Annotated in this window: 320 protein-coding genes, 11 tRNA genes, 2 pseudogenes and 1 riboswitch (2 of these 334 running past the window's edge); of the genes and pseudogenes, 204 read left to right on the forward strand and 129 right to left on the reverse strand. The window is 43.4% G+C overall.

The annotated features are described in order from the left end of the window. The 5 genes from BQ7394_RS03240 to BQ7394_RS03260 all read left to right on the forward strand — a co-directional run. On the forward strand, positions 1–186 hold the 3' end of the coding sequence (locus BQ7394_RS03240) for a TonB-dependent receptor (RefSeq protein WP_075556058.1). The gene continues 3201 nt to the left of window position 1, outside the view; only the last 186 of its 3387 coding nucleotides appear in the window; its start codon lies off the left edge, out of view; it ends in the stop codon at positions 184–186. Positions 187–197: 11 nt separating this feature from the next. Continuing rightward, positions 198–2045 (forward strand): RagB/SusD family nutrient uptake outer membrane protein, encoded by a 1848-nt coding sequence (locus tag BQ7394_RS03245; RefSeq protein WP_075556059.1) that lies wholly within the window; start codon positions 198–200, stop codon positions 2043–2045. Between the two features lie 22 nt (positions 2046–2067). Continuing rightward, positions 2068–2763, forward strand: coding sequence for a DUF3823 domain-containing protein (locus BQ7394_RS03250; RefSeq protein ID WP_235848660.1), 696 nt, complete (start codon positions 2068–2070; stop codon positions 2761–2763). Between the two features lie 61 nt (positions 2764–2824). Further along, complete coding sequence (locus tag BQ7394_RS03255; RefSeq protein ID WP_075556060.1) at positions 2825–3964, forward strand: glycoside hydrolase family 130 protein; 1140 nt, start codon at positions 2825–2827, stop codon at positions 3962–3964. A gap of 10 nt (positions 3965–3974) precedes the next feature. Further along, entirely contained in the window at positions 3975–6677 is a 2703-nt protein-coding gene (locus BQ7394_RS03260; RefSeq protein WP_075556061.1) for a glycoside hydrolase family 2 protein, read from the forward strand. Positions 6678–7066: 389 nt separating this feature from the next. Here the strand turns inward: BQ7394_RS03260 and BQ7394_RS03265 are convergent, their stop codons facing one another. The 3 genes from BQ7394_RS03265 to BQ7394_RS03275 all read right to left on the reverse strand — a co-directional run bounded on the left by BQ7394_RS03265 (position 7067) and on the right by BQ7394_RS03275 (position 10064). Then, positions 7067–8191, reverse strand: coding sequence for a metallophosphoesterase (locus BQ7394_RS03265; RefSeq protein ID WP_075556062.1), 1125 nt, complete (start codon positions 8189–8191; stop codon positions 7067–7069). A 12-nt stretch (positions 8192–8203) separates the two neighbouring features. Further along, entirely contained in the window at positions 8204–9295 is a 1092-nt protein-coding gene (locus BQ7394_RS03270) for a metallophosphoesterase (protein ID WP_075556063.1), read from the reverse strand. Positions 9296–9431: 136 nt separating this feature from the next. Continuing rightward, a complete protein-coding gene (locus BQ7394_RS03275) occupies positions 9432–10064 on the reverse strand; it encodes a SagB/ThcOx family dehydrogenase (protein WP_075556064.1) in 633 nt (210 codons plus the stop codon). 199 nt (positions 10065–10263) lie between these two features. On the opposite strand from BQ7394_RS03275, the gene BQ7394_RS03280 reads away from it, so the two are divergent. The 6 genes from BQ7394_RS03280 to BQ7394_RS03305 all read left to right on the forward strand — a co-directional run bounded on the left by BQ7394_RS03280 (position 10264) and on the right by BQ7394_RS03305 (position 24169). Continuing rightward, positions 10264–12804 carry a TonB-dependent receptor gene (locus BQ7394_RS03280; RefSeq protein ID WP_075556065.1) on the forward strand — a complete coding sequence of 847 codons (2541 nt, stop codon included), beginning with the start codon at positions 10264–10266 and terminating at the stop codon, positions 12802–12804. Between the two features lie 148 nt (positions 12805–12952). Further along, positions 12953–14989, forward strand: coding sequence for a beta-glucuronidase LacZ4 (gene lacZ4, locus BQ7394_RS03285; RefSeq protein WP_075556066.1), 2037 nt, complete (start codon positions 12953–12955; stop codon positions 14987–14989). A 758-nt stretch (positions 14990–15747) separates the two neighbouring features. Next, positions 15748–19074 carry a SusC/RagA family TonB-linked outer membrane protein gene (locus BQ7394_RS03290; RefSeq protein ID WP_075556067.1) on the forward strand — a complete coding sequence of 1109 codons (3327 nt, stop codon included), beginning with the start codon at positions 15748–15750 and terminating at the stop codon, positions 19072–19074. A 13-nt stretch (positions 19075–19087) separates the two neighbouring features. Next, entirely contained in the window at positions 19088–20839 is a 1752-nt protein-coding gene (locus tag BQ7394_RS03295) for a RagB/SusD family nutrient uptake outer membrane protein (RefSeq protein ID WP_075556068.1), read from the forward strand. A gap of 182 nt (positions 20840–21021) precedes the next feature. Next, entirely contained in the window at positions 21022–22956 is a 1935-nt protein-coding gene (locus BQ7394_RS03300; protein ID WP_075556845.1) for a heparinase II/III domain-containing protein, read from the forward strand. Positions 22957–22963: 7 nt separating this feature from the next. Continuing rightward, positions 22964–24169 carry a glycoside hydrolase family 88 protein gene (locus BQ7394_RS03305; RefSeq protein WP_075556069.1) on the forward strand — a complete coding sequence of 402 codons (1206 nt, stop codon included), beginning with the start codon at positions 22964–22966 and terminating at the stop codon, positions 24167–24169. 73 nt (positions 24170–24242) lie between these two features. Here BQ7394_RS03305 and BQ7394_RS03310 read toward each other — a convergent pair whose 3' ends face one another. After that, positions 24243–28268, reverse strand: a complete 4026-nt coding sequence (locus BQ7394_RS03310; protein ID WP_075556846.1) for a hybrid sensor histidine kinase/response regulator transcription factor — start codon at positions 28266–28268, stop codon at positions 24243–24245. A gap of 115 nt (positions 28269–28383) precedes the next feature. On the opposite strand from BQ7394_RS03310, the gene BQ7394_RS03315 reads away from it, so the two are divergent. The 13 genes from BQ7394_RS03315 (at position 28384) to BQ7394_RS03375 (ending at position 44778) form a co-directional block, all read left to right on the forward strand. Beyond that, positions 28384–28824 (forward strand): DUF6078 family protein, encoded by a 441-nt coding sequence (locus BQ7394_RS03315; RefSeq protein WP_075556070.1) that lies wholly within the window; start codon positions 28384–28386, stop codon positions 28822–28824. Between the two features lie 675 nt (positions 28825–29499). Further along, positions 29500–32601: a DUF6383 domain-containing protein gene (locus BQ7394_RS03320; RefSeq protein ID WP_139317673.1), complete on the forward strand. Its 3102-nt coding sequence runs from the start codon at positions 29500–29502 to the stop codon at positions 32599–32601. Between the two features lie 268 nt (positions 32602–32869). Then, complete coding sequence (locus BQ7394_RS03325) at positions 32870–34294, forward strand: MFS transporter (protein ID WP_075556072.1); 1425 nt, start codon at positions 32870–32872, stop codon at positions 34292–34294. Positions 34295–34361: 67 nt separating this feature from the next. Continuing rightward, positions 34362–36365, forward strand: a complete 2004-nt coding sequence (locus BQ7394_RS03330; RefSeq protein ID WP_075556073.1) for a fructose-1,6-bisphosphatase — start codon at positions 34362–34364, stop codon at positions 36363–36365. Between the two features lie 512 nt (positions 36366–36877). Next, positions 36878–37912, forward strand: coding sequence for an iron ABC transporter permease (locus tag BQ7394_RS03335; protein WP_075556074.1), 1035 nt, complete (start codon positions 36878–36880; stop codon positions 37910–37912). After that, positions 37912–38931 (forward strand): ABC transporter ATP-binding protein, encoded by a 1020-nt coding sequence (locus BQ7394_RS03340; protein WP_075556075.1) that lies wholly within the window; start codon positions 37912–37914, stop codon positions 38929–38931. Before BQ7394_RS03335 ends, BQ7394_RS03340 begins: the two co-directional genes overlap by 1 nt. Before the next feature lie 54 nt (positions 38932–38985). Then, positions 38986–40338 carry an MATE family efflux transporter gene (locus BQ7394_RS03345; RefSeq protein WP_075556076.1) on the forward strand — a complete coding sequence of 451 codons (1353 nt, stop codon included), beginning with the start codon at positions 38986–38988 and terminating at the stop codon, positions 40336–40338. A gap of 71 nt (positions 40339–40409) precedes the next feature. Further along, positions 40410–40988, forward strand: coding sequence for a DUF4251 domain-containing protein (locus BQ7394_RS03350; protein WP_075556077.1), 579 nt, complete (start codon positions 40410–40412; stop codon positions 40986–40988). Between the two features lie 91 nt (positions 40989–41079). Next, a complete protein-coding gene (locus tag BQ7394_RS03355; RefSeq protein ID WP_075556078.1) occupies positions 41080–41463 on the forward strand; it encodes a co-chaperone GroES in 384 nt (127 codons plus the stop codon). Between the two features lie 95 nt (positions 41464–41558). After that, positions 41559–42356 (forward strand): sulfide/dihydroorotate dehydrogenase-like FAD/NAD-binding protein, encoded by a 798-nt coding sequence (locus BQ7394_RS03360; protein ID WP_075556079.1) that lies wholly within the window; start codon positions 41559–41561, stop codon positions 42354–42356. A 12-nt stretch (positions 42357–42368) separates the two neighbouring features. Next, complete coding sequence (gene gltA / locus BQ7394_RS03365; RefSeq protein ID WP_075556080.1) at positions 42369–43841, forward strand: NADPH-dependent glutamate synthase; 1473 nt, start codon at positions 42369–42371, stop codon at positions 43839–43841. Between the two features lie 329 nt (positions 43842–44170). After that, on the forward strand, positions 44171–44428 hold the full coding sequence (locus BQ7394_RS03370) for a type II toxin-antitoxin system HicA family toxin (RefSeq protein ID WP_075556847.1): 258 nt from the start codon (positions 44171–44173) through the stop codon (positions 44426–44428). An 11-nt stretch (positions 44429–44439) separates the two neighbouring features. Then, entirely contained in the window at positions 44440–44778 is a 339-nt protein-coding gene (locus BQ7394_RS03375) for a type II toxin-antitoxin system HicB family antitoxin (RefSeq protein WP_075556848.1), read from the forward strand. A gap of 142 nt (positions 44779–44920) precedes the next feature. On the opposite strand, the gene BQ7394_RS03380 is transcribed toward BQ7394_RS03375, so the two are convergent. The 9 genes from BQ7394_RS03380 to BQ7394_RS03425 form a co-directional block, all read right to left on the reverse strand. Next, a tRNA-Gly gene (locus BQ7394_RS03380) sits at positions 44921–44993 on the reverse strand. 36 nt (positions 44994–45029) lie between these two features. Next, positions 45030–45113: transfer RNA gene (locus tag BQ7394_RS03385), tRNA-Leu, on the reverse strand. A 21-nt stretch (positions 45114–45134) separates the two neighbouring features. Then, a tRNA-Gly gene (locus tag BQ7394_RS03390) sits at positions 45135–45207 on the reverse strand. 89 nt (positions 45208–45296) lie between these two features. Next, entirely contained in the window at positions 45297–45752 is a 456-nt protein-coding gene (locus BQ7394_RS03395) for a Rieske (2Fe-2S) protein (RefSeq protein ID WP_075556081.1), read from the reverse strand. Between the two features lie 4 nt (positions 45753–45756). Then, positions 45757–47094 carry an argininosuccinate lyase gene (gene argH / locus BQ7394_RS03400; RefSeq protein ID WP_075556082.1) on the reverse strand — a complete coding sequence of 446 codons (1338 nt, stop codon included), beginning with the start codon at positions 47092–47094 and terminating at the stop codon, positions 45757–45759. Positions 47095–47104: 10 nt separating this feature from the next. Next, complete coding sequence (locus BQ7394_RS03405) at positions 47105–47515, reverse strand: SRPBCC family protein (protein WP_075556083.1); 411 nt, start codon at positions 47513–47515, stop codon at positions 47105–47107. 16 nt (positions 47516–47531) lie between these two features. Continuing rightward, entirely contained in the window at positions 47532–48170 is a 639-nt protein-coding gene (gene pyrE / locus BQ7394_RS03410) for an orotate phosphoribosyltransferase (protein ID WP_046148268.1), read from the reverse strand. Positions 48171–48914: 744 nt separating this feature from the next. Then, entirely contained in the window at positions 48915–49385 is a 471-nt protein-coding gene (locus BQ7394_RS03420; protein WP_075556085.1) for a glucosaminidase domain-containing protein, read from the reverse strand. A gap of 8 nt (positions 49386–49393) precedes the next feature. Further along, positions 49394–49840, reverse strand: coding sequence for an HU family DNA-binding protein (locus BQ7394_RS03425; protein WP_075556086.1), 447 nt, complete (start codon positions 49838–49840; stop codon positions 49394–49396). 211 nt (positions 49841–50051) lie between these two features. Between BQ7394_RS03425 and BQ7394_RS03430 the strand changes: the two genes are divergently transcribed. From BQ7394_RS03430 to BQ7394_RS26540, 3 genes are all read left to right on the forward strand, one after another. Continuing rightward, the gene (locus tag BQ7394_RS03430) at positions 50052–50288 is read left to right on the forward strand and encodes a DUF4248 domain-containing protein (RefSeq protein WP_075556087.1); all 237 of its coding nucleotides are present in this window, start codon (positions 50052–50054) and stop codon (positions 50286–50288) included. Positions 50289–50313: 25 nt separating this feature from the next. Beyond that, positions 50314–51579, forward strand: a complete 1266-nt coding sequence (locus BQ7394_RS03435) for a BT4734/BF3469 family protein (protein WP_075556088.1) — start codon at positions 50314–50316, stop codon at positions 51577–51579. Between the two features lie 426 nt (positions 51580–52005). Then, on the forward strand, positions 52006–55098 hold the full coding sequence (locus BQ7394_RS26540) for a DUF6383 domain-containing protein (RefSeq protein ID WP_139317674.1): 3093 nt from the start codon (positions 52006–52008) through the stop codon (positions 55096–55098). Between the two features lie 219 nt (positions 55099–55317). On the opposite strand, the gene BQ7394_RS03445 is transcribed toward BQ7394_RS26540, so the two are convergent. From BQ7394_RS03445 to prmC, 8 genes are all read right to left on the reverse strand, one after another. Continuing rightward, positions 55318–55632, reverse strand: a complete 315-nt coding sequence (locus BQ7394_RS03445; protein ID WP_075556090.1) for a HigA family addiction module antitoxin — start codon at positions 55630–55632, stop codon at positions 55318–55320. 69 nt (positions 55633–55701) lie between these two features. Continuing rightward, entirely contained in the window at positions 55702–56400 is a 699-nt protein-coding gene (locus BQ7394_RS03450) for an RloB family protein (protein ID WP_075556091.1), read from the reverse strand. Next, on the reverse strand, positions 56384–57610 hold the full coding sequence (locus BQ7394_RS03455) for an AAA family ATPase (RefSeq protein ID WP_075556092.1): 1227 nt from the start codon (positions 57608–57610) through the stop codon (positions 56384–56386). Before BQ7394_RS03455 ends, BQ7394_RS03450 begins: the two co-directional genes overlap by 17 nt. A gap of 208 nt (positions 57611–57818) precedes the next feature. Then, positions 57819–58109: a helix-turn-helix domain-containing protein gene (locus BQ7394_RS03460; protein ID WP_075556093.1), complete on the reverse strand. Its 291-nt coding sequence runs from the start codon at positions 58107–58109 to the stop codon at positions 57819–57821. Beyond that, positions 58106–58459: a type II toxin-antitoxin system RelE/ParE family toxin gene (locus BQ7394_RS03465; RefSeq protein WP_075556094.1), complete on the reverse strand. Its 354-nt coding sequence runs from the start codon at positions 58457–58459 to the stop codon at positions 58106–58108. Before BQ7394_RS03465 ends, BQ7394_RS03460 begins: the two co-directional genes overlap by 4 nt. Before the next feature lie 77 nt (positions 58460–58536). Continuing rightward, positions 58537–59226 (reverse strand): ComF family protein, encoded by a 690-nt coding sequence (locus tag BQ7394_RS03470; protein WP_075556095.1) that lies wholly within the window; start codon positions 59224–59226, stop codon positions 58537–58539. Next, a complete protein-coding gene (locus BQ7394_RS03475) occupies positions 59207–59698 on the reverse strand; it encodes a regulatory protein RecX (RefSeq protein ID WP_075556096.1) in 492 nt (163 codons plus the stop codon). Before BQ7394_RS03475 ends, BQ7394_RS03470 begins: the two co-directional genes overlap by 20 nt. After that, positions 59686–60546: a peptide chain release factor N(5)-glutamine methyltransferase gene (gene prmC, locus BQ7394_RS03480; RefSeq protein WP_075556097.1), complete on the reverse strand. Its 861-nt coding sequence runs from the start codon at positions 60544–60546 to the stop codon at positions 59686–59688. The genes BQ7394_RS03475 and prmC overlap by 13 nt, the downstream gene beginning before the upstream one ends. Positions 60547–60600: 54 nt before the next feature. Between prmC and ribD the strand changes: the two genes are divergently transcribed. The 9 genes from ribD (at position 60601) to BQ7394_RS03525 (ending at position 70184) form a co-directional block, all read left to right on the forward strand. Further along, complete coding sequence (ribD, locus tag BQ7394_RS03485) at positions 60601–61662, forward strand: bifunctional diaminohydroxyphosphoribosylaminopyrimidine deaminase/5-amino-6-(5-phosphoribosylamino)uracil reductase RibD (RefSeq protein WP_075556098.1); 1062 nt, start codon at positions 60601–60603, stop codon at positions 61660–61662. Positions 61663–61726: 64 nt separating this feature from the next. Beyond that, a complete protein-coding gene (locus BQ7394_RS03490; protein ID WP_075556099.1) occupies positions 61727–63148 on the forward strand; it encodes a BamI family beta-barrel-assembly machinery protein in 1422 nt (473 codons plus the stop codon). A gap of 80 nt (positions 63149–63228) precedes the next feature. Next, entirely contained in the window at positions 63229–63948 is a 720-nt protein-coding gene (porG, locus tag BQ7394_RS03495; protein WP_075556100.1) for a type IX secretion system protein PorG, read from the forward strand. A gap of 7 nt (positions 63949–63955) precedes the next feature. Beyond that, positions 63956–64699, forward strand: a complete 744-nt coding sequence (locus BQ7394_RS03500) for an isoprenyl transferase (protein WP_075556101.1) — start codon at positions 63956–63958, stop codon at positions 64697–64699. Positions 64700–64713: 14 nt separating this feature from the next. Then, on the forward strand, positions 64714–67380 hold the full coding sequence (bamA, locus tag BQ7394_RS03505) for an outer membrane protein assembly factor BamA (protein WP_075556102.1): 2667 nt from the start codon (positions 64714–64716) through the stop codon (positions 67378–67380). Positions 67381–67504: 124 nt separating this feature from the next. Then, entirely contained in the window at positions 67505–68020 is a 516-nt protein-coding gene (locus tag BQ7394_RS03510) for an OmpH/Skp family outer membrane protein (protein WP_028729699.1), read from the forward strand. Between the two features lie 69 nt (positions 68021–68089). Beyond that, positions 68090–68593, forward strand: coding sequence for an OmpH/Skp family outer membrane protein (locus tag BQ7394_RS03515; protein ID WP_075556103.1), 504 nt, complete (start codon positions 68090–68092; stop codon positions 68591–68593). 79 nt (positions 68594–68672) lie between these two features. Next, on the forward strand, positions 68673–69506 hold the full coding sequence (gene murI / locus BQ7394_RS03520) for a glutamate racemase (RefSeq protein WP_075556849.1): 834 nt from the start codon (positions 68673–68675) through the stop codon (positions 69504–69506). Between the two features lie 9 nt (positions 69507–69515). Further along, the gene (locus BQ7394_RS03525) at positions 69516–70184 is read left to right on the forward strand and encodes a M15 family metallopeptidase (protein ID WP_075556104.1); all 669 of its coding nucleotides are present in this window, start codon (positions 69516–69518) and stop codon (positions 70182–70184) included. On the opposite strand, the gene BQ7394_RS03530 is transcribed toward BQ7394_RS03525, so the two are convergent. Together BQ7394_RS03530 and BQ7394_RS03535 are read right to left on the reverse strand one after the other, a co-directional pair. Continuing rightward, complete coding sequence (locus BQ7394_RS03530) at positions 70181–70549, reverse strand: YccF domain-containing protein (protein ID WP_075556105.1); 369 nt, start codon at positions 70547–70549, stop codon at positions 70181–70183. The two genes, BQ7394_RS03525 and BQ7394_RS03530, sit on opposite strands and share 4 nt — an antisense overlap. A gap of 133 nt (positions 70550–70682) precedes the next feature. Next, positions 70683–71993: a M23 family metallopeptidase gene (locus BQ7394_RS03535; protein ID WP_075556106.1), complete on the reverse strand. Its 1311-nt coding sequence runs from the start codon at positions 71991–71993 to the stop codon at positions 70683–70685. A 176-nt stretch (positions 71994–72169) separates the two neighbouring features. Here BQ7394_RS03535 and BQ7394_RS03540 point away from each other — a divergent pair, with 176 nt between their 5' ends. Together BQ7394_RS03540 and BQ7394_RS03545 are read left to right on the forward strand one after the other, a co-directional pair. Beyond that, a complete protein-coding gene (locus BQ7394_RS03540) occupies positions 72170–72598 on the forward strand; it encodes an META domain-containing protein (RefSeq protein WP_075556107.1) in 429 nt (142 codons plus the stop codon). Positions 72599–72604: 6 nt separating this feature from the next. Further along, positions 72605–73048: an META domain-containing protein gene (locus BQ7394_RS03545; RefSeq protein ID WP_075556108.1), complete on the forward strand. Its 444-nt coding sequence runs from the start codon at positions 72605–72607 to the stop codon at positions 73046–73048. 50 nt (positions 73049–73098) lie between these two features. On the opposite strand, the gene BQ7394_RS03550 is transcribed toward BQ7394_RS03545, so the two are convergent. Both BQ7394_RS03550 and BQ7394_RS03555 read right to left on the reverse strand, forming a co-directional pair. Further along, positions 73099–75231 carry a sensor histidine kinase gene (locus BQ7394_RS03550; RefSeq protein WP_139317675.1) on the reverse strand — a complete coding sequence of 711 codons (2133 nt, stop codon included), beginning with the start codon at positions 75229–75231 and terminating at the stop codon, positions 73099–73101. Between the two features lie 301 nt (positions 75232–75532). After that, a complete protein-coding gene (locus BQ7394_RS03555) occupies positions 75533–76732 on the reverse strand; it encodes an exo-beta-N-acetylmuramidase NamZ family protein (protein ID WP_075556110.1) in 1200 nt (399 codons plus the stop codon). 156 nt (positions 76733–76888) lie between these two features. Here BQ7394_RS03555 and BQ7394_RS03560 point away from each other — a divergent pair, with 156 nt between their 5' ends. The 3 genes from BQ7394_RS03560 to BQ7394_RS03570 all read left to right on the forward strand — a co-directional run bounded on the left by BQ7394_RS03560 (position 76889) and on the right by BQ7394_RS03570 (position 80508). Further along, the gene (locus tag BQ7394_RS03560) at positions 76889–77071 is read left to right on the forward strand and encodes a hypothetical protein (RefSeq protein WP_075556850.1); all 183 of its coding nucleotides are present in this window, start codon (positions 76889–76891) and stop codon (positions 77069–77071) included. Positions 77072–77119: 48 nt separating this feature from the next. After that, entirely contained in the window at positions 77120–77662 is a 543-nt protein-coding gene (locus tag BQ7394_RS03565) for an HDIG domain-containing metalloprotein (protein WP_075556111.1), read from the forward strand. A 110-nt stretch (positions 77663–77772) separates the two neighbouring features. After that, a complete protein-coding gene (locus BQ7394_RS03570) occupies positions 77773–80508 on the forward strand; it encodes a putative LPS assembly protein LptD (protein WP_075556112.1) in 2736 nt (911 codons plus the stop codon). 2 nt (positions 80509–80510) lie between these two features. Here BQ7394_RS03570 and BQ7394_RS03575 read toward each other — a convergent pair whose 3' ends face one another. Both BQ7394_RS03575 and asnA read right to left on the reverse strand, forming a co-directional pair. After that, positions 80511–81173: a uracil-DNA glycosylase gene (locus BQ7394_RS03575; protein WP_075556113.1), complete on the reverse strand. Its 663-nt coding sequence runs from the start codon at positions 81171–81173 to the stop codon at positions 80511–80513. A gap of 18 nt (positions 81174–81191) precedes the next feature. Next, complete coding sequence (gene asnA / locus BQ7394_RS03580) at positions 81192–82229, reverse strand: aspartate--ammonia ligase (protein WP_075556114.1); 1038 nt, start codon at positions 82227–82229, stop codon at positions 81192–81194. 227 nt (positions 82230–82456) lie between these two features. On the opposite strand from asnA, the gene BQ7394_RS03585 reads away from it, so the two are divergent. Both BQ7394_RS03585 and BQ7394_RS03595 read left to right on the forward strand, forming a co-directional pair. Next, positions 82457–82529: transfer RNA gene (locus BQ7394_RS03585), tRNA-Arg, on the forward strand. 1792 nt (positions 82530–84321) lie between these two features. Next, positions 84322–84762 carry a DoxX family protein gene (locus tag BQ7394_RS03595; protein WP_075556116.1) on the forward strand — a complete coding sequence of 147 codons (441 nt, stop codon included), beginning with the start codon at positions 84322–84324 and terminating at the stop codon, positions 84760–84762. Between the two features lie 52 nt (positions 84763–84814). Here the strand turns inward: BQ7394_RS03595 and BQ7394_RS03600 are convergent. From BQ7394_RS03600 to BQ7394_RS03610, 3 genes are all read right to left on the reverse strand, one after another. Then, a tRNA-Val gene (locus tag BQ7394_RS03600) sits at positions 84815–84892 on the reverse strand. 29 nt (positions 84893–84921) lie between these two features. After that, positions 84922–84996, reverse strand: a tRNA-Val gene (locus BQ7394_RS03605). 27 nt (positions 84997–85023) lie between these two features. Further along, positions 85024–85098: transfer RNA gene (locus BQ7394_RS03610), tRNA-Val, on the reverse strand. Between the two features lie 237 nt (positions 85099–85335). On the opposite strand from BQ7394_RS03610, the gene purB reads away from it, so the two are divergent. The 3 genes from purB to asnS all read left to right on the forward strand — a co-directional run bounded on the left by purB (position 85336) and on the right by asnS (position 89739). Then, complete coding sequence (gene purB, locus BQ7394_RS03615) at positions 85336–86679, forward strand: adenylosuccinate lyase (RefSeq protein ID WP_075556851.1); 1344 nt, start codon at positions 85336–85338, stop codon at positions 86677–86679. Positions 86680–86738: 59 nt separating this feature from the next. Then, complete coding sequence (locus BQ7394_RS03620; RefSeq protein ID WP_075556117.1) at positions 86739–88265, forward strand: pseudouridine synthase; 1527 nt, start codon at positions 86739–86741, stop codon at positions 88263–88265. Positions 88266–88332: 67 nt separating this feature from the next. Beyond that, positions 88333–89739: an asparagine--tRNA ligase gene (gene asnS, locus BQ7394_RS03625; RefSeq protein WP_075556118.1), complete on the forward strand. Its 1407-nt coding sequence runs from the start codon at positions 88333–88335 to the stop codon at positions 89737–89739. 76 nt (positions 89740–89815) lie between these two features. Here asnS and BQ7394_RS03630 read toward each other — a convergent pair whose 3' ends face one another. Continuing rightward, positions 89816–90286 carry an Lrp/AsnC family transcriptional regulator gene (locus BQ7394_RS03630; RefSeq protein ID WP_075556119.1) on the reverse strand — a complete coding sequence of 157 codons (471 nt, stop codon included), beginning with the start codon at positions 90284–90286 and terminating at the stop codon, positions 89816–89818. Between the two features lie 145 nt (positions 90287–90431). On the opposite strand from BQ7394_RS03630, the gene BQ7394_RS03635 reads away from it, so the two are divergent. Further along, the gene (locus BQ7394_RS03635; protein ID WP_075556120.1) at positions 90432–90980 is read left to right on the forward strand and encodes a GNAT family N-acetyltransferase; all 549 of its coding nucleotides are present in this window, start codon (positions 90432–90434) and stop codon (positions 90978–90980) included. 68 nt (positions 90981–91048) lie between these two features. Here the strand turns inward: BQ7394_RS03635 and BQ7394_RS03640 are convergent, their stop codons facing one another. The 8 genes from BQ7394_RS03640 to BQ7394_RS03675 form a co-directional block, all read right to left on the reverse strand. Further along, complete coding sequence (locus BQ7394_RS03640; protein WP_075556121.1) at positions 91049–91516, reverse strand: ExbD/TolR family protein; 468 nt, start codon at positions 91514–91516, stop codon at positions 91049–91051. Then, positions 91516–92109 carry a biopolymer transporter ExbD gene (locus BQ7394_RS03645; protein ID WP_075556122.1) on the reverse strand — a complete coding sequence of 198 codons (594 nt, stop codon included), beginning with the start codon at positions 92107–92109 and terminating at the stop codon, positions 91516–91518. Before BQ7394_RS03645 ends, BQ7394_RS03640 begins: the two co-directional genes overlap by 1 nt. A 38-nt stretch (positions 92110–92147) precedes the next feature. Next, positions 92148–92621, reverse strand: coding sequence for a hypothetical protein (locus BQ7394_RS03650; RefSeq protein ID WP_075556123.1), 474 nt, complete (start codon positions 92619–92621; stop codon positions 92148–92150). 9 nt (positions 92622–92630) lie between these two features. Further along, complete coding sequence (locus BQ7394_RS03655) at positions 92631–93377, reverse strand: MotA/TolQ/ExbB proton channel family protein (protein ID WP_075556124.1); 747 nt, start codon at positions 93375–93377, stop codon at positions 92631–92633. Positions 93378–93457: 80 nt separating this feature from the next. Further along, positions 93458–93545 (reverse strand) — tRNA-Ser (locus BQ7394_RS03660). A 150-nt stretch (positions 93546–93695) separates the two neighbouring features. Next, complete coding sequence (locus tag BQ7394_RS03665; protein WP_075556125.1) at positions 93696–94481, reverse strand: TatD family hydrolase; 786 nt, start codon at positions 94479–94481, stop codon at positions 93696–93698. A gap of 4 nt (positions 94482–94485) precedes the next feature. Beyond that, complete coding sequence (locus BQ7394_RS03670; protein WP_075556126.1) at positions 94486–95460, reverse strand: polyprenyl synthetase family protein; 975 nt, start codon at positions 95458–95460, stop codon at positions 94486–94488. 80 nt (positions 95461–95540) lie between these two features. Continuing rightward, a complete protein-coding gene (locus tag BQ7394_RS03675; RefSeq protein ID WP_075556852.1) occupies positions 95541–96230 on the reverse strand; it encodes an energy transducer TonB in 690 nt (229 codons plus the stop codon). A gap of 218 nt (positions 96231–96448) precedes the next feature. Here BQ7394_RS03675 and porQ point away from each other — a divergent pair, with 218 nt between their 5' ends. The 4 genes from porQ (at position 96449) to pfkA (ending at position 100121) form a co-directional block, all read left to right on the forward strand. Beyond that, the gene (gene porQ / locus BQ7394_RS03680) at positions 96449–97450 is read left to right on the forward strand and encodes a type IX secretion system protein PorQ (RefSeq protein WP_075556127.1); all 1002 of its coding nucleotides are present in this window, start codon (positions 96449–96451) and stop codon (positions 97448–97450) included. A 19-nt stretch (positions 97451–97469) separates the two neighbouring features. After that, a complete protein-coding gene (gene cmk, locus BQ7394_RS03685) occupies positions 97470–98159 on the forward strand; it encodes a (d)CMP kinase (RefSeq protein WP_075556128.1) in 690 nt (229 codons plus the stop codon). Between the two features lie 12 nt (positions 98160–98171). Further along, entirely contained in the window at positions 98172–99044 is an 873-nt protein-coding gene (locus BQ7394_RS03690; protein ID WP_075556129.1) for a 4-hydroxy-3-methylbut-2-enyl diphosphate reductase, read from the forward strand. A 96-nt stretch (positions 99045–99140) separates the two neighbouring features. Further along, positions 99141–100121: a 6-phosphofructokinase gene (pfkA, locus tag BQ7394_RS03695; RefSeq protein ID WP_075556130.1), complete on the forward strand. Its 981-nt coding sequence runs from the start codon at positions 99141–99143 to the stop codon at positions 100119–100121. Positions 100122–100194: 73 nt separating this feature from the next. Here the strand turns inward: pfkA and meaB are convergent, their stop codons facing one another. The 6 genes from meaB to BQ7394_RS03725 all read right to left on the reverse strand — a co-directional run bounded on the left by meaB (position 100195) and on the right by BQ7394_RS03725 (position 110750). Continuing rightward, a complete protein-coding gene (gene meaB / locus BQ7394_RS03700; RefSeq protein WP_075556131.1) occupies positions 100195–101289 on the reverse strand; it encodes a methylmalonyl Co-A mutase-associated GTPase MeaB in 1095 nt (364 codons plus the stop codon). Between the two features lie 17 nt (positions 101290–101306). After that, the gene (locus BQ7394_RS03705; RefSeq protein WP_075556132.1) at positions 101307–102419 is read right to left on the reverse strand and encodes a DUF1573 domain-containing protein; all 1113 of its coding nucleotides are present in this window, start codon (positions 102417–102419) and stop codon (positions 101307–101309) included. A 29-nt stretch (positions 102420–102448) separates the two neighbouring features. Continuing rightward, positions 102449–102826 (reverse strand): DUF1573 domain-containing protein, encoded by a 378-nt coding sequence (locus BQ7394_RS03710; protein WP_075556133.1) that lies wholly within the window; start codon positions 102824–102826, stop codon positions 102449–102451. Between the two features lie 155 nt (positions 102827–102981). Continuing rightward, positions 102982–108639 (reverse strand): alpha-2-macroglobulin family protein, encoded by a 5658-nt coding sequence (locus tag BQ7394_RS03715; protein WP_075556134.1) that lies wholly within the window; start codon positions 108637–108639, stop codon positions 102982–102984. A gap of 765 nt (positions 108640–109404) precedes the next feature. Next, on the reverse strand, positions 109405–109902 hold the full coding sequence (locus BQ7394_RS03720) for a dihydrofolate reductase (RefSeq protein ID WP_075556135.1): 498 nt from the start codon (positions 109900–109902) through the stop codon (positions 109405–109407). 53 nt (positions 109903–109955) lie between these two features. After that, positions 109956–110750, reverse strand: coding sequence for a thymidylate synthase (locus BQ7394_RS03725; protein WP_075556136.1), 795 nt, complete (start codon positions 110748–110750; stop codon positions 109956–109958). Between the two features lie 705 nt (positions 110751–111455). Between BQ7394_RS03725 and BQ7394_RS03730 the strand changes: the two genes are divergently transcribed. From BQ7394_RS03730 to BQ7394_RS26175, 6 genes are all read left to right on the forward strand, one after another. Then, positions 111456–116591 (forward strand): DUF6383 domain-containing protein, encoded by a 5136-nt coding sequence (locus BQ7394_RS03730; RefSeq protein WP_075556137.1) that lies wholly within the window; start codon positions 111456–111458, stop codon positions 116589–116591. Positions 116592–116898: 307 nt separating this feature from the next. Continuing rightward, positions 116899–123570: an MBG domain-containing protein gene (locus tag BQ7394_RS03735; RefSeq protein ID WP_075556138.1), complete on the forward strand. Its 6672-nt coding sequence runs from the start codon at positions 116899–116901 to the stop codon at positions 123568–123570. A 19-nt stretch (positions 123571–123589) separates the two neighbouring features. Continuing rightward, on the forward strand, positions 123590–127294 hold the full coding sequence (locus BQ7394_RS03740; protein WP_075556139.1) for an MBG domain-containing protein: 3705 nt from the start codon (positions 123590–123592) through the stop codon (positions 127292–127294). Between the two features lie 848 nt (positions 127295–128142). Then, the gene (locus tag BQ7394_RS03745) at positions 128143–131562 is read left to right on the forward strand and encodes a DUF6383 domain-containing protein (protein WP_139317676.1); all 3420 of its coding nucleotides are present in this window, start codon (positions 128143–128145) and stop codon (positions 131560–131562) included. A 316-nt stretch (positions 131563–131878) separates the two neighbouring features. After that, positions 131879–133003, forward strand: a complete 1125-nt coding sequence (locus BQ7394_RS03750) for an aldose epimerase family protein (protein WP_075556141.1) — start codon at positions 131879–131881, stop codon at positions 133001–133003. Positions 133004–133618: 615 nt separating this feature from the next. Beyond that, positions 133619–133792 carry a hypothetical protein gene (locus BQ7394_RS26175; protein ID WP_235848662.1) on the forward strand — a complete coding sequence of 58 codons (174 nt, stop codon included), beginning with the start codon at positions 133619–133621 and terminating at the stop codon, positions 133790–133792. Positions 133793–133801: 9 nt separating this feature from the next. Here BQ7394_RS26175 and porE read toward each other — a convergent pair whose 3' ends face one another. Continuing rightward, on the reverse strand, positions 133802–135793 hold the full coding sequence (porE, locus tag BQ7394_RS03760; protein WP_075556143.1) for a PorE family type IX secretion system protein: 1992 nt from the start codon (positions 135791–135793) through the stop codon (positions 133802–133804). A gap of 74 nt (positions 135794–135867) precedes the next feature. Continuing rightward, positions 135868–137085, reverse strand: a complete 1218-nt coding sequence (locus BQ7394_RS03765) for an S-adenosylmethionine:tRNA ribosyltransferase-isomerase (protein WP_075556144.1) — start codon at positions 137083–137085, stop codon at positions 135868–135870. A gap of 117 nt (positions 137086–137202) precedes the next feature. Between BQ7394_RS03765 and BQ7394_RS03770 the strand changes: the two genes are divergently transcribed. The 4 genes from BQ7394_RS03770 to BQ7394_RS03780 are packed head-to-tail and all read left to right on the forward strand — an operon-like array spanning position 137203 to position 141154. Continuing rightward, entirely contained in the window at positions 137203–138273 is a 1071-nt protein-coding gene (locus tag BQ7394_RS03770) for a DUF2027 domain-containing protein (protein ID WP_075556145.1), read from the forward strand. Positions 138274–138307: 34 nt separating this feature from the next. Further along, the gene (locus tag BQ7394_RS26055) at positions 138308–138445 is read left to right on the forward strand and encodes a hypothetical protein (protein WP_154674734.1); all 138 of its coding nucleotides are present in this window, start codon (positions 138308–138310) and stop codon (positions 138443–138445) included. A gap of 48 nt (positions 138446–138493) precedes the next feature. After that, on the forward strand, positions 138494–138970 hold the full coding sequence (locus BQ7394_RS03775; protein WP_075556146.1) for a CYTH domain-containing protein: 477 nt from the start codon (positions 138494–138496) through the stop codon (positions 138968–138970). 24 nt (positions 138971–138994) lie between these two features. Beyond that, the gene (locus tag BQ7394_RS03780) at positions 138995–141154 is read left to right on the forward strand and encodes a S46 family peptidase (RefSeq protein ID WP_075556147.1); all 2160 of its coding nucleotides are present in this window, start codon (positions 138995–138997) and stop codon (positions 141152–141154) included. A gap of 75 nt (positions 141155–141229) precedes the next feature. Here the strand turns inward: BQ7394_RS03780 and BQ7394_RS25940 are convergent, their stop codons facing one another. From BQ7394_RS25940 to BQ7394_RS03810, 5 genes are all read right to left on the reverse strand, one after another. Next, a complete protein-coding gene (locus BQ7394_RS25940) occupies positions 141230–141400 on the reverse strand; it encodes a hypothetical protein (RefSeq protein WP_165359785.1) in 171 nt (56 codons plus the stop codon). Next, entirely contained in the window at positions 141393–141968 is a 576-nt protein-coding gene (locus BQ7394_RS03790) for an ATPase (RefSeq protein ID WP_028729609.1), read from the reverse strand. Before BQ7394_RS03790 ends, BQ7394_RS25940 begins: the two co-directional genes overlap by 8 nt. 140 nt (positions 141969–142108) lie before the next feature. Then, entirely contained in the window at positions 142109–143236 is a 1128-nt protein-coding gene (hemW, locus tag BQ7394_RS03800) for a radical SAM family heme chaperone HemW (protein ID WP_075556149.1), read from the reverse strand. Between the two features lie 52 nt (positions 143237–143288). After that, positions 143289–143732 carry a lipocalin-like domain-containing protein gene (locus BQ7394_RS03805; protein ID WP_235848663.1) on the reverse strand — a complete coding sequence of 148 codons (444 nt, stop codon included), beginning with the start codon at positions 143730–143732 and terminating at the stop codon, positions 143289–143291. Positions 143733–143737: 5 nt separating this feature from the next. Continuing rightward, a complete protein-coding gene (locus BQ7394_RS03810) occupies positions 143738–145228 on the reverse strand; it encodes a capsule assembly Wzi family protein (RefSeq protein ID WP_075556150.1) in 1491 nt (496 codons plus the stop codon). Positions 145229–145599: 371 nt separating this feature from the next. Here BQ7394_RS03810 and BQ7394_RS03815 point away from each other — a divergent pair, with 371 nt between their 5' ends. From BQ7394_RS03815 to BQ7394_RS03835, 4 genes are all read left to right on the forward strand, one after another. Then, on the forward strand, positions 145600–147756 hold the full coding sequence (locus tag BQ7394_RS03815) for an elongation factor G (protein WP_075556151.1): 2157 nt from the start codon (positions 145600–145602) through the stop codon (positions 147754–147756). 235 nt (positions 147757–147991) lie between these two features. Next, positions 147992–148795 carry a UDP-2,3-diacylglucosamine diphosphatase gene (locus BQ7394_RS03820; RefSeq protein ID WP_075556152.1) on the forward strand — a complete coding sequence of 268 codons (804 nt, stop codon included), beginning with the start codon at positions 147992–147994 and terminating at the stop codon, positions 148793–148795. Next, positions 148792–149946, forward strand: coding sequence for a glycosyltransferase family protein (locus tag BQ7394_RS03825; RefSeq protein WP_075556153.1), 1155 nt, complete (start codon positions 148792–148794; stop codon positions 149944–149946). Before BQ7394_RS03820 ends, BQ7394_RS03825 begins: the two co-directional genes overlap by 4 nt. Positions 149947–150726: 780 nt before the next feature. Continuing rightward, positions 150727–154656, forward strand: a complete 3930-nt coding sequence (locus tag BQ7394_RS03835) for a DUF6383 domain-containing protein (RefSeq protein WP_139317677.1) — start codon at positions 150727–150729, stop codon at positions 154654–154656. Between the two features lie 320 nt (positions 154657–154976). Here BQ7394_RS03835 and BQ7394_RS03840 read toward each other — a convergent pair whose 3' ends face one another. Next, positions 154977–156257: an O-acetylhomoserine aminocarboxypropyltransferase/cysteine synthase family protein gene (locus tag BQ7394_RS03840; RefSeq protein WP_075556156.1), complete on the reverse strand. Its 1281-nt coding sequence runs from the start codon at positions 156255–156257 to the stop codon at positions 154977–154979. Positions 156258–156375: 118 nt separating this feature from the next. After that, a riboswitch (cobalamin riboswitch) is annotated at positions 156376–156578 on the forward strand. 132 nt (positions 156579–156710) lie between these two features. Here BQ7394_RS03840 and BQ7394_RS03845 point away from each other — a divergent pair. From BQ7394_RS03845 to BQ7394_RS03855, 3 genes are read left to right on the forward strand one after another with little or no spacing between them, the layout of a single operon-like run. Beyond that, positions 156711–159071 (forward strand): TonB-dependent receptor, encoded by a 2361-nt coding sequence (locus BQ7394_RS03845; protein WP_075556157.1) that lies wholly within the window; start codon positions 156711–156713, stop codon positions 159069–159071. A gap of 12 nt (positions 159072–159083) precedes the next feature. After that, positions 159084–160397 (forward strand): hypothetical protein, encoded by a 1314-nt coding sequence (locus tag BQ7394_RS03850; RefSeq protein ID WP_075556158.1) that lies wholly within the window; start codon positions 159084–159086, stop codon positions 160395–160397. A gap of 16 nt (positions 160398–160413) precedes the next feature. Further along, positions 160414–161874: a PepSY domain-containing protein gene (locus BQ7394_RS03855; protein WP_075556159.1), complete on the forward strand. Its 1461-nt coding sequence runs from the start codon at positions 160414–160416 to the stop codon at positions 161872–161874. An 8-nt stretch (positions 161875–161882) separates the two neighbouring features. Here the strand turns inward: BQ7394_RS03855 and BQ7394_RS03860 are convergent, their stop codons facing one another. The 9 genes from BQ7394_RS03860 to BQ7394_RS26425 form a co-directional block, all read right to left on the reverse strand. Continuing rightward, positions 161883–163214: an MATE family efflux transporter gene (locus BQ7394_RS03860; RefSeq protein ID WP_075556160.1), complete on the reverse strand. Its 1332-nt coding sequence runs from the start codon at positions 163212–163214 to the stop codon at positions 161883–161885. Between the two features lie 87 nt (positions 163215–163301). Beyond that, positions 163302–165101, reverse strand: a complete 1800-nt coding sequence (locus tag BQ7394_RS03865) for a TonB-dependent receptor (RefSeq protein ID WP_075556161.1) — start codon at positions 165099–165101, stop codon at positions 163302–163304. Positions 165102–165110: 9 nt separating this feature from the next. After that, the gene (locus BQ7394_RS03870; RefSeq protein ID WP_075556162.1) at positions 165111–168110 is read right to left on the reverse strand and encodes a tetratricopeptide repeat protein; all 3000 of its coding nucleotides are present in this window, start codon (positions 168108–168110) and stop codon (positions 165111–165113) included. Positions 168111–168333: 223 nt separating this feature from the next. After that, positions 168334–170055: a SusD/RagB family nutrient-binding outer membrane lipoprotein gene (locus tag BQ7394_RS03875; RefSeq protein ID WP_075556163.1), complete on the reverse strand. Its 1722-nt coding sequence runs from the start codon at positions 170053–170055 to the stop codon at positions 168334–168336. A 37-nt stretch (positions 170056–170092) separates the two neighbouring features. Next, positions 170093–173536: a SusC/RagA family TonB-linked outer membrane protein gene (locus BQ7394_RS03880; RefSeq protein ID WP_075556164.1), complete on the reverse strand. Its 3444-nt coding sequence runs from the start codon at positions 173534–173536 to the stop codon at positions 170093–170095. Positions 173537–174152: 616 nt separating this feature from the next. Continuing rightward, a complete protein-coding gene (locus BQ7394_RS03885; protein WP_075556165.1) occupies positions 174153–174677 on the reverse strand; it encodes an NUDIX domain-containing protein in 525 nt (174 codons plus the stop codon). A gap of 86 nt (positions 174678–174763) precedes the next feature. After that, entirely contained in the window at positions 174764–175729 is a 966-nt protein-coding gene (locus BQ7394_RS03890) for an ROK family protein (protein ID WP_075556166.1), read from the reverse strand. Positions 175730–175984: 255 nt separating this feature from the next. Then, entirely contained in the window at positions 175985–177685 is a 1701-nt protein-coding gene (gene ltrA / locus BQ7394_RS03895; RefSeq protein WP_075555540.1) for a group II intron reverse transcriptase/maturase, read from the reverse strand. 112 nt (positions 177686–177797) lie between these two features. Then, on the reverse strand, positions 177798–177932 hold the full coding sequence (locus tag BQ7394_RS26425) for a hypothetical protein (protein WP_262497509.1): 135 nt from the start codon (positions 177930–177932) through the stop codon (positions 177798–177800). Between the two features lie 516 nt (positions 177933–178448). Between BQ7394_RS26425 and BQ7394_RS03905 the strand changes: the two genes are divergently transcribed. Further along, entirely contained in the window at positions 178449–178934 is a 486-nt protein-coding gene (locus BQ7394_RS03905; protein WP_235848664.1) for a GyrI-like domain-containing protein, read from the forward strand. 33 nt (positions 178935–178967) lie between these two features. Here the strand turns inward: BQ7394_RS03905 and BQ7394_RS03910 are convergent, their stop codons facing one another. Together BQ7394_RS03910 and BQ7394_RS03915 are read right to left on the reverse strand one after the other, a co-directional pair. Next, positions 178968–179345, reverse strand: coding sequence for a VOC family protein (locus BQ7394_RS03910; RefSeq protein ID WP_075556168.1), 378 nt, complete (start codon positions 179343–179345; stop codon positions 178968–178970). A gap of 18 nt (positions 179346–179363) precedes the next feature. After that, entirely contained in the window at positions 179364–180086 is a 723-nt protein-coding gene (locus BQ7394_RS03915) for an MBL fold metallo-hydrolase (RefSeq protein WP_075556169.1), read from the reverse strand. A gap of 566 nt (positions 180087–180652) precedes the next feature. On the opposite strand from BQ7394_RS03915, the gene BQ7394_RS03920 reads away from it, so the two are divergent. From BQ7394_RS03920 to BQ7394_RS25645, 24 genes and pseudogenes are all read left to right on the forward strand, one after another. Next, complete coding sequence (locus tag BQ7394_RS03920; protein WP_075556854.1) at positions 180653–181342, forward strand: ABC transporter ATP-binding protein; 690 nt, start codon at positions 180653–180655, stop codon at positions 181340–181342. Continuing rightward, entirely contained in the window at positions 181329–182594 is a 1266-nt protein-coding gene (locus BQ7394_RS03925) for an ABC transporter permease (RefSeq protein WP_075556170.1), read from the forward strand. The genes BQ7394_RS03920 and BQ7394_RS03925 overlap by 14 nt, the downstream gene beginning before the upstream one ends. A gap of 12 nt (positions 182595–182606) precedes the next feature. Beyond that, positions 182607–183872, forward strand: a complete 1266-nt coding sequence (locus BQ7394_RS03930) for an ABC transporter permease (protein WP_075556171.1) — start codon at positions 182607–182609, stop codon at positions 183870–183872. A gap of 38 nt (positions 183873–183910) precedes the next feature. Beyond that, entirely contained in the window at positions 183911–185032 is a 1122-nt protein-coding gene (locus BQ7394_RS03935) for an efflux RND transporter periplasmic adaptor subunit (protein WP_075556172.1), read from the forward strand. 18 nt (positions 185033–185050) lie between these two features. Next, positions 185051–186403: a TolC family protein gene (locus tag BQ7394_RS03940; RefSeq protein ID WP_075556173.1), complete on the forward strand. Its 1353-nt coding sequence runs from the start codon at positions 185051–185053 to the stop codon at positions 186401–186403. A 287-nt stretch (positions 186404–186690) separates the two neighbouring features. Further along, the gene (locus BQ7394_RS03945; RefSeq protein ID WP_082211642.1) at positions 186691–188940 is read left to right on the forward strand and encodes a hypothetical protein; all 2250 of its coding nucleotides are present in this window, start codon (positions 186691–186693) and stop codon (positions 188938–188940) included. 11 nt (positions 188941–188951) lie between these two features. Continuing rightward, positions 188952–191231, forward strand: a complete 2280-nt coding sequence (locus BQ7394_RS03950) for a hypothetical protein (RefSeq protein WP_075556174.1) — start codon at positions 188952–188954, stop codon at positions 191229–191231. Positions 191232–191479: 248 nt separating this feature from the next. Continuing rightward, complete coding sequence (locus BQ7394_RS03955) at positions 191480–193216, forward strand: discoidin domain-containing protein (RefSeq protein ID WP_075556175.1); 1737 nt, start codon at positions 191480–191482, stop codon at positions 193214–193216. A 29-nt stretch (positions 193217–193245) separates the two neighbouring features. Then, positions 193246–195690, forward strand: a complete 2445-nt coding sequence (gene galA, locus BQ7394_RS03960; protein ID WP_075556176.1) for a beta-galactosidase GalA — start codon at positions 193246–193248, stop codon at positions 195688–195690. Between the two features lie 13 nt (positions 195691–195703). Next, positions 195704–197920 (forward strand): glycoside hydrolase family 3 C-terminal domain-containing protein, encoded by a 2217-nt coding sequence (locus tag BQ7394_RS03965; RefSeq protein ID WP_075556177.1) that lies wholly within the window; start codon positions 195704–195706, stop codon positions 197918–197920. Continuing rightward, complete coding sequence (locus tag BQ7394_RS03970) at positions 197907–199742, forward strand: right-handed parallel beta-helix repeat-containing protein (protein WP_075556178.1); 1836 nt, start codon at positions 197907–197909, stop codon at positions 199740–199742. Before BQ7394_RS03965 ends, BQ7394_RS03970 begins: the two co-directional genes overlap by 14 nt. A gap of 334 nt (positions 199743–200076) precedes the next feature. Beyond that, the gene (locus BQ7394_RS03975) at positions 200077–200625 is read left to right on the forward strand and encodes an RNA polymerase sigma-70 factor (RefSeq protein WP_075556179.1); all 549 of its coding nucleotides are present in this window, start codon (positions 200077–200079) and stop codon (positions 200623–200625) included. 302 nt (positions 200626–200927) lie between these two features. Beyond that, positions 200928–202872 (forward strand): annotated as a pseudogene (locus tag BQ7394_RS25345) (SusC/RagA family TonB-linked outer membrane protein); the annotation flags it as partial. Between the two features lie 186 nt (positions 202873–203058). Beyond that, positions 203059–203622, forward strand: coding sequence for an RNA polymerase sigma-70 factor (locus tag BQ7394_RS03995; RefSeq protein WP_075556183.1), 564 nt, complete (start codon positions 203059–203061; stop codon positions 203620–203622). Between the two features lie 132 nt (positions 203623–203754). Then, on the forward strand, positions 203755–204714 hold the full coding sequence (locus BQ7394_RS04000; RefSeq protein WP_075556856.1) for a FecR family protein: 960 nt from the start codon (positions 203755–203757) through the stop codon (positions 204712–204714). A gap of 232 nt (positions 204715–204946) precedes the next feature. Beyond that, complete coding sequence (locus BQ7394_RS04005) at positions 204947–208363, forward strand: TonB-dependent receptor (protein ID WP_075556184.1); 3417 nt, start codon at positions 204947–204949, stop codon at positions 208361–208363. Between the two features lie 12 nt (positions 208364–208375). Beyond that, positions 208376–210091, forward strand: a complete 1716-nt coding sequence (locus BQ7394_RS04010) for a RagB/SusD family nutrient uptake outer membrane protein (protein ID WP_075556185.1) — start codon at positions 208376–208378, stop codon at positions 210089–210091. Between the two features lie 122 nt (positions 210092–210213). Then, entirely contained in the window at positions 210214–212703 is a 2490-nt protein-coding gene (locus BQ7394_RS04015; RefSeq protein WP_075556186.1) for an outer membrane protein assembly factor BamB family protein, read from the forward strand. A gap of 104 nt (positions 212704–212807) precedes the next feature. Continuing rightward, complete coding sequence (locus tag BQ7394_RS04020; RefSeq protein WP_075556187.1) at positions 212808–215738, forward strand: malectin domain-containing carbohydrate-binding protein; 2931 nt, start codon at positions 212808–212810, stop codon at positions 215736–215738. A gap of 429 nt (positions 215739–216167) precedes the next feature. Further along, the gene (locus BQ7394_RS25770; protein WP_154674735.1) at positions 216168–216305 is read left to right on the forward strand and encodes a hypothetical protein; all 138 of its coding nucleotides are present in this window, start codon (positions 216168–216170) and stop codon (positions 216303–216305) included. A gap of 4 nt (positions 216306–216309) precedes the next feature. Further along, a complete protein-coding gene (locus BQ7394_RS26430; protein WP_262497521.1) occupies positions 216310–216435 on the forward strand; it encodes a hypothetical protein in 126 nt (41 codons plus the stop codon). Between the two features lie 7 nt (positions 216436–216442). Further along, positions 216443–216892: a glycoside hydrolase family 97 catalytic domain-containing protein gene (locus BQ7394_RS26180; protein WP_075556188.1), complete on the forward strand. Its 450-nt coding sequence runs from the start codon at positions 216443–216445 to the stop codon at positions 216890–216892. A 48-nt stretch (positions 216893–216940) separates the two neighbouring features. Then, positions 216941–217339 carry a glycoside hydrolase family 97 catalytic domain-containing protein gene (locus BQ7394_RS26185; protein WP_075556189.1) on the forward strand — a complete coding sequence of 133 codons (399 nt, stop codon included), beginning with the start codon at positions 216941–216943 and terminating at the stop codon, positions 217337–217339. After that, complete coding sequence (locus BQ7394_RS25645; RefSeq protein ID WP_139317678.1) at positions 217293–217538, forward strand: hypothetical protein; 246 nt, start codon at positions 217293–217295, stop codon at positions 217536–217538. Before BQ7394_RS26185 ends, BQ7394_RS25645 begins: the two co-directional genes overlap by 47 nt. Here BQ7394_RS25645 and BQ7394_RS04035 read toward each other — a convergent pair. After that, positions 217533–218423, reverse strand: coding sequence for an AraC family transcriptional regulator (locus BQ7394_RS04035; protein ID WP_075556190.1), 891 nt, complete (start codon positions 218421–218423; stop codon positions 217533–217535). The two genes, BQ7394_RS25645 and BQ7394_RS04035, sit on opposite strands and share 6 nt — an antisense overlap. Before the next feature lie 259 nt (positions 218424–218682). Between BQ7394_RS04035 and BQ7394_RS04040 the strand changes: the two genes are divergently transcribed. Beyond that, positions 218683–221577, forward strand: a complete 2895-nt coding sequence (locus BQ7394_RS04040; RefSeq protein WP_075556191.1) for a glycoside hydrolase family 38 N-terminal domain-containing protein — start codon at positions 218683–218685, stop codon at positions 221575–221577. Positions 221578–221998: 421 nt separating this feature from the next. Here BQ7394_RS04040 and BQ7394_RS04045 read toward each other — a convergent pair whose 3' ends face one another. The 3 genes from BQ7394_RS04045 to BQ7394_RS04055 are packed head-to-tail and all read right to left on the reverse strand — an operon-like array spanning position 221999 to position 225298. Continuing rightward, a complete protein-coding gene (locus BQ7394_RS04045) occupies positions 221999–223015 on the reverse strand; it encodes a uroporphyrinogen decarboxylase family protein (RefSeq protein ID WP_075556192.1) in 1017 nt (338 codons plus the stop codon). 11 nt (positions 223016–223026) lie between these two features. Beyond that, positions 223027–224379, reverse strand: a complete 1353-nt coding sequence (locus BQ7394_RS04050; RefSeq protein ID WP_317043286.1) for a sugar porter family MFS transporter — start codon at positions 224377–224379, stop codon at positions 223027–223029. 52 nt (positions 224380–224431) lie between these two features. Beyond that, positions 224432–225298, reverse strand: coding sequence for an AraC family transcriptional regulator (locus tag BQ7394_RS04055; protein ID WP_082211648.1), 867 nt, complete (start codon positions 225296–225298; stop codon positions 224432–224434). A gap of 211 nt (positions 225299–225509) precedes the next feature. On the opposite strand from BQ7394_RS04055, the gene BQ7394_RS04060 reads away from it, so the two are divergent. The 8 genes and pseudogenes from BQ7394_RS04060 to BQ7394_RS04095 all read left to right on the forward strand — a co-directional run bounded on the left by BQ7394_RS04060 (position 225510) and on the right by BQ7394_RS04095 (position 238427). After that, positions 225510–227852, forward strand: coding sequence for a hypothetical protein (locus tag BQ7394_RS04060; RefSeq protein ID WP_139317679.1), 2343 nt, complete (start codon positions 225510–225512; stop codon positions 227850–227852). 116 nt (positions 227853–227968) lie between these two features. After that, entirely contained in the window at positions 227969–231172 is a 3204-nt protein-coding gene (locus BQ7394_RS04065) for a SusC/RagA family TonB-linked outer membrane protein (RefSeq protein WP_075556196.1), read from the forward strand. Between the two features lie 13 nt (positions 231173–231185). Continuing rightward, positions 231186–232655: a RagB/SusD family nutrient uptake outer membrane protein gene (locus BQ7394_RS04070; protein ID WP_075556197.1), complete on the forward strand. Its 1470-nt coding sequence runs from the start codon at positions 231186–231188 to the stop codon at positions 232653–232655. Positions 232656–232914: 259 nt separating this feature from the next. Next, complete coding sequence (locus tag BQ7394_RS04075) at positions 232915–234804, forward strand: right-handed parallel beta-helix repeat-containing protein (RefSeq protein WP_075556198.1); 1890 nt, start codon at positions 232915–232917, stop codon at positions 234802–234804. Between the two features lie 19 nt (positions 234805–234823). Further along, on the forward strand, positions 234824–236077 hold the full coding sequence (locus BQ7394_RS04080) for a uroporphyrinogen decarboxylase family protein (protein WP_075556199.1): 1254 nt from the start codon (positions 234824–234826) through the stop codon (positions 236075–236077). Between the two features lie 31 nt (positions 236078–236108). After that, positions 236109–236735: pseudogene (locus BQ7394_RS04085) on the forward strand (corrinoid protein); the annotation flags it as partial. A gap of 4 nt (positions 236736–236739) precedes the next feature. Further along, positions 236740–237420: a vitamin B12 dependent-methionine synthase activation domain-containing protein gene (locus tag BQ7394_RS04090; protein ID WP_075556857.1), complete on the forward strand. Its 681-nt coding sequence runs from the start codon at positions 236740–236742 to the stop codon at positions 237418–237420. Then, positions 237420–238427 (forward strand): uroporphyrinogen decarboxylase family protein, encoded by a 1008-nt coding sequence (locus BQ7394_RS04095; protein ID WP_075556201.1) that lies wholly within the window; start codon positions 237420–237422, stop codon positions 238425–238427. The genes BQ7394_RS04090 and BQ7394_RS04095 overlap by 1 nt, the downstream gene beginning before the upstream one ends. A gap of 67 nt (positions 238428–238494) precedes the next feature. On the opposite strand, the gene BQ7394_RS04100 is transcribed toward BQ7394_RS04095, so the two are convergent. Both BQ7394_RS04100 and BQ7394_RS04105 read right to left on the reverse strand, forming a co-directional pair. Continuing rightward, entirely contained in the window at positions 238495–240684 is a 2190-nt protein-coding gene (locus BQ7394_RS04100; RefSeq protein WP_075556202.1) for a glutamine synthetase III family protein, read from the reverse strand. A 186-nt stretch (positions 240685–240870) separates the two neighbouring features. Beyond that, positions 240871–241050 carry a hypothetical protein gene (locus BQ7394_RS04105; protein ID WP_075556203.1) on the reverse strand — a complete coding sequence of 60 codons (180 nt, stop codon included), beginning with the start codon at positions 241048–241050 and terminating at the stop codon, positions 240871–240873. Positions 241051–241818: 768 nt separating this feature from the next. Here BQ7394_RS04105 and BQ7394_RS04110 point away from each other — a divergent pair. After that, a complete protein-coding gene (locus tag BQ7394_RS04110; RefSeq protein WP_075556204.1) occupies positions 241819–244863 on the forward strand; it encodes a DUF6383 domain-containing protein in 3045 nt (1014 codons plus the stop codon). A 350-nt stretch (positions 244864–245213) separates the two neighbouring features. Here the strand turns inward: BQ7394_RS04110 and BQ7394_RS04115 are convergent, their stop codons facing one another. Continuing rightward, positions 245214–247418, reverse strand: a complete 2205-nt coding sequence (locus BQ7394_RS04115) for a sodium-translocating pyrophosphatase (RefSeq protein ID WP_075556205.1) — start codon at positions 247416–247418, stop codon at positions 245214–245216. Positions 247419–247584: 166 nt separating this feature from the next. Here BQ7394_RS04115 and BQ7394_RS04120 point away from each other — a divergent pair, with 166 nt between their 5' ends. The 3 genes from BQ7394_RS04120 to BQ7394_RS04130 all read left to right on the forward strand — a co-directional run bounded on the left by BQ7394_RS04120 (position 247585) and on the right by BQ7394_RS04130 (position 251276). Then, positions 247585–248427, forward strand: coding sequence for a patatin-like phospholipase family protein (locus BQ7394_RS04120; protein WP_075556206.1), 843 nt, complete (start codon positions 247585–247587; stop codon positions 248425–248427). 58 nt (positions 248428–248485) lie between these two features. Continuing rightward, on the forward strand, positions 248486–250183 hold the full coding sequence (locus BQ7394_RS04125) for an alpha-amylase family glycosyl hydrolase (protein WP_075556207.1): 1698 nt from the start codon (positions 248486–248488) through the stop codon (positions 250181–250183). A 151-nt stretch (positions 250184–250334) separates the two neighbouring features. Beyond that, entirely contained in the window at positions 250335–251276 is a 942-nt protein-coding gene (locus BQ7394_RS04130) for a ribose-phosphate pyrophosphokinase (protein WP_075556208.1), read from the forward strand. 69 nt (positions 251277–251345) lie between these two features. Here BQ7394_RS04130 and BQ7394_RS04135 read toward each other — a convergent pair whose 3' ends face one another. The 8 genes from BQ7394_RS04135 to mnmA all read right to left on the reverse strand — a co-directional run bounded on the left by BQ7394_RS04135 (position 251346) and on the right by mnmA (position 257348). After that, the gene (locus BQ7394_RS04135; protein WP_075556209.1) at positions 251346–251630 is read right to left on the reverse strand and encodes a winged helix-turn-helix domain-containing protein; all 285 of its coding nucleotides are present in this window, start codon (positions 251628–251630) and stop codon (positions 251346–251348) included. Further along, positions 251615–252244 (reverse strand): hypothetical protein, encoded by a 630-nt coding sequence (locus BQ7394_RS04140; RefSeq protein ID WP_075556210.1) that lies wholly within the window; start codon positions 252242–252244, stop codon positions 251615–251617. The genes BQ7394_RS04135 and BQ7394_RS04140 overlap by 16 nt, the downstream gene beginning before the upstream one ends. A gap of 80 nt (positions 252245–252324) precedes the next feature. Further along, the gene (locus BQ7394_RS04145) at positions 252325–254697 is read right to left on the reverse strand and encodes an outer membrane beta-barrel family protein (RefSeq protein WP_075556211.1); all 2373 of its coding nucleotides are present in this window, start codon (positions 254695–254697) and stop codon (positions 252325–252327) included. Positions 254698–254701: 4 nt separating this feature from the next. After that, a complete protein-coding gene (locus tag BQ7394_RS04150) occupies positions 254702–255076 on the reverse strand; it encodes a DUF2141 domain-containing protein (protein WP_075556212.1) in 375 nt (124 codons plus the stop codon). Continuing rightward, positions 255073–255297 (reverse strand): 2TM domain-containing protein, encoded by a 225-nt coding sequence (locus BQ7394_RS04155; RefSeq protein WP_075556213.1) that lies wholly within the window; start codon positions 255295–255297, stop codon positions 255073–255075. Before BQ7394_RS04155 ends, BQ7394_RS04150 begins: the two co-directional genes overlap by 4 nt. Positions 255298–255729: 432 nt before the next feature. Continuing rightward, positions 255730–255933 (reverse strand): type II toxin-antitoxin system YafQ family toxin, encoded by a 204-nt coding sequence (locus tag BQ7394_RS04160; RefSeq protein WP_075556858.1) that lies wholly within the window; start codon positions 255931–255933, stop codon positions 255730–255732. Between the two features lie 75 nt (positions 255934–256008). Then, positions 256009–256218: a hypothetical protein gene (locus tag BQ7394_RS04165; protein ID WP_075556214.1), complete on the reverse strand. Its 210-nt coding sequence runs from the start codon at positions 256216–256218 to the stop codon at positions 256009–256011. Between the two features lie 53 nt (positions 256219–256271). Continuing rightward, entirely contained in the window at positions 256272–257348 is a 1077-nt protein-coding gene (gene mnmA / locus BQ7394_RS04170; protein WP_075556215.1) for a tRNA 2-thiouridine(34) synthase MnmA, read from the reverse strand. A 136-nt stretch (positions 257349–257484) separates the two neighbouring features. On the opposite strand from mnmA, the gene BQ7394_RS04175 reads away from it, so the two are divergent. The 5 genes from BQ7394_RS04175 to BQ7394_RS04195 all read left to right on the forward strand — a co-directional run bounded on the left by BQ7394_RS04175 (position 257485) and on the right by BQ7394_RS04195 (position 262863). Then, complete coding sequence (locus BQ7394_RS04175; RefSeq protein ID WP_075556216.1) at positions 257485–259542, forward strand: dipeptidyl-peptidase 3 family protein; 2058 nt, start codon at positions 257485–257487, stop codon at positions 259540–259542. A 3-nt stretch (positions 259543–259545) separates the two neighbouring features. Further along, positions 259546–260229 carry a DNA alkylation repair protein gene (locus BQ7394_RS04180; protein WP_075556217.1) on the forward strand — a complete coding sequence of 228 codons (684 nt, stop codon included), beginning with the start codon at positions 259546–259548 and terminating at the stop codon, positions 260227–260229. A 57-nt stretch (positions 260230–260286) separates the two neighbouring features. Beyond that, the gene (locus BQ7394_RS04185; RefSeq protein WP_075556218.1) at positions 260287–260751 is read left to right on the forward strand and encodes a Fur family transcriptional regulator; all 465 of its coding nucleotides are present in this window, start codon (positions 260287–260289) and stop codon (positions 260749–260751) included. Between the two features lie 29 nt (positions 260752–260780). Continuing rightward, on the forward strand, positions 260781–262052 hold the full coding sequence (locus BQ7394_RS04190; protein WP_075556219.1) for an adenylosuccinate synthase: 1272 nt from the start codon (positions 260781–260783) through the stop codon (positions 262050–262052). A 124-nt stretch (positions 262053–262176) separates the two neighbouring features. Next, positions 262177–262863 carry a zinc metallopeptidase gene (locus tag BQ7394_RS04195; RefSeq protein ID WP_075556220.1) on the forward strand — a complete coding sequence of 229 codons (687 nt, stop codon included), beginning with the start codon at positions 262177–262179 and terminating at the stop codon, positions 262861–262863. Between the two features lie 230 nt (positions 262864–263093). Here the strand turns inward: BQ7394_RS04195 and BQ7394_RS04200 are convergent, their stop codons facing one another. Both BQ7394_RS04200 and BQ7394_RS04210 read right to left on the reverse strand, forming a co-directional pair. Continuing rightward, positions 263094–263300, reverse strand: a complete 207-nt coding sequence (locus tag BQ7394_RS04200; RefSeq protein WP_082211650.1) for a DUF6722 family protein — start codon at positions 263298–263300, stop codon at positions 263094–263096. A 443-nt stretch (positions 263301–263743) separates the two neighbouring features. After that, positions 263744–264484 (reverse strand): hypothetical protein, encoded by a 741-nt coding sequence (locus tag BQ7394_RS04210; RefSeq protein WP_075556221.1) that lies wholly within the window; start codon positions 264482–264484, stop codon positions 263744–263746. 244 nt (positions 264485–264728) lie between these two features. Here BQ7394_RS04210 and hisS point away from each other — a divergent pair, with 244 nt between their 5' ends. The 14 genes from hisS (at position 264729) to BQ7394_RS04280 (ending at position 285778) form a co-directional block, all read left to right on the forward strand. Further along, complete coding sequence (gene hisS / locus BQ7394_RS04215) at positions 264729–266084, forward strand: histidine--tRNA ligase (RefSeq protein ID WP_075556222.1); 1356 nt, start codon at positions 264729–264731, stop codon at positions 266082–266084. 76 nt (positions 266085–266160) lie between these two features. Next, positions 266161–267591, forward strand: a complete 1431-nt coding sequence (locus tag BQ7394_RS04220) for a glycoside hydrolase family 30 protein (protein ID WP_075556861.1) — start codon at positions 266161–266163, stop codon at positions 267589–267591. A gap of 415 nt (positions 267592–268006) precedes the next feature. Further along, positions 268007–268276 (forward strand): co-chaperone GroES, encoded by a 270-nt coding sequence (locus BQ7394_RS04225; protein WP_075556223.1) that lies wholly within the window; start codon positions 268007–268009, stop codon positions 268274–268276. A gap of 33 nt (positions 268277–268309) precedes the next feature. Continuing rightward, complete coding sequence (gene groL / locus BQ7394_RS04230; RefSeq protein ID WP_075556224.1) at positions 268310–269947, forward strand: chaperonin GroEL; 1638 nt, start codon at positions 268310–268312, stop codon at positions 269945–269947. A 100-nt stretch (positions 269948–270047) separates the two neighbouring features. Beyond that, positions 270048–270956 carry an AraC family transcriptional regulator gene (locus tag BQ7394_RS04235; RefSeq protein WP_075556225.1) on the forward strand — a complete coding sequence of 303 codons (909 nt, stop codon included), beginning with the start codon at positions 270048–270050 and terminating at the stop codon, positions 270954–270956. A gap of 253 nt (positions 270957–271209) precedes the next feature. After that, positions 271210–274671 (forward strand): DUF6383 domain-containing protein, encoded by a 3462-nt coding sequence (locus BQ7394_RS04240; protein ID WP_075556226.1) that lies wholly within the window; start codon positions 271210–271212, stop codon positions 274669–274671. Between the two features lie 186 nt (positions 274672–274857). Beyond that, the gene (locus BQ7394_RS04245) at positions 274858–278004 is read left to right on the forward strand and encodes a GH92 family glycosyl hydrolase (RefSeq protein WP_075556862.1); all 3147 of its coding nucleotides are present in this window, start codon (positions 274858–274860) and stop codon (positions 278002–278004) included. 469 nt (positions 278005–278473) lie between these two features. Then, positions 278474–281323, forward strand: a complete 2850-nt coding sequence (locus BQ7394_RS04250; RefSeq protein WP_075556227.1) for a SusC/RagA family TonB-linked outer membrane protein — start codon at positions 278474–278476, stop codon at positions 281321–281323. A gap of 17 nt (positions 281324–281340) precedes the next feature. Beyond that, positions 281341–282975: a RagB/SusD family nutrient uptake outer membrane protein gene (locus BQ7394_RS04255; protein WP_075556228.1), complete on the forward strand. Its 1635-nt coding sequence runs from the start codon at positions 281341–281343 to the stop codon at positions 282973–282975. A gap of 11 nt (positions 282976–282986) precedes the next feature. Beyond that, positions 282987–283913 (forward strand): LamG domain-containing protein, encoded by a 927-nt coding sequence (locus tag BQ7394_RS04260; protein ID WP_075556229.1) that lies wholly within the window; start codon positions 282987–282989, stop codon positions 283911–283913. 199 nt (positions 283914–284112) lie between these two features. Then, positions 284113–284194: transfer RNA gene (locus BQ7394_RS04265), tRNA-Leu, on the forward strand. An 80-nt stretch (positions 284195–284274) separates the two neighbouring features. Next, a complete protein-coding gene (locus tag BQ7394_RS04270; protein ID WP_075556230.1) occupies positions 284275–284826 on the forward strand; it encodes an RNA polymerase sigma factor in 552 nt (183 codons plus the stop codon). 46 nt (positions 284827–284872) lie between these two features. After that, positions 284873–285259, forward strand: coding sequence for a hypothetical protein (locus BQ7394_RS04275; protein ID WP_075556231.1), 387 nt, complete (start codon positions 284873–284875; stop codon positions 285257–285259). 48 nt (positions 285260–285307) lie between these two features. Continuing rightward, the gene (locus tag BQ7394_RS04280) at positions 285308–285778 is read left to right on the forward strand and encodes a hypothetical protein (RefSeq protein ID WP_075556232.1); all 471 of its coding nucleotides are present in this window, start codon (positions 285308–285310) and stop codon (positions 285776–285778) included. A 96-nt stretch (positions 285779–285874) separates the two neighbouring features. Here the strand turns inward: BQ7394_RS04280 and mazG are convergent, their stop codons facing one another. The 4 genes from mazG to BQ7394_RS04300 all read right to left on the reverse strand — a co-directional run bounded on the left by mazG (position 285875) and on the right by BQ7394_RS04300 (position 292036). Further along, complete coding sequence (gene mazG, locus BQ7394_RS04285) at positions 285875–286660, reverse strand: nucleoside triphosphate pyrophosphohydrolase (RefSeq protein ID WP_075556233.1); 786 nt, start codon at positions 286658–286660, stop codon at positions 285875–285877. Positions 286661–286773: 113 nt separating this feature from the next. Then, positions 286774–288849, reverse strand: coding sequence for a protein-disulfide reductase DsbD family protein (locus BQ7394_RS04290; RefSeq protein WP_075556234.1), 2076 nt, complete (start codon positions 288847–288849; stop codon positions 286774–286776). Between the two features lie 26 nt (positions 288850–288875). Continuing rightward, positions 288876–289787 carry an RluA family pseudouridine synthase gene (locus BQ7394_RS04295; protein ID WP_075556235.1) on the reverse strand — a complete coding sequence of 304 codons (912 nt, stop codon included), beginning with the start codon at positions 289785–289787 and terminating at the stop codon, positions 288876–288878. Positions 289788–290266: 479 nt separating this feature from the next. After that, positions 290267–292036, reverse strand: coding sequence for a vWA domain-containing protein (locus BQ7394_RS04300; RefSeq protein ID WP_082211652.1), 1770 nt, complete (start codon positions 292034–292036; stop codon positions 290267–290269). A 139-nt stretch (positions 292037–292175) separates the two neighbouring features. On the opposite strand from BQ7394_RS04300, the gene BQ7394_RS04305 reads away from it, so the two are divergent. Together BQ7394_RS04305 and BQ7394_RS04310 are read left to right on the forward strand one after the other, a co-directional pair. Further along, positions 292176–292754, forward strand: a complete 579-nt coding sequence (locus BQ7394_RS04305; protein ID WP_075556863.1) for an RNA polymerase sigma factor — start codon at positions 292176–292178, stop codon at positions 292752–292754. Then, the gene (locus tag BQ7394_RS04310) at positions 292751–293614 is read left to right on the forward strand and encodes an energy transducer TonB (protein ID WP_075556236.1); all 864 of its coding nucleotides are present in this window, start codon (positions 292751–292753) and stop codon (positions 293612–293614) included. Before BQ7394_RS04305 ends, BQ7394_RS04310 begins: the two co-directional genes overlap by 4 nt. A gap of 187 nt (positions 293615–293801) precedes the next feature. Here BQ7394_RS04310 and tnpC read toward each other — a convergent pair whose 3' ends face one another. Further along, positions 293802–295214 (reverse strand): IS66 family transposase, encoded by a 1413-nt coding sequence (tnpC, locus tag BQ7394_RS04315; RefSeq protein WP_075556237.1) that lies wholly within the window; start codon positions 295212–295214, stop codon positions 293802–293804. Positions 295215–295594: 380 nt separating this feature from the next. Here tnpC and BQ7394_RS04320 point away from each other — a divergent pair, with 380 nt between their 5' ends. From BQ7394_RS04320 to BQ7394_RS04395, 15 genes are all read left to right on the forward strand, one after another. Further along, positions 295595–296137, forward strand: coding sequence for an RNA polymerase sigma-70 factor (locus BQ7394_RS04320; protein WP_075556238.1), 543 nt, complete (start codon positions 295595–295597; stop codon positions 296135–296137). Between the two features lie 70 nt (positions 296138–296207). Further along, complete coding sequence (locus tag BQ7394_RS04325) at positions 296208–297173, forward strand: FecR family protein (RefSeq protein WP_075556239.1); 966 nt, start codon at positions 296208–296210, stop codon at positions 297171–297173. Positions 297174–297484: 311 nt separating this feature from the next. Continuing rightward, complete coding sequence (locus BQ7394_RS04330) at positions 297485–300775, forward strand: TonB-dependent receptor (RefSeq protein ID WP_235848666.1); 3291 nt, start codon at positions 297485–297487, stop codon at positions 300773–300775. A 12-nt stretch (positions 300776–300787) separates the two neighbouring features. Next, on the forward strand, positions 300788–302395 hold the full coding sequence (locus BQ7394_RS04335) for a RagB/SusD family nutrient uptake outer membrane protein (RefSeq protein ID WP_075556241.1): 1608 nt from the start codon (positions 300788–300790) through the stop codon (positions 302393–302395). 106 nt (positions 302396–302501) lie between these two features. Then, a complete protein-coding gene (locus BQ7394_RS04340; RefSeq protein WP_075556242.1) occupies positions 302502–305159 on the forward strand; it encodes a glycoside hydrolase family 2 TIM barrel-domain containing protein in 2658 nt (885 codons plus the stop codon). Between the two features lie 119 nt (positions 305160–305278). Continuing rightward, entirely contained in the window at positions 305279–307894 is a 2616-nt protein-coding gene (locus tag BQ7394_RS04345; protein ID WP_075556243.1) for a valine--tRNA ligase, read from the forward strand. Between the two features lie 395 nt (positions 307895–308289). Next, positions 308290–310257 carry a sensor histidine kinase gene (locus BQ7394_RS04350; protein WP_075556244.1) on the forward strand — a complete coding sequence of 656 codons (1968 nt, stop codon included), beginning with the start codon at positions 308290–308292 and terminating at the stop codon, positions 310255–310257. A 22-nt stretch (positions 310258–310279) separates the two neighbouring features. After that, positions 310280–311131, forward strand: coding sequence for a sugar phosphate isomerase/epimerase family protein (locus BQ7394_RS04355; protein WP_075556245.1), 852 nt, complete (start codon positions 310280–310282; stop codon positions 311129–311131). Positions 311132–311175: 44 nt separating this feature from the next. After that, the gene (locus tag BQ7394_RS04360; protein WP_075556246.1) at positions 311176–312207 is read left to right on the forward strand and encodes a DUF6340 family protein; all 1032 of its coding nucleotides are present in this window, start codon (positions 311176–311178) and stop codon (positions 312205–312207) included. Positions 312208–312272: 65 nt separating this feature from the next. Beyond that, a complete protein-coding gene (locus BQ7394_RS04365) occupies positions 312273–312734 on the forward strand; it encodes a hypothetical protein (RefSeq protein WP_075556247.1) in 462 nt (153 codons plus the stop codon). A 56-nt stretch (positions 312735–312790) separates the two neighbouring features. Further along, positions 312791–312863, forward strand: a tRNA-Thr gene (locus tag BQ7394_RS04370). Positions 312864–313125: 262 nt separating this feature from the next. Continuing rightward, positions 313126–314217 (forward strand): PD-(D/E)XK nuclease family protein, encoded by a 1092-nt coding sequence (locus BQ7394_RS04375; protein WP_075556248.1) that lies wholly within the window; start codon positions 313126–313128, stop codon positions 314215–314217. Between the two features lie 735 nt (positions 314218–314952). Further along, positions 314953–315855 carry a DUF4595 domain-containing protein gene (locus tag BQ7394_RS04385; protein WP_075556249.1) on the forward strand — a complete coding sequence of 301 codons (903 nt, stop codon included), beginning with the start codon at positions 314953–314955 and terminating at the stop codon, positions 315853–315855. A gap of 386 nt (positions 315856–316241) precedes the next feature. Beyond that, on the forward strand, positions 316242–319148 hold the full coding sequence (locus BQ7394_RS04390) for an ATP-binding cassette domain-containing protein (protein WP_075556250.1): 2907 nt from the start codon (positions 316242–316244) through the stop codon (positions 319146–319148). A 34-nt stretch (positions 319149–319182) separates the two neighbouring features. Then, complete coding sequence (locus BQ7394_RS04395) at positions 319183–320010, forward strand: hypothetical protein (protein ID WP_075556251.1); 828 nt, start codon at positions 319183–319185, stop codon at positions 320008–320010. 78 nt (positions 320011–320088) lie between these two features. Here the strand turns inward: BQ7394_RS04395 and BQ7394_RS04400 are convergent, their stop codons facing one another. From BQ7394_RS04400 to BQ7394_RS04425, 6 genes are all read right to left on the reverse strand, one after another. After that, complete coding sequence (locus BQ7394_RS04400) at positions 320089–321252, reverse strand: PP2C family protein-serine/threonine phosphatase (protein WP_075556252.1); 1164 nt, start codon at positions 321250–321252, stop codon at positions 320089–320091. Between the two features lie 14 nt (positions 321253–321266). Then, the gene (locus tag BQ7394_RS04405; protein WP_075556253.1) at positions 321267–322103 is read right to left on the reverse strand and encodes a sensor histidine kinase; all 837 of its coding nucleotides are present in this window, start codon (positions 322101–322103) and stop codon (positions 321267–321269) included. After that, a complete protein-coding gene (locus BQ7394_RS04410; protein ID WP_075556254.1) occupies positions 322096–323217 on the reverse strand; it encodes a sensor histidine kinase in 1122 nt (373 codons plus the stop codon). Before BQ7394_RS04410 ends, BQ7394_RS04405 begins: the two co-directional genes overlap by 8 nt. Before the next feature lies 1 nt (position 323218). After that, the gene (locus BQ7394_RS04415) at positions 323219–323626 is read right to left on the reverse strand and encodes an ATP-binding protein (protein ID WP_075556255.1); all 408 of its coding nucleotides are present in this window, start codon (positions 323624–323626) and stop codon (positions 323219–323221) included. Positions 323627–323647: 21 nt separating this feature from the next. Continuing rightward, the gene (locus BQ7394_RS04420) at positions 323648–323947 is read right to left on the reverse strand and encodes an STAS domain-containing protein (RefSeq protein ID WP_075556256.1); all 300 of its coding nucleotides are present in this window, start codon (positions 323945–323947) and stop codon (positions 323648–323650) included. A gap of 82 nt (positions 323948–324029) precedes the next feature. After that, positions 324030–326714, reverse strand: coding sequence for a calcium-translocating P-type ATPase, PMCA-type (locus BQ7394_RS04425; protein ID WP_075556257.1), 2685 nt, complete (start codon positions 326712–326714; stop codon positions 324030–324032). Positions 326715–327134: 420 nt separating this feature from the next. Between BQ7394_RS04425 and BQ7394_RS04430 the strand changes: the two genes are divergently transcribed. Beyond that, complete coding sequence (locus BQ7394_RS04430) at positions 327135–327632, forward strand: DUF4251 domain-containing protein (protein ID WP_075556258.1); 498 nt, start codon at positions 327135–327137, stop codon at positions 327630–327632. Here BQ7394_RS04430 and BQ7394_RS04435 read toward each other — a convergent pair. Continuing rightward, the gene (locus BQ7394_RS04435) at positions 327616–328548 is read right to left on the reverse strand and encodes a tRNA modification radical SAM protein MnmL/YtqA (RefSeq protein WP_075556259.1); all 933 of its coding nucleotides are present in this window, start codon (positions 328546–328548) and stop codon (positions 327616–327618) included. The two genes, BQ7394_RS04430 and BQ7394_RS04435, sit on opposite strands and share 17 nt — an antisense overlap. Before the next feature lie 168 nt (positions 328549–328716). Here BQ7394_RS04435 and BQ7394_RS04440 point away from each other — a divergent pair, with 168 nt between their 5' ends. The 3 genes from BQ7394_RS04440 to BQ7394_RS04450 all read left to right on the forward strand — a co-directional run bounded on the left by BQ7394_RS04440 (position 328717) and on the right by BQ7394_RS04450 (position 332919). After that, positions 328717–330891, forward strand: a complete 2175-nt coding sequence (locus tag BQ7394_RS04440; protein WP_075556260.1) for a S9 family peptidase — start codon at positions 328717–328719, stop codon at positions 330889–330891. Further along, positions 330891–331736, forward strand: a complete 846-nt coding sequence (gene lipA, locus BQ7394_RS04445; protein WP_075556261.1) for a lipoyl synthase — start codon at positions 330891–330893, stop codon at positions 331734–331736. The genes BQ7394_RS04440 and lipA overlap by 1 nt, the downstream gene beginning before the upstream one ends. 64 nt (positions 331737–331800) lie before the next feature. Further along, the gene (locus tag BQ7394_RS04450) at positions 331801–332919 is read left to right on the forward strand and encodes an NUDIX hydrolase (RefSeq protein ID WP_075556262.1); all 1119 of its coding nucleotides are present in this window, start codon (positions 331801–331803) and stop codon (positions 332917–332919) included. Positions 332920–332927: 8 nt separating this feature from the next. Here the strand turns inward: BQ7394_RS04450 and BQ7394_RS04455 are convergent, their stop codons facing one another. Beyond that, entirely contained in the window at positions 332928–333422 is a 495-nt protein-coding gene (locus BQ7394_RS04455; protein WP_075556263.1) for a metallophosphoesterase family protein, read from the reverse strand. A gap of 58 nt (positions 333423–333480) precedes the next feature. Between BQ7394_RS04455 and BQ7394_RS04460 the strand changes: the two genes are divergently transcribed. The 3 genes from BQ7394_RS04460 (at position 333481) to BQ7394_RS04470 (ending at position 337436) form a co-directional block, all read left to right on the forward strand. Next, entirely contained in the window at positions 333481–335550 is a 2070-nt protein-coding gene (locus BQ7394_RS04460; RefSeq protein WP_075556264.1) for an RNA degradosome polyphosphate kinase, read from the forward strand. Positions 335551–335560: 10 nt separating this feature from the next. Next, a complete protein-coding gene (locus tag BQ7394_RS04465) occupies positions 335561–336238 on the forward strand; it encodes a hypothetical protein (RefSeq protein WP_075556265.1) in 678 nt (225 codons plus the stop codon). 190 nt (positions 336239–336428) lie between these two features. Beyond that, positions 336429–337436 carry a DUF4837 family protein gene (locus BQ7394_RS04470; protein ID WP_075556266.1) on the forward strand — a complete coding sequence of 336 codons (1008 nt, stop codon included), beginning with the start codon at positions 336429–336431 and terminating at the stop codon, positions 337434–337436. A gap of 237 nt (positions 337437–337673) precedes the next feature. Here the strand turns inward: BQ7394_RS04470 and BQ7394_RS04475 are convergent, their stop codons facing one another. Further along, complete coding sequence (locus BQ7394_RS04475; protein ID WP_075556267.1) at positions 337674–339062, reverse strand: methyltransferase RsmF C-terminal domain-like protein; 1389 nt, start codon at positions 339060–339062, stop codon at positions 337674–337676. 52 nt (positions 339063–339114) lie between these two features. On the opposite strand from BQ7394_RS04475, the gene BQ7394_RS04480 reads away from it, so the two are divergent. Both BQ7394_RS04480 and BQ7394_RS04485 read left to right on the forward strand, forming a co-directional pair. Continuing rightward, a complete protein-coding gene (locus BQ7394_RS04480; protein WP_075556268.1) occupies positions 339115–339819 on the forward strand; it encodes an SAM-dependent methyltransferase in 705 nt (234 codons plus the stop codon). 6 nt (positions 339820–339825) lie between these two features. Then, the gene (locus tag BQ7394_RS04485) at positions 339826–340401 is read left to right on the forward strand and encodes an acyltransferase (RefSeq protein WP_075556269.1); all 576 of its coding nucleotides are present in this window, start codon (positions 339826–339828) and stop codon (positions 340399–340401) included. A gap of 161 nt (positions 340402–340562) precedes the next feature. Here the strand turns inward: BQ7394_RS04485 and BQ7394_RS04490 are convergent, their stop codons facing one another. The 3 genes from BQ7394_RS04490 to BQ7394_RS25495 form a co-directional block, all read right to left on the reverse strand. Next, the gene (locus tag BQ7394_RS04490) at positions 340563–340829 is read right to left on the reverse strand and encodes a DUF6722 family protein (RefSeq protein WP_235848667.1); all 267 of its coding nucleotides are present in this window, start codon (positions 340827–340829) and stop codon (positions 340563–340565) included. A gap of 81 nt (positions 340830–340910) precedes the next feature. Continuing rightward, positions 340911–341750 carry a carboxylating nicotinate-nucleotide diphosphorylase gene (gene nadC / locus BQ7394_RS04495; RefSeq protein WP_087880575.1) on the reverse strand — a complete coding sequence of 280 codons (840 nt, stop codon included), beginning with the start codon at positions 341748–341750 and terminating at the stop codon, positions 340911–340913. 3 nt (positions 341751–341753) lie between these two features. After that, positions 341754–342125 (reverse strand): DUF4783 domain-containing protein, encoded by a 372-nt coding sequence (locus tag BQ7394_RS25495; RefSeq protein WP_087880576.1) that lies wholly within the window; start codon positions 342123–342125, stop codon positions 341754–341756. A gap of 89 nt (positions 342126–342214) precedes the next feature. Between BQ7394_RS25495 and rlmH the strand changes: the two genes are divergently transcribed. After that, complete coding sequence (gene rlmH, locus BQ7394_RS04500; RefSeq protein WP_075556271.1) at positions 342215–342688, forward strand: 23S rRNA (pseudouridine(1915)-N(3))-methyltransferase RlmH; 474 nt, start codon at positions 342215–342217, stop codon at positions 342686–342688. Positions 342689–342760: 72 nt separating this feature from the next. Here rlmH and aroC read toward each other — a convergent pair whose 3' ends face one another. Continuing rightward, complete coding sequence (aroC, locus tag BQ7394_RS04505; protein WP_075556272.1) at positions 342761–343831, reverse strand: chorismate synthase; 1071 nt, start codon at positions 343829–343831, stop codon at positions 342761–342763. A 109-nt stretch (positions 343832–343940) separates the two neighbouring features. Continuing rightward, positions 343941–344519: an FKBP-type peptidyl-prolyl cis-trans isomerase gene (locus BQ7394_RS04510; RefSeq protein ID WP_075556273.1), complete on the reverse strand. Its 579-nt coding sequence runs from the start codon at positions 344517–344519 to the stop codon at positions 343941–343943. A 327-nt stretch (positions 344520–344846) separates the two neighbouring features. Between BQ7394_RS04510 and BQ7394_RS04515 the strand changes: the two genes are divergently transcribed. Beyond that, positions 344847–346583 carry an LTA synthase family protein gene (locus BQ7394_RS04515; protein WP_235848668.1) on the forward strand — a complete coding sequence of 579 codons (1737 nt, stop codon included), beginning with the start codon at positions 344847–344849 and terminating at the stop codon, positions 346581–346583. 15 nt (positions 346584–346598) lie between these two features. On the opposite strand, the gene BQ7394_RS04520 is transcribed toward BQ7394_RS04515, so the two are convergent. Beyond that, positions 346599–347774 (reverse strand): MalY/PatB family protein, encoded by a 1176-nt coding sequence (locus BQ7394_RS04520; RefSeq protein WP_075556275.1) that lies wholly within the window; start codon positions 347772–347774, stop codon positions 346599–346601. A gap of 126 nt (positions 347775–347900) precedes the next feature. Here BQ7394_RS04520 and BQ7394_RS04525 point away from each other — a divergent pair, with 126 nt between their 5' ends. The 19 genes from BQ7394_RS04525 (at position 347901) to leuB (ending at position 374960) form a co-directional block, all read left to right on the forward strand. Next, positions 347901–350039, forward strand: coding sequence for an ankyrin repeat domain-containing protein (locus tag BQ7394_RS04525; protein ID WP_087880589.1), 2139 nt, complete (start codon positions 347901–347903; stop codon positions 350037–350039). 37 nt (positions 350040–350076) lie between these two features. After that, positions 350077–350634, forward strand: a complete 558-nt coding sequence (locus BQ7394_RS04530) for an RNA polymerase sigma-70 factor (RefSeq protein WP_075556277.1) — start codon at positions 350077–350079, stop codon at positions 350632–350634. A 119-nt stretch (positions 350635–350753) separates the two neighbouring features. Next, the gene (locus tag BQ7394_RS04535) at positions 350754–351749 is read left to right on the forward strand and encodes a FecR family protein (protein ID WP_075556864.1); all 996 of its coding nucleotides are present in this window, start codon (positions 350754–350756) and stop codon (positions 351747–351749) included. Between the two features lie 158 nt (positions 351750–351907). Continuing rightward, entirely contained in the window at positions 351908–355189 is a 3282-nt protein-coding gene (locus BQ7394_RS04540) for a TonB-dependent receptor (RefSeq protein WP_087880590.1), read from the forward strand. A 12-nt stretch (positions 355190–355201) separates the two neighbouring features. Beyond that, complete coding sequence (locus BQ7394_RS04545; RefSeq protein ID WP_075556279.1) at positions 355202–356803, forward strand: RagB/SusD family nutrient uptake outer membrane protein; 1602 nt, start codon at positions 355202–355204, stop codon at positions 356801–356803. A gap of 18 nt (positions 356804–356821) precedes the next feature. Next, positions 356822–359212 carry a glycoside hydrolase family 88 protein gene (locus BQ7394_RS04550; RefSeq protein WP_075556280.1) on the forward strand — a complete coding sequence of 797 codons (2391 nt, stop codon included), beginning with the start codon at positions 356822–356824 and terminating at the stop codon, positions 359210–359212. 817 nt (positions 359213–360029) lie between these two features. Further along, complete coding sequence (ilvD, locus tag BQ7394_RS04560; protein ID WP_075556865.1) at positions 360030–361862, forward strand: dihydroxy-acid dehydratase; 1833 nt, start codon at positions 360030–360032, stop codon at positions 361860–361862. Between the two features lie 108 nt (positions 361863–361970). After that, positions 361971–363671, forward strand: coding sequence for a biosynthetic-type acetolactate synthase large subunit (gene ilvB / locus BQ7394_RS04565; protein ID WP_075556282.1), 1701 nt, complete (start codon positions 361971–361973; stop codon positions 363669–363671). Positions 363672–363683: 12 nt separating this feature from the next. Continuing rightward, positions 363684–364235, forward strand: a complete 552-nt coding sequence (gene ilvN / locus BQ7394_RS04570; protein ID WP_075556283.1) for an acetolactate synthase small subunit — start codon at positions 363684–363686, stop codon at positions 364233–364235. 39 nt (positions 364236–364274) lie between these two features. Then, positions 364275–365006, forward strand: a complete 732-nt coding sequence (locus BQ7394_RS04575; RefSeq protein ID WP_075556284.1) for an acyl-[acyl-carrier-protein] thioesterase — start codon at positions 364275–364277, stop codon at positions 365004–365006. Positions 365007–365084: 78 nt separating this feature from the next. Further along, positions 365085–366131, forward strand: coding sequence for a ketol-acid reductoisomerase (ilvC, locus tag BQ7394_RS04580; protein ID WP_075556285.1), 1047 nt, complete (start codon positions 365085–365087; stop codon positions 366129–366131). A gap of 159 nt (positions 366132–366290) precedes the next feature. Then, positions 366291–367454: a purple acid phosphatase family protein gene (locus BQ7394_RS04585; RefSeq protein WP_075556286.1), complete on the forward strand. Its 1164-nt coding sequence runs from the start codon at positions 366291–366293 to the stop codon at positions 367452–367454. A 428-nt stretch (positions 367455–367882) separates the two neighbouring features. Then, positions 367883–369379: a 2-isopropylmalate synthase gene (locus BQ7394_RS04590; RefSeq protein ID WP_075556287.1), complete on the forward strand. Its 1497-nt coding sequence runs from the start codon at positions 367883–367885 to the stop codon at positions 369377–369379. Between the two features lie 18 nt (positions 369380–369397). Beyond that, positions 369398–370795 (forward strand): 3-isopropylmalate dehydratase large subunit, encoded by a 1398-nt coding sequence (leuC, locus tag BQ7394_RS04595; RefSeq protein ID WP_075556288.1) that lies wholly within the window; start codon positions 369398–369400, stop codon positions 370793–370795. Positions 370796–370828: 33 nt separating this feature from the next. Further along, entirely contained in the window at positions 370829–371416 is a 588-nt protein-coding gene (gene leuD / locus BQ7394_RS04600; protein ID WP_075556289.1) for a 3-isopropylmalate dehydratase small subunit, read from the forward strand. A gap of 23 nt (positions 371417–371439) precedes the next feature. Then, on the forward strand, positions 371440–371838 hold the full coding sequence (locus BQ7394_RS04605; protein WP_075556290.1) for a GxxExxY protein: 399 nt from the start codon (positions 371440–371442) through the stop codon (positions 371836–371838). Positions 371839–371896: 58 nt separating this feature from the next. Further along, positions 371897–373408, forward strand: coding sequence for an alpha-isopropylmalate synthase regulatory domain-containing protein (locus tag BQ7394_RS04610; protein ID WP_075556291.1), 1512 nt, complete (start codon positions 371897–371899; stop codon positions 373406–373408). A gap of 18 nt (positions 373409–373426) precedes the next feature. Beyond that, positions 373427–373873, forward strand: a complete 447-nt coding sequence (locus tag BQ7394_RS04615; protein WP_075556292.1) for a methylglyoxal synthase — start codon at positions 373427–373429, stop codon at positions 373871–373873. A gap of 16 nt (positions 373874–373889) precedes the next feature. Next, positions 373890–374960: a 3-isopropylmalate dehydrogenase gene (gene leuB / locus BQ7394_RS04620; RefSeq protein ID WP_075556293.1), complete on the forward strand. Its 1071-nt coding sequence runs from the start codon at positions 373890–373892 to the stop codon at positions 374958–374960. Between the two features lie 102 nt (positions 374961–375062). Here leuB and BQ7394_RS04625 read toward each other — a convergent pair whose 3' ends face one another. The 6 genes from BQ7394_RS04625 to BQ7394_RS04645 form a co-directional block, all read right to left on the reverse strand. Next, complete coding sequence (locus BQ7394_RS04625; protein WP_075556294.1) at positions 375063–375341, reverse strand: Txe/YoeB family addiction module toxin; 279 nt, start codon at positions 375339–375341, stop codon at positions 375063–375065. Between the two features lies 1 nt (position 375342). Beyond that, positions 375343–375660, reverse strand: coding sequence for a hypothetical protein (locus tag BQ7394_RS04630; RefSeq protein WP_075556866.1), 318 nt, complete (start codon positions 375658–375660; stop codon positions 375343–375345). Positions 375661–375844: 184 nt separating this feature from the next. Then, a complete protein-coding gene (locus tag BQ7394_RS26435) occupies positions 375845–375979 on the reverse strand; it encodes a hypothetical protein (protein ID WP_255419276.1) in 135 nt (44 codons plus the stop codon). 268 nt (positions 375980–376247) lie between these two features. Then, positions 376248–377678, reverse strand: a complete 1431-nt coding sequence (locus BQ7394_RS04635) for an Ig-like domain-containing protein (RefSeq protein ID WP_075556295.1) — start codon at positions 377676–377678, stop codon at positions 376248–376250. Positions 377679–377702: 24 nt separating this feature from the next. Continuing rightward, entirely contained in the window at positions 377703–378614 is a 912-nt protein-coding gene (locus BQ7394_RS04640) for a RagB/SusD family nutrient uptake outer membrane protein (RefSeq protein WP_075556296.1), read from the reverse strand. A 376-nt stretch (positions 378615–378990) separates the two neighbouring features. After that, positions 378991–379812 carry a tetratricopeptide repeat protein gene (locus tag BQ7394_RS04645; RefSeq protein ID WP_075556297.1) on the reverse strand — a complete coding sequence of 274 codons (822 nt, stop codon included), beginning with the start codon at positions 379810–379812 and terminating at the stop codon, positions 378991–378993. Between the two features lie 161 nt (positions 379813–379973). Between BQ7394_RS04645 and BQ7394_RS04650 the strand changes: the two genes are divergently transcribed. Continuing rightward, complete coding sequence (locus tag BQ7394_RS04650; protein WP_075556298.1) at positions 379974–380816, forward strand: mechanosensitive ion channel family protein; 843 nt, start codon at positions 379974–379976, stop codon at positions 380814–380816. A gap of 227 nt (positions 380817–381043) precedes the next feature. Here the strand turns inward: BQ7394_RS04650 and BQ7394_RS04655 are convergent, their stop codons facing one another. Further along, the gene (locus BQ7394_RS04655) at positions 381044–383257 is read right to left on the reverse strand and encodes a RelA/SpoT family protein (protein ID WP_075556299.1); all 2214 of its coding nucleotides are present in this window, start codon (positions 383255–383257) and stop codon (positions 381044–381046) included. Between the two features lie 174 nt (positions 383258–383431). Here BQ7394_RS04655 and BQ7394_RS04660 point away from each other — a divergent pair, with 174 nt between their 5' ends. Next, a complete protein-coding gene (locus BQ7394_RS04660; protein WP_075556300.1) occupies positions 383432–384952 on the forward strand; it encodes a DUF4301 family protein in 1521 nt (506 codons plus the stop codon). Between the two features lie 72 nt (positions 384953–385024). On the opposite strand, the gene BQ7394_RS04665 is transcribed toward BQ7394_RS04660, so the two are convergent. Then, a complete protein-coding gene (locus BQ7394_RS04665) occupies positions 385025–386338 on the reverse strand; it encodes a Gfo/Idh/MocA family protein (RefSeq protein ID WP_075556301.1) in 1314 nt (437 codons plus the stop codon). Between the two features lie 192 nt (positions 386339–386530). Here BQ7394_RS04665 and BQ7394_RS04670 point away from each other — a divergent pair, with 192 nt between their 5' ends. After that, on the forward strand, positions 386531–387619 hold the full coding sequence (locus tag BQ7394_RS04670) for a PCMD domain-containing protein (protein WP_075556302.1): 1089 nt from the start codon (positions 386531–386533) through the stop codon (positions 387617–387619). Between the two features lie 13 nt (positions 387620–387632). Continuing rightward, on the forward strand, positions 387633–388418 hold the full coding sequence (locus BQ7394_RS04675) for a porin family protein (protein WP_075556303.1): 786 nt from the start codon (positions 387633–387635) through the stop codon (positions 388416–388418). Between the two features lie 459 nt (positions 388419–388877). On the opposite strand, the gene BQ7394_RS04680 is transcribed toward BQ7394_RS04675, so the two are convergent. After that, a complete protein-coding gene (locus BQ7394_RS04680; RefSeq protein ID WP_235848669.1) occupies positions 388878–392825 on the reverse strand; it encodes a hybrid sensor histidine kinase/response regulator transcription factor in 3948 nt (1315 codons plus the stop codon). A gap of 269 nt (positions 392826–393094) precedes the next feature. On the opposite strand from BQ7394_RS04680, the gene BQ7394_RS04685 reads away from it, so the two are divergent. The 3 genes from BQ7394_RS04685 to BQ7394_RS04695 are packed head-to-tail and all read left to right on the forward strand — an operon-like array spanning position 393095 to position 399735. Beyond that, complete coding sequence (locus BQ7394_RS04685) at positions 393095–396292, forward strand: SusC/RagA family TonB-linked outer membrane protein (protein WP_075556304.1); 3198 nt, start codon at positions 393095–393097, stop codon at positions 396290–396292. A gap of 12 nt (positions 396293–396304) precedes the next feature. Further along, positions 396305–398137 carry a RagB/SusD family nutrient uptake outer membrane protein gene (locus tag BQ7394_RS04690; protein WP_075556305.1) on the forward strand — a complete coding sequence of 611 codons (1833 nt, stop codon included), beginning with the start codon at positions 396305–396307 and terminating at the stop codon, positions 398135–398137. Between the two features lie 23 nt (positions 398138–398160). Continuing rightward, positions 398161–399735: a sulfatase family protein gene (locus BQ7394_RS04695; RefSeq protein ID WP_075556306.1), complete on the forward strand. Its 1575-nt coding sequence runs from the start codon at positions 398161–398163 to the stop codon at positions 399733–399735. A 135-nt stretch (positions 399736–399870) separates the two neighbouring features. Here the strand turns inward: BQ7394_RS04695 and BQ7394_RS04700 are convergent. Further along, a tRNA-Ala gene (locus BQ7394_RS04700) sits at positions 399871–399944 on the reverse strand. Between the two features lie 81 nt (positions 399945–400025). On the opposite strand from BQ7394_RS04700, the gene BQ7394_RS04705 reads away from it, so the two are divergent. Continuing rightward, positions 400026–400343 (forward strand): DUF4286 family protein, encoded by a 318-nt coding sequence (locus tag BQ7394_RS04705; RefSeq protein ID WP_075556307.1) that lies wholly within the window; start codon positions 400026–400028, stop codon positions 400341–400343. Then, positions 400336–400896, forward strand: coding sequence for a crossover junction endodeoxyribonuclease RuvC (gene ruvC, locus BQ7394_RS04710; protein WP_075556308.1), 561 nt, complete (start codon positions 400336–400338; stop codon positions 400894–400896). Before BQ7394_RS04705 ends, ruvC begins: the two co-directional genes overlap by 8 nt. 56 nt (positions 400897–400952) lie before the next feature. Here ruvC and BQ7394_RS04715 read toward each other — a convergent pair whose 3' ends face one another. Then, positions 400953–401435, reverse strand: a complete 483-nt coding sequence (locus tag BQ7394_RS04715) for a ferritin (RefSeq protein WP_075556309.1) — start codon at positions 401433–401435, stop codon at positions 400953–400955. Positions 401436–401498: 63 nt separating this feature from the next. Next, a complete protein-coding gene (gene gdhA, locus BQ7394_RS04720) occupies positions 401499–402833 on the reverse strand; it encodes an NADP-specific glutamate dehydrogenase (protein ID WP_075556310.1) in 1335 nt (444 codons plus the stop codon). A 265-nt stretch (positions 402834–403098) separates the two neighbouring features. On the opposite strand from gdhA, the gene BQ7394_RS04725 reads away from it, so the two are divergent. Beyond that, positions 403099–406056: a PEP/pyruvate-binding domain-containing protein gene (locus tag BQ7394_RS04725; RefSeq protein WP_075556311.1), complete on the forward strand. Its 2958-nt coding sequence runs from the start codon at positions 403099–403101 to the stop codon at positions 406054–406056. A gap of 75 nt (positions 406057–406131) precedes the next feature. On the opposite strand, the gene BQ7394_RS04730 is transcribed toward BQ7394_RS04725, so the two are convergent. The 7 genes from BQ7394_RS04730 to BQ7394_RS04760 all read right to left on the reverse strand — a co-directional run bounded on the left by BQ7394_RS04730 (position 406132) and on the right by BQ7394_RS04760 (position 417549). Further along, entirely contained in the window at positions 406132–407127 is a 996-nt protein-coding gene (locus BQ7394_RS04730) for a metallophosphoesterase family protein (protein WP_075556868.1), read from the reverse strand. Positions 407128–407134: 7 nt separating this feature from the next. Beyond that, the gene (locus tag BQ7394_RS04735; RefSeq protein WP_075556312.1) at positions 407135–408037 is read right to left on the reverse strand and encodes an alkaline phosphatase family protein; all 903 of its coding nucleotides are present in this window, start codon (positions 408035–408037) and stop codon (positions 407135–407137) included. An 82-nt stretch (positions 408038–408119) separates the two neighbouring features. Beyond that, complete coding sequence (locus BQ7394_RS04740; protein ID WP_075556313.1) at positions 408120–409190, reverse strand: metallophosphoesterase; 1071 nt, start codon at positions 409188–409190, stop codon at positions 408120–408122. Positions 409191–409209: 19 nt separating this feature from the next. After that, the gene (locus BQ7394_RS04745) at positions 409210–411258 is read right to left on the reverse strand and encodes a BNR-repeat neuraminidase N-terminal domain-containing protein (protein WP_075556314.1); all 2049 of its coding nucleotides are present in this window, start codon (positions 411256–411258) and stop codon (positions 409210–409212) included. Between the two features lie 91 nt (positions 411259–411349). Further along, positions 411350–412909: a SusD/RagB family nutrient-binding outer membrane lipoprotein gene (locus BQ7394_RS04750; RefSeq protein WP_075556315.1), complete on the reverse strand. Its 1560-nt coding sequence runs from the start codon at positions 412907–412909 to the stop codon at positions 411350–411352. An 11-nt stretch (positions 412910–412920) separates the two neighbouring features. After that, a complete protein-coding gene (locus tag BQ7394_RS04755) occupies positions 412921–416268 on the reverse strand; it encodes a SusC/RagA family TonB-linked outer membrane protein (RefSeq protein WP_075556316.1) in 3348 nt (1115 codons plus the stop codon). 258 nt (positions 416269–416526) lie between these two features. Beyond that, a complete protein-coding gene (locus tag BQ7394_RS04760) occupies positions 416527–417549 on the reverse strand; it encodes a FecR family protein (RefSeq protein WP_075556317.1) in 1023 nt (340 codons plus the stop codon). Between the two features lie 191 nt (positions 417550–417740). Here BQ7394_RS04760 and BQ7394_RS04765 point away from each other — a divergent pair, with 191 nt between their 5' ends. Further along, positions 417741–418325, forward strand: coding sequence for an RNA polymerase sigma-70 factor (locus BQ7394_RS04765; RefSeq protein WP_075556318.1), 585 nt, complete (start codon positions 417741–417743; stop codon positions 418323–418325). Between the two features lie 30 nt (positions 418326–418355). Here BQ7394_RS04765 and BQ7394_RS04770 read toward each other — a convergent pair whose 3' ends face one another. After that, the gene (locus tag BQ7394_RS04770; RefSeq protein ID WP_075556319.1) at positions 418356–419090 is read right to left on the reverse strand and encodes a nucleotidyltransferase family protein; all 735 of its coding nucleotides are present in this window, start codon (positions 419088–419090) and stop codon (positions 418356–418358) included. Further along, positions 419087–420517, reverse strand: a complete 1431-nt coding sequence (locus BQ7394_RS04775) for a RapZ C-terminal domain-containing protein (protein WP_075556320.1) — start codon at positions 420515–420517, stop codon at positions 419087–419089. Before BQ7394_RS04775 ends, BQ7394_RS04770 begins: the two co-directional genes overlap by 4 nt. A gap of 886 nt (positions 420518–421403) precedes the next feature. Between BQ7394_RS04775 and BQ7394_RS04785 the strand changes: the two genes are divergently transcribed. After that, entirely contained in the window at positions 421404–424016 is a 2613-nt protein-coding gene (locus tag BQ7394_RS04785; protein WP_075556322.1) for a DUF6383 domain-containing protein, read from the forward strand. Positions 424017–424103: 87 nt separating this feature from the next. Here the strand turns inward: BQ7394_RS04785 and BQ7394_RS04790 are convergent, their stop codons facing one another. After that, entirely contained in the window at positions 424104–424937 is an 834-nt protein-coding gene (locus BQ7394_RS04790; protein WP_075556323.1) for a hypothetical protein, read from the reverse strand. Between the two features lie 79 nt (positions 424938–425016). Here BQ7394_RS04790 and BQ7394_RS04795 point away from each other — a divergent pair, with 79 nt between their 5' ends. Continuing rightward, on the forward strand, positions 425017–426447 hold the full coding sequence (locus tag BQ7394_RS04795; RefSeq protein ID WP_075556324.1) for a CCA tRNA nucleotidyltransferase: 1431 nt from the start codon (positions 425017–425019) through the stop codon (positions 426445–426447). Between the two features lie 129 nt (positions 426448–426576). On the opposite strand, the gene BQ7394_RS04800 is transcribed toward BQ7394_RS04795, so the two are convergent. Next, positions 426577–426912, reverse strand: a complete 336-nt coding sequence (locus BQ7394_RS04800; RefSeq protein ID WP_075556325.1) for a helix-turn-helix domain-containing protein — start codon at positions 426910–426912, stop codon at positions 426577–426579. Positions 426913–427104: 192 nt separating this feature from the next. On the opposite strand from BQ7394_RS04800, the gene BQ7394_RS25775 reads away from it, so the two are divergent. The 19 genes from BQ7394_RS25775 (at position 427105) to BQ7394_RS04890 (ending at position 453629) form a co-directional block, all read left to right on the forward strand. Beyond that, entirely contained in the window at positions 427105–427245 is a 141-nt protein-coding gene (locus BQ7394_RS25775) for a hypothetical protein (RefSeq protein WP_154674736.1), read from the forward strand. A 224-nt stretch (positions 427246–427469) separates the two neighbouring features. Next, entirely contained in the window at positions 427470–430517 is a 3048-nt protein-coding gene (locus BQ7394_RS04805; protein WP_394333687.1) for a SusC/RagA family TonB-linked outer membrane protein, read from the forward strand. A 12-nt stretch (positions 430518–430529) separates the two neighbouring features. Then, a complete protein-coding gene (locus BQ7394_RS04810) occupies positions 430530–432464 on the forward strand; it encodes a RagB/SusD family nutrient uptake outer membrane protein (RefSeq protein ID WP_075556327.1) in 1935 nt (644 codons plus the stop codon). Between the two features lie 222 nt (positions 432465–432686). Next, positions 432687–433853 carry a Gfo/Idh/MocA family protein gene (locus BQ7394_RS04815; RefSeq protein ID WP_075556328.1) on the forward strand — a complete coding sequence of 389 codons (1167 nt, stop codon included), beginning with the start codon at positions 432687–432689 and terminating at the stop codon, positions 433851–433853. 31 nt (positions 433854–433884) lie between these two features. Beyond that, positions 433885–436983, forward strand: a complete 3099-nt coding sequence (locus tag BQ7394_RS04820) for a beta-galactosidase, LacZ type (protein WP_075556329.1) — start codon at positions 433885–433887, stop codon at positions 436981–436983. Positions 436984–437137: 154 nt separating this feature from the next. Beyond that, entirely contained in the window at positions 437138–438721 is a 1584-nt protein-coding gene (locus BQ7394_RS04825; RefSeq protein ID WP_075556330.1) for an SUMF1/EgtB/PvdO family nonheme iron enzyme, read from the forward strand. 45 nt (positions 438722–438766) lie between these two features. Next, a complete protein-coding gene (locus BQ7394_RS04830; RefSeq protein ID WP_075556331.1) occupies positions 438767–440152 on the forward strand; it encodes a Gfo/Idh/MocA family oxidoreductase in 1386 nt (461 codons plus the stop codon). A gap of 3 nt (positions 440153–440155) precedes the next feature. Further along, positions 440156–441097 carry a TIM barrel protein gene (locus BQ7394_RS04835; protein WP_075556332.1) on the forward strand — a complete coding sequence of 314 codons (942 nt, stop codon included), beginning with the start codon at positions 440156–440158 and terminating at the stop codon, positions 441095–441097. 24 nt (positions 441098–441121) lie between these two features. Continuing rightward, on the forward strand, positions 441122–441811 hold the full coding sequence (locus BQ7394_RS04840; RefSeq protein WP_210436524.1) for a helix-turn-helix transcriptional regulator: 690 nt from the start codon (positions 441122–441124) through the stop codon (positions 441809–441811). Between the two features lie 9 nt (positions 441812–441820). Continuing rightward, positions 441821–442405 (forward strand): helix-turn-helix transcriptional regulator, encoded by a 585-nt coding sequence (locus BQ7394_RS04845; protein WP_075556334.1) that lies wholly within the window; start codon positions 441821–441823, stop codon positions 442403–442405. A 99-nt stretch (positions 442406–442504) separates the two neighbouring features. Beyond that, the gene (locus tag BQ7394_RS04850) at positions 442505–444853 is read left to right on the forward strand and encodes a TonB-dependent receptor (protein WP_075556335.1); all 2349 of its coding nucleotides are present in this window, start codon (positions 442505–442507) and stop codon (positions 444851–444853) included. Positions 444854–444863: 10 nt separating this feature from the next. Continuing rightward, on the forward strand, positions 444864–446939 hold the full coding sequence (locus tag BQ7394_RS04855; RefSeq protein ID WP_075556336.1) for a TonB-dependent receptor: 2076 nt from the start codon (positions 444864–444866) through the stop codon (positions 446937–446939). 1 nt (position 446940) lies between these two features. Continuing rightward, positions 446941–447201 carry a hypothetical protein gene (locus BQ7394_RS04860; RefSeq protein WP_075556337.1) on the forward strand — a complete coding sequence of 87 codons (261 nt, stop codon included), beginning with the start codon at positions 446941–446943 and terminating at the stop codon, positions 447199–447201. 8 nt (positions 447202–447209) lie between these two features. Next, positions 447210–448415, forward strand: coding sequence for an MFS transporter (locus BQ7394_RS04865; RefSeq protein ID WP_075556338.1), 1206 nt, complete (start codon positions 447210–447212; stop codon positions 448413–448415). 349 nt (positions 448416–448764) lie between these two features. Continuing rightward, complete coding sequence (hemN, locus tag BQ7394_RS04870) at positions 448765–450132, forward strand: oxygen-independent coproporphyrinogen III oxidase (protein WP_075556339.1); 1368 nt, start codon at positions 448765–448767, stop codon at positions 450130–450132. A gap of 1 nt (position 450133) precedes the next feature. Then, positions 450134–451507 carry a protoporphyrinogen oxidase gene (gene hemG / locus BQ7394_RS04875; protein WP_075556340.1) on the forward strand — a complete coding sequence of 458 codons (1374 nt, stop codon included), beginning with the start codon at positions 450134–450136 and terminating at the stop codon, positions 451505–451507. Between the two features lie 43 nt (positions 451508–451550). Continuing rightward, a complete protein-coding gene (locus BQ7394_RS04880) occupies positions 451551–451940 on the forward strand; it encodes a putative signal transducing protein (protein ID WP_075556869.1) in 390 nt (129 codons plus the stop codon). A gap of 13 nt (positions 451941–451953) precedes the next feature. After that, positions 451954–452136 (forward strand): hypothetical protein, encoded by a 183-nt coding sequence (locus BQ7394_RS26545; protein WP_075556341.1) that lies wholly within the window; start codon positions 451954–451956, stop codon positions 452134–452136. A 161-nt stretch (positions 452137–452297) separates the two neighbouring features. Continuing rightward, positions 452298–453629, forward strand: a complete 1332-nt coding sequence (locus tag BQ7394_RS04890; RefSeq protein ID WP_075556342.1) for an NADP-specific glutamate dehydrogenase — start codon at positions 452298–452300, stop codon at positions 453627–453629. 116 nt (positions 453630–453745) lie between these two features. On the opposite strand, the gene BQ7394_RS04895 is transcribed toward BQ7394_RS04890, so the two are convergent. From BQ7394_RS04895 to BQ7394_RS04915, 5 genes are all read right to left on the reverse strand, one after another. Beyond that, complete coding sequence (locus BQ7394_RS04895; protein ID WP_394333688.1) at positions 453746–456031, reverse strand: beta-glucosidase; 2286 nt, start codon at positions 456029–456031, stop codon at positions 453746–453748. A gap of 57 nt (positions 456032–456088) precedes the next feature. Beyond that, a complete protein-coding gene (locus BQ7394_RS04900; RefSeq protein ID WP_139317680.1) occupies positions 456089–457129 on the reverse strand; it encodes an MBL fold metallo-hydrolase in 1041 nt (346 codons plus the stop codon). 26 nt (positions 457130–457155) lie between these two features. Continuing rightward, complete coding sequence (locus BQ7394_RS04905) at positions 457156–459366, reverse strand: glycoside hydrolase family 84 protein (RefSeq protein ID WP_161951775.1); 2211 nt, start codon at positions 459364–459366, stop codon at positions 457156–457158. Between the two features lie 75 nt (positions 459367–459441). After that, complete coding sequence (locus tag BQ7394_RS04910; protein ID WP_075556345.1) at positions 459442–461181, reverse strand: RagB/SusD family nutrient uptake outer membrane protein; 1740 nt, start codon at positions 461179–461181, stop codon at positions 459442–459444. Positions 461182–461193: 12 nt separating this feature from the next. Further along, positions 461194–461373: the 3' end of a TonB-dependent receptor gene (locus BQ7394_RS04915; RefSeq protein WP_161951776.1), read on the reverse strand. Its footprint extends 3033 nt past the window's final position; the window shows 180 of its 3213 coding nt (coding positions 3034–3213); its start codon lies off the right edge, out of view; its stop codon occupies positions 461194–461196.

Here is a 461373-nt window from a genome sequence, read left to right on the forward strand (position 1 = left end):
CCGAAAAGATGGATGCAAAAGGCTGGTATTGAGAATTTGCGTATATACGTGAATAGCTTTAACACTGCTACAATAACCAGTCGCACTGGTATAATGAAGTATATGGACCCGGAAAACAAAGATGGTATGTTCCGCTATTATCCCCAAATGAAAACATTTAATTTCGGTGTTAATCTAACATTCTAAAAGAAGAAACAATGAATACAACAATTATAAGAAATATTGGATGTGGATTACTTTTGTTGGGAGCGACAGCTTGTGCTGATTATCTTGAAAAAGAATCCTTCGACATCATCACTCCTGAACAAGTATGGCAAGATCCGAAATTGATCAATGGCGTAATGGTTAATTTGTATGATGGTTTGAATTTAGAAGATTTCAATTATTGGTTTCGTGATGCATGGCGTTTGCAAAATGCCTCTTCCATGTCGGATGAGGCCCAGGGTTCTTTCCAGAAAGATCCTGTTTTCGATAATGGAAATGCAACATATACGTATGAAGATATTATGTTCGAGCAGAAGTTTTCAGATCGTTATAAAAATATACGAAACTGTAATGACTTTATCAGCCAGTTGCAGGAAGCTGAATCATTGTCCGATACTGAGAAGAAATTGCTTTTAGCAGAATCCCGTTTTTTGCGTGCAATGCATTATTTTACCTTAGTGAAACGGTATGGAGGTGTGCCTCTTATCAGTGAACCGCAAGTCTATGATCCTGATAATCTGGAATCATTGATGGTTCCCCGCAATAAAGAAGTCGAGGTCTACGATTTTATTATAAAGGAGTGTCAGGAAGCTTCACTGGATCTTCCGGATACAAGAAACGCGGATGTCAAATACCGGGCCAATAAATATGTAGCATTAGCGTTATGCTCCCGTGCTGCATTATATGCCGGTTCGATTGCGCGTTATGGTGAGATACAGTTGGATGGTCTTGTCGGTGTCCCATCTTCCGATGCAAATCGTTTTTTTCAGGCCTCTTATGATGCATCTAAGGCTATTATAGAATCCGGTTTTTATGATTTATATAATAAAAAACCGGATAATAAAGCTCAGAACTATTGTGACATGTTCCTGAAAGGGAACGGAGATAACGGGGAATATATTTTCCAAAAGCAGTATAATGTAGCCGGAGGGAAAGGACATGACTGGGACAAACGTAATGCTCCATTCTCTTATCGTGCCGGTGGCTGGGGTTGTGGTATCGCTCCAACTCTGGAAATGGTAGAAGCTTATGAGTATGTGGATGGTTCCGAAGGTACATTGAAATTGGAAGAAAATGGCAAATCTCTTCGTTTTGATAACCCTTATGATGTTTTCTCCAATAAGGATCCACGCCTTTTTGCTTCGGTTTATTTACCGGGTTCTCCTTGTCAGGGTAGTTATATAGACTGGAGAAGAGGGGTTATCGCTTCGGATAATGAAAGATATCAGGCAACAAGTCAGCCGGACGGTGGAAATACCGTAGAAATTAACGGCATAACCTATAATACTTCAGGTAAAGACGGAGGGGCTGATGCCGGAGATGCATCTAAGACCGGTTTCTATCAGAAGAAGTTCTGGGACGAAACATTGACCGATATGAATATGGGTAAGTCAGAAACTCCATGGCCCGTTTTTCGTTTAGGAGAAATTTATTTAAATTTGGCGGAAGCAGCGATGGAGTTGAATAAATCTTCAGAAGCGTTGGAGGCAGTCAATGAAATTCGTGAGCGTGCCGGAATAGCCTTATTGTCAAATATCAATATGGAAAAGATACGTCACGAACGTAGAGTGGAACTCGCATTTGAAGGACATCGTTTCTGGGATATGAAACGTTGGAGGATCGCTCATTTGGATGTAGCACAAGGTGGTTTGAACGGATTCAGAGGGACAGCCTTGTATCCCTGGTATGATATTCGTGATGGCAAATATGTGTTTGAAAGAGGATATAACTCCCCGAAGCAATTACGTATTTTCCTTGAAAAGAATTATTATACGAAGATCAATCAGGACGATATGAATTCGAATCCGAGTCTCATTCAGAATCCGGGCTTTACAAATTAATCATCTAACTAAGAAATTCGATATGAAAAAGATAAGTTTATTATTGCTGACTGTTTGCTCATTATGCTTTACAAGCTGTTTGAGTGACCTGGATAATTACGACTCCCCTAACGGAGGTATCAAGGGACAAATACTGGATGCCGGAACGAATGAACCGATCCCTTTACCCGTACAGGGATCTACCGGAGTTATAATCAACATGTTCGAACAGAATACGGAGGCAACGCAATCGGTCGATTTTTACGCTAAAATGGATGGATCGTACGAGAATGCAAAGTTGTTCAATTGCGATTATAAAATTGTGGTAAATGGTCCGTTTGTTTCTCCCTGCGAAGAATTTGTAACAGTGAAAGGGCAAACAACCTTGGATCTGAAAGCGACTCCTTATGCGAGGATTGAAGCTGCTGCTCAGGTAAACGGAAAGCAGATAGCCATTACATACAAAGTTATTCCGACAAGTTCCGACTTTAATGTCTCCGAAGTATATGGTTATTGGAATTTTGCTCCGGGAGTGGATAATGGAAGTGCCAATCAGGCAGGAAAGCAAACTGTCAAGGAGTTGGAAGGAACTATCGTTTTTGACTTGGAAAACGATAAAAACTATCAGGACAATTTGTACAAAATACAGGGTAATGGCAACAAAATATATGTGCGCGTCGGTGCTAAGACCGAAGGTGCAATTAATTATAGTACCATCGTAGAAACAGTAGTACAATAAATAACCCCGGGCACAGATATCCAAAGAAACGGATACCTGTGCCCTCCTTATTCTTTAGAACATGAAAAAAAGTATCTTACTCATCAGTCTGGCTCTTTTACCGTTTACGGGATATAGCCAAAATGTTTTACCGGACTGGGCTTTAGGTGGATTTATCAGGCCGGAGAAGGCCAATCCGATCATTACCCCTAATCCTTCCAGCCAGTTCGACTGTCCTATGCAAGGCAAAAAGATAGGATGGGAGGAAAGCGATGTCTTTAATCCGGCAGCAACAGTTAGAGACGGCAAAATCTGTATTCTGTATCGTGCAGAAGATAATTCGGCGACAGGCATTGGAAAACGCACTTCACGTATCGGACTGGCAGAGTCGGAAGACGGTATTCATGTACAACGTCGAAGTACACCTGTCTTGTATCCGGATAAGGATAATATGAAGGAATATGAGTGGCCGGGAGGATGTGAAGATCCCCGGGTGGCCATGACGGAAGAGGGTGTATATGTAATGGCTTATACGTCATGGAACCGGAAAGTACCACGTCTCTGTATCGCAACTTCCCGCGATTTGATCAAATGGGAAAAACATGGTCCCGCTTTTGCAAAAGCTTATAACGGACGTTTCAAAGATATGGCATGTAAATCCGGTTCAATGGTGACGAAAATAGAAAACGGCAAACAGGTTCTGGCTAAAATAGATGGAAAGTATTTCATGTATTGGGGTGAACATATGGTGGGTGCTGCAACTTCGGATGATTTGGTAAACTGGACTCCGGTATTGGATGACAAAAATGAATTGGCTGTCGTTATCAAACCGCGCGACCAGTACTTTGATAGTGCATTGACAGAATGTGGCCCTCCTGCTGTAATGACCGATAAAGGTATCGTATTGCTTTACAACGGTAAGAACCAGACAAACGATAACAGACGCGACAAGCGTTTCACAGCAGGTGCTTACTGTGCCGGCCAGATCCTGACAGACGCAAAAGATCCGATGAGGGTTTTGCAGCGCCTCGATGTGCCTTTCTTCCGTCCGATGGCATCCTTTGAAAAGAGCGGACAGTATGTAGATGGAACGGTTTTTATCGAAGGGTTGGTCTTTTTCAAAAACAAATGGTATCTCTACTACGGATGTGCAGACTCACAGGTAGGTGTAGCAGTTTATGATCCGGGAAAGAAAACACCGGGGGATCAGATCCCAAACTAAAAAATGAATTATGAAAAACATTATTATAGGAATATTTTTACTTCTGTCTGTTTCTCTGACCCAGGCGCAGACTCCAAATTATTATCGGAATCCGGATAAAATATATCTGGATTCCAAGTCCGGACACAATGGCGATTTCTCCTGGCAAATGTATAAAGCCGATGAAATAAAAGATCCTGCGGAGAAAATTTCACGTCCCGGTTATCAGTCCGGAGAATGGATGCCGGCAATTGTTCCGGGTACGGTCTTGAACTCACTCGTTCATAACAAAGTTTATCCCGAGCCCTATTATGGCTTGAATAATAAACTGGATAAGGATATTATCCCGGATCTGGCAAAGGTGGGGCGTGAATTTTATACCTATTGGTTTCGTACCGAATTTAATATACCGGAGAGTTATAAAGATAAAATAGTCTGGCTCCAGGTGGATGGAATCAATTATCGCGCAGAGATCTGGGTGAATGGTCAGTTGTTGAGTTGTATGTCGGGTATGTTCAGACAAGACTATATCAACATAACGGACTATGCACAGGTCGGTAAGGCGAATGCTCTGGCTATTAAAGTGTATCCGGTGGATGTGCCGGGAACGATTAAGCCTAAACGCTGGGGAGCTGTCGGTGAATTCCATAATGGAGGTGATGGTAATATCGGATTGAATACGACCATGCTGATGAGTGTCGGCTGGGACTTTACGTTTAATGATGGTATCCGCGACCGTAATACCGGTATTTGGAAGAATATCAGTTTGTATGCCACAGACAAAGCCGTTCTACGAAATCCTTTCATCAAATCGGATTTGGCCAAGCCCGGTTACGATTTATCCAGGCAGACTGTTAGTGTGGAAGTCACAAACCCGACTCAGCAGAAGGTTAAATGTCTTGTTAAAGGTGAAATTGTCGGTGAGAACATCTCTTTCAGTAAAGAGATTGAAATGTTCAGAGGGGAAAGGAAAGAAGTCACTTTTACTGCAGATGAATTTCCCCAGTTGATAATTAAAAATCCACGTTTGTGGTGGCCTTTATTTAAAGGAAAACCTGAACTTTATGAATTGAAAATGACAGCTCTTGTAGACGGGAAGATATCTGATGAGGTTAAAACTCGTTTTGGTATCCGGGAAATCACATCCGACCAAAATACACCGGATCAATCACGTCAGTTCTATGTCAATGGAAAGAAAATTTTCATTCGTGGAACCAACTGGATACCGGAAGGTATGCTTCGTACGTCAGACGAACGCACGTATGCCGAGCTTCGTTATACCAAGCAATCGGGTATAAATCTGATCCGTATGTGGGGAGGTGGCATAGCCGAGTCCGATTACTTTTTTCAGTTGTGTGATGAAATGGGTTTTCTGGTCTGGCAGGAGTTCTGGATGACAGGAGATACGAAGCACCCTCACGACGCAGATCTCTATCTTAGCAATGTTGAGGCGACCGTCAAGCGTCTGCGCAACCATCCGTCGTTGGCTTATTATGTTTCTTCGAATGAAAGTACCGAGATGCCGGGAGCCAAAGATTTGATTATGAAATTGGATGGAACCAGAGGATATCAGATGCAATCGGAATGTGACGGAGTGCACGATGGTAGCCCTTATAAACAGGTCAATCCAATGCAACATTATGAAAATACAGCCTCAGAACGTGGTAGTCGTGTCGACGGCTTCAATCCGGAATACGGTGCTCCGACAATTCCTACTGTTGAAACTTTGCGGGAAGTGATGGATGAGAAGGATTTATGGCCGATCAACAAAGAAGTATGGGATTATCATGATGGTGGTGGTTTCCATCTGATGACGTCCATGTATACGGATCTGACAAATAACTATGGAACGTCTTCTTCCATTGAAGAGTTCGTAGCCAAAGGACAATTGGTAGGGGCAATGAATTCCAAATCGATATGGGAAGTGTGGAACTATAACAAGTTTGATTATGGCGATCGTTATGCTTCCGGCCTGTTATTCTGGTATCATAATTGTCCGGTACGCCAGGTGTGTGCCCGTATGTGGGATTATTCCCTGGAACCGACAGCTTCGCTTTATCATACGCAAAATGCTTTGGCGCCGTTGCATCCCCAGTTTGATTATCTGAAAAATACGGTTTCTGTATACAATGATTATTATCGTTCGTTTAAAGGGTATAAGGTAACGGCCGAGGTGTATGATATAAAAAGTAAGAAAGTCTGGGCGAAGAGCCAGGCGGTTGACTTACCGGAGGATGGTGTTGCCAATGACGTTTTTGTCATCGACTTTCCTGCAAATATTTCCCAGGTGCATTTCATAAAACTTTATTTGTATGACGATAAGGGTAAATTGGTGTCGGATAATTTTTACTGGCGTTCCAATGATAAATATGAAGGTTCAAAAACGTTGACGGGGCCGACTTCTTCCGGTTTTGAGAGTCTGGCCGATTTGAAGGAAGTGGCACTTGAGGTAAAGTCCGGTGTCTCTAAAAAGGAGGATTGGCAGGTCATGGAACTGAGTATTCAAAATCCATCTTCTTCAATCGCATTCTTCGTTCAGTTGCAATATATAGATCAAAACGGAAAACCGGTGAGACCTAGTTTCTACAGCGATAATTTCTTTTCTTTATTACCGGGAGAGTCTAAAAAAATAGTTGTAGAAACAGCTTTAAAGAATCTTCCGGAGAAGGGACAGTTTATTGTGAAGGGATGGAATGTGAAATCTCAAGATGTCAAGGTCGTTTTTGCACGCTAACAGGGCGTGTTATGCCTATGCCCTTCACCTGTCACAATCAATATATGTTATTGTAAAACAGTTGGTTCCTGTGAAGGCCGACGTTTCACAAGGGTTATGTAGCTTTAACAAAGAAGTCCTGTCTTTTGAATATAAAAGTCCTGACCTTTAAAGACAAAAGTCCTGACTTTACATTTCAAAAGTCAGGACTTTTCCAACGGGTAGTTATCGAAGAAAAAGCGGTGACTACCCGTTTGTCGTCGGGTACTTACCGGTTTCCGATGGGGTGGGTATTTGATGCTGTCACAAGGACGTGTCACAGGAAAAAGCATATATACAGCTAGTTGCATGGTGTGACAGGTGAGACGTGTCCGGCGCGGACTCGGTGGGCAACGCGTGTATCTGTTTATTTATTTGAACTTGATGTGTAAAACAACCAACTCTGATACCGTTCCGACGCGGTAAGGCGGACCGGCTACGCCGATACCCGATGATACATAAAATTGGGTCGGGCCTTTTTTATGATATCCGTAAGGACATTCGTAAATAAGTTTCATCAGTAGTGGATAAGGCCATAACTGTCCGTTGTGGGTATGGCCATGGAGCCCCAGATCTACACCATTCATTGTCATCTCGGCGAACGACCAGGGCTGATGATCCATTACGATAATCGGTTTGGTCGTATCGATATCGGCCATCAGGGTATGCAATGCATTACGTTTTTTATTGACATAATCGTCTCTGCCGATCAGATAGAAAGAAGAGTCGGGTTGCACTACCGAGTCGATCAGTAATGTTGCTCCCGTCTTTTTCAGCCAACGGTATTTGGCAAAACGGTTGGCGCGGTATTCATGGTTACCGTTAACCACATAAACACCTAGGGGGGCCTTTAGTTGTTGAAGGTCGTCTTCTATGCGTTCGTTTTCTGCAAACCGCGATTCGTAGTCCATGATATCTCCTACCAGGAGCACCATGTCCGGATGTTGTGCATTACTCATTGCCACATATCGTTGAACCATTTTTTTTCCTATCACTTCCCCGATATGCAGGTCACTCATCATCACGATGGTCAGGCTGTCGCGCTGGCTGGAACCTTTGGGTAGCGTAACATACACCTCTTTGACAATCGGATGGGCTACGGTCAGATAAGCTTTGATCATCAAACCGGTGACTCCGACGATAATGAGAAAGAATAAAGTCAGCTTTGTTTCTTTCCAGTGGTTGGTTATCCATTGGGGAAACCAGTGGAAGAAACGGTTTGACAACCGGATCACTTCCAGTGTCAGGAGCGAAAGTGTGATGTATATGGAGGCAATATACCAACTGTTACAGATATATTGTATGGTGGTCATTATGTTATCCGGCAGCTCGTTGCGGAAAATAAAACCAAAGAAATAGAGAGCCAGTTCAAGAATGAAGAACAACGCATAAGGAATACGCCAGCTTTTCTTTGCCGGTATTGCCTGGTATCCCCGCCAGAAGATATAGGGATTCAGCAACAATTGTGCTACAATTGATTGAATAAAGACTTTCATACCTTGTTTCTCTTACTTGAACGTGATATTGAATACCACCATTTCACTGTTTGTCCCGATACGGAAAGGGGGACCCCATAACGATAATCCTGAAGATACATAAACATGGCTGTTACCCCACTGTTTGTATCCGTAGCTTTGTTCGAACAAATGGTCTGTCACCAGACTCATCGGCCAGATCTGTCCGCGGTGCGTATGTCCGCTGAATTGCAGGTCGATACCAGTCTTTGCTGTTTCCTGCAGGTCATACGGTTGATGATCTAAAAGGATAACAGGTTTGGAGGGATCAATGTTTTGTGCCAGTGCCTGAAGGGATAACCGGGAAGGGTTATGGCGGTCGTCACGGCCGGCCAGTTGAAGCCCGTTGGGAAGAGTAACAACCGTATCACGTAACAACCGGATGGGAGTAGACTGGATAAAGTCGACGCTTTTCTTTATTCCACTGATATATTCGTGGTTACCGGGTACCATGTAAATGCCTTGCGGCGCCTTCAGTTGCGATAACTCTTCCTGCATATTTTCAGCATAAAGAGGGGTGACACTGTTATCGATCAAGTCCCCTCCGATAAGAATCAGATCCGGCTGCTGGGCATTAATCATATTCACATATTTCTTCAACTGTGTCTTGTTTGTTCCATATCCCAGATGAACATCACTGATAGCGACCACCTTCATTGCCTGTTGATTACTGTTGGCAGACTTGTTGATAACTATGTTGATAACTTCTGTATTAGGGTGTTGATAATGATAATACCCATAGCTTAACAAGCAGAGTGTCAGTAGGAAAGATATGTAAAATCCATATTTAAAACTCCCGTTGAAAAGTTTGAATAGATCAAACGCTATCAACGAGAGTACCATATACAATGTGAAAACAAGCCATCCCGTCCCGATCTCATGAATCGTATGAGCCAATACATCCGGATATTTAATATTCCTTGCCAGCATGCTGACAACAAATGAAAGCGCACAGCTCCAGAATAATACTGTCAGGAGCACCTTTACTCCGAAAGGCTGAGCAACAAGTGCCTGCGCTCCTCTGATAAATATATAGATATTTCCGGCAAAATAAGCGCAGAAGATGGCAATGAAAATTATAGGCATTTTGTCAAATTTTCGGCAAAGATAATGCAAACCGAGAGCAGAATAAAATGAACTTGTTCATTTTTTATGCCAAGGTGCAGCTTCTCTTCGCTTTTTCAGCAAAGATAGCGAACGCGTATTGATTCTGCAAATGGTCTTATTTTGGATATCCTACCGGATTATTCATCATTAACACCTGGCTGTCGGATAGCTTGAGTATCTTCTTCAGTGCGTTTTGATCCATCGATGCACGAGGTACAGTTGAAAGGCCTATGCCGGCACAACAGAGGTTAATGTTCTGCGACACAATGCCTGCGTCCATCGCTGCCATTAACTTAGTCTGGTCGGAAACATTTCCGAAGCGCGACAGGTCGGATACGAGAACAAGGCAAAGCGGAGCATCCTTCACGAAATCCTGTCCTCCTCCAACAGCGGCGCGATGGTCGCCTTTAGCTATGGGATTCAATGCGTGTGCTTTTGCATCATATAGATAAGCACCCTCTTTCATAATTACATAAACATCAATGTCCTGTTTATTCAGTGCCGAAGGAGCGGTACGTTTCCCGTCTGTACGGTTAATGCCGTTAGCAGCCCACAACAAGTCTGAAAGGTCTTGAATGTTTATATCCTTTGCTGCATATTCACGGTCGGAATGACGATCGGAAAATGCTTTCATAACAGCTGTTCCACGAGCTTTGTCGGGAGCATTGAGCTTGATAACTTTTAGTTCCTGTGCATTCATTGCGGTAATAAATAATAAAGCGGTTAAAATCAATGAAATCTGTCTCATATCTATATTTATTAATAGTAAGTCTTACAAATTTAAAAGAAATTCATCTAATCAAACAGCAAAATACATCTTTTACATTTCTTTAATCTCGCTAAGTACGAAAGGTTCGTAGATTCTTTTACATTTGCAACGGATTTACAGTAAATAATAACGATTTATATAAAAGATCAATCGATAACTTCTAAATTCTTTAAATTTGATGAAAGAAAAACTGCTCTACTTATTGTTGGTGTTGATGATGGCTACGCCTTTGTGTGCGCAGAACCAAAATGCCGCTGATTACACGATCAAGGGACAGGTCGTTGATTCCCTGTCTAATGAAACAGTTCCTTATGCCACATTGAGCATCGCTTTGGCAAACGCTCCGCAGAATGCGATCAAACTGTTGGCTTGTGATGATGACGGAAAGTTTACTACTACACTGAAGCAACCAGGCAAGTATGTTATGTCTATGCAGTCGTTAGGAAAAGTCCCTGCCGTGAAACGTTTTACCTTGTCCGAAGGCAAGAAGAGCCTGGATTTAGGCAAATTATTTATGAATGACGATACCCAGCAACTGAATGAGGTGACTGTTGTTGCCCAGAAGCCATTGGTGACGGTGGAAGTCGATAAAATAACTTATAGCCTGGATGACGATCCGGAAGCCAAGACCAATAATGCCTTGGAAATGTTCCGGAAAGTCCCGATGATTACTGTCGATGGTGAGGACAAGATCCAGTTGAAAGGTTCATCCAACTATAAAATATATATGAATGGTAAGCCTTCCAACCTGCTGAGTGGTGAGAATGCTTCCGACGTATTGAAAAGTATGCCGGCAAGCTCTATCAAAAATATTGAGGTGATAACCGATCCGGGTTCCAAATATGATGCAGAAGGTGTTGGTGGTATTATCAATATTATTACATCAAAAAATGCTATGCAGGGATATACAGGTACGGTGCGTGCCAATGCCAGTTCATTGGGTAGTTTTGGTGGCGGTGGATATGTATCTTTGAAAGTCGGTAACCTGGGTCTTACTGCAAACTATGGCTATAATAATCGTAATTCGCCATGGAATGATTCTCATAGCGAACGCGAGACATATAAAGATTGGCTGGCCGAAGATAAGCCCACTAAACTGATTGAAGATGGACGTGCCAAAAATAAGGGACCATTCCAATACGGTTATCTGGAAGCTAGTTATGAAATAGATACCCTGAATTTGATCAGCGTAGGTGCTAATTTGTTTAGAGGGAAAAACAAAAGCTTTTCGGAACTGGATGCCGTTTTGAATCCGTTGGGAGGTAATGTTAGTGAACCGGTGGTGCCGATTTATAGCTTCCATCGTAACAGTAATTCCGAAAGCACTTTCGGTTCGACAGACGTGAATGTCGATTATCAGCACTCAACCAGTAAAAAAGATGAGTTACTGACAGTTTCCTATCGTTTTAGTCAGTCGCCGAATGATAACGAAAGCCGTACGGAACTTTCGGATGTTGTTACCTATTATTTGGAAGAAGATTATCCGAAGTGGAATATCAACGATGCATCGACTATTGAACATACGGGTCAGGTGGATTATACTACTCCTCTTTTTGAAAAACAAACACTTGAAGCCGGTGTGAAATATATCAACCGTCAGAATAAGAGTAACACGCTGGAGCAGATCTATGACGATGCGACCGACATTTGGGTGGATCAGAAGAAAGACAATAGCAAGTTCCGTCATACACAACATATTTATTCTGCTTATCTGGGTTATTTGATACGTCTGAATAAATTTGGTATCAAAGCCGGATTACGTGGAGAAGGAACGAGTTTGAATGCCAAGTACGCATTGAAGCCGGCTCTCGATTTCAGTTCAGATTATTTTGATCTGGTTCCGAATGCCACCCTGACGTATCAGCTGGATATGTCGACCCAGATCCGTTTAGGATATAATATGCGTATCCAGCGACCGGGTATCTGGTATCTAAACCCATATATAAACGATTCTAATCCACAGAATATATCTCAGGGTAATCCTAATCTGGAATCGGAAAAGAGTAATAATGTCAACTTGAACTTTAGTAAGTTTACTCAGAAGTTCAGTATCAATGCCAGCTTAAGTTATACTTTTGTTAATAATCCGATTGAAAGTTATTCATTCGTGGCTGATTTCCCATCTGACGATCCCCGTTCACAATACAATGGTGCAAAATGGAATACGTATGATAATATCGGGAAAAAGCAGCAGGTGGGTATGTTCTTGTACGGTAACTGGTCGCCAAATACTTGGTTCCGTATCTATATGAATGGTGGTATCGATTATACAGATTTGAAAGCTCCTTCTTTGAATCTCGAAAAAGATGGTGTCAGCGGACGTATCTTTGCCGGAACGCAGTTTACGTTACCAAAAGACTTCCGTATTAATTTGCATGGAGGTTACTTCAGTCCGTGGATACAATTACAAAGTAAAATGTCTCCATTCTATTTTGCAGGTCTGAATGTCAGCAAGGATTTCCTGAAAAAGAAATTATCTGTTTCTGTGGGGGCAAATAACCCATTCTGGAAGACTATGAAGATGAAAACAACAACGAACAGTGCTGATTTCCATGATGTATCAACCAACTGGCGTAGTGCCCGTGAATTCCGTTTCAGCATCTCATACCGTTTCGGTACGATGAAAGGACAGATTAAGAAAGTGAAACGTGGTATCAGTAATGATGACTCGAAAGGTGGTGGTGAAAATAACCAGGGAGGTGGCGAACAGGCTATGTAATTATCAATGATAAATAGAGTAAGGTCCGGGTAGAAATATCCGGACTTTTTTGTTTTTGGACAAAAAAGTACCTTTTCTTAGACAAAAAGTGTCTTTCATCCTAAAAGTATCGTTTTATCTTTGCTCTCAGAATAAAGAAAGAAATAACATGAAACACATTCTTATTGGTTTACTATTGGTTCTTTGCAGTACATTAACCTTTGCTTCCCGCAAAGAGATACTTTTAAATAACGACTGGAACTTCCGTTTCTCGCATCAGGTGCAGCGCAACAGTGGCCAGCGGGTCGATCTCCCTCATACCTGGAATAGCGGTGATGCCCTTATCGGAACACAGGATTATTACCGGGGTATGGGAAATTACGATAAAAAGCTTTTTATTAAGCCCGAATGGGAGGGCAAACGTCTGTTTCTCCGTTTTGAAGGCGTCAATACGATTGCTACTGTTTTCGTTAATTCAGTTTGTTTGGGGGAACATCGTGGTGGTTATGGTGCTTTTGTGTTTGAGATAACCGATCATGTAAAATATGGGGCTGAAAACGAAATCCTCGTGAAAGTAAACAATGCCTTGCAACTGGATATTATGCCATTAGTAGGCGATTTCAATTTCTACGGAGGTATCTATCGTGATGTAAACCTGATTATCACCGATCCCGTAAATATATCGCTGACCGATTATGCTTCTCCGGGTGTTTATCTTATACAGAATAATGTCACGAAGGAACAGGCAGAAGTGCGGGCGAAAGTCCTGCTGTCGAACAGTTCGTCGGTCGACACACCGGTAAAAGTAAATGTAAAGATACTGGATGGCGATAAAATTGTGCAGCAACAGGATATGAACGTAACAGTAGGAGCCAACCAGATACATACGACCGGTTTCGACTTTACCATAAAGAATCCCCACCTGTGGAACGGTCGGAAAGATCCGTTCATGTATCGTACGGAAGTAACTTTGATGGCTGACGGAAAACAGATCGACAAGGTAGTACAGCTGCTTGGTCTGCGTTTCTATCATGTGGATGCGGAAAAAGGTTTCTTCCTAAATGGAGAACATTTGAAACTGCATGGCGTATGTCGTCATCAGGATCGTGCCGAAAGAGGGAATGCTCTGTATAAGGAACATCATGAAGAGGATGCTGCAATTATCGCTGAAATGGGAACCAACGCTATTCGGTTGGCACATTATCCGCAGGCTACTTATTTCTATAATCTGATGGATAAATATGGTATCGTAACCTGGGCGGAAATACCGTTTATCGGTCCGGGCGGTTATCTTGACAGAGGTTATAACGATCTGCCTGCTTTTCGTGCAAACGGTAAAGAACAGTTGAAGGAACTGATCCGTCAGCATTATAACCACCCTTCGATCTGTTTCTGGGGATTATTCAACGAACTGAAGACTATCGGTGACAACCCGATCGAATATATCAAGGAACTGAACGAGCTGGCTCACCAGGAAGATCCGACACGTCCGACTACCGCTGCTAGCTTCCTGTCTTACGATAGTGACATCAGTAAGATTACCGATGTGATTGCCTGGAACCAGTATTTCGGTTGGTATGGTGGCTCCCCTTCCGATATGGGAAAATGGTTGGATGCCAATCATAAAGCACATCCGGAATATAAGATAGCTATCAGTGAATATGGGGCAGGGGCCAGCATCTATCATCAGCAGGACTCAGTGAAGCCAGGTGAGGCTTCAGGTTGGTGGCATCCCGAGAATTTCCAGACGTTCTATCATCAGGGAAACTGGGAAGCTATTGCCGAACGCCCGTTCGTATGGGGTTCCTTTATCTGGAACTTGTTTGATTTCGGGGCAGCCCATCGTACGGAAGGCGATCGTCCGGGTATCAACGACAAAGGTCTGGTAACTTTCGACCGTAAAGTGAAAAAGGATGCTTTTTATTATTATAAAGCGAACTGGAACAAAGACGATAAATTCGTTTATATCGCTAATCGCCGCCACCGTGATCGGACAACCAGGGTAACTGATATTATGGTATTCTCCAATCTACCGGAAGTGGAATTGTTTGTGAACGGAAAAAGCGTAGGTAAGCAAACACCGGATAATTATGCCACTTTTGTGTGGAAAGGTGTAAGTCTGGCAGACGGTGAAAACACAGTCGAGGCACATGCTGTACAGAAGAAAAACAGTATGTCCGATCAGGTGGTCTGGACTTGTAAATAGGAGCTTGTTTTCTACTTATATGATATCCGGATCACAAAAATGGATGGATCGATAGATTTGTAGAGAACACTTTAATGATTGTAAATGCTTGAGGAGTAAGGTGTCAGTAGATTGATGCCTTACTCTTTTTTTATAGAATGTATATAGTTCTGAGTGAACTATGTTCTTTCGGCAGAGTCGAACATAACAGACGCAAAAATAGGCTCTTGTTGGGTTTGCGGACACACAATTTAGTCTGATTGATGTGCACCAATTGTCCACAAATAGAGTTTTAACATAACAAATAATCGTATCTTTCTTCTTAGTAATCTGTTGTATAAGCCGTTTTAAGGTTAATAATTCGCAGCTAATGCTTCTTTGTTGTTTTTTTCTACCGGCATTTGGCTACAGGGTAGAAAATATGACCTGTTTTTATCCCCAAATCACCTTTCCGACCTTTTGCTTTCAACCGCTTAAGATATACGAACCATTTGACTTTTCTAAGAAATACTTTCTTTTCTTCTCTTTTTTTTGAGTTGTATTATCCTGAACCATCAACGATTAAAACAATGCGGACATTATGAATATTTAGAGATAAAGGTCTCTTCGAAAATTAGAGAACCTTTCGATCGATATACAGAAACAAACCGGATTAAGTTCACTCAGAACTATTTCTCTTTTTGCATGTGGCGGACCAAACAAAGAGTATGTACTCCAATATTTGACCGGTATTGGTGTGCGCAAACACAATTTATTCATTAACTAAATCTGGTGTTATTATGACAAAGGATTTTAATCGTTTTTATTTATCAAAGATGTTTATGGGAGCCACTATGCTCCTAACATCGGTAGGAATGGCCTCGGCCGATCCTGCAAATCCGGGGATAGAAGTTCCGGTAACCGATGTCCTGATCGCTTTGCCACAACAAGCGAGAAAGACAGTAACCGGAACAGTTGAAGACGCCATGGGCCCGATTGCCGGTGCCAACATTGTAGAAAAGGGAACAACGAATGGGACCATTACCGACATGGACGGTAAGTTTACTTTAGATGTCTCTCCGAATGCCATTTTGGTAGTATCCTTTATCGGCTACATTGAGCAGCAGATCCCAGTGGGAAACCAAACCTCTTTTACTATTCAGATTAAGGAAGACTCACAAGCTTTGGATGAAGTAGTTGTGGTTGGTTACGGTACACAGAAGAAAGTCAACCTGACCGGTTCCGTGTCTTCCGTCGATTTTGCCGATCAGGCTTTATCGCGTCCTATTACAAATGTGTCGAATGCATTGGCCGGTTTGAGTGCAGGTGTGCAGGTGATGCAAAGTTCCGGACAGCCGGGTAGCGACGGTTCAAAGATCCGTATTCGTGGTGTCGGAACGCTTAACAATCAGGACCCATTAGTGTTGATCGATGGTGTGGAAGGTGCTATGGACCTTGTTAATCCGCAAGATATCGAGTCAATCTCTGTGTTGAAGGATGCTGCTTCTTCTTCTATTTATGGATCACGTGCTGCGAACGGAGTTGTTTTGATCACAACTAAAAAAGGAAAAGCAGGAAAGTTGTCTGTATCCTATTCAGGACGTATCTCTTATGCGCAGCCAACTAACCTGATTGATCAGGTGACCAACTATGCCGACTATATGGAATGGCTGAATGAGTCGTTTGAGAATATCGGACAGCCGAATCATTTTGCTCAGAGCACGATCGATCTGTGGCGTGAAAAATCAAAAGATCCGAACGGATTGAATGAACACGGGGTTCCCAATTATATCGCTTATCCGAATACCGACTGGCAGGATGCCTTGTTCGGACACGGTTTGATTAACGATCATAATGTATCTGTGAACGGAGGAACCGAGAAATTGCGTATCTTGATGTCTGCCGGTTATCTGGATAATCCGGGGTTGGTCGACCAAACCGGTATCAGGAAATATTCCTTGCGTGCCAATATAGAAGCGGATGTTACAAAATGGTTGACTGTGGGAACCCGTACATTTGCATCTCAGGAGGATAAAGATGCGGGAAACTTCGATAATGCCAACAACTTCCTGCGTCAGACAACTCCCGGTCTGTATCCGGAATGGAACGGACAGTATGGTTATCCGGAAGCGCCGGAAGAAAGTGCGACAGCTAACAGTATCCTGGCCTTCCTTAATGCACAGGATGGTAAAAAGCAGAAGACAAACTTCAATACTACTTTGTATTCGCGTATTTCTCCGATAAAAGGATTGTCATGGGATTTTAACCTGAACTACAAACGGTATTGGGAAGACAACCAAACCTGGACGAATCCGTATGAAAAGGTTAAGTTTAGTGATGGAACGATCATGTCACCGGCTACGGAACCCTCTGAAATGAGTACTTATTTCTATAACCGTGCGGATTACAGTTATACCCTGCAGAACATTTTGCGCTATAATATAACGCTTAACAAGGATCATGACCTGGGTGCATTGGTGGGTTATGAAGAGTACTATTACAAACGTGATACCCGTAGTGCGAACAAGAAAGGGCTGATCGACTCAAGCATTCATACACCCGGATCGGCGACAGAAATGGTAAGTGTGGGTGGTGGAGCGTTCGATCGTGCCAGCCGTTCATTCTTCGGTCGTATTAATTATGCATATAAATCCAGATACCTGTTCGAAGCAAACCTGCGTCATGATGGGAATGCCCGTTATCACCGCGATTACCGTTGGGGTACTTTCCCCTCTTTCTCTGCCGCTTGGCGTATTTCGGAAGAAAGCTTCATGCTGAATACCAAAAACTGGTTGGATAACCTGAAGCTCCGTGTATCTTACGGTTCCGTAGGTAACAACGGTGGTGACGATGTGGGAGAATATGAATATCAGTCTACTTACGGCGGTAGTAAATATCCGTTCGGTGGAAAATTGATATCCGGTCTGGCTTCTACTTCCATTGCCAATTCCATGTTGTCGTGGGAAACGTCTAAAATGACCAATGTCGGTATCGACCTGAATGCGTTGAACAACCGTCTGTCTTTTACGATGGATGCGTTTGTTAAGAATACGACAGGTATCTTGTTTACACCTTCTATCTATTTGACAGCAGGTAATAAGGGGGCTCCCCGTAAGAACATTGCGGAAATGAGTACCAAAGGTGTCGAACTGTCGCTAGGATGGAAAGACCAGATCGAAGAAGTCAGCTATTCCGTTAGCGGGAACTTTTCTTACACGCCTAATAAGATAAAGAAATATAAAGGAGAATTGGTGGCCGGTTATGATGAAAACGGCGAATGGAAGAGTAATATCGGGGATGTAGCTTCCAGTACTTCCGCTGTTAATCCGGTTATTGAAGATCGCATCATGAAGGAATACTATGTTCGTAATCCTTATAAAGGTTCCGGAAAAGGATATGCAGCCGACGGAGTGAACGGTGGTCCGACAGATGGTATGATCCGTACGGAAAGCGATATGGAGTGGATGAAAGCCATGATCGATGCCGGTCATACTTTCATGCCGAATAAAACGATTTCCAAAGATAAGATCTGGTATGGTGACTATATTTATGCCGATGCCAATGGCGACGGTATCTACGGCGGTTCGGACGATAAAGAGTTTCAGGGTGTATCTTCCGATCCGAAATACAACTTCGGTTTGCAGATGTCAGCAGCCTGGAGAGGGTTCGATATTTCGATGAACTGGGCAGGTGCTGCCGGCTTTAAGTTATATTGGGGTGCTTCTACCGGTTATAATTCGCCGACTACCCGTGTAGGTGTGGCTTTGGGTACTGATATTGCCAACGACCACTATTTCTATAACCCGGAAAACCCGTCAGACCCGCGCACAAACCTGTATGCTCAATATGGTCGTCTGGTGAACGGTGAAAGTGGTTATCAGAATGTTGAAACATCTTCTTTGTATCTGTTCAACGGTAATTACCTGAAATTAAAGAACCTTACTTTCGGTTATACCTTGCCGGCCCATATCTCCAAGAAGATTTTTACGGATAACCTTCGTGTATATGTTTCTATTGAAAACGTATTCAATATAACGAAGTATCCGGGTCAGGATCCTGAACTGGGAGCATATCCGGAATATACTTCATTGAGACAATTTGCATTTGGTGCTAACATTTCATTTTAAAGCGTAGAGAGTTATGAAATTAATAAAGAATATTTGTTTATTAGGCGCTTCTATCGCTCTGCTGACAGGGTGTAACAGCGACTTGATGGATTTGACCCCGTACGACTCGATTGCGTCCGGAAACATGTGGACGACAGAGAACCTGGCCGATATGGGAGTTACAGGCATTTATAATGTGCTTCGTTCCGAGAACGTAGCCGGCGACCTGCATAAATTCGACAGTTATGGTGTTTCGGCCGATTACCGTGATGGAAATTACTCCTTATTAAGAGGTAATGCGACAACCGGCGACGGACAGTTCTCCGGTTACTGGAAAATCAATTACGAAGGGATCAGCCGCTGTAATGATGCGATAACCAATTTACCGAAGGCTCCATTGTCGGAGTCGAAGCTTGCTCGTTTGACAGCAGAGTCCAAGTTCATGCGTGCCTTCTTCTATTATCGGTTGAATATGATGTATAAAGGTGTTCCTTTGTATCTGGAGCCGGCCGAACTGGATGAACTGGTGAAAGGACGTAATACGGAAGCCGAAGTATGGGCTCAGGTCATTACCGATTTGACGGATGCGATCAATACAGCAGATCTGCCGGATAAGTATGCTACCGGTGATGCCGCTTATGGGCGTGTAACTAAAGGTGCCGCTTATGCTCTGCGTGGAAAAGTATATATGTGGATGAGCGAATGGGCGAAAGCGGAAGCCGACCTGCGTAAAGTGGGTGATCTGGGATACGGATTATTCCAGGGGGAATATAAGCAACTGTTCAAGGAAGCCAATGAGCAATGTGAGGAGATGATTTTCTCCCTGCAATGTATCGGTGAAAGCGGATACGGTAATAACTTCTCTTTCCGCTATGGTACACGTAGTTCTTTCGGTTCCTGTTGGAATACCTATCTGGTAAGCACAGACTTTGTTGAGACATACGAATGTGCGGATGGAAAGCCGTTCAACTGGGATGATTTTATACCGGGGTATAATGCGATGGATCCGGCAAAAAGATCTGTTTATTTCCTGCGTGATGAGATGACGGATGCCGAAAAGGCAAAAATGACGGAGGACGGAGCCGATCTGTCTAAATACCTGGCAACAGGCAACGAAGCCCGTATCAAAACCGCTTATGAAAACCGTGACCCTCGTTTGATGGCAACTATCATTACTCCGTATGCACAGTATTTCGGAGCCAATGGTGCGACATCCTATACCTATACGCTTCGTTGGCCGTACAGAGGCTTTGATACAGCCGATCCGTTCGACCTGAAGACAGATACTAACAACCGTTATTACTATCTGTTCCGTAAGTTTGTGGCTGAAGGTGCTTCGGAAATTCCAAACCGTGAGTATTCCCCGATCGATATACCTATTATCCGTTATGCCGATGTCGCATTGTCGCTGGCTGAATGTCTGAATGAACAGGGTAAAACGAGTGAAGCGATCGAGTGGGTGAATAAGGTTCGTGCCCGTGCCGGTGTTGCCCTATTGAACAGTAATCAGTATACGCAGGTTTCCGGTCAGGATAATATGCGCAATCGCATCCGTAACGAACGTCGTTGGGAATTTGCCGGCGAAGGTGTTAATTTCTTTGATGAAATGCGTTGGAAGACCTGGCACGAAACCAAGTTTAAGAGTGGAGCTGGCTTGAAGCAGATCTGGGGTTCTATGCAGGCTTCCTATTCATGGGGTGGTGATTACCTCTACAACTGGGCTATTCCTAGATCTGAAATTCAGATGAACAATAATCTGACTCAGAATAGTGGTTGGATAGATTGATTTTATTCTTCTGATATATATTAATGGAGGTCTTGACAATGAATCTAACGGTTCAAAGTTAAGGCCTTCTTTATTCCTTAAACACCTTGTTCTGGACAATAGATGCCTATGAATTGGACAAAAAGCCCTATTCTTTTATGATTTATCTTTCTATTTTTGTCAAAGAGATTAATACAATACCTATGAAAACACGAAAATACCAGATTCTCTTTTGCCTGTTACTCCTGGCAACCACGCATATATATGCATATGTGGAACGAAACTTATTGCAGCAATCGGCCGATGTTTCTAAATTGAAATCCGTCTTACTGATGGATCAGCAATGGGTTCCCTATCCGGATTATACCGACCGTGCCGGTTGGGATCAGTTTCTGGGTGACTACAAGGACGAGTATATCAAACGGGGAGAGAAACAACTTGATTACGAATGGAAAGTCGTAAAAGCAACCGATTATATAGAATATGAACGTAGCGGCAACCGTCGGATCATGGAAGATCCTTTCGGTAGTAATAATACAGCCCTTGCCGATCTGTTGATGGCAGAACTGGCCGAAGGAAAAGGTCGTTTTATCGACCAGCTTATCAATGGCGTCTACCAATCCTGTGAAATGACTTCCTGGGTATTGTCCGCCCATCTGAGTGCACAACACTCTACCCGTTCCTTGCCGGATTATAAAGAACACGTGATCGATCTCACTGCCGGCGACATGGGATCGTTACTTTCATGGACTTACTATTTCTTCCACTCCGAGTTTGACAAGGTAAATCCGGTTATCTCCGAACGCCTGCGCCATGAGTTGCAGGAACGTATTCTCGACACCTATATGAAAGAAGACCGCTTCTGGTGGATGGCTTTCGACTATAAACCGGGAACTTTGGTTAACAACTGGAATCCGTGGTGTAACTCGAATGCCCTGCAATGTTTCCTGTTATTGGAAAATGATAAAGAAACGTTAGCAAAAGCCGTTTACCGTACAATGGTTTCTGTCGATAAATTCATCAACTATACCCATTCCGACGGGGCTTGTGAAGAAGGGCCTTCCTATTGGGGACATGCTGCCGGAAAGATGTATGACTATCTGCAATTATTATATGACGGAACAGGTGGTAAGATCAGTCTGTTCGACCAGCCGATGATCAGAAACATGGGCGAATACATTGCCCGTTCATACGTAGGGAACGGCTGGGTGGTGAACTTTGCCGATGCTTCCGCCAAAGGGGGAGGAGACGCACCGATCGTCTTCCGCTATGGAAAAGCAGTGGGCAGCGATGTGATGATGCAGTATGCTGCTTATCTCAGCAGCCTGGCGAAGCAGAAAGCCCCTTCTTCCGGACGGGATATATTCCGCACATTGCAAAGTATTCTTTATGCCAAAGACATGGAGCAGGTAAAACCTGTCTACGAATCGCCCGCTTATACCTGGTACCCGGAAACAGAGTTCTGTTATATGACAAACAAATCCGGTCTTTTCTTCGCTGCCAAGGGAGGCTATAATAATGAAAGTCATAACCACAACGATGCCGGAACTTTCTCGCTCTACCTGCATACGACTCCGGTCTTTATCGATGCCGGCGTAGGAACGTATACCCGCCAGACGTTCAGCAGCGAACGATATACGATCTGGACCATGCAAAGCAACTATCATAACTTACCGATGATAAACGGTGTACCCCAATCATTCGGAGCAAAATATAAAGCAACGGACGTCTCTTTCAATCCAAAAAGCAGTACGTTCTCAGCCAACATCGCTACTGCTTACCCCGAAGAAGCCGGAGTCAATAAGTGGCTTCGTTCCTATACGTTGGGCAAAGGAGAATTGAAGATCAAAGACACATTCACTTTGAATGAGTTGAAAGACTTCAACTGCGTTAACTTCCTGACCTGGGGGCAAGTGGATATTGCCACTCCCGGTGTAGTCGCTATCGAAGTGAATGGTGAAAAGGTAAACCTGCAATACGACAAAAACACTTTTACTCCTTCACTCGAGACTATTACGCTGGATGATCCGCGTTTATCCAATGTGTGGGGAAAAGAGATATACCGCCTTTCTTTGACGGCAAAGAAGAAAGCCCTCTCCGGAACGTATGTGTATACAATCAAACAAAACAATAAATAAAGAAAGAATGAAAAATTGGATCGCCCTGGCTTTCTCCGCATTTCTGATCTCTTGTGGGGGAGCTCCTAAAACAGTAGAAAAAAGCTTTGTCGACGAGAATGTCGATTTTGCCCGTGCCCAGATCGGTAATGAAATAGCAGTAATCGAAGCGAGTGGTGAATGCCTTAATCCGGTGACACTGAAAGCCGATAGTTCCGTCTATTATTGTGGCTATGGTGACTGGCGCAGCGGCTTTTTTCCCGGTTCCGTCTGGTATCTGTATGAATTGAGCGGAGATACGGCTCTGCTTCCGTTGGCTCAGAAATATACATTAGCCATAGAAGAAGCTAAAAACCTGACCTGGCATCATGATATCGGCTTTATTATCAATTGTAGTTTCGGTAACGGCCTGCGCCTGACAGCCGATCCGTCTTATAAAGACGTGATGGTACAGGCTGCCAAATCGTTGTCCACCCGTTTTCGTGAAGCTCCCCAGGTGATCCAGTCGTGGAACGTGGATCGCGGATGGCAGTCGGAACGTGGCTGGGAATGTCCGGTGATCATCGATAATATGATGAACCTGGAACTGATGTTCGAAGCGACCCGTTTATCCGGCGACTCTTCTTTCTATAAAATAGCTATTGCACATGCCGACCGTACTTTGCAGGAGCATTTCCGTCCGGATGGCAGTTGCTATCATGTAATCGATTACAGTCTTAAAGACGGTTCCGTACGTCATCGCCATACCGCACAGGGATATGCGCATGAATCTGCGTGGAGCCGTGGGCAGGCCTGGGCTATCTATGGTTATGTCGTTTGCTACCGGGAGACAGGTGATCGTAAATATCTGGATCAGGCATTGAAGACATTCAACTTCATGAAGAACCATAAAGCCATGCCGGCCGACCTTATTCCTTACTGGGATATGGACGCCCCGAATATACCGAACGAACCCCGCGACGTATCTTCCGCTTCCTGTATCGCCTCTGCATTATACGAGATCAGTACGATGGATGTGGAAAACGCAGCAGATTATAAAGCCTACGCCGACGGTATAATGACTTCGCTGGCCTCTCCGGCTTACCGTGCGGCTTTAGGCACAAACGGTAACTTCCTGTTGATGCATTCGGTAGGTAGTATTCCTCACAACTCAGAAATAGATGTCCCCCTGAACTATGCCGACTACTATTTCATGGAAGCATTGAAACGTAAACAGGATATAGAAGCTAAATAAACAGATTCGCATTTAATATGGATTGGACAGGCATTCGTCGTTAAAGCGATGCCTGTCCATTTTTTTTCGCTGCCTATCCGTTATCGGATGCCTGCCGCTTCTTATATTCCGCCGGTGTCGTATCGAATTGTGCCTTGAAGCAACGAGTGAAATAACGGGGAGAGCCAAAGCCTAACAGGTCGGAGATCTCTGCGATTTGCAGGTCCTGCCGGGTGATCAGCAAGGTTGCCGCCCGTTTCAGCTTGCAACTGAGAACAAAATCATTCGGAGTCATACCGGTGAGGGCCTTGAATTTAGCATACAGCGAGCTGCGACTCAGTCCCAGTTCTTTAGCCAGCGTATTCATATCGAACTCCATATTGTCCATGTTCTCTTCGATGATCTTGTTGACTGCATCCATAAACTTCTGGTCGATCGGATTGCTGGCGAGCGATTGCGTGTCGAAGTCCCTTTGTTCGTTGAATTTCTTTTGCAGGATAATGCGGTTGCGCACCAGGTTGTTGCAACGGGCAAGCAGTACACGGGCATTGAACGGTTTACTGATATAATCGTCCGCACCACGCTGCAGACCTTCGATACTTTGTTCCGCAGAACCGAGTGCCGTAAGCAGGATCACCGGTATATGGCAGATATCGAAATCATTTTTGATCTTCAGGCACATCTCCGTACCCGACATTTCCGGCATCATGATATCGCTCACGATAATATCCGGCCTTTCGCTACGAGCCTTCTCCAATCCCTCTTTGCCGTTGCGGGCCAATAGGACGTTGTAGACCGGCGAGAAGAGAGAGTTCAGTATCTGGAGTAATTCTTCATTATCGTCTACCAATAAAACAGTATAGGTTGCACCTGTTTCTATAAGAGATAATTCGGATGTTTCTTCGGGAAGTTCCTTTATGATGGTCTCCGGAAGTATTTCGTTCCGCATCCCTTCATTTTCGGGTTCGACAAACTTACATTCATCTTCTTTGAAATGAGCCCGTCCTTTGGGCAAATGAACGATGAATATACTTCCGTAGCCCGGCGTACTTTCCACCTGTATCTTACCGTGATGCAGTTCCACGATACTTTTGGTCAACGATAAGCCGATCCCCGTACTGGGTTGTGTCAGACCGGACGTGTTACTGCCGGCCTGATAAAAGCGGTCGAATATCTTGTCGATATCCTCTTTGCCGATACCGATACCGTTGTCGATAATTTTGATGATGATGGCCTGTTCGTTTTCCTCGACCACCATTTCGATCGCAGCCCCCGGTTTGGAATATTTGAACGCATTCGACAGTAAGTTGTAAAAGACCTTTTGCATCTGCTTCGGATCGAACCAGCACAAGATACTTTCCTCCTGGGTTGTGAAGTTATACGTCACTGAACGGCCGGAGGCATATTCATAAAAAGAGAGATAGATCTCTTTCAGGAACGGGATGATGTTCTGTTCGTATACTTTCAGCTTCACGTGCCCCTGTTCCAGTTTGCGGAAGTCAAGCAGTTCGCTGATCAATGTCCGCATGTTATGGGTGTTTCTGTATATTTTCAACAGTTTGTTGTAGGTGGAAGGCGCCAGCGAACTACTTTGCAACAACAGTTCGATCTGAGATATGATCAGTGTGAGCGGCGTCCGGAACTCGTGCGAGATGTTGGAGAAGAATTGCAGCTTCGCCTGGTTCAATTCTTCGATCCTGTCTTTCTCTTTCCGTTCGAACTCCAGCGATGTACGGAGCAGCAACTGCGACTGTTTGAAACGAAAGAAACCGTAGATCAGTCCGCCACCTACCAATACATACAAGAGGTAGAAGAGCGGAGTCGCGTAGAACGGCGAATGGATAACGACGCCCATCCGGATCGTTTGCGGTTCAACCTTGGGATCGTATTGCTTCTCGCGTACGATCAATGTATATTTTCCCGGACTGAGGTTGGTGTACTGGATGCTGTTGTCGTTGTTGCCGATCCATTTATCGTCGAAACCTTCCAGCATATATTCGTAGGCCGTTTCTTTCAGTGTGTTGATATAATTGTTCGAGTAGAACGTGACGATCAGGTTGTTCTGGTTATGGCTCAGATTTATTTCCGGAGTGTAGGATAGCGCCTCCGGCAAGATATGTGTCCGGTCGCCCGGCTGTACGATCTCGTTGTTGATATACAGGTCGGAGAAGTGTAACCGGTAATCTTTGGCTGGGCGGAACAAATCTTGTTCGAAGAACGTACTAAGCCCGTCTATGCCCCCGACAAAGATCTCGCCGTTCTTGCAGACCAGCAGTCCGCACCCTTTATTGATACCTGAAACCGGCAGGGCAGTGCCCAGCTCCACCACTTTGAATTGTTCCTGCCCGGGATCGAAGAAAGAGATCCCCTTATCACCCGAGAGAATCAGATAACCTTGTGTCGACTCTTTTATATCATAACAATAATCGCTTAGTATCAAACTGTTGTCGGTCGTATAACCTTTGAACGTATTGTTCTTTTCATCGAATTTATACAACCCCGATCCCTGTGTCCCGAAGAAAATACGTCCTTCCTTATCTTCGTAAATCGCGGATATCGATTGTTTACCGAGCCCGTCCTGCCCACAACGGAACACGCGCTGGTCTTGCTCGTTGTCCATTTTGATCCTGTAAAGCGTATATCCGGTCGTGATCCAGATATAATCCTGCGAGTCTATCAGGAAACAATGATTTCCGTAGCTCTTCCCGCTACTGAATATCGGGCTGATCTGCTCGGTGTCGAGATCCATCATCGCATTGCCCCATTGGGTCATGAATACCAGGTATTTGTCTTTCCAGATACGCATCTGGTTGATCCGGTCGCCCGCCTTTACTGCATACGAGGGGTCTTCGAAATAAGGATTGCGGAACCGTTTCCGGGAAAGGTCGAAGATGGATAATCCCCCGGTATGCGTCCCGATGTACAACTTATTGTGCTTCTCGCTGTAAGCAATATCTTTCAAGTTGTTATGAGCAATGGAATTCTTGTTGGGATCGGCCATGAAATAGGAGAAGGTCTTTGTTTTCCTGTCGAAGAGGTTGAGGCCGCCCCCTTCGGTGCAGATCCAGATATTATTGTCTTTATCTTCTGTCATGTGCCCGACGAAAGGAAAGCTGAGACAATCTTTCCTTGAGCTGTCGGCCGTATACACGGTAAACAAGTCCATTTCCGGGTTGAAATAGTGTACACCTCCGTAATAAGTCCCCAGCCAGATGCTTCCCTGATGGTCTTTATAAACAGGAAATACGGACGAATGAGTCAGGCTGCCGGGCAGGAGGTCGCGGGTATAGACCTGGAAACTGTCGTCATGCGGGTTATATTTGTTAAGCCCGGTGAATGTTCCGATCCACAGGTTTCCGAAGTTATCTTCCACGATACCTCTCACCTGGTTGTCGGAAATATTATCCGGTTTCTGTGCGTCATAGCGGTAACGTTTGAAATGTCCCGAAGGTTCTCTTTTGTAAAGTCCGTTCATACGTGCCGAGATCCATAGGTTTTCGTGCGAGTCCTCGAATACGGCGTAGATATCTTCATTCGGAATGATACAAGCGGGGAGCGTGTCGCCCTCCTGCATATATAATCCGCTGTTCGTCCCGATCCAGCACCGTTTCCGGCTGTCGATCGTGATGCAGGTGGCATGCTGATAGGTGTATTCCAGCTTGAAGCGGAATTGCAGCTCCTCTGTTTCGTTATCCCGGATAAAAATAGAGTCGCCAACGCCAATCCAAAGCTGTCCGTCTCCGAAAGCCACTGCATTGACCCTCGATTTTTTCAGGCAGGAGAACTTCTGTGAATGAAGATTATATTGCACTAACGAGTTGTCCGAATTGAAATAAATATTCCCCTGGTTGTCACCGGTTATAAAATCAATATGGTTTCCTACCGGAAAATCTTTCTCATCCTCATTCGCCAGTGTCGGCTTGTATGCGGTCACATGAACACCGTCGAAAACACTTAATCCTTCTTCCGTCCCGAACCACATCCGCCCCAGCTCATCCTGGTAAATAGACATGACCGATAATTGCGAGAGCCCCTCTTTCGTCCCGATATGTTTGAAGTAGATAGGGAAAGCGTAAGACAGTGTATTCAGAAAGATGATAAGGAAGATTAGTTTTCTCATGGCTATTGCACTATTTGAAGGCGAAGATACTGATAAATTCCGGAAATATTTAGTACAGAAGCTCATATAAATAGGTATCTTTGTCTTATAAGCAACCAATAAACTTATACGCATTATGAAACCAGATTTCAACTATAATGATTTTCCTGCTTCTTTTGCCAATTGCTTCCGCGAGCAATGTCCGCATGGTGATAAATGTTTACGCCGCCAGATGGCTCTTCATGTCCCGAAGGAGCGTGGGGGAATATATATTCTTAACCCGGGTTACCTCGATGCGCTCGGTGATAAAGAGTGCCCGTTCTTTGTACTGGATGAACCCCAAAAGTTTGCCAAAGGTATCACCTGGCTGTACGATGACCTACCCCTGCGAAAAGCGGAGGCAATCAAATCGCAGATCATAGCCCACCTGGGACGCAGCACTTATTACCGTTGTAAACAGAAGCGACGCCTGATCAGACCGAAAGAGCAGGCCTATATCAAAAAACTCTTTCTTGCCCACGATATTTCTACCGAACCCCGGTATGACGAGTATCAGGAGTATTATGATCTTGGATAAGTATTGATTTACAGGATGTTATGTGTTTGGCGACATTTCCTTGGGAGATGCCGCCATTCTCATATATTATGAAATTCTATTGTCATAATATATGGCATTGTAGTATCACAATATATGATACTGCATTGACATAATATATGCTAATAAAATGATGTGGAAGATGAAACAAAAGCGCCTTCGGAAAGTCTTTAGCAAGGGTAAATATAGCCCATTTTAGCTCTATTAACAATTGTTTCTGTAAAAACCTTGCTTTTTTTCGTCCAGGCAACTAATAATATAATGTACGCATGCGTACATTAATATATAAGGCACTATATTCCTACCTTCCGGGACAGGCGGTCAAAATGACTATGTATCTATTGATTTATAACGCTTAGAGTGAGAAAAGTGACTGACTATAAAAATCGTTCCTTTTTTCTAGTCATCAAAATTACTACATTCTTTTGAACTGGCAATAGCTTCCCCAAGATTTTTTCCTTTTCTATATTCTTTCTTATCAACGTAATAGCAAATTAAGTACGAAATTCTCTCTTTCCGGTATGAAATCAAAACGTACCGTAAAAAATGACTAGAAAAAAGGAACGTTTTAGCTAGTCATTACTACTAGCTGGCCTATCGGGAATAGGCTGTGAACAGGTTTTTATAACACTATTATTAATATTAAATTTATTGATTATGAACAAAAAGTTTTCTACGCTTGTAGCCAGCTTGTTATTTGCATCAGCTTTTTCAGCATTCGCAGGTACAGCAGCTCCAATGTTTACAGCTCCTACAGCTGTAGTTTCTACTCGTGCTACTGTGGCAGCTGTAGAAACAGACCTTGACGCTCAGGATGGTTGGGATGCAACTGCCGGTGTTGAAGGACAGTTGTTGTCTACATTTGCAAACGACTCTCGTTTGTATCTTATTCAGGATGCAGCGACAGCAGCTGCTGCCGATAAGTTTTTAACTTATGATGCCGCATTTAAGGGTGATGCATATAGTAATGCAACATCTTTTTATTGGTCTGTAGCCGTAGACGGTCAGATTAAAAATCAGGATGGAAATGTACTTAGTGTAGGTGGTTTCTCTAATTTCGAAGTTGTTCCTGTAAAGAACAATGGTGCTAAATCAATCAACGGAACTTTCTTTGCATTGGCTGTAAAAGCTACTGATGGAAAGGTTGCTTATGTAGAATCTGATGGTACAAATCTGTCTCTTTCAGCTAGTTCTGATGCAGATTATTCTGTTAACATAGCTTCTGCTGCTTTGTTTTCACCGGTAGAAACGGCATTTACTACTGCTGCTAAAGGTGAAGATTTGAATAAGGAACTGAAAGATGGCTTTAGCGTAGCTGTTACTTATGGAGATAAAGCTCTTACGGGTGCAGAGTTATTTGCCGGTAAAGTGACTGCGGTGAAGGCTGCTACTACTTTTCCCGCTGTTGGAGCAGATCAATCATACGCTTTGAAAAAAGGTGATAAGTACCTTGTTTTTGATGAAACAATGAATAGTACCAATGCTGTTAAGGGTGGTTTTAAGCTAGTGGATGCAACAGCTGCAGAAAAGCTTATTACTGACGGTAAGACAACTAATCTTACTTTTATAATCAAAGCTGCCGATAATGGAACTAAAGCAGTAGAAGTAACAGTTGCTGGTGGACAGCGTTTGTATGTTAACGTATCAAACGGAACTAATGTATTGACAGCTCTTGATCCTGCAAACTTAGGTTTAAATGCTGCTAACTGGGCTGGAACAGCTTTAGGTGCAACAAACACTGTTGACTTCAAGACTTTACTGACTGGTCAGTTTGTTAAGGTTAACTATGTGAAGACTGGTCAAGAAGATCAGAATAACGCATACAAAATTAACGGCGTGTTAGGTTTGAGATATGATGTTGCTGGCGCTGCTGTTGAAGATGATTTCGTAAAAGCTGTAGACTTTGTAGCTGAAGATCCTTCTACAATGTGGGCTCCGAGCATCGTTGGTGGTAACTTGGTTTTGACAAACCGTGAAAATACAGCTATTGCAGTTACTCTTTCTTCTTTGCGTGTTGTTGAAGGTGGTTATGAAGCTACTATCGTTGGTGGTTCAAGTAATGGTATTGAAGATGGTGACCTGATCACAATCACTCCTGTTGCTTCTGTTACTAATACTGATGGTTACGCAGTATATGCAGATCAAGTATTGAAAAACTCAACTTTCTACCTGGGTCAGTCTCGTCGCAATGCAGACGGTGACGTTCCTGCTTATTGGGCAGAAAATCATGGCACTCACCAGATTGGTGCTACTGTAAATCAGGAAGAAGCTACTCAGTGGAACGTAGAATTGATCAAGAAAGTTGCTGCAGATTACAATACACAGATCGACTCTGTATTAGTAGATAGTAAATTGTATACTTATAATGCAACAACAGGTCTTACAACTGAAGCAAAGAGTACATTGGCAGTTCTTCCGTATGTATTCCAGAACAGAGGAAATCGCGAATATGTAAAGATGAATGATGAAGTTAATCTTGAATATTACATTTGCGATAAGGATAATAAGATTACTCCTCGTGGAGCTCAGTTCTTTGCATTGAAGAAGAAACCGGGTAATACATATAACTATGTAACTCTGGCTCTTAATAATACATATACAGACGGTAATGTTGTTCCTGTAGCTGCTATTAACGGTACTAACAAAGTATACCTGAAAAACAGTGCAAACAAAGGTACATGGGAAAATGTAGCAACTTATTCAGACGATGCTAACTCTCTGATGGTTGTTGATCCTATCGAAGCTCCGGAATACCGTAAGGTAGTTGCTGCATGGGGTGACACAGTAAGAATTTACCGTGAAGAATATCCTACAGAAGTATTGTTCGAAAAAGCAGATGCTAAATCTGTTGTAGACGGCAAAACTTTGAGCTTCCTGAATGTAAATAACAGTGTAACTGGTGCTAATCCTGCTCTGTTCGTTGATACAGCTTATGTAAACCGTACAGTAAATGGTGTTGCTAACACTTGCTATCAGTATCTGTTGGCTGTAAACGTAGATAAAGAAAATTCAGTTTACTGTCCTTACAATCCTGAACATAATACAGATGCTTGGAGAGAAGAACATGGTGGCCCTTGCGCTGACGCAAAAGAAAATCCGGCTGTTGTAAAAGGTCGCTTCCTGATCAACCTGATCGACACAGCTTATGCTTACAAACAGGATCACCTGCACAACAACCCATATATCAATATGGTTGAAGCAGACGAAAACCTGGCTAAGTTGTCATTCGTAGAAGGTATTCATACTAACGATACATTATATATTACTCGCAAGGGTGGTGAAGTTGTTAAATTAGGTATGACTGATCCTGCATTCAATGTAGCTAAGTTCGCATTCCGTTATGTAGACAACAACGCTGGTTCATTCAAGATCCAGACTCAGTCTAAGAATTATAATGCAGCTGATTTAAAAGCATTCAATGAATCTGCTCATAACGAAGGTTACCTGCGTTGGGTAAACGGTACAGTTGTTGTAACAAACAGCTACACTAACGGTGAAGTATTCAACATGGAAGAAAACTTCAAAGGTAATCCTGTAGCAAACGAAGACGTAACAGTATCTTCAATCAATGTTGTAGCAACAGACGGTGCAGTTATCATCAAGGGTGCTGAAGGCAAGAAAGTTGTAATCAGCAACGTACTTGGCCAGACAGTTGCTAACGCAGTAATTTCTTCTAACGAAGCTAAGATCTCTGCACCTGCCGGTGTAGTAGTAGTAGCCGTAGAAGGCGAAGCCGCTGTAAAAGCAATCGTAAAATAAGGACTTATTTATAATCAAATAATTCTAAATTGTTTACCGCGTGTCGTAGGGGCGGTTCGCGAACCGCCCCTACCCCAATTACCCTGCGACAGGCGAATAAGCGGTAGATATTAATACTAAAGTAATGAAATAAAGTTCTTCTGTTCGATCTCTGTGAAGAGCAACAACAGACAAAACAAAGCCCCGACAGGATTTCCTGCTGGGGCTTTCGTTTTAGAAAAGTAATTTTATTATCTTTACGACACTTATATTCTGAAAAACAATTACTATGGGTGTCTTTGCTAACTTTCCACGCACATTCTGGGTGGCTAATCTGATCGAACTGCTTGAACGCTGGGCGTGGTACGGTTTCTTTATGCTGTTTGCCAACTATTTAACCGGGTCGTCGGATGCCGGGGGACTGGAATTCTCACAAAGCCAGAAGGGCCTTCTGATGGGAGTAGGAACCGGTATCTTATATTTTCTGCCTGTATTGACGGGAGCTATTGCCGACCGCTACGGCTATAAGAAAGTGCTCTATCTGGCATTCCTGATCTATACATCCGCATTTATCCTCCTTCCGATGTTCACGACCTTTACCGGGGTCTTTATCATGTACCTTTACCTCGCCGTAGGAGCGGCCCTTTTCAAACCGGTTATTTCGGCTACGATATCGAAGACTACGACGAATGAGACTGCCTCGATCGGCTTCGGGATCTTTTATATGATGGTGAATATCGGAGCCTTTTTCGGGCCGATGGTCACTCTGTTGTTCAAAGGCTCTTCACATCTTATCTTTTATGTCTCCGCCGGAGTCATCGCCTTGAATTTTATTCTGTTGTTTTTCTATAAGGAGCCGGGGCGTGAAGACGGGAAAAGAAGTACCGACTCCTTATTGAAGACGTTCGAAGTGATTTTCCGCAATATGGGAAGTATACTTAAGGATGTCAAATTCATCCTCTTCCTGTTGATTGTAGCCGGTTTCTGGACGATGTATAACCAGCTCTTCTTCACCCTTCCGGTTTTTATTTCTCAGTGGGTGGATACCAGTGTATTGTATAACTTCTTTCATGCCTACGTCCCGTTTATCAGTAAACATTACAGTGCAGGGCCGGGCGTGATGGATGCGGAGTTCGTGACGAATATCGATGCACTTTATATCATCACCTTCCAGGTATTGGTGTCGAGTATCGTGATGAAGATGCAACCGCTACGCTCGATGATGTCGGGCTTTCTGGTTTGTTCGATCGGTATGTCGTTGACTATCGTGTCGCAGAATGTCTTGTTTACGATGGTTGCTATCCTGATATTTTCGGTGGGAGAGATGGCCGGTTCGCCGAAGATCACGGAATATATCGGACGTATTGCCCCTGCGGATAAGAAAGCACTTTATATGGGATACTCTTTCATCCCCGTTTTTCTGGGGAACGTGCTGGCCGGTTTTATCTCCGGTGTCGTCTATCAGCAGATGTCGGATAAGGTGATGCTTGTTCAGAAATTTGCTGCGGAAAAAGGACTGCAAATACCCGACGGACTTTCCAACAATGCCTACTTCGAAGAGGTGGCCCGGCAGGTAGATCTGACGCCCCAGGCATTGACAAACCTTCTTTGGGAACTGTATGATCCATCCCGTCTGGGAATGGTCATACTGGCTATCGGGGTGGGAACTGCGTTCCTGTTGTTCGTATATGATCGGGTGACCTCCCGTAAATAATGCTTTTGAGAAGGGTTGTCTCCCCGTATTTGCTTATATTTGCACGGAAAAAGACAGTAAACATTTTATGACGAAAGATATAACACCCGAATATGTGTTTGGTGACCTGCGCTATCTGCAATTGCTGGCACGTAGTTTCCCTACTATCGCTGATGCGAGTACCGAAATCATCAACCTGGAGGCTATCCTGAATCTTCCGAAGGGAACGGAGCATTTCCTGTCCGATATCCACGGGGAATACCAGGCCTTTAACCATGTCTTGAAGAATGCTTCCGGCGCGATCAAGCGTAAAGTGAATGAGATATTCAGCAACACCTTGCGTGACTTTGAAAAGAAAGAGTTATGCACGTTGATCTACTATCCCGAACAGAAACTGGAGCTGGTTCGAACCAAGGAACCGGACTTGGACGACTGGTATCTGATCACACTGAATCAGCTGGTGCGCGTCTGCCGGAATGTATCGTCGAAATATACGCGCTCGAAAGTACGTAAGGCCTTACCGAAAGAGTTCTCCTATATTATCCAGGAGTTGTTGCACGAGTCGTCGGTCGAACCGAATAAGTCTGCTTATGTCGACCAGATCATCCGGACGATTATTTCCACCGGGCGTGCCAACGATTTCATTATCGCTATGTGTAACCTGATACAACGACTCACCATCGACCTGTTGCACGTTATCGGCGATATCTACGACCGTGGCCCGGGTGCTCATATCATCATGGATACGCTTTGCGACTATCACCATTTCGATATACAGTGGGGTAATCACGATGTGCTGTGGATGGGAGCGGCCTCCGGTAACCTGGGAAGCATTGCCAATGTGATCCGTATGTGCCTGCGTTTCGGTAACCTGGCGACACTCGAGGATGGCTATGGTATCAACCTGCTTCCTTTGGCCACCTTCGCGATGGATGTGTATGGCGATGATCCCTGCGACCTGTTCATGCCGAAGACCAATGCGTCCGACTCGACATTCGATGAAAAGACGATCCGCCTGATCTCGCAGATGCATAAAGCCATAACGGTGATACAGTTTAAGCTGGAAGGGGAGATCATCCGCCGCCGCCCTGAGTTTGAGATGGACGACCGCCTGTTATTGCATCTTATCGACCTGAAGCGTGGAACCATCACGCTGGATGGGAAAGAGTACGAGTTGAAAGACAAGAACTGGCCGACTATCAATCCGAAAGATCCCTATGCCTTGTCTATCGAGGAGGAAGACCTGATTCGCCGTATCCAACATTCGTTCGAATGCAGCGAGAAATTGAAGAAACATATGCGTTGCCTGTTCAGGCACGGTAGCATGTACCAGGTCTGCAATTCCAACCTGCTGTTTCATGCGTCTGTTCCGATGAATGCCGACGGGACATTGAAAAGTATCCGTATCGAAGGGCAGGAATATAAAGGGAAGAGCTTGCTCGATAAAGTAGATCAGTTGATCCGTACGGCTTATTTCGATTCGGAAGACTCACCGGAAAAGGATTTTGCCCTGGATTACATCTGGTATCTCTGGGGAGGAAAAGACTCTCCTTTGTTCGACAAAAGCAAGATGGCGACCTTCGAACGTTGTTTTATCGACGATAAGAGCGTGCAGAAGGAAGAGAAAGGAGCTTATTATACCCTTCGCGAAGAAGAAAAGATCTGTGATATGCTGTTGGATGAGTTCGGCGTGACAGGCGTACACCGCCATATCATCAACGGGCATGTGCCTGTCCGTTCCATTCAGGGGGAGAATCCGATCAAAGCCAATGGTAAATTGTTGGTGATCGATGGCGGGTTCTCGAAAGCCTATCATCCGGAAACGGGTATTGCGGGCTATACGCTGGTCTATCACTCCCGCGGTTTCCAGTTGGTACAGCACGAACCGTTCCTGTCGACCGACCAGGCGATCAAAGAGGGCCGCGACATCCGTTCCACCACGATCGTAGTAGAACTGAGCTCTCACCGTCAAATGGTAAAAGATACGGACAAAGGCGCCGACCTGCAACGGCAGATACATGACTTGGAGAAGCTGTTGTATGCTTATCGCAATGGGTTTATCAAAGAAAAGGATAAACTACTTTTCCCTTGATGGAAAAGTAGTCAAAAGATCAAGGCTGCACCGGCTTCGCTGCTACGGCGAAAGACTACGCTGTCGTCTGCGAACTCGCTACGCTCAAACAGCGCAGCCTCCGGACGCTCCGTCTTTCTCCTTCGCGGACGCTCACCCGCTGAGGCCTTTCCAAGGAAGCTTTGCTTCCTCTTAGTATTGCCAATACCGCCTGTTACTTTGGTGATCCCGTGTCAAGCACGGGAAGACAGGCTCGAGTCCCTGTGCTTGACACAGGGCAGCAAGATAACAGACAGTATCGGCCATCCCAAGAGAGCGCAAAGCGCTCTATGAAAGGCCTCAGCTGGCGAGCGTTAAGCGCAGCAGCCGTAGTGAGCGCCCGGAGCATCCGCTGTTTGAGCGTAGCGAGTTCGGAGGCGACAGCGAACGTAGGATGCGGAGTAGCGAGGCAGGTGCAGCCTTGAACTTTTGATTACTTTTCTTTCAAGAGAAAAGTAATAGAATAAAAATAATAACAGAATAGTAAATATAATATGCAAAAACGAATAACCTGGCCCCTCCTGTTATTGACCATCCTGATAATCCTGTTATTCCTGGGTGGCTTGGTGTACGGTGCCGTGTCCATCCCGTTGGAGAGCGTGATCGATATCCTTCTGGGGAAAGACGTTGGTCGTCCGGCCTGGCAGAATATCATACTGCAAAGCCGTTTCCCACAGGCTGTAACGGCGTTGTTGGCCGGAGCCTCGCTGGCAACCAGCGGACTGTTGTTGCAGACACTGTTCCGCAACCCGTTGGCCGGCCCCTCCATCCTCGGGATCAGCGACGGAGCCAACCTGGGTGTGGCAGCCATCATGCTCTATTTTGGCGGTACACTAAGCATGGTCACCGAACTTCCGATCAGCGGATACCTGGCTGTTATCCTGGCCGCTTTTGCCGGAGCCGCCTGCATATTAGGACTCATCATCTGGTTTTCGGCAAAGGTGAAAAGCAACGTCATGTTGCTTATCATCGGAATCATGATCGGTTACCTGGCCTCCTCCCTGATATCGGTACTCAACTATTACGCCTCCACCGACAAGGTACACGCCTTCGTGATGTGGGGATTAGGTAACTTCTCTGGCGTTTCCCTGATGCAGCTACCTTACTTCCTCCTTTTCACCTTTGCCGGCCTGCTTCTGGCTATCCTGTTGATAAAGCCGCTGAATGCCCTGCTGCTGGGAGAAATGTATGCCGCCAACCTGGGAATCAAGATCAAGCGAACCCGCATAGGGATCCTCTTCTGTACCGGCCTGTTGACCGCTACGACGACTGCTTTCTGCGGCCCGATCTCTTTCATCGGACTGGCTGTGCCGCATATCGCCCGTCTGATGCTCGGATCATCCAACCATAAGATGCTGGTACCCGTCACAATGCTTGCCGGTTCCTGCATCGCCCTGCTTTGTAATATATTGATGGTGATGCCCGGTACCAACAACATCCTCCCTCTGAATGCTGTGACCCCGATGCTCGGAGCCCCGGTTATCATCTATGTGATCGTGAACCGTAAGAATATCCAATATTTCGACTGATGAGCAGACAGACACCTGTAATAGAAACCAACCGTTTGAGTATCGGCTACCGGCTGAAAGGAGGCAAGCACAAGGTCATCCACGACGACCTTAACCTGCAACTCTTTCCCGGAGAAGTAACTTGTCTGTTGGGCCTGAACGGAGCCGGCAAGTCTACCTTGCTGCGTACTCTCTGCGGTTTCCAGCCCCCGTTGGGCGGCGATATTTCCCTGATGGGGCACCCCCTGTCGTCTTACTCGCAAAGCAACTTTTCCCTCACCGTAGGTGTTGTACTGACGGAAAAGACGAATGCGGGCGGCATCACCGTCTACGAACTGGTATCGCTGGGACGCCATCCGTACACCGGCTTCTTCGGACAACTGAAGAAGTCCGACCGGGAGATCATCGAGCAATCGCTCCTGGCAGCCGGCATTGCCCATAAAGCACAAAACTACGTATCCGAACTAAGCGACGGCGAACGGCAGAAAGCTATGATCGCCAAAGCTCTTGCACAGCAATGCCCCATCATTCTGTTGGATGAACCGACGGCCTTCCTCGACGTAACCAGCCGTATCGAAACGATGGTCTTGCTGCATCGACTGGCAATGGAACAAAATAAAGCGATCCTGCTCTCCACCCACGACCTCGATCTGGCCATCCAGATGGGCGACTGCCTCTGGCTCCAGGAGAAAGGCCGCCCGATGGCTTGCGGTACGCCCGAAGACCTGATCCTGAGCGGTGCCTTCGAATCTTTCTTCGGAAAGGAGGGTATCGTCTTCGATCCCTCTACCGGGAAACTGAATACCGAGGCCCCTGTCGACCCGATAGGGGTAGAGGGCGACTTCCTGGTATCCTATTGGGTGGGGAATGCCTTGATACGTAACGGTTATCGTCCCTCGTCCGTTCAGGCGGACAGGCCTCGTATCAACTGTCTCGACGCCCGTCACATATCCCTCGCCTTGCCCGGAGGGGAGGAGGTGCAACTCTCCGGAGTGGCGGCAGTGGTCGATGCGGTAAGGGAGTATGCCCGTAACCTGTAATAGGGTATATGAGAAGGAAACAAATAGTATAACAAGATTAAGTATAGATGAAATATGGCAAATGAAATAACCTGGCGATTAGAGCATGAGAAAGTAAGCCGCCTATTATTGCAGTATGCTATCCCGGCGGTAGTCGGAACGATGGTGAATGCGTTGTATAATATTGTCGACCGTGTGTTTATCGGTCAGGGAGTCGGTGCGCTGGCAATGGCCGGGTTGACGCTGACGTTTCCCATCCTGCTGTTCCTGCAAGCCTTCGGTATGCTGATAGGGGCAGGTTCTGCTACCCGTGTCTCCATCCACCTGGGAAGAAGGGCGAACGAGATGGCGGAAAAGGTGTTGGGGAATGCTTTTACGCTGACATTCATTATCACCGTCGTGACAGTCATCCCCTGTATGATCTGGATGGACGACCTGCTGATGGCCTTCGGGGGAAGCGAACAGACCATTCCTTATGCCCGCGATTATTTGAATATAGTAGTGCCCGGTACTATCCTGACCTCACTCAGCTTCGGTTTCAATGCGATCATGCGTGCCTCCGGTTATCCGAAGAAAGCCATGTTCACCATGTTGATCGGGGCGGTGGTGAATGTCATTCTCGATCCTATCTTTATCTTTTGGCTGGATATGGGGATACAAGGAGCTGCTATTGCAACGATAATCTCCATGCTGTTGAGTGCCATGTTCGTTATGAACCATTTCATTCAGAAAGACAGCATCGTGCGTTTCCATAAAGGAACTTTCCGTCTGGAAAGACATGTGGTATGGAACATCGTCACCATCGGTATCTCGCCCTTTGCCATGCAGCTGGCAGGTAGCCTGGTGGTCGTTATCCAGAACTATGCCTTGAAGGTACATGGGGGCGACCTGGCTTTGGGGGCCAACGGTATTATCACCAGTGTCGGAATGTTGCTGGTCATGCTCATTATCGGTATCGCGCAGGGCATGCAGCCCATTGTCGGCTTTAATTACGGGGCCGGACAACATAAACGTGTGCAGGAGGTTTTGCGCTTGGTCATCATCACCGCAACGATCATCATGGGGTTGGGCTGTCTTGCGAGCGTTCTGTTTCCCCGGTTGATAGCCCGGGCGTTTACCAGCGATCCTGAGTTGATAGAAGTTACGGCCAACGGTCTGCGGATCAGTTTATTGGTCTTTGTCGTTGTCGGTTCCCAGATCTCCATCAGCCAGTTTTTCCAGAGTATCGGTATAGCCTGGAAGGCGATGTTCCTGAGTTTAAGCCGGCAGTGCCTGTTCCTCATTCCTGCGCTTCTCATCTTTCCGGAGTTCTGGGGACTGGACGGCGTGTGGTATGCTTCTCCTTTTTCGGACTTCATTGCAGCCGTAACTGCCTGGGGTTTCTTATGGTACCATGTTAAAAACATAAAAAGTGAATCGTTAAATTGAACTTCCTGGCGATTTATTTGTCTATTATATGAAAAGTGGTTCGCTATGTATTAATTATAAAGAAAAGAAGTATGAAAAGAGTATTATTATTGCTAGCTGTCCTGCTGTTTGGGCTCGGTTCAGGAACTATGATGGCACAACAGGATAAAGCAGCGGAAAAGGCTGCAAAGAAGGCAGAAAAAGAAGCCCGGAAAGCAGCGGAAGAAGCCGAGAACATGGCTTTGTTTGAACAAGCCGTCCAGGCTCTTAACAGTAAAGACTTCGTGCTCGAAGCCGATCGTGTAGAGTTTAAACGCGGACGTTTTGTGTATGTAACTCCCAGCACTAACTTTGTATCGATGGATGGAAACCGGGCAACAATCCAGTTGGCATTCAACGGAGCTTATGCAGGCCCTAACGGTATAGGCGGTATCACTGTCGAAGGTAATGCTTCCAATGTCGAAATGAAGACCGATAAAAAAGGCAACGTCACTTTCAGTATGATGGTACAGGGCGTAGCCGTATCGGCAAACGTTACTTTCCGCATGGTAAAAGGTTCCAACAAATGTACGGCCACTGTAAGTCCTAACTTCAACAGCAACCGTATCTCATTTACCGGTTCCTTGTATCCGACAGAACAATCCAACGTGTTTAAGGGACGCTCCATTTAAACATAATTGATATACTCTGAACGAAAGGGAGACGTTGCTTTGCGACGTCTCTTTTTTTATATCTTTGCATCACAACTTAAAACTTACGATTATGCAATTATCAATAGACCAGAAAGACGTAGATAAATTCATCATGATAGGCGACAAGGTGCTTATCAAACCCAAGAACCCGCAGAGCCAGACCAAGTCAGGCCTTTACCTGCCCCCTACGGTGCAGCAGGAAAAGATACAAAGCGGATATATCATCAAGGTAGGCCCCGGCTTCCCGCTCCCGTCCCAGAGCGAAGAGCACGAAGTATGGGAAAAGAAGAAGGATGGAGAGGTTCATTACCTGCCTTTGCAGGCGCATGAAGGCGATCTGGCTGTGTTCCTGCAAAATGCCGCTTACGAGATCAACTTTAACGACGAGAAGTTCTTGATCGTGCCCCATTCTGCTATCCTGATGTTGCTGCGCGACGAAGGATTGTTCGAATAAAGCCTTTTTCTTTGGCAAAATACTTATCTATTCACATATTTGATGTATTTTTGCAAGCAAATCAACAAGACAAACTATCAACAGTAGCGATTAGAATGAATAAAATTGTAAGTAAAGAACATTTCTCTGCCAACGTGGTGAAGCTGGAAGTGGAGGCTCCTCTGATTGCCCGCTCACGTAAGGCCGGTCACTTTGTGATCGTGAAAGTGGGAGAGAAAGGTGAACGCATCCCTTTAACCATTGCAGGGGCAGACACTCAGAAAGGAACCATCACCCTGGTGATCCAGGCCGTAGGCGGTTCATCCAAGAAGATCTGCGATTTGAACGTAGGCGATTATATTACCGACCTGGTAGGTCCGCTGGGACAAGCTACCCACATCGAAAAAGTAGGTACGGTTGTTTGTGCCGGAGGGGGCGTAGGTGTAGCACCGCTGTTACCTATCGTTGAAGCATTCCATAAGGCCGGAAACCGTGTGATCGTGGTATTGGCAGCACGTACCAAAGACCTGGTGATCCTCGAAGACCAGATGAAGGCCAACTCCGACGAAGTGATCGTGATGACCGACGACGGTTCCTACGGTACCAAAGGATTGGTGACGAACGGTGTTGAAAGCGTGATCAACCGTGAGAAGGTAGACCTGTGTGTAACCATCGGCCCGGCTATCATGATGAAATTTGTTTCGGCACTTACAAAGAAATACGAGATACCTACCGTCGCTTCCCTGAATACGATCATGGTAGACGGAACGGGTATGTGCGGCGCCTGCCGTATCACGGTGGGTGGAAAGACCAAGTTCGTCTGTGTGGACGGACCGGAGTTCGATGCTCATCAGGTTGATTTCGACGAGATGCTTATGCGTCTGGGTGCTTATAAAGATATTGAAAAGAAATAACCACTTAAACAAATGACAACAGCAGAACTAATTGCAGCCCGCCGTTCCGAACCCTGGAGGGAAGAACTGCGCAAAAGCAAAAAAAATAAAGAACGCACGGATATTCCCCGTGTAGAAATGAATGAACTCGATCCGGAGTACCGTAGCCATACCCGCTTGGAAGAGGTGAACCTGGGTCTGACAAAGGAACAGGCCATGCAGGAGGCACAACGTTGCCTCGACTGTCCGAACCCGACCTGTATGGAAGGTTGTCCGGTAAGTATCAATATCCCGACATTCATCAAGAATATCGAGCGCGGCGAGTTCCTGGAAGCAGCTAAAGTGCTTAAGGAAACCAGTGCTCTGCCGGCTGTTTGTGGTCGTGTTTGTCCGCAGGAGAAACAGTGCGAAAGCAAATGTATTCATCTGAAGATGAAAAAGGCTCCGGTAGCTATCGGTTACCTCGAACGTTTCGCTGCCGACTACGAACGGGAGAGCGGCCAGATCTCAGTGCCTGAGATTGCAGAAAAGAACGGTGTCAAGATCGCCGTGATCGGCTCCGGTCCTGCCGGCCTTTCTTTTGCCGGCGATATGGCGAAGCGAGGATATGAAGTCACCGTGTTCGAAGCATTGCACGAGATCGGCGGTGTATTGAAATACGGTATCCCCGAATTTCGTCTGCCTAATAAGATCGTGGATGTGGAGATCGAAGGCCTTCGTAAGATGGGCGTGAAGTTCATATCCAACTGCATTGTCGGCAAGACGATCAGTTACGAGGATCTGCAAGAAGAAGGCTTCAAAGGTTTCTTTGCCGCCAGTGGTGCCGGCCTGCCCAACTTCATGAACATACCGGGTGAGAACCTGATCGGTGTCATGTCGTCCAACGAATACCTGACACGCGTCAACCTGATGGACGCAGCCAATCCTGAGAGCGATACCCCTGTGTTGCAAGGTAAGAAGGTAGCCGTGATCGGTGGAGGTAATACTGCGATGGACTCAGTCCGTACGGCCCGCCGTCTGGGAGCCGAACGTGCCATGATCGTTTACCGTCGTAGCGAAGAAGAAATGCCTGCCCGTATCGAGGAAGTGAAACATGCCAAGGAAGAGGGCGTGGAATTCCTGACCTTGCACAACCCGATCGAATATATCGGCGACGAACGAGGCCGTGTTAAACAGATGCGCCTGCAGAAGATGGAACTGGGTGAACCGGATGCTTCCGGCCGCCGTCGTCCCGTACCCATAGAAGGTGCCATCGATACGATCGATGTAGACGAAGTTATCGTCAGCGTCGGTGTTTCTCCCAACCCGCTTATCCCGCGTGCCTTCAGCGGCCTGGAAGTGAGCAAATGGGGCACGATTGTAGTCGATCAGGATACCATGCGTTCGGCGCTGCCGGATGTATATGCCGGAGGCGACATCGTGAGAGGTGGTGCTACTGTTATCCTGGCGATGGGTGATGGCCGTAAAGCTGCTGCCGCCATGGATGCCAGCCTGCAAGGAAAATGATCTGAAATTAAGATACAATGAGAAGCCCGGCCGGTGAGGTCGGGCTTTTTTATTCCTGCTAAAGTGTGAAACTCTTATAGTTCCCTAATTTTAAGCGCTTCCCTGCAAAAAAAGATTGTAATGATAAATTTATTATTATATTTGCGTTTACCGTAAATACGGTGTAAGACATAAAGAGAGGTAAAGAAAGTATTTATACAATAGTTATAAATATTGGTGTGTCTATGAAAGGGCTGCGACAGCAATGTTGCAGCCCTATTTGTGTTAAAACAAAGTGAATGTATTGTGTGCAACTATATAATAGTTACATTTGCAAAAAGATTAACCAAATGGGAACTAAAGAAAAACTAATAGTACGTTTTAAGGCCTTGCCTTCTGACTTTACTTTTGAGGAGTTGGAGACTCTCTTGAAGTATTTTGGGTATGAGAAATCAAATAAAGGCAAGACATCAGGATCAAGAGTTATATATAAAAATAAGGATAAACGTCCGATCATGGTACATAAGCCTCACCCGGGGAATATAATTAAGTCTTATGCCATGAAACAGATATTAAATGATTTAATAGAAGCTGGATTTATAAAATAAAGGAGGCAATGATGAATACATTAACTTACAAAGGCTATATTGGCTCTGTTAATTTTAGCGATAAAGATAACCTCTTCTTTGGAAAAATAGAGGGCATTAACGGACTTGTCAATTTTGAAGGTGAAAGCGTTAGTGAATTGAGAAGGGCTTTTCAGGAAGCAGTAGACGATTATTTGGCTTATTGTGAAGAGGAGGGGATTCAGCCTCATAAAAGCTATTCAGGCTCTTTGAACGTGCGTATTTCGCCTGAGATTCATAATAAGATCGCAATGTTGGCAAAACAGGCCGGTATTTCTATTAATGCCTTTATAAAAGAAGCGTTGGAAAAGCAGGTTGCTTCTTTGCTGTAAACAATAGGAGTATTAAGATAGTTAATAGAGGGCCTCGTTTTAGTACGGGGCTTTTTTATTTCAGGCAGACTATGATAAGCATGAATAGGATATAAATAAAAAGCCCCGATATTGTAAACAATACCGAGGCCTTTTGGAAGCGAGCGAAAGACGGGATTCGAACCCGCGACCCTAACCTTGGCAAGGTTATGCTCTACCAACTGAGCTACTTTCGCAAATCGAAAGGGATGAACCCGAAAAATACATCCTTGTACTCGAAGCGGGACTTGAACCCGCACAGCCGCAATGGCCAAAGGATTTTAAGTCCTTCGTGTCTACCATTCCACCATTCGAGCATCCCTTTCTCTTAAGAGATGAGCGAAAGACGGGATTCGAACCCGCGACCCTAACCTTGGCAAGGTTATGCTCTACCAACTGAGCTACTTTCGCGTTCTTTGCGTTTGCGTGTGCAAAGGTAGATAACTTTTTTATATCTGCAAATAATCGGAGAAAAAAGTTTACTCCAAAGGCCGATTTTTTTAATATTGGATCAATAGTTCACTCCCTCTCTGAGTGACATTAAACCTCGTAAGTGCAAATTCTGACGGCCCATCTGACGGAGTTCCAGAGCCATACGCTATTTCGTACTTTGTTCCGCATTCCGGACATTGTGCCCAACCGGTATTATCCGCTTTTACTTTGATATTCTTCTGGGCTTCGTGAGGACAACACAGATCATAAGCATAATATTGTGTACCTCCCGTAGTGGCGCTGAAACCGTTTACGACCAACACGCCCGAATAACCGAGCCGTGTACCGTAATTCTGGCCAGCCTCGCTTGTGATCTCTTTGAAGTTAAGGGAACCTACCAGATCCTTGTCCTTAAACTGCAAGTCCAGTTCAAGGTATACCTGTGCATAAGGGATGTTCGACACATTCACCTTATTGCACGACATCACCAGCAACACCACCAAACAAAAAAATATTCTTTTCATTTTATTATGCTAACAGTTTCTTTTCAGCTTCGTTTACCTTATTAAACGAGAAACCGTCGATAATATTTTGCATCAGAGCAGAAATACTGTCGTTGCACAGATTACCGATACTACCTTCGTGTGTATGGTTCACGGCCTTGTTCGGTGTGAAATTGCCCGCTTCGATCTCCAGACCCACCTGTTTGTAAGCGTCGCGGAAAGGAACTCCTTCCAGGACGAGGCGGTTTACCTCTTCCACGCTGAACAGCAGGGAATATTTATCGTCGTCGAGAATATGCTCGTTCACCTTCACTTCGCGCATCATATAGGTAACCATACGAAGGCAATCCTTCAGTTCGTCGAAAGCAGGCAGGAACACCTCCTTGATGATCTGCAGGTCGCGGAAATAGCCCGACGGCAGGTTATTGCATATCAGCGTGATCTGCTGCGGCAGGCCTTGTATCTTATTGCATTTCGCACGCGTCAACTCGAACACGTCCGGATTCTTCTTGTGCGGCATGATGCTCGAACCTGTCGTGAACTGGTCCGGCAACTTGACGAACCCGAAATTCTGGCTGTTGAACATACAAGCATCGAACGCCAGCTTCGAAATCGTTGCGGCAATACCCGCCATCGCAAAAGCCACCGTACGTTCCATTTTGCCACGTCCCATCTGGGCATATACCACGTTATAATCCATCGAGTCGAAACCCAACAGCTCGGTAGTCATTGTGCGGTTCAAGGGGAAAGATGAGCCGTATCCGGCAGCCGAACCCAGCGGATTGCGGTTGCACACCTTGTAAGCCGCCTGCATCATCTGCAAATCGTCAGCCAGGCTCTCGGCATACGCACCGAACCACAGACCGAACGATGAAGGCATTGCCACCTGCAAATGCGTATATCCCGGCATCAACACCTCGCTATAACGGTTGCTCTGGCTTATCAGTACCTCGAACAGGCCGTTCGTCAGTTCCACCAACTCCTGTATCTGTGCACGCGTGTACAGTTTCAGGTCGAGCAATACCTGGTCGTTGCGCGAACGTCCGCTGTGTATCTTCTTGCCAACGTCGCCCAGACGGCGTGTCAGCATCAGTTCCACCTGCGAATGAACGTCTTCCACGCCCTCTTCGATAACGAACTGGCCGCTGTCGGCAACGGCATAGATGTTTTTCAGTTCTGCCAGCAGAACCGTCAGTTCCTCTTTCGTGAGCAGCCCGATACTTTCCAGCATCGTGATATGGGCCATCGAGCCAAGAACGTCATACTTAACCAGGTAAAGATCCATTTCACGGTCCCGGCCTACGGTAAAGGTTTCGACTTCCTTGTCTACTTGTACATTTTTTTCCCAAAGTTTCTGAGCCATAATGCGGAGATTAATAGGGCAGGGAGGCAATCACAGTTGATATTTTGTCGAGTGCGTCCTGCAACGGTTTCGATACCATCGGTTTGATAAACGGGTTCAGATCGGCGCGGATCGTCATTTTCAACCGCGTGTCGTTCTCTTCCACCTGTTTCAGTTGGATCCAGAGGAAAAGGGGAACGGGCGAGTTGGTTGTAGTAAATTTGATTGTTTTGTTCGGTTCGCGTTCAACGATCTCGAAACGTATCTTACCTACGGGGTCGACAGCGAAACTACAAGAGTCGCTGTCGAACTCAAAGTCTTTAATTTTATCCTGTGGAATGCGGTCCTTAACCCGTTCCAGGTTGGAAAGGTCGGACAGCATTGCATAGACACGATCCTCGTTGTGAGGGATCGTTTTGATCTCACTTACAAATTCTGTCATCCTGTACTCGTCGTGATTATGCTTCAGGGTTCCAGTTTGCAGGGTCTTTACGCCATTCCTGCAGCGTAGCGATTTCCGATTCGTCGATATAGTCTGTACGTACAGCTTCTTCGATAACGGCATCGTAATTGCTCAGTGTAGTCAGCGTCACTTTAGCATCCTTGAATTGCTGTGCAGCTACAGGGAAGCCGTGTGTGAAGATGGCAACCATACCTACTACGTCGCAACCGAAGTTACGTACGGCCTGTACGGCTTTCAAGCTGCTACCGCCGGTCGATACCAGGTCTTCGATGATGACTACTTTCGATCCCGGTTTCAATTCACCTTCGATAAGGTTTTCCAGTCCGTGATCCTTCGGCGTTGCGCGGATGTAAACAAAAGGCAGTCCCAATAAATCGGCAACCAACGCACCCTGTGCGATAGCTCCTGTGGCAACTCCTGCGATGGCGTCTGCGTTTTCGTATTTTTCGCTGATCACACGTGCCAGTTCCAGTTTGATGAAACTACGAACAGCCGGATAAGAAAGCGTTTTTCTGTTATCACAGTAAATCGGAGATTTCCAGCCGGAAGCCCAAGTGAACGGATTGGCCGGTTGTAATTTAACGGCTTTAATTTTTAATAATTTCTCTGCAACTAATCTTTCCAGTGTTTTCATACAATCCTACATATATATTTATATCAAAGTGCAAAAGTAGCTAAACAGAATGATATAACCTTGTAGATACCGAAAAAAATGAAGTCCCGAAAAGATGTTATTGAAAACAAATGGCCTCCCCGGCTAAAGGAGGCCATTTGTTAAAGAAGTTTCAGCCGTATTCTAAGGGATAGGTGCAAATAGAGGGTTATCCCTTTCCGTGCCAGGCGGAGCAGCAGGGCCGGGATATGTTTCAATAGCGGCAATTGCTTCATCATCCGGTGTAGGTTTAAAGTGAAACAAAAAGTTCAGCAATGCAAGAATGAATTCGATGATTCGTTTGAATTTGGACATAGGGTTGATTGTTTGTAGGTTATTATTAATTATGGGCATCTCGGTTGTTGTCAGAAATGAGCTATCTTTCATTACAAGGCAACGCCTTGTGCCGCAGGCTCTCTTTTGCCGTCTGCTTCAGCTGACGGATATAAAAGCCAGGAGGCAAAGCCTCTTCCTTTGTGGGCTTAAGCCCCTTTAAAGCAGGGACTAGCATTATATGTCAAAGGGGTTAAAACCCACAGAGGAATACGGCAAAGCCGGAGCATTAATCTATCCGTCAGCTGAAGCAGACGGCAAAAGAGAGCCTGCGGCATGAGGCGGAGCCTCATAAAAAAGACTCATATCTTTCTATCTCCGAGCGCGAAGCCCAACTGTCACTTGTTAACTGTCAACTGTCATCTGTCAACTGAAAAAGGTTTCACCTTTTTTCTAACCTCCCACCAACGCCACGAGAGCCTGTACCGTCCTCTCTATCTGGACGAGGCTGCGGCGGTAGGATTCGCGGTCGTCGCCGTTCAGTTCGCTGATGTAGGGGCTATAGGCTATTTCGCGGGCATAAGCTTCCGGGTCGTTGCTGCACTGCCAGGCCATGCGGTAGCTACTCCGGATCAGGCGGGCGAAGTCGAGGAAAGAGTTTACGCGGGTGTCGTAGCGGCGGAAGTCGAGCGAATAGCTATCGGTTTTCACCTTCGTTTTCCCGCCGTGCCAGTACTCGTTGCTGCAACCGTAGGCTGTCAGGCCGAAGAAATTGTTACTCTCCGTTGCCAGCCGGCTCGTACCCCATCCGCTTTCGAAGGCTGCCTGTGCCAGTATCACGGAAGGGTTCATGTGGAAAGCTGCACCTGCAGACACGGCAGCCTGCAGGGAGTCTTTGATGAATTTGATTTGTTGTGCTGTCATCTGTCAACTCATTCAATGACTGGTCGGTCGTCTTCTCCACTGCCGCCTTGTGACGGTTCCGTTTCCTTGCCGATGCGTTCGAGGCTGATCTTTTCCAGCATGGCACGCAACCGGGCGCCGGGGGTAAAGATGATCTTCGGCTTGCGGATCATACTTGCCTGGAAATCCTTTTCGGTTAGCGAGCCGGAACTGCCCAGCGACAGGCGGAAACGTCCCAGCGTATCCAGTTCCACCACTTCGTTGCGCAACAACGCCTCTTCCGTTGCACGCAGCAGGCCGCGCACCACCAGTGCCACATCGCCGTCGCTCGCTGTCGAACGGTCGGCTATCACATCGCAGATCGAATTAAAATACATCGTTCCGCTCACCGGGGCGGAGGCATAATACCGTTTTGCACCTGCGGCCGCTCCTTTCGTAAGGTCTTTTTTTAAGACCAGTTTGTACTTTACTGACATAACTTTAAAAGATTAAGGGTTAGTGTAAATAGCTCTGTTTTAGAACTACATAACAAAGATAACACACGCTTTGCCTGCAAAAGGATGCTGCAGAAAGGTGTAGGATAATCACAGTGTATTCTTTTTTTTATAAATATTCCGTCGAAAGCTAACAACGTATTAATATAATGCGTATATTGTCGTATATTAATATACTAAAAAAGAGATTTGTATGGAAGGTAAAAAAAACGAACTATCTCCCTGGAGGAGAGCGTATGGGGTAACGGAATTCGCCCAGTTGTATTTTCCCGGCCAGACACCGGTGATTGCCTATAAACGTATGTGGGAATGGATACGCACTTCGCGCGGACTGAAGGCCAAACTGGAAGCCGCCGGGTGGGTGAAATTCCAGAAACTCTACACGCCGAAGCAAGTCGGCGTATTGATCGAACATTTGGGAGAACCCTGATAGTATTAATTTTAATTGACTTAGTATGAGAGATTCAGTGAATCAAACCGTCGAATGTACCCTGTTCAGAACAGCATTCGACACCACCTCTTACACGCCGGTCACCCTCGGAGGTTATTTCGACGACGTGGTAAGCGGTAAGTACAAGAGATCGGTAGAAAACGTTCGCACCCTGATAGCCTCCGGCAATCAGGAAGGAGCGAAGGTATGTAAAAAGAACCTGCCTCTGTTGGTAGCAGGCGGTCGGATGGTAGGCGGGCGCCGACGTGAACACCTGGTAGACTACTCCGGCTGCGTGGTGGGCGACCTCGACCATGTGTCCGGATCCCCCTCGGAACTGCTTGGCCGTGCCAAAGAACTTCCGTATGTGAAAGCCGGCCATATCAGCCCATCGGGTACGGGCCTAAAGCTCTTCGTCCTGGTAGACAGTGATCTCGAACACCACGCCCAGGCCTTCGACGTAGTGAGCCGCCTGCTCGAAGCCGACCTGCCGGGCGTGAAGGTAGACCCTTCGGGCAAAGACCCCAACCGCGGTTGTTTCGTAAGCTACGACCCGTCGGCCTTTTATAAGGAAGCATCCGAAGTGGTGAACATCCCCGTCGCCCCTGAAAAGGCGGCCGCTTTCTCACAGCCTGAGCCACGTTCGCTGGCCAACTACATCGACAAATTTGAAACCGGCAACCCCTTCTCCGACGGTGGCCGCCACAGCTATGTGGTGAAACTGGCCTCGGCTCTCAACAGTGCCGGCTTCGGCGAAAGCGAAGTAGTGGCCGAATGCCTCTACCGCTACGTTACCCCCGGCTTTAGTGAAAAAAAGATCCTGACCACCGTGTCCGACATTTACCGCCGTTACCGTTCCGCCCACGGTAGCAATCCTTACCGGCAGTCGACAGGGGAGGAGACGAAAAAAAGTATCAAAAGTCTCAAAAATCTCACCCCCATTCCCGAACCGGGACTTTCCGACGAAGGGTCTGCCTTAGGGCCTGATTTTGAACCTGGAGAGAGCGATTTTCCGCACTTCGAAAAGAGCCTTTTGACCGACCTTCCGAACCTCCTTGCGGACACATTGAAGCCGGCCGCCGACGATACGGAACACGACCTGATGTTGCTCGCTGCGCTGACCATGACCAGCACCGCACTGCCGGGCGTGACAGGCCTGCTCCGTAAAGAAGTATGTTATGCCCCGTTCTACACCCTTGCGATCGGCCCCTCGGGTAGCGGCAAAGGTTGTGTCAGCCAGGTGCACAAACTGGTNGTAGTATCTTATCTTTATGCTGTTGAAAATGGGTAGTTACCGGTCATTCAACGGGTAGTTACCGGAGCTTCGACGGATAGGCATCCGTTCGAAAACAGACCATAAGGATTGGATTTATTAACAAAAATTTAGAACAACCATTCAGGCTATGAATAGCAAGGCGAGAGATCGAAAAAAGACTGACTAAAAAAAAGGATCGTTTTTTCTCGTCACAAAGGTACTGCATCATTTTTAAATACCAATCATTTCTTCCAATTTTTTTTCATTCCTATCTTCTTTCTTATCAACAGAATAGCAAAGCGAGTACGAAATAACGACTTTTTGTTATCAAATCAAAAATCCTCGAAAACAGTGACGAGAAAAAACGATCGTTTTAGCTAGTCATTAGGACTATCGAGCCCGTCGAGAAGGGGCTGTGAATGAGTTTTTATAACACTATTATTAATATTAAATTTATTGATTATGAACAAAAAGTTTTCTACTTTATTAACGGCGAGCCTACTGATGGTGGGATCGTTGTTTAGTATGGCGAATGCACAAGGGCTGACTTTGCCTATCGGAGATCTGGCCAGCAGTGTTAAATCCGGTCACAAGTATTTTGTAATACAACAGGGTACTGCTTCTTTAAGTGTTAATGACCTCGCTTTGGGCTTTGCTAAAGATGCTAGTGTGGCTACTACGGTTGTAGATGCTTCTACTGCATTGGCAAACGATGGTAGTGGGAATATTGTAGTAACAACAGCTACTACTGGAGATGCTGGCCTCGGTAATCTGGAAGTCAATTCTTATATCTGGACAGTTACAGAGACAGAGGCAAGTGGAAAGTATTATTATACTTTTACAAATGCATCAACAGGTAAAGTGTTGACGATAAATGGTGAAGTAAATAGTGAAAAATTGGTAACAGATTTTGGAACTCCTGCTGCTCAGACTACTACAAGTTTTGTTTTTGGAACGGCGGGAACAGCTGCTGCTTACACTAGTGGTACTATTTTGACTTATGGAAATGCATCAGCCTCCTATGGTTTTGAATTAAGTGAAAAAACTACAAGTTTCACATCTGCAGGTAAGAATTTCTACCTTTACAATGTAGCCTCGACCTCAGTTGATGCATCCAAACTGAACGACGCAGCTAAAGGAGCTTTCACTTTGAAGTATGATAAATCAACCAACAATCCGTTTGCAGGTTCTCTGAGAGCATTTCAGGTAAGCACTTTAAGTCTAAGTGGCGTTGCTAACGGTACATACTTCGCAACAAGCTGGCCTGCTTCATTGAATGGTAAAGATGTAATCACTGATCTTGCAGATTTCAAGAAATGTACATTTATCGCAGCTAACCCTCAGTCAAACTACAAGATCAACGACCTGGATATCGATGGTGGTGAAGGTTTTGGTTTTATCAATGTAAAGGGTTCTATGTTGCTGACTACTCCTGCTGATGTAACAGCAATGAAAAAAGGTTTTATCTTGAGTAACAATGCAGCTTTTGCAGTAGAACAAGAATTCGGTAATACAACAGACTATCAATTGTCATTGACAGGCGCTAGTTTCATTTCAGAAGACGGAAAATCTGTTAAAACAATTGCCAGCGAATTGATCATCGCCGCCTTGAACGACCAGCAGGGTAAATATGTAACAACCGTACTGGAAAGCAATGCAAACTTTGATGATTACACTAAGACTTGTACTATCGATGCTGCTAACTTGCAAACCGTAGACAAACTGTTATCTACAGATAAAGCATCTGTATTCAATATCAAGTTCTTAAGCAAGAATGCCGGAAGTAAAGATGCAACAGACTCTGAATACAACAAGTATCTGGGTGTGAGCGGTAAAACGGCAGTGTTCTTCGCTCAGGGTTCTGATTTCGTAAACTTGGATGCTCCGGAAAACCAGTGGATCATCGTTGATGCCGACAAGGATAACAATATCTTTACTTTCCAGAACAGAGATTTAGTAGATCAGACATTCGACGTACAGTTAGTTAAGACCAGCAAAGATAATGTTTATGAAGTGATTGAAAAGAGCACTGCTGCTACATTCGACTATGCTTATGTTGATAAAAGCTCTAAAGAATATATAGTAAGTGCTTCTTCTGCTAATTTGGATGGTACAACCATCGAACTGACTGCTGTAACAGTAGATCCGACAGCCGGTTTCGTAACAGACCAGTTGAATGATGCGGGTTTGGTTAAATTCGTTGCTACTTCAAATCAGAAACTGATTGCTGACAAACTGTATTTGGGTGAAGGTTCTGCTGCTCCGCTGGAAATGCAGAAAGACGTTGCAGATGCTTATCTGTGGACTATCGTTAAGTCGGAAGTAGAACCTTATGTTGCTTACAACGACTATGCATATTACAATGCAGGCGATAAGAAAGTAGAATACAAACTGAAGGGTGACACGATCAAGGTTTCTCTCTTCAGCTTCAAACAATATGGCGTAGATAATACTTATTTGTCTGTAAATGCAGATAAGTTGGAAGTTGACAACGATGTAGAAGATGCAGCAGACGCTCAGCAGTTCCTGATCAAAGCTAACAAGAACGGTACTTATTCTTTGATCGAAGTGGAAGCTATTGCAACTGAATATCGCGATGTGGTAACAAATAATACTGAAAAAACTTTCTCTGTAAATAACGTTGATGCTTCTGTAGATAACAATGCAAACGGTGCTTCTGTTTTCTACGATTACGAACAAACTTACATTCTGACAATCGAACCGGAAGAACTGACTCCGAGCTTGAAGCACGAACCTAACTACGTAGCATTGAACGCTAGCAGCATGGGCTATGTAGCTATGGACTCTACACTCTATGAAGGTATCGTTGCTCCGGTTAGCACACTGAAATCTGCTTACAACGCAGAACAGCTGACTTTCAAGTTGGATACTGCTGACACTGATGCTATTGTACCTGCATTCTATATCTCTCACAAAGGTAACTTCATGTACAATGCAAAAGACTCTGCCGACTACTATAACAATGGTACTGCAAGCGCTGAAGGCAATAGAAATTACCTGTTGAAAGACGGTGAAAATGAATATGCAAAAGTTATCTTCCGTGCTGCTACGCTGGTTGCTTCCGATACATTGGCTACAACTGTAGAGGGAAAAGATGCTGCTGTAACAGTAAACAAGACGAACGAAACTCTGGGCGGTCTGAACAACTTCAAGTTCAATATCGTACAGCAGACTAAAGAATCTGAAGGCGAATACGTAATCAAGAGCGTAAACGACAGAAAGTATCTGTTCAACCTGAACGGCTTCTTAGGCTTCACAGCCGATGCTGCCAAGGCTTTGGTTGTAAACGTAGAACAGTCTGAAGCTCCTGTTGCAAACGAAGCAGTAACAACTTCTTCTATCAAAGTTATCGCTGGTAACGGTATTGTAACTGTTATTGGTGCACAGGGCAAGAAAGTTTCCGTTAGCAACGTTCTTGGTCAAACGATTGCCAGCACAGTTCTTTCTTCTGACAGCGCTACAATCTCTGCACCTGCCGGTGTTGTAGTAGTAGCCGTAGAAGGTGAAGCAGCTGTTAAAGCAATCGTAAAATAATAAGCAATTATTTATAATCAAATAATTCTAAATTGACTGCGCGGTGATATCGAACTAAGTAGCCCGCGATGGGTGAACAAGCAGTCGATATTAATACTAAAGTAATGAAATAAAGTTCTTCTGTTCGACCTCTGTGAAGAGTAACAACAGACAAAACAAAGCCCCGACAGGATTTCCTGCCGGGGCTTTCGTATAGAAAAAATGAGTTTAATGTTTGTACTATAATAGCGAAGCGCAAATTTCACGTATTTTTTGCCAACGCGTTTGATTTTTTTCATTAGCCCTGGCAATCTGCATGGTATAGCGGGCTTGCATTTTTACTAATAAATCGGCATTGATACCTAGTGCAGCTTCCATCAACAATGCAAATTCAGCAGTAACTGGGCGCTTTGCATTTAAAATATCATTTAATAGAGTTGTTGAAACGCCTATTTTGAGTGCAAAATCTTTTTGCTTAATCTTTCGGCATTCCAATTCTTCTTTTAAAAGTTCCCCCGGATGATAAGGAATAAAAGAATAACCTAAGTTGCCCATATTGTTTTATTTATATTTAGAAAGTTCAGTTTTTACGCTATCGCCACCGCTAATGTTATGGTGTGTTGATTATTTGCTCAAAGCTTTTCCCGGATTATTAAGTTCGTCCACCAGGCGGAAGACCATTGTGCAGGGATTATGTTTGACATATTCTGTTGTGTCGAATGTTCCGGCAAGTTTCTCCGCCCATTTTATCGCTTGCGCTTCGTTGCCGTATTTCAGTAGTAAATCATGCATATCTTTGGCATTTTTGCGATAGATGAATTTCCCTTTTTTACCGTCTTGCTCCAGTATTTTCTGGTTCATTTCCTTTTCGATGCACTTCTGGTATTCTGTGCGAGACATTGGTGTATTCCGATAGAGGAAGTGTAGCACATACCAAAGTTCAAACGCTTCGTTCGACCAGGCACATTTTATTCCGTTTCTTTCTGCCTTTTCGATGGCCTGATGAAACCGGGATGCAGGAAAGTCGTCTTTGTCGAATACAGCCCATACACTGTTCAGAGGTTTAGGGCTACTTTTTTTGAGCTCGATAGCTGCATTGACAACGCCCAACGGATCGCACCCTTCGCCTTGTGTTTCTATATCCAGTGTGTAGGGTGGAAGACTATTGTTGAACGAAGAAAAATAATGAGGTTCCGTTTTCTGTCCTTCACAAACAATGAGGAAGTAAACTCGCTGATTACGGGTGCCGACTGCCCGTTTATTCCGTGAGCCGTCTCGTTCGAAACGATTGTGGAAACTGTTGATGTCAATCCTCTTTGCCATATTTCATCAGATTTGAAAAATCACCAATGAATGGAATGGCGCCATAGCGTCCTTGTATATAATCTTTCTCGTAGTTCCGGTCATTACGCACTTTTGTACCGTCCGGATCGCGGAACTCGACCAGCGAATATAGGTCGGTTTGCTCTTTCTCATCTTTCTCGGTAAACCATATCTGATCGCGCCGGAAACAATCGCAACCCAACAGATTGGTGTCGTGGGTGGCAAAGATAAGTTGGGCTCCTTTGGAGTTTATTTCCGGAGAATGGAACATCTCTATGATTTTCTTTGTCAGGAGTGGGTGAAGTTTTGCATCTAATTCATCAACGATAAGGGGGATACCTAATTGTAGAGAATATAGGATGAATCCTGTCATGTCGAATATTTTATTGGTTCCGGCAGACTCATTTTCTGTTAATATAAAAGAATGTTGTCCTATTATTTTACCGGAATCATCATATACGTTATGGGTTGTTTTGGCTTTGTCGTATTTAGCCCGCTCTCCTGTCGCTAGATTGATGTCGGTAAAACCTAACTGCAGGTTCCGAAAAAAGTTTTTTGTAAGTGCAGGTCTATTCTTGAAAAATATATCGGTTGCGTCTTTAAAAAGATCGTGATTTACGCCGGATAGGCTGCATATACGATCTATCATTTCAATAAACTCTTTGGCTCTTTTTACATTGAATTGGTCACAGACGGAAACGAAAAGACCGTTATCCCTGGTTCGCTCTTCTAATCCCTTGGCTTCTGCAAAAGTATCGGAAACTCCAATGTTTCCGTTTTCACGAAGGAAGAGGACTTCTTCTTTTTTTGTGTTTACTGGTGCCTTAAATAACCATTCTGTGTGGATTTTGCTGTTATCTAACTCAAATCCATATCTGTAATACTCTGCCTCGTTAGATATAAGTATTTCGAAAAAAGAGGGAGAAGATGTATCTTTTGATAAAAGAAATGGAAGGACATTCAATTTGTCAGTAGAATTGAGCTTGGAAGAATGCAAGATTGTATCTCTTATGAACTTCAAAGCTTTAATAAGATTACTTTTGCCACTGGAGTTTGCTCCGTAAATGGCTGCGGATCTTAGCAGTTTATAGCTGCCGGTTTCAAAAACATTGTTTGGTAACTCTCGTATTTTAGAGGCTTCCATACTAAATGTTTTCTTATCTTTAAATGATAGATAATTTCCTACTGTGAACTCGATTAAATGAACCATAGCATTTCTTTGTTTTGAGAAATATTCTCGCAATTTGCCTCAAATATACCCATAAAAAGGATATGAACTTTAATTGTTTGCGATTTTTTCTCATTCTTTACGCTATCGCCACCGCCAGCACGCTCACCCGTACCCCCGGTACGGTCAGCAACGCTTCGGCGCAGGCTCCGAGGGTAGAGCCAAGTATCCTGGGGGGAGTCTTTGCTTATTACAATTGTACCTCGATTTTCAGCTTACCGCCGAGTCCGCGCTCTACGATATCAAATAAAGTTTTGAGTGTAATGTTTTCACCATCATTTTCAACTTTAGATATAAAAGAGCGTTTCTTGTCGATACGGTTGGCAAGTTCTGTTTGGGTCATTTCCTTTTTTTCTCTTGCACTTCGTATTTTGAATCCGATGCGTAATACTTCGAGCTCTCTTTCGATACGATCCCGTTCCGGAGTTCCGACTGTACCGTAATAATCATTTTTGATTTGGTCTAATGTTTTTGTATTCATCTGATTTCCTCCTTGTTCTTTTCTTTGTAATACTCGTTCATAAGCTTTACAGCACGTTCTTTTTCTTTCGCAGGAGTCTTTTGCGTCTTTTTTTGGAAACCGGTTAACAAGACGACCAGTTTATTCCCGTCGAAGAAGCAGAATATGCGAAAAATATTATTCCCTAGTTGTACACGGACTTCGAAAAGTCCATTGGTACCCTCTATATATTTCAGATAAGTTGTGGGAATTCTTTCTATCTGCTCAATAAGGTCTAATACTTTGATGATTTTATCGCGAACCCTTGGAGTTTGTGCCTTAAAAAAATCATCAAAGTAATGCTTATATGCTATAACTTCCCTTACTTTCATATTACAAAGGTAATTTATAAATTACATATAAGCAAGTTTGACAAGAGTTTTTGTTACTTCTTTTGAAGCTGCAATTGTTACCCCGCTATCGCCACCGCCAGCACGCTCACCCGTACCCCTGGTACGGTCAGCAACGCTTCGGCGCAGGCTCCGAGGGTAGAGCCGGTTGTGATGACATCGTCTATCAGTAAGATATGTTTGCCTTTCAGGGCTTCGGGGTCGGTGACGGTGAAGATTTCCTGAACATTCAGCCAACGGTCGTACACCAGCTTCTTAGTCTGGGTTTCGTTTTGGCGGATACGGCATAGGCTGGATGTGTCGACCGGGAGTTTCAGTACGCTGTTTATGCCCCGGGCGATCCATTCCGACTGGTTGTAACCGCGTTTCTTTTTCTTTTTGGAATGAAGCGGCACAGGGAGGATCAGGTCGGGAAGGTCGGAGAGGATAGATTGGCGATAGTCCAGTCCCGCCATGCGTCCCAGCCGGAAACCGATCTCCTTATTGTCGTTATATTTAAGTTCGTGGATAAGCTGTTGCACATGTCCTCCCCGCTCGTAATGCAGGAAAGCCGTAGCATGGTTGATGGGTACTTTGCCGGTGAACAGATGCGTCGCCGGATTTTCCCTCAGGTAGTCGAAACCGGTACGAGGCAGGTCGCACAGACATTTGAGGCAGAAATGTTCCTCACCTCCCATAAGCGGGTCGTTACATAACAGGCAAAGCCTGGGAAAGAACAGATCCAACAGGTTATTCAAAGTCTTCCTCATAATCGTTCCCTTTGAATAATTGTTTCAGGCAACGTATTGCTTCACGGCTTTCGAAACCACGGCCGGCGGCAAAGCGAAGGAGCTTGGTGTAGATATCCCTTTCGTCTTTCCCTTTGACAGACTTTTTCTTTGCTTTCAATAAAGCAAGGAGGATATCTTCATATTCTTTTTCGTCGATTCTTTCCAACGCCTCCGAACGGATGGAGGCAGGAATGTTTTTCTTATGCAGTTCGTATGCGATCTTGATGCGTCCCCATTTGTTGAAACGCAATTTGTCATTTACGAAGTAACCGGTAAAACGGGCTTCGTCGATAAACTTTTCCTGAAGCAGGCGGGCAATGATCCGTTCACCTTCTTCAGGGGTGAGGCCGGCCGCTTGTATCTTCTTCTGCACGTCCTGTATGCAACGTTCGGCAGTAGAGCAGTAGGCAGCTGCACGGCGCAGCATTTCGGCTTCCGTTATCTGTTCCATGTCTGTGCTTTTACAAAACGGTCTTTTCCGGACAGATCTTGTATAAGTTCGACATTCTTGAATTCCATCAGGCGGAGCATATTGACTGTTTGTTCTCCCAGCTGGGAGTTGATCTCGAAGTAAATGTACCCTTTTTTCTTCAACTTCTGTTCCGCAAACATCGTGATGCGGTGGTAATACAATAGTGGATTGTCGTCGGGAACGAACAAGGCCAGTGAAGGCTCGTACTCGAGTACATTGGCATCCATGGAAGCCTTCTCCTTCTCCATGACGTAAGGAGGGTTGCTGACGATGATGTCGAACTCTTCTTCAATAGAATCTGCCGTTTTCGACGGGGTCAGGATGTCTTTTTGGAAGAAGGTGACTATGGCCCTGTTGCGTACTGCATTTCGTTTGGCTGTTTTCAGGGCCTCTTCCGAAATGTCGAGCGCATATACCTGCGATTTCTTTAGCAATTTCTTCAAAGTAATGGCGATACAGCCGCTGCCGGTTCCTATGTCGAGTATATCCAGTTCTTTCTTTTGAGGATAATCACGGACAACCAGTTCGACCAACTCCTCGGTTTCAGGACGTGGAATCAATACGGAAGGGTTTACCTCGAATTCGAATCCGTAGAAATCTGTTTTGCCAAAAATGTATTGGATCGGTTCGTATTTGGTGAGCCGTTCTACGATATTATGAATCTCAGACTTTTCCTTCTCGGATAATTCTTTATCTTTGCAAAGTAAGAATTGATGTGGCTGAATATCGCACACACGTTCCATTATCAGGCGGGTGAATGCCTTGATTTCACTTAGTGGATAATAGTCTTTCAGCGTGTCTTGTATATAAGCGACGGTCTCAGTCATGATAATTTAATTTTAGTGCAAAAGTAGTGCAAAAACCATTTATAAGCAAAGAAAATGGTCGAGGTTGAAAATAAATATATGGCCCGTTGTATTTCACTGGCCCGGGGAGGGGCAGGAAATGTGGCGCCTAATCCGATGGTGGGAGCCGTGGTTGTGAACCAAGGTAAAATTATCGGGGAAGGGTATCACAGAAAGTGTGGCGAAGCGCATGCCGAGGTGAACGCGATTGCTTCGGTGAAGGATGAATCTTTGTTGAAAGAGTCTACGATATATGTCAGCCTGGAGCCTTGTTCCCATTACGGGAAGACGCCTCCCTGTGCGGAATTGATCATAAAGAAGCAGATTCCACGTGTTGTGATAGGGTGTCTGGATCCTTTCCCGGAGGTGTCGGGAAGAGGGGTAAGGATGCTACGGGAGGCCGGAATAGAGGTGGTTACCGGGGTGATGGAACAGGAAGCCCGGGAGTTGAACCGAGATTTTATGACTTTCCAGCAGTTGCGACGTCCTTATGTCTATCTGAAATGGGCGCAGAGTGCCGACGGTTTTATGGATCGGGTACGGACGGACAGTTCCACTCCGGCAGTCGTTCTTTCGTCGGCAGAGACACTTCGCAGGGTGCACTGCATGCGTGCCAATGTGGCGGCTATTATGGTGGGTACACAGACGGCCTTGTTGGATAATCCGTCGTTGACGGTACGGCATTGGGCGGGAAAGTCGCCAGTAAGGGTTGTGCTCGACAAGACATTGCGTATCCCTTCCGGTAATCATTTATTCGATGGCTCGGTCAGGACGTTGGTCTTTACGGCTGAAGATACGGTGAGTCGGGAAAATGTAGAGTATGTAAAGATCGATTTTTTGCAACCGGTCCTGCCACAAGTCTTGCATGAATTGTATATCCGCAAACTGAATTCCCTGATGGTCGAGGGGGGTGCCACGCTTCTTGGACATTTTTTGCAGGAAAATCTCTGGGATAAGATGTTTGTCGAAACAGCTCCGGTTTTTCTGGAAGCGGGTGTAAAAGCACCGGATATAAACCTGGCTCCTTCTTTGTCGTTAACGGAGGTGATTAAACGCCAGGATCATGTAATATCTGTTTTTTCACGGAAAAATCAGTGAGCGAAGTAGTTTAACGGAACTAAAATATTATAAATATTAGCCGATATTGGGTATAAAGCAAAAAATGTTTCTACTTTTGTGGCTTTATATGCAACAAACTTATTTTTGGATGAAAAATAGAATAGTACTATTTGTAGCGGGATGTATTGCATTGTTATTGTCTTCCTGTTTGGGATCGGATGATAATGAGTATGAGTTACCAAAGGATTGTCAGATTACTTCTTTTAAAGTAGATCATGATTCTATTCTCGGTGGTCAGTTAGATACAGTGAAGTTTGTGATCGACCAGGTGAACGGACGTATTTTTAATCCGGACTCCCTGCCTTTTGGAACTGTAATAGAAAAAGTCGTTTGTACGATAACGTATGCTTCCGGGATGGCTTCTCTTGAAGTAACCCAGGATGCTTTGCCTGATTCTACCTATTACTGGAATTTGACAGACTCTTTAGATTTCTCTAAACCTGTAAAGATGGTGACTACCGCTTATGACGGGGTTACCAAGAAAACGTATATCGCTCAGGTGAATGTGCATCAGATGGTGCCCGACTCTATGTCGTGGGATCTGTATGCAGATAATGTATTCGGTTTCCCCGTAAAGGAACAGAAAGTGGTTACCTGGGGATCGGAAAATGACGAGTACTATTATATGTACATGCAAGCAGCCGATGCTGGTAAAGGTTACTCTTTGAAGAGTTCTTCCGTGTCGGATGGAAAAAGCTGGACGGAACTTTCGTTGGAAGGTTTGCCTGCCGGGGAAGTTCGTTTGTCGCAGATGACCGAATATGAAGATGCTTTGTATGTGCCTACAACGAAAGGTGCACTTTATCAGTCGGTTGACGGACAGAAGTGGACGTTGGTTGATCAGGCTCCGTCAGTTAAAACGGTATTGGGTGCAGTAAAAAGCGGTGGTTTGAATCAACCGTCGGCTTTGGCTACTATTGTCGATAATAACGGTACGTTGAACTATGCCGTAATGGATAAGGATCAGGGATGGACGACAGGTGATGTTGTTCCGGCTGGTTTCCCGGTGAGCGGTTTCGGTTCTTTGTCAAGCTTGAATATGTTCCGCGAAAGCCTTACGGTTGTTGCCGGAAAGGATAAAGACGGTAAGCTGCTGAACGCAGCCTGGAGTACTATGACCGGTACCTCCTGGGTGTTGTTAACCGATATAGAGTCGGATTATTTCGATAAGAGAGAAGGTGTTATGCTTTCTGCTTACGATGATAAGTTCTGTATGGTCGGCGGTATCGACGAATCGAATAAGGCTCTGAAAGATATTTATTTCTCCATAGATGGTGGTGTGTCGTGGACATTGTCGGATACATTGGTTGTTATGCCGGAAAATTATAAGGCCAGAGGTTTTGCTTCTGTGTTGGTGGATAAAGAGAAATTTATGCTGATTTTCGGCGGTAAGGAGAACAATAGTGCAAATGATCTGGATCAGATCTGGAAGGGCCGTATAAACCGTTTAGGTTTTAAGGATTGATAAAGTTCGTGGAGGAAAGTATAATTTTAGGAAGAATTTGACGTTAGAAAAAGAAGTGTAGTAATATAATAGCATCGTTTATGACTTCAACTTTTTTTCAACGGATTCTTATACTGATACTGCTGGCCGGCTCATTTACCGGTCTCCACGCACAGGAATATAAATATGAAATAGGCGGGATGGCAGGAGGCGCCTTCTATATGGGGGATGCCAACAAGAATGCTTTCTTCAAAGGGATGAACCCCGCAGTAGGGGTTGTGTTCCGTTATAATCCCAATTTCAGATGGGCCTTTAAAAGCAATCTGATGTGGGGGCAGGTATCGGGTAATACGGAAGGACTGGAAAATGTTTTTCCGGACAATGCGCAAGCATCGTTCAGCCGTAGCCTGATAGAGCTGGGCGGCCAGATGGAGTTCAACTTCATGCCGTACAGTGATAAATTTGCTTATGCAGGAGCGAAGCGTTTTACTCCGTATGTTCTCCTGGGACTGGGTGTCACAGTGGGTACAGGGAATAAGATGTTTTTCGGGCCGAATATCCCGTTAGGGGTAGGAGTGAAATATAAGGTCAAGAACAGGATCAACCTGGGTTGCGAGTTCTCGTTCCGTAAGTTATTCGGAGATAATTTCGATGTGACGGACGATAGCAATGCAATGTTGGATAATCCTTATCAGACCGGTGGCAGTTTCTTGAAGAACAAAGATTGGTATTCATTTTTACTGCTATCTGTTACCTGGGACTTCGGTCCGCGTAACAGGCCATGTAATAGTATAAACAGCAACAGTACGTTTAGATACTGAAAACACTATGTCATTGATTGAGGAAATAGACAAAAATCGCTTGCCGCAACATGTGGCGATTATTATGGATGGAAACGGACGTTGGGCCAAAGCGCAGGGAAAAGACCGGAGCTATGGACACCAGGAAGGCGTTGTCTCCGTACGTAAAGTAGTTGAGGCGGCAACGGCTATTGGACTGAAGTACCTTACAGTGTACACCTTTTCAACAGAAAACTGGAATCGTCCGGAAGCAGAAGTAAAGGCTCTGATGAGCTTGCTGGTGTCGGCCATTCATCGTGAAACGCCGGATCTGATGAAAAACAATGTCCGTCTGATGGCTATCGGTAACTTGGACCGTCTGCCCGAAGATGCACATGCCACTTTGCTGGATTGTATAAAACAAACATCAGCTAATACAGGTACCACGCTCGTATTGGCTCTCAGTTATTCTTCCCGCTGGGAGATAACGGAAGCTGTCAAACAGCTCGCTGTTCAAGTGCTGGAAAAGAAAATAAACCCCAACGATATAACCGAGGCAGTTGTCTCGGACCACCTAACGACTAAAGGCATTCCCGATCCGGATCTATTGATCAGGACCGGTGGAGAAAAACGCATCAGTAACTTCCTGCTGTGGCAGGCGTCTTATGCGGAATTCTTCTTTACCGATGTGTATTGGCCGGCATTCAGAGAAGAAGAGTTGTATGAAGCTATATTGTATTACCAGCAACGCGAACGTCGTTTCGGTAAAACAAGTGAGCAATTAATCTTATAAACAATAGCTGTTATATGTACAAAAGAATAGTGCTGTTTTTTATTTTCCTAGGTTTTGCCTGCGGAGCATTTGCCCAGGAAAGTGACACTACCAAGGTTGAAGCACCGGCAGAAGTGCCGGTCATTAATTATTCGTTTCCCAAACGGTATAAGATTGCCGATATTAAGGTAACGGGTATTAAGAATTATGATGATTTCGTGTTAATCGGTTTTTCGGGACTATCGGTCGGCGACATGGTCACTATCCCCGGAGATGAGATTACAACAGCGGTGAAGCGTTTTTGGAAACACGGATTGTTTTCGGATGTAAAAATCCTGGCAACCAAGATTGAAGGTGACGAAGTCTGGCTGGAAATCCAGTTGAAGCAACGTCCCCGTATATCGGAAGTAAATTATCATGGAATCAAGAAAGGAGAAAGGGAAGACCTTGAAGCCAAGTTGGGCTTGAAGAAGGGGTTCCAGGTTACTCCGAACCTGATGGACCGTGCGAAGATCGTTATCCAGAAGTTCTTCGATGGAAAAGGGTTTAAGAATGTGGATGTGGATATCGTTCAGCGCGACGACCTGGCTCATGAGGGCGAGGTGATCGTAGATATCAATATCGACAAGAATGAAAAGACCAAGATCCATCGTATCTACTTTGAAGGGAATGAGGCCTTATCAGCACGAGACCTGAAAAAAGCGATGAAGAAAACCAACGAAAAGTTCAGTCTTCCGAACGACTGGAAGACCAGTATCCTGGAAGCATTCAGCACCAAGAAATTTACGACCGAAGAATATGAAAATGATAAGGCTAACATTATAGCCAAGTATAACGAACACGGTTATCGTGACGCAGTCTTGCTGTCAGACAGTGTTGTTAACTATAATGATAAGAAAGTCGACATCTTCCTGAAGCTGGAAGAAGGTGACAAATATTACCTGAAAGATATTCGCTTCGTAGGTAATACGCAGTATGCTTCAGATTATCTGGAGGCGATCTTGGGTATGAAACCTGGTGAAGTTTACAACCAGAAGAAATTGAACGAGCGTCTGTCGACTGACGAAGATGCCGTATCTAACGTATATTATAATAACGGTTACATCTTCTTTAGTGCCGACCCGGTGGAAGTAGATGTGGATAACGACTCTATCTCGTTGGAAGTACGTATCCAGGAAGGCCCGCAGGCTACTATCAACCGTGTTATTATCAATGGTAACGACCGTTTATATGAAGATATCGTACGTCGTGAGCTTCGTACCAAGCCGGGTATGTTGTTCAGTCGTGAAGATCTGATGCGTTCAGTTCGTGAAATTGCCCAGATGGGACACTTCGACCCGGAAAACATGGACCCGAAACCGCTACCCGATCCTGAGAACGGAACAGTGGATATCCAGTATAACCTGACATCGAAGGCCAACGACCAGATCGAGTTCTCGGCCGGTTGGGGACAAACGGGTGTGATCGGTAAATTGAGTTTGAAGTTTACCAACTTCTCCATGAAGAACTTCCTGAACCCGAAGACTTATAAAGGTATCATCCCGCAGGGTGAAGGTCAGACTCTGACATTGAGTGGCCAGACCAACGGACGTTACTACCAGGCATACAGTATTTCATTTATGGACCCGTGGTTCGGCGGCAGACGTCCGAATACACTTTCTGTAAGTGCTTATTTCTCTAAACAGACTGACATTAGTAGTAACTACTATAATAACAGCATGGCTAACTATGGCGGTTATTATCCGGGCTACAGTTATGGTGGTATGTATGGTGGCTACGGTGGTTATTATAACAACTACTATAATAATAACTACGAACTGGCATACGACCCGGATAAATCGATCATGATGTTCGGTCTCTCTGCCGGTTACGGTAAGCGTTTGACTTGGCCGGACGACTACTTCCAGTTCATGGCAACACTGAACTATCAGATGTATATCATGCACGACTGGGCATACTTCCTGGTTCAGAACGGAACTTGTCATAACGTAAACCTGGAGTTGATGTTACAACGTAACTCTATCGACAACCCGTTGTACACTCGTCGTGGTTCGCAGTTCTCTTTCTCGGTTAGTGCAACTCCTCCTTATTCATTGTGGGATGGAAAAGACTATGCTAACATGAGCGACAATGACGAAAGCAAGTTTAAGTTTATCGAATATCATAAATGGAAGTTCAAAGCGAAGTTGTTCTCTCCGCTGGCTCCTATGGCAGTGAAGCGTACACCAGTATTGATGACTCGCGTTGAATACGGATTCTTGGGTTCTTACAACAAACACAAACGTTCTCCGTTTGAAACCTTCTATATGGGGGGTGACGGTATGAGCGGATACTCCAGTACTTATGCAACTGAAACAATCGGTTTGAGAGGTTACGAAAACGGAAGTATCGCCGGTAACGGTGGCTATAACTCGTATGGTTATGCTTACTCCCGTCTGGCTATGGAATTACGTTATCCGTTCCTGTTGGAACCATCTTCTACTATCTACGGTCTTGTATTTGTTGAAGCTGGTAACGCTTGGAGAGATTTGAAGAGCTTTAATCCGTTTGACCTGAAACGTTCTGCCGGTGTCGGTGTTCGTATCTTCCTTCCGATGATCGGTTTGATGGGTATCGACTGGGCGTATGGTTTCGACAAAGTGGATGGATCTCGTAGTGCAGGTGGTAGCAATTTCCACTTCATCATTGGACAAGAGTTCTAATAGTAAGCGATGGATTAATTGAAAATTAACAATTCAGCATTAAGCGTTAACCATAATTCATTGGAACAAAGTAAACCCTCCGCTATATTTGTAGTCAGAGAGTGAAACTATAAAAAGAAAGTGTATGAAGAAGATTATTGTTTTGAGTTGTATGATGCTCCTTTGCTCTTTTGCCGGGATGGCGCAAAAGTTTGCATTGATAGATATGGAATATATCCTGAAGAATATTCCGGCTTATGAAATGACAAACGAACAATTAAGCCAGGTGTCAAAGAAATGGCAGAATGAGGTGGAAGCAATACAGCAGGAGGCGCAAAATATGTATAAGACCTATCAGAGTGATTTGGTATTCCTTTCTGCTGAAATGAAGACAAAGCGTGAAGAAGAAATCGTGAAGAAGGAACAGGAAGCGCAAGACCTGAAACGTACTTATTTCGGACCTGAAGGTGAATTGTTTAAAAAGCGTGAAAGCTTGATGAAACCGATACAGGATGAAATTTATAATGCAGTGAAGGAAATATCGGAAGACAAGGGATATCAACTTGTTGTTGACCGTGCTTCAGCTATGAGTATTATTTTTGCATCTCCAAAGATCGATATCAGTAATGAAGTGCTGTTAAAGTTAGGATATTCAAAATAAATGCTTACATTTGTGCGCTTTATGCACACAAAATATAATTGATTAATAACAAGTAATATTTTATAGAAAATGAAGAAACTGATTATTTTATTGTTGATGATCCTCCCGTTAGGAGTTTTTGCTCAGGACATGAAAGTGGCAATTGTTAATACAAACGAGCTTATTCCTTTAATGCCTGAAGTAACTGCTATGCAGGAAACTCTGAAGCAGATGAATGACAAGTACATGGGTGAAATGAAGACCATGCAGGATGAATACGAAAAGAAATATGCTGACTATATCGCACAGCAGGATTCATTAACTGAAAATATCAAGCTGAGAAGAATGCAGGAACTTTCAGATATCGAACAAAGAGTTCAGAACTTCACTCAGGTAGCTCGTCAGGATATGGATAAAAAACAGCAAGAGTTGTTTACACCGATCCAGGACAAAGTAAGAAATGCAATCAAAGCTGTTGGTGACGAAAAAGGTTATGCTTATATCCTCGATTCTAACCCAGTTATGGTGCTTTACACTGGTAGCTCAGCAATCGATGCTACTCCGTTTGTAAAAGCTAAATTAGGTTTGAAATAATATAATCTAAAGTACGATACAACAAAGGATGCCTTTCTATGAAGGGCATCCTTTGTTGTGTTATAAAAGAAGGAAGAATATGTTTTCACAACAACCGGGTCCGATCGGAGTTTTTGATTCCGGCTATGGCGGACTGACTGTATTTGACAAGATCCGTGAGGCAATGCCTGACTACGATTATATTTACCTGGGAGACAATGCCCGGGCTCCTTATGGGCCGCGTTCGTTCGAGGTGGTATACCGCTTTACGCGGCAGGCAGTGATGAAGTTGTTTGCTGAGGGCTGCCAACTGGTTATCCTGGCCTGTAATACGGCTTCAGCAAAGGCTTTGCGTACCATTCAGCAACGTGACCTGCCGGTGGTCGATCCCACACGCCGTGTACTGGGCGTAATACGTCCGACGGTAGAAATGATGGATCGGGTCAGTTCAACGAAGCATATCGGGATACTGGGAACCGCAGGTACCATCTCTTCCCAATCCTATTCACTTGAAATAGAGAAGATGTTTCCTCATATAAAAGTAACCGGCGAAGCCTGTCCGATGTGGGCTCCCTTGGTTGAAAATAACGAGTTTGATTCTCCCGGTGCCGATTACTTTGTAAAAAAGCATTTGGATCATATCCTTTCCCTCGACTCACAGATTGATACGCTGGTATTGGGGTGCACGCATTACCCCTTATTGATCGGGAAGCTCAAACAATATCTACCCTCTGGAATCACTGTCTTCGCACAAGGAGAATACGTAGCGGCAAGCCTGGTTGATTATTTGAAAAGGCATCCTGAAATGGATCGGAAGTTGACCCGTCATGGTGAATGTCGTTTTCTGACCACCGAATCGGCCGGGAAGTTTTCGGATGCTGCCTCTGTTTTTTTGAATAATCCGATAGAAGTAGAACAAATCTCTATCGACTAAGAAGGTAATATGAGACAAGTCCGGCATATCTTTTTATTTCTGTTGCTGCTTTCTTGTTTGCATGGCAAGGCAGAGGATCTGGATGTCTGGTTGCAAAATAAAGGGATGGTGGATGTATCCGTGTGGGATTCGACTATCTGTGTACAGCTCGTTTATGCTACCTCCGACAATTTTATTGGGGAAGCGGTTTATTCCGGTATTACCCGTGCCTGGTTGCATCCCGATGCTGCCCAAAAATTGGTTGCAGCTCAACATTTGCTTAAGAAAGAACACCCGGAACTTACGCTGGTGGTATATGATGCCGCCCGTCCGATGTCTGTGCAACGGAAAATGTGGAGTCTGGTTCGTGGTACTGATAAAGTAAATTATGTGAGTAATCCTTCCAACGGCGGAGGGTTGCATAATTACGGAATGGCAGTGGATGTCACGATCCTGGATAAAACAGGTCAGCCTTTGCCTATGGGAAGTCCTTTTGATTTCTTTGGGGAAGAGGCCCACACCAACAATGAAGACGTCCTGCTGGCCTCTGAAAAGATAACCCGTGAAGAGTTTGATAACCGGCGTTTACTCCGCCGGATAATGAAGAATGCCGGATTTCGTACGATTCCTTACGAATGGTGGCATTTTAATGCTTGCAGCCGGGCCGAAGCCCGGCAAAGTTATCCTGTATTGGATTAATTAATATTCTTACCGAATGGAGTTAGTGCAAGGGCTGCCATCTTGAAATGTTGTCTTCCCCAGGGGATACCGATTATCGTGATGCACAATAAAAGACCGAATCCCAAGTGAGTCAGGCAGATCCAGAAACCTCCCAGTATGATCCAAAGTATGTTCATAATGATGCAAAGGCAGCCTCCGGAATTACCGTCGTCCGTGACTGTGCTACCGAAGGGCCATAAGGCCAGTAAAGCCAGTTTTAAGGTCTGTAGCCCGAATGGTATACCGATGATAGTGACCATTAATAACAGGCTTGAGATCAGATACTCGATACTGGTAACCAGTCCTCCGAAAATTAACCAAATGATATTACCAAGAAATTTCATAAGCCACTGAATTTATCATGTTCACAAATGTAACATAATTCTGATTAAAAGCAATAGTTATCGGAGTTGAAACCGATAGGCATCGCCTTACCTTCGGATAGGCATCCGTTTGAAATCTTCCGGAATGTTTGTTTTATTCTGTCGCCTTTGTCACTTCGGTAGTATCTGCTACCTCTGTTACCGGAGGTGTATTTTTAGCCATATCATTCTTTCTCTTCAGACTGTCCAGTTCGGCAAACATCTGTTGTTTCGCAATCATAAAGCTATCGCGTAGCTCGGGTTTGACTGGCAGTGAAGGCGGAGCCTCCATATTCAGCGGATTGATCGGCTCACCGTTTTTGTGTACGCGGAAGTCCAGGTGAGGACCTGTCGACAGTCCGGTAGAACCTACATAAGCGATCACTTCTCCCTGTTGTACATGACTTCCGACCTGTATGCCCTTGGCGAACTTGCTTAGGTGCATGTAAGTGGTAGTATATACCGAGTTATGCTTTACTTTCAGGAAGTTCCCGCCACCGTTCTGATAACCTTTGGCAATAACCGTTCCGGCCCCGATGCTTTTTACCGGTGTCCCGACAGGAGCCGCATAATCGACTCCATGATGCGCACGGTAACGTTTCAATATCGGGTGGAAACGAGCATTGGTGAAGCGTGAAGTTATGCGGAATATATCTAACGGTGCTTTAAGGAAAGCCTTGCGTAAACTGTTTCCTTCCTGATCGAAATATTCGAATACGCTGTCCTGGGTAAAAGGAATAGCAACGAAGTCTTTCCCCTGGTGATTGAATACAGCTCCCCGGATACCGTTTATATTTAATGCGGTCGTGTCGTCGATATAAGCAATATCGTACAGTACACGGAACGAGTCGCCCTCTTTTACGTCGTAGAAATCTATCTGCCAGGCAAAGACATCGGCAATATTGATTGCCAGCAACGGGTTCACCCCGTTCGACTGGAGAACGTTCCATAGAGAGGAATTCAGCGTACCTTCCACGTAGTGCCTTTTTAAGGTGATCGGTTTATTGAATTCGTAGGCACGTATGGTATCGCCGGTAAGGTCGATCACAGCATAATCTGTCCGCGACTTGGCGAAAGCGATGTAACGGATCTGTGCCGTACTGTCCTGCATTGTGAATGTGTAGTAGTGCATACCCGCTTGTAGTTTGGTCGGGTCGAGCACTTCAACAGACGACCGGCTGATACTGTCTGCCATCAAAGCAGAAAAGCCCAAGCTGGAAAAAATAGAAGCCGGGTTGTCGCCGTTCTTCATCTTATAATCTTTCACGTCCAGTGTATCTATACATACGCCATATTGATAGACGCGTTGCTGGCTGTCGATCCATTCGCTGTCGACTTCTTCTTCGGTTTGTTCGGGCGTGTTTTTACAGGAGAGACCTAGTATGAATAATAAGATCAAAATAGGTGCAATGTTGAATCCCTTCATTATATCCTCTTTTATTGTTTATCCATCGAGCTGCAAACTTACGGAAAATATAAAGTGGTACATTCGCATGATTTGTATCCATTTGTTAATGTTGACTAAATAGCTTACTTTTGCGGAACAATTTAGGCGTATTTGACGTCTTATTTCTGTAAGTGATATAACAAATAGTATAGATTATGAAAAGAGTAATTTTTTATGTATTAATGCTTCCGATGGTATTGGGAATGATGATTTCTTGTTCTGAAGCCAAAACAGATGCTAAGAAACTGGAAGGTAAATGGAATGTAATTGAAGTAAAAGGCGAAAAGATCTTGAAAGAAGGATTACCTCCATATATGGAATTCGATATGGCACAGAATAAGTTGCACGGTAATGCCGGTTGCAATATGTTCAATACCACTGTTACATTGGATGCCAATGATGTTTCAGCGATCACGATCGCTCCGGGAGCAGCTACAATGATGGCTTGTCCGGATATGGCGACGGAAGATGCTATCATGCAGGCTATGGTTAATGTGAATGCAGTAAAAGCCGGTAGTTCGGAGAATGAAATGACGCTGGTTGATAAAGATGGTAACGTGTTATTAGTCCTGTCTAAAAACTAATCAGAGATGAAGAAGTATTTATTTCTCTGTCTGGCTGTGGTAGGTATTGCCGTATTTGCTTCCTGTAAATCTCAGAAAGCCGTTGTGGCCTCCTTTTCTGATCTCGACGGTGAATGGAGTGTCGTAGAACTGAACGGGAAGAAACTGGACCCCGCAGACAGCAAACAATTGATTGTGATCGATGTTGCCCGTAAACATCTGTCTGGTAACGCCGGCTGTAACCGTATGAACGGTAACATCGAGTATACGGATGCACAGAAAAACATCATCAAGTTTCCGCAGGTTGCTACCACCCGTATGGCTTGTCCTGACATGAAGGGTGAGCAGGAATTTCTGGAAGCATTGAATAAGGTGGTTCGTTTCCAAGCTGAAGGAGAAACAAAACCAGTGAATATAATAGCCCTCTATGGAACAGATAATGGGAAGTTGATGGTTATTCAAAAGAAATAAGGTAATGTTGTAAAGCGCTTGGGGCGGTTCTGTAATGGGGCCGCCTTTTTTTATATCTGTTTAGCGGGCATCTTTAGGGTGAAGCGACTGCCTTTGCCTTCCATGGAGCTGACCAGGACATCTCCTTTCAGCCGTTCGGCTATGGTCTTGCAGATGGAGAGTCCGAGACCGGTACCTTGCGCAAATTCATCCTGCTTGTAGAATCGCTCGAATACTTTATCGAGAGCACTTTTCGACATACCGATACCTGTATCTTCCACGTAGATATATACCAGCTTCTCATTCTGGTTATAATTGTATCCCAATTTGATGTATCCGTTCTTCGTGAATTTGACAGCATTGTTGATAAAGTTAGTGATCACCTGGGTAAGCCGGAAACGGTCTGCATATACCTCTACGAAAACTTCCGGAACGTCTTTTATAAACTGTATGTGGGCAGGGATCAGCAGATGATGTGTCTGGTAGATCTCTTCTATCAGGTCATTCAGTTTGAATGTCTCGAAAGTGAAACTCATACGACCCGACTCGATGCGTGATAGTTCCAGGATGTCGTTGATCAGTTTCAATAATAGATTACTGTTTTTGTTGATCGTGTCTTTGAATAATTCTTTTTCTTCTTCCCCCAGATCCGTATCTTCCTGTAAAAGGTTCGAAAAGCCGACAATGGCATTCAAGGGAGTTCGTATTTCATGGCTCATATTAGCAAGGAAAGCCGATTTCATCTTATTGGCCTCTTCCGCTTTCTCCTGCAGGATGATGAGTTTTTGTTCCTTCTCCTTGAAAGACTGTATGTTCAGGCAAAGACCTATCACTGTTTGATCGGGTTCAGATTTATCTTCTCCGTGATTATAACGTAATTCCCACCAGCTATATCCTTTCCCACTGAAGTTAAAACGACATTGGATAGTCGTTTCTTCCCATATCCCGGAGTTTATATCCCGGATATGACTACTCAGATGTTCCTGGTCGTCCGGATGTGTTAAGGATAATAATTCGTCAAGCGGCATTTTACGCGGTATAATCTGATTGGCGGTAAAGAAATCGTTTTCAAAAATGAAGACTCCGTTTTCCAGTCGCCAGGCATAGGTATTTCCTCCCTCCATGGCAAGCCGCAGGAAACGTCTTTCTTTTATCAGGTTTGTTTGTATTTGCCGTTTGCGTTTGTATTCGTTTCTATATAAGTAGAATAGTTGGGTAATGACATAAATAACGAGTACCAGGAAGAAGATACCTCCTATTATCATCGTTTTGTGATAACGTTCATAGAACGGCTGGTTATAAATGACACTGCCGGCCGGTAGTTCATTCATTTTTATATCGAAACGCTGCATCTCGTCCCAGTCGAAGGCATAGACTTTCGGACTCTCTGCCAGAGGAAAGTCTGAAGGTTTCTTCCCGTTGATAATTGCTGCAGCTCTTTCCGATACGATATCGGTTTGTATTTCCAGCGTGGTGAAATAACCGCCTGTAATTCCTTTACCATCATTAAAACCGTTGTTGATAACGGTAAAATTGGGGACATTAGCCAGACGTCCGATCGTTAAGACATCGAAGTCGAGTATGATTTGCAGGCAAGCGGTGTATGGCTTGCTCTGGAAGATTGCCAATAGTCCTTTTGCCGAGAGAAAAGCCGTTTCCGTGGTGTACAGGATCGACTTACCCGGTTCGCCGGGACAGATATCTTCAGGATATTCATTTTTCTTTTGATGGAATAAACCGATCCGTATGGTTCTGCCCGTACCTCTCACTTCCTCCTGAATAGTCCTGAAAGACTCCCTTCCCATAAATCGGGCATGTTTGAAGAAAAGTATATTGGAGGGACCGTATAGTTTTTCTATGAGTTCGATTGTGGTGATGTAATCCGGTTTATCCCAGAATCCGCAGAAGTTTGGGTGTTGATCCAATAAAGGGAAATTGGGAAAATTTACTCCCGAAAAGATCACAGGCTTTGTTTTTCCGAAAGGATGGTTACATGCCATCAATGTATAGGTGGCCTGGTCGTCATTTACTAAGATGATATCCGGGTTCCATTGTCGGATCGAGTCGAGGTATTCGTACATCTTCGCATTTTCTTCTGCTTCGTTATAGCGTTCGCTATCCAGGTAGAATGTACGGACATCGGTATTGATATTCTTTTTTTCCAGCTTTTCAGAGATCAAATTGCTGAATTTAGAGTAGGCCACAAGGTCTTCTGTATAGGAGTGTATTACCAATATCTTGTATAAAGGCTCATTTGTATGTGCTTTTAATACTCCTGTCTCTTTCACCGGAATGAATAAAAGAAGGAAAAACAGTATTTGTAAAAAACTTTTCAAGAAATATATCCCGTTAAATTGCTCTGCCCTTTTCTATTAGTTTGCTTATATAATGCACAGTGTTATACACGGGCAACCGTACCGACGTATAACACTGTGTATTTTATTTCCGTAATTGCACGCAAAGATAATTAAAAGGTGAACAAAATCAACGGTTCTTAGGAAATAGTTATTTTTTTACGGGATAATCCGGATAAAGCAGGTATTTCTTTCTCATCTGTTTATAACTGTCCAGTTCCGGTTTCCAGCTTTCCCGTATTTCCTCTTCCGATAATCCTCTCACGATTTGATATCTGAGTTCTTTTGTACCCGCTAGTAAATCGAACCAATGAGGGCGTGAGAAGAAGAAAGCCTGGTCTTTTCCGGCCTTATTATAGAAATCGAGGAAGAAGTGTAAGCTCAGGCCACCTTCAAAAGGATATTCTCGAAGATCTATACCGTAGCACTCTTTGTCTTTTTGCAAGGGATTGGTATCGAACCCGGGAAGCGACACCGGAGTAAAAGAGAAATCCCCGTACTTCCTGTCCGGAAAACCGATTACCTGGAATGGGTAATAAGTACCACGTCCGATGCTGATATTTGTAGCTTCGAAGAAACAAAGCGAGGGATAGAGGCGGATCGACTGGTCGTTAGGCAGGTTGGGAGAGGGCTTGACCGGTAACCAGTAAGGATCTCCATGCCGCCAGTTCTCCATCTTGACAATATGCAACTTGCAACTGTCGGGTGAACTTTTCAGCCATCCTTCGCTGTTTATCATCCAGGCCAGTTCGCCAATCGTCAGGCCGTGTAATATAGGAAGAGGATCTACACCGACAAATGACTCGAATCCTTTTTTACGGATCGGTCCGTCTACGAAATCATTCGGGTTGGGGCGGTCGAGCACGATAAACTCTACTCCGTTTTCGGCACAAGCTTCCATCACATAATGCATCGTGCTTATGTAAGTATAAAAGCGGACTCCTACATCCTGTATATCGAATACGATTACATCCAGTCCTTGCAACTGTTCGGCTGTCGGCTTTTTATTTTTTCCATAGATAGATATAATAGGGATACCGGTCTTCAGGTCGCGGCTGTCTTTAATATCGGCTCCGGCATCTGCGGTTCCTCTGAAACCATGTTCGGGAGCAAATACTTTTTTTACCTGGATACCTTGCTCCAGTAAGGCGTCCAACAGATGCTTCTGCTGTTTCTCGAGGATAGATGTTTGGTTAACAACCAGTCCGACTTGTTTATCCTGTAACAGGCGGGTTACCACATCTATTCGTTCGGCTCCGAGTACGAGGGGAGCCTGAGGGGTAATCGCTTGAATTCTAGGTAAAAATAGTATACCAAGAAGCCAAAGCGTAAGTCTGAAAACTGTTTTCATAATATGTTTCCTAATGTATCTTGGTTACAAAAGTAGCAAATGTTCGTTGCATAAAAGCTATAGAGCGGATTAAAAGTGTTTATATTTAACATGTTTCCCATGAACTATCCGCTTCTTCATCCTGTTGAAATATCGTAAACATAAATGAATAATTATATGGCAACGAAATTACCAAGAATCAAAGAAAAAGCGAAAACAGAAGCTTTAGTACTGGATCGTAAAGAAGGACGTTATCCGGTGCAGCAGGTAGCAACCCAAGGAAAAGTGACTAAAAAGGAGGTGAAAGAGGCCGTGCGTGAGATAAATCCTGATGAAGACAGTCTGGGCTGCCGCGGTTGATTTTAAAATATGTGTATCTTTGCGGTCTGAATATAAAGCATAGATAAAATGAATCCTCTTGATATTATTTCAAAGTATTATCCGGCAGAATCGGATGCCTGGCATATTTTAGTAACACACAGTCGTAGTGTAGCCGACAAAGCGTTAAGCATTGCCCGCTTGCACCCGGAAATGGATCTCGATCTTCCGTTTATAGAAGAAGCTGCTATGCTTCATGATATCGGCATATTTCAGTGTAACGCACCGGAGATCGATTGCCATGGTTCGGCAGAATATATTTGTCATGGTTATTTAGGTGCCGACCTGATGCGGCAAGAAGGCTTCCCGCGTCATGCTCTGGTATGCGAACGGCATACAGGAACCGGTATCACCCTGGAAATGATAGAAGAGAGACACCTTCCGTTGCCTCACCGGGTCATGGTGCCGGTTTCGTTGGAAGAGCAATTGATTTGCTTTGCCGACAAATTTTATAGTAAGACGAAGTTAGATAAAGAGAAGCCGGTCGAGAAAGTAAAACAAGGTCTTGTAAAGTATGGCGAGGAGACCGTTATACGTTTTGATAACTGGTGTAAACTCTTTTTAGGGGAATAAAAGCAGAAGGGCTCATTAATTTGTTATACATTTGCATGCTGTAACAATTCAGTTGATAGTTCTTTCGCTTTTATGTGTCAACTATCATCTGTCATCTGTCAACTTAATTAATGAAATACAGAGGCTTAATTATCCTATTATATTTCCTCGCCGGGGCTTTGATGATGTATTCGCAGGAGCTGGTTGCCCCGACGGATACTGTGTTGGCTGTTGTTGGGGATACCATAGTCCCTGTTGCGACCGACAGTACAGTCTTAGCTTCTGATACTGTTCCCAAGAAGCAGACCGGCCTGGATGCTCCTGTGGCTTACCAGGCTAAAGACTCTATCGTAATGACTGCAGGTAACTGGGCTTATCTGTACGGTGAAGGCGATGTTAAGTACCAGCAAATCGGACTACAGGCGGAAGTGATCGAGATGAATATGGACAGCAGTCTGGTATTCGCGAAGTTCGGCCTCGATTCGATCGGTGACGAGTTCGGTTATCCTTTATTCAAGGATGGCGATCAGGAGTATGAATCGAAGACGATGCGTTATAACTTTACGACCCGGAAGGGATATATCACCGATGTGATTACCCAGCAAGGGGAAGGGTATGTAACTGCCGGGCGTACAAAGAAGATGGACGACGATGTATTGAACATGGTAGGCGGTAAATATACGACCTGCGATGAACACGATCATCCTCACTTCTATATTCAGATGACCAAAGCCAAGGTCCGGCCTAAAAAGAATATCGTTACAGGCCCTGTTTATATGGTTATTGAAGATGTACCGCTATATCCGATCGGATTGCCTTTTTGTTTCTTCCCTTTCTCGAGTACCTATTCATCCGGTGTGATTATGCCGACGTATACCGACGACTCCAATCGTGGGTTCGGTTTACGTGACGGGGGATATTACTTTGCCTTAAGCGATTATATCGATCTGGCTGTTACCGGTGAGATATATACCAAAGGTTCATGGGGGCTTCAGGCGCAATCCTCTTATAGGAAACGATACCTGTTCTCCGGTAATTTCAATGCCGCTTACCAGGTAACGAAGTTTGGTGATAAAGGGCTTCCCGACTATAGTTTGAATAAAGACTTCCGGTTGAACTGGACACACTCGCAAGACCCGAAAGCAAATCCGTACCGTACTTTCTCTGCCAGTGTGAACTTCTCGACCAGTAGTTTCGACCGTAATAAAGCGAACGGTTTCTTAAATACGAATAACTCGGACGCTATCTCGAATACAAAAGGTTCGAGTATCAATATAACACAACGTTTTCCGAATAACCCGCTTTCTCTTTCCGCTACAATGAATGTCAACCAGTCATCCAGGGACTCGTCTATCGCTGTCACCTTGCCTAACCTGACAATCACATTGAGCCGTATCTTCCCGTTCAAACGTAAGAACCCTATCGGAAAAGAACGTTGGTATGAAAAGATTTCGATGAGTTATTCCGGCTATTTCAAGAATAGTATCACAACAAAGGAAAACTTATTATTCAAGTCAAATCTTATCAAGGACTGGAAGAACTCGATGGAACATAGTATTCCGGTCAGTGCCACGTTTACGGCATTTAAATATATCAACATTTCTCCTTCATTTAATTATAAGGAAAGCTGGTATACAAGTAAGATTACGAAACAGTTCGACCCGAAATTGAACAGCCTGGTAAACCGTGATACAACCTATGGATTTTACCGTATCTACAATTATAACGCATCTGTATCTGCTTCGACTACCTTATATGGTTTCTATAAACCGCTTCCTTTCCTGGGAGATAAGGTGCAGATGATCCGTCACCGCTTTGAGCCGTCTGTCAGCATTAGTGCAGCTCCCGACTTTGGGGGAAGTCTTTTCGGTTTCTACGATCATTACCAGTATATCGATGCTAACGGCGATCCGATCGATTATGTTTATTCTCCTTTCGCGCATAACGGTTCTATCCCTAATGGAAAGCAGGGGAGCTTGAACTTTACGTTGGATAACAATGTCGAAATGAAAATCAAATCCGATCGTGACACTACCGGCTTCCGTAAGATCAGCCTGATCGATAAGTTATCGTTGGGAATGAGTTATAATATGGCTGCCGACTCCTTCAAATGGAGTGACCTGTCTGTCGGTTTACGTCTTAAGTTCTCGAAAAGCTATACCTTAAATCTGAACGGAACTTTTGATACCTATACTTACAAAGCGGACAGCAAGGGTAACCCTGTCAGGGTAGATATTCCACGTTGGAAAGCAGGAAAAGGTATCGGCCGTTTGCGTAATACCGGAACCAGCTTCGCTTATACCTTTAATAACGATACCTTTAAGAAATGGTTCGGAGGTGGAACCGACAGCAACATACCTGAAGATAATATCGGCGATGGCGAACTCGAAGACCTGACTGCCGAGAATCCCGATGATGCCAATCCACCGGAAGAGAAGGAGGGTGGTCGTCTGCGTGGAAAGAAGAAAGATACCGGCGAGTATGATTCGGATGGTTATCTGATCACTAAGATCCCATGGAGTTTATCATTCAATTACAGTATGCAGTTGCGTTACGGAGACTTCGATCCCAACAAGTTGGAGTATAAATACAAACTGACGCATGCATTGAGTTTTAACGGAAATATCCAGCCGACCAAGAACTGGAGTTTTAACTTCAATGCCACTTACGACTTCGACAATAACAAGATTTCGTTCATGACTTGTAATGTCACCCGTAATCTGCACTGTTTCCAGATGTCAGCAAGTTTTGTACCGGTAGGGCCGTATAAATCGTACACCTTCTCTATCGCTGTAAGTTCTTCCTTGTTGAAAGACCTGAAGTATAACCAGAGCAGTAATGTGCGTGAAGGGCAAAGCTGGTATTAATGTTACCATTCAATAGGTGTCTGACCTGTCGCTATCAGGTAATCGTTCGCCTTGCTGAAATGCTTGTTCCCGAAGAAGCCGCGATAAGCCGAAAGGGGTGAAGGGTGTGCTGACTTCAATATCATATTACGTGAAGCATCGATGAATGCACCTTTCCGTTGTGCGTATGATCCCCAGAGGATATAAACGATATGGCTACGTTCTTCAGCCAGTTTGTGAATGACAGCGTCGGTAAATGCCTCCCATCCTCTGTTCTGGTGTGAACCGGCCTGATGTGCACGAACCGTCAGTGTTGCGTTCAGTAATAACACGCCTTGGTCAGCCCAGCGCAACAGATTACCGCTGTTGGGCATCGGTTTACCAAGGTCGCTTTCTATTTCTTTGAATATATTGATCAGAGAAGGAGGGAAAGGCGTTCCGTCCTGCACCGAAAAACAAAGCCCATGCGCTTGTCCCGGCTCGTGATAAGGGTCCTGTCCCAGTATGACCACTTTTACCTTTTCAAACGGGCAATGTTCAAAAGCATTAAAGATATAAGGTCCGGGAGGATATACGGCTCCCTGACGGTATTCCTGTTTTACAAAGTTGATCAGCTCATTAAAATAACTTTTCTCAAATTCAGGAGCTAACCGTTCTTTCCAGCTTTTTTCGATCTTTACATCCATATTTATATCAATTGTCAACTAAATTAAGTGCATTCCTGCTGCACGGGCTTCCTGACGCATCTCTTCCGGCCAGATACTTGCTTGTATCTCTCCGATATGGGCTTTGCGCAGATAGAACATACACAAACGACTTTGTCCGATACCACCACCGATGCTTTGGGGCAGTTCGCCGCTCAGTAGACGTTTGTGGAAGTATAGTTCTCTCTTTTCTTCGGCATTAGAGATCTTAAGTTGACGTTCCAAAGCTTCTTTATCCACACGGATACCCATAGACGATAATTCAAGCGAGCGGTTCAATACATCGTCCCAAACCAGCAAATCGCCATTCAGTCCGGTCTGGCCGTTTTCAGCCACAGTCGACCAGTCGTCGTAGTCCGGGGCACGTCCGTCATGCTTCTCTCCGTTGCTCAGTTTACATCCGATACCGATAATAAATACGGCTCCGTATTCCTTGCAAATAGCGTCTTCCCGTTCTTTCGGTGTAAAGGTAGGATATTTTTGCAATAAATCCTCGGAATGAATGAAATGAATCTGCTGCGGAAGTGCCGGTCGGATGTTCGGGAACATTTCGTAAACCAGATATTCGGTGCGAACCATAGCGGCATAAATACGCCGTACGATCTCTTTTAGATATTCGATATTGCGTTCACTGGGGCTCATAACCCGTTCCCAGTCCCACTGGTCTACATACAGTGAATGGAGATTACCCAGTTCTTCATCCGAACGGATAGCATTCATATCGGTATAGATTCCGTAGCCTTCTTCAATATTATAGTCGGCCAGGGTAAGACGTTTCCACTTGGCCAGTGAATGTACGATTTCGGCTTTTGAGTCGTTCAAGTCCTTGATCGGAAAGGTCACGGCACGTTCCGTCCCGTTTAGGTCATCGTTGATACCCATCCCTTTAAGAACGAATAAAGGTGCCGTAACACGGCGTAGCCGTAGTTCGGAAGATAAATTTTGCTGGAAAAAGTCTTTGATTTTCTTAATCCCCATTTCTGTCTGAGATAAGTTAAGCAAAGCTTTATATCCTGCAGGTTTAATTAAATAGCTCATATACTTGTTGTGCTTTGTGTTTGTAAAATATGCGTGGCAAAGATAATGATTAATGGTAAAATAGCAATGCGAAAGCCGTTTTTATTTGCAAAATGGCAGGATATATGGCAATGATGATTGCAAAATATCAAAACATGTGTTGTATAACAGAAAAAGAAAGATTGTAAAAACTCTTAGCCGCTACATTTGCTTTCCTGCGATATTATATTTACTTTTGCACCGTCTTTGGCCTGGTAGCTTAGTGAATAGAGCGTCAGATTCCGGTTCTGAAGGTCGAGGGTTTGAATCCCTCCCGGGTCACAGTTTACGATAGTAGACATTGGCGACACCTCTTATAGGGGTGTCGCTTTTTGTTTTTTAGAGTCTACTAATTTTCATCTTGCCCACCCAATCTCTGGAATATAGTTTTGAAGTAGCAAAGATCAGATATAATCTTTATGATACTGGCTGCATCGTTAGGCTCTCCATTTTCTCCATATATAGCGAGAAGATATATTACTTTATCAAAAGTTTCCAATTGATAATTCAATATGTCCGGATTCTCTTGACATGTTTTGATGCTCTTAATTAATAATGGTGTTAGTTTAATTCCTTCGACAATCATAATGGAGCTCCTTTCTGTTTGAGGATTGTTATTCCGCTTTGCGGACTTGATGCGGTTAATGAATTTGATTTCATTCGATGGTATTGTTTAGCTTATAGGCAGAAAAAAAAGAACGGCTGCCATTTCCCGTGTCGCTAAACAATACCATCGTCCACTCCGTAGAGCAAAAGAAAGTCAGGAAAGGCAACCGCCTTTTCATTATGTATCATTTTCGTGATTACACGAAAATAGTATATGTCGGACATAAAAGCCCGACATATTACATTGAGCAATTAACCGCCGCTCTACGTCATGGATACACCATGGTATTGTTCAGCACTACAAAAATACGGAATGTTTTTGGAATATCAATGTAGGGACTGCTTATCTTAGTTATCATTAAATAGAGCTATTATTGCAACAAAAGTTTTTCAAAATAAATCCTTCATTCCTTCATTTGATTAGTTATTTGATTGATTGCCTTGTGCTTGTGGCTGAATGAATTCTGAATAAATGAAGGAAGTATCTTACATTTCTGATTTTTTCATTCATTAATGATACCATCTGATGCCATAAAAAGAGTAAGTATTCACCTACTGGTTGTTAGTTAGCATATTCTATTTTAATGCATAACCGCTTACTTCTTAGTANACGTCATGGATACACCATGGTATTGTTTAGCACTACAAAAATACGGAATGTTTTTGGAATATCAATGTAGGGACTGCTTATCTTAGTTATCATTAAATAGAGCTATTATTGCAACAAAAGTTTTTCAAAATAAATCCTTCATTCCTTCATTTGATTAGTTATTTGATTGATTGCCTTGTGCTTGTGGCTGAATGAATTCTGAATAAATGAAGGAAGTATCTTACATTTCTGATTTTTTCATTCATTAATGATACCATCTGATGCCATAAAAAGAGTAAGTATTCACCTACTGGTTGTTAGTTAGCATATTCTATTTTAATGCATAACCGCTTACTTCTTAGTATCATTGTTCTTTCTTTTATCTTATTTGTTATTTATCGAACGCTTGTTTGCCATTTGTCAAACGCTTATTCGACAACTGTGCTACAAGCGTTAGACAGATGGAAAACAAGAACGATCTAATAACTTTCATATTAACAGGTAATTACGCAGGCCATTGTTGCTTACTGCTTAAGCATGTCTCTCTGCCTGAAGGAATAATCTAAAAATAAAGATATTTCCTTCATTTATTCAGAATTCATTCAGTTATAAACACAAGACGATCAGCTAAATAGTCGGCCAAATGAAGGAATGAAGGATTTATTTTAGAAAACTTTTGTTGAGGAGTTGGGGGAGGTTGCATTCAACTGATAAATACTGAAATATATTATTTCTGTTAAATCAATAAAAGTGAAGAAGAGCGATAAGCAGGCTTATGGATAGATATATCTTAGATTGCAAGGGATGGGTGCAATGAACATTTTTTTACTATCTTTGTTTTATATATAAGTTATTAATCTTATGTAAAAACTAAATAATATGTTGGCGATATACAGATTTTTATTTCCGTCTAAGCCGGACGGTACAGCTATTTCACTGTTGTTATTGGCATTGCGTATCCTTTTCGGAGGATTGTTGCTATCTCATGGTATCCAGAAATGGACTAACTATACCGAGATGTCTGCCGTTTTTCCCGATCCGCTGGGCGTAGGTAGCCAGGTTTCGTTAGGGCTTGCTATTTTTGGTGAGTTGGCTTGTTCAATAGGTTTTATTTTTGGTGCATTGTATCGATTGGCTATGATCCCGATGATCTTTACCATGTGTATGGCATTCTTCGTTATTCACGGCAATGATGCGTTTGCGGTGAAAGAGTTGGCTTTTATTTATTTGGTGGTGTTTATACTGATGTATATCGCCGGGCCCGGTAAGTTCTCGATAGATCGGTTTATCTCGATACCTTTGACGAAGAAAAGACGGTGAGAGTCTATAAATAAAAAAGTCCGTTAATCATTCGACTAACGGACTTTTCTTTTGGTGGGCGTTGACGGATTCGAACCGCCGACCCTCTGCTTGTAAGGCAGATGCTCTGAACCAGCTGAGCTAAACGCCCGATTGAAATCAATTTGGTATAAATCTGAGTGGGCGTTGACGGATTCGAACCGCCGACCCTCTGCTTGTAAGGCAGATGCTCTGAACCAGCTGAGCTAAACGCCCAAGTTGAAATCAATTGGATATGAAAGGTGGGCGTTGACGGATTCGAACCGCCGACCCTCTGCTTGTAAGGCAGATGCTCTGAACCAGCTGAGCTAAACGCCCTTTCATTACTTCAGTAAGTTTTGTACGCCTTATCTCTCTAAAGCGCTGCAAAGATACGGCTTTTTTTATTACCTCCAAATCTTTCGGCAAAAAAATAGAAAAAAAGTTCATTACTGCCCTTTAGTCTGAAGAAATATAGTAACTTTGCATTCTATATTATTAATGTACATGAAGTAATCGATATCGTTGGCATATCGCCCGAACACTCAGGGTTATAGGTGTATAAACTAAATGAATATGATATTTTCGACACTAACTGCCATATCTCCCGTTGATGGGCGATATAGAAATAAAGCCGAAAACCTGGCGGCTTACTTCTCAGAGTATGCACTTATCAAGTATAGAGTGCAGGTAGAGATAGAGTATTTTATTACTCTTGCTGAGTTCCTTCCACAGTTGAATAGCCTTGCTACTGTGGAAAATAAGGAAGCATTGCGTAAAATTTACCAGGAATTCTCTATAGAAGATGCAACACGTATCAAGGAGATCGAGAGCGTAACCAACCATGACGTAAAAGCTGTAGAATATTTTATCAAAGAAAAATTTGACCTGCTGGGTTTACAGGATTATAAAGAATTTATCCATTTCGGATTGACGTCGCAGGATATTAATAATACCTCTGTGCCTTTGTCTATCAAAGATGCGTTGAATGAAGTTTATTATCCGGGTATACAGGAAGTGATAGACATGCTGAAGAAGTATGCCGAAGATTGGAGCAACGTTTCCATGCTGGCCAAGACACACGGACAACCCGCTTCTCCTACTCGTTTGGGAAAAGAGATTATGGTGTTTGTTTATCGTCTGGAACAGCAGGTGACTTTGTTGAAATCTATTCCCGTATCTGCTAAGTTCGGCGGTGCAACCGGAAACTTTAATGCACACCATGTGGCGTATCCGTCATACGACTGGAGAGCTTTCGGTAATAAGTTTGTGAATGAAGTGCTGGGACTGAGCCGTGAGGAATGGACTACACAGATTTCGAACTATGATAATCTGGCAGCTATTTTCGACGGTCTGAAACGTGTGAACACGATACTGATCGACCTGAACCGTGACTTCTGGCAGTATATCTCTATGGAGTATTTCAAACAGAAGATCAAGGCTGGCGAAGTCGGTTCGTCTGCAATGCCTCATAAGGTGAACCCCATTGATTTTGAAAATGCGGAAGGTAACCTGGGTATGGCAAATGCAATACTGGAACACTTGGCTACCAAATTGCCTATTTCTCGTTTGCAGCGGGATTTAACAGACTCTACCGTATTGCGTAACGTAGGTGTGCCTTTGGCTCATATCGAGATCGCATTCAAAAGCTTAACAAAAGGGCTGGGTAAACTGTTATTAAATGAGAGCGCCTTGTATCGGGATTTAGATCATTGCTGGGCGGTAGTTGCGGAAGGTATCCAGACGATATTACGTCGCGAAGGATATCCGAAACCTTACGAAGCCTTGAAAGCCTTAACCCGTACAAATGAAGGAATCACTGAAAAATCAATCAGTGACTTTATTGAAACGCTGCAGGTTAGTGATGCAGTAAAAGCAGAATTAAAGGCGATTACGCCGCATAATTATACAGGTATTTAGTGTGAGAATCAACGTAGCCGTGAGGTTACCAATTAATTAATTATTATTAATTTACAACAATGAGCACAGAAGAAAGAGAAGAATCTCAACCGCGTCCTAGAAAGGTGATACCAAGTATCAGACGGGAAAACACAGATCAGGAAGGTGAAAGAAAACCTTACAATCAAGGTTACAACAGACCTGAGGGAAACAACTATGAACGGAGACCATATAACCGCCCTAGCCGGGATGACCGCGGTGGTTATAATTCTTATGGTGATAACCGCTCATCTTACGGAGACCGCCCGAGCCGTCCCCGTACGTATGACAATCGCGAAGGTGGTGGTTATAACAGCAGACCTTCTTACAACAACCGCGACAATAATCGGGGTGGTTACAGCAATAACCGTGAAGGAGGTTATAACTCAAATCGTGAAGGTGGTTACAATTCTAACCGTGAAGGCGGATACAACCGTCCTTCTTATGGCAACAATCGCCCCTCTTATGGTAACAATGATCGTTCTTATGGAAACAACGATCGTTCGTATGGTGGTGGCGGTGGTTTCAACCGTCCTTCTCGTCCTAACTATGACGAAAGACCGGGCAGAGCCTATTCCGCTTCTCCGGAAGGAGATGCAACCGGCGACGGAATGAAGAAAAGAAGACCCAGAGTAGGTGATACTCGTGTCAACTCTTACGACTCTCGCGATAATCGCGGTGGCGGCAGACCTTCATACGGTAACAATAATCGCGGTGGCGGATATGGTAACAATGGCGGTGGATACGGAAACAGACGTCCGCAACAACGCCGTACAAACGATTACAACCCGAATGCCAAGTACAACTTCCAGAAACAATTGAAGTATAAAGAAGTATTGGCTGACCCTAACGAACCGATCCGTCTGAACAAATTCTTGTCGAATGCAGGTGTTTGTTCACGTCGTGAAGCTGACGAATTTATTACAGCAGGTGCTGTGAAAGTAAATGATGTAGTGGTAACTGAACTGGGTACTAAAATTACCCGTCAGGATAAGGTTGAATTCAACGATAAACCGGTGCAGATCGAAAGCAAGGTATATATCGTACTGAACAAACCGAAAAACTGCGTAACTACATCCGACGATCCTCAGGAACGTCTTACCGTTATGGATCTGGTGAAGAATGCTTGCCAGGAACGTATCTATCCGGTAGGTCGTCTTGACCGTAACACAACCGGTGTATTGCTTCTTACTAATGATGGCGACCTGGCTTCAAAGCTGACTCACCCGTCATTCAAGAAAAAGAAGATCTATCACGTTTGGTTGGATAAGAACGTTTCTATCGAAGACATGGAAAAGATTGCTAACGGATTGGAACTGGAAGACGGCGAAATCCATGCAGATGCAATCAGCTATGCCAGCGAAGACGACAAGAGCCAGGTGGGTATCGAAATCCACTCGGGACGTAACCGTATCGTACGTCGTATTTTCGAATCACTGGGATACCATGTAACGAAGCTGGATCGTGTATACTTTGCCGGACTGACCAAAAAGATGCTCGGACGTGGAAAATGGCGTTACCTGAACGAACGTGAGGTGAACGCACTCCGAATGGGCGCTTTTGAATAATACGAAGATTAGCCGGTAGTCAATACCGGCTATCTTGTTTTGATTATCTAAGAATAAACATATAAACATGGAAACAATTACTAGAACAAAAATTGTAGATGTACTGAAGAGTGAAGCTTACGGTACAACCGTTAACGTGAAAGGATGGGTACGTACCCGTCGTGGTAGTAAACAGGTTAGCTTTATTGCGCTGAATGACGGTTCTACAATAAATAATGTTCAGATCGTTGTGGATGTGGAAAAACTGGGTGAAGAGTATCTGAAACCCATTACTACCGGTGCTTGTATCAGTGTGAACGGCGAACTGGTTAAATCTCAGGGACAGGGACAAAATGTAGAGATCCAGGCTACTGAAATTCAGATTTACGGTACGGCCGATCCTGCTACCTATCCGTTGCAGAAGAAAGGACACTCGTTGGAGTTCCTGCGTGAGATAGCTCATTTACGTCCGCGTACCAATACGTTTGGTGCCGTGTTCCGTATCCGTCATAATATGGCGATCGCTATCCACAAGTTCTTTCATGAAAGAGGTTTCTTCTATTTCCATACTCCGATCATTACTGCTTCAGATTGTGAAGGAGCCGGACAGATGTTCCAGGTAACGACAATGAATCTGTATGACCTGAAGAAAGATGAAAATGGTTCTATCATTTATGACGACGATTTCTTCGGCAAACAGGCAAGTCTGACAGTGTCAGGACAGTTGGAAGGTGAATTGGCTGCCATGTCTTTAGGTTCTATCTATACGTTCGGACCGACATTCCGTGCTGAAAACTCCAATACTCCACGCCACCTGGCCGAGTTCTGGATGATCGAACCGGAAGTTGCCTTCAACGAGATCGAAGAGAATATGCAGCTGGCTGAAGACTTTATCAAATATTGTATACAATGGGCTTTGGATAACTGTATGGACGATATCCAGTTCCTGAACAATATGTTTGATAAGGAACTGATAAAACGTCTGCAATTCGTCCTGAAACATAACTTTATCCGTCTGCCTTATACGGAAGGTGTCAAGATCCTGGAAGAAGCAGTGGCTAAAGGGCATAAGTTCGAATTCCCGATCTATTGGGGAGCCGACCTTGCTTCAGAACACGAACGTTATTTGGTGGAAGAGCACTTTAAATGTCCTGTTATTCTGACTGACTATCCGAAAGAAATCAAATCTTTCTATATGAAGCAGAATGAAGATGGAAAGACGGTACGTGCTATGGACGTATTGTTCCCCAAGATCGGAGAGATTATCGGTGGTTCACAACGTGAAGAGGATTATGAAAAACTGGCAAGACGTGCTTCAGAAATGGGTGTGCCTGAAAAGGATATCTGGTGGTATATGGATACCCGTCGTTTTGGTACAGCACCTCATTCCGGCTTTGGTCTGGGATTTGAACGTCTGTTGTTATTCGTTACGGGTATGACGAATATTCGCGACGTAATTCCTTTCCCGAGAACTCCGAATAATGCAGAGTTTTAATAAAATATCCCTGCTTTAGGGCGGGGAGTTTTCAATAATAAAAAAGGACTTTCATCGAAAAGTCCTTTTTTATTTATTATTCGTCATCCAGATCAATCGGAATTTGTCTCTTGAACGCTTCTTTGAAAGAGATCAGCGATTCTGTACGAGCTAATCCTAGCGGCTGAAGTTTATTGTGGATGATATTCAGTAAATGCTGATTGTTTTTTGCGTATATTTTGATGAACAGGTCATATTGTCCCGTGGTGTAATGGCATTCCACTACTTCCGGAATCTTCTTTAATGCCTCTGTAACTGTAGGGAATTGCCCCGGTGATTTCAGGAATAATCCCATATAAGCGCAAGTCTCATATCCGACTTTAGTATTATCGACGATAAACTCGGAACCTTTGATGACCCCCAGATTTGTAAGTTTCTGAATTCTCTGGTGTATGGCTGCTCCTGATACATTACATTCTCTGGCTACTTCCAGAAAAGGCATTCGGGCATTCCCTATGATCAGTTTTAATATTTTTTCATCCAATTCATCAAGTTGATGGTGTGCCATAATTTCTGTATATTTGTATTTCTGTTATTCTGTATGTTACATTTAAATACAAATATAGTCAAACTATAATGATTAGATGCTATAATTCGTCCAATTATTTTATTTCGTAAGTTTTCTTTTATTAATCAATCAATATTATAAGAGTATGAGTTTAAGTGCGGTAATCGAATGCAGGCCGGTAAAAGATTTTTCCGATCCTTTGTTGGATAAAGTAGAAAAGACATATAACGATTCCTTTCCGGAAGCCGAACGACGGGTATTTTCACTGGTGAAAGAACTGGTAAAGGGAGAGCCCCGTTTTACTGTATATACATTGTTCAGGAACGGAGTTTATGCGGGTTTTATTACTGCCTGGCAATTTGAGTCTTTTGCTTATGTGGAGCATTTTGCAATCGATGAGTCGGCGCGTAACGGTGGGATAGGCGCAGAGGCCATGAAACTGTTTATGGCCTTGTGTGACGTTCCTGTGATATTGGAGGTGGAAATACCTTCCGAAGAGATGAGTAAACGCAGAATAGGCTTCTATGAACGTTTGGGATATGTTCTGGATAATCATGTCTATTACCAGCCACCTTATCGTCAGGGAGAAGAGTTTCTGGAAATGCGCTTGATGTCTTATGGCAATATTGACCTGCAACAATCTTTTGAGGAGGTAAAAGGTTGTATTCACCGTCATGTATATGGTGTCAAATAGATTCGGTTTTTATCCCAATAAAAAAGGCAGAACTTTTAGTCCTGCCTTTTTCTTTATTCTAGAATTAATTAATCCACCTTTTGTCTTGCAGAATAACTAATCTTTAATGCGTATGCTTCACGAAGCGCCTGTTTTACGTCTGTAATAACACCCATCTTGGTTTCTTTATCTGCCTTGATGGATACAGTCATAAACGGCTGGTCTTCCTCTTTCATACTTGACTTTTCCTGAGCGATGTAATCTTGAATCTCATCAACGTCTGCGATCTGATCGTTCAGCTGCAGACGAGTTTCAGAACCCATTTTTGCTCTCAGTTCCTGAGTCGGCTTACCAACATAAATGAATGTTACCAACGATTTCTTTTCCAACTTCTGAAGCTCTGTAGCCTGAGGAGCCTGGAATACAACCTTTAAAGTAACTTCACGCATAGATGTTACCATCATGATGAAGAACAAGAAGGCAAATACCAAGTCAGGTAATGATGAGGTATTTAATTCGGGCATTTCTCTTCCGCCCGCTTTACTAAATTTTCCCATTACTTTTTGTCTCCATAATTTTTAGGTTCTGCTTCTGATATCTTTTGCGGATAAATCATCTGCACAGCCTTTTGTTGTTCATCTTCCAAATCAGCAAACGCTTTACCGAATTTCTTTCTGGAAACATCGTCTCTCAGTTCGTTATAAGCTTTTGCCAATTCATTCTGGACATCAATATAAGCTTGATATTCGGTACCACGGTCATTCATCAATGAAATAACGTGATTTTTTGTTACCATCATTTTACCGTAGAACGGTACATCGACTTCAGTCTTTTCAGGCTTATGTTCGTCATTGTAAGGGTTCTCAATGAACTCTTTAACCTTGTCTTTCAATTGCTTAATATCGATGAACTGGTTGTCGCAGAGAATTTGGTTATTACTGTTGATCAGTACAACCAGGATGTTTCTCTTTTTAATATCCATTTCATCGTTTTTCTTCTGGTCTTTGGGTACAGGCGGCGGTAAACGTCTTGCCAAACCTTTATCTGTATCCATTGAGGTAGTAATAAGGAAGAAGATAAGCAACATGAAAGCAATATCGGCTGAAGAAGTCGCATTCATTGCGGGCACTTTTCTTTTTTTTCTTCCCATATCGCTTGAATTGTTTTATATCGTATTTCTTATTACTATTATCTATTAAGCATTCTCTTTACAGAACCGGCTGCAACAGCGATGATGATCAGGACCATCAAAATAACTGTAGAATAAATCCACATGTCTGTAACTTTCAGCCACAAAGGAATATTGTATGCCTGAGAATCTGCATTCAGACCTTTCAAAGGAGTTGCGTCTCCCATAGAATAAGTAATGAACAACATGGCTGCGAAGCAAACAACAACGACCAATGATGCTAATGCTGATTTAGGGCTAGTTTTCAGTAATGATGTAAACTGCCAGATCGCAAAAATCACTGTACTAACAATCGTAATGAAGAACAATACACTTGTCCAGTTGAGCAATAAGCCAGTATATATAGGCTCTTTCATTTCAACAGAAGGGTCTACAACGCCTCCTGCGTAGAACATACCCAATACAACAATACTGATAATAGATGTGAGCAGTAATGTCCAGCTGGATATTTTTCTTATTTTAGTAACTGCCATAATTCTGAATTATTTTTTGAATTTAAGGTTGTATTTGATAACCATATCAAGCAATGTAATAGAAGCATCTTCCATCTGGTTCAGGATAGCTTCCAGTTTGCTCAATAAATAGTTATAGAATACCTGAAGGATCAAAGCAACAACAAGACCACCTACTGTTGTGATCAAAGCCACTTTCATACCACCAGCAACAACCGTCGGGCTGATATCACCAACTTGTTCGATTTTATCGAACGCCATAACCATACCAACTACAGTACCCAAGAATCCTAATGACGGAGCCATAGCGATAAACAATGTGATCCAAGACATGTTCTTTTCCAAAAGACCACCCTGTACACCACCGTAAGAAACGATTGATTTTTCAACAACGTCGATACCCTGGTCAATTCTCATCAAACCTTGATATGCGATAGAAGCGATAGGACCTCTTGTGTCGCGAGCAATAGCTTTTGCACCTTCTACATCACCTTTGTCAAGTGCATCTTCGATACCTTTTAATAATTTGCTAGCATTAGTTTCAGCTAAGTTTAGATAAATAATTCTTTCAAGACAGAAAGCCAAACCGAAAATCAAAGCGATAGCAACCAAACTCATGAAGTCTGCACCACCCTCGATGAACTTAACTTTTAAAGCCTGGTACATACCACCTTCAACAACTTGTTCAGCTCCGGCTGCAGCGTCCTGCGCGAATGCTACGGTAGAGATTCCAAGGGCACATAAACCCATGAATGTTTTTGCAAAATACTTTTTCATTGTGTGTTTAATTTTTAAGATTAATAATTCTCTTATTTGTTTTTATTTTTGTTGTTAATAATATCCTCATGGTACCTAAGCGGAGAGAGCGGGATTCGAACCCGCGATACACTTTAGGCGTATACACGCTTTCCAGGCGTGCCTCTTCAACCACTCGAGCATCTCTCCAATTTTCAGCCTTTGTCTCCTCTAAAACGAGCGCAAAATACGAAAAAAATCGCATATCCAAACGTTTCAGTGCACAAATCTAAAGTTTTTGCTTGACATATACACAATATCTGACGGAATAAATTTGGTCTTCCAGCTGAAAAAGTCAAACTACGCATGTTTATTAGTAATTTTAAATAAATCCAGTGCGTTTTTTCTTGTTATTTCTACCGTTTCATCCAATGTAAGGCTATATGTGTCCGCTACCTTTTCTGCCGTTTTCCATATATATACGGGTTCATTTCGTTTCCCCCGATATGGTACAGGCGCCAGGTATGGAGCGTCAGTTTCGAGTACTATACTGTTAATGTCGGTAGATAAAATTGTCTCCGACAGTTTTGAATTTTTAAAGGTAATTACCCCGTTAATACCCAATTTGAATTTTTTCAATTTCTTAATTTCTTCCAGGTCTGTATTGGTACCTGTAAAACTGTGGAAAACTCCCTTCAGTTTGTCGGCTCCTACTTTATGGATACTTTCAAGAACTTCCGGGTAAGCCTCTCTTGTATGGATCGCAATCGGGAGATCGAGATCGATGCTCCATTTCAGTTGTTCTTCGAATACGATTTTCTGTTCTTTCAGGTATGTCTTATCCCAGTATAAGTCTATTCCGATCTCTCCAATACCACAATAAGGGCGTTTGCCGAGATAAGATTCCGTTTTTTTTAGCGTGTCAATATAGTGTTCGTCCACACTTGTCGGGTGCAATCCCATCATCGGATAGGCAAAATCGGGAAAACGGTCGCATAGGTCATGCATCCGTTCTACCGTTGTGAGATCGACATTCGGGAGAAGCAACGTATCGATACCTGATTTCAGGGCGGCATCAACCAGTGCATCTTGTTCCAGGTCGAATTCTTCCAGGTACAGATGGTTATGTGTATCTATTAAATTCATGTGATTAAGACTGGCGATACATTAAATGGTTACTTACTTCTTTTAATATAGTCAGTTTTTCCGGTAATACATTTAATGCGGAGAGATGTTCCATTGCTTTGTCGTAATATCCCTGCATTTTAGCCGTCGTGATATCTTTTAGATTTAATGTATTGTATATGGCGGTGATTGCCTTGATTTTCTCAGCAGGGTTGAAAGACTCTTTTCCGATCCAGTCTTTTAGGATTTGCTTTTGTTCCATGTTGGCGAGTTCAAAAGCATGTATCAGTAGGAATGTTTTCTTGTTGCAGATAATGTCTCCACCGATATTTTTACCGAATGTTGCTGTATCTCCATATACATCCAGCAGATCATCCTGCAATTGGAATGCGAGTCCGATGTTTATTCCGAACTCATAAAGATTCGTGGCATCTTCTTTGGATGCACCTCCCATGATAGCACCAGCTTTTAAGCTACAGGCAAGTAGAACAGCGGTTTTTAACCGGATCATTTCTATATATTCCGCTTCTGTAACATCTGTCCGTGATTCAAACTCCATATCATATTGCTGACCTCCGCATATCTCGAGTGCAGTGGCTGTGAACAGGTCGAACACTTCTTTCAGATGTTCCGGTTCGGTTTTTCCGATCAATTGATAAGCGGCTATCAACATTGCATCTCCCGAAAGGATTGCTGTGTTGTCATTCCATACCTTATGAACTGTCGGTTTGTTTCTTCTTTTGTCAGCCTTATCCATCAGGTCGTCATGCAATAGGGTAAAGTTGTGGAAAACTTCTATTCCCAATGCCGGGTTGATTGCGTTGTCTACATTTTCGCGGTATAAATTACAAGCCATTAATGCCAAAGCCGGACGGATCCTTTTTCCTCCCAATGACAGTATGTATTCGATCGGGTCGTATAAACTTTTAGGGGGATATTCGAAACTGAGTTGAGATATTTCGTTTTCTATTTTTTGCAGGATCTCGTTGAAAGATAACATATCGATATTGAATTATAGATAAGACAAAATAAAAAAAGGCTGCAAGTTTACAGCAGCCTTTTTAATATGTTTAGAAATTATTATTGTAATCTGAAAGTTACAGGTACTGTATATTTTACACGTACAGGTTTACCTCTCTGCTTACCAGGAGACCATTTGGGCATGCTATTGATCACACGCAAGGCTTCTTTATCCAAAGATGGGTCTACACCACGGATAACTTCTGCGTCTACAATAGAACCGTCACGGTTTACAACGAACGAACAAGTTACACGACCTTGAATACCGTTTTCCTGTGCAATAACCGGATACTTGATTGATTTTGCAAGGTATTTCAGCAATTCACCCTGTCCACCCGGGAATTCCGGCATTGTTTCTACGACTGTGAAGATCTGTTGAGCAGATTCTTCTTCTTCTTCCACAACTGCAGGTGCCACATAAGCTTCAACCTGTGCTGAAGTCTGGTCATCCTCAGATGAGATAAGATCCACTTGATCCAGTTCCACGTCGTCATCCACAATGTTCAGTTGTTCTACTGCAGCAGGTGCTGGTGGTGGGGGTGGTGGAGGAGGCGTATCCTCCGGTCTTGTAATTTCAATTTCCTCTTCAGCGATGATATCAGCGACGCCTTCTGTTTGGACTACCTGAATATCACGGGTTCCCCATTCAAACCCAACGAATAGAACGGCTAAGCCAACAACCATACCCATCAGGATACCGAGTGTTTTGCCCCCTTCTAAGTCCGCTTTCGGTGATTTCTTAATTTCCATACTCTTATAATGTTTAAATATGTGTTTTCCAGTACGCAAAAATACAAATTATTTTATATATCAATAGTAAACTGGGAAAAATACTTCTATATTTTCGTTTTTTTTTGAACCGAAAGAAAAATAACGGTGTTTATATACCTTTTTCCTGTTTTTTCCGTTTCTGTTTATGAAATATGTTACAACCGTATTTATATCTTTGTACGCATTTGTTGAAAAATATGAGAAATATATTAGCTGTATTGTTCCTTTCGTTCTTTATACAATCTGTCGCGGCACAAACCGGAGAGCAGGTGTTTACTTTTTTGAACTACCCTTCATCGACCAGGGCGAATGCTCTTGGAGGTCATACCGTGTCCCTGATAGAAAGAGATCCCTCCCTTATTTTTCATAACCCGGCTTTGCTTGGGGGGGAAATGGACGGTATGATAAACCTGAACTATATGAATTATATAGCAGACGTAAATGTTGGAAGTGCCCTGTTTACAAAAGCGTTCCGTGAACGTGGAGCCTGGGGGGTAGGAGTCAATTATTTCCATAACGGGAAGTTTATTGGGATGGATGAACATAATCAGCCGACTGCCGATTTTACGGCAAACGATATTGCTGTCAATGGTTTTTTCTCGTATGATTTATCGGAACGTTGGCGCGGAGGTGTTTCTATGAAGTTCCTCTATTCCAATTATGATATTTATACCTCGTTGGGACTTGCGGTGGATGCCGGGTTGAGTTATTATAATTCGGAAAAAGAGTTCTCTTTCGGGTTTGTGTTCAAAAATATAGGTGCACAGTTGAAACCCTATAATGATGACCGTCAGAAAATGCCTTGGGATATTCAGATGGGTATTTCAAAAAAGATGAATCATGCCCCTTTCCGCCTATCCGTTACAGCTATGCATCTGAATCGTTGGAAATTCGACTATCTGGATGAGACAGATCCCGATTATAAAGGTGATAACTTCGCCCAGGCATTGTTTAAGCATTTTGTATTCGGAGTAGATTATATACCCAGTGAGAATTTCTGGATTGGTGTCGGTTTTAATCCGAAGACAAAGATGGATATGAAGCTCCAAGGGGGAGGAAATGGGTTATCCGGTTTCTCGGCCGGTGCCGGCGTGAAGATCAAAATGTTCGACGTAGGTGTTTCTTTCGCCAAATATCATCCTTCAGCCATGTCGATGATGGTCAGCGTTTCTACTACACTGGCCGATTTTAAACCTTGAAAATATAATTAAAGTAAGAATGAAAAAGATAGTGATCGCCATCGATGGTGTTTCTTCAACAGGAAAAAGTACTATGGCAAAAGATCTCGCCAAAGAGATCGGTTATACATATATAGATACCGGAGCTATGTACCGGGCTGTAACATTATATTGTATTCAGCATAATCTGTTCAAAGGAGACCGGATCGATGAGGAAAAGCTCGAGGCGGCAATGAACGATATCCATATATCCCTTCGTTTCAATCCGGAAACCGGACGGCCTGATACTTACCTGAACGGTGTTAAAGTTGAAAAAGAAATACGCGGAATGGAAGTGGCAAATTGGGTCAGTCCTGTGGCCACGTTGGGATTTGTCCGTCGTGCCCTGGTTGCCATGCAGCAGGAGATGGGTAAAGAAAAAGGGATCATAATGGACGGGAGAGATATCGGAACTGTGGTTTTCCCAGATGCAGAACTGAAAATATATGTAACCGCCAGTCCGGAGGTCCGAGCGCAACGTCGTCTGGACGAACTGAAAGCTAAAGGGGAGGTTGCGTCTTATGAGGAAGTTCTTGAAAATGTGAAAACCCGCGATCATATCGATTCGACCCGTAAGGAAAGTCCCCTGCGTAAAGCAGACGATGCGTTAGTATTGGATAACTCGCGTATGACCATTGCTGAACAAAAAGCATGGCTGCTTGTTCAATATGAAAAAGCTATCTCTAAATAGGTAACAGTTACAATGATTGAAGTAGAAATAGATAAAGGCTCTGGCTTCTGCTTTGGGGTGGTGACAGCTATTGAAAGTGCAGAACGTGAACTCAACAATACCGATATATTATATTGTTTAGGAGATATCGTGCATAATAGCCTGGAGGTCGAGCGATTGCAGGCACATGGCTTGCGGACGATTGATCATAGCGAGTTCTCTACTTTGAAAGGTAAAAAAGTCTTGCTTCGTGCTCATGGAGAACCCCCTTCAACCTATGAAATTGCCCGGCAGAACGATATAACGATCGTCGATGCCACTTGTCCGGTAGTTCTTCAATTACAACGTAAAATACATAAATGTTACCAGGAAACCCGTATCAACAATACGCAACTGGTCATATACGGAAAGAAAGGACACGCCGAAGTGAACGGACTTGTCGGACAGACGGAAGGAACCGCCATTGTCGTGGAAAAGATCGAAGACCTGGATCGTCTGGATTTTAACCGAGATATCTGCCTGTTCTCCCAGACCACCAAGTCGCTCGACGGTTTTCGTAAAGTAGTGAAAGAGATAGAACAGCGTAGAGCAGAAAATGTCCGCTTTGAATATCACGATACCATCTGTCGCCAGGTAGCCAATCGTCTTCCCAATATCAAAACTTTTGCATCCGGCCATGATTGGGTCTATTTTGTTGCCGGGAAGAAAAGTTCGAACGGAAAGATGTTGCTGGAGGAATGTCGTAAGGCAAATCCTAACACGATCTTCATTTCGGAAGTGAAGGAGATTACCGAACCGCTTCCGGCCGGAGTACGCCGGGTAGGCGTTTGTGGGGCCACATCCACTCCGAAATGGTTGATGGAAGAGGTGGCTGTCCGTATTCAGGAACTGAATGCCGGGCGTTGATAGAATGATTAAGATTTCATTAAGTTTCAGAGAAAATGAAAGAATGTTGGCAAATAATTATTATTTTTGCCGCGAATAATATAAAATAAAGACGCTATGTCTACTATTAAATGTATTGGCATTTTAACGTCCGGAGGTGATGCTCCCGGAATGAACGCTGCCATCCGTGCAGTGACGCGTTCCGCTATTTATAACGGGATTAGGGTTAAAGGTATTTTTCGAGGCTACAGAGGATTGATCACAGGTGAAATTGAAGAATTCAAGACTCAGAATGTAAGTAACATTATCCAGCGTGGTGGAACAATATTGAAAACAGCTCGTTGTATGGAGTTCAAAACTCCTGAAGGCCGTAAGCAGGCATACGATAAGTTGGTGGAAGAAGGTATCGATGCATTGATCGCAATCGGTGGGGACGGTACATTGACCGGTGCCCGCATATTTGCACAGGAATTCAATTATCCGATAGTCGGTGTTCCGGGTACGATCGATAACGACCTGTATGGTACGGATGTTACGATCGGATACGACACAGCCCTGAATACTATCATGGAATGTGTGGATAAGATTCGCGATACAGCTACCTCCCACGATCGTTTGTTCTTTATCGAAGTGATGGGACGAGATGCAGGTTTCCTTGCATTGAACGGTGCGATTGCTTCAGGTGCAGAAGCTGCGATCATCCCGGAAATATCTATGGAGAAGGACCAGTTGGCGGAAATGATCGAAAATGGTTTCCGTAAATCAAAAAACAGTAGTATCGTACTGGTTGCCGAAAGTGAAGTAACCGGCGGTGCGATGGGTGTGGCCGAACGTGTAAAGAATGAATATCCCCAGTTCGATGTTCGTGTCTCTATCTTGGGACACTTGCAGCGTGGTGGATCGCCTACGGCACAAGACCGTATCCTGGCAACCCGTATGGGAGTCGGAGCTGTCGATGCGTTACTGGACGATCAGCGTAACGTGATGATGGGTATACAGAATGACCAGATCGTATACGTGCCGTTCTCCAAGGCTATTAAGAATGATAAACCGATCAACCGTGATTTATTGAATACACTTCGTGTGTCTTCCATCTAAACATGAGTTGTCAGAAATAAATAAACCCCGCCGGATAGCAATCTGGCGGGGTTTATTCGTTTTAGGCTATACCTTATTTCTTCGATAAATTGTCCAGGAATAAATCCATCATCCGTTTAGCTGCGACAAACGAGCTGATCTCGTTGTTCAACACCTGTTGCTCTGTCGGTATCAGCATGCCTTCAACGGCGGGATTATGATAGAATGTTTCACGTAATGTATCGTTGATACTTTCATACATCCAGTACTTGGCCTGTTCATTCCGTTTGTAATTGAAGTAGCCGTTTTTCTTGGTAAACTCCATGTATTCGCCTACCATATCCCAGATTTCCTTGATTCCGATGTTGTAATAACCTGAGTAGGTCAATACTTTGGGGAACCATCCGGAATCTGCGGGCGGGAAAAGATGCAGGGCATTTCTGAACTGTGCAGCCGCCAGATTCGCTTTGTCGATATTATCGCCGTCTGCTTTATTGATAATGATACCGTCTGCCATCTCCATGATACCACGTTTGATACCTTGCAGTTCGTCCCCTGTTCCTGCCAGTTGGATAAGTAGGAAGAAGTCGACCATTGAATGTACGGCCGTTTCGCTTTGTCCGACACCTACTGTTTCTACGAATACGGTATCAAAACCGGCAGCTTCACACAAAACTATCGTTTCACGTGTTTTACGTGCCACACCACCCAGTGAACCTGCCGATGGCGAAGGGCGGATGAACGCGTCTTTTTCGCGTGACAAAGCTTCCATACGGGTCTTATCTCCCAGGATACTACCTTTGGAGCGTTCGCTACTCGGGTCGATGGCCAGTACGGCCAACTTACGTCCTTCTTTGATCAGATGCATGCCGAAAACATCGATGGAGGTACTCTTTCCTGCACCGGGTACTCCGGTAATACCGATACGAACCGATTTTCCGGCAAAAGGAAGACATTTTTCGATGATTTCCTGAGCTAATTGCTGATGCTCATATTTAGCACTTTCAACCAAGGTCACAGCCTGGCTGAGGATAGTTATATTTCCTTTCAGTATCCCTTCTACAAATTCGGAAGGGGTATATGCTTTACGTTGAGGTCTTTTGAGATACGGGTTTACAGTCGGTACGTCGGCTACTCCCTTGTTTACCTTTAATCCTCTGTAAAGATCGTCGTTTTCGGGATGTTCCATGTTTAATTGACAATTTATTATTTCTCAGCTGTTACTTTTATAAGGCGGACAGGGCCGTTCGGGTCATTGCATACCACATTGATAAGCGCTTCCAGTTTTGTCTTGATTTCTCGTGGACGAACCGAAATCTTATAGGTAGCAGTCGTTCCCGGTTTAATTTCTTTTTTGCCTCCGGAGATATCCACCAATTCATTATCGCAGCTGATGCTGTGGATAAGAAGCGGTGACTTTCCGGTATTGGTAATGTCGACAGTTCCGGTCACTTTACCTCCGATCAGAGGAATAAAACCACCTTTCTCCGGTAATTTCCCGAAGTCGAGTAAAGTACCCGATAGCTGTGCAACAGGAGCCTGTGCCTTTTCTGCAGCCGATAATTTTCCAAAGTTATCAATTATATTGGCTGCTACATGCACTTTTCCTGAAATTTCTTTTTGTCCTATGCTTTCAATCGTTAAAGGTATCTCAGTTGTAACCCGTCCTTTTCTTTTGGTAGCCTTGGCATCCATCAATAAAGTAATTTCGCCGACTTCATCCGGTGCCAGTTGGGCAGGACGAATTTCTACGGTCAGGAAGTTTGGTACTTTACCCTGATGGATCGTAAGAGTTGTTTTTCCTTCGTTCTTCACACTGATCTTTTCCCCTAATGTTTCATCCGGACGGATACTACTGTACAGAACCGTTTTGGTCTGCATCTTCAGATCGCCGATGGAATAAGGGTAAATAAATGTAGGCTGAAGCGGTTTCGGTGTTACGTTTCCTTTGATAGCCAGCGTATAGCTGCCTTTTTTACCATTGCTGAATATTGAGATCGTTTTGTAGAACGGGCCAGGACGTCCTTTGGGATTATAGGTCACTTTTACGTTTCCGGTCTTTCCCGGGGCGATGGGTTCTTTTGTCCATTCCGGTTGTGTGCAGCCACAAGAAGCTGTGATACGAGTGATGACCAGCGGACCGTCTCCCGTATTTTTAATAACAAAAGTATGACTGGCCAATCCATCCGCTTCGGCGATAGTACCGAAGTTGTAGGTCAGTTCGTCTGCACTTATCTGAGCTCCGTTCTGTGCCGCTATATTAGCTGTTATCAGGAATAGGCAGCATAGAATAAAGCCCAGTCTTTTCATATTCAGCATTCTTTGTTTTTAGTTTAGCTTGTTGTAAATTAAATTACCTCTCCCCGTATAGTCAGGATGTAACTTCCGGTTTTGCCGTTGCTGTAAACTGAAATCGTTTTGGAGAACGGTCCGGGACGTCCTTTCGGATCGTATGTTATTTTAATATCTCCGGTCTGACCGGGAGCGATCGGTTCTTTTGTCCATTCGGGGGTTGTACATCCGCAGGAAGCAATTACGCGAGTGATTACCAGCGGAGCTTCGCCTGTATTTTTAACTACAAATGTAGTAGATACTTTTCCATCGGCTTCTTTAATTTGTGCAAAGTCGTGAGAAGTTTGTTCTGCAGAAATAACTGCTTTTTTCTGAGCAGAAGCCATTCCTGTAGCAAGCAGGATTGCCATAAAAATAAAAATAATCTGTTTCATTTTACTTTTTATTTAGCTATTGTTTATTTTACAAAGATAGAGATTTAGAATTGAAAATCGGGAATTGAAGATCGAAATTTACAATCGGTGGATAGACTGTTTGTCTGTCTATCATGATATTCAATCTCTCATTTTCAATCCCCGACTTTCTATGTTTACTTAACCAGGATTGTCTCGCTTTCCGTATGCGAAACAAATTCGGGAGCGTACAGGCATTGAATTGTACTGATTCCACCTGCATATTCTCCTGTACGTGTTACGTAAACCGGATATTCGATAACGAAGGTTCCTACCGGCAGACGGTTAAAGAAGAAGTTCTCCGATACGTCTGTCGGTGACTGGTAATACATTACTCCGTCTCTGAATTTCGTTCCTGAAATCTGGTCGGCCGGTTCGAAACATCCTGCCCGTAAGTCTTTCAGGAATACATAATCCATTTCACGATCCGTGCGGATAGTCAGGCGTACTACTACTTTGTCGCCTATGCGAAGTTTACCGTCGGTTACCGGCTGTATCTGCAGGCCGGTGCCGCTATTGCTTTCGATGAACAATTTCTTTTCAACGTTGAGTACCCCCTTCTGTTTATCTACCTTATTTATATTTTCGAAGTACTGTTCGTAAACGGCTCCCCAGGCAGGTACATTTCCTTCCTTTCGGATGGAAACGGAATTGCTTCCGGAAGAAATTTCTTTTCCGTCCAGTACGACCTTCAGATAACCGGTTGCCGTTTCACCTTCGGCTGTGCTGTATGTTTTACCTCCCCAGTCGACGGTACAGGTATTGTTATCATTCAGCCAGTCACTTCCGGTCAATAATAGGGCGTAGATCGCATTCAGTGTAGCAGGAACCGACTCCCAGTTCTGAGTACGTTTCTGGTTCAATAACCATTGCTTCATGCGGTCGGTATCTTTAGAGTCCGGCGATAAAGTATTGAATACTTTCATCAACAGACAATGCGTATCGATCGGGGAGATAAAGAAACCGTTCTCTCTCCGGTTGTTCGCCCAATACATGCCCTGTTCGGTAGAGATGGTAGCTGTTTTACGCAACCAGGCAAGTATCTCGCTGGCCACTTCCTTTTTACCGTTCCGGTGCATTAATAGGGCAATTTCTCCTTTACCGTAAAGGTTCTGTTTATTCCATGTTTTTTCAGCCTGTGTCGTGTAGAAACGAATCGCTTCGCGGGCCTCACCCTGTTCAGGTATATCCCGGTAAGAGCTACGGACGAATAAGAATTCCAGTTGCAATGAGTTCGGTGAACTGGCCTGCCACTTCTTATCGACTTGTTGCAGGCGTTCGTAATCCGATTGCATCTGTTTGTCCAGATACCTGAGTGCCTTCATCTGCATCTCTTTTTCTTCTTGTCCGTATTGAACGGCACCCAGTTCTACCAATTGTGACATTCCTTTCAGGATATGCAGTGTGATCTCGCGGCTGGGATAGAAGCCTTTGAACCATCCCCATGCGCCGTCTTCATTCTGTTGCTTCAACAGTTGTTGCAAAGCCAGTTCGCGTTGCTGGGCAGCACGATTCAGGTCGAACAACAAGGATAACCGTTGTTTCTGCTCTGTTTCGTTGTCGGCAGCCAGTACCCACGGCGTTTCTTGAAGCAGGATATTTTTCAGTTCCTGGTTCTTTTCCAGGTTTGAATACAGGGTTGAAGCTGTTCCTCCCTGGGCCTTCCACTGGCTGATCACTTTCTGTATGCGCGGATTGGCAGTAGCGATATAGTTAGCCAGTGTGTTGCTGTAATACGAAGCGAACCATGAAATGATATTATCGTTGGCCGGCTGCGTTAACGTCGGCAGGGCCTGTACGGCATACCAGATCGGGTTGGCTGTCAGTTCCAGTGTCATACTGAACGGCTTACGGGTTCCGGAGGGTTGATTGCCGGATAACCGGATCTGCTTTTCGTTTTCTCCCATCAGGTAGAACGGCGTGCTTTCCGTAACAAGCAACTGGTTCGATAGGACTGGGATCAGGTGTTGTTCGCCATCGCTGCCTGAATCCGAGTCGGCTACGATACGTATTCCGATCAGGTTGGTTGTTTCCGGCACGCGGAATGTCCATGAAGCTGTCGTAATACTGTCGGCAGCCAGTGTGAATGTTTTCTGCGACTTGGTTAAACAGATAATTGGCTGATCGGTTGCCGGATCAAATAATTCGAGGCTTACTCGTCCAGAGATAGATTCCTTTGAATTGTTTATCACCTGTGTATTGACAGACACTTCGTCACCCTGGCGCATGAAGCGCGGGAGATTCGGCACGACCATCAACGGCTTACTGCTGATCACTTCTTTTGTCAACAGACCGTATTTCATATCGGATGTGTTAGCCACAGCGTGGAACTTCCAGGTCGTATTGCTTTCCGGTAAAGTGAATTGCAGCTCTATATCACCTTCTTTGTTCGTCAAGAGGGCAGGGTAGAAGAATGCTGTTTCATTAAAGTTCTCCCTTACCTGTAACATTGTTTCCTGCGGTGTATCCGCTGCGCCTTCATCCGCTTTCTGCGACTGTGATACAACTGCATTTTCTTCCAGTACACCTCCGGTAATCGTTGCGGCATCATCCGATGCATATTCAACAGACAGGGATTCTGCCATCATCGGGGCAGCCGACGATTTCATCATGATACCTCCGCCATAAGCTCTACGGTTTCTGAAATCCATAATGCCTTGCCAGTTCAAGCGGTCATACTGATAATCAGGTATATTAATACGATCAGGTCTTCCGGCATCATACATCATTTTCTGATCCATACCGGTTCCTGCATTAAAGAATGGAATGTTCAGGTAAACAGAACGTTCCGGATTGAAGTACCAGCTGAACGGTAAAATCTTATCCAGTGAGGCGTCGTACATGCTTGCCAGTACCTCTGCACTAACGGGAACGGAATCAGCATCCAGTATGCGGAATTTCCAGGTTTCCTGGCTACCCGGCAGCAGACGGTCGCGGAAGGTCGTCGGTTTAATAGTCAGACGGCGGTCCGGTTGCTGGCGTTTGATTTGCGACTGGGTGGTGTACAACTTTCCGTTCTTTACGAAGGTGAAGCTGGCAACAATACCTTTTCCATAGCTTTCCAGGAATGGGATACGGAAAAGATGGTTCTCATTGTTTAATACCAACCGTTTACGTGAAATACATTTGCCATCCTGATACAATTCATAAAGGATATAGGCATCCTTTTCGGACGAGCCGAATAATATTTTGGCTTCTTCGCCTGGCAGGCAATCGAGTTTTTCGTTTACAATCCAGAGCGGTTTGATTATCGGAGGCCTTTTATCGTGCAGGCTATATAGGATAAAATCTTTTTGTGCAGTTGCAGGCCGGCCTTTCGAATCTTTCACTTCCAGCTTGATACGGTAATGGCCGGACGGTAATTGCTTGAAAGCCTCGTTGTCGATCGCTTTACCCGAAGTGAAACGACCGGTTTTTATTAATTCCTCTTTATAGTTATCTTCTCCACGTTGGGATACTTTATCTGTTTTACTTAATTTATAGATTGTATAATTCCCCTCTATGGATAGTTTTTCACCATTCAGAGTTTGTGCCGATACGATTATATTGGCGGAGTCTTTATTTATTTCCAAAGGTATTATGCTAGAGTCCAAAACGATACTGCTCTCTCCCACCTGGAAAGTATAGGTTGCTTCCTGTGTTTCTCCGTTGCTGTCGGTCAGTGTTGCTGTTACCATATAGCTTTGGTAGGGGAAGAAGTTATATGGCTCGGTTGTCTTTTCCGGTGTGAAGCTGAACGAGAACTTTCCATCGCTGTTAATAGTCGTTTTTCCTTCCGCTACTTGCTCGTTGGAAGTGTGAATGTAATAGCTGCGCATCCAGAAAGGCTGCTTGTTAATACGGTAAGTCACTTCTCCGCTTTGCAGGGAAACGCCGGAGAAAGTCTGTGCTTTCCCTTCGATCGTCACCTGGTCGCCGAAAGAAATATCTCCTTTGACAGGCAATAGCTCGACAAAGAAAGTCGGGCGTTTGTATTCTTCCACACGTACGCTGGTGCTGGTATACTCGGTGGAAAGGGTGAACATTCCGCTAAGAGTCTGCTGAGGCAATGTAAATTCGCCGTTGAAAGAACCGAATTTGTCGGTCTTCAACTCTTTGGTTGCCACTTCTTTCCAATTGGCATCCCGTAAAGTGATCTTATAGGTTTCTCCTTCTACGGCGTATGGTGTTTCTGTATCGTTGACATAAGCTATACCTTTAAAGTAGAGGTTTTGTCCCGGACGATACAATCCCCGGTCGGTGAACAGAGCCAGTTGCGGACGGGCTTTTGTTTTATTTTGAATGATCTGTCCGCCCGGATAAACAAGTGTCAGCATTGAATAAATATCTTCGCGGTGCGTAGCCTGATAACCCATCAATTCGCTTTGGCGGGGAAGAACGGCTAATCCGTCACGGTCTGTTTTCACTGTTCCCTGCTTCTGCAGATTGTTGCGTTTCCCGGAATAGTAAACGACGGCAGCATCGCTTATCGGTTTTCCACTCAGGTAGTCTGTTACCAGAACTTCTGTGGAACCGTTGGTCATATTACGTGAAACACTGGCCAGACGACTCACGCTGAACAGGTTGTTGGTCTTTATCTGCGTACCGGGAACCGTAATGATACATTCGTACAATCCCATATCTCCCATCGGGATAACAAGGCTTGTGTCCGACTCTGTGTATGTGTTGGGCTGCGATAAAGAGAAAGTAACCTCTTTAACGAGTGCACCGAGTGCCTGGCTGGTGTCTTTTACATTATAATAGGTTGTCTGCAAAGGTGTTTTCAGACTTTTGTATATACTAACGGTGATCTTGGGGATATTCCTGTAATTTACTTTCAGGTTCAGTTCTTTTCCCGGATAGATTGTATTCTCTGTATTGACGCGTAACAGCGGATTTTGCATTTCCGCCAACCGGTTCTTTAATAGGCCGATCCGTTCGTAGTTCGGGAAACGGGCAATAGTTTCCTTACAAATATTGTATTCTATTGTATTAAGGGAATCCTGTTTTGCCGGGTTGTTATAGTCGCCGGCAGACGTCAGTGCATTTAACCGGGCGGCAACGATTTCTACTGAGTAATCCTTATCGGCATACACTTTCTGCAAGCTATCGAGGGCAGACTGATAGGGAACTCTATCCTTTTCCTGATAAAGGGAAGGATATTTGAACGAAAGGTAATCAAGGGTGGTAAGTACCACTGTCTTTTTATCCGGTTGCGTATTCAGATAAGCGATCAGTTCTTCGTATATCTCTGTCGAAGGAGCAATATCCAGGGCACGGAATGCCAGGAAATCATACAGGGTAGGGCGAAGGGCCGGAGTATCTTTCCCTGTTTCAAGGATTGCCTTGAATTCGGATACGGGTGTTTGCTTCAAGAGGCCGGCCGGTTGCAGCGAAACATTTAGTTCCTCTTTAATCTTTTGGATGAAGAGATTGGAAGTCCATTCGCGGATATCTTCCGGAACGTAACCGACCAGGTCGGTCCGTTGGTTGATCTTCCACCGGTTCTGTATGTAATAGCGGTTGTACATTTCAGCCACCATCGAATGGAGTACGGCTGTCGAGGCCGGCTCTTTGCATTCGGCTGCATAGTTTTCCACTTCTTTAATAAGCGCAGGAAAGTCGTCCTCGTTCACTTCGAGTTGCTCTTTCATCCGGCTGATCAAAGCTTTGATCAGTTGCGGTGTGTTCTTACCTTGAATGGCTTCGGTAATCATTTTGCTTTCATTTTTCGATTGTGCCGCTGTCGTATACATGATAGTTGCTGACAAACAGCAGAGTATCAATGCGGAAACAATAATAGCTTTTATCTTCATATCTGTAATGGGTTTACATGTTAAACAACGTTCTTTGCTATATAGATACAAAGAAAGGCTAAAAAGATGTAAACCTATTGTTAATAAGGTGTAATAGTTGAGGTCGGCAAATATATAAAAAAAGGTGTGCTGCAAATACTTTATGCAACACACCTTATTCTTTAGGCTATAAACGTCTTGGTGGTTACATCAATCGGACTACCGTTAACTGTCAACTGAAAAAGGTGAAACCTTTTTCTAAATTGGCATACAGTAGAAGAAACCCTTGCACCTTTTAAATGTTAACAAAGGAGGAGTTAAGTGTTAAGTTACGATTTTCTGTCTCTACCCTGTACACCCTGGCTGATTATCCTGTACACCCTGCCGAACCACCCTGTACACCCTGTTCGGATACCCTGTACAGGGTAGATTTAATGAGTCGGGACTTTTGTCTTAGTTTCTCCTGACTTAACGCTTGGTAGCTAACCTCTTAACGCTTAATGGCCGACCTCTTAACGGGCAGTCTTTTCTGCCAACAGCATGACAGATGACAAACGCCATTGCAAATAAAAAGGATGTTTGCAATGCTTTTACCTATTGTATATGTGCGTGTTATATCGATATATGACAAATGACAAATACTTTTCTGAAACTTTATGTAGAAAGTGAGATTGCCTTCATCTTTCAGCTATGAATGCAAAAAAGGAAATGGGTTCATATAGTATATCGCATAATATCAGGTAATTATGCTACTATATGAACCCATGAACCCAAAAAGGGTAAAAATTATTTCTTACGGTGATAAGTAAGGAACGTATACGGATAAGCATGTTTAGCGTCAGCCGGGAATTCTTGGCGTTCCACTTCTTCCCACATATCCCAGTTTACCACAGGGAAGAATGTGTCGGCATCCTTAAATTCTCCATGTACGCGTGTGATGTACATCTTATCTGCTATACGCAATGCCTGGCGATAAACCAATGCACCCCCCAGGATGAATATTTCATCTTCTTTCTCGCAGATATCTAATGCTGCACCCATTGATTCGCAAGCGAAACAATTTACAAATCCTGCTTCCGGCAAAGTAGTCAGGACTACATTTTTGCGGTTGGGAAGCGGCCCTTTCGGCAACGACTCAAATGTCTTACGTCCCATGATCACGGCGTGTCCTGTCGTCAAATCTTTAAAACGTCTCATATCGGCTGGCAGACGCCACAACAATTTATTGTTTTTACCGATAGCGTTGTTTTCTGCTATGGCAGCGATGATTGAAATTGTACTCATAAACTTATCGATTTATATAGTCTGTTTATATTCTATTACTGGTTGCCGAACCCTCAGACCGCCACTTCTCCTTTGATGTGCGGATGCGGGTCGTAACCGGTCAGATTGAAGTCTTCGTATTTAAAGTCGAAGATACTTTTTACATCCGGATTGATCTCCATCCGGGGAAGGGGACGCGGCTCACGGGTAAGCTGCAACTTTACCTGTTCGAGATGATTGCTGTATATATGTGCATCACCCAGCGTGTGAACGAAATCACCGGCAATAAGTCCTGTGGCTTGTGCCATCATTTGTAAAAGTAAAGCGTAGGAAGCGATGTTAAAAGGAACACCGAGGAATATATCGGCACTGCGCTGATACATTTGCAGACTCAGGCGTCCGTTCGCTACATAAAATTGAAAGAAAGCATGACATGGCGGAAGGTTCATGTTGTCGAGGTCGCCCACATTCCAGGCACTGACAATGATCCTCCGTGAGTCGGGATTGTGTTTGATTGTCTCGACGGCTTCGCTGATCTGGTCGATAGAACCGCCTTTGTAGTCTGGCCACGAGCGCCACTGGAATCCATAGATATGCCCCAGGTTGCCGTCGGTATCCGCCCATTCATTCCAGATACGTACACCATGATCCTGCAGGTACTTTGCATTCGTATCTCCCTGTAAGAACCAGAGCAGTTCGTATATGATAGACTTCAGATGTAGCTTCTTGGTCGTAAGGAGAGGAAATCCCTCTTCCAGATTGAATCGCATTTGGTGGCCAAAGATACTTTGTGTACCCGTTCCTGTGCGGTCTTCCTTCCTGACTCCTTCGGCTAATACGCGATCGAGCAATTCTAAATACTGTTTCATTTTTATCTTTCTAGTAGAATACAAAAGTACGAAAGGGATTTGTATTAAACAACAGGTAATTTGTAAAACGATCTGTTTCAGCCTGCTGGTGGTTTGAAATTGAAAGGGTGTGAAGGCTATGATTATATAAATCCTATAAATATTAAAATATGCGACCGGAAGGATAGGTAAATTTTGGATATGAATTTATTAATATTAAAGTACGTGTACGTTATTATATGGGCGTTTTAGCAACTGGCGATATACCGGTTTTTTCCTATTTAACAAATATTCCTGATTGCCTGTATGCTTTGATAATTATCTGAGGAACTGTGATTTGGACTGACTAAAAAAAACGTTCCTTTTTTTCGTTCAGCAAAAATACGCATTCCTTTTGAACCTGCAACTCTTTTCAGAACTTTTTTCACTTTCCTATCTGCTTTCTTATCAATACGATATAGAAATAAGGACCAAATAGCCACTTCTTGTTACAAAAGTAAAAGAATCTTAAACGAGTGACTAGAAAAAAGGAACGTTTTAGCTCGTCAAATCGGCAATCGACGAGTAAAAAGGATGCCGATATACAGGCATTTAACAGTTCCGTTAAAATGCTTTTTCTTGTTTCCTAAGGGGTTAGGCGGCTGAAATAAGCGTAGAGAGGCTAAATGAGAGAGAAATAATCAATTTGAGTATAGATCATAATTTTATTAATTAAATGTTTTACGTATGAGAAAAAGTACTTTGGTAAAAGGCGGGTCGGCCGCTCTTTTATGTGCTATGGCTTTTTATGGCTTGTCTCCGATGCTGAATGCAGCAGACCCGGACTATGCCAATATTAAGGCTAAGTGGTATGAAGCAGTGAACACTGAAAGCGTGTGGAATGATGAGACGGACCTTATTGAAGGCTCGATTCATTTGAAACCGATCGACAAGGTGAACGTTCACGATCATTGGGATGCTAATTCGACTTCTTACGGCAACTATGAGTCGATGATCGACTTCACAAAAATGAATGCAGGTTTGATGAACGGTGTTTTCGTAACCTTCTTCAATCTGGATGCAAGTGATGTTCCTAATTATCTGAAGCCTTTCACCGGAAAGTATCTGGAGATGGCTTATTCGGATATTAAGAATCACGAAGAAATGAATACGGCCGAATATCTGAAATTTACAGATGACAAAGGCAATACCGGATTAGGTATTTATCAGAATCAGACTGCCAGTTCACGTGTAGACTTCCTGTATAGCACAAAAGGTTTGACAGGTGTTGAAAGCGTTGAAATGGATATTCGTGCTTTTGGTAATACAGACCTGGTAAACCGTAAGATCGACTGGACGTATGACGTATATGTTTATGATCTGTCAGGAGAGCTTGTTGGTCAGATGGTTAGCGACCGTGCAATTTTTACAGCTAATAACCATGAAATAGCAACAGCCCATACGCATCATATTAAAGCGCATGTTTCTGATGCCGATAATACGAATCCTGGTTCATGGCAGCAGGGCTCTTTGGACAACAAGATGATTATTGTTATGTTCAGAGGTGCTAAATCGGTTGCTGATGATGCAGTTGAATCTACAGGTTCAAAGAACACAGAACCGTTGACAGTATTCACAAATGCAAGATTGGCGTTCAATCGTCCGAGCGTTGCTTTCGGTGCTGCAAATACAAAGATATTTGAAGCTGGTGCCGGACGTAATACTTCTTGCGCTACCGATACATTGACAACAACAGTAGATCTGTGGAATACATTGTATAAGGACAGCAAGTCAAACAATGTGTATACTGCAACCTTTAATGGTACAGGCGGTTTATCTCGTGACTTACTTTATACAGTAGATGAAACTCAGGCTCCGAAAGAAGAACTGGCATACTACGAGTTGAACGTTGAGTATCCGTTTATCGCTGAAAAGATGGAAATTTCAAAAGAAGCTAATCTGGCTGAAGTAGAAGGTTGGGTTTCTTTGGATGAGATGTTTGATGACGGTAAGATCGGTAGAGAAGGTACACCGGGCGTAAGTAAGAAAGTTACTTATCTGATCCCTCGTGAATTCTTCGTTCAGACAGATGCTACTGACGATCGCGATTGCAAATCAAGCGCTCGTTTCACTTATTTCTTCGCTCCGCAGGAAGTAAAAGCATTTGAAAAATCTAACTATATCTGGTCTACAATCACAGCTGAAGCTTCAGATACAGCTCGTTATGCACTTCAGGCTACTTCTGTTCCTGAATATGACGAATTGAACGATCTGTTCTTCGACGAATATCTGGATTTTAAGACTGCTAAAGTTAGCTTCAAGAATCTTCCTTATTTCAATTCATTCGACAACGGTCGTAATATGGATGAAATGCATTATGGTGAATTATTGCTGGTTAACCAGACAAAAGCTCCGAAGCATTCAACAGGGCGTTATGATGACGACGTGAATATCAAGGGTTGGAAGATCGTCTTTATTAATGATCAGAATAAGAAAGACTCTACTTATGTACCGGGACGTTATCTGCCGATGACAGTTCAGGGACATAGCTATACTGATTATGCTGCATGGTTGGAAGAACATGGTTGTCCTGAATGCTGCATTGAAGATGAACCGGAAGTGGTTGGTACTCATGCAACAGTAAAAGTAATCGATTGCTCAGGTAATATCTATCCGAACATCGTTAGCGTTAACGCTATCTTCAAATATCACCGTGGTGATGTAAACATCGGTGACGACGAGTCTAAATATGTAAATGAAACATATACTATCAATCCGGCTCTGACTTACGATGCTTCTATCGCAAGATATTTTGAAAATGGAGAAGTATTGGCTAATACGACTTATACTTACACCGGTCAGGATCTGATGGATAAGGTAGGTGGTGCAGTTTATTCAGGTCCGATCAAGATCTTCGGTAACAATACATTCGTATGGTTCCAGGATACTGACCAGTCTCTGTTAAGCCACGCTATGGGCGTTCTTAGCTCTGAATTCCTGAAATATTTCGAACGTATCGACCGCAAAGATTTCTTCTTCGCTCCTTACGACGAATGGGATAACTACAAATATGAGTCAAGACCTCACACTGTTAAGATCTTCGCAACAGGTTTGAAACCGGATGTTGCTGGTGGTACGGTTGCTTCTATCAAGGTATTCAAAGAACAGTTCTCTAAAGGCGAAAGCTTTGACGATGCAGTTTATCATACAAATGCGTTCATGTTCACAGGTGCAAGCCTTGATTTCGCAAAAGTATATGTAAAGAAAGGTACTAAAGAAGTGCCAATCGAAGAATATACCGGAGCTACATGGGGTAAATTTATCGGTATGTCTGTTGGCGATACTTTGATTTATAAGGTAGACCTGGATGACGATTATGCGGTACAGTACGTAGAAGAAAACGGTCTTGATATGACTGTTAAATATGTACCTTACAACGACGTGAACCTGCTTCCGATCGCTAAAGAATATTGGGATTATTGCTGCTTCGAAGGTACGCCTAACGTATTCAATCACGTAGCTCAGTTCGGTGTAACTATATCTAACAAGAAGGGTTGGAACGAATTCTATACATTCGGTACTACCGACAGAGGTTTGACAACTACAATGAACGCAGATAAGATCATCGGTTCATATACAAGCTTCTATTCATTCCTGACTCAGCAATTCGGTTCTTGCAACGACTGCGGTAGTGGCGGTTATCCGAATGCAAACTATAGTAGTAGCATAGGTGGCTCTGAAGGCAACTGGGTTCCTGCTCCGAACCTGATCTATAACGAAATCTTCCGTAAGGATTACAAGACTCGTTATGTAAATACTTGCTATCCGGTACGCGACGGTCAGTTCATCATCTCCGGTTTGAACATTACTGAGCCGGTTGATATGGATGTATTCTCTAACAAGAAAGGTGCTTTCGATTATGAAGTAACAGTTCTTGCCGACCTGAATGGCGAACCTTATGGTAAGGTTGATACAGTAGGTACGACAGTTCAGATCTCTCCGAACAAATACGGTGAAGTATTGGCTCTTGTTTCTGCTAAGTTCGATCCGAAAGATCGCGATGGCATTGCAATGACTATCGATACAATCACAAGTGGTTCTGAAAAGGGTATGTGGGCTCGCTACTATGCGAAAGATTCTATCCGTCTGGCTCCGCAACAGCATGCTTCTGACGTTGAAAGATGGAACCGCGTATACTTCTTCGATCTGGATGATTACAAACATAATCTGACATTCGAAGATGAAAAGTGGAAACACTTCGGTATCTGGGCTCCTTACGGTGTTAATATTACCGATACGCTGACAGCTACTATCAAGGGTGACGTGAAAGTTCCTGAAGTATGGTATAGCTCTGACGCAGCAGGTAAGAACAAGATCGAAGCATTCCAGTTCGGTGTTGTAAATGGTGGCGCTTCTAAAGACTCGGTATTCTATATCCAGGGTCGTGACCTGCCTCATTACGGTACTACTGTGAACGATACGGATCCTAAGGTAGAACAGGAAATCAATGTATTGAGCGCTTCTGACTTGTTCACATTCGGAACAAACAAAGCGAAAGAAGTGAAACTGTTCATCCGCGAAAAATCTATGGAACTGGCTGCTACGGCTGCTGATGCTCCTTACGAATTCAAGGGTAATGCAGGTGACCTAGTGAATAATGTTCTTCGTGGTGACGTAGCTGCTAAGATCGATGTTCGTGCAACTCCGAACGTAGAAGATCTGTGCGACGTAGAAAATGCACTGTCTCTGTCGGCTGTATGTGACGTTCAGAAGAATCTGCCGTTGGCATTCACTGCCGGTCTTGAAATGCCATATATCAAAGATATGGAACCGGGTGACGTAGGTGGTAGCGATGCTCGCATCAAATGGACTGCAACTCCGGGCGCTCAGTACTATCAGGTAGCTGTAGGTCGCTTCACTCCGAAGTACACTTCTGAAGATGTATTCATGTCTGAAGTACGTGCTGACGATGCAAGCAAAACTATCTGGGTTGAATTGTTCAACGCAACAGGCGATGTTATTCACCGTGATAACAAAGTTAACTACTGGTTGGAAGTAACTAAAGAATATACTGATGCTGCAGGTAAACCTCAGAAAGAGATAACTAAGGTAAGTGTAGACAACTTCGAACTGCAGGGTAATACTCAACCGATCGACAGAAACTGGGGTTACGCTCCGATTGCCCACCAGATGGACAACATGGAACTGACAACAGATATCACGAAACCGGTTAAATATACAATCCGCCTGATGGAAGGATTCCAGACCGACGAACACCAGATCGACATTTATCTGTTCGATACTCCTGCAACATGGATGGTTAGAAAGCCGGTACAGGGAATGCCTATCAACGGTGGTGCATTTAACACAGGTGACTGGAGAACTGAAGTAGGTTCATTACCTACCGCATATTACGAATGGCAGGATGATATCAACTTCGACGGTGAAGAATCGTACAAAGTTGCTCCGACATCCACATCGATAGCTGTTCATCACCTGATCCCGCAGACAGCTTACACAGCACGTGTTCGTGCATTCAATGAGTGTGTCGGTGGTGAAGAAATGATTCCGTCAGAAGACTTCTATGACTTCGCAACATCTAAGACTGCTACCGGTACTGGTGACATCTACTTCGATGATGCTGATGAACATAATCCGGTTTCTAACGAATTCATCGATACAAATGCTGTAAGAGTTCTTGGTGGCCAGGGTAAGGTAACGATCCTGAATGCTTCTAACAAGAAAGTAATTATCAGCAATGTATTAGGTCAGACTATTGCTAACTCACTGGTTGATTCTGATAATGTTACATTCGACACTCCTGCTGGAATCGTAGTTGTAACTATCGAAGGTGAAACAGCTGTTAAGGCAATCGTTAAGTAAGACAATGAATAACTATTGATATAAAGAAGTTTATAATCAATAATTTCTAATAACCGCGTGGCGGATGTAGAGACGTTGCTTGCAGCGTCTCTACCTAACACCAACTAACCTGCGAAGGCGAAAAGGCGGGTATTAATACTAAAGTAATGAAATATAAATTCTTCCGCCTTAGCTCTGTGAAGAATGAAAGCGGATACAAACCCTGGCGGAGTCTATTTGTCAGGGTTTGTATTATGTTTTATGCAGACTTGGTTATAAGCACTTACTGTCTATTGATTGAAGTATAAACAAATTAAAATAATTGCGTATGAACAAAGTATACTTAATCGATGTGAGTAGGCGACTACTTATATTCGTACTATTATTGGGAGGGTATATCACACAAGCAGTTGCAGCAGACATTTATGTCCCCGTGAAAGATGTTCTTTCGATTTACGAAGGAACCAGTGACGCAAATGCGGAACAGCTGAAAGCCCATATCCAAAATTTATTGCAGGAAGCTGTCGACCTTAGTGATCAGACAGCAACAATATCCGATGTTACTATCAGAGGAACAGGTGGCGATCAGACCGGCGATTTAGTGGCCGGCAGCTATAACTACACTTTCAAAGTAACTTCTACCAGTACCGTTACATTAAATTTTGAACGGGCGATCGGAACAGGGAATATTAACCCTGCCACAGTTTTCGGCACACTCGATCATGAGCCGGTAGTAGTAACCAACGCTATCGAGATCAAGGCCCGTCAGGCTGTCGGTAATCTGAATTTCCCGGCAAACTGGGGTAATTATGTGTATGGAACACCTATCAGTGACCTGAGTGCCAAAATACAGGTATCAAATATGTCCGGGGTATCATTAGCTGATGCTTCGGTTTTCCTGGTTAAAGACGGTGTGGAGACACTATATACGGGCAACAATAGTCTGGAAGCGGGAGAATATGACGTAGTGGTTACGTTCCCGCCGACTGAACAGTTTGCCTATTCTCCCTCTCTGAGTAACTGTACCCAACAAGCTATCGGTTCTTACATTTCAACAGCAAAGCTGAAAGTAAAAGAGAAACCGATCAATAATACCGTATTCCCTGTATTTGCAGAAGGAGTAGGCGGCCTAGGCAAGATGGCTGCAAACACGAATCTGAACAGGGCGAAGAATCGGATCAATAACAACATTAATCCTTCCGACTTTATCTCTGAGATAAAGGTCTATTCCGATGCCAATTTCAGTAATGAGGTAACAGCGGGCAAACTGGCCCCGGGAGCTGTATACAGCTATCGCGTCGTGCTTCTGCCGAATTATGGTAAAGGAAATAATGTGTCGGCCAGTGTTGGAGGTGCTACGATCAACTTCAATACAGCACAGCATAGTTATGATATCGTAAATGCGATTTCGGTTGAAAAGAATACGTTGGCAGTAAAACTGCCGGACTTTATTTCCAGCCCGATCCGTATTGGCGACTATAACGATAATGCAGCAGTGGCAACGATGCTGAAACAACTGATCCAGGATATCAATCCGGATATGGTCGACCAGAACCTTGTTCCGAAGGTGGATATCACCGACGGTACGGTTTCTCCTTCTATGACAGACAACAGCCTGTTGGGTTACAAGGTTACAATACAAGGCGATCTGACAAAGACCGATTTGAATTTTGTAACGAATGGTAATGTGGCGTCTGCCAACCTGACTGTCAACGGTAATGTTTGTTCGTTCAAGAACTCACTGTTGTTCGTAACTACATTGCCTACGACTCATTCTTTGGCTTATCCGGGCAACTATCAGATCAATTACGAAAAAGATATGGCTCCGAATGCGGTTATCCGCCGTATCAAGAGCGACTTATTGGTTCGTAATGCAGGTGTATTAGGAAATGAAACATTCGTTGTTCGCCTGATCAATAATGACCTGAGCAATAAGAATGCGATAGCTGAAACAGACAATTCGTTCGGCTATAAGATCACTATCACCAAGAGTGCTACTTTGCAGGAAATAGAAACACCGGCCAACCAACGGATTAACGTGGTTGATAAAGGTACGACTATTGAAATCACTTACTCAAAAAGTATCGCTATCGTTCCTCGTCCAGCTATCGATTTCACATTCGGTGAATATACCGTTCAATATGTGAAAGGCATGACGCGTACACAAGTAGCAGATAAAGTACGAGACTTCATCTATCTGGCAAATCCGTTTATTGCAGAGCATATAACTAATGTACAGATCACCAATAACCGGATCACGGAAAATATGGGTACGGCTACTTACCGGGTAACGTTAAGTTCTGAACTGGATGTTATCTTCTCGGAAGTAACAGTGAACGGACAGCCACATAGCTCGTCAACATTTGAAGGTATTGTAAACATCACTCCGCGTCCGATCGCTAAAGTGAAACTGTATAAGTATGAGTTCAAGAAAGAAGGTGCATCCAACGATATGATCGAAAAAGCGATCCTGGCTGACCTGCTTTTGAAGAATCCGGATATGAAGGGGGCTTATATCTCCAGCGTAACATTAGTTCCTGCTATCGGCAGAGATCTTTATTCGTATACTGTCGTATTCAATCCGAATGACAATATCCAGAAGATCGAAGTCTCTAATGAAGACGGAGGTCTTATCATTCCGATAGAATTATTTGGTTATACAACTGCAACTTATCTTCGCTCGGTGCGATTAATCGACAACGGTCAGTCGTTGGCGGAATACCCGTTGCCGATCAATGTGCAACTGCCTCTGTGGGAACGTCCGTTCGGACAGACTGCTGACGAGTATGCACAAGACTTGTTGAATGATTTCAGACTGACTCCGGGTGCAGACCGCGTTACAGTTCCTGACCTGAATAACTGGGGTGTGAAAACGTATCTGATCAACAACGAAACTTCTACTGGAGACGTACCGGTACGTATCGCCGGTGAAAGTTATCCGCAGGTATCCGACCTGTATGGTTACGAAGTGGTTGCTGGTGCTAATACCCAGTTCTCTGAATACTATACATTAAATTATACGGCACCGGGCAGCATCCACCTGACTAAGAACGGAAACGATGTGATCGCGAAGTTGGCTCTCCGTATAGTAAAAGCTAAATGTACGCTTACTTTACCGGAAGTGAATGTCACTTACAGAGACATCAATACGAAAATCGCTTTGCTTGACTCCATAAAGAAAGCAGTACTGGAAGATCCGGCTAACGAAGAATTCTTCGAACTGGTAGCTAAGACAGGTGTTAAACCTCTGAAGAGCTTTACAGTTACTATCAATAATATAGAAGAAGAAGGAACAACCGTTGCCAAGACTTATACTTATTCAGTAGCATTCGTTCAGAAGGTAACGGATAACATCGAAATAAGAGAAGACGGTCTGAAGACACTGGTTGTTGGCAAAGCTGCGGTTGTCTTTACATTCCCGACGGATATCACGTATCGTTATGGAAAACGTAAAGTGGCTATCGAAGCTGACATCCTCAGTCAGTTCCTGGCTGCTAACGAAGGCTTGTTAAGTACATATACTTGTTTCGAAAATCCGGCAGATCTGTTCAAGGTTATGTTTACTAATGCTAATTGTTCAGCAGAAGAAACAGAAACGTTGCCGAAGAACGGTGATTACGGTTACAGGGTAGATGTACTTGATGCGAACCTGTTGTCGAACTTCCTGCTTGACAACCAATTTGGCAGTAACTTCCATAATGTACAGAACTCTGTTCAGATCGGTCAGCGTAAACTGACTATCACATTGCCTACTTATCTGGCCGCTACAGCCGAAGAAGAAACAGCCGCGAAAGCTGCATTTACATTCGGTAAAGCGACAAAGGCAGAGATCGAACAGATGATCAACGATGATATCGTTGCATTGAATGGTGCGAAGATCAAGAGTGATTATACGTTGGCGGTTGAACTGGTGACCACCAATAAACAAATGGACAAACAGAATCCTGTAATTGGTGATTATAACTATAAAGTGGATCTGACCTCCGACGACTATACATTTGTATATACTATCGAAGGTGCAGAAGTCGAAGTCGGTGACTATACGATCGCTGTCAACGCTGTGAAGGTTGTTGCTCCGGGTATCGTTGTTACATTCAACGAAGAAAAGCTCGAAGGTGTATGGACAATCGTGGCAGGTAAGCCGGTGTATGAATTGACCAACCTGACGTTAGCCGATAAAGATTTCGGATTTGACTTTGTTACTATCAAGGAAGATCCTGAAAATCCAGGATCGGCGATGACGAAAGCGCGTTGGAATCAGTTGTTCAATCAAGATAAGTTGCATTGGGCATTATACAACGGCCAAGGTAAACTCCGGTTCCACGGTAATACATTAAACAGTGTCCTGGTCGACTCTGTAAAGAACAATATAACCAATGGTAATTATAAACTTCGTATCGTCGACGCTTCAACATTGAAAGCGGCTATCGGTAACTTCGAAATCCAGTTGGATACTGACCTGGCTAACCTGAAAGTGGCTCCGGCAACAGTAGAAGTGAAAGCAGCTGAAGAGGCTTATACAAAAGTGTACGGCACAGTCGTTACTAAAGATTCCGACTTGAATACGAAACTTGTATTTGCAACAGTACCGAAACTGAATGCTGCTGCACTACAGGCTGAAAAGAATGTGATCGACCTGTTTGAAACGGTAGATCCGCTCGATACAGACGTTTATGAAGCAACCGCTCCGGTAGGCGATTACCAGATACGTGCAGTCGATGCAATGGTGAAAGGTATGTTTACTCCGGTTGTCGGCGTTAAGTTCGCGGCAAGTGAAACAGAGGCTAAAGTAACTGTTACTCCGGCTCCGCTGACGGCAACCGACTTAACGGTTAAAGTATCCGTTACACGCGAATATGGCGAAGAGGCAACAGATGCTGATGTATATGCACAAGTTTCAGGCGACTTATCCGAAGCCTTCCAGGCAGAGATCAGTAAGTTGCTGAATGCAGATAAAGTAAACCGTACAAGCTGGCTCGACCTGTCGGGCGTTAATAAGAAGACAGACGTCGGCACATACGAGTTGCGCTTTACATCTTCGGCAGCTACCCAGATCGCAGCCCTGCTTCCGAACTTCAATATCTCCGCTGCTACGCTTATCAATGCAGGCCTGACGGTAACGCCGGCTCCGCTGACCGTACGTGCGAAGAGCTACAACCGTCCTTACGGTGGTGGTAATCCGGATCTTGAAATCGAATACATCGGTTTGAAGAATAATGAATATGAAAACCTGGCGGATGTATTCTCTGTGATGCCGAAGATCGCGACAGATGCGAGATCCGACTCACGTGGTACATACGATATCTACTTCACGGTAAAAGGGGAAGCACGTAATTATACGGTAACTCACGAAAACGGAACCTTGTCTATCGATAAGATCCGCCGTACAATCATCTGGCCGGAAGATCAGCGCAACCTGATAATCCCGGTAGGTGAAACAGTTGAGTTGTCAGCTTATCTGAAATCGGAAGCCGACGGTAAACCGTCTATCTACGATATCCGTTACGAACTGTCGGGCAACGATCGCGAACGCGTGATCCTGTCTGAAACAGCAAGAGGCGTTTATGCTGTAACCGGTAATGTACGTACGGAAGGTGACAACTATGTGACCATCACAGTATTTGCCGATGGCGATGATACCTACGAAGATGCAACTCCTGTAACTGGAACGATCAAAGTAATCGCTCCGGAAGGTGATGCAGCCAAAGTAAATGTAATCATATCTAATGTGACCAGCATTTACGACAGCAACCCGAGAGCAGTAAGCGTGAAGGTAACCGACGTGGAAACAGGTGAGGCTGTGAAAGACTTCAGCATCTATTACGAAGGTGACCAGTTAGGTTCTGTTCCGACCCTGTATCCGTCTACCCAGGATGCACCGACAGACGCCGGTGTATATACTGTAACGGTGAAGGCTACGCTCGGTTCCGTCACTTATTCTTACACCGCTAAGAACAAGATGGTGATCGCTCCGAAGCCGGTTGTGGTAACAGCCCGCAGCTTCAATATTCAGTACGGTAATGAACAACCCGCTTACGCGAATGCATACGATTATAACAAGAGTGACTTCCTGAACGGCGAAGACTTCCTGGTTGGCCAGGCTCCGGTTGTTCGTCTGATAGGATACAACGGTAAAGCCGGCTCATATAAGCTGACTCCGTATTCTGCTCAGGACTTCGGTCGTAACTATGTGATTACTTATGTGTCCGGACTATTGAATGTTAGTAAAGCAGCCGTGACTATCCAGGCTGATAACAAAGAAACAGTTTATGGTAAGGATCTGGAAGAACTGACCTACACAGCTACCGGCTTCGTGAATGGTGAAACGCTGAAAGACCTCGGTTTCGCTCCGCGTATCAGTTCGACTGTAACGCGTACATCGGATGCAGGTGTTTACCCGATCACTTTCTCTGATAATTATACATCTGATAACTACGAAGTTTCTTATGTAGACGGTAAATACAACCTGCTGGCTGCTTCACAGAAAATCAATTGGAGCCCGGAAACTACAATAGATGTAGAAGGCGGTGATGTGATTTTTACGGCTACTGCTTCAAGTAAACTTCCGGTTACATTCAATTCGTCTAACGATGCGGTTGCTTATGTAAACCAGATCGGTGACGCATGGATACTGACTCCGGTTACTTCCGGTACGGTAACGGTTACAGCTATGCAGCATGGTAATAAAAACTACAACGCTGCTGAACCTGTGGTGATAACATTCCTTGTAGAGGATGAATATCTGTCGGTAGGTAATGAAAACCTAGTCGTTGCAGACCAGATCGATGTATATCCGAGACTGTTTACCAACACTGTCACAGTGGCTGCTCCGTCTGAAATCAAGCAGGTTGAACTGCTGTCGATGAACGGAACATTACAGACTGTTATTCGCAAACCGGGATCTGTTATTGATCTGTCGACATTTGGATCAGGTATCTATCTGCTCAATGTAACATTGGAAGACGGAACCTTCAAATCTGTGAAGATCATTAAGAAGTAACCTGTAAAACTAATTTAGTATGAAGAAATATATTAAATCAATATTCACATCGAGGAAGCAGCTTATGCTGCTTCCCCTGATGCTTGTTTCAGGCGGTATCATGCAGGCGCAAACGGCTGTACCCGATACTGTGTACGTAAGCTTCAATACAAATACTGCGCTGACGATGACTTATGGTGACAACCTGAGTACGGCTGCCGCGGGTATCAGTGGAGCCAGTTTCAACTATTTCTATGTGAATGGGGATGGAAGTGTACATGGAAGTGTTGGCTCCGGAGTATCATTCAAGTCTCAGACGCAGGCGATCGATATCCTGAAGTTTTCGGCTACTCCGACAGTGAGCGGTGGCGAGACATTAGGTTTCGTAGCCAATAACCTGACTGAATATTTTCAGTATAATAACAATCCGAATGTAGTATTCTTTGTCAGTAACCGGGCCGGTGCTTTTACCAGCCAGCCTTTAACGGTGAGCCCAGCTACATTGAATATCGCAGCCCGCGACACCAGCCGTTTCTACGGTGATGAGAACCCGGCTACGCCCTGGTCTGCCAAAGACTTTGTGTTCAGCGGTTTTGTGAATGGCGAAACGGAAGCGATCTTTACCAATTCGCAGGTGAATGTGTTGCCTACGGTATCTTATTCAGGAGCAGATAAAAACTCGGTTCCCGGTTTCTATATAATCGGATTGAGCGGGGGACAAGCTGCCAACTATACACTGAATCTGCAGGTTTGGTCGGAAGCCTGGCCGGATGGCAGAGGTCTGCTGACTGTAAAGAAAGCTCCTCTAACCTTGGCTGTTCCCGATAGTACCCGTCTGTATGACGAAGCTAATATCCTGACTATTCCGGGTAGTGAGCTTCTAATTACCGATGGTACATTGAAGAACGATCAGACATTGGCGGGATTACTGACAGGCAACCTGGCTGTTACCCATACTGCTATATCGGCTGCGGTAAACAAACCGAAAAGCGATGTCGGCACATACAGCTACGAACTGACGGAAGCGGCGGTAGGAGATGTTGAATGGAGATTATCTAATTACGACATCCAGGCAATCGCTGCCGGTAAATACGAAGTGAAGAAAGATACGATCACAATCACCGTATTCGACGCCTATTCGGAAGTTTCCGTAGATGGAAAGCCAGTGAAAGTAATGCAGAAAATCTATGGTGAACCTAATCCTGACGGCTTCTTCTGGTTGAAGAAGAGAGCAGAGAAACCGGCTGCAGTAGCTCCTTCCTATGCTTTCTCGAAAGCAGTAGAGGCGCTGAATTACATCTCCGCAACAGCCGAAGGCGACAGAGGTTTCAAAGTGGCTCCGCTTGCCGGATACTTCGATTATGAAGGACGCAAGGCTACCGAAAAGACCGAAGTAAACCTGAAGCGTGAGAAGCCGAACCAGAAAGAAGACAGCCTGTATGTCGCCAAGGTAGACAATGCAGACAAAGTATCTTCTCTGAACTACGCTTTCAAAACAGTAGACGGAACCTTCCTGATAAATCAGCGTCCTCTGGCCATCTGGAAAGTGATCGTAGACCGCATATATGGTGAAGCCGATAAGGATACGACCTGGACTTTCGAACCGAACGATGCCGAAAAGAAACGCGGCCTCGCCAGCTTCGATGTTAAATATCAGACAACAACTACTCCTGACGACATTATCGACTTCATGCCGAAAGTAGTCGTTAAGCCGGTTGCTGCCGATAATACCCTGCACGCAGGTTCTTACAACGACACCCTGCATATCAAGGTTATTACCGAAGATAAAACAATCCAACCGCCGTACGTGGCAAAGGATCGTAACTATAAGCTGATTATGAACACACTGGTTCCGGGCACTATGACGAACGACAGTGTACGTCTTGAAGTTGCCAAAGCTCCATTGATTATCCGTCTGGATACCATCAAGAGAGCATTCGGCTCGGCTGATCCCGAATTCAACAAAGCGGAAATCCAGAAAGAGTTTATCTCTTACGAAGGCTTCAAATTGGATGAATCGGCCAACAGCCTCGACTCTACGGCTACCGTTGCTGTCGGCAACCGTATCAAGAACCTGGTTATCAACAACCGTCCGGAAGGTATTCTGCCGGTAGGAACATACGAACTGACAGGTATTACCGAACTCAACAAGGTAAATCCGAACTACGAAATCACCATCGTAGGCAAAGCCCGTTATCAGGTATATCCGGATAATAGCTATGTGATGGTTTGGACTCCGATACAGAACGAACTGATCGTGGGCGACCTTGTACGTCTGAATGCAGTCGTTAAACAGGGATCGACCGTAATAGCCGAAGGCTCCCAGATCGTTTACGAATCATCCAACCCGGCTTTGATCCAGGTGGAAAAGGTAGAAAGCATCTGGTATCTGCGTGCGAAAGCATTGACAGGCGACGAAGGCGTAACGATCACTGCCCGCTACAATGCAGAGTCCGGACAGGAAGAAGCCTTGAAGTCGGAAGTATTCAAAGTCTTGCGTTTGAAGAATGAAGCAGACTTCAACGTGATCCTGGGTAACATGGTATTCGATTATGACGGAACCGGTAAAGAAGCCGATGTGAAGCTGACCGACCTCAAGGGTATCCAGACATATACTCCGATCATTACTTACAACGGTGATCCTGAACTGCCGGTTGCAGCTGGTATCTACAACATCTCCATCTTCGTGAAACATAACGGTTCCGACCTGCTTGTCCGCAAAGAAAAGATGCAGATCAAACCGCGCGAAGTAATCGTGAAACCGAAAGATGCCCTGGTTGCATTCGGTGAAGCAATCCCTGAATCATTCGAATATACCTATTCCGGATTTATCGGCAGCGACGACTTCAAAGCCGCTTCTGCTCCTACGGTAAAAGTGGCAGGAACAATAACCGGTGCAGGAAATTACACCCTGTATGTCGAAGGTGGCGATCCGGGCGACAACTACACCCTGGTAGGCGGAACCGGAACCCTGACTGTTTCGAAAGCTACACTGACAATCAGTGCCGGTACGGTAGATATCGTTTACGGTGATGAAATACCTGAACTGAAACCGGTATACACCGGCTTCGTAGGCAACGACAACCCGGATGCCCTCAACTTCATCTACACAGTGAAGACCAAGGTTAACCCTGTCAACGCAGGCTCTTACGACCTTATCATCGACTGTCTGAGCTCTGAAGAAGACAACTATGCCGTGACGTTGGTTCCTGGTAAGTTGAATATCGCAAAAGCAGCCGCCGGCCTTGAATGGTCTGTCGAGTCTACATCGATCACCGTTGGCGACTCTGTTCTGTTGTATGCTTCCTGCGAATCTCCGGCAACAATCGCTTACACAGTTGAAAACATCGCTGTCGCAGGTACGAGAAACCATATCGAAGGTGTGCATGTGATCGGTAAGAATGAAGGTATAACCAAGTTGTACATCACAATTCCCGAATCGACCAACCACCTGGCAAGTCGTGACTCTGTCACCTTCAATGTGAAGCTGGGTACGGTAGGCAACGAATCGATCACCCTGCAAGGCGTAGGTTTGTATCCTACTTTGGTAGAAAATAATGCAACAGTAGTTTCCGAATCTCCTGTAGATGCCATCATCGTGATCGATGCAGCCGGTAGAGTACAGAAGGTTATCAACAAACCGGAACAGGTAATCGACCTGAGCCAGTTGCGTAGCGGTTACTATTTGGTTCGTATCGTTCTGGATAACGGCGAAGCGAAGACTGTCCGTATTATTAAGAAGTAATTCTGCTTTGTTCCCTTTCCCCCTTAAGGGAATGAACTGTATGGAGAAGCTGTTCCAGGCATTGTCTTGGAGCGGCTTCTTTTGTTTTTAAATCAGTGTATACAAGTCCTGTACAACATCTTCCAATCTTCGTTCGTTTAATCTTGTAACAACTAAGCCGTGTCATCACTATATCTAAGGTGTTTCTATACTACAATTAAGCCCCAAGCATACTATATTGAAAAAAGTAAGGTATGGACTACAAATGTGTAAGGCCTGCTTTGCAAAAGAGTAAGGCCTGCCTTACGTATTTGCAAAGCAAGCCTTACTTTTTAAAAACTCCTAAGAAAAGCCATTAATTATCACCTTCTCAAACCTTAAAGATAGTGATGAAAATGCTTAGTTGTAACCATCTTCTGAAAATAATATAGGAAGTCGCTGAAAAACATCAGGTATTGTACTGTGTAATATATTTAATGTACGTGCGTACGTTATTATATATACCTTGTTGTTTTCCTATAATTCAGAATGTAATTATTGGGTATTTATTCCTTGAAAAGCAATGATTATACCAGAAATATGTAGTGACTAGAAAAAACGGTCGTTTATTTCCGTCAACAAAAGTAAGCATAAGTTTTAAACCTACAATTCTTTTGATAATTTTTTTTCCTTCTCTATATGCTTTCTTATCAATTGGATAGAAAGATAAGTATGAAATTACCCCTTTTCATGACAAACTCAAATACCCCACCTAGTGATGGCGAGAATAAACGACCGTTTTTTCTAGTCATTACATATAATTCGCCCATAAAAGAAGGGCTGTAAAGGAGTTTTTAGTAACACTATTATTAATATTAAATTTATTGATTATGAACAAAAAGTTTTCTACGTTAATGGCAGCGAGTCTGGTTTTGGCTGGTTCGTTGTGGAGTGGAGATGCTTTGGCAAAAGAGTATACCAAAGCAGATTTTAAGACTCTTCTTGGTTCCTCTCAAGATGTGACTTTATCAGGCGATGATAAAGAAATCATTTTGACAGAGGATGTTGATTTGTCAAAATTGGGAGTTGATGCAGCTAAGAAGTATATTGTACTCAAAACAGATGGTACAACTTTTACTGCTAAGAAAGGTGTTACCTTTACTGGACATATTACAGTAGAAGCAGACGAGGTAACAATTAAAGGAATGACTATTGTTAATAACTCAGAGGGTTTTACTTCATCTGAAAAAACTGCTATTTATGTAAATGCAGGGACTGATGATCTGACAAAAATAACAATTAAGGATAATGTAATTAAGGAAGGTTTGGTTCCTGAAAATTACATGACTTATGGTATTTTCGTTAAAGCAACAAAAGCTCAGGCTGCAACATTTGACATCACAGGCAATACAATTACTGCGAAAACATTTGCTAAAGAGTCTGCTGGTTCTTCTTACTGTTCTGCTGCATTTGGAGTTATTGGTTTAGAGGCCGCCTCTCAGAATGTAACAGCTAAGATTGCTAAAAACAATACTTTTAAAGATTGTGCAATTGACTTTTTGGATCAAAGAACTGCCTCTGGTAATAGCAGTTATTACTATGCTGCACAGGTTACTTATAATGAAGAATTACCTCAAGCTGTAGTTGATGTTCTTGAAAGCTCTAAAGCTGATAGTAAATCATTGGTTATTAAAGGTGCAAGCGCATTGGATGTTGCCTCTGCTATCAATGCTTCAGTTGGTAAAACTAATTCAAAAGTTCCTACAAACTTCGCTGTTGTTGCTGATGGTGTGAATGTTGTGGCAGGTACATCAACAGCATTGAATAACTCACTGAAAACTGTTGTTTTGGATGTAACAAATGGTGGAAGCGCAAATGCTACTGCTGCAATCAACTATACAAAGAGTGATGCTGGCTTGACAAAAGAATATACAGTAGCTGATCTTAACAAAATCTTAGGTGATGGTTTCATCTTAACATTAACTGATGCTAAAGATAAAGCTATCGACAATGGTGATGTTGTAAGTGAAAAGCTGTTAACAGCTTCTGCCTCAGCTACTACTGCGAAAGAATTCTATTTGATGTCAGGTAAGAAATATTTGACTGTTGTTGCTGAACAATGGGGTAATATTACTGATGCTCCCTACAAAGTGAAATTTGTAGATAAGAAGGATGATGCTACTCAATTTAAGATTTCTAATGTAAACAATAAGCTTGCTATTACTTCAACTGTAGCTACTAAGAATGTTTACCTGACTGTCGTTTCAACAGACTTAGGTACGGTTTTGACTGCTGTTCAGTCTGATGTTGTTAAAACAGACTTGACTGCTGTTCTTAGCAAAACAAACATGGTTAACGGTAAAGTTGATGAAAAGAACAACCCGTTGTTAAACAAATATGTAACATTTACTTTTGCAACAGCAGACAAGAACATTGCTGCTAAAGACGGTAAAGTATTAGGTCTTGACAACAAGGCTGGAAACAAGATGGATTTAGTTGAAGCCGACAGATATCTGCAATCTAAACCGGAAGGTCAGTGGGCTGTAACTCTGGAAAATGATTCAGAATACAACTTCAAGTTCACAAACCGTGAAAAGAATGTTTCTTTCTCTGCTTCTGCTCTGTATCTGATCGATGCTAAGACAAACAAATATGCAGTTGTTTATAATGGCGGAACTAGTACTTTCTCTGGTGGTGTAAGAGATACTTTCGTTATCAATGGTGTTGATTTGAAACTGGTTTCTAAAGATTACTATGTAAACTACAAGAACGACGAAATCAAAGATACACAGTATAAGATGGCTATCGCTTCTACAGAAACAACAGACTTCTATGTAACTGAAAACCACGAAGGCAAACACCTCTTGGGTCTTACTAAAGAAACTGCTAATTCTGTAAACTGGAAAGTCGTTGCTACAAAAGATACAGTTCTTTTGATCAACAACTATGGTAAATATGACGAAGATGGCGACTATGTAGCTCAGCCTGATACAATGAAGATCCCGACTTATGCATTCCAGAATGTTGCTAACGATGAGTATATGACTTATGCTCCGGAAAAATTAGCTTTGGACGAAGATGCTATGTATTGCGATCCTAACTCTGTGAAGTTGACAAATGAAAATGATCTGTCTGCTTATGCATTCGTACTGAAGAAAAGAGCTGACGGCTTGTTCAATATCATCGGTATCAAGAAAGTGGGTACAGGTGACGATGCTCATTATGAATTGGATTTGACAAAGAAACTGTTCGGCGCAACTACTGAAAAGAATGGTCAGGTTCAGGTTGAAGAATCATGGGAACAGATCAACTCTAACGACTTGTTCAAATTGACACCTGTTGACGCTCCTGAATACCACTTCGTAGAAAATGGTTTCGGAGAAAAGGTTAGCATCTTCCGTGAAGAAAACGATGCTCAGGTATTGTATGAAAAACGTGATGTTAAGTCTGTTGTAGACAACGATACATTGAGCTTCCTGAACATTGATAACGTTTATCAGTTCGACAAGATCAATCCTTCTATGTTTGTTGATACAGCTTATATCAACAGAGGTGAAAACACTCGTTGGCAGTATCTGTTAGCTGTAAATGCTAAAGTTCACAATCCTGACACTTGTACAGTTCCGGGTCACCCGAGAACAGACCGTATGGTAGAAGGACGTTATTTGATCAACCTGATCGATACAGCTAACGTTTATGGTGCAACTCACCTGCATAACAATCCGTACATCAACAGAACAGAAGCTGGTGAATATTTGGCTAAACTTTCGTTCGTAGATGCAATGCATATTAACGATACTCTGATCATCAACCGTAAAGGTGGCGAAGCTGTAAAACTGTTAATGGATACTCCTGACTTCAATGTAGCTAAGTTTGCATTCCGTTATGTAAATCCTGCCAACGAATCAGATAAGACATTCAAGATCCAGACTCAGTACAAAGATTATAAGAATGGTGATTTGACAGCTAAAGACAATGCCTCTAACGAAGGTTACCTGAAATGGATCAACGGTACAGTAGTTGTTGTTAACGGTTATGCAAACGGTGATGTATTCGGTATCAACGAAAACGAAGACCGTGATGCAGTAGCTAACGAAGATGTTACAGTATCTTCAATTAGTGTTGTAGCAACAGACGGTGCAGTTATCATCAAGGGTGCTGAAGGTAAGAAAGTTGTAATCAGCAACGTACTTGGCCAGACAGTAGCTAACGCAGTAATCTCTTCTGACAACGCTACAATCTCTGCACCTGCCGGTGTAGTAGTAGTAGCCGTAGAAGGCGAAGCCGCTGTAAAAGCAATCGTAAAATAAGGACTTATTTATAATCAAATAATTCTAAATTGTTTACCGCGTGTCGTAGGGGCGGTTTGCGAACCGCCCTTACCCCAATTACCCTGCGACAGGCGAACAAGCGGTAGATATTAATACTAAAGTAATGAAATAAAGTTCTTCTGTTCGATCTCTGTGAAGAGCAAAGACAGACAAAAACAAACCTCCCCGGATCATTTCCGGGGAGGTTTCTGTTTTATTAGCGCAATTTTATCTTAACGGAGGCAAATATTATTCAGAGAAAAGTGTATATTTGCCCTCATCTGTAATGAAAACACTTTAAATTATTAATTTTCAAATGAAGAGACTATGTATGGCTGTCATGGCAATGTGTTTATTGCTGTCGTGCGCCGAAAAGAAAGAAGAGGCTACACTCTCCGGGTTATTGAAATCTGATTTCGTATCAGAAGTGGAAGGTAAACCAACTGCATTATACGTGCTGAAGAATAAGAATGGTGCAGAAGCATGCATTACCAACTATGGTGGCCGTTTGGTTTCTGTTATGGTTCCTGATAAGAAGGGAAATATGACCGATGTAGTATTGGGATATGACAACGTAGGTAAATACGTTGCTTCAGATGGTAATTATGGCGCGCTGATCGGACGTTATGGTAATCGTATCAACCAGGCTAAATTCACATTGGATGATACCGAGTATACACTTCCGGCTAATGACGGTAATCATTGTCTGCATGGTGGTCCTCTGGGATATCATACCCGTATGTGGGATGCTAAACAATTGAACGACCAGTCTCTGGAATTAACTTATTTGTCGAAGGATGGAGAAGCCGGTTTCCCCGGAAATCTGGATATAAAGGTAACTTATACTTTGACAGATGATAACGCTGTCGATATCAAATATGAAGCTACTACCGATAAGAAAACAGTGGTGAACCTTACTAACCACAGCTATTTCAACCTGTCGGGCGTTCCCGGATCTAATGTATTGGATCAGGAAATTATGATCAATGCAGACAATTTTACTCCGGTTGATGAAACGCTGATTCCGACAGGCATAAGCACTGTTGCTGAAACTCCGCTCGACCTGCGTACTCCGGTGGCTATCGGAAAACATATCGGCGAACAGTTCGATCAGTTGGTTTTCGGTCGTGGATATGACCACAACTGGGTATTGAATGCAAAGGGTGATAAGAACGTATTGGCTGCAAAAGCTTATTCTCCGACCAGCGGCATTGCTTTGGAGGTTTATACAAATGAACCGGGTATACAATTCTATACAGGTAACTTCATGGATGGAAAAGATACCGGTAAACACGGTGTATTATATCCCCACCGCGGCGCATTCTGTCTGGAAACCCAACATTATCCCGACTCTCCAAATCATCCGGACTTCCCAAGTGTTGTGTTGAACCCGGGAGAAAAGTACTTCAGCGAATGTATTTATAAGTTTACTGTAGAATAATTCAGTTATAGGATATTCGGATAGAGTAAGTCTGTCTGTTGATGCATAAAGGGTACCGTTTACGGTGCCCTTTTTTTGTAGTTAATAATTCTTTGCAATCAATATATTTTATTGCTTTTCGTTATCTTTGCTCCGACAACATGTTGGCCGGACATTGAGTTTCGGCTCTTCATCAGTTGGCAACGTTAAGCGTTTAAGATATTATCTTTGGAACTGAAAATCGCCAAGTTTCAAGTCGAACAAGGATAATAGGCAACTAAACGCTCACGCTTGTTATATATATTCATGTATATAATAGAGCGTGGGCTGTTGTCTTATTATTTGTTCGATGGGTGTTTGGCGATACCTCAGTTCCGAATAATAGATTAGCAGTTTCCACGCTTCTTTATAATATAAAATGCCAAACGAGGGAAACGGGGCGGCACAGAGTTAGAATATGAATCCTAAAGAAAAAGAACGGATTGCTGTGTTTTACTGGATATCGCCGAAAGTATAGGAGGCAGTGTTGCCATATCCGATTGTCCTCATTACAAGCAGCTGAAGGATAGAATCGTCCTGACGGAACAGGATTTTGAAATGGCCCGCAACGCATCTGTGTTGACAAGTTTAGCGGTTTTGAAGAATGTACATTATAACACAAAGATGATGCTGGCCTTAGCCGTTTGTGACCTGTATTCCGAATACATGGTTGTTCCGTTCGACTATCGTGTAGCCTTCGAAACATTGATGAACGCGATAGACTGGCCTATCTCATTCTCCGAAGTTCTGGCACGAAGCAGAACGGAATAACAATCGCTGTTAGAATAAATTATAGTTTGTTCGAAGTACCTTAAACTCTGTACGACGGTTTATCTGATCGGCCATTTCCTGTTGTTCAGGAGTGAGTGTCAGGATAAACTCTTCCGTCAAAACATCCCCTTCTTTCAAAAAGTCGAAACTTTTTGCCAGTTTCTTATTGATTGTCTTCGGCACGCTTTCACCATATCCTTTGGCTTCCAGGCGTTCTTTGTCGATACCTCCGGCGATCAGATAATCGACAACGGACTGGGCACGCCGCTGGGCAAGACGTTCGTTGTACTGGTCGGTTCCTTTACGGTCGGTATGTGCTCCTAATTCGATTGTCACATTCGGATTATCGTTCAGCATCTTGATCATTTCATCCAATGCTTTTTGCGATTCGGGGCGTAAAGTTGCCTTGTCGAAATCGTAGAAGATATTCTCGATCACTACCGGTTTGCTGATCGGAGAGAGGTAGAAGTCGACGATATAGGTCTCGTTCTTTTCTTCCGGGCCTGTCTTCAGTTCGAAATTCTGGTTGAGGTAACCGCGTGCACTGGCCATCATTACGTAGCGGATGTCGCGTTCCAGTTCTACCCGGTAGCTACCGTCTTTCTTTGCCGGAACTTTTACATTCAGGCCATCTTTACCGACAATGCGTATGGTGGCGTCTTCGATCGGGTATTCATCCACGTCCGAAACGAGTCCTTCGATAAATATCGTGATGGTTGGCAGTTCGAATGAATAGAGGTGGTCGTAACCGCGTGCGTCGTTGCGGTTGGAGCTAAAGAAACCTCGTTCCTTGTTCCCTTCGAAGGTAATACCGAAATCATCACCCATTGAGTTGATCGGGGCTTTCAGGTTTTCCACATGCCACTTGCCGGTACTGTCCTGGGTGGCTTTGAAAAGGTCGAGACCGCCCATACCCGGATGCCCGTTCGATGCGAAATAGAGCGTAACGGAGTCGCGGACATACGGGAACATTTCGTCACCGGGAGTATTGATTTCCGGTCCCAGGTTTTCCATCGGGCCGAAGTCGCTACCCACGAGTCTGGAACGGAAGATGTCTTTTCCCCCGAAGCCTCCGACGGCATCGGATACATAATAAAGATATTTCCCGTCGGGAGAAACAGACGGATGTCCCAGGGCGGTTACGGAGTCTTTCACGATGGATGCGCGTGTCCCTTTTCCCCATTTGGCACTGCTACGGGTGGATACGTATATTTCAGAGGTACGCGGTCCTTCCGGATCTTGTGCGCAATAGGTGTAATACATGGTGTTTCCGTCTTTTGAGAAAGAAGGTGTTCCTTCATCAAATTCGGTGTTCACTTCATCTTCCAGTTCGATAGGAGCCAGCCAGTTGCCTTGTTCGTCTTTCTTGACCAGGAAGAAGTCGTTGTTTCTTATTCCGGTGATGGCACTGACTGTTTCCTCTTTATCTTTCCCGGCTCCTTTGGGGGTACGGGAAGAGGTGAAATAAAGCTGATCGTAAGCTTCTCCGAATAGCATCGGGCAGAATTCACCGCGACGGGAGTTGAACTTCTCCATACGTTTAACGGTGTAACGGGTAGGGTTCTGTTTCCATTGCGGAGCCAATTCGCTTCCTTTGATACCGTTCAGGGCCAGTTCGCTTTCCGGGTTTAGTTTCAGAAACTCGTTATAGTAGCGGATTGCTTCGGCATACCTGCCGCTTCTCTGGTACATCTGTCCCAGGCGAAGGTTTACAATGCTGTCGGGGTAGTCGTAGCGCAGTGCATTCATGTAGGCACTTGTCGCTCTCGGCGTATTGTTGATAAGCCGGTTACATTCAGCCATTCGATAGGCAATATATCCGCGAAGATCCCGCTTCTGGGGAGAAGTCTTTGTATAAACTTTCCGGTAAATGGCTGCTGCTTCAAAGTATTCACCAATGCGTTGCTTCTCCTCCGCATCACTCAGCTTGGCCGATTTGCAGGAAAACAGTAGCAATACAGATAGAAACAGTAGTATATAGGGAGTAATCTTCTTATTCATCACCAGACATTCTTTATAATAAGTAATAACGAATGGAATGAAGGGATATTGCATTTACCTTGTATTCAATCATATTATAACAGCAACGAACTATCCCCGTAACTAAGGAAACGGAAATCGTTAGCGAGTGCATAATCGTAGATATTTTTCCAGTCGCCTTTGACAAAAGCGGAGATAAGCAGAAGCAAGGTGCTTTTAGGCTGGTGGAAGTTCGTGACGATGCCTTTTACGATCTTGAACTCATAGCCTGGGGCGATGATGATTTGCGTAGATGTGACCAAAGCATTCAAGGCATGCTTATCCAGATAATTGAGGATGTTTTGCAGCGCCTCGACCGGTGTCAGCCGGTTGTTGGCTTCGTCGTAGGGCATCCATTGTTTGACGGTCAGTTCGTCTGAAGTCGCATCCGGATTGGAGGATAACGCTATACCTATATAATACAAGCTTTCGAGCGTGCGGACGGAAGTTGTCCCGACGGCAATGATTTGGCCGATATGCTGCATCACCTGTTCGATGGTACTTCGGCGTACGGAAATGAACTCCGTATGCATCTCATGTCCTTCGATCGTCTCGCTTTTTACAGGCTTGAATGTTCCGGCACCCACATGCAACGTCAGCTCTTCGCGACCGAACCCTTTCGCATCCAGATCAGCCAGCACTTCCGGAGTGAAATGCAGTCCTGCCGTCGGGGCTGCGACCGAGCCTTTGATTTTGGAGTAGACCGTCTGGTAAGTCTTTAGATCGCTTTCCTCTGTCTTCCGGTGAAGATAAGGAGGGATAGGCAACTCTCCCGCAGCATCCAGCACTTCGGCAAAACTGAATCCGCCATCCCACGTAAAACGTATCTGGTGCGTTTCCCCGTAACTTTGTACTTTTTCAGCACGTAATGTTACCTTTTGTCCGTTGATCTCTATCTCCCGGCTGAGGCAAGGTTCTTTCCACTTCTTCGCATTCCCGATCAGGCAGATCCAGCAACAGGTTTCCGTCTCCTGGAAGATCCGTTCATAATCGTGCGGCTCGGAAGGATCGAGACAGAAGACTTCGATCTGCGCTCCCGTTGCACGTTGGAACAGTAGCCGGGCTTGTATTACGCGGGTATTGTTGAATACCATCAGTGAACCTTCCGGAAGATAATCCGTGATCTGCTTGAAGATACTTTCGCTAACCTCTCCGTTACGGTAGAGTAACAATTTAGACTCATCCCGTTTCGGCAGCGGGAACTTGGCGATTCGCTCGTCGGCCAACGAATAATTATAATCTTCGATACTTATCTGTTGAGTTTTTGTGACCATTGCATTCATTATTACGGGGTACGATCTTACCGAACCCGGCTGCAAAAGTACAAATTTGTATGATATTATGGTATAATGAAGTATCTTTGTCGACACGAATATAAAGATAAAATAAGTATGAATATAAAGGTTGGTGATAAGGTGCGTTTCCTCAATACGACAGGAGGCGGCATTGTACGTAGTTTTAAAGGGAAAGATCAGGTATTGGTAGAAGACGAAGACGGCTTTGAAGTTCCGGCCCTGATCCGCGAATGTGTTGTTGTCGGTGGCGATAACGAGATGCAGGTGCATAGCTCTAACCGTCCGCGTGTGCAGCTTCAGCCCCAGGTTCAGCAACCGATGCCGAAACCCCAGCCCAAAGAGGAAGAGGTGAAGGTGGAAGAAACGCCCGAAGGCGAACGCCTGAACATCCATCTGGCTTATTTGCCGGTCGAACCATCGAAAGTTATACAGGATAGCGGCTATGAAGCCTATTTCATAAACGATAGCAACTATTACCTGTTCTTCAATTATATGAATCGTCATAACAATAGTTGGATAAGCCGTTACAACGGTCTGGTTGAACCGAACACAAAGATATTTATGGAAGAGTTCGGCAAAGAAGACTTGAATGATCTCGAACGCGTATGTGTGCAGCTGATCGCTTTCAAGAAAGATAAACCTTACTCGCTGAAGAATTCCATCTCGGTTGAATTGCACCTCGATACGGTCAAGTTTTACAAGCAACATTGCTTTATGGAAAATGATTTCTTCGAAGAAGACGCTTTGGTTTATTCCATCGTGCGTAACGACGTTCCGGAAAAGGAATTGCTTGTCTCTGCTGCGGAGTTGAAAGAGGCCATGTATCAGAAAGCCGGTGAAGATCGTCATGCCCCGCAGCCGATCGTAAAGAAGAAGTCTGACGGTGCCGTCCTGGAAGTCGACCTGCATATAACTGAGCTGTTGGATAATACAAACGGACTGAGTAACGCGGACATGCTAACTTATCAGCTGGATAAGTTCCATGAAATCCTCGGTAAGTACGCAAACCATAAAGGACAGAAGATTGTCTTTATCCACGGTAAAGGTGACGGAGTACTTCGTAAGGCTATCGAAAAAGAGTTGAAAACGAGATACAAACAACACTATTATCAGGATGCATCTTTCCGTGAGTACGGATTCGGTGCAACTATGGTAACGATCAAGTAAAGATACCTCCTGATTAATAACAGATAAGTACCGTATGAATCCTATTTCCCCTTGCAGAAAATCTGTTGCCGACAGTGTCGACAGCTTTGCCGACGTCGTCGACAATATTGCTGACGCCCTCGACAATATTGCCGACAGCGTCGGCAACAACTTTCCTGCAAGGGAAAACTAGAATAGATGCCGTCCTGATACGGCAAACAACCGGATAAACGAGAATGATATGGCTACCGAAATAGAAAGAAAGTTTATTGTAAAAGGCGACTTCTCTGCCGATGTATTCGATGCGCAACGCATTGTACAGGGATATATCTGTTCTGAGCCCGGACGCACGGTGCGTGTTCGTATTCGTGGGGAGAAAGGTTTTCTGACTATCAAAGGCCCTTCGGATGAAAAAGGACTGAGCCGTTACGAGTTCGAACAGGAAGTGCCGCTTGCGGATGCCGAACAGTTATTGAAGTTATGCGAACCGGGAGCCATCGATAAAGTGCGTCACCTTGTCCGTGCAGGGAAGCATATCTGGGAAGTGGATGTCTTTCACGGAGCCAACGAAGGTCTGGTTATGGCCGAAATAGAACTGGCTTCCGAAGACGAAGTATTTGAGATACCGGAATGGATAGGGGAAGAGGTAAGCGGCGACAGGAGATATTACAACTCGATGCTTACCAAAGAACCTTATACCGGATGGGCGAAGAAATAGTACTAATTTAAACGATAAAACACTATGAAGAGAATCTTATTATCCCTTTTGGCTGCCGCTCTGTCATTGCCGGCCGTAGCCGACGAAGGAATGTGGTTGCTTCCTTTGCTTAAGCAACAGAAATTTCCGGAGATGCAGGCACTGGGCTTGAAGCTGCAGGATTACGACATTTATAGTCCCGACTCTGCCTCGCTGAAAGACGCCGTTGTCATCTTCGGCGGCGGTTGTACCGGTGAGATCGTATCGCCGGACGGTTTGTTATTGACCAACCATCACTGCGGATACGGCCAGATACAGCAACACAGTACGCTGGAGCACGATTACCTGACCGACGGCTTTTGGGCAACTACCCGTGACCAGGAACTTCCCAATCCGGGACTGACCGTGACCTTCATTGACAAAATAGAAGATGTCACCGATTACGTGAAAGCGGAACTCGAGAAAGATACCGATCCGAACAGTATGAATTTCCTTTCTCCCAAATACCTGAACGGACTGGCTAAAACCCGGGTAGGAGAGAAGTTCCTGCAGGATAACCCCGGAACGGAAGTGGAGATCAAAGCCTTCTACGGCGGTAACGTATATTATATGTTCACGAAGAAGATCTATTCGGATATCCGCCTGGTCGGAGCTCCCCCTTCATCTATCGGTAAGTTCGGTGCCGACACCGACAACTGGATGTGGCCGCGTCATACGGGCGACTTTTCCGTTTTCCGTGTCTATGCCGATGCCAACGGTAACCCGGCTGAATATTCCGAATCGAACGTTCCGCTGCGTCCTAAGCGTTGGTTCAAGATCTCTATAAAGGGAGTGGAAGAAGACGATTACGCCATGATGATGGGATTTCCCGGACGTACAAACAAGTATTATACCTCCTGGGAAGTTGCCGAACGTCGTGATATCGACAATGCAGTCCGTATCAATGTCCGCAACCTTCGTCAGGAAGTGATGCTGGACGAGATGCTGAAAGACCCGTCTGTACGTATCCAGTACGCCAGCAAATATGCCGGATCGACTAATGCTTACAAAAATGCTATCGGTAGCAATTGGGCGATAAAAAAACGTAACTTCGAACAGGTTAAGAAGGAAGAGCAGGATCGCCTGATTGCCTGGTCGCAGGATAATGACGAGTCTGATTATCCGGAAGCCTTATCTACGATCGAACAGATCGTTTCCGATCGCAAAGACCTTCGCTTCCGTAGCTGGATGCTGGATGAAGCAATCCTGCGCGGTATTGAATTCACAAAAGTGCCTTCGGATATTCAAGCTGTCAGCGAAGCCTTGAAGGGTAAAGACCGCAGCGAACAACAGAAGCAGGTACGTCTGCTGGAAATGGCCTACCACCGTTTTGCCGATAAGGATTACGCACCCGAAGTGGACAAGAAGATTGCCAAAGTGATGTTGAAGGAATATCGCCGCTTGGTTCCGGCTAAGTCGCAACCGGCTTACTTTACCCTGATCGACAAGAAGTTCAAAGGAGATGTAGACCGTTTTGTGGATTATCTGTTCGACAAATCTATCTATGGTAGTGAAGAAAACTTCGATAAGTTTAAAACGCGCCCTTCCGTTAAAGCACTGGAAGAAGACCCGATGATCCTGTTTGCTAAATCAGTGCAGGAAGAAAAGTCTAACCTGAATGCTGCTCTGGCGGATTTCGATGCCGGTTATGCCATCGCTCACCGGATGTATGTAAAAGGGCTATTGGCCATGTATCAGGATAAAGCCAATTTCCCCGATGCCAATTTCTCCCTGCGTCTGACTTACGGCCAGGTGAAAGGATACAGTCCGCGGGATGCCGATTATTACAGTTGTCAGACAACGCTTGACGGTGTGATGGAAAAAGAAGACTCAACCAACTGGGAGTTTGTTGTTCCTGCTCGTCTGAAAGAATTGTATGCCGCAAAAGACTTTGGCCGTTACGGTATGCCGGATGGAAAAATGCCTGTCGCTTTCAGTGCGACAACACATAGCACCGGAGGAAACTCGGGTAGCCCTGTTTTGAATGCAAACGGAGAACTGATCGGTATTAACTTCGACCGTAACTGGGAAGGTGTAGGAGGTGATATACAATACCTGCCGGATTACCAGCGCAGTATTATCGTAGATATCCGTTACGTCCTGTTCCTGATCGATAAATATGCTGGTGCCGGTTACCTGTTGGAGGAAATGGATCTGGTAGAATAATCGGATAATGGGAGTTGTTATCATAAAAAAAGCGAATGATCGAAAGATCACTCGCTCTTTTTATATCTGATATAATTAAAATATGCCTTTTTCCAGGTCAGCTGCCTTTACGCGGAAAATATATCCGTTGCGAGAGAAGACTAATTCTCCGTCTTCTTTCTTTTTCTGGTTAACTAAGCGTTGAAAAGCTATATTGGCACCTTTAACTATATTCTCTTCAAATTCTCTTACTTCTTGTTCACTCATGATGTTCAAGTTTAGTGTAAATATCCGAATTATATATCTCTTTTTTATCATTCCTGAATCCTTTGGCGATTACTTCCATCGGAGACATAGAATTGTCTGTTACCATCCAATAATCACTAATGGGGATATATAGTTCAAAAAGATTGTGAATACCCGCCTCGTATCTACGGCGGATAGTACTCTCCGGTATGTTATGACCACCGGCTGCCACTCTCATTTTTACCCGTTCCACTGCCAGATCCGGCGTATTCAGCCAGAAATATAACAATGTAACATAATATCCTTCCCTTTGTGCTTCCCTGATCAGATTTGCGACTGACCGGGTGGCGAGCGTAGTTTCCATTGCAAAAGTCTCACCGGCTGCGATGAGTTCTTTAATGCGCTTATACATAATTCGGCTTGCTTCTACAGCTACGGCGATGCTATCTGCGTTAAAAGGGGAAAGCCCCTTGGCTATCTCGTCGGAGTTCACAAACTCTTTACACTTCAACATCTCTGGAAGAATTGTAAATGAAGCTGTGGTCTTCCCTGCTCCGTTGCAACCTGATATTATATATAAATATGGCACTATTTGCTGCTTTTTGACAGGGCAAATATAGATAATAGTTTAATATGTTGTACTATTTATTTCTCAAAAATCGTGAAAATGTGCAGAATTTGTACGAATAACCCCCTGTTTCGTTGTTTCGGAGGCCTGTTTTGTTAATTTTAGACCCATAAAAGGTCGCTCATTATACTATCCGATATGAAAATTCCGTTGCGGGAGAGCGTCAGGGTTGCGTCTTTTTCGATAAGAAGTCCTTGTTTGAGGTAAGGGGTAGCTTGCTTTTGGCAATAGATTAATTTGTCATTTCCGAACTGTCCTTGAATTTCGGTTAAATTGACGCCCCACATCGTGCGAAGTCCCGTAATAATGAAATCATTATAACGGGTGTTTATATCCAGCTCTTCCACCTCTACCTCCGGAGATCCGCTTTCAATTCCCCGGATATAGGCCGGAAGGGAAGAAACATTCCATTGACGGTTTTCCCCATTGTAGGAATGAGCGGACGGACCTACTCCCAGGTATTTCTTCCCGGTCCAGTAGGAACTGTTATGACGGGAGATCATTCCGGGACGTGCGAAGTTGGATATTTCGTAATGAAGATAGCCGTTTGCCGTCAGCCGGTCGATCAGGGAGGTGAACAGAGTTACGCTGACCTCTTCTTCGACAGGAGATATCTTTCCGGCTTCCTTTAATTTATATAAGGCGGTTCCCTCTTCATATATTAAATGGTAAGCGGAGATATGGGGAATATCCAGTCGGATGGCCGTGTCGAGGTTCGACTCCCATTCTTTCAATGTCTGTCCGGGCAAGCCGTAGATCAGATCGATACTTATATTCGCGAGGTCATTTCCTTTGCATAATTCAACAGCCTGCAAGGCTTGTTCCCGGTCGTGCCGGCGGTTGAGGAAGCGCAGGTCTTCCGCCTTGAAACTTTGTACCCCCATGCTGATACGGTTGAAAGGAAATCTGCGAAGGCCGGTAACATACTCGGGTGTCATATCATCCGGATTAGCTTCGAGTGTGACCTCCTTGCAACCGGATGTGTCGAATAAGCGTTGTATGGCATCAAATATATGTTCGAAGTCAGTGGCTTGTAATTGGGAGGGAGTTCCACCTCCGAAGTAGATCGTTTCTAACGGTTCATTGCCGATGTAATCCTTTCTTATTTCCAGTTCGCGGATAAGGGCAGTCACGTACGGCTCCTTGTATTTCATTTCCGTGTTGGAAAAGAAATCGCAATACAAACATCGTTTGGCACAGAACGGAACGTGTATATAAAGACCTGCCATATCGCACTGATTTAGTTATTTCGATAACAAATGTAGGTAAAAAAGCTGCTTATCAAAAACTCCGGAATGTTAACGTTGCATAGTCCGACCGGAGAATTAAAGATTTACCGTCTGCTTTGATTACGTCGAATACTGTTTCCGTACTGTCCATGCCAAAAGGCAGGAGCTGCTCGTGAGTGGCCAATGTGTTTGTATTGTAGGGGACACTAAACTCTTTTACTGTAATCATTTCGGCTTCCTGGTCGTAGTTGAAACGGCCGACGAAAGTACCGTATTTGTTCTCACTTTTATCTCTGATTTCCACCAACTGTAATTGTATGGCATAATATATACGTTCGCACGGGTGAATGGTTCCGTCCGCCGTTTCGAAATGCATCAACTGCCATTGTCCGTCAGCATTGCCGTTTATCGGTGCCTTCTCGCAGCCGCTTGAAAAGATCATGCAGCAAAGAAGCATGATAAGTATATTCAGGTTCTTATTTATTCTTGCTTTCATATATTTTATTTCAGGAGGATCCCTTCTTTTTTGATTACTAACATGCCACCGGTATTATTTCCCAGATAAGTGCCGTGGTCGAGTCCCAGTGCAGCAGAGATAGACCAGCCCCGGAGTTTCCGTGGACTGTATGTGACTTCGTACAGTGAACTGAACTGTTTACGGACTTCGTCCAGAGGATCATCGTATGTCCCCCAATGTCTGGCGTAACTCATCAGTACGCGATAGCTTATTTCTTTCGAGGGATTTCCGTTGAAGCCGATATGTTGTGACAATATGCGGTTACTCTTAAACAATAAACTTCCGTCTTCATTATAAAGCGGTGCCGGTAGGAGAGGGTTCCCCATTCCCATGCCCCAATGTTGCCAGCTTTGGTAATAGTAATTATTGTAATAGTTGTCTTTCGCGCTGATCTGGTATTCGCTGAAGTGGCCGGCAAATCCGTCGTACAACATCGGACCTGTCTGGTCTTTGGTAGCCAGGCCTTCCCATACGAACGTACTGACCCACCGGTTATGAGGCAAGGTTACTTCCAGGCCGATATGTCCGTCTTTCCACCGTCCGTACTCAAAGAACATCTGGGAGTGGTCGTCGAAGAAATGTTCGTAATATCCTCTGAATTTCCAGTCATTCAGGTAATAGCTTAATGCAATGTTCCAACTGCCCACATGGTTACCCAGGATATTGACCTGATCTCCCCAGGGAGTATCGTCGCCCCCTTTTCCGGGAATGAGTACATTGAAGAACTCCTTCACTCCTGTGGGCATTGTGTATATCTGTTTACTTTGGCGATTAGCATTGTATTCGTATCCTTTTCCGCCGAACTGTGCCGCCATGATCATGCCGAAATCGAGTTCGAGAGGAAACTTCTCTTTTTTACCGATACGGAATAAGAGGGACTTGCTATGATACAATACATCTTCTACATATTGCTTGTTGACGGCGACATAATCACGTTGCCAGCGGTCGTCGGTAAAACGTCCGTAGGCTATGTGCCCTTTCACTTTCAACCAGGCGTTGGTAAAAGGCACATTGGTGAATTCCTCAATGCCGACTCTTACCTGGGGAACGGGGCGGGTATTATTCCCTTCTACCATTCCTCCGCTGCTTAATTGCGGATTTTTCCCAAAAGGATCGCGTTCCTTACTGCCGACACTCATACTCAGGCATTGCCAGGATATATTGGCATAAGCCTGTTGGATAATAAAAGCAGAAGTGTTATTTGCCGCTGTTGCCAGATCGAAGCCAGCTTGTATGTTCCAGTGATGCTTCAGCTTTTTATTAAAGGCTAGTCCGGCTTCCAGGTAGGCACTGTTCGGTTTAATGCTGGACAGACCGTTCCTGTTGGCGGTAAACCAGAGTGGGGCATAATTGCCTCCCCCCGCAGTGACACCTGTTTCTACATGATAGGTAAAAGACGGATCTGTTGTTTGTGCATATAAGAATGTAGTGTGACAACAGATAGCCAGTAACACTGTTCGTAATTTGTATATCATTAAATACTAGTTATAGATATTTACTTCAGAATATAGTTGTTCTTTCTAGTAAATTCATGTCCATTAAATAAGTAGAGTGCAAGCCTCCGCAATAAAAACAAGGCGACAAAGATAGGAAATATTCAGCAATGACTTTCCTGTAACCCGCTAAATTTAACTCTGGTCTTACAACCTGTTTGCCGTGTTAGTCAATCGGATATGTGGCATAGTGGATAAGGCCGGATCTATGCAATAAGCATAGCCTGCTGCATAACATAGTTCTCAAACACCGGGCGATAATTGCATTTTTCCTGTACATTCTCTAATTTGCGGCCTCGTGAGTATTTCACGTAGTTGATATTTATTGTTAAACTCAATTAATACCTGATATCATGAAAGTATACCAAACAAACGAAATTAAGAACATCTCTATTCTGGGAAGTTCGGGCTCTGGGAAAACCACTCTCGCTGAAGCAATGCTTTACGAGGGTGGAGTTATAAAACGTCGCGGTACTGTAGAAGCAGGAAATACGGTGAGCGATTATTTCCCGGTTGAGAAAGAGTATGGTTACTCAGTGTTCTCAACCGTTTTCAGTGTTGAATGGCAAGACAGGAAGTTGAACTTTATCGATTGTCCGGGTTCGGACGACTTTATCGGTGGAGCAGTATCTGCCTTGAACGTAACTGATACGGCACTGATGGTATTGAATGCCCAATATGGTGTGGAAGTGGGAACATTAAACCAGTTCCGGTATACAGAACAATTTCATAAACCCGTTATCTTCGTTGTTAACCAGTTGGATAACGACAAAGCGGACTTTGATGGAACTATCTCCCAGCTGAAAGATCAGTTCGGTAGCAAGATCGTACAGATCCAGTATCCGGTCAGTACAGGTTCTTCTTTCAATGCCGTTGTCGACGTATTGAAGATGAAGATGTACCGTTGGAAACCGGAAGGTGGCGTTCCAGATGTATTGGAAATTCCTGCAGAGGAAATGGACAAAGCTATGGAACTTCACAAAGCTCTTGTTGAGGCTGCTGCCGAGAACGACGATATGCTGATGGAAAAGTTCTTTGAAGAAGGAACTTTGAGCGAAGACGATATGCGTGCAGGTATTCGTGCCGGTTTGGTTATCCGCGGTATGTTCCCTGTATTCTGTGTATGTGCAGGACGCGATATGTGTGTGCGCCGTACGTTGGAATTCCTTGGAAATGTAGTTCCGTGTACAGATAAGATGCCTCGCCCGGTGACAACCGAAGGTGTGGAAGTTACTCCCGAATCGAGTGGCCCGACCAGCCTGTTCTTCTTTAAGACGACTGTAGAACCGCATATCGGCCAGGTTTCCTATTTTAAAGTGATATCAGGAAAAGTAAAAGAAGGAGATGATCTGCTGAATGCCGATCGTGGATCGAAAGAACGTATCGCTCAGTTATTCTCTGTTGCAGGTCAGACCCGTAATGCTGTGACTGAAATGGTTGCCGGCGATATCGGTGCGACCGTGAAACTGAAAGATGTACGTCGCGGTAATACATTGAACGGAAAGGGTTGCGACTATAAGTTCGACTTTATCAAATATCCGGATCCTAAATATCGTCGTGCCGTGAAACCGGTTAACGAATCCGATTCGGAAAAGATGATGGAGATCCTGAACCGTATGCGTGAGGAAGACCCGACGTGGGTGATCGAACAGTCCAAGGAGTTGAAACAAACGATTGTTTCCGGACAGGGAGAATTCCACCTGCGCACATTGAAGTGGAGAATAGAAAATAATGATAAGTTGCCGATCGAATATATCGAACCGAAGATTCCGTATCGTGAAACAATCACGAAGGCGGCCCGTGCGGACTATCGTCATAAGAAACAGTCCGGTGGTGCCGGTCAGTTCGGTGAAGTTCACCTGATTGTAGAACCTTATTACGAAGGTATGCCGGCTCCGGATATGTATCGTTTCGGCGGACAGGAATTTAAAATTAGCGTACGTGATACGCAAACTATTGATTTGGACTGGGGTGGTAAGCTGGTATTTATTAACAGTATCGTTGGTGGAGCCATCGATGCACGTTTCTTGCCAGCTATTCTGAAAGGTATTATGGCACGTATGGAACAGGGACCGTTGACCGGTTCGTACGCCCGTGATGTGCGCATCATTGTTTATGATGGCAAGATGCACCCGGTAGACAGTAATGAAATTTCTTTCATGCTAGCCGGTCGTAATGCCTTCAGTACTGCCTTTAAAGAAGCAGGACCTAAGATTCTTGAACCAGTTTATGACGTAGAAGTATCCGTTCCGGGTGATTATCTCGGTGATGTAATGAGTGACCTGCAAGGTCGTCGTGCCATCATTATGGGTATGAACAGTGAAAAAGGTTTTGAAAAGTTGTTGGCAAAAGTTCCTTTGAAGGAAATGTCAAGCTATTCAACATCTTTGAGCTCCATCACGGGTGGTCGTGCTTCATTCACGATGAAGTTTGCCTCTTACGAACTTGTTCCTTCCGATGTACAGGATAAGCTGTTGAAGGCTTACGAAGCTACCCAGGCGGAAGAATAACCAGAAAAGAATCTCTAACCATAAGGCAGCCCTTGTTTCAAGCGGCTGCCTTTTCTTTTTCTAAAGCTCCCTCTTCAACTGCTCCAACACCTCAAAAACACCCGGACAAGTTTGCGCATTCTTAATCGTCAGTGCGTGTATCAGTCCTTATCCTCGTCGATATGTAAATTTCATACGGTTGTTGCATCCCTGTAATAGTAAACAGGTTCTTTTGTACAGTGTAAATCTCTTACGTATGAAACTAAGAAAATATTATCCGACCGTTGTGCTTTCTGACATTCATTTGGGTTCCGAACACTCAAAGACAAAAGAAGTAACCAATTTTCTTAAATATATCGACTGCGACCGCCTCATACTGAACGGCGACATCATCGATGGCTGGCAACTCCAGAAGTCAGGTAAGCGATGGAAGCAGGCGCAGACCGACTTCTTCAAAGTCCTCATGAAGATGATGGAGAAGAAAGGAACAAAGATTATTTATGTACGTGGTAATCATGATGATTTCCTGGATAAACTGGTCCCGTTCCGGTTTTCCAATATCTCTATAGTCAAAGATTATCTGCTGAATAGTCACGGGAAGCGTTACCTGGTGACTCACGGTGATATCTTCGATACAGTGACCACCCACATGCGCTGGCTCGCTATGCTGGGCGACATAGGTTATACCTTCCTGTTATGGCTGAATAAAATCTATAACAGGAACCGGGAAAAACAAGGTAAGCCCTATTTCTCTCTTTCCCAACATGTGAAGCACCGGGTAAAAAGTGCTGTCTCTTACATCTCCGACTTCGAAAAGGAGCTGGTGAAACTGGCTTTATCCAGAAAACTGGACGGTATTATCTGCGGACATATCCATCAGGCGGCCAATGTCCGGTATGACAATGTGCATTATCTCAATTCCGGCGACTGGGTGGAGAGTATGACTGCCCTGGTTGAAAACGAGCAAGGCGAATGGAGCATTCTGACTTACAACAAGGCTGAATATGAGGCCGATGAGGACAAAATTTCGAAAACTGTATTATACGCCGAAGTGATATGAAGATACTGTTTGTCATACAAGGAGAGGGAAGGGGCCATCTGACCCAAGCCTTATCTCTTCGTCAGAAGTTGACCGACGAAGGTCATCAGGTTATTGGCGTACTTGTCGGGAAAAGTCCGGCCCGCCGTATCCCGTCGTTTTTTATAGAGAAGATCAATGTGCCGATCTATCACTTCGAAAGTCCGAACTTTCTGCCTACGGCTAAGAACAAGCAGGTGAACCTGTTGAGTAGTATCGGTTATAATTTGTTACGTTTACATAAATATGCTGGTAGCATTCGTTATATCGACCGGATGATCCGGGAGACGGAAGCCGATGTGGTGGTCAACTTTTACGAATTACTGACGGGGCTCACTTATCTGTTTACCCGTCCGAAAGCTGTTATGGTTTGTGTCGCTCACCAATATCTTTTCCTCCATCCCGACTTTTCTTTTCCAAAGTTGAATAGCGTTTCTTTATCCCTGTTGAAATTCTTTACCCGTGTGACGGCTATCGGTGCGACGAAGATGCTGGCTTTGTCTTTCAGGAAAATGCGTGAAGTACCCAATGATAAGATCGTTGTAGTTCCTCCACTGTTGCGTAAAGAGGTGATAAATAAAACTTCACGTAAGGGCAACTACCTGCATGGCTATCTATTGAACAGTGGTTTCGGAGAAGAAGTAAAAGCCTGGCATGCCCGGCATCCCGACGTTCCGATGCATATTTTCTGGGATAAGAAAGATGCTGGAGAAACAACCTGGATAGACGATACCCTTTCCTTCCATCAACTCAGCGACATCCGCTTCGTTAAATATATGGCAGGGGCGAAAGCTTATGCCACGACTGCCGGCTTCGAGTCTGTTTGTGAAGCGATGTATCTGAATAAACCTGTTTTGATGGTACCTACTCATATCGAACAGGCTTGTAATGCCTATGATGCCTCTTTATCGGGAGCCGGAGTTGTTGCCGACCGTTTCGATCTGGATGCTTTATTGCATCTGTCCGAAACTCACCAGCCGAACCCGTCTTTCCGTCATTGGGTGAAACAGGCAGATTGGTTGATTCTGCGTGAGTTCCGCGAAGATCTACTGATGGAGGAGATGCCTTCTTCCGTATGGCACCGTTTGTCGATGCACTGGGTGTATAGGCTGGCGAAGAACTTCTCGTTGTAATGTCGGATGGTTCCCGGCAGATAACCCCTTTACTCTGGACGTCTAACATTGTAACTCAGGAGTATTAAGCTCTTAACACCCTTATTTCAAATATGTAATGTATACTTTTCGAAAAAGTAATGCTAGCCTTTCATAAAAGTAAGGTATGCCTTACATATTTGTAAGCCTTGCCTTTCTTATTTTAAATAAGGGAGTCTGATGGTTAATTATGGTATGCCGGAAGTTTAACTCTCGGTAGCTGATCGCTTAATGGTAGGCTGCTACCGACGGGGATCGTGTCATGCAATATACACCAGAATTCATGTTATGTCAAGCATTTGCGATTAAAAATGCATGAATGAACCCGAAATGAAGGCAATATGAATGCAGATAAATAAAATCATTCATAGACTATTCGCTGGATATTCAAACTCTTATCTCCCGGATGAACCTATGAATGATAAATCGATGAAAACATTATTATATAAAGTACGCGTACATTTAATAGATGCATATTCTTTTGACGTTATTATCAACAGTCTTCTGTCCTTTTATATTATCGACAGTAACTTTCCTCTCTTTGTAACCCTAACTCCCCCTTTCGTACAGAGTATCGTATTCAATTGATAAGAAAGGATATGGTGATGTAAAAAAATCAATGAAAATAATTGCAGATAAAAAACTATTGCTTACTTTTGCTGAAGTATTTGACGATCGTACAAGCAAGCCGATAGAAGATAGATCGGCATTATTATAGAATAGGACTTAGAATTACTTAGTATTAATATTAAATTTTTGATTATGAACAAAAAGTTTTCTACTCTGGTAGCTGTCGTTCTGGCGGCTACAAGTTTCGGAGCTACTGCGCAGATTGCACCAACGGGTGACTTTGCGAAGTATGCGACTGCAAATAAACCTACCGAAGGTATGCGGACTATCGAAAAAGGATATTTCCAATTGGCTGTTGGTTCTTCCATTGATGAGCATATTCTGGCAATGCAGCCGACTAGTGCTGGAGGATATGAATTGGTCGTTGTTGATGGTTCTGTTACTGGTGCTAACGCTGTTGAAGTAAGAAGAACTCTTTGGAAGGCTGTTATCAGTGGTAATGCTGAAGCGGGTTATTCTTATCAGTTACAGAATGTTGGTACAGGAGAATTTTTGGGTGTTAATACATCTGATGCAATTGCAGTAAATAAAGAAGGAACTGCTGCATGGCCTGCTACTGGAGATTTGACAGGTAAGGTTGTTCCTGTGGGATCGGAGGTTTCTGTATGGAAATGGGTTTCAGCTCCGTCTGTTGTTAAGACTGCTGGTTTTGAAATTGGTGATGCTAAAGGTTTTACTTCTGCTTTTGGCGAAAAGAATGACTCTACCGTAGTCTTGGTTGCCAATGCAGCTTCTATTGCTAATGATGTGAAAATTGCTGCTGTAAAATATTCATTAAGGAATGTCCCGGCAAATGATCCTACTCAATTAGTTAAAGCTATTCCTGTTTCTCCTAAAGAAATTGTTTTGGGTGCAGACGATTTGAACTCTTTGTTGTGGAAACAAAACCCGGCTGCTGATGCAAGTAAAGCAGAATTCACATTCACTCCGAACGTAATCAACGACGAAACGAATGTATTTGGTAACTTGTTTACTAAAAATGCTTACAAGGCTGTTCCGGCTGTAGGTTTCCCGGCTGCTGTTGATGTTGCTACTAATCCTTTTAATGGATTAGGAACTTCTTATGATGCCTTGTATGATGCTGAAATTGCTTATTATCAGAAAGCACAGGAAAAAGCTTTTATCGAAAAAATCGCTTCAGTGGTTTATGGTGATGATAATAAAGTTGCCACAGCTAAACTTGCTGCAGTGAATGCTGCTATAACTGTTATTACTGGTGATAAGAGTGCTATTGATCTATTAACTACACCTGCATTAATCGCAAAAAAGATTGATGGTTTGACCTATTCTTCAACACCGGCAGACGCTGATCAGGTAAAAGCAGTAAAAGAGGCAGCTATAGCTTATGTATCTGGTGTTCACGGTAAAACAGCGGCTGAAGCATTGACTGAAGCTAAAGGTATTGCTGATGTTACAACTGGTACTGCAATAGCTAAAAAAGTAAATGATTTTATTGCTGCTAATATTACAGATGGAACTGCTAAGACTGCAGTAGACGCAGCTATCAAAACTTCTTATACAGATTTATTAGCAGATGGTGCTACATTAAAGACTGCTATTACGTCTGCTAAAAACACTCTGAACACACCTGTTACTGGTTATTATGCTAAAGGAGTAGCAGATAACAAATGGGTATCTCTGATGTTGGAAGAAGCTGAAAAAGCTGAAGATAACACTTACCTGTCTGTAGCTTGCAACTTTGTTACTGAAACAGCTAATGAAAGAGAACGTCCATTAGGATTTACAACCGGTAAATTTGCAGACTTCGGTTATACTGCTGATCCTAAGGCTCGTTTGGATTTGAACGGTCGTTATAACTTCCAGTTCACTTATTTCCCAAATGCAGACTCATTGGTAATCCGTACAGGAGGTTGGGCTAAAAAGAACAATGCTCAGACATCTTGGGGTGATATGAATACAACAGATAACCCTGAATTGGGTGTAGCTGCGGCTTCCCCAAGTGCAACAGCTCCTACTGCAAAAGGTACAGAAAATAATATAGTTAAATTGATCTATCTGGCTAATAACCATAGTGAAATTACTGTTGGTTCTTCTGATTATTATATCGGCGCTGCTCCTAACACAGTGAACACTCGCATCTCCATCAAGAAGATCGATGACGAATATGTGAAGACAACTTTGGCTTCTGGCGTATACTTCTTTAACTTGTTCTCAGGAAAGGATGCTAATAAAGCTATCAATGGTAAATACATGGTCGCAAACTTTGCTGGAACAGAATTAGATTGGGTTAACGAAGAAACTTCAAAAGTATTTGAAGGTGCAGTTCAGGACTTCGGTCACATGCCGCGTACTCAGTGGGTTGTTAGTCAGAACACAGGTGCGGCTGGTATCCAGACTGTAAATATCTATAACCGTGAATATCCTAGTTATAAAGCAGAAAATGTTCAACTTTATAAAGGTGGAGACGGTAAAGTATTTGCTTTAGGTTATAACAACTTACTTGCTTCTGCTAACGATACATTATCTTATGCTTTGGCTACAACAGCTAAACCTAACGCAGGAATCGCAACTAGCGAAACTTTAGGTTACAAAGCTTTGGATTACGATGCATTGATCGAAAACATCTTCTCTCTGAAGTATTTCAACGGTTTGAACGCTGGCAACTTTGTAGAAGTATCTAAAGATGCTGCTATGGCTATCAATCCTAATACAGAAACTGCTGATGCTGTGAAGTTCGTATTCGAACCGGTATTGGATAAAGATGGAAAAGCTCCGGCTAAGAACGAATTCGGTTTTGATGGAACTGTAGCAAATGTAAAGAATCTGTACAGAATTGCTTATAAGGTTAAATTGTATAACCCGGGTAAGGAAGATTTATATCTGAAAGCAAACGGTAAAGACGGTTATGAACTGATCTCTGAAACAGCAGATGTAAAGGGTACTTCATTCTTCTTCAAAGAAAATAATATGTTGGATGTAGAAGGTGATACAACTTGCTACTACGCATTGGTTCAGGAAGATTTATCTACGGTTTCTGGTGTTAAACACCCGTCTCTGATCCTTTCTGTTGAAGAAATTGACACAGAAAACAGTGTTGCTACATTTGCATTCGACGAAGGTTTGAAACCATTGTATCGTCGTATTGGCAAGACAGTTGCTGATAATTTGAAAGATATGGCTGTTGATACTGCTAAATTCTACATGTCTAACGAACCGACTCGTTTCTTGTATGAAAACTCTGTAAACCGTACAGCTGAAAACGGTACTGAAATTGCAAAAGATAGCCTGAACTTCTTAGGTGTTATCAACAAAGCAGACCGTCCTGAAAATAGCATGTTGCCTATCTTTATTGATACAGCTTATGTTCGTGGTGAAACATCAATGCCTCAGTATATGTTAGCTTTAGGTGTAGAATATACTCCTGCTGGTAAATATAACACTTGTCCGGATAAGATTGAAAATTGTCACCAACATCCGACAATTGATACAAAAGCTTTTAGAACAGGTCGTTATTTGGTAGCTTTGGATGACTCTGCAGCTGTTGCTCCAATCAAATATCAGGATAAATTCCGTTTGGCATTCGTTGATGCTAAACATATTGAAGATACTCTGGTTATTGTAAGCTCTAAATATACAGGTTCTGAGAAGTTTGCAGGTAAAGATTCTATCAAACTTGACAACGATAAAGTATTGAACGCTGCAACATTTGCATTCCGTATCGTTGATGGTAGCGAAAATGGTGACTTCTATATTGAAGCAGTTAAAAATGCAGATAAGAAACCTCAATATGTTCGTGTACACAATGGTGTTCCTGTATTGGTTAGTGAAATCAGCGAAGCTGCTGTATTCAATATTACTAAGACTAGCGAAGATCCTGTTGCTAACGAAACAATCGGTACAACTACTGTAAGTGTAATTGCTGGTAACGGTGATATCACAATCAAGGGTGCTGCTGGTAAGAAAGTTGCTATCAGCAACGTTCTTGGTCAGACAATCGCTAACACAGTTCTTTCTTCTGACGACGCTACAATCTCTGCTCCTGCTGGTGTAGTTGTAGTAGCTGTTGAAGGCGAAGCTGCTGTTAAAGCAATCGTTAAATAAGAAATAAATAATAATTAAAAGAATGCTTCTCTACTCTTCCCTTCGGGGAAGGGTGAGTAGCCTGTGAAGGTGAACAGATTGGAAGCGCAATTTTAGTAATAAAAATAAAATAAAGTTCATCCATGAGTACCACTGTGAAGTGAGGAAATGGACAAAAAAACAACCCCGTCGATATTTATTGTCGATGGGGTTTTGTTTTTAAAGAGCTCCAGGAAACTGAGTCTATTATGTTAAATAGAAAAACCGTATTATATAGAAGACGATTCCTGACGGAAAGCATCTTTCATATAATACGGTTGTCTTATATGAACTAATAATTCTTATTGATTCAAAGCCTGCTCAATATCCGCAATAATATCGTCCGCACTTTCGATACCGACAGAGAAACGGATCAGATCCGGAGCAATACCGGCTTCCTTCAACTGTTCGTCTGTCAGCTGGCGGTGTGTATGGCTTGCCGGGTGAAGCACACAAGTACGTGCGTCTGCTACGTGAGTAACGATAGCTGCCAGCTTCAAGCTATCCATGAACTTGATAGAAACCTCACGTCCACCTTTCAGGCCGAATGACAACACGCCACATGAACCGTTCGGCAGATATTTCTTTGTCAGGTCATAATACTTATTCCCTTCCAGATCCGGATAGTTCACCCAAGCAACCTTGTCGCAGTTCTGTAACCATTTAGCAACAGCCAATGCATTTTTACAATGCTGTGGCATACGTAAATGCAATGTTTCCAGACCCAAATTCAACAGGAATGCATTCTGTGGAGACTGGATAGAACCCAGGTCGCGCATCAGCTGGCTGGTTGCTTTCGTGATATAAGCCATCTTGCCGAATGTCTTTGTATAAGTCAGTCCGTGATAAGATTCGTCCGGCTGGCAAAGGCCCGGATATTTGTCGGCATGTGCTTCCCAGTCGAAGTTGCCGCTGTCGACGATACAACCACCGACAGCAGTCGCGTGTCCGTCCATATATTTAGTTGTAGAATGTGTTACGATATCAGCACCCCATTCGAACGGACGGCAGTTGATCGGTGTTGCGAATGTATTGTCGACGATCAAAGGCACACCGTGGCTATGAGCGATACGGGCAAACTTCTCAATATCCAACACCATTACTCCCGGATTGGAGATCGTTTCGCCGAACAATAACTTTGTATTCGGACGGAAAGCCTTACCGATCTCTTCTTCGCTGGCATCCTGATCGATGAAAGTGCATTCGATACCCAACTTCTTCAAGGTAACGGACAGCAAGTTGTATGTACCTCCATAAATACCAGTTGCACTTACAATATGATCGCCGGCTTCACAAATATTGAAACAGGCAAAGAAATTGGCCGCCTGTCCCGATGAAGTCAACATGGCGGCAACACCACCTTCCAACGCCGCTATTTTGGATGCTACGGCATCATTTGTCGGGTTTTGCAGGCGGGTATAAAAATAACCACTCTCTTCCAGGTCGAACAATTTAGCCATCTGTTCGCTGGTTTCATACTTGAATGTAGTACTCTGATAGATAGGAAGTACACGAGGCTCTCCCTTTTTAGGTTGCCAACCACCTTGTACACACAAAGTTGCCGGCTTGAATGAATTGCTCATATTTTTTATGTTTGCTATGTAATTATATTCTGCAGACAAAAGTAAAGAATAGTTTGTTCTGTTTACACAAATCTTCGATCAATTATAAAAAATACACTATTGTTTCAAAATAATCTGTACCTTTGTACCCAATTTTGGTGTCACGTTTCCAATTCCACGGAAAAGTGATGAAAAGGGAATCAGGTGAAAATCCTGAACAGACCCGCTGCTGTAAGCTCCGCCAAAGTCTTTGAGCACGACTCAATCCACTGTTCGCAATGAATGGGAAGGACGTTCAAAGATGGAGTAAGTCAGAAGACCTGCCAAGATAACAAGTTTAAAGCTTTCGGGAGATAAGGCTAAAAAACATATGAGAAAGAACATTCATCTACTTACCGGAGGTTCTGCCTGTTCATGTGTTCTATTGTTTCTTTCATCGAAAGCATGTAAAAAACAATTAATGAATTTGGTGAAATGAGAGGTTTCATGCATGTACTTCTGTTATTGATTTGTTTGTTCCCTGTAAGTCTGGCGGCACAGAATAAAGTGATTTTATCCGGCGAAGTAAAAGAAAAGGATGGGACACCACTCCCGTTGGCTACTGTCGCTATAGAAAATACGACTTCGGGAACGTATACCGACGATCGGGGACGTTATTCATTGTCGGTAACTCCCGGTAAACGTACCCTTATAATTAGGCTGTTAGGTTACAACACCATAAAAACCGTTGTCGATATCCGTAAAAATACGACAATGAATTTCACAATGGAAGAAAACTCCATAACCCTGAATTCGGTTGAAGTATACGGTAAAACGAAAACCCAACAGGTAAAAGAAAGTGCTTTTTCTGTCAATGCGTTGGATGTTAAACCACAGATCAACACACTTAAGAATCTGAATGAAATGGTGAACCGGACAACCGGCATTAAGATCCGGGAAGAAGGTGGAGTCGGTTCAGACTTTGACTTGTCTATCAACGGAATGTCGGGTAACTCCGTCCGTTATTTTATCGACGGAATGCCTTTGGACGCCAAAGGCAGCGGTGTTTCACTGGCTAACCTGCCTGTTAATATCATCGACCGGATCGAAATTTATAAAGGAGTGGTACCAGCCAGCCTGGGAGCAGATGCGTTGGGAGGAGCAATCAACATTATTACTAACCAGGTGAAGAAGAATTACCTGGATGTTTCGTACGGTATCGGTTCTTTCCATACACACAAGGCTGATTTGAATGCACAATTTGTAGATCCAAAGACAGATTTGATCATCAGGCCGACTATCGGAGTCAATTATTCGAAGAATGATTATAAGATGAAGGATGTTGAAGTGTGGGATGAAAGTGCACGTGATTTTGTATTGGTAGACCGTAAACGTTTTCATGATGATTATTTCTCTTTTCTGGGACAATTGGAAGTCGGGTTTGTCAATAAATCCTGGGCAGATGCATTCTTTATTTCAGGTTCTTATTCTAAAGTAAATAAAGATTTGCAGACCGGGTCTATCCAAAGTAAAGTATATGGTATGGCAGAAAGAAAGGTAGATGCCTGGAATATTTCAGCTCGTTACCTGAAGCAGGATTTTTTGATCAAAGATTTAAAATTAAATGCCTCTCTTTCGCATACCTGGGATCATTCACTGACAGTCGATACTGCATTTCGTAAATATGACTGGAATGGAGATTACATCAATAGTTCACGAAACGAAATTACCGGACGTGACCGTTCGTTACGTCATTATAAACGTCCGCTGACCATTATCCGTACCAACTTAGATTACCGCTTTAACAACAATCATTCTCTTAACCTGAATTATTTGTTAAGCCGTACAGGAAATGACCGTTATGACGAGATCGATACCGAATTTGAACCATCGAATGACGTGTTGGCAAAACACATTTTAGGTCTGTCATACAATCAGTCGTTTTTTAGTGGGAAGATGGATAACACATTCTTTGTAAAAGATTATATCAATCATTTGGATATCCAGCAACAAGATTTATACTGGATTACCGGTTCTAACAGTATGCCTTCTTCTTCTACAAAAAATAATATAGGTTACGGCCTTGGTACACGTTACTCTTTTTGGGAAGAATTATCATTGAAAGCTTCCTACGAGCATAGTGTGCGACTTCCCTTGGCCCGTGAATTACTCGGTAACGGTACAACGATCTATCCGAATGTTAAATTGAATCCGGAGAGCAGTAACAATGTCAATCTGGGTACTTATGGAACAGTTCGCCTGGCACCCGGTCATCTTTTATATTATGAAGCAAACGGATTTTATAGGAATGTGGAAGACTACATTCATGCTGTCATTTCTGAAGCAGAAGGTATGATGCAATATGAGAATGTATCGAGTGTTGATATCAAAGGAGTAGAGGGTGAAGTTCGTTATACCTGGAAAGATTGTCTGCAAGCAATAGTCAATTGTAGTTACCAGGATGCCCGTGATAAACAGGAATATAAAGCAGATGGAAAGCCGTCTATCTCTTATAATAATAAAGTACCGAATCGTCCGTGGCTTTTCAGTAATGCGGAACTGAATGTCACTTTACGCGATCTGTTCCAGAAAAACAGTAAGTTGCGTCTGGGATATCATTATCAGTATGTGCATTGGTTTTTCCTGACTTGGGAAGGATTTGGGGTATTAGAAAGTAAATCGAAAATCCCGACACAGCATCTGCATACAGCCACTCTTTCCTATTCGTGGAATAAGGACCGGTATAATATCTCACTAGAGTGTAATAATCTCTTTGATGATACATTATATGACAACTATATGCTCCAGAAGCCGGGACGTTCGTTCTTCTGTAAATTTAGGCTATTTATTAATTAAATGTATATATAGATGAAAAAGTTTCAATTATTCGCCTGCGCATTTGCCGCAGTTTTATTTAGTTTATCTTTTAATGCTTGTTCGGATGACGATCCGGAAATAGATCCTGAAAATCCTGAAAATCCAGAGAATCCGGAAAACCCGGAAGAACCGGAAACGCCGGCTTCTACTACTCACTTTGACCTTTGGGTAACAGTTGGTGCTACTGGTGGTATGGGGTCTACTGATGCTATCCTGGTAAAAAGCGTAGATTCTTTGACTGAACAACCTACTATCGACTTTAAGAATGATGGTGTGGATGTTACGGCTACTATAAAAGAAGAAACTATCTACAAAGGCAAATACTATTATCAGGTTCCTGTCTCTGCAGATCGTTTTGCTAAATATCAGATTGTTGGAAATAAGTTAGAAACGGTTGCCCAACAAATTTTTGTTAAGAATATATTTAAAGATCGTCGTTATACTCATGCTTGGATCGATGATAATACATTGGTTATCATGGCTGCTAATGGTGCGGCAGATAAAGTGATCTGGACTAAACTGAATGCTACGGATATGAGTATTCTGGGTGAAGGTGAACTGGCTTTGGAAGCTCCGGAAGGTGATAAGTTTAGTACTTCCGGTTTAGCTAAATATAGAAAATCAGATGATAAGATAATCTACTTCTACCAGCATAAGAAGGAAACTAAAAACTTCTATGCTGCTTTTATCAATGCAAAAGATATGACTGTAGAGAAAGAAGTGAAGGAAGATCGTGCAGAGATGATGGCTGGAACGGCTTATGGCGAATTGCTGCAGGATAAGATGTTCTTCGATGAAAACGAAAACCTGTATCTGGCATGTAATAATGTTATCGAGGGTGCACCGAGCACAACTCAGCAATATGGTCGCTTACTTCGTATCAAGAAAGGCGATTTGGATTTTGATAAATCTTATTTAGGACATGATTACAGTAAAGGTAAAATAATCACAGCCAGCTATCTGACAACAGGTAAAGCTCTTCTTTACATCATGGACCCGGATTATACCGGAGCAACAGGATGGGGTGCTGCCTACAACTGTTATTATGCAACTCTGGATCTTACAACAGATGAAAGAACTGAGTTCCAGTATGAAGGTAAACATTTGCCTTTCAGCAGCGGAAACTTCTCACAGCGTTCTCTGGTTGATGGCGACAAGGCTTATATCGGTGTAAATCCTGAAACAGCACAACCTTGCATATATATCTATGATATTAAGACCGGTGAGATGACGAAAGGTCTGACAATTGCAGAGGGTTACGGATTCGACCGTATTACATTAATGGATAATGCTGACGCAGAATAATAAATAGATAATTATAATGAAGAAGGGAGCTCATTTCTTATTTGGTTTACATCGGATTGCAGGAACTATTATAGCTTTGTTTTTCCTGATGTGGTTTGTCTCCGGGTTAGTGTTGGTCTATCATAGTTTTCCCCGGGTAGACAAAGCTGTTCAATATGAAAAAATGGAAATGCTCCCTTCTTCATTACCTGATATAGATAATTATCTGGAACAAATTCCGGATAAAGGTAAGATTCGGAAAATAAATGTTCGCCAGTTTCAGGGACAGACATTGTTCTCAGTAGCGACAAAGGATAGTACGTATACTTTTTGTACTGACACCTTACAATCCGTTAAACCGGTTACATTCGATTATATCATGCAGGTTGCCCAGGATTGGGTAAATGCTCCCATATTGAAAGTGGATACGCTTCATAAGCGCGAGCAATGGATCATGTATAGCCGTTATGTGCGGGAAATGCCTATTTATAAATTTTATTTTGATGATAAAGATAAGCACCAGCTTTATATAGCTGCCCGTTCCGGGGAAGTGCTTCAGTTTACCTCTTCTACCCAACGTTTCTGGGCCTGGGTAGGATATATCCCTCATACTTTTTATATCCCTTTCCTACGCCAGAATACCGATGCCTGGACGAATACGCTGACTGTTGCCGGAATCATAGGCATGCTGGCCGGGCTGACTGGCTTATACGTCGGTATTACAGTTCTTTACAGAAGATATAAGCAGAAAAGGACATTAGAGATCCCATATCGTAAACGCTGGTATCGCTGGCATCATATACTGGGATTGATCCTCGGAATATTCATAGTTACCTGGGGATTGAGTGGTGCTCTTTCTTTGCAAAGAATACCTCGTTGGATTATTAATATAGAGGGAGATTACAGTGTTAGCCCGGAAAAACTCCGCGGAAAAACTTTCCCTTTGAATAACTATAAACTGGATTACAGACAGCTGAAAGAGGCCTATCCCGATTTGAAACAGGTGGAATGGACTTACTATGGCGATCTTCCTGTCTATGATATTATTGCCGGAGATCAAAAACTGATGATCGATGCCTCTTTGCCGGAAGTCAAGAACTTATTCTTATCGGAAGAAACGATCGCTCGTGCCATCAGGAAGATGCATGGCGAAGATGTGGCTTTCCATATCTCTATGATCGATCGTTACGACGAATATTATCTTTCTATCGATAATACCCGCCCATTACCTGTCTATAAAGTAGACGTCGACAATTACGACCGTAGTGTTTATTATATCGATCCGACTACCGGAAATCATAAATACCTCAACACCAACCGGAGGGTAAAGAAATGGCTGTTCAGCGCTTTTCATTATCTGGATATCCGTTGGTTAGTAGAAAGACATACCTTGTGGACTATCGCCCTGTGGACGCTATGTCTGGGGGGAGCCTTTCTTTCCTTTACAGGAGTATGGCTGGGTGTAAAATATATCTACCGGAAGCTAAGGAGGCGATAAACACATTTCTACTTCAATATTTTCTTCTGCAACGCACTGAACCAGATAAAAGCAACAACCCCTTTCAGCATACTGGAGATACTGATCGCCCACCAAACGCCGACAATCCCTAATCCCATGGCTGATAAAGCGATCGCCATCGGTATACGCAGCGAGTTGAATGTTATGCTGATAATTGCAGGAGGGACCGTTCGCCCTGTACCGTAGAACAGGCCTTGCATCGTTATCTCAAGCATCATGAATAACATCGAATAACCGTCTATCCGCAAGAAAATACCTCCCGCCTCGTAAGCTTCTCTTTGAGGAACGATCAGGGAGAAAACTTCACTACCGTAGAAGACGAATAATAAAGTGCAAAGAATACCGAATACGGTTGTCATCTTTAACGTCGTATGGTAAGCCTCCAACACCCTGTTCTTTTCTGAAGCCGCATAGTTTTGGGCGACAAATGCGCTTAGAGCTGTACTGAATCCTTGTGAAGTATTCCAGGCTATAGCCTCTATTTGCCCTCCGGCAGTAAGCGTCATTAAGCCGATATGTCCGCCATAGGTAGACGCTGTGCGGGCCATGAATATGTTGATAATGGCAAATAATGTGTTTAGCATGGCGACAGGTAATCCTAACTGAAGAATCCTTTTTGAATAACTCTTTTTTAGCTTGACAAAGAAGGTGAAACCTCCCAGCAACCTGCTTCTCCATTTCAGTTGATATACGAATATGGCACAAACCGTTGCTTGCGACAGCCAGGTTGCCCAGGCTGTTCCGGCAGTTCCCATGTCGAATACAAAGATAAATACCGGATCGAGTATCATATTTATGATAAGTCCCGTTCCACTGATGTAGAACGGGATTTTACTTAATCCAGCTGCATTGTGAATACCTGTAAAAGCTGCAGACAGGAATATAAAAGGGAATGCTGTGGATACGATCCGTAGATATTCGACGGCGTTGGCCGCAATAGGTGCCTCCAGTTTATAAACTCCGATGATAGGGTTTGCAAAGACGAACAATAGTAATCCCCAACAGATAGAAATGATCAGGGCGATGGTGAGGTTATGGGATGAATAATTCCGTGCATCCTCTTCGTTACGTGCACCGATGCTTTGTCCGACGCTTACTTCCGAACCGACTTTGTTTAATAAGGAGATCGAGTTGGTCATCCAGGTCAGGATGCCGACGGCCCCGATGGCGGCAACAGCTTCACTTCCCAGACGCCCTACCCAGGCCATATCGGTAATGCTATAAGCCATCTGAATAAAAGAAGTTCCCATGATTGGTAATGCCAGATTGAATAATTGGCGTTTGATGGGACCTTGTGTCAGGTTCTTTGTTCCTTGCATGTTCGTCTAATTTGCTGCAAAAGTAGGAATAAAAAAGGAGAACCCGATAGCGGATCCTCCTTCTCTGTTATGTTTCTTTCTATTCGATTAGAAGTTTATATTAACTCCAATCATAGCACTGAACTTCTGTAACGGGTAACCGCTGTAAAGTTCGTATTTCTGGAATAATACATTGTTCAACTTCAGATACAGGCCGAAAGTATCGTTAAAGTTGTATGCTCCGGTCAGGTCCAGCTCGTTGATATTTTTCATTTTGTTATCATTGATCTGATCCATCGTTGTTTTACGTCCTGTGGCCAGATAGTAATCCAATGATGCTGACAAGTTTTTGATCGGTCTGACAGTTACACCGGCTGTGATCTCCATTTCAGGCATACCGTATGCTTCCGGCTCTTTCAGGTTCATAAAACCATTTTTCCGATCTTTAGAGTATTCAACGTTCCAGTTATTGTAAACTCCTTTTAAAGATATTTCAAATAATTGCTGGTAACTGTATTTCAGGTTGGCTCCGACAAATAATTGTTTGGAGTCCACAAGGTTTAACGGGTCACTGAAATTTCCGAAATGATCTTTTGTATTGTTTAGGCTTGGGATAAAGAAATAATCATCACTTGTAATTCTATATCCTCCGAAAATATCAAACCAGAAACCTGGAGCTACCCCGCTCTTAATCCCGAGTATTCCATCTAACCAGTTGCGTGAAGGTGTTATTCTGGATACAGGAGATGTATAACGGTTTACCTGAAACAAGTCATACATGCTGTTTGATTTTAATTTTCCATTAGCATTCAGGTACAATACGGTTTTGTCTGCCACTTCAACGTCTGCTGAGATATTGGGAGATGCCATGAATTCTTTATGTTCTCCGCTGAAGAACATTGCGTTTACTCCTAGTTTGACATGCCAGTTATCGCCTTCTACCTTATAATAAGGACTTAATGTGGCAGCAGCAAAATTATCGAAGTAATATGAGTACCCGGCTTTTTCTCCATCCGGTATCTTCATTTCATTGGGTAAGCTATAGTTGAAGTATTGGAAGTTTCCATCTAATCCCACTCTTTGGTTGCCTCCGAAACCTGCATTTAATCCAAAATTAAGATTGAATGTTCCTTCTGTCGGTCCATCTAAAGGTTTGCCAGTAGCATATTTATAGGAGAAATTGGTATAACCTAAATCCAACAGATAACCGACAGGCGCGTCTTCTTTTGATTCAACACCTACATTAGCTTTGACCGTTTGGGCTACCTGGTTGGTTTCCACATCGCTTACTAAGTCAGGAGCTACACTCGAGGCCGGATCTAAATCAACTGGAATCCCGTAATAATTAAATCCGGAATAACCATATTTAATTCCCATCTTCAATGCCAGCTTATCAAAGTTGTGCTTGAAGTTAAGACCTCCCATATTATCGTTCAGTTTAGCTTTTACCTTTTCATCTATCTGAAGATATTTCACCTTTCCATTCGTGGAGCGGTGTGAGAACCAGATATTCAGCTGATCCTTGTCTGTGCTGAGGATATGATATCCCAGGTCACCATTCAGATTTAGATAAGTTCCGGCACCGAAGTTAAAATAGCCACGGCGTTTGTTGTACTGGATATCCGTCATGATGCTACCCGAAGGGAGCAGGCTGATCTCTTTGGTCGGGTCGGCTGGCACTGTAAAGTTGGCGTAGTCGATCGGCATCTTTTTCACTACCGGCTCTTTGATGACCGGCAGGGTGTTGACTTTACTTGCGTCCTGTACCGAAGGATCATATTCGCGTTCGAGCGTCATTTCCCGGTCCAGATTCTGTTTCTTCGAAGTATCTTCCTGTGCATTGACTGTGGCTGCTGTTCCCAATAGAGCAACGACACACAGTGTTTTTACATTATATATAGTCTTCATTGTATTCAATTATTGCTTTAGTTTACCTAATCTATCCTCTATCATGCCGGCAATTTCGTCGTCACCCTTATAGTTATTCTTCAGGTTGTTCAAATAAGCACGAGCCTGCAGGTCGTCTCCCTGGCGGATATAAATATCAGCCCATAGGATAAAGCCACGTGCCAACCAGTACTGGTGAGGTGTACCGTTTTTGGCGAAATCTTCCAGAACCTTTTCGGCATTCTTATCGTCTTTAGTATCGTAGAAGTATTGAGCCAACAGATATTTGGCTTCGGCTCCGTGAACCGTACGGGTATCTTTGCTAAGAACTTTCAGGTCTTCCAGCGCTTTCGCCGGCTGCTTATGGTCGATATAAGCCTTAGCGCGGATATAGCGGGCTTCGGCTTCTACCTCAGGAGACAGTTTCGGATCTTTCAGCAATTCGTTGGCAGCGAGTTGTGCTTCTTCTTGTTGTCCGGTTTGTAAAGCGCAACGCATGATACCCAGGCGGGCTGCTTGTTTGTTTTCCGGATTCTCTGCGATTACCTGCAAGCGTTTGAAGGTTTCCAGTGCTGAAGCGAAATCCTGGGTGAGATATTGCATTTCTGCCGTACGTGCCACCGATTCTTCAAGGAATTTAGTATCGCCGTTATCGATAACCGATTTGAAGCGTTGCAGGGCTTCATCATATTCTTTCTTTGTAAAAGCAATGCTTCCTAGGTAATAATTGGCATTCGAACTGAATGCTCCTTCCGGGAATGTCTGCAGATAATTGATCAGGCTGCGACGTGCTTCTTCGTTATTACCCCGGTTGAATAGTTTCTCGGCAGCAATATAAGTCAGTGAATCCTGTTCTCCCACTTCCAGACGAACGTTGCCGCCTATAGAATTTACATAATTGGCATAAGCATTGATATCGTTCAGGTCGATGTAAACAGACTTTAAGTCTTGCAGAGCTACTCTTGCTTCTTCGCTTCCCGGATAGTTGCTGACCACCTTTTTATAGGCTTCGGCTGCTTTCTCCGGCTGGTTGTCGTTGAAGTAAAGCAGACCTAGCTGGATACCGGCTTTACGTGCCAGGCTACTTTGCGGGAATCGCTGAATTAATGATTCGAAAGCCTGGGCGGCCTGTGAACTGTTATCCAGTAATACATAAGAACGTCCTTTTTCGAAAAGGGCATCGTCTACATATTGTGATTCCGGATAGTCGCGGATCAGGCGGTCCATCATACTGATCTTTCCTTTATAATCTTTCTGCAATCCCAACAGGAATCCTTTCTGGTAAACTGAATAGTCTCCGGCAGAAGGTTGCAGTTGTGCAGCGCGAGAATAGTTCTCTTCGGCTTGTGCAAACTGGCGGTTCTGATACTGACAGTCGCCGATACGGTTGTAGGCATCTGCAAGAGCCGGAGCATTTTGGTTACTTTCCAGGTCGACATACTGACGGAAGCGATTTTGCGCTTCTCCGTATTCTTTCAGTTTAAAGTAACAGTATCCCAGATTATAATGAGCCAGTGCGTACATGTCTGTATTGCGCTGGCGGGTATTGTTCAGGTAAGTACGGTAATCTGAAATCGCTTTCTGGTATTCTCCGAGACGGTAGTAAGACTCTCCACGCCAGAAGTAAGCATCGTTGCGCGACTCCATATTATAAGAACCCAGATTGATAGCCTGGCCGAACAGGTCGACCGCTTCACCCAGTTTCATATTGGTAAATGCCTGTGTACCGAGCTGGAACAGGATATCCTGTTTAGCTTCCAATATCTTTGTACTCGGACGATTGATCTTATTGATGGAGTTGAGGGCAGCCTGATAGTTCTTTGTTGTCAGATAAACTTCCACCAGGTAATCGTTTACCTTATCGGCGTATTGGGAATTCGGGAAGTCATTCAGGAAGTCTTCGAAGATGGTAACCGACTCGCCGAATCCGGTAAAGGCTGTTTCGTGGATCAGGAGGGCGTAGTTAAACATGGCCGTTTCCTTGATTTGCTTGTCGAACGAAGAGGTTGCTGCTGCTTCGAATGCCATACGGGCGTTGTTCTTGTCGTTCAGTTTCAGATAGCTTTGTCCGAGATAGAGGTAAGCATTTTGTGAAAGCGCGTCGTCTTCACGAACCGTCTGCGACAGGGCATTGACAGCACTGTTATAGTTACCTTTATTATAATAGCACACTCCGAGGATATACAGGTCGCCTCTTAGCGGACTGTCGGTAGACGATACGTATTTGCTTAACATATTGATCGCCTTGTCCTGATTTCCCAGGTGATAATAGGAGTTACCTACGACACGGTAGATTTCGCTATTGTTTTTACTGTTAGGGTAGGAGGAGAGAAGTTCTTCTCCTTCGTGGATAACTTTTTCGTATTTATTCTGTATAAAATAGATTTGTGTGATGTAATATAACGACTGTTCGCGATAGTCCGGCATCTCTTTCAAACGACTGAATTCTACCAGTGCGTTATTATATTTACCGGTAGCGTAATCGATATAGGCTACATAATAAGTAGCTGCTTCACGATACTGTGTTCCGACTTGCTGGATACGTGCAAAATATCCGCGTGCCTTATCCATTTCTCCTGTTTGTAACAGAGAGTAGGCCAAGCGGAAGCTGTAAGTCTCCTGTTGTTCCAGACTAAGCATGTCGATATTCGATTCGTTGAACCAGAAAATAGCTTTCTGATATTCGCCACGTCCGAAATGAACCGAACCGATCAGGAAGTTTACCTCATCACTGTGGCGTGAAGCCGGATAGTCTTCCAGGTAATCTTTTAATAGTTGGTCGGCATTGGGGCGTCCCTGTTCGTAAGCCGCATATACGATCATATAATTGGCTTCCTGGATCAGGTCTGCATCTTTCGAATGTTGTTTATAAGCTTCCAGCTTATCGATACAACCCGGATAATTCTTTAAACTAAACAATTCTTTACCTTCTATGAACAAACGGTCCGGTGCCTCAAATTGGTACGACCGTTGCCCGCTAGCCACATGACTTCCTACCACCAGGCACAGTGGAATAAGTATTCTTTTCATCACTCCTTCGCTTTAATGTACAGATATTAAACAGTCTCTGTTAGTTCTAAGTTGCAAATATAAAGAATAACATACAAATGCTAAGTAAGTTATTAACAAAAAGAATTAATATTATGATATATAAAGAAAAACCGCCGCGAATCACTTCGGGGCGGTTTCAGGTTCCACTTTTACCATCAATTATGTTTTATTTAATTGTAGTGGAAATATCGTTATTTCTTGATTATCTAACCATCTTGTAATAATCCTTCTTTGCCCAGAACAGGTTGGTATAATAACCTGTTGACTCTTCGTAGTTCTTGGCGATGGCTGCCTGGCAGTTGTCGCTGTTGTAAGTCAACTCATCGCTCGGATAGGGCAGACGGTTCGGAGGAGTCGGGTAAGAAGATGCTTGATTGTCTGTTGCGAATTCAATTACAGGATAACCGGTACGACGTACCACGTTCCAAGCTTCCAACTTGTTCATGAAACCGAAGTTCAGCCATAACTGTGTGCAGACTGCTTCCTGTGTCGGCTTCCAGATACTTTCAGCGTATGCTGTGATTTCACTGTCTGTCGGTCTAACCAGTGGACGGAATCCTCTGTAGCTGTCATTTCCTGTCTTATAAAGAGAGCTTGTTTCTTTCATATCCCAATAATATTCGGTAGACAGTTTCACACCTTCCACGAAGAACGTTTTCGCCTTGTTGGCATCGGCTGTTACGCCGTACCCCATTAAATAAGCTTCTGCCTTGCTGAAGCTAACCTCTGCTGCGCTCAACCATAATCCGAAGATGTTTTCATTTCCTTGATATGATTCCCAACCGGCAGCGGCGATGGTGTCGATTTCACAGAAATAGTTAGCTTGTGTCATGCCCCTGTCTACATATTCCTTATGTTTTTGATCTGACAAATTAGAAATTTCAGCATCAGTCATCATGACATCGTAAGCGATATATTCACCATCGGGATTACAATCGTACATAACCTCCAGGCGCGGGTCGGTTTTAGCATCGGGGATACCGTTACTCGGTACGTTCATTGCATTCAAAACAGTCTGTGAACAAGCTGCCATACCTCCTGAGCGAAGTGCCTGTGACAAAGACTTACCGAAGTTGAAGTTATCCGACTGGGTGTCGGCTGTCACTCCCATATTCTCTGTATTGTTGTCAATAAGCGGATATTGGCTCGGATTATTCAGGATTTCAGCAATGGCTGCATGCGCTTCAGTGACACAATCGCCGGCAGTTGACAAATGAAGGGCAATACGCAGACGGAGTGAGTTCACATATTTCTGCCAAATTTTTGCATCACCGGCAGCTATTGTATAATCCTGACGAGCTAATGAACTAAGACCGATTGAATTTACATTACCTCCTGCGAAATAGTCGCCTACCTCTTTCAGATTGGTAAGAATCTGTTTATATAATACTGCGTCGTCGTCGTAAACGCATTTTTCTTTGGCTGCGTTGTAGTCACCGTCTCTCCAAAGTGTACCGGCTCCGTTGAAAGGAACATCGCCGAACAAAGACAACATTTCATGTAACTGTGATTCAACCAATGTACGACCCAAATAATAGAACACCAGGTTGGTAGGCTTTTCTGCCTCCGCAAGATTCTCGTAGTTATATTCCAGTAAACGTAGCTGGGTTACCATATCGTAAAAGTTCTTCCAACGGTCATCGTAACGGCCTGTACCGGATCCCATATAGCGACCACGTGAATTATTGGTACCGATAATTCCGGAGAAAATACCGGATGTGGTAGATTGTACCCAATGACGATAGTAAATCGGATTCATCCATGTATTACCTTTGAACATCAAGCCGGTGAATACCTGTGGAATACCAACTGTTGTTGTCTTGGAAGGATCGGCATACTTATCATCATACGCTGAATCGGCGCATGAAGAGGCAAGTGATACCAATGCGACTCCTCCTATTAACATTGAAAATATCTTTTTCATAAATTCTTCTTTTTAATCTGATTTAATAAATTATACATTAGAAGCTTGCGCGAACAGAGAAACCGAATGTACGTGCACTGGCCGTTGAACCGCCGAGTTGTGCCTGGTAGATCCAGTTTGTTCCGTCTGTTGCTTCAGAATCGAACAATTTCAAAGTACGATATACATAGAATGGGTTGCGTACGAAACCGGAAACCATCAGGTTGTTGCAGGCAAACTTTCTGGTCCATTCTGCCGGTAAAGTATAACCCAAGCTGATTTCGCGACATTTGATGTAGCTGTTTTTCTGGATAGCATCCTGGTAGCTCTGAGTAGCACTGGTTCCCCAGCCGTAGTGGTTTACGTTGGCTTCGAACTGAGTCACAACGATATCGTTCGGCGTACCGTCTTCTTTCACACCCGGAAGAATTAAGCCATTGTCCCAAACATAATGGCCGTTAACCATCGTTTCACCTCGCTTGTAGTTGCCTACTTCACTTGGATTGAGTACATGGATAGCTCCTTTGTCTTCCATTTTTTCTGTATCACTGTAGTAATATAAACCACCAGTCGAATAGTCACGAACACCGATTGCATCAGTAATATTACCAGCGGCCATCATATATTGCCAAGGCGCGTTCAATACATCACCGCCAAATCGGAAGTCGAATGCCATATCCAGAGTGAAGTTTTTGTAACTTAAGCTAGTTCCGAAACCTCCGGTTACTTTCGGCATGGCGTTGCCTACTTTGTGACGTTCTGATGTATCAGTAATATATAAACCGTCGCTACCTACGATGTAGTTACCGTTATTGTCGGTTTTCCAGGTATAGGTGTACCAGTCACCCATAGATTCGCCTACATGAGATTCAAGCGATGCTGCACCACCGTCTATACTGCTATCGTGAGTAAGAACGTCAAGACCATCAGCTAGCTTTTTGACCATATTCTTATTCCATGCTACGTTGGCACGCAGATCCCATTTCCAGTCCTTATTTTCAAAAGGGGTGCCGTATACGCTTAATTCAACACCCTTGTTGCTCAACTCGCCGACATTCATCAACATACTTGTCGCACCCATTGAAGCTGCACTGGTTGTAGAAAGAATCTGATCCTTGATGGTGTTACTGTAGAAGTTGAATTCCATGCCTAGGCGGTTTCCAAAGAACTTGTTTTCAAGGCCGATTTCAAATTCATATTTGGTTTCCGGTTTGATACTTTCGTTACCGATTGATGTCGGTACAAAGTTATGTATATAGGTGGATGATCTTAGTAAAGATTCCTGATTGAATGCCAGGTTTGCACGATAGAGTTCGGGAGCGTTACCTACAATACCGTAAGAGGCACGAACCTTTCCGTAGTTCCACCAAGTCGGCATTTGATCTTTTAACAACTCGGTATAGAGCACGCTGACGCTGGCAGAAGGATACCAGAATGAGTTGTTACCTTTCTTCAGGGTAGAGGTCTTTTCCTGGCGGATAGAACCTTCCAAAAATCCCCATCCGTTATAACCGTAGCTGGCTGTTAAGAAAGCACCTGTTTTAAGCAGATCTTGTCTGGTCATACTGGAATTCTTTGTGCCGACGGAAGCATTCAAGTGGAACCAATTTTCCTGTGTCAACCCTTGACTAGTGCTTACATCTGACAGGTAGTAAGATTCTCCGCGTGCCGTCCAACCCAGGTTGGCTGTTACGTTGTGGAGTTCGTTGAATGTTTTGTCAAACATCAACATGATATCACTATAAACAATTTGGTATTGGCTGTTTTTTAATCCGTAAGAGTCGCTGTACTGACCGTTGGTAGAAAAGATATGTGCATTTTCTGCATAATTTTTGTTTTCAATCTTGTCTACTGTTAGGTCGGCAGCCACACGCCCGTTCAATGTCAGGCCAGGGATGATTTCCCAGGTAGGATTGACAGCTCCGATAAAACGCTGGTGATCTTCTAATTGCTCCTTACCCATAATGTTCCAGAAATATTCATCGACGAGTGCACTGGATCCCATCGGCGTATAAAGGAATTGTTCGTTCGGTGTTAAAGTATCGCTTGTACCGCCGTTGTAGGAAGAGATGCTGTTCTTATAACCGAGGCTGGTAATTGTATGGTCGCGCATATAAGCGACATCAGTGAAGCCACCGAAGAAACCTCCAAAGTTGTTAGTTAAACGGCTGATACGGTACGGACGGTTCTTGATGAACTGGTTCTGATAGGTAGCCGTATAGTTTAACTTAATTGTCTTGCTCACATCGAACGTGCCGTTTAAATTGAAGTTGTGCTTATGGTTGTTAGAGTTGAGCTGCATGGCCTCCACATCGTTATAGGTGTAGGAGAAACGTACATTGTTGCGCTCATTACTGTTGGTCAGTGACAGGTTATATGTCTGATTGATACCTGTACGGAAGATATCATTCCACTGGTTGTGATCAATCGGAGTGTATGCACGTTCTGTTCCGTCAAAGTAGGTAACTGTTTTACTTGGATCATATTTGGCCCCCCATGAGTAATATGTTTCACGGTTAGGCGTAGTAATCGAGTTTCCGTTGCGGTCTACACGCAATTGGCGGAAACCTGTCAAAGCTTCCTGACTATCGTTTCCTAGTTGGGAGTTGTCGTAACCTGGACCGTATTCTTTTTGGATTTCAGGCATGTAAGCCACTTTGTCGAAGCTCACGTTGGCACTGAAGTCCACGCGTGTACCTGTACCGGCTTTAGCCTTCTTGGTTGTGATCATCACAACACCGTTGGCTGCTTCCGAACCGTACAGAGCAGAAGCGGCAGCACCTTTCAGGATAGAGATGTTCTCTATGTCTTCGGGGTTGATATCAACCATACCGTTGGAGTTGATACGTTGGTTTCCCCAATAACCGTCGTTGTTGGTGTTGCCGTTGTGGACGGGAACTCCATCCATGATGATCAAAGGTTGCGTGTTGCCTGTGATAGAAGAAAGGCCACGTACAGAGATAGATACGGCAGATGTACCACCACCTGGAGCTGCCTGGATGCGTACACCCGTTGCCTTACCGTAAAGTCCGGAAGCGATGTTTGAACCACCGGTTCTGGTCAATTCTTCAGAAGAAACGTTACTTACAGCGTAACCCAATTTTTTGGCATCTTTCTTGATACCCAAAGCTGTTACGACTACTTCGTCGAGCTTTTGGCTGTCTTCGGCTAATTTAATATTCAAGGAAGCTTGCCCGGTATAAGCAATTTCCTGAGTTGCATACCCGATAAAAGAAATTTGGATAATGTCTCCGTTCTTAACTCCTTCCAGGCTGAAGTTACCATCCATGTCGGTAATACTACCGTTTGTGGTTCCTTTGATCACAACTGATGCTCCGGCAACAGGGCCGAAATCATCTTCTACAACACCGTTTACTTTACCGTTTTGTTGGGTAATTGCGGTTTCTAGCTTCTCTGGCGCTAAGTCAGCATATACACTTGTAGGAAGTGTTATCGCTCCTGCGACAAGAATTAAGCTGACAGGTTTGAAGTGTTTCAACATAATTAATGAGTTTATAGATAATAATACTAGTGTTAGTGGAGTTACTTTAGATTTGACGTTTATTGATGTTGTTAATCTTAGTTCTAAAAGAACTAAGGTTGTTCAATAATTGTAACTTTATTATTATCAGAAATATACAAACTGTTAAGTATGATTAAAAAAAACTTTTTCGCAAAATATTGGGGGGGAGGATTGCGATTTGTTATACTTTGGGGTATTAATAAATATTGTATAAATGAATAAGATGGGTGTTGAGGTTGATATACAAGTTTATTATGTTGGAAAAATATACAATATGAATATAATCAAAGGGTGGAGTTTGTGGTTTGTTTTCGGGGTTCTTGTTTTTATGCAATTGTTGAAAGTGTTAAAAATAAAGCATAATATCACTTTTGTTGACGTAAAATAACAGTGGGTAATAAATAATTAATACATTTGTGCCAGATATTTAGTACGGAGTTCTTTTAGAACTAAGATGGAATTTATGATTATATAGCCTCTTTTTGAGAAAAATATTATAAGAAACATGAGGTGTAGATGTATATTATGTGGAAAATAAAAAGAGCGGAATGTCCCGCTCTCCTAATTGTCAATTGTAGTGATAAAGAGGTGAAAGTTAACTGTAACTTTTTTTATAAATTTCGATCGCTTTCTTTATCGACATCAATCCGAAATCATCAGCATTTAAATCCTCTTTTTTTGTAATTACGATTTCGGCGGCATCATCTTCCGCATGGACTCCGTCGAAGCTTTCCACATAGCATTCGAAAAACATGTCTACTGTGTGTACTTCAAAACCACTGTACATATATAAATTAGGAATTGAAAACAAATAACGGCATTCGGTAATATCCAGTTCTGTTTCTTCTTTTACTTCGCGATGAGCCGCTTCTTCCGCTGACTCGTACATATCGACAAACCCTCCCGGCAGATCGAGTGTACCTTTCGCCGGATCTTTGGCGCGTCGTACTAGTAGCATTTCACCTGTCGCGTTACGTATAAAGCAGGCGACAGCCGACGAAGGATTGAAATAATAAACAAAACCGCATGTTGTACACTGTTTGGCTTTTTCGTTGCGTTCTACGAATGTCTTGGCACCACATTTGGGGCAATAGACGAACTGATGTAAAGGATGACTCATAGGATAGGTTTATTATAAATGTATATAAATGAATAAGGGCGGCTTAAAGCCGCCCTTGATCCGGGGCAGAACCCCTGTAAATACGATTACTCTTTCACTTCCCAACCTAAAGCGCTGGCTCCTAATACGGCAGCATCGCTTTCTTTCAATTGAGAGAAAAGAAGTTTTGTTTTACCTTCGTACACTTTCAGCATGTTCTTTTCCATTGAGCGTTTGATCGGATTCATGATCAGATCACCAGCCTTGGTAAGACCACCGAATAGAATAATAGCTTCCGGACTTGAGAATGCAACAGCATCAGCAAAAGCTTCTCCCAGAATGTTTCCTGTAAAATCGAAGATTTCGAGAGCCAATTTATCATTCTTCATCGCAGCTTCATATACATCTTTTGAAGTGATTTCGTCCGGATCGAGTTCGCGCAACAAACTGTCGTCCTTACGGATTTCCAGATATTCGCGGGCTGTACGAGCCACACCTGTTGCCGAAGCATACGTTTCCAAACATCCCTGGCGACCGCAACCGCAAGGACGTCCATTGTTACGACGCATGATTACGTGACCAAGTTCACCGGCAAATCCATCGTGTCCGTAAACCAGGTTACCGCCGATAACGATACCGCTGCCAACACCTGTACCCAACGTGATTACGATAAAGTCTTTCAGACCGCGTGCTGCACCGTAAGTCATTTCTCCGATTGCGGCAGCGTTAGCATCATTTGTCAATGCAACAGGAATACCTCCGATTTGTTCGCTGATCAACTGTGCCAAAGGAATTTTGCCTTTCCACGGAAGGTTTGGGGCAAATTCGATACAGCCGTTGAAGAAGTTACCATTAGGAGCTCCTACGCCTACACCTTTGATTTTGTCCGGACCACCAGCCTGATCAATCACTAATGACAGACCCTGACCGAGTTCGGTAACATAATCATTGATATCACTATATTTCCCTGTTTTGATTGATCCACTGTACAAGATTGTTCCTCTTGCATCCACAACACCGAAAACAGAATTGGTACCGCCTATATCAATACCTACTACATAAGGCTTCTCCATGATTTTATATTTATGATTAATAATGAGTTTTCTGGAAAGCAAATATAAGAGGAATATGGTTAGCTGCAATGATTTTCTTCAAAAAAATGTAGAATGAAATTCGTTTTAGAATATTACGATAAATGTAAGTTTAGTTAATGTCGAGTAGGTCAGCCCCATTGCTGGGGCTTTCCCCTCTAAGAACCGTGCATGAGAGTTTCCCCTCACACGGCTCAAGCAACGCATTACCATTCTTACTGAAGGAATAGTTCTGCCTCATTTCCTACTAATTTTATTAGGGTTAAACTTCTTGTTCTTGCATGAACTGTGTATGAGAATCTTGAACGGTTTGCCGTTGACAGTCTCCTTGATAGTCGTCCATCTTCGTTCATCGTCAATAATCTCTCCACAGATTGGGCAACGCATTTCTTGGTGAATCCAAATCATACGCAGCAGGTCATCAATCTCACGTAGTTGGTTCTCCGTGTTCTTTGACTTGCGCCGTGCATAGTAAGGAGCATCGGCAGGGTCGTATGGATTAGTATTGGTTCTGACACGCACGTACTTCAATATGGGAGTGTCCGCCAGCCTTTTAAGACTTAAAGTCGTTTCCTTACCCGACTTCTTGTTCTTGGTTATAGTGGCGAAGCACCATTCACGTCCATGCAATTGTTTGAAATACCTGTCTTTAATCCAATGTTTGCCCTTTTTCGGATGCCTGCGTCTTGCCCATTGCCAAAGCGTCTTGTACACCTCGTAGTCCACACGTGAGAATGCTTTCGATGATGCCCCGTAACGGTAATAGTTTGCCCATCCGGGAATCATGTGGTTAAGCATCCTTATAAGTGAGGAAGCCTTTGCCGACTTGTTGCTCTTGATTTTCGTACGAACCTTGTCACAGAAATTCTTCATCGCGTCCTTTGACGGCTTAGTCAGAAGTTTTCCGTTTGACTTGTATTCCCTGATGTTGAAGCCGAGGAAATCAAAGCCCTCACTGATATGAGTAATCCTTGTCTTTTCTTCCGACAACATCAGTCCACGTTCTGCCATAAACTGCCGTATAAGGGGCAGGATAACATCCTCAATTGTTTCCTTATCCTTTGCAGTGACAATAAAGTCATCAGCATAGCGCACGAGATTGATTTTGGGCTTAATCCATTTACGTCCGTCTGCGGTAGGTTGCCAATAGGGTTTCACCGCCTTTTGGACAAGGGATTGTAGCCCGTCAAGAGTCATGTTGGCAAGGGTTGGGGAGATTATGCCTCCTTGTGGAGTTCCCTCCTCGGTCGGAAAAAGACTTCCATTGAATACATAACCACTTTTGAGCCATTTTCTCAGCACCCCCTTATCCATAGGGATATTGTTAAGAAGCCATTCATGGCTGATGTGGTCGAAGCATCCTTTGATGTCTCCCTCCAAAATCCATTTGGGGGCAACATCCCTTGAAAGGACATTGTGACACTGGGCTATTGCATCTTGGCAGCTGCGATATTTACGGAAGCCGTAGGAGTGTTGGTCGCCTGTCGTTTCCGCAATAGGGTCGAGAGCCATCAGATAGAGAGCCTGCATCGCACGGTCTTTCATCGTAGGGATTCCCAAGGGGCGTTTCTTCCCGTTCTTCTTCGGTATTTCCACACGGCGCAGGGGCATCGGTTGATAGCCACGGCGTTTGAGTGTGTCAATAGCTTTGACTTTTGCCGCATCGGACGACCACCTTACATGGTCAACTCCTGCGGTGTCTTTACCCTTATTAGTAGTAACCCGGACTACGGCAAGATAGCGACCGTAGAACGAGTGGGTCAACAGCCATTGCAAGGACTTGACCTTGCCGTGTCTGCCTTCCCTTTGAGCCTTTACAATACGTGCTTGCAGCTTCCGAACATACTCCTCTGCCTTGTGTCGGTCAATGCTTTTCCAACGTTCGGTATCAGAGAGGACCATATTTTCAGGCGCACACTTTTCTTTCGATTTGTTCATTTGCTTTCCTTTCTTTAGAAGTTCTATAAGTTTATTGTAAAGAGTTACCTTGTGGAAGTGGGCACACTTTCGTGTCGGATGATGTGGCTCCCTGCCATACATGGCAATGAGGTCAATCCGTATCCGCTCCATTACAGAGCGGCATTCGCTTTTTCCACGTTCCTATACCCGCACCCCATATAGGCTTGCCTTGCGGCTCGCTTACCTCCTCAAAGAGGGGGAGAGATACGGGCTTACCACGTTCCATGCAAGTGACGATAATGGGTTAGGTCTGTCCTATCCACCGGCAGTCATTATGTCCGTGCAACCCCACCTGGACAGGGAGTTGACCGACTGCGCACCTTTTGGTTCAAGCCTACAGCCTCGCTTTTGGAGCGAAGCCCTCAACATCATTTGGCTTGTTCTTCGTAACGATGTTTATCGGACATTCACATTGGTTGACCATACCATCAAGTCTCGCCCCTCGGCAGAACGATGTTATCTGCCTTAACCTCCACTCACGCTTCGGTCTATTCCTTTCGGAAAGGGTACTTTGTCAGAGCAGCTTCGCACAAAGAGATTACTCGCAATGCACGTACTCTCAGACTACTGCAAACGGAATTGCAGGTGTAATCAATGAATTAAATCATAGTCACACAATCACTTACACGGCTTTTACGTGTCACACTACAGGATCAAAATATGTCATTTTCAGCTTTTTCACATCTTCGGATAGTGTTACTTTCAATGATTGTTTTATCTTTGATAAATTCTTAACCCATTAATGAATAACACTATGCCACAGGTTTCAGACATACGGCTCATGCTCCGGGCGGAACAACCTGTTTTATCGGCCCGCATGAAAATCAGCTACAAAGAATTGGAAAGGCTGTTTGCCAAAAAGCGCGAAAATGTATTAGCTCTTCTCCGTCCTACCGGAGTATATATGACCGATGTTCCTTTTATTATTTACCACGATTATTTGAATCTGGATGTGGAAAACCTGGATTTGGAGATTTGTTTTCCCCTCTCTACCTGGATGGATGGTGATGAAAACCTGCAACCTCGTGTCATTCCCCAGACGAAAGTGGTCCATTGTATGTTCAAAGGCAATTATGAAGAGATGGATTATTTGTACGGAGAAATGACGGCCTGGATCATGCAGAAAGGATATGAACCGGAAGGTTCGGCCTACGAATTCTATTATATAAAGAAGGAACAACCTTATGATGAAAGGTTGACCAAAATTGTATTGCCTGTAAAGGGCTGATACAATTTTGGTATATGGACAGCTTGCCCGGTTTTATTTAGCCGGCAATACCTCGATCCAGTAATCGTCCGGATCGTTGATGAAATACAATCCCATATCGGTGTTCTCATAACATACGCAGTCCATTTCCTTGTGGAATTTGCGGACTTCATCATAATCACCCGCCACGCGGAAACAGAGATGGCTTTCGTTATCTCCCAGTTCGTATGGTTCGTTGCGATCTCTTAGCCAGGTCAGTTCCAGTAGGAAACCAGTCTGATCGTCTGTCAGGTAAACAAGGATGAAGGAGCCGTCGGCTGCTTCTTTCCGGTGGTGTTCTTTCAATCCCAGCGCCTTGTTATAGAAAGCGATACTTCTTTCAAGGTCGAGTACGTTGATGTTGAAATGATCAAATTTGCCTTTAATTTCCATGATTGTTTTCTTTATAAATTAAAAATCAGTGCCTTCTCCAGGAATGGACAACAATATATAACGGCATCCTTTTGACTCTGCATAAGGTCCGAAAGCCATTATTTCGGCCGGACGTTCCCAGAAATGCATCGGAACTAATACATCCGTTTTTATCTTATCGATAAACTGTTCAGCACCTCGCATAAAGTCCGTGCCGATACGTGGATCGACGGGAAACATGGCCAGATGCAGATGTTGTACCGTTTGAGCCAGTGTTGTCAGTTCATGTAGGTAATCGCCCTCTGCTTTTGCCACTTCCTGTGGGGTGGATTCGTCTTTCCAATGCCAATTGTTGAGGTCGCCTGCATGAAACAACTGTTTGCCTTCCGCTTCTATTAGGAAAGAAATACCGACGTCGGTCGAACCGAAAGCCTGTATCCGCAGATGTTCGTCTTCAAATACGTCTCCCTTTTTCAAATAAGTGGCGTCTTCGGCGTTTGCACGTTTCCGTTTCAGGATATCTTTGGAGAAAATATATTTGATATCCGGTTTTATCTCTTTCCATTTCAGAATATCCGGGTTGAAATGGTCCGAATGGAAATGGGAGGACAGTATATATAATGTACCTGCGCGATGAAGCAGTTCGTCATGTACGAATCCCGTATCCGGAGTTTTCCCCGAATCTTTAAAATAATCGATCAGGATGGCATATCCGTCTGCTTCGATGGCAAAGCCGCTGTGATAAATATAAGTAAGCCTCATACTGTTTTCTTTTGTTTTCATGTAAATAAAACATGATATCCTGTGATTAAGTTGCTTTCTGCGGTACAAATATACAAAAGGAAGGGGGGATTATAGAAATAGTCCGGTGATAATCGGAAAAAGTGTAGGGGGAAAGATCATTTACTATATCGGGAAAATAGAATTACTATGCAGGTAATCAACGGTTGATGGTTATCAACCGTATGGCTGACAATTATCAATCACAAAACGAGAATTAAATGGAAGAAACTAAGGCTTTGATTTATAAGCGAATGCTCTAAAACAAATATAGTATGATTTTGAATAAATTCGACTATTTATATAAAAAATATTTGAAAAGATGCAGTATGTCCGGTTTTAATGACTTTATTAATTAAGTTGTTTACCATTTCTTTTCTGAATGATTAGGAAAGTTAGTGTTAATATAGATTAAATATTAGTACCTTGCGATACAAGGTATCTTATATAGGCATATATTTGTTCCGTCAGAGAATAAAAAAGTTCCTTAAATATGTAACATTTTTGGCAATGTGTACGTCTAATAATAAAAAGTAATGACAGATATTATGATTCAGCTGAAAGGAATTAACAAAACGTATTTCAATGGTGCTCCGTTGCATGTCTTGAAAGGTATAGACCTGGAGATAGAAAAAGGAGAGATGGTTTCGATCATGGGAGCTTCCGGATCGGGAAAATCGACACTGTTGAACATACTGGGAATATTAGATACTTACGATACGGGTACCTATCATTTGAATGGACAATTGATTCAGAATCTGAGCGAAACGCGTGCAGCTGAACTTCGTAACCAGATGATCGGCTTTATTTTCCAGTCGTTCAATCTGATTTCCTTTAAAAATGCGATGGAGAATGTGGCTCTTCCTTTATATTATCAGGGAATGAACCGCAAGAAAAGAAATGCCATGGCTATGGAGTATCTGGATATGGTCGGTCTGAGAGACTGGGCGGAACATATGCCGAGTGAAATGTCCGGCGGACAGAAACAGCGTGTTGCGATTGCCCGTGCCCTGATTGCCAAACCACAGGTGATCCTGGCTGACGAGCCGACCGGTGCACTCGACAGTGTTACAACGGTCGAGGTAATGGAACTGCTTCGCAATGTGAATAAAGAAGGCATGACTATGGTGATCGTTACCCACGAACAATCCGTAGCCGATGCAACAGAAAAGATCATCCGTGTCAAGGATGGTTTGATAGAAAACATAGAAAGAGGAAAAGGATATGTTCGACTTTGATAATTTCCGCGAGATATGGAGTACGATCAAAAAGAACAAGCTCCGTACATTCCTCACCGGCTTTTCCGTAGCATGGGGGATCTTTATGCTGATCGTCCTGCTGGGAGCGGGCAACGGGATGAAGAACGGCATCATGAAAAACTTCGACCGTTGGGCGGGAAACCGTGTGGAGACATGGCCCCGCTTTGCCAGTAAACCTTATAAGGGAATGCAGACGAACCGACGGATCAAGTATAAAGACGACGATCTGGTGGCACTGAAGCAACAGAATCCGGAAGTAAACCTGGTATCGGGTATTCTCTATCAAAGCGATACACTTTCATATAAAGAGGAATATAATACTTATTCGTTGCAGGGAGTCCATCCGGACAAAGCTATAATCGACAAGATCACGATGACAGTAGGCAACGGACGTTTTATTAATGAAGTGGATGTCCTGCAAAAGAGAAAGGTGATCGTTATTAGTCCGCGAATGAAAGAAGTCCTTTTCAGGGGAGAAGACCCGTTAGGTAAATATATAAATGCCAGTGATATTGCTTATCAGGTAATCGGAATCTATACAGATGAGGATAATAATAACAATGCACCGGCCTATATTCCTTTTTCTACTGCACAGCAACTGTATCGTTCGGGCTATGGCCTGGATAATATAATCTTCTCCCTGGATGGTGTCAGCACCAAAGAAGAATATGAAGCCTTTGAGAAACGTTTCCGTCAGCAGATGGGCAAACGACACTATTTTGATCCGGAAGATTTGCGGGCGATCGGTATGTGGAGTACGATTGAAGATTTTGCCATGTTTAACGGTATGTTGAACGGTATTACCTTGTTTATCTGGATTATCGGTATCGGAACACTGGCTGCCGGCATCGTGGGAGTGAGTAATATCATGTTAATAACTGTAAGGGAAAGAACCCGTGAGTTCGGTATCCGTAAAGCGATCGGTGCTACTCCGTTCTCCATCCTGAAACTGATCATCGTGGAGTCTATCCTGATAACGGCAGTGTTCGGCTACATTGGAATGATAACCGGGGTAGGACTGACGGAAGCCATCAATGCTGTGATGGAGAGTAACAACATGGGACAAGCCTCTTCGAATGATGATATGAGTATATTCCTGAATCCGACGGTAAGTCTGAGTGTCGCCTTGTCTGCTACCCTTTTGATTATCGCAGCGGGTGTGTTGGCTGGTTATTTCCCGGCACGTAAGGCAGTGAAAATTACGGCTATCGAGGCCATGAGAAACGAATAAAAACAGAAAGATATGTTCGATATAGACCGTTGGGTGGAGATATGGGTGACAATCACCCGCAACAAGACCAGAAGTTTTCTGACCGGATTCGGTGTGTTCTGGGGAATTTTGATGCTCGTTATCCTGCTGGGTTCCGGTACAGGGTTTAAGAATGGAGTATTGATGGGAGTAGACGGCTTTGCAACAAACTCTGCTTTCTTCTTTTCCGAACGTACCGGTGAAGCGTATAAAGGATATAAGAAAGGACGTTATTGGCAGATGCGTAACCGCGACCTGGAAACGATCCGTCAGCGTGTGAAAGGTGTTCGCTACCTTTCGCCGATGGCCATGTCGTGGGGCGGACAGAATAATGTGGTGAGAGGACAGAAGGCTGGTACATATAATGTACGTGGCGTGCACTCAGAATATTTTCAGATTGAAACGCAGCATGTGCTGGAAGGCCGTTTGCTGAATGAGATAGATGTATTGGAAAGGCGTAAGGTCTGTGTGATTGGAAGTATTGTCCGTGAAGTATTATTTTCTCCAGGTGAAGATCCGATTGGCGAGTATATCCGCGTGAACGGTATTTATTATCAGGTGGTCGGTGTGGTAAAACCCAAACCGCGCGTACAGATTGGCGGACGTACGGAAGAGAGTATTATGACTCCTTTTACAACTTTGCAGCAGGTGGCCAACCAGGGTGATAAATTCTGGTTCTTGTGCGCTACGGCGGAGGATGGATATAATTGTCAGAAGATGGTGGATGATATCACGGCGGTATTGAAAATGCAGAACGAGATTTCACCGACCGACCCGCAGGCTGTTAGTAGTTTTACGATAGCCAAGCAGTTCGAGACATTCGATATGCTTTTTACCGGAATCAATATTCTTGTATGGCTGGTGGGTATGGGAACACTGTTGGCCGGTATCATCGGAGTTAGTAATATTATGATGGTGACTGTCCGGGAACGAACCCGCGAGATCGGTGTACGACGTGCTATCGGTGCCAAACCGTTCGATATCATTTCTCAGATCATGAGCGAGAGCTTGTTGCTTACGGCTTTGGCGGGATTAATGGGGCTGAGTTGCGGGGTATTCCTGCTCGATGTGGTGAACAGAATGCTGGCAAGCGGCGGGCAAGAGGCTAATAACGGCACTTTCTTCAGTAACCCGGAGATCCATATCGGAACAGCAGTTGTCGCTACATTCGTGTTACTTATCAGTGGCTTGATGGCTGGATTGATTCCCGCCTGGAGAGCCATGCAGATCAAAGCTATTGATGCAATCAGAGAAGAATAACATACTATCATTTGTCAATTAAAGTAAACTATATAATCATGAAGAATCGTATCGTAAAGAAAGTCCTGCGAATCATCTTTTTAGTATTGGTGGGAGCCGCCGTGATCGGCACTTTCTACTTCTTGTGGAAAAAATCACAACCTGTTATTACTGTTTATGAAGTAGTAACGCCCAAGCGCGACTCCGTGGAAACGAAAACCGTAGCGACCGGAAAGGTAGAACCTCGCGACGAAGTTTTGATCAAACCTCAGATGTCGGGGATTATTTCCGAATTGCTGAAAGAAGCCGGTCAGATGGTGAAAGAAGGCGAGATCATTGCAAGAATCAAGGTGATCCCGGAAATGGTTCAGTTAAACAGTGCCGAATCGCGTGTACGTGTGGCTAAGATCAACCTGGAACAGATCACAGCTACCTATAAACGGGATGAAGAACTGCACAAGCAGGGAGTTATCGCGAAAGAAGATTATGAAACATCTTTGTCTAACTATAAAAAAGCACAGGAAGAAGCTGAGAATGCACAGGATGCATTGGAGATTATCCGTGAAGGTATTTCCCGCAGGTCTGCAGCATCCAGTACGACGCAGGTTCGCTCTACCATCACCGGTATGATTTTGGATGTTCCTATCAAGGTGGGTAACTCCGTGATTCAGTCGAATACCTTCAACGACGGTACGACGATTGCTTCTGTAGCCGATATGAATAATATGATCTTCCGTGGAAAAGTGGATGAAACGGAAGTGGGTCGTATCCATGAAGGAATGCCGATCAAATTGACTGTCGGTGCACTGGATAGCCGTACGTTCGATGCCGTATTGGAATACGTAGCTCCGAAAGGTGTGGAAGAAAACGGTGCCGTGATGTTCGAAATTAAAGCTGCCGTACAGATGCCGGAAGATGCCTTTATCCGTGCCGGTTACAGCGCCAATGCCGAGATTGTTCTGAAACGGGCGACAGATGTAATTACTATTCCTGAAAGCTGCGTAGAGTTCAGCGGCGATTCTACTTTCGTGCAGATCGTGACGCAGGAGAAACCGGAACAACTGTTCGAGAAACGTCCTGTAACAGTCGGCCTGTCTGACGGTATCAAGATTGAAGTGAAGGATGGTTTGGCTGAAAATGATAAGATTCGTGGCGGTATTGTTGCTCCGAATAAGAAATAAAATTTAAACGAATAAGCTATGAAACAAGTAATATCATCTATAGCGTTGGCTTCTTTCCTTTTCTGTCTCCCGGCGGGAGCACAGGAGGCGCCAAAACAATGGTCGCTGGAGGAATGTATCCGTTACGCTATTGAAAATAATATCGACCTGAAGCAGAAAGAACTGGAACGGCAGAATCAGGAAGTGACCTTGCATACCAGCAAATATAGCTGGTTACCCAACCTGAATGCCAGTATCAATGAAAACTTCGGTTTTGGTCGGTCTGAATCGAAGGACGGTCTGATCGTAGACCGTAACTCGGCAAATACGTCTGCTAATATCCAGTTGAGTATGCCTATATTCGATGGTTTCAAGATCCCTAACGATATTGCAGCGCGCAAGCTGGACTTGAAAGCATCTATCGAGACACTGAATAAAGCGAAGGAAGATCTCTCTATAAATGTGGCTTCCTATTATCTGCAGGTTCTTTATAATAAGGAAATGTTAAAAATTGCCGAATTGCAGGTGGCACTTAGTTCGGAGCAGGTAACAAAGACGGAGGCGCTTTATAATGCGGGAAAAGTCCCGGAGTCACAATTGTATGATATGAAAGCGCAACTGGCAAAAGACGAAGTAACCCTGACTGAATCGAGAAATAACGTGAAACTGGCATTGCTTGATCTTACTCAAGCGCTCGAACTGGAACGTGATGGCGAAAATTTCGACGTGCTTGAACCCGAAACAGGTGATGCTGTTGAACAATATATGAGTAGCATTATCCCGCCAGATCAGGTGTACGACTATGCAGTCGGTGTTAAACCGCAGGTCAAGGAACAGGAATACCTGCTCGAAAGCCAGAAGAAAATGCTGAAGGTGGCTCAGGCTGGTTATTATCCCAAACTGAATTTCAGTGCAGGTTACAGCAACGGTTATTATCATAACTTCGGTGATGGAGATTATAATAATGCTCCGTTTAGTGACCAGTTGAAGAATAACGGACAGAAATCGATCGGTTTCAGTCTGAGCATTCCGATCTTCAATCGTTTCCAGGTGCGTAACAGTGTTCGTTCTGCCCGTATCGCTATCCACAATCGCGAGTTGCTGATGGAGAACACGAAAAAGACACTTTATAAGGAAATCCAGCAGGCTTATTACAATGCCACGGCTGCACAAGAAAAATATGTATCGTCCGACAAATCGGTCGATGCGAGTAAAATAGCATTCTCTTATGCGGAAGAACGTTATGGTGCGGGTAAGAGTACCGTTTTCGAATATAGTGAAGCGAAAACTAAGTATGCGCAGAGCCTTGCCGAGCAAACGCAATCGAAGTATAACTTTATCTTCCGTGCTAAGATACTGGACTTCTATAATGGAACACCAATCACCTTATAATATTATTACAGTTGGATTTTAGATCCTATTTTTTAACATAATTGATGGACACACCAAGAAGGAGGGAGGTTTTCGTGAGAAAGTTTCCCTTTTGTTTTTATTAGGTGATACTCCCGAAATAACAATAATAATCCACGGAATAGGCAATTATTTGCTATTTTATATCGAAAAATCTGCTTTTATTTTTGTACTTCCATATAATTGTGGAAAATAATCTGCTTGTAATGACTAATCTTAAGAATATATATAATCCGTTAAAAGTATAAAGTCTAAAATAGATAGTTGCCATGAAGAAAATAAGTATTATAATATTCCTTAGTTTATTTACTTTTGAAATAGGAGGAAATGTCGGGTTAACTGCACAAATCTCCTGGTTACCGGCAGTAAAGGATGTAACTAAAAATATCCGTTTGCTGGAATGTTCTTACAACGAGGCCGAGTTAAAGCAGTGTGAAGAGATCAATTCGTCTTCTGCCTGGGAGGTACGGACCGAACAGACAATGGCTAATGGTGGCAAACTATATACTTTTTCTTTTACAGCCAGACAGGATATGAAAGATACCGGCGTGGCAGTGGCATTCGATCGGTATGGTTGGACAAGCGATAACTATGTGATGATCCCTTCTTCCGTTTATAACGGTAACAGGCAACGTATTGTCAACCGTTCGTATGCTACGGGGCTCGATAAGACAGATTATAACCGGAAGGATCTGGCGCTGACTTCCAATCCGATTCCGCAACTTTCTCCTGAGTTTGGAGCTTCCTCCCGTTTGGAGGTCAATGTCAGTAATGCGGCGACTCCTGCCATGACGATGCTGGAACGGGGGAAGAAGTCCGGAACGATTTTACTGACCGACCAGGGTATCGAATGGAATAAGCAACTATTGGATCATGCCCTGATCGTTGAAGAAACACCGGATCGCAGTATCGCCTCTTTTGTTATCAGTGCTCCGGGGGTACGGGAACGCAAACCGGAATTTATCGGTTTCAGTAAAAGTCCTGACCGGGGAATACAGGTGAAGAAAGGAGATAAAATCGTTATACGGGTTACCGAGATCACTTTTCCCTGTGAAGATGTTCCGATATTACTGGCGCGCTTTATGAAAGATCGTAAACTGCATACTGCCGGAGAAGCTCCCCGTAATCTGATGCCGATGAGTGAGGTGCTGACGCGGATGGTACGGAATATCGACGACCGTTATCATGTCGGTGACCAGTGGGAATATTATTGTCCGGAGAATGCCGACTGGATCTCTTACGGTTGGATTGGTGGTCTGATGAATACCTATCCGATGCTGGCTTTAGGCGATGAGGAGCATTTGCGAAAAGTGAAAAATACGTTCGACTTCGGATTGCCGCGTGCGAAAGGGAAAAGCGGTTACTATTATGATGTTCTCGGATCGGACGGAAAAGTCTTATACCGTGATGCTGCCGCCAATAATCCGGGAATCGGACTGACCCGTAAAAACGGCGATGTGCTTTACTGGATGGTCAAACAATTTATGTTATTGAAGGAGCAGGGAAAAGTCTCTGTTATCGATGCCGGTTGGGAAACGAATGTGCGTCTGTTGGCAGATGCCTTTGTCAATACCTGGAAAAAAGAGGGAACATGGGGGAATTATCTGAATGTGGAAACAGGCGACGTAGCTGTATATAATACGACGAGCGGAGCAATGGCAGTAGCCGGATTGGCTCTGGCTTCTGAATATTATAAGAATCCCTCTTACCTGGAAGTTGCCTGCGAAGCTGCTGCGGATTATTACGATAATTTTGCTTTAGTCGGCTTTACCTCCGGTGGTTGCGGTGATATCCTTCAAAATGCAGACTCCGAAACGGCGGTTGCTCTGCTCACTTCTTTAATGACACTTTATGAAGTGACGGGGAAAGAACAATATCTGAAACAATCAGCTGATCTGGCGAATTTATGTGCCACATGGACAGTCTCTTTCCCTTACCGTCTGCCGGAAGATACTCCGCTGGCAAAACTGGGAGCCAATCTGACTGGTGCTGTTTGGGCAAGTACACAGAATAAGCACGGAGCTCCGGGTTTTTGTACGCAGTCCGGAGATGCCTTGTTCAAACTATACCGTTCTACCGGCGATGTTTCTTATGCTGAATTACTCCGTGACGTGATTCATGCCCATGCTGAAGGCATACAACCCAATGGAAAGATTACAGAACGTCTGACTTATTGTGATGCCGATAGCCGTGGCTCTCGCGGAGACGGTGGCAAGACCGGTTGGAACGAAACAAACGGAGCTATGATGGCATTGGAGATTCCGGGTATTTATGTTCGGACAGATCTCGGCTCCCTCTATGTCTTTGATCATGTAGAAGCGAAAATAATCAAACAGAACAAGAAACAATTAGTTCTGCAAATAACGAACCCGACCGCTTACGACGCAACTGTCACCCTCTTCGCAGAGAATGCAGAAGAAGCAGCCCGTCTGCTGGGCGACAATGCCTTCCTCGGATGGAATGATAAGGTGACGGTAAAGGCGGGTAAGTCTGTAACCTATAAACTAAAAACAAATTAATAACAACCCTTATGATAGAATATAAGAAAGTCCTTTCATTATGCGCCGCTTCTTTACTTCTTTTCAGTTGTACAACAGAGAAGACCTGGGATTTCAGTACCGACTATTTCAGTATCGGTGTGAATGACAAGGGGTATATTACCAGTATGAAAAATACGACTGTTTCGCCTGCCCGCGAGTTCAGCCCAGCAGATAAACCCTCCCCGTTGATGTCGTTATACGATTCTGAGAAAAGGGTGTTTTACACACCGCAAAGTGCCGTTTTCAATGACGCAACTCATTGCTTTACGTTGGAATATCCGAACGGTTCTGTGGCTGAAGTTGCATTGCAACCCAGTGGTAAATATTTTAAACTGACACTGAACAGCTTGGAGCCAAGAAACGGTATCGATGCAATCCAATGGGGAAGCTATTATACCAACATCACCAACCTGTTAGGTGAAATTATCGGTGTCGCCCGTGATACCAGCGATGTCGTGAATTACAGTATTGGCGTGTTCGCCCTCGACGACAATACATTAGGCGGTACACCCGATATCGAAGGCGATGCCGCCCCTTTCCAGTACATCATTCACACGCCTGATAAAGAACGCTACCCGTTACCGGACAGCCTGCATGAAGGACAGGTGTTTACTCTGGGAGGGAATGGCGTCAGCGATGTCGCTTTCTATGCCAATAAGGAACCTTATTACCGGATCATGTACGGAAATGCAGCTTTGGTGGATAGCCTGGGACGCATTTTCCTAAATTATCAGTCGAGAGACCGCAGCAAACCGCGTCAGGTCTTTTATTCCCTGATCCCGAACATGCCGGCAAACATTCCGAACCATATCGATGTGGAACCTATACCCGGTGTTGATTTTATTGGTTCTTCCGTCGCTTTATGGGGAAGTCCCGACAGTACGGCTCTGATGGATGTCATTCAGGATATTGTTCTCTCGGAAGGATTGACTTATCCAACGGTGAAAGGTAGATGGATCAAAGATCCGGCTGCCTTTAGTCCGGATGTAATGACCAGCGGTAACCGTTACGACAGCATTATTTCGTATACCGCCCGTTTGGGCTTCCCTGCCATCCATGCATACGACCAGGGATTTTTGCGTCCTGACCGTGCCAACGAAGGGTATCTGGACGGAAAAGCTCAGACAAAGAAGCCTTTCCGTTTTAATTCAGGAAATAAATCACATCGTGAGTTTGCCGATCTGGCTGCCGCCGAAGGCTTGATGTTGGGACGCGTCTGCATCACTAACTCACTGGCACCGGGTACTAAGGATGCCAGTCCTGTCCCTAGCGACAGCCTATGTTATCAACAGAAACGTACGCTGATGAAAAGTATCACAGCCCAGGATACGTTGATAGTGGTCGATGATCCGAAATACCTGGAAGAAATAGCCAGTTGGGAAGGTCATTGTAAAGACCTGAATATTCTGAAAATCGGAAAGGAACTGATCCATTACCTGGGAGTTTCCGAAACAGCTCCTTATACATTACAGAATGTAACCCGTGGCTATTGGGGTACGCAGGCCACTAGCCATGAAGCTAATGAGCCAGTCTATAAATTGCAGGTGACCATCAATTACGGTTACGACGGATTGATTCCCAACCTGGCCCTTCAGGATAAGATAGCCGAGTATTATGCCGAAGTTGCTGCCCATAGCGGCCTGACACTTTATGATTTCGATGGACAGGAATTCCTTTTCAATAACGGTCACGGTTATTATTCTGCTAAACGTTTCTTCCATAAAATGTTTGAAAGAGCGAAAGAGCTGGATGTTCCTTATATCCGTTTCTCCGGTGCCACTTTGTCGGAAGGCTCCTGGCATTACCAGAGTGTATGGAATGTGGGCGGCGGACGTAATCTGTATGACCTCGATACACGCGAATGGGGAAGTGCGACCAGCCAGGGAAAAGACCTGCGCGATGTCACTTATTCTAATTATTATCCGGTTTCATTCGGTGGAAACTTTGCCATCAAAGATACTTCTACGGTTGAACAGTACGAACATGTACAGGCTATCTCGGTCGGGTATGGTGCCACTTATTTTCTCACTCTCAATCAGAATGACGTAGAAAGTTGTCCGCAGAAAGACGAGATATTCAATACAATCCGTACATGGGAAGATGCCCGTAGGGCAAATGCCTTCCCCCGCCAGATAAAGAAACTACTCAGAGATCCGTCTTACGACTGGAGACTGGAAGCTAATGAAGATGGAAATAGTTGGATGTTATACCGCCTAACCAATGGAAATAAGGTCGAATCATTCAATTTGAAAAGAGCTGCAGGTTATTGAAAGTAGCACTCCTGTATTATGGGGAGTAGCATGCCTGTGTTGAATAGGTTAGCACACTTGTGCTACTTTTGCGATATAGGTATCCTGAAAGTATATGGGCTTATTGTATGAAGGATGATTACATATAGATATTGTTTGTAAGACAATAATTGTTGTCGTTTTTGTTGTATATCTAGTTGTCAGTCTGTATATTTGTTCCCGTAAATACATGAAAAACTCAATCTTTATATGTGATAAATACAAGAAGTATGAAAAAGTTATTGCTAACCTTGCTGGCTGTACCTCTTTTGGTAAGTTGTCAGGACTCTCACCTGATCGAAGCTAAAATAGCCCAGTCTCCGAAAACGTTTTGTAATCCGGTGAACCTCAATTACCGGTTCATGAAAATAGATGGAGGCGAGGGGATTCGGGAAGCTGCCGACCCGGTTGTGGTATCCTTTAAAGACAAGCATTATTTATTTGCATCCAAGTCATCGGGCTACTGGTATTCTGATGATTTTACTGACTGGAAACATGTTTTTATAACCGACAGTGTATTGCCTATCGAAGATTATGCACCGGGTCTTTTTATACATAATGACTACCTCTACTATGTGGGTTCCACGCATGGGAAAGGAATGTTGTACCGTTCATCCGCTCCGGAAAAAGGAGAGTGGGAACCAGTGAAGGAAATCTGGTCTTTCTGGGATCCTGCTTTCTATGTAGAAGGGGATAATTTGTATATGTACTATGGCTGTTCGCCTGTCGATCCGATCTATATGCAGGTACTGGATCTGAATACATTGGAAGCAAAAACAGAAGTGATCACCTGTTTTAACAGTGATAAGGAAAATCATGGTTGGGAACGGACAGGAGAATTGAACGAATTGCCCCGTCGTCCTTATATCGAAGGAGCCTGGATGACAGCTCATCAAAGCAAGTATTATTTACAATATGCCGGTCCCGGAACCGAATGGAAATCATATGCAGACGGTGTGTATGTTAGTACATCTCCTACCGGTCCGTTTACCTATATGGAAAACAGTCCGGTCTCTTATAAACCGACCGGGTTTATCGGTGGTGCCGGACATGGCTGTATGTTTACGGTCGGTAATGAGAACTATTGGAAAGCGGCAACCAACTCGATCTCCGTTCGCCATATGTTTGAACGGAGGGTTTCTTTTTTTCCTGCCGGCTTCGATAAGGATGGTTACTTGTATACGAATACCTATTTAGGCGACTATCCGATGTATCTGCCCGGAGGCAAAGAGCAGACCGCCGGAAGTTATCAGCCTGGCTGGATGTTGCTTTCCTATAAGAAACCGGTCACAGTCTCTTCTTCACTGGATGGTTATTCGGCAGAGAATACGGTGGATGAAGATTCCCGCACGGCATGGGTTGCCGCATCGAATAAAGCAGACGAATGGCTGCAGGTCGATTTACAGAAGCTCTCTTCCATTCAGGCCATACAGGTGAATTTCGACGAATACGGAGCGAATCAGCGAGGCTTTGTTCCGAATGTTTACCAAAGTTATCTGATCTCTGCTTCTGTTAATGGCAAAGACTGGTATCCGGTGGTAGATTACAGCACGAAGAAGACAGATACTCCTCATGACTATATCGAATTTGAGGCTCCGTTCAAGGCCCGGTATATCAAATTGCAAAATAAAGAATATACAGTATCGTCGAATCTTTCCGTCCGTGATCTGAGAATCTTCGGTAACGGTCTGGGCAGTAAGCCACGCGCAGTGAATGACTTTACAGTGGAACGGGATCTAACCGATCCGTGTAAGGTACGTTTGAGCTGGAATGAAGTGCCGCATATCCAAGGGTATATTGTCCGTTATGGTGTGGCGAAAGACAAACTGTATAACAATTTCCAGGTAATGGGAGACACTGCCCTGGAAATCGGAAGCTTGAATCGGGGTGTTACTTATTATTTTACCATAGATACTTATAATGAGAATGGCGTTACTCAAACGTCGCAGATAGAAGTTTGCCAATAATGACAAAATAGAAAACAATAGATAGAAGAATGAAAAGATTGATTTTTACAGTCATGCTACTACTCCCTTCCCTTTGGATGGGGGCGCAGTCGCAACGCGAGAAAGTATTATTAAACCAGGATTGGCTTTTTGCTAAGGGACATGCGGCTAATCCGGAAAAGGATTTTAATTACGGACAGGCATTGTCGTTCTCTAAGATAGCCTTTTTGCAGGAGTCTACTATGCTGGATGCAGACCAGGAATCACGTTTGGCTATTCCTCATACGCAGAAGTTTGATGACAGCGCATGGGAGAAGATTTCTGTGCCTCATGATTGGGGAATGGCTTTGGGATATAGCCAGGAGCAATTTAAGATGAAAGGATATCGTAAGCTGGGTGGACGTGCACCCGAAAACAGCGTGGGCTGGTATCGGAAACGGTTTACTCCTGAATTGCTAAAAGGGGACCGGTATACGCTGGAGTTTGAGGGTATCTTCCGTGATGCACAGGTATGGATGAACGGAGTCTATTTGGGACGCGGCGAGAGCGGTTATGTGCCTTTGGTATTCGATGTAACGGAATGCCTGAATTATGAAAAGGATGCTGAAAATGTGATATCCGTCCGTGTAGACGCTACTCATTCCGAATTATGGTCGTACGAAGGTGCCGGTATCTACCGGAATGTATGGCTTCATCGCACGGCTCCCGTGCATATCCCGCAATGGGGAACATTCGTTACCAGTGAAGTGGATTTGCAGAAGAAAGAAGCCCGTGTGAAGGCTCAGGTGGAAGTTACTAACCAGAGTGGAAATACATCGAGTGTCATTGTAAGGAATACTATAGTAGACAATCAGGGCAAAGAGATAGTCAGTGCAGACGCAAAGGTTTCCGTGAAATCATTGGAGACGGAAGAAGTCGAGACATTGATGAATGTACCGGATGCCTGTTTATGGTCATTGAATACTCCTACTCTTTATACATTACATACGGATATTGTTGCAGATGGGAAAGTCGTAGACAGTTACGATACCTCTTTCGGTATCCGTGATATTCGTTTCGATGCCAATGAAGGTTTCTTCCTTAATGGCGAACGTGTGCAGATTCAGGGGGTATGCTGCCACCAAGATCATGCCGGCGTAGGGATTGCCGTTCCTGACCAGCTGAATGCCTGGAGGGTGGCCCGTTTGAAAGAATATGGGGTAAATGCATATCGTGCTTCCCACAATCCCCCGACAACGGCAGTGCTGAATGCTTGTGATACATTAGGTATGTTGTTCATGGATGAACTGCGTGTATTGAGCTCCAGCAAAGAAGGTCTGAGCCAGCTGGAAACAATCATTCGTCGCGACAGGAATCATCCGTCTGTTATCATTTGGTGTTTGGGTAACGAAGAACCAGCCATACAGGGAACAGAGAAGGGACGTATGATTGTTGAGCGCATGAAAGTCGTACAGCGCAAACTGGATCCTACCCGTCCGTGCACGGCAGCCATGAACGGTAGTTGGGGTGAAGGTTTTACCTATGCCGTAGATGTACAGGGTTCTAATTATTATAAAATAGGTAATATCGATGCCGTACATGAAAAGTTCCCGAACCTGCCCTGTATCTTCACTGAAGAGGCGAGTACGGTGATGACGCGTGGTATTTATCAGACGGATGCAAAGAAAGGTTTCCATCAGGCTTACGATCGTGACTGTCCGGGATGGGGCGCACGTGCACAAGAATGGATGCGTTATGTCGATGCACGTAAGTTTGTCGCCGGTGCTTTCGTATGGACCGGTTTCGATTATGGAGGCGAGGCGCAGTTGCATTTCTGGCCGGGTGTAGTGTCTCATTTCGGTATTCTGGACTATTGTGGTTTCCCGAAAGATGCTTTCTGGTATTATAAAGCCTGGTGGACGGAAGAACCGGTGTTGCACGTGCTTCCTCATTGGAATGGTATCGGTACCGATTCGGTCGATGTACATCTGTATACTAATATGGATGAGGTGGAACTGTTCCTGAACGGTAAGAGTCTGGGTAAAAAGACGGTTGAAAAGTTTGATATTCCTGCTTGGCGTGTTAAATACACTCCGGGTAAGCTGTTGGCTAAAGGAAAGAAGAACGGAAAGAAATATACGGAGTTGGTAGAAACTACCGGAAAGCCGGCTTCCCTGCAACTGGTCAGTGAGAACGGTTCTTCTATTCAGGGTGATGGCAATGACGTGGCAATCGTAACCGTAAAAGTATTGGATGCCAAAGGACGTGTAGTGCCGATTGCTGACAACAGTATCCATTTCGATGTCCGTAACGGCAAGATACTGGGAGTGGGTAATGGTAATCCTTGTAGTCAGGAACCGGATGTCTTCCCCGCAGGCAGTGATGTACACCGGAATGCTTTTAATGGTTACGCCCAGGTGCTTGTCACCAGTGACCATTCCGGCCAACCTATTGAACTGACAGCCGTATCGGAAGGACTGAAAGAGAGTAAAATCATTGTCGAAGTAACAAAATAAAATAGATAATCACATGAAAAACAAACTGAAAAGTATCGTTTTACTGGCCGTTGTCTCTTTGAACGGCCTGGTAGCACAGACGTATGAGTATCCGTTCCGGAATCCGGATCTTCCATTGGATGAACGTGTACAGGATATTATATCCCGTCTCACTCTGGAAGAAAAAGTTCAGTTGATGAAACACGCAGCTCCGGCGGTTCCCCGTTTAGGTATACCGGCTTATAACTGGTGGAATGAAGCGCTTCACGGTGTAGCCCGTACAAAGGAAAAGGTGACTGTTTTCCCGCAGGCGATCGGTATGGCTGCCACCTTCGACACGGAAGCTTTGCAGCTGATGGGGGATATGACCTCTTCGGAAGGCCGTGCTCTTTTTAACGAAGATCTACGGGATGGAAAGACCGGTAGTATTTACCGTGGACTGACCTATTGGACACCGAATATCAATATCTTCCGAGATCCCCGCTGGGGACGTGGTCAGGAGTGTTACGGCGAAGACCCTTATCTGACAGGTAAGATGGGATCGGCTATTGTCCGTGGCCTGGAAGGTAATGATTCTCATTATCTGAAAGCAGTAGCCTGTGCCAAGCACTATGCCGTACATAGCGGACCGGAAGGCAACCGGCACTATTTTGATGCACGTACCTCTTTGTATGATTTATGGGATACGTATCTGCCGGCTTTCCGCGAGTTGGTAACGAAGGCGAAAGTGCATGGTGTAATGTGTGCTTACAATCGCCTGGAAGGACAGCCTTGCTGTGGTCACAATGAACTGTTGCAGGATATTCTTCGCAACCAGTGGAAATTTGACGGTTATGTTACTTCTGATTGCGGAGCAGTCAACGACTTTGCCCATCATCACAAAACGCATAGTAATGATGTAGAGGCAGTGGCTGATGCTGTCTTGGCAGGTACCGACTTGGAGTGTGGTAATTTGTATCAGAAACTTCAGGAGGGTGTCCAGCAGGGCATTATTTCAGAGAAAGATATCAATGTCTCTTTGGCTCGTCTCTTCAAAATACAGTTTAAGCTGGGTATGTATGATCCGACTGACCGTGTACCATATGCTACGATCGGACGTGAAGTGATCGAGTGCGATGCGCATAAGGCACATGCTTACAAGATGGCGCAGGAGTCGATGGTCTTATTGAAGAATAATAAGAATATACTTCCCCTGAATGCTTCCAAGATTAAACGAATTGCTTTAATCGGTCCGAATATGGATAACGGCAGCACGCTACTGGCCAACTATTTCGGTGTTCCGAGCGAAATCATCACTCCGTATAAGAGTTTGAAGAAACGTTTTGTTAATACGATTCAGATCGATACGCTGACAGGTGTCGGTATCGTTCAGAAACTGGAAGGTGCTCCCTCTTTTGCCCAGGTGGCTGCCCAGGCTAAGAAAGCTGACATTATCATCTTCGTTGGCGGTATCAGCGCCGACTATGAAGGAGAGGCCGGTGATGCCGGAGCTGCCGGTTACGGTGGTTTTGCCAGCGGTGACCGTACTACAATGAAGTTGCCGGCGGTACAGACAGAATTGATGAAAGAGTTGAAGAAGACAGGCCGTCCGTTGATTCTGGTCAATATGTCCGGTTCCGTCATGAGCTTCGATTGGGAGAGTCGCAATGCAGATGCTATCCTCCAGGCCTGGTATGGCGGACAAGCTGCCGGTGATGCTATCACCGATGTTCTTTTCGGCGACTATAATCCGGCAGGCCGTATGCCGTTGACTACCTATATGAATGATGAAGATCTTCCGGATTTCGAAGATTATTCGATGGCAAACCGTACGTATCGTTATTTCAAAGGCGATGTCCGTTATCCGTTCGGTTATGGCTTGAGCTATACTACATTTGCTTATCAGCCGTTGTCGAATGCTTCCGTTGTAAAAACCGGCGAAAGCATCCAGGTGACAACAACGGTGACCAATACCGGCAAACGGGATGGTGATGAAGTGGTCCAGTTATATGTCTCTCATCCCCAGAACGGAAATACCCGTGTCCCGTTACGTGCCTTGAAAGGCTTCAAACGTATTCATTTGAATAAAGGCGAAAGTCAGACAGTCACTTTTACGCTTTCTCCGGAAGAGTTGGCATTAGTAGATGACAAAGGTAATCTGGTGCAGAAAGAAGGTCCGGTAGAATTATATATCGGCGGAGGCCAGCCTTATAAATCGGAAGGCAGTTTCGGAGAGTTGAAGATTGAGGGAGAACCGTATGTCGTATACTAAATATTTTTTATTGGTGTGTTTTATTCTGTTTGCCGCTCATGCAGGGGCAAACAGAATAGACACTGTTTATGTTTCGGATTTTGGCGTACTGCCTAATACCTATGAGAATGCTGTAACAGGTCTGCAGGAAGCCATAAAAGCCTGTAAACAAACAGGTGCAAAGGTATTGAGTTTTCCGAAAGGACGCTATGATATCTGGCCGGAAGGAGCTATTCGTGCTGAATATTTCATCTCTAATACATCGACGGAAGAGGAATGTCCTTCAAAAGTAAAAACGATAGGATTGCTTTTTAAGGACATGGAAAATCTGATTATTGAGGGGAATGGTTCCATGTTGATGTATCATGGGAAAATGATTACAATGGTACTGGATCATTGCAAGAATATTCAGATACGGAATATCAGTACGAACTTTCAGCGTCCGACTGCATCTGAGATTCAATATACCCGGGCTACTGCCGGAGAGACTGTCGTTACTTTACATCCGGATTCATGGTATGAGATAGTGGACGGTTATATTAATCTGTTTGGTGAAGGATGGAAGTCGAATCGTATTCATTGCAATGAGTATGATGTGGAAAAGAAAACTTCTGTTTATACGAATGGCTGGAATGTCTTATCCAAATCAAAGGTTAAAGAACTATCCCATGGAGTTGTCAGTTTCTCAACTCCTTCTGATTTTCACCCTAAAGAAGGTAATATATTGACAGCCCGTGATGTGATTCGCGATCAGGTCGGAATGTTCATTCTGGAGAGCAGCGATATCGTTTTGCAGCATGTGAATATGCATTATATGCATGGTTTAGGTATCGTTAGTCAGTTTGTGAATAATATAACCATGGACCATGTGAATTGTGTTCCTCCGGAAGATAGTGGCAGAATCCTCGCGGCATCTGCCGATATGATGCATTTTTCCGGATGTAGCGGAAAGATAAATATTTCGGATTGCCGTTATGAGGGAGCGCATGACGATCCGATCAATATACATGGAACCAATTTGAGGATCATGGAAAAGCTGGATGCCAATACGTTGAAACTTCGTTTTATGCATGGGCAGAGTTACGGCTTCAATGCTTTTCATGAAGGAGACGAGGTTGCTTTTGTCAGGGCTAAACGTATGGAACGTTATCAGCGTTCCTGTGTGTCGGAAGTGAAAAGGATTTCGGACAGAGAGGTTCTGTTGCGTTTGGATAAACCGGTTCCGGCCGATATGGAATTGGGATTGGATTGTATAGAAAACATGACCTGTACACCGGAGGTCGAGATACGTAACTGTTACTTTACGCGTACTTGTACGCGGGGATTATTGATCACGACTCCTCGTAAAGCAATTATTGAAAATAATATTTTTGAAAAGACAGGAATGAGTGCCATCCTGATAGAGGGAGATGCGGAAGGCTGGTTTGAATCGGGGCCTGTCTGTGACGTTTTGATCCGGAAAAATACTTTTATAGATTGTGCTTATCAGGGAGGTCCTGGTAATGCCGTTATTGCACTGAACCCGTCGAATACACAGATTGATCCTGACCGGCCTGTTCATAACAACGTGCGTATAGAAGAAAATGAATTTCGGGTCTTTGATTATCCGGTTCTTTATGCCAAAAGTACGCAAGGACTGGTCTTTAAGAATAATACGATCATCCGGACACATGATTTACAGCCGAAGTCCTCTAACAAACAGGCTTTCTTCCTGAATGGTTGCAGTAAGGTAGTTATCGAAGGGACTAACTGGGAGGGAGACGTTTTATCTTCCGGTTTACACCTGGAAAATATGAAAAGGAAACATGTAAAGTTTTCTAAAGATATAACACTTGAGAAATGAGAAGAAAGAATAATTTGTTGATGACTGCTTGGGAAGGTGTTTCTTATTTCATGGAACAACAGTTATATGATGCAACTACAACAGTGCGGTTTTTATAAGAAAATAAGTCTGTATCCTATAAAACATATCGTTTATAGTTAGTAATTGATTGAGATTTTTTTAGGCTTGCAGGTGTATTGTTTATTTTAATATCTGTTTTAAAACGGTCCCTGCAAGCTTTATCTTTTATTCATTTCTTATAGGTATATTGTTTATTTGTTTATTTTTGCGAAACAGAGGGGGACGAGATAGTTTATAAAAGAATAACCTCATTTAATGAAGAAACTATACAATCATGATCATCAATGAAAGAACATTCAAAGATGCATATAATGACTATTTTGAAATTATATGTCGCTTCCTGAATTTCTATACCCGCGATTATCAGGTAATAGAGGAGGTGGTTCAGGATGTTTTTGTCTGTTTGTGGGAGGACTACGAAGGAAAAGAAATACAATACATCAAGACTTTTTTATATAACAGTGCCCGTAACCGGATGCTGAATTATTTACGTGATGAAGATAACCATACTGTTTTATTAGAGAAATGGGCGCGTATCGAATTAGAAAAGAACGAATCGGTCGATTGTGTAGACCGTGAGTTGTTTTATCAATTACTGCAGGCTGCCGTCGAGTCTTTACCTGAAAAATGTCGGGAGATATTTATCCTGAGCCGGGAAGAACGACTAAGTTACAAAGAAATAGCACAAGTAAAAGAGATTTCCATAAAGACTGTCGAGAATCAAATGGGGATTGCCTTAAATAAGGTACGTGAATATATTGCATCCCATTCGGACGAGGCGATGGTGATTGCATTATTATCCCTTTTATCAAAGAATTACTAACGGATATCTTCTCAGTTTCTTCTGTACTTCTATTCGTTTGATAATTATTAAAAGAACAAAACACAATTATCAAACGAAAGGAACACATATGTGCTTTATTCGTTTGATATATATCAAACGCAAGAGTCTTCGAATACAAAATCCTGTTTTATGGAGACAATATATTTTTATATTCTATAAAATATTTCATAGGGATTTAGGGGTATTACAAAATGTTTAAATTAAAAAGGAAGTTACTTCCGATTTTATTCACACTATTTTTATTTAACTCTGCTTATGCTCAAAGTGTGAAGATCGATCTATCGGTAAAGAAAAGTGATTTGACTGGTGCCGTCTCTTCTGTGAAAATGTCAGATGCTCCAGTGGCAACAATCTCAACGGTCAGCCATGCATTAGCTGGAAAAGCTGCCGGATTGCAAGCTACTACAATTAGTGTACAGCCTGGTGGTAATATTGAGTTTCGTATCCGCGGGGCGGCTTCTCCACAGGCAGGAAATGATCCGTTGATTATTGTAGATGGTTTCCCCGTTAGTGATCCGGGAAGTATGGAAGTTGGAAAATATGATGAAGGTAAAAAAGATAATATATTAGCTTCTATCAATCCTAATGATATAGAATCTATTGAAGTTCTGAAAGATGCTAGCTCCACGGCTATCTATGGAGCATGTGCAGGTAATGGGGTAATTATTGTAACGACTAAAAAGAGGCAAACAGGTAAGCCTAATGTAAAATATTCAGGGTCCGTATCAACCCAAAATATAGCTCGTAATTATGAGGTACTTGATGCACATGATTTTATGCTTCAAAGAAACCGTTATTATCAAGAAAATGGATGCGGGATAATAAAATTGGAGTTTATGGAGGGGCAGATGAGTCCACTGTTTCTCCTTTTGTTCCCAGATATACGGATGCGGAGATTGCAAATCCTGCAAATAATACGGATTGGATGGACGGAGTTACCCGTTCCGGATTTCAAACGCAACATAATATTTCTGTTTCCGGCGGATCTGAATATACTAAATATTTGATTTCCGGGAATTATTTTAAACAAGATGGTGTGGTAAAAAATAATGGTCTGGAACGATTTACCGGGCGTATTAATATGGAACAGAAGATCAGTAAATATGTAAGAGCCGGTGTTAATCTGACACTTTCGACTAATAATTACGACAACGTACCTTTAGGTGCCGGTTTTGCTGAAAATGCCAGTTTATTGGTATCTGCGTCTCAGTTCAATCTGTTACTTCCAGTAAAGAATGAGAATGGAGAGTATACTCTTAATCCAGAAGAATCATTTGTGCCGAATCCGATTTCTTTGTTGGAAATTACAGATAAGACGCGGAAGAAACGAATATTAGGTACGGCTTATTTAGAAATAGAACCGATCAAGGATTTGATATTGAAAGCTGATATCGGTGTCGATAATAATATGCAGAAAAGAAGGACTTATTTGCCTATTACTACTCTTTACGGAGCGAAAGAGGGAGGTACGGCGAATATTGGAGAGTTTGATAAATCAGATTATTTGTTGGATTTAACAGCTTCTTATAAAAAAATACTGGGGCGTCATTCCTTGAATGCATTGGTTGGATATTCTTTCCAGTCTTTTAATTATGAAAATTTGTCTGCAGGAAACAGTAAATTTCTTACAGATGGTTTCTTTTATAATAATCTGGGAGCAGGGGTTTATCCTAAACCAAGTGTTCTGCATCCAAAAATGAAATGGCATCTTTTTTCGGGCGTGTTAGTTATTCTTTTGCTGATAAATATTTACTAACAGCAACGTTACGTGCTGATGGTGCATCAAATTTCGCAGCTAATAAAAGATGGGGTTATTTTCCTTTTGTCGCGTTAGGTTGGAGGTTCATTGAAGAATCTTTTATGCAAAACCTGAAAGATGTTTTCTCTAATGTAAAATTGCGTGTCAGTTACGGACAAATAGGTAATTCAAATATAGGTAATAAAGCTATTAGTTTTTATAAGGTAGGTAATAATAATATTTTTGGAGATCAGGAATATAAAGGAGTTTATCTGGATCAGTTAGGTAATCCGGATCTGAGTTGGGAAACGACAAACGAACTAAACGTCGGATTGGATCTGGGTTTCTTTGATAACCGCATCAATTTGACGGGAGAATATTTTTATAAGATCGTATCTGACTTATTGGATAAACGTAACTTGTTGGCTCATCAAGAGGTTAGTATTATTGCTGCCAATATAGGTAAAACGCAGAGCTCAGATTTTGAAAAGGTATTTATTTGCTATTTCTTTAGGAAGTCGGAGAAATTATATTTGTGTTTCACTAAACCTGGTTAATTGATAAAAGTAATGAGGAAATATTGGCTTTTAACTTGATGTCTTAATGTTTTTAGTACATAAAGGGTGTAGCAGGAAATATTTTGTATATCTTTATCCCCTGTTAGCGATATTGTTATGAAGGAGAGTACCGAGATACAAACATTTAATCATCTGTTTATGAATTACAAAGGACGTTTTGTTCACTTTGCCAGAACGTATGTGGATGATGAAATGATGGCAGAAGATATAGCTGTCGAAAGTTTGATGTATTATTGGGAAAACCGTCAAAAACTCGACTCTCATTCAAATGTTCTGGCTTATATCTTGACAGTCATCAAACATAAGTGCCTGGATCATTTAAAGCAGTCACGTGTGCAGGAAGATTTCGTCGAATATATGAAAACGAATGAAGTCCGGAAATTGAACTTACGTATTGCTACTTTGGAAGCCTGTAATCCGGAGAGGATATTTTCAGAAGAACTTCAGGAGCTGGTAGATAAGACATTGCTTTCCCTTCCAGAGCAAACCCGCGATATTTTTATGAGAAGTCGTTATTATAACCAGAATCATAAAGAAATAGCCGAAGCACTGGGACTTTCGACAAAGGCTGTTGAATTCCATATAACCAAGGCGTTGAAAGTGCTTCGTGTAGCTTTGAAAGATTATTTACCAGCCTTATTTTTCTTAGGTATTTGTTAATTGATCGATCCTTTTCTTCTTTGAATAGAAACTTATATCCAACCGCCTTCCTGAAATGTTTTTTCAAAAAAAGTTACTTTTTCGTTAGGGATGTTCCTTAGCAAATCGCTTTATAAGCAGAAACACGAAAAAATGAAAAAAGAAACATTATATAGATATTTTGAAGGCATAACTTCCCCGGAAGAGGAGGAGGCTGTTTATCGTTGGCTGGATGCCTCTTCTGAAAACGAGAAGGAATTATTAAAGGAGCGTGAACTTTTTGATGCGATGATTCTTGCCGGAAGTACAGAACAAGATCTGTCCGGAAAGAAGATAGCATTGACAGTGCCTAAAGGTATGTGGATTCGTCCCTGGATACGCGAAGTGATGAAGGTTGCAGCAGTAGTCGCAATAACGGTCGCTTGTGGTTTATATTTTTATGTAGCCGAAAAAAAGGAACTATTGTCTGCCATGAATACTGTTACTGTTCCTGCAGGGCAACGTGTGAATCTGAAATTATCGGATGGGACCACTGTTTGGCTGAATGCTAGATCGGAGATGGTGTATCCGGCTGTCTTCTCCGGTTCGAAACGTGAAGTGAAGTTGGATGGGGAAGGCTATTTTGAGGTGAAACATGACAAGGAATCTCCTTTCGTGGTTCATACTCGGAAATGTGATATAGAAGTATTAGGGACGAAGTTTAATGTGGAGGCCTATTCGGATTCGGAAGAGTTTTCAACATCCTTGATGGAGGGCTCAGTGAAAGTGACGGATAATTCAGCAGTCTCAGCTTCAGTCCTTTTGAAACCGGATCAAGAGGTTCATATGAAAGATGGACGGTTATTGGTCTCATTCATTGAAGATTATGATCATTTCCGTTGGCGGGACGGATTGGTTTGTTTTGATAATGTCGCATTTCATGAGCTGATGAAACGTTTCGAAAAATGTTACGGTATATCTATTGTTGTGGAGAATAAGAATCTGGAAGAATATTCGTGCAGCGGTAAATTCCGTATCTCCGACGGATTGGATAATGCGTTACGTATTTTGCAACGAAATGCTAAATATACTTTTGAAAGAAATGAAGACAACTCTATTGTCTATATAAAATAAGTCTAATTAAAAATGAAAAGCCTATGAAACATGAATCGTAAAGTTAATCTTAAAGAAGATAGTTGATCTTAAAATGAAATGCCGACAAGTGTCCCCACACTCATCGGCATCCAATTAACACAATTAAAAATAACTGTATTAATCAATTAGCAACAACAAAGATATGAATAAAAAATTCTTATCGTGGGTTTTCTATGACAAACCCCAACGATGTAAACACTTTTTTAGAATAATGAAGATAACCACTTTATTCCTGTTCGTGTTAATCTTCTGTCTGCACGCAGAAAACACTAATTCGCAGAATGTCAGGGTTACTGTAAAGCAAAACAATACGCAACTATCCAGTATTTTAACTGACATTGAGAAGCAGACGGATTATTTGTTTGTTTATGACAAATATGTCAATGTGAATCGTAAAGTATCGGTAAATTTGAATAAACGTCCGTTAGGAGAGGTTTTGGAAGAACTGTTCGACGGAACGGATGTAAAGTTTGTGGTTGATGGGGCTTATATTGTTTTGTCGCCAAAAGAAGGTTGGGTAGAAGGTGTAAATTCAGTAGCCCAGCAAGGGAAAACTATAACAGGTGTAGTAAAAGATGTTAGTGGCGAACCTGTTATTGGCGCGAATGTTGTGGAAAAAGGAACAACAACCGGAACTATTACAGATGTTGATGGAAAGTTTACACTGAATGTAGCCTCTAATGATGCGACATTAATGATATCTTATATTGGATATATTCCGGCCGAGATAAAAGTAAAAGACAAATCTTCTGTATCTGCTACCCTGAAGGAAGATAGCGAGGTTTTGGATGAAGTGGTTGTTGTGGGATATGGAACGCAAAAGAAGATCAATCTGACCGGTGCTGTAGCGCAGGTCACACCTGAAGAAATTCAGAGCCGACCGATCACCAATGTGACGCAGGCTTTGCAAGGTATTACGCCGGGGTTGAATATTGCTCCATCATCTAAATATGGAGGTGAAGTAGGAAGTCCCATGGAAATGAATATTCGTGGTGTCGGTTCTTTGACGGAGGGTTCCGGTAGTCCGTATGTGTTGGTTGACGGTGTACCTATGGATTTGTCGTTGGTCAACCCGACCGATATTGAAAGCATTTCTATCTTGAAAGATGCTGCTTCTGCAGCCATCTATGGAGCAAGAGCTGCCTATGGCGTTATCCTGGTAACAACCAAGTCTGGATCAGAGGGTGAGAAGTTTACTATCTCCTATAATGCAAATTTTGGTTGGAAGACACCGACGATGTTGCAGAGAACTGTGAACTCATTAGATTTCGCAACAGCCATGAACCAGGCTTGTGCTAACTCAGGTATCTCTCCGCTTTATACGGATGAAATGGTAGAATTGATCAAAGAAAACATTGCAAGTGGTGGTACCATGCCAGGAGTAATTCCGGATAGGTCCAATCCACTTCAATGGGGACAGAATGGAGATACTTATGCCAATACCGACTGGATGGATGTCTATTATAAAAAATGGGCTTTTCAGAACAGTCATGATGTTTCAATAGCCGGAAGAACCGACAAATCATCTTATTACGCTGGTCTGGGTTATTTGAAACAAGACGGTCAGCTAAACTTCTTTGATGAGAATTATAAGCGATACAATGTGACTGTCAATAACAGTACGCAGGTAACTCCGTGGTTAAAGTTTAAATTGAATTCGAAATTCGCTTACAGTAAAAACAATCTGCCAGTTGGTTATAGCGGATACGATCGTACTGTAAACTATCACATGATGGCGCGTGCTTATCCTACTTTACCTGTCTATAACCCTAATGGTGACTTTATGGAATCGAATAGTGTTGCACAGATATTGAAGGAGGGTGGTTCTGAAAAACAATCAACCACTACTGTTTATATCACACCGAGTTTCGAGATCAAGGTGATTGAAGACTTGAAAATTAATGGTGATTTTACCTATAATTATCTGGGCTTTGACAAGGATACTCATTTTGCAAAAGTGAATGTCGGAAATGTGGATGGCAAAACGACTCATCTCCATCATGCCAACAATTTTAACAAGATCGAGGAAGAACAAAAAAGCGTGACTTATACAACCGGTAATCTTTATGCCAATTATGCGAAGTATTTCGATAAACACCATTTGGATGCATTAGTCGGTGGACAAATAGAATACAACAGTACGAAACGTTTGATCGGTTCGAAACGGGATTTGATTACAGACGATGTCCCGTCGATCGGTACAGCTACGGGGTTGACTGATTTGCAGGATGAAAAATCCGAGTGGTCTACATTAGGTACTTTTGTTCGCTTGAATTATTCGTTCGATGACCGTTATATGCTTTCTTTTAACGGACGTTATGATGGTTCTTCCCGTTTCCGTTCAGGTAAACAGTGGGGTTTCTTCCCTTCCTTCTCTGCGGCCTATAACTTACACCGTGAGAAATTCTGGGAACCGATAGCTCCGTATGTCAACACTTTTAAACTGAGAGCATCCTATGGTACGCTGGGTAACCAGGAGGTTCCTAACTATCTGTTCTACGAAACAATTCCGGTAAAGACCAATCTGGAGTATATTATAAATGGAGCGCGTCCCATCTATACCCAATCGCCTGCATTGGTTAGTTGGAATCTGACATGGGAAGAATCTCGTACACTGAACATCGGTGCCGATATGTCATTCCTGGACAACCGTCTTAGCGGTACATTCGAATGGTACTCACGCGAAACAGTCAATATGTTCGGTCCGAGCGAAGCACTCCCTGCCGTATTAGGTAAAGATGCTCCGAAAAAGAACAATGCTTCTTTGCGAACGAATGGCATTGAAGTGAGTTTAACCTGGAAACAACGGGTAAATAATGATTTCAGTTACTCTGTTACCGGAACTTTATCTGATAACCAGACTGAGGTTACAAAATATAATAATCCGACACAGATTATCTCTGATAAGACATACTTTAAAGGACAAAAGCTCGGTGATATCTGGGGATACGAAACCGATCGTTTCTTTACCAGTGAAGATGACGTTAAGAATTCACCGGATCAATCGGCTATCCATGCTAAATGGAATCCGGGAGATATTAAATATAAAGATCTGAATAATGATGGTAAAATTGATTGGGGAGATAACACCGCTTCTAATCCGGGTGATAAAAAGGTAATCGGTAACAATACTCCACGTTTCTTGTATGGACTGACATTTGCCGGTCAATATAAAGATTTTGACTTCAGTGTCTTCTTCCAGGGAGTTGGAAAGCGGGATGTTTTTATCGGCTCTATGACTTATTTTGGTTTCCAGGGTAATAAGTATTTTGATAATGTTCATGAACATAATATGAATTACTGGACGGAAGACAATACCAATGCTTTCTTTGCCCGTCCGTATGCAACCGGTGAAGTGAGCAAAAATCAGCAGACACAATCCCGTTTCATTCAGAACGGTGCTTATTTACGCTTAAAGAATCTGCAGCTTGGATATACGTTGCCGAAAACGTTGTTGCAAGGGGTAGGTATTGAAAAACTCCGCTTTTATTTCAGTGGTGAAAACTTGCTTACTTTCTCGAAATTAATCGATGGCATTGATCCGGAAGGTACAGTTGGTAGCTGGGGGGATGGAAAATCCTATCCGATGTCTTTGGTTTGTTCATTTGGTGTAAATCTAACTTTTTAATTCTATAGACGTATGAAAAAGAAATTATATATATGCGCTTCAATCCTTGCATCTTTTTTGATCAGTTGCGATTCATTCCTGGAGAGAGAACCGTTAGATAAGATCAGTAAAGAAGTTTATTTCAAGACCTCAAAAGACTTGGAGTTGTATGTGAATCAGTTTTACACGAAATTTCCGGGCTTTGGAGGTTTTGGTATCGGGTATTTTGGAGACGACCGTAATAGTGACAATATGGTACATGAAGACTATGATGTCCGTTTGGCCGGTTACAAAACGGTATCAGGAAACGCCAGTGATGCCGGCTGGAAATGGGAAGATATTCGCTCTGTAAACTATATGTTGGCAAATTTGGGAAATCTGGAAAGTTCATTCGATGAGAGTAAACCTTATATCGGTGAAGCCTATTTCTTCCGTTCTTATTTATACTATTCTCTTTTGCAGAATTTTGGAGATCTGCCCTGGGTAAATCAACCTTATGATACAGAATCTGAAGATTTATATAATCCACGTGTGTCTCGTAACATCATTGTCGACTCTATGTTGGTAGATTTGGATAAAGCTATCGAGTATATGCCAGAGAAAGCAAATGTTGTTGATGGACGTTTGTCAAAGGAAGCTGCCTTATTATTCAAGTCACGTGTAGCATTATTTGAAGGTTCTTGGGAAAAATATCACAATGGAACAGATTTTGGTGTAAAGAATGCTGATTATAACAAGTACTTCCATATTGCAGCAGACGCTGCTAAGCAACTTATGGATATGAATAAGTACGCATTATTTACCACAGGTGATCCAAATACAGCTTATTATCAGTTATTCAACAAAACGGACTTTAAAGACAATACTGAAGTAATTTTGGCAAGAACCTATTCGTTGGTATTGGGTTTGACACATAGGGCACAAAACTATCTTCTTTACAGAGGATCACGAACGGGGCTTAGTAAGGAATTAGTGGATGACTATCTTTGTCTGGATGGTAAACCAACTGCTTCTCATCCTGAATATTCTGATAAAAATCTGCTGAGTGTAGTGAAAGATCGTGATCCTCGTTTGGCTCAGACCATGTGGATCCCGGGTGATCTTCGTGTCGGCATAGGGGAAAGGCCTTTGTATTTTGAAAAACCTTTTATTGATTTGACGGGAGAAAATAACTGTTCAACCGGCTATCAGTTAAAGAAAGGTTCAGATCCTTATTGTGTAGATACAGAGAATGCAGAAACGGGTTCTATCGTGTTCCGGTATGCCGAAGCTCTGCTGAACTATGCTGAGGCTAGAGCTGAATTAGGTGAACTTACTCAGGATGATGTAGACAAAACTATTAATCAACTTCGGCAGCGTGTAGGTGTGGCGGATTTGAAATTGAATGCTATCACTAATGACCCGAACTGGAAGTTCCCGGCAATCTCACCGATACTTAACGAAATACGCAGAGAGAGACGTGTTGAATTTGCTTGCGAAGGCTATCGGCTTCCGGATTTGATGCGTTGGAGAGCACATGAAGTGTTTGGTAATAAACGTCTGAAAGGTTTTTATTTCAATCAGTCGGAATTTCCGGGAATGGAACCAGGTAAGGATATTCTGTTAGATAAAGATGGATATGTTGATCCCTATCAGGTTTCTTTGCCGGAGGGCTATAAGTTCAACCCTAACCGGGATTATCTGTTGCCACTGCCAACCACTGAACTTGTTTTAAATACGAATTTGAAACAGAATCCAGGCTGGAAATAGAAATTGTTTATTTTTTAGCCAAATGAAATAAAGGGTGTGTCAGTCAATTTTGATGCACCCTCTATTTTTAAACTATGAGATTATACCAAAGGACCTCAATTAATTATATAATAATAAATAGAATGAAACATATTTTAGTGAGTTTATTGACTGCCTGTAGCATGTCTGTAGCTGCGGCCCCATATACGGGACGAGTCTTTTTAGATAAAAACGGGAATCATACTTATGACAAAGGGGAAAAGGTCATTGCCGGTGTCTCTGTCTCCGACGGACTGAACGTGGTGCAGACGGACAAGGATGGGGTATTTCATCTGCCCGGCCATATCGACGAACGTTTTATTTTCATCACTATTCCGAGTGGTTACAGGGCGGAAACGTTTTACCAGCGGATTACAAACGAACAGACCGCCTATGATTTTGAATTACAGCCGGCAAATCCGAAAAGTGTGAAGCCTGATGGCAACCACCGTTTTATTCATATTTCAGACACACATATGTACGAATCGTACCGGACGGCTGCAGATGGTTATGCAGCCAGCTCGAAGTATCTGCGGAACTATGTCGAAAACGAAAATATCGCATTTGTTATCCATACAGGTGACATTGCACGGGAGGGTTTCGCCTCTTATAAGGAATTTTTGAATAATGAGAATATGCCTTCTTCGCAAGTCTTCTATTGTGTAGGTAATCATGACCTGGGTGAAGGTAAGTATGGAGAAGAATCTTTTGAGAATTATTTCGGACCAGCCTATTATTCTTTTGAAGTTGGTAACATTCACTATATTGTGACTCCGATGGCACACGGAGACGGCAAGCCAAGTTATACGAATGAAAGTATCGGCCGCTGGCTGAAGAATGACCTGAAATTTGTCGCTCAGGAGAAGCCGGTTATTGCGTTTAATCATAGCGTGATGAGTGCTGACGGCCATTTCCGCTTTGGGAGTGAAAAGGAGGGGTATATTGATCTGGCAGACTATAATTTGAAAGCTTGGATTTATGGGCATTGGCATCATGATCGCATGTACAGCTACGACGGTTCGGACGTGCAGATGATCTGTTCACCGGGATCTGTACGTGGCTCGTACGACCATTCACCTTCGTCGTTCCGCGTATTGACCTGCGGGGCACAGGGTGAACTTTCTTCCGAGATTCGTTATCCTTATATCGACAAGGCAGTCACAATCGCTTCTATCGATAATGGACGGTCGGCCGTTACACCGGAAGGTAAAGTGCCATTATCCGTCAATGCCTATTCGTCCGTTTCGCCGACACGAAAAGTGACGTATAGCTGTTTTAGCGGTGGAAAAGAGTACAAAGGAAATGTGTTGAAACAGCGGACTGATTTCAACTGGAGTACGGATATGGTATTGCCTCCCACGCTTGACGGGCAGATTGTGACTGTCAAAGTTGAAGCTCTGTTTACCAATGGCGAGGTGGCCGGGGAGAGCGCTTCATTTCGTTATCGAAGTGCTCCGGATATTCAGGTAAAGACCGGAGACGACTGGACAAATCTGTTGCAGACACCGGCTCATGTGCCGGACATTAAAGATACATTGCACCTGCCTTTGCAACTGGCGTGGGTACAAAATATCGGTGCCAATATATATTTTACCTCTCCTTTGGTTTACCAAGGTAACGTGTATGCTGCTTCGTTGGATGACAACGGACTGGGGAAGGCTTCAGTGCTTTGCATGGAGTCCGGAACAGGAAAGATACGTTGGCAGTATCCTTTGCATCATTCCGTACGTAGCAGTATTGCGGCAGAGGATGGTTGCATTTTTGCGCAGGATGTTAACGGATGGTTGTATGCTATCGATGCCGTAACAGGCAAATTGGCCTGGGAGAAAGATTTGAAAATGAATAAGCAGGTTCCACTGGATGATGGTTTGGTTGCAACTAATGGAGTTGTCTACGCCGGCACAGGGTATTCTTTGTGCGCTTTTCGGGCTAAGACTGGTGAACTGATATGGCAGAATAAAGATTGGGATACGGGGCATGGAACAGTTGCTACACTGACGGTTCACGATGGTATACTGGTCGGTCATGCTTTTTGGGAGGCAACCTATGCTAACGATGCCCGTACAGGGCGCAAATTGTGGAGCAAGGGATTCGGTTTCGGTAGCTCGATGGCCATGCATAGCGGTTTGCTCTATTGTCTTTCTGATCGTTCGCTGTCTGTACGCGAAGCGAAAACCGGCAGGATGATCGTGCAGAAAAAGTATGACTTCGAGTTAAAGAATCTTTCTACGCCACTTGTGACGGATTGTGAGATCATCTTTGGAACAGCAGAAAATGGGGTGGTGGCCGTAGATGCATCGACTCTGGAAGTGAAATGGCGTTTCCGAACGGGACGAGCCATGATCTATACAGTTCCGACACTGGGCGATCCGGCATCACCTGTTGAAACTAGTCCTGTTTTGTCCGGCAATATCGTGTATGTCGGAGCTTCGGATGGATATTTGTATGCTCTCGATCGGCAAACAGGTCAGTTGTTGTGGAAGCATGCAATGGGGGCACCCGTTTTGGGAACTGTCGCTGTTTCCGGAAATGCCTTATTCGCTGTTGACTTTTCCGGTAATATATACGGGTTCGTGTCTCAATCTTTATATTGATCACAGACAATACAAAGTATGAATTGAATAGAAAAACAGATAAAATGAAAAATGTAAGATTATTAATGAGGTTGTGTTTATTACTTTTTTTTGTTAGCTTTCAAATGCAGGCACAAGAAGTAAAGCAGATAGTATTACCTTACGAAGCGTCGCAGTTATTGAATTTCTCAGCGAAAGAAATTCAGAAGTATATTTATTTAAGGACTAAATTATTTGTGCCGATTCAATCGATAGAGGCTGAACATTCTATTTCTGAGGCAATTGTACTCAGAGATGACAACTGCTTGTCCATTGAAGAATATTCGATTGAAACGAAAGGGAATAGTCTGTATATTAACGGAGGATCGGATATCGCTGTATTGTATGGCGTTTATTCATACGCGGAGTTGCTGGGTGTCCGTTTCGCTTTACATGGAGACGTGATACCCGATGAACCGTTCCGTGGTTCGTTATTGCAATGCGAAAAAAAGAATGGTAAGCCGTTATTTGCATTGAGAGGGTTATTGCCTTTTCATGATTTTCCGGAAGGACCTGACTTATGGAATGAAGACATGTATAAATTGTGTATGGCACAGATGGTAAAGATGAAGATGAATTTTTTCTCCTTGCATACCTATCCGCATGTCGAACCGAATGTCTGGGTCGGCCTGTCTGAAGATACGGATGAAAAAGGGAATGTAACCTATTCTTATCCGACAACACTGGCTAACACAAGCCGTCCGGGAGCCTGGGGATATTCTGCTATGGATACACGCGACTATTGCTGTGGAGCTTCTACCCTCTTTAAAGATTCGGTGTATGCCAGTCCGTTGGTGGAAGGACTTCTGCCCTGGCCGAAAGGACAGGAACAAATGAATGAGGTGTTCAATCGTACCGGAGCTTTATGGGATGATGCTTTCTCTTTCGGAAAGCAGCTGGGGATTCGTTTTTGTGTAGGTTTGGAGACACCTCTGTCTATTCCCAAAGAAGTAACAGAACGATTGAAAGAAAAAAATATCGACCCCGGAAGCCGTGAAGCAAAACAATTGCTGTATAAAGGTATCTTTTCGCGCATACAGAAGAGGCATCCCCTGGATTATTTTTGGTTGTGGACACCGGAGGGATGGACTTGGGGTACTCCTTCTAAGGAATCTATACAGAGTACAGTGGAAGATGTCCGGATCGCTCGTTCCGTATTGTCAGAATTGGGTGATCCTTTCGGTTTCGGGTTAAGTGGTTGGGTATTGGGACCGCCCAACGATACGAAGTTGTTTGATAGACATCTGCCTGCCGGTGATTTCATGTCTTCGTTAAGCCGTTTGGTAGGACAGGAGCGTATCGATCTCGGATATAAAGAACTTCCGGATAGCCGTATGAAAATGCCCGTTCTTTGGCTGGAAGATGATCCTGCCTTGACCACACCGCAATTTTGGGCGGGACGTTTACGCAGTGATATTGCAGAAAGTTATGCAGCTGGTTGTAGTGGTATAGTCGGTAATTTCTGGAGAACCCGTTCTATCGCTCCCAATATTATAGCCATGGCTGAAGCCTGTTGGGAACAGGAGGACTGGAATCCGGATTTCGGAAAGCCGTATCAGTATGTACCTGAACCGACAAACGATATCCGGATAGGCGGTGTAGGGACAAACTACTACAGGCATATCAAAGGAACGGAAGACCAGTACCTGTACAATACTCAGCGTTACGACCTGGAGGGGTTTAAAGTGAAGGTTCCCAACGGAAACTATAAAGTGACTTTCCTGTTCAGTGAAACAAAGTTCGATCAGCTTGGACAGCGTGTCTTTCATTTGAAGGTACAGGACTCGGAGGTATTGCGGAATATCGATGTATTTAAAGCTGCCGGACGTGATAGTGCTTATACGATTACTTCCGGTATGGTTAAGGTGGATAATTATACATTGGATATTCAGTTTGAGCCGGTGGTCGGTCCTACGTTTCTATCCGGATTTGTGATCGAAGGAAAAACAGCTGATGTAAATCAAATCAAAGGAACGCCTTACAGACGGTGTATTGACGTGGGAGGCGGTTTATATAAAGATTTTGAAGCTGATTTGAGTGAACAGGTAGGAAATAAGCAGCAAAGATCCCGGGATATGTCTTCCACTTCCCTGTATCAGGATTATGCATGTCATGAATTCGGACCGGAGGTAGGTAACCGGGTGGCTGCCATTTTTGAATCGTTAGACGGTACAGTCGGAAATGAGGGACATTTGGGATTCCGTATGCCTCGTCCGGCTGCCTGGATCACCGGCCCGGGAGTCATTCAGCCTAATGAAATTCCCTGGGAAGAAGAAGCCGGCAAATATGCATTTGTCGATTCTTTATATGCCTTACGGGATCAGGTCAAAGGAAAAGGAAATAAAGCCCGTTTTGATTACTGGCTGAATACTTTCTCTTGTTTGCGGGCGATGGGAGAATTGGGATGCATGCGCGGACTGTTGGATAACCGGATGAAAGAATTGTCAGCCCAACCGTCAGAGAATGCGAAGTGCTCTTTTGTAGAAGATAAAATCCTCCCTCTGCGGATTGATCTGTCACGCAAATGGGAACAGATGATCGGCTATCTGATGCAGACTGTATACACTTCGGGAGAGCTGGGAACTCTAATCAATCTGGAATCGCAGACCCGTAAAACTTACGGATTTCTAACTAAATACGATCAGGAACTGGAAGTAGCCTATGGGAAGAAGTTGCCAGCTGAAATATATTTGTCTGAAACCTACTCACAGTCTCCCCGCCTGATTGTTCTTAATGAGCGTACAGTTATCGGAAAAGGAGAGGCGTACAAAATGGAAGTCACTGTATTGGGTACGAATCATATCGATGAGGTCCCGGTGTTAATGTATCGCGAGCTAGGGAAAGGGAAATTCAAGGCAAAGAAAATGACCCTTGAGAAACAACAGACCTTTAGTGTGCAGCTACCGGATAGTACAGAAAAAACAATTGAATATTATATTACGATAAATGTTGACGGAAAGAAATTATCTTATCCGGCTTCCGCTCCTGAAGTGAATTTGACTTGGGTGAAGTTATAATATTTCAACAATGATATCAGTGCATGGAAATGTTGTAATTTGTGGAACGTCTCGATTGAATAGGTGTTGGTTAAGGAATACAGATTTTATAATTGTAAAATAGGCATGAGAGGATATCCTTAGTTGGATATCCTCTTTTTATATGAATACTGAATGTTATTAGTGTATGTAGCTCTGTTAGGCAATAATAATCCACGGAATAGACAATTTTTTGCTATTTTATAAGAAATGAATACTATCTATATTTGTTATGCTTTAAATAACTATTATATTCTTATTTGTGTATGAATTTTAAAAATAGTATATATGAATTAGGATTTTGGAAATGACAACACATTTTCGCTATGATTCAGCAAGGCTGGAGGTGCAGCATGTCGTCTGGCTTTTTCCGGATGCTCCGTGGTTCGGGTACAATAGAAGGTGAAGGAGATGGACGGATTTAATCCGGAGGGATTGCCGGATAAAGAAACGACGCGGAATTACTTTGGACATACACTTTCCGTACCCAGCGGTCGGGCGGAATATCTGCCACTGGACTTCTCTGTGAAGAATCAACGGTGTTACTAGGGATATGTTGAAAGAAGAGGTGGTTGTCGGATATCCGGTTTTTCAGGATGAAGATATTAACTGGGCCAGTGGAGTTTGTACCGAATATGGTGATGACGAGGTCATGGTCGTGAAAGAAGTGTTCCTATGAAAAGCTCTTGGATGAAGACGCAGTTTTCCTTCTGTCCGGAATATGCCGATCCACGATATGGATGGTTTTATTACCCGATTATGTATCTGTCTGGAGAGTGATTTTATATGGAACGAAACCGGGTGTATTGACAGACTCCCATCTGATAGAACTATTGAATCCAGATCCGGACCCCACTTATGACTTTTCATGGGTGAAGCCCGGTATGGCTGTTTGGGATTGGAGAATTGACGGGGCTGAATGGGACGACTTTACCTATTCGATGTCTTATCCCTCCTGGATACGAATGGTCGATTTTGTAGCAGAACAAGGATTTAAATATCTGGTATTGGATGCAAATTGGTACGGGCCGGAATTTGAATCGGACTCCCATCCGGTGGAAGGTGATAAGGCAAAAGATGTACAAAACCTGATCGCTTACGGTAAAGAGATGGGGGGGGTATCTGGTTGTACCTGAATGATGTGGGCGGAAGAAAATCTCCCATAGAAGAGATGCTGAAACAATATGGTTGCCGGTCCGGTAGATATGAATAACGGCATGTTCGATCTTCGCCAGGGACCTACGACCCGTGTAGACGAAAATCAACCGGTACCCTCTACACTGGTTTCTGAAGCTGCACGTACATTGATTGTTTTCTCCGGTGTGACTATCCTTCCAGATACCCCAGAGTTTTACAAGAAATATCCGGCTCTGCTCGATTTCCTTTCTTCCCAGAAGATGCCTTGGAAAGAAAGTCGTACACTGGCTGGTGAGATCGGGGAATATATTGTTATGATGTGGCAGACAGAAGAAGTCTATCCTTGTTGTATCTACTTTCTTGCCGGAGGTATATGCAACAGATCAGATCAAACCTACAGTGAGGTATCATCGGGATGGTCAGGTTATTTCCCGTATTTATTTTGAACCAGGTAAACGAACCACGGTTACAGATGGTAACGGACGTATGGTACTGGAAGTTAGTAATCCGACTACTTTTCCTGCCGATGTGAAAATCTACTCGGAAGTATCGGCAGAGGCTCGTAAAACTCCTTTGATTTTGAGTAGTGATAGAATAGAAACGATCCGTCTGAATCCAGGTGAATTGAAAACTGTTCTGTTATAGTTTGAAATTCTGTTTCCTGAACTCCAACGGAGAAAATCCCATTACATTGGAGAATGTTCGGGAGAAATATTGAGACTCTTTAAAACCAAGCTTGTGAGCTATCTGATTGACTTTCATATCTGTCTGGATCAGAAGTTTGCAAGCTTTGTCTATTTTCAGGCGGGTAAAGTAGTCCATGGGAGAGTGCCCGATCTCTTTTACAAATTTACGGTAGAAATATGACTCCGAATAACCGCAAAACTTGGCAAAGTCTGACAATTTCAGGTTGGACTCAATATTATCGTTCATGAAATGTACCACACGGTTGATTACATTTTCTGAATATTCCTTTTGCCGGAAACGATTACGGTAGATGTTGATGAAAAGGAATGAACCCAGAAAATGAGCAAAACAGAGGTTCGCATAATGCATATGATCCATGTCGGTACTCTCATTTAAGGTATTGAACATCTCTTCAAACAAGTCGATCCGTTCCTCTATCCGTGACTGTGCAGAGGGAGAAACTGATGTCGGCTTATCGAAACGGGAAGAGAAAAGCGAAGCTTTATCTCCTCTGAAATGTAACCAGTAGATAGTCCAGGGATCTTCATCATCCGCCCCGTAAGCATGCGGAATGTTACGGGGTAATATGATAAATTGGTTTGCTTCCAACATTTTCCGTTTTCCATACAGATCGATCCATCCCCGCCCATCTTTACAATAGATGAACAGATATTCGTCGCATCCCTCGGGACGGTTTATATAATGGTGGGATGCACGCGCAAAAAATCCCATCGAATAGAGATACAAGTCACCAGTAAGTGGACTGTCTTCCATTAGTTTGATCATAGGGATCGGCAGATAGATGAAACGTTCGCCGGAAAAACCAAGTTCTACTTTTGCCATAATTCATATAATCGGATTGATACTGTAAAGTAAACAATAATAATCCACGAAATAGTCAATTATTTGCTATTTATTATTGAAATTGTAGTTTATAATTTTGCTTTAACTTACACTTTACCTTATACCTGGTCGCTGTGGTGGTGAAGTAAACAAAATATCGCAAGATTGTATAAGTAAACAATCGGAATGTCTATTGAATAGGAAATAAAAGTTTTTTTATTTTGTATGATGTGTAAATAGTTAATCTAAATGTAATAGAATGAGAAAGAGAATTGTGTTCAGCTTATTGATATTCATGTTTTCCTCCATGGTTCAGGCAGAGATAAAACCCGGTGCGATCGATTATATCGTACGCCCGCTTTACGGTTACAGGGCCGACGGTGCACCCGGACGTATTGTGACGGTCCGGTTGAAAGGAGAGGAACTGAAAGGTGATCTTTCGGTCGAAGTGATAACCAAGGGGAAAACAGAAAAGAACCATTTTGTATTGAATGCGAAAGACTCGACAGAAGTAGATGTTATGTTACCTGCCACAGTACCTACAGAGAAGAAGTCGGAAGTCACATTTGTCCTCCGTGGGGTGGATAAGACATACAAGCAAAAGGTCAGTATTACCCCTATGCGTCACTGGAATGTTTATCTGTACAACCATGCCCACGTGGATATAGGTTATACAAATACGCATAAGAACGTAGAGCAGCTTCATAAAAACAATATCATTGAAGGAATAAAACTGGCGGAAGAGACGAAGAATCATCCCGACGGTGCCCGTTTTGTCTGGAATCCGGAAGTAGGCTGGCCTATGGAGCGGTTGTGGCAATCCAATCCGGAGATGCGGGATGAACTGGTTGAGTCCATGAAGAAAGGGCAGATATGTTTGGATGCCAGCTATCTGAATCTGAATACCAGTACCTGTGCCGATGAGGAATTGTTCCATGTCTTCAAGTTTACCCGCGAGATGCAACGGTTGAGCGGAGTTCCTTCGGATGTTTTCCAGCAGTTCGATATACCGGGTATGTCGTGGGGATTGATTCCGGTTATGGCACAGGAGGGTGTTAAGTATATTATCTCATGGCCGAATACTGACCGCGCAGGAAATGCTCATAAGAATATGGATGGAAAACCCTTTTGGTGGGTAGGTCCCGACGGTAAATCGAAAGTATTGTTCCTTCAGCCGGGTGGTTATGCCAATAGTGGCAGTATGGGAAAAGGCGGAGAGACCGGACGTCCGTGGTTCGGACAACGTGACCCGGCAAAAGTGCCGAAAGTGATCCGTATGGGATATGCCAATGTCGATTTTACCGAGAAACTGACGGCGTTGGAAAAAGAGAATTATCCGTATGATTATACCGTTCTTTCCTGGTCGTTGTGGGATAACAACCCGTTGGATGCCGATGTCCCTTTTGCGGTGAAAGAGTGGAATGAAAAATATGCTTATCCGAAAATCATCATTAGCGGCGGTCATGAGATCATGTCGATGATAGAAGAGAAGTACGGTGACCAGTTGCCGGTCGTTTCCGGTGACTATACCGAATACTGGACGGACGGTCTGGGTACGGCTGCCGGCCTGACAGCCAAGAACCGGAATGCCAAGGAAAAACTGGTGCAGGCAGAAACAATCTGGTCCATGCTGGCAGACGGAGGAAAAGCTCCGCGCGAAGATTTCGATGAGGCCTGGCGTTATATCCTGTTAGGTTCGGAACATACCTGGTGTTTTGAGAACCCAACCGAACCCTATTTCCAGGATGCCATTTGGAAAGTGAAACAGTCTTACTTCCATGAAGCCGAAGACCGTTCGATCGATATGCTGGATGAATCGCTGGCTCCTGCCACGGATAAGTCGAATGGGGCACTGGGGCCTAAAGAAGGTCCGGCAAATGGAGGTATCGCCGTCTTTAATACGCATTCCTGGCGGCAGAGCGGTGTGATTAGGCTGACGGAAAAAGAAAGTCTGAAAGGGGATAAAGTAGTCGACCAGAATGGTAAAGAGCTTCTTTCCCAACGTCTTTCTACCGGTGAGTTGTTGGTTTATGTGCCGGAAGTACCTGCGCTGAGTTCCCGTCATTTCCGGGTAGTGGAAGGTAAATGTTCTTTGTCAGGCAGTTGCAAAATAGAAGGAACGACACTGGAGAACGATTGTCTGACGGTTCATGTGGACCGGACAACCGGTAATATTGTTTCTTTATTGAAGAAAGGTTCTGAATATAACTATATCGCCCAGGGGGCCAATACCTTCTCCTGGTTACCGGCGAATGTGGATGCTCCGCAAGCGGATACGGTATTGTCTGTTTCCGTTGTCGAAGAAGGTCCTTTGGCTGTAGAACTGTGTGTGACATCGAAAGCAACCGGTTGCCGGAGTGTCTCCCGTTCTGTCCGTTTGCAGGCAGGGCAGCCGTGGGTGGAAATATCCAATGTCGTAGATAAATTGCCTTTGGTGGAGAAAGACGGTATTCATTTTGGCTTTGCCTTTAATCTTCCGAATTCAAAGACCCGTGTAGATATTCCGTGGGGTGTGATGGAAGTGGAGAAAGACCAGTGGCCGCAAGGTAATCGTAACTGGCTGGCGATGCAACGATGGCTGGACGTTTCGAATGCGACACATGGCGTAACCTGGTGTTCGCTGGATGCTCCTTTGTTTGAATACGGCGATCGTTATGCCAATATCGCAATGGGCTGGGGAGGCCAGGGAAACTGGGTAACAAAACTTGATCCCAGTTCAACGGTCTATTCATGGGCGATGAATAATCACTGGCATACCAACTTCCCGTTGACACAGGATGGTCCTGTTCAGTTCCGTTACCGTTTGTATCCGCACGAAGCCTACGATGTGGTGGAAGCCAACCGTTTCGGTATGGAACAGTCGCAGCCGCTGGTTTATGTTACAGCTGATAAAGACCCGCAGGTACAGCCTTTGATTGCTATCGATAACCAGAAGGTTTACTCGACGATCATCAAGTCTCTGGAAACCGATCATACTTTAATTGTCCGCCTCCGCTCTCTTTCGGATAAAGAAGAAAACATCCGTCTCTCTTTCCCGAAAAAGACACCGAAAAACATCTCTGTTTGCGAACGCGAGGAGATTGCCGGAAAGAAAACTGACGGTAATCTGATGATGTCTCCATACGGACAGATGACGTTAAGACTGGAGTATTAGGGAGTAATATATTGAGATAGTAGTGCTGATAGGGTTGGCATAGTAGTGTGACTACCCTTGACACTACGATCTTGCTTTTGTAAGTTAGTTATCCTAAACTTATAGGATTACAGTTGTTTTTGAAAGAAATGGCGTCACCTCTTCTACTTTGAGACTCTATCTTTGAGTTTCAAAGTAGAAGAGGTGACACCACCAAAAAAAGTGGCGTCACCCTTGTAGTATAGGATAATCAACAGGTCTGTCCAGTAAAATCAAGGGTGACGCCGAAAAATAAAATTAAAACCTTGAAAACGGATGCCTCCCCATTATCTATTCTATGCCTACCTTTTCAGAAAAAGCCGCCGACCTTTTAAAGAAAAGCTGCTGACCTTTTTCAAAAAAAGCTTACGCTTTTGTTTGACTTGGTAGCCTATAAGGTTGGTTATTCCCGTGCTGTATGAATCATTGCGAACAGATTCTCAGAAGGTGTTGTTGAAGGAATGGCGCAACCGGCATTTAATATGAATCGGGGATTGTCTTTGAATATGTTCAGTAATTCTGAGGTTTTTTCTCTGACTAATTGAGGTGTACCGAATGCCAGTACTCCGGCTGGATCAATATTTCCGGCAAATACTGTTGTTCCACGCATTTTTTCTTCAGCCAGATGTATGTTCGTTTTATAATCCAGCTCTAGTACATCTGCCCCACAGGTAATCATTTGATCGATAATAATATCTGTATTACCACAAATATGTAACAGATAAGGAATTCCCAATTCATGGGCATATTCACAAACTTTCTTTTCGTATGGGAGTGCGAACCTTCCGTACATATCAGGAGATAACATAGAAGGACCAGCCGGACTATCACCGTTTGAAACCATATCGGCTCCGGCTTCTTTCATCATTCGAATAAATTGTGAAGTCGCTTTATAACAATAGTCCAGTAGTGCAAAAACAGATTCTTCCTCTTCCAGACATAAGTCTATCATCATATTCTCTACGCCACGAAGCATTGTCGCCAACGAGAATGGTGCCTGGTCACAATTCCCGCGTATATAAATTTCATCTTTGAAGTGAGCTTTTAATAAGGCTACAGCTTCACACCAGATATTTGCGTATCGGTAACTTTGTATGTCAACTGGTTTTAATTGGTCGACTTCAGCCAATGATGCTAAGATTCCTTCATGAGAGCGAGCCGGTTCTGTCTTCGGAAAGTCAACGTTTACACCACACGCGCCAGCAAGTGTAACCGTGTCGATATCTACCACAACACCATCATATTGATATTTTTCTACGGCACGGATAAAGCATTCGGCTATCACCCGTGGGTCGTTGCGGAACTGTTCCATCGTGTATCCGGCTTCGCTGACAGCCATCATAAAATTGTGCAGCATTATTGGGGTCTTATCCGGTTGCTTGCCGGAAAGAGCCGCTTGGATTCTTTCGTATCCTGTCATGTTAATTCTATTTATGAGTTTTCTTTTTCGATTTCTTCCAGTGATTTGTTTCTTGTTTCAAACAGATATTTCTTAAAGAAAAAATACCCACATAAAGTTGCGATTGAAAAAAAAGCAAAACTGTATCCGCCTCCGTTGGGTAATGTTCTTGCTACTATGGGAAATAAGAAGGATATGCTTCCGTTTATCATCCAATTAAAGAGGGATCCGATCGACATGCCTTGCGAACGAATACTGTTCGGGAATATTTCTCCAAGTAGTACCCATGTGACTGCACCCATTGACGATGCAAAAAAGGCAACAAAACCAACCAGTGAAAATAATAGGAGCCATGCTGGAAAATCGCTTCTAAAATATGAAAATGATAATAAAGCGAGAAATATAGACATTCCTATTGTTCCTGAAAGGAGTAATTTTTTTCGACCAACCCTATCGATTAATAATTTAGCCAATAGTGTAAATGTCAAGTTGGTTACTCCTATTATTACGGTTTGTCCGATGGCTGCATTTGTCGAGAATCCTGCAACTCTGAATATATCAGTTGCATAATACATCACTATTGCAATACCTGATAATTGTTGGAATACGCCTACTGCGATCCCTATCAATATGAAGCGTAGGTAGGGTTTTTTGAATAGAGATGGATGTTCGTTCGTTTGACATTGTTGGAGATGAAGTGATTCCTTTATATTCTCTATGATTTTTTCACTTATTGCCGGTGAATTATTTTTCCTTAATATATGTCTTGCCTCTTCAATTGCATTTTGTTGGATAAGCCAGCGTGGACTGCGAGTGACTTTTAAAAGGCATAGGAAAAAAAATATGGAAGGAATAGACATTGATAAAAACATATAGCGCCAGTTGTTTTCACCAGTGTCGATTAATAGATAATCAACAAAGAAAGCTGCCAATATCCCTACAACAACCCCTAATTGGAAATTAATAGATGAGCTACCTCTTTTTTGAGCAGAAGTAATTTCTGATATATAAATCGGAACAGTTACAGAAACGATACCTACTGCAATACCCCCAAGTATACGAGCACATGCAAAAAGCCAAAAAGAAGAAGTTAAACCTGTTACTATAGCAGAAATCAAGAAAAAGCAAGCTGCGATTTTCATGGTTTCTCTGCGTCCGAATTTATCAGCCGGCCAACTGGCAATTGCTGCTCCGAAAATACAACCGAGTAAGCCTGAGCTTACAGACCAGCCAACCATTGTAGCAGAAAGATTAAAGTAGGATGTGAAAAATGGCATGGCTCCGTTAATAACTGCCGTATCGTAACCAAACAACATTCCTCCTAATAATGCAACCCAAAAGTATAAATAGTGTGCGTTCATGGATTTATTTTTCTGTAAAAATATCCATAATTGATTTTTTTTTGATTAAAAGCTGTATTATAGCACTATTTTGAATTTATATTTTATCTGTAGCTTTTTTATGCGAAGTAGGAGAATAACCGTTATACTGCTTGAAAACTGTAGAAAAGTATGCTGGAGATGAAAAGCCCAAATCATAAGCAATATTTTTTATAGGAAGTTCCTGTTCTTCTATTAGTATTTGGGCTTTTTCAACTTTCTTTCGGATAATGTATTCAGCGGGAGGAATTCCAGTTTCTTCTTTGAATAGATGTTTAAACCTGGAAAGAGATAAGCTGCATTTGTCGGCTAAAAGTTCCAAATCTAGCATGTCAAACAGATTGTCATCTATATACTGTATAATTTCTGTTATACGTTCACTATAGAATCGGGTTTGCTTTTTTTCTCCGGAATGGATGATATGGAGCAGAAAAGAGACAAGTTGGTTATTTAATTCCATTTTGGTCAACGTGTCTCTATTTTGGAAGTAAATACGTATAATTCTCTGCAGTAAACGTTCACACTCGACATCTCCTTTAAAAAGTCGAGAGGGAAGTTGTAAGATTCGATTGAAGAGTTCTTGTGCCTCTGAAAAACTTAAGCCCAAATATTCTTTACTTTTTTCCGGTGATTTTAGAATCATCCAATACAAAATTCCTTTTTCTTCCGGAACGTTGCCGGTTCCATGTATTTCATTGGGGAATGTGATGAACACATCGCCACCATATAGTTTAAAAGTCTTTTCTCCAACGAAGTACTCCTGGCTTCCTTTTGCCAGAAAACAAATTTCAAGCATATCTGGATGATTATGTGGAAGAAGGTTTGTTTGCGCATTTACATAATTATATCGCCCAAACTCATCGAAGACATCTATATCATGTCTTTTCATATCCAATATTAAGCGACTGATATCTTTGTTTCTCATTTGTATTATGATTTTATAAGTTACGACTTGTTACAAAAATAAGAATAAAATTAAAGACAAAGAGAATGTGTGTATATGAAAACATTTGAAATAGTGCTATAATATTCTTTTAAACTTATAATTCGTAGTCAATTTTTACTTTTGCAAAGTATATAATACATTTTGAATATACTAATTTTTGAAAAAATATAATCACCTTAAAATTATTATCATGAATTCACTTACATGTAAGTCACTTTGTTTTAGAGGCTGCTTTATTCCTCTTTTCTTTTTACTTTTTTTCTCTTTCCCTTCAATTCTGTGGGCGCAAGATGTAAAATTCGAACTGAATGAGAAAGGGCAACTGTCCTTTCTTTGTTTTCCTTCATATGGTATGGATACAGTAGCTTTTAATCAAGGGCAATTTGCTGGTCCATCCCTGTTATTGGATGGAGAAATTCTACCATTAAACAAGACTGACAATGCCATGTTGTTTGTTGGAAGTCAGAAGGGGGTGAGTTATTCATTAAAATATTCTGTAGAGAATGGCTGTATGCGTGTTTCTGTATCTTGTAAGAATATAAGCAAAGCAGATATGGAAAATGTTCATTTGGCTATGCATATCGGTATTGATAACTGTATGAGAAGTTATCCGGAATGGAGATCCATTTATTTTCCTACATTGCTGAAATGTGAAAAAACTCATTTTTGGGGTTATTTTATGAATCCGAATGGAGGAATACTAACTATTGCTTCGCCCGACCCAATCGCATCTTACCATTTGCAATATAATAATTCACCTCATAATTTTGCCAGTGGTCACTTGATTTATACATCGACTCTTGATTTACTTCATCCAGGGCCTCTTCCTGAAGAAAATCCGGAAAATAGTGGTTGTTTGAAAAAAGGGGAAAGCCGTTCATGGTCTATCTATTTGACCGAGGTAAAAGACTTGTCGGATGTCTCATCCGTTGTGTCTCGATATACACAAGCACCTTTTATTCAATCACCTCTTTATACGATAAAAAACGGTGATTCATTTAAATTCACTTTTAATACAAAGGGAAAGCCAAAAGTTAAGATTGAATCTCCGAATACAAATAAGTACAGTATCGGAGTTCGAGGTTTAGGGAATGGGCAATATGAGGCTGAATATATTCCTAAAGATGGAGAAGGCGTTTATAAATTATATGTATCAGATGGAAGTAAAGTTTCACAAGGATGGTTTAGCGTTCGTTATTCTTGGTCTGATTATATAAAAGCGGCTCGTCAAGCTTCTCTGGATTATCGTCAAAAAGCATCTTCACATACAGAGAGTTGGTACGGTTTCTTATCGGCTTATCTGGCAAAAGCTTATTTTCCCGATTCAGAGACGGATGCAAAGGTGGAAGAAATGTTTAACGAAGTTTATCCGTTAATGTATGATAAGGAAACATTTTTACCTACCTCTTGGCATGACCGAATTCAGAATCATTCCATGATGGCATCTCTTTTTGTTTTACGTTATAAAGCAAGTAAGGATCCAAGAGATTTGTTTGCGGCATCTGCTTTAGCTGATTTTCTTTTATCCAAACAAACACCTGATGGGGCTTATAGAAATGGAAAAGTACACTATACTTCGGTGATATATATTGCTAAGTCTATCATGGAAGTAATGGAAATGGAAAAAGAATTGGTTGCAACATCGGAATATTGGGCTTCAACCTATCAACGGCATTATGCTTCTGTAAAAAAAGCGATGGATGAATTGGTTCTGAATTTGGATAACATTCAAACAGAAGGAGAGAATACTTTTGAGGATTGTATGATTGCCAGTAGTTATGGTCAATTGGCTATGTTTGCTCTTTTACAACCAGAGGGATCTGCAGATAGAGCTCGTTATCTGAAAGCTGCCGAGTATTTTGCAAAAGGACATCGTTGTCTTTCTCAATTGTTAATCCCGGATTCACGAGTGAATGGTGCTTCCATACGATTTTGGGAATCTCAATATGACGTATTGACTTATCCTAATTTTATCAATTCACCACATGGTTGGTCGGCTTGGCGGATTTATGGATTAAAATATTTATATCAATTGACAGGTGAAGAACGTTATTTGACAGATATGATGAATGCTTTAGGTAGTTGCGTTCAACTTCTAAATCCGAAGACTGGCGTTTTGAATTGGGCATTTGTTAGTGATCCGTACGTGGAGGTTAAATATTTTACGGAAGACAGTACGCAGAAGGGGAAAGGAATACATATCGATAAAGTGATAGGTAGACAATACATACCGATGATTAGCAATTGGTACAGAGCGCCTAAGGATACATGGGTGAGTGGTTACTGGAGTTATGATGGTGGGTGTTGTGATAATGATGTTCATGAGATATTTAAGTGTATGGGAGAGGTGGCACTCACCTCTGCTTATTTTCATCTAAGAGATGACGGGACTTTTATAACATGGAATTGTTCTGTTCAAAAAGAAGGAGATGTTTGGATGGTCAGTCCTAATGAAAATACTGTTGAAACTCTTTATACGAATGTTCGACAGACTATTAACTCGGATTTAGATGTAATACGGGTTTCAAAATAGTGCTATAATGTTAATTTGAACTAGTAAGTTATTAAGATGCTTTACTTTTGAAACGTTGATTTTAATTTATAACAAATGGTGTTAATCTATTTTTTTAATTCTTTAAATTAAATACTATGGGTATTCAAAGAAAACCAATCAAACAGCTTTGTACGAAAAATGTCGGTTTCTTGCTCATGTTAGGAGCATTGAGCTTAGGAAATGTAGGGGATACGTGGGCAGTCGATCCTTCTGCCATTGTATCCGTTTCTCAGCAATCTGAGAAAAAAATCTCCGGAAAAGTGGTGGATGCCAATAATGAACCAGTGATAGGGGCAAATGTAGTTGTAAAAGGTACTACCAACGGTATAATAACCGATGTGGATGGTAATTTTACATTGACCGTCCCAAGTAATGCTATACTTCAAATTTCGTATATCGGTTATGTCGTCCAAGAAGTAAAAGTTGCTAGTCAAACAAACTTTACGATTCAATTAGTGGAAGACTCCCAAGCTTTGGAAGAGGTTGTTGTCGTAGGTTATGGTACGATGAAGAAAAAGGATTTGACAGGGGCGGTTGCATCTGTCAAGTTGGATGATACTCCTGTGACTACAATTTCTACAGTGAGCCATGCTTTGGCAGGAAAAGCAGCCGGTCTGCAAATAAGGACAACCAGTGCGCAACCTGGAGGTGCTGCTACTTTTCGTATTCGTGGTGCTGCATCTTCCGATAAGGTAGGAAATGATCCGCTTATTATTGTGGATGGTTTCCCTGTATCTGATGTTGGGTCATTGAGTGCTGGAAAATATAGTGATGGTTCGAAAGATAATATATTGGCTTCAATTAACCCCAATGATATTGAATCAATAGAAGTTCTGAAAGATGCTAGTTCTACAGCTATTTATGGAGCAAGGGCAGGAAATGGCGTAATTATAGTAACTACTAAAAAAGGGAAAAAAGGTGAACCACAAGTTCGGTATTCAGGTAGTGCTTCGGTTCAGCAAATAACTAATAGCTATGAAATGTTGTCTGCTACTGATTTTATGACCCAATCTAATCGCTATTTAAAAGAGGATTGGATGAGAACAAATAAGGTTGGTATTTATGGTGGGAAAAGTGAGGCAGAAGTTTCGGCGTTTGTTCCTCGTTATTCGAATGAACAAATAGCAAACCCTCCTTATCAGACTGGTTGGTTTGACGAAATAACCCGTTTGGGATTTCAGACTCAGCATAATGTGTCTATAACAGGAGGTACAGATAAGACGAAGTATATGGTGTCAGGTAATTATTTTCAACAAAATGGTATATTGAAAAATAATCAGATGCAAAGATATACAGGTCGTGTCAATTTGGAGCAGAAACTTAGTAAATATGTGAATGTGGGCATCAATATGACGTTGTCACGCAATAAATATGACAATGTGGCTTTAGGCAATGGTCAAAGTGAAAATGCTAGTATAATGGTTGCTGCAGCTCAATTTAATCCGATTATGCCGATTAGGGATGAAGAAGGAAACTATACATATAATCCACAAGCAGCATTTCTCCCTAATCCCGTTTCTTTATTGGAAATTACAGATAAAACAAATAAAGAGCGAGTGCTTGCTACTGCTTTTGTTGAAATACGTCCAATAAAAGATTTGGTATTGAAAGGAAACTTTGGTATTGACAGGAATTATCAGAAGAGAACAGCATATTTGCCGACTACGACATTATATGGTCAAAAAGAAGGGGGAAAGGCCGATATAGCACAGGCTGATAAGAATGATTATCTCATGGAGTTGACGGCTAATTATAGTAAACAACTAGAAGAACATAATTTTAATGTATTAGGGGGATATTCTTTTCAGTCTTTTCATTATGAATCACTGGGGGCTAGCAACAATCAGTTTCTTACAGATGGCTTTTTATATAATAATTTAGGAGCTGGAGGAGCTCCGAAGCCGGGTGTATCATCTTCTGCAAGTAAGAGTGAAATGGCATCTTTTTTTGGTAGAGCCAATTATTCATTTAAAGATCGTTATATGTTAACGGCGACTCTACGTGCAGACGGTGCATCTAATTTTGCTAAAAATAATAGATGGGGATATTTTCCGTCTGTTGCTTTAGGATGGAGATTTACAGAAGAAAGTTTTATGCAATCTTTTACAGATGTATTATCTAATGGTAAATTAAGGTTGAGTTACGGTTCGACAGGAAATTCAAATATAGGAAATCGTGCTATTAGTTATTATCAAGTTGGTAATAATAATGAATTTGGAGATTCTGAACATAAAGGGGTTTACTTATCTCAAATGGGTAACCAAGATTTGAAATGGGAAACAACTTGGGAATGGAATGTTGGTTTGGATTTGGGATTTTTTAATAATCGTCTAAATCTAACAGCAGAATATTTCAGCAAGGTTGTCTCAGATTTGCTAAGTGAAAGATCTCTATTGTCTTATCATGAAGTAGGTAAAATTGCAGCAAATGTAGGTAAAACACAAAGTAAAGGGTTTGAATTGACTATAAATTCAAAAAATGTCCAAACACGTGATTTTAATTGGAATACAGATTTCACACTCTCTCTTTATAGAGATAAATGGAAAGAGAGAGATGAAACATGGAAACCTGCGGCTTATGATATTTATAATGCTCCATTAAGAGGAGGATATGGATATTTGTCTGATGGATTGGTTCTGGTTGATGAAAAGATTGAGCATATGCCAGGGGCACTTCCCGGGCAGGTGAAAATAAAAGATATAGATGGATTTCTTTATAACAGTGATGGTTCTATTCAAGTTGATGAAAATGGACGATCTCTTAAATCAGGAAAGCCTGATGGAAAATTAGATGATGCGGACAAAGTGTTTTATGGAAGCTATGACCCCGGTTTTGCTCTTGGGTTGAATAATACATTACAATGGAAAAATTTTGATTTGAATATCTATTTTTATGGCTCATTTAATGCTTTATATAGCGGCTCATATAAAGAGAATCTTTTATTAGGATCTCAGGGAGTTAAAAATATGGGTAATGGCTATAATATGCCAACATCTGTTAAAGATATTTGGTCACATGACAATCAGAATGGTATTCATCCTAGTTATTTCCAGGCTAATAGTACTTGGGGAATTGGTGACTATTATAATCAAAAAGTTTGGTATGTCAGATGTCGGAATATTACATTGGGATATAATATCCCTTCTAATAAAATATTATCTAATTTAAGAGTGTATCTTGATGTTAATAATCCGTTTGTGTTGACAAACTATAATGGAATAGATCCGGAAACTGATACGAATTTCTATGCATATCCTAATGTGACAAGTTATAGTTTAGGAGTTGATATAACATTTTAAATTTTAATGCGTAATGAAAAATATAATATATTATGCAATGTCACTTTTGACATTGTTTTCCTGTACAAACTTAGAGTCGGAAGTGTATGATGTTATAAATCCAGAAATATTTCCGCTTAATGAAAAAGATGCAGAGGCATTGGTTACATCTGCGGCATATTCTCCGTTTAGTCCTAATCGTATGTTTGTTGTTTCTGCTAATGGCATTCAATTAATAGGTGATATGACTACAGATATAGGAGAATGTCAATGGGCTGATGCTGTATGGCCAGATGTCCTTTATCAAAATTTCACATCTGATAGCTGGGGAGTAACGCAATTCTATGGCTATATTAGTGATATTAGTAAAATGACGTTGACTATAAATCGAATTTCAAAAGTATCTATGTCGGAAAGTTCTAAAAAACGTCTGATTGCAGAACTTCGTTGTGGTCGAGGTTGGTTGGCTTACCTTTTATATGATTGGTTTGGTCCTATTCCTATTGCAACTTTGGAAGAATTGGAAAATCCTTTACAAGAAAAAATTCTTGAACGCCCAACAAAAGAATGGATGGTACAATACATAGAGACTGAACTAACAGAAGCTATTAAAGATTTGCCTGCTAATTATGGCGCTTCAGACGGAAATTATGGTCGTTTTACGGCAGGTCTTGCTTATACTGTGTTAATGAAACTTTATATGCATGAAAGGAATTGGGAAAAAGCGGAAATGTGTGGACGGGAACTTATGAAATCTGAATATGGATATTCATTGGTTCCTGAATATAAAGATATTTTTACTTTGGAAAATGAGAAAAATACTGAAATAATATGGGCATGTCAATGTAGTAGAAGTGTAAATAAACAGAGCTGGTTAGCCCATGTTTTACCTTCTGTTTATCCTACAAAAAATCCAAATATTCAGAAGTGGCAAGGGTATCGGGTTCCATGGTCATTTTATAATACCTTTGAAGAAGGTGATAAAAGATTAGAGTCATTAGTTGGTGATTTTATAGGAACAGATGGTGTTCGTTACAACCAGGAAAATCCATCAACAGTTTTAGCTAAAGGTGCATTACCTGTTAAATATGGAGAAGATCCGTTGGCTACAGGAGCAGAAAGCCAAGTAGATTGGGTTGTATACCGTTATGCAGATGTGTTGACGGCATTATCAGAAGTATTAGTACGGAAGAATAATGCGATAACGCAAGAAGCTATTGATTTATTGAATACGATAAGAAATAGAGCAGGAATTAAGCCCTATGCAATGGCAAGTTTTACTGGTGTACAAGACTTCTTAGATAAAGTACTTTTGAATAGAGGACAAGAATTTTGGTTTGAAGGTTTACGGCGGACAGATCTTATACGACATGGTAAGTATATCGAGTATGCAAGAAAATATAAGGGCTCGGAAACAACAAAGGATGCCTTTGTTTTGATGCCTTTGCCACAATCAGCAATAAATGAGGGTAAAGGGATAGTTGTCCAAAACCCAGGTTATTAACAATGTTTGATTATTAGAAATAATAAAAAAAGGTTGTTCATGTAACAACCTTTTTTCTGAAAGAGAATAAATGATGATGTGAAAGTAATTTTAGATGATATGGGAAGGTTTCATTGTTTATGAAAATGATTTCTAAGATTTTATCCATAAGCAATAATAATCCACAAAATAGGCAGTTTTTTGCTATTTTATATCGGAAAAGGACCCTCTATATTTGCATTGTTCTTATAATTGATGTTACAATAACAATCGAAATACCATGAAGAGAAAGCAGTTACTTTTTACACTATTCCTGATATGCTGTGCAGCAGTGCAGGCGAAAGAATATCATGTCTCCGTCAAAGGGAATGATGCGAATGAAGGAACCGAAAAAGCTCCTTTCCGGACAGTAGGGAAAGCAGCAGAATATGCCTTTCCGGGAGATATAATTACCGTGCATGCCGGTATGTATCGCGAATGGATCAATCCTCCGCGAGGTGGCGAAAGCGACGAGAAGCGGATCGTCTATCGTGCGGTTCCGGGAGAAAAGGTCGAGATAAAAGGCTCAGAAAGAATCTCCAACTGGACGAAAGAGAAAGACGGTGTTTGGAAAGTAACGATACCGAATACGTTCTTCGGAGATTATAATCCCTATACGGACCTGATCTATGGCGATTGGTTTGACGGCATAGGACGCGAACACCATACCGGTGAAGTGTTCCTGAACAACAAATCGCTTTATGAAAAGGAAAGACTGGACAAGGTGTTGCGTCCGGTCCCGAATGAAAAGAGCAAAGACAAGGAAGGCTCCACCTACACCTGGTATTGCGAGAATGATGGCGTAAATACGATCATCTGGGCGAATTTCCATAAATACGACCCGAATAAGGAATTGGTGGAAATAAGTACCCGTAATACCTGCTTTTATCCGGAGAAACCGGGTATCGACTACCTGACTATCCAGGGCTTTCATTTCAGTCAGGCTGCTACTCAATGGGGTGCTCCTACGGCAGAGCAGATCGGCATGATAGCTACCCACTGGAATAAAGGCTGGATCATCGAGAACAATGTGATCAGCAACTCCAAATGTTCGGGCATAACATTGGGTAAAGAACGTCAGACCGGGCATAATGTCTGGCTGAATGATACGAGCCTGGACGGTTCCCTGCATTACATCGAAGTAACTTTCAATACGATCCGGAATGGTTGGAATAAAGAAAACATCGGTTCGCATATTGTTCGTAACAATGAGATATCCCATTGTGAACAAACCGGTATCTGCGGAAGTATGGGAGCTGCTTTCTGTCTGATCGAAAACAATCATATCCACGATATCTGGGTGAAACGCCAGTTTACCGGTGCCGAGATCGGAGGAATAAAGTTTCATGCTGCGGTAGATACCCGTATTATCCATAATCGTATTCATAACGCAGGCCGTTCCCTTTGGCTGGATTGGATGACACAGGGAACGCGGGTTTCCGAAAACCTGTTCTATGATAATGATTTGGAAGATATCTTCCTGGAAGTAAACCACGGCCCGTTCCTGGTCGACAATAATATCTTCGCTTCACGCCGGAGCATCCTGGAACAATCCCAGGGAGGTGCTTACGTGCACAACTTGATCGCCGGAGATATCTACCGCTACGTAGAACATGGACGGTACACACCTTACTTCTTACCTCATTCGACAGAGGTTGCCGGCCTGTCCATTATCCCCGGTGGGGACGACCGTTATATCAATAACCTCTTTGCTACGACGAATCCGGTGACAGAAGGAGAGAATAAGCGGAAATACGGTTTGGCAGACTATAACAAAACGGTTTATCCGATGATGGTTGAAGGTAATGTTTATTACAACAAAGCCTTACCTTTCGAAGGTGAAAAGAATAGCGTTGTGCTTCCTGACTTCAACCCGAATGTGAAGATCGAAGAAACGGCTGACGGCGTTTATCTGTCTTTATCCGTAAAAGGTTTGAGCGATTTGCAGACCAGCCGTGTCAATACGGAGAGACTGGGAAAAGCCAAACTCCCCAGACAAGCCTATGATCAACCTGACGGCAGCCCGATTGAAATAGCGACCGACTATCTAGGGAATGCACGTGGAAACCAGCCCAAACCGGGACCTCTGGAATCCATCAAAGACGGTGAGATCAGAATAAAAGTATGGTAATCTAAAATTATTATTGAACATGACATCTAAACAGCGTGTGCAAAGCGCACTAGCCCATCGTATGCCCGATTGCGTACCGGTCGACTTCGGAGCAACTTCAGTTACCGGTATCCATTGCAAGGTCGTGGAGGCTTTGAGGCAACATTATGGATTGGACCCGCATCCTGTCCGAGTCATCGAACCTTTTCAGATGCTGGGAGAGATCGAGAGTGACCTGCAGGAGATTATCGGTGTAGATTGTGTCCCTGTTTTCGGGCGGAAGGATATGTTCGATATCGATGAAACTCAACTTCACGAACAAATAACCCCCTGGGGACAGAAAGTGATGATCGCCTCCGGTATCGACCTGACGACTGATACAGAGGGAGACGTTCATATCTATGCAGGTGGTGACCGTTCTTATCCCCCCAGTGCCGTGATGCCTGCTGACTGTTATTTTATCAATGCAACCGAACGGCAGGAGTATGTCGACGATGATGCGATTCAGCCGGAAGATAACCTGGAAGAATTTGGTCCTATTTCAGAAGAAGATCTTCAGTATTATAAAGAGACAGTCGAAAAGGCTGCCGCCACGGGAAAAGCCGTTGTTGCCAGCTTCGGCGGTACGGCACTGGGCGATATCGCTTTCGTTCCGGGCATGGGACTGAAAGACCCGAAAGGAATCCGGAATGTGGCGGAATGGTATATGTCTACCTCCATGCGCCGTGACTATGTACAAACCGTCTTTGAAAAGCAGACCGATATCGCGATAGCAAATTATCAACGTCTTTGGGATGCAGTGGGTGAAAAAGTCGATGTCGTCTTTACCTGCGGAACTGATTTCGGTACACAGGATTCTCAATTCTGCTCCCTCGATACTTTCCGCGAGTTGTGGCTCCCTCATTATAAACGGATGAATGACTGGATCCACGAGCATACTACCTGGAAGGTATTCAAACATACTTGCGGGGCCGTCCTTCCTTTTCTCCCAGGATTGGTGGAGGCTGGTTTCGACATTCTCAACCCTGTACAGATCAATGCCAAGGATATGGATCCGCGCGTTTTGAAGAAAGAGTTTGGCGACCAGTTTACTTTCTGGGGCGGAGGCATCGACACGCAACGTATCCTGCCGAATGCAACACCCGAAGAGGTGCGGAGCCACGTCATGCAGGAATGTGAGATACTGGGGGCAGACGGCGGTTTCGTCTTTAATGCCGTCCATAATATACAGGCCAACGCACCGGTACGGAATGTAGTGGCAATGATAGAGACATTGCGTGAGTTACGAAGTTAAATACTAAAAGAAGAATAAAGTTATGGCAGATTTAGATAAATTGTATGAAGCTATTTTGACAGGAAAACTGAATGTAGCCAAGGAGGTAACCAACGAGGCTATTGCAGAGAATATCGACCCGCATTTGATCATTAATAACTATATGTCGCGGGCCATGGAAGACATCGGTAAACGTTTTGAGGAAGGAAAAGCCTTTGTCCCTGAACTATTAATGGCAGCTCGTGCCATGAAAGGTGCGCTCGACCTGCTGAAACCGCAAATGAAAGGTGCTGCTTCTCATAGTTTGGGAAAAGTGGTCATCGGAACGGTGAAAGGTGATTTGCATGATATCGGAAAGAACCTGGTAGCTTCCATGCTCGAAGGTTGCGGATTCGAGGTGATCAACCTGGGTACCGATATTTCTTCGGAAAAGTTCATCAATGCTTTGAAAGAAAACCAGGCGCAGATACTTTGCCTTTCAGCGCTGTTGACTACGACGATGAACTATATGCAGGAGGTTATCAAAGCCCTGGAAGAAAACGGTCTTCGTAGTCAGGTGAAAGTCATGGTAGGCGGTGCACCGGTCTCTGAATCCTTTGCCCGTCAGATCGGAGCAGACGGTTATAGCGACAATGCCAATGCCGCCGTAACGCTTGCTAAATCCTTATTATCCGCCTGATCGTATGCAGGAGTACGAGTTGGATTTCAGTCAGCTGTCCCTGACGCCACACGAGTTGTTCGTGGAAATGGGATACAGCAAGACGCAACAACCGGAAGAACCTGTGGAGACATTAGTTGTCTCCATGCTGGAAGATATATCCTCTTGGGTAAAGCCGCGTTGTACATTCGGTCTGTTTGGCGGACAGATAGAAGGTGAGGAGGTTGTAATAAACGGCGGTGAACGCTTGCAGGTAGGGGCTACCATCGCTACCTTAATGAAGAGCTCTCAACGTTTTGTTCTTTTTGCGGCCACGGCTGGTGCTGCTTTTCAAGCTTATCAAGATCGTTTGAAGGCGGAAGGCGATATTCTGAAATGTTTTATAGCCGATGTAATCGGAAGTTGCATTGCCGAAAAGGCCGGAGATTACATGGAGCGATTGCTCGAAAAAGAGCTGGGCGGCGAACGGCATACCAACCGTATGAGTCCGGGTTATTGCGGTTGGCATCTGTCCGGCCAGAAGACCCTCTTCCGGTTGATGGGCGAGCATCCTTGCGGCATCAGTTTGTCTGAGGTTTGCTTGATGACGCCGATTAAGTCTATCAGTGGCGTGATCGGTATCGGGCCTGATGTGGATGAGAAAAAGTATGGTTGTCAGTTTTGTGAGTTAGAAACTTGTTATAAACGAAAAAGATTGAAGAAATAATGGAAATACAGAAATGGTTACAGGAAACAATGACCCGGCAGGAACGAAGGGCTGTTCCTATCATGACGCATCCCGGTATCGAACTATGTGGTAAAACAGTGAAAGATGCAGTTACCAGCGGCGAAGTACATGCAGAGGCCATCTGCCGGTTGAACGAGCAATATCCGTCGGCAGCTCCGACGGTCATCATGGATTTGACGGTAGAGGCCGAAGCTTTCGGTGCGAAAGTGGTTTTTCCGGAAGATGAAGTACCCAGCGTAACGGAACCGTTGGTATCCGACAAAGAGTCCATAGATAGTTTACAGATCCCCTCGTTGGATGCCGGACGTGTGCCCGAATACCTGAAAGCAAACCGCCTGACGGCTGAGCGTGTAAAGGATAAGCCTGTCTTTGCCGGTTGTATCGGTCCGTTTTCGTTGGCAGGACGTTTGTTCGGTTTGTCCGAATTGATGATTGCTCTGTATGTGGAACCGGAGAATATAGCCGTCTTGCTCGAAAAGTGTACCCGTTTTCTGATCGACTATACCCGTGCGATCAAACAGACAGGCGTTCACGGGGTGATCATGGCGGAACCGGCGGCTGGTCTGATTTCAAACGAAGATTGTATCTTGTATTCGACGGACTATGTCCGTCAGATCGTGGATGCGGTGCAAGATGAAAACTTTATGGTGATCCTGCATAACTGCGGAAACGCCGGGCATTGTACGGAAGCTATGGTTCAGTCGGGAGCTATCGGACTTCATTTTGGCAATAAGATAGATATGGCAGATGCGTTGGCTAATTGTCCGGAAGACCGGTTGGTTATGGGTAACCTGGACCCGGTCGGACTTTTTAAACAGACATCTTCTGAACAAGTATATGCAGAGACGATGAATCTCTTAAAGAATACCAGCCAATGGAAGAATTTCGTTTTATCGACAGGTTGTGATGTTCCCCCTCATATTCCTTCTGAGAATATCGAGGCGTTTTATCAGGCACTTAATGATTTTAACAACCGATCAGTGTAAAAAAAGAATGTCCTGTGTAAGCTTTTTTACACAGGACATTGTATTTAGAATCGTACTTATCTGTTTCTTACCGGATAAACAACAGTTCCCTGTATTTCGGCAACGGCCACATCTGGTTATCCACCATCAGTTCCAGTTCGTCGATATGCTCGCGGATATCATCCAGGAACGGAACTACCGTATCATGATAAGCAATCGCCTTGCTGCGGAGGTCGGTGATGACGTTTGCTTTCTTACGGGCTTCGATCATTTCGTCCGTCATGCGTGTTACGGCATTCACATGTTTGGAAATCTTACGTACCAGGCGGCGCGGTTCGGCGGACAGGTCTTCGTATTCTTCCGGACTGAATGTTTCTTTCAGCTTGGTGATATTGCTGAGCAGCAAAGACTGGTAATGCAATACGACCGGAATAATATGGTTCATCGACAGGTCACCCAATACGCGGGCTTCGATCTGTACTTTCTTAATATAGATTTCCCATTTTACTTCGTTACGGGCTTCCAGCTCCTTTTCATTCAATACGCCTGTCTCCTTGAACATACGGATCACCTCCGGTTTCAGGTAAGCATCGTATTGCAGTGGAACGCTGTTTTCGCAATCCAGTCCGCGGCGGGCAGCTTCTTCCTTCCATTCGTCACAGTAACCATTACCGTCGAAACGGATCGGTTTGGATTCTTTGATATATGCTTTCAGTGTTTCGAAGATAGCCACTTCCTTACTCTTTCCGGCAGCCTGAAGTGCTTCCACATCTTTCTTGAACTGTTGAAGCTGATGAGCGACTGCCGAGTTGACAGCCAGCATAGCCGATCCACAGTTCACGGAAGAACCCGGTGCACGGAACTCGAAACGGTTTCCGGTGAAAGCGAACGGAGAGGTACGGTTGCGGTCGGTATTATCCAATAGCAATTCCGGTATCTGTCCGAAGCCCAGGCTCAGACGTTTCTTGTCGTCTACCTCGATCGCATCTTCGATCGAACTGTTCTCGAATTTATCCAGAACTTCGCTGATCTGCGTTCCCAGGAAAGAAGAGATGATAGCAGGAGGCGCTTCATTGGCTCCCAGACGGTGTGCGTTGGTAGCAGAAGCGATACTTGCTTTCAGTAAGGCATTATATTTATAAACGGCCATCAGCGTATTAACCACGAACGTGATAAAACGCAGGTTGTCTTCGCGGTCTTTACCCGGCGAGAACAGGTTGATGCCCGTATCGGTACCCATCGACCAGTTACAATGTTTACCCGAACCGTTCACACCCATAAAAGGTTTTTCGTGAAGCAGTACGCGGAAATTATGACGACGTGAAACACGTTTCATGACCGACATCAACAGCTGGTTATGGTCGTTCGCCAGATTACATTCTTCATAGATCGGAGCCAACTCGAACTGGTTCGGGGCAACCTCGTTATGACGGGTTTTCACCGGGATACCCAGCTTATAACATTCCACTTCCAGATCTTTCATAAATTCCTGTACGCGTGAAGGGATGGCACCGAAATAATGGTCGTCCAACTGCTGGTTCTTGGCACTTTCGTGTCCGAGCAGCGTACGTTCTGTCAGTGACAGGTCGGGACGGGCCGAATACAATTCTTCGTCTACCAGGAAATATTCCTGTTCCCAGCCCAGGTAGGTGATCACTTTATGAACATCTTCGTTGAAGTAGTTGCAGACCTCTTTGGCTGCTTTGTTCAGAGCTTCAACCGAGCGGATAAGCGGTGTCTTGTAGTCGAGTGCTTCACCGGTATAAGCGATAAAGACAGTCGGGATACACAAGGTGTCGTCTACAATAAATGCGGGAGAGGAGGGGTCCCAGGCAGAATATCCGCGGGCTTCGAACGTGTTGCGCAGTCCGCCGTTGGGGAAGCTGGATGCGTCCGGTTCCTGCTGGGCGAGCAGTTTGCCGCTGAATTCTTCGATCATACCGCCATTGCCGTCGTGTTCTACAAAAGCGTCGTGCTTTTCGGCTGTTCCGTCGGTAAGCGGTTGGAACCAGTGTGTGTAATGGGTTACTCCTTTTTCCAGTGCCCACATACGCATACCGGCAGCTACATGGTTGGCTATTTCCCGGTCGATAGGTGTTCCATTATCAATGGCGTGGGTCAGGGCTTTGTACGTTTCCTTGGAGAGATACTTTTGCATCGCCTTGCGGTTAAATACGTTCTCGCCATAGTACTCGGATACTTTCTGTTTGGGAGTGATGGCTTCTACGGCCTTACGGTTGGAAGCTTTCTCCACTGCATTAAAGCGTGAGATTGACATACGGATTATTTTTTTGTTTTACCGGCTGCAAAGATACGGGCAAATCTTTGTTTATGCTTTCATTGGGTAGTTAAAAAGAAACAAAGCCCATTCGACTTGGGATGAGCTTCGATTATCCTTTTTTAGAGTGCAGTATGTTAGGACTGAGCTAACAAGGGCACTATTATGGAGCAAAAGTAGGGTATTCTATTTTTTCTCGTTACAATCTCCTTCGGAGTCTTTTTTCCCCCATTTATGCCTTGCCCAGAAATATACAATAGACAAGCAAGCCACTAGAAAAAGCTGAATTATAAGTCTATCGTCCATTTTGTTTCTTTTATCAATAAAATATTTGCCAAGCTCCTTTAGCATGTCTTCGTTCTTCATACAAATTTAGATTATTATGTGTATATATCAAAGGTTATTCACTAAATTCTTTTGCATCTTAGCATAAATACATTGTTTTTCTTTCGAAAAGCGAAGAAATGATTTTTTACATGCTTCAATTCTATATCCAATAGTGAAGCAATAATACTGGGAAGGATTAATACACCTATTCATAGTATAAAAGTTTTGAGTTACCGAACATCAAGTAACAATGCAAATATAAAGATTAGTTTTCATATCCTAAATTATTCGACTTTTTATTTTCAAGAAATCAACGCAAATTATTCTTTTATTGGGTGTTCAGAATGGCTTTTTGAATGTAAAAAATGCGATTATTCCCGTTTCTCTTGATTTTATTCTTCCAGGTAACTAATTAAATTAATGTACACACGCGTACATTATATAAGGATATGTTTTATTTTGATGATTGTTTTTGGGAGCGTATAATGCTGTGTAGACTTTGAATATTATATATTGGAAGGCTGAAAATGAGTGACTAATTTTAACGTCCCTTTTTTCTCGTCAGCAAAATTACAACATTCTTTCTAACCGCCAATCTTTTTCCGAATAATTTTTCTTTTCCTATATCCTTTCTTATCAATTGGATAGCAAAGTTAGTACGAAATACTCGCTTTAGAAAACGAATTCCCAAAAAGTGACGAGAAAAAAGGGACGTTTAAACTAGTCATTTAACAATTGACAACATTAAGACGCTTCTTCAGAATAGGACTTTTAATAACACTATTATTAATATTAAATTTATTGATTATGAACAAAAAGTTTTCTACTTTATTAGCTGGCTTGGCGTTGGTTTCATCGGTTGCCTCTGCTGCGGTGAATTCTGACATTAAGTTACAAGTGGGACCTAATGACGGCTTGTACCAGATTGCAAAGGGCGATAGTGTTTTGGCTATCGATGCTGCTGGTAACTTCGTATTTAAGGAAAGTGCTACCGTAGCTGCAGCAGATTTGGCTTCTACATTGTGGTGTGTGAATATTGATGCCCAGAGTCAAGGACAAAATCCCAAATTCGATTTTACCAATAAAAAGGAAGGTCGTCTATTGGAAGTATTTATGGATGAAGCATTAAAAGATTTGGCTGAAGAAACTGCATCTTCACCTTTGGTTGTGAATGATGAAGCAGATGTTAATGGTTGGGCTTTCTCCTCTACTTATGCTGAGGGTATTGAAGAAGACAAACCTTTATATTCTTATTTTACTGCAGATTCTGTGATCGCATTGGAACAAGTTGGTGATGATCTCGTAGCTATGAAATATGGTGCGGACAAAGTTGGTGATATTGCAGCGAAGTATACTTTGAAGAAACCGTCTCGTATAACTCTGAATGCTGTAGCATTGAATACTATGTTAGGTTTAAATGCAAATGGAACATCATTCAAATTGACTTTTGAGCAGACGGCTAATCCTAATGTATTTGCAAATGAGTTGACTGCAGTGAAAGATACACTTGTGGATTATGTGATTGTTGCAAACAAGTCAACAGGCAAATATTTACGTGTAGATAGTGCCTATAATAATACAACTGGCGTTAAGTTTGTGATGTTGACAGATACAACTAAAGCAGCTACTTATCTTGCTGACGAAGCTGCAAGCCAAGGAAATAAGTATGCATTCAAATTCGAATATGCGCCGGCATCCGATAGCGTATTTATTACAGTTGCAGGAGCTCGTCTTGTAAAAGAAGATGGCAAAAGCTGGGCTGATTCTTATGAGTCTACAAACCGTGATAGCTTACATGTATATGTTCAGGATTTGGTAAGCTCAAAAGTGTTGACAGTTGGTACTGACTCTGTTTCTACTTATATTAAATTAGGATTTGGCACTTGTGGTGAAGCTCCTACTTCTACTAAGACTACTGTTCCCAGTGATTTGTATGTGATTAAGAGTACAGATGGTAAATATTTGGCAGCTCCGATCCATGGCGATTCTACTGTTCAGTGGGTTACATTGGAAAAGAATGTGAATGTTTGGACAATGCCATCATTCCAGTGGGTTGTTGAAAAACAAAGAAAAGATTCGAACACTTCAAAGATTACTATTACTAACCGTGAATTTGGTACGGCAATAAAGTACTTTACAAATGTTCAACTGGATACAGATGAAGCTTCTTATGCTGAACTGACAGATGACAAGAGTGTCTCTAAGACTGTAAATGTGGCTGGTTTCATTGCTGCAACTTCTGAAATTAAACAGGATAGCTTGCTGGGTTATAAATATTTGGATACACAGGATCTGATGGTTACTCGTTACAAGTTCCGTTATTTGCATGAACTTTCTGATGAATATTTTGCTGGTGTAAATACGGAGGAAAACGATTCTATTTTGTATGTCGGTGCTAAATCTGCATTTTCTCTGGCTCAGAAAGGTACAGATGAAGTATATGGTTATACATCATCTGCAGTTACTGACTTGAAACCACTGTATCGTAAAGTCTATACATTGAAGATCCGTAATGCTAAACTTATCTTTGGTGCTAAAGCTGACAGTGTAGTTTTGGATAAAGAAGGTCGTTTTGCTGTTTCTGAGAAAGTTGCTCCGGTAACATTCTTAATGAAAGCCAATAACGAGAAAGCGATCGACGATGTTGAGACATTGTTTTATGCATTCATTAAAACTGGTGCAGATACGACTAAAGTCGGTACAGATGACAACAATTTATGGATGAAGAATCAGATCATGACGGAATCTCGTACTTCAGCTTTCTCTGTAGAAGTAGACGACGCTCCTTTGTACAGAAGATTTAATACAACCAAAGAAGGTGAGATCGCTTCTGATGATCCTGATACAGTGAAGTTCTTCCGTGTAAACAATTCTGCAGACATGTTGTTTGAAGATGCTCACAGCGTATATTCTGAAGGTAAAGAAATTAATTTCTTGGGTATTAATAATAACATTCAGTATCCGGATGCGAAACGTGCTATCTATGTAGATACTGCTTATGTAAACCGTGGTACAGGTTATATCAAACCTCAATATATGCTGGCTGTAGGTGTACATGTTGTTCCGGGTGTTGATCCTGTTCCATGTCCGTTAGAACATAATCACGGATTCGATCAGAATGGAAATCCTCTTGATAAATGGACTTGTTCACATGCAACTCCGGGTACTGATGGTTACGTAAGAGGTCGCTATCTGATCAACGCCGTTGATTCTGCTAAGGTTGACGGAAACTATTTGGATGCTGTACGTGATGCTGATTATATTTGGAACAATCAGGTTCGTCTGGCATTTGTAGAAGCTATCCATAAAGAAGATACCTTGTATATTCTGAATGGTGAGGAATCGGCTTTAGCAGATCCTGTAGACTTCTCTACATTGAAAGCGACAAAAGTTCGTTTGGATAATAACCTTCATAAGAACGTAGTATTCTCTTTCCGTCTGTTGGAAGAAGGTTCTGATAACTTCTTGATCGAATCGGCAGAAACTGATAATAATATGATCGCTCCGATGCAGGGTGGTTGGGTGAAGATCCAGAACGGTGTTCCTGTAATTTCCTATGCAGCATTTGCTGATGCGGCTAATGAGGCAGAAATCTTTAACGTAGAAAAGACTGCTGAAAATCCGACAGCCAATGAGCCTGCTATCTCTGCAGAGACAGTTTCTGTAACAGCTGTTTCGGGTGCTGTTGTTGTGAAAAACGCAGCAGGCAAGAAAGTTGCTATCAGTAACCTTCTCGGTCAGACAATTGCTAACACAGTGATTTCTTCCAGTGAAGCAACTATTGCGGTTCCTGCAGGTGTTGTATTTGTTGCAGTAGAAGGCGAAGCAGCTGTAAAAGCAATCGTAAAATAAGTAATTATTAAAATCAAATAATTCTAAATTGTTTACCGCGCGGTTCATATTGCATGCAACGCACAAAGAACCAATTAGCCTGTGACAGGCGAACAAGCGGTAGATATTAATACTAAAGTAATGAAATAAAGTTCTTCTGTTCGATCTCTGTGAAGAGCAAAGACAGACAAAAACAAGCCCCGACGGTTCATTCCGCCGGGGCTTCGTTGTTAGCAAGATATGAGTCTTTTTTATGAGGAGGAGCCTGCGACACAAGGCATTGCCTTGTAAAGAGAGATAGCTCAATGTTGTCAGAAATGAGACATTTCTGAAGTTGACAGTTGACAACTCGAAAAAGGTTTCACCTTTTTCTAAAACAGACTCCATGCCACCGTCAGCCCTGCCATCACAATAGCCACCATGCTCATCAGTTTGATAAGTATATTGAGGCTCGGTCCGGAGGTATCTTTGAACGGGTCACCTACCGTGTCGCCTACAACGGTTGCCTTGTGGGCTTCGCTGCCTTTGCCGCCGTGGTTGCCTTCTTCTACATGCTTCTTGGCGTTGTCCCAGGCTCCACCGGCATTAGCCATGAAGATGGCCAGTACAAATCCTGTACTCAGACCGCCTATCAACAGGCCGATCACTCCGGTCACACCGAATATCAGTCCGGTTAATATCGGGGCGATGATAGCCAGCAGCGAGGGTACGACCATTTCATGCTGTGCCCCTTTGGTGGAAATCTCTACGCAACGGGCATAATCGGGTTCCGCTTTTCCGGTCAGGATACCCGGTATTTCACGGAACTGGCGGCGCACTTCTTCCACCATGTGTCCGGCAGCACGGCCAACGGCATTCATTGTCAATCCGCAGAACATGAAAGCCATCATCGATCCGAGGAACATGCCCGACAGCACTTTCGGATTCATCAATGTGACATCATAATAAACCATGAAGTCGGAAAAAGAGGCTTTTGAAATCTCCATCGTCCGTCCGTCGGCAAACGAAAGGACGGTTTCTCCCAGGCGAAGCAAACCGATTTTAATCTCTTCTATATACGAAGCCAGCAATGCCAGTCCTGTCAGGGCAGCCGAACCGATGGCGAAACCTTTACCTGTGGCTGCCGTGGTATTCCCCAGCGAGTCGAGGGCATCGGTGCGTTTACGTACTTCTTTTCCCAGGCCGGACATTTCGGCATTTCCCCCGGCATTGTCGGCTATCGGCCCGTAAGCATCCGTAGCCAATGTTATACCCAAGGTGGAAAGCATTCCGACAGCGGCGATACCGATACCGTAAAGTCCCATTCCGACATTATTAAAATCGAATCCGGAAGCAAAGAGGAATGAGCAGATAATACCGACTACGACTGCCAGTACCGGAATGGCGGTAGACATCATTCCCAGTCCGAGCCCCGAGATAATAACGGTGGCCGGCCCTGTCAGTCCTGCTTCGGATACCCGCCTGGTTGGCTTATACGATTGCGAAGTATAATATTCCGTAGCCTGTCCGATCACGATACCGACCAGCAAACCGATAATCACCGAGCAACTGATCCAGAACCAGTTGTCGAGCCCCAGCAGATACAGGATGCCGAAGGTGGAAATGGCGATAAGTACCGAACTCAGGTTGGTGCCGACAGCCAGTGCTTTCAGCAATTGCCGGATCGTGGCATTCTCGTTCGTGCGTACGGCAAATATTCCGATGATGGAAAGAACGATACCTACGGCGGCGATCAGCATCGGAGCGATAACTGCCTTGTATTGCATTTCTACATTACCGGAAGAAACGAAAGCGGCAGCACCCAGGGCAGCCGTGGCCAGGATAGAACCGCAGTACGACTCATAGAGGTCGGCACCCATACCGGCAACGTCGCCTACATTATCGCCCACGTTGTCGGCGATGGTAGCCGGGTTTCGCGGATCGTCTTCCGGAATGCCGGCTTCAACCTTACCTACCAGGTCGGCACCCACGTCGGCAGCTTTCGTATAGATACCACCTCCCACACGGGCAAATAGGGCCTGGGTGGAGGCTCCCATACCGAAGGTTAGCATGGTGGTAGTGATTATGGTCAGTTTATGTGTAGGATTCAATGCTTCGTCGGGGATAAGGGCATTCAATAGGAAATACCAGAAAGAGATATCGAGCAGTCCGAGTCCGACCACTACCAGTCCCATCACGGCCCCGCTACGGAAGGCAACCTGCAACCCCTTGTTTAAGGAACTACGGGCGGCGTTGGCGGTACGGGCGGAAGCATACGTGGCTGTTTTCATCCCCAGAAATCCGGCCAGCCCCGAGAAGAAACCGCCGGTCAGGAAGGCAATGGGAACCCATTCGTTCTGCACGCCGAAGCCATAGGCCATAATGGAAAATAAGATGACCAATACAAGGAAAACCGAAGCTACTACCTTGTATTGTTGTTTCAGGTACGACATCGCACCTTCACGCACGTACGAGGCGATTTTTGCCATCGTTTCCGTTCCTTCACTCTCTTTCATCATTTGCCGGAAGAAGAACCAGGCAAATACCAGCGCCAGGATCGACGCAACGGGAATAATCCAAAAAATACTTGTTATCATAGCAGTTCGATTTAAAAGTTTCTTTCGGAAGAAGGCTTTCAAAGCCTTGTTTCGGTCACCGTAAATGTAGCAAAAATAAAGACGTAGAGAAACTTTTTTGGAAATAATACTGTTTCATTCTAAAAAAAACAGCATATTTGTTACCGTTAAAAAGATGAGACATACAATGACGCAAGATTCAAACCATACAACGACCTATAAGTTGGGCCTGGCCCTGAGTGGAGGAGGCGCAAAGGGATTTGCACACATCGGTGTGTTTAAATTATTGGAAGAGTGTGGATTGATGCCTGATGTAATCGTGGGAACGAGTGTCGGTGCGTTGATGGGTGCTTTGTTTGCCGACGGTTATTCGGCTGACGAGATAAAAGAACTTTTTAGCGGCCGTGAATTCTCCGAGTTTGCACAACTCCAACTTCCTAAGTCGGGATTGTTTGACAGCAAACGTTTCCGGCATTTCTTACGACGCCATTTGAGAGCAAAAACGTTTGAAGAACTGAAGACCCCTCTGATTGTGATGGCTACCGATCTCGATAATGGTGAAAGCCATGAGTTTCGTAGCGGGCCGATTGTGGAAGCTGTTACTGCTTCGTGTAGTATACCTATTATTTTTAGCCCGGTGGTTATCAATGGGGTACATTATGTAGATGGCGGTCTGTTCCATAACTTCCCGGTTTCCATTATCCGCGATTCGTGCGAAAGGGTGATCGGGGTGAACGTGAGCCCGCTTGTTTCACAGAAATACAAACAGACGATCTTCCATATTGCCGAGCGTTCGTATCATTATATGTTCCGCGCCAATACGATAGAAGACCGTGAAATGTGCGACGTATTGATCGAGGCGGAAGAATTCGGCATGTATAAAACCTTCGATCTGGAGAATGTGGATCAGATTTCCAAAATCGGTTATTCTGCCGCTGTCCGGGCATTCGAACTGGTGATACAAGAAAATAAATATGAAACTCTGGTAAAAGCAATTACATCCCATAAGACGAATATCCTTATGCCGTAATTGAGTCCGGCCTGTGCCGGAGTTCCTTTTACCGATAACTTAAAAGTTGATAAAAGCGATGAAACAAAAGGACAAAATGATCATATATCAGGTCTTTCCCCGCTGGTTTGGAAATTCAACCTTTCCATTGGTGAAAAACGGTAGTATTGCGGAAAACGGAGTAGGTAAATTTTCTGCTTTTACTCCTACGGCGTTGGCAAAGATCAAGGAACTGGGTACTACGCATGTTTGGTATACCGGTGTGATCGAACATGCTACCCAAACGGATTATACTGCTTACCAGATACGTAAGGATCATTCGGCTGTTGTAAAAGGAAAGGCCGGCTCTCCTTATGCTATAAAAGATTACTACGATATCGATCCTGACCTGGCCGACCGGGTGCCCAATCGTATGAAAGAATTTGAGGCATTGGTGAAACGGACACACGATGCGGGGATGAAAGTAATCATCGACTTTGTTCCGAACCATGTGGCACGCGAATATCATTCGGATGCACGTCTTTCGTTTGTGGAAGACCTGGGACAGCATGACAATACAACGAAAGCTTTCGACATTAACAATAACTTCTATTATATTCCCGGACAGCCTTTGCAGCTGCATTTTGGCGCCAACCAGGAAGATTTTGAATACAGCGAGTTTCCGGCTAAAGTAACGGGTAACAACCATTTCGATGCAGCACCCGACCGGAACGATTGGTATGAAACCGTGAAGTTGAATTATGGGGTGGATTATGTGAATGGCGGCATCTGCCATTTCAACCCGATACCGAACACCTGGACGAAGATGCTCGATATCCTGCTGTTCTGGGCAGGAAAAGGCATCGACGGTTTCCGTTGCGATATGGCGGAAATGGTCCCGGTAGAGTTTTGGAACTGGGTGATCCCGAAGGTGAAAGAGAAACACGATGTATGCTTTATCGCTGAAGTGTATAACCCGAACGAATACCGCAATTATATTTTCAACGGCCATTTCGATTATCTGTATGATAAGGTAGGCCTGTACGACACCATACGTGCCGTGATGTGTAACCAGGCTCCGGCAACTAATATTTCCGGCTGCTGGCAAGCCCTGGAAGGTATACAGCCACACATGCTGAATTTCCTCGAAAACCATGACGAGCAGCGCGTGGCGTCTTACTTTTTTGCCGGTGATCCGCGCCCGGGTATTCCGGGTATGATCCTGTCGGCCACCATGAACACCAATCCGGTGATGATTTATAGCGGTCAGGAACTGGGTGAGCCGGGCATGGACGAAGAAGGGTTCAGCGGGCGTGACGGCCGTACCACGATATTCGATTATTGGAGTGTGGAAAGCTTGCGTAACTGGATCAACGATGGCGCTTTCGATGGCGGCAAACTGACTTCCGAGCAACGTCTTCTTCGTACGAAGTATGCAAAAATACTGAACATCGCTAAAACAGAACAGGTTATTACCCTGGGGGCGTTCTACGACCTGATGTATGCCAACTCGCGTAATCCGTATTTTAACGCGAACCGCCAGTATGTGTTTATGCGTAAATACCTGAACGAAGTGTTGCTGGTTGTTGTCAATTTCGATAAGAGCGAGCAGACCGTACGGGTGAAAATTCCATCGGAAGCGTTTCATTCGCTGGGATTTGACGATAATAGGGCTGCTGTCCTGACCGATTTACTGACAGGAGAGACGAGTATCAGCACACTGACGGCGGCTTGTCCGTTCCAGCTGACTCTTCCTGCCTATTCCGGTAAGCTACTGAAGTTTACGTATAAGAAATAATTGGTTTACATACGAAATACTGATAAGAGGGGCGGGGGTGACTCGCCCTTCTTGTTGAAAGTTTTCTGAAGATAAGGAGATTATTGCAAATAAGTTTTGTACTTTTGCACCACAATTCAAATCTATTTACTTAAGATAAATATTCGGAATAATGAGTGCACAAACTCCTTTCTTGGTGTTTTCGGGAACCAACTCCCGGTATCTTGCAGAGAAAATTTGCAATAGTCTTGGTTGTCCTCTGGGACAGATGAACATTCAACACTTTGCTGACGGTGAATTTTCAGTTTCTTACGAAGAGTCTATCCGCGGCCGCGATGTGTTCCTGGTTCAATCAACATTTCCTAATTCGGACAATCTGATGGAGCTTCTCCTGATGATTGATGCTGCTAAACGTGCTTCTGCACACTCTGTAATTGCTGTCGTTCCTTATTTTGGTTGGGCCCGTCAGGACAGAAAGGATAAACCCCGTGTGTCTATCGGTGCGAAACTGATCGCTGATATGTTGAGTACAGCCGGTATCGACCGTTTGATTACTATGGACTTGCATGCTGACCAGATCCAGGGATTCTTTAATGTTCCGGTGGATCATTTGTATGCTTCTTCCATCTTCCTTGATTATATTAAAAACGAACTGCCTCTCGATAACTTGTGTATCGCGACTCCGGATGTGGGTGGTACGAAACGTGCCAGCAGCTATTCCAAGTATCTGGGATTACCGATGGTTATCTGTCATAAGTCACGTTTACGTGCCAATGAGGTGGCAGAAATGCGTATCATTGGTGATGTAGAAGGTCTGGATGTCCTTTTGGTAGACGATATGGTGGATACAGCCGGTACAATCACGAAGGCTGCCAACCTGATGTTGGAGAACGGTGCGAAGTCGGTTCGCGCTATTGCCAGCCACGCTGTTATGTCTGATCCGGCTTCAACACGTGTTGACCAGTCGGCGCTGACTGAAATGATCTTTACAGACTCTATTCCTTACGCTAAGAAATGCGAAAAGGTGAAGGTATTGTCTGTCGCTGATATGTTTGCCGAAGCAATCCGTCGTGTTTGCAGTGGCGAGTCTATCAGTTCTTTGTATGCTATTTGATTTTATATAAAATAATAAACAGGCACGGATTACACATTTATTTGTGGTTCCGTGCCTGTTTTTTTATGCTTATTCCCCGATATATCCTTTCAGGGCATTGACATAGTTTTCGAATGCCTGCCTGCCGGGAGGTGCTATGCGGCAGGTGGTACGGGGTTTCTTTCCAACAAAACTTTTTTCAACTTCTATATAGCCGGCTTCGCTCAGTTTATCTATCTGCACACTCAGGTTGCCGGCCGTTGCCTGTGTCTTTTCTTTCAGGTAGACAAAATCTGCCTCCTCGACAGAAAGAAGTATAGACATCACGGCGAGCCGTAATTGAGAGTGGAGTAGCGGATCTAGTTCTTTAAACATTGCTTTTGAGCTTTATTGTTGACGATATGTCCGGGTATGATCATCATAAACACGAACGATAAACCGAAGTAAAGATACCATAAAGTGGTCGCTTTTTCGCCAATTATCAGCATGGTTAGCATATAGATTGCGATAATAAAAGCGATCAGAGGTGTATAAGTCATCCAGCGCTCCTGTATGATAATTCCGGTAATGGAAACGCCGATTCCGCAATAAATCAAAGAGAGCGGCAGCATCAGGATAAAGTCGATATACCGGGCGAAACTAAATTCGATGATACCGATCGTCAGAAAAGTAACGATGAACATCCAGCCCATTACCTGCCATACCTGAGAAATGACTTTGTCGGTGTAAGTTACAACTTTCGGAGGCCTTTGTCTTTGTCTGTAAGACATTATCGGCCATATAACGAACATCAGCATCCATCCCCAACTCCATATAAAGTTGTGTGTAAGACTAATCAGTACAAATAAAACGATCGATAGGACGGTTGTGAAATAGCCATATATTAGCATGATATTCCCTTGTCCAATCTCCATGTTCTTTTTACTGGAGTTTATCATTTGAGTGATGAGCGCTAGGCTCTCTTTCTCGTTTAGTGTTCTTTCTTCCATGATTTTATTTATTTTTTATTTTGTTCTTAATATGTTGTTCAAAGATAATGTCATTGTTTTTAACGGTCAATCATTCCGGTTTATTTTTCGTTTAACCGGTTTCTTTCCGAGTCGGAACTCCGTTCCACCGTCTTCTTTTTGATCTTCTTGCCGTTGTTGAAGTTCCAGGTCAGGGAAACTTTGAATGTACGTCCCAGGTTGCCGCTTTCGTAATGGCTCCGTGTCGTATATGCATCGATATGACTCACGAAATTATTGTAGCGGTTGAAGATGTTATTGACCGATGCCGTTAACAGGAAACGGTTACCGGCGAATTTTTTTCGTGCAGACAGGCTGAATATATGGCGGGAGGCGATTTCACTGTTCCCGGAATATAGGCGGCTTGTTCCGTTGTACTGAGCTTCCAGCGTGATGTCTTCCGGTAATTGGAAAGATGTGTTCACGTTGGCAAAGGCCAGATAATGATGTGCGAAAGCGGCTTCTTCCGTCATGCGGATATCTTGCTTTACACCTACGAAATTAGCCGTCAGATCGAGCCACGGGGTCGGTTGCAGCGGTATGTTGGCTGCGACGAACCAATGGTTTTCGATGTCGTGGTTTTCATAGGTGATGTAGGATATGTCCGGATCGGTTGCATCTTGTTTACAGAATTCGCGGATCAAGTCGTGGTGCAGGCTACCGCCGATAGTCAGTGTATAACGGTAATTGTAGACTATGGTGGCGCTGAAACGGTTGATATACGTTGGTTTCAGATACGGATTGCCGATGTTATAGCTGTAATCGGAAGTCTGAAGGCGGTTCGGATTGAGCGTATAGAATGCCGGGCGTTCGATATTGCGGGCATATTGTCCGACAAGCATCCATGTTTTCAGGTTGTTGAAAGCGTATGTGATATTCAGGTTCGGGAAAAGATCGAAATAATCCCGGTCGATGTGGTCGCTTTTATTGGAAGTCCGGGTATATTCTCCCCTTACTCCTGCGATGAACGACCAACGGTTGACATCGGCAGAAAAGGAAACGTATGCTCCGAAGATGTTCTCTTTATATTTGAGTGCGTATCCGTATCCCGGGTTTACGTTCCATTGTTGGTTTTCCGACAAGCCTTCGTAGCATGCGTTATCGTCCATGAATGTATAGGTGTACTTCAGGCCGGTGTTCAGTGATATTCCCTTTTTAAGATGCTTCCTGAGCGCGATGTCCGATGTGACGATCTGGTAGGTTGCATCCGAATTGCTCCTGTATGTACTGTCTTTATTCCATTCTTTCTGCATGGTGTAGTAGTTGTTCTTTCCGGTTGACTTTTTATTGGCGTAATCCGTGATCAGTTTAAGGACGGAACCTTTATTGTCGAGCTTATGCAGGTAGTTTACCGTGGCGGATAATGTATTATAGTCGTCTTTCTGATAATAATCTCCTGTACTGTTCAATAGAAAACCTTGTTTCGTTAATTCCGTTTCGCTGTAAGAACTACTTTTGGAAACTTGTCCGATATATTCTATTTCTGCACCTATACTGTTAAGTGTGTCGATTTCAAAAATGGAGCTGATACGTCCGGTTCCGTAGTTCGAACGGGTATCGAATTCGGAAAGACTCGAAAAACGGTCGCTGTCGTTCGTGTATTCTCTGGAGGAAGTCATTTCGCTATTGTTCTTAGGTGTGAAAGAACCTGATGCTGCTGCATTTACCGTCCATTTCCCCATACGGGCGTTTAATGTCGCGGAAGGCAGATAACGGTTTAGGGAAGATGATAAAACCGTCCCCATCATTATATTTCCCTGCACGCCGTTGTACTGTCGTTGCCGGAGTGTGATCGAAATGATCCCGCCACGGGAACTGGCTTCATATTCTGCCCCGGCAATGGGAATGACTTCTATCCGTTTGATCTCTTCTGATTTCATGGAACGTAAGTAGGAGAGAAGTTCTTCGCCGGTGAGTTTAATCTCTCGGTTGTCGACAAATACTTTTGTACCCTGCGCACCATTTATGGATATGTTTTCGTCCGTCAGCCATACGCCGGGAGCCTGTGAGAGTAACTCGGTTCCGTCTTTGCCGCTGGAAGGGGAAACGGATAATATGAAGCGATCGGCTTTTCGTTCAATGTTTTTAGCTTGTACCACGACCTCTTTCAATGCATAGGAGGATTGTTTCAGTGAAATGGTATCGGGGTGGGAGAGCGGTAACCGAATGGTTTTCCGCACCGGATCGTATCCGAGACATTGGGTGACGACGGTATAAGTTCCGTTTTCTACTTCCAGTTTGAAGTCACCTTTATCATTGGTCGTAACTCCGGCTTTCTGTATATCATCTTTCAGCAGAACAATGGTGGCATATTCAATCCTTTTTCCCGGTTCATCCGTTATATGTCCGGAGTAAACCGTCATTCCTGCCGGCTTTTGGGCTATGCCCGAAAAGCTGGCAGCGAAGATGAACAGGAGGAACGAGGTACTTTTCATGGTATTATTCGCTTGAAGGATAATATAATTTAAGCTTGACTGTCTCTTCTTCTTTTTGAGTTTTGCAATTTTTCATGACATATCCTTCGGCCGGTTTATGGTCGTCTGTGAAATCCATTTTATGATTGCCGTTCTCATCGTGGAAGACTGAGAGGTCGAACTGTTCCCATTCTACGTTTTCGAGTGTGACGGTGGCTTCTCCTTTTTCAGGTTTGGCCATACCGTATACAGGTTTGCTTTCTTTTCCTGACTGGGCCATGACGAGGATCATGCCGTTATCTCCCCGGATATTACTGATTTTTACTGTAATGGTCCGCGACCAGGCCATGCTACCGGTAAAAAACATTGCCATGATAATTAGTAATATTGTCCGTTTCATTTTTCTTCCTCCTCTTCTTTAATCATATAATGACTAGCGATCTCTAATCCCAGATTGATGCCCCAACCGGCTATTACCCACAAAACCCACCAGTAATATGGACTTGTGACATAATTAACTACTGCCAAAAAGCTGCATATAACGATATAGCGGAGGATATTCATCTTCAGCTGTGCTGGAAATGAATTGTTTTTCTTGTTTGAGTTTACTGTTGCTTCCATTGTCGTTGTCTCTTTAATTGTTGTCTGTAAATTGGTTTATATTATAAACCACATATAGATTAAAAAAGTGCAAGGAGTTGCGCATTTCTCACTTACACACCGCAAATATAAAATAGTTTATAATATAAACCAAATAAAACAGGAAAAAAATAGACTGATCTGGTATAAATTTATTTTTCTATCCTATCTGAAGTAGATTACATGGCGTACTAAATGAAATTACTATGGCGGGTAATCAGTGGTTGATAACCATCAACCGAACGGCTGATAATTATCAACCATGCGGTTGACGGTTATCGATCGTATGGCTGACAATTATCGGCCATTAAAAACTACTTGGAATAAATGAGATGAGTTTAGGTCAAACTTCTTGTTTGTAAGCGCTTTAGGTAATAAAAGAGTACATAAAATGTGAATGTACTCTTTTATTATTTAAAATAGATCGGCATGAGAACCGGTATCTGTGAATAAAAGTATTAATTCCGTATCGTTTTGGTCCCAGACCAACAACCAGTCCGATTGGATATGGTATTCCCACAGGCCTTCATATTTACCACTTAATTTGTGTGGGCGGTATTCTACAGGGAGGTTTCCGGTTGTTTCAAGAAGTTTGGATACTTTTTCGAATATGGAAATGTTGTATCCTCTTTTTTTTACAGAGCTTCAAATCTTTTTTGAATTTACCTGTATAGTTGAGTGTGTATTTCTTGTTCATCCGAAAATTTGTTTCATCATATCCTCTGTACTTTCAGCATGATAGATTCTTCCGGCTTTCACGTCTTCCAATGCTTCATCCAGTCCACATTTCTTTTCTTTGCGAACAGTGATGCTTCCTCCCATGCTTTTTATCAGTTTACGTATAGCAGATACGTATTTTTCGGGAATGGAGATTTCGAATGTTTTTAAAGTTGTTGGTTCCATAGTTGTTTATATTATAGTCTGATACAAAGATAAGTATAATTATTGACAAAGGTTTATTTTTCTTCGTCGATTATCATACCGCTACCCAGGCAGAGATGATGGTCTTTGTCGTAGACAACACCGTACTGGCCGGGGGCGATTCCCTGTATTTTGTTCTCGGACTCGATGCGATATAAATCTCCGATACGGCGGATACGTCCCAGGGTAAAGTCCGGTGTATGGCGGATTTTGAAGGTGATTTCCTTCTCGTCGGTAAACTCTCCCCACGGGTCTTCGGTGATGAAGTCGAAACCATGCAGGTTGATCGTTTTGCCGTATTGTGTTTCCGGGTCGTAGCCGTTGGAGACGTAGATGATATTACGTTTGATATCTTTCTTGATAACGAACCAGGGGCCGCCGCTCAATCCGAGACCTTTGCGCTGTCCGATCGTGTGAAACCAGTAGCCGTTGTGTTTGCCTAAGACTTTACCCGTTTCCAATTCGACGATCTTGCCGACACGTTTTCCCAGGTAACGTTCGATAAAGTCATTATAGTTGATCTTGCCGAGGAAACAGATACCCTGGCTGTCCTTACGCATGGCGCTGGGCAACTTCTGTTCGGCGGCGATGGCGCGTACTTCGGATTTCATGAGGTGACCGATCGGAAACATCAGCTTCTGGATTTGCAGACGGGTGATTTGTCCGAGGAAGTCGGTCTGGTCCTTTACCGGGTCTTTAGCGGTAGAAAGCCATACTTTGCCGTCTATCTCGGTCGTTGTGGCGTAATGGCCGGTTGCGATCTTGTCGAAGTCTTTTCCCCATTTCTCTTCGAAGCAGCCGAACTTGATAAATTTGTTGCACATCATGTCCGGGTTGGGAGTGAGGCCGCGCTTCACCGAGTCGATCGTGTAGCTGACCACCTTGTCCCAATATTCGTCATGCAGGGATACCACTTCCATGCGGCAACCGTATTTGCGTGCTATATAAGATGTTATTTCTATGTCTTCTTCGGCAGGGCAGTCGATATATCCGTCTTTATCTTCCATACCGATACGGATATAGAAGATGGTAGGATCGTATCCTGCCTCCTTCAACTGATGGACAACTACAGAGCTGTCCACACCTCCTGATACTAATGCTGCTATTTCCATTCTTTCTAAATATATCGGCTACAAAGGTACAAAATATTAGGGTGATATTCCTATGGCTTCGATTTATTCGTTACCTTTGCGGGAGAGCCCTTCGTTGTAATACTTCAGAAAAAACAAAAGAGTTATTATAAATAATATGAGAAATACAATAGTATCGCTTATGACAGCAATGGCATTGACTGCTTGTGCTGGTCCGAAAGAAAATAAAGGACAGGCACCGCAGGAGGATTTTAATTATGTGGTAGACCAGTTCGCCGACCTGCAGATTCTTCGTTATCAGGTTCCCGGATTCGAGTCTCTTTCACTGAAACAAAAACAGTTATTATATCATTTGTCGCAGGCTGCGCTGATGGGGCGTGATATATTCTTTGATCAGAATTGTCGCTATAACCTGCCGATCCGTCGCACACTGGAGACGATTTACACAACGTATAAAGGAAACCGGGAAGATGCGCAGTTCAAGGCGCTGGAGACTTACCTGAAACGGGTGTGGTTTTCAAGCGGCATCCATCATCATTATGCAGAGGATAAGTTTGTTCCCGGATTTACACCTGAGTTTTTCAAGAGTTGTCTGGAACAGGTAGACGTGGCTAATCTTCCTTTACGTGAAGGGCAGACACTGGAGCAGTTTGTCGCTGAGATATCTCCGGTGATCTTTGATCCGTCCGTATTGGCGAAGCGTACCGTGCAGAGCGGTGATCAGGATCTGATTCTGGCATCCGCCAATAATTACTATGGCGGAGGTGTTACCGAGAAAGAGGTGGAAGACTTTTATACTGCCATGAAAGCGGGAAAAGATACTATCACCCCGATTTCTTACGGTCTGAACAGCCGTTTGGTGAAAGAGAACGGAAAGATCGTTGAGAAGGTGTGGAAAGTCGGCGGCCTTTATTCGGCAGCCATCGAACAGATAGTCGGCGAGTTGCAGAAAGCTGTGCCTTTTGCCGAGAACGATGCACAGAAAGCAATCATCGAAAAACTGATCGAATACTATCAGACAGGCGATCTGAAGACGTTTGATGCTTATTCCATCCTTTGGGTAGAAGATACGACATCCGATGTGGACTTTGTAAACGGCTTTATCGAAACTTACGGCGATCCGCTGGGAATGAAGGCCAGCTGGGAATCAACCGTGAACTTTATCAACAAGGAAGCGACAAAGCGTACAAAGATTATCAGCGACAACGCACAATGGTTTGAAGACCATTCCCCAGTAGACAAACGTTTCAAAAAAGAAAAGGTGAAGGGTGTAAGCGCCAAGGTGATTACCATCGCTATGCTGGGAGGCGATTGCTATCCGGCAACTCCGATCGGCATCAATCTGCCGAATGCAGACTGGATACGCCGCGACCACGGTTCGAAATCAGTTACTATCGAGAATATAACGGAAGCCTACGATAAGGCTTCGCAAGGCAATGGTTTTAGCGAAGAGTTCGTTTGGAGTGACGTTGAACGTGAGGCGTTGAAGAAATACGGATTTATCACGGATAATTTACATACGGATTTGCACGAATGTCTGGGACATGGTTCCGGTAAACTGTTGCCGGATACGGAATCCGGAGCCTTGAAAGCGTACGATTCTACGCTTGAAGAAGCTCGTGCCGACTTGTTCGGATTGTATTATCTGGGTGATCCGAAATTAGTGGAATTAGGTTTGGTGCCGGATGCAGAAGCATATAAGGCAGAGTATTATAAGTATATTATGAATGGCCTGATGACACAACTTGTCCGTATCGAAGCCGGTAAGAATGTGGAAGAAGCCCACATGCGTAACCGTCAGTTGATTGCTCAATGGGCCTACGAGAACGGTAAAGCCGATAACGTGATCGAATATAAGAAACGTGACGGCAAAACATACGTAATTGTAAACGATTACGAAAAACTCCGTAATCTCTTCGGTACGTTACTGGCTGAAGTACAGCGAATCAAGAGCGAAGGCGATTTTGCATCCGGAAAGAAACTGGTGGAAGATTATGGCGTAAAAGTAGACCAGACATTACACGACGAAGTGCTTGCCCGTTATGCTAAACTGAACCTGGCTCCTTACAAAGGTTTTGTGAACCCGGTTATGAAAGAGGTGAAGAACGATAACGGAGAAGTGACCGATATCGTCCTCGATTATACCGAAGGTTACACGGACCAGATGCTTCGTTACAGTAACGATTATTCATTCCTCCCATCTTACAACGACTAAGCTATGTTGCAGGAACAATTAAGAGAAATAAAAATCCAGCTCCGCATGGCAATGAATGGCGTTACATCCACCAGCATGCGCGAGAAGGGGATAAACTATAAACTGAACTTCGGTGTTCCTCTGCCCGAAATAAAGCAGATTGCTGCTATGCACGAACCCGGTTCGGAGCTGGCAGCGGCTCTGTGGAAAGAAGATATCCGTGAGTTCAAGATACTGGCATCCATGTTACAGCCTGCGGATGATTTTCCTTTCGATCAGGCAAAGCAATGGGTGAAAGAAATACCCTATCTGGAAATCGCAGAGCAATGCAGCCGTAATCTGTTTTGCAAGTTGACTTATGTCGATAACCTTCTTTTGGGATTAATCTTCAATGTGGAAGACGAGTATGCCCGTACGGTGGCTTATCTGATTTGGGCGGAACTGTTCAAGGAGGGGAAAACGGTGGTTGCACCTGTAAGAGCTGCATTTATTGTGGAATGTATGCGGACGATCGCCTGGTCCGACTTCGGCGCTACCTGGAAAGAGAAGCAGGCAGCTGTGAAAGCAATGAAATTTTACGGTCGCCAGTCTGCCGATCATGCCAAGCAAATGTTAAGTGGTTTCGATGAGTTTCCGGAGTTCATGGATACGCCGGAAGGACAGGAAATATATAATGATTTAAAATTTGAATTTGAATATTATAGCTAAGGCTTTGCGTTTAAAATAAATGCGCTAACTTTGTCGGTCGCGTAGAGTCGCAACGAAATGGATGAAAAGAAGTACATAGAGATGAAGCAGTCGTTTACGGAGTATCTGACTGAGAAAAAACTACGAAAGACGGAGGAAAGATATGCTATATTTGAATGCATATGTCGTTTCTCGGGTCATTTCGACATGTACTCACTCCAGGAAAAACTGGAAGAGACGAACTTCCATGTGAGCAAGGCAACGCTTTACAATACGCTGGACGTGCTGGAAGACGGTGGCCTGATCGTGCGGCATCAACTCAACGCCCAATCGGTTCAATACGAACTCCGGGCTTTGGCGGAAACGCATCTTCATCTGATCTGTATGAAGTGCGGGGCGATCCGGGAAATGAAAGACAGTATGCTGAAAAAGGATGTCAACAATCTGAAGATATCCCGTTTCACACCTGAGTTTCATGCGTTGTATATTTATGGGATATGCAGTAAATGCAAGTTCAAGCTTCAGCAGAAGAATGGTAAATAAGAATATTAATAGTCTATTATAAAGATAACATGAAAGTAGATGTTTTATTAGGATTGCAATGGGGTGACGAGGGCAAAGGTAAAGTTGTCGACGTGCTGACTCCGAATTACGATGTAATCACTCGTTTTCAGGGAGGTCCCAATGCAGGACACACATTGGAGTTTAACGGAGAAAAATATATCCTTCGTTCTATTCCGTCAGGTATTTTCCAGGGTGGAAAAGTGAATGTAATCGGTAATGGCGTCGTTCTCGACCCGTTATTGTTTAAGCAGGAAGCCGAAGCGCTTGCTGCCAGTGGTCACGACCTGACCAAACAACTTTGTATTTCCAAGAAGGCACACCTGATCCTGCCTACCCACCGTATGCTGGATGCTGCTTATGAAGCGGCTAAAGGTTCAGGTAAGATCGGTACGACCGGTAAAGGTATCGGCCCGACATATACAGACAAGATCAGCCGTAACGGTCTCCGCGTAGGTGACTTGCTGCATAACTTCGATGAAAAATATGCTGCTGCCAAAGCACGTCACGAAGCAATCCTGAAATCACTGAACTATTCTTATGATATCAAGGAACTGGAAGCTCAATGGTTTGAAGCATTGGAATATCTGAAACAATTCAACCTGATCGACAGCGAGCATGTGGTAAACAACTACCTGAAAGACGGTAAGTCTGTTTTGGCGGAAGGCGCACAGGGAACTATGCTGGATATCGACTTCGGTTCTTATCCGTTCGTTACTTCTTCGAATACGATCTGTGCCGGTTGTTGTACGGGTCTGGGCGTATCTCCGCGCAATATCGGTGAAGTATACGGTATCTTCAAGGCGTATTGTACACGTGTCGGTAGCGGTCCGTTCCCGACAGAGTTGTTCGATGAAACAGGCGATCTGCTTTGTACGTTAGGGCATGAGTTCGGTTCTGTAACAGGACGTAAACGTCGTTGCGGCTGGATCGACCTGGTAGCTTTGAAATATGCCGTTATGATCAACGGCGTAAGCCAGCTTATCATGATGAAGAGCGACGTACTCGATAGCTTCGAAACGATCAAGGCTTGTGTGGCTTACAAGATCAACGGCGAAGAAGTAACGGAATTTCCGTTCGAGATCGACGATACGATCGAACCGGTATACGTTGAACTGCCGGGTTGGAAGACTGACATGACAAAGATGCAGAGCGAAGATGAATTCCCTGAAGAATTCAACGCTTACCTTTCCTTCCTGGAAGAAGAGTTGGGTGTTCCCGTTAAAATCGTGTCAGTAGGACCTGACCGTGAACAGACAATTATCCGGTATACGGAAGAATAAACCTCATATACTATTACAAAATGGCAGAAGACCACCTCTCAGCAGGCCCATCTTCTGCCATTTTTGTTTTTGGCAGACTTTTTGTAAGACATTTCTTGTATAACACTTAATTAATTAGAGCATTATGAGCATGTATTGGATTATATTTATTGGTTTTGCCTTGTTAAGCTGGCTGGTATCTTCCCGACTGAAAAACAAGTTTGAGAAGTATTCTAAGATCCCTATGCCTAACGGTATGACCGGAAAGGACGTGGCTGAGAAGATGTTGCATGATAACGGCATTTACGACGTGAAGGTGATTTCTACTCCCGGACATTTGACAGACCATTACAATCCTGCAAATCAAACGGTGAATCTTAGTGAATCGGTATATTACAGTAATAGTATTGCTGCGGCTGCCGTTGCAGCCCATGAATGCGGTCATGCGGTACAGCATGCCACTTCGTATGCTCCGCTGAAGATGCGGTCGGCATTGGTGCCGGTGGTCAGCTTCGCTTCGAATATCATGACGTGGGTGTTGCTGGGCGGTATGTTGCTGATCCATCAGTTCCCGCAGTTGCTGCTGTTCGGTATCATTCTGTTCGCATCGACGACATTGTTCAGCTTTATCACGTTGCCGGTTGAGATCAATGCCAGCCAGCGTGCATTGGTTTGGTTGAGTAGTGCCGGCATAACGAATGTCAGTACGCATGGAATGGCGGAAGATGCTTTGCGTTCTGCTGCTTATACCTATGTGGTGGCTGCTTTGGGATCGCTGGCTACCTTATTATATTATGTAATGATCTTCCTGGGCGGAAGAAGCCGCGACTAAACGAAAATGACTGCGGCAGCGGATAAAACTGGCTGCTGCAGTGAATAGGGACTGGCTGCTGCACCCACTAAAAATAGCTGCCCGAGCCATTCTGAATGGCTCGGGCAGCTATTTTTATTTCTTCTTTTTCTTCGCTTTACGGGTATCTTTCTCCATAAAATAAACCCAGATCAGTACTCCTATAAGTAATGTCATAGGGATTGAAAAAGCCATGAGAATATTTGCCATAACTACTCCTCCTTTAATTTAATTAGTAATAAACCTATTCCCAGGAAACATGAAGTAGATATAATTCCAATAGAATAAATAAGAATCGTATTGTCTCCAAAATCCTTTAGTAAGGCAGTAATAATAACACCTGTTATAGTGTACTTGGCTAAATCGATAGCAAAACTACCGATCTCGCCATACAACGCTTTTTTCTGTTTCTTTTTCATAGTTATGTGTTTTGTAGTTTATGTTACAAACGTAATAAAAAGAAACCGGTAAAACAATCAACTTAACCGGAAAACTACGAAATTGAAACAAAATACCTATCAGTAGCTTCATAAGATTTAAAGGGCTGGTTGGTGTCGTCCTCTATTATATCCCTTGGGATGACGTTGGCACTTACCAGCAGTTAAAGTAGAAATACTGCTAGATTGTATGCCGCAATATTTACAAATGTATTTTTGTTTCTCAGTACTTTCGTATAGTTTATGCCGTCCTTTATTATATCCGTCAGGGTGGCGTTGACAGTAACCGGAAGTTAATGCAGATACTGTGGACGATTTGTGACCACAGTATTTGCAATAGTAATTTCTTTTATTCGTAGACGCACTGCATAGTAATATCATTAATAAAAGAACCGAATGTTTAAATATTTTCATAGGCCTTTGTTCTATAGTTTGATATTATACTCTGTTGTAAAAGAGGTAATATACTCTGCGATTTTATAGATGAGTTCGTCCGATGCCATGGAAAGTTGGTTAGTATGGATAAGTAATTTCGGATTTTCTGGATTATTTCCTCTATGAATATTTAACCAAAATCTACCAACAGGTTGTGTCGGTTGTTTCCATGTTACTTGAAATAATTTTTCCAAATCAATTCCATACGTCTTGGGATAATGCCCACAGGCAACAAGGACTATTGGGAAATGTTGGAAGAAAGGATGGGCGAACATTACTTTTCTCTCATCAATAGATGCTTGAGTTTTACTTTTATCAGTCAAGTGACTGTATTTTGCGATGTTTGCGCTAAAGTCGGTCGTAAAGCAATTTTCGTGGAATTTGATGGTTTTATTATCTGGTGTTTTCAGAATGTGGTTCAATAGTTTTTGATATTGATACCATGTACGACTTGTACCTTTATCACCTCCAACTTTATATAGTTGTCCTTTGTAAGGATAAAGAGGGTTATAGGGTGGGTAGTTTTTAATATCTTCCAAACTTTTACATTGGTTGATGTTTTCTTTCCAGTTTTCTATATTACTATCAAGTTCCCAAGATTGTTGTTGCTTGTTATCTGGAGCAATGGCAGCTTCTTTTCCGGTTATTAAAATATTAGCATTAGGGTTACCACATCCGATGAAAGAGGTAGCCTGAACTGTCATATCCTGAAATTCATTTGTGTAAATCATAATATTGCATTTTTAATGTGATTGAGCAAATGTATTAATTGGTTTTTACTTATGGAAATCCAAGGTCTATTTTTTTGTTGAATTTTTACGGAGTGGCGAAGAGTCAAAACTTTTGTGATAGATGTGGTACTATGTTTGTTCGGAATCTACGAAATTGAAACAAAATACCTACCTTTGCATTCCGAATAATAATTTAATAGCTAGAAGTCGGTTAGCTCCGACGATAAACAAGAGCGGACAATATATGCAGAAGCCATCTATACCAAAAGGTACAAGAGATTTTTCGCCTGAAGAAATGGCGAAACGTAATTATATATTCAACACTATTCGCGACGTATATCATCTGTACGGATTTCAGCAAATCGAAACACCGGCCATGGAGAACCTGTCTACTTTGATGGGCAAATATGGTGAAGAAGGTGATAAGCTGCTTTTTAAGATATTAAACTCAGGCGATTGCTTCTCCGGCATTACCGATGAGGAGCTATTGGAACGTAATGCTGTAAAGTTTGGCGTGAAAGCCTGTGAGAAAGGTCTGCGTTATGACCTGACCGTGCCTTTTGCCCGTTACGTGGTTCAGCACCGTAATGATATAACATTCCCTTTCAAACGTTATCAGATACAGCCTGTATGGCGTGCCGACCGTCCGCAGAAAGGACGTTACCGCGAATTCTACCAGTGTGATGGTGACGTGGTCGGTTCCGACTCGCTGATCAATGAAGTGGAACTGATCCAGATCATGGATGAGGTATTCCACCGCTTCGATATCCGCGTTTGTATCAAGATGAACAACCGTAAGATTTTATCCGGTATCGCCGAGATCATTGGTGAAGCAGATAAGATTGTCGACATAACTGTCGCTATCGACAAGTTGGATAAGATCGGCCTGGACAATGTAAACGAGGAACTTCGCTCGAAAGGGCTTACCGAAGAAGCCATTGCTCGCTTGCAGCCGATCATTATGCTGGCAGGAACTAACCGCGAAAAGCTGGCCGTGTTGAAAGAACAACTGGCTGCCTCCGAGATCGCCATGAAAGGTGTGGAAGAAATGACCTTCATCCTCGATCGTATCGATCAGCTGCCTATGAACTCCGAACTGGAGCTTGACCTGACTTTGGCACGCGGACTAAACTACTACACCGGCGCCATTTTCGAAGTAAAAGCACTCGACGTTCAGATCGGAAGTATCACCGGAGGCGGACGGTATGACAACTTGACCGGCGTATTTGGCATGGACGGTGTGTCAGGTGTCGGTATCTCTTTCGGTGCAGACCGTATCTTCGACGTGCTGAACCAGCTGGATCTCTATCCTGCCGACTCGTTGAAGACAACACAACTCTTGTTTGTCAACTTCGGCGAGAAAGAAGAAAGTTATCTGCTGCCTATTATCGCCAAGGTACGTGCCGCCGGTATCCGTACCGAACTCTTTCCGGAAGCGGCCAAGATGAAGAAACAGATGGGCTATGCCGATACGAAGAAAATCCCGTTTGTCGCCATCGTCGGTGAAACGGAAATGAACGAAGGCAAGATCAACCTGAAGAATATGATCACAGGCGAACAGGTCCCTGTCACTGTGGAAGAGCTGATCGCACAGTTCTGATTTGCTTAAGGAAACTAACGAATACAACGACTTCTCTTTGAACGGGAGAAGTCGTTGTCCTTTATATTTGCCGCTTATGAAAATATACAGTTTAATTCTCGCAATCGCTTTATGCCTCTCTTCCTGCTCGTTCCAACCGAGAGCCTCGTGGGTGACGACTACTGAAAACAAACCGTGGCAGGAACAGGACGACCTGATCTCTGTATCCCCGGATACCATTCCGGAGATCGATGCGATTATCCATACCCATAAAAAGCAACAGAAGATAGACGGTTTCGGAGCCTGCTTCAATGAGTTGGGATGGATCTCTTTGAGTAAACTCGATCCGATCGTAAGGGAAGAAATCATGGAAGAACTCTTTTTCCCCGAGATAGGAGCGAACTTCACCATCTGCCGTATGCCGATCGGTGCCAACGACTTCTCCCGCGATTGGTATTCTTATAATGAGATAGACGGCGACTTTGATATGGCGTATTTCACCATCGCCAACGATCAGCAAACACTGATTCCTTTTATCAAGAATGCACAGAAATACAATTCGGACTTGAGTATCTGGGCTTCCCCCTGGTGCCCGCCTTCCTGGATGAAATACAATAAACATTATGCATCAGCCTATACGGGAGAGAATTTCAACGAGAAATACCGTAACGGACTGGCAGCCGATAAAGTCGGCTACGAAGGTTCGGATATGTTTATCCAGGACTCCCTCTATCTTCAGGCTTACGCCTTGTATTTCTCAAAATTCATCGAAGCCTACCGCGAACAAGGTATCGACATCTTTGCCGTCATGCCACAAAACGAATTCAACTCGGCCCAGATATTCCCCAGCTGTTGCTGGACGGCAACCTCTCTGGCTAACTTTATCGGTAACTATCTCGGTCCGGCCATGAAGGAGCAAGATGTAAATGTCATGTTCGGAACGATGGAGCGTGCCAATGAAGCCCTGGTCGACACTGTCCTGACAGATCCGGCAAGTGCTGAATATATCAAAGGCGTCGGTTTTCAATGGGCGGGGAAAGGTGCGATCAAAGGTATACACGAACGTTATCCCGATATGAAACTCTACCAGACCGAGCAGGAATGCGGTGACGGGAAGAACGACTGGAGCGGTGCCGTTTACTCATGGAACCTGATGCGTCATTACCTGGATAACGGTGCTTCGGCCTATATGTATTGGAATATTTCCCTTGAAAAAGGCGGTATCAGCCGTTGGGGATGGGCGCAGAACTCGCTGGTGGTGGTGGATGCCGATACGAAGACTTTCCGCTTCACTCCCGAATATTATATAATGAAACATCTGAGCCATTATGTGCAACCCGGTGCCCGTAAACTGGAAACATCCGGTCTGTATGCCAATTTGATGGCTTTTATCAATCCCGATAAAAGTATCGTTGTTGCTCTGGCGAACGAAGGGAACGACGATCGGCAGGTGGCTCTCGAAATAGACGGCCTCGTATATCAACCTGTATTACCGGCACATTCCATTGCTACTCTCCTGATAGACTAATCGGTAGCATACCATATATTAAGGTAAGGGATGGCAGGTTTTAACTTTTTCATCCCTTCTTTTTTTGCTTTTGGGCTTGCTGGAAATTAATTTTGGGCATGGTCGAAATCAATTTTGAGCTAGCCCAAAATTAAATTGAGGCATGCCCAAAAGAATAAAAATCCGGGAGTAATCAGTTAAAATATCCTGACCTATGAACTACTTCCTCTGCACTTTTGTTCTAGTCTCGAAGCAAAAAAGGTGATAAAGATAGTCATCCTGTCAGTCAGGTCAGTCTATCTAACTGTCGTGTTATGCAAATTTGTCAGTCTTTTCCCTGCCAATTATTTTGGCACAGATTTCGTATAGAAGTAAACGTGAATTAGAAATACACATATAAACATAACATTATTAACAATTAAAAAATATATCAAAGATGAACATTAGACCATTAGCAGACAGAGTGCTTATCAAGCCGGCTGCAGCAGAAGAAAAGACACTTGGCGGAATCATTATCCCTGATTCAGCAAAAGAAAAACCTTTAAAAGGTGAAGTTGTTGCCGTAGGTAACGGAACAAAGGATGAAGAAATGGTTGTGAAGAGTGGCGATACTGTACTGTACGGAAAGTATGCAGGAACAGAAATCGAACTGGACGGTGAAAAGTATTTGATCATGCGTCAGTCTGATATCTTAGCTATTATCTAATTCATTAACGGACAATAAAAAAATAATATAATCATGGCAAAAGAAATTAAGTACGATATGGATGCCCGCGACCTTTTGAAGAAAGGCGTGGACGAACTGGCAAATGCAGTAAAAGTAACATTAGGCCCGAAAGGTCGTAACGTGATCATCGAAAAGAAATTCGGTGCTCCTCACATTACAAAAGACGGTGTAACGGTTGCCAAAGAAGTTGAATTGGCTTGCCCGTTCGAAAACATGGGTGCTCAGTTGGTTAAAGAAGTGGCTTCAAAGACTAACGACAATGCAGGTGACGGTACGACTACTGCTACTGTATTGGCACAATCCATCATCGGCGTTGGTTTGAAGAACGTTACAGCAGGTGCTAACCCAATGGACCTGAAACGCGGTATCGACAAAGCTGTTGCCAAAGTGGTTGAAAAGATCGCTGACCAGGCTGAAGAAGTAGGCGACCAGTTCGAAAAGATCGAACACGTAGCTAAAATCTCTGCCAACGGTGACGAAACGATCGGTAAACTGATTGCTGAAGCTATGCAGAAAGTGAAGAAAGAAGGCGTTATCACAGTGGAAGAAGCTAAAGGTACTGAAACTACAGTAGACGTAGTGGAAGGTATGCAGTTCGACCGTGGTTATATCTCTCCGTACTTCGTAACAAATACAGAAAAGATGGAATGTGAGATGGAAAATCCGTATATCCTGATCTACGACAAGAAGATCTCTGTATTGAAAGACTTGCTTCCTATCCTTGAACCGGCTGTTCAGAGCGGACGTCCTCTGTTGATCATCGCTGAAGATATCGACAGTGAAGCATTGGCAACATTGGTTGTGAACCGTCTGCGTGGTTCTCTGAAGATCTGTGCTGTGAAGGCTCCGGGCTTCGGTGACCGTCGTAAAGCTATGTTGGAAGATATCGCTGTATTGACAGGTGGTGTTGTTATCTCCGAAGAAAAAGGTTTGAAGCTGGAAGGTGCTACAATGGACATGTTGGGTACTGCTGAAAAGGTTACTGTAGACAAAGATACTACTATCATTGTTAACGGTGCAGGCGACAAAGCTGCTATCCAGGCTCGTATCGGTCAGATCAAGACTCAGATCGAAAACACTACTTCCGATTACGATAAAGAAAAACTGCAGGAACGTCTGGCTAAGATGGCAGGTGGTGTAGCTGTTCTTTATGTAGGTGCTCCTTCTGAAGTGGAAATGAAAGAAAAGAAAGACCGTGTTGACGATGCTTTGCATGCAACCCGCGCTGCTATCGAAGAAGGTACAGTTCCTGGTGGTGGTGTAGCTTACATCCGTGCTATCGAAGCATTGGAGGGTCTGAAGGGTGAAAACGAAGACGAAACAACAGGTATCGAAATCGTTAAACGTGCTATCGAAGAACCGTTGCGTCAGATCGTTGCTAATGCAGGTAAAGAAGGTGCCGTTATTGTTCAGAAAGTAAAAGAAGGTAAAGGTGACTTCGGTTACAATGCTCGTACAGACAAATATGAAAACCTGTGTGCAGTAGGTGTAATCGACCCGGCTAAGGTGACTCGTGTTGCTTTGGAAAATGCAGCTTCTATTGCTGGTATGTTCCTGACAACAGAATGTGTGATCGCAGAGAAGAAAGAAGATACTCCTGCTATGCCTCCGATGAACCCAGGTATGGGCGGAATGGGTGGCATGATGTAATCTCTTCCCATAAGATAAATTATAAACGGCTGCTTCCGAAAAAAGGAAGTGGCCGTTTTTTTATTATATTTGTCGCGGTTTACATATATAATAATGTATAGTGATAAAGATTAAAGAAGGATTTAAAGGAGAACGTTTTGTCTCTTTGCCGGACGAATTGCTGGAGGCTTATAGCCGGGAACCGCTTATCGGTAATTTATATGTCCGTAAGATCGGTTTCTTTCCCCGGGTGAAGTACCATTATGTACAGAAAGACCAGGGATGTAGTTATGCTATGCTTATCTATTGTATAGAAGGGGAGGGCTGGTATACCATTCATGGGAAGACTTATCCGGTGAAGCAGAACCAATACATCATTATACCTCCGAATGTACCGTATTCCTTTGGTTCTTCCGAACATAATCCCTGGACGATATACTGGGTTCATTTCATGGGGAGACTTGGCCGGGAGTTTCTACCGTCTACACCGGTGCCGGGCATAATCCTGCCGGGCGAATATTCCCGCCTGCAAGACCGTGTACAATTGTTTGAAGAGATATACAGTTGCTTCTCGATGGGATATATTAAAGAATATATGGTTTATTCGTCGATGTGCCTATATATGTTCCTTACCTCTTTTTTGTATTTGGAGCAGTATCGTTATATTAATTTACCTAATCATAAGGAATACTCTTTTGCTTCCCGTGTGATCCATTACATGAATGAACATGTGGAGCGTAACCTGACTTTGGATCAGCTGGCGGCTTATTTTAAATATTCTCCATCCCATTTCTCTATGCTTTTCCAGAAGGAAACGGGCGTGTCGCCGATAAACTATTTTATCCGACTGAAGATACAGAAGGCCTGCCAGTATATCGTATTGACTAACCTGAAACTGAATGAGATATCCACAAAGCTTGGTTTTGAAGAGCCGGCTTACTTTTCGCGTACCTTTACGAAGGTGATGGGTATTTCTCCATCCGATTATCGTAAGAAAGAGTCGGAGCATAACAGGAGTCAGGAGGAATGATTTGATATGTCCTTAAAACCGCATTATTTGTACGTTTTAAACCAAGAATCGGATAAGAAAGCGTGGTTAAAGGGAAAAAAAGATAATAAAAAAATAGTGCAACTAAAAAAGATATGTATCTTTGTCCTACAATTTAAGTGCAAGGTATGCACGCAAGAGAACAATTTGATGAGATTTGTTTGAGCTTTATATTTTATTACAGTATAGATTTTATTTGAACTTTATATTTTATTACTAATTAAATTATTTGATTATGAACAAAAAGTTTTCTACTCTTCTTGTCGGCGCCCTGCTGACAACAAGTCTTGGAGCTTTCGCGCAAGGTACTACACATGTACATACCGATGAAAATAAGATCGGTCATGGTATTACTCTTCGCCCAACTGCAACAGCCAGTGCAGCAATTGGTGCTGGTATTAATCATTTTGATGCAGATAAATTGTATCAATTGACAGACGCAGATGGAAAAGTATTGATCCAGACTCGTAATTACCGGACAGGTGAATTGAATTTGAAGTTGGTTAATGTGGCCGACGCTCCTATCAATGCTTCTTTATGGTCTATTAAGGTAACTAACGATAACGTAAGTGGTGTTAGCTATACAATGACAAACAAAGAAACAAACCTGGAGTTGGTTTATGCTCATGTTAATGCAACTCTGTTTAATGAACCGACAGTTACTTCTACAACTAACCTGGATGCTTCTATCCTGGAAGGATGTCTGACTAACTGGACCTGGTATTCTACAATTTCTCAGAATACAAATTTTGATTACAAACCTATCTATTCTTATTTTGCAAACCGTGACTCGGTAGTTGTTCTTCAGAAGAACTTAAGTAGCGAAATCATTGCAGCGAAATATTCTAAAGAAGAAGCTGAAACTGACGTTGAAGCGATTACTGATGCTGTTAAGTTGAAACCGGTTCTGGCTGGTGGTATCATCCTGACTGCTGACGACCTGAACAGAATGGTTGACTTCCAGTACGATGGTACATTCGGTATCGTTTCTGCTGTAGCTCCTAACACTGAAAGCCCGTTGTTGACGAATACTTTCACTGCAGTAGAATTGAATGATGTTGATTTCCCGGTTGTTGCAACTGCTGCTAGTGACGGAGCTGTAAGAAAGCAGTTAGGTCTTAGCTCTGCTGCTGCTACTACTGCATTGGTTGCAGAAGAATTCGTATATCTTAAGAATGCAGCCGGTAAGGTTCTTTCTGTTGGTACAGAATTCTATTCAAGCCTGAGCAAGGAATTACCGATGGTAATGTTGGATGATGTTCCTTCACGCGTTGCTATTCCTGATGGTATAAGCCATACATCTGCTACTTGGGAAGCTCGTAGCTTGTTCCGTTTTACTTATTACCCGTCTAACGACAGTCTGTTGATCGAACCGATGAATGCTATGCCGAAGAATTATGCAAGTAGCTTGTGGCAGAATGCTGATTTCGCGTTCAACTCTGTTTACAATGACTTGACTAAGTTCCATACTAATACAGTAGCAACTCCTGGTAGAGCTAATCTTTACAGTGCTGATAATGGTCCTGTAGCTGTTCGTATTGCTTATCTTACAGAAGGAAAAGCTGTTATCACAGCTAAGAATACTGAAACAAACGGTGGTATCGCACTTCCGGGTTCTTTGCAAACTAAATTTACATTCAAAGATAGAAACTTTAAGTATCTGTCTCGTGTAAATGTAGACCAGGGCTTGTATTTCATTACAGATGTAGCAACTGGTAAGAATGTAGTTGACAACTTCATCGGTCGTTTGATGCTGGATGCTGCTACAACTGCTCAGGATTACAATGATATGCCTGCTACTATGTGGGTTGTTAAGACTACAGGTTGCGGTGCTGTTCCTACAGTAGCTATCTATAACCGTGAATATGCAGACGAAGTATTCGAAGGTCAGCTTTACAAAGATGAAAAGGGTATTTATTTCATCAATAGAAACTATCGTAGCTTCAGAGATAAAGAACTTCAGAATGCAGATACATATACATTTGCAGCAGTAGAAGATAACGAAGCTAAAACAAGTCCTCGTCATGGTTACAAGCACTTCAAGACTGAAGATTTGCTTTATACTAAGTATTACATGAACTACAACTTGTTTGCAAATCAGGAACTGTATCTGAACGTATCTGAAGAAAAGAGCTTTGCTCCGACTCCAGGTCAGGCAACAACTTATGAATTGACAGAAGCTCAGAATATTCTGGTTGATGGTGACAAGGCTATCGACGTACCGTTCGGTTACGGTGCTGAAATCGGTTTGCCGCAGCTTGCAAGAACAGCTTATGTTCTGAAAGTAAGCGACAAGAACCTGATCGACAACGATAAGATCTATGTATATCTGGTAAGCCCGCAGGGTAAGACTCCTTATTACAAGGCTATGACTAAAGCTGAAGCTGCTGCTTCTGCTGCAGATCAACCTAAGTTAGGTGTATTCTATCTGAAAGCCGATCAGGTGAAGGGTGACGAAATCTGCTATGTATTGGTAGATATCAACAGTGGTAATGTTCTGAGAATCAACAATGGTTGGATGCAGGCACATTGCGAAGACGGTGTTGGCGAAATGAGCTACCTGCCTTTGGATAACGTTGCAACTGAAAGAGCTACTGCATTTGCTATTATCACTGACAACCGTCCATTGTATATGGATCTGGGTGAAGTTGGTAAACATATCAATATGTTCCGTGCAAGAGGTACAGGTTCTGAATTCCTGTTCGAAGATTCTAACAACCAGAGCAACGCTCCGCAAGTTGTAAAAGACTTCGGTTACCTGGGTATGACAGCTGAAAAGATTCAGCCGATCGGTAAAGAAAGCAAAACTGCTATCTATGCTGACTATGTAGTAAGTTCAACTGACCGTATGCCTCAGTATCTGTTCGTTCTTCGTCCGGATTCAGTGAAAGACGGTAAGTGGTGTAATACTCACGGTTACAACCCGAACTGCGAACATGAGATGGATTACAACGGTTACCTGGCCGGTAGCTTCCTGATCAACCTGACTGACTCAGTGAAGGGTAGCACTAACATGTTGAATAATCCTGACGTTTACAAATGGCAGTCTTACACTCGCCTTGGTTTCGTAGAAGGTGTTCACCAGGTAGATGCAGATGGCGAATATCTGTATATCTTGAAGGATGGTAGAAAGTTGGCAGACCTGAAGAATAAGGACGGCGTTCTTGATCCTCGCGACCTGTACAACGAAGCTATCTTCGAAAAGAAACCGGTAGACGGCTTACATAAGAACTATGCATTCTCTCTGCGTTTCACAGACGACGATCATAAGGACTTCTTACTGGAATCTAACCTGGATGAAGTATCTCATATTGCTTCGTTCAAGGGTGCATGGGTGAAAATCCACAATGGTGTACCTGTATTGGCTGAATACACTGTAGATAACGGTAACCACGAAGATGACGACAAGAAGATGCAGGAACTGATCAACCAGGCTCAGATCTTCAACTTAGAAGATACTAGCGATTATGCAACATCTAACGAAGGTGTTTCTACATCAGGTGTTAGTGTAATTGCAGGTGAAGGTACGATCACTATCCTGAATGCAACTGGTAAGACAGTTACTGTAAGCAACATCCTTGGTCAGACTGTAACAGTTCAGAATATCACTTCTGACAATGCAACTATCACTGCTCCTGCAGGTATCGTGGTTGTAGCTGTTGATGGTGAAAGTGCTGTTAAAGCTATCGTTAAATAAATAGGAAACTCCTGGTAAACCGTTAGGTTGACAGGTTACATACAACAAAGCCCCGCTGGTTATCCGGCGGGGCTTTTTGCGTATCAGGGGGCAGAATCGGAATATTGTACAACTCAATCGGAATAATATGACTTGCCGGAATTGCTGAAGATTGCTTCTTTTGTCAAGAAAATAATCTTTGCAATTATGAGAAAAAGAATACTATCGTTTAGTTGTCTTTGCATTTTGGCAATTACTTCATGTTCAACGCCTGAACGACAACTGGTGTGGAATATAGGTGTGGCTGACAGTTCGGCTGTTGATCTGGCTTTGGGGCCTGACCGCTATAAAGAATTTCTTGCCAATGACTTTGGCTTTGAAGACCGGTATTATCTGGTTGGAAAAAGTGATGCCAAAGAGTCATTCCCTTATGTATTGCCGGGACCTGCCGACCAATGGGGAGGTACCTGGGCTACTTCCGGTCTGCGGACGCATGATACTAATATTCTCTTTGAGTTGGATAAACTTCCGGTGGAAGGAGAGTGGAATCTGATAATAGATCTGGCCGACAACTCGCCGCATATTCCTCCTCTATTAAAAGTAATGATCAACAATTGTCAGGAAGAGAAGATACAACTGGCTCCGGGTGGGAGCGATGCCTCTATTACCGGTGACATGAGCCAGGCCAAACCTGTCCACTTGATTATTCCTGTAAAAAGAGAATCTTTGCGGAAAGGAGGAAACTGTATTACGCTATCCGTCTTGGAAGGATCATGGCTTGTATTCGATCATGTAGGATTGGAAGGTCCGGGAAGTGTCCGGGCGATCGCTCCGGAGAAAGTCTTTGTCCGTTCCGTAGAGGCTGCAAATTATGAAATAGAAGTAGAAGGAAAAAAAGTGCAACCGCTGCTTGTCGATGTGGAACATCTTGAAGGGCAGCCGCTTCTTTCTGTCAGGCTTGATGGAAAAGAGATCCTGTCTACCCGTCTGGATACAGCCCGTTATTGCCTTGAAGCTCCAATGCCTTCCGTTACGGAGGGTGTGACAAGCACTTTTGAGGTTCGTGCAGATGGTAAAGTGATTCAAAAAGGAGAGGTGCAGCGTCAGCATCAACCGCTTCAGTCTCTGGCGGAATATGTCGATACAAGGATTGGAACGGCTCATTCCCGCTGGATGATAGCCCCTGGACCTTGGATGCCTTTCGGAATGGTAAAGCTGAGTCCCGATAATCAGAATGCAGGATGGCAGGCCGGTTATCAGCCGACCTTTGAAAGCGTAGGCTGCTTCAGTCATATCCATGAATGGACAATGGGTGGTTTGGGGATGATGCCGACAAACGGTCCTTTGCAGACTGTTATCGGTGACGAGTCTGATCCGGATTCCGGCTATCGCTCGCGGATCAATAAATTAAGTGAAGAGGCACCGTTGGGATATTATAAAGTCGATCTTACAGATTATGGTATCCGTGCGGAACTGACCGCAACCACTCATTGTGGTTTCCAACGCTATACTTTCCCGTCGGATAAAGACAGTGCCCGTGTCCTGGTCGATTTGCATATACCAGCAGAATATGATTATCAATTGAAAGATATCGAGATTAAGAAAGTGAGCGATACGCGTATCGAAGGATTTAGCCATCAGTTATCTAAAAATGTATGGAGTTCTGATGCAGACCAGGAATATACGATCCATTTCGTAATCGAATTTGACCAACCGATCTTGTCTATGGGAGGTTGGATAAATGAAAAGCAACAGCTGACAGATCGTCTGACGGCCCGTGATATAAAAGATGCCGGAGTTTGGCTACAGTTTGATGCCGGGAAGTCGCCGGTTGTACAGGCACGTTCCGGCTTGTCTCTGGTAAGCATAGCTAATGCGGCAGATAATTTGGAAAAGGAGATCAGTACTCCTTTCGGCTGGAAGTTCGATGCGGTACGTACTAATCAGCAGAATGTATGGAACGATGTGTTTAACCGGCTACAGATCACGACGAATAACCGGTTGGAGAAAGTTCGTTTTTATACGAATATGTATAGGGCGTTGTGTAGCCGTAATATATGGAGTGATGTAAACGGGGAATGGGTATCCGCCGATGAAAAGGTACGTCGTTTTACGGATCCGGATGATGTGGCTTTGGGGTGTGATGCTTTCTGGAATACGTTTTGGAATCTGAATCAGTTCTGGAACCTGGTAACTCCGGAGTGGAGTAACCGCTGGGTAAAGTCTCAGTTAGGAATGTATGATGCAAACGGATGGTTGGCAAAAGGTCCTGCCGGTATGGAGTATATTCCCGTTATGGTGGCGGAGCATGAAATACCACTGATTGTCAGTGCCTGGCAAATGGGTATCCGTGGTTTTGACGGAGAGAAAGCTTTTGAAGCGGTGAAGAAGATGCAGACAACACCCAGCCAGAAGGTTTGTGGAGGTTATGCCGGAAACCGTGATCTGGTTCCTTATCTGAAACATCGATATGTGCCGACCGACCAGGGACGTTTCTCTAATACACTTGAATATTCATATGATGACTGGACTGTCGCTCAGTTTGCAAAAGCATTGAATAAGGAAGATGACTATAACTATTTTACAGAACGGGGTTCATGGTGGCGAAATGCCATTAATCCGGAAACGGGATATGCCCAGATGCGTAGTAGCGATGGTAGTTGGGCGAAAGATTTCGATCCGTTCCATTCGGGAGCTAACCATCATTATGTAGAAGGGAATGCATGGCAGCTGACTTATTTTGTTCCTCAGGATGTCCCCGCACTAGCGGAAGTCATAGGGAAAGATCGCTTTGTGGAACGTCTGCAATGGGGATTTGATGCCAGTGAGCCCTGGCGGTATAATGCGCCGAACGACCAGTATTGGGATTATCCAGTGGTTCAGGGTAATCAGCAATCCATGCATTTTGCATTCCTGTTCAATTGGGTCGGTAAACCGTGGCTTACCCAGCGTTGGAGTCGTTCTATCGTAGAACGTTATTATGGAACGGGTATGGCTAATGCCTATCTGGGGGATGAGGATCAGGGGCAGATGAGTGCCTGGCTGATTATGGCCTCTTTGGGACTTTTCCAAACGGACGGAGGTTGTAGTACAGAGCCTGTGTACGAAATAGCAAGCCCTTTGTACGAAAAGGTTGTGATTGATTTGGGAGAACGTTTTGGCAGAGGTAAGACCTTTACGATCGAGGCTCGTGGCGCGTCCCGAAACAATAAATATGTACAAAGTGCCGTATTGAATGGCAAGCCCTTACAGTCTTTCCGCTTCCCGGCATCTGAACTATTAAAAGGCGGTTCTCTGGTTCTCGAAATGTCCTCGGAGCCTAATTATTCGTGGGGAGTGAAAGCTGATGAGTAAGACATTCTTTGTTTTGTCTGAATTATAATTTGTATTTCACAAGATATTTATGTTTAAATTTTCTATCATAAAGATGTGCTATCTTCTTTGTGATAGAAGATTTGTGTTGTTTTATTCTTGATAACAAGGTGGTTAGGTTGTATTTTGGAGTAGTAAGATAGTGCAAGTATATCGGATAATTTTATTATAATTCTGTAAAATATAATCTATTACTTTGTTGTAGAGTTAAGTAAGAATTACAGAGTAAAATTAATGAGATAATTATGGTATAGTATCATAAATACTAAATTACTAACTAATAATAATAGTATGAAACAAGTTAATCAAATGTCTAAACTTTTCGTTCGGGGCTTGAGTCGAAGGATGAAAATTCCAATGATCCTTATTTTGTCATTTTTAGTCTTTCCGGGCTATTTAGGGTCTAAAGAAGTGTTAACGCCCCCCCCCCCAGTTAAAAACGGATAATAATATTGCCGGTAAAGTAAAAGATGTTAACGGGGAGCCTCTGTTAGGAGTCAACGTTATGGTAAAAGGAACCTCTGTTGGTACGGTGACGGATATGGATGGTTCTTATTCTCTTACAAATGTTACCTCTAAAGATGTACTAATTTTTTCATTCTTGGGAATGTTATCTCAGGAGGTGACAGTCGGAAATCGTTCTCAGATAGATGTTGTAATGACAGAGGATGTTATCGGGCTTGAAGATGTGGTCGTAACGGGCTATACATCGATGAAGCGTAAAGATATAACAGGTTCTGTCGCTTCCATAAGCGCTGAAAAGATCAGCAGAATCCCTGCTAATGATATTACTACCAGCCTGGTCGGAGTTCCGGGTATAAGAATGGATGGTAGTTCTATACGTATTCGCGGAACACGCTCTAGAAATGCCAGTAACGATCCTCTTATCGTATTAGATGGAATTCCTTATAATGAAACATTATCTTCCATCAATCCGGGTGATATTGAATCGATAGATGTGTTGAAAGATGCGTCATCCACCGCCATATATGGGGCCAAAGGAGCGAATGGAGTTATATTGGTCACTACCAAACAGGCAAAAAAGGGAAAAACGTTGGTCTCTTATGATGGTTTTGCCGGGATCGGAGTCAATAACTGGGGCTCTTTTGACGTAATGGATGCCGATGAATACACCGCTTTTAAACGTGAAGCTTACCGGGCGGCAGGGACATGGAACAGTGAGGCGGATGATGCCAAAGCCTTTGCCGGAGCAGAGATCTCAAATCTGGGCACTATGAATACTGATTGGGCCGGTGAATATTTTAGACGTAAGCGTTTTTGGACAAATCATGTAGTTACGATTGCTTCCGGGAACGATAAAACACAGTATAAAGTCTCTTTTAACTACCGGAATGACGATAGTCGCTATGAAAACAATCACTATGATAATTTTTATTTGACTACCGATCTTTCGCATCAAGTACTTCCTTTTCTGAAAGTCGGAGTTTCAAATCGTGCTTATTATACAATAAAAAATGACAAACCGGATGTTTTTCAGACAGTGATACACATGTCTCCTCTGGCTCCGGTAAGGAATGGGGACGGTTCTTATAATACGTATCCGTTTGGTGATCCTTTTGTGAAAAACCCTTATCTGAATGAGAGTGATGAGGTTTATAAAGACAAGACGGAAGAATGGAAGATATTTCTTCGCCTTTTTGCAGAAGTTAACCTGGCAAAGAATCTGACTTATAATACAAACTTTGCTTATAGTCCTTCTTTTTCATCCAGAGGATATTACTATGACAACAGAAGTGTGTCTTATCAGGATGACCGTAATGTAGCAGGTATGCATAATAACCGTCAGGCGGACTGGGTGTGGAATAATGTATTGAATTATAAGCTGAGCTTCAAGAAACATACCTTTAACCTGTCGGGTGTATTTGAAATGCAGAACCGTCAGCTGGTAAATACCGGTATGTCGGGCAAAGAACAGGAATCACCGGCTTATCTGTGGTATAATATGGGAAGACTGGTAGATTCTAAAACTCTTTCTTCCAGCTTTACCCGTTCACAAATGGTTTCTTACATCGGACGTGTACAATACGATTATAATGACCGGTATATCTTTACTGCTTCTTTCAGAGAGGATGGGGCTTCCCAGCTTTCTCAGGGGCATAAATGGGCAACATTTCCCTCAGGAGCGATTGCCTGGCGTGCTTCAGAAGAAGAATTCATAAAATCGTTAGGTTGGATTACCAACCTGAAGCTAAGAGCAAGTTATGGTTTGACAGGTAATTATGCTATTGCCGCATATGCAACTACCGGTAATTTGTATGGAACTTATGCAAACTTTAAAACAGAGTCTGGAGAAATTCATTATCCGGGTTTGGAGCCGGATACCCGACCGACACCGAACCTGGAATGGGAAAAGAATAAAATGCTCGATATCGGGTTGGACTTCGGATTCCTCGACGGTCTTATTTACGGTTCTGTCGACTGGTACGATTCCAAAAGTTACGATTTGCTTTATTTGAAAACACTTCCGTATACTACCGGGTTTAATCGCGCCTGGGATAATGTGGGAGATACGCGTAACAGAGGTATAGAAGCTTCTCTGTCCGGAACAATAATAAAGAAAAAAGATCTGGATCTGGGTGTGACTCTTTCTTACTATAGGAATAAAGAAGAGTTGGTGCGTTTGCAGGATCCAAAAATGAAAGAAGATATTAATAACGGACTGTTCGTTGGCTATCCTGTTAGCGGTGTGATCTATGATTATAAACAAGTCGGTATCTGGCAAACAGACGAGGCAGACCTGGCCTCTCTCTACGGACAGAAGCCTGGCGAAGTGAAAGTGGCTGACCTGGATGGTAATGGAAAGATAGATGGTAACGATCGTACGATCATTGGAACCAACAGACCTGACTGGGTAGGTGGCCTGCAGATCAGCGGACGCTGGAAAGACCTGGATTTCTCCGTTGATTGTTATGGTGAGTTCGGTGCTATGGGTAGCGATGATTACAGTACGAATTTCTGGGCTTCTGAAATGGGACGCTGGAATACTGTAAAGATTGACTACTGGACACCGGAGAACCCTTCAAACCGTCATCCTCGTCCTGTGGCCGGTCAAAGTATTAAGTATTTGAGTTCCACGGGATATCATAAGAATAATTACGTGAATCTCAGGAATGTAACTATAGGTTATACGTTACCTCAGACACTGACGAATAAAGTAGTTAAAAAAGTTCGTCTTTATGTAACCGCAAACGATCCTGTCCGGTTTAGTAAGTTTCAGAATTCAGGCGGTATTTCATGGTGGGAAACATTTTACATCTTCGGTGTGAATCTTCAGTTCTAATTATAATCGGAAAAAATATGAAAAAGATAATTATAACGGGCATGATAGCTCTTGGTATATCCGTATCGGGGTGCTCGGATTTTTTGAAAGAGGAATCGTATGGTTCGACGACTGCCATTTTTGGAGAAGAAAATGGTATTAAAGCACTCGTATACCAGTCGTATACAAAAGTAAATAACCTTTATGGAGGTGGGGGAGAATGGCCCGCTTTTACGGAACATGGAGCCGATTTATTCCTGAGAGGTGGTAATTTTACAGACATGGGAGTATGCGATTATTATGGATTGGATGCCTCTAACGGAAATGTAAGTTGGCTGTGGAACCACTGCTACAAGGCTTTGGCAAATATCAATACGTTTTTTGAAACCATCGATGATACGCCTTTTGCCAAAGAAGAAGAAAAAGATCAATACAAGGCGGAGATGAAAGTGATGCGTTCTCTCTTTCTTTGGATCATTACCGAAATGTGGGGAGATACCTATTTGCCTCGTACAACGGATGAGGTTGAAGGTATGGAGGCCCGTCGCTCTACTCGTGCTGATTTTTACAAAGAGATTATCGGAGGGTTGGAAGAAGCTATAACTATGTTGCCGGATAAAAGAACTTCGGAGTTTGGTCGTATAGATATGCCTTCGGCAAAAGCTTTTCTAGCCAGAATGTACTTATATAATGAACAGTTTGACGAAGCGATGGATATGGCTTCTCAGGTTATTGACGGTTCTTATGGCTTGGAACTTTCCACTTCACTGAAAGATTTGTGGAACGACAGTAAGCGGAATAAAGAATTTATCTGGACTACGGAGTTTGTAGAAGATGAGTCTTTTAAACAGAGTAGTTACTATTGGCAACATTTTGCAATGTTTATAGACCGTTTTGCCGGTGTAAAAACAGAATGTGGATGGACCGGCTATGGTGGTTGCGGTGCAGTTCCTTCCTTATATTATATATCTTTGTTTAATCACGATGCTGATTTGCGTTGGTCTGATTTGCATCAGTGGGTATGGTATTATAATGATCCGTCTGATGATACATCGGGTTTCCCGAATATGCAGGAGTTATATGCGGATACGGCTTTATATCTGAGTATCGATCCTATCTCTACTGAAGAAAAAGCTAGAATGGCTTCTTGTTATACCGCGTTTGACGTAAATGATCTGTATGATTCAAAAGGTGTACCGACTGATCGAAAGACATTTATAGGAATGACAAAATTTGATGACAATACCCGTCCGGGTGATATGTCTACCAATTCCGATCGGAACTATCCGGTATTACGTCTTGCTGAAATGTATCTGATCCGGGCTGAAGCAAAAATCAGAAGTACCAATAAGCAGGATTTGAAAGGAGCCGTTCAAGATATAATGACTATTCGGCAACGTGCTATAAAAAGCGGATATGAGAAAGAGATGACAGTTACGGAAAAAGATATGACTCCTGAATTTATTTTGGATGAACGCGGACGTGAATTGGCCGGGGAATTTCAGCGCAGACTTGATCTTAAACGTCTGGGCAAACTGGTCGAGCATGTTAAGCTTTATAATCCGGATGCTGCGGCTAACATAAAAGAATACCATAAAGTATGTCCGATACCGCAAACGCAGTTTGATGGTATGCCGGATTGGACTACCCTTGGTCAGAATGAAGGTTATTAAAATGAAATTATATGAGAACAAACTTTATAACAATAATAATGTTGGCAAGCCTTATGTGGATTTGCCAGTCATGCACAGACGATGACAATTCTTCCGCCAGGAATAATTTAGTAGAATGTATCCAGAAAGCGGAAACTTCGATTGCCGAATCTGTGGAAGCAAATGAAGAGGGTTGTATCGCTCCTGGTTCGAAATCTATTTTGCAGACACGGATAGACTGGGCGTATTTTATTCTTCAGAACTCTCCGTCGGATGAAGCATATACGAATGCGTTAGCCATATTGAATGATGCAATTGATGCTTTTTATGCTAATGTCGTTAAATCCGGAACTCCACTTTTTGGCATAGGATCCAAAATGAAGCTGGGAACTGTGGGTGAGTGGGGATTTGAAGAATCTTTTACCATAGAATGCCGGGTGAAATATAATGAGTTTGCGGGAGGCGATCAGAATGTGATTTCCTGTGAAAACGGAAATTCCGGATGGATGCTTAGAAGTAGTGGAAATGTCGTACAGTTCTATATCAATGACGGAGGTTGGGCAGGTTGCCAGACGCCGGCATTGGAATTGAATCGTTGGTATCATATTGCAGCAAGCTATGAAAAAGGTAAAGGGCTTGTATTATATCTGGACGGACAGAAAGTTGGAAGTTCTTCCTGCGGAACATTGGTTGTTAATTTAGTAGCCGATTTACAGGCCGGCACGGCACCTTCTTATTCCAATCGTTATATGAGAGGATATATCCAGGATCTGAGTCTGTGGAAAGATGTAAGAACTGCGGAAGAAGTGGTAACAGATGTAAACTGTAATTTCTCCGGGACGGAAGAAGGGCTGAATGCCTACTGGCCATTGTCTCTTAATCTGGGTACGGAGATTACGGATGAAACGGGCACACGTGTAGCCAGTCTGGTCGATGTTGTTTGGGAGAGTAATGAATAAAAGAGAATGAATATGGAAATAGTATCCTTTCAATGTCCTGACAGGCGTTGGAAGGATATTTTTTCGGGAGGCCTTTCGCCTGAAAGAATACCTGATTAAATATTCTCGAAAAATAATTACAGGATATTTTGTTTTATAAAAAAAAACGCTACCTTTGCACCGCAATCACGAGAGATTGCTTACCTGAAAGTAATGAAATGCCCAGGTGGCGGAATTGGTAGACGCGCACGTTTCAGGTGCGTGTGTCGCGAGGCGTGCAGGTTCGAGTCCTGTTCTGGGCACTTCCGAAAGCGGACAACTGTAAAGTTGCCCGCTTTTTTTATATCCGTTTTTTTACTATATTTGAGCCAAAATGGAGAGGATGCAGCAATATACGGAAGATGAAATAGTAGAACAACTGCGGGATCCGGCCCGGCAAAGGGATGCTTTTGCCTGTGTCGTGAGCCTTTACGGGGAAAAGTTGTATTGGCAGATACGAAAGATGGTATTGAGCCATGACGATGCAAACGATCTTTTGCAGAATACTTTTCTGAAAGCCTGGACGAATATCGACTATTTCCGGGGTGAAGCGAAGTTATCTACCTGGCTGTATAAAATTGCCATCAACGAGTGTATCACTTTTTTGAACCGGCAGCGGAATATGAATAACGTGTCGATCGATGACACTGATGTTTTCCTGCTTGAACGTCTGAAAGGGGATGAGTATTTTGACGGTGATGAAGCACAGTTGAAATTACAGAATGCTATCCTGACTTTGCCCGAGAAGCAACGTTTAGTGTTTACCATGAAATATTTTGACGAGATGAAATATGAGGATATGTCGGAGATGTTAGGAACTTCCGTAGGAGCCTTGAAAGCCTCTTATCATCATGCCGTAAAAAAAGTAGAGGAGTTTTTAACAAAAGACATTTAAACCTTTTGGGTGAACGCTCGTCAAAGGAATATTAAAACGTAGGAGTATGGAAAAAGAACAAAATAATCTGGATCGTTTTAAAGGGAAGAATCCTTTTACCGTGCCTGATGGGTATATGGAGGATTTGACGGCTAATATAATGAGCCGGTTACCTGAGAAACCGCAAGTAGAGGTGAAGAAGATCTCTATGATGGATCGTATGCGTCCATGGTTGTATATGGCAGCTGTATTTGCCGGACTGGGACTGTTCTTTAAAGCTATTGTCGGTATCGATGGTGATCAGAGTAAGACGGATACATTATTAGTTCAGTCTAATGATACTTCTGCTACGATATCTGCTATACAGGATGCTGAGAATGAAGAATATCTGGAGTATCTGGAGGCACAGTACACAGATTATCTTTTAGCAGAAGAATTGGGCAATTATGAATAATTTGATGAAAAAAAGAAGTTATTAGCATATTTTTGTAATAATACTTGTATGAATAAAATATTTTTTATTACATTTGTGGCGATTTCAGTTTTATTCTCTTCGAAAGTGTTGGCGCAGGGAGATAAACAACATCGACATTTTGACAGAGAGGCCTTTCAGGCAAAGAGAAATGCATTCATTACAGCAGAAGTGGGGTTAACTCCGGAAGAGGCAGCTGCTTTTATTCCATTGTGTAATGAGTTGCAACAGAAGATGTTTGAGGTTGGTCGCGAATGCCGGAAGCTTTCAAAAGAAATAAAGCATAAGAAGTCTCCAACAGAATCCGATTATTCAAAAGTAAATGATGAATGTCTCGGAGTAAAGATGAAGGAGGCAGCTTTAGAAAAAGAATATTACGAGAAATTCAAAAAGATATTATCGCCCGAAAAGCTCTATAAGTACAGGCGTGCCGAATATAAGTTTGCACGTAGTTTTATGAAAGGGCCGGATGATAAGAAAGATGAAAACAAGAAAAAATAAAATATTATCATTATTTGTGTTTTTTGTTTAGATTTAGTTTTGGCGTTTAAGTTAAGGGAGGGGTGGCGACGTGATGTCGGTTCCCCTTTTGTTTTTTTATAACCCTTTCGATTTGGCTTCGTTCCAGATCTTATCCATTTCTTCCAACGGCATATCTTTTAGTGAGCGTCCTTCTTTGATGGTATGATCTTCCAGGTAATTAAAACGGCGGATGAACTTTTGGTTCGTGCGTTCCAATGCATTGTCCGGATTGATTTTATACAGGCGGGCAGCATTGATAAGGCTGAAAAACAGATCACCGAATTCACCTTCCATTTTATCTGCATCCATCTTGTCGATTTCCTCTTTTAGCTCGGTAAACTCTTCATGTACTTTATCCCATACCTGGTCGCGCTGTTCCCAGTCGAAACCTACGTTACGTGCTTTATCTTGGATACGGTGTGCTTTAACGACAGAAGGGAGAGAAGCGGGTACACCTTCTAAAACCGTTTTATTACCTCCTTTTTCTTTTAGTTTTAGTTGTTCCCAACTCTGTTCTACCTTTTTAGCCGTATCGGCAGATGCATCGCCGAATACATGCGGATGACGGTAAATCAGTTTCTGGCAGAGGCTGTCGCATACATCTTTAATATCGAAGGCTTCTTTTTCTTCACCGATTTTAGCGTAAAAGACGACATGCAGAAGCAAGTCCCCTAATTCTTTCTTGATGTTGTTGTTGTCATTTTGCATGATTGCCTCACATAATTCGTAAGTCTCTTCGATGGTGTTCGTGCGAAGGCTTTCGTTTGTTTGCTTTTTATCCCAGGGGCATTTTACCCGGAGCTCGTCCAGGATGTCTAGCAGTTGCCCGAAGGCTTCCATTTTTTCTTGTCTTGTTGCCATATTATCTATAATAATGTACTGGTTTTATAATATGACAATATGCCAATGAAACTCCTCCTATTATCCGGAGGGTATTTCAATTGGCATATTGGCGTGTTGAATTTATTATTTAATTACTTTTCTTCTTTCTTGAATTGTGTCAGTCCGTTTTGCAGGAACTGGATGTATTTTGATACATCTTCGTTGAATGCATACGACGGGCCGAGCGGCTTACCTTCGTCATTCAAAAGAATATAGAATGGCTGGGCATTTGCTCCGAACTTGCTTCTCTGGAGATAACTCCATTTGTCGCCGATCGTTTTCAACTTGCGCACTTTACCATGTTCTTCAATTTCAATCGGATGAGGCAATTTAGTCTTATCATCTACCATCAATGTGATCAGTACATAATCTTTCTCCAATAGTTGCTTTACCTTCGGGTCTGTCCATACGGATGCTTCCATCTTACGGCAGTTTACGCAACCGAAACCGGAGAAATCGATCATAACCGGTTTGTTCACTCGTTTGGCATAGGCCATACCGGCTTCATAGTCATCGAAAGCGGCATGTACTTCGTCATCATACAAGTTGAAATCCTGCGTATACAAAGGAGGAGCGAAGGCACTGATCGATTTCAGAGGTGCCCCCCAAAGTCCCGGAACCATATACATGGCGAATGCAAACGAGATAATTGCCATAAACAGGCGGGGGACAGATACATATTTTACATCGCTGTCGTGACTGAATTTGATCTTGCCAAGCAGGTAAAGGCCGAGCAATACAAAAATAACAATCCACAATACGATAAATACTTCACGGTCAAGTAAGCGCCATCCGTATGCCAGGTCGGCAACAGAAAGGAACTTCAATGCCAACGCCAGTTCGAGGAAGCCTAAAACTACCTTTACGGAGTTCAGCCATCCCCCTGATTTCGGCATACTTTGCAGCATATTCGGGAAGATTGCGAACAAGCTGAACGGAATCGATAAAGCCAGTGCAAACCCGAACATTCCGATAGCCGGGCCAACTGCTGTACCCATCGAAGCTGCTTGTACCAATAATGTTCCGATAATCGGACCGGTACATGAGAAGGATACCAATACCAACGTAAACGACATAAAGAAGATACTCAATATACCAGTGGTTGAATCTGCTTTACTATCCAGCTTGGTTGTCCATGAAGCCGGCAATACCATTTCAAATGCTCCGAAGAACGATATGGCAAATACCACCAGCAGCAGGAAGAATATGATATTGAAGATTGCGTTGGTAGATAAGTCATTCAAGGCACTGGCACCGAAAATACCGGTAATCAGTAATCCCATGACCAGGTATATAACGATAATGGAAAGCCCATAAGTTAACGCGTCGCGTATTGCTTTTTTACGATCCTTGGTCCGTTTCAGGAAGAAGCTGACTGTCATTGGGATCATAGGCCATACACAAGGAGTAAGCAAGGCGATCAATCCTCCGAGGAATCCGGCAAAGAAGATGAATAACCAGGAGGTATCGGTTGCTGTAACCGTAGTGTCGCCAAAAGCTTTCAAGTCATCGACAACGGGAGCCCAGAGAGCTGCGTCGTCAGTCAGTGCGTTAGCTATTTTAGCCGGGCTGGTGATTACTTTTTCAGTTTTTGCTGCCGGGTCAGGAGTTGTAAGAGTTACTGCTTCTTCAAGAACCTGGTTGGTATCCGGTTGTTCGGCGGTTACATCGTCTTTGTCTACGACAGGTGCATCGGCCGGTAATGTCAGTTTTGTGTTTTTTGCATCGAAAGCGAAGCTTACCCGGTCGGGAGGCAGGCATGTCTCGTCGTTACAGGCCATAAATTCAACTTCACCTTCTATCTTGAATTTCTTCGGATCGGTTATCTTTACCTTTTGAGTGAACGATACGGTTCCCGGATACCAGCGAAGGTCCATGGCGAACAATTCGTCGTATACTACCGTCGGTTTGACGGAGGAAACCGGTTGTCCGATCAATTCAGCTCCTTTCAGAGTCTCAAATGTAAAAGATGTTGATACGGGTCCGCCTTCAGGCAGGTTCATGTCGTACAGGTGCCATCCTTTCTCGGAGGTTGCGGTAAACACAACTTCTTTTTCGGCAGTTTTGGAGTCTTCCAGTTTTATTTTCCACTTTACAGGCTGGTGTATCTGTGCCTGCACAGCCAGTGTTACGAACACCAGCAAAAAAACACTAAAGAGTTTCTTCATACGATATTTATTTCTGTCTTAGTTATTTATTTAGCTAATGATGTGAATGTAGTAGGGATACGCGTTTCAAAACGCATCTCTTCACCCGTTGTCGGATGGATAAAGAAGAGTCGTCGGGCATGAAGCATCAGCCGTCCGGCAGGATCAGTTTCGGCGCCGTACTTATTATCGCCGGCAATAGGGTGTCCGATAGACTCCATCTGGACACGTATCTGGTTTTTGCGGCCTGTCTCCAGGTCAAGTTCCAGTAAAGAATAATGACCGTTGCTGTGTAGCTGGTGATAGCGGGTGATAGCCTCTTTTCCGTCGCCTACAGCTGTTACGTATACTTGCATTTTTGCATTTTCAGTCAGGTTTGAGACAATCAGGTCGGTATCTTTTTCCGGACGTCCTTCTACGACAGCGACATAACTACGAGCGGTGATAGCCGAGTTCCAGTTCGATTGAAGCGCTTTTTGTACGCGTTGATTCTTGGCAAACATCATCAGCCCGGAAGTATCGCGGTCCAACCGGTGCAAAACAAATATTTTGTTTTTCGGGTCTGTCTTTTTTACATAGTCGCTCAACAGGTGATAGGCGGTCCGCTCTTTTACCCGGTCGCTCGAGACGGACATAAGTCCTTCTTTCTTGTTGACAACGATCAGGTCGTCATCTTCCCACACGATGTGTAATAGAGGATTGCTGAACTCCACCTTCCCTCGTTCGTAACTGATCTCGACTTCGTCTCCCGGCACTAAAGGAGCGTTGAACTGGGAAGTGACTTTCCCGTTTATCAAGATTTGTCCGTGGGCAAGTAAGGCCTTGACGGAACTTTTGCTCTGTTCGCTCAACAATTGGAACAGGAAAGGAAGCAGTGTATTCTCTTCCTTCACCGCAACTTTGCGTCCGCGAGGGGCTTTTTTTTGATTTGTGTCTTTGTAACCTGAGCGTCTTCTCATTTTATTATCATAAATAATTCACAAAGATACTGGCAATTGCGGAATGTTGCAAGCAGTCTTTGTATATCTTAGCTGTTAATCTATTTGTTTTTTTGTTTAGAGGGTAATACTATCTTTGTTTGTCCTACATGGTAAAAAGGAAGAGAAAACCGTTCACCGTTCACCTTATGTGTTTTAATATGTTGATAGATAGTTGTTTATTGGTTCTGATTGTGGGTGAACGGTTTCCTTAAAAGGTGAATGGTTGGGCTAAACCGTTCACCTTTGTTTTTTCAACCTACTTGTATGGTATAGGTTCTTGATTATTAGGTCGTAGTTATGCACTATTTATGTCAAAGCTAACTATCTATTCGCTTAACGAGCAAGGTCGTTAAGCTTGATGAGCGTGGTCGTTAAGCTTTGCGACGACTGTCGCAAAGCTTAACCATGGTGGTTGGTTGCTGAGTAAGTCCAGACTTAAGGTTTAGTATCCAATGACTTTAATCGTAGTATGTAGTGGGGAGAGTAATACAAACAGGAATGATAGTACTCGTTGCAGTAGTCAGTCCGTTCATTGTTTCTACCAACCGGATAAATTCCCGTTTGTAACCTTGGCGATCATTTACTAGTCCGCTTTGTGCCAGAGAGATCACCTGATTATATGAGCCTGTTCCTTTGTATTCGGAGTTACGCAGTAGCTGGCCGAACATGGCGACTGCTGATGCAAAATAGAAATCGGGGGAAAGCTTGTTGTTGCCGCTTGCTTTCAATTTAGTCTCGATCAATTGGCTGACGTCGCTGTCAGGAGCTTTGTAGCGCAGGCGTATAGCCAGTAACTCCGGTTCTGCAAACTGCATGGTGCGGGGAGCATTGTTCGGCTTTATTTCATAAAAAGCCGTTACCGTATGTCCGGCACCCATTTCACCGGCATCTTTGGTGTCGTCGTTGAAATCCCTGTTATTCAATAAGCGACTTTCGTAACCGACCAGACGATATTCCTGTACCTGATCGGGATTGAAAGCGATCTGTAACTTCACGTCTTTGGCTACGGCATACATTGTACTACCAAACTCATGGACGAGCGTTTTGTTTGCTTCCTGAATATTGTCGATATAAGCATGGTTACCGTTTCCCTTTTCGGCAAGTACCTGCATCTTACTGTCTTTATAATTCCCCATTCCATAACCCAGAACGGTTAGGAATACACCGCTTTTACGTTCTTTTTCGACTAATCGTTCCAATCCTTCGGAAGATGATACTCCCACATTGAAATCGCCATCGGTACAGAGTATCACGCGGTTGTTCCCTTCCCGGATATAATTCTTCCGTGCAATATCGTAGGCAAGTTGGATACCGGCACCACCGGCAGTCGAACCTCCTGCCGTCAGTTCGTCGAGTGCTTCACGTATTTTTTGCTTATTACTTCCGGAGGTGGATGGAAGTACCACACCTGCTTCTCCGGCATATACCACGATGGCTACGCGATCTTCTTCCCGCAGATTATTGATCAGGAGTTTCAGGGATGACTTAACCAATCCCAGACGGTCCGGCCCATACATAGAACCTGATACGTCTACAAGGAAAACCAGATTGGAAGCCGGTAGATTTTCAGAAGGAATCTCTTTCGCTTTTAACCCGATACGCACCAGACGATTTTCTTTATTCCAGGGACATGGTCCTACTTCGGTGGTGATATTTACAGGATCTTTTCCTCCTGGTTTCTCGTAATTGTAGGAGAAATAATTAATTAATTCTTCTACGCGGACAGCATCGGCCGGAGGATTTTGCCCTTCATTGATATAACGCCGGATCGTCCCGTAAGAAGCGGCATCGACATCGATCGAGAAAGTAGAAAGCGGTTCGTTATTGACTTTCCTGAATTTGTTTTCTGCCAATTGGTTATATTCGTTCCTGTTTGTCCCCTGATCGTAATTATAGGATGAAGATGTGGTCACCAAAGCTTCGCAACAAACGACTTCTTCTTCTGCAATGATAGGAGCTGCGTCTTCAACGATAGAGAGAACCTCTGCCTGTGCCTTCGCTGTTTTCTGTGTTTGTATCTCAGCCTGAGCCGGATGCGGAACCGGAGGAGGCGTACAGATTAACGGTTTTTCTTCGACAGGTTGTTTGGCCGGACAGATTGCGACAGCTGTGTTGTCTATGTTTACTACCTCTTTGGTTTCCGGTATCTGCTTTTTTACAAGAAGAAACAGACCGCCAGCCAGGATAGCTGCCGTAAGTAAGCTGATGATTGTTGTTTTCGTTTTCATGACTGATCCTGTTTAATGATTAATGAATTGCTTTTACCTGATAGATGCCGCGATAAAGGGGAATTCCATAAATGTTTCGGACTTTTTTGAGAAAGATTTTAATTTAAAGTTTACATTTGTAGAAAAAAACGAGAACAACTTGCTGTTTTTCAGACGTAACATATCAACCTATTCAGATAGCGAACTGCTGCAATTATATAAGGAAACCGGGAAAAGCGATTATTTCGGTGAACTGTATAATCGCTATATCCCATTGCTATACGGGTTGTGTCTGAAATATTTGCAGGAAGAAGAGAAAGCACAGGATGCTGTCATGCAATTGTTCGAAGACCTGCTGCCGAAGCTTTCGCGTTACGAGATTCGGGAGTTCAGAACCTGGATTTACAGTGTGGCAAAGAACCATTGCTTCCAGCTGTTACGAAAAGAAAATCCCGAGATAGCAACCGATTTCGACCGGCAATTTGTGGAATCGTACGATTTATTGCATCTATTAGATAAAGAAGAAACGAGTGACGATGCCCGTACGGCAGCTCTCAAGCACTGTCTGGAGAAGCTGCCCGAACCACAGCAACGTTGTATCCTGTCTTTTTTTATGGAAGAAATGTCGTACGTCGATATCGTAGAGCAGACCGGGTATCAGCTTAAAAGCGTAAAAAGTTATATTCAGAATGGCAAACGCAATCTGAAAAGTTGTATTGAAAAGAGAATGGCGCAATGAAAAGTCTGTTGCAATACATACAAGGTTCACGAAAAGGCAAGGAAGCCCATCGCCTGGAAAAAGAGGCGATGAAAGATCCTTTTCTGGCCGATGCACTGGATGGTTTTCAGACAGTGGAGGGCAACCATGTGGAAAGTATCGAAGCAATGCGTCGCCGTATCTCCCGCCGTACTCGTTCCCAAAGAGATCAGATCGCGAAATGGAGTATTGCTGCCAGCTTGTTGATTTGTCTGGGATTTGGCAGTTACTTTTGGTTCAACAGAGATGCCGCTATGCCGAAAGAGTTACAGTCGATGGTTATACAGGAAGAAGCTGTGACACCGCCACTTCCTCCTGAACCGGTGATAGCCCAGGCTGCTGCTACCGGCGAATTACAGGAAGAAACGGAAGCGATGCAAAAGAAAGCTCCAACAGCAACAAAAAAGCCCGAAGCTAAAATGCGGCAGGCAACCCCTACGCCGGCTCCTTTGGCTGCTGCTCCTGCGAGAGCTGAAGTCTTGTCTATCGTTGAAGATGATGCCGATGTAGCAGAAATGATCGTGGCGGAAGAAGAAGTAGCGATGGATGCAACTATGGCTCGTGCCCCGATACACCGGCCGGAACCCGTTATAGGCTATAAAGCCTATGAAGAATATTTGCGTAAAGAATTGATTCACCCACAGGACTCAACCTGTAAAGGGGTGACCGGAACTGTCGTTGTTGCATTCCATATCAATGAAAAAGGCCGTCCGGTCGATCTGGAAGTCAAACGAAGCCTGTGCGCATCAGCAGACAAGGAAGCACTTCGCCTGATCGAAAAAGGTCCGGACTGGAAAGTGGATACGACCCGGGTTATTGTTCCTGTCCTTTTCGCTCCGTAAGTAATCTATTCAAATATTTTGATTTTGACAATTTGTTTCGTTCGTGTTTCTTTCTCGTAACTATTCAGCCCCCTAATTCATAACGGAGAGAGTGTGAGTAACTTTTTCCTTGTTGCAATATCATATGGGCATGACACTATTGTGTCATGCCCATATGATATAAACTTCGGTTAAGATTGTTTGTTTTTTACGATTGGTAACTGATCACATTCTTGGCAATGTCAATAAGAGTCAGAAAGGGGTCTTGTTTCTTTTTCCTTGCCGTATTTATTATGGAATGTAGCACACAAAAAGCACTCGCACCTTCACCGGATTTGAACTGACCACTGACTTTCTGTTTGACTTTCAATGGACGAATCGAGCGTTCACTGGCATTGTTGTCAGGTGGCACATGAAGGTTTTCCAGAAACACGAACAGATGCTCGGAGTGTGGTGATAGTCCATTTCTGAACTCGCGAAAATCATGCCACAGGTGGCTTATGTCTTCTTCCATAAGCTTTTTATAGCGTTCCTTTATATCCGCTATACCTGACACTGAATAATTATCGCTCTTCTGTAAATGGATGCTTTCTCTTAGTAAAGCTAACATTCGCACAGACCAATCTTGTTTTTCATCCAAGACTGTCAGATATATTAATTTCCTCAGTAAATGCGCCAGGCAGATTTGATGACCGGCAGTCTTCATGTTGAAATAAGACGAATGGCAATCGGTCACTAACAGACTATTAGGTAGGCCATCAGAGAACTCACTGTCAATGGCCGCTTTCCCACGTGATGAATGAGGAAAAACAAAGGTGGACAATTCATTTTGGAAAACCCACATCCAATACAAGTTCTTATTTAGACGCATACACGTTTCGTCTGCACCCACTACAGGCGAAGATTGTATTTCCTGCTTTATCTCATTATACTTGATGAGTCCTTGCTTACGCATGCGATTCAATATATTCGACACGCTGCCCTGGCTCATTTGCAAGCCATAAAAGTCGTTTAAAACCTCCGCCAGACGCTTGAAGGGTATATGCTGTGCCGTGCTCAGATAGGCAACCAATGCGTGTATGTTTACACCATAACTGACTCCCGGTTTTACATGCGAAGGGAAATCGGCGCGATTGCAATGACCGCATGTGCATCTTTTCTCAATGCCTATATGATCAGTGATTTTAGGCCTTATCGGAAGAGGTATATCGATGCTCTGACGTATCTCGTATGCAGAACCGTCTATCTCTTGCAGTGAATTGCCACATTGAGCACAATAGATCGGATTGTGGGTTTGAACCTCATCGGGCTTTTCGCTCTTGAGCAAAGTGTTTCCTGTATGCCCCACTTGTCCTCCAGGTTTCTTTCCGGATGAAACCCGCAGGGAGCGGGTGCGACGTATCGCTTGTGCTTTTAAGCTCTCTCGGGAAGGAGGTATATTACTGTTTTGACTGTCCAATTGAGGCTTCTCGTAATGCTCAAGGCGTTCTTTTAGCAACGCATTCTCTATGCGTAATGCCTCATTTTCACCCTTCAACACCACGTTCTCTTCCTTCATGATATTCTCATTGCGATATGCCTGGCGAAGTATATCTACGATATCTGACACTGTATCTTTCATGACTTAAAGATACTAATAATCAAATTGATATGCGAATAATCAGGTATGTTTTTTCATTAAAGTTCATTGCCTTTTAGCTAAAAATATCATTTTGTCAATCTGATAAAAGGGAAGATATACACCCTGAGATACTTAATAAAATATTTAAAAACAGCAAGATAAAAGATCATAATGAGGGGCTGAGTAGTTACTCTTTCTCAATCTAAATGATACGTTAAAAAATATTACCCGTAGGGGTATTTCAAATTTCCCGGTATAGTAATCCGAAATACATGGTATGGTAATATCATTTTGATAAATCGAAAAGTATTAATTTTATCAAACTGTTTAAAAGTTGAAATAATATATTACTTTTGCTAATAGGGAATAAGTATATAAATATGAATTATATTCAAAGTGATTTTGAAAGGATATATAAGTTGTACTATCCGAAGATGTTTGGATTTGCCAAAAACTATGTTTTGGCAGATGAAGACGCCGAGAATATAGTACAGGATGTTTTTTTGGTGCTTTGGGAAAAAAAAGATGAACTTGAAATTACTTATACTCTGACTACCTATTTATTTACTCTTGTTAAAAACAGATGTCTGAATTTTTTGCGGCATAAGCTAATAGAAGAAGAATATAATATCCAGATGAAGGAAGAACTGGGTTTCAAATTATACGCTTTGGAATCGCTGGATTATTCATATCATTCTGAAACGGAATTGCAGGAAGTTGTTAAACGGGCACTTGATGCTCTCCCGGAACGTTGTCGCGAGGTTTTTATTAAGAGCCGCATAGAGGGATTAAAGTATAAAGAAATATCGGAAGAACTTGGTATTTCCATCAATACAGTTGAAAATCAAATAGTCACAGCTTTGAAAAAACTACGTGTAGAACTTAAAGATTACCTGCCTTTGCTTCTATTTCTTGTTAAATAATGTTTATTTAGGATCATTTTATAGTGGGCTTTTCGTTGATGAGGGTCTAACTTTATATAATGCAAGAAATATGTTGGATTTATTATCAAAATATTTGACAGGAAATATCTCTTCCGAAGAAAAACAAACTCTTTTCCAGCAATTGAAAGGAGATTCTTGTTACAGGAAAGAAGCAGCCGATATGCAAAATTTGTCAGCTCTTATATCTATGGCAGAAGAAGATCATATGGCTTCTGATGTACAGTATAGTTCATTTGTCAGTTTACGTAGAAAACGTACCATCTTTTCTAGTATCCGGAAAATTGCGGGTTATGCAGCTATCATGGTTTTCTCTGTGTTATCGACTTATTTACTGACGACCTATCTCGGAGACGAAAATAATAATTTGGCTCGTTATCAGGAATTCTCTACACCGGCAGGACAGCGGGCAAAGGTTTTACTGACAGATGGTACGGAAGTTTGGTTAAACGCGAATTCAAAATTACGCTATCCGGAACGTTTCGGTTTAAAACAGCGGGAAGTCGAATTGTATGGAGAGGCTTTTTTTGAAGTGGAAAAGGATACGGAAAAGCCTTTTGTCGTTAAAACGAGTAAAATGGATATAAAAGTGACCGGAACGAAATTTAATGTGAGTGCCTATGGTTCTGAAAAATATTTTGTGACTTCGTTGTTGGAGGGAAGTGTTTCTGTTTCTTGTGCGAATGACAGGAGCCGTAGTTATACACTATGTCCGAAACAACAAATTGTTGTATCCGATCAGTCTTCGGAAGTCTCTTTATTTGAGAATACCGATTTCATGTCCTGGAAAGATGGAGTGTTCATTTTTGATGATATGCTATTAATAGATATTATAAAGAAATTGGAACTCTATTATGACGTTTCAATTATTGTGAAAAACACGAAACTAGGTAATTTCCGTTATACAGGAAAGTTCAGGCAACGGGATGGAGTAGAAGGTGTTTTGAAAAAATTGCAGATAGTATATCCGTTCACCTATACGAAGGATGATGATCGTAATCAGATTCTTTTGCAATAGTAAGGATTAACACAATACGGCTAAATCGTGTTAAGTTAAGACGGAATGTAGTGATTTTTCTGTGTGAAGGTTCTAACCTTATAAATGTAGAAAAATATATGTATAACCTTAAAAATAATATGCCTATGGATTAGAATAAAGAAATCTTTTTATCTATAAAAAGCTGACAGGTGTTCCACCACCTGTCAGCAATACATCTAACACTCTTAGTCGAAAAAGTATTAAACATTTAATTATACAAAGGTATGGAAAAATATGCTTTGTCAATCTTATTATTTCAAAGAAAACACTTTAAGAAGTTTTTTAATATTATGAGAATTTCAATCCTATTTCTGTTTGTCAGCATTTTGGCATCTTATGCTTCAAATGTAAATTCGCAGACTGCAAAAGTAAATATTACGAGCACTCGTATGACGATCGGAACTTTTATCAGGCAAGTTGAAAAGGAGACCGGTTATATGTTCGTTTATAATAAAGAGGAGATTGATGCAAATAAAACAATTTCTTTAAAGAAAGGGAAAAACACGGTTGCCGATTGCCTGAATACCATTTTTGTTGGTTCCGGCGTTTCATTTGTTTTTGATGATGGCTATGTAGTCCTTACGAAACACGCACAGGAAACTGCTGTATCGCAGCAGGCTGGTAAAGTGGTAAAAGGTATTGTTACCGATGAGACCGGTTTGTCGGTAATTGGTGCTAATATCTTTGTTAAAGGAACTAATTTGGGAACTATTACTGATATGGAGGGTAATTTTAGTTTGGAAGTACCTTCGGATAACGATATTTTGGTGGTTTCCTATATCGGTTATGTCGAACAACAGATTCCGGTGAAAAACAGAAAAAACTGGGCGATCATATTAAAGGAGGATGCACAGAATCTGGATGAAGTTGTGGTTGTCGGCTATGGTACGCAGCGTAAAGGTAATATTGCTACTGCCGTGACGACAGTTAAGGCGGAAGCTCTACAAAACCGTCCGGTCCAGACGATAGGTGAAGCCTTGCAAGGACAAATCCCGGGTTTGAGCGTTACGTCAAAAGGAGCACCGGGGGAGTCGCCTTCACTTCAACTACGTGGTTCTTCTATGTTGAAATCCAGCACTGCAGAAACGGACAAAGAAACATTACCCAGGTTGAGATCCGAAACCAGCGGCCCATTGGTTTTGGTGGATGGTGTGCCCGCGGACTTCAATTTTTTGAATCCGGAAGATATTGAAAGTATCAATGTCCTGAAAGATGCGGCTTCTGCAGCGATCTATGGTTCGCGTGCCGCAAACGGAGTCCTTTTGATCACGACTAAACGTGGAAAGATGGGCAAGCCTACTTTCCGTTATAATGGATCTGTCGGAGTCAATACACCGATGTATATGCCTAAATCGATCAGTTCTGCCGAATATGCAAGAATAAAGAATGAAGCGGAAAGGAATATGGGACGTGCTCCGATTTATTCGGATGAAGATATTGCGATGTTTGCCAATGGTACGGATCTGAACCGTTATCCGAATACAAACTGGCTGGATCTGGCAATACAAAACAGCGTTACTACACGTCATGGCTTGGAGGCTTCCGGTGGAACGGAGAAGGTGAGATATCTGGTAAGTGCCGGTGTCGATCACCAGACCGGCGTTTTTCCGAATACACAGCAGAATGTGTTCAACGTACGTTCAAGTACGGATATTACCATTACTAAAAAGTTTGGTATTTCTTTTGATATGCGTTACCAGTTAAGGGATATGGAAGCATTGAATAATCAGGAAGACCTTTATAAACAATTGATTTTTGCCGATCCGACTATGGTGGCTTATTATACGGATGGTACATATGGTTATAATCCAGGATTTTTCACCAATCCGCTGGTTCCTTTGTATGAAGGCGGACAGAAGCTGACTAACAGACATGAAGCATCGGGTATTTTTAAGCTTGATTATGAATTTATCGAAGGATTGAAATTTACCGGTATTGCCAATGTAAGATATACATTTCAGAATGAGGAGTCCAGAGCTCGTAAGACGTTCTATAAAAACTATTTCACAGGGGAAGAGTTTGAAAACGGACAGAATACTTTCACCGACCGTCGCGATTACAATGCTTACTATAATTTACAGGCTTTGCTGAACTATAAGAAAAGTTTTGGTGTTCATAACCTGGATATTCTGGCCGGTTACCAGCAGGAAAGTGAAAATACAGACTGGCTGAAAGGTGCTCGTTCCGGTTATCCGACCGATATTATTTGGGAGTTGAATCCGGGTCCGAAGGATAACTGGAGTAATGACGGGAACGGAGAGCATTGGGCGCTGGCCTCTTTTATCGGTCGTATCAATTATGATTACGACAATAAATATATTTTATCAGTAAGTATGCGTTCGGATGCTTCTTCCCGTTTTGCGAAAGGAAGCCGTTGGTCGACTTTTCCGTCTGTAGCCGGTGCATGGAGACTTTCCCAGGAGTCGTTTATGGAAGGAACGCGTAGTTTTCTGGACGACCTAAAGGTCAGAGCTTCCTGGGGACAGACCGGTAGTGCAACGGGATTAGGCCTTTATCCGAGTTATACGTTGATATCTACTGGTGGTTTGATCCTGAATAACGTTTATCAGCAGACTGCTTCTTTAAAAACGATTGGAAATAGGGATTTAACCTGGGAACATACGGATATGTTGAACTTCGGTCTGGATGTGAAAATGCTGAACAGTCGTTTGAACTTTACGGGAGACTATTATATCAAAAAAACGAAAGATATTTTATTGGAAATGCCCGTGCCGCTGGAATATGGTTTTGGTAAACCGAATATGAATATCGGCGAGGTGCGTAACAAAGGCTGGGAATTGACTTTAAGCTGGAATGACCGTATAAATGATTTTGGTTACAGTATCTCGGGTAATTTGTCGGATAACCGGAATGAAGTGATCGACCTGGGAGATACAGGTCCGTGGAAAGGTTCCAACACCTATACGGAAGTTGGATTGCCTTATAACTCTATTTACGGATATGAATCGATGGGATTATTCCAGTCTGATGAAGAGGTAGCCAATGCTCCTTTCCAGAATTCAAATACGGCTGCCGGTGATATACGTTATAAAAACCAGAATGGAGATGATAAGATCGATGCTAACGACCGTGTTGTAATAGGCGATCCCAATCCTCACTTCCTGTATGGCGTGAACCTGGGTTTTGATTACAAAAACTTTGATTTAAATATGTTCTTCCAGGGGATCGGGCAGAAAGACCGGGTTATAATGGATAATTTTGTCAGACCGTTTTATGATTCTTCTATTTTTGAACATCATTTGGATTACTGGACTCCCGAAAATACAGGTGCCAGATATCCGCGTATCCTGAATAAGGACGACGGAACACATAATTATCAGCAGTCTGATTACTGGATGATTAATGCCGGATATTTCCGTATGAAGAATTTGCAGATCGGATATACTATTCCGCGTGAAATATTAAGATCGGCAGGTTTTGACAGAGTACGGGTCTATTTCTCTGCTAATAATTTGTTTACTGTTTCCGATTTTGTGCCGGGTATGGATCCGGAATCTGATAAGTCCGTATCTTATCCGTTTGCCCGGACATATTCATTTGGTTTAAATGTTCAATTTTAAAAAGCTGAAAAAATGAAATCAATAAAAATATATATATGTGCAGTCCTGATGGTGCTGGGTATTTCTTCATGTGATAGTTTTCTGACAACTCCTCCTTTGGATCAGATTTCCGAAGATCAATGGTGGAATGACAAAGGCCAGACAGAAATGATGGTAAAAGGTGCTTACGAGTATGTACCAGGCCCGAATGAAGTGGTGCTTCGTGATTGCATCAGTGATAATGCGACACATCGTGATGCCAAATACAAGGAAGTAGGTAATGGTACTTATACAACACAGAGTGGTGCCGTTAAGGATGAATGGCGCTATGCATCCATTGCTAAGCTGAATTACATACTAGAAGGGATCGAGAAGGCAAAAGACCAGATATCGGAAGAAGAATATCTCCGTTTTAACGCGGAAGTGCGTTTTATTCGTGCCTTTGTTTACTATAATATGGTTTTCTTTTTCGGAGATGTACCTTTGATCACTAAGACGTTGAGTGTGGCGGAAGCTCGCGAAACGTCTCGGCAACCTCGTCAGGAGGTATTGGATTTTGTGTTAAAGGAGCTGGAAGAAGGTGTGCTGCCGAATATCGATAAAGTCTCTGTAACAGAAAGAGGTCGTGTTAACAAACAGGTAGTGAATGCATTCCTTTCCCGTATTTATCTGTACGAAAAAAATTATGAAAAAGTACTTTATTATACGAACGAGGTTATCGGGACCGGAGAATATGAGCTTCATTCCAATTATGAAGAGTTATTCCGCCCGCAGGCTGATGCAAGTAATAAAGAAGTGATTTTTGAGCGTCAATACAGTTCTCCACTGGTTGTGCATGAACTGAATCGTAACTTGTCTCCGGCTTCTTCTGTTTATTCCGGTTGGTCACATGTGTTGGGGTTGCAGGAATTGGTAGACGATTATGAATGTGTGAACGGTCATCCGGTTTCCGAATGCGAATCTCTGGGTTGTGAATATTTCCAGAAAAGGAAAGATGCGGAAGCTGAAACGCATCGTGGAGAATATGATTTCCGCGATCCCCGTCTGGCTGCTACCATCATGTGGCCGTACTGGGAATGGAAAGTAGGGGGAAATGTTGTTTCCCGCTATGGTGTGGATGATCCGGATAGCAAGGATTATGTAAAGAAAGAAACACATATGACCGGTTTTCTGGTTACTAAATGGGTGGATTTGCAGGGGGAATATGCAGACCGTACCCGTGGTCAGAAGAATATGACCGTCTTGCGTTATGGGGATGTCCTTTTGATGCGGGCAGAAGCCTTGATTGAACTGGGACAGGATTTGGGTGGAGCTGTTGCTCTGATTAATCAGATTCGTCAACGGGCCGGAATGCCTGATATCGCAATAGCTTCTCAATTCGTATTGCGTGACAAGCTACGCCATGAAAGACGTATAGAAACTGCCTTTGAAGGTTTGCGTTATTTCGATATCATTCGTTGGCATATTGCAGATAAGGTGAAATCTGGAAAGGTGTATGGTGCTCGTTTGAAGGCGATCAGTGATGCGATGGACAATAAATTTGTGGAAGAACGTTTCTGGAATGATAAAATGTATTTGTTCCCGGTTCCTCAGGAAGCAATAGATAACAATCCGAATTTGGTACAGAATAAAGATTGGTAATTATGGTTAATAACTAGATTGAAAACCCCGGGTCTGCATTTACGGAAGAAGATTCGGGGTTTCTTTCTGAATGTAAAAGTGATTGATTCTAATAACAGACTAGTTTATGAAAAAGAATATTTTAGTGTTGCTATTTTGGGTATTGACATTTAACCTATCCGCTTCAGGTTTACCGGAATTCTCGACTGCCGGTTTTTATGAGTTACCCAATACTGGTCGTGAGGTCTATTCCATGAATTTGGCGTGGAGGTTTATAAAAGGGGATGTATCGGGAACTCCCTATGCCACCGACTTTGATGATTCAGGTTGGGAAGTTGTTTCACTCCCGCACGGATTGGAATATCTGCCGGTAGAAGCCAGCGGTTGTGTAAACTATCAGGGTATTGCCTGGTATCGTAAACGTTTCATACCGGATGATCATTTGAAAGGAAAACAATTGTTCGTACATTTTGAGGCGATCATGGGGAAAAGTGAGGTCTATGTAAACGGGCAGTTGTTAAAAAAACATTACGGCGGATACTTGCCTGTTATCCTGGATGTAACGAATCTCCTGAAATGGAACGAAGAGAATGTAATAGTTGTAAAAGCAGATAATAACGATGATCCTTCTTTTCCTGTCGGTAAACCGCAAAATCTTTTGGACTTTACTTATTTCGGTGGCATTTACCGTGATTGCTGGCTGGTTGCACATAATGACGTGTTTATAACCAATTCGAATTATGAAGATGAAGTTGCTGGAGGTGGTTTATTTGTCTCCTATGCCGATGTATCTGAAAAAAGTGCCCTTGTAAATCTAAAAGCCCATATCCGCAATAATTCGGCAAGTGACAAAAAGGTTACGGTTACTTTTGAGTTGAAAAAGAAATCGGGTGAACTTGTCAGGCGCGTTTCAACGAGGTTAGCTGTGAAGAGGGGGGATGCCTCGTATGCTGTTGGTTCGATGAAAATTAACATGCCTTCTTTATGGAGCCCCGATCATCCCTATTTATATGATCTGGAAGTGATGGTCAGAGATGCCAATGGCCAGGTGGTGGATGGTTATCGCCAGAGAGTGGGTATCAGAAGTATAGAATTCAGGCAAACGGAAGGTCTGTGGATAAACGGTAAACCTTACGAAGGAAAAATAATGGGAACGAATCGCCATCAGGACTTTGCCGTTTTGGGAAATGCTCTACCCAATTCGATGCAGTGGAGGGATGCCAAAAAATTGCGTGATGCAGGCTTGAAGGTTATTCGTACACATTATGTGATAGATCCGGCATTTATGGATGCCTGCGATGAACTGGGTTTGTTTGCCCTTGTGGAAGTGCCAGGCTGGCAGTTCTGGAATAAAGAACCGGTCTTTGGAGAAAGGCTTTATTCGGATATACGGAATATGATACGTATACACCGTAACCATGCCTCTTTGTTCTTTTGGGAACCGATTTTGAACGAAACGCATTATCCGGAGGATTTTGCTAAAAAGGCGTTGGATATTTGCCGGGAAGAATATCCATATCCTTATAGTATCGCAGCTTGCGACGATGGTGCGGCCGGAGATCAATATTATTCATTGCTATTGCGTCCTATTGAATCGAATTTGCGTACGGATAAAACCTATTTTATCCGTGAATGGGGAGATAATGTAGATGATTGGAATGCTCAGAATTCTGATAGTCGCGTGGCGCGCGGGTGGGGGGAAGTACCGATGCTGCTTCAGGCGGAACATTATGCGAATCCGTCTTACATAAAGGATTATCCGGTTTTATGTTACGAGACGATCTGCAACAAACCCAGTCAGATAGTCGGTGCCTGCTTCTGGCACTCGTTCGACCATCAGCGTGGTTATCATGCCGATCCTTTCTATGGCGGAATTATGGATGCTTTCCGACAGCCGAAAACATCTTATTATATGTTTATGGCACAACGCTCTCCAGAGAAGAGCAATTTGATTGCTGATAACGGACCGATGATTTATATCGCGCATGAAATGACACCTTTTTCACCGAAAGATGTGACTGTATATTCCAATTGCGATGAAGTTCGTTTGACAGTTTTCAAGGATGGGAAAAAATATATTTATAAGAAGGATCCGGATCATAAAGGTATGCCGTCTCCCATTATAACTTTTGAGGATGCTTATCATTTTATGGAGTGGAAAGTGATGGCTCGTTCAGGAAAACAAAATGACGCCTACTTGTTGGCTGAAGGGTTGATGGACGGGAAGATTGTTGTGAGCGATAAGCGCTATCCATCCGGTCAGGCCGATCATATATCCCTTCGTCTGGATAATGAACAGATCCCTTTGAAAGCAGATGGTTCTGATGTGGTAACAGTTATTGCCGAAATTGTCGACAAGCGCGGAACAGTAAAACGATTGAATAACTCTGTTATCCGTTTTAACATAGAGGGAGAAGGACGTTTGTTGGGAGATGCTTCCGTTGGAGGTAATCCGTGTCAGGTGATTTGGGGTTCTGCTCCGGTTTTGGTACAATCGACAGCAAAGCCGGGCAAGATTAAAATTATTGCTTCTATGCAAAATCCGGGTCAGGCGCGTCCGCTGGAAGGAATATTGGAGTTTGAAAGTGTAATAAATGATCAAAAAGAAGTTTTCTCGCAGAAAGAGTTATCCTTATCCGGACAAGCACGTTCTGCAGTTAATCTCTCCAGCAATAAAAGTGATCAGGAAAGGGAAAATGAACGTTTGCGTAGGGAATTAAATCAGTTGAAAGTAAAAGAAGTGGAAAAACAACAGACGCAGTTCGGTGTTGGCATCAATGACTGACGTATCCTGATTTTATGAGCGGAACATGCTATATGATAATATTTTTTGTACCTTTGCACATCAAAATAACGGGTATAGCTGGCCCATGTTAAATAAGGATATAATTAGAATAAGACAATATGGAAATTGCAAGTAAGTACAATCCCGCAGAAGTAGAGGGAAAGTGGTATCAGTATTGGTTGGATAACGGCTTTTTCAAGTCGAAACCGGACGGTCGCGAACCGTACACAATTGTCATTCCGCCTCCTAACGTCACCGGCGTACTTCACATGGGACACATGCTTAACAATACCATTCAGGATATCCTGATCCGTCGTGCCCGTATGTTGGGTAAGAATGCTTGCTGGGTACCGGGTACCGACCACGCATCTATCGCTACCGAGGCAAAGGTGGTGAACAGACTGGCTCAGCAGGGAATCAAAAAGACCGACCTGACCCGCGATGAATTCCTGAAACATGCCTGGGAATGGAAAGAAGAACACGGAGGTATCATCCTAAAACAGTTACGTAAACTGGGTGCATCCTGCGATTGGGATCGTACGGCTTTTACGATGGACGAAAAACGTTCGGAAAGCGTATTGAAAGTTTTTGTCGACCTGTTCGACAAAGGCCTGATCTATCGTGGCGTGCGTATGGTAAACTGGGACCCGAAGGCCCTGACTGCTCTTTCCGATGAAGAAGTAATTTATAAAGAAGAACATAGCAAACTGTTTTACCTCCGTTATAAAATCGAAGGGGAAGACGGTTACGCCGTTGTTGCAACTACCCGTCCGGAAACGATCATGGGGGATACCGCCATGTGTATCAATCCGAACGACCCGAAGAACCAGCACCTGAAAGGTAAGAAAGTGATCGTTCCGCTGGTAAACCGTGTGATCCCGGTTATCGAGGACGATTATGTAGATATCGAATTCGGTACAGGTTGCCTGAAAGTAACTCCGGCCCATGACGTAAACGACTATATGCTGGGCGAGAAATATAACTTGCCTTCCATCGATATCTTCAACGATAACGGAACACTGAGCGAAGCCGCCGGCTTGTATATCGGTATGGATCGTTTCGATGTTCGTACACAGATCGAAAAAGACCTGGAAGCTGCCGGCCTGTTGGAAAAGGTAGAAGCTTATGAAAATAAGGTAGGTTACTCGGAACGTACCAATGTGCCTATCGAACCGAAATTGTCTATGCAATGGTTCCTGAAGATGGAACACCTGGCACAGATCGCTTTGACTCCGGTTATGAATGACGACCTGAAGTTCTATCCGCCTAAGTTCAAGAATACATACCGCCACTGGATGGAGAACATCAAGGACTGGTGTATCAGCCGTCAGTTGTGGTGGGGACATCGTATCCCGGCTTATTATCTGCCGGAAGGCGGTTATGTGGTAGCCGAAACACCTGAAAAGGCATTGGAACTGGCGAAACAAAAGAATCCAGCACTGACAATGGCCGATCTTCGTCAGGACGACGACTGTCTGGATACCTGGTTCTCTTCCTGGTTATGGCCGATCTCTCTATTCGACGGCATCAATAACCCGGATAACGAAGAGATCAACTATTACTATCCGACCAGCGACCTGGTAACAGGACCGGATATCATCTTCTTCTGGGTAGCCCGTATGATTATGGCAGGTTACGAATACAGAGGTGATATGCCGTTCAAGAATGTTTACTTTACCGGTATCGTTCGCGATAAACTCGGACGTAAGATGTCGAAGTCATTAGGAAACTCTCCCGACCCGTTATTGCTGATCGAACAGTACGGAGCCGACGGTGTTCGTATGGGATTGATGATGGCAGCACCTGCCGGAAACGATATTCCTTTCGACGAAGCTTTGTGCGAACAGGGACGTAATTTCAATAACAAGATATGGAATGCCTTCCGTTTGATCAAAGGTTGGACGGTCGACGATACGATTGCGCAGCCGGAAGCATCGGCTACTGCTGTCAAATGGTTCAAGATGCAGTTGGATAAGACGATTGCTGAGGTAGACGATCTGTTCAGCAAATACCGTCTGAGCGAAGCGATGATGGTTATCTATAAACTGTTCTGGGATGAATTCTCTTCCTGGTATCTGGAAATGATCAAGCCGGGCTATCAACTGCCGATCGATAAGGTGACTTATCAGGCAACACTCGGTTTCTTCGACGCGTTGCTTCGTCTGCTCCATCCGTTCATGCCGTTTATTACGGAAGAATTATGGCAGGCTCTCGAACCGCGTAAGGAAGGAGAAAGTCTGATGGTTGCATTAATGCCTGAAATTACACCGGTAGATGCTGCTTATCTGGAATCATTCGAGATCGTGAAAGAGATTGTGAGCGGTGTCCGTACGATCCGTCTGCAGAAGAATATTCCGAATAAGGAAGAATTGACTTTACAGGTATTGGGCGATCATAACGACGCTTTCAACCCGGTAATCGCTAAGATGTGTAACCTGTCTGAGATTGCAAAGACTGACGATAAGGCTGCCGGAGCCGTATCCTTCCTGGTTCGTACCACCGAATATGCTGTTCCTCTGGGCAGTATGATCAATGTGGAAGAAGAATTGGCTAAATTGCGTGAAGAACTGAAATATCAGCAGGGCTTCCTCGCTTCCGTTACAAAGAAACTGAGCAACGAAAGCTTTGTAAGCAAAGCCCCGGCCAAGGTAATCGATATGGAACGTAAGAAGCAAGCCGATGCCGAAAGCAAGATCAAATCGATAGAGGAGAGCATTGCTGCATTGACGAAATAATAGTTTACAAAGGACGGCGGGAAGATAATTATTCCCGCCGTTTTTTTCTTTTGCATTCATCATTCCTTCATAAACTATCATAAAACGACCTGTTTGAGGTAAAGTATCGCAAAAAAGAGGATTAAAAACGATCAGATGCCTACTGTTTTCCGATAGTACCCTACATCTTTTGCTCAAATATGGCTGTTATTTTCACGAAAACTACTTATACTTCTCCTTGAGATTCTCCTATATTCGATCGCGAAGCCCAACTGTCACTTGTCAACTGCCAACTGAAAAAGGTTTCACCTTTTTCTTGTTTGGAGTTATCCTTGTTTTATTTTTTCAGGATAAAGCTTATATATCTTTAATTTTTACTAACTTGCAGCCCTTGTTATTTACAAGGTGTATAAGAAATGAGGGGAATAAGAAAAAGGCTGTTCATCATCTTTTGTTTTTTAGGAAGCTTTTGTCTTCCTGTTACTTTATATGGTGCTAATGACATTTCAGATGCGCTATCTCTCGATTCGCTCTTTGCGATGGCACAGGCAAATGTACAGCAACAAAAGGGCTTTGGGTATGCCACACAATTACTGGAGGAAGCCCAACGTCGGAAGGATCGCTATCAGGAAGCGAATGCCATGTTCTGTCATGTCCGTTATTATTATTCCAAGAATACCGACAGTATGTATTTCTGGATGCAAAAGGCATTACCTCTCTTTAGGGAACAAAAGAGGTATGTAGAGTATTTCCGGATGAAGGCATGGTCTATTTATGTTTTGAATCGTTCGATGCAAAATGAAGAAGCCCTGAAATATGTTGACGATTTAAAGGAAGAAGCGACCAGTCTGAATTTTCCCGAAGGCGTAGAGATGGCCAATCAGGCACTCGCCGATTTTTATTTGTCCAATAATCTGGGAGAGGAAGGTGTCGCCCTGTATGAAGAGGTTATACATAGCATGGAAATGAGAAATGCACCTCTTATCAAGCGTATCAATATTATCCGGCAGCTCATGAATAAAGCTTTGGATCCCGAAACGAGATTGAAATATGTTGAGCGGCTGGATGATTACATTAAGATCTGTAAGGGAAAAGGGATCGAGTGGTTGGATGATGAAATGTCTATATATTACCTGGAATATGTCATGCACCGGCACTATGCCATAGAATATATTGGAAGGGATAAACTCAAAGAGGCGTTGCCCCACTTGCAACAAGCCCAGGCACTTCTGACAAAATACGAGATGTATAATTATGAAATAGAGTTGAAGACAATTTATGGATCTTATTATCAGCATAGTAAACAGTATAATAAGGCTCTGGCTATTTTTGATACTTTATTACCTGTTTGGCGCCAGCGGAATACGATGGGGGGCTACCTTGATATGTTGGATCGCAAAGCTGATGTTCTATTGAAGATGGGAAGGGATAGGGAGGCGTCGCAACTCTATAAAGAATATGCTTTTTTGAATGATTCATTATCGAAAGTCCGTTTTTACGATAAACTGGCGGAAATGAATGCGCAACATAAGGTAGACAAACTGGAAATAAAAAACAAACAGATGGATCTGGAAGTTGCCCAAGCACATTCTCAGCTTCTTCAAATGGGAGGAGGAGCCGTTCTCCTGTTTATTTTATGTTGCCTGTTGGGGTATATCTCTTATAGTCGCCATCGTTACGGCTTGCAGTTGAAACAGGCTAAAGAGAAAGCAGAAGAAGCCGACCGGATGAAATCGACCTTCCTGGCTAATATGAACCATGAAATCCGAACTCCGCTGAATGCCATTGTCGGTTTCTCTCAGGTGCTGGTAGATGAAGATGATCAGGAAACCCGGCAGGAATATGCCAATATTATACAAAGTAACAATGAACTGCTTCAGCGTTTGATAACGGATGTCCTTGATATATCGAAGATTGAGTCGAATACGATGGCTTTGAATTATGCGATGCACGATCTTCCTGTCCTGATGAAGGAGATCTATAATGTGATAAAGCTAAGGATGCCCGAAAATGTAAAACTGGTACTTAATGAGTGCCTGCCACAACTTTTTTATACAGATCGTAATCGTCTTACGCAAATTCTTACTAACTTGCTGACCAATGCAATCAAGCATACGGAAAAAGGTTTTATCCGCTTTGGTTATGAGGTGACAGAGACAGATGTCGTCTTTTCGGTGGAAGATTCGGGAGAAGGTATCCCCGAAGATAAACAGGAAAAGATATTCAGCCGTTTCGTTCAGTTGGATGACTGGAGTAAAGGAGTAGGCCTGGGGTTAGCAATTTGTAAAGGACTTATTACCCAGATGGGAGGGACGATCGGTGTTTCTTCCGTGTTTGGTGAAGGTTCAACATTTACTGTCGTTTTACCTCTGAAAAAGCCGTAATATATTATTTACATAATTTACCATGAAGAATTCTAGAAGAAACTTTTTTAGACAAGGACTTGCCGGCGCTATATTATTAGGTTCGGCCAGTGTAGTAAAAGCCGGTTTGCCGGACAGGATCATTCCCAAGGCTGCCAAGTCGATTAATCCCTGGCGATTGGGGATGGCTGGCTATACATTTGTTAATTTTGATTTGGACACAACCCTAAAGACTTTGGAGAGACTGGATATTCATTATCTTTGTATCAAGGATTTCCACTTGCCGATGGATAGTACCGACGAACAGATTAAAGCATTTCATGAGAAATGCGCCGCTCATAAAGTGACGGGTTATGCGGTTGGTCCTATCTATATGAAGAGTGAACAGGAGATCGACCGTGCTTTCGAGTATGCGAAACGTGTAGGTGTAAAGTTGATTGTGGGCGTTCCCAACTACGAATTGCTCCCGTATGTGGACAAGAAAGTGAAGGAATACGATTTCAATTATGCGATCCACCTGCATGGTCCCGATATTAAAACCTATCCGGACGCAACGGATGTCTGGGAGCATACGAAAGACCTGGATCCGCGTATCGGAATGTGCCTGGATATCGGTCATGATCTGCGTAACGGTTGTAATCCGGTTACCGACTTGAAGAAATATCATACCCGTGTGTTTGATATGCATATCAAGGATGTAACAGACTCATCGAAGGCAGGTGTCGGTATAGAGATCGGTCGTGGAAAGATCGACTTTCCAGCATTAATGAAAATGATGCGTGAAGTGAACTATACTGGTATGTGCAGCCTGGAATACGAGAAGGATATGAAAGATCCTTTCCTCGGTATCGCAGAGTCGATCGGCTATTTCAAGGCGGTGAGCGATATTGTATAATGTAGGGGCGAACTTAGTTTCGCCCTCTTTTAAACAGAAGAGTGATGAGAAGTGCGTTTTATTTATTGGCAATTGGCTTGTTGACGTCTTGTAGTTCGGTCAACTATGTGGCGATTGAAACATACAATCCGGCAGAGATTACTTTTCCGGAAAATGTCGGTAAAGTACTGGTCGTGAATAATGCAGTGCCGCAACCGGATGATGTCGGTTGTCAGCTTAGTCTGTTCGGTACAAAACAGGATACCTGCCATGTGAAAACCGATAGTGCTTTATTTGCTACTTGTCGAGGACTGGGGAAGGCAATGGTCGATGTCTCTTTTTTCAACGACGTGCTTCTTTATCATGATGCTACCCGTAAGGATGATGTGTATTACGAGGATAAGAAACTGACAGCGGAGGAAGTTACTGCTTTGTGTGATGAAACCGGAACGGATGCAGTGATCTCAGTGGATCGTATGTTATTTGAAATACAAAAAGATGTGGTTGCATTTGCAGAAGGGTATGTGGCCGGTGATATCAGTGTAAAAATGTCGGGTGTGATACGTGGTTACCTGCCGGGCAGACCGAATCCTTTGGCCACTGTTTACATGACGGATAGTCTTTTCTTTTCGGAAAGTGCCTATAACCAGATGCTTTTGGATCATGTATTGCCCTCTATGGATGACGCTGCACGTGCATCGGGCGAGTATATCGGTATGAGAGCAAGCCCTAATTTTGTTCCTCACTGGACTCGTGAGACTCGCTGGTTCTATTCGGGTATGGGAGCGCATTGGAAAGAAGCTACTGCTTATGCCCGTTCAGAGAAGTGGGAAAAGGCAGCCGAGCGCTGGCAACATCTGTATGAGACTTCCAATAGCTGGAAGACTCAGGCAAAAGTCGCATCCAATATCGCTTTGGGATATGAAATGAAAAGTGAGTTGAAGGAGGCGTACGATTGGGCTAAAAAGTCATACGACCTGTTTAAAAAGAATGAAGGCGACCAGGGTAAGAACACCCGTCTTTTATATCTTTATGTAGAAGCGTTAGCAAACCGGATACGCTCGGATAAAAAACTTAATATGCAATTTGGAGAATAATATCATATATTCTCCGAATTATTACTACTTTTGACAGACGATTCAAAAAGAATAAAAAAAGAGTTATGAGTGCAAATAATGCAAAGATTCAGTCTGTCCTGGAGACAACCTTTACTTCCGCTATCGGAAAACTGACTGCCGATGATTCCAATAGCTATCACAGTGACCTATATGTCCAGGCTGACCCTGAAAGCGGGGAGCTACAAATCTATGACGAAGAGGAACGGTTGTTGGACAAGACGATCGTATTCGACTGGGTAGGCTGTCCCTGTGAAGAAGACAAATTCAACAAGCAGGTAGCCAACACCGTGAAATCTGTGCTGACTCTTTTAGTTGCAAAAAATATATTTGACAGTCCTCACATCATGAAACCTTTCTCTGTAAACCTGACAGACGAGGATTTCGTTGTAATAGAGGAACTTCTCTTCCTCGACGATGAAGTTTTGCGCGCCGACGATCCGCTGTTGAAAGATTTAGATGCAGATTTAGATGATTTTTTAGCCAAACTTCTTTCAGATGTCGAATAGAGTTTTTACATTTGTGCCCGAATTGAAAAACAAGTAACAAGTAAATATATAATGTTGCCGAAATAGCTCAGTTGGTAGAGCAATTCATTCGTAATGAATAGGTCGCCGGTTCGAGTCCGGCTTTCGGCTCATAAAATAGAAGCAGCTATCTTTTGAGATAGCTGCTTTTTTATTGGGAATATCTCTGTTTAACCCAAAGATCTACAAGAACCTTTAAGTCTCTGTTAAAAGAATGATATACAGAAGGATATTTGCTATCAAGCTATGGTAGATATCCTTTTATGTATGTTTAGTATTAAGCTATCTAAAAAAGAAAAACTATTTTATGTGATAAAATTCTCCTATATTTGTAAATAACAAATAAAGCAACTCTATAGTTATCATACGAAAGATGAAAAGTGAAATAGATAAATTTTCAACTATTATCCGCGATTTTGCTCAATTGCCTAAGAAAGAAATATCTCCTACTTTTATGGAGATTTGTAAATATCCATATAATAGGTTTGAAGAAATCTGTAGTAGAGTTTTACAATTTTATTTCAACCCAAAAGCTGAGCATGGATTTAAAGCTCTGTGGTTAGTGTCACTATTGGATGCAATAAAACAAACTCAAGTTTATCAAATCACAGATAATGTGAATGTTGTAACAGAGGAAAATGCAAATGGCAAACGAATCGATTTAACAATCATATCTGATAAGTTTGTTATAGGTATTGAGAATAAGACGACCGCTGATGTATATAATCCGTTAAACGAATATACAAGACATATACAAGACGCGTACAAAGACAAAATACAAATACTGTTGGTTTTATCTATAAAACCTATCACTTGTATATCTGCCAAAAGAACACTTAAGGTAAATGGATTTATATCACTAACTTACAAGGAACTATTTGAATCTGTTTATCAAAATTTAGGTAACTACATAACAAATAGCAATCAAAAATATCTTACTTATATGTTAGACTTTATGAAAACAATAGATAATATGGATAATTCAAATACAAATATAGAAAACGACTTTTTCTTTAAAAATAAAGAAGAGATAGAAGAACTGATAGGAAGATTTAATAGATATAAAGAAAATATTCTATCTTATCAAAAAGAACAAATATCTATTTTGGAACAGCGAATAAGTGATGTTACAGGACGTAAATGGTGGGTTTGGCAAGGATGGGATTTAGGCATAAGTTTTAATGATGAGGAACATAGAATTGGTATTGAATCAAGTTATGAAGCAACAAAGGATGATCCATGTGCAAAATTTCATATATATATAACTACTTGGAAAATGAAAGATTGGTTCCCCTATAAAGATAACGTCCTTAAACATTTTCCTGAATATATTTTCCTTGATGAATATAATGATGGACGTTCTTATCTTCATTTGCCTATAATAGAAGGTAATGACCAAGACAAAATAATAGAAGCACTAAAAAAGACTTTTGAAACAATGAAAATGATTACTTCAAAAGAATGAAATATAATTAATCGCTTTATACACTTTGTTCAAAAGGTGTTACGTGATTTTTCTGGAATATACTTCAACTTCGAAAATAAATCCTTTGGTCACTAGACTAGAGGATTTTTTCATTTATAACCATTTAAAAAAGAAGATGCCAGCTTAATTCGGTGTGCCTCTTAAAATGGTATGCCCTTTATAAATATAGAGAGGTTTCATTTATAAATGAAAGAGATAGCATGAAAGGATTGTTATTCATTGTGTTAACAGCATTGATATTTATGTAGGCTGTGCATTGCTTATCTTCCCTTTTCTAGTGTTCATGTTTCACACACTTATTAACAAATCAATAGGAAGAATAAGGCTTAAATGAAAAAACAGTGTTTAATATTTTAATCGCAACGATAGGAATACTAAACACTTTTCGTACATTTGCAACAATCTCATACACCTAAAGCGATAGGCATAGTATGAGAGGACATATGTTTAACGAAAGGTGTTATTGAAATTATCTTCTATTATCAAATCTCGCAAATTTGAAAATGGTACGAAGATGGTACAATAGCACCCGCATCATTTGTATTAAACTTACCTGTGAGGGTAACTATATACAAAACTGGTGTGGGTTACTGTTGTTTTATCCGTACCATGGGCAATGCGAGAGCCTGATAATAGGATAAAACAAATACAGTTCCCACACCTTTTATTTTTTTATCCGAACGGAGGGAACAGGGAGGGTGAAATTTAATTGTTATGACTAGAAATTTACTTTTTATGCTTATTGCTGTATGTACTTTGTTCAGTTGTGGAGGCGATGATCCTGTAACTGTTGATCCGATTAAACCGGAACAACCAGAAAATCCACAAGATCCTGAGAATCCAGAAATAAAGACTAAACGTATTAAAACACTAAAAGTTGATCGACCTTCAGGACTTTTCACTGAAGACAAATTAACTTATGACGACCAAGGCCATATTATCAAGATTGAATCTCACATAGAAAATTCTGACTGGTATGATTTACCGGAATATGATGCTGTTACTACATTTACTTATCAAGATAAAAAAGTTATCTATGAGGTCACTTGTAACGATTACTCACATAAGCAGGTACTTCAACTAAATGATTCGGGGTATATTGAAAAACTTGTTTACAACGAAAAGAACGAATGGAGTCATTCTTTTGAATATTGGGGAGATGGTTGTCTAAAAATTAAATATATGGATACTGGCTACTATTATGCCTATAAATATGAAAGTGGAAACCTGACTACAGTCGCTTTTTTCGCAGATAATAAAAGCAGCACAGACTATATTAAACTTGGAACTTTTCCTAATAAAGCGGGCATCTCACCGATGCTTTTTTCTGATGAGTTCTGCACATTAAGCTTTGAGATGCCATGGGAACTTGGAGTGGACGAGTTTGCTCTACATAATGCCTTTTATTTATTTTATAATGGATTATATGGGAAACATTCCAAAAATCTGGAGACTTCAGTTACAGATCGGGGGGATACTATCTCTTTCGAATATAAGTTAGATGAAGAGGGTTATCCCACAAAAATAATCTGTACTGAATTGGACAATGGTGTTCCTATTCTTAGCAGTGAGAGTGAAGATGCTTTTATTGCAAACATAGAATATTGGGAAGATTAAATACCTACACTGAAATAAGGCACGATTTTTAACAGATCGAATAATGAAGTTAAAAACGTGCCTAATCTTTTTATATGCTATAATATTATAACAGAGATGATTAACTGATCTATTAATGAATGGCTCATGTAAGCAGAGGTGTAAACCAAGCAAGTATAAAACAAAAAACGGCGAAGGTAAAACAGATAAGCCGCAATAGCTCAGTTGGTTGTGTTGGTAGCTAGGTTGCCAGTTCAAGTCCGGCTTTCGGCTCATAAAATAGAAGCAGTTATCTCAAAAGATAGCTGCTTTTTGTGTTATACTTGGGATTTAGCTGGTTTTCTTTTATGATATATAAAGTATTAAGTTTTATCTTTGTCCTGTAAATCATCATTATCTATGAATATATGAATGAAACCATTCTGAACGGTTTATTAAATCTGTTTGCTGTTTTTGCTTCGGCTGTGCGCATAGAGGAACAGCAGGCAAGCCGGGCGGTTCATTTTTATTTGTCCAGTCATTTTGGTGTTCGTTCTCATAAAGAGTATATTGAGTTATACAGTGAGTTGCGGAGTATGTATGACGATCCTCTTTTTCCTGTGGATAAAGAGGGAGTGGTACGTAATATCTGTGAGCAGATGAAGGTGAAGCTGATGGCGGAAGAACAACTTCTTCTCCTAATTCGCTTTGTGGAGTTTGCTTATTCCAATAGTGAAGAGTTTGAAAACCATCTGTCTCTTTTTCATCTGGTGGCCGATATTTTTGCCATTCCACAGGAAGAGTTTGACGACATACTTGCATTTATAATCGGGAAACCGTCTTCTTCTTTACTTCTTATCAGTGGAGAAGATATTGAAGCTGAAAACCATATAACCCGTAAGGGGATGGACGGATTTATCCGTGTACTCTTTATCCGTCGGTTCGATAAGCAGATATTTACCTATTATGGCTCAGGGGTCGTTTTCATGAACGATATCCCTTTGTCATCGGGAATATTTTATGCCTGGCAGCATAGTAGCGTATTGAAAGGACCTTTGTTTCTTCCGGTTTATTACAGTGACTTATTGACTGTCTATAATAAGAATGAACGGAAAGAAACGATTTCTCTGGCTGGTAGAGGTTTGAATTTTACTTTTAAAAATAGTTCCAACGGACTGCATAACTTTTCCTTCAACCTGGAGTCGGGACAACTGGTTGCCATTATGGGAGGAAGTGGAGTCGGTAAGTCTACTTTACTGGGTATCATGAACGGGAATATCCGTCCGGACGAAGGGAGTATAACTGTGAACGGTTATCCATTGGATGCGCCCGAAGCCCGGCAACTGATCGGTTTTGTTCCGCAAGACGATTTGTTGATTGAAGAACTTACCGTTTATCAGAACCTTTGGTTTACGGCCCGTCTTTGTTTTGCCTGTCTTTCGGAACCGGAGATTAAAGAACGGGTCGATGCTGTCCTGAAAGATTTGGATCTGGAAGGTATAAAAGATCTGGAAGTCGGTTCGCCCATCCGCAAAACGATCAGTGGTGGACAACGTAAACGATTGAATATTGCTCTCGAACTGATTCGTGAGCCGGCTATTCTGTATCTGGATGAGCCTACCTCCGGTTTGTCTTCGTCAGATTCAGAGAAAGTTATCATGCTGTTGAAAGAACAGACCCATCGCGGAAGGCTGGTTGTCGTGAATATTCATCAACCATCGTCGGAAATCTATAAGTTGTTCGACCGTCTTTGGTTGTTGGATCGGGGAGGGTATCCTATCTATGACGGGAATCCGATAGAAGCAATTATCTATTTCAAGCAAGCGGCTAAATATACCGATCCGGATATCAGTGTTTGCAGTACCTGCGGAAATGTCAATCCGGAATTGATATTGAACATCATAGACTCGAAGAAGATCGACGATAGTGGTAACCAGACGAATATCCGGAAGTTTACCCCCGAGGAATGGCATGAGAAATATGTCTCGGCGCGACCAGATTACACAGATGTCGAGGAGAAAGATTTGCCTGACAGCAAACAGCGGAAACCTTCCTGGTTTAAGCAATTTTGTATTTTCCTGGAACGGAATATCCGAACAAAGTTGGTTAATAAACAGTATTTGGCAATTACCTTACTGGAAGCTCCTTTATTGGCATTGATTGTCGCTTTGCTTACCCGTTATGTGGATGGCGACGAGTATACTCTGCTAGCCAACAAGAACTTTGTGTCTTATATCTTTATGTCGGTTATTGTCGTGACCTTTATGGGGCTAAGCATAAGTGCCGAAGAGATCATAAAAGACAAGCCTATCCTGAAGCGTGAACATTTTCTCCGGTTGAGCCGCAGTAGCTACCTTACTTCCAAGATGGTTTACCTTCTGATAGTATCGGGACTACAGTCTTTACTTTTTGTTTTAGTGGGGAATGCTATCATGGGAGTTGGATGGGAGATGTTCGGTATCTGGTGGAGTATCCTTTGGGCTACCTCTTTCCTGGCAAATCTGACGGGATTGATCTTGTCGCAGTCGATGAATTCTGTTGTTGCCATCTATATCACGATCCCTCTTTTGCTTATTCCGCAGATATTACTTTGTGGATTGGTGATCAAGTTCGATGACTTGAATACCCGTGCATCGAAGGAAAATAAAGTGCCGCTGATCGGTGAAATTATTCCTTCACGCTGGGCTTTCGAGGCCTTGATGGTGGAGCAGTTTGCCGATAATGCTTATAACCAGGCTTATTTTCCAATTGAAAGAGAAAAGTATCTGGCACAGTATTATGAGAATATACATGCGAAAGAGGTACGTCGGTTGGCTGAACAACTAGAAATAAAGGATGACTCCGACAAACGATTGATGGTAGAAAATGAACTGGCTGTGTTGGGACATGCAGCCCGTATTGCTCCTTATGCGAAGGGCGAAAGCTATTTGTCGTATTTGGATAAGGTGGATATGGCCCTGCATGAACGTGCGCATAACTTTACTGCTTATCTGGATCAGGTGCAACAGGAGGATATACGTGAGAAAGGAGCTGAGTGGGTAACCGCCCAAAAGAAAGAACACCATAACTCGGCTATCGAAGATCTGGTGATGGGAGCTGGTGGACGTAATTTCTATAAAGAGTATGGCCATCGTATTTATCCTGCGATAGGTCAAATATATGTAGTGCCGGATAACCCGTATGGCAGAGCTCCTTTCTATGCTTATGAGAAAAATTTGGGTGGTATTTCAATTTCTACGTATAATTTTAATTTATTGATTATAGGTTTCTTTGCGTTTTTAGCGATTATCGCTATATTCGCAGAGTTTCCGGGACGTTTCCTGAGAGAAGAGTGAAAAAGCTGGAATATAAATTATTAAATAAAGTAACATGAAAAAGAGTGTATTAAGCGTGCTTGCAATAGCCGCATTAATGGTAGGCATGGCTTCCTGTAACGGAGCTAAGAAATCTGATGATGCCCAGAAAACGGAAGAAGCTGCCGTTATAGCCGGTAAAGCTCCGAAAGATTTGTTGACAGAAGAGGTAAAGCAGGAAACTGTTAAGTTCCTGGCTGATATGCCGGAGTCTGAGCTTCCTTATCGTTTGTCAAGCGGCGAAGTTCAGGTTAAAGTGGCTGATTTGACATATATGCTGCCGGTAGCTAAAGCTGCTGAACTGAGTACTGCTACACAGAAAGCACGTGCACTTGGTATGTATATGGCTGATTACAACGTATTGAAAGCTATCGGCCAGCCTACTGCTGAGGTAGAAGGTGCCATTGTAAAACTGGCTACAGACCTGAATGTTTCTTTTGTATTGGATATTCTGAAAGAAGAAGCTCCGAAAGATGCAACTAAAGAACAATTGCAGGCTTTCATGAATGCACAGGAAGATAAGATCATCGATAAGATGGCTGCAGAAAATAAAATAGATGTACAGATCGAAATCTTAGGTGCATCTTCTGCTGAATATGCTTGTCTGCTTGCTAATCCAACATTGGTTGTTAAGGGGGATGCTACATCTGCCGGTCTGTCTGCCAATATGGAAAAACGTGTGACTATGCTGGAAGAAGTAGTTGCCGATTTGGCTTCTTATTATCCGGATCTGCAACAGCTGGGTACAACCATCAGTCCGCTGAAAGAAAAAGTAGCAACAATCCAGGATGCCAGAGCTGCTAATGCAGAAATCATGGGTATCCGTGATGCTTTGCTGAAATAAGTACATATATATAATGTATATAAAAAACGGAGATGCACCGATCGGTGCATCTCCGTTTTTTTATCCGGTAAAAGTAAGTTAGCCTTGATACGTGATGGACAACAACGTGATGTCGTCCGATTGTACGGCTCCGACAACGAACTTTCCAACTTGCTCCGTTATTTTGTCTACAATCTCTTTCGGACTCTTTCCGATCAACTCCTGACAGTTTTCAAGCAACCGTTGTTCGCTGTATTGCTCGTGGCGGGTATTCATCGCTTCTGTGATTCCGTCGGTGTAGAGCAACAGGTTGTCTCCCGGCAATAGCTGTAAAGTTTTTTCGTGATAGGTGATATCGTCTATGCTTCCTAATATAAAGTCGTTTGTCAGCGGTACGGATACAACTGTATTATCTGCTTTCATCAGGATAGGAGGGTTGTGTCCTGCATTGCAATAGGTCACGAGGCCTGTATTCAGATTCAGTATGCCATAGAATACGGTGACGAACATTTCGTTTGTATTTTCCTGGCAAAGAAATGCATTCGAACGTTGCATACACATGGCTGCTGAATTTTCGTTCAGTGCGATTGTCCGGATAACCGTCCGGCTGATCGCCATAAAGATGGCAGCCGGGACTCCTTTACCTGCAACATCTGCAATTACGAATCCCAAACGATCCTGGTCTATGCGGAAGAAATCGTAAAAGTCGCCTCCCACATATTTAGCCGCATTCATATAGGCGTAGATGTCGAATGATTTCAATTCCGGAAACGGCGGAAATGTTTTCGGCAGGATGGTCTGTTGTATTTCCTGGGCGATATGCAGGTCGTTACGGATAGATTCCAACTGTGAGTGTTCCTGTTGTGCCTTCTTGATGAAGGATATCTGTTCAGCTGCCTTTTCGATCGTACGTTCCAGGTCTTCCAGGTTGATTGGCTTTGTCGTAAAGTCGAATGCCCCCTGGTTCATGGCACTACGAATATTCTCCATATCGCCGTAGGCTGAAACCATGATACATTTCAGAGCCGGATTCTGCATCTCGTTTATTTTGGCAAGCAATGTCAACCCGTCCATTTCCGGCATATTGATGTCGCTTAATATAACATCGAAATCCGGTTGGACAAGCATGAGTTGAAGTGCTTCCAGTCCGTTGTGCGCAAAATAGAATTCATATTCTCCTTTCTTTATCTTGCGACGGAAGTATTGGGTAAGCAACCTTTCCAGGTCTAATTCATCATCTACACTTAATATTTTTATAGCCATGACTTTTGTCTCTGTTATTGTTGGATAGGAATAGAAATAGTAAAACGGGTATATTCGCCGGGACAGGACTCCATCTCGATCGTACCGTTGTGTTTTTGTTCGATAATCGATTTAGTGATCGACAACCCCAGGCCGGTACCTTCCCCGATCGGCTTTGTAGTGAAGAAAGGAGTATAAAGTTTCTTCTTTACCTCTTCGGAAATACCCTGTCCGTTATCTTCTATAACCAGGGAGATACGGTTGTCTTCTTTCTTTAGGGAAACCTTGATGGTGGGCTGGTAAGCTGTGTCGGCTGCCTCTTTCGATTTGCTGAATACGGCATAACAGGCGTTGTTCATCAGGTTGAGTATGGCACGACTGAAGTCTTGCGGAATAATCTTTACCAATGGCAAGTCGTCGGCATAATTCTCTTGTATAGCCACGTTGAAGCTTTTATTATTCGCTCTGACGGCATGGTAAGAAAGCCATATATATTCTTTGGTCAGCTGTTGCAGGTCGGTAGGGATATATTCGTCGTCTTTGCCACGCGAGTAGAGCAGGATGCCACGCACAATGCTCGAAGCGCGGTTGCCGTTCTCTTCGATCTTAGTCATATTCCCCTCCAGGTCGGACATAATTTCTTTGATCTCTTCGACCGAGTCTTCCGGTAATGCATCCCCGAGCTCGTCCAGCACTTCCTGCATATCCTTTAGTAGCTTCTGCGAAACTTTGCTGAAATTGATTACGAAGTTGAGCGGATTCTGTATCTCATGCGCAATACCGGCACTCAATAATCCGAGCGAAGCCATCTTTTCCTGCTGGCTGATCTGCTTCCGCAGATTCTCAATCTCTTTTTGGGTATTCTCATTCATTGTTGATCCTTTTTTGACTGATGGGAATTGTAATTAGGAATTCAGTATAGTTATCCTTTTCGCTTTTCGCCAGGATCGAACCCTGATGGTTAAGGATAACTTCACGGCAGAGATACAACCCGACACCGGCTGCTTCAGCCGAAGGTTTCGTTGTAAAAAATGGTTCGAATATCCTGTCTTTGATATTGTCTTCGATACCTATTCCGTTATCATAGATACTGATAAATGCAGTATTGTTTGCTCTTTCCTCCAATTTGATCGTAATAAACGGAGTGAAACTTTCTTTCTGGAGTTTCCGGAGCAGTGCATAAATGCTGTTTTTAAGAATGCTGCCTATTGCTTTATTCATCTGTTCGATATCGATTTCCACCATAAGCGGCTTTTCCGGGCATTCGAGGTTTATCTGTATCTGGTTTTCTTCAATTTCTTTTTTGAATAATTTGTTGAGAACATCTATGTTGACCTTACACAACTCGCTCAGATCGGTTACTGTAACATCGCCGTGACGGTCTTTCAACAACTCTTCCATAGCTTTGACGATGCGGACCGTGTTACAACCATGCTCATTGATTTTTTGCAAGTTACCTTCTATCATATCGAGTATTTCGACACTGTCTTCATAGATTTCTTTTGTCATGACGGCTTTCTCGTCCGTGATGTTCTCTTTCAATTCCTTGATCAGGTCTGCCGATAGGCCGGCAAAGTTATTGATGTAGTTTACCGGATTGAGGATACGGTCTACCAATCCCTGTGTAAGCTGTCCTACGGTTGCCAGCTTTTCCTTCCGTACCAGTTCGTCCTGCGCTTCGGCCAGAGCATCCAGTGCTTTCGACAGTTTTTCCGATTCTTTCAATACCTGGTCGCGCTGGATACGGAGCTCGATGGTACGTTCTTCCACTATCTTGGCAAGGTATTCTTTTTGCTTCAGCTTTTTCCGCAAACGTCCTTTTAAGATATAGAGAATAATCTCTACAACGATAGCGATGCCGGGAACCGTTTCCCAATCGTAATAAAGGCCTGCAATAATAAGTATCCAGCCAACCAGCGTCAACTTTTCTATGATGCGCAGTTGTCTTTTGAGGGAAGCTATTTCTTTAATATCGAAGTCGGCCATATTACTGAATTTCTTTGGTCATTGTTAATATATTCTTTCCTTCGGAACGGTCATACCTGACATCCGTCATCAATTGTTTAACCAGGAAAATACCCAGTCCGCCGATCGGGCGTTCTTCTACCGAAAGGGTTATATCCGGTTCCTGATTTTCCAGCGGATTGAACCGGATGCCGTTGTCGGTCACAACTATTTTCAACACTCCCTCTTCACACCCCATGTCAATGCGTATATCGCCTTCTGAATTGGGATATGCATATTGAATAACATTCGTTACAGCTTCGTCCATTGCCAACTTTATCTGTATAAGCAATGTTGCATCAATACCGCAACGTCCAGCTTGCTGTTCCAGGAAATCATACAGAAGGGCAAGCTGGTCAGGATTATTCTTAATATGTAGTGTGCTGGTCATTTTACCGGAGTTTGGATCTTATTACTCAATGGTAAGGAAAGAGTTGAATCCGGTTATTTTGAATATATCCATAATGCTGCTCTGGATATTCCTCAACACGAAAGTCCCGCCTTTCTGGCTCATTTTTTTTTGTAGAATGAGAAGTAAACGCAGGCCGGCACTGCTGATATAACTAAGGTCAGTGCCATCGAGTATTACTTTCTTTACATCTTTCTCAAGGATGTCCATGATCTCTTTTTCCAAATCGGGCGAACTCAAGGTGTCCAGTTGACCGGAAAGACTGATCACTGTCTCTATTCCGTGTTTTATTTTTATTTCCATATTCTTTTCGCTTTCAATTTAAGCAAATGTAAATATTATAATCTAACACAGCAAGTTATTATCTTGATTTGTTAGTTCCGGCTTACTTCTTTGTAAGCCGGCTGATTCCGCGTGCAATTTCACCTACCCAGAGAACCAGGGAGGAAGAACCGATGATGATACCCCAGTCTTTCAGCGATAGAGGAATTACATTGAACATTTCTCCTCCGAAAGTGACGATCAGATATTGGCCGATCAGGATCAGCAATGCTACAAACAGGAAGCTTTTGCTCTCTTTCAGGTTGGCGAAAGCCGAACGGCCTTCCATGAACGCTTTGGCATTGAACATATTCCAGAACTGAAGCATCACGAAGAAGCTAAAGAACCAGGACAGGTCGTGCGGAGTTAATCCGGTCTGTGCGTGGAAGTAGTATAATACTCCCATCAGGATGATGACGAAAGCCAAGCCTACTCCGAAGATGTTGTAAGCCATCGGGCGGGTGATGATAAAGTCTCCGTCTTTTCCGCTACGGCGGGGTTTGTCTTTCATAACCCGTTCGTTAGGAGGAAGGGAGGCCAGTGCCCCGGCTGCGAATGTATCCATGATAAGGTTTACCCACAACATCTGAGTAATGGTAAGCGGTGATTCGGTTCCGAACAGCGAGCCTAACAAAACGATCAGACAGGCAGCCACATTGATTGTCAACTGGAAGAGCAGGAACTTCTGGATATTACGGTACAGGGAACGTCCCCACATAACGGCGCGGGTAATACTTCCGAAGGAGTTATCCAGAATCGTAATATCGCTGGCTTCTTTAGCAACGGATGTTCCGTCTCCCATCGAAAGACCTACCTGTGCGGCTTTCAGAGCCGGAGCGTCATTCGTTCCGTCGCCGGTTACAGCAACAACGGCCCCTTTCTTTTGTAATAACTGGACCAGGCGTTGCTTGTCGGTTGGACGGGCGCGACACATAATTTTCAGGTCGAGTACACGATCCAATGCTTCTTCATCGGTTAAAGCTTCGAAGCCTGGGCCGGTGATGATATTACGGTCGGTATCTTCCGGTTTCCATGTCCCGATCTGACGGCCGATCTCTTTGGCTGTTCCCGGTGTATCTCCTGTTACGATCTTTACGTCTATGCCTGCGTTCAGACAGCTTTGAACAGCTGCGGGGACATCTGCCCGGACTGGGTCGGAGATAGCAACGATCCCCAGGTAAGTCAGGTCGGTTCCATGTAAGCGTCCGTTTACGAAATAGGCTTCGTCTTTCCCGTCTTCAATGATCTGGTAAGCGAATCCGAGTGTACGCATCGCCTGATTCTGATAATTCAATAGTTGCTTTTCAATTTCGGCCTTGCAGGCTTCTACCGGCTTGTAATCTCCGTCGGTCGCTACACGCTGGCTGTTTGCCAGTACGATTTCCGGAGCGCCTTTGACGTATAATATCTTTTTACCGAGCAAGGCGGACTGTACGACAGTTGCCATGTACTTTCTTTCTGTCGAGAAGGTGAGCTGTGCCAGAACCGGTGCTTCCTCCCGTAATGTCAGATAATTCTGGCCCTGGCTGTTCAGCCAAAGCAACAGGGCTGCTTCGGTGGGGTTGCCCAATGTCTTTACTTTATCTTCCGAGAAGTCAAGATAGGCGGTAGAGTTAACCGAGATACCTTCTTTGATTAGGTTGCTTAGTTCATCGTCACCCAGTTTCTGGTCTTTTAGGTTGTAAAAGTTTGTCTGATAGACCTGCATCTGGTTTTGTGTCAGTGTTCCGGTCTTGTCAGTGCAGATCACGGTTGTAGCTCCCATTGTTTCACAGGCATGCATCTTACGGACCAGGTTGTTCGTTTTAAGCATCCGGTTCATGCTGAGCGCGAGGCTCAGGGTGACGCTCATCGGCAAACCTTCGGGGACGGATACAACGATCAGGGTTACTGCTATCATAAAGATATTCAGTATGTGAGAGATCAAATCCATTACCGGCATACCGGAAGAGGTGAGGAACAGTTTGGCCAATAGGGCGATGAAAGTAAGCCCGGCTACGGTGTATCCACCTTTACTGATCACGGCGGCAAGTCCTTTCAGCTGCATCTGCAACGGGGTCTCGACGTCACTTTCTATTTGGGAGCCTTCATACACTTTTCCGTATCCGGTAGCGTCACCGACCAGTTCGACCTCCATCACACCGTGTCCGTCTACTACGGTCGTTCCACGCATCACAGCGTTGGATGGGTAAGTTGCTTCGTTATCGAATTCAGCTTCGTTGGTTGTTTTGCTGATGATTGGTTCGCCGGTCAGGGTCGACTCGTTAACCTGTAAGGATATAGCTTCCAGCAGTCGACCGTCGGCGGGTATTTCTTCTCCCGTTTCCAGTACGACGATGTCGCCTACTACCACTTCTTTTTTAGTGATCTGGCAGATATTTCCTTCGCGGATTACTTTTACGAATGTATCATCGTTCACTGTGTTCAGTATATCGAATGCTTTGTTGGCTTTCAGTTCAAAAAAGAACCCTACGCACGATGCCAGCATGATGGCAAAGAATATACCGATCGGTTCGAGAAAAGCGGTGAAGCCCTTTGCCTCCGGTCCCCAGCAATGTACGCCGGCGATGATCATCGACAATAACCATGCTACCAGCAGGATCTTAATGATCGGATCATTGAACTTTTCGAGGAATTGACTCCAGAGAGAAGCTTTCTCGGGAGGTGTAAGGATATTTTCGCCGTGAAGGCGCCTGCTTTCTTCAACTTCTTGTTTGGTTAAGCCCTGATACTGATGTTTTTTCTCCATAAATTTGTTTATTCCAATTCAGAATTATAATGTACAGCAAATTACGTAAAGTTGACGGACATACGCAAGTGCTTTGGTTTTTAATTGATAATATTTGAACCTATTCGCTTCGGTGAACCCTATGCGGAGGTCTAAATTGTCATATATAGTGAAATTGGAGTATCATAATATATGAGAATATATTTTCATAATATGTGGGAATTCAGTATCATAATATATGATACTTCTTTATTCTCTCGAATCGTTTAACGGTTTTAGTTGACTACTTTCTGTGTTATAAATGAGGTTAGTTGTCTCCGGTATCATCCTATAACTTTGTTAACCTTTTGTTGTGTTAAATTAACGGGTCTGACTTAAACTTTTGTCATCTTATAATTGTCTTATATATAAAAGGCAAATTGTGTATTAGTTATTAAGGTTATGAAGAACGTTAGGTTATTCTGGATACTGGGGATTGTCCTCGCTTTAATAGGGCAATCCCTTTGTGCCCAAACCAAGAAGGAAAAGAAAGAACAAAAAGAAAAAGAAGTAAAAGAATTAATAGAAAGTAAACGGTTTACGATAGATGTGAACCGTGCGATACCCATGGGAGGGCGTTCTCTCAATCTGACCTCTCCCTATTCTCTGGAAATGCGCGGCGACTCGGCTATTTCCTATCTTCCTTATTTCGGAAGAGCATATTCGGCTCCTTATGGTGGCGGTGACGGGTTGCGATTTGAAAAATCAATTACCGATTATCAAACCTCTTTCAACAAAAAGGGAACCGCTCAAATACAGTTTCGTGCCCAGACAGACGACGATACATATACATTTAATGTACAGGTATTCTCTAATGGTTCCGCAACTATAAATGTGACACCTGTCAATAAGCAGAATATCACATTCTACGGGGAACTGGCTCCTAAGAAAAAGGAATAAATAGTCGTCCCTGCCGTGCATTTCTTTCGGCAATACGCTTATTTACTCTAGCGGTAAATTCGAAGTTTTTAAGTCCCCAGTCGGGAGCGATCAACAGCTCTTTCGGGGATTGCGATACAAACCTCTCTACTACAATAGAGGGGGTTAATTTTTCTATAAAGTCGATCACCAGGTCGATGTATTCGTCGGCCGTATAAAGATGGAACTCTTCCGGATGATCGGCATATTCCTTCGCCATGCGGGTGTTGCGGATCAGTTGCAATTGATGAAGCTTTAGCGTTGTGATCGGTAATGCGGATAATCGATCGGCATGATGCAGTATCTCTTCGCGGCTTTCTCCCGGTAAACCCAGGATCAGATGGGCTCCGGTGTAGATGCCTCTTTCGGCTGTCCGGTGGATGGCTGTTTCCGATTCTTCGTAAGTATGTCCGCGGTTGATGCGGATCAATGTTTTATCTAATGTACTTTCCAATCCGTATTCTATCATCACAAACTTTTCTTTGGCGAGGGAGGTGAAATAGTCCAGCAAAGCTTCCGGCATACAGTCCGGGCGCGTTCCGACGATCAGCCCGACCACTTCGGGATGTGATAAGGCTTCCTCGTATTTGGCTTTCAACGAATTCAGTTCATCGTATGTATTGGTATACGCCTGGAAATAGGCCAAGTATTTCATTTCCGGATATTTGCGGGAGAAGAAGCGGATGCCTTCTTCCAATTGTTCGGATACGCTTTTCTCTGTGTGGCAATATTCCGGACTGAATGTTTGGTTATTACAATAAGTGCATCCTCCCCAACCCTTTGAGCCGTCACGGTTAGGGCAGGTGAAGCCGGCGTTTATAGAGATTTTCTGTACTTTGTAAGGGAATACTTTCCGTAGAAAATCACCGAAATCATTATAAGGCTTTACGTTTTCCATGAGGCAAAGGTAATTTATAATGGTTAATCGCCAATGTCCGGTGGTTAATTTAACGATAAAATGCCCGAGCTTACCCGGGCTGGTACATAAATTACCTTTAAAGGTGAAGGGTTTACCATGATAAAATGCTAACTTTGCGACCTATTCAAAATAAAATTAGAAGTATTCATGAAACGATTGGGTGTTGGTTTCTTGCTTTCATTGGTGATAATTGGAAGCGTATCTGCTCAGAACGGGAGCAAACGTGTAGATTTAAAAGAAATTACAGATGGTAAATTCCGTCAGGTAACAGCTATTGGAGAAATGCGGTCGTTGCCGGATGGTGAGCATTATACAGCAATGAACAAGGATCGGAGTATGATCATTAAATATTCATATCGTACGGGTAATCCGGTAGATACCTTGTTTAATGCCCGCACTGCCCGCGAATCGACATTTGATGACTTCGATGGATATGATATCAGCAGTACCGGTCATCATATATTGGTTTGGAGAGAGACTGAACCGATTTATCGTCGTTCGTTCAAGGCTACTGTTTACGATTATGACGTGCGTCGTAACTATGTAAAGCCTTTGTCGGACTCGAAGAACAAACAGATGATTCCGACTTATTCGCCTGACGGACGTATGTGTGCTTATGTTGTGGATAACAATATATGGGTTCGTAAGTTCGATTACGATACTGAAGTGCAGGTAACCAAAGATGGTGAACTGAACAAAATCCTGAACGGTATTACCGATTGGGTGTACGAAGAGGAATTTGCAGTAACAAACCTGATGGCCTGGTCGCCCGATAGTGAGTACCTGGCTTATGTCCGTTTCGATGAGAGTGAAGTTCCTGAATATTCCATGCAGATGTACGGTACAGGTTTATATCCGGGTTATTACAACTTTAAATATCCGAAAGCCGGAGAAAATAACTCGAAAGTAACCGTGCATTCTTACAGTGTCGCTACTAAAGATATCAAGGAATTGAAAGTGCCGGTTGAGGCAGACAGCTATATTCCGCGGATTATTTTTACGACTAATTCCGACCAGTTGGCTGTAATGACTTTAAACCGTCAGCAGAACCTCTTTAATATGTATTATGTAAATCCGAAGAGTGGTGTATCGCGCCTGATCCTTCGTGATGAAAATAAATGTTATGTGGATTCCGAATGGTTGACTTCTATTCATTTCTTCCCTTCCGGATTTACTTATGTAAACGAGCAGGACGGCTATTCCCATATTTATCTGTATTCGCCGACGGGGGTAATGCAGCGTCAGGTGACAAAAGGGAACTGGGATGTAACCCGTCTGATTGGTTACGACGATGCGACAAAAGTCACTTATTACGAATCGGCGGAAGAAAGTCCGTTGCGTCGTTCTGTTTATAAGATAGATGCGAAAGGGGTAAAAACAAAGTTGACGGATGCAGAAGGTACGAATAGTGCCGACTTCAGTGATAACTTTGCTTATTTCGTAAATACCTATTCGAATGCGAACACTCCCGCCCGGATTACGGTAAACGAAACAAAGAGCAAAAAAGAGTTACGTGTATTGCAGGATAATGCTGCATTGAAAGAAAAACTGGCTAATACATCGTTCTCTAAAAAAGAATTCTTCAAGGTACATACAGCTTCTGATTATGAGCTGAATGCCTGGATCGTTAAACCGGTGAATTTCGATGAATCGAAGAAATATCCCGTGTTAATGGTTCAATATAGCGGTCCTAATTCACAACAAGTATTGGATAAATACGGTTTTGACTGGGAACACTATCTGGCTGCTAACGGATATATAGTAGTCAGTGTGGATGGCCGGGGAACCGGTGCACGTGGTGAAGCCTTCCGCAAATGTACATACTTGCGGATGGGTGAATTGGAATCCAGAGACCAGGTGGAAGCTGCACAGGCATTAGGTAAATTGCCGTATGTGGATGCCAGCCGTATCGCCATCTGGGGATGGAGCTTTGGTGGATACAACACATTGATGTCGATGAGCGTAGGTAACGGTACTTTCAAGGCCGGTATCGCAGTGGCTCCTCCGACAGACTGGAAATATTATGACTCGGTTTACACCGAACGTTTTATGCGTACGCCAAAGGAAAACTTCTCGGGCTATGCTGCTACATCGCCTATCCGTCTGGCAAAAGACTTACAAGGTAAGCTATTGCTGGTTCACGGTACTGCTGACGATAATGTACACTTCCAGCAAACGATGGATTATGCAGAAGCATTGGTACAAGCCGGTAAACAATTTGATATGCAGGTTTATAAAGACCGTAATCATAGTATTTACGGTGGCAATACCCGTTATCATTTGTATACCAGGATGTCTAATTTCTTATTTGATAATTTATAATGCCAGAACATTTGAGAAAGCCGGATTGGTTGAAGATCCGGCTTGGAGGGAACGAACAGTTCACACGGACTAAAAGTATTGTTGAGTCTCATTGTCTGCACACGATCTGTACAAGCGGCAAATGTCCGAATATGGGAGAGTGTTGGAGTCGTGGTACCGCAACCTTTATGATTGCCGGTGAGATATGTACCCGTTCCTGTCGTTTTTGTAATACACTTACAGGCAAGCCGTTGCCATTGAATCCGCTAGAACCGGCCAACGTGGCAGAAAGCATCCGCCTGATGAATTTGAAACATGCAGTAATAACGTCGGTCGACCGGGATGACTTGCCGGATATGGGAGCCCAGCATTGGGTGGATACTATCCGTGCGATCAAGGAGGTTAATCCGGAAACAACAGTTGAAGTTCTGATCCCTGACTTCCAGGGACGTCTTGATCTGGTGGACAGGGTTGTTGCTGCCGGTCCTGAAATTATTTCACATAATATGGAAACCGTACGGCGTATCAGCCCGCAGGTTCGTAGTGCAGCTAAATATGATGTCAGTTTATCTGTCCTGTCCCGTATAGCCGGACAGGGAGCAACAGCGAAAACAGGTATCATGGTCGGTCTGGGGGAAACTCCGGATGAGGTATGCTGCCTGATGGACGATGTGCTTGCGACAGGGGCTTCCGTATTAACAATTGGACAATATTTACAACCTTCAAGAAAAAATATTCAAGTTTCCGAATACGTCACCCCCGAACAGTTTGATGCTTATAAATCAATTGCTTTAGAGAAAGGTTTCCGGATGGTGGAGAGTGCTCCGCTGGTTCGTTCCTCTTATCACGCCGAAAAGCATGTTTGATTGCGAAAACATTTAACAAATTGCGTTGTTATATTATTAAAGTGCGAAGAAAGGGGGAAAGGGTATGAACAAAGTTAAGAAAGGATTGGACAACCAAGCCATTGGCTTATTGCCATTGCTGTTGTTTATGTTTTTAGACAATTACTTTTCTTATCTGTTGTCTTTCATCATTGGCGTTACCTTTTGCTTTGTATGTATTTTTCTCTATCAGGTCTTAAGTAAGGATAAGGTATATCAATTCCTGCTGTTGCCTTCGGCAATGACGCTGGTGTTATATTCTATTTTTCTTTGCTTGAAACTCGAGCCGGTCTTGTTTATTTATTCTCCGTTGATTACGGAAGTGTTGTTGGTTGTTGTACTTGCGTTTATCGGTTTTACCCGGCGCTCGGTACTAAAGAAAATACGAACATCAGCTCATCCGACTTATAAACGGACTTTAATGCGGACAACATTGAATGAATTTTATTTCATTGCCCAGCTTGTTCAGAATTTATATACATTGCACCTGTTTGCTATTCTGGTATACAGTATCCTGCCGGATACGATGCAGAGTGTACATACAGAGCGTTTCCTTTACAGGGAACTAGGGGTATTGGTTGGTATACTGGTTATTCTTTATGAACAGGTACGTTTGTCGTTGATGCAAGGTAGCTTACGGAAAGAAATGTGGTTGCCGGTGTTGAATGAAGGAGGAAAGGTGATTGGTTGTATTGCACGTTCGGTAAGCCGCACGTTGCCAAAGAAATACTATCATCCGATCGTCCGGATAGCCGTTATTCATAACGGAATGCTGTATTTGATGAAAAGGAGTAAAGATGCTTTCGTGTCCCCTGATACGATCGATTATCCTTTCCATAGTTATGTGTTATTCAGGCATAGTATTGAAAGTACTGTGCGTGAGTCGGTGGGCGAACTGGCCGAACAGGAGGATGTAACACCTCGTTTCCTGATACGTTATACGTTCGAAAACGAGAAGGTTAAACATTTAGTATCACTTTATGTGATCTGTCTTCGTACGGAAGAGCAACTGAGTCAATGTAAAAAGGCAGGCGGAAAGCTATGGACTGCCAAACAAGTAGAAGAAAACCTGCATTCAGGTGTATTCAGTGAATACTTTGAACAGGAGTTCTCTTATCTTCAGAATACGATATTGCTGGCTGAAAATTTCTGCTGCGGAAAGTAATAGACTTACTATCGAATACCGAGTTCTATCACTTCCAAGTCTTTAATATTCTTACCATCAATAACAAAACGTACAAGCGTACGGACCTGGTGAAAGCCGCTCTTTCCGGCGGCTCCTGGGTTGATATATAAACAATTAAGATATTTATCATAAGCAACTTTCAGTATGTGCGAATGACCCGCTATGAAGATATTCGGGCGGGTGTCGTACAATTCTTTGCGGATAGCCGGATTGTATCGTCCCGGGTAGCCGCCTATATGCGTCATCATCACATTTACTTCTTCTACCTTGAAATGAGCCACTTCGGGATATTCCAGCCGGAGTGATTGCCCGTCTATATTTCCATATACGGCCCGGAAAGGTTTCAGGGCTGCCAATCGTGCCGCCAGTCCGTCCGATCCTATATCTCCTGCATGCCATATTTCATCGCATTCTGCAAAGTATTCCGCATATTTATCATCCCACCAGGCGTGAGTATCCGAGAGAAGTCCAACTTTAATCATAACAATTTCTTTTATTCTACAAAAGTATCTATATTTACGCAGCTAAGAATAGAATACGATGGAGAATTCATATAAATACTTTAAACGCGACATCAGTTGGCTTTCTTTCAACTACCGTGTTTTGCTGGAGGCAGAGGATGATACACTCCCTGTTTATGAGAGGATCAAGTTCTTGTCTATCTATTCTTCCAACCTGGAAGAATTCTATGAAATACGTGTGGCCGAACACCGCGGAGTGATCATGAAAAAGAACTTCACAGAAGAAAGCGGTGCCGAAGCCGAAGAAGTGTTGACTGAGATAACGAATGAAGTGAACCGCCAGCAACGGGAATATTACCGGATCTTTTCGGAAAAGATATTGCCAGAACTGCATCGACAGAACATTTACCTGTATCAGGGAAGCGAGCCGGAACCTTTCCATGAAGAGTTCGTTCATAACTTCTTTAATGAAGAGGTCTTTCCTTTCCTGTCGCCCGTAATGATACAGGCCGGGGACATCCGTACGTTTATCCGCGACCGCCGTTTATACCTGGTGATCCGTATGATAAAGAAAAGCAAGCGGAAACCGGAAGAGGGGCAGGTTCCTGAATATCATTATGCCATGATGAAGATACCGTATGCCAAGGTTCCCCGTTTTATCGAGTTGCCGAAGCATGAAGGGAAGTTCTATATCATGTTTATCGATGATATCATCCGTGCCAACCTGGCCAACATATTCCCCGGATATATTATCGATAGCTGTTACAGTATCAAGATATCGCGTGATGCCGATATTTACCTCGAGAACGAGAAAGGAAATATCGTGGAGAGTATCCGTAAGAAAGTGAAGAAACGGAAGATCGGCGACCTGAGCCGCTTTATGTACGACAGGGCGATGCCGGACGATTTCCTATCTTTTATCTGTGATGCGTTCGGTATTACTACGGATGATCTGGTGGTAGGCGGTCGTTATCTGAATTTGCAGGACCTGGCCAAGTTGCCTAATCCGAAAGGAAAAGAGTTGGAGCAGCAGATACCTTCCCCTATGCGTATTCCTTATCTGGATGAAAAGGGATCGGTGTTCCGTGCCGTGAAGAAGAAAGATATCATGTTGCATTTCCCTTACCAGTCGTTCGACTACCTGATCCGGTTCCTGATGGAGGCCGCTTTCGATCCGAAGGTAGACGAGATAAAGATCACCCAATACCGGGTGGCGGAAAATTCGGCGGTGATCAATACGCTGGTCAGTGCGGCGCAGAACGGGAAGAAGGTAACGGTCTTTGTAGAGCTGAAAGCACGTTTTGATGAAGAGAACAATATGAGTACCGCCGAACGGATGGAGCAGGCCGGTATACGTATTATATATAGTATCCCCGGTTTGAAGGTACATGCCAAGGTTGCCGTTATCATCCGGAAGGATTCTGAGGATGGGAACAAACGTCGTGACTTTGCTTACCTGAGCACAGGCAATTTCAACGAGAAGACTGCCCGTATCTATTCGGATATGGCTTTGCTGACCTGCAACGACGAGATCATAACCGATATAAACAAAGTCTTTGCCGTATTGGAAGGGAAGATGGCCGAACCGACCTTCCGCCATCTGTTGGTGGCCCGCTTCAATATGGTGCCTGAACTGAAACGTATGATTCAACGTGAAATCGATCACGTAAAGGAGGGACGCAAAGGACGGATCGTTTTGAAGATGAACGGGCTGCATGACCAGAATATGATTAATGAGCTTTATCGGGCCAGCGAGAACGGTGTAGAGATCGATCTGATTGTCCGGGGCATTTGTTGCCTGGTGCCCGATCAACCGTATAGTGCCAATATCCGGATAACCCGTATCGTCGATATGTTTCTGGAGCATTCCCGTATCTGGTATTTCTATAATGATGGCCGGGAAGATGTCTTCCTGACGTCGGCCGACTGGATGCGCCGTAACCTGAACCGCCGTATCGAGACTGCCTTTCCGATACTCGTGCCCGAGATCAAACAGGAAGTCATCGATATCCTGAAGATACAGATGCGCGATAATGTAAAGGCCTGCCTGATCGACGAACAGTTGCATAACAACTTCAAGCGGGATGATGCGCCCGAAAAGGTGCGTTCGCAGCTGGCCATTTATGAGTATCTGAAGAATAAATCGTGAAAGAACTGATATGGACAATCCTTCTTCCCTGACTTTTTTCCTCTTTTGTTTCTGTTGGGTAGCGCTGATAGCCGGTGCGGTATTGGGGTACATTATCGGTATCCGTATGGCACGCAATAAGGAGCGTCACCGGCTGGTGAAGGAAAAGATCAGGAAGAATAAGGTCGCCATTTATCATTACCAGAAAGAGAAATACGAGTACATCGGGCAGATCAACCGCCTGGAAGAAGACCTGCATAACCTGACGGAAGAGTCGGAACTCTATAAGGAGCGCATTGCCGACCTGGAATATTACCAGCGGAAAGTGCGCGAAAGCGAGCAAATCATCGAACGCCTTTCTTCCGACATATCGGAGGTTGCAGGAGGGGTGACCGATGCCTTCTCCCTTGTAATGCAACTAAAGAAAGATCCCGTGCGCACCAACCTGACCAAACAGGAATGGACGGAACTTCTGCACACCACCGATCTTCTCTTCAACAACTTCCTTACTGAGTTGAAAGAGAAATCAGGCATCACCCGGCATGAAGAGGAGATCTGTTGCCTGATTAAATGGAACTTTGCACGTAAAGACCAGATGGCTGTCTTCAACAACACGACCGAAGCCCTGACCAAATCGAAGAGTCGCCTGAAGAAGCGCTTGCAACTCGACGAAAAGACCGATCTGGATCAGTTTATTCGACTTTATTAATCATTCTGCCGATAGGGATTGTCTTGCAAAATGAAGGAAATGTTATTTGTGTTTGATCTATATTGCTGATAACTATTTCTTTATCGCTTCTCTCGTTTGTCCGGTATCTATCCTTTCCCTTCTCCTTTTTCTCCCCTACATTTGTCGGAGTGAATAATTAACTCTGATAATATACAAACAAATGAAGCTTATGAGAACACAACATCTATTTGCCTTTTGTCTGTTGGGACTCCTTACATTGGCTGGTTGTAATACCTCGATCGTAGAGAAACGGGCTACCGGGCTACCTTACGAAGTCCTGGTAGTAATGGATAAAACAGACTGGGCCGGTGAGGCTGGAGAAATGGTGAAGGCCCAGTTAACCTCACCGGTTCCCGGACTTCCCCAGCCGGAAGCCTCTATGCGTATAACCTACTCCCCGAAAGAAACTTTCGATGGTTTGCTGCGATATGTGCGTAACATCCTGATCGTCGATATCGATGCGACGAAATATACCCAGGTATCTTTGAGTAAAAGCGAAGACGAATGGGCGACAGGGCAGGAGGTAATGAGGCTCAGTTCCCCTTCATCCGAAGAGCTGGTCACTTACCTAACTCTGAACGAAGCCGATATAGTCAATCATTTTTCGAAGATAGAGAAAGAGCGGCGTGTGGCAATCCTGAAGAAAAATTACAGCCAACTGGCCATGGATAAAGTACAGGAAAAGTTCAATATTCAGCTTTGTGCACCGGACGATATGACCTACTTTAAAGACACAACCGACTTTCTCTGGGTCTCCAATAATGCCAAGACAGGACGCATAGACCTGTTGGTCTATTCTTTTCCGTACACAGATGCGAATACATTCACGGAAGACTATCTGGTAGCCAAACGCGATTCTGTCCTGAAAGTGAACCTTCCCGGCGCTTTCCTCAATTCATATATGGCGACGGAAACACGTGTCGACCTGTCTTATGAACCGATCACTTTGAATAACCAGTATTGCGGCGTATTGCGCGGTTTGTGGAAGATGGTGGGCGATAAGATGGGAGGGCCGTTTGTCAGCCACGCCTTTCTGGATGAGAGGACTCAGCGCATCGTCGTAACGGAAGGCCTTGTTTATGCTCCGGAGACAACGAAGCGGAATTTGATACGTAGGATTGAAGCGGCTCTCTATACGGTGCATATTCCTAAACCGGTAGTAGCCCAGGCGTATTGACCGTACGAGGTTTAAGCAGGTTCTTGCTTACTAGTAAGCCTCTTCCTAGGGACAATTAACTCCTTTCCTCCCAACTTTGATAAAAGTAAGGCCTGCCTTACATATTTGTAATCCAATCCTTACTTTTATGTAAGGTTGGCTTTGCATTTATGTAGTGTCTGCCTTGCGTATATTAAAGTAGGGAGGAAAATGGTTAAATATAGGGAAGAGATTCCTTAGTTATAAGGTGCTGCCTGCTTAGTTGTCGGGATATAAAATAACCTTGTCCGGCAGGTAACCGCTACGGATACGCCATTCCTGGGGATACAGGTTGTTGGCACGGTTGCCGAGGTGCTTGACAAACCCCAGCGGGAAACCGTTGTAACAAACCAATACATAACCTTTCTTCGTCTCTTCAGGCAGGAGCAAAACCTCTTTTTTCAGGTATTTGACAGCATCTTCCCAACTGATTTCAATGGAGGTGAAGGCCTCCCTGTTCAACGCCGTACTTAATGCCAGCGAATGGGCAGGCAGGATGTCTTTCCCTTTCAGCTCGCCGATGCGTATTCCGGCACTGACGATCCGGAGCTGAGCAGCAATCAGTTGCCAGGTTTCATAATGAGCCGATGGAATAGCCTGTATGGTGTCGTTGAGCAGTTCGAAGCGGAACTTGTCTGCTCCCTCTATCCAATTACTTACCTGAGAAGGGACGGCTGGTGAGGCTTTCCCTTTGTCTTTCTTGTTTTTACTTTTAGGACGGATCTCATTCGTTTCACCGGGTGCTTTGCGTAGAGCGGCAAGGAAGAAACCTTCCCCTTGGGTCTTATGCGGGAAAAAGCGGTAGACCGGATGATCGTAACGCAGTGCGCCTGTGATCTGCCATTCTTCTTTAACAGGAATGGTCAGGGCTTCGGCCCCCAGTTCTTCCAATATATAATGTATGTTGTCCTCGTCTTCTTCCGTATTGTATGTGCAGGTGCTGTATATCAATAGGCCGCCCGGTTTAAGCGCGTCCCATATATCATGGATGATACGCCGTTGGCGTGAAGCACAAAGGTTGACGTTTGCCACGCTCCACTCGCCGGTGCTGTCGGTGTCTTTGCGGAACATGCCTTCACCGGAACAGGGTACATCGGTGACGATCACGTCAAACAAATGGGTGAGACGGCCTATCTCTTCTGGATCGTTATTCGTCACGATATTATTCGGGTTACCCCATTTGGTGATATTCTCGGCCAGGATATTGCTGCGGCTACGTATCACTTCGTTACTGACCAATAGGCTGCCTTCGGGTAAGGTACTTAATAGATGGGTGGATTTCCCTCCCGGCGCGGCACATAGGTCGAGACATTTGACCGGCTCGCTGACGAAGGTGCGGATCGCTTGTTCCAGAAACATGGAAGAGGCTTCCTGCACGTAATAAGCTCCGGCATGGAACAACGGGTCGAAAGTGAACGACAAGCGTTCGGGTAAATAATATCCTGTTTCGCTCCAGGCTACCCGTGAAGTCTCCGGTGCTTTCGTCCCTTTCTTAGGGTTGATACGGATACTTACGGGAACATCTGCCTGCAATGCGGCTTCCAGTTTCTCATATTCGTCGCCTAACAAGGCACGGGTACGTGTGATAAAATCGATAGGAAGTGCCATCTTATTCTGTTTGTTTGGTGCAAAAATACTAACTTTGCAGAAAACTAACAGTATGCAAGCATCGCTTTTCCTTATACCGGTTACATTGGGGGATACCGAGCATCGCCGGGTTCTTCCTGAATATAACCGTGAGATCATTCTTCAGATAAAACATTTTATTGTAGAAAATATACGTACTGCCCGTCGTTTCCTGAAAAAGACGGAGCCGTCTATCGTTATCGACGACCTGACTTTTTATGAACTGAACAAGCATACCTCACCGGAAGACGTAGCGGGTTATCTGGCTCCGTTGACGAAAGGAGAGCATGTAGGCGTTATCTCTGAAGCGGGATGTCCGGCGGTGGCCGATCCGGGGGCGGATGTCGTGGCTATTGCTCAACGGAAGAACTATCCGGTCGTGCCGTTGGTGGGGCCGTCTTCCATCCTGATGTCAGTCATGGCTTCCGGTTTCAACGGACAGAGTTTTGCCTTCCATGGTTATCTGCCTATTGATGCGTCGGAGCGCACCAATACGATCAAGAAGCTGGAAGGACGTATCTATTCGGAAAACCAAACACAGCTTTTTATTGAAACGCCTTATCGCAACAATAAACTGGCTGAGGAGCTGATCCGTACTTGCCGCCCGTCGACCAAGCTATGTATTGCTTCGGATATTACTTGTGAAGATGAATATATCCATACCCGCCCTGTAAAGGATTGGGCAGGAAAAGTGCCCGACCTGAGTAAGAAACCGACTATTTTCCTAATCTATAAATAATCTCTTATGGCGACTTATCAGGCACACGAGACAGCAGTAATCGACCCCGGTTGTACGATTGGCGACGATACCCGTATCTGGCACTTCTCCCATGTCATGTCGGGTTGTACGATTGGTGAACGGTGTAATATCGGACAGAACGTGGTGATATCACCGGAAGTCGTTCTGGGTAATAACGTAAAGGTGCAGAACAACGTTTCTGTTTATACGGGTGTGACTTGTGAGGATGATGTTTTCCTGGGGCCGAGTTGTGTGTTTACAAATGTAACCAATCCCCGGAGTGCAATCAACCGGAAAGACCAGTATATGAAAACACATGTCGGCAAAGGGGCCACGATCGGAGCAAATGCCACGATCGTCTGTGGACATAACATCGGAGCGTATGCCTTGATTGGTGCCGGAGCGGTGGTCACTAAAGAGATTCCGCCTTATGCCCTGGTGGTTGGTAATCCATCCAGACAGGTTGGCTGGGTAAGTGAGTATGGGCATCAGCTGCATTTTGACGGAGATGGCTTTGCTGTCTGTCCGGAAAGCGGGGAGAAATATCAATTGAAAGATGATGAGGTTTTTCGTATCGGGTAATAAATAGAAAAGGCGGAAAACTCCGCCTTTTAGTATATCTTAGTTAATATAAGTCATTATTTTTCGTGCCACCATCTTTGCCCACTTGGGGTCATAAGCCAAATAAAAAAAGCTATACCTATGGCACTCATTGTTATACATAAATAGACAAATCCCATAATTTACTCCTTTCCTTTTAAAAATAAAGCAAAACTAAAAGCTGTCAGAATAATAACAGCTATAAATCCTGATACAAAGATAATTGTTTTATCAATATTAAAGTTTAATATGTTCGTTAAAATGATACCGCCGAATATCAGCTTGGTGAGATCGCTGATATATTTGCTAGCTTCCAGATAGACGGCTTTCCGAGTTTTTCTATTTACTTTCGGAAGTAACTTAAATGTATCGGACATTTTCCGTCGATGAATCGTTGTAATATTTTTCATAGCTTATTCGTTTTGTTAATGATGTTGGCAAATATATAAAAAGAAAGGCGGATAATCAATCATCCGCCTTGTAAATATTTCTTAGCAAGCCTTCAAACTCATATCGAGACTCTTAACCGAATGGGTAAGTGCTCCGACAGAGATAAAGTCGACACCACATTCTGCATAGTCACGCAGCGTATCGAATGTGATACCGCCGGATGACTCTGTCTCGAAGCGTCCGCCGATCATTTCGACTGCCTTCTTTGTATCTTCAATATTGAAGTTATCGAGCATGATACGGTCGATACCGCCCACATTCATGGCTTGTTGTAGTTCGTCGAAGTTACGGACTTCGATCTCTATCTTCAGGTTCTTACCTTTTTCTTTCAGATAGTTCTGTGCACGGGTAATAGCCTGTTCGATGCCACCGGCAAAGTCTACGTGATTATCTTTCAACAGGATCATATCGAAAAGTCCGATACGGTGATTAACGCCGCCGCCGATCTTAACAGCATCTTTTTCCATCATACGCATACCCGGTGTTGTTTTGCGGGTATCCAATACGCGGGTTTTGGTGCCTTCCAATGCTTTAACATATTTACGGGTAGTCGTAGCAATACCGCTCATGCGTTGCATAACGTTCAGCATCAAGCGTTCTGTTTGCAACAGCGACTGTGTTTTTCCTTCTACTGTAAAAGCAATGTCCCCTTTCTTTACTTCTGCACCGTCATTAATAAAGATAGTCATTTTTAGTTCCGGGTCGAAGTCATGGAAGATACGTTTTGCCATCTCTACGCCGGCCAGAACGCCGTCTTCTTTAATGATAAGCTGGCTCTTTCCCATGGCTGTTTCGGGAATACAGCATAAAGTTGTATGATCGCCGTCACCGATATCTTCGGCAAACGATAATTTAATTAAGTCGTCAATTAACTGATCCATTTGTTATTCTATTCTGATTGATTGTATAATCGCTTTGTCGCCGTCGGCACGGTAAGTGATGTTCACACGATATTCACCGGAGGCTGTCGGAAGTTTACCGACAAAGAAACCGGCATCTTTTTTATCTGCGTGATGAACTACGGAAAAACCTGTAGGTTTATTGCTACCAAAGAACGTAGAAAGCATCTTAACAGCTTCGCTTCCATTGCATTTCTTGGAAGAGCCGGGTAGGGCTATGTCTACTTCTTGATCCATCGCTCCTGTTAATGAAGAGGCATTTCCACCTTTGAAAGCATTTGATATAGGAGTAATATCGGCCGCCATGACGCTCAAAAATGAGAGTATCAATGCCAATGTAAGTAATAATCGTTTCATAAGCTATCTCCTCTTTTTATGAGTTTTCTGATGCAAAGGTATGTATTTTTCCTGTAAATTAGCGCCTTCAATACTAATAATGTAAACGAATGAAAATTGCACTGGTCGTAATAGGTAAAACGGATGCCGGCTATTTTGTGGAGGCAATCAATGAATACAAAAACCGTTTAGTCCATTACATCCCATTTGAGATGGAGGTTATTCCGGATATAAAGAACGTAAAGAATTTGTCGGAATCACAGCAAAAAGAAAAGGAAGGAGAACTGATTTTAAAGGCGTTACAGGCTGGCGATCAGTTGGTTTTACTGGATGATAAGGGTAAAGAGTTTACTTCGATGCAATTCTCTGCTTATATTGAAAGGAAGATGCATACGGTTTCGAAGCGCCTGGTCTTTGTTGTCGGCGGCCCTTATGGATTCAGTGAGGCTGTTTATAAAGCTGCTTCAGAAAAGATCTCATTAAGCAAAATGACCTTTTCGCATCAGATGATCCGTTTAATCTTTGTAGAACAGGTTTACCGGGCAATGACAATCTTGAATAATGAGCCTTATCATCATGAATAGTAGACAGTTGACAAGTGACAGTTGACAGATAAGATTCGCATTCGAACCCAAAACTGTCACTTGTCAACTGTCTTACTCTCTTGTCTTTTGGAGCAACAGATAATCTAATAACGTCATTGCCGTCATCGATTCCACAATGGGAACGGCGCGAGGCAGGACGCATGGGTCATGACGTCCGCGAGCTTTCAGGATAGTATCTTCACCATCCATATTAACGGTTTCCTGTTCCATAAGGATGGTTGCTACCGATTTGAACGCAACGCGGAAATAAATATCCTGGCCGTTGGAAATTCCCCCCTGTATACCTCCTGAATTATTAGTACGGGTATTAATATGTCCGTTGTCATTAAAGAAACGGTCGTTACGTTCGGAACCACGGTAAAGAGCGGCATTAAATCCATCACCATATTCGAACCCTTTCACTGCATTGATTGTTAGCATGGCGTGTCCTAAGGCTGCATGCAACTTTCCGAATACAGGTTCTCCCAGTCCGACAGGCGTACCTTTTACCACACAGGTAATTACACCACCGATAGTGTCGCCTTTCGACTTCACTTCTGCTATCAGTTTTTCCATTTCGGCAGCTTTCTCCGGATCGGGACATCTCACTGCATTTTCTTCTGTCAGATTCAGATCATAATCTTTATAAGTACCATCCAGTTTGATAGGGCCGACCTGTGAGGTGAATGCCTGTATATTTATACCTGTCTGGCGTAGTGCTAGTTTGGCGATTGCGCCGGCAACACATCGGGCTATCGTTTCACGAGCCGACGAACGTCCACCTCCTTTAGGATCACGTATACCATACTTCATCTGATAAGTATAGTCTGCATGTGAAGGACGATAAACCGTTTTCATATTGTCGTAATCAGACGAATGCTGATTTTTATTCCAGATAATGAATCCGATCGGTGTACCGGTAGTCTTTCCTTCATAAACTCCGGATAGGAATTGTACTTCGTCATCTTCCTTACGCGGGGTTGTGATCCTTGACTGGCCTGGTTTACGACGATTCAGCTCTTGCTGGATAAAGTCTGTGTCCAACTCGATACCAGCCGGACATCCATCGATAACACCTCCGATACCCGGACCATGTGACTCGCCGAACGAGGTTAATCTGTATATATTTCCGAATGTATTCATATTAATAAATGAAAAGTGGAGATTAAAAAATGAGTCTGAAAATGAAAAATGAGGAATGCAGAATTTCTATTAATTCTTCATTCCCCATTCTGCATCTTTCATTTATTTATTAGTGGCAGCTACCACATCCGCAACCACCTTCGTGATCGTGGTCACCGCAATCGCTTCCGCAGTCATCGCATCCGCAACTGCATCCACCGGCCGGAGCTGATAATGCTGCAATTTCTTCTGCTGTCGGTTCGTGAACATCGATAACTTCACCGCTGAAGTGTAGAGTTTCACCAGCCAACGGATGGTTGAAGTCCATAACGACTACATCGTCTTTTACTTCAAGAACAGAACCGTTCAGACGGTTGCCGTTTGAGTCCATCATAGGAACTGTATTACCTTCTTTGATGACTTCTGAATCAAATTTACCTTCAACTTCAAAAATGTTTTTCGGCAGATCCAATACATGATCTTCCACATATTCTCCGTATGCGTCGGCAGGAGCGATAGAGAAGTCGAACTTGTCACCTACTTCAAGACCTTTCAAAGCATCTTCGAAAGCAGGAAGCATGGCGCCTGTTCCAAAGATGAATTTTAAGGGAGCTTCTGCAACTGCTTTTTCCATCAACTCGCGCTCTTCACCTTCTCCTACGTTCAGGTCGTATGTAACCGCAACGAACTTATTTGCTGTAATTTTCATTTTTAATTGTATTTGTAATAAATAAAACGAGACAAATTTACGTATAATTTCCGAGTTTATCAGGTTATTCTTTTAAAAATAAAGATATGTAATGTTTTAATCTGTAATATATAGCTATCTTTGCAGCCGGAATAAAAGAATCAATAGATTCGGATTATATAGCGAATAAATAGTGTTTGTCGATAAGTTATAAAGTGATAGTTGCACATGTGGTTTTCTAAATTGAAAGACTTTTTTTTTCCGTGTTGTAAGGAAAGAAGAAAGTTGATAAGTTTGTTTTTCTTTTTATTGGTCTTGAAGTTTATGTGGTTTAATTTGCTTTGGTGCATGTTATCTACGTTTACTCCTTTCTCGAAGGTTGAAACATATCTTGATACTCTGTTGGTCTCCTTATTTTTATTATTGCCGTTAGTATGTTTCCGGGCCGTGAAGGTGACATTGGTTATCTTTGTATTGATGGATTGCCTGTTCATTTCCAATCTGATGTATTTCCGAACTTATTTTACAGCAATACCGTTAGACAGTTATCTGTTAGCTGCAAATCTGACAGATTTTTCTAGTAGTGTGTTCGATTCGCTACGGATAGCAGATGTGTTTTTTCCTCTTTCAACATTGACTGCCGGAATCTTATGGTGGCGAAATTATCGGAAAAAGGAAGAGATTCAGCCTGTTAACGAGGGTAAAGTGTCTTTTGCTTTTGTTCGTTATGTTTGCCTGATATTATTAGTGGCTTTATTTCCGGCCATTAAGCTTTGGAGTCAAAATGGTTTTAAGGCCGCCTACGAGAGATTGCAGGATGCTTACCTACATACATGTAATATACCGATGTATACGATATTCGGCTCTCTTTATTATGATTATTCATGCGATAATATCACATACACTCCGGAAATAAAAAATCGTATTGACTCCTGGTTAACCAGGAGAACGGATTATAAATCCGTTCTCCCAAAAGTTTATACAAGGGAGAATTGTATTATAATCTTAGCTGAATCTCTGGAAAGTTGGGTGTTGAATAAAACTGTTGAAGGACAGGAGATCACTCCAAACCTGAACCGTATATTAAAGGATTCATCTGTAATCTATGCACCTCATGTCTTATCGCAGGTAAAAGGTGGGCGTTCTATCGATGCTCAATTATTGGTCAATACCGGACTTTTACCTATAAACTCCGGGCCTTATAGTATAAAGTTTCCGGATTCATATTACCCTTCACTGGTAAAAGCTTTCAAAAAGAAGCATAAAGATAGTGAGGCTTATAGTCTGACGGTTGATAAGCCGATGGTCTGGAACCAGTGTGTAATTACTCCTGCGATGGGATACGACAGTCTGGTTTCGAAGAACTGTTTTGTTAAAGAGGAACCCGTAGGTTCCCGTGGACAAGTGGGCGATCGTGCCTTTTTGCGTCAATGTTTGGAGAAGATACAAAATAATGAAGTCTGGAATGAATCGGGAAATACGTTTCTGCAGTGTATTACTTATTCCGGGCATAACCCTTTTCTTTTGCCTGACTCTCTGAAAAAGGTATTCTTTTCTCCCGAGGTTCCGGAAGTTCTTAATAATTATATGACTATGGCGAACTATACGGACCGGGCACTAGGGGAGTTTGTAGCACAACTCCGTGCAGACAGTCGTTTTGATAATACCTTGGTCATGATTATGGGAGATCACGAAGCGCTGGGTACTGTGAGGAAAGAGCTTTGTAATGATCCGGTAGGGAAACAGATTGTTTCAGATAAATCGTTTGTTCCGCTGATAATTCTGAATGCCCCTTTCAACTTGTATCATGGAAAAGTGATGGGTCAGATTGATGTTTACCCTACATTACTGGACTTATTAGGTTTGAATGATTATTGGTGGAGAGGTATAGGAGAAAGTATACTGGATTCGCACAAAGCGAATTTTGAGGTCGACCCTCAGTTGAATATAGTGGGAGATACAACAGGAGTTCCTGAAGAGGATATTAAAGTGGCAAAAAAGGCTTGGGAAATATCTGATATGATTATCCGGTACGATTATCTGGGCCATGTACATGATCTGGATAAAAAAGCAGGTTCGTTATGAACCTGCTTTTTATATTTATTTTTTATCGATGGCTTTTTTTAAAGCGTTTAATGCCGTATCCAGTATGGAGCGTGGACAGCCGATATTCAATCGCATATAACCTTCCCCGCCGGGACCGAACATACTTCCATCATTTAACAACAAACCTGCTTTTTCCTGAAATAGCTTGACCAAATCTTCCTGGCTTAATTTCAGATCACGGCAATCCAGCCAGACGAGGAATGATGCTTGTGGTGGATATACTTTAATCTTCGGGAGTTTTGCTTTGAAGAATTCGTCGACGAAACGGACATTTTCCATTATATACATCCGCATCTGTTGCAACCATTCGGCACCATAGGTATAAGCGGCCTCTGTTGCTGTATAAGCAAAGATCGTACCGTCGCCTAACTCTCCGGCTTCCAGAAATTTATAAAACTCCTTTCTTATTTTTTCGTCAGGCACAATAGAATAGGAAGTTACGATACCTGCTATATTGAATGTTTTACTTGGGGCCATGAAAGTGATACTGCAGGAAGCAGCAGCTTCTGATACGGTCGCAAACGGGTGATGACTGAATTGTGGGTAAGCCATTTCTGCATGTATCTCATCGGAGATTACAAGAATATTATGCTTTGCACAGATTTCTGCAAGTTTAACCAATGTGTCTTTCTTCCAGACAATACCGCCCGGGTTATGAGGATTACAAAGGATCAATACTTTACATTGTTCATCAATGACAGATTCAAGATGTTCGAAATCCATTTCGTAAACGCCGTTCACCAGTTTTAACGGGTTATTGACGACTTCACGTTTCATACTTTCTGGAACAATGCGGAAAGGATGATATACAGGTGGTTGTATAATCACTTTATCGCCAGGTTTGGTGAAGCATTGGATCACAAAGCCAATACCTTTCACAATACCCGGGATGTAGCTGAGCCATTCCCGTTTAATTTTCCATTTTTGTTTATAATCTACCCATTCTATAATACTTTGATAGTAAGAATCAGATCCGAAAGTGTAGCCGAATATTTCGTGTTCGCAACGCTTTTTAATAGCATTTACAATAAAGTCCGGTGTCCGGAAATCCATATCGGCAACCCATAGAGGAGTCAGGTTCTCATTGCCATACCGCTCTTTCAGGCCGTCATATTTGACGCAATTGGTGCCGCGGCGTTCAATTACTTCATCGAAGTTGTATTGTTTCATTTTATATTAGTTCAGTTTTTGTCGATTGATCGGGGTCAAAGATACAAATTATTTATTATTTCTTTACCTTTACAATTCTTTCGATACAATTGCTATTATTGGTGTTAAAAAAGAAGTATGACAGATATGAATCAAGCAAATGAGGAAAAGGGACGGCTAAAACCGGAGATGATGGAAAATGCTATAGTTCGATGTAATACAGCGGAAGTTCGTCGGCTGTTGGACGCTGGTTTCGACTTGACGGAAACGCCTTTTCTTCCGGATGGAAGTGAACAGCCACATTATTATGTGGACATGTTGCTCAAATATTATTGCTTTTATTGCAATTATAAAGAACTGGTGGAGCTCCTGCCTCTTTTCCTGGAACAGGTGGAGCCACTCGATGGTTTGAAACTCGAAGAAATCGGTCCTACACATGCACAGGAGTATACGGAACAGATTCTCCGTTTCTTATTGGAACATACGATAGACGTAAATGAACAGAACCGAAGCGGAAATTCCCTTCTGCATGAAAAATTGAAGGATTATCGTAATAAATATATAGGCATGTCGTCTGTTGTTCCACCCGAAAAGAACGAACCTGATATCATCCTAGATCTCCTGTTGGAACGAACTGACCTGGATGTCAACCTGATGAACTACGAAGATCTGCCACCTTTGTATTATGCCTGCCGGTATACAACCAGTCGTATTGTCAGCAAGCTGTTGGAATGCGGTGCCGATCCTTACGTGCTTTGCGGCAAGAAAGGAGCAACCCTGTTGCATGTGGCTTGCGAGAGCGAGAAGATGGATATCGTACAAACCCTAATCTTGTTCAGCGCAGACATCAACGCAGCCGATGCTGACAGCATAACGCCGCTGCATATTGCTTGCGACAAACAGAATGAAGAACTGATACAATATTTATTAGAAAACGGGGCCGACCCGATGGCGCGCGACAAATATGGCGATACGCCTCTGCATCTGCTAGTCAAAGATACTAAGCCGCAAACGACAGCCTGTATTGACTTCTTATTAAAGAAAGGAGCTGATATAAACGCTTTGAACAACAATCTTCGTACCCCTTTCTTTGTCTGTGCAAAAACAACTGACAACCAGTTCCGCAATCGCAATGGTGTCTTATTGAGATACCTGCTGAGCAAAGGTGCTTATGCCGATACGCAAGATGCCGCCCAGAATAATCCATTATATTATGCAGTAGAAGACGACGATGTGGAACGGGTCAGTTTCCTGCTAAAAGCCGGTGTCGATCCAAACTGGCGAAACGACAGGAATATGAGCCCTTACAAACTGGCATTGCAGAAGAACCGCCGATCGATTATCAGCCAGATAGAAAAGTCGCAGGTAACTATTACGGCTGCTCCCGATGATCTCGATGCCGCCTTTATGGAAGCTTGTGCCGGAGGCAAGCGGGGTGTGGCGGAAATGCTTTTCAAAAGCGGTAATATCGACATAACTTATGTAGACAATCACGGTCGTACGCCGCTTCATTATATTGCCCAGGCCGGTATGGTTGCTTTGGCTGACTTTGTTCTGAATAAAGGTGTAGAAATTAACTACACAGATCAGAATGAACAAACAGCCTTGCATATAGCGGCCGCATTCCGTCAAAAAGAAATGTTGCACCTGTTGCTGGAACGTGGGGCAGACGGAAATATCCGCGACGACAAAGGGCTGCTTCCTATACATTATATAGCACGTAACGGTCAGTTCGATATCTTACAGATGATGCATAACTCCGGCTACGACCTGGAAGTTGCTACTGACAAGGGAGATACGCCTTTGCATATGGCTGCCTTTTATCGGACAAGAGAAAACGTGCGCGTGTTGTTGGAAGCCGGTGTATATCCGGATCCGCAAAACAATGATGGCTTTACTCCGTTGCAGTTTGCCGTACGCGGTAATCAAAAGGAGATCGTCAAACTGCTGGTAGAAAAAGGAGCCGATCTCAGCCGTACGGATACTGATGGCGATGCACCGATCCATTGGGCTGCCGGACGTGGTCACAAAGACATGGTGCAGCTCCTGATGGAACTGGGTGCCGACATCAATGCTCTGAACGACCGTCATCAGACCGCCCTGCATATCGCCTTTATTCGCAGAAGCAAGGATATGGCCAAGTTTTTGCTGGAATCCGGTGCCGACTTCGAAATCAAGACTGCCGAAGGAAATTCTTGTATCGATCTGGCCACAGCAAACGGACAGAAGGAGCTGATAGAATTAATCGGCATTATTCAGCGACGACGTGAAGCTTTGGCAGATTAAGTATCATTTCGATATTTTTTATTAATTTGCGGGCGGAATGGAACTATTAGAGGAGAAACTAATCTTAAAAAATATCGCGGCAGGAAATGTTGATGCCTTCGAACGGCTTTTTTTCTGCTACCAACCTCGGTTGGTTCACTTCCTTGTCGGCTTGACGCACGACAAGGAAGTGAGTCGGGATATTGCCCAAGATTTGTTTCTCTCGTTATGGAAAGACCGTGAAAAATTGAAGGAGGTAAACTCCTTTTCCTCTTACCTTTTTCAAATGGCCCGTTTTACAGTGTTTGATTATTTCGACCGCCTGGCCGTTTTAGAAAGGTACACGAATGAATTTCTGTTGGAGGTTTCCGTCTCTCAATCGGACGAGGAAGCTATCTTTGCACATGAATTACAAAATATTATCAACCAGACTGTCGAACAAATGTCTCCCCAGCGGAAACTGGTCTATCAGATGAGCCGTGAACAAGGTTTGTCGAATGATGAGATTGCTTCTCATCTGGGGATCAGTAAACGTACTGTGGAAAACCATCTGACAGCAGCCCTTGCCATTCTTCGCAAGGTTCTTTATCTTTTTTTTCTTACTTATTTGAGTTAAGAGACTACAACCTTGATGCTACCCGTTAGTTCCGGAACCAAAATATTTTCAAAAAAAGTTGATTGTTGATTGTGTGTGTCGTTGCCGTTAACCTACTTCAATATAAAGACGGATATTTTATGGAAGAAAACAACAAGACAAAACAACTCATGCGGCTATATTTCGGAAAACATTTTTCCCGATACGGGCGTATATTGTTTGGCCGTTGGCTGAAAGCGGATGATGAAAGATCGCAAAAGCTGGAGGCGTTGCAGGATATCTGGAAGGAAACAGATGCGGAAGCGACAGAATCTACGCATCGTGACTGGATGGCTTTGCAAAAACTGTTGTTGACAGAACCGGCTCAAAAACGTATAATCCCTTTGTACCGTCAGGTGTTTAAATATGCAGCTGTCATTGTACTGATGTTGATGACTGCCGGTACGACTTATTGGGCGACCAATCGTTTTAAGCCTGTCCGTCACGTAGAAATGGCTCAGATATTTGTTCCTTACGGGGAAAGTAAAGAGGTTTTATTGCCCGATGGCTCAAAAGTGTGGGTCGATGCCGGTTCTTTGCTGGTCTATCCGAAAGATTTTACAGATACTGATACACGTACGGTTTATCTTACGGGCGAAGCAGCATTTTCCGTTCAAAAGAATCCGGCACAACCATTTATAGTGAAAACAACTTATCTGGATGTGCAGGCACTGGGAACTGTCTTTACTGTAGAAGCTTATCCGAACGATTCCTGCTCGATGGCTACGCTGGAAGAAGGAAGTGTGCTTGTTTCAGTCAATGATGAAGGTATCGAGCCTACTCTGTTAAAGCCGGATCAGCAATTGATCTATTCCCATACAGCCCATACCGTAACAGTTCATGCTGTCGATGCATCCATATACAATATGGAAAGGGATGGTTACCTGATTTTCGAAAATATTCCGTTCAATCGTCTGATAGCTTCTTTGGAGCGTAAGTTTAACGTGACAATCCATTATAATTCACAAAAATATGCAGGTGAATATTATAATGTCAAATTCTCTCCGAACGAGAATCTGGATGATGTGCTGAATGTGCTGCGGCAATTGGTTGGCATACATTACACTGTGAAAGGGAAAGTGGTATTTATAAACTAAAAATAGAGGAGGATACAAATATGAACAAAAGAAAACCGGAAAGACAGAAAGTGCGAAAATCCCTCTTCCCGGAATTCGAAATCGAATCTTGAACATCGTTGGATTGACGAGTAAATCGTCTGGTTTTATTAATATTCAATTTTCAAATGTACAAATATATGAAATTAACTAATCTAATACCTATAAATAACAGAAAAAGCATCTCCAGATTGCTATTAGTAACGGCGTTGTCTTCTTGCAGCCTGTTCGGCTATGCGCAGCAACAGCAGGTAAAACTAACAGGAAATAATATAACCTTAAAAGCTGCTTTCAAGCAGATAGAGCAGCAAACAAAATTGTTTGTAGACTATAATACACAGGAAGTAAACGACTCACGCCTTGTCTCCCGTTTACCCAAGAATAGCAGTGTAAAAGAGGTGTTAAACCAGTTGCTGGAAGGAACCGGCTGCTCAGCCAGTTTTAGCAATGGGCATATCATTATTACGAAACAAGTAAAACAAGAAGGTAAGTTAAAGAGAGTATCAGGTGTTGTAAAAGATGAAAGAGGAGAGCCCATCATCGGTGCGAATATTGTTGTAAAAGGAACAACCAACGGTACGATAACCGATATGGACGGGAATTTCAGTTTCGAAACTCCGGAGAATGCCATATTGCTTATCTCTTATATCGGATATGCTCCGACAGAAATGAAACTGAAGGGGCAAAGTTCGTTTAATGTAATTTTAAAAGAAGATACGGAATTGCTGGATGAAGTGGTGGTGGTAGGATATGGAACAGTAAAGAAAGGCAATCTGACCACGTCAGTAACGTCGGTAAAATCTGAAACATTGCAAAACCGCCCGATTCAAACCGTTACGGATGCTCTTCAGGGAGAGGTGGCCGGTTTGAATATTACGAGTTCGGGACGTCCCGGAGAAGCCTCAAAGATGCAATTGCGTGGTGCAACATCATTAAACGAAAGCGGTTCCCCTTTGGTTTTGATTGATGGTGTGCCGGGTGAATTTAACTATTTGAATGTTGATGATATTGACAATGTTACAGTATTGAAGGATGCAGCTTCGGCTGCTATTTACGGTTCCAGGGCAGCCCATGGTGTCATATTGGTGACAACCAAGCGAGGAAAAACAGGCAAGCCAACCTTCCGCTACAATGGTTATGTAGGGATAAACACACCTACCGATATGCCCGAGACGTTGAGTTCGGCAGAATATGCAACAGTTCTTAATGAGGCTTACCGGAATATTGATAAATCGGCGGTTTACTCTACTGAGGATATCGCTAAATTTGCAAGTGGCGAGGATTTGAATCGTTACCCCAGCACCAACTGGCTGGATTTAATGTTTCAAAATAGTATTTCCACACGCCATTCTATTACGGCATCAGGTGGTAATGAAACTGTGAAATATCACCTGAGTGGTGGTCTTGACCATCAGACGGGCGTTATTCCGGAAATCTCTCAGAATGTTTTCAATGTGCGCTCTAATGTAGATGTAGCCATAACCAAGCGCTTCGGAATTTCTTTCGACTTCCGTTATATTCAGCGTAAGAAAGATGAGGTATTGGGGTTTAATGACATTATAAAGGACGTATATAAGATGAATCCTACCCAGGTGGCTTATTATACGGATGGAACGTATGGCTATAACTCCAGTTTGATTATTAATCCGATAGCTTATCTGAAGGAGCGCGGACATGGCTATCAAGATAAGCACGATGCCAGTGGCGTATTTAAGTTGGATTATGAAATATTGGACGGACTGAAGTTCTCCGGTATCGCCAATGTGAATTATGTATTTGATAATACCTCTTCCCGTGCCAGAAAAATCTATTTTACTGAATACTTTACACAAAAGCAATATGAGAATGGCGTTAATTCTCTGAAAGAAGAGCGAGATTTCCGGCAATATTATAATCTGCAGGCATTGCTAAATTATAAGAAGAAGTTTAAGGAACATAATTTCGATATATTGGCAGGCTTTCAGTCGGAAAGTGAAAGTAAGAATAATGTAGATGCTTTCCGAGATGGCTTTCCGACAGATTTGATTTATGTGCTGGATGCAGGCTCAAAAGATGCATGGTCGAACGAAGGGACAGCAGAGCATTGGAGCATTGCTTCGGTGATAGGTAGAATCAATTATGATTATGCGGGAAAGTATATGTTGTCTGCCAGTTTCCGTTCTGACGGCTCTTCTAATTTTGCCAAAGGTCACCGCTGGTCTACCTTCCCGACAGTCTCTGCCGCCTGGCGTGTGACGGGAGAATCGTTTATGAAGAATACAACACATATTCTGGATGATTTAAAGATCCGTGCTTCCTGGGGTATGGCCGGTGCCTCTTCCGGACTGACTGATAAGGATACAGGCATGAGTCTTTATCCCAGTTATACAACTATAACGATGGGCAATGTTGTTTTAAATGGTCTTTATAGTCAAAGTGCTTATTTGAAATCGTTGGGTAATACTAATTTGAATTGGGAGAAAACCTATATGTTTGATATTGGTTTGGATGCTCAGTTTCTTGGCAATCGTTTGAGTGTCGTTGCTGATTATTACTCTAAAGATACTCGTGCCATTCTGATAGAAATGCCTGTTCCAATGGAGTATGGTTTAGGAAAACCTAAAATGAATATAGGAAAAGTCTCCAATCGTGGTTGGGAATTGGAAGTAGGCTGGACCGATCAGATAAAAGATTTCCGGTATAGTATTCGTGCAAATGTGTCTGATAATAAGAATGAAGTAAAGGATATTGGTGGTTCGAATGCCTGGATTAGTGATAACACCTATACCAATGTTGGTTATCCTATCAAATCAATTTATGGTTACGAGGCTATGGGATTATTCCAGTCGGAGGAAGAAATAGCAAATGCTCCTTTCCAAAATGTAAAAAATAAACCAGGTGATGTACGCTATGTAGATCAGAATAAAGACAATAAGATTGATGGAGAAGACAGGGTTATTATTGGAGACCCGAATCCACATTACTTATTCGGACTGCGCCTGAGTGGTGAATACAAAGGTTTTGATTTATCAATGTTTTTTCAGGGTATTGGGAAAAAGGATTATATCATGACTGGTCCTGGTGTGCGTCCTTTTAATGATAGTCCACTTATGAAACAGCATATGGATTATTGGTCTGAGACGAATAGGGATGCTGCTTATCCCAGAGTGCAACCGAATGCAGAGGGTAATTTTAATTATGAACATTCTGATTTCTGGAAAATCAATGGAGGTTATCTCCGCTTGAAGAACCTGCAGTTAGGATATAAGCTTCCACAAACAGCACTGTCAGCAGTAGGATTAAGATATATGCGTGTATTTTTCTCTGCTACAAATCTGTTTACGATTGATAATTTTGTGCCAGGCTATGACCCGGAAACGGAGAATGCATTTACTTATCCGTTGGCAAAAACATATTCTTTCGGTTTGAATGTTGAATTTTAAAACAAAGATGGTATGAAAAAAATAATAAAATATGCATTATTTGTATGCTTGGTTTGTAATGGAATTAGTTGTAATTCGTTTTTAGATATGCCGCCTTTGCATGAAATATCAGATGAGAACTGGTGGCAGGATGCCAGTCAGGCTCAAATGATGGTAGACAATTGTTATACATTTTTACCTGATCATGAGATTGTCCCTTACCGGGATGGCTATTCGGATAATGCTATCTGGCGTGCCCAAAATGCAATGGGAGATGGCTCATTGACGGCTACTTCTGATAATGTAAAGAATGAATGGAAATATGCAGATATCGCTCAACTGAATTATGTATTGGAAGGTCTTGAGAAATCAAAAGAGAATTTTTCTGAAGACGTCTATTCTCACATGACGGCAGAGGTTCGTTTTATTCGGGCATTTCTTTATTATGATATGATGTTCTACTTTGGCGATATTCCTTTGGTGACAAAATTATTAACAGTAGAGGAATCGAAGCAAACCGGACGTACTCCAAGAGCAGAGGTTCTAAGCTTTATAATGCAGGAGTTGAAAGAAGCGTTAATTGATATTCAAAAAAATCCAACAGAAGATACAGGACGTGTGAATGAAATGGTGGTCCGTTCTTTTTTAGCTCGTGTTTGTCTGTATGAGAAAGATTATGAATCAGTGTTGGAACATACTTCCGCTGTTATGAAAAGTGGAAAATATGCTTTATATCCTTCTTATGAAGATTTATTCAGACCGCAGGCGGATGGAAATAACAAGGAAGTTATATTTGAATTTCAATATTCAAATCCATTGAAACTACACGATTTGAATCGTAATTTATCGGCAGGTGCATCGCCTTATGCCGGTTGGGGGCGTGTAATGCCCCTGGAAAATATGGTGGATGAATATGAATGCATTGAAGGACATCCTTTTGCCGACTGTAAATCTTTGGGCTGTAAGCATGCTGAAGCAAGAGAAGCCATAGAGACAGAAGGACTGTATGGCGAATATGAATTCAGAGACCCTCGTTTGAAATCGACCGTAGTTACTCCAGGCTGGGAATGGAAGAAAAATGGTGTAACCACTTTTGTATTCGACCCGGCTGATAAAAACGGCTTGGATTATATAAAAAACAAACCTTGGAGTACTGGTTATGTGATTACCAAATGGGTGGATATGACAGGTGAGAATGCAGACCGTGTAAAAGCGTATAAAAATATAACTTTGTTGCGTTATGCCGATGTATTGCTGATGAGGGCCGAGGCTTTGATTGAACTGAATAAAGATTTGCAGGAGGCTGGAGCTTTGATTAATCAGATTAGAGATAGAGCAGGAATGCCTCATATCGACATGGCAGGACAGACAGAGATGCGAAAAAAACTTCGCCACGAACGTCGCATAGAATTAGCTTACGAAGGCTTGCGTTACTATGATATTGTTCGTTGGAGAATTTGCGACCAGGTGAAGAGTGGAGATATGTATGGTTTTGCCATAAGAAATGAAGAAACAGGCAAGAGAGAGAATATCTTCATGGAAAAACGTGTTTGGAAAGACCACATGTATGTGTGGCCTATCCCACAGGATGCACGCGACTTGAATCCGAGTTTAGGACAAAATACTGGATGGTAACTTATTAAAATAAAAAAGATGAAAAGACTTGTATTGTTGATACAGCTTGTGATGTTGTTTGTGCCGTCAAAATATCTGACGGCACAGACAAGAAATTGGGACATTCCTCCCTATGCAGAAGATTATGCTTTTATCACAAATGATGGAGCGTGGTGCTGGTTTTCAGACCCGAGAGCCATTTATGTTGATAACAAAATGTTTGGCGGCTTCGTGGACAAGGAGGGAAGTATCTGGGCTTTTAGTTATAATCCGGATACCCAGGAGAAGGAACAGTTTAAACTAAGTGACAAATTCGACTACGATGACCATGCAAATCCATCTATCATGGCTTTGCCTGACAAGCGATTGGTTTTATATTTCTCAGCTCATGGAGGCACCAAAAATTCTCCGATATATTATGCTATTACGGAAAAGCCGGCAGACATTCGCTCCTGGGGCAAACTGCAGAATATTGACCCGCAAATGCCAGGCTCATTAGGAGTCTGTTATACAAATGCAGCTATGCTGTCTGAAGAAAGCAATCGTACTTATTTGTTTTTCAGAGGGCGTAATTTTAAACCTACTTTCGTTTTTACCGATGATTTTAAGAAATGGAGTAATCCGGTAACGATTGTTGTTAATGATACTATCTATGGGGAGCAGGGACGTCCTTATATGAAAGTAACGACCAACCATAAAAACAAAATCTTTTTTGCCTTTACAGATGCGCATCCGCGCGATAGAGCTACTAATTCCATCTATTTTATGATGTATAAGAATGGCAAGTTATGCAAGGCGAATGGAGAGGTTATATCAGAAAGTTTTGATAAGCCGGTAATGCCTAGCCAGACCGATAAAGTGTATGATGCAACTAAAACATTTGATAAAGCTTGGATATGGGATGTAGCGTTTGATAAAGAGGAAAATCCAGTTTTGGTATATGCTCGTTTCTCTCATGGCCGGAGTATTCATTCTTATTGGTATGCTCGCTGGACAGGTTCTGAATGGAAAAACTACAAGATAACTGATGCGGCTCAATGCTTTATGCGTAACGACTACAATAATAAGAATTATCTGGAAACGGAAGAAAACTATTCGGGAGGCGTTTATCTGGATCATGAGAACCCGTCTGTTGTTTATACTTCACGGCCTATTAATAATGTGTTTGAAATTGAGAAATGGACGTTTACCGGAAACGACAAAGACTCTTGGATTTCCGAACCGCTGACAAAAGATTCCGAACGGGATAATATCCGTCCTTTCGTTGTTCGCAATCATTCGGGAAATCAGCCTTCTGTGTTGTGGATGTATAATTATAAATATCCGGGCTTCCGGGCTTATGATTGTGCGATTAGAGTAAATCAAAAGGCGAAAGGGTTTGATAATAGTTTGAATAAAGAAGCTATTAAAACAGTTGCAACCCAAGTGGCAGACTGGCAGGTTCGTGATTACCAGACGGCTCCTTTCAGTAGCAATGTGGCACGTGGCTGGCGTAATGGTGTGTTATATAACGGTATGTTCGACTGGGCTGAGTTGAGCGGTGATAATAAGTACTTCAAATATTTGGAAGGAGTCTTCAATAAAGAATACTGGCAGGTTGGAAACCGGATGTATAATGCCGATGATATTTGTGTTGCCCAGGCTTATTTGGATATGTATGTCAGATTTAAGAAAGAAAATATGCTGACTCCAACATTGGCACGGGCTGAATGGGTAATCGAACATCAGCCGACAGGAAACATTGATATCACGAAAGGACATAGCGACCGCTGGTGGTGGTGCGATGCCTTATTCATGGCTCCGGCTGTCTATTCCCGTCTGTATGCTATTACGGGAAATGCAGACTTTATGAAATTTGCGGATAAAGAGTTTAAGGCCACTTATGAACATCTGTATGATAAAGAGGAAAAGCTGTTTTTCCGTGATGGCAATTATCTGGATAAACGGGAAGCCAATGGCGAAAAGGTATTCTGGGGACGTGGCAATGGTTGGGTCATGGGAGGATTGGCCGAGATACTGAAAACATTGCCTGAGAAAGATAAAAAATATCGTCCGTACTATTTGAATTTGTTCCGTGAAATGAGTCGCCGTGTTGCTGAATTGCAGTGCGAAGATGGTTTCTGGCGTGCAAGTATGTTGGATACTGAAACTTATACAGATCCAGAGACTAGTAGTACGGGGCTGTTTGTTTATGCTTTGACTTATGGTGTTAATCAGGGATATCTTTCGAAAGAAGAGTATTTGCCCGTAATTCTCAAGGGTTGGGAGGCTCTTGTTGCATCTGTCGATACAGAGGGAAAAGTCTGTTGGGTTCAACCTGTCGGGCAAGATCCCAAGCGAATAGAAAAAAGAATGACTCAGGTTTATGGAACCGGGGGATTCTTAATGGCTGCTTGCGAGATTTATAAATTGACCGAGAAAATGAAATAATGCAATATGATGAGAGGTTTCGGCTGTTTTTTATTGTGATTTTATTAAGCATATTCTGTATTCAGAAAAAAGTTAGGACAAAGGAGGTAAGTTTCTTGTCATACTTTGTGGTTCCTATTTCTTCAGCAAGATGGGAACGTTCGTCTCCTCACGGTATATTTTCTGAAGTTATGAGAGATATACTGGGACAAAATAATAAATATACTGTAAATGGTTCTGTGAAATTAAACGATTTCAAGGCTTGTCTGGTAAATATTAGATTTTAGGGAAAATACAGAGCATTTTATTCGTCCGGCCTCTCATCATGCATTTACTTTAACATTTTGTTTGAAATTAGATATCTATTATTTTTGTTTCGAAAGGAAATGGCAGGAAAGATAAAATATAGGTGAATTATTGGTTGATGGATTTATTATGTATAGAATAAGAAATCATCTGTGAAAGCTATGAAGTGGGTTATATTCGAAATAAAGAATTGTTGTTTTATGAGAGAGTTCTGTTGGAAGAATTTATTCTGTTAAAATGCAAGATGAACCATCTCTTTCCTTGATAAATGAAAGAAAAAGCAAGATTTTTCTTTTAAATCCTTTGCTCATATAAATTATTGTTCTACATTTGCAGCGTCAAACAAATTAAAGACGATAAGAAAAGATGATGAACAATGTATTACATATTATTCTCGTGGTGGTCCTTCTAGTCATTAGTAGGTAAGGAGAAAGGTGTGTAAGAAGTTGTGAAGTCGTAAATGATATATTCTTAAGCCTTTCTCCATATAGAGAAGGGCTTTTTTATTGACTAAAAGATAAAAACAGATATGATGAAGAATCCGTTAAGAAGTTCATATAGCACAGAGGGTAGACGCATGGCGGGAGCCCGTGCTTTGTGGCGTGCCAACGGCATGAAAGAAGAACAGTTCGGCAAACCGATTATAGCCATCGTGAATTCATTTACCCAGTTTGTCCCGGGACATGTGCATTTGCACGAGATCGGACAACAAGTGAAAGCGGAGATTGAAAAACTCGGCTGCTTTGCCGCAGAATTTAATACGATTGCTATCGATGACGGTATCGCCATGGGACACGACGGAATGCTTTATTCTCTTCCTTCCCGCGACATTATTGCAGACAGCGTAGAATATATGGTGAATGCCCATAAGGCTGACGCGATGGTTTGTATCAGTAACTGCGACAAGATTACTCCGGGTATGCTGATGGCTGCGATGCGCTTGAATATCCCGACAATCTTTGTTTCCGGGGGACCGATGGAAGCCGGAAATCTGGACGGACGCGCACTCGACCTGATCGATGCGATGATCGAAGCTGCCGATGATTCTGTAAGCGATGAACAGGTTGAGAAGGTTGAACGTTCGGCTTGTCCGACCTGCGGATGTTGTTCCGGTATGTTTACTGCTAACTCGATGAACTGTCTGAATGAGGCGATCGGTCTGGCTCTTCCCGGTAACGGTACAGTAGTGGCAACGCATGCCAACCGTACGCGCCTGTTTAAGAAGGCTGCTAAAATGATCGTGGATAATGCGTTCAAATATTATCGTGACGGCGATGATTCTGTATTGCCCCGTAGTATTGCCACCCGTCAGGCATTCCTGAATGCGATGTCGCTCGATATTGCAATGGGAGGATCTACCAATACAGTCCTTCACTTATTGGCTGTTGCTCATGAAGCGGAAGCTGACTTCACCATGAAAGATATCGATATGCTTTCCCGTAAAACTCCTGTCATCTGTAAAGTGGCTCCAAGCTGCTCCTATCATGTGGAAGATGTGAACCGTGCTGGAGGTATCATGGGTATCATGAATGAATTGGTAAAAGCCGGCCTGGTGGATGATTCGGTGAAGCGTGTGGACGGACTGACCCTGGGGCAGGCGATCGACCAATATTGTATCACATCCGTAAATGTAACGGAAGAAGCAATCAATATTTACAAAAGTGCTCCGGCACACCGTTTCAACCTGGTGCTCGGTTCACAGGAAAGCTATTATAAGGAACTCGATACGGATCGTGCAAACGGTTGCATCCGTGATGTGGAACATGCTTATGTAAAAGACGGTGGTCTGGCTGTTCTCTACGGAAATATAGCGCAGGATGGTTGTGTTGTCAAGACAGCAGGGGTAGATGAAAGTATCTTCCGTTTTGCAGGTCCGGCAAAAGTTTTCGATTCGCAGGATGCCGCTTGCGAGGGCATCCTTAAAGACAAAGTCGTCTCCGGCGATGTCGTCGTTATCACCTATGAAGGTCCGAAGGGTGGACCGGGTATGCAGGAAATGTTGTATCCGACCTCTTATATAAAGAGTAAACACCTGGGAAAAGAATGTGCATTGATCACGGACGGACGCTTCAGCGGTGGAACATCAGGTTTGTCAATCGGACATATTTCTCCCGAAGCTGCTGCAGGCGGAGCGATTGGCTTAGTGAAAGACGGCGATATTATTGAAATTAATATTCCCGAGAGAACCATAAACGTAAAGGTAAGCGATGCCGAACTGGCAGAACGCCGCCAGGCAGAAGAAGCCCGCGGACCGAAAGCCTTTACACCTCCTTTCCGCCAGCGTACGGTATCGAAAGCACTGAAGGCATACGCCAAGATGGTTGCTTCGGCCGATAAAGGCGGTGTTAGAGTAATTGACAATTGACAGTGGACAATTGACAATTATAAAAAGTAAAAGACATAATAAGCAGGAAACATTAATAATAACATTCAATTGTCAATTCTCAATTGTCAATTGTCAATTAGAAAAGAGATGGATAAACAAAAGATAACCGGTTCGGAAGCTTTGCTGAAAGCGCTGATTGCTGAAGGAGTAGATACTATCTTCGGTTATCCGGGCGGGCAGGCAATTCCTATATACGATAGTTTATACGACTATAAAGATCAATTGAAACATGTTCTGGTACGCCACGAACAAGGTGCGACACATGCGGCTCAGGGATATGCCCGCGTTTCCGGTAAAGTGGGGGTAACGTTGGTTACTTCCGGACCAGGAGCAACAAATACCATTACCGGTATTGCCGATGCATTGATGGACAGTACGCCGATGGTTGTAATTGCCGGACAAGTTCCGTCTCCACTGCTAGGTACCGATGCTTTTCAGGAAGTCGACGTAATCGGTATTACACAACCAATCACTAAATGGGCCTATCAGATTCGTAAGCCGGAAGAAATAGCCTGGGCCGTATCCCGTGCTTTCTATATCGCATCGACGGGACGCCCCGGTCCGGTAGTACTTGACCTGGCCAAAGATGCACAAGTAGGTTTGGTGGATTATGAATACGAAAAGGTTGATTATATACGCAGCTATCAGCCGGAGCCGGATATCAAACAGGAACGTATTGAAGCCGCTGCCGCTCTGATCAATAGTGCAAAGAAACCATTCTGCCTGGTAGGCCAGGGTGTTATCCTGGGTGGGGCAGAAGAGGAATTGAAAGCCTTTTTGGAGAAAAACGATATACCTGCCGGTTCGACCGTGTTAGGATTGTCGGCACTTCCTTCCGACTTCCCCTTACATAAAGGTATGCTTGGTATGCATGGAAATGTGGGGCCCAACCGGAAGACAAACGAATGTGATGTGTTGATCGCTATCGGTATGCGTTTCGACGATCGTGTAACCGGCGATTTGAAGACCTACGCCAAGCAGGCAAAAATTATCCATCTGGATATCGACAACTCGGAAATCGGAAAGAATGTACCTGTTGATGTAAAGGTATTGGGAAATGCAAAACACACCATTCCGATGATCACCTCTTTATTGGAAGAACGGAAGCGTCCCGAATGGAATGCCGAGTTCGAGCCGGATGAAAAGGAAGAAGAAGAAAAAGTGATCCGTAAGGAACTTTTCCCTACCGAAGGTCAGTTGAAGATGGGAGAAGTAGTACGTAAAGTATCCGAAGCAACCGGCAATGATGCTATCCTGGTTACCGATGTAGGTCAAAACCAAATGATGGGTGTCCGTTACTTCAAATATAAGCAAACCCGTAGTGTGGTCACTTCAGGAGGTCTGGGTACGATGGGCTTCGGTCTTCCCGCTGCTATCGGAGCTAAACTGGGTGCTCCCGACCGTACGGTTTGTTTCTTTACCGGTGACGGTGGTATCCAGATGACTATCCAGGAACTGGGAACCATCATGCAGGAAGAACTGAATGTGAAGATCATCGTTCTTAATAATAATTTCCTCGGTATGGTACGCCAGTGGCAGGAATTGTTCTTCCAGGAACGTTATTCGAACACCATCATGAAAAATCCGGACTTTGTCGCGATAGCCAAGGCTTTCGGTATTGCTTCACGCGCTGTCGACAGCCGTGAAGAACTGGACGGTGCAATAGAAGAAATGCTTAACCATGACGGCGCTTACCTGTTGGTTGCCAACGTGGAAACCTGTGGAATGGTATATCCGATGGTTCCGGCCGGAGGAAGCGTTACGAATATGATTTTAGGTGCTAAGTAAGGAGGAACAATTATGAATACGAAAAAATTATATACCGTTATTATCTTTTCAGAAAACACAGTAGGTCTTCTGAACCAGATAACCGTTATCTTTACGCGCCGGCAACTGAACATTGAGACGCTTTCTGTTTCTCCTTCCGCCATAAAGGGAATACATAAGTTCACAATTACTACCTTTGCCGACGAGGATATGATCGATAAGGTCGTTAAACAGATCGACAAGCGTGTGGATATTCTGAAAGCCTATTATAATACGGATGAAGACCTGGTTTACCAGGAAATAGCTCTTTACAAACTGAGCACCGAACTCTTTATCAAGATGGGTACGGTAGAAGATCTGATCCGTAAGTATAATGCCCGCATCCTCGAAATGAACGAGAGCTGTGTCGTACTTGAAAAGAGTGGTCATTATGATGAAACGCAAGCCTTGTTCAAAGAACTGAGTGAGACGATCGGCGTGTTGCAATTCATCCGTTCCGGCCGTGTTGCGATTACGAAGAGTAAGGTAGAGCGCCTGAGCGATATGCTGTCCTCGATGGAAAAGAAGTTGCAGGATAAACATTAATACAAACAGAAGGACTTCGTCCCTTATAAAAAGAAGAGTATGGAGAAGAACAAAGTAGGAGAATTTCATTTCGTAACCGAGTCTTATCTGATGGACTTTCGGGGTCGCATCACTATTCCGATGATCGGAACTTATTTGCTGCACGCCGCTTCCTGTCATGCCGCCGACCGTGGCTTCGGTTATAACGACATGACCGAAAGGCATACCGCATGGGTGCTTTCCCGTCTGGCAATCGAAATGACTTCCTATCCGGCTATGTCCGAGTCCGTAACCTTATATACCTGGGTCGATGAAGTCGGAAAGTTATTTACCAGCCGTTGTTTCGAACTGGTGAATGGCGAAGGTAAAACATTCGGCTTTGCCCGTTCCATCTGGGCGGCTATCGATGTGGAAACCCGTCGTCCGACTTTGCTCGATGTAGAAGGGCTGAGTGCTTATGTCACCGACCGTCCCTGTCCGATCGAGAAACCCGGTAAGATCTCCCCGGTAGAAAACAAGGTACCCGGTGAGCCCTATCGTGTGAAATACAGCGACCTCGATGTGAATGGACATCTGAACAGTATCAAGTACATGGAACACTTGCTCGACCTGTTCGATATCAGTATGTTCCGTGAAAAAGAGATAAGCCGTTTCGAAATAGCTTATCAGTCTGAAGGAAAGTACGGTATGGAGCTAACCCTTCACAACCAAGAGATATCTCCGGACAAATACAACATGTCCATCTGTCACGAAGGCAAAGCCATCAGCCGTGCTGCTGTCACCTGGACATAACCGTAGGGGCGGGAGCTGCCCGCCCATCACATAGAAATAAATTATTTTATATACATTCATTTTAATAGTAAAAAGAAAATGGCAGTAATGAATTTTGGCGGTGTTGATGAAAACGTAGTAACCCGCGAAGAATTTCCGTTGGAAAAGGCAAGAGAAGTATTGAAAGATGAAACTATCGCCGTGATAGGTTATGGCGTACAAGGTCCCGGCCAGAGCCTGAACTTGCGCGACAACGGTTTTAACGTAATTGTAGGACAACGTAAAGGTGGTAAGACTTGGGAAAAAGCCGTTGCTGACGGTTGGGTGCCGGGCGAAACACTGTTCGATATCGAAGAAGCTTGCGAAAAAGCAACAATCATACAGTATCTGCTTTCAGATGCCGCGCAGATTGAAGTATGGCCGCGTATCAAAAAATACCTGACTCCGGGTAAGGCTTTGTATTTCTCTCACGGTTTCGGTATTACTTATAAAGAACGTACAAACATCATCCCTCCTGCTGATGTAGACGTAATCCTGGTTGCTCCGAAAGGATCGGGTACTTCACTTCGTCGTATGTTCCTGCAAGGCCGTGGCTTGAACTCAAGCTACGCAATCTTCCAGGATGCAACAGGCAAGGCATGGGATCGCGTAATCGCATTGGGTATCGGTGTAGGTTCAGGCTACTTGTTCGAAACAACTTTCAAGAAAGAAGTATATTCTGACCTGACTGGCGAACGTGGTACTTTGATGGGTGCAATCCAGGGATTACTGCTTGCTCAGTACGAAACACTGCGCGAAAACGGTCATGAACCTTCTGAAGCATTCAATGAAACAGTAGAAGAACTTACTCAGTCGTTGATGCCTTTATTCGCGGAAAACGGTATGGATTGGATGTATGCAAACTGTTCGACTACAGCACAGCGTGGTGCTTTAGACTGGATGGGCCCGTTCCACGATGCTACAAAACCGGTATTCCAGAAACTGTATAGCGAAGTTGCCTGTGGTAACGAAGCACAGCGTTCTATCGATACAAACAGTAAGCCAGACTACCGTGAAGGTCTTGAAAAAGAACTGGCTGCTCTTCGCGACAGCGAAATGTGGCGTGCAGGTGCTGTTGTTCGTAAACTTCGTCCTGAAAACAACTAATAATTGGTACGATAAATAAATATTAAACATCTTGCGATATAAAGCGGTAATCCGGCATGTTCTGGGTTGCCGCTTTTTCTTTCCCGTTACTAGCTTGTCAAAACGGTTGAAGAATGTATCTTTGTAAACGAGATTGTTAATAACTTAAAAAGATATACCATGAATAAGATCAATCTTTTCTTTCTCTTTTGCCTGTTAGCTGTTATTCCGGTCTTTGCTCAGGAGGATATCAGGATTACCCATGCTCCTTATCTGCAAAATCTAGGTGAAAATGAAGTGAGCATAGTATGGACTGTCAATAAACCATCCATTGGTTGGGTGGAGTTGGCACCGGATGACGGAACACATTTCTATCAGACTGAACGGTCTAAAACATTCAATGCGAAAAATGGAATAAAGCAGACATCTACTGTTCATGCCGTTCACCTGAAAGATTTGGAGCCCGGGACACGTTATCGTTACCGTATTTATTCACAGGAAGTGTTAAGTCATGTCGGTTGGAAGGTTATTTATGGAAATGTGGCGGCTACCGATGTATACGGGAAGCAACCGTTGACTTTTAAAACAAGCGATCATAATCGGCAATCAGTCAATTTTGCGATGGTAAACGATATACATGGTAAGAGTGATATGCTGGAAAAACTGGTTTCTTATTGTGATCTAAAGACTACTGATCTGTTTTTGTTCAATGGTGATATGGTTTCTATTTTCAATAGTGAGAAAGAGATCTTCGACGGATTTATGAGTAAGGCTACAGAACTGTTTGCTTCGGAGTTGCCGATGTACTATACGCGTGGGAATCATGAAACGCGCGGTTCTTTTGCTACAGCTTTTCAGGATTATTTTTCACCCGGACAAGATCATATTTATTATATGTTCCGTCAGGGACCGGTATGTTTTGTTATTTTGGATTCCGGAGAGGACAAGCCGGATTCCGATATAGAATATTCCGGAATAAATGCCTATGATGAGTACCGTACCGAGCAAGCCGAGTGGTTGAAGAAGGTGCTTGAAAGTAAGGAATATAAAGATGCTCCTTTTAAAGTTGTTGTTTGTCACATTCCCCCGTTTGGAGGTTGGCATGGCGATCAGGAAGTGACTGAGAAGTTCATCCCGTTATTGAATAATGCCGGTGTCGATATAATGCTTTGTGGGCATCTTCATCGATATATACGGAATGAAGCCAAGGACGGTGTGAAATTTCCAGTTATTGTAAACTCCAATAATACGGTATTGAAAGCTGAAGCTCAAAATAATAAACTGAGTATAAAGGTGCTTGATCAGGATGGAAAAGAGGTTGATAAACTGATTATAAATAAGTAAAGACTGAACCCGGATATAAAAGATCCCCGACAGACTGTATAGGTGTTATCCTATTAGTACATAATATAGAATTTAAGTAAACGGATTCATCTGAAAAAGTATTTTAGGTAATGAATTATAGATTCATCTGTGCTTGTGCTTTCATTTTATAATGAAATAAGCGCAAAAAATATCGTTTTATATTTGGTGGTTAAAAAAAAGGCTGTATCTTTGCAGCGTTAAATAAGAAAAGACAATGAAACAGAACATAGCAAATAGTCTCATTATTTCTCTAAACATTATTCTACTCTGGGAACGGGATAGGAAGTGAGACTGTACGTGCTTTTCTGATGCATGAAGATATTAAAGAGCCTTTCTCACTTCCTTGTGAGAAGGGCTTTTTTTATGGATACAAACAAGAGTATAAACAAATTTAAGAGTATAAGATTATGTCAGACAGATTATTTATTTTCGACACCACGTTGAGAGATGGTGAACAAGTTCCGGGATGCCAGTTAAACAGTATTGAAAAGATTCAGGTAGCCAGAGCACTCGAAGAACTTGGTGTGGATGTGATTGAAGCAGGATTTCCAGTATCGAGCCCGGGGGACTTCAATAGTGTGGTTGAGATATCGAAAGCTGTCACTTGGCCAACTATCTGTGCGTTGACTCGTGCTGTCGAAAAAGACATCGATGTGGCTGCCGAAGCATTGAAGTATGCTAAACGCGGACGTATCCATACCGGTATCGGTACTTCCGATTATCATATCCGTTATAAATTCAATTCCAACCAGGATGAAATTCTGGAACGTGCTATCGCAGCTACGAAATATGCTAAACGGTATGTGGAAGATATCGAGTTTTATTGCGAAGATGCCGGACGTACGGACAATGCTTATCTGGCGCGTGTTGTTGAGGCCGTGATCAAAGCGGGTGCCACAGTTGTAAATATTCCTGATACGACCGGTTATTGTCTGCCTGACGAATATGGTGCAAAGATTAAATACCTGATGGAACATGTGGACGGCATACAGAATGCGATTATCTCTACACACTGTCATAATGACCTGGGTATGGCAACAGCCAATACCGTGCAGGGTGTCCTGAACGGAGCACGCCAGGTGGAAGTAACCATCAATGGTATCGGTGAACGTGCCGGCAACACTTCACTGGAAGAAGTAGCCATGATCTTCCGCAGCCACAAAGAACGCGGAATCGAAACCAATATCAATACCACAAAAATCTACGGTATCAGCCGTACGGTTTCCAGCCTGATGAATATGCCGATTCAGCCCAACAAGGCAATCGTCGGACGTAATGCGTTCGCTCACTCTTCCGGTATCCACCAGGACGGTGTATTGAAGAATCGTGAAAGCTATGAGATCATCGACCCGAAAGATGTAGGTATCGACGATAACGCCATCGTGCTGACTGCCCGTAGCGGACGTGCTGCCCTGAAACATCGTCTGAATGTCTTAGGTGTGGAACTGAGCCAGGAAAAGCTGGACAAGGTATATGAAGAATTTCTGAAACTGGCTGACCGCAAGAAAGATATCAACGACGATGATGTATTGATGTTGGCAGGAAAAGACCGTACGGCTACACACCGCATCAAACTGGATTACCTGCAGGTGACTTCCGGTGTCGGTTTACAGTCTGTTGCCAGCGTATGTCTGGATATTGCCGGCGAGAAGTTCCAGGCTGCAGCAGCCGGAAACGGTCCGGTAGACGCTGCCATCAAGGCGGTTAAATCTATTATCCATCGCACGATGACCATCCAGGAGTTTCTCATTCAGGCTATTAATAAAGGTAGCGACGACATGGGTAAGGTACACATGCAGGTGGAATACGATGGAAACAACTACTATGGCTTTGCTGCCAATACCGATATTATCGCAGCTTCGGTAGAAGCCTTTATCGACGCAATCAATAAGTTCGTAAAATAACATAATACATAATTAGCAATGAGCAAGACATTATTTGAGAAGATTTGGGAGAAACATGTGGTAGACACACTGCCCGACGGAACGATCCAGTTTTACATCGACCGTCTGTTCTGCCATGAAGTAACCAGTCCGCAGGCGTTTGCCGGCTTGCGTGCCCGTGGTCTGAAACCATTCCGTCCGGAACAGATTACTTGTATGCCGGACCATAATATTCCGACATTGCACCAGGAGAAACCGATCGAAGATCCTGTGTCTAAGAACCAGGTAGATACGTTAGAAAAGAATGCTAAGGATTTCAATCTGACTTATTACGGATTACAACATCCGAAGAACGGTATCATCCATGTGGTAGGTCCGGAAACAGGTCTGACACAGCCGGGTATGACAATCGTTTGCGGCGACTCCCACACTTCTACCCACGGCGCTATGGGTGCCATCGCTTTCGGTATCGGTACCAGCGAGGTGGAAATGACATTGGCTACTCAGTGTATTATGCAGCGTAAGCCGAAAACGATGCGCATCACCATCGACGGAAAACGTAAACCGGGCGTAACGGCAAAGGATTTTGCTCTTTATATCATCAGTAAAATGACAACAGGAGGTGCAACGGGTTATTTCGTTGAATATGCTGGCGAAGCCATCCGCAATACAACGATGGAAGAGCGTCTTACCATCTGTAACCTGTCTATTGAAATGGGTGCCCGTGGCGGTATGATTGCTCCGGACCAAGTCACTTTCGATTATCTGAAAGACCGTGAATTTGCTCCCCGTGCCGAAGCGTGGGAAAAGAAACTGGCTGAATGGCGTGAATTATACAGCGATCCGGATGCTCAGTTCGATAAAGAGATCGTGTTCCATGCGGAAGACATCGACCCGATGGTGACTTACGGAACGAATCCGGGCATGGGCATGGGCATCCGCGAAAGCATCCCGACTATGGAAAGCGTAGACGAGGCTGGTCGCATCTCTTATAAAAAATCGCTTGACTATATGGGCTTTACTGCCGGTGAACCTGTATTAGGCAAGAAAATAGATTACGTATTCCTGGGAAGTTGTACGAATGGGCGTATCGAGGATTTCCGTGCTTTCGCCTCTTTGGTGAAAGGAAAGAAGAAGGCCGGCGATGTGATTGTATGGCTGGTTCCCGGTAGCTGGCAGGTAGAACGTCAGATTCGTGCGGAAGGTATCGATAAGGTTCTGACAGAAGCCGGTTTTGAATTGCGTCAGCCGGGCTGTTCGGCTTGTCTGGCAATGAATGAAGACAAGGTTCCGGCCGGTAAATATGCCGTATCTACTTCCAACCGTAACTTCGAAGGTCGTCAGGGACCAGGTGCACGTACCATCCTTGCCGGTCCATTGGTGGCAGCAGCAGCAGCAGTAACGGGAAAGATCACCGATCCGAGAGATTTAATGTAATAAGATTACGAACTGAAAAATCAAAAGAACGAAATGAAAGAAAAATTCACGATAGTAACATCCACCTGTGTACCTCTTCCTTTGGAAAATGTAGACACAGACCAGATCATCCCGGCCCGCTTCCTGAAAGCTACCACACGCGAGGGCTTCGGCGATAATCTTTTCCGCGACTGGCGTTATGACAAGGCGGGCAACCCTAATCCGGACTTTGTTCTGAATCAGAATACGTATAAAGGCGAGATCCTGGTAGCCGGAAAGAACTTCGGTAGCGGTTCGAGCCGCGAGCACGCTGCCTGGGCGATTGCGGGATATGGTTTCCGTGCGGTTGTCAGCAGTTTCTTCGCCGATATTTTCAAGAACAACTCGATGAACAACGGACTTGTTCCGGTTGTTGTTTCTCCTGAGTTCCTGGCAGAGATATTCGCATCTGTCGAGGCTGATCCGAAGGCGACGCTGACGATCGATCTCCCTTCGCAGACGATAACTAACAACGCAACCGGTAAAAGCGAATCCTTTGACATCAACGCATATAAGAAAGACTGTCTGGTAAACGGTCTTGACGATATCGATTACCTCTTGGCTAATAAAGAAAAAATAGAAACCTACGAGGCTTCGCGATAAGTAATAACAGATAGGGAACGCAGATGACGCAGAATACGCAGACTGACGCAGATTTTTTATTTAAAGAGGAAACTGATAAGATAATAGGTGCGTTTTATAAGGTTTACCGTACATTAGGATATGGGTTTCTTGAACGAGTTTATCAGAATGCTCTTTATTATGAACTGATGAGGTTGGGATTGGATTGTAAGGTTCAATATCCTATACAAGTTTATTATGAGGGATATATTGTTGGAGAATATGTGGCGGATATGTTGATAAATAATCATTTAATACTGGAACTGAAAAGTGTGGAGGCTTTGTCTCAGGCTCATGAATTCCAGTTGATAAACTATTTAAAAGCAACAAGGATTGAAGTAGGGTTACTGCTTAATTTTGGAGAACATGCTCAAGTAAAACGTAAAGTCTTTAAAAATAAATAATCTGCGTAAGTCTGCGTTTTCAGCGTAGTCTGCGTTCCTTAATAGAAACTATGATATTATGGTAGAAATAATGGATACAACCCTTCGGGACGGGGAACAGACATCGGGTGTCTCCTTTGCGGCTCATGAAAAACTCAGCATCGCACAAATGTTGTTGAGCGATTTGGGAGTGAACCGTGTAGAGGTAGCCTCGGCACGTGTATCGGACGGAGAGTTCGAAGCCGTGAAGCGTGTGGCTGCCTGGGCCGAACGTACCGGAAATCTGCATAAGCTCGAAGTCTTGGGTTTTGTAGATGGCGACGCCTCGCTCAACTGGATCGAATCGGCCGGTTGTCGCGTGGTAAACCTACTCTGTAAAGGTTCGTATAAACACGTAACCGAACAACTCCGCAAATTGCCTGAACAGCATATTGCAGATATCCGTTCTGTTGTATCGCTGGCTACCGAAAAAGGTATTGATGTAAATATTTATCTGGAAGACTGGTCGAACGGGATCAAGAACTCTCCCGATTATGTATTCCTCTTGGTCGATGCGTTGAAAGACCTTCCCATCCGCCGTTTTATGCTGCCTGATACATTGGGCATTCTGAATCCAGGAAATACATACGATTTCTGTAAGCAGATGGTGGATCGTTATCCTGACCTGCATTTTGATTTCCATGCCCATAACGATTACGACCTGGCTGTGGCTAATGTCTACTCGGCTGTGCGGGCGGGAATACACGGTATACATACCACTATCAACGGCTTGGGGGAACGGGCAGGAAACGCACCGCTCAGCAGTGTGATCGCTGTAATAAAAGATCAACTGGGAGGGGAAACTCCTGTCAGAGAAGAAAAGATCAATGCCGCGAGCCGTCTGGTAGAAACCTATTCCGGTATTCATATTGCCCCGAACCGTCCGATCATCGGAGAGCATGTCTTTACACAATGTGCCGGTGTACATGCCGATGGCGACAGCAAAAATAATCTGTATTGCAACGACCTGATCCCCGAACGTTTCGGACGTGTACGCGAATATGCACTCGGAAAAACATCCGGTAAAGCCAATATCCGTATGAATCTGGAATCGCTCGGGATAGATGTCGACGATGAATCCATGCGTAAGATCACCGAGCGTATAATCGAGTTAGGTGATAAGAAAGAAATGGTAACAACCGAAGATCTGCCTTATATCATCAGTGATGTTCTTCACCATGATACGATGACAGATCAACGTATCCGTATATTAAATTATTCATTATCTTTGGCACAGGGACTGAGGCCTGTAGCTACGCTGAAGATCGAGATTGACGGTGAAGCCTACGAAGAATCAGCTTCCGGCGACGGCCAGTACGACGCTTTTGTACGTGCCCTTCGCCGAATCTATTCAGACCTCGGCCGTCCGTTCCCGATGTTGACGAACTATTCCGTATCCATTCCCCCCGGCGGTCGTACCGATGCATTCGTGCAGACGATCATCAGCTGGAATTATGCCGGAGTAGATTTCAAGACCCGCGGCCTCGATGCCGACCAGACAGAAGCTGCCATCAAGGCAACGCTGAAGATGCTGAATAAGATCGAACAATAATTATAGGAGGTATTAGTTATGAACAAAAGATTGACCATTGCGCTCGTAGCGCACGATAACCGTAAAGCAGACATGGTAGAATGGGCTGTACACAACGCAGAATTCCTTTCTCATCATCATTTGGTATGTACCGGAACGACCGGTGGACTGATACGCAACGCTTTCGACGAGAAAGGCGTAGGTGCTGAAATTACTTGTATGCATTCCGGTCCGTTGGGCGGAGATGCCGAAATAGCAGCAATGGTAGTACGCAAGGAAGTGGATCTGGCGATCTTTCTGATCGACGACCTGAATCCGCAGCCTCACGAAGCCGACATCCAGATGTTGCTTCGCCAGTGCCGTGTTCATAACGTGCCCATCGCTTGTAACCGTTACAGTGCAGACCTGATGATTACGAGCACTCTGTGGGATGACGACAGTTATGTCCCCACGGAACCCAAATATGTGCTATTTAAAAGAGACTAAAAGAACAATTATTTATATGAAATTAAACATCGCAGTCCTTCCCGGCGACGGTATCGGTCCCGAGATTGTAGAACAAGGCATGAAAGCCGTAAAAGCTATATGTGAGAAATATGGCCATGAATTAAGTTACAAACATGCTTTAGTGGGAGCCGTTGCCATCGATGAAACAGGCAACCCGTATCCGGACGAAACGCATGAGCTCTGTATGCAGAGCGACGCCGTTTATTTTGGTGCGATCGGTTCTCCGAAATACGATAATAACCCGTCTGCCAAGGTTCGTCCCGAACAGGGATTGCTGGGTATGCGTAAGAAACTGGGACTTTTTGCCAATATCCGCCCGGTGACGACATTCCCTTCGTTATTGCATAAGTCGCCTCTTCGTGCCGAATTGATCGAAGGAGCAGACTTTATGTGTATCCGCGAATTGACAGGAGGTATGTATTTTGGTCGTCCGCAAGGTAGAAGCGAAGATGGTAATACGGCATACGACACTTGTGTTTATACCCGCGAGGAGATCGAGCGCATTGTTCGTCTGGCTTACCAGTATGCACAAAAACGTCGTAAGAAAGTAACCGTGGTCGATAAGGCGAACGTATTGGCAACTTCCCGCCTATGGCGTCAGGTTGCACAGGAAATAGAAAAAGAATATCCGGATGTGGAAACCGAATATATGTTCGTGGACAATGCTGCGATGCGTCTGGTTCAGTGGCCGAAGAGTTTTGATGTGATGGTGACTGAAAATATGTTCGGTGATATCCTGACAGATGAAGCGTCTGTGATTACAGGTTCACTCGGAATGTTGCCTTCGGCCTCTATCGGTGTGCATACTTCTGTATTCGAACCGATCCACGGCTCTTATCCGCAAGCTGCCGGAAAGAATATCGCAAACCCGTTGGCCACTATCCTGAGTGCCGCCCTGATGTTTGAATATGCTTTCAATCTGATGGAAGAAGGTGCTTTGATCCGTGAAGCTGTTGCCGCCTCTATGGATGCCAATGTCGTAACGGAAGATATAGCAGAGAACGGTAAGGCTTACAAGACCAGCGAAGTAGGGGATTGGATTGCTGAATATATTGCAAAGAAATAACTGATTACAACATCCGGTGGGGCAAAACATCTTTCGTTCCATCGGATGTTTCGTTTGGTATGCTTTTATTGCTTCAGGTTTCAGTTACCTTATGCCGCATCTTTATTTATCTCCATAATGATTTTTTGCTGAAACAACTGTAACAGTTATTTTTTCTTCTTCTATGGTATAGATCAAACGATTAAATTTGTCAATCCTTCTGCTCCAAAAACCGGACAGATTACCTTTTAGAGCTTCAACCTGTCCCGTTCCTGTGGTGGGGTGTTCTTTTAATTCTAGGAGCAATCTTTCAATTTTGGTTATTACAGTCTTATTCCCTGATTTTTTAAGTTCAGCTATGTCTTGTATGGCTTTTGGTTCAAATACGATAATATATGCCATTTCATAGACTGTTTATGAAGTTTGTAATATCTTCTGTAGATTGTAAAACTACGGTAGATTTAACTTTTCCCTCTTTGTGCGCTTTTACCCGTTTTTCCACTTCGGCCATATTCTCAGCATCATCAAACCACGGGTCACCGCTTGGACTCGGATTGGTTGAAACTTCTACACTCAGGGAATTTGCTTTGGTTTCCAAAATGTTTTCTATGAAAGCCTTTACGCTTTTACCCTGTGAAGCAGCCATAATGGACAGCTTTTTCAAAGTGTCCACAGATAAATCTATATTTTTCCTTTTCTTTTCAATTGCCATTGTTGCCATAATCTTTCGTATTTTCCACAAAGGTATAAAATATACATCATATACACAATGTATGTATATTGGATGGCTGAATATGTGGTGAAGATATAGGTCGTAACCAATTGGAACTGACATAAAAAGCCGGAATTAAGGAATGCAGGTTACGCGTTCTTTAATTCCGGCTTTTGACTTTTCCGGGTGATGATCATTCAATCACCGGCCTGTCGTCTTCCCTTTCTTCTCCGGGAAGATATGCGGTTTCAGCACTGACTTGTTGGAGGAAGCCAAAGTCTTCTTCGGTGTGGAGTTGTTTTACATTAAGCGTGTTTATTTTCTTCATGAATTAATTAAAAAAGGTTCAATATTAAATACTATGTGAACAAATGTAGGTTATTTCTTTGGTATATCTCCTATTCTCTTTCTCTCGGAAAAAGCGGGGATAAAAGCTCTAAAAAATAGTAAGCCCTGTTCCTGTTGGGGACAGAGCTTACTGAGTTTTTTAGGCATCGTCCTCGTTGGGGACGGAGGTTGCAGAAGCTTTTTAGTGTTGTCCCCGGCGGGGAAAGGGGTTACAGAAGTTTTTAGCACCTGCCCCCGACGGAACAGTGTCAATTTTCTGGAAATACGACATCTACCGTAAATACATAACTTTCTCCGTTGTAAGAGATATGTATATCAGCATTCGTCCAAGAGGGAACATATGGCAGGGTCTCCTGTACCCCCTTCTCCGTTCCTCCCGGAATCGGGAAATTCCACCAAAATTGAGCCAATCGTCCTCCCGTGGTGGTATAAAAGTCAACATGGTCCAAATATACCTCTTCTGAATTTTTATTATTTACCCAACAAATAAAATCAGTTGCTGCATAGGGACCATAACCTGGCTTTGGCTTCAATTCAATAGAAACCTCTATATTCTTTTGTATGGAAGATATGATGTGTACACGCGTCGTTTCCGAAAAAGAACCTTTTTCATTCCGGACACGAATGGTGACAGATCCTGGAGCATGTCCGGTTACAACGCCATTTTCTACTGTTGCGATGCTTTCGTCCGAGCTTGTCCAAATCAAACCTTCCTCTACGGCTCCTGAAGGCAAGACTGAATATCTTAACTTCTTACTTTCTCCTGTGCTGATCTCCGTCAAACCATCTAAAAACATAATAGTTGATACTTCAACCTTATTCACTGTTACCAGACAAATAGCCGTAAATCCTCCTTCTTCGGATGTTGCTGAAATTTCGCAACTACCTGTAGATTTTAAAGTCACTAAACCATATTCATTTACCACAGCTACTTTTTCATTGCTACTTTTCCATATCAGATTTTTATTTGTTGCATTTTCAGGGTAGAAAATAACTGTAAGTTGTTTATTAGTACCCGGATCTCCAATCAGTTCATATTGATTCAACTCTATTTTCTCCAGTTGAGTCGGTTTCACCTTTACATTACAAACAGCCTTTACTGCCTGGTCTTTCTTGGCATTTACTGTAATAACGGCCTCTCCAATTCCTGTTGCTTTCACCACTCCCAACGGCGAAACCGTTGCCACTTTTTCATCCGACGATTTCCATTCTACATCCTTATAGGTAGTATTTTCCGGAGAGATCGTATAGGATAGTTGTTCCGTTTCACCGGATTTCAAAGTCAGCGTGTTTTTATTCAATTTTATACCAGCGGCTGCAACCGGTTTAACTTTTACACGACAGGTTGCAACGAAAGGCTGACCGTTGGCATCGCCTACCTCGGTAGTTGATACTTTGACTTCGGTTTCGCCTTCCTTCAAAGCGGTCAGTAATCCGCTATCCGTAACTTTGGCTACACCTGCCGGGCGGTAATCGATATAGTCGGCAACTTCCCATTTATATTTCGGAGTCGGAGCATCCGAAGAAATATGTGATACTTCAAACTGGTAGGTTTCGCCCACATAAATTTCAATCTCCGATTTATCCAGGCTGATGGCTGTTACGATAGGATCGTCTTTTTGACAAGAATAGAAAAGAATTGTTGCAAATGCAATTAGAATATAAATAGAATGTTTCATGTTGTTTGAATTTTTATAGGTGAATTAATAGCCGGGGTTCTGTGTCACTCCCGGATTTACTGATACTTCATGTGAAGGGATTGGGAAAATACTCAAATGGTTGTCAGGCCAGCCGAAATAAGTTTGGTCATATTCCATGGTATTCAACAATAATTTCCCGGCATAGTTGTGGCTTGTGGAATAGGTGGATTTGTAAGTCTCCATCACCTTTCCTTTCACTTCTCCGGTCAGCCAACTGTTCAGCGCTGTATAGAACGCATTGCTGGAAATGTTTTCGTTCTTCAGAACCGAAGCGACTCTCGAAAAATTTCCTTGCAAGGAATAAACCTGGATAAGATATTGCTGAATTTGCTCCCGTTTCATATCCGAATGTGCGTAATATAACAGGGCTGTTTCAAAATCGGCAATGACTTCGTTCAGGATTTTATTCCTGTTGCTTTCAGGGATAATATGACCATCTGTATTCTGATCCCATATCTTCAAAACCAGCGGAGCTTTTCCATACCAAAGTGCTAATTGTAAATAGATATGCCCTCTTACCGTTAATAATTGTCCGGCGCTCTTTTCTTTAAAAGCATTTGTAAGGATCGGGCTGGCATAAATCTTATCTAACAGAGAATGCGTTTCATTTAAACAGGCATATGCGTCATCCCATAACCGCTCGATTAATGGATTATTTCCGGTATATGTTTTTTCTTTAACCGACAGATATTCCGTCTTATCATTTACTCCTAGATAAGCTGCATCCAGTTCATTCACGAAACTGACAAATTCCGCATGTTTTGCGTAAATGCCATCGACTGCCATTTGATAGTCGTTTTCCGACTGATAGTAAGTGTCAGGGCTAAGATTATCAACCGGTACTTGATTTAATGGTTCTTTCCCACAGCCGGTAAACAACAGTCCGCAGGCGAATAAGCAGAGAAGATTTCTCATAACAAATTAAATTTTACCCTTCCTGTTTCCCCCCCGGAAAGATTAACAAAAAAAGAGGCGTGGAAACTGTTTAATATCTTATCTGTCATAGAGGTATCCCCATACCCACCGTACAAATAATAAACAACAGCCCCACGCCAATATGATATAACAACACTCTACAGGAGAGTGTTTGATAATACCAAAGGCGTGAGCGTTTTCTGCTGTTATTAAACTTGTACGGTTTGAAAATTGGGGATTTTCTATGACAAGAATAATATCTTAAAAACGCTCTTTAAATATGTATTTCCAAATGGTCTTGTTTGCACCGGACCGGATGGAATTGGTGCAAAAATACGAAAAATCTTTTATTCCTAGGTCTTAATAAACGGTTTGTTTATTTCGTCATCTTCATCAACTCCTCGATGACTGCCGGGTCGTAACCCATTTCGAGTGCTTTTTGAAAGTCATTGGCGGCAGACTCCTTTTCGTATTGGGCCAGTTTGACTTTGCCTCTTAATACATATAAGGAAGCACCGGGTGTGCTTTCAGCAAAAATTTTGCTGATATCGGCCATGGCCCGCGCATTCTTTCCCATCATGAAGTAGACATCGGCCCGTCCTTCATACAGAAGCCAGTCGCGAGGCATCTGGCTAATCAGGTAATTGAAAATCTTTTCGCTCTCGTCGTAGTTGCCACGCATCTTTTCCAGGATGGCATGTCCCAGGCGGGCACGTACCGACTTTTCGTTGATCTCCAATATTTTGTCGAAATCCTGTTCAGCCCAGATATAATTCTTTTTTTGTATATAGATCAATCCCCGGCAATAAAGAGCCTCTTCGTTTGTCGGTTCTTCGATGAGGAGGGCGTTGTAATCGTTCAAAGCCTTTTCCGTTTCACCCATTTCGGAGTATAACGAAGCACGGTTTTCGAGGATTGTCGGGTTATTGGGGCGTCCGCTGAGTGCTGCCGTATAGGAAAGCAGAGCATCTTCCAGTTTGCCCTGTCGGCGTTGTATACTTCCCAGGTTGGTCAGTAACGCGTAGTTCATCGGGTTACCAGGCTCTTTGCGCATGGCCGAGCGCAGACTTTCTTCGGCAGATACCAGATCTTTCTTGTCGAGGAAATCGTAACTCTTTTCAATCAACTCTTCGTAAGATTGAGCGTAACTGCTTGCTGCCATCAATAGGAAGACAATGAATATCGGAAGTAGTCTCATTCTGTTGTTTTTATCTGTTATTTGGAATGGATACAAAGCTACGTAAATATATTGTTCGGGCGCCGGATTAAAAAAACTTTATACCTTTGCCACATTTTATAAGACTTTTGGGGACTTTGATTGTTATAAGATAAAAGTGTTTAATTAAAAATGATAGATTTATGATATTATTAGATGTGTTGGCGTCCAATCCGAGATTGGAAGGTTTTATTAATTCCCTGATAGAGCAGGGCAGTCATTTAGGGTGGACAATAATCAAAGCTGTAATCGTATTTATTGTAGGGCGGTTTATTATCCGGATGATAAACAAACTCGTTCGTCGTATTCTAACCAAGCGTGACTTCGATCCGTCGGTGAAGACCTTTGTCGGAAGTCTTGTCAATGTCACCTTGATGGTGTTATTGATCATCTCGGTCGTTGGTGCACTGGGGGTACAGACAACATCGTTCGCTGCGCTGCTGGCTTCTGCCGGTGTTGCCATCGGTATGGCTTTGAGCGGAAACCTGTCGAACTTTGCAGGCGGACTGATCATATTACTATTCAAGCCTTATAAGGTAGGCGATTATATCGAGTCGCAAGGTGTGGGAGGTACGGTAAGGGAAATTCAGATTTTCCATACGATCCTGCTCACGGCAGACAATAAAAATATTTTTATCCCTAACGGTGCGCTGAGCAGCGGTGTCGTTACCAACATCGGTAATGAACCGACCCGTCGTGTAGAGTGGACTTTCGGAGTCGATTACGGCAGCGATTTTAATCATGTTAAAAGTGTGATCGAGTCTGTATTGGCAAAGGATGCACGTATAATGAATGAACCGGCTCCCTTCATCGCTTTGAGTGCGCTGGCCGGCAGTAGCGTGAATATCGTAGTGCGTACCTGGGTGAAAAGTACCGATTACTGGGGCGTTTATTTTGATACCAATAAGGCTATTTATGAAACATTTAATGCGGAAGGTATCGGTTTCCCGTTCCCACAACTTACCGTACATCAGGCAAAAGACTAACTTGTCCTTAAAATAAATCTTTTTGTTCAATAATCGCTGGATTTGGTTCGGTGAGGATATATTCTTAAAAAAGTAGAACAAAAAGATTTATCTTTGTCTTTCAGAAAATTTATTGAAGTGTATTGATTTGTATAAAAATATATAGAACTTTATTTTGTTACTTTAGTATTAATTATTTGGTTATAAAAAATGAAAAAGGCTCGCCATTAGTGGACGAGCCTTTTTTCTCATGAGTTCAGGCGGTCTACCGTTTTCACTCCTTTGACGGCTTTTATTTTTTTGACCAGCATATTCAACGAATGGGTATCCCTTACCAGTACGGCGAAGTTCCCCTGGAAGATACCGTCTACCGAGTCGATATTCAGCGAACGGAGCGTAACATTGTTTTCTTTCCCTATCACAGAGGTAATGTTTGTTACGATCGTGATGTCGTCACGCCCGATCACCCGCAATGTGACGATGTAGCCATTATCTCCTTTTCCACTCCATTTGGCCCGGATAATACGATAACCGAAACGGCTGAACATCTCCTGTGCATTCGGACAATCCAGACGGTGTATCTTGATACCTTGTGTAGAAACAAATCCGAAAACATCATCCCCATAGATCGGATTACAACATTTGGCTAGTTTGTATTCTATGCCCGTCAGATTCTTATCGATCACAAGCACATCCTTGTTCGTGGATATCTCTTCCACTTCGGTGGTCTTGATATACTCTTCGGCACTACGCACTTCCGAGCGTTCGTTCGCTTCGGTTTCTTTCCGTACATATTCCTGGTATTCGTCAATCACGTTGTTGGCATCCAGCCGTTCTTCCGCTATTTCAATATAGAAGTCGGTGACGGTCTTAAACCCTTTTTTCTTGATGTAACGCATCAGGTAAGGTTCGTCCATCTCGATCTTCCGGTTCTTGAAACGCCGTTGCAGCATTTCCTTGGCAAAGTCGACCGCTTTGGCCGTCTCTTCCCTCAGTGCCTGCTTGATCTTTACCCGGGCTTTGGAGGTGACGACGATATTCAGCCAGTCGCGTTTCGGCGACTGCGTAGGGGAGGTGACGATCGAAACCGTATCTCCGTTATGAAGTACATATTTAATAGGTACGTTCTTCTCGTTTACTTTGGCCGACACACATTTACTACCCAACTTCGAATGGATGGCAAAGGCAAAGTCGAGTACAGTAGCCCCTTTGGCCAGTTTGATCAGTTCGCCGGTAGGAGTGAAGACATATATCTCGTCTTTGTACAGGTCCATCTTGAAGTCCTGCATCAGGTCGAGCGGATTATTCTCTTTCTCTTCAAGGGCTGCACGGACAGTGTTGAGGAACTCATCTAGTCCGCTTTCGGCTTTTACCCCTTTGTATTTCCAGTGGGCGGCCAGTCCTCTCTCGGCAATCTCGTCCATACGGCGGGTACGGATCTGTACTTCCACCCATTTGTTTTGCGGGCCCATTACTGTGATGTGGAGGCTTTCGTATCCATTCGTTTTCGGGATCGATATCCAGTCTTTCATACGGTTCGGGTTAGGCTGGTACATATCTGTTATGATCGAGTAGACCTGCCAGCAGTCTGAACGCTCCTTTTCCAAAGGTGTATCCAGTACGACACGGATAGCGAACAAGTCATAAATCCCTTCAAACTCAATTTTTTGCTTTTTGAGCTTGTTGTTGATGGAATGGATTGACTTCGTACGTCCTTTGATATCGAACTTCAGACCCATTTCCTGCAACTTCTTCTTGATAGGAGCGATAAACTCGGCAATATAGATATCGCGCGAACGTTTCGTCTCGTTCAGCTTTTTCTTGATGAAATCGAACTGCTTCGGATCGGTATATTTCAGTGACAGGTCTTCCAGTTCGCTTTTGATTTTGTATAATCCCAGACGATGAGCCAACGGAGCATACAGATACGATGCTTCGGTAGCCAACCGCAAACGGTCGTCTTCCTTTAGCTGTTTACCCAGGCGCATCAGGCAAAGACGATCGGCAATCATGATCAGTATCACCCGTACATCTTCCGCAAAGGAAAAGAGCAGGTGATGGAAGTTCTCGGAATTGACAGCCGTATTGCGTGCATACAGATCGGATGTTTTCAATAGCCGGCGGATAATCAGTGTCACATCTTCATCGAATGTTTTTTCTACTTCTTCCAGCGTCACTACTTTTTTCAGCACAGGGCGGTAGAGTAGGAGTGCGATCACAGAAGTTCGTTTCAGGCCGATTTCCGTTGTTGCGATCAGGGCGGTATTTATATTGCGGATCAGACCGTTGATGCCGTTCTTGTCCCTTCCGTAACAGTCGAGGGCGACAACACGCTGCATCAATTCTTTCATTTTTCGTATATCCTCTTTCTGTAAAAAGGAATAAAGGCTACGTACCAATTGTCTGTATTTCGAGAAGAAATCTTTTCTCTCCTCCTCAGTAAAGAACGGTTGTATATCCATAGTTGCGTCTCTTTTTTTACTGCCCATTTGAGGACAGGCCGTAAAACATACTGTAAAAGTATCTTTTTTCTCCGAATATCAACTATAATCTAAGGGTATTTTTATACATTTGCGAGAAGGATAGGCCCGGAAGGGGCCGAAATGGATAAGAATACTAATTTAAAAAGATATGCTATGTTAAACGCAAACGATTTAAAACAGCTGGCGGATAAAGGGATCAGCGAACAGCAGATTGAAGAACAGTTAGCTTGTTTCGTAAAAGGCTTTCCTTACCTTGAGATTGCCGCTTCGGCTTCGGTAGAAAAAGGAATAATGGTTGTTTCGCAGGAAGCTCAGGCCACCTATATGGAGGCCTGGGATGCTTACCTGGCTAAAAATAAAAGAATCCTTAAGTTCGTTCCGGCGTCGGGTGCAGCCAGCCGTATGTTTAAGAACCTCTACGAATTCCTGTCTGCCGACTATGACGTGCCGACGACTGACTTTGAAAAGAAGTTCTTCAACGAGATCAACCGTTTTGCTTTTTATAATGAATTGAATGCCGCTTGTGTGAAAAATGACGGAAAAGACATTCCGGCACTTGTTGCATCAGGCAACTACAAAGCGGTCGTATCGAATCTGCTGGATAGCAAGGGACTGAACTACGGACAGTTACCCAAAGGCTTGCTTCTGTTCCATAAGACTGCCGATAAGGTACGCACTTCTATGGAAGAACATCTGGCCGAAGGTGCCATGTATGCAAAGAACAATGCCGGCGAAGTAAATATCCATTTCACCGTTTCTCCCGAACATAAAGCCTTGTTTGAAAAACTGGTGAATGAAAAGAAGCACGAGTACGAAGAAAAGTTCTCCGTAGCCTATGATATTTCTTTCAGTGTGCAGAAACCGAGCACTGACACGATAGCTGCGGATATGGAGAACAACCCTTTCCGCGACAAGAACGACAAACTGTTGTTCCGCCCCGGCGGTCATGGTGCACTGATCGAAAACCTGAACGATATAGATGCTGATGTCGTATTCGTAAAGAACATCGACAATGTGGTTCCCGACAGTTTCAAATGTTCGACCGTAATCTTCAAGAAAGTGATTGCCGGTGTACTGGTAACATTGCAGGAACGTATCTTCAATTATCTCGATCTGATCGAGACAGGTAAGTACACCCACGACCAGGTGGAAGAAATGATCCATTTCCTTCAGTACGATCTCTGTGTGAAGAACCCGGAAATGAAATTGCTGGAGGATGCCGAACTGATCCTTTATATTAAAGGTAAGTTATTGCGTCCGCTGCGTGTTTGCGGTATGGTGAAGAATGTAGGTGAACCGGGTGGTGGTCCGTTCCTGGCAGTTAACCCGGACGGGACTATTTCGTTGCAGATACTGGAAAGTTCGCAGATCGATTTGAAAGATCCGGCTAAGAAAGTTATGTTTGAACAAGGTACCCATTTCAACCCGGTTGACCTGGTATGTGCCTTGAAGAACCATAAAGGAGAAAAATATAATTTACCGGAATATGTTGACAAGAATACCGGCTTTATCTCTTACAAGAGCAAGGATGGCCGCGATTTGAAAGCATTGGAATTGCCCGGTTTGTGGAATGGCGCTATGAGCGACTGGAACACAGTCTTTGTAGAAGTTCCTATCGAAACATTCAACCCGGTAAAAACAGTGAACGACTTATTACGTCCCGAACATCAGTGATTGGGTCGATGCCATAATAAGAATAAGGTTTAATAGAAGAAAGGCGGACTCGTGAGGGCCCGCCTTTTATTCTTATATTTTCGGAAGTTCCCACGGAGCGCGATATTCCTTACACAGGTATTTATCTGCTTCGGCATCATGGAAACTGGTGCCGTCCCACGATAGTTTCTTTCCAGTGCGATAGGCGATATTTCCCAGTTGCGAGAATTTGGCGATATGGGCACCGATCTCAATACTTGCATTACAGTTGCGGTTGCGTGACTTGATACATTCCAGATGATTTTTGACATGCAGGTTCAGACCACCTTCACCATAGGCCTTCTTCAGGGCTACGGCCTCCATTCGGGCTTTACCGCTTACTTTTTCGGGAATCACTTCCCAGCCGCCACGGTCGATTACTAATGTACCGTTTTCACCCACGAAACCGAGTCCGTGGTTACGTCCGTAAGCGCCGTCGTCTATTCCGATGGCATGATCCCACATAACGGTGAAATCATCGAAAGTATAAATCGTTTGGAGCAGGTCGGGTGTTTCGCAGGCATCGTCCGGATAGCCGAATTTGCCGCCCGATGCCATGATAGAATTCGGAGCCGTCACATTCATTCCGTAAAGTGCATAGTCTAATAGGTGAACGCCCCAGTCCGTCATCAGTCCTCCGGCATAATCCCAGAACCAGCGGAAAGTAAAATGGAAACGGTTGCGGTTGAACGGACGCTGAGGAGCCGGACCGAGCCACATATCGTAATCGACACCTGCCGGAACAGGTTCGTCGGCAACGACCGGGATCGACGGGCACCATCCCTGATAAGAGAACACCCTCACGGTACGGATCTTGCCCAGTTGTCCGCTATGCACGAAAGCCATCGCATCCTGCCAGTGCGGATCGCTGCGCTGCCATTGGCCTACTTGTACCACACGGTTGTATTTTTCGGCGGCACGTACCATGATGTTACATTCTTCGATACTGTTGCCCAGCGGCTTCTCGCAGTATACATCTTTCCCAGCTTCACAGGCGGCTACCATCTGAAGGCAGTGCCAATGGTCGGGCGTACCTACGATAACGACGTCTACATCTTTGTTGTCGATCAGCTTCCGCCAGTCTTTGTAGAGGTGTTTTACCTTCTTTCCGGTCAGTTTCTGCGTCTCGGCAGCCCTGTCGTTTAACACTTTTTCATCAATATCGGCCAGTGCGATACATTCTACTTCCGGGTTACGGAGGAAGGCCTGTAAATCTGAAAAGCCCATCCCCTTGCAACCGATCAGGCCGACACGGATTTTGTCGTTGGCACCCACCGGATTACCTCCAGCTTTAATAAAAAAAGGGTTCATAGAAAGTCCGGCTCCCAGAATAGCTGCCTGCCGGATAAAATCTCTGCGTGTTGTCATGGTCTATATGAGTTAATAGTAAAGATACACAATTGTTAGTTAGACACCAAAAGTAAGAATAAAGCCCGGTATCCCCCAATAAAATATGTAATAAATATATAATGTAGTGTACAAATCCGAAAAAGGGAAGTAAATTTGCACCTGCTCTCGGCGAAGAGCGATGTATAGAGTATTCACCCAAAAAGAAACAAAATGAAGCTGACACGCTTATTGACCTGTCTTTTTTTAAGTACAATAGGGTTTTCCTGTATCCAGGACGAGGCTCCAAATGCGGAGGCCGATATCAACATCCTTACCCTCCCGGGTAGCGAGGATGATATTCTGGACATAGATTATGAAAATGATGCGATTGTAATTTGGGCCACTCCGGGTATAAACCTGGAGAGTGTTGCTCCCGAATTTACATTGACGGAAGGTGCTACAATCAATCCGGAAAGTGGAACGGTTCGCGACTTCACCACACCTAAGACGTATGAAGTAACCTCGCAGGACGGCAACTGGAAGAAACGGTATGAGATTTCTTTCATCATGGCCGATATTCCTACCAAGTTTGATTTTGAAAATGTAAGACAAAAAGATAAATATCAGGTATTTTACGAAGTGGATGGAAACGGTAAGCCTTGTATGACCTGGGCTAGCGGTAATCCGGGATTTGCCCTGACCGGTGTCGGTAAGGGACCGGAAGATTATCCGACTATGTCTGATCCCAACGGGATTAGCGGTAAATGTCTGAAACTGGTAACTCGTTCGACCGGCTTTTTCGGTGAGGGGGTAGGTATGCCTATTGCTGCCGGAAACTTGTTCTTAGGAACGTTCGATACGAGTAATGCCTTGACCAATGCGTTGAAGGCAACCCGATTCGGTTTTCCGTTTGCTTATGAGCCTGTTGCTTTAAAGGGATATTATAAGTATAAAGCAGGTGATGTCTTCACTAATGGTACAGTGCCAGTGCCCGGGACGAAGGATGAATGTGATATTTATGCTATTTTCTACGAAACGGACGATAATGTGAAACGTTTGGACGGAACGAACCAGTTCACTCATCCTAACCTGATTTCCATCGCTCGTATCGATAATCAGAAAGAGACGAATGAGTGGGTCGAATTCAATATTCCATTCAAGATGCAACCCGGTAAGACGATCGACAATAATAAGCTGAAAAATAAGAAGTATAATGTGGCCATCGTTTTCTCTTCCAGTTTGGAAGGCGACCATTTCAATGGTGCTGTGGGAAGTACATTATATATAGATAATGTGGAATTAGAGTATAAGGCCAATTAATACTTGAAGACAGATGAAAAAGAATATATCGATTATAAGCATTGTAGTATTGCTGTTGGTGTCGACTACCGTATTTGCACAAACCGACAGGAATAAAGGGATTATCCGGTCTTCATTGATCGGTTTGGAGTATGAGGTAAAGGCCGGGTTCAGTATCGGTGGTACGGCTCCGCTTCCTTTGCCGGAAGAAATACGGGGTATCGACAGTTATCGCCCGGGTATGCAGATCGCTATCGAAGGAAACGTGACCAAATGGCTCGATCCGGCACGTAAATGGGGGCTGACTGTTGCTTTGCGCCTCGAAAACAAAGGAATGAAGACGGATGCTACCGTGAAAAACTATAAGATGGAAATCATTGGTGATGCTGGTGAGAAGCTGAAAGGTTACTGGACGGGTAACGTAAAGACAAAGGTAAAAAACTCATACCTGACAGTTCCTGTACTGGCTGCTTATCAGATTGCTCCCCGTTGGAGAGTGAATGCCGGTCCGTTTTTCTCTTATGTGCTTGACGGCGATTTCTCCGGTGATGTATATAACGGTTACCTGCGTGAAAACGATCCGACAGGAAACAAGGTAGAATTTAAAGAGGGGAAAAGTGCACCTTACAACTTCTCGAAAGACTTGCGTAAGTTCCAATGGGGTGTGCAACTCGGCGGTGAATGGAAAGCCTTCAAACACCTGAATGTATATGCCGACCTGACCTGGGGATTGAATGATATCTTCAAGAAGGATTTCGATACGGTTTCTTTCGCCATGTACCCGATCTATCTGAATCTGGGTTTTGGTTATGCCTTTTAAAGATATAGAATAGTTTATCAATATAATAAGCCAAAGGAGATTTCTCTTTTGGCTTATTTTGTTAGGTTGAATGTTTCAATTTTATCAGATATGAACCAATATGACCGTCCTCGTAGGGGCAGGTTCCAAACCTGCCCTTTGTGACAATGATTACATCCTGTTGATATTGGGCGGGTTTGGAACCCGCCCCTACGAGGTCGGTTATTTAGGTTTCACCTTTTTCTAAAGTTGAACCAAATATCAGCTTCTCGGTCTTCATTAAAATTAGCTCCCAGATAATAGTCAGTCAACTCGGTTGTGGTTTGAATTGCCAGCCAGCTAGTATTGATCAACCCCAATGCACTATTCATACCACAGTTGTGGTATGAAAGAAACTCAACTGTGGTATGAACGGAATCCAACTGTGGAACAAAAGAAATGCAGTTGTGAAACGCAATAACATCTACCAGTTTTCACTGTTTAACCCTTTTTCTCCTGCTGCCTGAACTGTGATGGAGTAATACCTTTGATCTGTTTGAACAAGGTACTGAAATGGCGGGGATATTCAAAGCCGACGGTTTCGGATATCTCCGTTATATTCATGGCGGAACCTGTCAGTAGTTGAGAAGCCTTCTCGATACGGATCATATTGATGTAATCGTTTACCCCCATATTGGTTAGTGCCTTCAACTTGGCGTAAAGCGGCGTACGGCTCATTCCCAGCTGGGTAGTCAGGAACTTAACGTCGAGTTCGCGGGACGGCAGATTATCATAGATCAGCTTGTTTAACTTCAGCATGAATTCTTCATCCAGGTTGTTTGTCGGGGCAGTGGGGATCGCTTCTGTCAGATGCAGATGACTTTCCTTATATTTCTGTTTGATAGCTTCCCGGTTCTTCAACTGGTTGCTGATGACCGTCATTAATAGTTCCATATCAAAAGGTTTGGCCAGGTAAGCATCTGCTCCGAGCTTGTAACCCATTGTAGTACTGTCGAGGTCACCCCGGGCTGTAAGAAGGATCACGGGGATATGACTTGTTGCGATGTCTTCCTTAATTTTCTTGCATAATTCATACCCGTTCATTTTCGGCATCATGATGTCGCTGACGATGATGTCGGGGTGCTTCTGGTTGATGATCTCCACGGCTTCCTCCCCGTTAGCCGCCAGATATACATTCTTAAAGGACTCCTGTAATGCTTCTTTCAGGAAAGAACTCAATTCTTTCTTGTCTTCGACAATAATCACTGAATAGTTATTGGTGGAGAAAGCTTCCGGCTCGGACGGCGTCTCGACAGGCTGCCATGTGTCGTACCGGCTTTCTTCATTTTCCGGGTTATCGCTCTCGGTATCGAGTGGAAGTTCGAAGAAGAAAGTGGCCCCGCCATCGGTATTATTCATTGCCCCGATCGTTCCTCCATGCCGTTCGATCAGGACTTTGGCGAACGATAGTCCGATACCGCTTCCCGATTGCTCATGGTTCCCCTGATAATAACGGGTAAAGAGTTTATCTATATCCAGATCACCCAGACCGATTCCCTGGTCGGCAACACTGACATATACTTTGCCATCCATCAGTTGACTGGATACAGTAATGGTCGTATCAGGCGAACTGAACTTCAGTGCGTTCATTAATAGGTTCGAGAGGACCGTCGTACATTTCTGTCCATCGAAACTAACCTGTCCGATCCGGTCGTCCAACTGGTAATCTATGCGGATATGCCGGGCTTCGAGTTCACTTTCAAAATCCTTTGCAATCGAACTGATCCATTCATTGAGCGGATGAGGTGTTTTATGCAGGGGACTCTTCGTCTCTTTCAGGCTGTTCATATCCAGTACCATGTTGATAATGTTACGCATATCGAGTACCTGTTTATAGATACCGCCCAGTTGCCCTTTCAGTTTCTCCGGATCGTTCCAGCTGTTTTTGTCGAGTATCCTCTTCAACGGGGCGTAGATCAGTGTCAGCGGAGTACGCAACTCATGGCTGATATTGATCAGGAAATGTATTTTCTCTTCATTAATCTTATTGGTATGTTCCTTTATCTTCCATCGCATTTTCCTGTCTCTGCGTCGGCGGGATACATAATCTATCCAGAGCAATATCAGAATAAACAGAATAATAAAGATCGCGAAGACATAAGGACGCTGATACCAGGGCGGTGTCACCGTGATATGAAGCACATCGGCCGGTTCGCTCCATTCGCCGCTCTTCGAATTACAGGACACCAGGATCGAATAACTACCGGGAGCCAGCATACGAAGGGAGAGGATGTGACTGTATGTTTCAGTATACTGCTTGTCGAGTCCGGTGATCGTGTAACGGTACAACTTGTTTCTGAATACATCTTTCTCCATTGCAATCACTTTTATTTCCACCGAGCTATGGGTATGGGGAATGGTGATATTATTATTCCCCGGTTGTAGCTTGTCGATGCAAGAGTTTCCGTCGAGCAATACGTCCATCAACCTGATTTCGGGAAGGTCTTCTTCCTTGGTCGATATATTTTTATTGATACGTAATAAGCCGGAAGCTCCTCCCAGATAAATATAATCCGAGATGGAAGATACCTGGTACTTATAAATGAACTCGTTGGTGGTATATCCATCCGACTCTCCCCATGAGGCAAAGCGTTTCTTTTTCAGGTCGTAAGAGAATAACATATTACGTGCGCCGATCCAAAGTCGTTCCTGTTCATCGAGAAGGAGGGTAGATACGCTGTTGAATAGCTTGGTCTCTATTTTGGTAAACTCTTTTGTGTTCGAATTGAAGTAACCGAAGCCATACTCTGTTCCGATCCAGAAGATGCCGTTCTTATCGCGGGCAACGGCTTTGATCGTTTCGTGTTCCCCGATACTGAGCAGGACATGTATTGTGTCGTTGCCGTGATGTACTTCATAAAGCTTATTGCTTTGAATGATATAAGCAGACCGGTTGTCAGTGCATACCATCTTCATCGGACCGACGGCTAACTCTTTTCCGTCGACTTTCAGGAATGAGAATTTCCCGGTCTTAAGATTATGGCTGAGAGCATTTTTGCCCAGGAAGTAAGACCACTCATCCGTGATCCTGTAAGCCATAGACGCATTACCACCATGAAACTGATCGATTGTTGTCGCTTCATCGATCACATGGAAAGGGCGGCTGTAACGTCCTGTCTCCTTATTGAACAGGTAAAGACCTTTCGTATATAAGGATACAAGCAGTTCCGAGTCTGAATAATCGGTAATAGATACGACCTTGTCCCCGTATGTGGAAGGGTAATGCTTAAATGTATCGGTATAGGGATTATATTGGTTGATACCTCCTCCGTCCGTCCCCAGCCATAAGCGTCCTCGTTTATCTTCATGGATGCTGATGACTGATATATCGCTTAATCCGTTTGTATTGTTGAGAGGTACATCCTTATATGTTTTCATAAAGACCTCCTTTATACCGATCATGCCGCCTCTAACCGTTCCGCCCCAGATATTATCTTGTTTATCCCTGTAAAGACATTTGACGGAATTAACAGGAAGGGAGCTCATATCTCCCGGCGTATGCATAATAGCTGTGATATCCGAGGGATTATTCAGATCCATGATATTGATGCCTCCGCCATCGGTGGTTATCCAGAGTTTATTATCTATCTCCATGAAGTCGAGAACCAGGTTGTTATTCAGTTTTGAATTTCCTGTATGGATATGATAGAGTTTCTCACCGTTAGGGGCATAGCAAACGAACCCTTTATTATAGGAAGACAGATAAAGTCTTTTTTTACTATCCAGATAGGCGGCGTTCAGATTAGTCTGCACCGGATAATCCGTGGGGGAGATCTGACCGGAAACCGGATTATATCTGAGAATGCCGTTCCAGTGGGAGATAAGTAAAAGCTCTCCATTCTCCCAGGGTTTTATGTAATACGGCCTGAAGTTGGATGAGTCCTTTTGGATGATCGATCTTTTACTGAATGCCTGCTTTTTATAATCATATATGTACAGGCCATCATTTGCAGAGAAAAGGATGGCGCCGGGGCAGGTATAAAAAGAGTTTGTCAGGATCGCTTTATCTTCGAACAGGATCGGATGGAATGAGTCGCTGCTCTTGTCGTACAGGGTTAAGCCGTTATTGGTCGATATCCAGATATTGTTCAGGGAGTCTTCTGCCAGGAAGTAGATCGTATTTCCCGGTAAAGAATAGGGATTGTCTTTTTCATGGAAATAGCTTTTCATATCGTAGCGGTCGAAACAGTTCAGTCCCGAAGCAGTCCCGATCCAGATCAGTCCTTTGTTGTCGGCTAGGATACAATTAACTGTTGTTTGCGAGAGTCCTTTGTCAAGACTCAGTTGCTGGAAATAATAACTGGGATTGTTCCCCTTTATAAATCCGTTGCAGGAAAACAGCAGGATCAGAAAGTATAAAATTCGTGTAACAGAGCTTTTTTCCATCATATCTCATTCTAATTACCGCAAATGTAATAAAACCAATCTGAAGTTGAAAATAGCTGACTTAATTAGAACTTCGGGATGGATTTTGACATGAAAAGTACGCAGGTTGACATCCGTCTGTGGCGGAAAATGCAACTTTGCGTTGTGAATAGTTAACTAATTATAAACGCTTATGGTATAGTTAAGAGTTGATTTTTTACATGAGGTAGTAAACCACTGGGTAGTTACCCGTCTTGAGAACTTTATTTTATTATCATTTAAAATTCGATTTTATGAAAAAATCTCTTGTAACATTGTTACTGATGTTATTCTGTTGTGCCGTTTTTGCACAGCAAAATGTGAATGGCGTTGTCATAGAAGAGGCTACGTCGGAACCCTTGGCCGGAGCAGCCGTTCAGGTGAAAAACTCACAGAGCGGAACGATTGCCGATGCGGATGGAAAGTTTTCCATTAGCGTATCGCCCGGGCAAACTTTATTGATTTCTTATATTGGCATGATCCCTCAGGAGATACTCGTGAAGGAAGGCATGACTAATCTAACTATTAAAATGCTTAGTGACGCAGTGGATATAAACGAAGTAGTAGTGGTAGGCTATGGTGTACAGAAGAAAGTGAACCTGACCGGTTCGGTTTCTTCGGTGAAAGGCGAGGCGCTGGAGCTTCGTCCGGTAGCTGATGCTGTGCAGAGTCTGCAGGGAATGGTGCCGGGGTTGCTGGTTAGCAATTCCAGTGGCGGCCGTCCCGGAGGTACCGGTACTTTGACATTGCGTGGACAAGGAAACCTTGACAATAATGCTGCACCTTATATCCTGGTGGACGGTGTGGAAATGAGTCTTTCGGATGTAAACCCCAGCGATATTGAAAACATATCGGTATTGAAGGATGCGGCGGCCTGTGCTATCTACGGTGCGCGTGCAGCTTACGGTGTGATCCTGGTGACTACCAAGAAAGGGGAAGAAGGTAAAATGCGTATCAATTACCAGGGAACGGTAGGTTGGAGTTCGCCGACTGTATTACCAGATATGGTTAATTCGTACGACTTTGCTCAATACTGGAATGCAGGTGTTACAAATGCCGGTTCACCGCGTTTGTACAGTGACGAGAAACTAGGTCTGCTGCAACAGTATATTAATGATCCGAGCAGCGTAAATCCGTGGTTCGAACTACCTGCTAATGCCAATATGAACCCGGCTTTCGAAAACTCGGAGTCAGGAGTAGGTAATGTGAACTATTTTGATCTGCATTATAAGAACTGGGCTTTCAAGCAGAATCATAACATCAGCCTGAGCGGTGGCGGTAAAGCGGCACAATATTATATCTCAGGAGGATATTATTCGGAAGACGGTATCCTTCGTTATGCCGACATGGATTATAAACGTTATAATTTTGCGGCTAATATCACTTCACAGCTGACCAGCTGGATGAAGTTGAAGGTGAATTCCAAATTCATGCACTCCGACCAGAATACCCCGTTCGGTGACGGTGGTATCAGCGAAGGTTTCTATCATTCGCTGGCACGTTTCCGTCCGACGGTTTCGCCGATCGACCCGAACGGAAACTTTACGGAGCTGACAATGATCCCGTACCTGCAGAGTGGTACTTATACGAATACACAGCGTGATAATATGAACCTTACCGCCGGTCTGGAAATCCAGCCGATGAAGAACTGGTTTATCTTCTTCGACTATACGTATAAAATGGGTAACAAGGAATATGAAGCCCTGAACGTCAGCCCGCTTATTTATGGAGCCGACGGTGTGAGCACTTCTAAAGGGGTACGCTCGGAGTTAGGTATGTCGCCTGATGGTAAATTTACCCGCAGCTATGACCGCTCACGTTATCAGTCGATCAATTTGTACACAAATTACCTTTTCAGCATTGCTGAAAAGCATAACTTTACTGTAATGGCTGGTTTCCAGGAAGAAGACTATGACTACAGCCTGATGAAGAACTCCATTACAGGATTATATTCAACCAGCAACCCGAACGTGGGAATGGGAACAGGCGACAAGACCGTTGTCGATACCCGTAACGGCTGGGCTACCCGTGGTTTCTTCGGACGTATCAATTATGATTACGATGGTCGTTACCTGGTTGAAGTGAACGGTCGTTACGACGGTTCTTCCCGCTTCGCTTCCGGCAACCGCTGGGGATTTTTCCCTTCCGTATCGCTGGGATGGAATATCACGCGTGAAGAGTTTATGAGCTCTGTGACAGATGTGTTGTCTAACCTGAAGCTACGTGGTTCTTATGGTTTGCTGGGTAATCAGGCAGGTGCCGCCCTCTATACTTTTGCGGCAACCATGTCTTTGAACAACGGTTTAGGTAATTATATCTTCTCCGACGGACGCCATATCTTTACAAAAGCACCGGGTGTAGTAAATCCGAATACAACCTGGGAGAAAGTGGAAAGTAAGAATATCGGTATTGATTTCGGTTTCTTAGGAAACTCTTTGACCGGTACGTTCGACATTTTCCAGCGCGATACGAAAGATATGTTAGGCCCTGGTGTCGACTTCCCTGATTTCTTCGGAGCCGATGCTCCTAAAACAAATAATGCACGTATGCGTAACCGGGGGTGGGAGTTGGCTTTGAATTATCGCGGACAAATCAACGGTGATATTCAATATACGATCGGCGGTTCAATCTCCGATGCCACTTCAGAAGTGACCGAATATGCCAACCCGACCGGAACGAACCCGAATGACAATTGGTATACAGGGAAGAAAGTGGGTGAAATCTGGGGTTATCGTGCCGACGGTCTGATACAGACACAGGAAGAAGCCGACGCTTATAATGAGAAATATGATATGTCGTTTATCAGCGGACGTCCCTGGACACCGGGCGATGTGAAGTATCGCGACCTGAATGGCGACAATAAAGTTAACAAAGGAACCAACACATTGGATGATATGGGCGATATGACGGTGATCGGTAATACGACCCCGCGTTATCAATATACAGTGAACGGTTCTATCAGTTGGAAGGGCATAAGCCTGAGCATGATGTTCCAGGGCGTAGGCAAACGTGACTGGAATCCGGGAACAGGTGCTTATTTCTGGGGAAGCGGTCCGTATGCACAGGTGACTGTGTTCAAGGAACATCTGGATTACTGGAGTGAATCGAATCCGGGTGCTTACTATCCGAAACCCTATATCCATACGGCAGGTGGCGTTGTACCGTTCCGTGATAAAACGATGACGACCAGCGACCGGTATATTCAGAGCGGTGCGTATTGCCGTCTGAAAAACCTGACAGTAAGCTATGACCTTCCTGCAATCTGGACGAACAAAGTCGGTTTGCAGAAGGCACAGGTATTCTTCTCCGGTGAGAACTTATTGACTTTTACAAAGTTGAAAGGTATGTATGACCCGGAAGCGATCTATACAAAGAATGATTATACCAGTGAAGGTGGTAAGAACTATCCGATGAACCGGGTGATATCTGTGGGTTTAGTTGTTAACTTATAATTTAGAGATCTTATGAAAAAAAGAAATATATTTTTAGGCTTGATCCTGGCTTTCAGCCTTACATCTTGCTTTGATTTAGATAAAATGCCGGAAGGTGTGCTTTCTACTGCACAGCCTTTCAACAGTACCGGCGAAATGAGAAACTACCTGGATCAGTTCTACCAGACAGGTGCAGCTTATGGTAGCGGCCTGCGTGCGCAGGATTTCGGTGCCGGTGGAGGTGGAAATATTGCCGGGTATGATACACACAGTGATAATATGTCGTCCAGCTCGGTAAGTTCCCGTCTGGCCGGGGAGACCACATTGAGCGGAGCTTCCAAGTTGTCGAACTATACAGGTATCCGTAATCTGAACTTTTTACTTAATAACTTAGGTAACTGCGCAGAAGAGGGAACTTCGGAGTATAACCAGTATGTAGGTGAAGCCTACTATTTCCGTGCCTGGTATTATTATCAGATGTTTGTGAATTATGGTCCCCTGACATGGGTCAGCACGCCGCTCGATCCGGACGAAGGTGCCATGCAACTTCCCCGCGACAGTCGTACGGTCGTAGCCGACAGTATCCTGGCGGATCTGGATAAGGCGATCTTTTATCTGAACGAACAGAATAACAGTGGTTCGATGCGTGTGCACAGAGACGTAGCCCGTGCCCTGAAGAGCGAAGTCGCCTTGTTTGAAGGAACCTGGGAGAAATATCACAAAGCAAAGGGGGATAAGTTTTATGATCCTTCGGTAACGGACGAAAAGATAAAGAGTTATTTCACACAAGCCATAGCTGCTGCCAAAGAGGTGATGGATCGTGGTGTATGGAAGATTTATACAACCGGAAATACGACGAACGATTACCGTCAGATGTTCCAGACAACAGATTTATCCGGTAACCCGGAAGTCCTCTGGTTTAAGATGTATGACGGCGACCAGATCGGAAACAACGTGAACCGTTACCTGAACCAGGGTGGCGGAGGCGTCGGCGTGACAGCTTCATTGGTAGACGATTACCTGACTATCGACGGAAAGCCTTTTGTGGGTAATGCACTGATAGAAGCCAAGAAGGTATTCGGAAACGAACTATTGCCAACCGTTCGCGACCCGCGTCTGGTACAAACCATTTGTGCACCGGGACAGCAACTTCGTCCGGACGATGCACCTCCATATTACGTGGTTCCGCCGCTGATCGGTTCCTCTGCCTATAACCAGAACATGACCGGTTATTCTTTATTGAAGCATGTGCAGATCGATTATACCGGTAGTCTGGATGCAGAATTTAAGGGGGCAACACCTGCTATTCAGTTCCGTTATGCCGATATCCTGTTAAATTACGCAGAAGCGATGGCTGAATTGGATGGAGCTGCCAATTCTCAAAATATTATCGTAGCTTTGCAACCGTTGCGTGACCGTGTTGGTATGCCTGCCGTTGACTTTGATCGGGAATATAATCAGGAATCCGATTATCCTTTCCGTCATTTGAATAAATATATTCAGGCTGTGCGCCGTGAACGCCGTATTGAAAAAGCTTGTGAAGGCCGTCGTCTGGAAGATATCCTGCGTTGGGCTGCTGCCGATGAACTGATTGTCGGTAAGTGGGCGAAAGGTGCTCTTTTTGTAGGAAGCAACTTGCAGAATCATCCGGAGTTTGATGGTAAGCTGGTGTATGACCAGCCTTCCGGAAATAATCTTTATCTGACAGGAAAGCCGGGTGATGCTTTACGTTATGTAGTGCCCAGCAATCCGGCCGGTTACGAGCAAGGATGGAAGTTTAATGTCGGTCGCGACTATCTGTTACCTATTCAACCTCGTATGCTGTCGCTGACAGGAGGTAAATGGGAACAGAACCCAGGGTGGTAAACTCATTTATATAAGCAAGATATATGAAAAACGTTAGATCTACAGTATTATTTTCTTTAACAGGAGCAGCGATGTTGGCATCGCTGCCCTCCTGCAAGGAGAAAGAGGAGAACAAAAAGCCGATGAACATCCTCTACATCATGTGTGATGACCATTCGTACCAAACGATTAGTGCGTACGATAACCGGTTCATCGAGACACCTAATATTGACCGTATCGCCAAAGAAGGGGTCCGTTTTACCAACAGCTTTGTTGCCAACTCGTTAAGCGGCCCGAGCCGTGCTTGTTTGCTGACCGGTAAGCATAGCCATAAAAATGGTTTTACCGACAACACACATACTTTCGACGGTGCACAGCAGACGTTCCCTAAACTGTTGAAACAAGCAGGTTACCAGACTGCTGTCGTAGGTAAATGGCACCTTACTTCCGATCCGACCGGATTTGACTATTGGAATATCCTGACCGGACAGGGAGACTATTACAATCCGTATTTCATCGACAACGGTGAGAAGAAACAAATTGAAGGATACGCCACCAATATAACGACCGATCTGGCGATCGACTGGCTGGATCAAAAGAGGGATAAGGAGAAACCGTTCTGCCTGCTCCTGCATCACAAGGCTCCGCACCGTACCTGGATGCCCGATACTTGCGATCTGGAGTTGTATAAGGACGTTGTTTTCCCTATTCCGGAAACATTCTATGACAAGTATGAAGGCAGAATCGCTGCTTCCCAACAGGAAATGAGCATCATCAAGGATATGGACCTTGTCTATGACTTGAAGCTGGCCGACAAAGAGAATGAGATCCATTCTAATCCGGGACTGGAAAAGGCCGGCCGTGCAATGTACAACAAGCTTAATGCTGAACAAAAGGCTGCCTGGGATAAACATTACGATCCTATCATCAAGGAGTTCAAGGAAAAGAAACTTTCCGGTAAAGCGTTGGCAGAGTGGAAATACCAGCAGTATATGCTCGACTATATCCGTGTGATCCATTCTGTAGATCGCAATGTGGGCCGCGTACTGGATTACCTGGAAAAGAACGACATGCTGGATAATACGATCATTGTTTATACTTCAGATCAGGGCTTCTATATGGGTGAACATGGCTGGTTCGACAAACGTTTCATGTATGAAGAATCTTTCCGTACACCGATGCTGGTTCGCTATCCGGGTGGAATAAAGGGTGATATACCTGAAATGGTTCAGAATATCGACCATGCTGCTACTTTCCTGGAACTGGCCGGTGCTCCGATACCGGAAGACATTCAGGGCGATTCTTATCTGCCGTTGCTGAAAGGCGAACATCCGAAAGACTGGCGTACCTCTTTGTATTACCATTATTATGAATTCCCTGCGGAACATATGGTGAAACGTCATTACGGAGTACGTACGGATCGTTATAAGTTAATGCATTTCTACGACGATATCGATGTATGGGAATTGTATGATCTGCAAAACGACCCGATGGAGATGAATAACCTCTATAACAAACCGGGTACGGAAGAAGTAACCAAGCAGTTGATGGACGAACTTCACAAGCTGCAGAAACAGTACGACGACCCGATCGAATCGGAACTGGCAAAGAAGAGCTGATTTTATAACTGTAAAATAAATGTGAGAGGATGTCCTTGGTTGGGCATCCTCTTTTTGTTTTCTTATCTATTATCGGATTAAATACAAAAAAAGAGGCTCACTTTATCAGTGAACCTCTGCATGTGTGCTTTTCCGTGGAGCATATCGGACTCGAACCGATCACCTTCAGACTGCCAGTCTGACGCTCTAGCCAGATGAGCTAATGCCCCGGGTTTGGTTTTCGAGTGCAAATATAGAGGTTTTCCTGATATATTCGCTATCTTTGTGTAAGAAATTTGGAGAAAAAGAATATGATCGTTTATAATACAACATTCAATATAGAGAATGATATCCTTACCGAGTGCATAGAATATCTGAAAAAGAGTTATATACCTCGTGCTGCAGCCAGCGGATTTTTAAGAACACCTTACTTACGCCGTATCTTACAGGATGAGACTGAGGATGCGAGCAGTTACTCGGTGCAGTTCCATGTAAAGAATCCGGAGACACTGGAATACTGGATGCAATCGGAAGGCCGTGCCCTGCAACAGGAGTTGATTACACGTTTCGGAACCAAGATCGTTGGGTTCAGTACCTTACTGGAAGAAATAGACTGGGAGAATGATTAAAGACCGTGTTATATTAGGTATAGACCCCGGAACGATCGTGATGGGATACGGTGTCCTGAAGATCGAAGGGAATAAACCTAAACTTGAGGCTATGGGCGTACTGCAACTGAACAAGTACGAAGATCATTACCTGCGCTTAAAGAAGATATTCGAACGTGTACTGGCGCTTATCGACCAATATCATCCTGACGAATTGGCAATCGAGGCGCCGTTCTTCGGAAAGAATGTGCAGAGTATGCTGAAGCTGGGAAGAGCCCAAGGCGTTGCCATGGCGGCTGCTTTGGAACGGGAAATCCCGATCTTCGAATACGCACCGTTGAAGATCAAAATGTCTATTACCGGTAACGGGAATGCAGCGAAAGAACAGGTGGCAGGAATGCTACAACGTTTCCTGCATATTCCCGAAGAGTCGATGTTACCCCAATTGGATGCGACCGACGGATTGGCAGCCGCTGTATGTCATTATTTCCAGACAAATAATCCTATCTCGGAGAAGAAGTATACCGGCTGGAAAGACTTTATGGCAAAGAATCCCGGTAAGGTGAGGAAATAAAAAAACTCCGGTCCCTGTTAAACCAAGGATCGGAGTTTCTTTATTATGGAAAGAAATTATCTTTTGCCAAGCTTATGATCCAAAAGAATTGCATGATGTTCTCCATACATTTTCAGTTGGTCTACAATTGCCTTTGCCGATGATTCTTCTTCTACCTGTTCGCGAACGAAACCATATAAGAAGTCTTTGGCAGCATGATCGTTGTCGGCTTCGGCGATGTCAACCATCTTGTCGATCAACTCTGATACATGCACTTCGTGTTTGTAGACATGTTCGAATACTTCCAACGGAGTACCCCATGCAGTCGGAACGACATTAATCTGATTTATAGTGATGTCACCCCCGCGGTCGATAGCGAAATCGATCATCTTGTGGGCATGTTCCATTTCTTCTTCTGCCTGTTTTCTCATCCAGTGCGCACAGCCGTTCAAGCCTGCTTTCTGGAAATAGATTGACATTGACAGGTACAGGTTTGAAGACCACATTTCTGCTTCTACCTGTTCATTGAAAGCTTTTGATAAGTTCCTACTTAAGATCATAATGTTTACTTTTATTGAGTTGTATTTGTATAAAAGTAATCACAAAAAGTGTGCCATACTTTATTATACAATACCTTGCGCCATCATAGCTTTGGCAACTTTCATGAAGCCGGCAATGTTGGCACCTTTCACATAGTTCACATAATTGCCGTCCTTACCGTGAGCAAGGCATTGCTCGTGGATAGCACCCATGATCTGATGCAGTCTGGCATCCACTTCTTCGGCAGTCCAGGAGATATGCATGGCATTCTGCGTCATTTCAAGTCCGGAAGTAGCTACACCGCCTGCGTTAACGGCTTTACCCGGAGCAAACAACTGTTTGTGTTCGATGAACAGATCGACAGCTTCCGCCGTACATCCCATGTTGGAGACTTCAGCAACGCATAAGGTCTTGTTCTCGATCAGCTTGCGGGCATCGTCGGCATCCAGCTCATTCTGGGTAGCGCAAGGAAGGGCAATATCCACTTTCTGTTCCCAAGGCTTCTTGCCGGGATAGAAAGTGGCGTTAGGATATTCGTCGGCATAAGGTGCCACGATATCGTTGCCGCTGTTACGCAATTCCAGCATGTACTCGATCTTATCGCCCGAGATACCGTCCGGATCATACACATATCCGTCCGGACCGGAGATCGTTACGACTTTAGCACCCAGTTCGGTAGCTTTCTTTGTCGCTCCCCAAGCCACATTTCCAAAACCGGAAACGGCTACTGTTTTTCCTTTTATATCGATTCCATGTGTTTCGAGCATCTGATGTACGAAATAGAGAGCACCGTAGCCGGTAGCTTCCGGACGAAGGATAGAACCTCCGAACTCCATGCCTTTACCGGTGAAAGTACCAGTGTTTTCACGAGCCAGTTTCTTGTACATTCCATACATATAACCTACCTCGCGTCCACCAACGCCGATATCACCTGCCGGAACGTCACGATCCGGACCCAGGTTACGCCACAGTTCCATAATGAAAGCCTGGCAGAAACGCATGATCTCTGCATCGCTCTTTCCACGGGGAGCAAAGTCTGAACCGCCTTTACCGCCACCCATCGGCAGGGTTGTCAGTGCATTTTTGAATGTTTGTTCAAATCCCAGGAACTTAAGGATAGAAAGGTTTACAGACGGATGGAAACGGATTCCTCCTTTATACGGGCCGATCGCATTATTAAATTGTACGCGGTATCCTAAATTGACTTGTACTTCACCTTTATCGTCTACCCAGGGTACACGGAAAGTAAAGATACGTTCCGGTTCTACCAGCCGTTCGATGATCTTGGCTTTCTCGAATTCCGGATGCTGGTTATAAACTTCTTCTATTGATAAAAGAACTTCTTTCACGGCTTGCAAGTACTCTTTTTCGCCCGGGTGCTTTGCTTCCAGTGCAGATAAAATAACTTCTGTCTTCATAGCGTTTCTTGCTTTTTTAGGAATAACAATGTGTAGGCAAATGTAGCGAATTCTATGGACTGACCAAGGGTTTTGCTTTCTTTTTGATAGTGAATTATATGTTTTTGATGCATATCTTTGGGCTGATTCTCCTTGCTTGCCATCCTTCTAGCTTCAATATGCCTAATATTTAGTGTACAGGCAAGCGTCTTTTAATATTCAGGTCATGACTTCTTTCTTCTTTTTTTTCCTTACATTTGGGCGCATATAATTCTATGAAATCGTTATGAGCGGAATACCGGATTTTAAGAACCTTGTGTTTAAAGACACATCATTCGCCAATCTAATGAATAAGCGTATATATAATGTATTGCTTATTGCTACAAAATATGATGCCTTTATGTTGGAAGACGACGGGCGGGTCGATGAACAGATATTTAACGAATATACTTCGCTGAGCCTTCGTTATCCTCCCCGTTTTACCCAGGTGACTACGGAAGAAGAAGCACTGGCTGAACTGGAAGACCGTAATTTTGAATTGATCATCTGCATGCCTAATATGGACGACCGCGATATTTTTGCGGCGGCAAAGGAGATCAAGGTGCATTATCCTAATATTCCTATCGTGGTGTTGACGCCTTTCTCCAAAGAAGTTTCCAAACGTATAGCCAATGAAGACCTGAGTGCGATCGACTATGTATTCAGTTGGCTGGGAAATGCCGAGCTGTTGTTGGCTATTATTAAACTTATTGAAGATAAGTGGAATGCGCCCGACGATACGAAAAGTGTAGGTGTGCAGATCATTCTGTTGGTGGAAGATTCGATCCGTTTCTATTCTTCCGCTTTGCCGCATCTGTATAAGTTTGTTTTGGAGCAGAGCCAGATGTTTGCCAAGGAGGCGCTTAACGGTCACCAGCAGACGCTTCGTATGCGTGGTCGTCCGAAAATCAAACTGGCAAGAACCTACGAGGAAGCTGTCCGTATATTCGACCAGTACCGGGATAATATGCTCGGTATCGTTTCGGATATGAGTTTTATGCATAATGGGATGAAAGATCCTTATGCTGGTTATAAGTTTGGGCAGTATGTCCGTAAGACGGGATTGATCATTCCTTTTGTCCTGGAGTCGTCAGAGTCGTGCAATAAAGTATATGCGAAGGAGCTGGGTGCGTCGTTTATCGATAAGAATTCGAAAAGTTACCCGCAGGATCTCCGTAAGAAGATTATGCAGCGTTTCGGGTTTGGCGATTTCGTTATCCTGAATCCGCAGACGAAGGAAGAGATCATGCGTATCAAGGATTTGAAGGATTTGCAGAAGAAAGTCTTCCAGATACCGGACGATTCGTTGGTTTATCATCTTTCGCGCAATCATTTCTCACGCTTCTTCTATTCGCGTGCCATGTTCCCGCCGGCAGAGGTCCTGAAGCGAGTGGACGTGAGCGATTATAAAGATATGGATGAGGCTCGTAAACTGATATTCGACCTTATCGTACAATACCGCCGGATGAAGAACTCCGGGGTGGTGGCCATCTACCAGAAAGACCGTTTCGACGAGTACAGCAACTTTGCCCGTATCGGTGACGGTTCGCTGGGAGGAAAGGGGAGAGGCCTTGCTTTTATGGGAGCAATGGTGAAACGTTATCCGAAATTGGAGACGGAAAACTTCAATACCAACATACCGAAGACGGTAGTTATATGTACCGATATCTTCGACGAATTTATGGAGACGAACGAGTTGTTGCCTATCGCCTTGGGGGATGCCGACGATGAGACGATCCTTAAATATTTCCTTCGTGCCAGTCTGCCGGCCAGTCTGATCGACGACCTGATGGCTTTCTTCGATGTCGTGAAGAGTCCGATAGCCGTCCGTTCGTCCAGTTTGCTTGAAGACTCTCATTATCAACCGTTCGCCGGTATTTATTCTACTTATATGATTCCCCGGATGGAGGATAAATATGAGATGTTGCGTATTCTGAGCGATGCGATCAAGGCGGTGTATGCTTCTGTGTTCTATCGTGACAGTAAGGCATATATGACGGCAACTTCCAACCTGATCGATCAGGAGAAGATGGCGATCGTATTGCAGGAAGTGGTCGGCAACCGTTACAACGATCATTTCTACCCGACCATCTCCGGGGTGGCCCGATCACTGAATTTCTACCCGATCGGTAACGAGAAGGCGGAAGACGGTATAGCCAATATCGCCCTCGGACTGGGGAAATATATTGTTGACGGTGGTCAAACTTTGCGTTTCTCCCCGCGCCACCCGCATAATATTTTGCAGATGAGTACGATGGATTTCGCCCTTCGTGAGACGCAGACCCGCTTCTATGCGCTCGATCTGGAGAACCTGGCACAGCAGTTCTCTATCGACGACTCTTTCAACTTGTTGCGTCTGAACCTGAAGGATGCCGATGCCGACGGTTCTTTGAAATATATCGTTTCTACTTACGATCCGTACGATCAGATCATTCGTGACGGTTATTATTCCGGAGGGCGGAAGATCCTCTCTTTCGTTAATATCCTGCAACATGATGTATTCCCGTTGGCAAAGACGTTGGATGAATTGCTTCGTATCGGTCAGGAGGAAATGGGGCGTCCGGTAGAGATCGAGTTTGCTGTAAATGTCGACCCTAATAATCATGATAAGGCAACTTTCTATCTGCTTCAGATCCGTCCGATCGTCGATAACAAGGAGATTATGGATGAAGACCTGAGCCAGGTTAAGAATGAAGAGACAATCCTTTCTTCGACCAGTGTATTGGGTCATGGTATCGTGACGGACGTACAGGATATTATCTATGTAAAGAGCGGCGCTTTCAATTCTTCAAACAATCAGTTGATCGCTTATGAGATAGAGAAGCTGAACCGTCGTTTCACGGAAGAGGAGAAGAACTATGTCTTGGTTGGTCCCGGACGTTGGGGCAGCAGTGACCATTGGTTAGGTATCCCGGTGAAATGGCCTCATATCAGTAATGCGCGTGTGATAGTGGAATGTGGCCTGGAGAACTATCGTGTCGACCCGAGCCAGGGAACGCATTTCTTCCAGAACCTGACTTCTTTCGGTGTCGGTTACTTCACAATCAATCCTTTCAAAGGCGACGGCTGGTTCGATGAAGCGTATTTGAATGCTTTACCGGCTGTTGAGGATACAGAGTATCTGCGTCATATCCATTTTGACAAACCGATCGTTATAAAGATGGACGGGAAGAAGAGTTTAGGTGTAGTACTTAAGCCGGAATAAGATAGTATATAGCAAAAAAAGTCCTCTCATGCATCAAGCAGAGAGGACTTTTTTGTTTTATGACGCAATGGTGTATCAGTCTTTCTTCTTGATAAAGTCCGAAGGATAATTCACCTTGTTGATGATCTCGTTATCCTTTAAACGAATCCAGGTTTTGAAACCTTTTTCACCTTCTGTCATTTCGATCACACGGGCACCGTTGGTCAGATTGTTATAAACCGTGTCGCCACCGGTATAACGGCCGTAAGCCAATAAGATACCTTTCCAGTAAACGGCATAATCGTCATCATGGTCGTGACCGACAAATACGCCTTCGATGTCTCCCATTTCTTTCATGGAAGCAAACAGGCCGGAGTTTAGTTGCGGTGCACAAGCCTTTTCCTTACGTGTTCCTACCATTATAGCAGTTTCGTCAGATGCTGCCTGATTGTATTCCGGTAAAGCGATGTGGAAGAATGCCAATGAAGGAACCGGCGTTCCACCGTTTTGCTTTGTGAATTTAGTGCTGTTGTCGCGATACCATTGAATCTGGTCGAACTTGATGTAATCGTATCCGCCGATCCCTTCGATCTGTGAATACGAATGAGAGTCCATACAATAAAGTACGGCTGCATCTTTATTTCCATTCGACGATTTGATCGGCAGGATGTAGTTGCTGGCTCCGGATACACCTTTTACTGAGTCGGTCAGGTTATAAGGGATTGTCCGGATAATATCGAACAGCTGCGCACGTGTCAGCCCTTGCTCGTTATCATGGTTACCGAATGTCATACCGAAAGGTATTTTGCGTTGGGCTGCCAGGTTGAGTATGGTGCGCATACCTTCTTCGGCAGGTTTTCCGTAGATTACATCACCGGTGAAGAGTACCAGATCCGGCTTTTCTGCATCCAATACCTCATTAATCCTTTCAACAGAGATTGCCGATTTCGGATTGTTATGGATATAATGTACGTCCGTAAACTGTACGATCTTAAATTTTCCGTCTTTATTGAATTGCAGTGACGGTTGCTGGGCGTTACCGTTCAGTAAGCCGCCCAACAGGAATAACATGCTAAATAATATCTGTTTCATCATCTATTTATTTAAATACCGGCATCGGACGTCCGATCCAAACTTGCGGTTGTTTCAGGTTGAAGATTTCAGCAACGGTAGAAGCGCAGTCGAACTGCATCATGCTGATGTCATCGAAGCAATATCCTTTTTTGATATTTTTACCGGCGATGATAAAAGGAGTCTCCATTTCCTGCATCGTCTTGCCGCCATGCCCTTTGTTGATACCACCGTGATCGGCTGTGATGATGAAAATCGTTTCATCGTACATACCGGCTTTCTTTACTGCATCGACGATCTGGCCGATATAACCGTCCAACTCTTTGATTTTAGCATAGTAAGCGGGAGTGTCGTGTCCATCGGCATGTCCTACATGGTCAGGATTATCAAAAGCGATCATTGTAAGGGTCGGCTTTTTCTCGGTGATGTATTTAACGGCCATTTCGCATAATACGGTTGGCTGTTTGTTATAGTCGGGACCTTGTGCATGATAGCTCATAGACAAGGTATCAACAAGATATTTGATACCGTCCCAGTCGTAAAGACAACCGATCTCGGCATCCGGCTGAGCATCGCGAAGCAATTGGAAAACTGTCGGGAAAATGCCGTGTTTATTTAGTTCGCGTGAAGGCAGCTCTGGTGTTTTTGAACCCCATTCTGTGTATCCGTGGATCTCTGGACCCGCACCCATGAACATAGAGGCCCAGTTCACAGCACTGGAAGATGGCAGTACGGAACGTTTCTTCAACGTATAAGAACCGTCTTTCATAAATTGTTTAGTGACGGGCATCTCCGCTTTTTCTACACTGTAAGCTCCCCAGCCGTCGAGGCCGATCCAGACTACGTGTTTTGCTTTTGGTTTGGCGGCAAAAGCCGAACTAACGGTGAAAATGGTTAAAACCAGAAAAAGTAATAAGTTTCTTTTTTTCATGATATGTGTTTAATTTTGTATTAGTACATCAAAGGTATGTAAAATAGGTACGAATATCTAATTATCATAGCTTCTTTTATCATTATTTTATAGTAATATCGAATTGGTCGTACGACTCGGTTCTCCAGGATTTATCGGCTGTTGTCGGCGAAATAGCGAAAAGTGGGGAGAACGTTTTTATCTTAATTGTCTGACCATCCGGCATAAATTCCATGATACGCAACCAGCCGTCGCCACCGTTGCCATGCCAGAAACCGTCGGCCGTCTGGGCGTTGAACATCATCTGTGGAATCTCTTTGCCGGCAGCATTTTTATCCACACGGAAAGAAACATTGTCCTTGAAAGGAGCTATCTCGCATTCATGGCCGCAGATCACCATACAGATGTTGGAAGAGGGATATACGAGTTTCTGCCAAATGGCTTCCCCGTAATTAGCCGGAGATACTTTGTAGTTCTCTTTTATGTGGCGTTTGCCGTTCCAGGCGAGATAAGAGTGGGTTAGGAGAATAACTTTGTGATCTTTATACTTCGGCTTTTCGGTGATAGTCTTTGCCCATTCGATGGCTTCGTCGCGTGGTGCGAACTCCAGGGAGATAACCAGTATTTTGCCCCAGGTCTTCGTGTCGAATTCGTATGCTGCATTTTCAAGCGTAGGGATATCCTGATAGTTGTTTCCCACTTCTACCAGTGATTTTCTCCAGCAGGAGTTTCTTTCCGAAGGAAAATAGGCGGGGAAACGGCATAAACGGTTTTCCGACTTTTCGTATCCGTAGTCATGATTGCCGGTACAGATAACGTAAGGTAATTTATTATCCAACCGGGCAAAAGCCTGTGAGGCCGCTTTCCATTGTTCTTCGCTGGTCTGGTTGCCGTTCACGCCGTCCGGTATACGGATTTCGTTCTGTTCAACCAGGTCGCCGGTACATAGGACGGCTTCGATATTTAATCTTTCTTTGTTGTTGGCTGTCCATGCGGTCATCAGTTCGAACAAGGGTTGGTTGACATCGAATTTGGTGTAGCTCTGGGGATCGGGTAACAAGATCATGGAGAATGACTGGTCGTCCGTTAATTTAGGTTGTACAGGCTGTACCTGTGCATTCATTGTCATCATATTCAGTAAGGTGATGACGGATAAGAATAATCTTTTTTTCATTTGTATTTAGTTTAATGTATTATTTGTCGGATGGAGGCGTCAGTTCGAATGTAGTCAGGACTGCTGCATGGTCGGAAGCCCATACGTCGTCTATCTCCGGTGTTGTTTTTATGATTTTGGAAGAGACAGCGCGGATATTGTTCCCTTTATAATAAAGGAAGTCGATCCTGTTTCTTTGCAGTTGCCCGTAGATGGCGGCGAAGGTCCCTTCCGGACGTTTTATTTCATCCGGATTGATTTCGCGGAAACTGTCTTTATATCCTTTTTCCTGCATATATCGGGAAATAGGGAAGTCGACGGGACCATATCCGTAATGAAACGGTGCGGCAGCGGCGGTCCAGTCTAAATGGCTGCAGGAATTAAAATCACCGCCAAGGATAACCGGAATATCTTCGCCCGTTAAATAAGGTTTTGTATCATTTTCCAGAATGTTTTGCAGGTCGACTAGTCCCAGTCGGGCATCATCGGCGATCCATGCATAAGGATTATGACCTATCATATGAAAACTGCCGGTATATTCGGGATGATAAGCATACCGTATCCAGCAGGCGTTGACTAACATCTGTCGTTGGTCGGGTAATGTCAGTTTGACAGGGTTGGAAAAGAATGTTTTCTTTGTCGGTAGGGGAGTTATGGAATATCTGCTGAAGAGTACCAGATTATCCTGTAAAGAGGCGGTCTGCATGTTATATCCCAATTCCTCTTTTATACGTTGTTGACTGCCGTATCCTTCCTGCATGGTAATAACGTCTGCATTTGTTGTCTTAATAAGATCGATGATCCGGGTTACTCCATCTTTACCCAGGTGATTGCCTCCATGCCAGATGTTCCATTGAAGAACCTTAACGATGTTCGGATTGCTTTTACTGTTCTCGGTGATGCTTTTATCAATGGGGTCTTCGCTTTTTTCAGGAATGTATTCAGTCTCGTCCAGTTTGAAAGACGGTACGGATATTTTTATTTTATTGCCGGGATTAGCCTTGTCTGCAATATCTGCCGTAACTAATAAATAGTTGATGCCGGGTGTTAATGTGACAGCTCCCGATTCATTCCGGAAAGACATTTTCTTCCGGGGCTTTTCCCCTTGTCCAAATAATTCAGTTTTTACATCTGAACGAGCTTTTTTACCTGTATAATAGACATGGATATTGGATATATCATTTAAAGAGGTAACTTCCGACAGGTCGAGATCGAGTGCTGTTAAACGCAAAGGAGCTTGATCTCCTGTGACGGCTATTCTTAATTTGAGTATCTGGTCGTCCGTACTTCCCTGATCTGCATCCCATTCACTGTCGATAACAACTGCATTAAATAATTCTTGTTGTTTGGAAGGTACTACGAATTTAGGGTTATCATTCACAACGGTATAAGCTAACGGGGCAGTCCCTTTATATTGGTTTCTGCCGTTTCGCAAATGGTATGCCTGGTCTCCTTTGCCGACCCAATTGGTTATTACTTCTTCGGTTTTTGTTCCGTCGTCAAAGTTGTAGTAGGCAACCAGTGAATTGAATAAAGGATGAGTAGGTGCTAAAGGTTTATTCATCCATTCCTTTAAAGTCTCTGTTGGCACGGCTGTATTCCAGATACGGACTTCATCCATGAATCCCCCGAAAGTGGTCGGTTCATCTTCATTGACTCCCAATGCTCCGGGAAGAACGGATATACCTGTTGTTTTGCTGTCGATGACTTCTCCGTCCAGATAAAGTCGGGTAACGAATCCGTCGCAGCTTACTGCTACATGATGCCATTGATCATCCAATACTTCTTTAGACCATAAATTAGCCCATGTGCTATGAAGTTTTCCATTTTCAATGACCAACGGCAGATAATCCGCCCTGTTCGTAAAACTATATTCACCACCTCCAAAGATGACTTCCAGGTCTTTCCATGAGTTGTCATCGCCCTTGATCCATGTCTCAAGGGTCCATGATCCAGTCAGGAAACCGATGCCGGTACGGACGTTATTGTCTTTTCCGTCCAGATGTAAGGCGAGATTGCGGGTAGGAAGTTGTGATGAAACAATGAAAATAGAAAAGAAAGGTATAAGTAGAGCAAAGATGTATTTCATGGTATTATTGTATTATTTAAAAGCGAACAAATCTATAAAAAAACATTGAAGTAAAGAAGGGTTTGTAATACAAACCCTTCTTTTGTTTAGACTATTTTATTATCCACATAATATTATTTATATTGTCAACTCCTCCCCATTGACGTTGTAAAGCGATATCCATTTGCTCCTTATTATAATTTATTTCATTTTGAGGGTAAAGCCATCTCATTGGAATCTTATCTCTTACTTCATTTAAATTAGTTTCCGGATTAATTGGAAATTTTGGATTACCAGTTCTTCTATATTCATAATAAGAATCCCATTGTAAATGGAAAAATGAAGCTAAATAGGTCTGCATCCAAATTTGTTCTAATCTTTCCTGTATTGAACCTTCTTGTCTGTAAGAAACATAAGGACCTGTTAAATATTCCTTGATATAATCATCTGTTATGGATACTCCTTGAGTATATATTTCTTCATTGGGTACAGTAGATCTAACAAATTCAAAAGATGCACGAATACCTTTTTCATAGTATTCTTTAGCGGAGCCGTTTATCCAACCTCTTTCTACCGCTTCAGCAAGTATAAAATTCATATCAGCATATCCTAAACGGATAACAGGAACTCCTACAAAGTTATTACGGTAAATATCATTTACCCTGTTATACATTTTGGTAGAGACTTTTACTGCTGTTTCACTGATAGCTGCTGTTGGATCTAAACCTATGTAAGCATTCCAATCATTTCTTTCCAACAATGTTGCTCCCTGGGGCAAATAAAGTGGATCAGTCAATGCCTGAATAGGAGCAAAATAGTAGAATAATCTATAATCTTTGTATTTTTTCAAAGGAGTGATTAGGGTCTCAGATCCGGGATAAGTCTCCATAGCCCTCCATTGTGTTACGTGCATTGGGTTTTCCTGACCATTTTTATTCGCAAATACAATCTGAAGGTTGTCTGCGTTACTTTCAAACAGGGGTTTTTCTTTTACTATCTGTGCAAAGAGCTGCTCAATCCGTAAATCCGTTGTATCTTCAGCTCTTTTTTGTAAGGACATTAAGACCTTTAAACGTAACACATTGGTCGCCTTTCTCCAATTTTCTGTATTTCCCCCATAAACGATGTCTCCTTCGAAACTTTCATTGGCTTTAGCAAAATATGTATCAGCTTTATCCAGATCATCTAAAACACCTATAAATACATCCTTTTGATCATCATATTTAGGATATCTGTATGTTTCTATGTCCAGAGCTTCACTATATGGAATATCGCCCATATCTAGGGAAGTACGATAGAATGCCCATGCTTTTAAATAATGATAGAGCCCGGCATATGCATCTTTGTCCGAATCAGGGGCAATTTCCATCATTTTATATGCATTAGTTAATCCTTGTAACAAATTGAAATCACCTTTGGATAAACTATTATATTGATAAAGATCAATTCCTTCTCCTGAGATTAATCGTTTACTTAAAAATTCACTGTTCCATAATCCGGATGGCATTATGTGATCCAATATGACTTTTGTTGCTAACATAGAGGATGTTACTGTCGTCGGTTTATTGGGGTCTGTGTTAATATCATTAAAATTTGATGTACAACGAACAAATACACTCAATAGAATACATACCGGTATTACATATTTTAATTTTATGAGAATTGTTTTCATATTATTCTGTTTTAAAAATTCAATTTGAAATTAACTCCAATATACCGCTGAGAAGGTGAATTCAGGTTCTCATACCCATACTGATCACCTCCTTTGTCTGGGTCGGACATTTTATATTTCTTTGTCCATAATAGAAGATTCTGCCCGGTTAAACTAACTTCTGCATGTTTTAACCCGATCATTTTGGTATATTCATATGGAATGGCATAAGTAATGGATAAATTTCTTAATTTAAAGAATGTTTCATCAAAGACATTTTGCCATTTAGGTTTACTTGCGCCATCGTTATATCTCATCATATATGATTGATAGGATACTGGAACATCGTTAGGCGCGTATACCCGTGTATCTTCCAGAATATTGCCATCTGCATCTCTTTTTACTTCACCGGATACAACTTTTACGCCATTTCCAATGTAATTGGTTTTACCATTTACTACTTCATCATAACGCCACTGGGTATCTGTATCAATATGAGAACCTGAACTCAACATAGTCTGTACAGTTCGTGAAAATGACATACCTCCAACTCGTCCGTCAATAGTAAAACTTAAGGTAAAATCTTTATAGCGGAACGTATTAGTAATACCCCATGTTAAGTCAGGTCTGATATTTCCTCTTTTAGAATAAAATGTTTGTTGAATGGGCATGCCTCCGTTATGAATAATATTTCCATTCGGATCTCTTTCCCAATCGTAAATTTCGAACCAATCCCAACGTTCCCCTTCTTTTACCCATGGCTTTTTAGTCGAATGGTCCGGATCTAACTTTTTATATGTATAGATGTCTCTTGACCAGTTGGTTAGAATATCCCATCTGAAATCTTTTGTTTGGACGGGAGTTCCTCCGATTGTCAATTCAAATCCTCTTCTTAAAAGTTCTTCTTCCGAGTTTACCTGAATGCTATTATATCCGGTAGAAGAACTAACGCCTCCGTTTACAATGAAATCAGATTCCACCTTTCTAAAATAAGCCAAATCGGCGTGAGCTCTATTACTGAAGAAATTAACAGCTGTACCAATTTCCATGGTTGTTGCTTTTTTAGGCAGAATGTCATTCCCTATTATTGAAGACGGGAAACTGGCTGTTCCTGATCCGTTCCATCTATTGGGTACTACAGTATATACGTTGTTATTTGCATAAATATCAGCATCTTGTTTGGTCATTGTCCAAGAGCCTCTTACTTTCCAAAAATCCCAAATTTCCGGTAACTTAATGAGTTCAGATAGGACAATACTTCCGGACACTGAAGGATAAAAATAGGAACGATTGTTTTTATTAAGTGTTGAAGACCAATCATTCCTTCCTGTAAGATCTAGGAAAAAAGTGCTAGCCCATGACATAGATACTTTACCATACAAACTATTTGTTTGTTTACGTTTCATGACATTCTGATTAGAACTAAAATCGTATGGAGTTTTGACAGGGTCAACAGATGCTTGTAAAGAATAAAAACCTGGTATTGTCAGGCCTCCTGCTGTTTTGATAAACTGGTTATCGGATTTCCAATAATAAATATTTCCACCGAATAACACATTCAGATTTAATTTGTTCCACGTTTTATCAGCCATTAACATAGCATCTGTATTAATACTATATCCAGAAGTTGTACTAGTATCGAAATATCCTTTTTTATCCCAGGAATAGTTAGCACTGATTGCGTTTCTGTTTTCTGTTTTATCTATGTAAGTATCCATTCCGGCACGTAGTACAGCTTTTAACCATGGATTAATATCGAGGCTTCCGTTCATATAAGTGTTGACCATTGTTTTGTCGGTCTTTTTTATGACCTCATAAGCTTTGAAATAAGGATTGTCGTACCAACTTCTGTCATACCAGTTTTGTTGAATATTTTCTTTTCCTTTAACCCAATAGTTTCTGTAGTCGCGTATATCATATTCAGTACCGCCCCATACTACCATATCATAAATATAGCTGGAACTATAATATCCTGCCCCAAAATCGTTGGGCGATATTTTTTTATTTATAGTAGCAGCAGCTTCCAATTTGAATTTGCCATAGGACATTTCACCTCCGACATAATAATTGAAACTATTTAATTTTTGATTAGGATATTGTCCTTTATTATAGACATGAGTGAGAGAAGTACGGAATGAACCGTATTTTCCTTTTTGAGAAACACTTACGTTATTATTCGTAACCATACTGAACTCCAGGAAGTTTTTGAAATTATTCTTCCCTTTAGAAACCAACTCTTGTTCTCTACGTTCATAACTATAAGGGTCATACATGACTGCTGTACGTCCAATATCCAATTTATCACCCCATACATATCCTGATACATCATCATATTTGCCTCCGTAACCGTAACTGTATGAAGATTGAGCTTTAGGGAAAGCTAAATAACCAGCAAAAAACATGGTATTACTATTCACACTAATATCCAGGCCTTCTCTTTGTGAACTCTTTTTAGTGGTAACCATGATGGCACCGTTACTGCCTAAAGCCCCGTAAAGAGCTGTAGCTGTCGGTCCTTTCAATACATCAATCGATTCAATATCATCTGACGCAATATTATTTAGAGACATATTTTGGGATGGTATCCCATCAATTATTAAAAGAGTTTCTTCGCCTCTAAGATTTAATTTAGTATTTTCATTGAATTCCGTCGTATTTAAGACTGTTAAGCCTGCTACTTTTCCGGTCAATAAAGAAGCTACGTCAACACCTTTTGCTGTAGTCAATCCGTCTGGATTTATTTTTTGTACTGCATATCCAAGCGCTTTCTCTTCTCGTTTGATACCTAGTGCAGTGACAACAACTTCCTCCAGCCTTTTAGTATCTTCTTCGAGCTGAATGGAAAAAACAGTATTGTTTTTGACTATTATCTCTTTGTTTTGATAGCCAATGTAGCTAATAACTAAAAAGGTATTATAGGGTACAGATAATTGGAATTTTCCATCTATGTCTGTTATGGTTCCGTTAGTGGATCCTTTTTCTAATATATTGGCTCCAATGATCGGTTCTCCTTTCGTATCGACAACTGTTCCTGATATCTTTTTAATTGTTTGTTGTGCAATTGCGTTTTCAAGAACTGTTTTAGGTGATAGGATAATACTTTTCTCCAAAACTTTATAACTGATATCCGTCCCGTTGAATAATTGTTCCAATACATTGAATACATTTTTCTTGTTGCTTTTTATGGAAACGACACGGTTGGTATTGACCTGTTTGTTGTTGTAGAAGAAATGGAATTCAGATTGTTTTTCAATTTCGTCCAGGACCTCTTGTACTGTCTTGTTATTAACGTTCAGAGTTAATGTCGCAGATTGACTGTAACTGTCGGATGCATATGCCAGTCCGATGCATACAAATAACATTATTGCGGTGAGTCTCATACATAATGGTATTTTTTTCAGGATAATAAACGATAGATTCACCATCCTGAAGTGTTGGATGCTAAAATAATTTGTCATAGATTTGTAAGTGATTTTAGAGTTAAAAAAATTCATTTGCTGACAGCTTGTCGCCAAACAAGCTAACAGTAGGTTTTCATACGGGGAAATACGCCAATATTTTCCCGTATGTTTTGTTTAGGGAGGTTCGAATGTTTTCATTTTAGTACTTGAATTTAGGTTGTTCATACTTCTGTGATTTTAATAGAGTTCAACAATCGTTTTTTCTGATATTTTATCTGTTCCTGTTTCAGGGTCGACAAACTTATATTGAATACCCGATGATAAACGGAAATGTTCGAGTATAAGATGAAGATGTTGTCCGTCGAAAGTTCCGGTAAACGAGTTTTCATACAGTAGGTCATTCTTTACGATGAACTCGGTATTAAATCGTTTATTCAATATTTTCAACGCTTCTTCAAAGGCCGTGTTTCTGAAGATAACCAAGCCGTCTTTCCAGGCTGTTAGCGTGGGAAGATAAGGTTTATTCTGGCTAATGCCTTTTGTTTTTGAATTATAGGAGATTTCTTCATTGGGTTTCATGAGCAGCGTCTCTTCCGTATTATCCTTATTGGGGAATGAGAGCCTGACGGAACCGGAGACTAAAGTGGTGACCACCTTATTGCTTTCTTTGTAAGCTTCCATATTGAACTCAGTACCTAACACCTCGGCTTTCAGGTTGAAAGGAGTGTTGACGATGAATCGCTTCGACTTATCTTTTTGTACGGAGAAATAAGCTTCCCCCTCCAGTTCAACGCTCCGCGTATCTCCTGTGAACTTTTGCGGATGCCTCAGATAAGAGCGGGAGTTAAGCCACACTTTGCTGCCGTCCGGAAGATCAACAGCTGCAACCATACCCGGATTCGTTCTGATTTCGATAAATTCGACCGGATCTTCTTTAGTAGCAAAGTAGATCGTGCTGATCAATAAAGGTATAACGAGAATAGCGGCGATCCGTTGCAGCCAGAAAATGAACGAATGCTTTTTATTCCCTTTTCTGTTAATCCTCTCCTTTACTTCTCCCAATGCCTGGGTAGAGTTTACCGATTTAATCGTATTGAGCGTATCCGTGGCAAAATAGATATACTCGATATCCCGTGCCATCTTTTTATTTTCCTCTGATTCTTGTATCCAGGACTCGACTTCCTGCTTTAGGGCAGGTGTGAGTGCTCCGGAAAAATAGTCCAGAAGAAGTTGTTCATCTATATGTTTTTGTGTATCCATTTTGTCTCTTTTATAATTAAGACTAACGAGTCGGGAAACCTCCTAAACGAAAATGCACTTTTTTATAATAAATTTTTCTATTTGTTCGATCTTGCTGAAAACTTAATCGGGTTGTAATAGGTCAATAGGTTTAAAAATACTATTTTTGCACGGATACATACAAAGTCTTATTCGAATTAACATCCCACTATATGCTTTCAAAAATCACAGATAAAACAACAGACGAGGTTCTTTTCGAAGAGATCCAGGCTGGTGATGTGAAAGCATTTGATGTCTTGTTTATGCGTTATTATCCTTTATTATGTGCCTACGCAAAACAATTTGTAGATTTTGATGATGGTCAGGAGATTGTACAGGATGTTATGGTCTGGTTCTGGGAGAATAGTTCTATGCAGGTGATCGAGTCCTCTCCGAAGAATTATCTGTTTAGAGCTGTGAAGAACAGATGTCTTACCCTGATAAATAGGAATGAATTAAAACAGCGGATTGTGGATTCTATGTCCGTCAATATGCAATCGCAGTATGAGGATCCTGATTTTTATGTGGTGGAAGAATTAACCCGGAATATAGAAGCCGCCTTGGCTCGCCTGCCGGAAACGTATCGGGAAGCCTTTGAGATGAACCGTTTCCAAAATATGACTTACCACGAGATCGCCGAAAAACTGAATGTCTCGTCTAAAACGGTCGATTATCGTATTCAGCAGGCATTAAAACTATTGCGTGTGGAACTAAAAGACTATTTGCCATTGTTAATGGCCTTAGTCAGAATTGTCTGAAACACTTCCGGCTAAAGCCATCTTATTTTATTACAAACTTTTTACCCATTCTTCCGCTTTTGCCAAAGCTTCCGGTTTGCCAATATCGAGCAGTCGCAGATTTTCGGCAGCATAGGCATGAATATTGGCTTTTGCGCAGATGGACAGATAGAAGTTGATAATCGGGAATTTACCTGTCCACTCTTCCATCCAGTCAAATATCTGCGGGGATAATACATGAACACCGCTGAAGGCATATTCATTATATAATTTGGGATCGAAATCGGGATAATAAGATTTTACTTCTCCTGTTTCATGGTTTCTCCATCCGCACAGACGGTTCTCGTTGTTGAAAAGAAGGTAACGCGATGTGTTCCGTTTGCTGACCAGCAGGGTGGCTAACGGTTTTGTTTCCAGGTGACAGTTGTATAACTTTTTCAGGTCGACATTCGACATGATGTCGACGTTGTGCACCAGGAAAGGTTCGTTTCCCTGAAGGAATTTGGCTGCATTTTTTATGCCGCCTCCGGTGTCGAGAAGATATCCCCGTTCGTCGGAGATATGGATCTGGATTCCGAAATTGTTATTAGCTGCCAGGAAATCAATGATCTGGTCTCCCAGGTGGTGAATGTTGATAACGATCTGGTGAAACCCTGCATCCTTCAGTTTAAGGATCACATGTTCCAACATTGGTCTTCCATTGATTGGTATCAATGCTTTTGGGGTATTGTCGGTCATCGGTTTGAGGCGAGTCCCCATACCGGCTGCGAAAATCATAGCTTTCATAATATTGCGTCAAAGATTTGTTCTATATTTTGTTCCCTATGGGTCAAGTCTACTTTTACTCCGAATTTAGAATGCAGATGCTCTGCCAGGTGTTGTGCCGAATAAACGGAGCGATGTTGTCCTCCGGTACAACCAAAGGAAACCATCAGATTCGTAAAGCCACGGTCCAGGTATCGTTTCACAGAAGCATCTACAATATTATATACATGCTCGAGGAATTGCGTAATTTCACCGTCTTCTTCCAGAAAACGGATAACCGGCTCGTCAAGCCCTGTAAAGTGATTGTACCGCTCATATTTACCGGGGTTATTAATGGCGCGGCAGTCGAAAACAAAGCCTCCGCCGTTTCCACTCGGATCGTTCGGAATGCCCTTTTTATAAGAGAAACTGACGATCTTAACTTCCAGCATCCGCTTTTTTATATCGTCCCTGAACTGTGTCAGTCCGGTCAACTCCCTTAACACGGAACAGAGATAGGGGTATTCGGAATAATCATTCTTCAATAGCTGGCGCAGGTTATTGATCGCGAAAGGAACACTTTGGATGAAATGTGGTTTCTTTTCAAAATATCCCCGGAAACCGTAGGCGCCCAATACTTGTAAAGTCCTGAACAGGACGAAATGACGTAACTGGCTGAAGAAATGTTCTTCATCTACATCTGTATATTTTCGTAGTGCCTGCAGATAATCGGCAAGCAATTCGTTTCTTAAATCTTCCGGATAATTGGCTTTGGCTTGCCAGAGGAAAGAGGCAACATCGTAATAAACCGGCCCTTTTCGTCCACCCTGAAAATCAATGAACCAGGGTTCTCCATCTTTTACCATCACGTTACGTGACTGGAAATCCCTGTACAGGAAAGTAGGAGTAGTGTCACGCAATAAGACATCACTCATCTTTTGAAAGTCATCTTCCAGGCGGTCTTCCTGAAACTCCATGCCTGTTGCTTTCAGAAAGCAGTATTTAAAGTAATTCAGGTCCCAGAGGATTGAACGCTGGTTGAATTCCGGCTGTGGATAACATTCGTTGTAATTAAACCCATCGGCTCCTGCATACTGGATGGAAGGCAGCATGGTAATTGTTTTATGTAATAACTCACGTTCCTGTTCATCGAATACGCAACTTTTACGTCCTTTTTCAATGGCGTTGAAAAGCATTGTGTCTCCCAGGTCTTCCTGTAGGTAGAAAGAATAGTCTTCAGAATGAAAACGTACTTCCGGGACGGAAATGCCTTTCTCTCTGAAAAATCCGGACATATAAATAAAAGCCTTGTTTTCTTCCTGTGAAGATCCGCTGACTCCGATCAATGTTTCAGGTCCCGATATTCTGAAATACCTGCGGTTTGATCCGGATGAAGGTAGTTCTGTGATGTCTTCGGCCTGTGAACCGGTATATTCGTAGTAGAGTCTTTTTAATTCTTCTGTTACCATACTTTGTTTAATTACGGCACTAAGGTAATAGTTTTTTGTCAGGGGAGGAAACTTAATCAAAAACATTCACTTTCGTATTTGGATTTAGTGCGTTGTAGTTCAAGTGTCAAAATGTTATTTATGACGGTATGTAGGGATGCTATACGGACAAAAGGACGGCGTGGGTGGATTCTGTGAGATTCTCCGGGAGGATGTCGTTGTTAAATAGGTCGGTTTTAATGTGAAAATATGGCGAATTGATGTTGCTTGTTTGCTTGTTGTGTCTGTTTTGCTTTGTGAAATTGATATTTGAGAAGCTTATGATATTTTGTTTCTGGCGTATTTTAAAGATGATCTGTGATGAAAAACTGCCGAAAAACATATAATTCGGGCAGGAAAAAGCCTTTGTTTATCCGGTGCGCAACACTTTTTAACTGTACTTTCGTTTTAAATGAACCTCCATTTTATTTAAAACAAAAAAAAATTCGTTTTAAACGAACTTGCAATTCCTTTAAAACGAGTTTTTGAAAATGATTTAGGGAGATATTTGTTAATTAATGTAATGAAAAATCTTCTAAAAACGATCTTAGGGAAGAGTGGAGTGTTTTTATTTCTTTGAAATGTGTGTCATATTGTTGTTTAAGTATGACTGTTTGAATCGTTTTGTTACAAAAGGCTTCCGTTTATGGCTACCTATATAATGAAAGTTTCATTCATTTCTACTATGTTTTTCTTTGAAAAGGCAATCTTTAATAACGTATGTAACATCTTGGCATTAAAAAGACTAGTTTTGTACAATATACATGATTATAAGTATCTTTAGCGTTTCTTATTGCATCTAGGAATTTAAAAAATCATATCTTTGTAGTTAGTATTAATAATATGTATAAACCAAAAGGGAAAATATATGAATAAAAAATCTACTCTAATAGCCGCTGCTTTGATGGCGGTAAGTTCGTTTACGGTTAGCGCGGCACCTGGTGATGAGGTCAATTCAAAAGAATGGACTGCTGGTAATTATTATTATTTGAAGTCTGATAATAATTATCTTTCTCTGTGTGGTACAAAAGCTGACTCTGTCGTATTTAAGGTTTTTGGAAATGAACCAAGTAAAGCAGCAAGAGATTCAGCTTTGTGGGAAATAACGAAAGTTAGAACCGAAACTGGTGGAAATACAATTTACCAGTTTAAAAATAAAAAGACAAAAGCTCTTTTGTCTTTTTCTCCGGTAGATTATAAACCTGTTTTAGCAGAAGGGGTAAGTGAATGGAGTATATCGTCTGATGGTAAGATTGTTTCTTATTTGGCTGAAGATAAGCTGATGGCATTTGCATTAGTTAATGGTACAGATGGAAAAAAAGATTTCGTTTTAAAAAAGAAAGTAACTGATGCTTCTGCTTTCACTGTTAATTACCCTGAATCAGCTGTCTCTTTAGAGGCTAATGAACTTGGGGATAATTTTAGTGTATTTCGTTTGTCTTTTGGAGATAAGTTTGACGGTGATATTTTCTCAGGGCAAGATATTGTAGCAAGTAAATCTGATAAAAATTGGGTAAGGTTGCAAGTGAAAGACGATATGACTTTCGATGATGGTAAGACTGCTAAATATTTTGGACTGGATACGACTAAAGTAGAGATAACAGGTGCCACTGATGTTTTTGGTGCCAAATTTGTGTTAGATTCTACATATACAGATGATGTTAAGGGCGGTATTAAGTATCATACGGTAGGTAATGGCGATTTTCAACAGTTCCAGTTTAAGGTTGATTTGAAGAATGATTCATTAGTAATGTTAGTAAAGAATGCTCCGATTGTAAATGGAGACCTGGAGCTTTGCGCTGAAAATGTTCAGGTTGTATTTACAAAGGTAGGTACCACTCAATTATTGACCGTTTCTAAAATAAATGAAGCTGGTAAGCCTATAAATGGAGCTGCTCCTTTTATCACTGTTGAAAAGGGAACTCCTGCTAAAATCGAAGGTGGTACAGGCGTTTACTTCTTGAAGAGTGCAAGTAAAGGAGAAAATGGAGGAAAATATATTTCATCTTTTAATGAAAAAGATCATAAGATTGTACCAATGACAACCGGAAAGCCTTCCGTAAATCAGCTAGAAGGACAATGGTACATCAAAGAAGATAATGGAATGTATAGCATTGTAGATCGTAAAAGTAATACATCTATGTTGCTTAAAGGTGAAGTTTTTGCTGTTCAGGGAATGGCTAATACATTTACATTCGGCGGCAATGCTGATTCTATCACTGTTGAACCTCAGAAAGTAAATCTTGATGACAAGTTCTTAGGATCGGCTAATTTCACAACAGCGGAAATGGCAAATAATGGTTATGCCTTAAATCTGATTCCTGCAGGTGCTGAAACAAGTTCTTCTTATACTGTTACGGCTGACTCAATTCTTCAGGTTAAATCTGTGGATGGAAAAGATGCTGTTATTTTTAAAATTGTCGCTGTTGATACATTAGAAATCGGTGGTGCACAAGCATTGAAAGATACAGTTTCTATTGTGAAATATCAGTTGAAGTCTCAGTTTAGCGATAAATACGTGGCTTATGATACAGAAAAGAAAAGCCTGAAAGTTTCTAGCTCTGCTGACGCACTTGATTTCTTCTTCAATATAAATGTTGACGGTGGTAAATATAGCATGAAAATAGCTACAGATAATAATGATGGTAAATTTATTACTGCTGATTTAGCTTCTTCAAACATGGTTCTATCAGAAACTCCGGCGTATTTCAATTTCGTTGAAATGGAAGCTCCTGAATATGGTGCATTCGAGTCTGGTAACAAACGTTTTACTTCAGATTTGAAGTCATTAACAATGAATCCGTTGAACTTTTTTGCAGAAGCAAAACAGGAAGGGCAGGATATTTTGAAGTCGACTTATGAAAAAGATAACTTTAGCTTGTGGTTGAGTAAATCAAAGGCTTCTACAGCTGAGAAACCGTTGTATTTCATTATGACTTCATTGGCTGTTGATGGTGTTCCGGGTGTTGATAGAGATTATTTCTATATGGTTTCTGGTCGCGATTCTTCATTGCTTTCTGGTAGTGCTGCTCGTGTAAACTTTATTAAAAACGATACAATTGAAACAATGAAGGATAGTTCTAAAAATCCGGCTTTGTTTGCATTAAAGGTTACAGAAAGTGGAAACTATCTGTTGGAAAATCAGAAAGAGGTAACTGTTGCTACAGGTACACCATATGTTGGCATTATAAATAACGTCGTAGTTATGACAAAAGACGGCGTTGAATTCTCCGTTGAAGCAGCTCCGGCTCCTGTTGCCAACGAAGAAATCGAAGCTCCTAATACTATTAAAGTAATAGGTGGCGTTGGTGAATTCAGTATCCGTAATGCACATGGAAAGAAGATCACAGTGTCGAACATCCTGGGCCAGACAATCGCTACACGTGTTGTTTCATCTGACTATGCTACAGTTCCGACAACAAGAGGTGTTGTGATTGTATCTGTCGATGGCGATCAGGCTTATAAAGTAATTGTGAAGTAAAAAGAGATATAGTCTCAAATAAAAAATCCGGCTCCCGTAATTAATGAGGGAGCCGGATTTTTTATTTAGATAAGAATGAGATTTGAATTACTCGGCATTGCTTTCCAGTTTATTTTTCAGATAGGCAATCCTATTTGTAGATTTATCCTTTTCCTTTATCAGATTTTCCAGATCGCTTAATACTATGGCCAGATCATAAGTTGCTGCGATCGCTTTTTTGTCGCCGTCGGCAATATATATCGTATAAGGTTTACCACCTGTATATTCTGCTTTGATACGCTCTTTTACGTTTGTGGCGATAAATTTGGCAGCATCGAGGCCTTTTTCACCTTTATAAGTAACGACCTCAGTTGTCTTTCCCAGATCCTTGAAACGGTAATTTACTCCACCGTCGTAAGCAATCGAAGCAGTTTCGGCAAACTGACCATCCGGCGTACTGACTTTTAATCCTGTATGATTGATCGGTGCACCGCCATAGAAAACGCTGGCAAGATAGATTTCACCTTTTTCATTAACTCCGCTACGAATATAACAACGTTGAACATTCCGTTCTATCGTCTGTTGTTTCCAGATATAATTCCCGATTTCTTCGTAGACGCTATCTTTTTCGAAAGAAAATCCTTTTTTCAGAGTCTCGGCTTCTTCTATTTTAATAGGGAGCAAGCTGTCACAAAATGCAATAGTCCGTTCCGCCTCTTTTAATTCAACCTGGCGCATAAGGGCCAGGCCTTCTTTCAAGACCTTGTATTCTTTCGGGTAGAGAGCACGGAGGCTATCTATTTCGCTTTTTGCAGCGAAGAATTCATTCCGTTCGTACATGCTTCTCGCATTGTTCAATCTGGCTTGTGCCTCTTTCTCCGTTTGGTTGCATGCAGCCAGGGTAATGGCGGCAAATGCGATACATATTGCTGACTTCTTCATGTTGTTTAGCTTATTCGTTCTGTCTGCAAAGATATATTTTTTATCTTTGCAGTCTCAATGAGTGAGATAAATAAAGCGAATGTATATAGATCAGGAAGATATTTTAAATCATATATCGGCTAAGCCGTTCCACATAATATCAGAGGCTGCAGACGAATTAGGTGTTGAGGCTTATGTGATTGGTGGTTACGTCAGGGATATTTTTTTATACCGTCCTTCGAAAGATATTGATGTTGTTGCGGTAGGCAGCGGAATAGAATTAGCAAAAGCAGTAGCTAACAAGTTAGGTAAAAAGACACATCTATCCGTGTTCAAAAACTTTGGAACGGCGCAGGTAAAATCCGGTGACCTGGAGATTGAGTTTGTCGGTGCCCGGAAAGAATCTTACAGTCATGACAGCCGGAAACCGATCGTAGAAGACGGTACACTTGAAGATGACCAGAATCGGCGTGATTTTACGATCAATGCGTTGGCTTTGTGTCTGAATAAAGACCGTTATGGAGAACTGGTGGATCCTTTCGGAGGTTTGGAGGATATGGATAATCTGATTATCCGTACACCGCTTGACCCCGATATAACATTCAGCGATGATCCGTTACGTATGATGCGTGCCGTCCGTTTTGCTTCACAATTAGGTTTTTTTATCCATCCCGATACGTTCGATGCTATCGAACGTAATAAGGAACGAATCTCTATTATCTCTAAGGAACGGATTGTGGATGAGTTGAATAAGATCGTACTTTCCCCCAGGCCTTCTGTCGGTTTTGAACTTTTGGATAAAAGCGGATTACTGCAACTGATATTCCCGGAATTATGTGCACTGAAAGGTGCAGAAACGAAAGAAGGGATCGGTCATAAGGATAATTTTGCTCATACATTAATGGTATTAGACCGTCTGAGCAAAACAACAGATAATTTGTGGCTTCGTTGGAGTGCAATCTTTCATGATATAGGGAAACCGGCCACCAAACGTTTTGATCCTCGTTTGGGCTGGACATTCCATAACCATAACTTTATAGGTGAACGTATGCTTCCGGGAATTTTCCGCCGCATGAAGTTGCCGATGAATGAAAAGATGAAATATGTCCAGAAAATGGTGACTCTGCATATGCGTCCCATTGCGTTGGCTGATGATGAGGTGACGGATTCGGCTATCCGCCGTCTTCTTTTCGATGCCGGAGACGACATAGACGATTTGATGAAACTATGTGAAGCCGATATAACTAGTAAGAACCCGGAGAAAGTGCGTCGTTTTCTTAATAACTTCCGTTTGGTTCGTGAAAAGCTGGCTGAAATAGAAGAAAAAGACCGGGTACGGAATTTTCAGCCTCCTGTTTCCGGAGAGGAAATTATGGAAATATTTGGTCTTCCTCCTTCTCAACCGGTGGGAGTTATAAAGGAGGCAATAAAAAATGCAATCCTGGATGGTGTGATACCTAATGAATACGAGGCTGCTAAACAGTTCATGCTGGAACGGGCGGCAAAGATGGGATTAACTCCTGTGAAATAATAATTCTGGGACTTAGTAGTTCTACTTTCATATCACGGATTACAATATGTGATCTGTAAATAATTAGAGCCGGCTTGCTTATTCAAGAAGTCGGCTCTGACTATTTTTTATTCTTCGGAAGAATGAAAGTCACTTTCCTTTTAGTAACTCTGTCGCTTGATCTCCGAAGACGATTTTTAATACTTGCTCTTTTTTGTCGTTATCTAACTTGATTTGTAAGACAGTTTCTGCTGATATGTTATTGTCTCTACTCAGGACGTATTTTTCAGGATATGCAATAATATCTATTACTGATTCCTGTAATGCATTTGCAATCTGTAATAATGTATTATACTTTAACTCCCGTTCACCTGACATGATAAGACTAAAACCAGCTTGTTTTATTCCAATCTGACTGGCTAGATATTCCTGGGAATACCCTTTGTTCCTGCGAATTGCGTCTATATTTCTTAATATATCGTTCATGTGAGCAATTTAACATTTGTGGTTTGAATAAATAAGCGATCTCTGTAATAAAAAATTGCACTTTTGTTTGCTAATATAACAAAATGCAATATCTTTGCCGTTGTGATATTCTTAATTCTCTTAATAGACTGTTTGTTCCCTTTTTGAAACATTTCGCTATTAAGTCTAATTGTTAACCAAATTTATTTGAATATGATATTGATCAATAATAAGTTGCGTTTGCCTGCAAACCTGATCACCCGGTATCGGAATGAACGGATCATTATCTGTGATTGTATGGCTTTTCAAAAACGTTCTTGTGGTATCTCCGTAATAAAGATTGCACTTTGTTAAGTTATGGGGATGATAATATCTAAGTTTTTTATGATTCACTAGTATTCATTTTAATATTGATTGCCTATGATTATGAATTTTTAAATCCAATGTTTAGAATCGGATATGTAATAGTATCCATTGTGTTTTTTAACCTTATATTCATTTAACAACAGACAAAAATGAAAGAATCTATTTTAGACGAACATTTTAGAAAATGTCGTGCTAAAAGCAATTTACTCAGAATGTTAACCTTATTGCTTTTTGCACTTTGCACGACGACTGTATTTGCTCAACAGAAAAATATCAGCGGAACAGTTACCGATGCCTCAGGTGAGCCTCTTATTGGTGTAAATGTTTCTGTAAAAGGAACTACGATCGGTATTATAACCGATATGGACGGTAAATATCAATTGGAAGTACCCACCAACGCTAAACTTGTCTTTTCTTATATCGGCTACCAATCGCAGGAGATTGCGGCAGGTAATCAATCATCGATCAATGTAACATTAAAAGAAGACACTCAGAAACTGGACGAGGTTGTAGTTGTCGGTTATGGAGTACAGAAAAAGGTAACGGTGACAGGAGCTGTCGCCAGTGTATCGGGGGAGGAGTTGAAAGCGTCTCCGACGAGTAACTTGACTAGTGCTATGGTCGGTCGTATGCCGGGTGTTATTGGTTTCCAAACAGCAGACGAACCGGGTGGCGGTGCTACGACTATTCGTATTCGTGGTACTAACTCCCTGGGTAGCAATGATCCGTTGATTGTAATTGATGGTATACCCGATCGTGATGGTGGTATGAACCGTTTGAACCCGAATGAGATTGAATCTATTTCAGTTTTGAAAGATGCTGCAGCCGCTATTTATGGTGCTCGCGCTGCTAATGGCGTAGTTTTGATTACTACCAAACGCGGTAAAGAAGGCAAACCGGTTGTTTCGTTCAATGCAAGTGGTGGATTCTCTAAGCCGACCCGCATACCGGAAATGACAAACTCGTATGAGTATGCAACAATGTTAAACGAAGTACTTCCGGGTTCTTTCTCCGATGAACAAATCGAGGGTTTCCGTACACACGCTGATCCATGGAAATATCCGGATACGGATTGGTTTGACGAAATTATAAAACCAGCCTCCCCTATCTATCGTGCTGATATCGGTATATCCGGTGGTACGGATAAAGTTAAATATTATGCTAATTTCGGTGCAAACGGCGAAGATGGTTTGTATAGAAATTCAGCCAACCGCTATGACCAGTATAGCTTGCGTACAAATTTGGATGTCAAGACCAGTCAATACGTAGATTTTCAGCTTGGAGTAGCTGCCCGTTTGGAAGATACCAAATATCCGGCTAAACAAGCAGGCGATATTTTTGGTAATGCACGTCGTACCCGTCCGGATCAACCGGCATGGTGGCCAACAGGTGAACCGGGACCGGCTATCGAACGTGGTGACAACCCGGCTGTAACGAGTACGGACCTTGCTGGTTTCGACCACTACAAAAACCAGTATATCCAGAATAACCTTTCCGTAAACGTAAAAGTGCCCTGGATCGAAGGGCTAACGTTGCGGGGTAACGCTTCTTATGATATTCATTTCCAGAATCGCCGAAAAATGGAAAAACCGGTTTACTTGTATTCCTGGGATGGAGTAAATGAAAGCAGCGAAGGTTTGAGTTCATCCAAGCAGTGGATAGATTCTCCGACACTGGAACGCAAACATACTGAACAACTCGGCTGGATGCTCAACGGTTTGATCGACTACAACCGTACATTCGGACAACACACGATCGGTGTTACATTCGGTATGGAAGGTCAGAAGAAACAATATGAAGAAACATTCGCTTATCGTACAGGGTTCATCTCAGACAGTAAACCAGAATTGAACTTAGGAGGTCAAGAAGGACAGATGGCAAATGGTTACTCTTGGAAAGAGACTCGTCTGAACTATTTCGGCCGTGTCTCTTATAACTATCTGGAACGTTATTTATTCGAATTTGTTTGGCGTGTCGATGGTTCCTACCGCTTCCCGAAAGATCAGCGCTACGGTTTCTTCCCTGGCGTATCAGCAGCCTGGCGTGTATCAGAGGAAGCATGGTGGAAAGATAATGTTCGTTTTATCGACTATTTCAAGTTGCGTGGTTCCGTGTCGCAGACCGGTAATGATGCCCTCGTAGATTCAGATAACAACTACGACCATTCCATCCAATATCTGACGACATACGCATTCAACAACAATGGTATAGCATTTGGTGGAACTGAAAATAAACGTTTGTATCCTAGCCGTACTCCAAATCCGAATATCACATGGGAAGTTGGGACTACTTACAATGTCGGTTTGGATCTCAAATTCTTACAGAACCGATTAAGTTGGGAGACGGATGTATTCTACCACAAACGTACGAATATGTTGATCTCACGTAATGCATCTCTGCCGGAAATCACCGGTATCACCTTACCGCGTGAGAACTTGGGGGAAATGAAAAATCGCGGTTTTGAATCTTTGGTAAGCTGGCAAGACAAAATCGGTCAGGTAGAATATGGGGCATCTCTGAATATGACATACGCAAGAAACCAGATTACCTTCTGGGATGAAGTGCAAAATGTTCCTGGATACCAGTTCTCAACAGGTAAAGCAGTGGGTAGCCGCGACTTGTTGTTTTATGTAGCAGACGGTATTTTCCATACCCAGGCAGAAATCGATGAGGCGCGGGTAAAAGGTCTGTTGTATTCAGATAACACGGTGCCGGGCGATATTCGTTTTAAGGATATGAATGGTGATGGAAAAATCGATGGTTTGGATCGCGTCCGTCCGGAGAAGAACCAGGAACCGCGCTTCGTTGCCGGTTTGACACTTACAGCCAGGTGGAAAGGTTGGGATATCATGTTATTGTTCCAGGGTGCAACTGGGGCTCAGGTATACATCGAAACCTGGTCCGGTCTGGTTGGTAATTTCCTGAAAAGTGACTTCGATAAACGGTGGACACCGGAAAATCCGTATTCGGAGGGTCCACGTGCATGGGACCGTGAGAATCAGTACTGGATTAACAATGATAACACCTATTTCTTGCGAAATGCCGATTACCTGCGTTTGAAGAATGCCGAGCTCGGATATACCTTTAATTTCGAAGGATTAAAGAAAGCGGGGATTTCCAATTTGCGCCTCTATGCAAACGGTTCTAACCTGTTTACCATTGACGGTGTAAAAGATGCCGATCCGGAACAGCGTAGTAAAGACTTAGGAGATTATCCTCTGAGACAAATCATCAATTTCGGAGTTCAAGTAACATTCTAAAACGTAATTATTATGAAAACAAGACTAAAATATATTTGTCTTTCGGCTGTCGCAGGACTAACACTATCATTCAGTTCCTGTTCCGACTTTATGGACCTGACACCGGAAGACCAGTATGATGAAGCAACCGTTTGGACGGATGCCGATTTGACAAAATCAGTTGTTACCGATGTTTATTCGTATGTATGCGACATCGCACAAGAAGTAAATCCTGAAGCATGGACAGATGACGGGTTTTTTACACACGTATATGGATGTCGTGATATAAACGAAGCAACCGTTTCTCCTAGCAACTTGGCCGCTTACGATCGTGACGACTGTCCGTTTAGATGGAGCAAACAGTTTAAAGCTATCTACCGTGCCAATCTCGTATTGGAAAATATAGACAACGTTCCTCAGAAAACCGGGGTAGACTTGAATGCTTTGAAAGGGGAGACCTATTTCCTTCGGGCGTATATCTATACGGAGTTGCTCCGTGGTTTCGGTGGCGTGCCTATCGTAGACCATGTGTACAGTATCGAAGAGGCTTCAGAAATGGAGCTACCGCGTTCCAACGTGGCTGATGTTATGGATTTTATATTAAAAGACATTGAACAAGCTGTTAGCTTATTGCCGGAACAACAGACCGGTGCAAACTTAGGGCGTGCAACGAGGGGAGCCGCTAAAGCGTTGAAGGCTCGTTTATTGCTGCATATTGCCAGTCCGTTGTTTGCAGACCGTTCTGTTAACACTTTGGCATGTAATCAATACACAGGCGACCGGCAAGCTTTATATCAAAAGGCACTGGATGCAGCTAAAGAGGTAATTAATGATGGCAATTATTCACTTATCGACTGTAATGCAGGTACAATCAAGGATATTGCAGAAAAATTCCATAATATCATTATCACGAATAATGACGAAACAATCTGGTCCAAACAGTATGTAAACAAAGATAAGGATGCCGACAACTGGGTTCGTAACCGTGTAGCTTTACTGCATGGTCCGAATGGATACCACAACTGGGCAGGTACTGCTCCGACTCATGATTTGGTCATGGCATTTGAGACGGAAGACGGAAAGATCCCGAACACCCTGTTGAAAGCCGGCGAAGAAACAACTGTGAATCCGTATACAAATCGCGAACCACGTTTCTATGCAACAATCGGCTATGACGGAGCAGAATGGGGACGCCCCAGAGCCTCTGATGGAGCTGTGTTCGATGCAACTCCACTGGGTAACCTGCAGTTCGGATATTATGAATTGAGTAGCGGTGGTGTTGAAGTTAATGCCATACAATCAGTAGATGATGAAAATAATGCTATCAAAAAGCAACAATTTAACGGTATGGTTGGTGTAGATACCCGTATGTCTAATATCGAAAACTGGAACGGAACGTACACAGGCTATCTGGAAAAGAAATTAATCGATGGTACGGTTTCTGCGACCGAACATAATTTCCAGATCTGTCCGATGCCGTATATCCGTTTGGCCGAAATGTACCTGATTGCAGCCGAAGCTTGTATTGAACTGAATAAGTTGGATGAAGCGGCTATTTATTTGGATGCCCTCCGTGGGCGTATCGGACGTCCGGATACAAGAGCTACTTTGGCTGTTCGGGGACAGGCTTTTAATCAGAATGATTTGCGTGAGTTTTTGCGTCATGAACGTCGTGTAGAATTAACTTACGAGCATTCTCGTTATTATGATGTACGTCGCTGGATGATAGCTCCGGAAACAGGCAGTAAAAAGTTGACAGGTATCACTATTGTAGGCCGTCTGAAACCGGGTAAGACTGCTACGTTACCATATGTACATGATGAAGACGTTTATAATTATACCTGGACCGTCCTCAATCTGAACTACATTGAGAAACGTAAATGGGATAACAAAATGTATTTTGCTCCTATCAAACTAGAGGAGACATTACGTAATCCGGCATTGGAGCAGAATCCGGGTTTCAAATAGAAATATAAAGGTATATTAGAGTATTATTATGGCACGTTGATCACGCAGGTTGCTCTGTAGTATCAGCGTGCCATGTATACAATTGAATAGGTAAAGGAAGGGGAGCAATTGCTGTTTATAGATCAATATCAAATATTAATATTACGAAATTTATTGTACATATTACAGCATTTTGTAACTTTGGGCAATCTCTCAATTCGTAATTCGTAAAATAGTATTATCATGAAAAACAGAAAGCTAAGAATGGGCATGGTAGGTGGTGGAAGTGATGCTTTTATTGGAGCTATCCATCGTCGTGCGGCCTTTATGGACAATCAGATTGAATTAGTTTGCGGATGTTTCAGCGTAGACCCTGAAATATCTAAAAGTTCCGGACTCTCTTATTTCCTCCCGGAAGATCGTATTTACAGTACTTATCAGGAAATGTTCGAACACGAAATGACTTTGCCGGAAGGCGAACGGATGGATTTTGTTACGATCGTAACACCTAACCGCTGGCATTTCGAACCCGCTATGATGGCTCTGGAAAGAGGCTTCCATGTTGTGGTGGACAAGCCGATGACCTTCTCATTGGAAGAAGCGAAGCAACTACAGAAAAAAGTAGAAGAAACCGGACTGGTATTGGCTCTTACTCATGTGTATTCAGCTTATCCTGCCGTGAAAGAAGCGAAAGCCCGTATCGCCAGAGGTGATCTGGGTAAACTGCGTCGTGTGTATGTGGAATACCTGCAAGGATGGCTTTCCGACCGGATCGAACTGCAGGGGGGAAACAATGCCGGATGGCGTACAGACCCTAAACGTTCGGGTAAAGCCGGCTGTATCGGGGATATCGGTACACATGCCTGGCATTTGAGTGAATATATAACCGGTCTTAAGGTACAGGAAGTTTGTGCCGACCTGAATGCTTTTGTACCCGGACGTCCGATCGATGACGATGGTGCCGCTTTCATGCGCTATGAGAATGGGGTGGTAGGTACGCTGACAGCTTCACAGGTTGCAGCCGGAGAAGAAAATAATATCCGTATCCGTATCTATGGAGACAAAGGCGGTCTGGAATGGCAGCAACAGGAACCGAACACCTTGTTGGCTAAATGGACCGACAAACCGACCGAAGTGATTCGGATGGGAAATAATGGATTTATAAGCGATACAGCCAAAATGAATACCCGTACACCGGGCGGTCACCCGGAAGGTTTCATCGAAGCATTTGCCAATATATACAGAAACTTCGCCCATACCGTAATGAGTATTAAGAAAGGAGAGCAGCCTTGTGAAGAATGCCTGGATTTCCCGACTGTATACGATGGCGTAAGAGGTATGCAATTCATTGAAACAATGGTGGAAGCCGGTTACAATGATAATCAGAAATGGCAGAAGTGGGTAGATTGATTACGCACATATATTGAAAACCTAATATCAAATGAAATTAAAAATGCTAGCTTGCTGTTGTTCCTTAATCGGAATGACAGCATTCGCTCAGAAAAATGAGTGGAAGGATCCAAACGTTAATGAGGTAAACCGTGCTTCGATGCATACCAATTATTTTGCGTATGAGACAGAGGATGCCGCGTTGAAGGGATGCAAAGAATCTTCAGGGAATTTTATGACCTTGAACGGAACCTGGAAATTTAACTGGGTACAGAATGCGGATGCTCGTCCGACAGATTTCTACCAGGTGAACTTTAACGATAAAGGGTGGGCGAATATGCCTGTTCCGGGGGTATGGGAACTGAACGGTTTCGGCGATCCTATCTATGTAAATGTAGGGTATCCGTGGAGAAACCAGTTTAAGAACAATCCTCCCGAAATTCCAGTAGAAAATAATCATGTCGGTTCATACCGGAAGGAAATAATTATTCCGGCAGACTGGAAGGGTAAAGAAATCTTCGCTCATTTCGGTTCTGTGACCTCCAATATGTATCTGTGGGTGAACGGACAATATGTAGGATACAGTGAAGACAGCAAACTGGAAGCCGAATTCGATCTAACCAAATACTTGAAACCCGGAAAGAACCTGATCGCATTCCAGGTCTTCCGCTGGTGCGACGGAACTTACCTGGAAGACCAGGACTTCCTGCGCCTGTCGGGGGTAGGACGCGATTGTTATCTGTATGCCCGTAATCCGAAGTATATCCAGGATATCCGTGTAACTCCGGATCTGGATGCACAGTATAAAGATGCTACATTGAATATTGCATTGAATCTGAAAGGTGGCGGTGTGGTCGATGTGAAACTGTTGGATAAGCAAGGCAATTCGGTTGCAACAACTACACTGAAAGGATCGGGTAAAGTTTCTGCCGATATGGCTGTTGCCAATCCGTTGAAGTGGACGGCTGAAACACCGAACCTGTACACTTTGGTTGCTACATTGAAAGATGGCAGTAAAGAGTTGGAAACAATTCCGGTAAAAGTCGGTTTCCGTAAAATCGAACTGAAAGGTGGTCAGATCCTGGTAAACGGACAACCAGTCTTATTTAAAGGGGCAGACCGTCATGAAATGGATCCGGACGGTGGTTACGTGGTATCACGTGAACGCATGTTGCAGGATATCAGAATAATGAAGGAATATAATCTGAATGCCGTTCGTACTTGTCATTATCCGGATGCAAACCTGTGGTATGACTTGTGTGATGAATACGGTATCTATGTCGTGGCTGAAGCCAATGTGGAATCTCACGGTATGGGATATGGTGAAGAAACACTGGCTAAGAATCCGCTGTATGCCAAGGCGCATATGGAGCGTAACCAGCGTAATGTACAGCGTGGGTTCAATCATCCGTCTATCATTTTCTGGTCGTTGGGGAATGAAGCCGGTTTCGGACCGAACTTCGAAGCATGCTATACCTGGATCAAGAACGAAGACAAGAGCCGTGCCGTTCAGTACGAACAAGCCCGTACGAATGAGTTTACAGATATCTATTGCCCGATGTACCTGGGATATGACAGATGCGAAGAATATTGCAAAGGTAATATCGACAAGCCGCTTATCCAATGTGAATATGCACATGCGATGGGTAACTCGCAAGGCGGATTTAAAGAATATTGGGATCTTGTACGCAAGTATCCGAAATACCAGGGTGGTTTCATCTGGGACTTCGTAGATCAGTCATTGCGTATGAAGAATAAGGATGGCGTAGAGTTTTATGGGTATGGTGGCGACTTCAACCGTTATGATGCAACAGACAACAACTTCCTCGATAATGGTTTGATCAGCCCTGATCGTAAACCGAATCCACATATGCATGAAGTAGGCCATATCTATCAGTCAATTTGGGTTACACCTTCTGATCTGGCCAACGGCGTAGTGAATGTGTATAATGAAAACTTCTTCCGTGATTTGAGCGGTTACTATGCTGAATGGGAATTGCTGGCAAACGGTGAAGTTGTCCAGACCGGTATGATCAAAGACCTGGAAGTTGCTCCGCAACAAACCAAGTCTGTCAAATTGAATTACAATACGGAAGGTATTTGTAAATGCAAGGAACTGTTATTGAATGTAGCGTTCAAACTGAAAAAGGCTGAAACAATGCTTCCAGCCGGATATACAGTAGCTAAAAATCAGTTGGTGATCCGTCCGTATGAAGCTCCGGAATTGAAACTGGCTAATGTAGAAAAGGTAAATATCGCAACAGTTATTCCTGTTATCAAGGAAAACGATTATAATTACCTGATCGTTTCAGGCGAAAACTTCCGTATCGAATTTAATAAACACGACGGTTTCCTTTGTAAATATGATGTGAAAGGACAAGCTATGATCGATGAAGGCGGCAAATTGACACCTAACTTCTGGCGTGCTCCGACCGACAACGACATGGGTGCCGGCCTGCAGAATAAATATGCAGCCTGGAAACAACCCGGTCTGAAACTGACTTCTATGACTAATAAGATTGAAAATGGTCAGGCTGTCGTAAATGCGGAATATACAATGGAGGCAGTTTCTGCCAAGCTGTATATCACCTATACGATCAACAACGAAGGTGCAGTGAAGGTTTCGCAGAAGATGGTTGCCGATAAGTCTGCTAAAGTATCGGATATGTTCCGTTTCGGTATGCAAATGCAGATGCCGGAAGAGATGGCACGCATTAAATACTACGGACGTGGCCCGTGGGAAAATTATTCGGATCGTAATAATGTAACCGACCTGGGTCAGTTCTGTCAGACAGTGGACGAACAGTTCTATTCTTATATCCGTCCGCAGGAAACCGGAACAAAGACTGATATCCGTTGGTGGAAACAAACGAACAAGGGTGGTAATGGTTTGATGTTTGTGGCTGAGGCTCCGTTCTCTGCTTCTGCATTGAATTATTCGATCGAATCGCTTGATGACGGCGTACAGAAAGACCAGAGACATTCGGAACTGGTTCAGAAGGTAGACTATACTAATTTGTGTATCGATAAAGCGCAGATGGGATTAGGCTGTGTGAATAGCTGGGGAGCGCTTCCTCTGGAAAAATATCGCCTGCCTTATGGAGATTATGAGTTTACTTTTATTATGACTCCGGTTCAGTCGAATTTATAAACTGAAAATTATTAAAAAAAGCATAATCGGTTTACGATTAACGTTAAATAGGCCGGTTATGCTTTCTTTATATTAAGGAAAATACTACTTTTATTGCCGATTTTTAAATCTAATTCTCAGGCTAAGTGTAAAATTTTGAATACCATAAAAACAGATGGCTACTAACAAAAATTCTAACCGATATTTATCAGATCCAAAGAAGTCTTTCTTCAGAGGAAAGACTTTTATGCTCCTTCTTGGAGTAATCTTCGGTGCCGGGGTTATGATCCTGGCCTATAATACTTCTGTCTATTTTTCTTCTGACGAATCTTGTATGATGTGCCATGTGCACCCTCATGTGGAAAATAGCTGGAAACTATCCAAACATGTAAATAACGGAAGTGGAGTGAAAGTACATTGTGTAGACTGTCACCTCCCGCCTAAGAACGATACATGGAACCATTATACGGCAAAAGCGAAACTGGGCTTGAAAGATGTCTGGTCTTTTATGACGAAAGACAGTGCCGATTTCGACTGGAATGCAAAGTCTGAACTGGAGCATGCCGTAAAATATATCCCTAACGAATCATGTAAAGAATGTCACCAGAATCTATTCCCCGAAGGGATTACGAACGATGGTATCACTGCACACCTTTATTATGATGAGAATGAAAAGAAACTGGACTTGCAGTGTATCAGTTGTCACCTGGATGCGGGACACTATAATCCGAACTATAACCATTCGAAGATGACGGGTGTACCGGGTCTGGCTTCCGGTGGCGGAGCGGTGGATACAAGCCTGTATTTTAAAGAACCGGCAGTGGTTACAGCTTTTGCCGATTTTAAGGAACAGATCCCCGGCACTCCGGTGTCGTTTAATATGGTGGCTGTTCCCGGCGGAACATTCAAGATGGGTAGCACTCCGAAAGAACCGTTCCACAAACCGGATGAAGCTCCTGTACGTGAGGTAACTGTCAGCCCGTTCTTTATGGCTGAACTGGAAGTAACCTGGGATCAGTACTGGGCATTCTACGGTAGCACGATGAGTGAAGGGCGTACACCTCCTGAAACAGTATATGCAAACAACAGCAACCCGGATGTAGATGCTATTTCCGGTCCGACTCCTCCGTTCGGTTTTCCCGATCAGGGATGGGGTGGCGGCGATCGTCCGGCTATCACGATGACACATTATGCAGCTGAAACATTCTGCCAGTGGTTGTCAAAGAAGACAGGCAAGAAATACCGCCTGCCGACCGAAGCCGAATGGGAATATGCAGCCCGTGGCGGTACGGAAACTCCTTACTTCTTCTCCGGTAGCCCGAAAGATTTCTCGGATCAGGGTTTCTGGCGTAAGTTCTTCGATGCAAAGACCGACAGCATCAGCTCGTTCGTTATTTACAATAAGAACAGTAAGAATAAGACACAAGAACCGGATCTGGTGAAAGCCAATCCGTTCGGATTAAAGAATATGTTGGGTAATGTCATGGAATATTGTGCAGACAAGTACGATCCCGAAGCTTACTGCAAGGGAGGCAACGCTGTAACAAATCCGTTGGTGACAGAAGGAACAGAATGGGTAGTGCGCGGAGGTAATTATACTTCGGACGCTGCAGATGTTCGTTCGGCAGCCCGCGACTATACCAAACATGATGCGTGGTTGAAGACAGATCCGCAACAACCAAAGAGTATCTGGTGGTACTCAGATATACGCGGTATTGGCTTCCGTGTAGTATGTGAGCCCGATGCTTCAATTAAGTAGTAGACTAGTGTAAAAATTATATCAATTCTTTAAATTTGCTATATCATGAAAAAGGAAAACAGTATCAGTAGAAGATCGTTTTTAAAAAGCTCGGCTATGGCTGGTGCACTGGGTGCAATCGGTACAGGTAGTGCGGCTAGTGTTTTAACATCTTGTGACGGTGGAAGCAAAGCGAATGCTTTGAAGCCGTTGAAAGAACCCGGAACATATTACGTTCCCGAATTGCCCGACCTGGCAACAGACGGACAGGAACTGAAAGCCGGTGTTATCGGTTGTGGCGGACGTGGTTCCGGTGCAGCATTCAACTTCCTGAATGCCGCTAATGGTGTAACAATCGTTGCATTGGGTGACACTTTCCAGGAAAGAGTAGATGATCTGGCTGGAAAGCTGAAAAAAGATAAGAATATCGACATTCCGGCCGACAAACGTTTCGTAGGTCTGGATGCTTATAAGCAAGTAATAGACAGTGGAGTAGATGTAGTTATTATTGCAACTCCTCCTGTGTTCCGTCCGGTACATTTCCAATATGCAACAGAAAAAGGAAAACATTCATTCCTTGAAAAACCGATCTGCGTAGACCCGGTAGGTTATCGTACGATTATGGCTACAGCTAAACAGGCTGATGCTAAGAACTTACGCGTGATCACAGGTACACAACGTCATCACCAGCGTCCTTATGTAGAATCTTATAAGAAGATTATGGAAGGTATGATCGGTGAGATTACAGGCGGTACCGTTTACTGGAACCAGAGTATGTTGTGGTTCCGTGAACGTCAGAAAGAATGGAACGATTGCGAATATATGATCAAGGACTGGGTGAACTGGAAATGGTTATCCGGTGACCATATCGTTGAACAGCATGTACATAATATCGACGTATTCACTTGGTTCAGTGGTCTGAAACCGGTGAAAGCAGTAGGTTTCGGTTCTCGTCATCGTCGTGTTACCGGTGACCAGTATGATAACTTCAGTATCGACTTCACTATGGAGAACGGTATCCATATGCATAGTATGTGTCGTCAGATTGACGGTTGCGTAAGCAATGTAAGTGAATTTGTCCAGGGAACAAAAGGTTCATGGGATAGCTCTACTATGGAGATCAAAGATCTTGCCGGTAATGTGGTATGGAAATACGATTATGAAGCAGAGAAAGCAAACTTCAAACAGACTGACCCGTATACATTGGAACATGTAAACTGGATTAACAGTATCCGTGGTAACAAACCGCTTCAGCAGGCTTCTGAAACAGCTATTGCCAATATGGCTGCTATTATGGGACGCGAATCGGCTTACTCCGGTGCAGAAACAACTTGGGATGCTATGACGGCTTCTCCGTTGGATTATACTCCGAAAGACCTGAATCTGGGTAAGATGGATATGAGTACATTTACTGTTCCGGTTCCGGGTAAACCTCTTGAACAAAAGAAATAAGATATGACTCTGAATAGAAGAAACTTTTTAAGAACAACCCTTTCCGGTGCTGCAGTTGCTGCTGTCAGTACCGGGGCGTTGGCTTCCTGTGCCGGCAAGGCTTCTTCGGATGAAAAATGTCCGGAGACTAAATCTTGCTGTAACAGTAATGCAAAACTGAACCTTTCTTTCCAGGAAGGAACTCCCCCGGGTGAAAGCCTCAACGAGAAGTTCGATTATATGGAGAAGATGGGTATCGTCGGTTTTGAACCGGGCGGACGCGGATTGAAAGACCGTGTGGGTGAGATCAAACAAGCCCTGAACGGACGTAACATCAAAGTCAGTGCCATCTGTGCAGGTTTCGAAGGTTTTATCCTTTCTACCGATCCGGCTATCCGTCAGAAATGTATGGATACAATGAAAGAGATCATTACGGCTGCCGGCGAACTGGGTTCGACAGGCGTTATCATCGTTCCGGCGTTCAACGGACAGGTGCCGGCACTTCCTCATAACCAGGAAACCCGCGACTTCCTTTGCGAACAGTTCAACGAGATGGGTAACCATGCGGCTCAGAACGGAACGACCGTTATTTTTGAACCATTGAACCGTAAAGAATGTTTCTATATGCGTCAGGTAGCCGATGCTGCTTCCGTATGCCGGGATATCAATAATCCGGGCGTTCGTTGCATGGGTGACTTCTGGCATATGACCTGGGAAGAAACTTCCGACATGGGAGCGTTCCTCTCGGCGGGCGACTATCTGCAACACGTACACGTAGCAAGCCGCAAACGACGCAGCATGCCGGGTGAAGACGGTGATGCGGATAACTATATAAATGGCTTCAAAGGCCTGAAGATGTTGGGTTATGATAAATATGTAAGTTTCGAATGCGGATGTCAGGGTGATCGTAACACGGTTCTTCCTGCCGCAGTGGAATTATTACGCAAACAATGGGAAGAAGCATAAATTATGCCTTTAGTATATCCTAATATGCAAATGAGCGAGGTGGTGGAAGAACATCCCTCGCTCATTCCTGTAATCAACCGGTTTGGTATCCGCCTTGGATTAGGCGACAAATCGGTGAAAACGATCTGTGACGAATATCAGTTGGATACGGATTTCCTGCTGACAGTGATCAATACGTTCCTGAATGAAGAGTATTTTCCGGAGAGGAAGCTACAAACATTCCATACTTCGCAGATCATCGATTACCTGACCAAGACCAACCAGTATTATTTACGTTATCAACTGCCGAACATAGAGCGGCATCTTACCTCTTTTATCTCTATGAGTACACCGGGCAACAATACGTTGAACCTGATCGGTAAATTCTTCTCTTCTTTTAAGGAAGAGTTGACATCACGCATAGAGAAAGACGATCAGATATGGTTTCCCTATTGTCTGTCTTTAAGTGAAAAGATCAACGGCTGTCAGGCCTCGGATGGAGCCGAAGTGCTTCAGCTCGGTGGCGAGCAACGGTTGGAAGACCCTATTGAAGCCTTGCTTTCCGACTTGAAAGGCATTATGGTTAAACATCTTTCGGGCGATTATAACGAGAATTTATGTTATGCCGTGATCTTCGGGATCAGCAGTCTCGCGAAAGACATCAAGCAACATAACCGTATCCGCTACCGTATTCTTACTCCGATGGTTTCGGCTATGGAAAAACTGTGTAAATAACTCCTGTTGATGCATAGAACCAGGCAAATAGCAATCATTTTATCCGATACTTTGCAGAGTATTGGTCTTCAGAGCTTGCTTACCGACTATTTCCCTCCTGTGGAAGTGTGTTGGTTCCCTACGTTCGATGCATTCAATATCGATGGTTGTAACGATACGTTCGATTACTATTTTACCTCACCCGAGACACAGGTTATGAACGGTGATTTTTTCCTTCCCCGTCGTAGTAAGACGATTGTGTTAATCAATGGGGGAGAAGGAGACGGTGGAATTTCTACAACGAATCATATCACGATAAAAGCTTCCCAGGAGATTATCATCGAGCAGTTGCAGCAATTGCTGACCAACGATAACTCCGGTAATTTATCCGGGGATACGAACAAAGATCTTTCCACTCGCGAAACCGATGTCCTCCAATTGATCGTAAAAGGTATCACCAACAAGGAAATAGCCGATAAATTAAGTATCAGTCTTAACACAGTTCTTACTCACCGGAAGAACATCACTACTAAATTAGGCATTAAAACCGTTTCCGGCCTGACTTTCTATGCCATCATGAACGGGATCATTTCGGGTGATGATATAGAATTGTAGAAATAGCGTTATAGTGTTAAAATCACTACATGTAGTGATTGATTGTGTTGTATCTTTCCTGTTCCTTTGCAATCATAAAATACTAATAGTTCGAGTACAATGAAACAACGCTACCTGTGTGTGCTGGTTGTCAGTTCTCTTTGGGGGATACAAACTTTGAAGGCTGATGAGGTAAAAGTGAATATCAATGAAAATGATACCATCAAAACGTATAATATCGATGAGGTCATTGTGACTTCTTCGACGAAGGAAACGAACGACCTGCGTCTGTTGCCCGGTTCTGTTTCTATCCTTTCCCCACAAGCTATTTCCGGACGTCAGATCGATGCGTTGAAAGATATCAGTTCCTTTGTCCCTAACCTGTATATGCCGGATTACGGTTCGAAGATGACTTCGGCTATTTATATCCGTGGTATCGGTGCACGAAGCAGCGGACAGTCGATCGGGCTATATGTAGATAATGTGCCGTATCTCGATAAGAGTACGTTTGATTTCGAACTGAACGATATTCAGCGTATCGAAGTGTTGCGTGGTCCGCAGGGAACATTGTACGGTCGTAATGCGATGGGAGGTATCGTGAATATTTATACCTTGTCACCTTTCAATTATCAGGGTACGAAACTTTCCCTTTCCGGAGGCAACTATGGTGCTTTTAAGGCAAAGGCGGCCCACTACCGGAAATTGAGTGAGAAGGTCGGGCTTTCCCTTAGCGGTTACTATGATCGTAACGACGGTTTTTTTGTCAACGAATACGATAATACCCGGGCAGATAAGGAAGAGTCGGCAGGCGGACGTTTCAAACTGGACTGGCTGATCACTCCGAACCTGAAGGCGCAATATACATTCAACTACGATTATGTCAATCAACGGGCTTTCCCGTACGGACTTTACAATAAGGAGACGGGAGTGGTAGAACCTATCCGCATCAACGATCCCAGTTCGTATGAGCGTAATATGCTGAACAATAGTCTTTACCTGGAATGGAAAACTGATAAGTTCCTGCTTTCTTCGACCACTGCTTACCAGTATCTGAAGGATGATATGAAAATGGACCAGGACTATACCGAAAAGTCTATCTTCACCCTCAACCAGAAACAGAAACAATATGCCTGGAGCGAAGAAGTGGCGATCCGTTCGAACGATAAGAAGAATTACCAGTGGAGTTTCGGGGCTTACGGCTTCTATAATAGCCTGAAGACAGATGGGCCGGTGATGTTTAAGAAGGATGGTATAAAGGAGGTTTTGCAGGCTGCTTTCGATAAAATTCCTTTTCCTAAGTTTACCGTTAAAGGAGAAAATGATCAGATATATTTTCCCGGCTATTTTGAAACGCCTACTTATGGTTTAGCTCTGTTTCACCAATCGACATATAATGATTTGTTTATTCCCGGACTATCCCTGACAGCCGGTTTGCGTCTGGATTATGAAAAGGCGAAGATGAATTATGATTCATCGGTGGAAGGCATGACGATTAATATGTTTTTACCCAGTATGGCTCCGGGTATGCCAACCATTAATCAGGACTTTCCTGTAACTTCCCGTCTGGCGGGAGAAGAATCGCAGGATTTTCTGCAACTACTACCAAAAGCGTCTCTGCGTTATCAGTGTTCGCCGGGAACATTTACTTATATTTCTGTAGCTAAGGGTTATAAAACAGGAGGATATAATGTACAGATGTTTGGCGACCTGGTACAGGCTCAGGCACAGTATGACCTAAAGGAAGAAATAAAGCAGATAATGCCTCCGGGAATGGGAGGAATGTTTGAAAATCCCGAATTGCCGCCTGTATCCGATGTTGCCTCTTACAAGCCGGAACATAGCTGGAATTATGAGATCGGTGTTCGTAGCGAACTGCTTAAAGATCGTTTGAATATGGAACTGACGTTGTTTTATATGGATATTAGCGATTTGCAGTTGACTACGTTCGCCACGAATGGTAGCGGTCGTATGATAACAAACGGTGGTAAAGCCGATAGCTATGGTGTGGAGGTCAGTCTCCGCAGCCTTATCACCACAGGTCTGACCGCCGACTTGAATTATGGCTTTACCCGTGCCACTTTCCGTGATTATGCTACCTTGGATAAAGACGAGGTGGAGACGAACTATAAAGATAATTTTATCCCGTATACCCCGCGTCATACCGTTAGCCTGGGGTTGCAATACACCAAGTTGCTGCCTAACTACTGGCTCGACCAGTTCACCATCTCCGCCCAGTACACCGGAGCCGGAAAGATATTCTGGACGGAAACCAATGATATCAGCCAGAACTTTTACGGTGTGTTGAACGGCAAAGCAGGTGTCCGCAAAGGGGCCGTTAACCTCAACGTCTGGAGTCGTAATATCACGAATACGGATTATCAGGCTTTCTATTTCGAATCATTCAATAACTCATTCATACAAAAAGGCAAACCGTTCCAGATAGGAGCGGAGGTGTCGGTGGCTTTCTAAAGAAACATATATGAAAATAGTACTCTTATCTTGTTGTTTCTTTCTCTCCGTATTATCTGTTAAAGCGGAAGACCAGGATACGACAAAAGTCCGTCAGGTCGATCTGAACGAGGTGGTTGTCCAATCATTCAAACAGAACAGGGATCTGCGGTTGGAGCCATTATCGGCTTCGTCCGTCACAGGGACAGCGATACAAAATAAGCATATCACCGATATTAAGGAATTCAGTTCCTTTATCCCGAACCTGTTTATGCCGGATTACGGTTCGAAGCTGACTTCACCCGTTTATATCCGTGGGATAGGTTCGAAGATCAATGCCCCTTCGGTCGGTCTTTACGTAGACGGTATCCCTTATTTCGAGAAGTCTGCTTTCGATTTCAACTTCACCGAGATCGACCGGATGGAAGTACTGCGTGGCCCGCAGGGAACCTTGTACGGACGTAACACGATGGGAGGAATTATCAATGTATATACCAAATCGCCATTGAAGTATCAGGGCACGAATGCATGGATCTCTAACGGTACCTATGGTAATCGCGATTATGCCCTTTCCCGGTATGCAAAGGTCGGGGAGACTTTCGGTTATGCCCTTTCTGCCAATTATAACCGGAGTGACGGATATTTCACCAACCTGTACACTGATAAGAAAGCCGACGACCAGAAAGCCGGTTCAGGACGCATCCGTCTCGAATGGAAACCGACAGACCGATTATCGCTGGGCCTGATGAGTTCGTATGATTACTCCAAACAGGGCGGCTATCCCTACGCCGTTTGCGACTCCCTGACGCATCAGCCGGGCGATGTCAATTATAACGATTATAGTTTTTATAAACGGGCTATGTCTACTACCGGTCTGACGGTCGAGTACCGTGGAACGGGTTACAGCCTGAGCAGTAAAACCGCTTTCCAATATCTCTCGGATCACCAGGGGATCGACCAGGACTTTTCTGTACAAAGCATTTATTTTGCCCGGCAGGATCAGAAACAGAAGATGTTGTCGGAAGAGTTTAATATCAAATCGACAACGGCCGGCCGTTATAAGTGGCTGTTCGGTGCATTCGGTTTCTGGCAGGGGATCGATAATACGGTGACGCTGGATTATCTTTCTGCCCAATACAGTACGCGGAAATTGTATGATACTCCCACTTACGGTTTTGCCCTCTATCACCAGTCTACGTTGGATAGCTTGCTGGTGGACGGTCTGTCCCTGACTCTCGGTGTTCGCTACGATTACGAACGGGCTTCCACGGATTATCTGGCCTTTAAAGATACCGGAGGCAGCAGTAGCCAGACAGATAATTTTTACAGTAAACTGAAATTTAGCCAGGTGACGCCCAAGATCGCTTTGCAATATATGTTCCCCTCTACCGGTCTGCTGTATGCTACCGTGACGAAGGGGTACAAGACCGGTGGTTTTAATACCTCTTTCGAACGTGAGGAAGACCGCTCTTTCAATCCCGAAAGTAGCTGGAACTATGAGTTGGGAGGGAAACACCCTTTTCTCGACAATCGGTTGCGTGCCGAAATCGCCCTTTTCCGGATCGACTGGAAGAACCAGCAGATCAGCCAGACACTTCCTTCCGGCAGAGGATCGATGTTGACGAATGCCGGTCGTAGTGTAAGTAAAGGGATAGAAGTCAGCTTGCAGGGTAATCCGGTGAACGGCCTGATGGTGCAGGTGAATTATGGCTTTACTCATGCCACATTTAAAGAGTATGTCGATGAAAAGAAAAATATCGATTACTCCGGCAATCGACTGCCGATGGTTCCTTCGCACACCTTTGCCGTCGGAGCCGACTACACGATATCGAATCCATGCTCCCATATCGACCGCTTCCTCGTTAGTCTGAACTATACCGGGACGGGCCAAATCTATTGGAAGGAAGACAATAAAGTTTCCCAGTCTTATTACGGACAATTGAACGGAAAAGTTTCTGCAACCAAAGGATTTGCTACCTTTGCAATCTGGGCTAAAAATATAACGAATACCCAATATAACGCTTTCTATTTCGAGTCGGGAGGAAAAGGGCTGGCACAACGGGGCCGTCCGTTCACGATCGGGGGAAGTGTGGCCATTTCGCTTTAGCTTGCCTGACGGAAAAGTATTGCTCTCGGTAGTAGCCGAAAGCTTGTCTGACGGAAAAGTATCGCTCTCGGTGGTAGCCGAAAGCTTGCCTGACGGAAAAGTATTGCTCTCGGTGGTAGCCGAAAGCTTGTCTGACGGAAAAGTATCGCTCTCGGTAGTAGCCGAAAGCTTGCCTGACGAAAAAGTATCGCTCTCGGTGGTAGCCGAAAGCTTGCCTGACGAAAAAGTATTGCTTTCGGTAGTAGCCGACGATGATATATAAAGAAAAACATGAAACAAGAAAACAAAATATTCAACCTCGGAACCTTCTTCTGTCTGTACATTGCGCAGACCATTCCGATGAGCTTTTTCTCCACCGTCATCCCGGTCATGATGCGGCAGGAGAACTTCTCCTTATCTGCCATCGGGTTACTGCAACTGATCAAGTTGCCCTGGATACTGAAATTCCTCTGGTCGCCGATGGTAGACCGTCATGCCCGGACGACGGGCGATTATAAGCGATGGATATTCTCCTCCGAACTTATTTATGCCGTATTGATCTTTGCGGTTGCTTTCCTTGATTTCAAAACCGATTTTTATACCATCATAGCCTTGATCATCGTATCGTTCGTTGCTTCTGCCACGCAGGATATAGCGACCGATGCCCTGGCCGTTCTCTCGTTCAGCCGGAAAGATAAAAGCCTGGCGAACAGTATGCAGTCGATGGGCAGTTTCGGTGGTTCGCTGATCGGTGGCGGGGTATTATTATTGTTGTTTAAACAGTTGGGATGGAACAGCCTCCTGCCTTGTGTGGCTTTGTTCGTTATAGTGGCCCTGCTTCCCCTGTTCTTTAATAAAGGGATTGTTATTCAGCCGAAAGATACCCACGAACGGGCAAAGAAAGCCGATGTCCTCTACTTTTTCACTCAAAAGAAAATATGGAAACAGATCGGTTTCCTTTTCCTGTATTATTCGGGATTGATCGGGACACTGGCGATGTTGAAACCCTACCTGGTCGACCTGGGCTATTCGATGAAAGAGATTGGCGTCATGAGCGGGGTGGTGGGGACTGCCTGTGGTTTTCTGTCTTCTTTTGCCGGAGGTTTTATCGTCCGCCGCATCGGACGACATCGGGGACGGCTGTTGTTCTCTCTTTTTGTATTGCTGGCAACACTCTATTTCCTGGCTCTCTCTTATACGACACCGACAACCGAACTGTTGTATGTCGGTATAGCCCTGCTTTGGGGAAGCTATGGAATGGCTACCATTGTGGTATATACTACCGCTATGGATTGCGTACGCCCCGGACGGGAAGGAACGGATTTTACGATACAGACCGTGATCACCCATCTGAGTGGAATGCTGATGGCCATCTTGAGCGGGAAGATAGCCGATCATACCGGCTATCACGGACTGTTTTTCTTTGAAGTCAGCCTGGCTGTGTTATCGTTGGTCTATATATTGATCGTATTCAGAAAAGAGAAAGAAACAGTTTAGAATGATTAATTTCAAATTAGAAAAAACTGAGTCTTTTATGAGGCTCCGCCTCATGCCGCAGGCTCTCTTTTGCCGTTTGCTTCAGCTGACGGATAAATTAATGCTCCGGCTTTGCCGTATTCCTCTGTGGGTTTTAACCCCTTTGACATATAATGGTAGTCCCTGTTTTAAAAGGGGCTGAAGCCCACAAAGGAAGAGGCTTTGCCTCCTGTCTCTTATATCCGTCAGCTGAAGCAGACGGCAAAAGAGAGCCTGCGGCACAAGGCAACGCCTTGTAAAGAAAGGTAGTTCACATCTGACAATAAATGAAACATTCACTTCTAGAAAAAATGAGACAAACAATTTTATTATGATACAAAGCTTATTACAGAAATACAATGTGCCGGTTCCGAGGTATACCAGCTATCCGCCGGCCAATTATTTTACGGATACATTTACAAATACAGATTATGAAGCTGCCATAGAAGCCTCCAATACTGCCAGTCCCGGACATATCTCTTTCTATGTACATATTCCTTTCTGCCGTCATCTTTGTCATTATTGCGGATGCAATTCGTTTGCAATGATGAACCGGAGTGTGGTGGAACGTTATATAGAAGCCCTGCATGTGGAGATCGATAAAGTGAAAGAACGGCTGGCTCCGGGACGAAAAATATCCCAGATACATTATGGCGGAGGAAGCCCTACGGCCATGCCGGTATATGTTTTGAAAGAACTGAACGACCATCTGTTGGCCGGTTTTGAAACGATCGATCAGCCGGAAATAGCCGTGGAATGCCATCCCGGATACCTGGATGAAGAATATTGGCAGTACCTGACCGAAGCCGGTTTCAACCGCTTTAGCCTGGGTGTTCAGGATTTCAATGAAAAGGTATTGAAGACAGTAAACCGTCGTCCGGCTTTACTGCCGGTTGAAATGATCTTCCGGATCCTTCGCAGCAAAGGGGCACGTATCAATATGGATTTTATTTACGGATTGCCTTTCCAGACAGCCGAAAGCTTTTCCGAAACCATTACCCGGGCAGCCGTTTTACAGCCGGATCGTTTGGTTACTTTTTCTTATGCGCATGTCCCCTGGGTCAACCGGCAACAGCTGATCCTGGAAAAAGCCGGCCTTCCTGCCAGTGAGGAAAAGAGTCGTATGTTTGAAGCAGCGAAAGAAATATTGGGCGGTACCGGTTATAAAACCATCGGTCTGGATCATTTTGTACTTGAAGACGACGAATTGTATACCGCCCGGCAAAACGGACAGCTGCACCGTAATTTCCAAGGCTATTGTACCCGTCGTACGACAGGGCAGGTGTATGCTTTCGGTGTGACGGGCATAAGCCAACTGAGTTCCGCTTATACGCAGAACAGTAAAGATATTCACCGATATATCGAACAGATCGAGGGCGGTTCGTTTGCCATAGCAAAAGGATATACATTAAGCCGCGACGAACAGATCACCCGCGAAGCGATCGAAACGCTGATGTGTAACTATACATTGAACTGGCAGGATGTGGCTACCCGCCTGGCTTGTCCCGTAGATGAGGTAAAAGCAGCAACTGCTTATGATGAAAAACGTATGCGGGAGTTTGCCGGGGACGGTTTGATCGAATATGACGATGATCATATCCGCATGACTTCCGAAGGCGCTCTTTTTGTTCGTAACGTGGCGGCATCGTTGGATAAACTGATGCTTCATTCTAATAAATCATTTTCTAAACCAGTCTGATATGGAACAGCATACTACGGATATTCTGATCATCGGAGCCGGCCTGACCGGTCTGACTACTGCCTTTCATTTGGTACGTGGAGGAAAGCGGGTACATATACTGGAATGTAGCGACCGTGTTGGCGGACAGATCCATACCTTCCGTGAAGAGGGTTTTATCTTTGAGAGCGGACCGAATACCGGTGTAGTCTCTTATCCCGAAGTCGCGGAACTGTTCATGGCTTTATCTCCCGACTGCAAACTGGAGACTGCTCACGAAGAGGCGAAGCGCCGTTTGATCTGGAAAGGAAACTCATTCCGTGAACTCCCTTCCGGTCTATTCAGTGCAGTTACCACTCCTTTGTTTACCCTCGGCGATAAGTTCCGTATCCTGGGAGAACCTTTCCGCGCAAAAGGTACGAACCCTGACGAGTCGGTAGGAGAGTTGGCTGCCCGGCGGTTAGGCAAGTCATTCTTGAATTATGCCGTCGACCCGTTCCTTTCCGGCGTGTATGCCGGCAATCCGATGACGCTGATCACCCGCTATGCCTTGCCTAAGCTTTATAACCTGGAGCAGCAATACGGCGGTTTCATTAAAGGGACTATCGCGAAAGCCCGTCAGCCGAAGACAGACCGTGACCGCCTGGCTTCCAAGAAAGTCTTTTCCGCTGCCGGAGGACTGGATAACCTGACCCGGGCAATGGCCGTAGCTATCGGTGAAAAGAATATCACCCTGTCGGCTTCCGGCATAACCATCTGCCCGGCAGAAAAGGGATGGCTGGCCAGCTATACGACTCCGGCAGGTCAGCAAACCATCCTGGCTGATAAGGTCGTGACAACCACCGGTGCTTATGCATTACCGGAGCTTCTTCCTTTTATTCCGGAAGAAGATATGAGTAAAATAAGTAATTTGAAATATGCACCGGTAGTACAGGCTAGTGTCGGTGTGCGTAATACCGGAAAACTTCGTTTCAATGCTTTTGGAGGACTGGTCCCTTCCTGCGAGAAAAAAGATGTTTTGGGTATCCTTTTCCCGGCTGCCTGCTTCGATAACCGTGCCCCGAAAGAAGGAGCTCTCTTTTCTTTCTTTATCGGGGGAGTGAAGCATGCGGAACTGACCCGTCTGGAGGATGACGAATTGAAGGCATTGATCACTCACGAATTTCATGCTATGTTGAAATTCCCAGTCGATGTGCAACCGGATATGATCCGTATTTTCCGCCATCCCCGTGCCATCCCTCAGTATGAGTTGAGTAGCGGCGAACGTTTTGCTACGATCGACAGGCTCGAAGCGCGATATCCGGGATTGATCCTGGCCGGCAATATAAAAGGCGGGATCGGTATGGCCGATCGTATCCGGCAGGCAACAGGTATCGCAGAAAACTTGCTCATGTAAGTCAAAATCACTTTCTTTGCAAAAAGACAAGCTCATGGACGATATGGATAAGATGGTAGAAATAGCCCGGTTTCAATACCCGGCGGAGGCACAAACATTGATGGCATTACTCAAATCGGAAGGGGTCGACTGTTATCTTCGTAACGAATACAGCAGTCAGGTAATGGCTGGCTACGTAGACGTCGGCGGTGCCCGTGTGGAGATACTTGAAAGCGATGTCCCTCAAGCTTTGGAAATTATGAAAGAAGGTGGTTATGATATCCCGGCAGAAGATGAAGAACCCGAGCAGATACGTGTGGTTGCCGGTTGGGCTCGTCATATCCCTTTTCTGCGAAACTTTGCGTTTGAAAAGCAAATTGTCATCTTATTTCTGATTATAGCTGTGTTTTTGGCATTATTAATCTTTTTTGGATCAAAATACTCTTCCAACTAAACAAATGTAATAAATGGCGCGTAGAAAGATAACAAATAGTCAGGCGGTATGTCTTACTTTATTATGGGGCGTTTTGGCCTACATGCTGTTTACATACAGCGAAAAGATAACTTTTGATGTGATATTTGCCCTAGTTGCATCAGCTATCATTGTGTTCGTTCCTGTCTATAAGAACATAAAGCGTAGGGATGAATAGCATTTAGTCACATTTGTCTTCTTAAAATATCGAAATGACATTTTTTTATCATTTTTTCTTTCAAATATTTGCTGGTATGAAAAAATGGCTTACCTTTGCGACGTTGTTGAAAAAACAACACAAAATAGCAAAGTGGTATAACATTCTAAATAAACAGTTCTATGAAGGCAAATGAAGTTTTAGACAACTTAAAAAGAAGATTTCCTAACGAACCCGAGTATCATCAGGCAGTTGCCGAAGTTTTAGGCACTATCGAAGAAGCTTATAACGAACATCCTGAATTCGAAAAAAGCAACCTGATCGAACGTCTTTGTATCCCCGATCGTATTTTCTCTTTCCGTGTAACATGGGTGGACGATAAAGGACAGGTACAGACAAACATGGGTTATCGTATCCAGCATAATAACACGATCGGCCCATACAAAGGCGGTATCCGTTTCCATGCTTCGGTAAATCAATCTATCCTTAAGTTCTTAGCTTTCGAACAAACTTTCAAGAACTCACTGACAACACTTCCGATGGGTGGTGGTAAAGGTGGTGCCGATTTCAGCCCGCGTGGTAAGTCAAATGCTGAAATCATGCGTTTCTGTCAGGCATTCGTATTGGAATTATGGCGTCATATTGGCCCGGATACAGATGTTCCTGCCGGTGATATCGGTGTAGGTGGTCGTGAAGTGGCTTATATGTATGGCATGTACAAGAAGCTGGCTCGTGAAAATACAGGTACATTCACTGGTAAGGGTATTGAGTTCGGTGGTTCACTGATCCGTCCGGAAGCAACCGGTTACGGTAACGTTTACTTCCTGCTGGAAATGTTGAAGACTCGTAATATCGACATCAAAGGTAAAGTAGTAGCCGTGTCCGGTTCAGGTAACGTTGCTCAGTATACAGTTGAAAAACTGATCGAACTGGGAGCTAAGCCGGTTACAATGTCAGACTCTGACGGTTACATCTATGATCCGGAAGGTATCGACCGTGAAAAACTGGATTATATCATGGAACTGAAAAATCTGTACCGCGGACGTATTCGTGAATATGCAGAAAAATATGGTTGCAAATATGTACAGGGTGCTCGTCCCTGGGGTGAAAAATGCGATATCGCTATGCCGAGTGCAACCCAGAATGAATTAACAGGAGACGATGCCAAGACATTATTAGCTAACGGTTGTTTCGCTGTTTCTGAAGGAGCAAACATGCCTTCTACTCCGGATGCTATCGATGCATTCCTGGAAGCTAAGATCCTGTACGCTCCGGGTAAAGCTGCTAACGCCGGTGGTGTTTCTGTATCAGGTCTGGAAATGACTCAGAATGCAATGAAGCTGAGCTGGACAAGAGAAGAAGTAGATGAAAAACTGAAAGGCATCATGAAATCTATCCACGAACAATGTGTAAAATACGGTTCTAAGGATGGTTATATCAACTACGTGAAAGGTGCAAACGTTGCAGGTTTCATGAAAGTTGCAAAAGGTATGATGGCACAGGGTATCCTGTAAATTATAAATAAGGAGTTGTTTGCCAAATAAACAATCTGTGGTTATTTGGTCATGTAAAAAAAGGAAGCTCATCGAGCTTCCTTTTTTTGTTGTGTGTTGCCTGTTGATTGAACTGATTACTTTTTAAATGCAGCAGGTAAATTGAGTACATTGTTAACTTTGCGTGTCGAAGGACTGATATCGACTATCACGTCGCCACGTGGATCGCGTGACGAGGCAGCTACGACAAACTTATATCTACCGCCATCGGTTACCCAGGCACTGGTCTGCTCATCGAACGAAGCCAGGTCGTCTGTATGGACAGCGAGTGTTATTACCTGACTTTCTCCGGGTTGTAACATCTTGGTTTTACCGAATGCTTTGAGCTCGTGAACAGGTTTGTCCAATTTCCCGGCGGGGGCCTCTACATAGAGTTGAACCGCTTCTTTTCCGGCAACTTTCCCTGTGTTCTTTACCGTTACTTCAACGATTACTTTTCCATTGTCCTGTTTCACCGAAGGCTTACCATATTCAAAAGTCGTGTAGCTCAAGCCATAGCCGAAAGGATAGCTCACCTGCAGGTTCCGGGTGTCGAACCAGCGGTAACCGACATAGATACCTTCGTCGTAGATGGTATAGTCTACATTTTTGGTTTCGTGGGTTAGTCCCGTCTTAACCGACCAGCGGCGGTCGATCTTCTGGTCGATCGGGAAATTCAACGAGCTCCAGTGGTCACTCAAAGTTACCGGGAAGGTCATAGGAAGCTTACCGGAAGGATTGGCGTTGCCGGTAAGGATATCGGCAACGGAGTTTCCACCTTCCTGTCCGGCCTGCCATGACAGCAGGATCGCGTCGGGCATCTCTTTCCAGCTTTGAGTCTCGATCACACCGCCAACATTGAGTACGACAACGACCTTCTTATTGGCCTCGTGGAAGATACGGGTAACGTTTTTCACTAATTCCCGTTCAGTGTCTGACAAGAAGAAGTCGGAAGAAACACGATCGATATATTCGCCGGAGATACGGCCGAACGTGATGATAGCCATGTCATTGTTCTTTGCGGCATACTTGATGATAGCTGTATCCATCGGCATCTCGTTGATACGCATTTGTTCCCCTTGCTCTTGAGGTCTGTTGTAAGCCTGATAGATCGCTTTGATATTATCGTCGACAACGATCTGTTGATTTTTCAATCCGTCCAGCAGCGACACTACATAAGGACGGTGGATATCGCCCGAACCCGTACCGCCCGAGAAAAAATTATAAGAAACACCACCGAACAATGCAATGTTCTTATCTTTCGGAGACAAGGGAAGAGCCTGCTTTTCATTCTTCAAAAGAACCATACCTTCGGTGGCCGACTGCCGGGTAACGGTGGCATGAGCTTTCATGTCGGGATTATTGGAATATTTATAACCTTTGAAACGGGGAGTTCTGACCACCAACTCCAGGATGCGCCTGACATTGCGGTCGACTACGGCTTCATCGAGCGTACCGTTTTTTACTCCTTTTATGATGTGGGCAGCCTGTTCTTTTGTGCCCGGTTCGATCATATCGTTTCCGGCAATCATCTGGGCTGCTCCGTCGGCTCCTCCCCACCAGTCGGTCATCACCGTACCTTTATATCCCCATTCGTCACGAAGTATAGTTGTGATCAACTCCGGGCTTTCCGAAGCATATACATCGTTGATACGATTATACGAACTCATGATGGTCCAGGGCTGGCTCTCCTTGACTACGATCTCGAAGGCTTTCAGATAGATCTCACGCAGTGCCCGGGACGAGACGATAGCGTTGTTATTCATACGGTTGGTCTCCTGGTTATTGACAGCAAAGTGTTTTACAGAAGTTCCTATGTCGTTGCTTTGTACTCCGTCTACATAGGCTACAGCCATCTTTCCCGCCAGCAGTGGATCTTCACTGAAATATTCGAAGTTACGACCGCACAACGGATGGCGATGAATGTTGATGGCAGGAGCCAACAGCACATCTACTCCGTATTCCTTCGCTTCGTTGCCGATCACTTCCCCTACATTCCTGACCAGGTCGACATCCCAGGTTGAAGACAGTAAAGTCTCGATAGGGAAGTGGGTACAGAAATAATTTTCCTCCCCTTCGACCGGCAAAATGCCACAACCGGCAGGTCCGTCCGAAAGAACCACACAAGGGATTCCGACACGGGGAACCGGGTTAATGCGTCCGGCAGCACCGGGAACAACTTTCCAGGACTCTTTAATATGAGGTGCCGCATTTTCATCCTGATGATACATGCGGGCTCCGACGATCAGGTCTGCTTTCTCTTCGATGGTCATCGCTTTGATAACCGCGTCGATATTGTTTACTTTCAATTTGGGAACCTTGGCACTAACGGAAACAGAAGCAACCATAGCTGCCGCCGCAAAGCCTATTAGTTTCATTTTTATTTTCGTCATACGATATAGTTATGATTATTTTTATCTCTGATTGATCATTCTCTCTTGTCACTGGCATTGAAACCATTCGCCCCAACCCATGACCAGATAATCTTTGCTGATCTGTTCCATTTTCTGGAAGGTCAGCCAAAAAGCTTCCCGATGGTCGATCGTATGTCCCATCTCATTCTCATGTCCGGTAACGACCAATCTGGGATTGAATCCGTCGACCAGATCGCTCATCCGATGCGTCCAGCAGTTTACGATCAATGCATCCGGTTGAGGAATATCCTTTTTAATGTTGACAATCCATTCCATATCCTCCTTATTATATTGATCCCCGATATGGGCGACCGTCTTCTTTTCATCCGTCGTTACCACATAAATATTATTCATCAACTCATCCTGGTAGCCGGGGAATATTTTCACCCGGATATTTTTGTTTTTATCCAGTTTCATCTTCTTATCGATCATTTTGTCGGAACGTTCATGTTGTATACCCTTCTTATCCGGTAATATATTTGTCGGTGCGACAACCGGTTTTCCTGCTTTCAGGAACATTTCGACGACTACCGGGTCGACATGATCGCCATGATTATGAGTAAGGAACAAAACATCGCAATGGTCGACAATTTGTTGAATCAATGCGTCAGAGATCAGATTCTTTCCTTTGCAGGCTCCCCTGACAACATCAAATGCCAGGGTGACCGAACCGGTACGGGCAACAAAGCCGTCATTATAGATTTTATAAACTTTCATCCCTTGCTTTACCGGATTGGAAAGATCTGCAATGACCTTATTAACCCGTGAAGCGATGAAGCCATAGAGTGGTTCGCTATCGTCATATCTGGTCTCATGAAGCATGGCATCCAGATTATAAAGAGCCAGTTTCCTGATCATCGGGGCACCCGGCACCGGAGGATTTTCCGTTAATGCCTGATCGATCAGGCCGAACATCCGGAAAGCCTGTTTGTTCAGATATACTTCCGAATTACCCCAAAAGGCACTCTTTTCTATGACGTTCTTTTCCTGAGCGTTCAGACCTTCGGGGATTAATAGAGAGGCACAGAAACCTCCCATGCATAATAGTGTACAGAATATCTTTTTCATATCGTAATTAGTTATTAAGTAAAACGTTATTCTTGCTTGTGACTGAGTGTATCGGATTTTGTCAATACAGCAAACCTGCCGATCCCTACCGACATATCCGACTGCGATTGATTGAGGCAGCGTATATAACGGATGCGTGGCTCATGGATAGGAATAGTATCCATCCGGTCTGCCCCTGCTTTCAGGAATGTGAACCACACCTTACCATCGATAGACCCCTGGAAAGCACGTCCTTTGGATTTACTTTTACGTAAATCATAGACCAATGCAACAGGTTGCTTGCTTTTCTCTACCCGGAAGCCGAAGTATTCCCCGGGAGCTATTGTCACCAATGGAAAATGAGGGGTTAAACCCACTACATCGTCTTCGCAATAACAGGATAATTCGCCCATCTCTTTTGAACCGGCGAGAACTTCCGGTACCTCTTTCGGTTTTTCGTCTGTCAGCAATGAGTTTTCTACATATTGCAGCATCTGACGGATAAAAGGTAATAAAATCTGCGAACCGCTTCTGATGCCATCCTGCTCTCCCCGGCGATAAGGCCGGCTGAATACAGCAATCGTATTCAAGGCTTCTTTTACCTCTTTATACGCTTTCCGGCATCCTTCCGTATCGTGCTTGTCTGCTAAATCCAACATTTTCATTGTCGCTATGCCGGCCACTCCGACATTGCCCGTTTGTGTCAGCCAGGGATCGATTTCTTTTATCAGTTGCTTATTCGTTGCACTGCTTTTGATGATGCCCGGTGCTTTTTTTATCTGCATAAACAAATCTGTAATCTCGAAAGCCTCTTTTTTCAGATACTTTCCGGCAGATAACGATTGTTCGAACCGGTTGATCAGTTCGCTCGAATTGAAAGATTCTTCCCTGAAAAACATCCATGTGTTAGGACCGATATCCGCATTGTGCTCACAGAAAAGACGGAATGCATCGGGTGCTTCAGGTACGAGAGACTCACACGCCGTATTCCAGTTCTGTTTCGGATCGAACCGATCCATATTCCAGGTGAATTGGGAAACACTCCAAAGAGCGACTTTGCTTGCTTCGGCAAACTCCATCGGGTTTGATACGAATGCATACATGTCGGAAGCCGTGTTTTTATCCAGTCCATACACCGGTCCCATCAATAAATGAGCCAAGCAATAATCGTTTACCGGGAAGTTCCACCAGACATAGCAAGGCCGTTTGATCCGCTTATTTACCCATTCGAGTCCTTCGTGCGTAATATCGCTTACCACTTTGTCGCCGGTCCACATGATATGGATAAAAGGGTCTAGCTGTTCGCCCAGTATATCCAGGTAATCCGTCTTTGCCCAGTCTTTATTATATTCGGTCGGGCAGAGTACCAGTTGCCGGATATCTCCTTTCCTGTCGACAAATTCCTGTTTCAGATAATTCATAAAGGCGGCTTGCCTGGCTGCATCCGTTCCGTCGCCTTCGATATCATCGAAAAAGACGGCAAATGCCCGGACTCCCAGATCGTACATACTCTCCAGCTTCTTTATCGCAGCTTGCCGGTCCGTATCATTCCATCGGATATCCATGCCGGGGTGCAATGCCCAAACAAAATCGACCTTATTCTTTTTAGCTTCAGCCAATAACTCGCGGATATTCTTTGACTGATCTTCCGGATAGGGGATACGCCAGTAAGGTGAACGATGGTAGGGATCGTCCTTAGGTCCGAAAATGTAAGTATTCATTTTCATTCGTCCATAAAAACGCAGCTGTTCCACCCGGTTCTCAAAAGACCACGGAGTACCATAAAAACCTTCGACAACACCTCTGAAAACAATGTCCGGATAATCCCATATCGTACAAACAGGGAGCTTCTTTTCGTCTTTGATTAACTGGGACAATGTTTGTGCGGCATAAAAGAGAGAACGGTCGTCACAGATTTCGATCCGAATCCCTTTTTCAGTCACATTCAGCGTATAAGCGCCCGAACGTTGCATTTCACTCCCAGCCTTTTCCAACTGCTGAATGGTAATTGTCTGTTTCGCCTGCTCTGTTATCAGGAAGGATTGTTTCAGTAGACTCACGGCATCCGTATCCGGAAGGTTGATCCCTTCCAGCCGATAACCGGCCTTGGGTATCTTTATCCAATCACCCGACAGTTCCAACTTCTGGGGAATCGGATAGATATTCACTTTTTCTTGCCCACTTCTTCCGGTACATCCACCTAACAATAAACCGCTTAGCAAAGTGACAAGTAACTTTGTTCTTATTATTCCATCCATATTTCTCAAATTAGAAAGTAAAACAGGCCCGGTTTTTATTACACAGGCCTGTTTCATCATGTGCCTATGATCCAATTACCAATCCGTGTTTTGAGTCAGGTTCGGGTTACGTTCCATTTCAACAAACGGTATCGGCCAGATTTCGTGACGCGATTGATAAGCTCGTTCATACATCAGGTCGCCGAGAATATCGGTTGCATTCCTTACTGTCGATTGAAGGATACCCCAGCGGCGGAGATCCCAATAACGTTGACCTTCGCCAGCCAGTTCACGGGCCCGTTCATCGCGAATACGTTGTGTCATCTCGTCTTTGCTGTTGACTGCCATCCAGGTAGGACCGGAGTTCAATTCCGGCATATCGACACGGGCACGTATTTTATTGACTTCAGCGATGGCCTTTGTTGTCTCGCCATTTTCGTTGTAAGCTTCGGCAAGCATCAGAATAACATCGCCGAGACGGAGCAACGGAAACTCGTAAGGAGTACGGCTGTATTCCCCCCAGTAGCCATCCAGGTTACCCGTAGGAATCCATTTCCGCCAGAAGTAAGAGTTCCAACCTTCGGAGTTACGGATGAAAGATTGTGCTTCCATGGGGGCACCGCCTTTTGTCGGGTCTACGATTACAAACTGCTTATCCCTGGGATTGGAACCGGCATCCGTACCCAAGTAATGGGAGAACGGAGTGATCACATTCCAGCACAGGCGTGGATCACGGTTGTTGTAGGCGGCGGAAACCTTTGCCGTATCGCAGTCCAGCGTGCTGGTAATCTCCGTACTGGCATCGTTTATGGCTACAGCCAGGCATTTGCGGCGAAATTCCGAATTGCCGTTGTTGAAACCGGGGAATACTTCATCCCAGTTGAATTTCTGACCATCAGGCTTTTCATACAAATCGACCAGTTTGGTTGAAGGTACGACGCAGTTGCTGGCAATCAAACGCATGGTTGCTTTGTTCCCAAAATAACCGACTATATTCAATGCATATCCGGCAACGTTACCGTCGATAGACTGTATAGCGAAAATCATCTCATTGCTGCGTGCGCCATTATAGAGACGGAACAGGTTCTCGTAATTAGAATGCAAAGCATAGCCGTAGTTATTGCTTTTGTTGTACACGATCTCTTCAAAGTCTGTAATGGCTTTAGCCCATTCTTTGTTGAAAAGGTACACCTTGCCACGAAGTGCATAGGCGGCCCCTTTGGTGACACGTCCGTAATCGCTGCTTGCCCAACTTACAGGCAGTTTTGCGATGGCATCGGTCAAATCGTCGATCACATGTTGACGAATTTCTTCCGCAGAACTGCGCGGACTGGTTACAGTTGCAAATTCTTCTTCGATAATACAGCTCTCATCGTAGTAAGGAACTCCTCCCCAGCAGTTAAGCATACGGAAGTAAGCCATGGCACGGAAGAATTTGGCTTCGCCGACTATCTGGTCGATCATGGTTTTATCGATGTCCATTGTGGAGACATTGCGAATTACCGTATTCGAACGGTGAACCAATTCATACAGATATTGCCAGTGGTTTTGTACGGCACCGCTGGTCGACGCAAACGATGTCCCACGCGAAATATCGGCAAAAGGACTGGTTCCGTCAGCCAGGTCGGTACACATATCGAATGCGAACTCCAGGCCGAAACACCAGGTCTGCATCATAGCCTCATACAAACCGACAGCAGCTTGCTTGGCATGAGCTTCTGTTTTCCAGAATGTGACGCTCGACAACTGATCCGGACGAGTATAATCCAGGCTTTCACAACTACTGAGCAAAAGGACTGAACCTAAAAAAACGGAAATTATATTTTTAGCTTTCATCGTTTTCTGATTTTAGAATGAAACATTGAGACCTAAGGAATATTGACGAACTGAAGGGTATCCGACAGTTGCTGCAATTTCAGGATCCAACCCGGGGAAGTTGGTTATGGTGAACAAGTTGTCGATACTGGTGTAGATCTTCAAATTTTCGACAAAGAACTTCGAAGAGATATTCTTAGGAATAGTATAACC

It is taken from the genome of Parabacteroides timonensis, assembly GCF_900128505.1.
GTDB classification, from domain to species: domain Bacteria; phylum Bacteroidota; class Bacteroidia; order Bacteroidales; family Tannerellaceae; genus Parabacteroides; species Parabacteroides timonensis.

What these genes read in the sequence shown, in the direction of transcription:
- BQ7394_RS03245 (WP_075556059.1), top strand. Translation starts at nt 198, where the DNA reads ATGAATACAACAATTATAAGAAATATTGGATGTGGATTACTTTTGTTG.
- BQ7394_RS03250 (WP_235848660.1), top strand. Translation starts at nt 2,068, where the DNA reads ATGAAAAAGATAAGTTTATTATTGCTGACTGTTTGCTCATTATGCTTT.
- BQ7394_RS03255 (WP_075556060.1), top strand. Translation starts at nt 2,825, where the DNA reads ATGAAAAAAAGTATCTTACTCATCAGTCTGGCTCTTTTACCGTTTACG.
- BQ7394_RS03260 (WP_075556061.1), top strand. Translation starts at nt 3,975, where the DNA reads ATGAAAAACATTATTATAGGAATATTTTTACTTCTGTCTGTTTCTCTG.
- BQ7394_RS03265 (WP_075556062.1), bottom strand. Translation starts at nt 8,191, where the DNA reads ATGAAAGTCTTTATTCAATCAATTGTAGCACAATTGTTGCTGAATCCC.
- BQ7394_RS03270 (WP_075556063.1), bottom strand. Translation starts at nt 9,295, where the DNA reads ATGCCTATAATTTTCATTGCCATCTTCTGCGCTTATTTTGCCGGAAAT.
- BQ7394_RS03275 (WP_075556064.1), bottom strand. Translation starts at nt 10,064, where the DNA reads ATGAGACAGATTTCATTGATTTTAACCGCTTTATTATTTATTACCGCA.
- BQ7394_RS03280 (WP_075556065.1), top strand. Translation starts at nt 10,264, where the DNA reads ATGAAAGAAAAACTGCTCTACTTATTGTTGGTGTTGATGATGGCTACG.
- lacZ4 (WP_075556066.1), top strand. Translation starts at nt 12,953, where the DNA reads ATGAAACACATTCTTATTGGTTTACTATTGGTTCTTTGCAGTACATTA.
- BQ7394_RS03290 (WP_075556067.1), top strand. Translation starts at nt 15,748, where the DNA reads ATGACAAAGGATTTTAATCGTTTTTATTTATCAAAGATGTTTATGGGA.
- BQ7394_RS03295 (WP_075556068.1), top strand. Translation starts at nt 19,088, where the DNA reads ATGAAATTAATAAAGAATATTTGTTTATTAGGCGCTTCTATCGCTCTG.
- BQ7394_RS03300 (WP_075556845.1), top strand. Translation starts at nt 21,022, where the DNA reads ATGAAAACACGAAAATACCAGATTCTCTTTTGCCTGTTACTCCTGGCA.
- BQ7394_RS03305 (WP_075556069.1), top strand. Translation starts at nt 22,964, where the DNA reads ATGAAAAATTGGATCGCCCTGGCTTTCTCCGCATTTCTGATCTCTTGT.
- BQ7394_RS03310 (WP_075556846.1), bottom strand. Translation starts at nt 28,268, where the DNA reads ATGAGAAAACTAATCTTCCTTATCATCTTTCTGAATACACTGTCTTAC.
- BQ7394_RS03315 (WP_075556070.1), top strand. Translation starts at nt 28,384, where the DNA reads ATGAAACCAGATTTCAACTATAATGATTTTCCTGCTTCTTTTGCCAAT.
- BQ7394_RS03320 (WP_139317673.1), top strand. Translation starts at nt 29,500, where the DNA reads ATGAACAAAAAGTTTTCTACGCTTGTAGCCAGCTTGTTATTTGCATCA.
- BQ7394_RS03325 (WP_075556072.1), top strand. Translation starts at nt 32,870, where the DNA reads ATGGGTGTCTTTGCTAACTTTCCACGCACATTCTGGGTGGCTAATCTG.
- BQ7394_RS03330 (WP_075556073.1), top strand. Translation starts at nt 34,362, where the DNA reads ATGACGAAAGATATAACACCCGAATATGTGTTTGGTGACCTGCGCTAT.
- BQ7394_RS03335 (WP_075556074.1), top strand. Translation starts at nt 36,878, where the DNA reads ATGCAAAAACGAATAACCTGGCCCCTCCTGTTATTGACCATCCTGATA.
- BQ7394_RS03340 (WP_075556075.1), top strand. Translation starts at nt 37,912, where the DNA reads ATGAGCAGACAGACACCTGTAATAGAAACCAACCGTTTGAGTATCGGC.
- BQ7394_RS03345 (WP_075556076.1), top strand. Translation starts at nt 38,986, where the DNA reads ATGGCAAATGAAATAACCTGGCGATTAGAGCATGAGAAAGTAAGCCGC.
- BQ7394_RS03350 (WP_075556077.1), top strand. Translation starts at nt 40,410, where the DNA reads ATGAAAAGAGTATTATTATTGCTAGCTGTCCTGCTGTTTGGGCTCGGT.
- BQ7394_RS03355 (WP_075556078.1), top strand. Translation starts at nt 41,080, where the DNA reads ATGCAATTATCAATAGACCAGAAAGACGTAGATAAATTCATCATGATA.
- BQ7394_RS03360 (WP_075556079.1), top strand. Translation starts at nt 41,559, where the DNA reads ATGAATAAAATTGTAAGTAAAGAACATTTCTCTGCCAACGTGGTGAAG.
- gltA (WP_075556080.1), top strand. Translation starts at nt 42,369, where the DNA reads ATGACAACAGCAGAACTAATTGCAGCCCGCCGTTCCGAACCCTGGAGG.
- BQ7394_RS03370 (WP_075556847.1), top strand. Translation starts at nt 44,171, where the DNA reads ATGGGAACTAAAGAAAAACTAATAGTACGTTTTAAGGCCTTGCCTTCT.
- BQ7394_RS03375 (WP_075556848.1), top strand. Translation starts at nt 44,440, where the DNA reads ATGAATACATTAACTTACAAAGGCTATATTGGCTCTGTTAATTTTAGC.
- BQ7394_RS03395 (WP_075556081.1), bottom strand. Translation starts at nt 45,752, where the DNA reads ATGAAAAGAATATTTTTTTGTTTGGTGGTGTTGCTGGTGATGTCGTGC.
- argH (WP_075556082.1), bottom strand. Translation starts at nt 47,094, where the DNA reads ATGGCTCAGAAACTTTGGGAAAAAAATGTACAAGTAGACAAGGAAGTC.
- BQ7394_RS03405 (WP_075556083.1), bottom strand. Translation starts at nt 47,515, where the DNA reads ATGACAGAATTTGTAAGTGAGATCAAAACGATCCCTCACAACGAGGAT.
- pyrE (WP_046148268.1), bottom strand. Translation starts at nt 48,170, where the DNA reads ATGAAAACACTGGAAAGATTAGTTGCAGAGAAATTATTAAAAATTAAA.
- BQ7394_RS03420 (WP_075556085.1), bottom strand. Translation starts at nt 49,385, where the DNA reads ATGACAGCACAACAAATCAAATTCATCAAAGACTCCCTGCAGGCTGCC.
- BQ7394_RS03425 (WP_075556086.1), bottom strand. Translation starts at nt 49,840, where the DNA reads ATGTCAGTAAAGTACAAACTGGTCTTAAAAAAAGACCTTACGAAAGGA.
- BQ7394_RS03430 (WP_075556087.1), top strand. Translation starts at nt 50,052, where the DNA reads ATGGAAGGTAAAAAAAACGAACTATCTCCCTGGAGGAGAGCGTATGGG.
- BQ7394_RS26540 (WP_139317674.1), top strand. Translation starts at nt 52,006, where the DNA reads ATGAACAAAAAGTTTTCTACTTTATTAACGGCGAGCCTACTGATGGTG.
- BQ7394_RS03445 (WP_075556090.1), bottom strand. Translation starts at nt 55,632, where the DNA reads ATGGGCAACTTAGGTTATTCTTTTATTCCTTATCATCCGGGGGAACTT.
- BQ7394_RS03450 (WP_075556091.1), bottom strand. Translation starts at nt 56,400, where the DNA reads ATGGCAAAGAGGATTGACATCAACAGTTTCCACAATCGTTTCGAACGA.
- BQ7394_RS03455 (WP_075556092.1), bottom strand. Translation starts at nt 57,610, where the DNA reads ATGGTTCATTTAATCGAGTTCACAGTAGGAAATTATCTATCATTTAAA.
- BQ7394_RS03460 (WP_075556093.1), bottom strand. Translation starts at nt 58,109, where the DNA reads ATGAATACAAAAACATTAGACCAAATCAAAAATGATTATTACGGTACA.
- BQ7394_RS03465 (WP_075556094.1), bottom strand. Translation starts at nt 58,459, where the DNA reads ATGAAAGTAAGGGAAGTTATAGCATATAAGCATTACTTTGATGATTTT.
- BQ7394_RS03470 (WP_075556095.1), bottom strand. Translation starts at nt 59,226, where the DNA reads ATGAGGAAGACTTTGAATAACCTGTTGGATCTGTTCTTTCCCAGGCTT.
- BQ7394_RS03475 (WP_075556096.1), bottom strand. Translation starts at nt 59,698, where the DNA reads ATGGAACAGATAACGGAAGCCGAAATGCTGCGCCGTGCAGCTGCCTAC.
- prmC (WP_075556097.1), bottom strand. Translation starts at nt 60,546, where the DNA reads ATGACTGAGACCGTCGCTTATATACAAGACACGCTGAAAGACTATTAT.
- ribD (WP_075556098.1), top strand. Translation starts at nt 60,601, where the DNA reads ATGGTCGAGGTTGAAAATAAATATATGGCCCGTTGTATTTCACTGGCC.
- BQ7394_RS03490 (WP_075556099.1), top strand. Translation starts at nt 61,727, where the DNA reads ATGTTTCTACTTTTGTGGCTTTATATGCAACAAACTTATTTTTGGATG.
- porG (WP_075556100.1), top strand. Translation starts at nt 63,229, where the DNA reads ATGACTTCAACTTTTTTTCAACGGATTCTTATACTGATACTGCTGGCC.
- BQ7394_RS03500 (WP_075556101.1), top strand. Translation starts at nt 63,956, where the DNA reads ATGTCATTGATTGAGGAAATAGACAAAAATCGCTTGCCGCAACATGTG.
- bamA (WP_075556102.1), top strand. Translation starts at nt 64,714, where the DNA reads ATGTACAAAAGAATAGTGCTGTTTTTTATTTTCCTAGGTTTTGCCTGC.
- BQ7394_RS03510 (WP_028729699.1), top strand. Translation starts at nt 67,505, where the DNA reads ATGAAGAAGATTATTGTTTTGAGTTGTATGATGCTCCTTTGCTCTTTT.
- BQ7394_RS03515 (WP_075556103.1), top strand. Translation starts at nt 68,090, where the DNA reads ATGAAGAAACTGATTATTTTATTGTTGATGATCCTCCCGTTAGGAGTT.
- murI (WP_075556849.1), top strand. Translation starts at nt 68,673, where the DNA reads ATGTTTTCACAACAACCGGGTCCGATCGGAGTTTTTGATTCCGGCTAT.
- BQ7394_RS03525 (WP_075556104.1), top strand. Translation starts at nt 69,516, where the DNA reads ATGAGACAAGTCCGGCATATCTTTTTATTTCTGTTGCTGCTTTCTTGT.
- BQ7394_RS03530 (WP_075556105.1), bottom strand. Translation starts at nt 70,549, where the DNA reads ATGAAATTTCTTGGTAATATCATTTGGTTAATTTTCGGAGGACTGGTT.
- BQ7394_RS03535 (WP_075556106.1), bottom strand. Translation starts at nt 71,993, where the DNA reads ATGAAGGGATTCAACATTGCACCTATTTTGATCTTATTATTCATACTA.
- BQ7394_RS03540 (WP_075556107.1), top strand. Translation starts at nt 72,170, where the DNA reads ATGAAAAGAGTAATTTTTTATGTATTAATGCTTCCGATGGTATTGGGA.
- BQ7394_RS03545 (WP_075556108.1), top strand. Translation starts at nt 72,605, where the DNA reads ATGAAGAAGTATTTATTTCTCTGTCTGGCTGTGGTAGGTATTGCCGTA.
- BQ7394_RS03555 (WP_075556110.1), bottom strand. Translation starts at nt 76,732, where the DNA reads ATGAAAACAGTTTTCAGACTTACGCTTTGGCTTCTTGGTATACTATTT.
- BQ7394_RS03560 (WP_075556850.1), top strand. Translation starts at nt 76,889, where the DNA reads ATGGCAACGAAATTACCAAGAATCAAAGAAAAAGCGAAAACAGAAGCT.
- BQ7394_RS03565 (WP_075556111.1), top strand. Translation starts at nt 77,120, where the DNA reads ATGAATCCTCTTGATATTATTTCAAAGTATTATCCGGCAGAATCGGAT.
- BQ7394_RS03570 (WP_075556112.1), top strand. Translation starts at nt 77,773, where the DNA reads ATGAAATACAGAGGCTTAATTATCCTATTATATTTCCTCGCCGGGGCT.
- BQ7394_RS03575 (WP_075556113.1), bottom strand. Translation starts at nt 81,173, where the DNA reads ATGGATGTAAAGATCGAAAAAAGCTGGAAAGAACGGTTAGCTCCTGAA.
- asnA (WP_075556114.1), bottom strand. Translation starts at nt 82,229, where the DNA reads ATGAGCTATTTAATTAAACCTGCAGGATATAAAGCTTTGCTTAACTTA.
- BQ7394_RS03595 (WP_075556116.1), top strand. Translation starts at nt 84,322, where the DNA reads ATGTTGGCGATATACAGATTTTTATTTCCGTCTAAGCCGGACGGTACA.
- purB (WP_075556851.1), top strand. Translation starts at nt 85,336, where the DNA reads ATGATATTTTCGACACTAACTGCCATATCTCCCGTTGATGGGCGATAT.
- BQ7394_RS03620 (WP_075556117.1), top strand. Translation starts at nt 86,739, where the DNA reads ATGAGCACAGAAGAAAGAGAAGAATCTCAACCGCGTCCTAGAAAGGTG.
- asnS (WP_075556118.1), top strand. Translation starts at nt 88,333, where the DNA reads ATGGAAACAATTACTAGAACAAAAATTGTAGATGTACTGAAGAGTGAA.
- BQ7394_RS03630 (WP_075556119.1), bottom strand. Translation starts at nt 90,286, where the DNA reads ATGGCACACCATCAACTTGATGAATTGGATGAAAAAATATTAAAACTG.
- BQ7394_RS03635 (WP_075556120.1), top strand. Translation starts at nt 90,432, where the DNA reads ATGAGTTTAAGTGCGGTAATCGAATGCAGGCCGGTAAAAGATTTTTCC.
- BQ7394_RS03640 (WP_075556121.1), bottom strand. Translation starts at nt 91,516, where the DNA reads ATGGGAAAATTTAGTAAAGCGGGCGGAAGAGAAATGCCCGAATTAAAT.
- BQ7394_RS03645 (WP_075556122.1), bottom strand. Translation starts at nt 92,109, where the DNA reads ATGGGAAGAAAAAAAAGAAAAGTGCCCGCAATGAATGCGACTTCTTCA.
- BQ7394_RS03650 (WP_075556123.1), bottom strand. Translation starts at nt 92,621, where the DNA reads ATGGCAGTTACTAAAATAAGAAAAATATCCAGCTGGACATTACTGCTC.
- BQ7394_RS03655 (WP_075556124.1), bottom strand. Translation starts at nt 93,377, where the DNA reads ATGAAAAAGTATTTTGCAAAAACATTCATGGGTTTATGTGCCCTTGGA.
- BQ7394_RS03665 (WP_075556125.1), bottom strand. Translation starts at nt 94,481, where the DNA reads ATGAATTTAATAGATACACATAACCATCTGTACCTGGAAGAATTCGAC.
- BQ7394_RS03670 (WP_075556126.1), bottom strand. Translation starts at nt 95,460, where the DNA reads ATGTTATCTTTCAACGAGATCCTGCAAAAAATAGAAAACGAAATATCT.
- BQ7394_RS03675 (WP_075556852.1), bottom strand. Translation starts at nt 96,230, where the DNA reads ATGGAAATTAAGAAATCACCGAAAGCGGACTTAGAAGGGGGCAAAACA.
- porQ (WP_075556127.1), top strand. Translation starts at nt 96,449, where the DNA reads ATGAGAAATATATTAGCTGTATTGTTCCTTTCGTTCTTTATACAATCT.
- cmk (WP_075556128.1), top strand. Translation starts at nt 97,470, where the DNA reads ATGAAAAAGATAGTGATCGCCATCGATGGTGTTTCTTCAACAGGAAAA.
- BQ7394_RS03690 (WP_075556129.1), top strand. Translation starts at nt 98,172, where the DNA reads ATGATTGAAGTAGAAATAGATAAAGGCTCTGGCTTCTGCTTTGGGGTG.
- pfkA (WP_075556130.1), top strand. Translation starts at nt 99,141, where the DNA reads ATGTCTACTATTAAATGTATTGGCATTTTAACGTCCGGAGGTGATGCT.
- meaB (WP_075556131.1), bottom strand. Translation starts at nt 101,289, where the DNA reads ATGGAACATCCCGAAAACGACGATCTTTACAGAGGATTAAAGGTAAAC.
- BQ7394_RS03705 (WP_075556132.1), bottom strand. Translation starts at nt 102,419, where the DNA reads ATGCTGAATATGAAAAGACTGGGCTTTATTCTATGCTGCCTATTCCTG.
- BQ7394_RS03710 (WP_075556133.1), bottom strand. Translation starts at nt 102,826, where the DNA reads ATGAAACAGATTATTTTTATTTTTATGGCAATCCTGCTTGCTACAGGA.
- BQ7394_RS03715 (WP_075556134.1), bottom strand. Translation starts at nt 108,639, where the DNA reads ATGAAGATAAAAGCTATTATTGTTTCCGCATTGATACTCTGCTGTTTG.
- BQ7394_RS03720 (WP_075556135.1), bottom strand. Translation starts at nt 109,902, where the DNA reads ATGAGTACAATTTCAATCATCGCTGCCATAGCAGAAAACAACGCTATC.
- BQ7394_RS03725 (WP_075556136.1), bottom strand. Translation starts at nt 110,750, where the DNA reads ATGAAACAGTATTTAGAATTGCTCGATCGCGTATTAGCCGAAGGAGTC.
- BQ7394_RS03730 (WP_075556137.1), top strand. Translation starts at nt 111,456, where the DNA reads ATGAGAAAAAGTACTTTGGTAAAAGGCGGGTCGGCCGCTCTTTTATGT.
- BQ7394_RS03735 (WP_075556138.1), top strand. Translation starts at nt 116,899, where the DNA reads ATGAACAAAGTATACTTAATCGATGTGAGTAGGCGACTACTTATATTC.
- BQ7394_RS03740 (WP_075556139.1), top strand. Translation starts at nt 123,590, where the DNA reads ATGAAGAAATATATTAAATCAATATTCACATCGAGGAAGCAGCTTATG.
- BQ7394_RS03745 (WP_139317676.1), top strand. Translation starts at nt 128,143, where the DNA reads ATGAACAAAAAGTTTTCTACGTTAATGGCAGCGAGTCTGGTTTTGGCT.
- BQ7394_RS03750 (WP_075556141.1), top strand. Translation starts at nt 131,879, where the DNA reads ATGAAGAGACTATGTATGGCTGTCATGGCAATGTGTTTATTGCTGTCG.
- porE (WP_075556143.1), bottom strand. Translation starts at nt 135,793, where the DNA reads ATGAATAAGAAGATTACTCCCTATATACTACTGTTTCTATCTGTATTG.
- BQ7394_RS03765 (WP_075556144.1), bottom strand. Translation starts at nt 137,085, where the DNA reads ATGGTCACAAAAACTCAACAGATAAGTATCGAAGATTATAATTATTCG.
- BQ7394_RS03770 (WP_075556145.1), top strand. Translation starts at nt 137,203, where the DNA reads ATGAATATAAAGGTTGGTGATAAGGTGCGTTTCCTCAATACGACAGGA.
- BQ7394_RS26055 (WP_154674734.1), top strand. Translation starts at nt 138,308, where the DNA reads ATGAATCCTATTTCCCCTTGCAGAAAATCTGTTGCCGACAGTGTCGAC.
- BQ7394_RS03775 (WP_075556146.1), top strand. Translation starts at nt 138,494, where the DNA reads ATGGCTACCGAAATAGAAAGAAAGTTTATTGTAAAAGGCGACTTCTCT.
- BQ7394_RS03780 (WP_075556147.1), top strand. Translation starts at nt 138,995, where the DNA reads ATGAAGAGAATCTTATTATCCCTTTTGGCTGCCGCTCTGTCATTGCCG.
- BQ7394_RS25940 (WP_165359785.1), bottom strand. Translation starts at nt 141,400, where the DNA reads ATGAGTGAACAAGAAGTAAGAGAATTTGAAGAGAATATAGTTAAAGGT.
- hemW (WP_075556149.1), bottom strand. Translation starts at nt 143,236, where the DNA reads ATGGCAGGTCTTTATATACACGTTCCGTTCTGTGCCAAACGATGTTTG.
- BQ7394_RS03805 (WP_235848663.1), bottom strand. Translation starts at nt 143,732, where the DNA reads ATGAAAGCAAGAATAAATAAGAACCTGAATATACTTATCATGCTTCTT.
- BQ7394_RS03810 (WP_075556150.1), bottom strand. Translation starts at nt 145,228, where the DNA reads ATGATATACAAATTACGAACAGTGTTACTGGCTATCTGTTGTCACACT.
- BQ7394_RS03815 (WP_075556151.1), top strand. Translation starts at nt 145,600, where the DNA reads ATGAAAGTATACCAAACAAACGAAATTAAGAACATCTCTATTCTGGGA.
- BQ7394_RS03820 (WP_075556152.1), top strand. Translation starts at nt 147,992, where the DNA reads ATGAAACTAAGAAAATATTATCCGACCGTTGTGCTTTCTGACATTCAT.
- BQ7394_RS03825 (WP_075556153.1), top strand. Translation starts at nt 148,792, where the DNA reads ATGAAGATACTGTTTGTCATACAAGGAGAGGGAAGGGGCCATCTGACC.
- BQ7394_RS03835 (WP_139317677.1), top strand. Translation starts at nt 150,727, where the DNA reads ATGAACAAAAAGTTTTCTACTCTGGTAGCTGTCGTTCTGGCGGCTACA.
- BQ7394_RS03840 (WP_075556156.1), bottom strand. Translation starts at nt 156,257, where the DNA reads ATGAGCAATTCATTCAAGCCGGCAACTTTGTGTGTACAAGGTGGTTGG.
- BQ7394_RS03845 (WP_075556157.1), top strand. Translation starts at nt 156,711, where the DNA reads ATGAGAGGTTTCATGCATGTACTTCTGTTATTGATTTGTTTGTTCCCT.
- BQ7394_RS03850 (WP_075556158.1), top strand. Translation starts at nt 159,084, where the DNA reads ATGAAAAAGTTTCAATTATTCGCCTGCGCATTTGCCGCAGTTTTATTT.
- BQ7394_RS03855 (WP_075556159.1), top strand. Translation starts at nt 160,414, where the DNA reads ATGAAGAAGGGAGCTCATTTCTTATTTGGTTTACATCGGATTGCAGGA.
- BQ7394_RS03860 (WP_075556160.1), bottom strand. Translation starts at nt 163,214, where the DNA reads ATGCAAGGAACAAAGAACCTGACACAAGGTCCCATCAAACGCCAATTA.
- BQ7394_RS03865 (WP_075556161.1), bottom strand. Translation starts at nt 165,101, where the DNA reads ATGAAGACTATATATAATGTAAAAACACTGTGTGTCGTTGCTCTATTG.
- BQ7394_RS03870 (WP_075556162.1), bottom strand. Translation starts at nt 168,110, where the DNA reads ATGAAAAGAATACTTATTCCACTGTGCCTGGTGGTAGGAAGTCATGTG.
- BQ7394_RS03875 (WP_075556163.1), bottom strand. Translation starts at nt 170,055, where the DNA reads ATGAAAAAGATATTTTCAATGTTAATAGGAGGAGTCGCATTGGTATCA.
- BQ7394_RS03880 (WP_075556164.1), bottom strand. Translation starts at nt 173,536, where the DNA reads ATGTTGAAACACTTCAAACCTGTCAGCTTAATTCTTGTCGCAGGAGCG.
- BQ7394_RS03885 (WP_075556165.1), bottom strand. Translation starts at nt 174,677, where the DNA reads ATGAGTCATCCTTTACATCAGTTCGTCTATTGCCCCAAATGTGGTGCC.
- BQ7394_RS03890 (WP_075556166.1), bottom strand. Translation starts at nt 175,729, where the DNA reads ATGGAGAAGCCTTATGTAGTAGGTATTGATATAGGCGGTACCAATTCT.
- ltrA (WP_075555540.1), bottom strand. Translation starts at nt 177,685, where the DNA reads ATGAACAAATCGAAAGAAAAGTGTGCGCCTGAAAATATGGTCCTCTCT.
- BQ7394_RS26425 (WP_262497509.1), bottom strand. Translation starts at nt 177,932, where the DNA reads ATGGAACGTGGTAAGCCCGTATCTCTCCCCCTCTTTGAGGAGGTAAGC.
- BQ7394_RS03905 (WP_235848664.1), top strand. Translation starts at nt 178,449, where the DNA reads ATGAATAACACTATGCCACAGGTTTCAGACATACGGCTCATGCTCCGG.
- BQ7394_RS03910 (WP_075556168.1), bottom strand. Translation starts at nt 179,345, where the DNA reads ATGGAAATTAAAGGCAAATTTGATCATTTCAACATCAACGTACTCGAC.
- BQ7394_RS03915 (WP_075556169.1), bottom strand. Translation starts at nt 180,086, where the DNA reads ATGAGGCTTACTTATATTTATCACAGCGGCTTTGCCATCGAAGCAGAC.
- BQ7394_RS03920 (WP_075556854.1), top strand. Translation starts at nt 180,653, where the DNA reads ATGATTCAGCTGAAAGGAATTAACAAAACGTATTTCAATGGTGCTCCG.
- BQ7394_RS03925 (WP_075556170.1), top strand. Translation starts at nt 181,329, where the DNA reads ATGTTCGACTTTGATAATTTCCGCGAGATATGGAGTACGATCAAAAAG.
- BQ7394_RS03930 (WP_075556171.1), top strand. Translation starts at nt 182,607, where the DNA reads ATGTTCGATATAGACCGTTGGGTGGAGATATGGGTGACAATCACCCGC.
- BQ7394_RS03935 (WP_075556172.1), top strand. Translation starts at nt 183,911, where the DNA reads ATGAAGAATCGTATCGTAAAGAAAGTCCTGCGAATCATCTTTTTAGTA.
- BQ7394_RS03940 (WP_075556173.1), top strand. Translation starts at nt 185,051, where the DNA reads ATGAAACAAGTAATATCATCTATAGCGTTGGCTTCTTTCCTTTTCTGT.
- BQ7394_RS03945 (WP_082211642.1), top strand. Translation starts at nt 186,691, where the DNA reads ATGAAGAAAATAAGTATTATAATATTCCTTAGTTTATTTACTTTTGAA.
- BQ7394_RS03950 (WP_075556174.1), top strand. Translation starts at nt 188,952, where the DNA reads ATGATAGAATATAAGAAAGTCCTTTCATTATGCGCCGCTTCTTTACTT.
- BQ7394_RS03955 (WP_075556175.1), top strand. Translation starts at nt 191,480, where the DNA reads ATGAAAAAGTTATTGCTAACCTTGCTGGCTGTACCTCTTTTGGTAAGT.
- galA (WP_075556176.1), top strand. Translation starts at nt 193,246, where the DNA reads ATGAAAAGATTGATTTTTACAGTCATGCTACTACTCCCTTCCCTTTGG.
- BQ7394_RS03965 (WP_075556177.1), top strand. Translation starts at nt 195,704, where the DNA reads ATGAAAAACAAACTGAAAAGTATCGTTTTACTGGCCGTTGTCTCTTTG.
- BQ7394_RS03970 (WP_075556178.1), top strand. Translation starts at nt 197,907, where the DNA reads ATGTCGTATACTAAATATTTTTTATTGGTGTGTTTTATTCTGTTTGCC.
- BQ7394_RS03975 (WP_075556179.1), top strand. Translation starts at nt 200,077, where the DNA reads ATGATCATCAATGAAAGAACATTCAAAGATGCATATAATGACTATTTT.
- BQ7394_RS03995 (WP_075556183.1), top strand. Translation starts at nt 203,059, where the DNA reads ATGAAGGAGAGTACCGAGATACAAACATTTAATCATCTGTTTATGAAT.
- BQ7394_RS04000 (WP_075556856.1), top strand. Translation starts at nt 203,755, where the DNA reads ATGAAAAAAGAAACATTATATAGATATTTTGAAGGCATAACTTCCCCG.
- BQ7394_RS04005 (WP_075556184.1), top strand. Translation starts at nt 204,947, where the DNA reads ATGAAGATAACCACTTTATTCCTGTTCGTGTTAATCTTCTGTCTGCAC.
- BQ7394_RS04010 (WP_075556185.1), top strand. Translation starts at nt 208,376, where the DNA reads ATGAAAAAGAAATTATATATATGCGCTTCAATCCTTGCATCTTTTTTG.
- BQ7394_RS04015 (WP_075556186.1), top strand. Translation starts at nt 210,214, where the DNA reads ATGAAACATATTTTAGTGAGTTTATTGACTGCCTGTAGCATGTCTGTA.
- BQ7394_RS04020 (WP_075556187.1), top strand. Translation starts at nt 212,808, where the DNA reads ATGCAGGCACAAGAAGTAAAGCAGATAGTATTACCTTACGAAGCGTCG.
- BQ7394_RS25770 (WP_154674735.1), top strand. Translation starts at nt 216,168, where the DNA reads ATGGACGGATTTAATCCGGAGGGATTGCCGGATAAAGAAACGACGCGG.
- BQ7394_RS26430 (WP_262497521.1), top strand. Translation starts at nt 216,310, where the DNA reads ATGTTGAAAGAAGAGGTGGTTGTCGGATATCCGGTTTTTCAGGATGAA.
- BQ7394_RS26185 (WP_075556189.1), top strand. Translation starts at nt 216,941, where the DNA reads ATGGTTGCCGGTCCGGTAGATATGAATAACGGCATGTTCGATCTTCGC.
- BQ7394_RS04035 (WP_075556190.1), bottom strand. Translation starts at nt 218,423, where the DNA reads ATGGCAAAAGTAGAACTTGGTTTTTCCGGCGAACGTTTCATCTATCTG.
- BQ7394_RS04040 (WP_075556191.1), top strand. Translation starts at nt 218,683, where the DNA reads ATGAGAAAGAGAATTGTGTTCAGCTTATTGATATTCATGTTTTCCTCC.
- BQ7394_RS04045 (WP_075556192.1), bottom strand. Translation starts at nt 223,015, where the DNA reads ATGACAGGATACGAAAGAATCCAAGCGGCTCTTTCCGGCAAGCAACCG.
- BQ7394_RS04055 (WP_082211648.1), bottom strand. Translation starts at nt 225,298, where the DNA reads ATGAGAAACAAAGATATCAGTCGCTTAATATTGGATATGAAAAGACAT.
- BQ7394_RS04060 (WP_139317679.1), top strand. Translation starts at nt 225,510, where the DNA reads ATGAATTCACTTACATGTAAGTCACTTTGTTTTAGAGGCTGCTTTATT.
- BQ7394_RS04065 (WP_075556196.1), top strand. Translation starts at nt 227,969, where the DNA reads ATGGGTATTCAAAGAAAACCAATCAAACAGCTTTGTACGAAAAATGTC.
- BQ7394_RS04070 (WP_075556197.1), top strand. Translation starts at nt 231,186, where the DNA reads ATGAAAAATATAATATATTATGCAATGTCACTTTTGACATTGTTTTCC.
- BQ7394_RS04075 (WP_075556198.1), top strand. Translation starts at nt 232,915, where the DNA reads ATGAAGAGAAAGCAGTTACTTTTTACACTATTCCTGATATGCTGTGCA.
- BQ7394_RS04080 (WP_075556199.1), top strand. Translation starts at nt 234,824, where the DNA reads ATGACATCTAAACAGCGTGTGCAAAGCGCACTAGCCCATCGTATGCCC.
- BQ7394_RS04090 (WP_075556857.1), top strand. Translation starts at nt 236,740, where the DNA reads ATGCAGGAGTACGAGTTGGATTTCAGTCAGCTGTCCCTGACGCCACAC.
- BQ7394_RS04095 (WP_075556201.1), top strand. Translation starts at nt 237,420, where the DNA reads ATGGAAATACAGAAATGGTTACAGGAAACAATGACCCGGCAGGAACGA.
- BQ7394_RS04100 (WP_075556202.1), bottom strand. Translation starts at nt 240,684, where the DNA reads ATGTCAATCTCACGCTTTAATGCAGTGGAGAAAGCTTCCAACCGTAAG.
- BQ7394_RS04105 (WP_075556203.1), bottom strand. Translation starts at nt 241,050, where the DNA reads ATGAAGAACGAAGACATGCTAAAGGAGCTTGGCAAATATTTTATTGAT.
- BQ7394_RS04110 (WP_075556204.1), top strand. Translation starts at nt 241,819, where the DNA reads ATGAACAAAAAGTTTTCTACTTTATTAGCTGGCTTGGCGTTGGTTTCA.
- BQ7394_RS04115 (WP_075556205.1), bottom strand. Translation starts at nt 247,418, where the DNA reads ATGATAACAAGTATTTTTTGGATTATTCCCGTTGCGTCGATCCTGGCG.
- BQ7394_RS04120 (WP_075556206.1), top strand. Translation starts at nt 247,585, where the DNA reads ATGACGCAAGATTCAAACCATACAACGACCTATAAGTTGGGCCTGGCC.
- BQ7394_RS04125 (WP_075556207.1), top strand. Translation starts at nt 248,486, where the DNA reads ATGAAACAAAAGGACAAAATGATCATATATCAGGTCTTTCCCCGCTGG.
- BQ7394_RS04130 (WP_075556208.1), top strand. Translation starts at nt 250,335, where the DNA reads ATGAGTGCACAAACTCCTTTCTTGGTGTTTTCGGGAACCAACTCCCGG.
- BQ7394_RS04135 (WP_075556209.1), bottom strand. Translation starts at nt 251,630, where the DNA reads ATGTTTAAAGAACTAGATCCGCTACTCCACTCTCAATTACGGCTCGCC.
- BQ7394_RS04140 (WP_075556210.1), bottom strand. Translation starts at nt 252,244, where the DNA reads ATGGAAGAAAGAACACTAAACGAGAAAGAGAGCCTAGCGCTCATCACT.
- BQ7394_RS04145 (WP_075556211.1), bottom strand. Translation starts at nt 254,697, where the DNA reads ATGAAAAGTACCTCGTTCCTCCTGTTCATCTTCGCTGCCAGCTTTTCG.
- BQ7394_RS04150 (WP_075556212.1), bottom strand. Translation starts at nt 255,076, where the DNA reads ATGAAACGGACAATATTACTAATTATCATGGCAATGTTTTTTACCGGT.
- BQ7394_RS04155 (WP_075556213.1), bottom strand. Translation starts at nt 255,297, where the DNA reads ATGGAAGCAACAGTAAACTCAAACAAGAAAAACAATTCATTTCCAGCA.
- BQ7394_RS04165 (WP_075556214.1), bottom strand. Translation starts at nt 256,218, where the DNA reads ATGGAACCAACAACTTTAAAAACATTCGAAATCTCCATTCCCGAAAAA.
- mnmA (WP_075556215.1), bottom strand. Translation starts at nt 257,348, where the DNA reads ATGGAAATAGCAGCATTAGTATCAGGAGGTGTGGACAGCTCTGTAGTT.
- BQ7394_RS04175 (WP_075556216.1), top strand. Translation starts at nt 257,485, where the DNA reads ATGAGAAATACAATAGTATCGCTTATGACAGCAATGGCATTGACTGCT.
- BQ7394_RS04180 (WP_075556217.1), top strand. Translation starts at nt 259,546, where the DNA reads ATGTTGCAGGAACAATTAAGAGAAATAAAAATCCAGCTCCGCATGGCA.
- BQ7394_RS04185 (WP_075556218.1), top strand. Translation starts at nt 260,287, where the DNA reads ATGGATGAAAAGAAGTACATAGAGATGAAGCAGTCGTTTACGGAGTAT.
- BQ7394_RS04190 (WP_075556219.1), top strand. Translation starts at nt 260,781, where the DNA reads ATGAAAGTAGATGTTTTATTAGGATTGCAATGGGGTGACGAGGGCAAA.
- BQ7394_RS04195 (WP_075556220.1), top strand. Translation starts at nt 262,177, where the DNA reads ATGAGCATGTATTGGATTATATTTATTGGTTTTGCCTTGTTAAGCTGG.
- BQ7394_RS04200 (WP_082211650.1), bottom strand. Translation starts at nt 263,300, where the DNA reads ATGAAAAAGAAACAGAAAAAAGCGTTGTATGGCGAGATCGGTAGTTTT.
- BQ7394_RS04210 (WP_075556221.1), bottom strand. Translation starts at nt 264,484, where the DNA reads ATGATTTACACAAATGAATTTCAGGATATGACAGTTCAGGCTACCTCT.
- hisS (WP_075556222.1), top strand. Translation starts at nt 264,729, where the DNA reads ATGCAGAAGCCATCTATACCAAAAGGTACAAGAGATTTTTCGCCTGAA.
- BQ7394_RS04220 (WP_075556861.1), top strand. Translation starts at nt 266,161, where the DNA reads ATGAAAATATACAGTTTAATTCTCGCAATCGCTTTATGCCTCTCTTCC.
- BQ7394_RS04225 (WP_075556223.1), top strand. Translation starts at nt 268,007, where the DNA reads ATGAACATTAGACCATTAGCAGACAGAGTGCTTATCAAGCCGGCTGCA.
- groL (WP_075556224.1), top strand. Translation starts at nt 268,310, where the DNA reads ATGGCAAAAGAAATTAAGTACGATATGGATGCCCGCGACCTTTTGAAG.
- BQ7394_RS04240 (WP_075556226.1), top strand. Translation starts at nt 271,210, where the DNA reads ATGAACAAAAAGTTTTCTACTCTTCTTGTCGGCGCCCTGCTGACAACA.
- BQ7394_RS04245 (WP_075556862.1), top strand. Translation starts at nt 274,858, where the DNA reads ATGAGAAAAAGAATACTATCGTTTAGTTGTCTTTGCATTTTGGCAATT.
- BQ7394_RS04255 (WP_075556228.1), top strand. Translation starts at nt 281,341, where the DNA reads ATGAAAAAGATAATTATAACGGGCATGATAGCTCTTGGTATATCCGTA.
- BQ7394_RS04260 (WP_075556229.1), top strand. Translation starts at nt 282,987, where the DNA reads ATGAGAACAAACTTTATAACAATAATAATGTTGGCAAGCCTTATGTGG.
- BQ7394_RS04270 (WP_075556230.1), top strand. Translation starts at nt 284,275, where the DNA reads ATGCAGCAATATACGGAAGATGAAATAGTAGAACAACTGCGGGATCCG.
- BQ7394_RS04275 (WP_075556231.1), top strand. Translation starts at nt 284,873, where the DNA reads ATGGAAAAAGAACAAAATAATCTGGATCGTTTTAAAGGGAAGAATCCT.
- BQ7394_RS04280 (WP_075556232.1), top strand. Translation starts at nt 285,308, where the DNA reads ATGAATAAAATATTTTTTATTACATTTGTGGCGATTTCAGTTTTATTC.
- mazG (WP_075556233.1), bottom strand. Translation starts at nt 286,660, where the DNA reads ATGGCAACAAGACAAGAAAAAATGGAAGCCTTCGGGCAACTGCTAGAC.
- BQ7394_RS04290 (WP_075556234.1), bottom strand. Translation starts at nt 288,849, where the DNA reads ATGAAGAAACTCTTTAGTGTTTTTTTGCTGGTGTTCGTAACACTGGCT.
- BQ7394_RS04295 (WP_075556235.1), bottom strand. Translation starts at nt 289,787, where the DNA reads ATGAGAAGACGCTCAGGTTACAAAGACACAAATCAAAAAAAAGCCCCT.
- BQ7394_RS04300 (WP_082211652.1), bottom strand. Translation starts at nt 292,036, where the DNA reads ATGAAAACGAAAACAACAATCATCAGCTTACTTACGGCAGCTATCCTG.
- BQ7394_RS04310 (WP_075556236.1), top strand. Translation starts at nt 292,751, where the DNA reads ATGAAAAGTCTGTTGCAATACATACAAGGTTCACGAAAAGGCAAGGAA.
- tnpC (WP_075556237.1), bottom strand. Translation starts at nt 295,214, where the DNA reads ATGAAAGATACAGTGTCAGATATCGTAGATATACTTCGCCAGGCATAT.
- BQ7394_RS04320 (WP_075556238.1), top strand. Translation starts at nt 295,595, where the DNA reads ATGAATTATATTCAAAGTGATTTTGAAAGGATATATAAGTTGTACTAT.
- BQ7394_RS04325 (WP_075556239.1), top strand. Translation starts at nt 296,208, where the DNA reads ATGTTGGATTTATTATCAAAATATTTGACAGGAAATATCTCTTCCGAA.
- BQ7394_RS04330 (WP_235848666.1), top strand. Translation starts at nt 297,485, where the DNA reads ATGAGAATTTCAATCCTATTTCTGTTTGTCAGCATTTTGGCATCTTAT.
- BQ7394_RS04335 (WP_075556241.1), top strand. Translation starts at nt 300,788, where the DNA reads ATGAAATCAATAAAAATATATATATGTGCAGTCCTGATGGTGCTGGGT.
- BQ7394_RS04340 (WP_075556242.1), top strand. Translation starts at nt 302,502, where the DNA reads ATGAAAAAGAATATTTTAGTGTTGCTATTTTGGGTATTGACATTTAAC.
- BQ7394_RS04345 (WP_075556243.1), top strand. Translation starts at nt 305,279, where the DNA reads ATGGAAATTGCAAGTAAGTACAATCCCGCAGAAGTAGAGGGAAAGTGG.
- BQ7394_RS04350 (WP_075556244.1), top strand. Translation starts at nt 308,290, where the DNA reads ATGAGGGGAATAAGAAAAAGGCTGTTCATCATCTTTTGTTTTTTAGGA.
- BQ7394_RS04355 (WP_075556245.1), top strand. Translation starts at nt 310,280, where the DNA reads ATGAAGAATTCTAGAAGAAACTTTTTTAGACAAGGACTTGCCGGCGCT.
- BQ7394_RS04360 (WP_075556246.1), top strand. Translation starts at nt 311,176, where the DNA reads ATGAGAAGTGCGTTTTATTTATTGGCAATTGGCTTGTTGACGTCTTGT.
- BQ7394_RS04365 (WP_075556247.1), top strand. Translation starts at nt 312,273, where the DNA reads ATGAGTGCAAATAATGCAAAGATTCAGTCTGTCCTGGAGACAACCTTT.
- BQ7394_RS04375 (WP_075556248.1), top strand. Translation starts at nt 313,126, where the DNA reads ATGAAAAGTGAAATAGATAAATTTTCAACTATTATCCGCGATTTTGCT.
- BQ7394_RS04385 (WP_075556249.1), top strand. Translation starts at nt 314,953, where the DNA reads ATGACTAGAAATTTACTTTTTATGCTTATTGCTGTATGTACTTTGTTC.
- BQ7394_RS04390 (WP_075556250.1), top strand. Translation starts at nt 316,242, where the DNA reads ATGAATGAAACCATTCTGAACGGTTTATTAAATCTGTTTGCTGTTTTT.
- BQ7394_RS04395 (WP_075556251.1), top strand. Translation starts at nt 319,183, where the DNA reads ATGAAAAAGAGTGTATTAAGCGTGCTTGCAATAGCCGCATTAATGGTA.
- BQ7394_RS04400 (WP_075556252.1), bottom strand. Translation starts at nt 321,252, where the DNA reads ATGGCTATAAAAATATTAAGTGTAGATGATGAATTAGACCTGGAAAGG.
- BQ7394_RS04405 (WP_075556253.1), bottom strand. Translation starts at nt 322,103, where the DNA reads ATGAATGAGAATACCCAAAAAGAGATTGAGAATCTGCGGAAGCAGATC.
- BQ7394_RS04410 (WP_075556254.1), bottom strand. Translation starts at nt 323,217, where the DNA reads ATGGCCGACTTCGATATTAAAGAAATAGCTTCCCTCAAAAGACAACTG.
- BQ7394_RS04415 (WP_075556255.1), bottom strand. Translation starts at nt 323,626, where the DNA reads ATGACCAGCACACTACATATTAAGAATAATCCTGACCAGCTTGCCCTT.
- BQ7394_RS04420 (WP_075556256.1), bottom strand. Translation starts at nt 323,947, where the DNA reads ATGGAAATAAAAATAAAACACGGAATAGAGACAGTGATCAGTCTTTCC.
- BQ7394_RS04425 (WP_075556257.1), bottom strand. Translation starts at nt 326,714, where the DNA reads ATGGAGAAAAAACATCAGTATCAGGGCTTAACCAAACAAGAAGTTGAA.
- BQ7394_RS04430 (WP_075556258.1), top strand. Translation starts at nt 327,135, where the DNA reads ATGAAGAACGTTAGGTTATTCTGGATACTGGGGATTGTCCTCGCTTTA.
- BQ7394_RS04435 (WP_075556259.1), bottom strand. Translation starts at nt 328,548, where the DNA reads ATGGAAAACGTAAAGCCTTATAATGATTTCGGTGATTTTCTACGGAAA.
- BQ7394_RS04440 (WP_075556260.1), top strand. Translation starts at nt 328,717, where the DNA reads ATGAAACGATTGGGTGTTGGTTTCTTGCTTTCATTGGTGATAATTGGA.
- lipA (WP_075556261.1), top strand. Translation starts at nt 330,891, where the DNA reads ATGCCAGAACATTTGAGAAAGCCGGATTGGTTGAAGATCCGGCTTGGA.
- BQ7394_RS04450 (WP_075556262.1), top strand. Translation starts at nt 331,801, where the DNA reads ATGAACAAAGTTAAGAAAGGATTGGACAACCAAGCCATTGGCTTATTG.
- BQ7394_RS04455 (WP_075556263.1), bottom strand. Translation starts at nt 333,422, where the DNA reads ATGATTAAAGTTGGACTTCTCTCGGATACTCACGCCTGGTGGGATGAT.
- BQ7394_RS04460 (WP_075556264.1), top strand. Translation starts at nt 333,481, where the DNA reads ATGGAGAATTCATATAAATACTTTAAACGCGACATCAGTTGGCTTTCT.
- BQ7394_RS04465 (WP_075556265.1), top strand. Translation starts at nt 335,561, where the DNA reads ATGGACAATCCTTCTTCCCTGACTTTTTTCCTCTTTTGTTTCTGTTGG.
- BQ7394_RS04470 (WP_075556266.1), top strand. Translation starts at nt 336,429, where the DNA reads ATGAGAACACAACATCTATTTGCCTTTTGTCTGTTGGGACTCCTTACA.
- BQ7394_RS04475 (WP_075556267.1), bottom strand. Translation starts at nt 339,062, where the DNA reads ATGGCACTTCCTATCGATTTTATCACACGTACCCGTGCCTTGTTAGGC.
- BQ7394_RS04480 (WP_075556268.1), top strand. Translation starts at nt 339,115, where the DNA reads ATGCAAGCATCGCTTTTCCTTATACCGGTTACATTGGGGGATACCGAG.
- BQ7394_RS04485 (WP_075556269.1), top strand. Translation starts at nt 339,826, where the DNA reads ATGGCGACTTATCAGGCACACGAGACAGCAGTAATCGACCCCGGTTGT.
- BQ7394_RS04490 (WP_235848667.1), bottom strand. Translation starts at nt 340,829, where the DNA reads ATGAAAAATATTACAACGATTCATCGACGGAAAATGTCCGATACATTT.
- nadC (WP_087880575.1), bottom strand. Translation starts at nt 341,750, where the DNA reads ATGGATCAGTTAATTGACGACTTAATTAAATTATCGTTTGCCGAAGAT.
- BQ7394_RS25495 (WP_087880576.1), bottom strand. Translation starts at nt 342,125, where the DNA reads ATGAAACGATTATTACTTACATTGGCATTGATACTCTCATTTTTGAGC.
- rlmH (WP_075556271.1), top strand. Translation starts at nt 342,215, where the DNA reads ATGAAAATTGCACTGGTCGTAATAGGTAAAACGGATGCCGGCTATTTT.
- aroC (WP_075556272.1), bottom strand. Translation starts at nt 343,831, where the DNA reads ATGAATACATTCGGAAATATATACAGATTAACCTCGTTCGGCGAGTCA.
- BQ7394_RS04510 (WP_075556273.1), bottom strand. Translation starts at nt 344,519, where the DNA reads ATGAAAATTACAGCAAATAAGTTCGTTGCGGTTACATACGACCTGAAC.
- BQ7394_RS04515 (WP_235848668.1), top strand. Translation starts at nt 344,847, where the DNA reads ATGTTATCTACGTTTACTCCTTTCTCGAAGGTTGAAACATATCTTGAT.
- BQ7394_RS04520 (WP_075556275.1), bottom strand. Translation starts at nt 347,774, where the DNA reads ATGAAACAATACAACTTCGATGAAGTAATTGAACGCCGCGGCACCAAT.
- BQ7394_RS04525 (WP_087880589.1), top strand. Translation starts at nt 347,901, where the DNA reads ATGAATCAAGCAAATGAGGAAAAGGGACGGCTAAAACCGGAGATGATG.
- BQ7394_RS04530 (WP_075556277.1), top strand. Translation starts at nt 350,077, where the DNA reads ATGGAACTATTAGAGGAGAAACTAATCTTAAAAAATATCGCGGCAGGA.
- BQ7394_RS04535 (WP_075556864.1), top strand. Translation starts at nt 350,754, where the DNA reads ATGGAAGAAAACAACAAGACAAAACAACTCATGCGGCTATATTTCGGA.
- BQ7394_RS04540 (WP_087880590.1), top strand. Translation starts at nt 351,908, where the DNA reads ATGAAATTAACTAATCTAATACCTATAAATAACAGAAAAAGCATCTCC.
- BQ7394_RS04545 (WP_075556279.1), top strand. Translation starts at nt 355,202, where the DNA reads ATGAAAAAAATAATAAAATATGCATTATTTGTATGCTTGGTTTGTAAT.
- BQ7394_RS04550 (WP_075556280.1), top strand. Translation starts at nt 356,822, where the DNA reads ATGAAAAGACTTGTATTGTTGATACAGCTTGTGATGTTGTTTGTGCCG.
- ilvD (WP_075556865.1), top strand. Translation starts at nt 360,030, where the DNA reads ATGAAGAATCCGTTAAGAAGTTCATATAGCACAGAGGGTAGACGCATG.
- ilvB (WP_075556282.1), top strand. Translation starts at nt 361,971, where the DNA reads ATGGATAAACAAAAGATAACCGGTTCGGAAGCTTTGCTGAAAGCGCTG.
- ilvN (WP_075556283.1), top strand. Translation starts at nt 363,684, where the DNA reads ATGAATACGAAAAAATTATATACCGTTATTATCTTTTCAGAAAACACA.
- BQ7394_RS04575 (WP_075556284.1), top strand. Translation starts at nt 364,275, where the DNA reads ATGGAGAAGAACAAAGTAGGAGAATTTCATTTCGTAACCGAGTCTTAT.
- ilvC (WP_075556285.1), top strand. Translation starts at nt 365,085, where the DNA reads ATGGCAGTAATGAATTTTGGCGGTGTTGATGAAAACGTAGTAACCCGC.
- BQ7394_RS04585 (WP_075556286.1), top strand. Translation starts at nt 366,291, where the DNA reads ATGAATAAGATCAATCTTTTCTTTCTCTTTTGCCTGTTAGCTGTTATT.
- BQ7394_RS04590 (WP_075556287.1), top strand. Translation starts at nt 367,883, where the DNA reads ATGTCAGACAGATTATTTATTTTCGACACCACGTTGAGAGATGGTGAA.
- leuC (WP_075556288.1), top strand. Translation starts at nt 369,398, where the DNA reads ATGAGCAAGACATTATTTGAGAAGATTTGGGAGAAACATGTGGTAGAC.
- leuD (WP_075556289.1), top strand. Translation starts at nt 370,829, where the DNA reads ATGAAAGAAAAATTCACGATAGTAACATCCACCTGTGTACCTCTTCCT.
- BQ7394_RS04605 (WP_075556290.1), top strand. Translation starts at nt 371,440, where the DNA reads ATGACGCAGAATACGCAGACTGACGCAGATTTTTTATTTAAAGAGGAA.
- BQ7394_RS04610 (WP_075556291.1), top strand. Translation starts at nt 371,897, where the DNA reads ATGGTAGAAATAATGGATACAACCCTTCGGGACGGGGAACAGACATCG.
- BQ7394_RS04615 (WP_075556292.1), top strand. Translation starts at nt 373,427, where the DNA reads ATGAACAAAAGATTGACCATTGCGCTCGTAGCGCACGATAACCGTAAA.
- leuB (WP_075556293.1), top strand. Translation starts at nt 373,890, where the DNA reads ATGAAATTAAACATCGCAGTCCTTCCCGGCGACGGTATCGGTCCCGAG.
- BQ7394_RS04625 (WP_075556294.1), bottom strand. Translation starts at nt 375,341, where the DNA reads ATGGCATATATTATCGTATTTGAACCAAAAGCCATACAAGACATAGCT.
- BQ7394_RS04630 (WP_075556866.1), bottom strand. Translation starts at nt 375,660, where the DNA reads ATGGCAACAATGGCAATTGAAAAGAAAAGGAAAAATATAGATTTATCT.
- BQ7394_RS26435 (WP_255419276.1), bottom strand. Translation starts at nt 375,979, where the DNA reads ATGAAGAAAATAAACACGCTTAATGTAAAACAACTCCACACCGAAGAA.
- BQ7394_RS04635 (WP_075556295.1), bottom strand. Translation starts at nt 377,678, where the DNA reads ATGAAACATTCTATTTATATTCTAATTGCATTTGCAACAATTCTTTTC.
- BQ7394_RS04640 (WP_075556296.1), bottom strand. Translation starts at nt 378,614, where the DNA reads ATGAGAAATCTTCTCTGCTTATTCGCCTGCGGACTGTTGTTTACCGGC.
- BQ7394_RS04645 (WP_075556297.1), bottom strand. Translation starts at nt 379,812, where the DNA reads ATGAGACTACTTCCGATATTCATTGTCTTCCTATTGATGGCAGCAAGC.
- BQ7394_RS04650 (WP_075556298.1), top strand. Translation starts at nt 379,974, where the DNA reads ATGATATTATTAGATGTGTTGGCGTCCAATCCGAGATTGGAAGGTTTT.
- BQ7394_RS04655 (WP_075556299.1), bottom strand. Translation starts at nt 383,257, where the DNA reads ATGGATATACAACCGTTCTTTACTGAGGAGGAGAGAAAAGATTTCTTC.
- BQ7394_RS04660 (WP_075556300.1), top strand. Translation starts at nt 383,432, where the DNA reads ATGTTAAACGCAAACGATTTAAAACAGCTGGCGGATAAAGGGATCAGC.
- BQ7394_RS04665 (WP_075556301.1), bottom strand. Translation starts at nt 386,338, where the DNA reads ATGACAACACGCAGAGATTTTATCCGGCAGGCAGCTATTCTGGGAGCC.
- BQ7394_RS04670 (WP_075556302.1), top strand. Translation starts at nt 386,531, where the DNA reads ATGAAGCTGACACGCTTATTGACCTGTCTTTTTTTAAGTACAATAGGG.
- BQ7394_RS04675 (WP_075556303.1), top strand. Translation starts at nt 387,633, where the DNA reads ATGAAAAAGAATATATCGATTATAAGCATTGTAGTATTGCTGTTGGTG.
- BQ7394_RS04680 (WP_235848669.1), bottom strand. Translation starts at nt 392,825, where the DNA reads ATGATGGAAAAAAGCTCTGTTACACGAATTTTATACTTTCTGATCCTG.
- BQ7394_RS04685 (WP_075556304.1), top strand. Translation starts at nt 393,095, where the DNA reads ATGAAAAAATCTCTTGTAACATTGTTACTGATGTTATTCTGTTGTGCC.
- BQ7394_RS04690 (WP_075556305.1), top strand. Translation starts at nt 396,305, where the DNA reads ATGAAAAAAAGAAATATATTTTTAGGCTTGATCCTGGCTTTCAGCCTT.
- BQ7394_RS04695 (WP_075556306.1), top strand. Translation starts at nt 398,161, where the DNA reads ATGAAAAACGTTAGATCTACAGTATTATTTTCTTTAACAGGAGCAGCG.
- BQ7394_RS04705 (WP_075556307.1), top strand. Translation starts at nt 400,026, where the DNA reads ATGATCGTTTATAATACAACATTCAATATAGAGAATGATATCCTTACC.
- ruvC (WP_075556308.1), top strand. Translation starts at nt 400,336, where the DNA reads ATGATTAAAGACCGTGTTATATTAGGTATAGACCCCGGAACGATCGTG.
- BQ7394_RS04715 (WP_075556309.1), bottom strand. Translation starts at nt 401,435, where the DNA reads ATGATCTTAAGTAGGAACTTATCAAAAGCTTTCAATGAACAGGTAGAA.
- gdhA (WP_075556310.1), bottom strand. Translation starts at nt 402,833, where the DNA reads ATGAAGACAGAAGTTATTTTATCTGCACTGGAAGCAAAGCACCCGGGC.
- BQ7394_RS04725 (WP_075556311.1), top strand. Translation starts at nt 403,099, where the DNA reads ATGAGCGGAATACCGGATTTTAAGAACCTTGTGTTTAAAGACACATCA.
- BQ7394_RS04730 (WP_075556868.1), bottom strand. Translation starts at nt 407,127, where the DNA reads ATGAAACAGATATTATTTAGCATGTTATTCCTGTTGGGCGGCTTACTG.
- BQ7394_RS04735 (WP_075556312.1), bottom strand. Translation starts at nt 408,037, where the DNA reads ATGAAAAAAAGAAACTTATTACTTTTTCTGGTTTTAACCATTTTCACC.
- BQ7394_RS04740 (WP_075556313.1), bottom strand. Translation starts at nt 409,190, where the DNA reads ATGAAAAAAAGATTATTCTTATCCGTCATCACCTTACTGAATATGATG.
- BQ7394_RS04745 (WP_075556314.1), bottom strand. Translation starts at nt 411,258, where the DNA reads ATGAAATACATCTTTGCTCTACTTATACCTTTCTTTTCTATTTTCATT.
- BQ7394_RS04750 (WP_075556315.1), bottom strand. Translation starts at nt 412,909, where the DNA reads ATGAAAACAATTCTCATAAAATTAAAATATGTAATACCGGTATGTATT.
- BQ7394_RS04755 (WP_075556316.1), bottom strand. Translation starts at nt 416,268, where the DNA reads ATGAGACTCACCGCAATAATGTTATTTGTATGCATCGGACTGGCATAT.
- BQ7394_RS04760 (WP_075556317.1), bottom strand. Translation starts at nt 417,549, where the DNA reads ATGGATACACAAAAACATATAGATGAACAACTTCTTCTGGACTATTTT.
- BQ7394_RS04765 (WP_075556318.1), top strand. Translation starts at nt 417,741, where the DNA reads ATGCTTTCAAAAATCACAGATAAAACAACAGACGAGGTTCTTTTCGAA.
- BQ7394_RS04770 (WP_075556319.1), bottom strand. Translation starts at nt 419,090, where the DNA reads ATGAAAGCTATGATTTTCGCAGCCGGTATGGGGACTCGCCTCAAACCG.
- BQ7394_RS04775 (WP_075556320.1), bottom strand. Translation starts at nt 420,517, where the DNA reads ATGGTAACAGAAGAATTAAAAAGACTCTACTACGAATATACCGGTTCA.
- BQ7394_RS04785 (WP_075556322.1), top strand. Translation starts at nt 421,404, where the DNA reads ATGAATAAAAAATCTACTCTAATAGCCGCTGCTTTGATGGCGGTAAGT.
- BQ7394_RS04790 (WP_075556323.1), bottom strand. Translation starts at nt 424,937, where the DNA reads ATGAAGAAGTCAGCAATATGTATCGCATTTGCCGCCATTACCCTGGCT.
- BQ7394_RS04795 (WP_075556324.1), top strand. Translation starts at nt 425,017, where the DNA reads ATGTATATAGATCAGGAAGATATTTTAAATCATATATCGGCTAAGCCG.
- BQ7394_RS04800 (WP_075556325.1), bottom strand. Translation starts at nt 426,912, where the DNA reads ATGAACGATATATTAAGAAATATAGACGCAATTCGCAGGAACAAAGGG.
- BQ7394_RS25775 (WP_154674736.1), top strand. Translation starts at nt 427,105, where the DNA reads ATGATATTGATCAATAATAAGTTGCGTTTGCCTGCAAACCTGATCACC.
- BQ7394_RS04805 (WP_394333687.1), top strand. Translation starts at nt 427,470, where the DNA reads ATGTTAACCTTATTGCTTTTTGCACTTTGCACGACGACTGTATTTGCT.
- BQ7394_RS04810 (WP_075556327.1), top strand. Translation starts at nt 430,530, where the DNA reads ATGAAAACAAGACTAAAATATATTTGTCTTTCGGCTGTCGCAGGACTA.
- BQ7394_RS04815 (WP_075556328.1), top strand. Translation starts at nt 432,687, where the DNA reads ATGAAAAACAGAAAGCTAAGAATGGGCATGGTAGGTGGTGGAAGTGAT.
- BQ7394_RS04820 (WP_075556329.1), top strand. Translation starts at nt 433,885, where the DNA reads ATGAAATTAAAAATGCTAGCTTGCTGTTGTTCCTTAATCGGAATGACA.
- BQ7394_RS04825 (WP_075556330.1), top strand. Translation starts at nt 437,138, where the DNA reads ATGGCTACTAACAAAAATTCTAACCGATATTTATCAGATCCAAAGAAG.
- BQ7394_RS04830 (WP_075556331.1), top strand. Translation starts at nt 438,767, where the DNA reads ATGAAAAAGGAAAACAGTATCAGTAGAAGATCGTTTTTAAAAAGCTCG.
- BQ7394_RS04835 (WP_075556332.1), top strand. Translation starts at nt 440,156, where the DNA reads ATGACTCTGAATAGAAGAAACTTTTTAAGAACAACCCTTTCCGGTGCT.
- BQ7394_RS04840 (WP_210436524.1), top strand. Translation starts at nt 441,122, where the DNA reads ATGCAAATGAGCGAGGTGGTGGAAGAACATCCCTCGCTCATTCCTGTA.
- BQ7394_RS04845 (WP_075556334.1), top strand. Translation starts at nt 441,821, where the DNA reads ATGCATAGAACCAGGCAAATAGCAATCATTTTATCCGATACTTTGCAG.
- BQ7394_RS04850 (WP_075556335.1), top strand. Translation starts at nt 442,505, where the DNA reads ATGAAACAACGCTACCTGTGTGTGCTGGTTGTCAGTTCTCTTTGGGGG.
- BQ7394_RS04855 (WP_075556336.1), top strand. Translation starts at nt 444,864, where the DNA reads ATGAAAATAGTACTCTTATCTTGTTGTTTCTTTCTCTCCGTATTATCT.
- BQ7394_RS04865 (WP_075556338.1), top strand. Translation starts at nt 447,210, where the DNA reads ATGAAACAAGAAAACAAAATATTCAACCTCGGAACCTTCTTCTGTCTG.
- hemN (WP_075556339.1), top strand. Translation starts at nt 448,765, where the DNA reads ATGATACAAAGCTTATTACAGAAATACAATGTGCCGGTTCCGAGGTAT.
- hemG (WP_075556340.1), top strand. Translation starts at nt 450,134, where the DNA reads ATGGAACAGCATACTACGGATATTCTGATCATCGGAGCCGGCCTGACC.
- BQ7394_RS04880 (WP_075556869.1), top strand. Translation starts at nt 451,551, where the DNA reads ATGGATAAGATGGTAGAAATAGCCCGGTTTCAATACCCGGCGGAGGCA.
- BQ7394_RS26545 (WP_075556341.1), top strand. Translation starts at nt 451,954, where the DNA reads ATGGCGCGTAGAAAGATAACAAATAGTCAGGCGGTATGTCTTACTTTA.
- BQ7394_RS04890 (WP_075556342.1), top strand. Translation starts at nt 452,298, where the DNA reads ATGAAGGCAAATGAAGTTTTAGACAACTTAAAAAGAAGATTTCCTAAC.
- BQ7394_RS04900 (WP_139317680.1), bottom strand. Translation starts at nt 457,129, where the DNA reads ATGAAAAAGATATTCTGTACACTATTATGCATGGGAGGTTTCTGTGCC.
- BQ7394_RS04905 (WP_161951775.1), bottom strand. Translation starts at nt 459,366, where the DNA reads ATGGATGGAATAATAAGAACAAAGTTACTTGTCACTTTGCTAAGCGGT.
- BQ7394_RS04910 (WP_075556345.1), bottom strand. Translation starts at nt 461,181, where the DNA reads ATGAAAGCTAAAAATATAATTTCCGTTTTTTTAGGTTCAGTCCTTTTG.